The organism is Peribacillus sp. TH16 (genome assembly GCF_016651095.1).
Lineage (GTDB): Bacteria > Bacillota > Bacilli > Bacillales > DSM-1321 > Peribacillus > Peribacillus butanolivorans.
Genome location: NZ_JAEKEM010000009.1, coordinates 1,153,429 through 1,614,801 on the forward strand (window position 1 = coordinate 1,153,429; position 461,373 = coordinate 1,614,801).

Sequence of the window (461,373 nt, forward strand, 5' to 3'; positions counted from 1 at the left end):
GCTTTTATTGTTTTAAAGAGTCATGGTCATCCATTTCTGCCAAGATCTTTTTATATTTATTAGATAATCTGAAAAATAGAATAGACATACCGAGGAACAAAATTGTGGCTCCCATATAGACATTCGTGGAAACCATCGTTTTTTCAACAGAAGGGAGTATGGTTCCTAAATAGAAGAACGATCCCACACATAGCAAGGTAATCGCAAATTGTTTAAAATCCGTCTTTTTTGAGCGTAGGACTGCAGCCGTTTGTTTTTTACGATTTTTCATGCCATTTCCACCTTCTTTCAAGCTAGTAAGTAATCGATATTTAATTCTACCATATTTATTCCAAATGCTACGGTGTAAATAATGGCAGTAAGCCGTGAAGATGATACTGTCCGTTTAATCCCTTAGCGCCTGTTCCAAGTCTTCCACTAGGTCTTCCACATCTTCAAGACCTACGGAAATACGAATTAATCCATCGGTGATTCCAAGTTCAGCACGGCGATCTGCCGGAATAGAGGCATGCGTCATCAAAGCTGGAACCGAGATTAAGCTCTCCACTGCACCAAGGCTTTCAGCAAGGGTAAAGTATTTTACTTTCTCCAGCACACGTTCGGCCTTTTCGGCACTGCCGACATCGAATGAAACCATACCGCCAAAGCCACGTGATTGTTTTTTGGCAATGTCATGGTTTGGATGGTTTTCAAGACCTGGATAATAGATTTTTGAAACTCCTTTATGCTCGGTTAAGAAACGAACGATTTGAGAAGTGTTTTTTTCATGCTCTTCCATCCTGATGCCAAGCGTTTTCATGCCACGCATCAGCAGCCATGAATCTTGAGGCCCTAGCACGCCCCCTGTAGAGTTTTGGATGAAATGAAGGTCATTACCAAGTTTTTCATCATTCACCACGACAAGACCCGCTACAACATCGCTGTGCCCCCCAAGGTACTTCGTCGCGCTATGAAGTACGATATCTGCTCCAAGGTTAAGTGGATTTTGCCAGTATGGCGTACTGAACGTATTATCCACAATAGTAAGCAAGCCGTTTGCATTAGCTATTTTAGATACCGATTCAAGATCAGTAATTTTCAATAATGGATTCGTCGGTGATTCAATGAACAATGCTTTTGTATTAGACTTGATTTCTTTTTCGATAGTGTGAATATCACTCGTATTGACGAAGGTCGCTTCTATGCCGAACCGGTTCAGCACTTTTGTCATGATCCGAAAAGAACCTCCATATACGTCATCGGTCAGCAATACATGATCACCTTGATTGAGCAACATCATCACCGCCGTTATCGCTGCCATTCCTGAACCGAAGGCGAATCCTCTTTTTCCTTCTTCAAGATCCTTGATCAATTCCTCAAGGGCATGGCGGGTTGGGTTGCCTGTACGTGAATATTCATATCCTCGATCTTTACCCAGACCATCCTGTTTATAAGTGCTCACTTGATAAATCGGCACCGACACCGCTCCCGTTTTTTCATCACCAAAAATACCGCCATGGATCATTTGTGTTTTTTTCCTCATTTTCAAAGACCTCCCTGATAAATGTTTTTGCTTAAGTACCGTTCACTGGAATCCGGAAATATCACAACGATATTCGAACCCGGGGTAGCTTTAGCTGCTTCTTTCAATGCCGCTGCAAATGCCGAGCCAGAAGAACTTCCAACAAGAAGTCCCTCTTTAAGCGCCAATTCCTTCACCATTTGGAACGCCTCATCATCGCTTATCGTATGAATCTGATCAAAGTACGTTTCATCCATGTAGCTTGGTAAAAATTCCATCCCGATCCCCTCTGTTTTATGGGGACCAGCTTTGCCTCCGTTTATAATAGATCCTTCCGGTTCGACAATGATCGTTTTGACCGCAGGATTTTTTTCTTTTAAATAACGCGATGTACCCATGAAAGTGCCCCCTGTTCCCGCACCGGCAACAAACACATCCACATTGCCAGCCAGCTGCTCCCAAATTTCAGGTCCCAATGTTTTATAATAGGCATCCGGATTGGATGGGTTGGAAAACTGCTCTGGACAATAGGATCCTGGAATTTCATCCAGCAGCGCCTTCGCTTTGCGGATTGCACCTAGCATTCCTTCCTCTGTCGGGGTCTGGACCACTTTTGCTCCAAGGGCACGCATCAGTTCCTGTTTCTCGGCGCTGAATTTCTCGGGTACACAAAATATTACATCAACACCACTGTTTATCGCAGCAAGGGCCAGGCCAATCCCAGTATTCCCTGCAGTCGGTTCAATGATGGTTCCGCCCTTTTTCACATTCCCTGACTGTAATGCTTGCGCCAAAAGTTCCTGGCCAAGCCGATCTTTCACGCTGCCGCCAGGGTTAAAGTATTCCAGCTTGGCAAAGATCCGGACTTGATCCGGAAGAGGGAAGTGGGTGATTTCCATTATCGGGGTCTCCCCAATCAATTCATGAATATTTTGATAGAACTTCATAATCGGACATCCTTTCATAGTTATCCTACCAATTTAGTGAGTTATATGCAAGAAATAATCAGCGGAAAAGATTCCCGCTGATCACTGGGCATTTATTTCATTTTTTCGACCATTTTCAAAATCAGTGCCGCTGAATGAAGCGCAGCCGTTTCCAGGAATTTATCAAAGGAAATATTGGATTCCTTCCCTGCTATATCAGAAAGGGAACGAATGATGACGAACGGTGTTTTGAATTGAAAGGCTACCTGTGCAATGGCTGCCGCTTCCATTTCCACCGCGTATAAGTCCGTAAACTTCCCTCTGACGAATTCAACTCGAACTGGATCATTCATGAATGAATCCCCCGTCACGATCAACCCTTTCGCCACTTGTATATCTTCGATTTCTTTAGCCGCTTCTTCTGCGATGGCGAAAAGCTTCTCGTCCGGGATAAATGCTGCTGGCAATTGCGGTACTTGACCGTATTCATAGCCAAAGATTGTCACGTCAACATCATGGTGGCGCACTTCTGTTGAAATGACCACATCCCCGACATTAAGCGCTGGATGATACCCTCCTGCAGATCCTGTATTAATGACCGCATCCGGTTTGAATTTTTCTAAAAGAATTGTTGTGGACATCGCAGCATTCACTTTACCAATTCCCGATTTAAGTAAAATGACCTCAATGCCGTTCAGTATCCCTGTGTTGAATTCGGATCCGGCAATCGTAACCTGCTCCAAACCTTCCAATTTATCACGTAAAATCGTAACTTCTTCTTCCATTGCTCCGATTATGGCTACCTTCATTAGTAAAAACCTCTTCCTATAATTTTTCAGCCTCCATAATCCAGACAAATTGATTGCAGCGCTCAAAGTTCACTTTAAATCCATGTGTTTCAAGTGCTTTTTCTAAAAAAGGAATGGTCGTATAATATTCCGTTTGCAAATCGTTTGCCAAATTATGAAAGCCTGCATGCTTTGCATCTTGAATCGCTTGTTCATGCGCGTCTCTCGATTGATACATTGTATCCGCAAACACTATTTTACCACCTGTATTCAGTAACTTTCCATAGTTCGCTATAGCTTTTTCTTTTTCTTCATCGGTTAAATGGTGAAAAGCATACGTACTCACAATCGAATCTACTTGTTTAGGCTCCGGAAAATCCATAAAATCACCATCGATAATTTCTGTTTTTCCCCTTAACTTGCTAACCGCTATTTCCCTCATTGCTGGTGACGGCTCAATTCCAGACACCATAAGACCTTTCTTCACCAGCCTTGCCGTTAAATTCCCGGTCCCTACCCCAAACTCCAGTACATGACCGTGAGCCCGACTCGTGACGCTGTCTAATATGTTGTCATAATGTTTAAAAACCTCTTGATATTCAATATCGTGGCCACCGACGGTATCATCATACGATTTCGACCATTCCTCAAATAACTCTACAAATTCTCTGCCCATTTTAATCACCTTTTTATGATAAGATAATAAAACCTATAAGCATAATATGAAATGAATCTAAGAACAGTTCTTATTTTTTAGGCAAATCTATCATTCAAGTTCAGATTCTATTCATTTGGTGTTAAACTAACACTATTAAAACGTTGGAGGAATACAGAAATGAATTTTCAACTCGACTTAAACTTATTCGAAGATAAAATTGAATTTTTTGAAGCAGAAAGCATCAAGAACCTAGAAGAAAAAATCCAGTCACAAATCGAAATCAATAAAGCGATCATGCTTCAAGTCCACTCCGTATCGCACCAAATGTATGTCAGTGAAGAGGGCAGAAGATTTTACAGTGCAGTCGTTCACTTTAAAGCCAAAAAGTAATCTTTATTATCAATGAAAAACCCCCGAAAAGAGGCATTCTTTTCGGGGGTTTTTCATTTTGAAGATATATTCATATAAACTCTGACTTTTATTTCTTATCGTTCGTCTTCAATTCTTCAACCTTTACGGGCTTCCAACCTGATCCGTCTACCCATTCAATATAAACGCGGAAGGTTTTAGGGTTGTCCCCTTCTGATACGGTACCGATTGCAGTGTTAGGTGATCCGCCGTTTTGAAGCCACCACAGTCTCATGTTACCTTGGTCAATACCTGCTCCATGAGCAATCGCTTTACTCATTTCATTCCAATCAACAGAGTTCTTTTGAAAGCTTGTTGTGTGTTCACCGGATTGCTCTGTACCAACTGGTTTCCAGCTCTCGCTCTTGTATGTTGTCGCGACATTGCCATCTCCGCTTCCTTCCACTTCGACAAGCTTAGCGTCCTCTGCTTTATCTGTGTCTGTATCTGGATTTGTGTCTGTTTCTGTATCTGGATTTGTGTTTGTGTCTGTGTCTGTGTTTGTGTCTTTATTTGCGTCTGTATCTGTGCCATCTTCAGTATTTTCTTCTGTACCTTCTTCAGTTGCTTTGCTATCTTCGTCTTCATCTTCCTTAGTCAAATCAGTATCTTCTTCTTTGCCAGCAGGTTTATCCACTTTCTTTTTCGCATCTTTTTCAACGGTCTGCTTTGGTTCAGTTGTAGCTTTTTCTGTATCAGTGCCATCATCACTTAAGAAAATAGAGACGGCGACAATGACAATAAGAATCGAGACAACGGTGATTGCGATATTATATATTTTATTTACTTTTCTTTTTTGATCTCTCTGATTGTATCTTGAGCCCAAGGTCCATTCCTCCCTTACCATTTCGTCCTGCCTCATTTTAACATGATTTGGCTAGAGATAGAAGGGAAGGCTTTCCTAGACTTTTCGTCAATTCTTGCACTAGTCCTGGTTCTTGGAGTACATAACTTTTACAATATCTGAAAAAAGAGGCGTCATGCTGGCACTATCTTCTTTCGTTTCAAAACTGACTGTAACCAATGAATATTTAGGATTCTTATAAGGGAAATAGCCTGCAAACCATTTATTGAGCTCCCCTTTTTCAGTTTTCGTCTGTGCTGTTCCAGACTTGCCTGCGACCTCTACAGGCAGATCCTTCAAGGAAGCACCAGTCCCTTTCTCTTCGGTTACGACTTTCCGTAAAAGATGCTGCAGCTTCATTGTTGTATAGGGAGAAAGGGAATTTCCATCCATACTTTTATTTGGAAAGCTTACAACGGTCGTACTATTGTTAAATTCAACCTTTGACACGGCTTTAACCTGTTCTTTCTTACCGCCACGGGCAATCGTAGCCATCATGTTGGCTATTGCAAGCGGTGTCGTTTGGACATCCTTCTGACCAATTGCTGTTTGGGCAATCATTTTAGGGTCCTTTTTTAAATCGTCATCATGCCAGACCTTTCCTTGTTGTTCATGATACAGTTGAGTAACTGCTGTATGATACACATCCCCCTGCCATCCTGATTCTCCGATTAAGCCTAACATTTTCGCATATTTATCCAGATAGTCAGGGTCTTTCACAGCGATTTCCTGTGACAACTCAGCAAATGTCCTGTTACAGCTTTGAGCAAAGCTGTTTTCAAAATTAAGCATGCCCAGATCCCTCTGTTTATCTGTTTTTCCGTCAATCGTCAAATTACAATTGAATGTTCTTGTAGGACTAGCTGCTTCATAATCAATTGCAGCTGCAGCTGTGACCGTTTTGAAAACGGAACCTGGCGTTTTTTGAGTTAGCATCATATTGATGGCTCCTTCGCCATTCGGATCCTTTATATCAAGTGCTGGACGTGATACCATGGCTACGATCTCACTTTTTTCTATATCAATCAGTACGAGACCCCCTTTTTTTATTCCGCGTTCGTCAACAAGCTTCTCCGCTTTTTCCTGGATTTCTTTATCAATCGTTGTTACAACCTTCACTGGGTAGAGCGGGTTTGCAGGTTCTACGTATTTTACATCCACACCGAACATTGGACCGCCAGTGGCATCTACATGAAAAACGAGTTTTGATTCTCCTGCTGAAAGCAAGAATTCGTCAAAGGTTCTTTGCAGTCCAGTATTGCCGATCTTCGTTTCGGCAGCTAGTTCCACATCCGGGTAACGCTTTTTCTTTTCGGCATCTGATATATTCGTCGTGCCAATCAATTGCGCTGCCGGAGTTTGATCGTGATATAGCTTTTCTTTCACAGCAAAAACCCCAGGGATCTTCATTTCATTGATAGCCTTCGATTGGCTGGCCGTTAACTCAATCGGTTTATCTCCACCAAAAACAAATGGTTCATCCGATTCCGCAATTGCCCTTTTCAACTCCGATTCCGGTCTGCCGATAATCGAGGCAATTTCTTCTATAGGCCATGTCATTTTGTTCAAAAACGGAAACAGCACAAGGGTTGGAATCTCTTCATGGGCAAGCGGCTCTCCATTTCTGTCATAAAACTTCCCCCGCCCATCATCAATCTTTAAAATCTGCGACCGCTGGTTTACACTTGCTTCTATTAAATTCACATCATGTTTAGAGAAAGATTCTGTCGATACAAGTTGGATGTAGGCAAGCCTGCCTATAAGCATTAGCATCAAAGTAGCCAATACAATAGCCAGCATCCTCATTCGTTTCTTTTTCATAAAAATACACCTCGTAACCATTGTTGACGAGGTGTGAATTTTTAAACAATTATGAACAAATTTAAAGTAGCTTGAATTTCTACTTTCATTCAACTTATAGAGAGACTAACATGAAACCGACAAAAAGAGGATGCCCTAAGGGGCATCCTCTTTAAATGTCATTAGCTAATAGAAACGATTTTGACGCTCATTTCGCCGCCAGGTGTCATAATCGAAACCTTGTCGCCGACTCTTTTTCCAATTAAGCTTTTGGCAATTGGTGAATCATTTGAAATTTTCCCTTCGAATGGGTCCGCTTCAACGCTACCCACGATAGAATAGGTTTCTTCGTCACCGTTTGGAAGTTCTACAAACGTTACAGACTTTCCAAGTGAAACTGTATCTGTATTCGAATCATTGCCTTCAATGATTTTTGCATTACGAATCATGTTTTCGATTGTAGTAATACGCCCTTCAACAAATGCCTGCTCTTCTTTTGCGGAATCGTACTCTGAGTTCTCAGAAAGATCTCCAAAACTGCGGGCGATTTTAATTCTCTCTACAACTTCTTTTCGTTTAACTGTTTTTAATTGTTCCAGTTCCTGTTCAAGCTTTAACTTACCTTCTTTAGTCATTGGATATTCTTTTTCAATTGCCAAAACCCTTCACTCCTTCTAATTCTTTACAGCAAGCATTCGCTGTGACAAGTTTATGTACTATATAGTTCTTAACCCTAAAACTTGAATCAGATTTATAAGTGCACGCCTTTAATAAAGCACACGCTTTGATACTAAGAAACAAACTGTTCCTTAGTATATAAACCGACTGCATTGAGCAGCCGGTTCGTTCTGTATCAAGAATAGAGTATTGCGTTTTCCAACATTTGTCCAGTCTTTCCCAATAAATAAATGGGATTTTTATAAAAAACGAAGGAAAATGGCACCTATCATTATTTATGCTATGTTATTACAAAAAAGACTTTTGTTCAAGGATTGTTTGAATTTTTGTCACCATAAGGTCAATCGCCACATGGTTTTGACCACCTTCAGGAATAATAATGTCCGCGTAACGTTTTGTCGGTTCGATGAACTGATTGTGCATCGGGCGAACGACACTGATGTATTGATCGATGACAGAATCTATGGAACGGCCGCGTTCTTTAATATCTCGCGTCATTCGGCGAAGTATCCGCAAGTCTGCATCAGTATCTACATAGAGCTTCATATCCATCAAATTTCGAAGGCGCTCATCTTCCAGCACCAGAATCCCCTCAAGAATGATAACATCCTGTGGTTCAACGGTGATGACTTCATCTGAACGTGTATGAATCGAATAATCATAAACAGGCTTTTCTATCGTTTCATAGCTTAGCAACGCATTAAGATGCTCGATTAACAAATCATTGTCAAATGCGAGCGGATGATCATAATTTGTTTTCAATCGTTCTTCAAACGGCAGATGGCTCTGATCTTTATAATAATAATCTTGTTCGATCATCAAGATTGAATGCCCTTGAAAGAATTCAAAAATTGAACGGGTAACACTTGTTTTACCTGACCCTGATCCGCCGGTAACTCCGATTACTACTGGTTTTTTCCCTGTCATGTTAATTCTCCTTCCGCATCATATTGTTCACATATACTTGCTTATCTACTTGAATGCGGACAATTTGAAGCGGATGGCGTGCTGCGTCCAACTCATTACCTGACTCATCCCAGATCGTGCCAATTTTTTGAGTGAAGTTTTCGATTTCCGGTCCGAAAAATTCCACTTCATCGCCAGGCTTGAAGAAGTTACGCTGCTGCAGGGTGACGATTTGAGATTCTTCATTGTAATCAAGTACCAGTCCAGCGAAGTCGAAGCGAGTCTTTACGGTATGATTCCCGAACATTTGCTGTTTATACCCAGGAATTTCTCCCTCCATGAACGCTGATGCTGTCTCGCGGTTCGCACATTTGTCCAACTCTTCCAACCATTCTTGCTTAATCTTGAAATTATCCGGATCGGCACAATACGCATCAATCACCTTACGATAGACACTGACTACTGTAGCGATATAATGAATGGACTTCATCCGGCCTTCGACTTTTAAGCTATCAATGCCAATTTCAATCATGCCAGGCAAAGATTCAATCAATTTCAAGTCTTTCGGACTCATTGCGAATGGAGCATCTTCTTTATCAAATAAAGCTTTTTCCCCGTCTTGATTTAATTCATATAAATCATAATCCCAACGGCAAGACTGGCAACAGCCGCCTCGGTTCGAATCACGTGCAGTCATATGGTTTGAAAGGGTACAGCGACCAGAATAGGCAATACACATTGCACCGTGAACGAACGCTTCGATCTCAATATCGACTTTCTCCTTCATTTCACGGATTTCCTCAGCACTTGTCTCACGTGCTAAAACAACACGCTCCAGACCTTCCTCTTTCCAGTACTGAACAGCCTTCCAATTCGACAACGACTGCTGTGTGCTTAAATGGATTTCAACGTTAGGAGCAACCCGCTTACAAGTTTCAATGATTAATGGATCAGCAACGATAATTCCATGAACTCCGGCATCCTGAAGGCCTTCCAGATATTCTTCAAGTCCATCGATATTTTCATTATGAGCGAAGATATTCGTAGTCACATATACTTTAGCACCATATTTTTTAGCGAATTCGACGCCTTCCTTCATTTCCTCAAAAGTGAAGTTACCGGCATTTGAACGAAGTCCGTATTCCTGTCCGCCAATAAACACGGCATCTGCGCCATAATGGACAGCTATTTTTAATTTTTCCAGGTTGCCAGCGGGAGCCAGCAATTCTGGTTTTTTAACAATGACTCTCTTTCCATCAACTATTTTGGAAATTTTATTAGCAATAGCATTCAAGGCTATTCCTCCTCTTTCTCTTACCCTTTTCTTTAATAAACCGATTCTTTAAAGAAGAATCCTGTATCCAACTCACGGTTTTCCGGCTGAATCGCTTTAACCTTTTCATATAGTTCTGTTTTCATATCATCATAACGATCCGTATCTTCTACACATACATCAATCGCTTCACGATATAATTTTGTTATTTCTACGATATACTCAGGCGTTTGTAACACCCCTTCAATTTTCAAAGAATCAATATCCGCTTCAATTAATTCCTGAAGTTCATCAATCATGCACATATCGTTCGGACTCATGATGTGCGTTCCATTTTCGTCTTCATAAATCGGATATTTATTTTCACGTTCCTTGTCATGCAGGAACATACTTTTTTGTTCCTTCCGATTTTCCACTTCTAACGCTTTGCCTTGGTATTCGAAATAGTTACCTAGCAGTGTGCGCTTCGATTGGAACATGCACGTCATGCCATGGACCTGCACTTCAATCTCGACTTCGGCATTTTCCTTCATTTCAACAATTTCGTCCAAACTTATTTCACGAGCAGCCAAGGCACGGACAGCACCGCGTTTCCCCCAATAATTACACGTGTACCAGTTCGTTACCGTCATCTCTGTATTCCAGTGCAACGGCATATCCGGCGCTACAGCTCGAACGGCCATTAGGACAGCAGGATCTCCGAAGATAATCCGGTCGGCCCCTGCTTCCTTAAGGAAAACGACATATTCTTCAAGCTCGTCCACTTTTTCATTATGAAAAATAGCATTCATAGACACGTATACTTTTTTACCTGCTGCATGTGCAAGTTCAATTGCTTTCTTGACGTCCTCACGTTTGAACTCCCCTGCTAGACGAAGCGCATAACGTTGTTCTCCGATAACGAATGCATCAGCACCCGCATCGATAAGCGCTGTAATATGAGTGACACTTGTCGGAGTCACGAGTAATTCAGGCTTTTTCATTTTTGTCACCTCTATGTTTACTTATGGCCACACCATCACCAATCGGTAGAATTACTGTATCGTAGTGTGGATGGTTGTGTAACCAATTGTTAAAGTCTCTAATTTTTTTTATAAGAGCACGTTTTCGTCTCGTCATTTCCATTTCTTCTATGTTTTCAGCAACCAAGCCTTTAAATAATACATTATCAGTAATAATAATGCCAGCATCCTTCAGGAATGGCTCAAACAGCTCAAAAAAGCGCTTGTACTGCCCTTTAGCTGCATCAACAAAGATGATATCAAACGGACCATGTTCTTTTACTAGCGGCCCTGCTTCAAGGGCATCCCCTTCAATAAGGGTAATCCGTTCCAAAAGGTCAGCCTTAGCAAAATTAGCTCTCGCTTGTTGAATTCTAGCTTCATTCCGTTCAAGTGTGACGATACGTGCTTCTGGCAAGGTTTCAGCCATTCTTATAGCCGAATAGCCAATCGCTGAACCAACTTCCAATATCGCCTGCGGTTGATGAAGCCTCAAAATCTGGAGTAGCACCTCTATACCTTCCGGCTCCATGATCGGCACATTATTTTCCAGTGCAAAATCCTCTAACTCCTTAATTAAACCCGTACGTTCCGGGATTAAGGAATGAAGATATTGTTCTATTTTTCCGTTCAAGACATTTCCTCCAATAATAAGAAAAACGAAAGCGCTTTGGTTGGTTCAAGCAGAAGATGGGCTGGACCGAAAGATAATCAGTACCTTTCAAGTGCCATCATCTTTACACAACATGCTGAAACCAGTATGCTTGACAGTCTATATTTCCTTATCTTTCAAAATAAAACCCGGCAATCGCCGAGTTACAGTCATCGATAAAAATCGGATCTGAAATTTCACTTTTACTATTCTATCATAAAAACAAGGGGAAAGTAATATCCCTCCCCCCTAGTCGCTTTAGCTATCAGCTATTATTTATTGGTAATATGTTCTGCCTTTTTATTATTGTGATCTTCCAACGTTTTCGAATAAAGAACTTCTCCTTCAGGTGTTGCCAAGAAGTATAAGAAATCTGTCTTCTCAGGCTTTAACACCGCATCAATCGATGTCGTTCCGGCATTGGCAATCGGACCCGGCGGCAACCCTTTGTTCTTATACGTATTATACGGAGACTTCACCTCAAGGTCTTTGTATAGCACCTTACTTTTATGTGAACCTTTTGCATACAAAACGGTCGGATCCGTTTGTAGCGGCATATCTTTCTTGATACGATTATAGAAGACGGAAGCAATTTTCCCACGGTCTACCTGGGCAGTTGCCTCTTCTTCAACAAGCGAAGCAAATGTCAACATCTGGTGAACAGAATAATCTTTTTTGTTCATCTGAGTTTCATATGCCTGCAAGGTCTCTTCCGTTTTCTTCAGCATCTCAATTACTACTGCTTCTAAAGACGGTTTTTCCTCATAAAAGTCATAGGTCGCTGGGAATAGATACCCTTCAAGCGGATACAAAACATTTTTATTCTCAATCTCCGACGTTAACAGCTCCGGAAATCTCTCTTGCATGGAATTAACGAACTTTTCACTATTCAATTTCTTAAAAATTTCTTTTGGATCTTGATCCGTCTTCACGGCAATGATATCAGCAATCTGAATTAGCTGCTTTCCTTCTGGAATCGTTATTTTCATGGTCGCTTCTTTCATAAGTTTCCCGGTTTTGATGCTAGTCACAATATCTTGTATTGGCATGGATGGTGATAATTTATACTCCCCTGCCTGAAAACCGGATTCATTACGGAATTTAATATAATATTTGAATACACGGGCGTCCTTGATTATCCCCTGCTCTTCAAGCAATGTTGAAATTCCATTCACGGAAGAACCGATTGGAATCTTCACTTTCTTAATCGTGTCATCGTCAGGATCAACTGGCTTCATGGCTGAGTTGATATATAAAAAGCCAACAAGACCAACTATCCCGATTAATAAAATTAGCGAAGCTATCGTAATCATGATAATTTTACGAACAAGCCTTGCTTCTCCTTGCTGTTCTAACAATTTCATTCGAATATGTTCCTTTTTTGATAACTTATGATCTTTTTCATCCATTTTCATTCCCCCTGCAAACTCACACCAACTACATAATAGTTCCTAGAAGATGCTTTCTCTAATTAGACTTTGCTTCGAATATTATACTAAAACCAACAAATAAATACATGTTTTTTGCAAAACTACATTCGTTATTACTCTATTTATGGCAAAATCGCACTAGTTTTGTCAATATACAGGTGTTATTTAATAGGGAATTAGTGATATTTTTTAGAATTAGCTGTAATAGACTTTCATGAGATTTTCTTCGAATACGATTGGTGTTTCAGACATTTGATAAAATAAAAAGAATATTTATGTGGTTATGCTACTATTAATTTTATGATAAAGAAAGGTGTGAAGGAGTTGGATAATTCTTATTTTGTTGGTTGGGGGACACTAGCACTCATTAATGCCGGGCTTGCTCAAGGTAAAAATAGAACAGCTTTGAATTGGTTCATATTATCATTATTTTTAGGTCCGCTCGCCACTTTTATTCTTTTGTTTGTGGAGAAAAGATAAGGATTTTTTGGTACATAATGAAAAAAACTGACCTTGGTTTAAGGTCAGTTTTTATATATATTATTCTTCTTCAGCTTCTTCTTGGTCAAGGAATGTGTTTAACATTTCTTCGACTAGATCCCACTCTTCTTCTGTTTCGATTGGTGCAAGTTCACCATCTTTATTATCTTCGCTTGGTGTGAATGATGAAGCGTGGATTTCAATTTCTTCCTCGTCATCTTCAGCAGACATCGGATAGTAAAGTACATAAGATTTGTTAAATTTATCAGAATCGAATGTGAACAGGATTTCGCAAAGCTGCTCGTTTCCGTTTTCATCTACTACTGTAATGTTGTTTTCGCCGTGTTCCATTTGTATTCACCTCATATTGAATTTGTTTGTCTGTCCAAGAAACCTTGTAGAATCATGACAGCTGCCATTTTATCAATGACTTTCTTACGTTTGCTTCGGCTCACGTCCGCCTCAAGAAGAACACGTTCAGCCGCCATCGTTGTCAACCGTTCATCCCAGAGAAACACCGGCAGCTTGAATTTGTTTTCTAATCGCTTGGCGAAATCTTGGCTGATCTCACCGCGCGGTCCTACGGTTCCGTTCATATTTTTGGGTAAACCGAGGACAATTTTAGAAACTTCATGTTCTTTTATTATTTCATTAAGACGTTTAAAGCCGAAGTCATTTCCAGCTTCGTTAATTTTGATTGTTTCCAATCCTTGTGCAGTCCAACCCATCGCGTCACTCACAGCAACACCGATAGTTTTTGAACCTAAATCAAGTCCCATTGTGCGCATTAGTATTCCTCTCGATGGTTCTTAAGATACGATTTAACCAATTCTTCGATGATCTCATCGCGTTCAAGCTTACGAATAATGTTTCGAGCATCCATATGGCGCGGGATGTAGGCCGGGTCACCAGATAATAAATAACCGACAATCTGGTTAATCGGGTTATAACCTTTTTCCTGAAGTGCAACATAAACTTGAGACAATACTTCCTGTACATCTCTTTCGAATGGTTCTTCGGGAAAATTAAATTTCATCGTTTTATCAAAGGAACTCATTATCATGCACCTCTCCTCAGCGTCCAGAATCCATTATTATCTTCATTGTACAACACTTTTCATTGATTATGAAATCGTTAAGACCCATTCTTCAACAAAATTAAGTGCTGCATCCAATTTTTCTGGGTCTTTTCCACCGGCTTGTGCCATATCTGGTCGGCCGCCGCCGCCTCCACCGCAACGAGATGCGACTTCTTTAATTAATTTACCGGCATGGAAACCGCGTTCGATATAATCCTTCGTAACTCCGGCAATCAAATTGACTTTATCGCCTTGAGCCGATCCTAATACGATAATGACAGAATCAAGCTTTTGTTTCAAATCATCTGCCATAGCACGCAGATTATTCATGTCAGTAGCTTGAACTTTTGCCACTAATACTTGTACACCATTAATTTCTTTTACGTTAGAAACAAGGCTTCCTGCTTCAATATTACTTAATTTTGCAGTCAAGCTTTCATTTTCACGATGAAGATCTTTCACTTCCGCTAAAACTGTTTCAATTCTTGAAGGTACATCTTTCAAGTTTGTTTTCAATTTAGCAGCTGCGTCTTTTAATACACCGATTTGGTCCGTCATCAATTTGTATGCTCCTGCTCCTGTTACTGCTTCGATCCTGCGTGTACCCGCACCGATGCCGCTTTCAGAAACAATTTTGAACAAGCCGATTACCGCTGTATTCGGGACGTGAACACCGCCGCAAAGCTCAAGACTATAATCGCCAATTTGAACGACACGGACTATCTTGCCGTATTTTTCGCCGAACAAGGCCATCGCGCCCATTGCTTTTGCTTCTTCAATGTTTTTATAATCCGTATTCACTTGTAAGCTTTGCCAAATTTTTTCATTTACAATCGTTTCAATCTGTTCAATCTCTTCTGCTGTAATCTGACCGAAGTGAGAGAAGTCAAAACGAAGACGCTCAGCTTGTACCAGTGAACCAGCTTGGTTAACATGTGTTCCTAGTACATCTTTCAAGGCTTGATGTAAAAGATGTGTCGCCGTATGATTTTTCGTAATATGGATGCGGTTTTCTTGATCTACCGCAGCAACAATTTCAGTGTCTGTAGTCAAAGTACCGGCTACAACAGTTACACGGTGCAGGTTTTGGCCATTTGGTGCTTTTTGAACATCATGTACATTCACTTTAACGGATTCACTAGCCATCGTTCCTTTATCAGCTATTTGTCCGCCGCTTTCTGCATAGAAAGGTGTTTGGTTCAGAATCACCTGAACTTCTTCGCCTTCTTGCGCTTCTGTTACAAGCTCGCCATTTTTCACGATTGCCGCAACTTTTGCATCAACTGCCACCTGATCATATCCGACAAATTCACTTCCAACTTTAATGTCGCCTAATACTCCACCTTGAATCTGCATGGAATCCACATCTTGACGAGCAGAGCGAGCACGTTCACGCTGTGCTTCCATTTCTTTTTCGAAGCCAGATTGATCAATCGTCATGCCTTCTTCTTCCGCATATTCTTCCGTTAATTCGATTGGGAAGCCGTATGTGTCATACAAACGGAATGCATCGCTACCTGGAATGACTGTGCCGCCTTTTTCTTTTTCTTTTTTGATGACTTCAGAAAGAATAGCTAGTCCATCATGAAGCGTTTCATGGAACCGTTCTTCTTCATTCTTGATTACTTTCGCAATGAATTCTTTATTAACGAGAACTTCTGGGTAGAAATCTTTCATGATTTCACCAACCACTGTCACAAGCTCGAACATGAATGGACGGTTAATGTTGATTTGCTTCGCATAACGAACCGCTCTACGAAGTAAGCGACGTAGCACATAGCCGCGACCTTCATTGGATGGAAGTGCTCCGTCTCCAACAGCAAATGCTACTGTACGTATATGGTCGGCAATGACTTTAAATGCCACATCTTTTTCTACATCGACACCATATTTCACATCAGAAATTTCTTCAACAGCTCTAATAATTGGGATGAACAGGTCTGTATCATAGTTTGTCGCCACATTTTGCACGACTGAAGCCATACGTTCTAGACCCATGCCTGTATCAATATTTTTCTTCGGAAGCGGTGTATAAGAACCGTCAGGATTATGGTTAAATTGAGAGAACACAAGGTTCCAAACCTCTAAATGCCGTTCATTTTCGCCACCTGGATATAGTTCTGGATCATTCGGGTCATCACCATATTCTGGGCCACGGTCATAGAAAATCTCCGTATTCGGGCCACTTGGACCTTCACCGATGTCCCAGAAATTCTCTTCCAAACGAATGATTCTTTCAGCAGGAACACCGATTTTTTTATTCCAAAGCTCAAATGCTTCGTCATCTTCCGGGTGGATTGTCACCGCTAATTTCTCTTTGTCAAAGCCAATCCATTTTTCGTCGGTCAAAAATTCCCATGCCCATGTGATTGCTTCTTCTTTGAAGTATTCACCAATTGAGAAGTTACCAAGCATTTCGAAAAACGTATGATGACGCGCAGTTTTCCCCACGTTTTCAATATCGTTTGTACGAATTGCTTTTTGTGCATTTGTAATTCTTGGATTTTCAGGGATCACCCGTCCATCAAAATATTTCTTTAACGTTGCTACCCCAGAGTTAATCCATAGCAATGATGGATCTTCATGAGGAACCAATGACGCACTTGGTTCAATGTTATGGCCTTTTTCACTAAAAAAATCTAAATACATTTGGCGGATTTGAGCACCAGTTAAATACTTCATCTATATATCCTCCTTTAAAATTATGTAATTTTGAGCACACAAAAAACTCCCATCCCAAAAACAGGGACGAGAGTTAACTCGCGGTACCACCCTGATTATGGACGTAGAAAAAGCCTTCGTCCATCACCTTCATAAAAGCCTTAACGCGGCATGACGGCAGGTATTAGCTGCTCTCCGGACTAGCTTTCTGCTGCTCTTCACCTTGAAGTCCCTTTCAGCCAGGGGGACCCCTCTCTTTTAGATGGACTTCAGCATACTTCATCCTTCAACGAATTATCTTATGTAATGGATTATATTCACAAGACTTTTATTTGTCAATAAGGGGCGGCCTCTTTCTGAAGTGAACACGGGCATGAAGCACAAAAACTTTCAGTACAGCCAAGATAGGGATTGAAAGTACCATTCCCGTAATCCCGCCTATTTCACCTCCAGCTACCAATGCAAGCATGATGAAAAGTGGGTGCATATGGAGGCTTTTCCCGACAATAAGAGGTGACAGAATATTCCCCTCAAGAAATTGAAGCACAAGCACGATAACTATTATAATCATCACCATTTTCACAGATATTGTGGCGGCAATTATAACCGCAGGAATGGCCCCGATAATCGGTCCAAAATACGGTATGACATTGGTTATTCCGATAATCGCTCCTAACAACAACGGATATTGCATTCCGACTATCCAAAAAAGAATGGATGAGATCACTCCAATTGCAACACAGACGATAATTTGCCCGCGGATATACCCACCTAGGGAAGCGTCAACATCCCGTACGAATGCACGTCCCTGCTTGCGCCATTTTTTCGGGGTCATATACCAGGCCATTTTTTTTAACGCAGCAAAGTCTTTCAGGATATAAAAAGCAATGAATGGAATAAGCGCAATCAGAACAACGAAATCAAACAGCTTCATCGCATACTCCATCGCTTTTTCCGGCATACCTTTCAGCCAGCCTTCGAAAAGAACGACCCCTTCTTCAAACCTTTCATGTATCCCGAACGGCCAGGCCGCCGTTTGATGATTGAGCCTGTCTACCCTGCCTTGATACTGCTCGACCAGCTCAGGAACACTTTCTGACAGCTCACGCACCTGACTAACCATCACCGGAATGCCTTTATAAACCGCAAATCCAATGCCTCCAAAAAACAGCAAGTAAATGATTGTAATCGAAAGCCAGCGATGCATACCTTTCTTATTTAAAAATTCCACAACAGGATGCAATAAATAACTGATGAATGCACCAATGAGAAAAGGCAGCAATACTGTTACACTTATAGTTACAGCCGGTCCCCACATAGGCTTCAGTTTCAAAAAAATATATATAACAAAAAATAAGAGCAATAAAAAACCAAGCCTATAAAACCACTTGAGACGAATACTCACAAAATCTACACCTCCCGCTCGTTTATTCTTCGAAAGGTGAGAGGTTTTCATACATAAAAAAGAGTGCCCTTAGCATCAGGACACCCATTCCCTTTAAAGTAATGATTTTATTCTTTTGCGTATTTTTTTGATATTTCGGTTAATCATTTTTGTGTTCATCATGTTCATAAGACCATTACGTGAACGTCTAGCCATTGCAAGCACCTCTTCCGTTAATTACATGCTGAAGCGGCGGTCATTTTCCTCAAACAAGTCGTCTAATGAGCTTAAACTTCCATCTTCTTCGACCTGGTGCGTATTAATAATTCCCTCAGAAATGGTCATTTCAATAAAACAATTCCAACAATAATATTGATTTACACCAATCTTCCCAACATCTTTACTGCGGCAATTCGGACAATTTATTTCCAAAATGGACACCTCACTGTTCATAAACTGAAACAATGATGGTATCCTTCCCTAATGTAGGCGGCTGTTTAGATTCAATCACTGTCGTCTCCGAGAAAAAACCATCTGTTGTTTCATACGCTATAATCGTGCCCATTTTTTCCCTGAAATATACATCCTGCAGTAAACCGAGCTCCTCTCCCATTTCTGAAAGAAGCATTCGTCCCAATACTTCATCCTTTGTTAGCCAGATGGAATCATCAGGCACCTTCTTTGGGGTTGACTCTTGTTGTATGATGACAATCCCATCCGGACCATATGAAGAAATATCGTCCAGAGTCAAATGAAAAGATCTCTTAAACAATGCTTGTTGATGAATGACCAAACCTGTTACCTGACCCGCTTCAGAAATAGATAAATCATGGACCGTGCCGATTCTTTCTCCTTTGATAGTAAAAACCGGCATTCCTTTCAATACAGAAAACGTCCGCAAGGTCATCCCGCCTTTCCGAACATTTTTATTATTTCTTTCATCTCGTAAATAGATGTGCTGAAAGGTTTTCCATTGTTGAATCATCTTAGAAAACGTAAAGTTTCAGGCATAAAAAAAAGACCGGTTTCCCGGTCAAATCTACCTTACCATCCACGGCTAGAACCTCCGCCACCGGAGCTTCCTCCGCCACCGCCTCGTGAGCCACCGCCACCACTGCCGCCTCCGCGACTAATGAACATCAATAGGATATTGATGATAATTTGAAGGAAAAATCCTTTAAACAATTTGGCATCGAGGATGAACAAAATGATGACCACAACGATGATGAGAAAAATCTGTATACCTGATGGCTTAAAAGTTCCTGTATCTGTCTGAACGGAAAGATCTTGATAAAACTCGTCACCTAAATTATATTCCTCGGTGACCTCGTTATAAACAGCCTTATAGGTTTCAGTCAGAGCAAGATTGTAATTACCTTCTTTCAGCTGAGGGATTGCCACATTGTCCAAAATCTGTCCTGATTTTATATCAGTAATGGCACCTTCTAACCCGTACCCCACTTCAATCCGGATTTTCTGCTCCTCTTCGGCCAGAACAATGAGGACTCCGTTATTTAGCTCTGCATCCCCGAGCTTGAATTTCCTAAATGCTTCGACCGAGTATTCCTCTATTTCAGAGCCTTCCATTGAGTCAACGGTCAAAACAGAGATTTGTGCTTTTGTAGCATCATCTAATCGTTTTCCCAATTCTATAAGCTCTGATTTTTCCTGATCATCGAGGACTCCAGCAAAATCCTGGACATAAATATCTCCAACAGGTTTCGGAATGTTAGGTTCTGCTGCGACTACGTTTGCTAAATTGAAAGTGAAAATAAAAAATAGCGCAAACACAGCGAGTTTTTTCATTATTTATCGCTCCCGAAATCAACTTTCGGCGTTTCTTTTTCTTGATCAGTCACTTCAAAATATGGTTTTACATCGAACCCAAATGCGCTAGCCATCATATTCTTTGGAAAGCGTTTAATGGTCTTGTTATACGTGGTTACTTCGTCATTATAGTCTTTTCTTGCGACGGTCAATCTATTTTCTGTTCCTTCTAAACTATCCATAAGGCCCTTAAAGTTCTCATTGGCTTTCAAATCCGGATAGTTCTCGACGACCACCAAAAGGCGGCTTAACGCCCCACTCAGTTCTTGATCTGCATTAATGGCATCTTCCGTTGAATTAGCACCTGCCAACTTTGAACGTGCATCACTGACCGCTTTAATGGCTTCAGTTTCGTGCGATGCATAACCTTTTACCGTTTCCACAAGATTCGGAATCAAATCTGCTCTTCGTTTTAATTGGTTATCTACCTGTGACCACTTATTGTCGACGTCTTCATTGGCACTTACAAGCCCATTGTAAGAAGAAACCCCATATATGACAATTAAAACGACAACAACTAATCCTATAATCCATCCCTTTTTCATCCAAATCCTCCTTACTCTTTCTGCACATATAAACTATATTTTATATTAGTTCCACTAAAACTATGAATTTTAAACAAAATTTATCCAAACCAGGTAAAGAACCAGACATTAATCTCCACCTACATAAAATCATAAGGTGTGACATTACCCATCCCAATCATCGGATCTTCATGCATCAGTATGTCAAAATAACTTTCCTCTTGCATTGGCAACTCTGCAGATTCAGCTGGCATTTCTTCATCATTCAAAGTTTCACGAAGTTTTTCAAGTAATGTAGTTTTCCGGCGCATTTCATCATTGCGCTCGATACCTAAACGGAAAGCATCTTCTTCACCACAAAGTATCAAGAAATTCTTGCTTCGGGTAATCGCTGTATACAATAGATTACGTCGGAGCATCCGATAATAACTTTTTACAACAGGCAAAATCACAATGGGAAACTCGCTTCCCTGCGATTTATGGATTGAACAGCAATACGCGTGGGTAATCTGGTTCAAATCCTGTTTCGTGTAAGTTACTTCAATGCCTTCAAACGATATAATGATCTTATCGACATGATCAGTATTTTCCTTCGCAAACAAAATTGACACGATTTCACCCATATCACCGTTAAAGACGCCTTCTTCCGGCTGGTTCACCAGTTGAAGCACTTTGTCTCCCGTTCGGTAGATCACGTCTCCAAACTTGATTTCCCGCCGCTTTTCATTCACATTGCTATTAAACACTTCTTGCAGCATTTTATTCAACGCATCAATCCCGGCAGGTCCTCTATACATTGGGGCCAGCACTTGAATATCTTTGGCAGTGAAACCCTTCGTCCTGGCATTCGCAACAACTTTCTCAATAACCTGAGCGATTTGGTCAGTTTTACAGCGAATGAACGATCGATCTTCCTGCTGCTTCGTAACATCATTTGGAAGCCGGCCTTTTTTTATATCATGGGCCAGTTCAATGATTGATGAACCATCCGCTTGACGATAAATATGCTCAAGACTAACAGTCGGCACACAATTCGAAGCAAGCAAATCCTTTAGCACCTGTCCCGGTCCGACTGAAGGCAGCTGATCTTCATCACCAACTAAAATCACTTGGCAATTTTCCGGCAAAGCTTTAAACAATTGATGAGCTAACCACGTATCCACCATAGAAACCTCATCAATAATGACAATGCGGCCTTCTAACTGATTATCTTCATCATGGGAAAAGCCTTCACTTCCGTTCCATCCAAGCAAGCGGTGAATCGTAACAGCAGGAAGACCCGTCGATTCAGCCATGCGTTTCGCTGCACGTCCAGTAGGTGCCGCAAGCACAAATGGGAACGGATCACTGCCCTCTTTTTTATAATCGTTAATGTCCATAGATACACCATGAAGTTCGGCATATAACTCGACAATCCCTTTGATAACCGTTGTCTTCCCCGTACCAGGTCCACCCGTCAGAATCAACATAGGCGACTGCAGGGCTGTTTGTATCGCCTCTTTTTGAGCTGAGGCATAGGAAACATTTAGACGCTCTTCCAGCTTACCAAGTGCCAGTAAAAATTCCGATTCTGGGAACTGGTCTTCATACTCGGTTTGTGCTAGCATCCGCTTGATGTTCATAACAATTCCCTTTTCAGAATAGTAAAGGGATGGCAGGTAAATTCGTTGATCTTCGACAACGATTTTCCCCGCCTCCGTTAATTCGATTATTTCCGAGGAAATGTTTGTGAACTCAATTCGATCGCGCTTATTTTCCTCAAGCAGCCGCTTGACAGCTTCCAACAGCTGCTCAGCTTCTATGTAGATATTTCCATCCTGCAGACATTGTGATTCTAGTGTATATAAGCACGCAGCCTTGATACGATCAGGATGGTTACCGGAAATGCCGAGCTGATGCCCAAGCTCATCCGCTCGCCCAAAACCAATTCCTTCGATATCCTCCACAAGCTTATATGGATTTCCCTGAACCATGGTGATTGTATCATGCTTATACATTTGATAAATCTTCATAGACAGCTGTGGACCAAAGCCATATTGATTAAGAGCAATCATTACCTGTTCCAGACCTTGATGTTCGACTAAAGTATCATAGAGACTCTTCGCCTTTTCCCCGGATAGCTTCGGAATATCATCAAGTATGGAAGGCTGAGCCAGAATTTTAGAAATTGCCTTCTCCCCGAGTGTTTCGACAATGCTTTCGGCTGTTTTTTTCCCAATACCTTTGAACAGTTCACCAGATAAATAACTGACGATTCCTTCCTTGGATTGGGGCAAATCCTTTCGAAAATGCTCAACATGAAATTGAAGACCAAAACGTTGGTGCTCTTTCATTGCTCCATAAAAAATATACGTCTCATCCTCATGCATCCTCGGAAAATAACCCGTGACGACCGCTTCTCTCTCGTCATAGTTCAAATTCGTTTCATTCACACGGATTCTTACAACCGAGTACATATTTTCTTCATTATGAAAGATCGTCACTAAATGACTTCCTTTCATAAACATTTTCTCTTCTGCAAACAAATCCATCGAATCTTGCTGGCTCAACGCTTCTCCCCACCCTTCCATACATATGTCGTCTATTTATTCAGCATTCATTTCTTCCATCAATTTCTTACCGTGTGCCGCCAACATATGGTCTGGCTGTGCTTCCAATGCTTTTTCAAAATATGTTATCGCAGCTTGCGGATCTTCACGGTACCCAGCAAACGCAACCCCTAAATTATAATAAGCATCCGCATGGCCTGGATCCTGTTCAACCACTAAATTCAATTGATTGATCAATTCATCATACAGTTCCGCATTTGCTAGGCAAAGCGCATACTGGAACCTTGCATCCACATCCTCAGGACTCAATTCCACCGTTCTCTGTAAATAAGGCATAGCCAATTTCGGTTGATCTAACGCCATCAACGTCAATCCAAGCATAAAGTAAGCATCGCTGTTCTCAAGACCCAAACGGATTGCTTTTTCAAACATATCTTTCGCTTCGACTAATTTAGAATCTAATTCGTAGTATAAGTTCCCTAGCGAATAATAAGCTGCCGCTGCATTTTCATCAAGCTCAATCGCCTTTTTATAAAACTTGATGGCTTTTTCCGTTTCACCGACAGCTGTAAGTACATTTCCAAAGTTTATGTATGCAACCGGCTCCTTCGGGTTTTCTTCTATAGCCTCATTAAAAACTTTAGCCGCTTCTTCGTATTTTCCTTGTTGCATAAACTCAATACCTTGTTGATTTTTATCCATGATCATTCACGCTCCATTTTTATATTAAAAAGTATAGCATAAGCTAGCAGTGTAATTCAGACGATGCTGTTCACAATCCAAAAGAAGTCCCCAACCGCAAACACAGCTGGGGACATGATTATTTTACCCTACGTAAGTCAGTTTTTCACCTTTTTTAAATACTTCATCAATCGTACCGCCACCTAGGCATACGTCTCCATCATAGAAAACAACTGCTTGTCCAGGTGTAATCGCGCGGATTGGCTCATCAAATATGACTTCGACATCGCCACTTTCCAATACTTTCACCGTAACGCCGCTGTCCTCTTGACGGTACCGGAATTTTGCCGTACACGTAAATTCCGCTGCAGGTTTATGTTCCGCTACCCAACTGACATTCACAGCATTCAGGGAATTGGAATAAAGCACATCGTTATCAAAGCCTTGACACACATATAAAACATTGCGCTTCAAGTCTTTTCCCGCAACGAACCAAGGCTCGCCGCTGCCGCCGATACCAAGACCGTGACGTTGCCCGATTGTGTAATACATCAAACCGTCATGCTTACCCATAACCTTGCCTTCCATCGTAACCATATCACCCGGTTGTGCTGGAAGATAATTGCTTAAAAATTCTTTGAAATTACGTTCCCCGATAAAACAAATACCCGTTGAATCTTTTTTCGTTGCCGTTGCAAGACCCGCTTCTTTCGCAATTTCACGAACTTCCTTCTTATCAATGTGACCAAGTGGGAACATGACTTTTTCCAATTGTTCTTGAGTAAGCTGGTTCAAGAAGTACGTTTGATCTTTATTATTATCGACACCGCGAAGCATTTTATATTCGCCATCTCTGTATTCAACCTGTGCGTAATGACCTGTCGCTACATAGTCAGCACCAAGGCTTACCGCATGCTCAAGGAATGCCTTGAACTTAATTTCCTTGTTACACATTACGTCCGGATTCGGCGTACGGCCTGCTTTGTACTCATCCAAGAAATACGTAAAAACTTTATCCCAATATTGCTTTTCAAAGTTGACTGCATAATAAGGGATACCGATTTGATTACAAACGGCAATCACATCATTGTAATCTTCCGTTGCTGTACAGACTCCGTTTTCATCTGTATCGTCCCAGTTTTTCATGAAAATTCCAACTACGTCGTAGCCTTGATTTTTCAATAGCAGGGCTGATACAGAAGAATCGACGCCTCCTGACATCCCAACGACGACGCGGGTGTCTTGTGGTGCTTTATTCATTCTGTCACCTCATTTATTTAAAGAAAAAATTATTGTTGTACCAATCTTTTAACGATCTTCACGGTTGTTTCAGCAGCCTGCCTAACTTCCTGTTCGGTGTTGTTCAGACCGAAGCTGAAACGAATCGAATTCTTCGTCCGCTCCGAACCTTTTCCAAACATCGCTACGAGCACATGCGACGGTTCAATTGACCCAGCTGTACAAGCAGATCCACTTGATACCGCAACACCGGCCAAGTCCAGATTAACGAGCATCGATTCAACATTCGTACCCGGAAAACTAACATTCAGCACATGTGGCAGCGACTGCTCCATAGATCCGTTAATTTCATATTGTACATCCGCCTCGTCAAAGACGGCAAGCAATACGTCTTTAAATTGCAAGTATTGCTCCGTTTTCTTATCCATCATGCTTTGAGCAATCAAAACCGCTTCGGCAAAACCAGCAATTGCCGGCACACTTTCCGTACCAGCCCGACGTTTACGCTCCTGTTCTCCGCCATATAAATGGGGATTCAGCTTTAACCCTTCTCGCATATATAAAAAGCCGATTCCTTTTGGTCCGTTGATTTTATGCGCTGATACACTCAGCAAATCCACGCCCAACTCGCGGACATCAATATGAATCAGTCCATATGCCTGTACCGCATCAGTATGGAAAAAGGCTTGATGATCCTTAAGCAGTTGTCCGATTTCAGCAATCGGCTGGATAGTCCCAACTTCGTTATTACCAAACATAACCGAAACCAAAATTGTATCTTCCCGCAATGCCGCTTTTAAATCGGCAATCGAAATAAGCCCCGCTTCATTCACAGGTAAATATGTGACCTCAAAGCCAGACTTCTCAAGGAATTGGCATGTATGCAATACTGCATGGTGCTCAATCTCTGTCGTAATGATATGCTTTCCCTTTTCTTTATACGCATTCGCAATCCCAATAATCGCCGTATTATCTGCTTCTGTTCCACCGCTCGTAAAAATGATTTCATTCCGCCCGGCCCCGATACTTGTGGCAATACTTAAACGCGCTTCATCTAAAACATGGCGCGCTTCCCGCCCGAACGCATGAATACTAGACGGATTACCAAAGTCATGGCTCATGACTGTCATCATCTTATCAATCACATTCGGATGCATCGGTGAAGTCGCAGCATGATCTAAATATATTCTGTTCACTTTTTTGTCGCCTCCATTAAAAAACGCAAGCGCCTATATAATAGGCGCGTTGCTAATCACTTAAATATAATACATATAAGAATTGATTTCACCAGTATCCTTGTAGTTCGCCAAATCCATCAACGTAGTATTATCCAATACATCCTTCACAGCATCACGAATCCGAATCCAAAGCTGACGTTTTACCGGCTCTTCATCCTCAATTCCCTCAACCGGAGTAATCGGTCCTTCCAATACGCGAATGACATCACCAGAAGTAATCTCCTGAGGATCTTTTGATAGGACATACCCACCATATGCACCACGAACACTCTTCACCAATCCTGCATTACGAAGTGGCGCAATCAGCTGCTCCAAGTAATGCTCTGACAAACTATGCGTCTGAGCAATCGATTTCAAACTTTTCGGACCTTCTCCATAATGTTTAGCAAGCTCAATCATGATCGTTAAACCATAGCGGCCTTTAGTAGATATCTTCATTAATATACACCTCATATTATTTATCCGTTTATAAATTCTGTTGAAATTATAGCATATTCCCACTAGAAATGCATTCACCCGCCCTTCATTTGTCAAATTATCCTAATTGGAGAGGTAGGAAAAGAGTTAAATATATTGCTCAAGGACGAATTATCTTCTCTCAAGGACGAATTATCTTAGCTCAAGGACGAATTATTCCGCTTGACGGACGAATTATCTTCTCTCAAGGACGAATTATTCCGTTTAACGGACGAATTAACTTCTCTCAAGGACGATTGTTCCGCTGACGGACGAATTTTCTTCTCTCAAGGACGAATTATTCCGCTGACGGACGAATTTTCTTAGCTCAAGGACGAATTATTCCGCTGACGGACGAATTTTCTTAGCTCAAGGACGAATTATTCCGCTTGACGGACGAATTATTCCGCTTGACGGACGAATTTTCTTCTCTCAAGGACGAATTATTCCGCTGACGGACGAATTTTCTTCTCTCAAGGACGATTGTTCCGCTGACGGACGAATTTTCTTCTCTCAAGGACGAATTGTTCCGCTGACGGACGAATTATCTTCTCTCAAGGACGAATTATCTTCTATGTAAAACCAACGTACATTTTTTAAAACGAAAGTTCTGTTCTTTGACACATTTATTTTCACTAAAAATACAGGAAACCTATCATTAATAGAGAATATTTCTATTAAAATATCGATAAGGAGTGGTTAAATGATTATTAAAGAATGCGAGATACCTTTAAAAGTACATATGATAGAAGCTCTAATGAGGCGCTTACCACCTGATCATGCCAGGCAACCGATATTAAACTTAGATATCAAAAAAATCAAAGCTGGATATAGCGGAGAATATAGAGTCTTATCAACTCTAAATGCCCTTCCTGAAAAAGAGTATCTACTCTTTCATGACCTCCGTCTAATCGGATTACCCTTCCCCTTCCAAATGGACATCCTTATTCTAACTTCTTATTTTCTATTAATTATTGAAGTGAAAAACATGGCTGGTGAAATCTATTTCGACAACACATTCAATCAACTTATCCGCACAAATACAGATGGAAAAACGGAAGCTTTTGATGATCCAATTCTGCAAGTGAATCGGCAGCGCCAACAGCTGTTAGAATGGTTGAAATCAAAAAAATCATCAACATTCCAGTAGAAACATTAGTCGTCAGTGCCAATTCGTCAACTATAATACGAGCTGAGAATAGAGATATTAATAGAAAAGTGATACGTAAAGATAGTATTCTTATAAAAATTGGAGAATTCAAAGAAAAATATAAAAAGAAAATCCTTTCAACTAGAGATATGAAGAGAATATCTACTTTATTGCTCGACGAACATACACCTTATATTCCAAAGCTTTTAGAAGGTTATGGAATTCCTATTAACGCCCTTCAAACAGGAGTGTACTGCCATAAATGCTATGCATTTTCTATGGAGAGGCGATTAAGAAAGTGGATTTGCCGCATATGTTTGCATTCTTCCCATGATGCCCACATCTCCGCACTTCAGGATTATGTATGCCTCGTTAAACCTACCATTACCAACAGCGAATTCCGGCAATTCCTCCAACTCAAATCTCCATCCAGCGCAAAAAAATTATTAACTTCATTAAAGTTAAATCATTCTGGCCACACCAAAGGAAGAGTTTACTCTTTACGTTCGATTATTGAGGATAGGACGAAATAATTGGTGTGAAGGACGGATTATTTTCCTGAAGGTCGAAATAACTTCCTGAAGGACGAATTAATTTGAACCACGGACGAATTAACTTCCTGAAGGTCGATTTAGTTTGAACCACGAACGAATTCATTCACTGAAGGTCGAATTAGTTTGACCCACGGACGAATTTTCTCACTGAAGGTCGAATTATTCCAACCCACGGACGAATTAACTTCCTGAAGGTCGAATTAACTTCCTGAAGGTCGAATTAACTTCCTGAAGGTCGAATTAATTTGCTCAACGGACGAATTCATTCACTGAAGGTCGAATTAGTTTGACCCACGGACGAATTTTCTCACTGAAGGTCGAATTATTCCAACCCACGGACGAATTAACTTCCTGAAGGTCGAATTAGTTTGCTCAACGGACGAATTAACTTCCAGAAGGTCGAATTAGTTTGCTCAACGGACGAATTTTCTCACTGAAGGTCGAATTATTCCGACCCACGGACGAATTAACTTCCTGAAGGTCGATTTAAATACTAATTCAACTGGATTCACAGCATAATCAGAGCATTTTACCCTTTATTTGTGATACCTTATATAAAAAGGAGAGGTGCGCAATGAATATTAAACCGCTTGCTTTCCGGATGCGGCCTCGGTCGATTGATGAAATCATTGGACAGGAGCATCTGGTCGGTGAAGGAAAGATTATCGCAAGGATGGTCAAAGCCAAGCAGTTATCTTCAATGATTCTGTATGGTCCGCCTGGAATTGGTAAGACATCGATTGCTAGTGCGATTGCCGGAAGTACGAAGTTTGCGTTCCGGACGCTGAACGCGGTAACCAATAACAAGAAAGATATGGAGATTGTCGCTGCTGAAGCGAAGATGTCTGGTAAAGTGATATTACTGCTTGACGAGGTCCATCGCCTTGATAAAGCGAAACAGGATTTCCTATTGCCTTATCTCGAAAACGGGATGATTACCTTAATTGGCGCGACGACTAGTAATCCTTATCATGCAATCAATCCGGCAATCCGTAGCCGGTGCCAGATTTTCGAGCTCAAATCATTGGAAATCAGCGATATCACAAAAGCCCTGGAACGTGCACTTCATGATGAAGAGCACGGACTTGGTCAATATAAAACAGAGGTCAGCATTGATGCCCTTACGCATTTTGCGACCGCTTCGAACGGAGATGTCCGCAGCGCTCTGAACGCCCTAGAGCTTGCTGTTATTTCCACCGAACCTGACGAGTCTGAAACGATTATTATAGATTTACAAATTGCCGAGGAATGCATGCAGAAAAAAAGCTTTTCACATGACAAGGATGGAGATGCTCACTATGACGTCCTGTCCGCTTTCCAAAAATCAATCCGTGGCAGCGATGTGAATGCTGCCCTTCATTATTTAGGGCGCTTGGTGGAAGCCGGCGACCTTGTCAGCATTGCCCGCCGTTTGGTCGTCATTGCTTACGAGGACATTGGTCTTGCTAATCCGCAGGCTGGCCCGCGAGCCCTCGCTGCAGTTGAAGCCGCTGAACGGCTCGGTTTTCCAGAAGCCCGGATTCCACTGGCCAACTCAGTTGTCGAGCTGTGCTTATCACCGAAATCAAACACAGCCTATATCGCGATTGACGCAGCCTTATCTGATATTCGCAGCGGCCATAGCGGTGACGTTCCTGACCATCTTAAGGATGCCCATTACAAAGGGGCAAAAGATCTCGGCCGAGGCATCGACTATCTATATCCGCATGACTACGAAAACGGCTGGGTGAAGCAGCAATACTTACCTAACAAACTCCGCAACAAAAAATATTATAAACCGAAAAAGAGCGGGAAATTTGAACAAGCCCTTGCCTCGGTCTATGAAAATATTGAGAAAAAGAAATAACTCCGGATCACACCAGACCCGGAGTTTTTTCATTGAGGAAAATGAAAGCTTTTCACATGTCTCATATTGACAAAAACCGTATCACCTTGAGCATTCACCATCTCAATGATGCTGTCTTGCAGATGATTGATTTTCCCAATATCCATCGGATGCCTACCTAAATTGAGCACGACCAGTTTATTAGTTAACTTTTTTAACTGTTCCTCTAATGTCCGTGCCCAGCTTAAAGTAGAGACCTGAAGAAGTTGTTCACTTTTGTTCAAGCCGTACGGCCCTTTTTCTTCATCACAAACTGTAAGCCACTTTAAATGATCCATCGAGATGAACATCGTTTTAAACACAGGTGAATAAAAGACAAAGTAGTTATTCATAATGCCCACGATATAGCCATAGACCGGATTTGTTTTAGCGAGTAAAATTTCAACAAACATGCCCTTCGCGTTCATCAACAATTTGCGGAACGACGTCTCACTGATTTCTGGATCTACCCCCATCTCAATCTCCTCATCCGTTATTGGAAAGGAAAAATTTTTAATGTGCCTTAATGGAATGTAGCGGTACACTTTTCCCGTATACAGGACAATAATGTCCGAACTTGCTTCTATTAAAATCCCAACTACTTGAATATTTCCAGAGAGTTCTAGTTCAATATACTGACCAATATTTTTAGATAACAAGTTGTGACCACCTTTCTATTTTATTGTTTAAAAAACTCAAATCCCACCAATAAGCCATTTTGTCCAAATCATCCACAGGCAGGATGTAAAACTGTCAGTTAAACACTAAGACTAAGCCTTTCTTATTTTGTAACCGGAACACTTAGCTAAATTGCATTTGAATCGCCTTGCTTGGCCAATTTTTTTCGGAAATTAGTCATAACTGTGTTAGGGTTTCATCAGTGAGAAGCAACATTTCAATCTCTCAATTCTATCCCGATGACCTTTACAGCATTAAATTTATACCATTGTGGACTACTATCAACGCGCTTGTAGCCGCAGTAAAATCGCTCCTCGTATCCAGTAAAAGGATTACACTTTTAAGAGTAATAGAATACATTTTCCATTACGAGCACTAGCGGCATGTCCACTTTTCATAAGAAGGCACAACAACTTTGTTAGTTGCTGTACCTGTATGGTCAATCTTCTTCTTTTTTATATTTATAGGTACCATTCGCTGCTTTAATCATATTTTCAAGCCACATTTGCTTAAATATATTTACACGACGAGTACGCCCCTTAGGTCTGACATTCTCTTCACCCTCAAGACCGACATTCTCTTCACCCTCAGGACCGACACTCTCTTCACCCTCAGCTGGACTTTCATTTAAATTATTTTCTTCTGTTGAGAATTCAATTGTACCAAATCCCTCGATAAGGCATTCATTTGAATTGCCTTCTTCTGATGAGCTTTCAGTTGAACTACTTTCATCTGATGAGCTTTCTGTTGGATTGCCTTCTTCCGATGAGCTTTCAATTGAACTACTTTCATCTGATGAGCTTTCTGTTGGATTGCCTTCTTCCGATGAGCTTTCTGTTGAACTACTTTCTTCCGATGAGCTTTCTGTTGGATTGCCTTCTTCCGATGAGCTTTCTGTTGAATTGCTTTCTTCTGATGAACTTTCTGTTGGATTGCCTTCTTCTGATGAGCTTTCTGTTGGATTACCTTCTTCTGATGAGCTTTCTGTTGGATTGCTTTCTTCTGATGAGCTTTCTGTTGGATTGCCTTCTTCTGATGAGCTTTCATTTGAACTACTTTCATCCGATGAACTTTCTGTTGGATTGCCTTCTTCTGATGAGCTTTCTGTTGGATTACCTTCTTCTGATGGGCTTTCTGTTGGATTGCTTTCTTCTGATGGGCTTTCTGTTGGATTGCTTTCTTCTGATGAGCTTTCTGTTGGATTGCCTTCTTCTGATGGGCTTTCTGTTGGATTGCCTTCTTCTGATGAGCTTTCTGTTGTACCTTCTTCTTCTGAGCTTTCAGTTGTTCCACTTTCGTATGGTGAGCTTTCTTCTGTACCACTTTCGTATGATGAACTCTCAGTTGTGTCACTTTCGTATGATGAGCTTTCTGTTGTATCACTTTCGTATGATGAGCTCTCTGTTGTATCACATTCGTATGATGAGCTTTCAGCTGTATCACTTTCGTATGATGAGCTTTCTGTTGTATCACATTCGTATGATGAGCTTTCTGTTGTATCACTTTCATATGATGAGCTTTCTGTTGTATCACTTTCGTATGATGAACTTTCTGTTGTATCACTTTCGTATGATGAGCTCTCTGTTGAATTACCGTTTTCTGATGAGTTCTGATTTGAATTACTGTTTTCTGTTGATCCTTCATTTGAATTACTGTTTTCTGTTGATCCTTCATTTGAATTACCGTTTTCTGATGAGTTCTGATTTGAATTACTGTTTTCTGTTGATCCTTCATTTGAATTACTGTTTTCTGTTGAGTCGTTGTTTGAACTATTTTCATCCTCATCCTTTGCTAAGGACAAAACTTTGATTTGTTCGGTGGTAACATAAAATATTTCTTCATTTTTAACAACAATGACGTGCTCGTCAGCCACTTCAACCAGTACTCCGTCTACCTTTTCAGGTCCGCCGGTATTAATCGAAACCCAGTTGTGGATAAGCAAGGATAGGACGTCATTAAGTGTAATTGCACCAGAAAAGGTAACCTCAGATGAATCATCATTAGATTGGCTTTCCAAGATGGTTACATTTTTAACGTTTGAAAACGGGAATACGACAAGCCCGTCCTTCTCGGTGGATAACACTAAAAACTCCTCTTTTGCATCTAAAACCCGGCCAATCTTTGATTCCGGCCCTCCACCATTCACTTTAATGGAGCTACCAACAAGTGTTTCCAATAATCCCAAATAAGTATTTGGAAAAACACGCGCTTCATCTACCGGTAATACATCAACACCTGATTTTCTCGCTTGCCCGATTACCATTTTCAAATACTGACTGGCATAATAAACTAATTGATTATCTTCTGTTTGAAGAACAATATAATCGTCCTTCACTTCTAATAGCTTGCCTTCTCTAGAATCCGGCCCGCCTTTAAACACCTTCACAAATTTACCTTTCAAAGCGTCAAGGTACGGTAAACTAACATTCTCTGCCATTTTTCCTTTAGCCTCCAATAGTTATTTATACTTTAATGATATCCGTACTGCATATATATGCGCCTCCTTTCTAATACGGACTCTGCTAATCACCCATTTTAAAGAAATCGTCGTTCACCCTAGAAATATTTTGGTGAATCTTTTAGATTCAAATGCTTTCTCCTTGCAAACAAAAAAATAACCTCGGAAACTTTCCCGAAGCTACTTGATTATTTTCCCTTCATACTATGAAATTAGCACACGGGCACTTTCCTTTTGCCCGGATTTTGTAAATGTCACATAGACCTTTCCTGATTTTTTACCGAGTTGCTTAATGGAAGATGTCACTCTTTTCCCCTTTACCGTTAATTTAGCAAACACACCACCTTTTGAGTTGTTCACCTTAACTACTCACTTTCACGGTATCGGTCTTTCCTTTATTATTCGATACATTCTCTTGGTTTTTTTTAGATGCAACCAATACGAAAAAACTCCAAATACTAATTTGGAGTCATACAATTTACCTATGATATCCCTTCAGCCACCCGACCACCGATTTTCCACTACTTTCGCGGAGGTCCTCGACATTTTCCTTGGCGATGATCTGGCCATCCTTAATCAGAATGACTTCATCAAGAATTTTCTCGAGAATCACTCACCTTCATCGGATGAGCTTTCAGCCGAACTACTCTCGTTTGATGAGCTTTCAGTCGAACTACTCTCGTTTGATGAGCTTTCAGTCGAACTACTCTCGTTTAATGTGTTTTCAGTTGAATTACTTTCATTTGAAATTGTCATTTTTCCTTTAGCCTCCAATAGTTATTTATACTTTAATGCTATCCGTACTGCATATATATGCGCCTTCTTTCTAATAGTGACTTTGCTAATCGCCCATTTTAAAGTAATCTATTTTAATTAGATTCAAAGGCCTTCTCTTTTTCAAACAAAAAAACCTCGGAAAACTTTTCCGAAGCTACTTGATTATTTTCCCTTCATAATTACCTATGATGTCCCTTCAACCACCCGACCACCGATTTCCCACTACTTTCGCGAAGGTCCTCGACATTTTCCTTGGCCATGATCTTCCCATCCTTAATCAGAATGACTTCATCTAGAATTTTCTCGATTTCCTCAATTTCATGAGTCGTGATGATGACCGTTTGCTTTTCAAAATCGATATAAGACAGCAAACTACGTACAATCGACTCGCGGACCATAACATCCAACCCTGAAAATGGTTCATCTAATAGCACGACCGGAGCATCCCGTGACAGAGCGAGCACTAATTTAAGCCGACCCCGATTACCTTTCGACAGCGAGCGTACCTTCTTCCGGACATCCAACTTCATGAATGCCAGCATTTCGATTGCCTTATCCCGATTAAAATCAGCAAACTGCGATGCATGAAAATCAATATACTGACCCACCGTAAAATTAGGATAGAAAAAATCAATCTCAGTTAGATAAGAGACTGCCGAGGCAATCCTCCTGCTCACCGCCACTCCTTCGACCGTCACAACACCATGATCCGGTTTCGCCAGACCAGCAATCAGCTTGAGCAAGGTCGACTTACCGCTTCCATTCGCTCCTAACACCCCGTAAATCTTCCCCACTTCAAACGTGAGCGAAACATTATCCAGGGCAACGACGCTTCCATACTTTTTCGTTATTTCACGCAGTTCAATTATCATTCTGCTTCCCCCTGCTTCATCAAAAATTGTTGTACTGCTGCCAACATTTCTGTTCTGGACAAGCCGATTTCTTTCATGTTTTCAACGAACGTTTCAATAACTTCTGTTTGAATCCGGGTACGCAGTGAAGCAATCAACTCCGGATCATTTTTAACGAATGTACCTTGCCCCCTTCTCGTCTCCACAATTCCATCCCTCTCAATCTCGGCGTAAGTACGCTGAATCGTATTCGGATTGACCCCCATCTCAACAGCCATTTCGCGAACAGATGGCAGTTTTTCGCCGCTTTTTATCTCGCCACGCACAATCGAATAACAAATTCGATCGGCTACTTGTAAATAAATTGGTTTTGATGCATGAAAATCCTCTGACATCAATCACACCTCAATCTTTCGGTCTAGCAGCCAACATGCCGCGAGAAACAATAGCACTAATCCAATAACATCCAACCCGCTTGTTAAAAGTGAAATATTCCCCCCGCCTTCTAGATAAAGCTCCAACTTGAATTCAGACATATTCATTGAAGAACCACTCATCGCAGGTATTAACCATATTTCATCTAGCTTCTGATAAAAGGCCGTATTCACAATACTATCCCGAAGCATAATTATCCCTAAACATAGAACAGAAACAAACAGCCAACGAAGATGTTTAATAGAATGAAACCGGGCGAGCGCATGATATACCACCCATAAAAACAGTAAAAACACGGCAATTAAAATACTAACTGTTAACATAAACGCGTCTATCTTAAGTAAGCCCATTATTCCCAACTTATTTTCCACCTGAAAGTCTGCCTGAAAATAACTCACCGGTATCGTCGATGCCACAAAAATAAGACAGGAGGAAAAAATAATCGAAACCATTTGAAACAGAACACTCGTCAATAATTTACTTCCAAGCAAAATTGCCGACGACTGAGGATTGTAAATCCATAACTGTGTCTTCCCGTCAGAATTCAAACATCCAAAAATCAGAGAGACCATAATAAACGGTTGCATAATCATGATCAACCATGTGCACATATAAAAAAGACCTGCAACTTCCCAATACCTGGATGCTAAAAAAGAAATAAACACTAACCCCCCCTGTACAACCAACAGCCAGAGCAGAGCATTTTTCCCAATCAGCCACTCCTTTTTCATTAAACCTTTAAATGAATTCAACTTCTCAACCCCTTCACCACTGTGTTAGTTACATAGTACACAGTAACACCAAAAATTGTCAAAGGTATTATAAAATAACAAAATAAACTATTCTTTTAAACTGAAATTAAATATAATAGACTAAGTGATTACAAAACGAGGAAGGAAGTAAGATATGAGAAACGAAAAAAAGAAGAAAAAGAAACGGACATGGCTGAAAGTAGTCGGAATTGTCGTCCTTCTTATTATATTAGGCGGTGGGGCCTTTGCCTTCTCCGTATGGAATGCCCTAACAAAAACTGTAGAAACGATGCATACGCCCATAGACCGTAACACGGATAAACGAACTAAGGACCTTGCCCTATCAGATCAGGAGCCCTTTTCTATACTCATGCTCGGTGTCGATGAACGAGATGGCGACAGAGGCCGTTCTGATACAATGATCGTCTTAACCGTTAATCCACAAAAGAAATCGGTTAAAATGCTGAGCATCCCGCGTGATACACGCACCGAGATTGTCGGACACGGTACACAGGATAAAATCAACCACGCGTATGCATTTGGCGGCGCGGCAATGTCAATGGATACTGTCGAGAACTTCCTCGATATTCCGATTGACTACTATATGAAGATCAATATGGAAGGCTTTAAGGATATCGTTGACGCTGTCGGCGGTGTGACTGTGCAAAATAATTTGGACTTCAGCTCTGATGGTGTTCATTTCGCAAAAGGTACGCTTACCCTTAATGGGAAAGATGCGCTAAGTTATGCACGAATGAGACATGATGATCCGAATGGTGATTTTGGCCGTCAATCCAGACAACGCTCCATTATCGAGGCTGTTATCAAGGAAGGCGCAAGCATTTCATCCTTGACGAAATACGATGAAGTTTTCGGTGCACTAAGTAAAAATATTCAGACAAATTTGACGTTTGATGACATGATGGACATCCAAAAGAACTACCGGGCCGCAAGCAAAGACATTTCCGAATCATCCATTAATGGCACTGGAACGAAAATCGACGGAATCTACTATTATATTGTGTCGGAAGAAGAACAAGAAAAAGTTCAAACCGAATTAAAAGAACATTTAGCCATAAAATAATAAATAATAAAAAAGCTGTCTGGACCCGCATCCAGACAGCTTTTTCATTTTCTTCGTCCAATATTCTGACAAAAAACGGACATCAATTGTAGAGATTTGTTGGAATCTTTGTTGTTTATTAGGCGCAAAAAGACGGTATAATCTAGTATGAGTTGAATATTCCTTTCTTCTACTTGAACCTTTTTTATCACTAGACACTATTATTCTTTGGACACGAAATTATGTTAAATATCCTTCATATTCTATAACAATCATAAAAGGAGTGAATTGTATGAAAATCAAGGCAGGTAGTTGGACAATGCTAAGCAAACAGGACAAAATGTTTATTCTGAAAGCCATCAGTGATCGCTCTAAAATGAAATATGTTTCATGAGAAGGAAAACTGTTGATTTCCTAGGTATATACCCTCTCCATTTTCAATAATTAAAAGAATCTTAAACCTCGAAAAAGGAGAGGAATCTATTCAAAACGATAATCCCATAACAAACGCCATTCGTCTTTTTCCTTTACCACATAGCAATCCTGTTCTATTGTAAACACGCCAAAGCGAGAATCGAAGACCTGTGTTACAGGAATCATATAGGCAGTTTTATGCACTTTTCCATCCTTAGCCAGGCTCCAGTTCTTCACTTTCTTTGATCGCCCTACATCATACTGAAAGGTTTCCACTTCCATATGCGACATAAAAACATGGGCCCGATTTTGCACATAATCACCTCGATTCGGGAACCGCAGCTTCATTTCAGAACTTAATAAATCCCATGATTTCCCGAACTCCGCCCCACTCTCATACTCATAAAAATCCTCCACCAAGCGTACAGGGCCACTCGGCCAAAGAAAAAAGATACAACCTCCTACAGCTAAAACTAGGAGCATACTTGCCAATATTCCTTTTGGACTCTTATTTTGTCTTTTCATCTTTCATCACCTTCACAAAGGTCATTGCTATAATATATATGGGATAAACGATAAAAAAGAAGCATGTTATTAGACATACTTCTTAAGTATTGTATGGGTACGGTTTCAGGGGAGATTTCTTATTTATAAGGAGTTGAAATATAAAGGGAAATCATTGAATGACGCTTTCGCCGTCGATTTATTATAAGAAAGCATAAAATACCTAGTAATCCACCAAATGTATCAAGCATAACATCCTGCCACAAGGGGGTACGTCCACCTGTGAATTTTTGATGCAGTTCGTCCGCACTAGCATAAAAAAGGACACACAAAAGAGCACCTAAAGACGAAATAACGCCGTTTTTTACAAAAGTGCGCCAAACACTAATCGTCAAAAAACCGAACACAAAAAAGATAATAAGATGGGCACCCTTTCGAATAAAAAACTCCAAAAATCCAGCCACTCCAGCTGTATGAACACTCACCTCAAGCCCACCATACATAAATGAAATACCACCGAGTTTTTCATACAAAAACGGGGTATTTAACTGTCCTAAAAAGGGAGAAATCCTTTGCTCCTCATACGTCTGTGAGGAAAAAAAGAAGATTAACATGGCCCATAAAACGAACAAAGCTGGGATTAACCACTTACGGAACTTACGGATCATATTCTATCATGTTCCTCAATGATACCGCTTAGTTTTTCCTTAAGATCTTCCACAAGATCATTTACTGTAACATCCTGCTGAAACTCGCCTTTTGTATACGTATCTATTAATATATCAATAAAATCCATTAGAATATCCACTCCAATTTGAATAGAGCCACTATGTAAAACAGTTGTACTAAACCTATTTTTCTAAAATAAGGAATATAGCTCTTTTAATTGATAATCACATATAAAAAGTGTATTGGCAAGCGGAAATAAATTCAAAAAGGGTAAAATCAGAATTTTTAAAGAAATATTAATAGAATGATCACAAAAAGTTCATAACTGACGGATTATTAATATCATCAGCTGAAAATATGTAGTTCATTAGGTGTAAAAAACAAAAGAAAAAGAAATCAAAAAGGACTGATCTCTCAGCCCTATTTGATAAACACCCTTATGATCGACCAAGAAAAAAAGTCAATAAAGAAATCAAGATTAAAGTAATAGTAATATAAGACCCAATAAAAATTTTCTTGCTTCTTTCTTTCTTTTCATAAACTTCCTCGAACGTAATATATTTATTTTTTGTCATCAAATTCTCCTTGTATTTTGATGGCAGCTTGACATCGCCTTCGCGAAGCCCTTTTAGCTTTTTCTTTATATTGTAGTATCGTCAAATATACAAAAATATTAACTGTTTTATTCACTGTTTCTTTGTTGGGCATTTATATCTATTCGTCACTTTCTAGTCTACTATAAATCATACAAAATACATTAATTCAAAATATTCCAATATACCAATTACCCTATTATGTATCACAAAAAGAATTATCTTCTCTTTTTATTTAAAATAATACCACTTCTTTGTACTCACTACCTTCTTCATATTAATCCAATAAGAAAACGCTTACAATAGTACTATATACTTATTATCCTAATTTTTCATTAAATATTTTACTACTTGTTGAAAAGTCTTAGAGCCGGAACATTTTAGTCAGGAAAAATATCTAATTATATCCGAATATTCTATAGAAATATTGGTACTTACAATTTCCGAACAATACTATAGGGAACTAACAATATATTGTGCTAATCTATTAGAAACTCTTAGATATCAGCTCGCGCAAAAGACTAATTTTGTTGATAGCAGATCGCTTCATCCGCAAGATTTTAAGTTATAAGAAAGAAAACAGTAGAATCCAGTTCATAAAAAAAAGGCTGAATAACAGCCCTTCATAGTATCTAAATATCTTTTTGTTTTCCTACTTCCAATTCTTATGGGGTTGATTATTCAAGTTCTGTTCATTCTGAATAAACTCTCGCACTTCTTGAATGGAAACCCCTACACTTTTTGCTTCCAAAATTAAATTAATCCATTCTGCATCCATTTTTTTCTGCATATCTTCTTTTTCACCCTATTTGTGGTAACACAGCCGTCTTAGCATAGCCTTAGACCTGTAATTTTGCGTCCCTACTTTTCAATAGGTTTGCCCTTCTCAAGAGTATTGAAAATTTCACATAATCTTCTTACGATGGTGGTTAAAAACCATGATAAAGAAACTTCCATTATCTGAAAGCCTTTAATGGGTGTCCAGATTTCTCTCATTTGAATTAATGTATAAATTCATTTCATCCTTTTTAAGGTAACCCAGCCATCCTAGCAAATACCTTAGACCTGTGGTTTTGCGCCTTTACTTATCAATTTTTAGATTGAGATTAATTATACTTAATAAGTTAACAATTGTTAATAGGTAACTATTAATTACTTTATTACAATTTCCTACAAAATTTCAATTAGTAAGTAATTTAAATGTCTTCTTAAAAATCTTAAGTGCTCACCGACTTTGCATTGCCTTAGACCTGTAATTTTGCGTCCCTACTTTTCAATAGGTTTTGCCCTTCTCAAGAATAAATTAATACTTTGAAGAAGCCATTCCGACTTTTCCTTTTTGTAGACATTAGGCTTGTTGCTTTACCGTTATATAAGTCGATATTCACCTTTAATATTTTTTGAAAACTTCCGCTTTAATACGCTAATAAGGTTAATTATACATAAAAGGTTATCATGTGTTTAATAATATTTATCGTCTTTTCCCTACAATATTTTCCATGTGAATCATTAGTCTTACTCGTATTCAATACCTATCTTTTGCACATTTTTGTTTTAGTCTTCACTAAAAAGAGCAGTCCGCTTAACAGACCATTATAAATGGGCTGACAAGCGGACTGCTCTTAAACTTTAAGGTTACACACTTGATTCTATTTGGATACCTAGTAAATTGCTAAACATTCCTCTTTTTTCACTCGCTAGTTGGTTATATTCACCGACTTGAATGATTTCCCCCTGATCCATTACCAATACTTGATCCGCATTACGAATCGTCGATAACCGATGAGCAATTACAATAATGGTCATGGTTCCTTTTAATCTTTCGATAGCGGCTTGGATCTTCGCTTCATTTTCCGTATCTAATGCACTTGTTGCCTCATCTAAGACAAGGATAGATGGTTTACGTAATATGGCTCGAGCCAGTACAAGTCGCTGTCTTTCTCCTCCTGACAGTCGAACTCCACGGTCACCAATGAGCGTGTCTAGACCTTGTGGAAGCTTACTGACGAAATCATCAGCTGCAGCGAACTCTAAAGACTCCCAAATGGATTCATCGCTTGCATTAGGGTCAATAATCATCAAATTTTCCCGTATAGTTGCATTAAATAGAAACGGATCCTGAGGTATATAACTAATCGATTTCCTTAGTGATAATAAGTGATCACTAGTAAGTGGGATATCATCAATACTGACCTCGCCCCGATCAGGTTGATTTAATCCCATTAAAAGATCAATTAAAGTACTTTTTCCGGCTCCTGATCTGCCTACGATAGCCGTCATACGGTTAGAAGGTATGTGAACATTTATATTTTTAAGTGCATACGTACTTTCATTTTGATTATACCTAAAGTAGACATTACGACAATCTAGCCCATGTTTAATTTCAATAGATTTAATATTTTTATAATCTGAATTATATAACTCTCTTGCTTTCCTACATTCATTTTGTAAATCTAACAATGCCTTAAAAGATGGAAGAGTAGATCCTATTTGCTCTAAATTAGATTGGATACTTGTAAACCTTGGCCATAACCTTGAAAAAATAACCATTATCAGCATTAATTGTGCTGGCTGGGCCATGAACATCTTTATCGAAAAAAAGACAAAAATCGCAATTAAAAATGCAGAAACAACCTTGAAGATCATTTGAGAAGTTGTATTTAATGTAGTTAACTTAATTCTGTTTTTTTCCATTTTTTCAGTTAAGGAAAGAAACCAACTCAAATGAGAATCTTCTAATGAATTACTTTTGATATCCTTCATTCCATTAAGGTGATCCGTAATACCCGCTAAATATGTTTGTGTTAGTTGAAAAGTTTCTTTTCCTAAAGACTGAGACTTTTTGATAAATTTCCTGGAGAAGAAGATTAGGATCAATCCAAAAACGATTATAAAACTAGTCATAGTAACAGATAAATAAAGCGCTATACAGATTTGAATGAAAGTAAAAATAAGAGAAGATAAAAACTGTAAGAATAAATTAATTCCCACACTAACATTGAATGTTTCATTTGTCATGATGTTGATGATATCAGATTTTCTCTTTTTCAGGTAAAATCCCCAATTTACTTGCAACAAGCTTCCATAGGCCTCATCTCTTAAATGTCTAATAAAACCTTGTTGGATTTTCACTCCTAAGATTGTTTGATTCCGCTTAAAAATACTTTGTCCAACCATTAATAACACGTAAACTCCCAGTATCAATATTAGACTAATCGTTTCAGGAATTCCTATGAATAATTCATTAACCCAACTTAAAAAAGGAACTTCCTCTGTACTAATATCTAAAATACCGGTCAATCCAATCAACGGGATTAATAAGAAAATTCCTACACTCTCTAATAAACCTATTAAAATCATACAAATAAGATTGATATATAGAATTTTCCCAGAATAATCATGTATCCGCTTGGTAAAATGCAAGAGATGCTTCAAAATCATATCCTCCTATCACAGAGCTTGTTTCTTTTTTATCCCGAATGTCTACATAGCATTTTGCCATATTGCTGAATTACGACATTTGAAGGAAAGGTATTGGGGCACATTGTAGGTTTATAAACACTTCTACCTAATGGATATAATAGAATAAGAATGGGGTTGGTGATTCGTAGAAATAGAGATTTGTTTCTTTATATACTTTCTATTATTAACAACCGTTTCTGGAGGAAATCTAGTTAAACGTTCCCCTTGTTAACATAGGTATCGAGAACGTTAACTAGATTCTTGTTCTTCCAGCTTTTCAACATTGTTCTCTTTAGCGAACTTAGAAACGACCGTGAACCTATCCATCACTTCAGCACCGGTTATATAAAAAGGACCGCTACGTAGCCAAGCATGTGCAATGAGTTCTCCATTCTCATCTTTAGCTGTCCCTAAATAAAGAGTACAATCAATATTTCTTTTCTCCAGCATTTTCATACCAGCCATTGCCTTTACTAGGCATTGGCTTTCCCAAAAAGTATAGCGGCTCATTATATGAATAGCTCGCGATATACTGGCTAAAACCACTTTATTCGATGAATTGGAGGTATATGATGTCTCTTTCATTTGTTCACCTAGTGAAGGAGCAACTTTTGAAAATGAGATACTCTTAAGAAAACGGGCTCTACCTAAATGTAAAAAGGCCTCAATAAGCAGCAGCTTTGTTTTATAATTCAATCGAAGAAAAATACGAGCTTTCTTTATGATATTCATTGTTTCCTCCTAGAGCTAGAAATTCATGATACTAGGAATTGATTCTATCTTCTATTTTAACTAGGCCGTGCTCTAACAATTGATTTATAAAGTCCGTGACTTGTTCCTCACACTCGGTTTGAGCTACATCATATTGAGACTGTAATGTTGTAACTAACTCATGTATCGTAATGGGCTCCTTCATTAGATCCCATATTTCTCCACCCAATTCACCTAAATTATAATACTTTCCTTTTTGAACACTTAACATCACTTTTTCTCCATCCATGTCACTTGAGATGTTACCCTCTCTTTGTACAATTGCTTTTTCTAACGTAATTTGTTGTGTTTTCAAAATAAAGAATCCTCCTCGTTTATATTTTCTAATATTTGAGATACAAGATGATTTACTGTAAAACCTGTGTTAGGTCGTTGTAATTGATACATTTGAATTTTTTTTACAATATTGACTGATTCAGTAAAATGCCACTCCATCAAGCCTAACCGGGGAACCAGAAAATTTCGATAAGTATGATAATACAAAGTTCGGAATCGTTCTAATTGATTTAGTTTTTGAATGGTAACTTCTCCATGTTCTGTTTTTACTAATTCAAACACACCTACTAGAGGTAAGGGTTCATTTGAAAAGCTAGAGGTAATTGGAATTGCGTATTTTGTTTCCCTTTCAAACAAAGGCTGGTAATCTAGATTATCCATTCCAAATGCATTCAAACTTTCTTGCCAAAGTTTTTGTTGAGGGTATGTGGGTGTTATAAAGGGTATATTTTCTTTTGAAAGAGAAATTGGCAGAATATCATCACTTAAAAGCTGAAATCCTTCTTTTAAAAAAGCGGCAGCAAGTGTTGATTTTCCAGCTCCTGAATCACCAACGAACGCATATGCCTTCCCATTGATATTTACTGCACTTCCATGTAAAGGTATCACTTTTTTCTGAAGTAAGATAATCCCCATACATGTTCCAAGAATATATAGTCGAATTTGATCCTCATCAGAATTTGATATAGGTGAAACGGTAATTTTCTTTCCTTCTTGAATCTTAAATATGGCAATGCCGGGAACTTGAAACATAACCATATGATCCTCAACAACATATTTTTGTTTTGGCAAAAGAACTTGCTTCTCCCAAAGCTCTGATAAATCCCCGTATTCAATTTCCACATCGGTCATGTCCTTGGAAATTCCGAGTCTGGGTACTTCAGGAAGGGGTATTTCACTAAAAAGGTTCAATCCGAAAGCTCTATAACCTAAATTTTGTACAATCTCTACCATCTCTTTCACTCCAAATACTAGAAAAATTAATCAAAGCCCTTATACCTTAAAAACTGTATAAGAGCAATTATTACTAGGGGAAAACAATCAAATCTTTAATTAACTATGGTGAACCATTTCATCTGGATCATTCTGCACACCATCAGGGATGGTTATACCAGGACCTCCCATAGTCATGTTAATGTTAAGTACTTCTAATTTTGGAGTTTGCCATTCTTTTTTCATTTTTGTCACCTCCCTTCAATGAGGTTATTTAATAGGCTCTGTTAAACTATATGGTTGATTCTCTTTTTTCAACCATCATCATAAACTTAGCCTTTTAAGAAAACGATAAACAATTAATCCTCTCATTAAAATTCTAAATTCAGAATCAAAGGCAACATTAGGCTGGGGTTCTGTGCGAAACTTGTTAAGTGCCTTCTTAATTGCTCCCATATTCAAAAAATTAGCTATAAACGGATCCTGACTAAGCTGTTCCACTTCACCAATAAATGCATTCCAGTTTGGGAGCATTCTAGCAATGGTATCTGCACCCTGAACTCCCCGAGTTTTCTGGTTTAATCTAATGTCATCAGGCAAATACCCTTTTGTGGATCGTCTAATGAGTGATCGATCTAAACCATTCTGCACAAATTGTTCCAAAGGAAGGGATAAACAAAATTGAATAACTCGTAAATCATTCGTAGGGTCATGTCCCTGTAATGAATACAGCAAGGATAATTTAGTTCCACTTGTTCCCGTTGTATTCCACATATTCAGATAACCAAAGTGATTTTTCCTAATCTCATTAATATTTGTAGGATTAACGCCCATTATATTGATTCCTTGTTCCTCTAGTTTAGAAAAAACTTTAGTTCTCCGAGCAAAATCATCATTAATTAATAATGGCGAATCATCTTGATTATTTGCTTTGATATTAGGATGAAAAGGATAAGCCTTTTTTCCAATCACTTTCATTACTCTCGATCTTTTTACTCCCATATTTTTGCTATAAGAATTTACTTCATGATAAAGGCGGATCCATCTCATTTTTCTTAATAATAAGGCATAGTAATCAAAAGTCGGTCCCCAAGAAATTGAAAAATTTCCCCTTGCACCGTTTAACAATACTCCTATTCCAAGCTTGTTAGCCTCTTCATATATCCCCTTCACCCAGACAGAATTTTCAAAAAACTTATAGGGCATTTCCATTATTTCTAGCCAATCATCTAGTACTGATAATGAGCTTTGGCCTTCAAACTTTAAATACCTAGCATTGATATTTCCAACATGATTAACTGTAGATTTAATAAGTGGTCTCTCATCTGCTAATCGTTGTTTTGGGGTCCAATCATCAAATTCATCAATAGGGATAGAGCTAAAGGTATATAATTTTTTGTTTTGGTTTCGGAGGGTATTTGCAGCAAAGCTGACAACCGATCCTGAATCCAATCCACCGCTTAAATTGGCTCCCACTTTACGGTGTGTACGTAATCTCGAAGTAACTGCTCTTTGAAAAACATCTCTAAAAGCCTCTTCGTATTCGTTATTTGATTTCAAGTGCAATTTCTCACTATTTACCACGGAACAATATCTCGAAAGCATTACTTTATTTTCTACTATTGATATTGTATGGGAGGGAGGTATTTGATCTATATGTTTATAGACTGTCGAAAAAGCATCTACAGTATCATTCATCCCTGGAATTGCTAAAAACTCCGCTAACCACTGCTCATTCAGTTTTTTTTCGATATATGGTAATTTAAGAAGAGGTTCAATAGTTGTACAAAAAGCAAATTTCTCATGATTTTTGTGATAATAAAGAGTTCTACTCCCTGCGAAATCTCTTGCCCCAAATAACTTTCTTTTTTTCTGATCCCAAATCATAAATGCAAAGTCACCGATTAAATGCTTAGGAGTTTCTTCACCCCATTTTTGATAACTTAATAGAATAAGTTGACTATCAGTTAGAATACTTCTATCTATTTTACTAATATGTAGTTTGTCGAATAATTCTTCACGATTATCAATAATAGCGTCAGCGGTGATTGTACACTGCCTTTCAGGATCGTGGAACGGAAGCTGTTCACCTACAGATTCAGGAGTAATCCATTGAGCGTGGCAACCGAGAAAAACCTTTTCTGAATGCCATATTTGGATAGAATCAGCAGGGTATTTCTGTAAAGCCGTCATTAGATTACGACCATACTGGAGATTTACAGGCTCTTCATTCAAATGATAAATACCGGTTATAGCACTCATGTTTTCCCCCTGCTTACTTTGTTATGTATATAAATTTCATAGAGTACTAATATATTGTTTCGTTCTAGATTTCTATGTAATTTCAGTAGAATACTCATAGGGTGACAATTATTTTCAGTCCATTAAATTCGAAAAAAATGTAAGTTCAAAGTTCATCACCATTCACTATTACTTTATCTTCCTTCGATGTTTGTTAAAAACCTTGATGAAAATACTTCTATCATCTGACCTAAAAAACTTAACCCCAACTAATTTTAGAGGTGTCCATATTTCTTTCATTTGAAATAAAGGCATTAACATTTACCCTTTCTTTATCGACTCAGGCAACCGCCTTTGAGTTATTTGTGTTCAAAATCTTTAGATAAGCGTATCTCCCTCAACGTATGAATAAAGAATATTATCGTACTATTTCGAGAACTATCTGTTCTTTATAACGAATTATATAAGCTAAAATTACCACCTATTTATGCCTATGTCAATAACTTTTAATCTATATATATAAAGCCTATCCTAGTCCTTGTTATCTTCTTTGAATATTAGAATACCTATCATTCATAAATGTTTTTATTCCTTTTCCCTTCATAAAAGTTCAATACTCTTTATTTTGTATAATCCCAATCTTGACATCATCAAATCTTATTAAAAACCATGTCATTGTTTAAAGTATCATCAAAAAAAATAAAGATATTTTCTTATAGTCGTTCATTTATTTTTTCTTTGAACATCTCGATCAGATCTGATAGAACTTGATCAAACCCTTAATGGCAACATGTAAGCTAGTTATGATTCTCAAACTGGGAGATAGGGAATCTTTAAAGGGTAAAGGGATTCTTCGTTTGGAATTGTTTATTGAGTTTACTATATTTCTTAATCTGTATATTAATAGATTCAATTAAATTAGTGGAATAGATGCTTCTCCAAATCGAATTTGGAAACTATAAAATGTAAAGATATAGGGGTCTTACTGTAAAGATTTTATCACTTTTTACATCGTTTTCCAATTTTCCACATAAGTTAGAATTGCTTTTTTTCTCACCGCTATAAACCAATTTGAAGTCTTCACAAATATCTCCACTGTCAGAAACACGGACTTTATATATTATGTGAAATATAGACGAAGTACGATTGATATTTTGCATCTGGATAGATAGAGAAAAGACAATATGTGCAGCCCTTTAAGCCATCCGTAATAAACAAAAGAACTTCCTCAACACCTCGCTCTTGTAGGTCCTGTAGAACTTTCTTCCAAGAATAGTGATTGTTTATTCTACAAACTCGGTATGGAGTGTACTAAGTAACGCACTGTTTCTTGAATTGCCAGAGTTGAATCCAATTCGATCATACTTTTTCAATCTAAAAAGCGGTTAATTCTGTCGCTGATAACGTATTTCTAAATTATGAAATAAAGGATAATGTGTGCTAATCGTAAGTATTACATTCAATATAGGAACACTTTTGTTTAGCTATTCGGTGTGACAAATAAGACCAAAAAGGAAAATTGCTAGTTTGTAAAAGCAGATAAGACTCAGGTAAAACAGATTAGAAACTATAATCAGATGTCAAACATCTACGCTAAGGTTCTTCAGTAATCTAAAACGGACGGCATATATTTTTTTAGAAGAATATTATTGCGGGTTGTATAAAACATAATTACGGAGAAATCATTTTGGCGCCAACGCTGACAACTGTAAAAACCCACATTTAATATGTGGGTGATTCACTCAATAAAAAAAGATTGTATATAAATTTAAAAGTTGGGGAATTAAATGCAAGTCATGCAAAAGTCATCTAGAAATAGTTCAACTAATTTTAATCCATCAAAATTAGTTATGAATAATATCAAAAAAAATAGAGTTAGAACTCAAGCAATATAAAGCTGCAAATACAGAATTATGCAAAGAAAGATTAAGCTCTTACAAGAGAAAAATCCATTAAATAAATTCAATTATTTGTCACCTTTCATTTTTATACACTCTGTCTCCTTGTCTTTCTCCAAGCCCATAAAAAAGGGCGTAACGGAAAGTATAAAAAATAAAGTGGTTTAGGCAACTTTAATATTACTGAATCCTCATGACTTGGATAAAGTAATTGTAAAACGAAAGATATCTTCTGCAGATTCGATTTCATTGAAAACAAATAACGGTTTACTAAGGACTTTTGCAAATTCAATTTCATTAAACCACTACTATTGTTTACTAAATTATCATTATATTGGTTTATTTCTAAATCACCCATTTCCACTATATAAAAAATAGATAATTGAGCTATTTTACTTGTACGTTTTCTTGTACGTTTTCCTGTTGATATTGATTTCATCTCTTCAGGGATTGGGGTATTCAATAACCTATTAGCTAATATAGTTGCTTGTCCTATATTATTGTAATGTAGATATTTTTTTAGAAGTAAATTAATATTTTCTTTATCCTTTCTTTTTCTTATTATTTTATCAATATCAACTAACCACCGAAGCCTGAACCAACCATGCCTTGCGCCATGAGCAACAAGGTAAATAAACAAATCCTCTTCACCAAAAAAATGGACTGGATAGGTAGTTAGTGTACTAACCCTTTTTCGTTCCCACAATTCATCAAAATTTGGTTCTTTCCCAGGTGAAGGGTGAAGTCTCCAATGTATTTCAATCTGAACTTCTTTTTGAGGATGGAAGTATGTAACGTGATGTGTCATCCATCTCCAATTGTCAAATACTGCTGAAGATTCCTCTCTCTCGTAACCATTATACAAAAGAAGCTCTTCTGCCTTACTTATGTCGTTTATTGGTACTAAAATATCTAAATCCTTTGAAGTTCTTAACGATATATCCCCGTAAATATCTTCAGCAATAACTGGTCCCTTTAAGAAAAGAAGACGAATATGATTTTCAGTAAATATTTTACTCACAATTTCCATTTCTGCCGCTAATCGAAGCATACGATATGTGTTTTCTATATATTTTTGGTTCAAAATATTGATAACACGTGATGGTATCAATTTTTCATCGATCTTTTTGATCTTTAAATAAATTATTGGGTAAACACGATGATGTTTTGCTAATTTAAGGAATAACTCCCAATCAATATCTTTTACCAATTCTTCTTTTAGCGTCCAAATACTGTCATCATGTTCCACCTTCAAAATATCAAGTAATAATCTTAACTCCCTTGATATCATAGATAAATTCAAACTGTAATTTATATTCATTATTTCTCCTTCGAATTTTTCATTCTCAAGTACAAAAAATATAATTCACTTGCTGTAATAAAACTAACTCAACCTACCAACCCTCTTACTCTTGGTTCTCTTATATCAATAATCACAACTTAGTTTTAATACCTTCTTTAATACTTTTTTCAATGTAATGTTATACCTAAATCTATATTTTAAATAAAAATCAAAAAATTTATAATATTGATAATTTTAACACAAATTTATTTATTGTCTCAATATATCTTTTCACAAATCCCAAACTGGCCCAAAAATTTCATAATAAATAAGACTATTTTTAATATGTTATAGTCGGCTCTTATACATTTAAAAATAAAAAGAATGTTTCTAGATAAAAAATTACTCATATGGGATACAACGGAGTAATCACCAAGAAAAATGCCTTATTTCTATCTTTGAGCAATATCCAGAAGATGACCAATAAAAGGTAGAAAAAACCATAAGATTATCATATTATTAAAAGATTAATAGGTAGGTATTTTTTTCGAGCAAAGCCTCCAACATTAGTAAAATTATAGCCATACGCAGAAAGTCATTCAAAAAGTCTTTACCCTCTTGATTTCCAACTCAGACACCATTTCCTATTCTACTGAAGTAAGGGCCGATATTATTATAAACAGAGCTGCTAATAAACAATCTATTCAACACGATGCACCGTTATGTGTAGATGTTTTTTTAATAAAGTGGAAAACCCGAACGATTATTGAACTGGTTGTGATCGGAATCGACAACTCTATACTATGAAAAAAAGAAAGTATCGGTATGGGAATATCATTTGCGACCAGAAGAATGAGAGAGCTAACGGTGTTAATTTGTTAATAATAATAATTTGGATACGTATGGAAGTATAAACATTATTTTAATAATAAAAAGGTACTATACCAGATCAAATATTATTTTCCCCAAAAAATATTAGCTTTTTTAGATAACGCGGTATAAGTCATTCAACAAAAATTTTTGGAGAACCAGTTAGCACAATTAAAGACATTACTAATAGTCATGATGTGCCCTTGATAGTAATAAGAGCAAGATAGAGTTCATCCAATACTTTTAGGGGCTTGTTGAATAAAAGAGAATGAAGCTAACAAGAATTCCAGAAAACACAAATAACTTTCTTACCATTATTATATCCACAAACTGAAACTACCTGTTCTCTTACTGAATATAGAGAACAGGTAGTTATTATTTAGTGACTGGAAACTAAATGGTTAATTCATTTTATGTCTAATAGTTTTAAATTGGAGAATATTCAAAACACGAATGGACAAATCACCAGATTGAACTTAACTTCCCGAGAATCTTAAGGGTAACTAATCACTTTCATTCCCATTTGGAAATCAGAATTCAGATGGTTTACTTGAAAAAATTTTATTTCCGAGGTGGAAAATAGCTCCTGAATCATTTTATCCTTCGGTGATAGATAGTAAACAAAAAGAAAAGCAGTCTAAATTTAATTTACTTATACATACAATCTTTGATAATTACCACTTAATTGTTTCATCATCCATAAGACATGGAAAATCAGCTAAAGGGTAGAACGTTAAATTAACTTCTCTAGGTTATTCCTAAGTGAAAAGGAGTACTAAGTTTTTGAACCCAGCTTAATCTTAAATAATAAACCTTTTTGATTTGATCATTTCTTAACTTCTTTATGTTCTCGAAAAACTAGTAAAAATAATAAAATCATATGCATCCCATATAATGTTCTAAGACTTCCAGTAAAAAACAAAAAAGGAATCATAAACAATAATAAAGCTATATTTTTCTTTTTACTTGTCTCAAATCCAGTTAACAAAACTAAGGAATATAGTATAGTTCCAATAGTCCCCAAACTCGCCAACATAGTTGGAATAAACCCATGGACATCTGTTGTTCCTAAACCTACCCCTACAAACGGGGAATTCTTAAACAACTCCAAAGCGTTTGTTATTGACATCATTCTTGAACCCTCTGAACCAAGTCCTCCATTGCTCAACAAAGACATTATACGCTCATTATAATAAGTGAACAACGCAAAGAGTGATGGATTTATTGCAATAAAAATACCTACACCAACAACTATGAACGAAAGAAAATATAATTTAGGCAAAAGTATTTTCTTATTACTAAAGATATAAGCCACTATAAATAAAAGAGAAAGAGAAAATCCACCGAAGGATCCAGAAGAGAAAATAACATACAAGAAGGCAATCAAAGATAAAGAACGTTTTTTTCTGAAAATATCGGGTTAGTTAATAGAACAAGTATAGGGGGAATGAAGGAAAACGCCAAAATACTTGGTTCATAAGTTAATCCCTGTAAGGCCGCAGAGCCACCTCTTTCAAAATTAACCACCACTTGACTCTGGGCAACCCCAAAAATCATTGAAGTAAAGTCAATGAACATTGTAGAACCAAATAATGTTTTTGATATTTGCTCAATAAAACAAACTCCTACAAAAAAAGTCCTGAATTCACTACAAATCGCTTTAGACTATCTAATTTTTCATTATCCTTTAAAAGATATTTGTCAAGTATTAAAAACAATAATAAAAACATCGATATTCGTATAATTCTTAAGATATGAGAAAAAGAAAATGCTGCAGGTGTTAATCTATCAATTCCACGATATATTCTGTCCCAACTATAACCTATGGGCAAAACATTTGGTGGATTAAAAGTAAAAATCAAATGCATATATCCGATAAAAATTGAAAACAATAATGCTCCAGCAAACAGTAATGAACGCTTAGGTATTTTAGTGTTTTTGATAAAAGGCAAGCCTAATAGAATTACCAGAACCATCAACACTTCAGCATATTCAACTTGAAAACCTCCTAAATTTGCGAAGTACCCAATTTGAATATTAACCGAAAAGACAACTAACACTTTAATAAGATACATAAAGTACCCATTATAATTACGATGCCTAAACAATCCTATTAACAACAAAGCAATAAGAAAGGCACTACCAAATGTAAACAATATTTCCCCTCCATCTATTTCTATACATTTACAACAACAAGACAAAATTAACTTTTTCACTTTCATTCATTAACGGTTTCTCTTCTCGTCTCTGGAAAATAATCCATATGTCTAACTCGAAATTAACACTAAAAATCGTGAGGAAAAACATCATCTTTAAAACAAGAGTCGTAAGTACAAATATACTATACTTTATTATACTAGAAGGATTCTTTTAGTTGTTGTTTAATCAATACTCGTGCTATATTTTCTTTTATTAAAATAATGTTATTTGATTGGATGATATTTATCATTTATTTAAACTTCATTTTACCATTAAGTTTACTTGCTCGTTTAATTAGACTATCTTGGAGATAATGTGAAGTAAAACATTATGCGTATTCAAATGTTCACATAGTTACTTATATCGATATATCCGCTATTTTCAAAGTCAAGTTTTTTCCCGATTATTATTTCATTTAATTATAAGAAACACCTGTGTGCTATATGTCGTGTACTCGTTTTAATTCAAAAATACAGTATATATATAATTTGAGGCGTTAAAATGTGAGGGCTACTATTTCGTTTACGAAAAGAATTCTTGTTAAATATAGCTTTAACTTGGCTATGACTTTCCTGTAAATAATAAGTTACTCCAACCTACTAATCTAGCTTATAATTATTGCTATACAGGAATTGATATGGCCTGATAACTTTGTACTCAATTATCTATCGTGAAAATTGTTAGTGTAGACATATCGTCTTATATGGCTCACTTAAGTTAGAGACGAAAATCCTGAATTAAGCGTTGACAACTTAGGCGTAATGTTCTTCTCTTCAAATAAAGTGTTCATTAATACCTTACAGTTACAATCAGCCAATGTTTTTTAGAAATTTCTTCAAAACCTTCGACTTTTCAATGTAAAACTAATACAATAATAATATTAGTTCCAAAAAAATGTCCTGTCGGTTGATTAATTCTCCTCAAACTGTATGCCATCTAGGTATAATAACTTATTGCTAACAGAAGTCATTAACTGAACATTTCCGTTTGAATGTACTTGAAGTGTGACATTAGAATATGATGTACCGTTAAAGTTAGTGACCTGAAATACTTTTTGATTAGCTGGTCTAAATCCAATAGGTAATGTAGTTATTACGGTCCCACGCATGTCTTCACCACTTTTCAAAGCACCACTTACTACAATTAAACCATTTTCAAGTTTTTTAATCGTGACACTTTTACCTTGACTATAGACTATCCAGTTGTTTTGGGGTATTAACGGTACGCTAACACCTTTGTTATTAACACCCTTATTTAATACTTTTAATGGACTATCATAGGTATTGTCATTTTCAATAGTGTTATAAATGGATGAATCACTAAATCCAATATGATATATCTCCCCTTTGGAGATATTATTATCTGTTATAGTGTTATATCTTGATTTTCCATCAAAAAGGATTGAATATGAAGTACCTTTTACTGCTGAAGCAGCTGGTGAGATAGTGTTACCTTTTATTTCTGCAAATGAGACATCTAAAAAATATAATAAGCCAGGATACAGCCCTTTGTAGTCTCCTTTATATGCAGGTTGTTCTATTTGATTGTTATATATCATTGGTTGTTCCGCTCCTATTAAGGCAATAGCCCCTCCCTGCGTAGTAATATTATTTTCTCTAATTACAACTTGTCTAGCTCCACTTAAATGTGACGTTAACACCCCCAACTTTCTTCCTGTTATAGTATTCTCTGATATTGTAATACTATCCCCCAAATTGGAACCATTAATTCCGTTCGTGATCCAACAACGTCGAATAGTAGCTGTAAAAAAACCATTTGTATTTTTTATATCATTATCTAAGCGCAGTCCATAGTTACCAAAGTTACCAATATAAACTCTTTGCATTTCCCAATTTGAAAAATAAGCATTCTCTCTCAATACTATCTCTATTCCATATGTCCCACTCCCCTCTTTTTCTGGCTCAATTCCAAAATCTCTAAAGTCATAAAATGTATTGCTGCTACCATTAGTAGGAGGTTGTATTTTTATAGCCGATGATCGACCTTCATATATGATTTTAGATAGACCCATACCGTCACCATATATTTTTATTCTTTTTGAAATCAAAAGGGTTGTTGATATTTTATAACTCCCACTTGGGATGTACAGTGCAAGATTGTTAGATTCTGCATCATTTATTGCATTTTGAATTGCTTTCGTATCATCTGTAGTAGAATCCCCTATTGCTCCAAATTCTTTAATATTAATAAAGCCAGACATTTCACTCGACAAAATCCCATCTTTAGTATAATTCTCGTTTACTATTTTTAAATCTTCTGAGAGAAACAAGCTTATCTTTATGTTTGAATTGGCTTTAGGGCTAGCAATTGCATAATAATGGCCTTTATCTTCACTAAGTGTTTTTGTATACTTAATACTTTCTATCTTAAATTCTTGGTTGTAGTTTTCTTTAAGATAGCTTAGGGCCTCTTTTTTAACTTTAATTTCCAATGATAGGTTATGCAAATTGCTATAATGAAAAACAGCAGCCAATAATACAATTAATAATAAAATCAAAAATAATGCCTTTTTCACTTTACCCCCTCGATTCTAATCTTCAAATTTCTATAATATTTATCAGCTACAATAATCCAGACAGATCAGTTAGTGTCAGGTAGAGTGCATCTACTAAAACCGAAGAGAATCTACGATGAATAAAAAAAGAGAAAATTTAATAATCTAAGAATTTATATGTATATAATAGGATTTCGTTCTAAAATTAAAATCATTATAGGTAAAAACTTAAAAGTTGGTCGATAGAATAGAAACATTGCTCCAACAAGAACAATTCCATGCCCGTACTTACGATTTAAAAGGGTCGAAAAATTATTATTAAGGTCCAGATAATTTAACTAGGTTCTATCCTAACCTTATAAAGAGCAAAATACCAAAAAGATTATACAGTTAACTCTCATTCAGTTTTTTTCTTAATAAAAGAATCAATTTGATTTGCTACAAATTTAGGTGTTGCATCATAATAAAGTTCCATACATTGCTTAAAAGGAATTCTTTTCCCAGCATTTTCTTTACAAAACATTAATAATCTACTAGAATTCTCATTTATGTTATTTTTATCTTGTTTTATACAAAGTGATAAAGGATACTTTTTTAATGTATCTACCACTATATCCTCATTATGAGAATAAATATGAACTATAGGTTTACCAAAAGATATATATTCAAATATTTTACTAGGAGTTTGGTTCTTAATTGTATTACCTATGCTTATCAAAATATCCGCATTGTTTATTGCTAGTTGTGCATCGGCAAAAGGAACCTTACCATGTAAAACAAGTTTATCGTTAAAGTCTTTTTGATAGCCGTTTAAAATCCCCTCACAGTCTCCGAAAGAATACATATTCATTTGAAAGCCAATTTTACTATTTATTAATTTTAACATTTCCATAAAATATGTTGGTCGTCTAATATTTGAGTAGAGAGCTCCAGTATATGTCAAATTAACTACATTAGATTTTCCATCATTATTGATTGATTGTTTGGGATTCATTAGGACAGGATGTTCAGTTACAACTAATTTATTATTAAAAGTATTATTTTGCATAAATATAGGTGACTTTAGCATATGATTAATGATTATAATTTTATCTGAATATTTATAAATCTCTTTTTCAAGCTTTTCATGTCTCTTGTATCTAAGCTTTTTCAACCAGGAAAATCGATGTAATGTTTCATTATCAGTAAATGGGTCAAATAAATATGGAATCATTGAAATAGTGTTATTATTTTTTTTAAATTGATATGCTGCTATCAAACCCTCAAAAGGGAAACAGATTGGTATTATAACGTCGATCTTTTCTTTAGAATCACATAATTTTATGGCTGAATAATACTTTCTTACCATGCTACTATTTACACTGTTTTTTTTAAAAATAAAACCTAAAAATCCTATTAACCTCAATATAAAATTCACAAAAGTAAGTATTGATTTCCTCCCTCTAGTTTTAGCTCCGTATCTGTGATTAATCCAATTTTTCAACTTCATTAGAGGTGTAGCAATTCCTATGATATTAATGTTATCATGTTCTCGTAAATTAGACAGATCATCATAACAAATTACACTAACTTTGTGCTTATTTTTAATTTCCCTTATAACATTATCAGCACATTTTGAAGTCGCAGAAAAATTCGGGTAATATTCACCCAATAAAAATACAATATTCGCCATAACAATCTCCTTCAGTCTAATAATCGCATCATAATTTGAAACTTTTATTAGAAATTAAAACCTTTAAAACTTTAGAGGAAAACTTTTTAATTAAATTAAAATGAACGGAAAAGTACACCGCTATCGCCATTAAATAACATATTAAGCCCAAAATTGAATTCTCAAATGCCGCAAATATAATAAATAAAAATATCATTGTAAGTTCTTCTAGAATATTAATAAAGCTAGTTATTTTTAGTTTCCCTTTTTTAAATATATTTCTGAAGCATAACATCTCCAAATCATTGTTATCAACGTACATATTGCAATGCAAATTACTGAACGAAAGATATAAAAAGAAGGAACAGTAATTATTAAAAAAATGATAACACTTGATATATTTGCTTTTAACATAGCTTTTTCTTCTCTTAGAATCTTGTAATAGGTATTTATCAACAGTTGTATTTTCCCTTGCACAACAACTATTGGGAATAATAGGTAAAGATAATTGAGTATGGGTGAATATGTTGGCATTATATTTTTGACGATCCAATAAACAGGAAAATAGAGGAGTAACATACAAAATATAATTATGCAGAGCATAATATTAATTTTTCCATAATAATATGGAATTACAACTTCTGGCAATCTTTTTAACATAGGATATAACACTAAACTAACTGAGGAAACAAACAATATTGTTAAATTTGTAGAAGAGATTGCAAAAGCGTAATATCCATATTCTTCTATTTCTAGAAATCGCTCTACCATAAAATTCCCTAATCCTAATACTAACATTCCCATTATATTAGCAATCATTAGACTAATTCCAACATACATGTTTTCCTTCATTTCAATGAATCCTAATAGTGTTGAGTTAGACTTTCCAAATAATAGTTCCTTACAAAAATATATATTAAATAGCAGTACAACTATTTTTATTGTTAAATCTGCTACTACGATTGCTTTGTAATAATGAATATCCATCACAATTAGAGTTAATATTGAAATTAGTAATAGAATTTTATTTAAAACAGTAGAAACACTATATAACTTCATTCTATTAGTAAACAAATAAACCATTGAAAAAGTTCCACTTAAACCTTGAACGAAAATATTAGCTGCGATGATTAAGAAAACAAATGTCTTATCTGATTTACCTCCTATTAATATTAACGTAATCATTAGAAAAGACAAAAAAAGCAACATGATTAAGAATAATTTCATTGAAGACCTTAACAGATAAAATGGTAAATCCTTATAATCATATTTTCCATATCTTAAATATAATCCATCGTTATATCCAATACAAAATACCCCTACAAATGAAGTATATAATAAATAAATCTGCCAATATCCAAACTGAGCAACACCCAAAAAATTAGGTAGTATAAAGGCAGTTAAAAAGCTTAATGCTAAGGATACCACTTGAACTAAGAGTATAGAAACGATATTTTTTATTCCTGAATTGATGATTTTATTTTCCACTACAGCACCTTTTTTTCCTAACTTGAATCAAGTTCATAATCCTATTTTAAATAACTGACGTAGTTCTCAATAAACTTTAACATATTAAAAAATAAAATATTATATACCTTTTTTGAAGTATTTTAGTAAGAAAAACCTTTTCACTTTTCCTAGTACTATCAAACCTCATTTATTTGGAAAAACCCCTTCATTTATGAATTGTTATTTCAACAATACTCTACGTTACTTTCCCTAGTAATTTGAGGTTGTATACCAATTTATAAAGATCCTAAGTGATCAAATAGTGACTAATAATTTTCAGGCAAAAAATACTCTATGCCTTCGATCAAATTCGCAAGTTCCTTAGCATCAAATGGATCAAAGAACCAAGCATTTTCATACCCTTCTAATATTTCCTTTGAAAATGCACAATTTGAGGCTAAAATAACTCCTTTATGCAGTTTTGCCTCTAACATTGGAAGTCCAAAAGTCTCAATATATGAAGGAAATAACAAAACTGATTTCGTGTAGTAATCAAATACTTGCTCTCGAGAAAGACTACCAATAAATTCTATAGGTAGTTTTTCTCTTTTAACTTCACTGTATAATTCGGAAATATGATTATTCTCATCACCTGTTATAGTAAATAAAATCTTATATTTAGTTTTTTCTGATTTTTTTTTAATATTTTACAAGCTTCAACTATTAATTTATGGTTTTTATAATCAAAAGCACTTGCTGGATAAAAAAATGTTGATAAGGTATGTTTATTCGCCTCAAAAAAAGACTTTACATCTAAATTTATTTTTGGAGGAACTACTTCAATATTTTTATTTACAATACCTATCTCTATAATAGCTTTTTTCATCCACTCAGTTTGAACAATTACCTCATCAGCATTTTTAATTGATTTAATAATACTTCGGCCAATAATGTTCTGATACACCCATAAATGTTTATTCTTTTTAAAAGGAAATCTATAGTCAATAAAGGGTAACGAATTATGAACATATAAATCTTGTTTGATTTTAGTATAAGGTATAGTTATATTTTGTAACGAAAGAATCTTATCTGCATCGTATTTTCGAACTAACTTTGCTGCGACAAAATTATCAAAAAATAATCTATGGAACCAGCTTTTCTTTATCCACGGGTATCGTAATACTTTTATATTATCTGTCTCAGCTAGGACGGGTTTACTAACCACAAAAATCCAATGAATACTTTTATCTTTACATAAAATAGCATCATTATGAAATTCATTTAATACTGATAATGCTCCGCCGCTTTCTGCGAGGTACATCGAATACCATAATATTCATCGAATATATTTAGTCCTTTCCCCAGATAACTTTATTCACTATTTTTGTGTAACTTTGAATGATTTTCACCACTTTTACAGATACATTATTATCAACATAATCTGTAACAGGAAGTACTAACTCGTTATTTTCCCACATATGTCTACATAGCTCTACAGACTGCACTATTTCATCTGTTTTGATTCCTCCAAGTATAATAACTCCCTTATCTAATGCTTCTGGTCTTTCTGTGGAGGTTCTGATCGATACAGCTGGGAATCCTAATATAGCAGCCTCTTCAGGAACAGTCCCACTATCAGAAAGCACACAAAATGAATTTAACTGTAGCTTATTATAATCAAAGAAACCAAACGGTTTAAGATTTTTCACTAATGGGTGAAATTTAAAATCTCTTTTTTTAATAATTTTTTCACTTCTTGGGTGAGTGGAATATATTACGGGAATCTGGTAATATTCTGCAATTTCATTAATAGCATTCATTAACGATATAAAGTTTTTCTCATTATCTATATTTTCTTCTCTATGAGCTGAAACTAAAATATATTTTCCTTTTTCTAATCCAAGAGAATGTAGAATTTTACTCTCTTGGATATTATCTTCATGATTTCTTATAACCTCCGTCATCGGTGAACCCGTTACGTAAATATGCTCTTTTCTGTATCCCTCTGAAATTAAATACCTGCGTGCATGCTCTGTATAAGGTAAGTTTACATCTGAAATATGATCAACGATCTTTCTATTTATTTCCTCGGGAAGATTTTGATCAAAACATCTATTACCCGCTTCCATATGAAAAATAGGTATTTTTAATCTTTTAGCCGATATTGCTGATAATGCCGAATTCGTATCACCTAAAATTAGCAATGCATCTGGCTTATTCTTTTCTAATAACTCATAAGATTTCGCTATTATATTACCCATCGTTTCACCTAGATTAGTCCCAACACTATCTAAATAATAATTTGGTTCACGAATTCCTAACTCGTCGAAAAATATCTGGTTTAATGTATAATCCCAATTTTGTCCTGTGTGAACAAGTACATGCTCAAAGTATTTATCCATTTTTTTAATTGTTTCACTTAGCCTAATTATTTCTGGTCTTGTTCCAACTATTGTCATAACCTTAAGTTTATTCATTTTTCTAACTCCTAACCTTTATTTAAAGTAGTGTGGATAAAGTTCTTCGTGATTATAAACCCACTCTTTCATTTCTAAAATCATTTGTTCATAGGAAGGTACTTTAAAATTAAAGTCTCTTCTGTTATTTAATAACGATTTGTTCAACGAGACATTATCACTCTTAATAATTTCTATACTATTATCTTTAAAATATTTATTAAAGTGACATAGCATTTCATATTTATTGATTGAATAGTTATTAACCAAATTGTATAAGCCAACTAGATTTTCTTCTGCTGCTTGTTCCATTGCTTTTGCCAATGTTAGTGTTGTTACTCCTGTCCAGATTGCCTTTGTATATCCTTTTATTTCGCTACTTTGCCTCATAAACCAATTAAATAGGCCTATTCCATTTTTATTTATATCTGGTCCAATAATAGAGTTTCTAAATGTCAGGTCCTTATCATTTTCTAATTCACCTAATGCTTTGGATCTATCATAAAATGTCTCTCCATCTCTAAGCGAACTTTCAGTATAATTCCCTATCTTTCCAGAAAAAACACAATCAGTACTCATATGAATAATTTTAGTGTTTGAAGCTTTAGTTATATTGCTAAGAAAATTTGGTAAATAACTATTTAAAAAAACAGCTTGATGTTTATTTTCCTCAGCATCTTGATTTAATATCCCTATACAGTTTATTACTGCATCATATTCGCCTTTAATAATCGTTTCTTTTAGTAAGGGTAAATCAGTTACATCAGCTATAATATTTTTACAATATAGGAATTTTCTCCTTGTTAAAGCTGTTACCTCATGCCCCTTATCTTTTAAGTATATTGCTATTACATGTCCTGCCATACCAGTAGCGCCTAGTACTAAAAATTTCATACTTGTACCATCCACTTATTTAGTTCTTCCTTAATATAATCAAGTTCTAATAGCTTTTCTTTAATTTGCTCTAAGTTTAGACGTTGCGTATTATGAGAATTATATTCTTGTTCGATAGACAGCTTTTTATTTCCTTCTTCAAAATACTTATCATAGTTTAGATCTCGTTGATCTGCTGGAACTCTAAAAAATCCTCCTAAATCTTCTGCTATTATATACTCTTCTCTCGTAAGAAGTGTTTCATATAACTTTTCTCCATGACGAGTACCAATAACTTTGATCTCGTTATCTGCCTTAAATATTTCCTTTAGCGCCTGAGCCAAATCACCAATTAAACACGCTGGCGCCTTTTGAACCATAATATCCCCAGCCTCAGCATTTTGAAACGCAAACACTACTAGTTCAACTGCCTCTTCAAGACTCATAAGGTATCTAGTCATATTAGGGTCTGTTATGGTTAGAGATTTACCACTTTTTATCTGTTCAATGAATAATGGGATAACTGACCCACGAGAAGCCATTACATTACCATATCTAGTTCCGCATATTAGGGTTTTATCCGGAGAAATTGTTTTAGATTTAGCAACAAATACTTTTTCCATCATTGCTTTAGAAATCCCCATTGCATTAATTGGATAAGCAGCTTTGTCAGTTGAAAGACAAATTACTTTTTTAACTCCGTAGTCAATAGCTGCTGTTAAAACATTATCTGTACCTAAAACATTAGTTTTTACAGCTTCGAGTGGAAAGAACTCACAAGAAGGTACTTGCTTTAGAGCGGCTGCATGAAAAACATAATCCACTTCATGCATAGCGTTTTTCACACTGGCAAGATCTCTAACATCACCAATATAAAACTTAAGCTTGTCATTTTTATATAATTTCCTCATATCATCTTGCTTTTTTTCATCTCGTGAAAAAATACGAATTTCTTTAACGTCACTATCCAAGAACCTTTCCATAACTGCATTCCCAAAAGAGCCAGTGCCCCCAGTAATCAATAATGTTTTATCTTTAAACATTTTTTTCATCTCCATAATAAATAATTTTTTTCAATAATGTATTTAACCTCTCCATATATATAGTTTTAGAGAAGTTTTTATCATAGTATTGCCTCGCATTTTTACCGTAACTAAGATGCATGTCTTTGCTTTCAGCAAATTCACTTATGCTAGCAGCAAGTTTTACATAGTCCTCTGCAGGAGTACAAAACCCACAATTAGCCTCATTTAAAACTAAATTTGTTTCTCCATCTATTGATCCTAAAATTGGTTTTCCTGCTGCCATATACGATTGAACTTTATTTGGTAAGGTATACGATATTGCTTTATTCGCTTTCAAAGTGACTAAAAAGGCATCTGCCATCTCATAAAACTTTGGCATTTCCGTTATAGGATGCTGCCCGTGGAATATTACATTATTAAGTGAGAGACTTTCCACTAATTCTTCACACTTCTTTCGTGAAGATCCGTCTCCAACAATATGAAACCTTATATTCCGCTCTTCTTTAATTTCATTTGCTGCATAGATTATTGTCTCAACACTTTGCATTTCACCTATATTCCCTGCAAACACTAAGTTTGTAGTTTCATCACGGTGCTCAACTTCTTTTATATTTTCAAATAATGCTTCCGCATAGACAGGTAGGTGAATAATTGGGTCATGTATATCTAATGTATTTTTGAAATATTCCTCAAAAAGCTTTGAACTTGTTAATATTTTGTCTGCACTCTTGTAAATCCACTTACTTAATTTTAATAAAACACTATACAGTTTACTATTAGAAGAGATACCTGCAGATGCTATACTTTCAGGCCATAGGTCATGACAATATAATATCAGAGGCTTTTTTGTAATCTTTTTCAATAGGATTCCTGGCAAAGCCATTGTAACAGGTGAAAGCTGATAAACTAAAATGAGATCGAAGTCTTTTTTTAAAAATAAGGCCTTACAGGTAGCAGTTAAAGCAAAACTAGCGTAATTTAATGCAAGTTTTTTCACACCTTTTCCTCTTCCAATTAGAGAGGAACGTATTACGTTAACTCCGTTTATTTGTTCATTTCTATGCTTAAGACCCTTATACTTTTTATCTACTATCCCACTGGGATAATTCGGAAGTCCTGTAAGGACAGTTACCTCGTTTCCTTCTTTAGCTAATTCAAAACATATATCATTTACTCTAAATTGTTCTGGGAAGAAGTATTGACAAATTACAAGTACCTTCATTATTGACTTCCTCTTTGCTTACCTGATATATACTCTTCTATTCCAATTTTAATTCCTTCATCAAAAGGCATTTATATACCTCCAAAGCTTTTATATTGTTATTGAATTTTTGATTGGCTATTCCCCTCTTTTACCCCATCACTTCTAAGTACCGAGAAAACCGTTTTGATAAAAACCTTTACATCAAAAGGAAAACTCATTTTTTCAACATATTCTCCATCAAGCCTGGATTTTACTTCTATCGGAAGCTCATCCCTCCCATTTATCTGAGCCCATCCTGTAAGACCAGGAGAAATATCATTAGCCCTATATTTATCACGCTCTTTCATTAAATCATATTGATTCCAAAGCGCTGGTCGGGGTCCAATTATGCTCATTTCTCCCTTAAGAATGTTAATTATTTGTGGAAGTTCATCTAAACTGGTTTTACGTAAAAACTTTCCAACTCTTGTTATGTAAGATTCTGGGTTTTCTAATAGGTGAGTAGGAGTATCTTTGGGTGTGTCTATTTTCATTGTTCTAAATTTAAGAATATAAAACTCTGTTTTATTTATACCAATACGACGTTGTTTAAAAAGTACAGGTCCTTTAGAATCCAGCTTTATACAAAGTAATAATAATAAAATCATAGGTGATAATATTATCAACCCAAGTAAGGAGAGAACTAAATCAATTATTCTTTTTCCATATTTTTTATAAATCACTTAATCCACCACCTTAATTTCCAAGTGCTTTATTTCATATATGACTTTCGAAAACTTCCTATCATTATAAAAGTAACCAAACCAGCTTCATGGATAATTGCCTTTCTTACTTTCTTTAATTGATATTCCACTTTAACTACTTTGCTACTAAATAAACTTTGTTCTTTCTCCTATTAGCTAAATTTATAACGAATTCTTTAAGTTCTATTGAGGATAATTTATCATGAGATCCTAAAAGATAATGTATTTCCTCTTCCTGTTCCAATACCGCTTTACCAATAAATATCTTTGGAAATACAGCCTCCTTATGAACTTCATTCTCCCCTAATAATTCCTCGTACATCTTTTCTCCAGGTCGAATCCCAGAATATTCAATTCCAATTTCATCAATTGTGTAACCTGATAATTGAATGAGATTAGTAGCTAAATCTACAATTTTTACTGGTTCACCCATATCCAAAACAAAGATTTCTCCTCCTCTTGCAAGAGATCCAGCTTGAATAACTAATCGAGAGGCTTCTGGTATGGTCATAAAATAACGTGTCATATCAGGGTGTGTAACCGTAACAGGTCCTCCTGCCTGAATTTGCTTTTTGAATAAAGGGATTACACTTCCCCTGCTTCCAAGAACATTTCCAAAGCGAACAGCGACGAATTTTGTCGTACTATGTTTATCTAACTGCTGTATGACCATTTCAGCAACGCGCTTAGTTGACCCCATCACATTGGTTGGGTTTACAGCTTTATCAGATGAGATCATAACAAAAGTGCCCACACCATAAGTATCTGCTGCTTCTGCAACGTTTTTAGTGCCCATAACATTATTTTTAACTGCTTCCCGTGGATTGTACTCCATAAGAGGTACATGTTTGTGTGCAGCAGCATGGTAAGCAACATCCGGTCGATGGGTGTCCATCACTTCAAAAATTCTTTCTCGATCCTGAATATCTGCAATAACCGGTACGATTTCTATTTGATCAGAATACAATCTTTTCAATTCCATATCGATGAGATAAATACTATTTTCACCGTGTCCGAGTAAAACAATTTTTTTTGGAGAGAATCTACATATTTGACGGCAAATTTCCGAGCCAATTGAACCGCCTGCACCCGTTACTAGAATGGTCTTACCGGTAACTTTTCCCGAGATACTATTCATATCCAATTCAACAGGTTCTCTTCCTAATAAATCTTCTACTTCCACTTCTTTAAACTGATTAACCGCCACTTTTCCTAACATAATATCTTCAATCATCGGCATGATCTGAGTTTTTGCATTTGTTTTTACACATTCATCAAAGATGACCCTTAATTCTTTTTTACTTAAAGAAGGAATTGCAATGACTATATTATCAATATGATGTTTTTCAACCACTTCAGGAATATGCTTGGAGTTGCCCACAACGGGAATACCCAAGATATCTAATTTATCTTTCTTTGGATCGTCATCAATAAAGGCAATAGGCTTTAGTTGCGTATCATGATTATTAAGAAGTTGACGTACAACCATCGTTCCTGCCGACCCGGCACCAATAACCAATGTATTCTTTACTTCCAATTGATTGTTTATAAAACGGTCACGCAGCATTCTCCAAGAAAACCGGGAACCACCAATAAGAATTACATGCATCATCCACGTTAACGCCATAGCTCTTACATAAACATCTTGAAATATCAAAATTTGAATGATAACTACACTGATGACTGATAAGGTTACGGCTTTTACTATAGATATTAACTCTCCAATACTTGCATACTCCCAGGCCTTTTTATATAGTTTATAAATAGAAGCAAAAATATGATGGCTAATTAATAGAGAGACTGAGCTGACTAAGAGTGCTGTTAGCTTAAATATTTCTAAATATGGATGTAGGACTAAATAACTTACATAAATGGCCGATAATACAATTAAGGAATCTAATAGCGCCAGTAGTGTTAGTCGATTTCGGTAGGCCAACCAAACTTCCCCCTTTAATAATAAATGTATTCAAGATACTCACTTTTTAAATTCTGTAAAAAGCAGTACTCTAATGTTCTAGGCCTTTACTTTTCAGTGAAAACAGGTATAAATTTCATTCCAAATCACAACCTGGTAATTACCATAATATTTTAAGACTCTCATAGTCCCTTTTCCTTCTTTTGTAGAGCTTCTTTTCTTTTCTTAATAGACTTTGTCAGGCTCGTCTCTAATTGGTTTAATAAGACTAAAGTAGCGTCTTGTTGTATGTAACGCAGTGCTTTCTTTATAGATTTCGGATAATCATCAAACCTTTTCAAACGAATCTATCTCCTTATTAATTCCTTTTACACTGAATCCAATATTTCAAATGACCCCCAAAAAACTTTACACATTAACGAATATTATTTATACTAATGAAAGCGTTTCCTGATTAACAATAATTCTAAAAGATTCCTAAGATTTTCTTTTTAAACGGTACTGGTTTTTCAATAGATGGACCTTGCCCCTGAATAAGATGTTCAGCATTTTCCTTGAAATAAAATGTACGCTGGATTCCATATGTTTTTGTGATTGTTTCATAAGCCTCTTGTAAAGTGAATCCCCTAGAGCCTATATTATGGGCATCAGTTGCAATATAATGAGCCAAATTATGTTCAATAATTTTTTTTGAAAATGACTTAATATTTTTACCAAAGAGACCGATAATACTACCAGAGGTAAGTTGAGTTAAGGCACCTTCTTGAACCAATTTAAATAATAGATTATTATTCTCTATCAATTCCTTATTTCTCTCCGGATGTACAATAATGGGTGTTATCCCTTTTAACAACAGCTCATAGATCAGTTCTTTTGTGTATGTAGGCACATGTCCTGACGGGAGTTCTAGCAATAAATACTTGTCGGTATTATCAAGCGTTAGTACTTCTCCCTTTTCAAGTGAAACAAATAATTCTCTATGTATTCTCAATTCTTGTCCAGGATGAACAGAAAGAGGAATATTCTCTTGTTGTAAGCACTCATTTAACTCATATACACGATCAATAATGTTATCCTTCACATTTACATATCTCTCATTTAAGTGATGTGGTGTGGCAAATAAATGGGTTATCCCTGCTTCTACAGCTTTCTTTGCCATGGCCATGCTTTCCTGCATATCCGGTGAACCATCATCAACTCCAGGGATAATGTGGCAATGCAAGTCAATCAAATTTCACACACTCCCTTTATATAAATGGGATAATAGGATTAATCCCTTAGAAATCGGATAGGAATTAATACCCTGTTAATCGTAGCATAAAAAACTGCTATTAAATAGGGTATTAATTTGTATTATTTTGTCGAATTTTATTTAGATTGATAGTAGTAATAATTACTGGTATTTGATTCAATTCCATTCAATACAACTCCAAGTAATGCCGTATTGGTTTTTTCTATAAGCTCTTTTGCTTTTACTGCACTTTGTTTGTTCGTCTTGCCGCTTGCCACTACCATGATCACGCCATCACATTTATTGGCTACTATTTGAGAGTCAGTGACTACAAGAACTGGCGGGGTATCAAAAATGATATAATCATAGATACCTTTTAGTTCATTAATAGCTGTTTCTATTGCTTTGGAATTTAATAACTCTGAAGGATTAGGTGGTATCGGTCCACTTGTTAAAACATCTAGATTTGAAACGTTTGAATTCGAGATAGTTTTTCTTAAGTCTATTTTCTTTGTCAATACGCTAGTAAGTCCATGTATATTACTAAGATTAAAGGCATAATGAATGGATGGTTTCCTTAAGTCCGCATCCACAAGTAATACTTTTTTCTCTTCTTGAGCCAGCACAATCGCTAGGTTGGCAGCTGTAGTCGATTTGCCATCATTAGGCTCCGCGGAAGTAACCACAATGGTTTTGATTTCTTTATCCACAGAAGAGAATTGTATGTTTGTCCTAATTAAACGATATTGTTCAGTAATAGGCGATTTAGGATTAGTCTGCGCAATTAAATTCACTTGTTTTTCATCTTTACCTCTCAAAAATCCCACTTCCTTTCTTAATGTCACCGAATGGTCCTTTATCTATGTTGCGATATTTTTTGGATGGATCCAAGTAATGGCAAGTCTAGGATCGCCTCAATATCCTTCTCGTCTCTGATCGTATTATCCATGTACTCTAGTAGGAATGCCAAGCCTATTCCAGCCATCAGCCCAACTACCATCGCAATAGCGATATTCAATAATGGAGATGGTTTTACAGGAGTAGGATTTTCCTTTACTTCTGCCTTAGCAAGTATGCTAACATTGTCGACATTCATTATATCTTTGATTTCCTTTTGGAATGTTGTAGACACTGCGTTTGCAATTTCGACGGCCTTTAATGGATCACTATCTTGAACCGTTAAAGAGAAGACTTGAGAATTTTCTTGACTGTTTATTATTATTTTTCGACTAAGTTGATCTACGCTTTGTGGAAGTTTAAGATCATCAATGACTTTCTCTAATATTGCAGGACTTTTTATGATCACACTGTATGTATTGATCATGTCAATATTAGATCGTATTTGAATAGAGTCAAGTTGGTTCTCCGATTGTTTCTGATTAACTAGAATCTGTGTGGATGATTGGTAAACAGGTGTTAATAGGAAATAAGATATAGTGCCACTAATCAATGCGGCGATTAATGTCAGTAACGTAATTAACTTCCAACGTTTCTTTAATGTTTGAAAAATATCTTTAATACTAATAGTTTCTTCCATATTACCCTCCCAAAATATTAAAAATGACCTATTGCATTATAGCATAATATTACCTATATTTATGTTTTTTCTAGAAATTTTACATGAAATTTACAATGAATGACTACTTTTTCAATAAAAAATGCTTTCAAAAAATATTTAATAGTTTTCCAAACGAAACAATTACAATTTTTTGTGTCAATTTAGCGATTTCATATAAAACCCCGTCTTAAAACCCATTCAAAGAATGGGTTTTAAGACGGGCATTCAGTAAATATTAGTAAACACTATATCCACCTTGTGAACTAATAATATTAGAAACAATTTTGAAAAACAAGACCTAACTAAATACCTATAGAAACAAGAAAATCTGTTTATACGTATGATCGAGTCAAGTATTTTAGTCCCTATTTATCATTAAAAATGGAGAAAAACTGTGTAAACTTAAAGAGATAGTTTAGCAATACAATTTAGTACCTATTAAATTTTTTTTTGAAAATATTAAATAATTAATAATACATATCAATGGGTAGGTGTGATATACATGATAGGTTACCGTGTTAAAATGCTTAGAGAAGAAAAAAAATGTCAATTAGTGAACTCTCAACAAAATCTGGAGTGGCAAAATCTTATATAAGCTCACTGGAAAGAAACCTTCAAACAAACCCTACTATTTTAGTTTTGGAAAAAATCGCAAGTATCCTTTGTATAACTGTTGATGCCCTACTATATGAACAAGTAGACCACAGCATGGATGATGAGTGGAAGGAAATCATGAAAGATATTATGGGTTCAGGAATATCGAAAGAGGAAATGCGCGAATTTATCGAGGTTAGGAAATGTACTGTTCGTTAAACATGGAGAAATTATGATAAGGTTTCTCTTTTTTGCTCATTAACATCGAAAAGCCCCACTGTATTCATGATTCAAACTATTTCCAGAGAGGGAAAAAGCGGGTTATAACCACTTTTCCCCTTATTATACCCTATTAGACTACTAATGGAAGCATTCAACACAGAAGGAAAAACTCTATAATCTGTATTTCTTATTTATAATTGAGATACAAATATTTGTGACATTACTTCAGCTTAAAATATTCATCCAACACCTCGAACCATATGTTATGCCCTTAATCATTGGGATGGAGATTATCATTTGTTAATATATCAGCCAATCTCATATTCTCTTCTTTAAGTTTTTTTCAATCCCATTCATGCTATTAATATAAGTCCATATATTTTTATTAATAACCCTTTCAGAAGCTTTAATATAATCCAAATAATTTACCTCTAAGCTATTCCCTGTTTTACTATTGGCTACTGGATTCGGTGAAATGATTAGAATCTTTTCATTCGGTAGCTCTTTGTGTAACTTCGACATAATGTTTATTAAATCTTTTTCCGTCTGTTCCAGGGGATTTACAAAAATAACTAGATCTAGCTTATCATGATTGACCGCTTCAATTTTTTTACCTTCTAACAAATCCTTCGGAATACGTCTACCAGATAAAATATCCACCACAGTCCACTCAAAAAATGCCCATTTCTTCAAATCCCATTATGCTTTTTTTACTTTTTTTCCTTTATAAGGGGTATATCCGATATTTAGTTTCTTCCAAACCAATTTATTATGTTCCAGATTATCATATTACAACATTTAAAGCGTTTATGCGGTTTAGAATTGAACAAACTAATGCTTTTTTAGCTTTTATAATGTCATTTAATGTTTCTGATCGAGTAACTACATCAGGTACAAGGAATGTGATCTTCACTGACAAAAAGTAAATCTTTTTCTGGAAGTATGTCAGATGTATTATGGAAAATTTTTACTATTGCATATAATAACATAGATGAGAGGATTCGATACTATACACGGGCTATTTGTTAAAAAAGAAATAGTTAGTACGACTCAAAATAGACAATTGGTGTGCGTGACGCATCGACATAAAACACTTAAAAACGCCTCCAGTAATGATGCTACACATTTTGGACTAGATTGAATGAAGAGAAAATTTTACAGTTGCACGACGTTGTCGTATCACAAACGAGTCTGGACTCTTTTCTTCTATATACAATAGTATCATTTTTCCGAAAAGTAATATTATTAATCTTGCGCCATAACCACAAATCTAAGGCTACCTGACACAGAAGCAGGAGTAACAGCCGTAAAGGAAGTATAAACAATATGACACAAAAAAGAACAGAAGAATTAAACGAAATATCAGATAAGATTCTAAGTCATACAAAGCAATTAGCAAATACTGAGACTGATCTAACTCAACGTGGAGTTAACATTAGACAACCACCCTATAACGCAAAAGGTGATGGTGTTACAGATGACACAATACCAATCCAATCTGCGATAACTTATGCACAAGATAATAGCATGTCTTTATACATTCCATCAGGAACTTATTTGACATCTCAGACTTTGCACATTGGGAAGAGATTGAGATTCTATGGTGACGGAATGCGTACAACCAAAATCAAATACAACGGTGACTCGGCGGCTTTAAAAATAAAACCCTCTTCCTCCCAACATAGTACTTTTTATAACTTACATGATTTTTCGATTGAACCTATAATTGGAGGTAGAGGTACACACGGACTAGAAATTGAACTTATCGCTGGTTCATACTTTTCAAATTGGGAAATACACCGTATTTATATTGGTGATTTTGGAAGTTATGGCATATTTTTAAATAATAATATTAATAATTCTAATGGTTTTTTTACAGGTACGTTGCGGCGTTCGTGGATAACGAACGGAATCAAAGGTACTAAAGTAGGCGATAGTATAATTATTTCAGAGAATACAATAACAGGAAAAAATACAGGAGTTTCTTTTACGCACCAACCGGGCTCAGGACAAGTAGTGATAAGAGAAAATAACATAACTACTACAGGTGGGGCTATTTCTTTAATAGGTGGGGAAAAACCTATTATTGTGAATAATCAAATGGAACATCCACGTTATCTTGGTAATTATACGGGGTCAGTACGAGGATTTATTAATTTAAAGGATACAGTAAGTGCTGAAATAAGAGGGAATACATTATCTACGTCTGCTTCGGCAATTATCGCTGCAGACTTCGCTATTTATTTTGACGGAACATGTGCTTTATGTGTTATTACAAATAATACTTTAGTTAAAGGTAAAGTCGGACATGTTGGATTCGGGGCTACTGCCTACTCAAATATAATAAAAGACGACAATAGTTATGATACATCAAGAGCAAACCGTGTATTCATGAATACTGGTGTTAAAAATAAAGGTATAGATGTGCTAATAAAGCCACAAAGTGGATGGGTTGCTTACGACATTGCTTCCGATGTTTATGTAAAAAAACTTGAAAATGGCTTAATTATATTAAGAGGTGCTATAAAAAACGGCGCTATTACCCAAACTACTACTATTATTACACTACCTGATGGGTTTAGACCAAATCGTGTGAAAAGGTTCCAGGTAACAAACTTTGATGGATTGGAATTTTCTTCAGCAACAATTTTGATTCAGACGAGTGGGGCAATTCAGATTATGGCTGCTAAAGCAAACAACTTGCTTCAACTGGACGGTATTTCATTCACGGAGGATTAACCATTCTGAAAATCAAAAATGATTTCCACCCCAATCACCGACAACTTAAGCCTTACTGGATTTCAGGACAATTATTATATCATTTTGGGAACTTAATTTTATCTTTTATTTTATGAATATATTGTAAATGAAGATCTATTTTGTTATGTTTTAATTATAATAGTAATAAAGTATTTTTTGGAGGATAAAAGATGGATTTTAAATGGTACAAATGGAGGATTATCAACAAGATTCAAATGTCGCCTATATTACCTGCTCGATTTAGAATGAAAATATTAAGAAGTTGTGGAATGAAGTTAGACTCATCTTCTAGCATTGCTGAAAATAACTATATTGGTTCCCAAAAGTTAGTGATGGGAAAGGAAACAACAATAAATGTTGGAGGTTTCCTTGATGGTAATGCTCCTATTATTTTGGAAGACTATGTGAGAATTGGACCATATGTCAAAATTTTAACAGGAACACATAATTATAGATTATCTGTCATTAGGAGAAGAGCGGAAGACGGAACGGTCTCAAAGAGTGTTGTTATTAAAAAAGGTTCTTGGATTGGTATGGGTGCAATGATATTGCCTGGTATCACGATTGGAGAAGGGTGTATTATAGCCGCAGGAGCCGTAGTGACAAAAGACACCGAACCGAATGGTATGTATGGCGGTAATCCAGCTAAACGCATTAAAGATCTATCAATCGAAGATGATTTATTATAAATTCTATAAATACAAAATTAAAGATTAGCGGTTTTGTTATGTATCTAGAAGACCGATACTTCAAGTATGGCTATATTGTCTATAAAGTTGTTCATATTTAGACAACGAGATGCTGTTGTTAGTCGTGAAAGAGGAATTCGAAAGAATTATTTTACCAATATAAAACATATGTTTTGCCAAATACACAGTAAAATTTGCTCCTTTATATTTTTTTAGTTAGAGTAGGAACAAAATATGCGATTACGAAAAACAAAATAATTAACCACGCATTTGGAAATGTCTACGCTTATACCCCTTCCTACTCCTAATACACTAAGCCGTGAATTCAAATCAGGTAAAGTTTTTTTGATTCTATGTAAAGTTTGTAATGAATCTATGTGATCTTGGTAATTTTATTGGAACCCTTGTTAGCTTCGAAACTCTTAGTTATTGATTGAGCAAAAGGGGTTTTTGGAAATACCAGATACTCACATTAAATGCCCTATCTGTGACTTGGTGCTGTTTTGTCTGCGACGGTGACTGTTTTGACCGAGCTCGTATTTCCTGCCTTGTCAGTTGCTGTTACGGATAGAACTTTACCGACCCCTTGTTTTTTCATCATCGTAACAGTTTAATTCCCTGAGCTATTGGACTTTGCTTTTCCAAGAGCAATGCTGCCCATTTTGACATTAACTGTAGAGCTTGCTTCCGCTTTGTCAGTTACTTTTGTTGTATTGTCACCGAATGCATTTACAATCGGTTTCGTAGGAGCTGTTTTATCTTCTACATCACTCGGCTTTGATACGCACTAAATCTCATTAAGATTATTTGCTCCAAAAAACCAGCATTTCTGCTGGTTACTATAAAGTACCAATCACTTAACCAAATTCAATACTTCTAGAACTCTACCATCTGAATTATAGTTAAAAGTAACCGTCTTATCATCATGAATGTGATAGGTTAAACCAAAAAACTCTCCGGAATCTGGAAATCTTTGAATAAAATCGTCAAGTTGTTCAGAATTTAGTTTAACAACCATAGGTTTCTTTCTACTATTAAAAGTATCTTCTTCCTTCTCCATTAATATCTCTGTACCCATAATTAACTCCTTTAATCTCTCTCATTTCCCCATCATAATATACCTTATTAATTGGTAAATAAAAGGTCTTTAATTAAAATTTCACATTAATGATACGAACTCTTAACAACACTACCTAATTTCTTACAAAGTTACCCTACTTTCCAAGGAGAATTATTGGTTTCCATTAGAACTGCACGGTAAAGATAACACTTACAACTACGTTTGTTCCCTTGGTATGCAAAGGAAACTCCACTCTACATAAGGGTTCTGTATAGGCAGGAACATGATCTTATGGCAATCCAATAATAATCCGCTAAAAAACCCCTGTGGATTCCACTTTCAACATTTCATTTCTTATTTTCAAAGAGAAGATTTCTATGAAGAGGCGTGGCAATAATGGTCAAATTCCTTCTGAAACGGCGAGCTTCGCTATGGCTATGCTCTCGATTACGTGCTCTTGCTCCATCATCATCGAAGAAAAAGGTAAAATACGGTAGTGAATATCAATCATCATTTAAACCTCTTCTCCTCTTCGTAAGTCTATTTTCTTATTTATTTACCTAAATATAACACTTTTATTAATTTTTACAAATTTAATTTAGTATTTCCTGAATATAAAGTGACCTCCATCCTAATTTTTTGTTTCTATAATAATTTTATGAACTAATTATTAGTCAATTTTACTTAGATTCATAGTGATCACTTATTTTGTATTTCTAATTTTTATAGATTGTTCTCTACAACTTTAGTAAAATGAGAATGATAATTACTATCAATTAAGGAGAATAACTATTATGGGTGTACCCTTGTTAAAAGAAGAGCTTCCGGTTTCTAATAAAATCTGGACGCGTGATTTTATGATGATTTTCTTAGCTAACTTCTTTGTTTTTTTATCCTTTCAGATGACTTCCCCTACCCTCCCGCTTTTTGTAAAAGAGCTTGGTGGAAATGAACGGTATATTGGGTTGGTTGCTGGGATGTTTCTATTTTCTGCTCTGATTGTCCGCCCCTTTGCTGGTCAGGCCTTGGAAACAAAAGGAAGACGTTTTGTTTTCCTTTTCGGTCTAGCCTTTTTAGCTGTAGCGATTGGCTCGTTTGGATTTATGATGAGTATTTTCCTTTTATGTGCAATGAGAGTTGTTCAAGGGATTGGCTGGGGATATACGACCACCGCTTCAGGTACGATTGCCTCCGATCTTATCCCAGCAAAGCGTCGTGGTGAGGGAATGGGATACTTCACTTTATCGGGAAATTTGGCGATGGCTTTTGGACCTTCATTTGGACTTTTCTTAGCGGATGTGTTAACGTTTCAACAGTTGTTTCTGTTTTGCGGTGCATTAAGTCTAGCCGCTTGGATCATGGCTTCGACTATTTCCTATAAGAAAGTAGAACAACCTTCTGCTCCCACTAAAACTAATAGGTTTGACATTTATGAAAAAAGCGCTGTTGCGCCGTCCGTTCTTGTTTTTTTCATTACGGTATCTTTTGGTGGGATTGCCACCTTCTTACCGCTTTATACGATGGAAAAAGGCCTGACAGGTATTCAAGTTTACTTTTTTCTATACGCATTAGCTCTTATTTTCACACGAATGTTCGCTGGAAAAATCTATGATCAAAGAGGACATCAAGCCGTCTTCATTCCATCTACCCTTTTTATCGTAGCGGCGATGCTACTGCTTGCCTGGATGCCAAGTAACATGATTTTGTATATTGCAGCTATTTTTTACGGCATTGGGTTCGGTGCTGTCCAACCAGCTCTTCAAGCTTGGTCTCTTGAACACGCGGCCCGAAATCGAAAAGGCATGGCCAATGCCACTTTCTATTCCTTCTTTGATCTAGGAATCGGTTTCGGTGCGATTCTTTTCGGACAAATCGGCTATCTGTTTGGGTATAGAAGTATTTACATAATGGCAGCAATCTCAGTTCTGATCTCCATTTTGGCTTACCTATGGATTTTGAAAAAAAATGAAGTAATTCTATGGATCATTTCTAAAATCTAAAAATCTTTCCACATTAACCGATAATATTTGTAGGGAACATTTTTGGGGGAATTCGCATGAAAAAGTTATGGCATAAATTTAATATACGCTATTATGAAATCCTTTTTAAGGATTGTTTAAATGATAAAATGAAATGTGAATTTCAAAGAAAAATATCTTACCATAAACTTAAACTGGGTGAATTAAACTATGCATGCAAACAAACTTCTTGATAGTTTATTAAGGAAGTTTAGGCCGTTCCATTTGGGCGGCTTTTTTCATGCAATGAAGAGATAGTTCCTCTACCCCTACTTACATCTTAATTTAAACTAAGCCATGAATCGTATCAGGTAAAGTTTTTTTTGATTCTATGTAAAGTTTGTAATGAATCTATGTGTATTTCGTAATTTTATTGGAATCCTTGTTTGTCTCCCAACTTTTAGTAGTATGATAGAAAAAAGGGGGTTCTTGGGATGAAATTTTCGAAGTATATTGTCAAATTATTTTCAATCATACAAAAGGAAATACCAGTAACTCATAATAAATGTCACGTCTGTGACGGAACAGGTGCCTATGATATATATACGGATTGTCTTACTTGTAATGGAAAAGGGCTAATAAGTAAAATGGAGTATAATAGGATGATTGAAGAAGGTGAAATTTAATGGTTTCGTATAGGAAGAAACTTCGCGACAACTCTAATTCACCGACAGCTATCAATCTCAGTTATACTAGCGAAATATGTGATATATGGAAGAACAATCCTTATTACTTAATTTATTGTGAAGATCCAATCGGTAATATTATTGAACTTTACAGTCGAAGTACTGAAATGATGTATGAAAATAAAGAGTAATGGTATATAAAAGTATAGGCTTTTTTTAAGCAACCGAATGATTCTCGGAGGCTTTTTATTCATGTTTCGACTTGGCTTAACACCGTCACAATTAATATGGTTGCAAATAATTAAAAAACAACTACATCATCCTTCCTCCCCACTTTCATCCCGCTCCCAAAGTTTACTTCAATAGAACACTCCCAACTACATAAAAAAATCGGAATAGATCTACAAGTTTTTTTCGGCTTTTTGCTTAGAGATTTTGATCGAGAATGTGCCTTTACTCGTTGCTTTGGTAGAGCCAATGACATCAACTATTGGATCAGGGATTTCAAATTCTGCTATGCAGTACAGTCATTATTAACCTTCTTATTGAATGTAGAGATCCCTTCCTTATCATCAACCATAATTATGACAACAAGACTATACATCCTTTTGGTTAGAATTAACTTTTAATAAAGTGTAACTTATTTACAATTAAAATAGAGAATTTATCTTTATTTATTTGACTTTATTCCTGTAGACATATTGAATTTCATTTGTATGTAACAGGGTGAGAAGGATCAATAAATTTTATATTTTTTAAGACGCACATTTACAACCTTGAGTAATATTATGGGCTAATATACTAGGAGTTTTATAGGGGGAATGATGTGAGTGTTAAAAAAAGTTAGCCTATTATTTCTTTTACTCGTACTTGTATGTAGTATTTTGGGTTTTTCTTCTGCATCTGCAGCAGAAGATAAAACAAGTAAGGTTGTCTATTTAACGTTTGACGATGGTCCGAATCAGTACACGCCAATAATTTTAGATATCTTAAAAAAGAAAAAAGCAAAAGCGACCTTTTTTATGATTGAAGGAAATATTAAACGTAATCCAAAAACAGTAAATCGAATGATTAAAGAGGGAAATTATCCTGGGTTACATAGTGTTTCCCATGATGCAAAAAAATTATATAGAGGGAGTTCAAGTAATGTCGCAATCGAAATGGAGAAGACAAGACAAACGTTATTAAAGGTTTCAAAGATTGACAGTAAGCTGACTAGAGTTCCATACGGTAGCAAACCCTATATGACAAAACCGTTTCGAGATACCTTAGCCAAAAAGGGGTTCAAAATGTGGGATTGGAATATTGATACACTAGATTGGAAGTATAATAAAACAAACCCTAGCAAGATAACGTCTAACGTTAAAGCAGGTTTGAAAGGAAAAAAAGGTCCAATCGTCATTCTTTTTCACGATTCAAAAGGAACCGCACAACAGCTTCCGGAGATTATTGACTATCTAAGAGCACAAGGGTATAAGGTAGAGGTTTACAATCCAAAAAACCATATTGTCATGAATTTTTGGGAAGATAAAAGATTCTAGAATACCTAAAGAATGGAACACTAACATACATTAAAGTATGAGGGTGCTAACCACAGGTATCTAGCGACCTAGGATACCAGATTTTTTCAAAGAAAAATAGCTTACCAAAAGTTTAAACTGGTTTATTTAAATAATTCACAAACTTCCTGATAGATTAAGGAAGTTAGGCCGTTCCATTTGGGCGGCTTTTTTCATGTAATGAAGAGATAGTTCCTATACCCCTACTTCCACACCCCTCTCAAAGTATAATTCACTAGAAAAATACCGGCTACATAAAAAAAAGCCTCCGATATTCACTCAGAGGCTTTTCATATTCATGTTCTGATCACTTTTTTACAGTAACTTTCTTTGACGCACTTACATTTTTCGCTTTATCTTTGGCATAGATATAGAGGTTTTTCCCGGCTTTTTGTTTAGGGATTTTGATTGAGTATGTGCCTTTACTCGTTGCTTTGGCAGAGCCGATGACTTTTTTAGATGCTTTTACGTATACAGTGGAGTTGGCTTCTGCTTTACCGGTTACTTTTGTCGTTTTTGTTGTTACTGTATTGACTGAAGGTATACTTGGTGCTGTTTTGTCTGCGACAGTGACTGTTTTGACCGAGCTCGTATTTCCTGCTTTGTCGGTTGCTGTTACGGATAGGACTTTACCGGCCTTTTGTTTTTTTGTCATCGTAACAGTGAAATTCCCTGAGCTATTGGACTTTGCTTTTCCAAGCGCAGTGCTGCCCATTTTGACAGTAACGGTAGAGCCTGCTTCCGCTTTGCCAGTTACTTTTGTCGTATTGTCACCGACACTATTTACAGTCGGTTTCGTAGGTGCTGTTTTATCTTCTACCTTAACTAAAACAGGAACACTTTTATTTCCCGCATTATCGACAACTCTTGTATAGATTAACGTGCCAGCTGTCTGTTTAGCGATAGTCGCTGAAAACGTCTTTTCCCCGTTAATCTTCACTGTAGCGAGTGTTTTTTCATTGGTATAAATGGAAAGGGCGCCTGTTTTGAAATCACTTGGAATTTTCCCTTTGATCAACGTATCCTTATCAGAAATCGCCGTCACAGTTGGCCTAGTCAGCGTCTTCATTTCAAGCGCTTTTTTGGCATTCACCCGGCCATTTCCATAGTATATATCTTTCCCTTTTGTACCTTGGTCAAGAGCTGAGTCATAGAGACGGTATTCCACCTCATATTTAGTGAGTTTTGGCTCATTGGACCAAACCAGTGCTGCTACACCGGCCACCATAGGCGTAGCCATTGATGTTCCACTCATCCAACCATATCTATTACCAGGTAAAGTGGAAAGAATATAGTCGCCAGGGGCGGCAATATCGACTGTTGAATGATAGTTGGAATAACTAGTTCGCTTATCTTTTGAATCTGTAGCGGCCACAGAAATGACATGACTGAATGCAGCTGGATACACGCGCTGTACACTTTTCCCCATATCTCCTTCATTTCCGGCAGCAGCGACAATCAATAAGCCTTTACTATAAGCCTCTTGGACAGCTTTGTTTAACGCTTCCGAATAACTGGTCTCGCCTAGACTCATATTAATAATGTCTGCCCCCTGCTGAACGGCATAATGAATGGCCTCAATGATATCAGCAGTATCGGCATATTTGCCATTAAAAACGTTAATCGGCATAATTTTAATGTTCGGCGCAACACCTGTTCCACCTAAGTCATTGTTGGCAGAACCTGCGATGATTCCTGCAATATGTGTTCCATGTTCCCCTACTGGTACAATATTCTTCCGATTGCGTACCGCATCATAAGGACGGTCGATTTTCCCTTTTAAATCTTCGTGATTACGATCAATTCCATCATCAATGATGGCCACGACCATTTCTTTTGAACCCATGGTTTTTGTCCATGCAGCTTGTGTACCAAGTGTTTTGTGATGCCACTGGTCTATGTAGGCTGGATCGTTCGGGCTTTCCATCTTCTTAAAAAGATAGTTAGGCTCTGCATATTCTACATTCTTCTGATCTTCAAGTTCCTCGATAAGATTGTCGGTTGTTTCCCCTTTAGGAACGTCGACCGTCTCTATTAAATCTCTGATTGGCTCATTGTTCGTCTCTTTATATTTGACAAGTACACCGTCAGTTTGTGGACTCTCAGCAGCTTCTGGCTGATAGCTTGGTAGAATCATAAATATTAATATAACTGAAAGGCTCAACTGAATGAATTTGTGCATAAAATCACTCCAAAAGTATGATTAAGAATAGATATGGATGAGGTTTGATACTTGAACCAACTCTACTATTATTCCTAATTAGATTGTATACCTAGTGATTTAGATTTACTAACCTTTTCATCTAGTTAAAATAGCTCATTTCTGGCAAAACAAAAAACCGCTATATGCGGTTTAATGTCCACCTAAATATGCATTCTTGATTTCTTCGCTTGCGGTTAGTTCCTCGGATTTACCGGAAAGAACGATACGGCCTGTTTCGACGACATAGGCTCTGTCCGCGATGGATAGGGCTAAGTTGGCATTTTGTTCGACAAGCAAGATGGTTGTACCGGTTTTATTGATTTCTTCTATAATATTAAAGATTTGTTTTACTAGTAATGGTGCAAGTCCCATAGATGGCTCGTCCAATAACAGGAGGCGCGGCTTTGCCATAAGGGCTCGGCCCATCGCAAGCATTTGTTGTTCCCCTCCGGAAAGAGTTCCAGATTGCTGCTTCAGTCGTTCAAGCAAACGCGGGAATAATTCATAGACTTTCTCCATATCTTGCTTGATGCCTGCTTTATCTTTTCGTAAATAGGCACCGAGCTGAAGGTTTTCTTCCACCGTCATATTCGCGAAGACGCGGCGTCCTTCTGGAACATGAGAGATTCCCATTTTCACAATAGATTGTGCGGCTTTTCCGCCGATAGATTGCCCTTCGTACATTATTTTTCCTTGTTTCGGTTTTAATAGGCCGGAAATTGTTTTCAGCATCGTACTTTTCCCTGCACCGTTAGCCCCGATTAAGGTTACGATTTCACCTTCGTTAATTGAAAGTGAAATACCTTTCAGCGCTTGAATGTTTCCGTAATATACGTTAATGTCCTCGATTTTTAACATTATGAAACCTCCTCGCCAAGATAGGCCTCGATGACTTTTGGATTGTTACGAATTTCTTCTGGCTTTCCTTGAGCGATTAGCTGTCCGTGATCGAGTACGTATATGCGTTCGCAGACACCCATGACAAGCGGCATATCATGCTCAATCAATAAAACGGTCAGGTCAAATTTTTCACGGATGAGGGCAATCAAGTTCATTAGTTCATGCGTTTCCTGCGGGTTCATCCCGGCTGCCGGTTCATCTAGTAAAAGCAGTTTCGGATTTGCGGCAAGCGCACGGGCTATTTCCAAGCGTCGCTGTTTACCATATGGCAGGTTTTTTGCCTTTTCATCCTTGTATTGATCCAGGTTAAAAATTTTCAAGAACTCAATGGCCTTATCATCCATCTCCTTTTCCCCTTTAAAATGGATAGGCAAACGGAAGATCGAACTCAAAATACTATGTTTCGAAAGAGAGTGATAGGCAACTTTTACATTATCAATCACTGAAAGTTCACTGAACAAGCGAATGTTTTGGAATGTCCGACTGATCCCTTTTTGTGTGATTTTATATGGGGGCAGTTTTCTTAAGTTCTCACCTTCTAAAGAAATCGTGCCCTCTGTAGGGACGTAAACTCCTGTCAGCAAGTTAAAGAAAGTTGTTTTTCCAGCGCCGTTCGGCCCAATCAAGCCAATTAGTTCTCCTGGATATAACTCGACGTTAACATCAGAAACGGCCTTAAGCCCTCCGAACTGGATGCCGACTGAATCGACTTTAAGCAGCGGTGTTTTTATTTTCATGGCTGCTGCCTCCTTTACGTTTGAACATGGATGTTATTTCTTTTGTACCCATTAAACCTTGTGGACGATAGATCATCATCACGATAAGCACAAGGCTGTAGATGATCATTCGTGTTTCCGGGTAATCTTGAAGGAAAGTCGTAACAACCGTTAGTAATATTGCGGCCAATACGGCACCGGAAAGACTTCCAAGACCACCAAGTACTACTAAAATCAAAATATCAAATGATTTCAAGAATCCGAAGTTCGATGGCTGAATAATATAGAAGTTATGCGCGTATAACCCTCCAGCAATCCCTGCAAAAAAAGCACCAATCGCAAACGCGACAACTTTGTAATACGTCGTATTAATTCCCATCGAATCTGCAGCCGTTTCGTCCTCGCGGATCGAAATGCAGGCTCTTCCGTGGGTCGAGCTTGTAAAGTTTCGGATAACGATGATCGTAACGAGAACGGCAACAAACACCCATGGCCAAGTAGTTAAATGGGAAACCTGCATGCCGCTCGCCCCTCCAACATAATCAATATTCAAAAGAATAATCCGGACGATTTCCCCAAAACCGAGGGTCGCAATCGCCAAGTAGTCTCCTTTAAGACGTAAACTTGGGATTCCGATGATCAAACCGGCCAACGCTGCCACCAAACCGCCAACTATCAATGCCACAACAAACGGCATTTCTAACTTCATAGTCATTATTGCTGAAGCATAGGCACCAACTGCCAGGAATCCAGCATGTCCGATGGAAAACTGTCCGGTCACCCCGATGATTAAGTGTAAGCTTGCTGCTAGGATAATATTAATCCCGATGAACATGAGCGTATTTTGATAAAAAGGATTTAGCGATCCGCCGCCGATTAAAACTTGAATCACGGCGAAAAAGATCAGTGATAGCGAAATCGAGAGCCAAAAACCTTTTGCTCGCTTAAATGTAGTCATTGCTTTGTCTCCCCTATACTTTTTCTTTTTTGTTTTTACCGAATAAGCCTTGTGGCATGAAAATCAAGATAAGAATCAGTACGATGAAGGCTACAGCATCACGCCATAATGAGTAACCGGCGGCACTGACCAATGCCTCGATGACACCAAGCAGTAAGCCTCCAACCATCGCGCCCGGTATAATCCCGATTCCTCCAAGTACGGCAGCAACAAATGCCTTCAAACCTGGCAGCACACCCATAAGCGGCTCAATTTTAATATAATAAATACCGAAAATGACACCTGCTGCTCCAGCTAAAGCGGAACCGATTGCAAATGTAGCCGAAATTGTGTTATTAACATTTATCCCCATCAACTTAGCCGCATCCGCGTCAAAAGAAACGGCACGCATGGCTTTTCCTATTTTTGTTTTATGAACGATGATTTGTAAAATGATCATTAAAGCTACAGCTACACCGAAAATCAAGACCGATTGACTGTTGATAGAAACTCCAAAAATATTAAATTTGTCTGTTGGCAATACATCACTTGGATAAGCCTCAGGCTGTGCACCGCGAACGTAGATGAATCCATATTCGATTAAAAGCGAAACCCCTATAGCTGTGATAAGTGCGGCAATACGCGTTGCGTTCCTCAACGGCTTGTACGCAATCCGCTCGATTAATACCCCAAAGATTGCACAGACTGTCATCGAGATTAATAGAGCAGGTACGAATGATAGATCCAGAACCGTTATTGAGTAAAAACCAACGAATGACCCAACCATGAAAACATCACCATGGGCAAAGTTAATTAATTTAACAATCCCGTAAACCATCGTATAACCGAGAGCGATAAGGGCATAAATACTTCCTAGTGAAACCCCGTTAATTAGCTGTTGTATCAATTCCATGTTCGACTCTCCTTGAAAAATCTAATTTTATAATATGGCAAGTTCAGACTCTCGTTTCCACTCAAAATGGAAGTTCCATAAGCCTTTATATACTAGAAAAATGAGAATTCGCCAGCACCTTCTATTGTAAGAAAGGCCGGCGAAAGGATTAAAACTTTTACTCTATCATTAAGGATTGATTTTTGTGTTAAATACTTGTTTCCCATCTTTAAACTCAAGAATGGTAGCAGATTTGATTGGATTGTGTTTTTCATCCAAAGTAAATGTCCCAGTTACAAGTTCAAGGTCTTTTGTTTTCTCAAGGGCATCCTTAATTTTTTCTGAATCTGTCGAGCCTGCCCGTTTAATAGCATCTGCAAGGTAGTATCCTGTGTCATATCCTAAAGCATTAAAAGCATCAGGAGATTTATCTTTGTATTTCGCTTTAAACGCAGACACAAAATTCTGAATTTTCTCATCAGGATCACCTGAAGAATAATGGTTCGTGATGAATGTGTTATTTAGCGCTTTAGCACCGGCAATTTCTACTAGCTTAGGAGAGTCCCAACCGTCGCCGCCCATAAATGGTACGTCAAGTCCTGTTTCACGTGCCTGTTTCACAATTAGACCAGCTTCTTCATAATAACCAGGTAGGAAAATGAAATCCGGTTTTGCTGATTTCAAACGAGTCAATGTAGAACGGAAATCAGTATCCTTCGCAATGTAAGCTTCTTCTCTAACGATTTTCCCGCCATTTGCAATGAATTGTTCTTTAAAGGCTGCCGCTAATCCTTTTGAATAATCACTTGCGCTATCAATATAGATGGCAGCACTTTTTGCTTTGACTTCACTAGTTGCAAAGTTCGCAGCAACTGTACCTTGGAACGGATCGATGAAGCTTGTTCTGAAAATATAATCGTTCAATTTATCATCTTTATATGTGATTTCCGGGCTTGTCCCAGAAGGGCTGATAACTGGAACTTTATTATCTTGTGCAATCTGTACTTGTGCAATCGTGTTCGTACTTGTAGCTGCACCAACAATTGCTGTAACCTTATCTTGTGAAGTCAGCTTGATAGCACCGCTTGTTGCTTCAGACGCTTCAGATTTATTATCAACTTTTATAAGTTTGATTTTTTTACCGTCAATTCCTTCTTTGTTAATCTCTGCAGTCGCAAGCTCTAGACCTTCCGCAATCGATTGACCATATGAGGCTACACCACCTGATAATTCAAGGTTGACCCCGATCTTGATTGTTTCTCCATCCCCACTTGATTTCTCTGATGAACCAGAGCCGCCGGAACAACCTGCTAGAACACCTGCTGCAAGTGTTAGAGAAAGGAATGCACCTGCTAGTTTTTTCTTTTTCATAATTAACCCCTCCATTTTGTAATCATAGCTCTGATGCATGAATATTTATTCAAAACGCCCCAGAAAAAATTGATTAGATTAAATGTTTATAATTAAATAAATATTTCGAAAATTAGTTTACCGCATAAATTTCATTCCGTCTATACAATAATTGAATGAATATTTTGCTAAATGGTATATTTTTCACAGAGGCAACTCACTGTTTCTATTTTTATATATTTTAATTATTGTGAAAATAGCCTGTATTATCAGAATATACAGATTAATTTTATTATATTGATATTATAAAGTTCTAAATTAATACTAAAAAAATTTTATTCCACTTTCCATTATTTTCATCCTATTTAATACATTTTTTCCAAAAAACAAGTAGAACGATAGGGAATTAAACCCATTTTTTTACTATGTTTTAGTCTTTGTTCCTAGTTTATTATTGAACTAGATTCTCTTAAATGTATAAAATGCTGTATATAATTCTATTCTATTTCATATCTAGAATGGTGCTTTCTTGCTAACATTATGATCATAATCAGAAACACTATTCTTTCTCTCCACAACAAAAAACCGCCAAACGGCGGTTTAGTGGCCTCCTAAGTAGGCCATTTTAATTTCTTCACTAGAAGTGAGTTCATCGGCGTTGCCAGAAAGGACAATCCGTCCTGTTTCAACGACGTAGGCCCGATCTGCAATGGATAGAGCAAGGTTGGCGTTTTGCTCAACTAAAAGAATCGTTGTTCCAGCCTCGCTGATCTCTTGGATGATGTTGAAGATTTGTTTCACTAGCAACGGAGCAAGTCCCATGGAAGGTTCATCGAGCAGTAATAAACGTGGTTTCGCCATTAAAGCTCGCCCCATTGCAAGCATCTGCTGTTCACCACCTGATAGGGTGCCAGCCTGTTGTTTGATCCTTTCTAGTAACCTCGGAAATAGTTCATAGACTTTCTCCATATCTTTTTTGATGCCTTCTTTGTCTTTTCGTAAATAGGCTCCAAGCTCCAGGTTTTCAGCAACCGTCATGTTAGCAAAGACACGACGGCCTTCGGGGACATGGGAGATGCCCATTTTCACGATAGATTGGGCTGCTTTTCCTCCAATCGAGCCCTCTTCGAAAAGAACCTTTCCTTGTTTCGGTTTTAACAACCCCGAAATCGTTTTGAGCAATGTGCTTTTCCCGGCTCCATTTGCTCCGATCAAGGTGACGATTTCCCCTTCGTTAATTTCCATCGTAACACCCTTTAACGCTTGGATGTTCCCATAATAGACATTGATGTCCTCGATTTTCAGCATTATGAAACCTCCTCGCCAAGATACGCTTCGATAACCTTTGGATCGTTGCGGATTTCTTCAGGCTTTCCGTGGGCGATAAGCTGACCATGATCGAGTACGTAAATACGTTCGCATACACCCATGACAAGTGACATATCATGTTCGATGAGCAATACCGTAAGATTGAATTCCTTTCGGATAAACGCAATTAGGTTCATCAATTCTTTCGTTTCATGCGGGTTCATCCCAGCCGCTGGTTCGTCAAGTAAAAGAAGTTTCGGATTTGCTGCAAGAGCCCGAGCAATTTCCAGTCGTCTCTGCTGTCCATATGGTAGATTCTTCGCTTTTTCATCCTTATATTGGTCCAGGTTGAAAATCTTCAAGAACTCAATCGCCTTTTCATCCATTTCCTTTTCACCGGAAAAGTGGCCCGGCAATCTGAATACAGAGCTTGCAATCATATGCTTGGCGAGTGAGTGGTAAGCAACCTTGACGTTATCAATCACGGATAACTCACTAAAGAGGCGGATATTTTGAAAGGTCCTGGAAATTCCTTTTCTCGTAATTTTATAAGGCGGTTGTTTTTTTAAATTTTCCCCATTTAAAGCAATCGTTCCTTCTGTAGGAACATACACACCCGTCAACAAATTAAAGAAGGTCGTTTTCCCGGCACCATTCGGACCAATCAGGCCAACAAGTTCCCCCGGAAATAATTCCACGTTAACATCTGAAACAGCTTTCAATCCACCGAAGCGGATTCCCACTGAATCTACTTTAAGCAACGGTATTGTGGCTTCCATCCTTAGGTCCCCCTTTAGTTTTTTTACCAGTGAACAATGTCGTAATTTCTCTTGTCCCCATTAAACCTTGCGGGCGGAATATCATCATCAAAATCAGTACAAGGCTGTAAATAATCATCCTTGTTTCCGGGTAATCCTGAAGGAATGTGGTCACGATTGTTAATAAAATCGCGGCCAAAACTGAACCTGATAGACTTCCAAGACCACCGAGAACCACGAAGATCAGAATATCGAATGATTTTAGGAAACCGAAATTTGACGGCTGGATAATATAGAAGTTATGAGCGTAAAGCGAGCCAGCAACCCCTGCAAAGAAGGCTCCAATGACGAAAGCTGCCACTTTATAATAAGTCGTATTGATTCCCATCGCGTCAGCGGCCGTTTCATCTTCTCTTACGGAAATACATGCACGACCATGGGTTGAATTCGTGAAATTACGAATCACAATAATAGTAATCATTACACAGGCAAATACCCATGGCCACGTTGTCAAATGGGATACCTGCATCCCGCTTGCTCCGCCTACATAATCAATATTCAAGAGGACTATCCGGACAATTTCCCCAAATCCAAGTGTAGCAATCGCCAAGTAATCCCCCTTCAGACGTAAGCTCGGAATTCCAATTACCATACCTGCTACAGCGGCTAAAATCCCCCCTGCCAATAAGGCAATAATGAATGGTAGTTCTAGCTTCATTGTCATCACAGCGGAAGCATAGGCCCCTACTGCTAAAAACCCGGCATGACCAATAGAGAACTGTCCGGTGATTCCGATGATTAAATGAAGACTCGTTGCCAGCATAATATTGATGCCGATAAACATGAGCGTATTGATATAAAATGGATTGAGCATGCCGTTTGAAATGGTAAACTGCATGACCGAGAAAAAAATAAGTGCCAACACAATCGAGAGCCAAAAACCCTTTGAATTCTTTAAAGTAGTCATCGCTATGTCTCCCCTATACTTTTTCTCTTTTATTTTTACCGAATAAGCCCTGTGGCAAGAAGATTAAAATCAAGATGAGTACGATAAATGCCACACCGTCACGCCATAAAGAGTAACCGGCGGCACTGACCAACGCCTCAATAACTCCAAGCAGTAGACCGCCGACCATTGCTCCAGGAATAATGCCAATGCCGCCTAAAACTGCTGCAACAAAGGCTTTAAGGCCGGGAAGGACACCCATTAACGGCTCAATCTTAATATAGTAGATTCCAAAAATAACACCTGCCGCCCCTGCTAGAGCCGAACCTATTGCGAAGGTAGCGGAAATCGTATTATTGACATTGATGCCCATAAGCGTAGCCGCTTCGGAATCAAATGAAACGGCACGCATGGCTTTGCCGATTTTTGTTTTATGTACAACAAATTGTAGGATAATCATTAAAATAATCGATACGGATAAAATTAATATAGATTGGCTGCTGATGGAAACTCCTAATATATCGAGTTTATCCATCGGAAGGACATCGTTTGGATAGGCTTCTGGCTGAGCGCCACGGATGTAGATCAGACCATTTTCTATTAGAAGGGAAACACCGATGGCCGTAATTAAGGCCGCAATCCGTGTTGCATTTCGAAGGGGTTTATAAGCAATACGTTCAATTAAGACACCAAATATGGCGCATACAATCATTGAAATCAATAAAGCAGGGATGAACGATAAGTCCAATACCGTAATTGAGTAAAAACCAACAAATGAACCAACCATAAATACGTCACCATGAGCAAAGTTTATCAGCTTGACGATCCCGTATACCATCGTATAGCCAAGAGCAATCAATGCATAAATGCTGCCGAGTGAAATGCCATTTACCAATTGCTGAATCAGTTCCATATTGCACTCTCCCCGAAAAGGTGTTTTTTTAGTGAAGATAGAATAGGGGGACTTGCCCCCTATCCGCTTAACTATTATGGATTGATTTTTGTTTTAAATGTTTGTTTACCATCTACATATTCTAAAATAGTAGCCGATTTGATTGGATCATGATTTTTATCGAGGTTAAGAGTCCCTGATACTAATTGAAGATCTTTGACATCTTCCAATGCTTGTCTGATTTTTTCGGGAGAAGCATCTCCAGATCTTTTGATAGCGTCAGCCAGGTAGTACCCAGTGTCATAGCCAAGGGCAGCAAAAGCATCTGGTGTTTTATTGTATTTCTTTTTGTAAGCTGCAACGAAATCTTGGATTTTTGCATCTTCATCTTCTGGAGAATAGTGATTAGTGATAAAGGTATTTTTCAATGCCTCTGCCCCAGCAATTTCAACGACTTTCGGAGAATCCCAGCCATCTCCACCCATGAATGGAAGGTCGATGCCGTCTTCACGAGCTTGCTTTAAGATAAGTCCAACTTCTTCATAATAACCAGGAAGGAAAACGAATTCCGGTTTTGCAGATTTGATACGTGTTAATGTTGCGCGGAAATCAGTATCTTTCGTTACATAGGCTTCTTCCGCTACAATTTTACCGCCGTTTGCAGTAAATGCTTCTTTAAATGCAGCGGCTAATCCTTTTGAATAATCACTTGCGCTATCTACATAGATTGCTGCAGTCTTCGCCCCAATATCATCAGATGCGAAATTAGCTGCAACCGTCCCTTGGAAAGGATCGATAAAGCAAGTTCTGAACACATAATCGTTTAATTTTCCAGCTTTATTTGTTATGTCGGGATTTGTTGCAGTTGGTGTGAGAAGAGGAACTTTATTATCTTGTGCGACTTGAACCTGTGCCAAAGTGTTCGTGCTTGTAGCTGATCCAACTACAGCGACAACTTTGTCCTGACTGACTAATTTAATTGAACCGCTTGTAGCTTCTGCTGCATCAGATTTATTATCAACTTTAATGATTTCTAGCTTTTTTCCGTCAATGCCTTCTTTATTAATTTCTTCGATGGCCAGTTTCAAACCATCCGCAGCCGACTGACCGAATGATGCAGTACCACCTGACAATTCAAGGTTGGCACCAATTTTAATGGTGTCACCCGAGGTGGATGAGCCCCCACTTGAACTGCTAGTTTTCGAGTCGCTATTACAACCTGCCAGCGCCCCAGCTACTAGTGAAAGTGATAGAAACACTCCTGCTAGCTTTTTCTTCTTCTTCATTTGAAACCCCCTAATTTAGTATATTATTCTCATTGACAGAATATTTAAATAAAAATAATATTCTGAAAACAGTGTATCTCATTCTATCGACTCCGTCTATATGTCATAGAAAAAAATGTTAATAAAAAATATTTTCGTGATAATATGAACAAAAAAAACTGACTCCGTTTAGAGTCAGTTAAATGTCTATCAGTCATTAACACGGCGAACTTCAATGTCTTTTACAATATCATTGATTACCCAACTGGCCGCAATTAAGCCAGCTACAGATGGTACGAAAGCATTGGAAGATGGCGGCATTTGAGCTTTACGGATTTTTGCATTGTCATTGCCGACTTCTTTTCGAACATCCTCACGAATGACAATCGGGCTTTCATCGGAAAAGACGACAGGAATTCCCTTTGTGATGCCCTCTTTTCGTAATCTTGTACGAATGACCTTGGCAAGCGGATCTGTATGCGTTTTAGAAATATCAGCAATTTGGAAACGGGTTGGGTCCATTTTATTGGCAGCTCCCATGCTTGAAATCACCTTAATATTTCGTTTCAGGCATTCCTTCATCACATGCATCTTATAAATGACCGTATCTGATGCATCAATGACATAGTCAAGATTATAACTGAAGAACTCTTCAAACGTTTCTTCTGTATAGAACATTTTTAGCGCGATTACTTCGCAGTCCGGATTAATATCTTGAATGCGGGTCTTCATCAATTCCGCTTTCGGCTGACCTACAGTTGAGAGAAGAGCATGAATTTGTCTGTTCACATTAGTAATGTCGACATCATCTTTATCCACAAGGATAATTCGACCTACTCCTGTACGTGCCAATGCCTCAGCTGAAAAGGAACCGACGCCACCTACACCTAGAACAGCAACGGTTGTGTTTTTCAGTATATCTATGCCTTCCTTACCAATCGCTAATTCATTTCGAGAAAACTGATGCAGCATATATATTCAACTCCAATAAATTCTGTTCTTATTTAGATTCCCAATTAACAATATATCATAAACATCATTTATGACAAGTGAAATATGAGCAGAGTTATCGGAATTAGTATACTAGTTCATTGTAGACAATTTTTGAAGAACTGTTGCTAGAAGAAGTGTTCGTTCTGTCAGGCTAGGAATTTCTAAATACTCGTCTTCACTATGTGCATTCCCGCCAATTGGACCTAATCCGTCTACGGTTGCAATTCCTAATTCAGATGTAAAAGAAGCATCTGAACCTCCGCCCGTATCCGTATCGGTAATATTGATGCCGATTTCCTGCCCCGCCTGATTGATAGCCTCTAATAGAATGGTCGTTTGTTCGTTCTTTTCCATAGGTGGCCGGTCCATTTTGCCGCTAAGCGTCGTTTTCGTTCCAGCAATATAAGTGTGAGCACAGATTTTTTTCATTTGTTTTAGGATCATAACTTCCTGTTTTTTTTCTGAGATACGCACATCCACAAAGGCAGCGGCGTGGGAGGCAATGGTATTGACAGCTGAACCGCCTTCAATTATCCCGACATTTACACTAATCCCCTGCTTAAGATCATTTAACCTATGCAGTGCGATAATCTTATGAGCCAATTCTTCAATTGCACTTCGTCCTTTTTCCGGTTCAATCCCCGAGTGAGCAGACACTCCTACTATGTCCACTTTAAATTGCCCGCAGCCTCTTCTCGCCGTAACAAGTGAACCATCCGACCTCGCCGGCTCTAGAATTAACGCAAATTTCTTATTTGCCGCATTCTCAGAAATGAGTGAAGCAGAAGAAGGAGACCCTATCTCTTCATCACTATTGAGAATGATTTGAATATGTTTATACCCGGTCTTCCCTGCCTGTTTCATACAAAGAATCGCATAAAAAAGTTCGACTAAGCTTGCCTTCATATCAGCAACACCAGGTCCGTATGCGCGATCTCCTATCACTTTAAAAGGACGTTTTTGTACCGTCCCTTCTGGAAAAACTGTATCCATATGTGCGACAACGAGAATATGTGGTTGAAGCGCATCACGATGCTGAATAACTAGTTGATTGCCATAATTCTTTTGTTCCACAATATTCACAATAAAATCAAGACTCTCAAATTTCGTTTTTAAAATCGTACCAATTTTATCAATTCCCTGTTTTGTATAAGAACCACTATCAATATTCACAAGCTGCTCCACTAATTGAAGCATTTCTCTCCTCTTAGCATCCAATAAGTCTTTCAAAGCCCTCACTACTTTCTTTTTCCTTGCTCTAATTATTTCAACCTTACTACATACTTTACGAATGTATATTGTGGAGTGTTCCTTAAATGGGGGTTTTTGATGTTAACTCGTGAGTTTCAGACGGTTACTCGTGAGTTTCAGCTTTTTACTCGTGAGTTTCAGCTTTTTACTCGTGAGTTTCAGCTTTTACTCGTGAGTTTAAGACGGTTACTCGTGAGTTTCAGCCATTTACTCGTGAGTTTTACCCTTTTACTCGTAAAATAAGCCATCAAGGTTATATTCTCGATTTTTATATTGCCCTGTATAAGGTAATTCCATAGTAGAGAGTATTCTCTGCATGATATCTATTGATTCAATCTGTAAAAATAACCGCGCTTGTTTATTTGTAATCTTGGGCCTTATGAGGAGGGCATAATCACGAAGAGTATGAATGTGGGCATCTTTAGAAGAGTAAGAACAATGCGCGCATGTCCATTTTCCCCAGTGACGTTGCATTTGGAGAATTGAACATTCTGGGCAGTGAACGCTTTTAAGCAGATCCGATTCAGAGATTTGATACCACTTGAGTATATCTGGATTATGTGGAGTATTTTTTTGAAGGAATGTGTTTGATAGTTTATTGCGTTGCCTTTGGGTTAATTGCGCAGATGGATACTTTTTTTCAAGAGTTTGAATTTTTGAGATGAGTGTTTCTTTTCCGGTGATTTGCTTGAAGATGGAGGCATGACCAGGAGTAGTCTTAATGATGGTGTTCGAGTTTGCATTTGCAATGAGCGTTTCAATCGGAAGCAGCGGGAATTTATGAAGGTTAAGCCAATTGATTAAGCGTGATTTTTGCACATCAACCTGGATAATCGGATCAAGATAGGCTTGTTCCTGTCCATCTTTTGTCCGAATCAATTGAGGATAGGTGCGGTCAAAATAGAGCAAACCGGCAAAGTTTTTCACCTCGATGATAATGCAGCAATTTGTAGATACGATAAGAAAGTCCATTTGGAAAAAGCTGCTCTCATCGCGGCTCAGTCTGAGGTCATGAAATACTTGATATTTTTTTGAAAGATCCTTTAACTCTTTTCCAATACTTGATTCTCCATAAAAACCAGTACGGATTTTCCGGTAATCATTCGTTATTTTTTTCTGTTTAGGATGGTTTGGTGAGAGCCTTCTGCTTAATGCCTCCAGTTTAAGCATTTTCATTGGCTTTTCACATGGTTTTTTCATTAATTCATCACTCCTTCTTCTATATTTTCTGTGATCATGCTTTTGATTCCTGCCTGGGTATCTGTAAAAAAGTGGTTACTCGTGAGTTTGGGCATTTTACTCGTGAGTTTCAGCCTTTACTCGTGAGTTTCAGTTTTTTACTTGTGAGTTTGGGCTTTTACTCGTGAGTTTCAGCTTTTCACTCGTGAATTTCAGCTTTTACTCGTGAGTTTGGGCTTTTTACTCGTGAGTTTCACCGCTTTACTCGTGAGTTTCACCCTTTTACTCGTGAGTTTCACCCTTTTACTCGTGAGTTTCAGCTTTTACTCGTGAGTTTCAGCCCTTTAATCGTGACTTTCAGCTTTTACTCGTGAGTTTGCGCATTTTACTCGTGAGTTTCACCCTTTTACTCGTGACTTTCAGCCGGTTACTCGTGAGTTTCACCCTTTTACTCGTGAATTTCAGCTTTTACTCGTGAGTTTCACCCTTTTACTCGTGAATACAGATTTTTCAGCACAAAAAAACCCATGTTTACTCAACATGAGTTGCTTTGTAAGTTATAAGAGTCCCAATTGTGCCGTTTACGCCTTTGTTTTGAACCCGCTCTCCGCAGGTGGGTGCTCGGTTCCTCGCGTTTGTAAGTCCTCTACGAGGGAGGCATGTACGCGGCCAGGAAACTAGTGCTCCCGGTAACTATAAGTGTTCGGTCAAAACTTATAGGTTAAAGAACGAACACATCAGGACTCTTACTTGTTGAAAATATCATATCATATTGCTTTACTCCGTTTCAAGAGAAAGCATCTAGGTAAATTTTCATATTTTTTCCCAATAAAATTATTTCTTTAATGCAGCAAGTCTTAAGCTAAGTTCTGCTAATTGCTTATCACTTACAGTACTTGGAGCGTCAACTAGCAAGTCGCTTGCGCTTGCTGTTTTCGGGAACGCGATGGTGTCGCGAAGGTTTGTACGACCCGCAAGCAACATTACCATACGGTCCAATCCAAGTGCGATTCCGCCGTGTGGAGGTGTTCCATATTCGAAAGCATCCATTAAGAAGCCGAATTGTGCGTTTGCTTCTTCTTCTGTGAATCCAAGCACTTTGAACATTTTTTCTTGAACATCGCGTTCAAAAATACGCAGTGATCCACCGCCAAGTTCGTAGCCGTTCAAGACAAGGTCATACGCTTGTGCACGGACGCTGGCTGGGTCTGATTCCAGTTTTTCCAGGTCTTCACGGAATGGCATTGTGAATGGATGGTGAGCTGCATAATAGCGTCCTTCTTCTTCATCGTATTCAAGTAATGGCCAGTCCGTTACCCATAGGAAGTTGAATTTGCTTTGGTCGATCAAGCCTCTTTCTTTACCTAGCTTAATACGAAGCGCGCCAAGTGCATCCGCAACAATGCTTTTCTTATCTGCAACGAATAAGATCAGGTCGCCTACTTCTGCTTCCAATACTGCAACTAATTGCTGTTGGTCTTCAGCGAAGAATTTTGCAATTGGTCCTTTTACGCCATCTTCTTCTACTTTTAACCAAGCAAGGCCTTTTGCACCGTAAATAGCTGCAAATTCAGCCAATGCATCAATGTCTTTACGGGAATAATCTGCATTTCCGCCTTTAACTACGATCGCTTTAACTTGTCCACCATTTGCAACAGCACCTGTGAACACTTTAAAATCACTGTCTTTCACGATTTCTGAAACATCTTTAAGTTCCATTTCGAAACGTGTATCAGGTTTGTCGGAACCATAACGGCTCATCGCTTCGTTATATGTCATTCTTGGGAATGGCAGTGTTACGTCCAGCCCTTTTACATCTTTCATAACTTTAGCCATCATGTTTTCAGCCGTTTTAATGATATCTTCCTGGCTCATGAAGCTAGTTTCAATATCGATTTGTGTGAATTCAGGCTGTCTGTCAGCACGTAAATCTTCATCACGGAAACAGCGGGCAATTTGATAATAACGTTCGAAACCGGATACCATCAATAGCTGCTTAAAGATTTGCGGTGACTGTGGCAGTGCATAAAACTCACCTTCGTGTACACGGCTAGGCACTAAATAATCACGTGCGCCTTCTGGTGTACTTTTCGTTAAAATAGGTGTTTCGATATCAAGGAAGCCTTCGCCGTCCAAGTAATCACGAATCGCCTTAGTTGTTTGGTTACGCATTTTCAACGTTTCAAACATTGCCGGACGACGCAAGTCCAAATAGCGGTATTTTAAGCGAATATCTTCAGAAACATCTGTTCTCTCATCAATGATGAAAGGAGGTGTTTTTGCTTCATTTAAAATTGTTACGCTTTCTGCTTGAACTTCAATTGTACCTGTTGATACATTCGGGTTGAAGTTGGCTTCATCACGTTTGATGACTGTACCTTGAATATCAAGAACGTATTCATTACGAATTTTTTCAGCTGTCGCCAATGCTTCTGCCGAGATGTCCGGATTGAAAACAACTTGTACAACTCCGCTTCTGTCACGAAGGTCGATAAAGATTACTCCGCCCAAATCACGACGTTTTTGTACCCATCCTTTTAATGTAACTTTTTCACCAATAGCTGCTTCTGTAACTTCTCCATTGAAGTATGTTCTGCCAAACATGGTATTTCCCCCTTAAGCCTGTAGCTTTTTAAATTGTTCAACGAATGTAGCAAGATCCATATGGACTTGTTCACCGGTTGCCATGAACTTTAGATTAATTGTATTATTTTTCAATTCATCATCTCCAAGTGTCGCCACATATCTTGCTTCAAGGCGATCGGCTGATTTAAATTGAGCTTTTACTTTACGGTCTTGGTAGTCTTTTTCGACTGTGAAACCGGCATTACGCAATTGGTAGGCAAGTTTGACATTATAATCCTTAGCGGACTCACCTAGTGAAACAAGGTAGCAGTCAATGCCCTTTTTGATCGGAAGTTCGATGTTTTCTGCTTGAAGTGCTGCAATCAGACGTTCAATGCTCAGAGCAAAGCCAATCCCAGGTGTTTCCGGTCCACCAAGCTCTTCAGCAAGCCCGTTATAACGGCCGCCTCCACAAAGTGTCGTAATCGCACCAAAACCTTCCGCATCACTCATGATTTCAAAGGCCGTATGATTATAGTAATCCAGGCCGCGCACAAGCGTCGGATCTTCAACGAATTCAATTTCCAAATCTGTTAAGTGTTGTTTCACTTTTTCGAAATAGGTACGCGATTCATCATTTAAATATTCAATGATGGAAGGTGCCGTTTTCATCAATTCGTGATCGTGATCTTTTTTACAATCCAGAATACGCAATGGATTTTTTTCAAGACGATTTTGACAATCGCTACAAAACTCGCCGATACGGGGTTCGAAATGCTTGATTAACGCATTGCGATGCGCTGTCCGGCTTTCATTATCACCAAGGCTATTTATTACGAGCTTCAGTTTTGTCAAACCAAGTTCTTTATAAAGATTCATTGCCAGCGATAGAACCTCTGCATCAATTCCTGGATCTTTACTTCCTAATGCCTCGATACCAAATTGAACAAACTGACGGAAGCGACCTGCTTGCGGACGTTCGTAACGGAACATTGGCCCGATATAATAAAGTTTGACCGGTTGATTTGCCCAACCAAACATTTTGTTCTCAATGTATGATCTAACAACAGATGCAGTGCCTTCAGGACGAAGGGTCAAATTCCGTTCACCGCGGTCCTGAAATGAGTACATCTCTTTTTGCACGATATCGGTTGTGTCTCCCACACCACGTAAGAACAGCTCTGTGTGCTCAAAAATCGGTGTACGGATTTCTTTATATTGATAACGGTGACAAATCTCACGCGCTGTCTTTTCGATATACTGCCAAATTTCCGTTTGACCAGGCAATAAATCCTGCGTACCTCTAGGAATCTGAATAGACATATTTGTTTCCTCCTTTAAAGCAATGCGTCATTTCTTATACGACGTTGCACTGAATTTTTTCCAAACAAAAAACTCCCGCCCCTTGTAACATAGTCGTTACAAGGGACGAGAGTTGAATATCCCGTGGTGCCACCCTAGTTGAAGCACAATTAAATAAGTGCCTCCGCTCAAAAACAGTTAACGCCTGCTTTACGTTCATCTCCTACTAAAAAAATTCGTTCAGAGTGAAGCCTACGGAGGGTTCTTTCATTAAGTCATCATGTGGAATGCTTTCAGCCTCGGCATTTCCTCTCTTTTCATGTGTTTCTTAATTACTCTTCTCCATCATTGGTTATTGCAGTAATAGGTCTGATACTTTATAATCATACGGACGTTAACATCAAATGTCAAGATAGGCTAAGAATTTTGTCGTATTTTATTGGTTCAAATGTTTTTTCATATTCTTGATTGTTCGGACATTGACTCCGAATTCGGATGCTAATTCAATTAGATTTGCGCTTTGTTCCTTTTGAATAAAATCGTGAAAATCGACTCCTAGTACTTGATTGCCCCCACTTAAACTCGTTTGGTCTTTTTCGCTGAATTTCATATGGCTTCCCTCCATTAGTTAATAAGACTTATTCTTTCCTAAAAAAAATGTTTTTTGCACAATTAAGGAGGGAAATTTTTTATTGAACGAGAATACATACAAATAGATATAAAAGGGAGAGACAACTTATGAAGAAGAAATCAGGATTATTTGGCCTAATCCTATTGCTGATAATAGCAGCGGTTTTCCCCGTCAATCAAGCATTTGGAGAAAACGAAGGGGAAATTGTCGTGACGACCAAGGTGGTCAATGTCCGAGAAGGCGCAGGCCTCAGTTTTCCTATTGTGAAAAAACTTACAAAAGGGGAAACGTATCCGATTGTGAATGAAGATGGCGATTGGATTGAAATTCGGATTGGCGCCGGTAAAACGGGATGGGTTGCCAATTGGCTTGTGGGAAAAAAATCAGATTCAAATCAGGTTAAGCAGGAATCAGGTCAGGGAATAATTACCGGTAGCTCTGTCCGCGTCCGTACAGGCCCCGGTACTACATTTCAAACAGTTGGTTCGATAACGAAAGGAACGGCTGTTGACATTATTGAAAAAAATGAAAATTGGATTCAAATCAAACATGCAGAAATCGAGGGTTGGGTCTCTTCTGACTATCTCAAGCTCACTAAGGCTTCCGAGAATGCAGTAGAGAGAGAGACGAAGCAGAAGAAAGAAGAATCGGAACAATCCGTGCAAACGGGAGTCACTTTGGTCGACCGTCTCAATGTTCGTTCTGAGCCTTCGAAAAGCAGTACCTCGCTCGGTAAGCTGAATAAAAATACGATGGTTACTGTTTATCGAATTGAAAACGAATGGGTTGAAATTGATTTTCAAGGAAGCCATGGCTGGGTCGCCGAATCTTACATAGAATTGGGCAAGAATAAGAGTGAGACGAAAATCAATAAGGCAGGTGCCACTGCAAGAGTAACCGTTTCTGGTTTAAATGTGCGGAAAAAGGCCTCTCCTAACAGTAAAATCATTGGTTCGGTAAACAAGGATGAAACCTACCAAGTTTTGCAAACAACAGGCCAAATGACACAGCTTCAGCTTTCTGATTCAAAAAAAGGCTGGGTGGTGAGCTGGTATTTAGAAATAGAGAATGCCGAACAAACAACAAAGAAAAAGAAGATTGACGTAAAAGGCAGTAAGATTACCACCATTCATGATGGGACAATCCTTAGAAGTAAGCCAGATGGCAACTCGCAGATTGTAGCGCAGGTGAAAGAAGGAGAAACATTCTCCGTTCTCGGTATGGAGGGCGATTGGTACTCCATTAAACTCAAGAATGGCCAAACCGCTTATGTTGCTGGTTGGATTGTGACGATTGAAGGTAATGCTGAGCAGATCCAGCGTCCAGGCGTTGAAAAATATTTAGCGGATAAAGTCATCGTAATCGATCCCGGCCATGGCGGCAGGGACAGCGGTACAGTTGGAGTCGGTGGTACTCTTGAGAAAAACTTAACAATCCGTACCGCTGAGTTGCTGCGGGACAAGCTTCATGCGGCAGGTGCAAAAGTGATTCTGACAAGAAGCAGTAATACATATGTTCCACTGCCTTCAAGGGTTAGCACTTCACATATCAATAACGCGGATGCATTCATCAGCCTCCATTATGATAGCACCAAAGATCAGATTGCGAGTGGAATAACTACATTCTACTATCATGACTATCAACAGAATTTTGCCTCAACACTTGCCAATTCACTAGGATCCACGATGCAGGTGCCTAACCGAGGTTCCCGATACGGAGATTACCATGTTATCCGTGAAAACAATCGTGTAGCTACACTTATTGAACTAGGCTATTTAAGTAATCCTGTTGAAGAATTGAGGATTACAACGAATGAATATCAAGAAACCATTACAACCGCTATCTATAATGGATTGGCGCGGTATTTCAAATAATGACAAGCCAGCTTCCCATGGAAGCTGGCTTTCAATTTGTTTACAATCACTTTTTCTCAACAAAAAAACCTGCCGCAGCAGGTTACTTTTTACTTTCCATTATTAATGTTACAGGTCCGTCATTAGTAAGCTGAACGTCCATCATTGCGCCAAATTGACCGGTTTCAGTATGGACGCCTTTTTTGCGTAGTTCTTCATTGAATGATTCATAAATTTTGTTCGCCTCTTCAGGACGGGCGGCGTCCATGAAGTTCGGACGACGGCCTTTACGGCAGTCGCCATATAGCGTAAATTGTGAAACTGATAGAATCGAACCACCAACGTCTAGTAGTGAGTGGTTCATCTTTTCATTTTCATCTTCAAAAATTCTAAGATTAACAATCTTATCAGCCAAATAGACGGCGTCATCAATTGTATCGCCATGGGTGACACCAACTAGCAGGACTAGTCCGCTGTCAATTTGCCCGATTGTTTGGCCTGCCACAACAACTTTGGCAGCTTTGGAACGTTGTAAAACAACACGCATAGTAATAAAACTCCTTAGTTCATAATCCTTCTAACGGAATAGACATCTGAAATTTGTTTTATACGGTCGACGACCTTTTGTAGATGTGCAATGTTATGGATATAAATCGACATGTGAATGGTCGCTACTTTATTCCGGTCCGATTTACCTGATACTGCTGAAATATTTGTCTTTGTTTCGTTGACAGCTTGCAACACTTCGTTTAATAAGCCGCGGCGATCATATCCGCTGATCTCAATTTCAACGATATATTCCTTACGTTCGTTAATCTTGCTTTCCCATTCAACAGGCACAAGACGATGATCGGAATCACCGCTTTCTAGGTTCGGACAGTCTTGTCTATGAACAGAGACTCCACGGCCTTTTGTAATATAACCAACGATTTCATCCCCAGGAACCGGATTACAACAGCGTGATAAACGGATAAGGAGGTTCTCAATTCCCGGTACACGTACACCTGAGTCACGTTTTTTGGAGGAATTAGGGAAAGTTTTCAGATCAGCAACAGCTTCCGAAATATCTGCTTCTTGCTCGACCATCTTCTGCTTACGCCATTTTTCAGTAAGGCGGTTCGCTACCTGAAGGGCTGTTATTCCGTTATAACCAACCGCTGCATACATATCTTCTTCATTCAGGAAATTGAATTTATCCGAAACGCGCTTAATGTTCTCAGATGTCAGGATTTCCTTCAGATCAAACTCCATGATCCTGATTTCTTTTTCAACAAGTTCTTTGCCTTTTTCGATATTTTCTTCTCGGCGCTGCTTTTTGAAAAATTGACGGATTTTATTTTTCGCCTGAGATGTTTGCGTGAGTTTAAGCCAATCTTGACTTGGACCATATGAATGCTTGGATGTTAAAATTTCAATAATATCGCCTGTTTTTAGTTTATAATCCAGCGGTACCATTTTCCCGTTCACTTTGGCCCCTATCGTTTTGTTACCGATTTCCGAGTGAATCCGGTAAGCAAAGTCAATCGGATTGGATCCTGACGGAAGTTCAATAACATCGCCTTTTGGCGTAAAAATGAACACCATATCAGAAAAAAGATCGATTTTAAGGGATTCCATGAATTCCTCGGCGTTTGTTGCGTCATCCTGGAATTCAAGAATTTCCCTGAACCAAGTCAATTTTTCCTCTAATGAAGGCTGTTCACCAACATCTTTTCCTTCTTTATAAGCCCAGTGTGCGGCAACCCCGAACTCGGCAATGCGATGCATATCGGAGGTACGGATTTGCACTTCAAGCGGATCGCCTTTTGGCCCGATTACCGTCGTATGTAAGGATTGATACATATTCGGCTTCGGCATCGCGATATAGTCTTTAAATCGGCCAGGCATCGGCTTCCAACATGTATGAATGATCCCTAAAACGGCATAACAGTCTTTTATGCTATTGACGACAATCCGAACCGCAAGCAGGTCATAAATTTCACTGAACTGCTTATTCTGCAACGCCATTTTGCGATAAATACTGTATATATGTTTCGGTCTGCCAGAGAGGTCTGCTTTAATATTGACTTCTTCCACGTTTTTACGCACTTCATCAATGACTTCTTCTAAATACTGTTCACGTTCTGCACGCTTTTTCTTCATAAGGTTGACGATTCGGTAATACTGCTGCGGGTTTAAATACCTTAGTGCCGTATCTTCAAGTTCCCATTTAATCGTACTGATCCCAAGACGATGAGCAAGCGGCGCAAAGATTTCTAATGTTTCGTTCGAAATTCTTCTCTGCTTTTCCTGCGGCAGATGCTTCAATGTCCGCATATTGTGCAGTCTGTCAGCAAGCTTAATCAATATGACCCGGATATCCTGGGCCATCGCAACGAACATTTTCCTATGGTTTTCCGCCTGTTGTTCTTGCTGTGATTTATACTTAATTTTCCCTAATTTGGTCACACCATCAACGAGCATGGCGACTTCAGGACTGAAATTCTCTTCAATATCCTTCAGAGTGACCTCCGTGTCTTCAACAACATCATGTAAAAAGCCTGCCGCAATAGTTGCAGGATCCATTTCAAGATCAGCCAGAATACCCGCCACTTGAATCGGATGAATAATATATGGTTCTCCCGATTTACGAAATTGTTCTCGGTGAGCATACTCTGCATACTTAAACGCTCTATGAATAAATTCAGCTTCTTCCGGCTGAAGATATAAGCTGGCCATTTCTACAACCTGCTCGGCAGTCAATATTTGATCGTTAGCCATTTAATCACCTTAACCCCACTTTAACTGCCACCGGATATTAACCGGATTGAGTATGATTGGTAGCACTTCCCTTTGTTCAGCAAAACGTGACAATTTTTGCGAAAAAAATAAATCCGCCGAAACGGATACAAGTGCAAATAAACTTAATAGCAGAAAAACTCTTTATTATTACTATTATCGAAAAAAATGGCATGGATGTAAAGGGTAAAACATGTATTTTATTAAGAATAGTTCTTTTTTTCACTGGAAATTCGACAAAATCTATGAAAAACGGGTATAACAGAAAGAGCACCCTGATCAGAGTGCTCTTCTTTATTAAAAGTTCATTAGTGTTAAAACATCATAGCCTTCTAATTTATCTTTACCGTCTAGGTCTGTTAATTCAATAAGGAATGCAATCCCGGCTACAATTCCGCCAAGCTCTTCCACTAATTTGATCGTTGCTTCGATTGTACCGCCAGTAGCAAGTAAATCGTCCGTAATCAGGATACGTTGTCCTGGTTTAATGGCATCTTTATGGATAGTCAATACATCCTTACCATATTCTAAGCCATATTCGACTTTTATCGTTTCACGTGGAAGCTTTCCTTCTTTTCTCACTGGCGCAAAGCCCACTTCCAATGAGTATGCGACTGGACATCCGATAATGAATCCGCGTGCTTCCGGTCCGACCACTAAATCGATATTTTTATCGCGAGCGTACTCGACGATTTGGTCTGTTGCGTATTTATAAGCTGCGCCGTTATCCATTAATGTTGTAATATCTTTGAAGACAATACCCGGTTTTGGCCAGTCTTGCACAATTGTTACATATTGCTTTAAATCCATTGCTTTGTTTCCTCCTCAAGGTCTGTTGCCTCATGAACTAAAAAATGATTGAACCAATCGAATAATTGCTGATAGGAAGAATAGACAAGCTCTTGTTCAAGCTCAAATTGCTCTTTCTTTCTTATAAACGATTCAGACTCACTGAGATCGCGTTTTTTCGCATTGGCTGTGAGCATAATTAACCCATTCTCTATTGTAACAAAATCAAGCTCAAAAAACACCTTTGAAATAAAATCCACTGTATCTCTTGACCAGCCTCGGTATTTGGCAAGATCATCACCATACCTTTTCACATCAAGCGGACCCTTTTTAGCAAGAAAGGCATAGAACCATTTAAAGTCGTCCCGTGTTGGCACCGTACTTAAGAAATGATCCTGTTCATGAGAAAAATGTGCGTATATCCGCGACGGCTTCTTATTTTCAATCACCCGTTTTAACAACTCTCTTAACGGGGGCATGTCCATAAGAACCACATGTCCTTGCATGCAGTCGAGCTGATCTGCTTCCTGTTCATTCTTGATTAAAACAAGATCGGGATGGTTTTGTAAAAAAGGATATCTTCTATAAATATCTTCCGAGAAAATAACAATTTTCCGATTATGAACCGGTATCTCAGCTAGCCACTTCTCTGCCTGTCCCTTGCCGCGATAATCGAATAGCTGCCAATGATTGACCGAGACATCCTGAACAAAGATTTGCGGCTTTTTGATATTATTCCACTCATTAATGGAAAGCTCGCCGATCACGGAGACTTCTGCATGCGGAGCTATTTCATCCACATAATGACCTAGACCAAACCCAACGCCGTCGAGTTTATGATTCTCACTATCTTCAAGCTGCACCTTCAAGTGATTCTGATTGGCGCCAATTTTACGGACACTTGAAAGCTGGACGGAATCTATCAAGATTTTCGGCTTTGGATTGGTCACTCCAAATGGCGCTAGCAGGCTCATTTCCTGAATCGTTTGAATGGAAACTTCCGCTAATGTTGTGGCTCCATCCAAGTTGGTAATAGGTGTGAAATCTTCTTCGCTGAGCTGTTCTTTCGCAATCATGTTCATGCGATCTCTAAGCTCCTGTACGTCTTCTATTTTCAAGGTCATTCCCGCAGCCATCGGATGTCCACCAAAATGAGGCAGCAATTCGCGACAAGTAGAGAGACTCTCAAAAAGGTCGAATCCAGCAATACTCCGGGCTGAACCTTTCGCGTGCCCCTTTTCTCGGTCATAGCTCAACACAATGGTCGGACGGTAAAAGCGTTCAACCAGTTTGGAGGCTACAATACCCACTACCCCTGCGTTCCAGCCTTCTCTCCCGATAATAAGCACACCATTTGACTCCGGTGGGAAGTTTTCCTCAACCTCTTGAATCGCTTCTTCCGCCATTGCAGCAACCATCGCCTGACGCTCTTTATTAATATCATCGATTTCATTAGCCAGTTCCGTCGCTTCAGCCAAGTTTTCAGACATCAATAAATCAACAGCCGGGTCAGCATCACCAAGGCGGCCAACTGCATTGATTCGTGGTGCCATTGCAAAGCCGATTGATTCCTCATTCAATGCTTCCTGCTGAATATTCGCCACTTTCATTAGGGCAACAAGCCCCGGACGTCTAGTTAAGCGTAACTGCTCAATCCCTTTCGCTGCAATGAGGCGGTTTTCTCCTTTTAAAGGTACCAAATCCGCAATGGTACCGATTGCCGCAATCTCCAGCAAATCCTCTGGCAGTTCGCCAAGCAAGGCATGTGCCAGTTTAAAAGCAACCCCTACGCCAGCAAGATCTTCAAATGGATAGGAACTGTCCTCAAGTTTTGGATGAATAATCGCTAGTGCTTCGGGAAGTTCCGGCCCCGGTTCATGGTGATCCGTCAAAATATAATCCATGCCAAGCTCGCTAGCAAGTTTCGCTTCATCAACTGCGGAAATTCCCGTGTCCACGGTTATTAATACCTTTACCCCTTGCTCAGCTGCCAAGCGGAATGCCATTGGATTCGGCCCGTAGCCTTCTGTAAATCGATTTGGGATATAAAAATCCACATCGGCTCCTAGTCTAGTTAGCGTCGTCATCATCACCGTAGTCGATGTCACGCCGTCCGCATCATAATCACCAAAAACCCTGATTTTCTCTCCGTTTTGAATGGCTTCTTTTATTCTATATACTGCTTTATCCATATCTTTCAGTAAAAATGGATCATGAAAAGTTTGATTTTTTACAAATAAAAATGATCGGGCACTTTCAATTGTATCCAGGCCACGATTCACAAGTAAGGCCGCAACTAAGGGTGTGATATGAAGCTCTTCCGCTAGTTCAGCAACTTTGTTTTCATCGGCAGTTCGTAAGTTCCACCGTGTTTTTGGCTTTAACATAAATTCACCCCTCAACTTACTTATTATACAAAACGACAATAACGGTTTCAATTTTATTTTAAACTCAAAAATGGCTGTATTTCCCAATTCAAAAAGCTAGTCTCACAAAAAGAAGGCTGGCATCATGCCAGCCCCCCCTCACATATTAAACTTGTCCTTCAAGACTTTGTTTCTTTTCTTTTGCTGTATTCAGTGGTCCTTTTTTCTTCAATTCTTTGATTTTCAAATCAAGCCAGAATTGAGATGCGATTAATAAAGACGAATACACGCCACATATTAAACCGATAAACAGGGCAATTGAGAAGTTTCGGATAGCTTCACTACCGAAGATCGCCAACGCGATAACCGTAATGAGAACGGTTAGTACGGTGTTAATGGATCTCGTCAATGTTTGCCTGATACTGATATTTACAATATTCTCAAGCTCTTCAACGGTTTTGATTTTACGACTGAAGCGTAGGTTTTCACGAATACGGTCAAAGGTTACGATCGTATCATTGATGGAATAACCGACAATCGTCAGAACCGCAGCAATGAAGGTGATATCTACTTCAAGTCGAAGTAGGCTAAATATCGTAATAATAAAGAACGCGTCATGTATAAGCGCTACGACGGCAGGAACAGCCATCCGCCATTCAAATCGTATGGATACATACAAGATAATGCCGAGTGATGCAATCGCTAACGCAAACATAGCATTTTTCGCGAGTTCTTTTCCGACTGTCGGGGATACGGTGCTGACATTCGGTTCTGTTCCATAATCCTTCTTGAAGTAGTCCTTCAATTCAGCGATTTCCTGTTTATTAAGCACACCGACTGTACGAACGACAGCATTTTTATTTTCTTGTCCAGCGAGCCTAACATCCTTGATATCATCCGCAGCAATACCGACCTTTTTCATTTCGGTTTCGACTTGCTGAGTCGTTAAAACATCTTTGGACGCAATCTCAATTCGGGTACCACTAGTAAAATCAATACCAAGATTTAATCTAAAAACGAACAAGAAAATAATCCCGATAATGGTAACACCGATTGAAATACTATAAAAGACTTTCCTATGTTTGACGAAATCGATTTTATCAAAGCGAGTTGGCAATGACATTAAATTAATTTTCTCAGATAAATTGTGAATGTATTTCTTCTTCACGCCAAACCATGTTGTACGTTTGTCCAAGAACCCACTATTCACCCACAGGCTCATGAAAAGACGTGTACCATAGACGGCTGTAATGAAACTCATTAAAATCGAAATGATCAAAGTAGTCGCAAACCCTTTAACTGAGCTTGTTCCATAATAAAACAGAACGGCGGCAGCCAGCAAGGTTGTTAAGTTGGCATCCATGATCGTACTAAGTGAATTTTTCGTACCTTCTTTATAGGCTGCTTTAACAGATCTACCGAGTTTCAATTCATCCCTAATTCTCTCGTAGGTTATGATATTGGCGTCGACAGCCATACCAACTCCGAGTACTAATGCCGCAATACCAGGCAGCGTAAGGACCGCATTCATCCAATCAAACACTAATAGCGTCAAGAAAATGTAGATGCTTAAAGTGACGACTGCAATGAATCCTGGGAAGCGGTAATACACAAGCATAAAGATAAAAACAAGTGCAATTCCGATGATTCCGGCAAAAATAGTATCATTTAGTGCACCTGCACCAAATTGGGCACCTACAGAAGTAGAGTACTTTTCTTTTAAATCTACAGGCAGCGCACCTGCATTCAGAAGGGCTGCAAGCTCTTTCGCTTCTTCCACCGTAAATTGACCGGTAATATACACCTTCTTCGTATTAAAGACTTCACTGACAGCTGGAGCTGAAATCATATTGTCTTGTGAAGCTGTATCTTTAATGGAATCTTTTCCTTCCTCGAAATCCAACCAGATTGCAAGTACATTTGTCGGGCTTTCCATTGAGGAAATTTTTTGAGTGATTTCTTTAAACTTATTCACGTCTTTCAGCGTGACTTCAACAACCGGTTTATTATCTTGGAACGTTTGTTTCGCGCCGCCTTCTTTCAGGTCAGCACCGGTCATCATTTCCTTATCGTTGTAATCACGGAACGATAATTTTGCTTGAGTCGAAAGGATTTCCCGAGCATTGTTTTGGTCTTTAACACCGGCTAATTGAACGCGGATCCGGTCTTTCCCTTCGATTTGAATATTAGGTTCACTTACACCTAATACATTGACACGCCGCTCCAGTGAGCTTACTGTAGCCCTCAAAACATCCGGAGTGATCTTTTCCCCAGATAGCGGTTTTACTTCATATAACACTTCAAAACCGCCTTGAAGATCAAGACCCAGCTTGATATCCTTTAGGATTCCTTTTGAAGTCGTTCCCATCGCTGCGAAAATCAAAAGTACGATTAGAAAAAACGCAACGATCCTGCTTCTTTTTACCATTATGTAGTAGGCCCCTTTCTATAATACGCCTGTTCATGGAGTTTCAAAAACTGTCATTTTTTTTCGTTTTATAAGGTTGCATTCTCTTCAAATCGTTAGAAAAAAGACACCGCTCTCCATACTCTTTTTCCAAAAAAAGCATAACCATATCTATTATGATTCATTTACAAACTGCTGTCAATTTAAGTATTTCGCAGTTTTATTCTTTCAAAAGTTCTTTAAGCTCTTCTTCAGAAAGCGGTTCAAAAAGATTTGGTGATTTATAAGCTTCGACCATTTGAAAGGTCATGAACTGGTTGCTCGAAAATGTCACAATGTCGGCTACGAGTTCGTGAAGGTGAATGTTTTCCTGAGGCCGCTTCCATTTGTTCTTGGTTAAGGTTGCCCATATATCTTCCTCTGTAACAGCATTCAATCCAACCATTTGGAATTCCTCACGTTTGCTCTTCAAGAATGGACGTACCTTTACATAATAACGTTGATATGGGTGATTCTTTTTCGTCATCACTTTGCCTCCAGTAAAAATGATTCTCAATTGAATGCGCATTTTCTAAGAAGGAAATTCGATCATTTGTAAGAACGCAAACACTTTTGTCATGCTTTGTCCAAGTACAAGCATATAGATAATTGTATAGCATAACCGCTTTTTTGAGAAGGCAGGGAGGGAGTTCAATGTCTAAGTTTTTAAAAGGGACGCTGATTTTATTAATCGCAAGCCTGATAACAAGGGTTCTTGGGTTCATTAACCGCATCGTCATCGCCCGTTTTATCGGCGAAGAAGGCGTTGGTTTATATATGATGGCTTTACCGACCCTATTTCTTGTCGTCAACATTACCCAGTTAGGCCTGCCAATCGCCATATCCAAATATGTGGCTGAGGCCAATGCCCGAGGTGATGAAAGGAAAATCAAGAAAATCCTTGTCGTCTCTTTGGCCTGTACATTTACTTTATCAATGATCTTTACTCCTGCGATGCTATTTTTTGCACCGGTTCTATCCGAATATTTATTCACAGATGAAAGAACGGTATGGCCGCTTATGGCGATTGCCCCTATTGTTCCAATTATCGCTATTTCATCTGTCTTGCGCGGTTATTTCCAAGGCAAGCAAAATATGAAGCCCTTCGCTTTCTCGCAAGTTATAGAACAGGTAGCCCGTATCACTTTCATTGCCGTCCTAACCAAGGCCTTTTTGCCATACGGAATCGAATATGCCGCAGCTGGCGCAATGTTTGCTTCGATTATTGGTGAGCTTGTATCACTTGTCTACCTATTGACAAGCTTTAAATTAAAGAAACATTTTAAATTCCGGAAAGGCTTCTTCAAAAATGTCAAATCCGGGAAAGGCACATTTACTGAATTGATGGGGATTGCCCTGCCTTCAACTGGAAGCAGAATGATTGGGTCAATTTCTTGGTTTTTTGAACCAATTGTGGTCGCTCAGAGTTTGGCACTTGCCGGTGTGACCGCGGCCGCAGCTACCAGTCAATACGGAGAGTTAACAGGATACGCACTGCCTTTGCTCATGCTTCCTTCTTTTGTTACGGCTTCATTAGCTACAGCCCTTGTTCCTGCAGTTAGTGAAGCAAGGACAACAGGAAACTTTTCACTCGTTGAACACAGGCTTCAGCAGGCCCTGAAAATCACCTTTATCACAGGTTGTTTAGCTGTCGTCACTCTGTTCATCTTTGCTGAACCGATTTTACAAGTAATGTATGGCTCTTCCCACGCTGCTGTTTTCATTAAATTTCTTTCACCTTTTTTCATACTCTATTATTTTCAATATCCGTTGCAGTCGATGCTTCAGGCACTTGACCTTGCAAAAGCCGCAATGTTTAACAGCCTTGCAGGAAACATTCTTAAAATTGGTGTAATCTGGCTGCTGGCATCCAAGGAAAGTTTCGGTATTATGGGGGCCGCAATCGGAATAGCAGTCGGTTCGATGCTCGTTACCTTTCTGCATTTTTCAACTGTGTTAAAAGTTGTTCCTTTTACACTTCATTTTCGGAGTTATATGTTGGCTTTAGTTATTGCATTAATTTCCGGTTGGGGTGGTTATTATATTTATCAAGATCCACTCTCCTCTCAGCCTCTAGGAACCCGACTGTTGCTTTCCGTTACCGTTGTGTTCCTGCTGTTCACATTTTTCATGCTCTTGACTGGCTTCATAAAAAAAGCAGACTTAATTCGAATCCCTGTAATCGGCGTGTTTTTATCAAGGTTTGCATGGAAATAGAAATAACCGAAGTAACAGCAGCTTCGGTTATTTCTTCGTTTCATTTGTATCAATGTAAAATTGGCCATCTATGTATCCGCAAATCGATATCTCTTTAACCTTTGTATCCCCATGTTCTTTTAACTGATGCAGAAGCCAAAAATGATTTTTTCCAATTTTATTAAGATTTTCTTCCTGTATCACTCCGTCGACTATTAGCGGATAGGGTATTGATTCACTTTCCGACCTTTCTTCTTCGCTATTTTTAATCACCGAGAGCTTTCCTGAAGTTTCAAGGATCGCAAATCGAACTTCGTTTAAATCAATAATTCCTTGTTCACGAAGCTGGGTCAATAAGTCATCAAAATTATATCGTTGTCTGCGCATCGCTTTTTCATCTATTTTCCCCTGATTGATGATGATCTGTGGCTTACCATCCATGAAATAGCGAAACTTGACACTTTTCAATGAGATGAATGCTAATGTAATTTGGAGGGTCGCGAGGACAAACATTGGGATAGTCTGTCGGATAAACGGTTTTTCCAAATCTTCAAAGGATAGCACAGCAATGTCCCCTATCATGATAGATACCACTAAATCAAGAACGCTCAGTTCTCCTACTTCCCGCTTACCCATCAATCGAAAAAGGAACCAGATGACTAAATAGATTACCGTCGTTCGAAAAATAATACCTAGATAGATATCCAATTCAATAACACTTCCTTCATCCATAGGATGGCTTTGAAAATGAAAAATTACTCTATATTCTTTTTCAAATTTCATAGAACTTCTTAAACCAGGTCTAAAGGTTCCAATAGAAGAATATGCTTGTACAAACACATCAACAGGCTAAATGTATCAGCCTTTTAAAAAGGGGGAATAACCATCGAAACTAAAAAAATGAGTGTCGCCGTAATCTATGGCGTCGGCTCCATCTTTGCCATAGCGATGATTGCAAGCTTACTCTTTTCTATCCTTCTTCGTTTTACTTCACTGACGGAATCATCCCTGACCTACGTGATCATGATTGTGTCCTTTTTATCGCTGTTCATTGGTGGATTTATTTCAGGAGGTAAAGGGAAAAAGCAAGGACTTTTCTTAGGTGGAAGTACTGGTTTGCTTTACCTTTTAGTTGTGTTTCTTTTTCAATATTTAGGTAATGATGCACTTTTCACCATCAAACAATGGATTTATTACGGCTGTTTTGTGATCACAGCCATGATGGGTGGCGTGCTTGGAGTAAATATGAGTTCAGAATCGCGAACCAATTAAAAAACCACAGCAAAAAACCGGGCACAATAGGCCCGGTTTTAGTTTGTCTTATACAGTTACTTCTTTATTTGGTGCGCTTTCCGTAATTTCACGGATGGCAGCACGGTCAAATGTAAGCTTTGAACCGTCTGGAGATTTAATGACAATTTGCAATTCATCGATTGCATCGATTGTTCCGTGCATGCCGCCGATAGTTGCAACTTTATCACCTTTTTTCAAACTACTTTGCATGTTTCGCGTAGCCTTCTGACGTTTTTGTTGCGGACGGATTAATAAGAAATAGAACAATACGAACATTAAAATTAACGGAAGTATTTGTGTTAAATTACCCATTTTTCTTCACTCCTTTCATTCTTTAAAATATTTATGGAATTAGAAGTTTTTTGCATTTGGCTTATTGAAACCATATTGTTCAAAAAACTCTTCCCTAAAGTCTCCAAGGCGATCTTCTCGAATAGCTTGTCTGACCTGTTCCATCAAGTTTAACAGAAAATGAAGATTATGATAAGTCGTAAGACGAATACCAAAGGTTTCTTCACATTTAATCAAATGGCGGATATAAGCCCGGCTATAATTTTTACAAACATGACAATCGCAATTTTCATCTATTGGACCAAAATCACGAGCATACTTCGCATTTTTCACAACCAGTCGGCCATTGCTCGTCATCAACGTACCATTACGTGCAATACGTGTAGGGAGTACACAATCAAACATATCGACGCCGCGGAGCGCACCATCAATCAATGAGTCCGGTGAACCGACTCCCATTAGGTAACGCGGTTTGTTAGTTGGCAGTAATGGACTTGTAAATTCAAGGACACGGTTCATGATATCCTTCGGTTCCCCAACAGATAATCCTCCAATAGCATAACCCGGGAAATCAAGGGAGACAAGGTCTTTCGCACTTTGTTTACGAAGATTTTCAAACTCTCCACCCTGAACGATACCGAACAACCCTTGATCTTTTGGACGCTCATGCGCATTCAAGCAGCGTTCTGCCCAGCGTGATGTCCGTTCAACTGATTTCTTCATATACTCTTCGGTTGCCGGGAATGGCGGACATTCATCGAATGCCATCATAATATCAGAGCCAAGTGCATTTTGTATTTCCATCGCTTTTTCCGGAGATAAAAATAATTTATCACCATTGATATGGTTTCTGAAATGTACGCCCTCTTCTTCAATTTTACGGAATTCACTCAAACTGAACACTTGAAAACCGCCAGAGTCGGTTAATATCGCCTTATCCCAGTTCATGAATTTGTGCAATCCGCCAGCTTCCTTGATAATTTCATGTCCTGGACGCAGCCATAAGTGATACGTATTGCTTAGGATGATGCCTGCCCCCATTTGTTTCAAATCTTCTGGTGACATCGTTTTGACAGTAGCCATTGTTCCAACCGGCATAAATGCTGGTGTTTCAAAAGAACCATGCGGCGTATGAACACGACCTAGCCGTGCCCCTGTCTGTTTACATGTTTTGATTAACTCATATCGTATTGCAGTCAACGCAATAACTCCCTTCAAGAGCATCACACTCTTATATTACTTAATTAACATTGCATCTCCAAAACTAAAGAACCTGTATTTTTCTTCCACAGCCGTTTCATAGGCATGAAGAACATGCTCCCTGCCTGCGAGGGCGGAGATAAGCATGATTAAAGTTGATTTTGGTAAATGGAAATTCGTAATCATCGCATTAATCCCTTTGAATTCATAACCAGGATAAATGAAAATGCTCGTCCAGCCACTCTCTTCCTTAAAAACTCCATCATTACGAGACGCAATCGTTTCCAGCGTTCTCGTCGACGTAGTACCGACCGTGATGATTTTCCCACCGTCTTCTTTAACTTTATTCAGTAATCGGGCTGTTCCTTCGGTCATTTGGTAGAACTCAGAATGCATTTCGTGACTATCAATATCGTCCACGCTGACTGGGCGGAACGTACCTAGTCCAACATGAAGCGTGATAAAAGCGATATGAACGCCCATGCCTTTAAGTTTCTCAAGCAAATGCTCCGTAAAGTGCAGCCCTGCCGTTGGGGCTGCAGCCGACCCGCGTTCACGCGCATATACCGTTTGATAACGGTCTTGGTCGTCGAGCTGTTCCTTGATATATGGAGGCAGCGGCATTTCGCCAAGTTCCTCTAATATCTCATAAAAGATACCTTCATATTGAAACTTTAGGATTCGACCGCCATGTTCAAGTACACCTGTGCAGACGGCACTCAGCTTACCATCGCCAAAGATGATTGTCGTGCCTTCTTTAATTCGTTTCGCTGGCTTTACAAGTGTCTCCCATACATCATCATGTTCTTGTTTCAACAGCAAGACTTCTACTTTTCCACCTGTTTCTTCTTTACTGCCGTATAGCCGTGCCGGCAGTACTTTCGTATCGTTTAACACAAGACAGTCACCAGGTTTAATATACTCCGTGATATGACTGAATACATCATGCTTTAGCTCACCAGTTACTTTGTCTAGCACCATCAATCTACTTGCTTCCCTATCTTCCAAAGGAACTTGGGCAATTAGTTCCTCTGGTAAATGAAAATCAAACATATCCAATTTCATCTGTTCCACTTCCTAACCTGTCTATCAAAGCAGTAATTTGTTATTTAAAACGGCTGATTAGATAAAAAATAGCTGACAACACAACACTGACAATGATTGATGTTACGATTGGAAAGTAAAAAGTTGTGTTCCCCTTTTTGAATAAAATATCTCCCGGCAGCCTACCAAGATGTATATATTTCATCGCAAAACCAATCACAAATATAATCACGCCAAGTATCATAACCATTTTTGGTACATTCATCATTCAGGCATCTCCATTTCGAAATGCTCATAAACAAGCGGTGTTGCCATTCGTCCTCTTGGGGTCCGTTGTAGAAAACCGACCTGTAACAGATATGGCTCATACACATCTTCAATCGTATGTGCTTCCTCACCAATTGTTGCTGCAATCGTCTCCAACCCAACGGGACCACCACGAAATTTCTCAATAATCCCTTTAAGTAATTTATGGTCAATATGATCGAGTCCTAAACGGTCGACCTGCATTAATTCAAGTGCATAATCGGCGAGTTCCGCCGTTATCGTCCCATCTCCACGGACCTGGGCGAAATCCCTGACCCGACGCAAAAGACGGTTTGCAATTCTTGGGGTTCCCCTTGATCTTCTAGCAAGCTCGCCTGCGGCCTGATCATCCATTTCCGTGTCCATGATTCTTGCAGTACGGATGATGATATCAGTCAAGTGATTTTCCGTGTAATATTCAAGACGGCTCAAAACGCCAAAACGGTCCCTGAGCGGTGCCGACAGCGAACCTGCCCTTGTCGTGGCCCCAACAAGGGTAAACGGAGGCAGGTCAATCCTGATCGAACGTGCCTCTGGTCCCTTGCCGACTACGATATCAAGACAGAAATCCTCCATAGCGGGATATAGAACTTCTTCGACAACACGAGGCAAACGGTGAATTTCATCAATGAATAACACATCACCGGGTTCGAGCGCACTCAAAATTGCCGCCAGATCTCCCGGCCGCTCAATGGCTGGCCCGGAAGTCGTGCGGATATTGACACCCATTTCGTTGGCGATGATGACAGCTAGTGTCGTCTTCCCAAGTCCTGGGGGTCCATATAAAAGAACATGATCTAGCGTTTCTTCACGCATCCTTGCCGCTTCGATATACACGCTCAAATTCGCCTTCACTTTATCCTGTCCAATATATTGCTTTAAGTTTTGCGGTCGCAGGCTTTGTTCAAAGGATAGTTCGTTCAAATCGGCTTCCTGATTGAATACTCTCTCCTCCATTGCGCCACTCCTTATCTTAACATCATTTGCAATGCTTTCTTAATATATTGCTCGGTCGTCATTTCTTCCGTTTGTAATTTCTTTGCGACCTTTTGAATTTCTTTTTCAGAATAACCAAGAGCCTTTAAGGCGAGAATGGCTTCATCCAGCTCCTCGGTATAACCGTTTTGGCTGATTGCCGCTGTAATACCTTCGTTAAACAAGTTTGGAAACGCATCCGGAATTATGTTCTCTAGTTTTCCTTTTAAATCAAGAATCATTTGGCGTGCCGTCTTCTTTCCGACTCCTGGGAATTTAACAAGAAACGTTTCATCCTCATTTTCAATCGCTTGCACCACTTGATCGACCTGGCCTGACGCTAATATGGCAAGCGCCCCCTTAGGACCAATTCCAGTAACATTCAACAACTTGGTGAACAATGCCTTTTCTTGACGAGTCTGAAATCCGTAAAATGCGGCCATATCCTCTCGCACATAATGATACAGAAAAACTTGAATCTCTTTTTGATATTGAGCGGAAAAAATAAAAGGATTCGGCGTCATCACTTGATATCCGATCCCCCCATTTTCCACAACTATGTATTCAGGTCCGATATAATCGACCTTGCCTTTTATATAATCATACAAATTATTTCTCTCCCTGATTTTGCTGTACCTCTCATTTTATCATAAAAAAGGGTGGAAGTTTATTAAAAGTTATTTAGCAATTGATCAGGGCTATTTCCCTAGATCTTGCTACCTTTTAACACCTTGTTTATTTTATTGGAGTTTTATGCTTCTGCTGAAAAACGGTGATATAATTTTTCCACTTGAATGAAATTCACTTTTTTAAAAAAACCTGTTCCCATACAAAAAGGACGGGTGTTATTCCCATCCTAATTTACCGAATATGGCTCATATTCTTTAATGAGCTGTTTATATTGGTCTTTATTCACGATTGGTATGCCTTTTTGCAATTCTTCTTGCTTGTATACTTCGAGTTTACCAACGTCTATTTGGTAGAAAGTATGAATGATTTTAGCGTGCTCCGGTCGACCAATAAAAATGGATAACGTACCATCTTTTTTCATGCCTAGATATCCATTTGCCTTTAAAAGCGGAGATATATCATTTTCTATTTTCTTAAGTACAATCTGGTCTTCATTCTGATCGACTACTTTCCAGCCTTGATATTTTAACCAAAAGTCTTCCATCGTCCAAATTGTTTCTGTCAATTTTTCCTCACTTAACTCACCATCAAGATACATACGCTGAAGAATTACCTTTCTTTCAATTGGATTATTTTCCTGTTGCACCAACTCTTCTGCAAAAACGGTATAGCAAAATGGCAGTATAAAAAGTGTCAAGAAAAACTGAATTCTAAGTTGATTAGTCAATATTCTCACCTCTTAAGGGAGTTTACTTTTTAAGTAGTTTGACCCGAAATTAGGATTATTAACCAGAAAATATCCGGCCGGGTTGATAAAACAAAAAAAGCTGACTCCAAAAATTAAGTCAGCTTCACATAATCATTGTAAATGATTTTCATGAATGTTTAGGTTATCGAACATGTCATTGGCATCCAGAATGATTGAGTCTCTCGTATCGCCATCACGAAGGTTGTTATCGAGTGTCATTGTCCGGAAATACACGCCTTTATCAGTCGTTACGTTAAGGGTCCGGCCTTCAGTGAGTGGTTCGACTTTTTTCATTACTGATTCTTTAACAGCTTTTGCCTGGTTGTAGTCATCGAGCAACAAGGCTACAAGCATTTCATCTTCCATAATAATGGCCCGGGAGTCAATAACTGAATCCTCTGAATTGGCCACCCTATTAACTTGGTCGGCTAATTCACCTTCATACGCATTATAATATGATGATCGAGCCCGAAGTGGTTTACTTTCATGACCATGGTAATTACGATCCCGCTTACTATACTCATCATCCTTGTTGTAAAGGCCTTGAACCACATTCTGATAATTAATGTTGCGAACTAACGCATCTTTTTCAGTGGAATGATATCCTGTCTCATTCGTAATATTCTCGTTTTCCGCTGCATTATTATTAGCGCACCCAACCAAGCCTGTGGCAGCTAATACCGTGCAAAGCGGTAATACCCATTTTATTTTCCGCACCAACAACCCTCCCCATTACAATAGAGCCTATATTTCGCTCATAATTATCATGGTTGTCTAAAGGGGATTTTACTCTGTTAGTTACGGCCAAAAGCACGTTTTATTTCCTATTTAGGGAGGAAATCTTTTCTTTCAGTTTTTCATTCATCTCCATCCGCTCTGAAAAATCTTCCACCGTCATTTTCCAAACAGAATGAAGCTGAGAAGAACTTTTATTTTGGCGGTTCCATTCACGGAAAATATCCGTTGGATAAGTTAAAGCATATAAAAAGGCTGGGTCTGATTGATATTTTTTCAGTTGAGGTATTTGCCATAACATCGTAGCAGCGTCTTCTAAATGATTGGATATTCGATTTGCATACTGTAAATAATCAATGCACCTTGGAGCGCTGGCCATTAAGTCAAAATCGATTAAGGTTAAGGTGCCATCTGCTTTCCGCAAAAAATTATGATGAGCACAATCACCGTGAATGATTACTTTTTTTTCCTTATTCCACAAAGACTGATTTTTTTCAAAACCATCAAGGGCCCACTCACCCCAGCCAATCCATTCCTTAATAATCTCTTCGGAAACATATTGGCGAATATAAGAAAAGTTCTTTTTGAATAGCGATAACCTTTCTTTCCATTTTTTTAATTGATCAAAAACTGGCGCTTTAATATACAGATGTTCCGAAACATCATGGAAGCTTTCAAGTAACTGAATTCCTTCAAGGCGATCCTTTTGATTGGAATATCGGAATTTTTTCTTACTAGGTGGCAAATAGTCTATACTGCCATACCATTTCCCTTCAAATTGGAAAGGCATTAAATTCTGATGAATATAATACGTTTGAGTGAATCCCTTTTGTTTTAACAAAGAAGTCAATTCTCTTTGTCGATCCCACTTTTCAAAACTGTCAAATCCTTTAAGAATCAGCGGAGGATCCTTTTCAAAGGTAATTAAATAGACACTACTTTGAAGATGGTGGATATTCTTTGGCCTACGATTTAAATAAGAGAGGAGACGAGTGTAAAATACACTGTCTTGCTGATAATTAGTAGTCATCGCTTTCATCTACATAAGTTGGCATTCCAAACGTTTCAGGTGCACGAACGCCCCCGAATTGACCTGGTTGGCCTCCCATTTGTCCAGGTAACATTGCTTCCGGCTGACCACCAAATTGACCTGGCATCATTCCTGGTTGACCTCCAAATTGACCTGGCATCATTCCTGGTTGACCTCTATACTGGCCTCCCATCATCCCCGGCTGTCCCCCTTGCTGGCCTCCCATCATTCCCGGTTGACCTCCTTGTTGGCCTCCCATCATCCATGGTTGACCTCCTTGCTGGCCTCCCATCATTCCCGGTTGACCTCCTTGCTGGCCTCCCATCATTCCCGGTTGACCTCCTTGCTGGCCTCCCATCATTCCCGGTTGACCTCCTTGCTGGCCTCCCATCATTCCCGGTTGACCTCCTTGCTGGCCTCCCATCATTCCCGGTTGACCTCCTTGTTGGCCTCCCATCATCCATGGTTGACCTCCTTGCTGGCCACCCATCATTCCCGGTTGACCTCCTTGCTGGCCTCCCATCATTCCCGGTTGACCCCCTTGCTGGCCTCCCATCATTCCCGGTTGACCTCCTTGCTGGCCTCCCATCATTCCCGGTTGACCCCCTTGCTGGCCTCCCATCATTCCCGGTTGACCCCCTTGCTGGCCTCCCATCATCCATGGTTGACCTCCTTGTTGGCCTCCCATCATCCATGGTTGACCTCCTTGCTGGCCTCCCATCATTCCCGGTTGACCTCCTTGCTGGCCTCCCATCATTCCCGGTTGACCTCCTTGCTGACCACCCATCATCCATGGTTGACCTCCTTGCTGGCCTCCCATCATTCCCGGTTGACCTCCTTGCTGGCCTCCCATCATTCCCGGTTGACCTCCTTGCTGGCCTCCCATCATTCCCGGTTGACCTCCTTGCTGGCCTCCCATTCCCATAGAACCGGATTCTGAAGACTCTTCTTCATATTGATGTTGCATCTGTTGTGGTTGAGCTGCTTGATATTGATGATAATCAGGATGGTGATGTGCATAAGGATTTCCCGCCTGATTGGCATGGTACTGACCCTTCACTTCCGGTCCGTATGATCCAACTAATCCTTTATTACAGCCGCAATCTTCCTCTTTTTTACCCGCATGCTGTGTAAAATGTTGCTGAGGGAAATTTTGATAATCGTGGAAAGATGGCGATTCAGCAGATGACTCATAAGCTTCTTGCATATGAGAACCTGCTACTTGATACTGTTGCGCCATTCCTCCATAAAAATGGTGTGGAACCGGTGCTGATGCTTGATATGGATAATTTTGCTGGGCTCCTTGGACATATCCTTGACCCATTGTATGCATGTCAGGAGATTCTCCCCATACGTCTGAACTTTCTTCCATCATTTGATAGCCTTGCATAGCTGGAGCAGGCTGAAACCCAGGAACACCTTGATAAGGGACTCCTTGCATAGGCATACACGCCCAAGGGGGCGGCTGAATACAAAAACCACTTCCAGGCATGATTGGTGTTACGGGAATGCAATCATCGACAGGCTCACAAATTTCCTGAACAACTGGCTGCTCTTCGTAAACCTCCTGAACTGCTGGCTTTTTCTTTTTTGGTGCCACTGCCTTTTCTTTTTTCTTTGGTAAAGGAGGTGGCGCTGGGGGCTTTTGCACACTCATATTAGTCATATTGACCATATAATAATTATTAATATCGATTTCCGGGACTACCGGAATGGGTACCGGTACTTCTTTCGGAACAACTATTTGTTTTTCTTTAATAATAGGCTTTGGCTGAACAATTTGTTGTTCTTTTTTAGGAATGATCTGCTGTTCTTTCATAGGCGGTTTCGGCATAATTTGCTGTTCTTTCTTATGTGCATGCTGAATTTGAGTTTCTTTCATTCCTGATGGAATGTTTGTGCTGGGAATAATGGTTTCTTTTTTTACAGCTCCAGATGTTCCAGGTATTTTAATTTTCATTCCCGGCATCATCATATCCGGGTTGCTTAATTGCGCGTTTACTTTTTTCAGTTCTTCAAAACTGACGCCGTATTTTTTGGCGAGCTTCCAAAGCGTATCGCCTTTTTGGACTATATGAATTTTCACGCTGTTAACCCCTCCTGTGCATATGTCCATATATACTATGATGTAGTGGGTAAATTGCTATTATTTTTATCATGAAAACTTATGCATGAAAATTGACTTTTATGATTGGATCACTGAATAAGGAACAAGGATGGAACTTTTAAGAGAAGAAAAAGTTACGGTTCACATACTGAAAAAAGAAAAATCATTCACTTTGGAGACATCCTTTTTTCAGGAAACATTATCTTTGATTGATGTAGAAAAAATATAACTAGAAGTGAAACCACTGCATGAATTCCTAGAAAAGGGATCGCAGTGGTTTTTTATCATTGGATCCTTCATGAATTGAAATTCTTCCTGCAAAGGCTTCCCTCTGTCTAAACTGAAGGAAATTCGGGTATAAGAAAGTAAATAACCTAAGGCTGTATTTTAGGTACATAAATTGCATTCTAGGGGGAAAAAAATAATGAAATGGAAGGGAAGGCAGGGTACTCAAACGTTGAGGACAAAAGAGGAATTAGCGGCAAAGGTGTAGCTGGAATTGGAGGCGGAGTTGGATTAGTCTTGAATTACAGGCCGACTATTTGGCCGGAGTTTGGGCCCATCATGTCCTGGGAGAGAATTTACTTGAGGAAGGTGATCTCGAGGAAGCATTGAATGCAGCCAGCGGAGTTGGTGATGACCGTATTCAAAAACAGCACAAGGCTATGTTGTTCCGGATAGCTTCACGCACGGTACCTCCGAACAGAGAAAGCGGTGGTTTTAAATCCGGAAACATGAATGAAGGCGATACCTTTAAAGCAAGTAATCTCTAGGTTCTTTTTAAAGATTCTTATTTTTTCTATTACTGTCGATACTAATAAATAGGGGGTCTTTTATGAACCCCCTATTTATTATTTAACCAAATGGCATAAGATGCTAATCATAATGATCAGTAGATGTTTTTAAGACTCCGAAAAAAACAAATTATCTATTCAAACACGTTCAAGCATTCGGTTCAAAGCTAGAATGGCGTTATCCGCAATCTTCTTTTCTACTTTTATCGGATTAATTACTGTACCTTCCGCAATTGATTCGAGAGCCCAAAGCAGATGCGGCAGATCAATTCGGTTCATCGTGAGACATGGACACATATTCGGGTTCAAAGAGATGATATTTTTGTCAGGATTATTTGCGATAAGCCGCTTGACAAGGTTCATTTCCGTGCCAATTGCCCAGGAACTTCCTGATTTTGCTTTTTCAATCATGTTAATGATATAGGATGTCGAACCATTATAGTCTGATAAGGCGACTACTTCACGGCGGCATTCTGGATGAACAATTATATTCATTTCCGGTTGCTCAGTCCTAAGCGTTTCAATATTCGCTGTTGTAAAGTTTTCATGAACAGAGCAATGCCCTTTCCAAAGAAGCACCTTCAAGTCTTCTAGCTCCCCTTCATAGATTAATTCATCATTATGAGGGTCCCAAACAGCCATCTGCTTCAACGGGATTCCAAGGTCATAGGCTGTATTCCTCCCAAGATGCTGATCCGGAAGGAAGAGAATTCGTTCTTTTTGCGAGAGGGCCCAAGAGACCATTCCCTGTGCATTTGAAGAAGTTACAGTCGCTCCGCCGTTTTTTCCGACAAAAGCCTTGATTGCCGCTGTTGAATTGACATATGTTAGCGGAAGAATCGTATCACCAAACATGGACTGCAGCTTTGTCCAAGCACGTTCTGTTTGGTCAATATCCGCCATATCTGCCATCGAACAGCCTGCACGCATGTCCGGCAGGATAACTGTCTGTCCTTCTGTTGTCAAAATATCGGCTGTTTCAGCCATAAAATGCACGCCACAAAACACGATGTACTCCGCTTCACGATTTTGCGCAGAAAGTTGAGCTAGCTGAAGTGAATCACCAGTTACATCCGAAAATTGAATGACTTCCTCACGTTGATAATGATGACCTGGAATATACAATCGGCTCCCAAGTTGCTGTTTAATCTTACGGACCCGCCTCTCCATTTCCTCCTTTGTCATCGATTTATATGTTTCAGGTAATACATTCCCTGCTGTTTTGGCCATCTCCAGTATGTTCATTTAATTACCCCCTCACGTTCTGCAACCTTTGCACTAATATCAAGTGCCCTAACACTGTGCGTTAAACTGCCCAATGATATATAATCAACCCCTGTTTCCCGATATAAAGCTAAATTAGTCAAGTTAATCCCACCTGAAGCTTCAGTGATAATATGTTCAGGCACCAATTTGAGCAGTTGTTTAATTTCTTCAGGACTCCGGTTATCGAACATGATAATATCGGCACCTGCTTCAACTGCTTCTTGCACTTGATCTGCTGATTCCGTTTCCACTTCGACTTTCGTGGTATGTCCCAGCTTAGCTTTGACTGTTTGTACTGCCTTCGTGATAGAACCGGCAAAAGAAATATGGTTGTCCTTAATCATGACGGCATCATACAATCCATATCGGTGATTGAAAGCCCCACCAGATCGGACCGCATATTTTTCAAGCATTCTTAGACCTGGTGTAGTTTTCCTAGTATCACAAGCCCTTGTTTTTGTACCAGCTAAAATCATGGTTGCTTTATGCGCCTGCGTTGCAATAGCGGACATGCGTTGCACTAAATTCAAAACTACTCTTTCCCCTTTTAGAAGCGACGCCATATTGCCGGTTATTCTTGCAAGCTGTTGGCCTGTTTCAAACACTTCTCCATCTTGGACAAACAGTTCAACCAGTATTTGGTGATCCAGTAGCGCAAATCCCGTGTTGATGACAGCACTCCCACTAAAGACGCCATCTTCTTTTGCAATGAACGTCAAAGTACCCTGTTCATCTTGATTAAAAATCGTATCACTCGTTACATCGCATTCACCTATATCTTCTATCAAAAATTGTTGCAGCATCTGCTTAAGCTTCAATGTGTTCATATAGTCTTCTCCCTTTCACTCGGTTTTTCACATCCGTGCAAGCAAGGATAACAGAGTTTTTCAGCCATAAGGAGTCATCTTCCCTTGGATAGTCACTGCGAAAATGACCGCCCCTGCTTTCCGTTCTAGTCAAAGCGGATTCAGCAATCAGCCACGCTACGAGTATGGCATTGATTTTTGTTATTTCGTTTATTGATAATGCAGTAACTTCCATATGCAGAAATTTTTCTATATCAAAAGATTCAAGATAGTCCTTTAAACGAGTTAAACCCGCTTCATCTCGAACAATTCCTGCTTCGCTCATTAACATTTCCTGCAATGTAGCCAAATCAGGTATTGCGGATAAAAGGGTGTAACATTTGGAATGCTCTTTTTCTAACGGTATGGTTCTAGAGGGCATATGAGCAAGGAAATGACCAAGCGTATTTCCAAAAACAAGCCCTTCTAGAAGTGAATTGCTTGCCAAACGGTTTGCTCCATGAACGCCAGTACAAGCTACTTCACCAACTGCATATAAGGAGGCGACAGAAGTTTGTCCCCATTGATCCACTTCAACTCCACCCATCAAAAAATGGTTTCCAGGTGCAACCGGGATTTTTCCGAATTTAAGGTCGATATCGCTTTTTTCACATAATGAAGTCACAGTTGGAAAACGTTTTTTAAAATCCTTAATCATCGAAATATCCAAAAATACCTTTTCACCGCGCTGCAAATAAGAAAAAATCGTCTGTGCCACAATATGTCTTGGTGCAAGGTCTTTCATTCTGTGGACATCTTCCATGATGGGCTTGCCCATTTCATTCACTAATTGTGCACCATCACCGCGGACCGCCTCTGAAACGAGCCCCTCTGCTTTACCATTAATAAAAAGAAGAGTCGGATGAAACTGGATAAATTCCATATCACGCACTCGTGCCCCAGCTTTGAAAGCAAGTGCGATTCCATCTCCTGAAACAGTCTGTGAATTAGAAGTAATTCTGTATAGAGAACCGCAGCCACCTGTTGCCAATACAGTTTGTTCTGCATAGTAAGATACAAATCCGCCTTCCTTTTGCAGCGTTTTGACCCCAATACAAGAACCATCTTTTCCTATAATCAATTCCACCGCTGCAGTATCCTCGAGCACCTGTATCGTTGATTTTTTCAAGCCATCTATTAGATGCTCCATGATGTACTTACCTGTAGCATCTCCATGACTATGAAGGATTCTTCTTTGGCTGTGCGCACCCTCCATGCCAAGCATAAGTCCGCCATCTTGATCGCGGTCGAATTGCATACCGGATTGGATGAGTTCAGATATCACCAAGGGAGCCTCTTCTACTAATTTTACGACAGCATGTACATCGTTATATTTCTGACCGGCTGCCAACGTATCTTTTTTATGATAAGATACTTCGTCCTGATCAGATATTGCTGCAGCAATTCCGCCTTGCGCTAAATAGGAATTACTGTGACGAATCTTTGATTTTGTGATGAGTATCACATGCTTATGCTGGCTTACTTCTAATGCAGTTTTCAAGGCAGCAATGCCGCTTCCTATCACTACGACTTCCGTTCTTTCCATTATTTCATTCCTCCTGTTTACGACAGGTGTCTTGACAACTATATTTACATATTATTAAACTATTATCAAGAGTTTTTTAAGTTTAGAGGATGGAAGTGATTTCTTGATTTATTTAGATTATGCGGCCTCAACACCGATGGATAATGAAGCACTAGATGTCTTTGTTGAAGCATCTCGGAAGTTTTTTGGCAATGCGAGCAGTTTGCATGATATCGGATCAGATGCAGCACGTTTATTGGATATGTCACGGCAGCAATTAGCGGAAATGCTAGACATAAAAAAGGGGATCATCTTTACGAGCGGCGGTTCAGAAAGCAACATGATCGCAATAGATACATTCATCGCCTCAAAGCCTGCCTGGCAGAATCACTTAATTGTAAGCCAAACTGAACATGCATCCATAGCCAATTATGTCAGCAAACTTGCAAACAACGGCTTCGATGTTACGTATTTACGTCATTTGAAAGACGGACGTGTTGACATCGAACATCTACAAGATTGTATTTCGGGGCGGACTTGCTTAGTCATTGTTCAACATGTAAATTCAGAAATCGGAGTCATTCAACCTATCGAACAATTAAGCAAAATCGTTCGCGACCATGATGCCTTTTTGCATGTAGATTGTGTTCAATCATTTGCTAAATTACCGCTTGATGGGATATCTGCCGTATGTGATAGTCTTGCTATTTCGAGCCATAAAGTATATGGCCCAAAAGGCATTGGGGCCGTCATTTTCCCGGGCATCCATCATCTAAAGTCCTCAATACCCAATATCACTCATGAACATGGTTTTCGTGCAGGGACTGTCAATGTTCCTGGTATAGCTTCCTTCGTTACGGCTGCAAAAAAATTAGCGAAAACCATGGAAGATGAACGAAACCGGATTTTTCAGATTCGGCAGCAATTGATTCGGCTACTCGAGGAAAAAAAGATTGATTTTCAAGTTATCGAAGCGTCAAACCAGCAATTGCCTCACATTCTGGCGTTGACATTTTCCGGATTACAAGGACAATACATCATGCTAGAATTAAATCAGCAGGGCTTTGCGGTATCCACGGGTAGCGCTTGCCAAATCGGCAAACAAAATCCGTCAAAAACAATGATAGCTATTGGAAAAAGCGAAGAAGAAGCCCATCAATTTGTCCGGCTTTCTTTTGGAAAAAACACGACAGTGGACGATATTCGTATCTTAGCAGACTGTCTTGCAGGAATAGCTGTGATTCGATAAGATTCTCTATTCTGTGGTAAACTGTTTGTAAATAACGAGGTGAATTATTATGGAAAAAAAGAAATTACTTGGTGAAGAAAGACGGACGAAACTCTTACATATATTACAAACAAGCGAGCAACCAGTAACCGGTAGCGAGCTTTCACAAATAACGAATGTAAGCCGGCAGGTTATCGTCGGTGACATCACACTCTTGAAAGCACGAAATGAACCTATCATTGCTACTAGCCAAGGCTATATGTATTTACAAACAGGGAACACTCAAAAGCCGGAGCGGACCATTGCCTGCCAGCACGATCCATCTCGTGCCCAAGAAGAGTTATTTTTACTCGTCGATATCGGCATTACGGTGAAAGATGTCAAAATCGAGCACCCCGTTTACGGTGATCTAACTGCTTCCATTATGGTCAGCAATCGTAAAGAAGTTCAGCAATTCCTCACCAAAGTAACTGCAACAAATGCTTCTTTTTTATCAGAACTAACAAGCGGCATTCATCTCCATACACTTAGCGCGTCTTCTGAAGAACTACTTGACGAAGCCGAGAACGCCTTGAAAAATGCCGGCATTTTAGTTGATTGAATAAACGAAAACATCCTCAAAAGTTATACCTTTTGAGGATGTTTTTTTTAGATAAGAAATGGTCTTATTGATATCCACAACGGACTAATTTCCTTCACATATAAATACGTTTTTTCACATGCAAAACACCTCCGATTATTCGTCCGTGACCAGGAATAATTCGACCTTCAGAGAGATTATTCGTCCGTGACCAGGAATAATTCGACCTTCAGAGAGATTATTCGTCCGTGAACAGGAATAATTCGACCTTCAAAGAGATTATTCGTCCGTCGTTACAAATAAATCGACCTTCCATCATTTCACAAATTAGAAAAAACAGTTTGCGTTCCATAACATGAGTTTCTATCGCTTTTCGGAACAGCCATTTGACGATTTACTAAAGAAAAAATAATCCTATTCTATCATCATTGGTTCTGCTTACACTAGAGCTATCTCCATCGCTTATCTTCATTATTATTTCTCAATTGCCCTATCAGACTAATAATAGAACTCACCGCTTGTATCCAGCCTCCCATTACCTGTATTAATTCCCCTTCTGACTGTTCCTCCTCTATATTCCGATATTGATATTTTTGTTTTTCCTGTTCTTTATCTTGATCCTTATCCTTATCTCTTTCCGCTATAAAAATAGCCATTTCAGTTACCTTCAAAATCCTTCAATGGACATTCATTTCTTTTTGCCTATTTTCTTTATATTTTTACAAAATGTAAGGCAATCGTTTTAGGAACTCGTACACGAGAGAAATACAATTTCTATTGAACACTTGCACAAAAAAATGCCCCTGAATAGACTTCTGGGGCACTTTTCTTATTAAGTATTTTCCCTCATCAATGCACTAAGAGGGTTGTACCATTTACCTCTCTGTGAAAACAATTTGCAACCTTGTAAGCTTAAACGGTTTAATTCCGCATCTGGGTCAAACTTTGAGGAAAGGAACCTTTACTCTCAACTTTAAAGAAATCAACTTTGCGGTACACCATTTTGGACTTTAAAGCATGGATAGCTGCCCATGATTGAAACGGTACATCCAAGAGCCTCAAGCTCAGAAATCGCACCTGGGATGAGAACATCGTCAAGAGCCATTCCGACGTCGATAATGAAAAAGTAATTGCCTAATCCTGTTTTCATTGGTCGTGATTCAATCTTAGAAAGGTTAAGTTTCCTCCAAGAGAAAGCGGAAAGGACTTGGTGCAGCTGCCCTGAATGATCGGCAGGAAGCTGAACCATAAGCGTCGTTTTCTTGTCGCCCTCAGTAGTCAAATGCCCTTCAAAATCTACATCGCTATTAGATACGACGATAAATTTTGTATGATTATGTTCATAATCATGAATATTTTGTTTTACAATCGTCAAACCATACTCCGCAGCGGCCATGTCATTTGCAATCGCAGCAATATTGATATCGGAATTCTCCATCACCATTTTCGCAGCTGCCGCAGTGGACGTGACATATTCATAAGGTATGCCCCTTAGTTCTTTATGTAGAAATTTGCGGCATTGTGCGATAGCATGTGAGTGCGAATAAACCATATCCGGTTTAAAACCAGGATATGCATGATCCGGATGCACCATATAATGTTGTTGGATTGGAATCGTTACTTCCCCTTTAATCGGTAATGTCACATCATGGACTAAGTAATCCATTGTAATATTTACCGAACCCTCCAAAGCATTCTCGATTGGGACGAGTGCGTGATTCACTTCCCCGTCACGAACAGCATCAAGGCAGTCTGGAATCGTGTTCATTGGTATTTTTATATCATTAGGAAATAGTCGCGATACAGCTAAATCCGTGAACGTTGCTTTCGGTCCAAGAAATGCTATTTTTGATGTCATATTATAATCCCCTTTTCACGGAAAATCTACTATTTATGTTATGTCATTTTCTGATTTTTTACAATAGTTAATCGATAAATCGTCTCCTGATAAAAAAACAGCCTGTACATGTGAAATGTACAGGCTGTTTTTTATGCGCCGTTCCCAATAATTTCGACTTTTTCGACGAACTCCATTTTACGCAGTTTAGTAAGCAGATCATTAATATCCATCGTCATCCCACCCGTGTTTAGAGATAGGGTAACATTGGCTCGTCCCTGCAAGGGAATCGTTTGGTGAATGGTCATGATGTTGCAACCTGATGAGGCGACGAGCCGTAAGAGCTCCGATAGAGTACCAGAACGATCTTCGAGATAGAAGAACAGGGTAATCAGCTTTTCTTTAACAACTGTATGAAATGGAAAAACCGTGTCACGGTATTTGTAAAAGGCACTTCTACTTAAGTCCACTCGCTGTACTGCTTCCCAAACTGATTCTGCTTTTCCCCGTTCAATCATTTCTTTTGCATCCAGCGTTTTTTTCATCGCTTCGGGAAGGACATCCTCTCGAACGAGGAAAAATTTCTGATCGGCCTTATTCAAACTCAGCACGCCTCCTTTTGCCTGCCATCATGGTATCTAATCAATCAACGAATTCAAATTCATATTCAAGGATACGGACGATATCACCATTTGTCGCACCTTTTTGGCGAAGGCCTTCGTCGACTCCGAATGAACGAAGTTGTCTAGCGAAACGACGGATGGACTCTTCACGAGTGAAGTCAGTCATTTTGAATAGACGCTCGATCTTGAATCCAGAGACGGCAAAACTTCCATCCGATTCGCGTTCAATGTCAAATTCATCTGACTGTGATGTATGTTTATAAAGAACACGGTGGATTCCAGTATTCTCTTCTTCATGATCAAGAGGGAACTCAGGTGTTTCTTCGATTTTATCAGCAATCGCATAAAGTAGCTCTCGGATTCCTACACGTGTTACGGCAGAAATCGGGAAGACCGGGAAGTCTTCTTCAAGTTTTTCTTTGAATGCGGCTAAATTCTCTGCTGAATCCGGCATATCCATTTTACTTGCTACAATGATTTGCGGACGTTCAGTCAAGCGCAGGTTATACTCTTCAAGCTCTTTGTTGATTGTCAGGTAGTCTTCATAAGGATCTCTACCTTCAAGGCCTGACATATCAATTACATGAACAATTACCCTTGTTCTTTCAATATGGCGTAAGAATTGATGTCCAAGACCTACTCCTTCAGAAGCACCTTCAATCAGGCCAGGCAAATCGGCCATTACAAAGCTACGGTGATCTTCCGTTTCTACCATTCCAAGGTTTGGTACAATCGTTGTAAAATGGTATTCGGCAATTTTAGGTCTTGCTGCAGATACGACAGAAAGTAAAGTGGATTTTCCGACACTTGGAAAACCAACCAAACCTACATCAGCCAATAATTTCAATTCCATAATTATATCGCGCTCTTGGCCAGGTTCACCGTTTTCCGCAATTTCTGGAGCAGGATTAGCTGGAGTCGCAAAACGAGAGTTTCCACGACCGCCGCGTCCACCCTTAGCGATAACGGCGCGTTGTCCGTGTTCTACTAAATCAGCAATAACTTCCTTGGTTTTTTCATCAATTACAACTGTACCTGGTGGAACTTTAATAATCATATCTTTAGCAGCAGCACCATGCATGTTTTTGGACATGCCATGTTCTCCGCGCGGTGCCTTAAAGTGGCGCTGATAACGGAAATCCATTAACGTACGCAGGCCTTCTTCTACTTCAAAAACGACGTTCGCTCCATTACCACCGTCTCCGCCGGCAGGTCCGCCTTTTGGTATGAATTTTTCACGACGATAAGCAACTATCCCGTTACCACCGTCTCCGCCTTTTATATAGACTTTCGTTTGATCGACAAACATGCTATCACTTCCTTGTTTTCTGCAAGTCATTTCTTGCTGTATACTTCTCTAAAACTTAATATCCATCTTAAAAAATAATTCATCTTCATTACATTCGAGAATATCAATTGATTGCTCCGCAGTTAACGACTTTTCTAAAAATTCCATCACAGCGGCTTGGTCGATAAATCTGCCTTGCATATGAAATGAACAACGCATATCGCTTATCTCTTTCTTACACATAGAAACAGCTAGAATATTTTCAAAAAATGGGTCTAGATTCTTTTCCAAAACTTTAAAGTAATCATTCGTCCAACGATACATCAGCTCGTCCAGCTCAGTAGAGCCTTCAAAAACATCAATAATTTCATATTCGCAATAAAATGATCCGTTATTCCAATTCGACGTCAACAACATCTCGCTGAACTTTGGCAAATTCAAATTGGTAAGGCGTGCTTCATTCTGGGTTTCAATAATGATTTCATCAATAATGCCTTTGACACGATCAATTTTGTTTAACTCCAGATTCCCTTTTATTATTTGAATTCTATTCAGCCAATCATGCCTGGTTTGACGAAGAGTTTCAATAGTCGTCCAATTTTTATCCATTATTAACACCTTCAATTATGATAAAGAAACTTTTTTCAGCTCTATCATGTTGAATACTTCCATTTGTACAGTATATCAAAAAAACAACAAACAGGAAATGAAGCTCGATTCACATGCCTTCACATGAAAGCCCCCGTCCAAAAAATACAGCCACACACCCTGAGTTCTTTGGACGATGGTAGAGCCATTTGAACTTATAAAGAGAATGGGCCTTATTTATGCACCAATTGGAGATATTATAGTTGAATTGGACTGTCTATTTGGCCTAACCAAATGTGATGGATAAAGTAATCTTAGATTTTCCCCTAAAAGGTAAGAAAGCCCGCCTATTGGCGAGCCTTTTGTAAGTCAGAGGTTGTTTTTATTATACTAATGACTAAAGTCTCCTGCAAAAAGCTGGTTATTTATCGTTCCTATAGTATAAATAAAGGGCCGGACCCCTTCTTCACTATATACCATACCATTATTAAAAATGACGCGATATATAGTGTCTTGTAGAAGGAATCAGACCCTTTTGAGTCAGCCTCTGTTCAAAGATGCCAATTATGCTTCTTGTGCAACTGGATATACGCTTACTTTTTTACGGTCACGTCCGAAACGTTCGAATTTAACAACACCGTCTACTTTAGCGTATAGAGTATCGTCTCCACCACGGCCTACGTTCTCACCTGGATAGATTTTTGTTCCGCGTTGACGGTAAAGGATAGAACCACCAGAAACGAATTGACCATCTGCACGTTTAGCGCCAAGACGCTTAGATTGAGAGTCACGTCCGTTCTTTGTAGAACCTACTCCTTTTTTCGAAGCGAAGAACTGAAGATTTAATCTTAACATTTGTTCCACCTCCTATTGGTTGAGGATAATTTTCATGTATTTACCATAATCACGTTCGATAGTTTGCAGCGATATGAGCATACTGTTCAAGAGCAGCTGCACCTTTTCTTCGGATTCCGGTGAAAGATTCTCCGGAATGACGCAGCGAAGATAGCCGCCCTCTCTCCCTTGCTCAATCTCAGGCTCTACATCCGTTAAGGACATAATCGCATTGACTGACCCGAAGGAAACAGCCGATACACCTGCACAAACGATATCAGAACCTTTTTTAGCAAAATTAGCATGTCCGCTTAAGGTGAACGAAGTAATCCGTTCCTGCGGAGCATCAAAGACAACTTTAATCATCTAGAATCAGCCCTTACGCGTTGATTGCTTCGATAACAACTTTTGTGTATGGTTGACGATGACCTTGTTTTTTACGATTGTTTTTCTTCGCTTTGTATTTGAAAACAGTGATTTTCTTTTGCTTACCTTGTTTCTCGACAGTACCTGTTACAGTAGCGCCTTCCACTAGTGGAGCACCAACTTTCACGTCTTCGCCACCTACGAATAAAACTTTGTCAAATGTAACAGTTTCGCCTGCTTCTGCGTTTAATTTTTCAATGTAAACCGCTTCGCCAGCTGCTACTTTAATTTGTTTACCGCCAGTTTCGATAATTGCGTACATACTTGCACCTCCTTAAATGTCTCAGACTCGCCAATCACAGGCGTCTTGTCAAAAAGACAAAAACTTAAGACCTGTTGTTGAGCGGTTGTAGCACGGGTGCTACAAACATAACATTAAAATCCTATCATGAAACCGGAAGAGCTGTCAATATATTTGTAAGAATTCTCGTCCATCACTTGAAAGCTCGCTCGATTTCCTGAATGCTCCCGAAGCGCTTAATAGAATACGTATTTATAGAACCGGAGACAAATGAAAGAAATAACTTTTTAGAAATCAATTCTTCCAATGTCGGCCTATATGATTCATTTTCACCTAGTAACACGTCTGCCACCGCTTTGTTTACTTCCACCCAGACCGCTTCATCATCCGCTTTGCGATGTTCCAGCAATTCTCGCTCCAACCGGAAGGCCACTGTTTCGGCACTCTCAACTTTCCCGCTTCCGCTGCATACAGGACAGGGTATCGTCAATATTTCGCTAAGTGACGGTGAGGTTCTCTTTCTCGTAACCTGTAAGATGCCTAGTTCTGTAAAGCCAATAACCTGGACGCGCATTTCATCCCTCGCTACTTCCTTTTTGACAATGTCGATAATTTCAAGCTTATGCTGTGACTTCTCCATATTGATGAAATCTATTAGGATAATCCCGCTAATATTTCTCAATCTCAGTTGACGGGCAACTTCTTTCGCTGCCGCCTGATTCACTGCAAACAGCGTTGCTTCCTTTTCCACTTTACCAGTGAACTTACCCGAATTGACGTCGATTACAGTGAACGCTTCCGTTTCTTCAAAAATTAAATAGCCTCCGTTATCGAGCCAGACTATTTTCTTCATCACTTTCTCAACTTGCCCATCCACATTCCGTTCAGAAAAAATGTTTTTTGGACCCGTTTCATAGGATAATATCCATTCCTTACCGTTTTCCTGTATCCATTTTTTCAACTCTTGATATGCCTCGAAATCATCGATAGCAAGTTCCCCTGAACCCGTTCTCGACATTTCAGAGATAATCATCTCTAAGAAATTATCTCTCTCATAGAGGAGAGCTGGAGCCTTTAGAGAGGCTGCTTTCAGTTCAAGATTTTTATAGAGCTGACGCAATGAAGATAATCTGTTCAAAAAAACAGTTTCGCTTTCATTCTCCATCGATGTGCGGACAATCAACCCCTCATTAGGCTGTTTAAACTGTACAGCCGTTTCCCGCCACTGTTTTTGCAAGTGCTCGTTTTTGAATTTCTTAGAAACACCAACATAATCTATTCCATGTATGTAAACGAGGGAATCTGTTGAAAACTCGATCAACCCTGTCAATTTTGCTCCTTTTGTACCGGTTTCATCCCTAGTCACCTGAACTAGCAGCTTTTCTCCTTGGCGGACGTATTGACCAATTGCCGCTTTTCCGTCTCGTTTTGTCAGTTGGAAAGACGGAATTTCGTCACGATGCAAAAAGCCATTCTTGTCTACTCCATAATCAATAAAGACTGCATCCATACCCGGCAATACCTTTGTTACTTTCCCAAGATAAATATTACCGACCGTACTGCATTGGTGAGGCGGCATGATTTCAATTTTACGTAGCACATCATTCTCCAGCACAGCCACTCTTTTTTCGCGCGAAGATAGGTTAGCGATCATCTTTTTCATTAAAAAAAATCCTCTCCTCAATTTGAAGAAAGGATATCATATTTAATAAGAATATAATAGGTCACCTATTTTCCCATTTGTCATTTTCTCTGAAAAATAGGCATGGAGGATTTCCGTTTCATCCAACGAACCACTCTCTTTGCCGTTTTTCATAATGATAACGGGGTGCTTACAGCCGCGTTGAAACATTTCCAGCACCTTATAAATCGGTTCTTGGGAATCCACCATAATCGGCTTTAGTTTCGCCAAATCGTTTGTATGACCATAATGACGCTGTAAAAGAAAGCGGATAAAAGCGTAATACCGCTGCCGCCATTCCATGACAAGTGACAGACTAATAAACAAGATGATCAGCCAGATATTCAAGTTAAGTGGTTCAAGAATGAGCCAAGTTAAAAAAGCCAGGAGTGCGAATGCGGCAGAAAAATAGAGCGTATATTTCTGTGCTTCAAGAAAGGTGCAGTAAAGAGATACACCAATGAATAAAAGCCTCCCTCCGTCCAATGGCCAAATTGGCAGCAAATTAAAAACCAACAACATAAGATTCATATATAAGAAAGGCTGATAAAGCTCATAGGAAATAAAGGAAAGGGAATAGAGCAAAAAAGCCGCTCCGATGAGCCAAACATGTTGAAGCGGACCGGCAAGCACGACGGCCAAATCCTCCTTCAAACTTTTATTTCCATACTCCTCAGTCTCGACCGCCCCTCCAAAAGGAAGCAGATGGATTGACTTAATTCGCCATTTAAAGTGCTGAGCACAGGTTGCATGCCCCATCTCATGAATAAAAACGATGAGTAACAACATCATCACTTCAACGAAATGGGCCGTAAGGATGGCGATTCCAATGACGAACCACAGTGTCGGATGTACTCTGATTTTAAATAGCAATTTTCCATACTCACTCAAAGGTTATCACCTTTTTAGGATCGATGAAGGCGTCATTTTCTTTTATGGCTAAATAAAACCTGCCCTTGGAACCGTCTTCACTTACTGTAACCTGTCCGACTTCGTTCCCTTTATTAACAAACTCATAAAGTTTCACATCAATCTTTTCTAGTTGCCCATACCAGGATTCACTCTTGTTAGCATGCTGAATAACAACCGTCTTTCCAATCCCCTCCTTTTCACCGGCAAAAATGACCACCCCCTCATTGATCGATTCAACCTTAGACCCTTTGCTTGTTTCCAATATGATTCCCTCGCCGTTTGTCTCAAAGGTTTGGGTAATCTTCCCAGAAGCAGGCATCGCATAGCCTTCACCTGAATCGACTGTTTCTTTCCCAGATTTAGTCGGTAAAAAAGCGATAGGCTTACCAAACGCACTTTCATACCAATTGGAAATCGAAGCAAACTGAAATTCCTGCTTCATGTTTTCCGTGACAAAACTCCTTGCAGAATCCAGCCGCGTTGAAGGATGCTTAAACATCACCGCAATAATAAGAAATAGACATACACTGGCCAAGATTTTAAAAAAGAAATATTCTTTCTTAAAGAGCGGATGATCTTTCTCGGAATACCCGTTAAATGAATCAAACCCATACGGTTCCTCATTATTGATCTCCGTCCAACTACCATTTCCTGCTGGTTTATCATTAAACTTCCGTCTCTTGGCAATACGATTGCGGATATCTTTCCTGCGATCATCCATTCCAAATCCACCCCCTGCTCATGTCAAAGCGCTATATTACAACGTATGAGCAACTTGTCCAGACTATGACGGAGAAAAGATTTTCTTTCTAAACACCTCTGAATTTTTCTTTCTAAAAAAATTTTGGAACAACAATTTAATTGAAAACTATGAGTTTTGATGTATTTTATGCATTGATTTAGAAAATGAAATCATGGAGAAAAAAATCCAATTGATATTGTTCTTCTTAATTTGTTATAATGAAGTTGTTTTAACATTATTGAGGGGGAACATTTTTTTATGTCAATCGAAATAGGCAGCAAAGTACAAGGTAAAGTAACAGGTATCACTAATTTTGGAGCATTCGTAGAATTACCAGGAGGCTCAACAGGTCTTGTGCATATCAGTGAGGTAGCGGATAGCTATGTAAAAGACGTTAATGACCATCTTAAAGTAGGCGACCAAATTGAAGTAAAAGTGATTAGTGAGAAAGACGGAAAAACTGCCTTGTCCATCAAAAAGGCTATAGATAAACCCGAAGGGCAAACCTCTTCTTATACCAAACGCCCACCACGCCAAGGGGATAGCCGTTCTAAAGACTTTCGTTCAAAAGGTAATTTCCAACCAAAGGAAAATTTCGAAGATAAAATGGTTCGCTTTTTAAAGACTAGTGAAGAAAATTTATCTACTCTTAAACGTAGCACCGAATCAAAACGTGGCGGTAGAGGCGGAAGACGCGGATAACCTGTCGCATTTATTAATACTTAATCAACACATAAAAAAGGCAAGCCAAGATAGATGGCTTGCCTTTTTTATATAATCTAACTCTCCATCCTTAAGCTTGCGATAGGATAAAAGAAAAAAAGCGAGGGCATTGAATGCACTCACTTCATAATTTTTGATTCAAATTTACCGCACGCTAAAGAATTTTTTCAATTTTGACATAAAACCTTTTGGTTCGACGCCAATCGGAGTCAAGGGCACAGATTCACCAAGAATCCTTCGGGCAATGTTCCTATAGGCAAGCGAGACTCTATTGTCCGGATTATAGGCAATGGGTTCCTTTTTATTAGCTGCTACAATGACCTGATCATCATCAGGAATGACGCCGATCAAATCAATTTTAAGAAAATCGGTTACTCCATCGATATCCATTTCCTCATCTTCATGAAGTAAATGGCCGCGTATCCGGTTGATAATCAATTGAGGCGGTTCAATCTGCTCTTCTTTTTCGAGCAGACCAATAATACGGTCCGCATCCCTGACAGCCGGTCTTTCGGCAGTCGTCACGATAATTGCTTTGTCAGCACCAGCTATGGCATTCCTAAAGCCCTGCTCAATACCTGCCGGACAGTCAATGAGGATATAATCATAGTCCGGTTTCATATCACTAATGAGTTTCCTCATCTGCTCTTCGTTTACCGCTGATTTATCACTATTTTGTGGAGCCGGAAGCAAATAAAGCAGATCCTCGAAATGCTTATCTTTAATAAGCGCTTGATGTATTTTGCAGCGCCCTTCGACCACATCGACCAAATCGTAGATGATTCGATTTTCCAATCCCATAATCACATCTAAGTTCCGAAGACCAATATCCGTATCAATCAAACAAACCTTTTTACCTAGAAGAGCTAACGATGTTCCTAAGTTGGCGGAGGTGGTTGTTTTTCCGACACCACCTTTACCAGATGTAATAACTATTGCCTCTCCCACGATTAGAGACCCCCTTCTAATCTATTTAAATTAGGTCTATATTTCTTTAAAACTTGCAGCTTTTCTATTATTATATTTTCTTCTTCGTCCATGAAGGCACATTCTAAGTCATGCCCCCATTTCGTATATTGGTCAGGAGATAAATTCACTTGTCCAGCAATACGCAACTGAGCGGGTTTCATAACAGAGGCTGCAATAATAGCCTCATTATTCCCCTTATATCCGGCATGCGCTATCCCTTTTAACTGTCCCATAATATATATGTTACCACCCGCACGAACCGTTCCGTCCGGATTAACATCTCCAATTAGCAGTAGATCGCCGGGAACTTCAAACACCTGTCCCGATCTTATCACCTTGGTCACAGTTGTCACTTGGTTTTCATCTTTCCAGCGTTTCGCTTCATCCTTTGTCAGGACATTCGAAAGCATCTCGTCAACGAAAAGTTTCTTCTTTTTATGGATAACCTCTTTAATCTTTTCCACTTGTTCATCATCTAGATAGCGGTTCCCTGTATGTACTTTTACGGAAATAGACGGGTCATTTTCTTGAAACTGATAGTTTGCAGAAAGCTTCGCTTCTAACTCTTTCAATAATTCGGAAAATGAGCAAGAATCATCGAGATGAAGCATAAACCCGTCTTTTGTTCCCTTAATCATAACATTTTGCTGAATTCTTTTATTCATGACGTTTGTTTCACCTCAATGAAATATAATTCGACATAGGAAAACAAATTTCCTTTTTCTACTTACATGGAAAAGTGAAAATACATTTTTAACCTACTATTAGAACACAGAAACGTTATTCTAATTCTCCTTGCAAATCAAGCTTTTCGATAATTCTCTTTAATGGATAGCAACTAATAATAATAAATACGAGGTTCAATAATAATGTCGGGACGAATCTCCGGTCCATATATTCCGCAAATCCCATATCTGCAAAAGATAGGATGATATTCATTTGAAAAATAACGACCTCTAAAACTGCCGTAAACAAGAGAGCTACAAGGCAGGAAATAAGTATATTATTTTGCAAGATTTTCATGCATTTTGAAATCAAATACGCAAGAAAAGGGATAAGGAACATGTAAACCCCTAAAATTTCTGTATATACGGCATCATATGTTAACCCAAGAATTGCTCCATAAAGCATCCCTATTTTTCTAGATCCGAACATAGTCAGGAAAAAAACAAAAATCATAATAAACCGAGGAACTAGGATTTTATCAGCGCCAAATACATCACTTGCAAATAACTGAGCGAAGATGCTTTCAAAAACAAAAAAAAGCAAGGCTATAAAAGAAAGGATGAAATGTTTCACTTAACTTCATCCTCCCCATCCATCTCATCTTCTACGCCGCCAACTTCACGTTTGACGACCATTACATTATTAATATCATAAAAATCCGTCGATGGTTCAATATAAGCGGTTTGGTTCAATCCATATTGATCCACTTTAACATCGACCACTTTTCCGATTGGCAGACCTTTCGGGAAGATCCCTCCATAACCAGAAGTAATGACCAATGAATTTTTCTTGATTTTTTTATCATAAGGAATCCGTTTCATTAATAAAAGATTCTTTTCATCATCGAACCCTTCAATCAAACCAAATGCTTTATCTTTGCCTTGAATGATTGCAGAGACGCGGTTAGCTTTGTCGATTGAGCTTAAAAGTTGAACAGAAGCAGTGAAATCAGTGGCTACTTTTACCTTACCAACTAAACCAGTGGATGTAATGACAGCCATATTTTTTTCTACTCCATTACGCTTTCCTTTATTAATCGTAAGCATTTCATGCCAGCGTTCAGGATTACGCCCTATAACCGTCGCCTGAATTGGCGAATACTTCCGCAGATCGTCTTCCTTACCGAGGTTATCACGAAGTTCTTCATTTTCCTCTTTTAAATCTTGAACCTGGGTTTTCAATAAAACATATTCATCCAAACGGGCTTTCAACTTTTTGTTTTCATCGTATGTATGTTGAAGTTCTTTTAAGTCCCCTACAAACCCCGTTATACCCGATACAGGCTTATTAAACACATTTCCGACCCAGCCTGTTGTATCCTTTAAGAATTTCTCGGGCCAAGTTAACTCTTCTCTCTCTCTTAATGAAAAACCGATCAATGCCACGAGAACGATAATGCTAACGAGCAAGAGAAGGAGTTTTTTATTAAAAAACTGTGGCATGATGATTGCACCTCTATTTTCAATTTACTCAATTGTAATGATTAAACACATTAATAACAGCTAGCCATCAAATGTTTTTAGACGGCTTAAAGAAAAAGCAAAGCCGGCCCAAAATTGCAACCTTTTGTTGAGCCGGCCCTATTTGAGAAGTAATGCTTGTAATGCTTATCTTGAATCTCTTGATTTAGTCTTGAACAAATGAATGTGGTCCAACGCTTTACCAGTTCCGATTGCAACACAATCAAGCGGATTTTCAGCAATGATTACTGGCATTTGCGTTTCTTCACTGATGACTTTATCCAAATTGCGCAGCAAAGCACCTCCGCCTGTTAGTACAATACCTCTGTCCATAATGTCAGCTGCAAGTTCAGGTGGTGTTTTTTCTAAAGTGTTTTTCACTGAATCTACAATCGCAGAAACTGTATCACTTAATGCTTTAGAGATTTCCTCAGCTGTAATTTCGATCGTTTTTGGTAATCCAGTCAAAAGGTCACGGCCGCGAATTTCCATATTTTCAATACCTTCCGTGTCACCTGCAGAACCAATTTCCATCTTAATCGCTTCAGAAGTACGTTCACCGATCATTAGATTGTAGTTCTTACGAATGTAAACGATAATGGCATCATCCATCTCGTCACCAGCAATGCGAATTGATTGGCTTGTTACAATTCCACCAAGGGAAATAATCGCTACTTCCGTTGTTCCCCCGCCAATATCAACGACCATGCTGCCTGTAGGTTCCCAAACAGGAAGATCAGCTCCGATAGCTGCTGCAAACGGTTCTTCAATTGGATAGGCATCACGAGCTCCAGCTTGTCTAGCTGCATCGATAACTGCACGCTGTTCAACTGCTGTAATTCCAGAAGGCACACAAATCATGACATACGGTTTGTTACCGAATACGCCCTTTTTTTGAGCTTCTTTCATATAATACTTCATCATTGTAGCCGTTGTTTCATAATCGGCAATAACTCCGTCCTTCATCGGGCGAAGGGCAACCACGTTTCCAGGTGTACGACCGATCATGTTTTTCGCATCATTTCCGACTGCGACAATCTGTTTTGTATCTGTTTGCACAGCAACAACAGATGGTTCACGTACGGCAATTCCTTTTCCTTTTACATAAACAAGCGTATTAGCTGTTCCTAAATCAATTCCTATATCTCTAGCGCCAATTCCAAACATTATGGTATCTCCCTTTCGTAAACAAAAATGCCTTTTTATAAGTTCAAATAATAATTTGTCGTTTTTTGACAATAAGAGTTTTGAAAAAGTTTCCTCTTTTAAAAATCATAAACAATATTATATCGTATCATCAAAAATTTTGATAGTGTCATAAATAACCTTTTTCCTTCAAACTAACATATTTGTGCTCCCCAATAATGATATGATCCAATACTTCAATCCCAATTATTTTACCACATTCGACTAATCTTTTCGTTACTTCAATATCTTCTCTGCTGGGAGACGGGTCTCCGGAGGGGTGGTTATGAAGACAGATGATAGAGGCAGCAGACCTTCTGAAAGCTTCTTTGAAGACCTCACGCGGATGCACAATCGAAGCATTGAGACTGCCGATGAAGACTGTCGTTTTATGAAGAACTTGATTTTTCGTATTTAAATAGAGACAGACGAAATGTTCTTGTGTCAAAAAACGCATTTCTTCCATGCAATAATTGGCACCATCTTCAGGAGAGCGGATCACATAGCGGTCTGGATCATTTAATTTTTGAATTCTCCTGCCAAGTTCGACCGAGGCTAAAATTTGAATCGCTTTCGCTTCACCAATCCCTTTAATCCCGGTCATTTCTTCGACAGAGGCTTCTTTTAACAGACGCAGACCCTCGAAAGATTTGATGAGACGACTAGAAAGCTGAAGAACAGATTCTTCCTTTGTTCCAGTCCTCAACAGCAGAGCAAGCAATTCTTGATTGGAGAGGCTTTGCGGCCCGTCTTGCAGGAATCTTTCGCGAGGCATCTCTTCTTTCGGGTAACCCCGCATTTGCATTTTTTCACTCAAAGCATCCACCCTTCCTTATAAAAGGGAGAGTGCCAGAGGAGAAATCTATTACGTCATGTCTGATTGCATCACCTTAAGTTCGCGAGCTAGTCTTGAAACCGGAAGTCCGACAACAGTGAAATAGTCCCCATTAATTTGTTTGACAAGAAGTGAACCGTATCCTTGAATACCATAGCCGCCTGCCTTGTCAAAAGGTTCGCCGCTGTCCAGATAACGTTCGATTTCAGCTTCTGACAGCTCCCAAAAAGTCACTTCCGTTTTTTCTGCAAATACTTTGCTGTGCTTACCGAATATAATAGCGACGCCTGTGTACACTTCATGTGTTCTTCCTGATAACATCTCGAGCATTCTTTTTCCATCGGCACGGTTGATTGGCTTGCCCAATATCTCACCATCAAGGACAACAACTGTATCTGAGCCGATTACCCAGCTTTCCTGATGATCAGCCGCAATGGCTGCCGCTTTCCTAGAAGCTAATTCTTGTACCGCCTCTTCCGCACGCATGTTTTCATCAATACTTTCATCGACATTGGAATTCATACTTTCGAAGGGTATTTGAAGGAATTGTAGAAGTTCTTTACGACGCGGTGATGATGAAGCTAAAATCAATGGTTGCATAATAAAAAGTCACCTTTCTTTACATAGGGAGATACATTTCTATCCTATCAAATTATGGTGAAATCCACAATTATTGTTTACTAGGAATCGACAATGGCCGTATCTTATTTCCCGGAAAATAAAAAAAGTTGTCATAAAGGGGAGCTTGTCCTGTTAAATAACTCCCCTAGATCATCAACTCTCACCCTGCTATTTTTTGGTAATTCAATAAAAAGTCAAGTAGACTTCCTTGAGCCTGTAAAAGATATTCTTCCTTTTTTGATGTTTCATATTCGGTTATCAACTTTGCCGCAGCTGATAGATTATTATTCATTTGGGAAAGTTCTGATGATAAGTTCTCCCCCTTTAGCTTTTCCATATTTTTTTTCAGAGTTTCCTCGTTTACTGTTGTTTCCTTACCCCGAAGCTTGGTTGCGGATGTTTCTGCTAATGAAGAATATACAGCCTTCATAGTGTCGAGTGTTTCCTCATCTTTTTGGCTTTTACTCGCCGCTTCAAAATTGATTTCCTTCCAATAAACGTCTACATCATATGACTTTAAAAACAATGCCAGCTCCTTACTTGCAGTTAGGCTCTCCGCTGATCCTAAAAATAAATAATAGCTGTCTTCTAATTTGAAAATTTCAGCAGGAACCTGCTTTTCAATGATTTTTTTTTGAATTTGTTTCGCCGCATCCTCGCTGCTGAATACACCGCCTTGTACAAGGAATGTTTTCAACTGAGCTCCTTGTTCCATAGTTTCTGGTTTTGTATCCTCAGCAGGAGATGCCGTTTTGATAGAGGTCTCAACTGAAGTATCAGCTGCCTTTTCCTTAGTAATGGTTTTAACGGCAATTAAGCCAAGAATCGACCCGAAAAACACCGCGCAAATGACTGCAATCAAGAATGGTTTTATTGGTCTTTTGTCCGGACTATTTAACGTGCCAGTACCAAAACCGATAAGCTTCGGCATTTTCTTCTTTTTCGGGGCAGGGACCAATACAACCTTGTTCTCGATTGAATCATCCGGTAGAATCCATTCAAAACTATCATCAGTTTGTTCCTGCTCCTCACCCGCTGCCTCTTGATCTACATTCTTATTTTTATCGGCAAATACTTTTTCTTCCCCATTTATTTTTATCTTAATACCTTTGCTTTTTTCGGACTTGTCCACTTTTTTTCCTCCTCTCCTGATCATTTTTTCCATCCTATCATAGAGGCAAAAAAAAATAACAAGACTTTTGTCGTCTTGTCATTAATAGGTTTCGTCAAATTTCTCTATTCATATTTCCCTAAACTAAGGACATTCTTCAAAATGTATAGGTTCCGTTATTTCTGATCCTTTGCCGTCGCATAATTTGCATTTCTCACCTTAAATAAATTCCTAGTAAACTATTTCAGTTAAAATAGTAACCATGTCCTTTAAGATCAAAAACGCAAGATGTCCAGAAAGTTTTTGACAAATTTCATCAAAACAAGGATCGTCCCTTTATGAAATAGATTCCCCTAATTATTATCATCTTAAAAAGTGCACATACCACTGTAGAATGGACTCGCCCCAAAAATAAGCAGTCAATGTCCCAAAAACGATATACGGTCCAAAAGGAATCAGTGTTTTCTTTTTAATCACGCCTGTTAGCATACCGATGATGCCAAAAAATGCCCCATAAAAGCTCGCAAACAGAAACGATAACAGCACCAACTTCAATCCGAGTGCAAAGCCAATCACTGCAAACAGCTTGATATCACCGCCACCCATACCGCCCTTGCTCACCACAGCGATTAATAGAAGCAAACTAAAGCCAACTGTGGCCCCTACAATTGAATCCCACCAAGGAGATAGTGGAAAGAGAACGCGTAGAAATAAAAAAATCACTGCAAAGAAAAGTAGTACCTTATCAGGAATGAGCATATAGGCCACGTCAGAAACAAAGATGATCATTAACAAAGAAATCAATGCCCAGGCAATCCAGAGTTCGTCCACCCTACCAAGGAATAAAGGAGCTGAAACAAACAAAACACCTGTTAGCATTTCTACAACCGGATAAAGGGGGGAAATCCTGGCCTCACAGCCACGGCATTTACCGCCTTGCATCACATAAGAAACAACTGGTAGTAACTCGAACGACGTCAAGGTTCGTCCACAAGATTGACAAGCAGAGCGCCGATTGGTAAATGAATTTCCTATAGGAACACTTAAGCCGACAACGTTATAGAATGAGCCTAAAATTAGACCTAGGGCGAAGAGAAAGAGATAGAAAGGCATCATTTATTTTACTTGCACTCGGAATCTATTTACTTCGATTGAATCCTTAGCATCAATTGTAAAAGTGCCTATACCTTTTACAGAACATTCTACTTTGTCATAATCACCAGGGTTCTTCATAATTATTCATTCCTCTCGTTCTTTAATTTGCCATCTCTACTTCTGCCTTCAGTAGATCTCCCTCCTAGTAACTAGTGTATTTCTCTTTAGATTGCCGAACTATTCTTTAGTCCTATAGAATCAATACTTAAACATATTTTAACAAAAATACAGGATAATAGGGAATTAATATATAGGTTTTTATTAAAAGTAGTTTTCTTCTTTTAAGGCTCTGTTAAACGATTATGCTGATAGTTACCAAAAATAAAAAGGACCTTGAACAGGTCCTTTCAGTTTGTAGACAAAAGGGGTTCGGAATGTTTTAATTCCGGACCCCTTTTGAAATTCCCTTTGAATTTTGCTCAAGATTAAGAGATTGGGCCTCTACGAGCCCACTTTATTAAGCCATTCTTGGACCTTGCCATGTCCAATTGGCTATCTTCTATAAATTCATGGCAGCGAAAGTAAGCATCGCCTGCATCGACAATTTTTTAAGTCCCCTTAAAGTAGTCCAACGCATACCATGCTTTTCTTTTGCATCTGCGAATACACGCTCTATTGTTTCTTTACGTTTCGCATATATAGGTTTTACATCCTTGTGATGACGCAGATGATCTGCTTCTTCCATATAATTTTGCCAGATATGGCGTGTCACCACTTTTTGATGGTCTTTGCTTACTGTACACTGTGATAAAAATGAGCATGTCGCACAAGTGTTTGGGTGATTTGTACTCGCGATAGCCCTCTTTATTTGTTGTTGAGTACTTTAAAATCTCGCCCGATGGGCAGAGATAACAATCAAAATGTTCATCGTAAACATAGTCATGCTTGCGAAAGAACCCTTCTTTTGTTCGTGGACGTGTATAGGGTAAAGCTGGTGTGATTTCTTTCCCAAAAAGGTCTTGTAATGGCTGGTGTTTTGTAAGCTGCATCTGCGGCAACAGCTTCAGGTTTTCCAACTTTCTCAATCACTTGTTCAACAAGAGGCTCTAAGATATGACTATCATGCGTATTTCCCGGTGTTACAATCGTCCCCAGCACAAAACCGTTGCGGTCCGCAGCCGCATGAAATGAATAGGCAAACTGTTTTGTTCGTTCATCTTTTACATAGTAGCCACTCTCAGGGTCAGTTGTACTTTCTTTAATTTCTTTGGTTTCTTCTTTATCAAATTTATCCGGTGGAAAAGGCTTCTTTCCATTGTTTTCACGATCTTGATTTATTTCTTCTTGAAGGCGTCCTTGATATGCTCGTGTTTCCTTACGAACGATTTTCTTTTCGAATTTTCGCTTATTCGCACTGGCTTTCACATGTGTTGAATCAACGAATACGTGCTCTGCACTTATTAACTTTCTTTCTGAAGCTGTCATTAAGATACGATAAAAAATCCGTTCAAACAGGTCTGTATCTTTAAAGCGACGCTCATAATTTTTCCCGAACGTTGAGAAGTGAGGTACTTTATCATGGAAACCGTAACCTAAAAACCAACGGTAAGCCATATTCGTTTCAACTTCTTCAATCGTTTTACGCATCGAACGAATACCGAAGATATATTGAATGAATGTCAATTTAACTAAAATAACTGGATCAATACTTGGGCGCCCTATCTCTGAATACATATCTTTCACCAAGTCATAAATGAAAGTGAAGTCAATGGCCCCCTCAATTTTACGAACCAAATGGTTCGCTGGCACCAGTTGATCCAAAGTAATCATTTCAAGTTGATCTCGCTGAATAGAATTATGTTTCGAAAGCATCGTCATCACCTCAAGTTTTAATACTTCTATATTAAAACAAAAAGGACTGTAGGCAAAAGTGGTTATATCTAATTTTTAAAACAAAGTTGATTGGAACGGAAGGTGCGAGACTCCTGCGGGAAATGCGTGTCCAAGGGAGACCCCACAGGCGCAAAGGCGCCGAGGAGGCTCCCTGACCGCCCGCGGAAAGCGAGTAACTGGAGTGGAAATCAACATCGAATTTTTACAACCCCTCAAAAAAACTGTAGACAAACTTGATTTTCATCGAGTTTGTCTACAGTCTGAAAGGACCTTGAACAGGTCCTTTTTGTGAAAATAACTCATTTTGTCATGAAACCTGATATTGATTATAGATCTATCAAAATTCAGATATAAATTCCCTAACAAGTGAAAGGAAATAAAGGGAACCTGTAATGACAAGAATCTCTTTTTCCCCTGCTTTCTGTCTCCCTTTCCTTATCGCCGACTGCCAATCCTTATCTATGCTTTTATTTTCATGACTGCATTGTTTATAAAGTTTTTCCGCATTAGCCGCTCGTTCATGGTTGAATTCGGTAATGATGATTTCAATCGCTTCCTTTTCCAGCATATGCAGCATCTGTGAATAATCTTTATCCCGAAATGAACTGAAGATAAATCGGTAAGTGTACTCTGGATAATGTGTCTTAAGTGTTTCTATCAGTACTTCGATGCCAGCAGGGTTATGCGCCCCATCAATGATTACCAACGGCTCGTCAGATATTTTTTCAAAACGGCCATTCCATTTCGCCTCCCCTATTCCCTTTCGAATGCTTTTTTCATCTATGCCTTCTATAACTAACATGACAGCAGCGACGGCCAGTGCTGCATTATCTATTTGATGACGACCTAACATCTGAAGGTCAATATTCCGGATAGACCTATTATCAAGTGAGATTGAGAAGCTTTGCCCATGTTTACTTTGCTTCACATCATTCACATAAAAGTCCCTTCCTAATTGATAATAGGGTACGTCTGCTGAAGCTGCTTTTTCTTCGATTACTTTTGCTGGCTCCTCGGCCGTGACTCCACTGATAATCGGTGCACCACTTTTAATGATGCCAGCTTTCTCTGATGCAATTTCCGCAAGGGTGTTTCCTAGAATATTCGTATGTTCCAAAGAAATTGAGGTAATGATCGAAAGAAGTGGCTGGATGACATTCGTTGTATCGAGCCTGCCTCCAAGTCCCGTTTCCATTAGAACTAGATCAACTTCTTTTTTGCTAAAATAAGAGAATGCCATCGCTGTTAGGATTTCAAATTGAGTGGGTCCGTTCCCCGCACTATCCATCTCTTGTACAATTGGCCAGAGTTCCTGGAAGGCAGCGACAAAGTCATTGTCACTGATTTCATCTGTATTTATCTTCAGTTGTTCATTCATGCGTATTAAATACGGCGATGTGAAGGAAGCGACCCGAATTCCTTCTGCTAGCAGGATTTCTTTTATATAATGCAAGGTAGATCCTTTCCCGTTTGAACCTGCAATATGAATATACTTTAGACCTTCTTGGGGATTACCTAATTTAGTTAATAATGTTTCCATTCGTGATAGGCCAAAATTCATACCTAATTGAACCTGTCGTTGTTCGAAAAAATGATTGATTTCTTTCATGGTCTTTCCCATTTATCAATAAGCCTCCTCTTTCTTTACACCGCTCTTATGCGTTAAAATTATTTTATCAATATATTAACGATTTACCTAGATGAAAGGTAGTGATTTACCGTGAAACCTTCTGCACTCCACTGTTGGATTGTCGTGAACGGCTATTTACAACATGATAAGTTTTCTAGTTTAGCTTTATTTATTAAAGAAGCAGCTGAAAGAAAAGAGATTTCGGCAACCCTTGTCCGTAATTCCGAACTTATTCCTGTAATTGAAAAAGGATTGCCTATGCTAAAAGGAAATTTTGAAAAGTTGCCTGATTTTGTCCTGTTCATGGATAAAGACATTCATTTGGCTCGCCATTTGGAATTGCTCGACATTCCCGTATATAACAGCAGCACAGCGATTGATATTTGCGATAGCAAAGCAAAAACGCATCAAGCGTTAGCAGGGCATGGCATTCCAATGCCGAAAACCTTATTTCCTCCGTTTACGTATGAAGGAATTGAAAGAATAAATGTGGATGCTTTTAAAGATATCGGCCTTGAACTTGGATACCCGCTTATCGTAAAGGAAGCATACGGCTCATTTGGTGAACAAGTGTATTTAATTCAATCAGAGGCTGAATTTTTGAAGACAGTCCATAAGCTTGGACACAAACCATTTATTATTCAAGAATTCATCGAGCACAGTAAGGGCCGTGATATTCGCGTGAATGTCGTCGGAGATCAAGTCATAGCTGCAATGCACCGCAAATCCGAGCATGACTTCCGAGCTAACATGACAGTTGGAGGCCATGCATTACCATACAGCCCCACCAAGAAAGAAGCGGATCTGGCCATCCGATGTGCTTCGATTCTCGGTGCAGACTTTGCTGGCGTCGATTTATTGTTCGGTGAAGATGGCCCACTTCTATGCGAAGTGAATTCGAACTCGCATTTACTAAATATTTACGACTGTACTGGCATCAACATCGCTGATAGCATGTTTGATTATGTGTTGGACAAATTAGAAAAAGGAAGTATATCAGATGAACAAACAAACAGGTTGGTTGATCTATAACCGTGATGATGCCGAAAAAAACAGAGGATACATAGACTGGATGCTCGACGAAGCTAAAGGGCTAGACCTTGATTTACATTTTCATTTCCGAGAAGACATCAAAATTGGTCATCGTTTCAATGAATTGTTCGTGGAACATAAGCAACATCCTATTGAATTGCCAGACTTTGCGATTGTTCGGACCATCGATCCTTTTCTCACAAAACAGTTGGAGCAAGTGGGTATTGCCTGCTTTAACTCCTCTTTCGTATCCGAAATGGCGAATGACAAAGCAAAAACGCATCAATATTTGACCTCAATTGGAATTCCGATGGCCGATACCGTGTATTGCCAAGGAAAGCCGAGTGCTGATGATATGGACTTCCCGTTCATCGCTAAAGAAGCCCATGGGCGCGGCGGGAAACAAGTATATTTGATTGAACACGCACATGATTTAGCCGAATTGTCGGAAGGAAATTGGATTGTCCAAAAGCCCTGCGTATTCGGCAAGGATATCCGCGTTTTTGTGATTGGTAAAAAAGTGGTGGCCGCTGTACTTCGAGAGTCCTCCTCCAGCTTCAAGGCAAATTATACGTTAGGTGGATCAGCTTCATTATATGAGCTGTCTGTACCTGAAAAAGCGCTTGTTGAAAGAGTAATCGCAGCTTTTGAGTTTGGCATGGTCGGAATCGATTTTATTTTTGCCGAAGATGACAGCCTAATGCTCAATGAAATCGAGGATGTAGTGGGTAGCAGGACACTTAGTGCACTAAGTGACATTAATATTGTAAGAGAGTATCTTATTTTTATTAAAGATAGAATTTCCTCTCAACCGGACATTTAATCACGACTGATTGAAGATTAATATTTATTAAACACAAAAAAGGATGAACCAGCATAATAGGCCGGTTCATCCTTTTGCATTTTACAGCTGTTTCAATTCGTTGATTCTGTGGATCACAGAGTCACGTTTTTCGCTGTAGTCTTTTTCTTTGGCACGTTCTTCATTAATAACGCTTGCTGGCGCCTTTTTAACAAAGCCTTCGTTGCCTAATTTTTTCTGTACGCGTTCGACTTCTTTATTAAGTTTGTCGAGTTCTTTTTCAAGACGTTTCACTTCTTCGTCGATATTGATCAGTCCTGTAAGCGGAAGGATTAGTTCAACACCAGTTACAACTGCCGTCATTGCTTGAGCTGGTTCTTCGACTTCGATGCCGATCGTCAAGTGTTCAGGATTACAGAAACGCTCGATATAGCTGCTGTTTTTCTGTAATGTTGCTAAGATGGACTCGTCTTTCGCTTTTAAAATCAAATTGATTTTTTTGCTTAACGGTGTGTTCACCTCAGCACGAATGTTACGAACGGAGCGGATGATTTCAACAAGCAGCTTCATTTCCTCGGCTGCAGCTGAATCTGTCAATTCTTCGTTCACTTCCGGCCAAGCAGCAACAGTGATCGACTCACCTTCATGAGGAAGGTTTTGCCAGATTTCTTCGGTAATGAATGGCATGAAGGGATGCAACAATCTCATCGTGTTATCTAGCACGTAAGCTAAGATTGAACGAGTCGTTTTCTTCGCTGCTTCGTCTTCGCCATATAACGGAAGTTTCGCCATTTCAATATACCAGTCACAGAAATCATCCCAAATGAAGTTGTAAAGCACACGGCCGACTTCACCGAACTCATAACGGTCAGCGAGTCTTGTTACGTTTGAAATCGTTTCGTTCAAACGCGTTAAAATCCATTTATCGGCTACAGATTTTTCACCGCTTAAATCGATTTCGTCATACGTCATGCCATTCATGTTCATTAAAGCAAAACGGGATGCGTTCCAGATTTTGTTGGAGAAGTTCCAAACCGCTTCCACTTTTTCGGTGCTGTAACGAAGGTCCTGACCTGGTGAGCTGCCCGTTGATAAGAAGTAACGCAGGGAATCAGCACCGTATTGATCGATAACATCCATCGGATCGACTCCATTACCAAGCGATTTGCTCATCTTGCGTCCCTGTTCGTCACGAACAAGACCGTGAATCAGTACATCTTCAAAAGGACGTTCGCCCGTGAACTCAAGTGCTTGGAAAATCATCCGTGAAACCCAGAAGAAAATGATATCATAGCCTGTCACAAGTGCTCCGGTTGGATAGTATCGTTTGAAATCAACGCTATCTTTGTCTGGCCAGCCCATAGTTGAGAACGGCCATAAAGCAGAGCTGAACCACGTGTCCAAAACGTCTGTATCTTGTTCCCAGTTCTCAGCATCCGCAGGCTCTTCATGTCCTACATACACTTCGCCTGTTTCCTTATGATACCAAGCCGGAATGCGGTGGCCCCACCAAAGCTGACGGGAAATACACCAGTCGCGAATATTTTCCATCCAGTGCAGATACGTTTTTTCGAATCGATCTGGAACGAAATGAACTTTTTCATCATCAGACCCTTTTTGAAGCTCAACTGATGTATCCGCAAGAGGTTGCATTTTGACGAACCATTGAGTCGAAAGATATGGTTCAACAACAGCACCGCTTCGCTCTGAGTGACCAACTGAGTGAAGGTGATCTTCTATTTTAAAGAGTACTCCTTCATCCTGAAGGTCTTTGACGATTTGCTTACGGCACTCGAAGCGGTCCATACCTTCGTATTTACCGGCCTTTTCATTCATCGAACCGTCTTCATGCATGACAAGGATGCGCTCCAAATTGTGACGGTTCCCAATTTCAAAGTCATTCGGATCATGGGCAGGTGTAATTTTAACCGCACCAGAACCGAATTCCATATCCACATAATCATCACCGACAATCGGAATTTCTCGACCTGTAATTGGCAAGCGAACCATTTTACCGATTAAATGCTTATAACGGTCATCTTCAGGGTGTACGGCAACAGCAGAATCGCCAAGCATGGTTTCTGGGCGAGTTGTAGCTATTTCAATTTCACCTGATCCGTCAACTAATGGATATTTCATATGGTAAAATGCGCCCTGAACATCTTTGTAAATAACCTCGATATCAGATAACGCTGTTTTCGTTGATGGATCCCAGTTGATAATGTATTCCCCGCGATAAATCAAGCCTTTGTTATAAAGGGACACGAATACTTCACGTACCGCTTTAGAAAGCCCATCATCAAGCGTGAAGCGCTCACGTGTATAATCAAGACCAAGACCAAGCTTTGACCATTGTTCACGGATATGACTCGCATACTCCTCTTTCCATTTCCATGTTTCTTCTACAAACTTCTCACGGCCTAAGTCGTAACGGCTTACGCCTTCTGCACGAAGCTTTTGTTCAACTTTTGCTTGCGTAGCGATACCAGCATGGTCCATACCTGGCAACCATAAAACGTCATAGCCTTGCATCCGTTTCATGCGAGTTAATATATCTTGAAGTGTTGTATCCCAAGCATGGCCTAGGTGCAGCTTACCTGTTACGTTCGGCGGTGGAATGACAATCGTATATGGCTCTTTTTTGTCATCACCTTTTGTTTCAAAAAACTTTCCATCAAGCCACCACTTATAGCGGCCTTTCTCTATCGTCTGCGGATCATATTTAGTCGGCATCGAAATTTGGTTCTCTTCCATAATCATTTCCTCCTTTTAAGGGCATAAAAAAAACTTCCATCATCACAAAAGGACGAAGGAAGTTGTTCGCGGTGCCACCTTTTTTCCGAAAAAGAAAAGAATCTTCTTCGGCTCTCAAATGGGATAACGGCTCTTCACCGGCCATCGCTACTAAATAACTTTCACGAAAACTGCTCGCGGACGACTTCTGATGCTGCCAACTTAGAAACCTCTCACCAACGGTTCCCTCTCTGAAAAGCGCATTTCATCTTACTATTTCCGGTCTTTGCATTCATTTATATTCATATGTAAAATCACTAAACGCATATAGTATATAGTACAAAAAAAATAGGGCTCCAGTCAATCATCTTTCGAATACTTTCTTAAAGTATTCTCACTTTAGGCTATTAAGTCTTGCCATTCAGTCTTTTTCTTTATTCTATCCTCTAAGATAAGTTCCTGTGACGGCTTTCTCACCTTTTCCACCTCATACCCATAGAATATAAGAAGTCCTACAAAGGAAGGTAATAATATGAAACGAAAATATTCCCCTTATACTTTACCGCCTTGGATGAAAAAATTCCGCGGTGTTTGCCAGCAGTTCATTATCCCTTTTATAGTATTCCAAGGGTTGCGGACGCTGATTTTCCCTACTTTCTTCGATATGCTTCTGCTAATCGCATTTATTTTCTTAGCTATGTCTTTATATTTCGAATGGATTTAATTATTCCCCTACAGAAAAAAAATATACATGACTGGAGGTAATCCAATCATGTATATTTAGCTTGGGGGTGATTGCTCTTCTTTAACAGCTTCAGTATCCGCCTTTTTCTTCTGTTCAATATCTTCGATTTTCATCACCATATATTCAATATTCTTCAGGAGCCAAAATTGCCGCTGCAGTTGGGTTACATTATCTAGTTCTGTTCTATGGCCTCTGCCGTCCGAATAATTCTTCACTATATCTAGAGCCGATCCCGGAAAAGCAAGATAGCTTTGCATCAGCAGCAATTCTTCTTCTTTTAACGGGAAATAACGGAGATAGTTATATAGCCAATCGACACAGTCATCACATTGGACAGGATAGGTCCTCGCCGATTTGACTAGGAATGGGAGTAAATCGAAATGAGGCGGTGCCGTATTCGAATTCTCGAAATTAATAAAGTAACCATATCCACGTTCATCATAAACAAAATGCTTTAATGAGACCTTTCCATGCGTGACAACAGTCCGGATTTTTTCACTTTCCTTTGTTTTTTCATACCACGTTTCAAACTTCTTAATCGAGTACCTCAGTGCCTGTGATATATCTGTGAAAAAGGAACAAACCGTCATTTCAAATGGAGACATATACCATTTCTTTTCACAGCTATCAATATACTCATCCATAAAATCCTTCTCGTTATTCCAGGAATCCAATGTTCGCTCATAATGAGATTCTCGTTCCTCAATATCCACTACTATTTCTTTTACAGACAACGTATGCATCCGGGCAAGCTCCCTGAACATTTGCTTATGGCTTTCATCACGCTCTCCGTTTCTCTCGTTATTCAACCAGGGCATCAGGTAATACAAACGACCATTATGAAGAACCGCATAACGTTGATCCATCGTTTGATAAATGGGAACAATTCGGTTATACCCGCGATGATACAGTTTTTGAACATTTTTGATAAAATCAATGCCGTTGTGCGGTAAAATGGACTTCAAGGCAAATGTACCGCGATCACTATAGACTTTTTTCACTCGTCCGAAATCCTCTATATATTGTACATATAGGGCATATTCTTTCAAAACTTCTCCTGTGTCCCTATCCCAATTATTAGTCTGCTGATTCTCGTTTTCCCTCACGAGACTCACTCACTTTCTCTAAAAAAACTCGCCAATTGGATTCCTATAGCCACCAAAGGCGTAGTCACATTCAATCTTACTTTCTTAGATTGTCTTTCGTTTATTAAATTACAACTCAATTACTATAGTAAAAAACAGGAGCAGTGCCATCTGCTCTGCTCTCTGCCGTACTTAATTTTTATAAGCAATCGCCTTCGGTATATAAATGACTTGCCCTTCATGAACGTTCTGATTCGACTCCAATTCATTGCTGAAGAGTATAGATTGAACAGTAACATCATAGCGCTGTGCCAAATCATCCAACGTTTCCCCTTGCTGAACAATGCAAACCTTCATCCTGACCAGTTCTTCCTCTTGTTTTCGTCCGAATAAATCCATAATGGATAAATGCTTATCCGCGTGCTCTGTCGTCTCTTTATCATCACGTTCCGAGGCTTGTTTTCTGCCTTTATAATTTTTAACTTCTTTGGCTGGTGGCTCTGGATTTTCTTTTCTTTTAAACAAATCCCTTATAGATGAATGGTGTTCCTCTTCGTTTGCTACTTTCACATGCTCATTGAGGATAGGGCCTGCTTTATCAACAGCTTTTTCCTGCCGGTCGACTTCCTCGGATCCAAATGGCGATACAGGATTCTTACTAAATGGGACATTTTGTTGATTACTTACATAAACCGATTCTTCTTCTTTCTTAATCTCCGGGTTCTCTACGGCTTTTACCAGTCTGCTAACTTCTGCCTCTAGATTCTCATCTTGAATGGGTGACTCCGGAATCTTATCAATTGGATGACTATGGCGATCAATTAGGTAAATCACTTCTTCTTCCTCTTCGGCTTCTTCCCTGTTTACTTCTTCCCACTGCTCCTCTTCTGGATACGGTGAAACAGGAATTTCAAAAACTGGAGCATTATGCTGTTCACTTAAATAGATAGGCTCCTCATCATCTTCTTCCTCGGTTTCAAACACTCGTTTTGCCTCGGCAGAAAATGGCGTGTATAACTCTTCTTCCTGCTCATCACGAAACACCGGTTGAAAATCTGGGATTGGCGGGACCCCAGCCGCATATGGAATGTATGACTCATTTTCTTCGTCTGTTTCTTCTTGTTCCTCGGTTTCTGTTTCCACGACCTCCAGTTCCGTATCGGTACGTTCTTCCACATATGAATCATTATAAATTCCGGTTATCAACAAATCCGCCTGCAATTTTAAACAGTTATGCTCAGGTAGAGCATAATCAAAACTTTGAATCGAGACATCAATTTCATCTAATGAGGCAATCCGATTATTCGGAATCGTTATATCAACCGGAAAACGGTGTGTGAACTCATTGAGTCCATCGAGATTCCTCTCAACCTTTTGAACGGCTTTTGGCATAAAGGTCTGTGAAAATTCCTCTTGTTCACCATTTTCCGAGTCTTTGTATTCACCGCATAAATCTAACGAGCCTCGTATAAAAACATATTGATCACTTTCTTGAATCGTCACATTTGGATCGAGGGAAATGGAATATAGCTCAGCCACTTCCTGTCCCTTCTGGAACCAAACGGATTCCTCTAAAGAAAATCGTAAATACGATTCATTTTCTTGCGACAAGACAACTCCTCCTTTCAGCTTCAGGAAACGGTACCTATACCAATAACAATCTATGAAGAAAGGCTATTGATTATTCCTTAATTTCATTGGAAACCATCTTGCCCTTAAGCCCTTCATCTACTTTTATTCGGCCTTTCCGCCATTTAATTCGTCCTTCATCCACTTTAATTCGGCCTTCTACCATTTATTTCGGCCTTCAACCATTTATTTCGGCCTTCAACCATTTATTCGGCCTTCAACCATTTATTTCGGCCTTCTACCATTTATTTCGGCCTTCCTCCACTTTAATTCGTCCTTCTACCATTTATTTCGGCCTTCAACCATTTAATTCGACCTTCAACCACTTTAATTCGGCCTTCCTCCACTTTTATTCGGCCTTCAACCATTTATTCGGCCTTCAACCATTTATTTCGGCCTTCAACCACTTTAATTCGGCCTTCATCCACTTTTATTCGGACTTCAACCATTTATTTCGGCCTTCCTCCACTTTTATTCGGCCTTTCCGCCATTTAATTCGTCCTTCCTCCACTTTAATTCGGCCTTCAACCATTTAATTCGGCCTTCAACCATTTATTTCGTCCTTCAACCATTTATTTCGGCCTTCAACCATTTATTTCGGCCTTCAACCATTTATTTCGGCCTTCTACCATTTAATTCGGCCTTCTACCATTTATTTCGGCCTTCATCCACTTTAATTCGGCCTTCATCCACTTTAATTCGGCCTTCTACCATTTATTCGGCCCTAAACCATTTATTTCGGCCTTCTACCATTTAATTCGGCCTTCTACCATTTATTCGGCCTTCAACCATTTATTTCGGCCTTCATCCATATATTTCGTCCTTCAACCACTTATTTCGGCCTTCAACCACTTTAATTCGGCCTTCAACCATTTATTTCGTCCTTCAACCATTTATTCGGCCTTCAACCATTTATTTCGGCCTTCCTCCACTTTCGGCCTACAAACTTTTTTTTGGCCTACTTATTGATTAAAATTCAATAAAAAAACAGGCTACCTTTCTCCAAAAGTTTTTGGATAATGGTAGCCTGTTTTAAGAGTTTTATTAGTGTTTCAATTAGCTTTAGATTATTTTTTTAATTTCGCAAAAGCTTGTTCAGTTGCTGCAATGGTCTTTTCGATATCTTCATCACTATGTGCAGTAGATAGGAATAAACCTTCGAACTGGGACGGCGGCAAGTAGATACCTTGGTTTGCCATTTCCCTATAATAGGAAGCAAAGAACTCTAAATCAGAAGTTTTTGCTGTATCATAATTAACTACATCTTCATTCGTAAAGAAAAGTCCGATCATTGAACCAGCACGGTTAAATGTATGCGGAACACCATATTTTTTAGCAGCTTCTCCAATGCCTTTTTCGAGCATGTCACCTTTACGGGTAAACTCTTCATAAGATTCTGGAGTCAATTGGCTCAGCGTTTCAAGTCCGGCTGTCATGGCAAGCGGGTTTCCAGATAATGTTCCTGCTTGATAGATTGTTCCACTCGGTGCAATTTGTTCCATGATTTTACGTTTACCTCCGAAAGCTCCGACCGGTAAACCTCCGCCAATAACTTTACCAAGACAAGTCAGGTCCGGCTCAATGCCAAAATAGCCTTGTGCACAATTATAACCGACTCGGAAACCTGTCATAACTTCATCAAAAATCAATAGAGCCCCGTATTGGGTCGTCAAGTCGCGCAGGCCTTCCAAGAAACCAGGTTGTGGTGGCACGACACCCATGTTCCCCGCAACAGGCTCCACGATGATACAGGCGATGTCTTCGCCAAATTGCTCAAACGCATATTTTGTTGCTGCAAGATCATTATATGGCACTGTAATTGTATTTTTTGCAATGCCTTCTGGTACACCCGGGCTATCTGGTAGACCTAACGTTGCAACGCCAGATCCGGCCTTAATTAACAAGGAATCACCATGTCCATGATAAGAACCTTCAAACTTCAGGATTTTATCACGGCCAGTATATCCTCGTGCTAATCTTAAAGCACTCATAGTTGCTTCTGTTCCTGAAGAGACCATACGAATCATCTCAATCGAAGGAACCCGTTCAATGACGAGCTTAGCCAATTCATTTTCAACCACGGTAGAGGTTCCGAAGCTTGTACCTGATTCCGCTACCTTTTTCAGTGATTCAACGACACGATCATTCGTGTGACCCAGGATAAGCGGTCCCCAGGAAAGAACGTAGTCTATATATTCATTGCCATCGATATCATACATTTTCGAGCCTTTGCCACGCTCCATGAAAATGGGGTCCATGTCCACAGATTTAAAGGCACGGACCGGGCTGTTCACGCCGCCCGGCATCAAATTTTTTGCTTCAGCAAACGCTTTTTTCGATTTTTCATATGACCGCATGATTCAGTCCCCTTTTCTCTAACAGGTTATATTTTTTTATCTTTTATTATCTTCATCAATCCAGCGTGCTACCTCTTTTGAAAAATACGTAATGATTAGGTCCGATCCTGCACGTTTTAAGCCTGTCAGCATTTCCATTACAATTGCTTTTTCATCAATCCAGCCATTATTGGCCGCAGCTTTTACCATGGAATATTCTCCGCTCACATTGTATGAAACAACAGGAAGATTAAAGTTATTTTTTACATCTCTGATGATGTCCATATAAGAAAGGGCTGGTTTCACGATTAAGAAATCCGCACCTTCAGCAACATCTGATTCCGCTTCACGGAACGCTTCAAGACGATTCGCAGGATCCATTTGGTACGTCTTCCTGTCACCAAATTGTGGCGCGCCATTCGCAGCTTCACGGAATGGGCCGTAAAAGGCTGAAGCATATTTTACAGCATAGGACATGATTGGGATATCTTCATAACCCGCTTCATCCAAACCTGCACGAATGGCCGCAACAAATCCGTCCATCATGTTAGAGGGTGCAATGATATCAGCGCCCGCTTCGGCCTGGCTAATAGCTGTTTTTGCAAGAAGGTTAAGAGAAGCATCGTTTAAAATCTTGTCTCCCTCAACGACTCCACAATGGCCATGGCTTGTATACTCACAAAGACATGTATCAGCAATGACAATGATTTCCGGGTATTGTTTTTTGATAAAACGTGTCGCCTCTTGTACAAGACCGTTATGATGAAAAGCACCTGTGCCATGTTCGTCTTTATCATGATCAAAAGGGACACCAAATAAAATGACTGATTTAATGCCTAGACTCACGACTTCATCCATTTCTGCTCCCAGATTATCCATAGAAAGCTGATAAATACCGGGCATCGAGCTAATTTCATTTTTTACGTTTTCTCCGTCAATGACGAAAATCGGATAGATTAAATCCTCTTTATGCAATTGTGTTTCACGGACTAGAGCTCGCATGCCAGCACTTGCACGCAGGCGACGGTGGCGATTGAATGGAATGTCTTTCATTTTAAAGTTCCTCCCTTATTATTCTTTTTTACAATGAATCGTATTAATTCCTCAACCATTGCTTCTGTCGTATAAACATCTGGACACACATCGACAGTTAAACCATGTTTAGAAGCCGTTTTAGCAGCAATTGGTCCGATGCAAGCAATGATAATGCTTTCTATGTATGTACCCAATTTATTGCGGTCTATAATCTGTAAGAAGTGCTCTACCGTTGAAGAGCTTGTAAAGGTTATTGCATCAATTTTTCGACTCACTATCAGTTGAACAAGTTTTCTTTCACTCTCATCAGGAAGTACGGTATGATAAACAATCACTTCATCACAGGAGGCACCAGTTTTATTAATCTCATCCGCAATGACCGTGCGCGCGAGATTTCCTTTTGCCAGCAAAACGCGGGATCCAGGTTGAAGTAGTGAAATGAACTCCGAAACAAAACCTTCAGCAACAAACTGAGATGGAATAAAATCCGCCACATATCCATGGCGCTTCAGTGCTTCTTCTGTTTTTGAACCGATAACAGCCATTTTTGGAAGCCTAACAGGCTTTTTTCCGAGAAGTGCAAAGAGGAATTCAACCCCATTTTGACTAGTTAAAATAATCCAGTCGTAGCTATCTAATTCTTCTAACCGCAGCTGCACTTCTTCCCGATGATCAGGAAGAGTGAACTCAAGCAAAGGAACGAGAAGCGGAGTTCCACCATTTTTTTCAATCGAAGCTTTTAATCCATCAGCCTGTCTTTTCCCTCTGGTGATTAACACCTGATAATCTTTGAGAGGTTGAAAGGGCTTCATTACTGATCAAGCTCCTCTTTTACACGATCGATTAACTCTTTACCGCCAAATTCACTAATAAGTTTAGCAGCATTATGTCCAACTGCTTCTGGGTCAGACCCTTCAACCATTTCTTTATAAATTAATTTACCATCCGGAGAAGCGACCAATGCAGTTAATGAAATATCTCCATTGTCTTTTGCTACCGCGAAGCCGGCAATCGGCACCTGACAGCCGCCTTCCATTTTATCTAAAAATGCACGTTCTGCTTCAACTGTTCTTTTCGTTTTTTCACAGGTGAATTTCGCAAGCTCAGCCAGTAAATCTTGATCGTCAGCACGGCATTCAATAGAAAGTGCTCCTTGGCCAACTGCTGGTATACAAATATCTTCATCTAAAAATTCTGTTACGACGTCCTGCTTCCATCCCATTCTTGAAAGTCCGGCAGCAGCTAAAATAATAGCATCGTAATCTTCAGTTTTCAGCTTATTCAGGCGGGTATCGATATTACCGCGAATCCACTTAATTTCAAGGTCTGGTCTTCTTGCTAGGATTTGTGCACCACGGCGTAAACTGCTTGTCCCTATGATAGAACCTGGCTTCAGTTCAGATAGAGTTTCATGGTTTTTTGAAATCAAGGCATCTCGGTGGTCTTCTCTCGGTGGAATGCAGCCAATCGTCAAGCCTTCTGGAAGTACCGCCGGCATATCTTTCATACTATGTACAGCCATATCGATTTCTTTATCAAGCATAGCTTGTTCGATTTCTTTTACAAATAAGCCTTTGCCTCCTACTTTAGAAAGCGTTACATCGAGGATTTGATCCCCTTTTGTGACAATTTCCTTCACCTCGAACTCGTATGGAACACCAAGCTCTTTAAGTTGATTAATAACCCAGTTCGTTTGGGTAATCGCTAATTTACTACGTCTAGAACCGACAATAATTTTTCTCATAATTTCCTCCTATGTATTCCAAAAGTGGAATGTTGAAAGGCTTCCAAAAAGGAAAAAGTTAATTAACACAATCATGAAAGATCCAATATTCAGAAAGGCTAGTGTCCTTCCATACATTTGTTTCCGAATTTTCAAGTATAAAAACACGCTGTAACCGATGAGCAAAATAAATGAGCCGATAATTTTCATATCCAGCCAGGATACTCCAGGTACTTTTATATAGGCCCATTGAATTCCTAAGATAAGGGAGACCACTAATAATGGGACTCCGATTACTGCAAGGACATATGACATATGCTCAAGTTTTGTTAAATCTCCGAGACGAAGCAGTCGTTTCCCCCATTTTTTTCGTTTCAATAAATCATATTGAATTAAGTAGAGTAGGGAAAATACGAAAGAAAGTGTAAAAGCCCCATAAGATAGAATGGCAAACGTAATATGTATGAGCAAAAGCTCTGAAACGAGCTGCTGTGCGAGCACTTCTGATTCTATCTGAACTGGTGCAAAGGTATGAATAGCCATAACCATAAAGCCTAATACATTGGTAAAGAAGACCGTAAAATCGACTCTAAGCAATCGATTAATAATTAATGATAACGAAATGAGGACCCATGCATAAAAATATAAGCCTTCAAAAATCGTCAATACCGGAAACCTTCCCGTTTTCATTACATATAGAAACAAAAAAATTGTTTGCAGCACCCAAACAATAGAAAGCAACCAGAAGGCAACTTTATTCGCCTTCTGGTTATTATTAAGGAAGTCAATAAAATATAAAAGCATACTGATGGCATACAACAATACAGTGGCTTCATGTAATCTTGTCATTAGTAATTCCATATCTACCTCATTACTGGACAGGAACTGGATTTAATAGGGATGTCTTGGCGCTGTTCCGTTCATTTTCGTCATCCACTACCAACTGTTCTTCAATCAATTCCTCTAAATGAAAGATCTTCACGAAATTATTTAATTGCTCTTTTGCATTCGGCTCATCTGCAAGTTCTTTGGCATATAAAATCGGATCTTTCAGCATTTGGTTGATAATGCTCTTCGTATGCTTGTTCAGAACTTTTTTGTCGCGTTCGCTTAAGTGTGGAAGTTTTCTCTCAATGCTTTCCATCGTTTCCTTTTGAATCGACAGTGATTTTTCACGTAAAGAGGAAATAACAGGAACTACGCCAAGCAAATTAATCCACTGATTAAAATCAACAATTTCTGATTCAATCATTAATTCGATTTTCTCAGCTGCTTTTTTACGCTCCTCAATATTCGCTTGCACTATTCCCTCAAGATCATCAATGTCATACAAGAAGACATTCTCCAGCTCAGCTAATTTTGGATCAAGGTCACGCGGTACTGCGATGTCGACCATGAAAATAGGACGACCTTTGCGAAGCTTGTTCACGAACGTCATCATTTCTTTTGTTACGAGAAGATTTTTTGAACCAGTGGAAGTAATTAAAATATCCGCTTCCACTAAGGCACATTGCAACTCTTGAAGCTGTTTTGCTTTACCATTAAATCTTTCAGCCAAGTCGACTGCTTTCTGATACGTACGGTTGATAACCGTAATACTATCTGCACCGTTACTGTGCAGATTTTGAATAGCCAGTTCTCCCATTTTTCCTGCACCAAGAATCAAGACATTCTTGCCGTTTAGTCCACCGAAGATTTTTTTTGCAAGCTCGACTGCCGCATAGCTAACAGAAACTGCATTCGTATTAATTTCCGTTTCTGAATGAGCCTTTTTTGCTAATGTAAGGGATTGCTTGAAGAGATGGTTAAAAACCGTACCAAGCGTATCTTCTTTCTGACCTAACATATAGCTTGAGCGAACTTGTCCCAAAATCTGTGTTTCTCCAAGAATCATGGAATTCAAGCCGCAAGTAACTGAAAATAAATGCTCGACTGCTCCATCGCCTTCATAGATAAACAGATATTTAGAGAATTCTTCCTTATCGATGTTAAACCATTCTGAAAGAAATTCCTTGATATAATATCGGGTTGTATGAAGTTGGTCACCGACCGCAAATATTTCCGTTCTATTACATGTTGAAATAATAACATTTTCCAAGATGCTTTTTTTATTTTTAAGAGCTTTCATTGCCTCGGCAAGTTCGGCTTCGTTAAACGACAGTTTTTCCCGAATTTCTACAGGGGCAGTTTTGTAATTAATACCAACCGCTAGAATATGCATCCTTTTTTTTTGCACCCCCAAAATTTTTCATGTAAATTTATTATACCATGTACTAAAATTGATTCACGCAAATAATATGAACAGTTTATGAAAACGTATGCTACCATTAAGACTGCCAAAACACCTGAAAAGCTATAAAAGGTATTAGAGCGGTGATTTGTAATTTATATACATACTTCGACATTGTGTACAAAAGTACCATATCAAAAATGCCCAAAAACTTCAAGTAATCGAATTGGATAGGAGGATAAAATGAAAACGCAACATATTTTCCCTGGAATCGTTTTAATCGGTTTCGGACTCTATTTTTTTCTTGAACATTCACAAATAGAAATCTTTCCAGGCTTTTTTAGCTGGCCCACCTTATTATGTATCGTTGGTATCGCCTTCTTAATACAGGCTTATAGCGGTAATGAATTTGATTCAATCCTTCCCGGCGTCATTTTGCTCGGGTTCGGCGCTCATTTCCATATCGTTGAGAACCTAGATATTTGGCCGGATAATATAGGTATCTTTATTTTAATCATATCTCTAGGATTTATTCTCCGTGCCCGCAAAACAAATTCTGGAATGTTACATGGGATGATATTATTTATCATCTCAATCCTTATTTTATTTTATGATAAAATCTCTACTTCTTTCGGCATCCTCGAAACAAGTACGGCAAATATTGAAAAGTTTTGGCCGTTTGTGTTGATGGGAATTGGGGTTTACATATTAATCCGAAAAAAATAAAGCTTTAAAAAATCAAGGCGAATTTCATGCAGAAAAGGGTATTTCCATATACGGAATACCCTTTTCTTTTTGTTACATATATTTCTTAAGAACGCCCCAGGCCTGTTCTTTTCCTTCGCCTGTTTCTCCTGAGAAAAGAAGCAATTCATCTTCCCTTTCCATATTAAGCGTTTGGCGTGTGACTTTTAAGTGCTTCTGCCATTTGCCTTTTGGAATTTTATCCGCTTTTGTGGCGATAACAATCCGTGGCAGGTCATAATGCTTTAGGAATTCATACATTGCGATATCATCCTTAGTCGGTGGATGACGCAAATCGACGATTAAGAGCGCAGCACGAAGCTGGTCACGGGAGGTGAAATACGTTTCGATCATTCTCCCCCATGCATCACGCTCAGTTTTAGAAACCTTTGCATAGCCATAACCCGGTACATCCACAAAATGAAGTGCTTCATTTATGATGTAAAAATTCAACGTCTGCGTCTTACCTGGTTTAGAGGAAGTACGCGCCAAATTTTTTCGATTAATCATTTTGTTAATAAAACTCGATTTCCCTACATTGGAACGACCCGCTAAGGCAAACTCCGGGATTGGAGTGTTTGGATATTGTTCAGGCTTTACAGCACTTATGACAATATCTGAACTTGTTACTTTCATTCGTTCACACCTACCAATGCATGCTCAAGGACTTCATCAACGTGTGAAACTGGAACAAATGTTAATTCTTTACGGACACTTTCCGGGATATCATCAATATCCTTTTCGTTATTTTGCGGGATGATGATTTTCGTAAGTCCTGCCCGGTGAGCCGCTAAAGATTTTTCTTTAAGGCCGCCGATTGGAAGAACTCGTCCGCGTAATGTAATTTCGCCTGTCATGCCTACCTCTTTTCTGATCGGCCTATTAGTAAGGGCCGATATTAACGCTGTTGCAATCGTGATGCCTGCGGAAGGACCATCCTTAGGGACAGCACCTTCAGGAACATGAATATGAATATCATATTTTTCATGGAAGTTCGTATCAATATGAAGTTTCTCGGTTTTCGAACGGACGTAACTAAAAGCAGCCTGAGCCGATTCTTTCATTACATCGCCAAGTTTTCCTGTCAAAATAAGCTTGCCTTTACCTGGTGATAAAGAAACCTCGATTTGTAGCGTATCGCCACCTACCGACGTGTAAGCTAATCCATTAGCGACACCGACTTGGTTCTCGACTTCCGCTTGTCCATAATGGAACATCGTTTTCCCTAAAAACTCCTCGACATTCTTTTCAGAAATGACAACCCGTTTTTTATCTCCGGATACGATGATTTTCGCAGTCTTTCGACAGATGCTTGCAAGCTGTCGTTCCAGACTCCGGACACCAGCCTCCCGGGTATAATAACGGATGATTTTAGTAAGGGCTTCCTCACGAATTTGCAGTTGGGTCTTCAATAAACCATGGTTTTCTAACTGTCTAGGCAGTAAATGATCCTTGGCAATATGAAGTTTCTCTATTTCAGTATAACCCGCAATCGAAATGATTTCCATACGATCACGAAGCGGCCCCGGAATTGTGCCCAAATTATTCGCAGTTGCAATGAACATAACTTTGGAAAGGTCATAGGTTTCCTCTATATAATGGTCACTGAAATTATGATTTTGCTCCGGATCGAGCACTTCAAGCATCGCTGCAGATGGATCTCCCCTAAAGTCATTTGACATCTTATCCACTTCATCCAGTAAAAAGACAGGATTAATCGTTCCAGCTTTTTTCATACCCTGGATGATCCGGCCTGGCATTGCCCCTACATAGGTACGGCGGTGCCCACGGATTTCTGATTCATCACGCACTCCACCTAAGGAAACCCGAACGAAATTCCGGTTCAGGGATGCAGCGATTGATTTAGCCAAGCTTGTTTTCCCAACCCCAGGAGGGCCCACTAAGCAAAGGATTGGTCCCTTCAATGAATTGGTCAATTGCTGAACAGCTAAATACTCAAGTACCCGCTCTTTTACCTTTTCCAACCCATAATGGTCACGGTTTAGAATTTTTTCAGCTTTATGAATATTCAAGTCGTCTTTCGAAGCTTTAGACCAAGGAAGCGAGATTAACCAATCAATATAGTTGCGGATGACGGAACTTTCAGCTGAGCTTGACGGAACCTTTTCATAACGGTCCAATTCCTTTAATGCTGTTTCTTTAATATGCTCCGGCATATCCGCTTCTTCTATCTTTTCAGTAAGAACGGTAATTTCACCTGTTTTGCCTTCTTTATCTCCCAATTCCTTTTGAATCGCTTTCATCTGTTCACGCAAATAATATTCTTTTTGCGTCCGCTCCATGGAACGTTTAACACGCTGACCGATCTTTTTCTCAAGAAAAAGAACTTCTTTCTCGTTATTAATGATCTCAATAACACGGCTTAAACGTTTTTTCATATCAATAGTCTCAAGTACTTCTTGCTTTTCCTTCAATTTCAAAGGCAAATGCGAAGCAATTATATCAGCTAGTCTTCCCGGCTCTTCAATATCGGAAGTAGCTGAAAAGGTTTCACCGGTTATTTTCTTGGACATCTTTATGTATTGTTCAAAATAATCCAGCAAAGTACGCATTAATGCTTGATGTTCCGCATCTTTTTCATCGCTGTCTTCATATATTTTAATCTTGGCACCATAATGTGTCTCATAATCGTAAAATTCGATGACCTCTGCTCGGTTTAATCCTTCCACCAACACTCGGATTGTACCGTTTGGAAGCTTCAACATCTGTTTTACCTTTGTTAAAGTCCCCATTGTAAATAAATCTTCTTCACCTGGTTCGTCCAACGAAACATCTTGCTGTGTCGTCAAAAATATAAGATGGTCTTCCACCATTGCTTTCTCAAGGGCTTGTACCGATTTATCTCGGCCTACATCTAAATGAAGTACCATCGTTGGATATACAAGCAGTCCTCTAAGCGGCAGGAGGGGGACGATGATTTCTTTATCAGTCATTTCCTGACACCTCCATCTAATTAGTATCGTCGTTGTAAACTATTTACCCATGTTCTCAACCTTTTAACAATTCTATCCTATTTATATAGAAGTGTCTATTTGTTTACCTTAACACGTTTCTACTGCTTTTATTATCTCCAATATTAGATAAAAAAGCACGTATGAATAAGCTATTATTTTTCTGTTAGGTTTATTTCGTGAAATTGTTATGGTCCTTAAAATGCCCCGGTCTGATCAAACCGGGGCATTTCTTTTATACACTTTCTTTTTTCGATAGGTCCAAGGATGTGAGAATTTGTTCCGACATCAACTCTTTTTTCAGTGCCCGGTCAAATACTTCTTTCACATTCGAAACGGGAATGATCTCAATATCCTTGATTTCTTGGAGCAATGGCTGCATGTTTTCTGCTGGAATGATTACTGTCTTTGCTCCAGCCAGTTTTGCAGCCTTGATTTTCGGAATAACTCCGCCAATCGGTTTAACGCCGCCATGAATGCTGATTTCTCCAGTCATCGCTAGTGTGTGATCAACAGGGATTTTATAGATTGCCGAGTATATACCTGTAGCCATTGCAATTCCCGCTGAAGGGCCATCTACAGGACTTCCACCAGGAAAGTTTACATGGATATCAAATTGGTCGGCCGGCACTCCCATCGAACGTAAAACCGTGATTACATTTTCAATTGAACCTTTTGCCATGCTCTTGCGGCGGATTGATTTCCCATTCCCCCCGCCGATGCTTTCTTCTTCAACAATACCGGTTATATTTATCGAACCGCTTTCATTAGAGGCCGCCATAACCGTTACCTCAATTTCTAGCAATGCCCCGCTGTTGGGCCCATAGACGGCAAGACCGTTAACGAGGCCTATTTTTGAATTAGATTCAATTTTTCGATCCATTCGCGGTGTCAGTTGGCTGCTATGAGCCATCCAATCAATATCTTCTTCCCTTATAAATGATCGGTTTTCATTAATCGAAATACCCGCGAGAGTCTGAATCATATTAACAGCTTCTCTACCATTTCGGGCATAATCCGAAATCGATTGTAATCCTTTTTCACTAATCGTGATTCCTACTTTATCGGAGGCATTTTTAGCAACTGTAATGATTTCTTCCCGGTCAAGTTCACGGAAAAACACTTCAATACATCTCGAGCGAATCGCAGGTGCAATTTCATTTGGCGTCCTGGTTGTGGCTCCAATCAAGCGAAAGTCAGCCGGGAGTCCATTTTTAAAAATATCATGAATGTGAGTAGGAATATTTTGATTTTCTTCTTGATAATAGGCACTTTCGAGAAACACCTTACGATCTTCCAACACTTTTAACAGCTTATTCATCTGTATTGGATGAAGCTCTCCTATTTCATCTATAAACAATACGCCTCCATGAGCATTGCTAACAGCACCCTGCTTTGGCTGTGGAATACCAGCCTGGCCCATTGCTCCAGCTCCCTGATAAATTGGATCATGCACAGACCCAATTAATGGGTCGGCAATACCCCGCTCATCGAATCTAGCTGTAGTCGCATCCAATTCAACAAACACAGCCGAATTTTTAAAAGGAGATTTCCCATTTTTTTTCGCCTCTTCTAATACAAGCCTAGCAGCTGCTGTTTTCCCTACTCCTGGGGGACCGTAAATAATCACATGCTGAGGATTCGGCCCACATAAGGCCGCCTTTAAGGATTTAATGCCATCTTCCTGACCGACAATTTCGTTAAACGTACATGGCCTAACCTTTTCGGCCAATGGCTCTGTTAACGAAATCGACCTCATCTTTCGTAATTGATCCATTTCTTTTCGTGAATCACGGTCAATAGAAACTTTTTGCGTCCGCTGACCTTTCAATAAATTCAAAAAATACAATCCAATTACAATCCCAAAAAACAGCTGGATAAACAACGCTATTCCTGTCCAATTCATCGTATTCCCTCCTGCACTCGCCTAGTTTGTCATTTCTGTTAGTATCTCCTAGGGCAGGTCGAAATTATCCAAGAAATTCAGGTTGTAAATTTTGGAGTTTTAATCGTAAACATCAGCAAATTTCCATCATGACATCCTAAAAAGCAAAAAAAAGACTGCCAGCATGAACTGACAGTCTTTACGTTTTTATTAAGTTAAGCAGATGTTTTCTTTTCTTGTCCTTTGATGGTTGTACCGTCTTTAAGGACTAGCTTTGGAGATTCATTTTTCGAAATCGTACTACCTGTGATTACGCATTTTGCAACATCGTCACGGGAAGGAAGATCAAACATCACTTCAAGAATGATGCCTTCAATAATAGAACGCAGACCACGTGCACCTGTTTTACGTTCTATTGCCTTTTTAGCAATTTCACTTAGCGCTTCCGGTTCGAATTCCAATTCAACATCGTCCAGCTCAAGTAATTTTTGGTATTGTTTCACAAGAGCATTTTTCGGTTTTGTCAGGATTTCAATCAATGCAGCTTCGTCTAATTGCTCAAGAGTAGCAATTACTGGAAGACGGCCGATGAATTCCGGAATCAATCCGAAACGAAGTAAGTCTTCAGGAAGAACTTTAGAAAGCAATTCTTTTTCTGCAACATCATCCTTTTTCACATCAGAGCCAAAACCGATAACTTTTTGACCAAGACGGCGTTTGATGATTGGTTCGATGCCATCAAAGGCACCGCCGCAGATGAATAAAATATTGGTAGTGTCGATTTGGATGAACTCTTGATGAGGATGTTTACGTCCCCCTTGTGGCGGTACGCTAGCAACCGTTCCTTCAAGAATTTTTAGCAACGCTTGTTGCACACCTTCACCAGACACATCTCGTGTAATAGAAGGGTTTTCAGATTTACGGGCAACTTTATCAATTTCATCGATATAAATGATGCCTTTTTCCGCTTTTTCCACATCATAATCAGCAGCTTGGATCAATTTAAGAAGGATGTTTTCCACATCTTCCCCTACATATCCAGCTTCCGTTAATGAAGTTGCATCAGCAATAGCAAAAGGAACATTCAGAAGACGTGCTAATGTTTGCGCAAGAAGAGTTTTCCCGCTTCCCGTCGGTCCGATTAAAGCGATGTTACTTTTAGAAAGCTCTACATCGTCGACTTTGCTATTGGAATTGATACGTTTGTAATGATTGTAAACAGCAACAGCTAAAGATTTCTTCGCCTGTTCTTGTCCAATCACATATTCGTCAAGAATTTCACGAATTTCCATTGGCTTAGGTACATCCCTGAATTCAACTTCTTCATCAGTACCCAGCTCTTCTTCAACGATTTCCGTACAAAGCTCGATACACTCGTCACAAATATATACACCTGGACCAGCAACCAGTTTACGGACTTGTTCTTGTGTTTTACCGCAAAAAGAACATTTTAACTGTCCTTTTTCATCATTAAATTTAAACATAAACATTCACCCCTTTAAATACTCTTCCAACTCTATTACAGTAGTGGTATCTAATTCCTAATAAAAAAAGACACACATCTACTAAAGCATTCCAAAACTCCTAGTATGTTTTGCATTTTATCATGTTTCTTGGAAGTTTAGTAACAATAATGCTCACGCTTGCGAGTTGTTCAATAAGTACAATAATCCAATCAATATGTATTTGCCCTTTACCAGTATGCCCAAAACTTTTGATTTTTAAAATAAGGATTTGTTGTATAAATATGTATATGCGGTATTAGAACTAATCTACACTGAAATCCCAAAAAAATCAATCAGGAAATAACTGATAATTTTAAATTTCCACAAATTCTCAATATGTATAAAACAAGGCACGATTACTCGCGCCTTGTTTTTTTGAAGAAAATATTAAAATCTACTTACTTATTAAAATTATTTTGCTTCAACTGTTTTGCTGTTTTCAACCAAGAAGTCAATTGCTTTCTTAATTTTAAGATCGCCTTTAATTCCATCTAAGTTTCCAAGAGCTTGTTTGATTGCTTCTACTTCCATTTTGTACATTTCAGCCATTTGACCAAGTTCAGCTTCTACATCTTCGTCAGTTGCTTCAAGTTTTTCAGCTTCAGCAATTGCTTCAAGAGTTAGGCTTGTACGAACTTGTCCTTCAGCTTCTTCTTTCATTTGTGCTTTTAAAGCTTCTTCGTCTTGACCTGAGAATTGGTAGTAAAGATCCAAGTTTAGTCCTTGTGATTGAATGCGTTGAGAAAACTCATTCATCATGCGGTCTACTTCGTTTGAAATCATTGCTTCAGGAACGTCCATTTCTGCACCTTCAACAGCTTTACCAATTACAGTGTTTTGTACGAAGTTTTCTTCTTCGTGTTTTTTGTCATGCTCTAATTTATGTTTTGTTTTCTCTTTAAGTTCAGCTAATGTTTCAACTTCGTCGTCAACATCTTTCGCGAACTCATCATCCAACTCAGGAAGTTGCTTTGTTTTGATTTCGTGAATTTTCACTTTGAATACAGCTGGTTTACCTGCAAGTTCAGCAGCATGGTATTCTTCTGGGAATGTTACTTCGATATCTTTTTCAGCGCCAGTTTCAAGACCAACTAGTTGTTCTTCAAAACCAGGAATGAAAGAGTTAGAACCGATTTCTAATGAATGGTTTTCAGAAGCTCCACCTTCAAATGCTTCACCATCAACGAATCCTTCGAAGTCAAGAACAACTGTATCGCCTTCAGCAGCTTGTCCTTCTTCTTTAACAACAAGCTCAGCTTGACGCTCTTGCAAAGTTTTTAATTCATTTTCAACATCTTCGTCAGTTACTTCAGTATTGAATTTTTCAACTTCAACACCTTTGTAATCTCCTAATTTAACTTCAGGCTTAACTGTTACAGTTGCAGTGAAAATTAAGTTTTCGCCTTTTTCCATTTTCTCGATGTCGATTTCTGGACGATCTACAGGCTGAATTCCAGCTTCTTCGACAGCATTTGCATAAGCATCTGGAAGAATAATATCAAGAGCATCTTGATAAAGAGATTCTACGCCGAATTTTTTTTCGAACATTTGACGTGGCATTTTACCTTTACGGAAGCCAGGTACGTTTACTTGTTTTACTACTTTTTTGAAAGCTGCGTCTAAACCTTCGTTTACTTTTGCAGCGTCAACTTCAATTGTTAATACGCCTTGATTACCTTCTTGTTTTTCCCATTTTACAGACATGTGTTTCCCTCCAAAAAATCTATATACTTCAATAATAAGCATTGGATGAATATGCTTTGCAAGTGTTAACAAGTCATCCTTCAAAAATACCCAAAAAAATTATTGGGAAATCGTCAAAATTAGACGATTATACATTACAACCACTACATTATACCACAGGATTAATCTGTTACAACAGCTATAGGTTAAATAATGGGATAAGAAATTTCCTCGATTTCTTTAATATAGGATAGAATATCCTCAACTGCTTCCTCATCAGCCAAGTATATGTCCGCTATCTTCCCGCTGATATTTTCTCCTGCCATGTATTCTTCTGCTAATGCATGATAGGCAGCCGCCCATACTGGCAGGCTTTCTGGTTCCGGTTCAAACGGATATAATAGAAAGGAATGCCGCTCGATTAAACTATGCACCATTTCAAATAAGCTTGGGTTTTTCTGACTGATTTCCGCTTCTGTAAGACTGGTAACCTTCTTATAAAATTCCGTCTCCTTCAAGCCTGCTAATTCTTTTGGAATTACGGACTTTGCTTTAGAGAATTTCTTAAGTGTCACTTCTTCGTTATATTCCTGGTCGGTAAGGATGTTAAGGAGCATCGTTTTAAAAAACGGATGGCCTTGTTCTTGTTGTAGAAATTGTTCGATTTGAGGGATAAATGGTCGAATATTTATATTCGTCAGTTTTGAAATAACTAAGAACATTTCATTATCCGTTTTCCCTTCAAACAGCTCATCCTCTTTTAATTCCTCTGCAAGCTGTTGTTTTTGCCTGTCCGCTTCCTCTTTTTTATCTTCAAGAGCCCTTTTACTGAACTGAAGCATCTTTTCAAAATGTTCCTCTTTATCAAATGGTATTTGATTTTCTTCAAATAGCATTTCAATAGTCGTAACCATTTCCTGATGCTCACTTAATTGTAAAAGCACCATTAAATAGATATTGATGAGTTGAAAATAATCACCGATGCCTTTGTTCAACATCTCTTGGCACAACTCTTTTGACTCCTCATAATACTCAAGTTCGACAAGGGAGACCACTAGTCCCATACAGACTTCATCATTTTCGGGCTCAAACTCCCGAGCTTGGCTAAAGAGCAGTGCAGCATCTCTAAAGTTTCTGTTCCCGAGCTCATCTAACCCTTTTACTATCAACCTTTCACCGAGATTTGGAAAGGAGATAATCTTGGTCTCTTCAGCTTTCTTTTGGTTGTTCTTATTATCCATCCTGTTTTCCGCCTCACCGTCGCTTTTTGAAAAACAGTTTAGCATGTAATAGTATGAAATACAAAAATTATAAGGGTGAATGAACACTTTCCACCTTTTTTTCTTCACAAAAAAATCCCGGCCCCTTTCAAATAAGAAAGAAAGAACGGGAGATTTGTTCTTCAATTAAATACTAGAAACAACCTTTTTTTGTTGTTCATAAGCAGAAATCTCTTCATCATATTGAAGTGTAATAGAAATTTCATCCCAGCCTTTGACTAGCATTTCCTTCCAATATGGATGAATCTCAAAGCTTGCTTCAAACCCTTGACCATCTATCAATGTTTGATTAGGCAGATCAATCGTCAACTCATAGTCAGGCGCTGACACTCTCTCCATTAAATACTTAACTTCATCCTGCGTTAAAGCAATAGGAACCATCCCATTTTTCATGCAGTTACTTTTAAAAATATCAGCAAAAGACGGTGCGATGACAATATCAAATCCGTAATCTTTCAACGACCATGGAGCATGCTCACGTGAAGAACCACAACCGAAATTTTCACCTGCAATTAAAATGGACGTGTTTTGATTATGAGGCTGATTTAATTCAAAATCGGGCCGTTCCTTTCCATCCTCATCAAAACGCCAGTTATAGAATAAAAATTCACCAAATCCACTTCGCTCGATTCGTTTTAAAAATTGCTTTGGAATGATTTGATCTGTATCCACATTTTTACGGTCAAGTGCCGCGGCTCTTCCTTTATATATAGTAATGGGTTCCATTCTCTGCACCTCCAGCTAATTCGTATTCTTAATGAACTTGTTCAGCTTTTTTCAAGTTTCTAATATCGACAAATTTCCCATAAATGGCCGCTGCTGCAGCCATTGCCGGGCTAACTAAGTGAGTCCTTGCTCCAGCACCTTGACGTCCTTCAAAGTTCCGATTACTAGTGGATGCACAGTGCTCACCAGATGGAACGGCATCCGGATTCATACTTAAGCACATGCTGCATCCTGATTCACGCCACTCAAAGCCTGCGGATTTGAAAATTTCATCCAAACCTTCATCTTCCGCTTGTCTTTTAACACTTTGTGAACCTGGTACGACCATCGCTCGAACACCTTTTTGAACAGTCTGACCATCTATCATTTCTGCTGCTTGTCGCAAGTCCTCAATGCGGGAATTTGTACAAGATCCAATGAATACATGCTGAACAGGAATATTCGTTATTGGCATACCTTCTTCAAGACCCATATACTCCAGAGCACGATTCAGTTCTTTTGAATCGATGATATCTTCAGCAAAGGTCGGCACATTACCGTCAACTCCACTCGCCATTCCTGGGTTTGTTCCCCAGCTGACCATCGGCGAAATTAGGCTGCCATCAAGAGTTATTTCCTGGTCATAGACCGCATCTTCATCACTGGCAAGCGACTTCCAATCCTGAACATATTGTTCGAATTCCACTCCTTTTGGCACATATTTACGACCTTTTAAATAAGAGAATGTTGTTTCATCAGGAGCCACAAGCCCCGCTCTTGCTCCGCCTTCAATCGACATATTACATACCGTCATTCTTTCTTCCATTGACATATCTCTGAATACTTCGCCACAGTATTCAATGATATGTCCAGTACCAAAATCGACACCGAATTTAGAAATCACATATAAAATGACATCTTTCGCCATCACACCTTGACCAAGCTTTCCATTAACCTCAAGCTTTAATGTTTTTGGTTTTGTTTGCCATAGAGTTTGTGTAGCCAAAACGTGTTCGACCTCACTTGTTCCTATGCCAAACGCAATCGATCCGAATGCGCCATGTGTAGAGGTATGACTGTCACCACAAACAATCGTCATCCCCGGCTGTGTAAGACCTAATTCAGGACCAATAACGTGAACGATTCCTTGTTCCGGACTGTCTAAATCAGCAAGGCGGATGCCAAACTCCTTACAGTTTTGGTCAAGTGCTTCTAACTGTTTTCTTGCAATATCATCCTCGATGAAATAGCGATTAACAGTTGGCACATTATGATCCATTGTCGCGAATGTACGATCCGGTCTTCTAACTTTACGCCCTTTTAATCTCAATCCTTCAAATGCTTGAGGAGAGGTTACTTCATGAATATATTGAAGGTCTATATACAATAAATCCGGTTTATTTTCCTCATCATTTACAATATGCCGATCCCATATTTTTTCTATTATCGACTTGCCCATCTGTATCCACCTCGATTAATTTTATATTTTTTTAAAAAACACGGCCTAATGTTAGGCCGTGAAAGAAGTTTATGCATAAGCTCCCATGATGTTGGAAATAGCTTCCTGGTCTAAAAGATTCGCTTTTATTTCGGCAATCATTTCTGAAGTAGAAGTAATGTTTGATTGCCCATTTGCAATATCACCTGTTCTTAACCCATAATCGAGTACCGTTTCCACAGCTTGCTCAACAGCATTTGCCTCATTTTCCAAGCCAAAGGATAAGCGTAGCATCGATGCCGCCGATAAAATAGTTCCGATAGGATTAGCTAAATTTTTGCCTGCAATATCAGGTGCAGAGCCATGAATTGGTTCATATAAATTCGGCCCTTGAGTAGATATTGAGGCGGAAGGAAGCATTCCAAGCGAACCAGTTAATACAGACGCTTCATCGCTTAGAATATCGCCAAACATATTCTCTGTTACGACAATATCAAATTGTTTTGGATTTTTAATAAGTTGCATGGCTGCATTATCCACAAGCATATGTTCAAGCTCTACATCCGGATAATCCTTTGCAATTTCTTCAGCCGTTTCACGCCACATCCGGCTGGATTCAAGCACATTGGCTTTATCAACAGATGTTACTTTTTTCTTTCGATCAGATGCTAATTTAAACGCAAGTTCAATGATGCGCTGCATTTCGATTTTTTGATAGAAAAGAGTATCGACAACCGCTTCTTTTCCTTCTCTTTCTACCCGTTCACTCGGCTTTCCGAAATAAAGGCCGCCCGTTAGTTCTCGGACAATAACAAAATCTACATCTTCAATGAATTCCTTTTTAAGAGGTGAAGATTCCGATAAGCTGGAATAATAGCTGATTGGTCGAATGTTAGCATAGAGATTCAAATCTTTTCGGATTTTTAATAATCCTCGTTCCGGTCTTAGGTGTGCAGGTTGATTATCCCACTTCGGTCCCCCAACGGCACCTAATAATACCGCATCGCTGTTTTTACAAATCTCTACTGTTTCATCCGGCAGGGGCGATCCTGTGTTATCGATTGCCCCGCCACCAATTTCACCATATTGAAATTCAAAATCGTGACCATATCTTTGGGCAACGGCTTCGAGAATTTCTACAGCGCCTCTTGTTACTTCTTTCCCGATGCCATCTCCTTGAAGCACCGCAATATTCCTTTTCATCGAAATCTCCCCTTTCTATTGTAATACTGCTTTTTCTTCTAATTCCTTCATGATGATCACACGGTTCACCGCGTTCAAATATGCTTTAGCAGATGCTTCCAAAACGTCTTGATCGAGACCGCGTCCGCTCGTTTCCACACCGTTAAAATCGATTTTCACAAAAACCTGTGCAAGGGCATCCATTCCGCCACCTACAGATTGAATCCGATAGTCTTTCAAGTTAATCTCGCTACCCAAACATCTTTCAAGCGTATTATAAAGCGCCTCAACACTTCCTGCACCAGTTGCCGCTTCCTGAATTTCTTCGTTATCGCCTTTTTTCAGCGTAACAGTCGCTGTCGCAACCTGATGTGTACCGTGAGAAATCTGGAAAGAAACCAGGTCGTAAAAACTGATATCTGTCGCTTTTTCTTCAAGCACTAGTGCCACGATATCTTCATCCGTCATTGTCTTTTTGTTATCAGCCAATTCCTTGAACTGAACGAATAAAGAGTTCATTTCTTCATCAGTTACCGAAAAATTCAACTCTTGCAATCTTTCTTTGAAAGCATGTCGTCCGGAATGTTTACCTAAAACGAGTGAATTAGATGCAACGCCGACAAGTTCCGGTGAAATGATTTCATACGTTGTTTTTTCTTTTAACATACCATCTTGGTGAATACCCGATTCATGCGCGTAAGCATTGGCACCAATTATGGCTTTATTAGCTGGAACCTGCATCCCCGTTAGACGGCTGACCAAATCACTGGATCTTTTAATTTCATTTAAAACAAGGCCCGTTTCAGCTTGATAGAAATCTTTACGAATGTAGAGAGCCATTGCTACTTCTTCGAGTGCCACATTACCAGCACGCTCTCCAATGCCGTTGATTGTACCTTCAACTTGTGTTGCTCCGCCTTCGATGGCAGCCAAGGAGTTAGCTGTTGCCATTCCAAGGTCGTCATGGCAGTGTGCAGATAAACTCACCTTATCAATAGAAGGAACGTTTTCACGCAGGTAACGGAAAATGTTGCCGTATTCGATTGGAGCAGCGTAGCCTACTGTATCCGGAATATTAATAACCTTTGCACCCGCTTGAATGACTGCTTCGACGATTTCAGCCAAATATTCAAGTTCTGTACGGCTCGCATCTTCTGCAGACCATTGTACGATAGGAAAACGTTCTGCCCCGTACTTAACCATCGCAATCGATTGTTCAATCACTTGTTCTTTTGACATTTTCAGCTTATATTCACGGTGAATGGGAGAAGTTGCGATGAACGTATGCAATCTTGGTTCTGCCCCGACTCTTAATGATTCCCAAGCTGCATCAATATCTCCTTTTACAGCGCGCGCCAGCCCTGTAACAGAGCTGTTTCTGATTTTGCGCGCGATTTCCTGAACCGAGTTGAAATCTCCTTTGGATGCTGCCGGAAAACCGGCTTCGATAATATCTACACCCAATCTTTCTAACTGATAAGCAATTTCAAGCTTTTCTGTAAAGTTTAAATTTACACCAGCGGATTGCTCCCCATCTCGAAGTGTAGTTTCAAATATATTAATTTTTCGCAACGGCTACCACTTCTTTCTCTTTTTGTTGAGGTTTTACAAATGGCATCATTTTTCTTAACTCACGACCAACTACTTCGATTTGATGTTGGTTTTCACGATTATTGATAGCATTGAAGACTGGACGATTTGCTTGGTTTTCCAAAATCCATCCTTTAGCGAACTCACCGTCTTGGATATCTTTCAAAATAGCTTTCATTGCTTCTTTAGTAGTTTCTGTTACAACGCGTGGTCCAGAAACGAAATCTCCCCATTGTGCTGTATCAGAAATGGAATAGCGCATGTTTTCCATTCCGCCTTCATACATAAGGTCGATGATTAATTTAAGTTCATGTAAACACTCAAAGTATGCAACTTCCGGTTGGTATCCAGCTTCTGTCAAGGTTTCGAAACCGGCTTTTACAAGGGCAGTTAAGCCGCCGCAAAGTACTGCTTGCTCTCCGAATAGATCTGTTTCTGTTTCTTCTTGGAATGTTGTTTCCAAGCCACCAGCTCTTAATGAACCGATTCCTCTAGCGTAAGCAAGTGCTAATTCTCTTGCTTCCCCTGTAACGTCTTGATAGATGGCAAACAATGCTGGTACACCTGCTCCTTGTTCAAATGTGCGGCGAACAAGATGTCCAGGACCTTTTGGAGCTACCAATAACACATCTACGTCTGCTGGCGGAACGATTTGATTGAAATGAACGTTGAATCCGTGTGCGAACATTAACGCTTGGCCTGCACGCAATACTGGTTTAATTTCTTCTTGGTATACTTTTGGTTGAGTTTCATCCGGTAATAGATTCATGATAACATCCGCTTGTTCAGCTGCTTCTTTAACTGTGTATACATTGAATCCGTCTTCTACAGCTTTATCGAAGGATTTACCTTTTCTGATTCCGATGATTACTTCAACGCCGCTGTCACGTAGGTTTTGTGCGTGTGCGTGTCCTTGTGAACCGTATCCGATAACTGCTACCTTTTTATTGTTGAAGAAATTCTCGTTTGCTTCTGCGTTATAATATACTTTTGCCATAATAATTACATCTCCCTTTTCTTATCCATTAGTTTTTTGTTGTTTTTGTTTTTAGTCTTTAAACGATTGTTGCACTTTTTGCATGTGCTAATTGCATTCCACGTGGGAATGCAGCTGTCCCTGTCCTTGCCAATTCCTTGATGCCATAAGGTTTGATTAGTTCAATAAAAGCTTCAATTTTGTCTGACTCCCCAGTGATTTGAACCGTCAGACTATCTTTACTCACATCTATTACAGATGCTCGGAAAGGTTCAATGACTGAATAAATTTCAGCACGGGTCTGGGTACTCACTAATATTTTAATGAGTGCCAGCTCCCTGGCCACAATCGATTGATTCGTAATATCATATACTTTTAAAACATCAATCTGCTTGTTTAATTGCTTTGTGATTTGTTCAATGACGTTTTCGTCATCAACATCGACCACGAAGGTCATCCTTGATATACCTTCCTGTTCGGATGGTCCGACAGTCATGCTTTCAATGTTATAGTTCCTTTTTGTGAACAGGTTCGTAATCCTATTAAGGACGCCTGGCCTGTTGTTCACGGTGAGGCTAAGAATTCCCTTCATTGATTAAACTCCTTCCATTTCATCAAGCCCTTTTCCTTGCGCTACCATCGGAAAGACATTTTCTTTTTGTTTAACACGGAAATCAATTAATACCGGTCCATCAATTGCTAGCGCTTCATCGAGGCAGTTGCTTGCTTCTTCTTCCGTAGTTACTTTGAATCCCGGAATTCCATAAGCATCAGCCAATTTCACGAAATCAGGGTGCGATTGGAAAATGCTGTGTGAAAAACGGTTATCATGAAAGAGTTCCTGCCATTGTCTTACCATTCCAAGTGCTCCATTATTGACGATGATAATTTTGATTGGTAAATTCATTTCAGCAATAACCGAAAGTTCCTGAAGGCACATCTGGAAGCCACCATCTCCGGATATTGAAAGTACTGTCGCTTTCGGATCTGCTAGTTGCGCCCCGAGTGCGGAAGGTAATCCAAAGCCCATCGTGCCAAGTCCACCGGAAGTGACCCAAGAATTTGGTTTGTTAAACGGATAGTATTGCGCTGCCCACATTTGATGCTGTCCAACATCCGTCGTAACAATGGCTTCTCCATTCGTTTTTTCATGAAGCATTTGGATGACTCGCTGAGGTTTCAGCACGCCTTCTTCCTGTGTATAACGCAAGGGGAATTCTTCATTCCATTTAGTCAGCTGTGTGGTCCATTCTTTAATATCCGGCATTTTACCACTTTGCCCAATCAACTCGGTTAGGGCTTCTTTCGCACTGCCGACTACCGGAATCTTTGTTGGTACATTTTTACCGATTTCTGCTGGATCAATATCGATATGGGCAACCGTTGCATGCTGTGCGAATTTTGCTAAATTCCCAGTCAATCGGTCATCGAATCTGGCACCGATATTGATTAATAGATCACATTTTGATAACGCCATATTTGCTGCAAAACAGCCATGCATACCGCCCATTCCGATAAAAAGCGGATGGTCAGCCGGAAAGCCGCCAAGACCAAGTAGAGTGTGAACAACTGGAATCCCTTGCTGCTCGACGTATTCCTTTAATAGATGGGATGCCTTTGCATGCAGGACACCTGCCCCAGCAAGAATGACCGGTCTTTTCGCTCCACTTACCGCTTCAACGAGCTTTCTAATTTGCAAATAATTTGGCTTCGTCGTCGGCTGATAACCAGGGAGATCCATTACAGGCTCATCATCCGTTGATACTCCTTCTAAAATGGCCATATCTTTCGGAATATCGATCAAAACCGGACCCGGTCGGCCGCTTGAAGCGATATAAAAAGCTTCTTTTATAATACGTGGGAGGTCTTCCGGCTTTCTTACTTGATAGTTGTGTTTTGTAATTGGGGTTGTAATCCCTAGTACATCAGCTTCTTGGAAAGCATCTGTACCAATTACACTAGTAGCAACCTGACCTGAAATAACAACAAGTGGTAAAGAGTCAATCATTGCATCCGCTAAACCGGTAACAATGTTTGTTGCTCCTGGACCAGATGTGACTATGACCACCCCCGGCTTGCCGGTAATCCTGGCGTATCCTTCTGCTGCATGGATTGCGCCTTGCTCATGTCTTGTCAAAATATGAAAAAGCTCTGAACTGTATAGCTTGTCATAAATCGGCAATACAGAACCACCCGGATAACCAAAAATGACTTCAACATTTTCCTTTTTCAATGCATCCATCAGGAATTCGGCACCACTATATTGTGTCTTTCCACCTTTCCGATCAGCCACTACTGCTTTTTGTGTCATACGTAAAGACCTCCTCCACTTTCTCACTTGATATTTTTTCTTAAAATTCGGAATTTTCTGCTTTTTTAGCATACAAAAAAGCCTTCCCACCCCAAATGTACTTGCACTCTGCAAGTTAAAGGGGTGAAAAGGCTTGATAAGCCACTCCACGGTACCACCCTTTTTCGCACGAACTTCCATGCGCACTTTGAATAGTCTACACTATTCTCTGTTTTGGTAACGGGTACTGGTACGCACCCGTTCAGCTCTACTAGTCTGACGTTCAAGCCGAAACTCCAAGGTGAGTTCATCTTTCGGGACAATACCGGTTCTCAGCAACCCGGCTCTCTGTGAATGCCTTGTAAAAAGACTACTTATCCTCTTCAATGCTTTTCGCATAATTCATATTTTTAGAAACGCTTATGTTTGATGTCTTGTATTTGTGATTATCTTACTTGTATTTCGGGTACTAGTCAACAGGTTTTTAAAGAATTTTTTGATAATTCTAAATTGCAAGTTTTACTGTATACGCTTACATACCTACTATTATCCCATTCTCTAAATAAATAAATTGTATTTATTTATTTAGAAAAATGTTAAATATTCTATATTTTCAAATTACAAATCAATTTAAAGATTTTTCTCAAGGACCTTCATAAAAGCAAATAACTTATTCCGCGAACTTTACCCAATATCCCTTCTTCCTGTAAATTATGTTTTTTCTGAAAGGCGATTACTGCTTTTTTGTTTTACCCAAAATGACCGAACTAAAAAACCTGATATATAAATACTTACATCTCGTACGCAAGACAGCATAAAATCCAATTTCACATCATAACATCTGTTTTTAGTTTATTAGTATAAATACATAGAAAAAGGCTGAATACATAGGATAATGGATGAATAATCATGTTCATCCTCCTCGTATCAGCCCTTTAATTATTTGGCTAAAACATCCTCGTAATCGGCATTTTTTTCAAATTGTTTTTGAACGAATGTACATACCGGAACGACTTTTAGTTTTTCTTCACGTGCAAACTCAATCACCTTTTCAACAAGAGAATTACCTACCTTCTGCCCGCGAAGCTTGTCAGACACAACAGTATGGTCCACCGTGATTTCATTATCACCTGATTTATAGAACGTAATTTCCGCCAATTTCTCGCCAGATTCCGCGACAAAAAAAGAACCTTCACCTTTTTGGATATCCACCATTTTGATGACCTCCTTTTATATCCCTTTATCATATCTCACAAAATGAAAATTAAACAAATATTTAAAACTAAATTAAGATTGAACCGTCCAAATTACATCTTTTTTTCGATAAACACTTAACACAATGCCAAAATTGAACTACCCACCATTTTCACCCCTCTAAAACCGTTTGTAAGATGTATGAGCCTGCATTTTGTTTAGATTCTGACTTTGCGAGCATTCGGCGCCCTTTATTACTAAGGCGGTATGATTTCTTCTCCGTCTGTTCCCATTTGGCCTCAATGAAACCCCTCCGTTCCAAGTCATGCAGCATCGTATACAAAATTCCCTCCTGCTCGGTGAATTTTTCAATGCCCCGCCTTATTAAGGATGACATAATCTGATAACCGCTTTGTTCCTCCTGAAGAATTCGAAAAATGGCGATCATTACTTCCTCATCACTTTCCTTTGCCTGAACAAGTCGCTGTTTAATAGCCGTCTTTTGTTTGTCAGTAAACTTTACAACAGCAAAAACAGTTCTTTTCATTGCACGGTTGAGCTTATTCAATTTATCTTCCATCGTTATACCCCTCCAGCTTCTCTTTTAGCATCGCTTTCGCCCTCCGCATCCGGGTTTTTATTGTACCTTGGCTGATTCCCGTCATTTCGGAAATTTCTTTTATCGATAACTCTTGAAAATAAAATAAATAAATCACTTCCCTGTATTTTATCGGCAGATTCATCACGGTATGAGAAAGCATTTGATCCTCATCAAGCTTAAGAATAGTTTCTTCCACACTCACCGTTGCCTGTGGCTCCACCCGCTCATCCACGGTATATTCGATGTTCCGATGGTACCAGCTTTTCAAATAATCCTTACAGTGATTTATGGCAATCTTCCATAGCCATGTTCACAACTTTGATTGCTTCTTATATGTAGGCAATGCTTTATAACACTTCACAAAAATCTCCTGCGTTAAGTCTTCGGCAATAGTGAGATTTTTCACATATGAGTACACAAGCTGAAGAATATCCTGACCGTATACAGTCATAATCTCATCCAACCATATATCTTCTTCACCAGCCTCCAGATATTCTGTAAATAACTCCTCCATAACCCTCATCCTTTCTTTCTAATTTATAGACGATTGTCAACAGGTTAAAGTTTTCTTAATTTACCCTTTATAATCAATGGAAGGATTCTTTCCATATACATGTAAGGATATGTATATGATAGGAAGAAACTAAAAAAACTGCCCTATACTGGATAGGACAGAATGTTAAAATTTTATAAAAAGAAAATATAAAATAATCATCAATAACATAATCACCATAAAGACCGCAATGAGAATTACCTGCGCACTAGAGGGCCTGAACGTCTCCTCGTTAATTTGTCGCTTCTTCTGCAAATAACCGAAAGTCGCCAATACAGTAATTACCAAACCCAAAGTACAAGTAAACATCCCCAACACAATACTAATCAAATCAATCCGGTCGTCCCGATACTTGCCGATCGTAAAATGCAAACTCGTGGTTAAAAAACCAACCCCTACAATCGCAATCACCGTTCTGATCCATGCCAAAAAGGTGCGTTCATTGGCCAAATGCTGCTGTGCATACTTTAATTGATTTTTTTCCATATCATCACCTTAGCTTGAATGTTTTATGAATAAATCATATCACAGTGATTGCTTTTTCACATTGACACTGGAGCTAATAAAGAAAATCATATACCCTTTTACTATAAACAGACTGATACACCAGAGACCTCGATTATTCCTAAATCCCCCTTGGTATACCAACCTTTTTATTTATTGTTTTATCTCTTAAGGAGCGAAAAGGCTCTAAACATAGATCCGACAAACATAAGCCCCGCACCACCAAGTAATAAATAAATACATAGTGTTTTATCAATAACATTCAAAGGATAAAGCAAGGCACCCAGTGCGAAAAAAGCCCCTATTCCTGTTATAATCCATCCCAATTTTTTCATGCGCAACTCCTAAAAATTAATTATTTAGTGAAGCTCCTCTAAGGGTCTCACCATCTATTGCAAAAACTACTCTGTCTTATTCCCATAATAATAGCTTAAACCATTTAAAAACTTACAACAAGTACGAGCTTATAATTATCTTTCTAAAGGGTTTATTTAAAATTAACTAGAACTAAGAGTCTCTCTATACTAAAAAAGGAACCATAGCTGGTTCCTTAAATTGAACGTATTCATATTTTGTCAGACATCCTTTTTATCCTTTTCCATGAATTCCTTTATCTTTCTTTCTTCCCATTCTGATCCGAAGTTACCATCTGCAAAAGTTGTTATACCGTGTACCAGAACTCCAATTCCCCATCCTCCAAGTGGATAGAGGAACCACCAATAACTAGTATCCGTTATTAGGTTCATAACAAAAAGCATAGCATTAACCAAGAAATACACCGTTAGATGAATGTAGAATGCCTTAAGGTTTTCCACCCGCTTTTTCGCTCTTAAATATTTATCTTCATTTTCCATTCCCTCGCCCCCTTATCGTAAACACTTAAATATATTATTCTCCACATCGATAATACCTTATTTACCCAATTTTTATTACAAAAAGGAGACGATGTGCATCCTATGATGGAATGCCGGGAATTCGGTTAATAATCGAAGATTGTTTAACTGCTATCTTTGTAAACTTAGATACACTTCTAAAAAGTCAGCTGGATTTTACCCTATTGTATCCTCTTTCTTCATATGGCTGTATTTTTTCCAACCATGCTTCCTCAAGTTTTTTCAGTTCGCGTTTGGCATCAAAATATCCTGTTTCTTTCGGTTTTAGAACCTCTAGCACATCAAAAGAAAAGACTTCTTTCCCATATTGATTCCACTCATCTTGCAGCATTTTATTAGTACTTGTTCCCATTTCCAATTCAAATTGTTTACCCTTTAATGTCTTTAGATTCCTGGTGCTTCCTATAAATACTTTATTATTTATCGTGTTTTTTATTTGGTAAACTCCCGCTTCAACTTTTGTTTCCTTATATAATTGCTTTAATTCTTTTTTTCGATCCATCTTCATTGCCTCCATTCGTCATTTCTTCAGCCAATATTGGCTTCCATCAGGCTTTCTATCCAAGAATCCATATTCTATTAAATACCTTCTCAAAAGAACATAGTCATGATAGGCCGCTTCCAATATTTGATTGATTTCTTTTTCACTATATTTCTGGTCATTTTTAAAACGCTTCGAAATTTCTTGAAGAACAATAAACCTTTGTTTTTCCTTTGGTGGAAAAGTACTCAAAGCAGCCTGACTACCTTGTGAAAAGAATTTTTTCAATATGACCTCTTTTTCATCCTGCGTAACATTATAACGATCATCCACCATCCTTGCTTTTTGATGAAGAGGAACAAAAGCAGGCGCATGTTTATCTTTATCTTTTAAAAGTTCCATCATGGCCAAAAATAACTTAGCTTGACGCTCTTTCTCTTTTAATACAAAGCGATGGTTCCGAATAGTAGAAGAACTTCCAATTCCCATTTCCTCTTGCACCTCAGCATCGTTTTTCCCTTGATAAAAAAGACGAAGAAGGCGATTCTGATGATCTGTGAGACCTGTTAGTTTCTTATCGAGATCAATCAAGTATTCGAACACCGATTGATGTGCATTTTCGATATGAATACGCATATACCTTTCTGCTTCATAAAGAGTCCCATCTATTGGATACACTATCCCTTTTTGAACTGTATTTCCGCACAGCAAACAAATAAACTGATTCTCTTCTTCGATATACCCCTGTTTTAGCTCATCATGCGATGCACTCCAAAACATTTCTGCATCCTGCATAAAACAAACACTTCCTTATAAAGTTTATAATATAATAAACATAATATTAATTTGTTTATATTATGTCAACATTTTTTGTGAATTAGACATTTTTATATCGTATTTATTCATTTTCCACATTAGTTTCGTTGCATTTTCACAAAAGGGGGTAGACTTTGGGAACATATAGTTTTGGGTAAAGAGAGAGCTTTTAAGAAGTTTTTGAGTAGATGGGTTAATGGGAGTTTATTACTGATTGTCTGATTATTTACGGAGTGCATTGGACGCTCTTTGATAAGCGGAGGCCACCAACAGCGGATTTTCTTACAAAAGAATCATCTCTTGTCGACGAATATACGTTGAATGTTGACTTTACGAATGGCGTTGCGACGAAAGACGGTAATTATTAAAAATTGTGAAATTATTAATAAATTATTCCCCTTAAACTATGTACCAAGTCAAAAAGCATCCAACTAGTTGGATGCTTTTTTTCAAATAATAATATGAAATTGGTTGAATTTAGTATAAATCCTTTGATTCGATAAAGAAGAATAAGTATTAGTTAGGCACAAACTTAAGTATTCCTTCCAGATAAACACCTTGTTCTTTTTTCGTGCACGCTCTTAACTTAATTCTTCCCTCCTCTTCTAATTCCTTGGCTAATTGGACTACCTTAGTTCCATCTTCGGCTATCTCTACTGAAAAGAAATTCCCCCGAGTGGAAGTTTGAATGAACTTAAATAATTTATCTTTATTCATCTAAACAACTCCTTATTTATTACAAATTCGACACAAAAGATAATCTACCTGCGATAAATAGAAATAAAAAACTTCCCTTGAAGGAATACGAACATGAATAGTTCTAGAATCACAAATCGATAGACATTCATTCTTGTAATTAGAAACCTAATTATTCTCCCTCTGATTTTTCCCAAGGTAAAAATGGAGTTCATACAATCACTAGATATTAACCCTTGCTCACTTGCCCTAAAACGAAAAAAACCTACGACAATGCAACGGACTATGAACATACATAATAATAATATTAATACCGAAAATAAGGAATCCCCCCAATCAATCATTTTAACTATCCCGATAAAAAAAAAACAGCCAAAACCTTAAAAAGGTTTTGGCTGTTTTTCTTAGTGTCCCAGGAGAGATTCGAACTCCCGACCGACGCCTTAGAAGGGCGTTGCTCTATCCAGCTGAGCTACTGAGACATATCGCTATTTTTCTTCAGTTCAGAATAACGGTCATTTTTCTAACTTAGACCGTAATCGTGATTTTTATTATAACCTAGTATAATACTCATTGCAATACTAGTAATAATAATTTTTGAAGAGTTATAGAATACCCTACATTAATTCAAAATTTATCATGGTATTTGAATGAAGCTTGCAGTAAAAAAATGCAGAATACACTCTATCGAACAATTCGAAGTGATCATAATAATCAACAAAAGGAGAACACTTTGTTATAAGCGTTCTCTTCTTTTATCATATATAACTTATTAATTCATGATGACCAACCAATGTTATAAAAAGCAGCTAGAGAAAGCAATGTCATCCTGTTTATTTTAGTTAGATAAGTTACAAAACTGACGAATGGTTTTCCGGAGTCTTTGGCATAGTAAACTTTTCATTCCTTCATAAAACCAGTAATTTGACGATACAGCTTCTCGGGATGGGTGAAATTGACCATATGGTCAGCACCTGGAATTTCTATGATTCGAGCGTCTGAGTGCTTTCGAAAGTAATTGGCAACACGAAGGTTATCGGGTGAATCCTCCTTACCGATTATCAATAATGTTTGGGCCGTCAATTCTCCTAATCTTTCGATGGCCGGTGGTTGCGGCCAAATCAATTTAACAGCCGGCCATTCAAACATTCGGTTCATATGGTGCCGGAGCATTTGAACCATCAAATTCCGGTGAGGACTCATTGTTACAACACGATAGGATGGATCACTGAGCAAAAGCTCAATCATCTTATCGATATCGGGGGCAGCTTCATGAATCGTCTTCATTCTCTCTTCAAATTCCTTTGAATAGCTAAACCCAGATAATCCAGGCGCAAGCAAAACAAGTTTTGAAACCCTTTCAGGATAATTCAGAGCGAATTCAGTGGCAATTTGGCCACCCATTGAGTGACCGATGAGTGTCGCCTGATTGATTTCTAGATGATTAAGCAGCGACAGCAAATCTTCAACCTGGTTGACATCTTCTAAAGGGGTCGGTGATTTCCCGGTCCCACGTCCGTCAAAAGCAACGACCTTGTAGTGTTTCGCTAAAAGAGATGCGACAAATGTCCAGTTCCGTACATCAGCACCACCAGTGAGGAGAACCACAGGATGACCATTTCCATTAACTTCGTAATACAAATCCATTGAAATCCCTCCACCCATTACGATTTAATAATTAAAAATATGTTATCTTTCTTAATAATCCTGCCTTTTTCTGGCTTAACTTACAATTCAAGAAGCACCTTTTAATTTCCTTCCTTATTCTAGAATATTGCCCGATTGCGGAACAAAAATAAAGAAAATATCTTCATCTGTACTACACGTTACTTCAAAAAAACCAGCCCCATAAACGGGCGTTTATGGGGCTATTAATCCCTTTAATAAAAAAACAACTTATTTATGTCTATTCATAGAATCAAAACTCATTCCCAAAAACAAAGTAACATTTTCGATCATTTACACCTTTTTTGGTGCTAATATATGAAAAAAATATATTGGAACGCCCTTGATTTAGAAGCAATAGAACTAGAAACAGGTATTTCCTCCAATAGTCCCCTTACGTCTACTTCAACATCTAATAATCCTTTTCTTTTGGTCATACGAAAAAAACCTCCTATATCGTTAGTAGGATAAGTCGATATACGGTGTAATTTCTTACATGACCGTTATACTGACCGTTTCACTAAACGATATAGAAGGTTTTCGTATCGGGCTTTAAAGCCACTTTGTTAGTGTCCCAGGAGAGATTCGAACTCCCGACCGACGCCTTAGAAGGGCGTTGCTCTATCCAGCTGAGCTACTGAGACATTTATGATATAAGTTGCGGTAAAACTTATGTATGTATTACCTTAACTGTTCCCTTAGGACACTTCTTATTATAGTAGGATATCAAAAGAAAGTCAACGGTTTTTCATAAAAAAGTTTTTTCTTTTTTATAAGCCAGGAAGCGGGGAAAAACGCTTCCTGATTATTATACATTAAGTTAGTCGATTCGATAAGACCTACTTAGCTCCTCAACGATTTTTCCTTCAAGATCATAATAGATGATTTCAAGTTGGTCACTTCCAATATCCAAAATGGCATATGTTTTCTCTTTTCGTCCGCGTGGCTGGCGTATGCTTCCTGGATTGATGAAGAGCTTGCCGTCAATCAACTCGGAACCAGCGGCGTGGGAGTGACCGAAGCAAATAATATCAGCACCGATTTCTTCACTTTTATAAGACAAATTCATTAAAGTCATCTTAATGTTATACAGATGTCCGTGGGTTAAGAAAAAGCGCTTGCCTCCAATGTCTTCAACAGCGTCATCTGGATATGTGGCATCATAATCACAGTTCCCCCGTACCGCTAAAAAGCCCTTCATGAGAGGGTCTTTGCTTTCTAGCTCTGAATCACCGCAATGAATCATAGTAGCAACTTCTTCTTTATGACGGTCGGTTATCATGCTGATTTCATGAGTTAAGCCATGACTGTCACTCATTATTAGCACTTTCATCGTCACATTCCTTCTTCCCTTTTTAGAAATTGACCCAGTTTTTCATCCAAAGCCTTCAATGCATGAGCACGGTGGCTGATTTGGTTTTTTTCCTCTTTTGTCAGCTCAGCATTTGTTTTCCCCTGCTCTTTAACAAAAAAGACTGGGTCATATCCAAATCCATTCGTTCCTGAAGGCTGTTCGGTAATCAAGCCTTCCATCGTCCCAGAAACGGTGATTGTTTCCTGATTTGGTGACGCTAACGCTAAGGCGCAATAAAATCTTGCTGTTCTTTCCGCTTCTGGTACACCCTCTAGTTCCTGCAGAACTTTTTTCGTGTTCGCTTCATCACTCTTTGACTCGCCAGCATAGCGCGCAGAGTATACACCAGGACGCCCATCTAATGCATCGACAATCAAACCGGAGTCATCAGCTATCACGAAGTGACCTAGTTGATGGGCAATGGCTTCTGCTTTAAGAATTGCATTTTCTTCAAAAGTCGTTCCTGTTTCCTCCACATCCGGTGCGTCCGGTACGTCAAGAAGTGTTTTGACTTCATATCCTTTTGCTGAGAATAGACTTTCGAATTCCTTGGCTTTTCCTTTATTTTTTGTTGCAATAATTACTGTCTTCATACTTTGCCTCACCCTTTTGTATTTTATCGGCAATAACTCCAAGTGCTTCTTTTTGCACCTCGAATAAGGTTTGAAGTCCTTCTTGAGCTATTGAAAGTAATTGCTGTAACTCGTTATATGTAAAAGTTGCCTCTTCCCCTGTGCCCTGCAATTCGACAAATTCACCACTGCCTGTCATGATGATATTCATATCCACAAGGGCTGCTGAATCTTCCTGATAATTCAAGTCTAACACAACTCCTGCTTCTTCAATAATCCCGACACTTGTTGCTGCTAGATAATTTTTCAACGGAAATACCGCCAGTTTCCCCTCTTCATCCAGCCTATTTAAAGCAAGAGCCAACGCGACGAATGCGCCCGTAATTGAAGCTGTCCGAGTGCCGCCATCTGCCTGAATAACATCACAATCAATCCAGATCGTTTTCTCACCTAGCGCCTCTAAATCGACCACTGCCCGCAGTGACCGTCCAATTAGCCTCTGAATTTCCATCGTGCGCCCTGTTATTTTCCCTTTTGCCGATTCCCTGATTGTCCGTTGATTGGTTGCTCGCGGAAGCATCGAATACTCCGCATTTATCCAGCCTTTCTTTTTACCGCGCATGAACGGCGGAACCCGCTCATCAACACTTGCGGTACAGATGACCTTTGTGTCACCGACTGTAATTAATACCGAACCTTCAGGATGCTTCAAATAATCTTTTTGGATCTGTATCGTCCTTAATTCAGTATTCAGCCTGCCGTCAACGCGCATTTTGTATCCCCCTATTTTCAAAAAAAGAATAAGAGGCAGCGAAAGGCTGCCTCATTGTGTTATATCTATAGTATACAAAATCGTTTCTTTAAAAACTACCTGTGTTCACTTTTTCTGGACGGACCACAGGTTCTGATAATTTCTTTCCTTCTTCGTTAAGAATATCTGCACTGCCTTGCACCTGTACTTCAACACTTTCAATTCCCTTTTGCTCCGTCAAAGATAAAACTAATGCATCAAGAACATCTTGAGAAACCTTTTTCTCTTTAAAACTACCAAGAATGTTTTCGTTAAAATTGAGGGTAACCTTTCCTTCTGCCATTTTCGGCTGATCAAGTAAGGCCACATCACTCATGAAGCCCGTTTGCAGGTTTGTTCCAGAAGGACTCTTCGTTAATTCCTCAATAACTGCTGTTACATTATCGGACACCGTCTCGCTAATACGGCGTGTTACCGGTACATAATAGGTGTACTCCTCGTCCCCGCCAATGTAATAGACAGTCAACGCTTTCGTATTCGAAATATCTACCACGTCACTCGTATCAATATTGATTCCGGAAGACCGTGAGATATTTTCATCTATCGGCGTGCCATTGACTGGCATTTCCGTAATATCTTCCCCATTGATCCTCATTTGGATTTTATCAACCGAGTCGAATTGAGTTAGTGTCCATGTAATAGCTTGAAGAATTTTGAGTTCATCTTCTTTTTGATAATTTTTGAACTCCGGTGAAAAGTCAGCCACAGCCACTCCTTCTTTTATGTTTACACTTATTTGAGTATCGGCAGGAATAACCGCTCTAAACCCATTGGGAAGCTTATCTGTAACTGGTCCATTATCCACGAGGTAGTCAAGGGCCTGTTTTGCGACGGCTTCCGATTTCGGAAGTTCCATTGTCTGTGGAACCACATATCCACTTTTATCAATTAAATACAACTCGGTCTTCACTGTTGCTGTTTCACCAGCAGTCTCTTCCCCATCTGTTGCCGGCTTTTGCTCCCCGTTGGACTCTTTTAATGAAGATTCATCCTCGACTAATGAAACATCCTTAGGCGGGTCAATCTCCTTTTTCTCTTCACCCCCAAATAATCCACATCCGGAAAGAAAAAAAGAAGATGCCAGAATGGTCACAGCCATTGTTACTTTTGATTTATTGGACATAAAATCACTCCTAGGACAGTTTGTACTCCTATTTATACGAGCCCTAAGGGAAAATAGACCAATTATTTTTCTCTCTGATCATGCAGCTGAGCAATCTGGCCGTACTGTTGTATGTTAGTCAGCTTTAATTTGACTTCAGGATTTCCTGCTTGAAACAAAGAAATCCCTTTACCTAATACTGTAGGAATAATAGAAAGAATCATTTCATCCACCAGCTGTTTTCTCATGAACTCACTAACTAACTCCGCACCACCGACTAGCCAAATCCTTGAGTCACCCTTTAGATTTCCGATGAAATCTCCCACATCTTCATTTACAAATTCCACATGCTCGTCTTTACCTTTCGCACTTCTAGAAAAGACGTAGCAGGTCTTATCTTGATAAGGAAATTCTTCTGCTAGTGTATGAATCTGTTGATACGTTTTGTTTCCCATGATCACCGTATCAATATTTTTAAAGAAATCGCCGTATCCATTATCCCCTGCACCTTCTGTCTCTTCAAGCCAATCTATGCTTCCATTCTCTCTTGCTATATGTCCATCCATGCTTGTAGCTATATACATAACGATATGCTTTTGTGATACCATTTTTTTTGCTCCTTTCTACAAAAAAAAGACCTCCAAATGGAAGTCTTATAGGTGGTCAATTTTAATTGTTTCTATTGCATTGATATGAATGCCGAGCCAACTCGATGCGATTGACCCAAACATATCTCTTGAACCAGTTGTGTAAAAACGATGAACCGGACGCTGCTTGCTTTTATTGATTAATCGATAGTAATCCAAAATAACGCTTGCCTCACGGGCTGTCTCTTCCCCAGAGGAAATGACTTGTACTTTATCTCCCATATACTCTGAGATTACAGGCCCTAACAGCGGATAATGGGTACAGCCAAGGATTAATGTATCGATTTTCGTTTTCTTTAACGGGTTTAAAGTTTGAGCCACAACCCTATTCACGATTTTCCCTTGAAACTCTCCGCTTTCTACGATGGGGACAAATTTTGGACAAGCTAAACTATCCACTTTCACATCCGAATTGATGGAGGCCAGAGCGTCGTCATAGGCCTTGCTTTTCACTGTACCTTCTGTGCCAATTACTCCAATATGTAGAGAATTAGAAACCTTCAATGCCGCCCTTGCCCCTGGATGAATAACACCCAATACAGGAATCGGAAGTATCGCTCTAATTTCATCGAGCACCGCTGCAGTCGCAGTATTGCAGGCAATGATTAACATTTTAATATCCTTCTTCAATAAGAACCTTGTCATTTGCCAAGTGAAGGTTTGGACATCTTTTTTCGACCTTGGTCCATAAGGGCATCTTGCGGTATCGCCCAAGTAAATTATATTTTCATTTGGTAGCTGGCGCATGACTTCTTTAGCCACTGTCAAACCACCTACCCCCGAATCAATGATTCCTATTGGTTGTTTCAAAAATCTCGCCTCATTTTTCTTTCATTTCTTGATGTAGTTTTGCTAAAGTCCCACTTAGGGAAACGATATCGGATTCGCTGAAATTGACTAAAACGCCACTCAAGTACTGCTGCCGTTTGTTGATCACTTCTTCGATAATCCGTTCGCCTTCTTCAAGAAGGTGAATGCGAACCACACGCCGGTCTTTCTCATCCTTGACGCGCTGAACAAGCTGATGTTTCTCCATGCGGTCAATCAGTTCCGTCGTTGTGCTAAAGGCAAGAAACATCTTCGTTGACAATTCGCCAATCGTCATGTCGCCCCCTTCAAAAAGCCATTGCAAGGCCAGAAACTGAGGAATAGTAATTTTATAATCACTAAGAATTTCCCGTCCCCTTTGCTTAAGCCATGACGAAACATAGCGCAATTCCCTTTCGATCTCGACCACATGTGCAGCCTGATTCTCTTCACCCATACACCCAGCTCCCCACTTCATGAAACTTATCATACTACCATTTTGGGGGAAAGTGAAATAAATTTCAAGATAGATTATCTAAAGGATATAATGAAACCCCCTCCATTAAAATAAGCAGCATCTAAAGAAGTCAACACCATGAGAAATTATCTCAGACTTCCTTATATGCTGCCAATGAATGGGAGAGAAAAAATATATAAGGCTTACGTATTAATGAGTCAACACATTAAAGCTTAAGTTCTCCCATACGAAGGAGTTCTATAACTGCCTGCGAACGTCCTTTGACTCCAAGCTTCTGCATCGCATTTGAAATATGGTTTCGAACTGTTTTTTCGCTAATAAACAATTCACCTGCGATTTCTTTTGTTGTTTTATCTTGTACTAGTAACTCAAATACTTCTTTTTCTCTTTTGGTGAGTAGTGGCTTATGAGTGAATTCGTTCTCCTTCAAGTAATGTTACCCTCCTTGCCTTCACCAGCATAAAACCCGGAGTGGGTGTCTATTTAGTCAAGATATAGTATGTCAGCTGGGGCAAGGGAGTGACTCTTTTACTTGTCTAATTGAAATTTTATTTAAGAATGTTTGACTTTTGTTCGCGCCATACGTTCCTTCATCTCTTCCGGCCAAGGAATCGGATTCCCAGTGGTTTTAGAGACTTGGACAATAGTTCCTCTACCCGTCAAGCAAACCGAACCATCTTGCTTGGTTCCCATGTAATGAATGTCCACAGAAGAATTCCCGACACGGGCCGCTTTTACATAGATCATCAATTGATCGTTAAAAAAAACCTGCTGGATATAATCACACTGTAAATCGGCAACAACCGGTATCTCATTGCTTCCATCCGAAGTCCAATCCTTCATAAAACCCATGCTATTAAAATACTCAATTCGTGCTTCCTCAAAATAGGTAAATGGAACCGTATTATTCAAATGACCGAACATATCCGTTTCCGAAAAACGGACCTTAATTTCATGTTTAAAAGAAAAGTCGCTGCCCCATTCTTCTATATTATCGATATATGATATTCTGTTCAATCTGTGCACCCCCTTATAAAATGAATGACTATTCACTCATTTTATAAGAAAAAATAGATAATGGAAAGGATTTTATATTCTTATCCTGTAAATTTGATGGATTCGACCACTTAATTGTTGAAGCATACATACACCCAAATAATAGCTTTATTGTATTAGATCCCGGATTGACCGATCACGATATCGTAAAAGAATGCACAGCTGATTTTGTTAATAAGACTATCGTTAACATCTATTACAACCACGATGAACATCTATATCAGATAGAACCTAGATCTGCAAATGAGATAGTTTGGTATCACAGTCGTCCAGATGAATCCAATCAATTCAGTGTACTGAGTGAAATTTAGGATATCGATGATATGATTCCATTTACAAAATTTCAATTAGAAAAATAATACGTATCCGGTTCATAGACAACACATTTGTGTCATTTTTATGGGCCGTATATATAATCACCTTACTCTTTCAACAAAATTGATATTATGTTGATAGAGTGGATTTTTAATATTTGTCCCCTACTCTTTCAAAATACGACACAAAAGTGATGTCTTTCCATGTTATGCTTTTAACAAACAAATAAGGAGCTGTAAACATGATTAGAATATTTGTTGTCATTTTACTTGCTAGCTTAATGCTAATTGGTTGTTCTTCTCAATCGAATGTAAAAACTTCGAATGTAAAGGCATCTAAAGAAGGGTCTGAATATAACGATATCGCAGAGGATATTTATCAAACAAACAAAAACGACAATAAACAAACAGTGATACTTGAAATCGATTCGAAATAATATTCGAAAAAAGAGCGACTGCATTCAATTAGCAATCGCTCTTTTATTTATTTTATCTAGTTCTATAGTAGTTTTCAGCTGTGTATATAGGCCAGCTCCAAAACGGTACACCTTGTGAAATAATGTAGCGGTCTAAGAAGATTTCAAAGTTAAGGTTTAGAGTTTTTATATCTGTAAATTCCAAAATGTTAAGGTAATTTGGATCCCCACCCTTTAGTTTTTCTATATCTAATATTAGATAACAGTCTTCCAATAGGTGTGCGATAGGAATCCCATGTTCACTTATATATTCAACTTCTTGAGTTTCTTTTATTTCATCTAAGTTAAAAAAATGAAGACCGCCCCCTATGTTAACACCGTCGTCATTGACTGATTCATATATTCTTGCCCCATTATGGAGTGTCAAGAACGCCTTGTAGTCTTCAGGAAGCTTGATACCTTGTTCACTTTCAAACTTTTCAACTTCAGTTGTCTTTATTGGAGCGTTAAAAGAACACGAAACGCTATAGACTTCCCCTTCCTCTGCTACTGACTTCATTTGGTCTTTGTTATCCAACAATTTCTTTAATCCGGACAATGTACTTTGTACAAAATGACTCACTTCACTAATCCCTCCAATATCAATTAATAGGAAGCCCACCAAGGATTAACTGTTTTTTGATGGAGATCTCTTGGCAACGGAAATAAATTAGACATCGCATTCGTTCCGCCATATTTTAATGGTAATTCATGATGTATATCAGCATTAGGCCATTTTGGTCCCCAATTTGGATCTCCATATGTTTTAATATACCATGGCATGAATTTATCCTTAAGTTTAGTATCTCTCTTAGTTCGTTTTTCTTCTGGTACTACCGCTATATTAGCTTTTGTCGGAGTCCACATAGTCGTTCTATTGTGTGAATTGTATATTTCAGGATAAGTAACTGTCTTTTTATTAACTAATACCTCTTCTGTTGCTCCATCACTAGTTTTTGTGCCACTACCTGTCCATCCCGCCGTAGTTCTTGAATAGGTTTGGTAAAAATGCGTAGTTTTATTATTGTAAGTCTTAGATGTTTTTTTACCAATTTTTATATCTGCACCTTGCCACTTCGTATCATATTTGATTACTTGAGTATATTTACCATATAAGCCTGTACCAGCATAAAGTTTTGAACCTGTCCATACGGTACTTGGTTTTTTCCCGGTCATCTCTACAATTTTAGATGAAATGGTAATAGTTTTTTTGGTAGCGTCAAATACTGTTAAGTGTTCTACCCTCAAGAAATTAACAGGTGCTTTAGCTTTAGCTGTCATTCCTTTACTATTTAAATTAGACTGCCCCTTTTTTGTATATATGGTATTTTTCTTCTGATTTTTAAAATACTCTTTCTCTACTAATTTTTGAAATTCACGAGATTCTTTAGCACTTAAGCTTCTCGTTGCACCTTTCTTATCTACTGCAAGGTCTTCATACTCTTTCTTCGTAACTACTTCTGGGTTGGATACAACAAATCCTTTACTACTGATAGTGGCAGCACTAGCACTATCTCCACCTACAAGTGGAAAGAACGTACTTAAAACAAAAATAAATGCTAACAAAACTCCTGTGAACTTCTTCAACTTAATCATACTCCTTTTTGTAAATATTTTCTAACTTTGTATATATTCTAAAAATGTAACTAATTCCCTTTTATTCCGCTAAAATATACCAAACAAAAAGTGAGTTTTTATGCAGGAATTTGTTTGATTTCGTAGAATGTCTTAGAAAAAATTCGTATAAATAAAAGGTAAAGTATAGAATTGACGTTCTGAAGACTAAAAGATTTTATTAATAAAGTAAGTTACCTCACAAGTTTTACCTTCACACCTCCCGTGAATCCAACTTGATTAAACCTACCTTTACCTTAGTTCGACATTTTATTTTCCTCCCTCACACATCGAAGAAGGCAGCCACCCCCGGCTGTCTTTTTCATTTCTACTAATATATGAAAGCGGGTATCTTATGAGTAAAACAAAAAATAAACGAATTGGTGAAATGACTAATAGTAGAATGACTTGGAGCTTTGATCCCTCCACTCGTGTTATTAAAAACAAAAAAGGTAAAGGTTCTTATAACCGAAAAAAAGAGCAATCCTGTTGAGGATGCTCTTTTTCTTTTCCTATTCGATTATATCTTCATGGCGGTAAGATAATTCAATTTCACGTAGAATGGGTACCTGATCCCCAGCTGTCTTTAATATTGTTTTAACGTAAACAACTTGCAGCGGTTGAAAGATATCAGTTGAGAAATCAAACTTCTCTGTTAGTCCTTCATCAAAGTACAATTCGTGTTTGGCAGTGTAATCGTTAAATGTAGGACAACCAACCGGTGTTGTTATGTTTGGTGAACCTACATTAGTGAAGCGACGATCTGTCCCCTCTAATGATAACTTCGTAACAAACTCTGCTGTATCTTGTGAATACTCTCGGTACTCCACAATAATATCTTGGAATCCATACATAAAAACTCTTTTATTGTCATGACGGAACCAGTAAGGTTGCTTCACTTTAATCTGCAGTTCTGTGATCTCTCTCTTAGGGAAAGGGAATACTAACTTCCCTGCTTCTGTTATCTCCACTGGAACTTCCGCATTATTGACCTGTTTAGTTGGATAAGTTTCAATACGGCGCCATTCTCCGTTTTGGTTCTTGTATTGAATATCTAAAACACTCATAGAATATTCTGGAGATGGATGTAGTAGCAAGGTATTTGTGTAGATGTTATTGGAGATATCCTGAGGGATTGTTACATGAATGATTCCGTATACCTCTGTTTCACATTCGTTCTCGTTCATTTCAGACTGACGAACCTCCAGCATATCGTTAGGCTTGTTTTCTATACTAGAAGTTTGTTTTTCTGTATTTATATAAACGGATAAATAACACAATTAATAAGTCTTTAATAAAGAGAACCCCAGAAAAAACAATATAAAGATAATATCCCCACCATTAAAATCCGTTATTTCTCACCTTTCTTTCCGTAGGCTTTAGATGTGAAGCTGTTCACACTTTTTTAGACAAAAAAAGAACCTATATCCTAAGATACAGGTTCTTTTCTAGTTATTAAACTTCGTCGCTTCCGAAGAAGTTACGGAATTGTTGAATAGTAGTATCACGGTTTAATGCTGCAATCGATGTAGTCAAAGGAATTCCTTTAGGGCAAGACTGCACACAGTTTTGTGAGTTACCGCAGTTTGCAAGGCCCCCATCAGACATAATTGTATTTAAACGTTCAGCTTTGTTCATTGCACCAGTTGGATGTGCATTGAATAAACGAACTTGTGATAATGGTTGTGGTCCCATGAAGTCTGAATTGCTGTTTACGTTCGGACAAGCTTCTAAACATACACCACAAGTCATACATTTAGATAATTCGTAAGCCCATTGACGTTTCTTTTCTGGCATACGTGGTCCTGGTCCAAGATTGTACGTACCATCGATTGGAATCCAAGCTTTTACCTTTTTCAATGAGTCGAACATACGGCTACGGTCGACTTGAAGGTCACGAACAACAGGGAAAGTACGCATTGGAGCAAGACGAACCGGCTGTTCTAATTGGTCAATAAGAGCTGTACAAGATTGTCTAGGTTTACCATTGATAACCATTGAACAAGCACCACATACTTCTTCAAGACAGTTCATGTCCCAAGCGATTGCTGTAGTGTGTTTGCCTTGTACTGTTACTGGATTACGACGAATTTCCATTAGAGCGGAAATTACATTCATATTCGGACGGTACGCTAATTCAAATTCCTCATCATAAGGAGCTGAATCCGGTGTATCTTGACGAGTGATTATAAAACGGACTGTTTTAGTCTCAGATTTAGTTTCAACCATTTTTTTGCTCCCCCTCTTTAATGTTTCGTAGTGTAATCACGTTTACGTGGTGCGATAAGTGATACATCAATATCTTCATAATGGAATTCAGGCGCTTGATCCAAGCCTTTGAATGTCGCCATTGTTGTTTTCATGAATTCCTCATCATTACGTTGTGGGAAATCAGGTTTGTAATGAGCTCCGCGGCTTTCGTCACGGTTTAAAGCACCAATTGTGATTACACGTGCTAATTGCATCATGTTTTGAAGCTGTCTAGTGAAGGCAGCTCCTTGGTTGCTCCATTTAGCAGTGTCATTGATGTTAATTTTCTTGTAACGTTCCATCAACTCAAGAATCTTGTTATCAGTTTCTTTCAACTTGTCATTGTAACGAACTACAGTAACATGCTGTGTCATCCACTCACCAAGTTCTTTGTGTAGAACATACGCGTTTTCATTACCATCAAGAGACATGACATCATTCCATTTTTCTTGTTGTTGTTTTTCGTAACCATCAAACAATGAAGAAGGAATAGACTCTGAAGTTTTATCAAGGCCTTCAATATATTTAACTGCATTCGGTCCAGCAACTGAACCACCATAGATTGCAGAAAGAAGTGAATTCGCACCTAAACGGTTACCGCCATGTTGAGAGTAATCACACTCACCTGCAGCAAATAAACCTTTAATGTTTGTCATTTGGTCATAATCTACCCAAAGTCCGCCCATAGAATAGTGAACTGCAGGGAAGATTTTCATTGGAACTTTACGAGGATCTTCACCCATGAATTTCTCGTAGATTTCAATGATTCCGCCAAGTTTGATATCAAGTTCTTTAGGGTCTTTATGAGAAAGATCCAGGTAAACCATGTTTTCTCCATTAATACCAAGCTTCATGTTCATACATACGTCGAAGATTTCACGAGTCGCGATATCACGAGGTACAAGGTTACCATAAGCAGGGTATTTTTCTTCTAGGAAATACCAAGGTTTTCCGTCTTTATATGTCCAGATACGTCCACCTTCACCACGAGCAGATTCACTCATTAGACGAAGCTTATCATCTCCAGGGATTGCAGTTGGATGAATTTGAATGAATTCACCATTTGCATAATTTACACCTTGTTGATAAACAATGGATGCTGCTGAACCTGTATTAATCATTGAGTTAGTTGATTTACCGAAAATGATTCCAGGACCACCGCTCGCCATGATGACAGCGTCGCCAGGGAATGATTTGATTTCCATTGAAGTCAAGTTCTGTGCTACGATACCGCGTGCTGTTTGGTCGTCATCGATAACAGCTCCAAGGAATTCCCAGCCTTCATATTTCGTTACAAGGCCTTCTACTTCATAGCGACGAACCTGCTCGTCCAATGCGTAAAGTAATTGCTGACCAGTTGTTGCACCAGCAAATGCTGTACGGCTATGTTGAGTTCCACCGAAACGACGGAAATCAAGAAGACCTTCCGGAGTACGGTTAAACATTACGCCCATACGGTCAAACATATGGATAATCGATGGTGCTGCTTCGCACATCGCTTTAACCGGTGGTTGGTTAGCTAAGAAATCTCCGCCATAAACTGTATCATCAAAGTGGATATATGGAGAATCCCCTTCACCTTTTGTATTTACTGCCCCATTGATTCCGCCTTGGGCACAAACTGAGTGAGAGCGTTTAACAGGTACTAAAGAAAATAAATCTACCTGTTGTCCCAGCTCTGCTGCTTTGATCGTAGCCATTAAACCAGCTAGACCTCCACCAACGATAATAATTTTACCTTTACCCAATTCTGTCACTCCCTTATTTCCATTAGCAAAGCTATGTTTTTCCTAATACTTATAAATAAACTCTATCTTCTTATACGAAAGCGAAAATTGCGCTAACCCCTACATAAGAAAGAAGAACGAAAACGATCAAAGTAACGTAAGTCATGATTTTTTGCGATTTAGGTGAAACTGTTAGACCCCAGCTCACTGCAAATGACCATAATCCATTAGAGAAGTGGAAAATTGTCGAAATGACCCCAACTAAATAAAATGCAATCATAAATGGATTAGAGAAAATCTCTGCCATCATGTCAAAGTCAACCTCTGCACCTAATGCTGCTTGAATTCTAGTTGACCAAACATGCCAAACTAGGAAAATCAACGTAATGATTCCGCTTAGACGTTGTAAAAAGAACATCCAATTCCGGAAAAATCCAAATCTACCCAAATTATTTTTAGCAGTAAACGCGATATAAATCCCGTAAACTGCATGATAAATCAAAGGTAAGAAAATGATGAAGATTTCCAAGAAATAACGAAACGGTATGCTTTCTAAGAAATGTGCTGCTGAATTAAATGATTCCGGTCCCTTTGTTGCCATATAGTTGGTAACTAAATGCTCCAACAAAAACAGCCCGATCGGAATAACTCCAAGTAGTGAATGAAGTTTACGATTCCCAAACTCACGATTTTTTGCCACTAAGTGCCCCCCCTTAATTTGTGAAAAATCATGCAAAGATAAACTGGTGGCTACCTTTTATCTCCGCGTGAAAATAAAGTATAGAGTTTGAAACATCCCTATACTTTCTTACAATTATGTGACATGTCCATTTTACTCCTGACTTCTATGTGCGTCAAGAAAACGGATACAAGAATTCTCTTTTTCAGAATAGATTTTATTGGTTAAAATTGTATAATTTTTAATTGTCAAGATTATAACTTGGAGAAATTAGTAATTAATCTATTAATATCCCGGAATAATTTCTCATTTTTTCCCAATTACGATTGAAATAATAAAAAAACAGTATAATTTGCAAAAGAAAAACGTTTATAATAGATTTACAGAAAGAGGCGATAAACTATGAAAAAAAATATTGCTGCAGCGATAGAAGAAGAAGAAATTCAAACAGAAGAATCTCATGTTCCAGCTTTCGGCTACGAATTAATCCGAGAAGTTTTATTGAACGATATTCTCGGAAAAGATTCTAATCAAATTCTCTATTGGGCAGGTAAACAATTAGCGAGAAAATTCCCACTGAATGGCGAACAGGAAGTTGTTGCATTTTTCCAAAATGCAGGCTGGGGCCATCTTGAAATCATAAAGTTTTCGAAAACCGAGATGGAATTATCCTTAACAGGTGAAATAATCAGCCGTCGCTTAGATCTTCATCCTGACTGTCACTTCCAACTTGAAGCCGGTTTCCTTGCCGAGCAGTTTACACTGCAGAAAAAATTCTTAAGTGAATCGACAGAAGAAATCAAACGCCGTGCAAAAAAAGTGACATTTACCATTCAATGGGATCCTAGAGACCCAATCTAATGAGCCTAAAAACAGACTTACCCTTTTTATCGGAAGTCTGTTTTTCATTAGACTCCAAGCAATCAAACAAGCACTTTTGCATGCTGTCCTAATTTAAACGCTTCATGAAGTGCTTCGACTGCCTTCACCATTTCCTTTTCATTGACGACAGTTGAGACTTTAATTTCAGATGTGCTGACCATTTTCACTTGAATACCTGTGTTAGCCATCACTTCAAACATTTCGGCAGCCACTCCCGGATTAGATACCATTCCTGAACCGACGATAGACACTTTGGCCAATCCGCCCTCCGTTTCTATTCTATCGAATGCCAATTGGTCTTTATTTTTTTCTAGCACGTTTAAAACAGCTTCCGTATCTTCACTTTTTATGGAGAAAGAAAGGTTTGTTGTATCCTCTGCTGTCATGCTTTGGATAATAATGTCAACGTTTATTCGGTTTTTTGCAAGTGTCATGAAAATTGTGGATAATGATCCTAGTGATCGGGGCAAACCATTCACTGTGACCCTTGTAATACTGTCTTCAAAAGCAATACCGCGTACAATTAAATTTTCTTCCATAGTTGCTTCCTCCTCAATGGTAGTTCCTGCTTCTTTCTCCATACTCGAACGGACTTCAAGCGGAATCTGGTGGTTTTTCGCATACTCAACAGCTCTTGGATGAAGGACACCCGCCCCTAGATTGGCAAGTTCTAGCATTTCATCGTAAGAAATAGATTGCAGTTTTCGAGCATCTTTTATGTAACGTGGGTCTGTTGTAAATACACCCGTTACATCGGTATAAATATCACATCGGTCCGCATTTAATGCTGCAGCAATAGCCACTGCAGTCGTATCAGACCCGCCCCGCCCTAGTGTCGTGATTTCTCCATTTGCATCATTCCCTTGGAAACCTGCAACGACCACAATTTTCTTTGCCTGAAGCTGAGCTTGAATTCTCGAAGCATCAATGTTTAAAATCCGGGCATTCCCATGAACGGATTCTGTTTGCATGCCAGCCTGCCAGCCGGTGAAAGAAATAGCTTCACGCCCCGCTTCAATTAAAGCCATCGTTAACAGGGAAATCGTGACCTGCTCTCCAGTCGTCAATAACATATCCATTTCCCTCTTGCTTGGATTTTTGGAAATATCTTGAGCCATGTAAACTAATTCATCTGTTGTTTTCCCCATAGCTGAAACAACGACAACTACCTCATTCCCATTCTCTGCTTCCTCGATTACTCGATTGGCAACATTTTTGATTTTCTCGACACTACCGACGGATGTCCCGCCAAATTTTTGAACGATTAATGCCATCCTAATGCACCCTCTTTATCTTTTTTAGGCAATAAAAAAAGCAATGAGAAATATCTCATTGCTGTGATCACGTATTTAATACAGTAAACACAGTGAGATAGCTCTCCAGGGTATACCCCCTGACAATCCGCCATTTATTAAATGTCAGACCAGAAAAACAAGGCATGAGTCTTGTCCTCCTTCGGCGTTATCCCCTTTCAAAACCTTTCATCGAAGCTCATACTTCTCCAGGTTTTTACTCTTGAATTCCGCACCTCTATCAGCACTTTTAAGTTGTCTAGTTGAAAATTCCTTCTTATCATAGCATAGAGAAATGTAGGTAGCAAGATTATTCTTGCAATTTTCTAACGATTCCTTCAGCTACTCCTTTTGGCATGCCTGCCTCTATAATTTGTTCTACCGATGCCTCTTTAATTTTTTTCAATGAACCAAAATGCCTTAACAATTGCTTTCTTCGTTTTTCTCCGACTCCAGGTATATCATCAAGCTGCGAGTGAACCGCATTTTTCCCGCGTAGCTGGCGATGAAACGTAATCGCAAACCGATGCACTTCGTCCTGAATTCTTTGCAACAGATAAAATTCCTGGCTACGCGAATCAAGCGGTACCAGTTCCAGCGGATTGCCAATCATCAATTGCGATGTTCTGTGCTTTTCATCCTTAATGAGACCAGAAAGCGGAATATCAAGACCCAGTTCATTTTCTAAAATATCTCGAACAGCCTCCACATGACCCTTTCCACCATCAATAATGATTAAATCCGGAAGTGGCAGCCCTTCTTTTAAAACTCGTGAATATCTTCTGCGTACAACTTCACGCATCGATTCATAGTCATCGGGTCCCTGGACAGTTTTGATTTTATATTTGCGATACTCTCTTTTTTCCGGCTTACCGTCAATAAACACAACTAAAGCGGAAACCGGATCACTGCCCTGAATGTTCGAGTTATCAAAAGCCTCGATCCGATGCGGGGTATAGATGCCTAATTGCACCCCAAGATTTTCCACCGCATTGATCGTTCTTGCTTCATCCCGTTCAATCAAAGAAAACTTTTCCTGAAGGGCTATGGCAGCATTTTTATTCGCCAATTTAAGCATATCCTTTTTCGATCCCCGTTTTGGATGAATCGTCTTCACGCCAAGCAGCCCTTCAGCCATTTCCGCATCTACTGACTCTGGCAGCAAAATTTCCTTTGGTTTAAAGTGATTGGTAATCTCGTAAAACTGACCTAGGAATGTAAGAAGTTCCTGATCCGGTTCATCATACACTGGAAACAGGGAAACATCCCTTTCTATCAATTTCCCTTGTCGCACAAAAAATACCTGAACACACATCCAGCCTTTATCATAGGCATAGCCAAATACATCACGGTCGATAAAATCAGTCGTCATCATTTTTTGCTTCTCCATCGTGATATCGATGTGGGCAATTTTGTCACGGAACTCCTTTGCCCTTTCGAAATCAAGCTCTTCTGATGCCTCTAACATTTTTTCTGTCAGTTCTTTTTTTATCTCAGTATGGCCGCCGTTTAAAAATCGGTTGATATCATCCACCATTTTTTTATATTCCTGTTCCTCTACATCATACACACATGGAGCCAGGCACTGCCCGAGGTGGTAATAGAGACAAACGCGATCCGGTAGGGTATTGCATTTTCTAAGAGGATAGATGCGGTCGAGTAATTTTTTCGTTTCATTGGCCGCAAAGGCATTCGGATACGGACCGAAATATTTACCTTTATCTTTTTTGACTTTTCTCGTAATGATTAGACGCGGATGCCGTTCAGCAGTCAACTTGATGAATGGATACGTCTTGTCATCCTTCAGCATGATATTATATTTTGGATCATGTTTTTTGATTAAGTTTAACTCTAAAATGAGAGCCTCAATATTTGACGAGGTAACGATGTATTCAAAATCGTCTATCTCATTAACGAGTCGTAACGTTTTCCCATCATGGGAACCGGTGAAATAAGAGCGCACACGGTTTTTTAATACTTTCGCTTTTCCTACATAAATGATCGTTCCCTGACGATCCTTCATTAAATAACAACCTGGTTGATCGGGAAGAAGGGCAAGTTTATTCTTTATTTGTTGGTTCATACATTCAGCCTCCTGTTCTCCCTTTTTACAATTAATTATATATCAAGATAGCGAAAAAAGCTTCAAGTCCGCAGACTTGAAGCTTTTTTTAGCTAACTTAATATTAAGCGTGTTTTGCAATAAGTTCAGCAAGAGCTTCTTTAGGTTGGAAACCAACAACTTTATCTACTACTTCACCGTCTTTTAGGACGATTAATGTCGGAATGCTCATTACGCCGAATTTTCCAGCTGTTTCTTGGTTTTCGTCTACATCCACTTTTACGATTTTAGCTGTGTCGCCAATTTCAGTATCAAGCTCTTGAAGAACAGGAGCAATCATTTTACAAGGTCCACACCATGGAGCCCAGAAGTCTACAAGAACGACACCTTCGCTAGTATCAGTTGTGAAAGTTTGGTCAGTTGCATTTACAATAGCCATATATATATCCTCCTCAAATTTACTCAAATAACTAAAGACAGTATACCATTGTTACTAGAATCGATGCTAATATTTTGCTTCAGTGGTAGGATGTCCAAAAACAGAGTAAATATACAGGTTTCTTACCTCTTCCTGATAGCTTAATTATTAATTAAAAATACAACACACAAAAAAAAAAGGCATTTATCAGTTAACTGTCAAATGCCTTGTTCCTTACCTATATTGTTTATACTTTAAATGCTTTCTATTACGCGTTCACTTTTAACTTTTTGAATTCTTCTGTTAGTAATGGAATGACTTCAAAAAGATCACCGACAATTCCATAATCAGCTACGTTAAAAATGTTAGCTTCTGGATCTTTATTGATGGCAACGATAACTTTAGAGTTGGACATACCAGCTAAATGCTGAATAGCTCCAGAAATTCCGCAGGCAATATATAGGTCTGGAGTAACAACTTTACCCGTTTGGCCGATTTGCAAAGAGTAATCGCAATAGTCTGCATCACATGCACCACGAGAAGCACCGACTGCACCGCCAAGAACTTGAGCAAGTTCCTTTAATGGTTCAAAACCGTCTTCACTTTTTACGCCACGTCCTCCGGCAATGACTACTTTTGCTTCTGAAAGGTCGACCCCTTCACTTGCTTTTCTCACAACATCTTTAATAATCGTACGCAAGTCTTTAATATCTACACTTAATGTAGAAACATCACCAGAACGGGACTCATCTTTCGGCAATGGTTCAATATTGTTTGGACGAACAGTTGCAAACACAATTCCAGCTGTGACAATTTTCTTTTCAAATGCTTTACCAGAATAAATCGGGCGAGTGAAAACGATGTTTCCGCCTTCTTCTTCAATAGAAGTAACATCGGAGATTAAACCCGATTCAAGCTTGCCAGCTAGTTTTGGCGCTAGATCTTTTCCTAGTGCAGTATGACCGAAGAAAATGCCTTCTGGTTTTTCCTGCTCTATGACAGCAAGCAAGCTTTGCGCATAACCATCTGATGTATATTGTTTTAATTGATCATTTTCAACTGCTACAACTCGGTCTGCACCATACTGGATCAATTCATTCCCAAAATTTTGAACACTGTCACCAACTAAAACACCTACGATTTCTCCGCCATCTGCTGCAAGTTTAGCCGCACCGATTGCTTCAAATGATACATTTCTTAGTGAACCGTCGCGAACTTCGCCCAATACAAGAAACTTTCTAGCCATTTATAAAAACCTCCTGTGCTCTATTTTATCTTTTTGTTGTGTGTAGTATATTTTGAAAAGAACCGCTTCTATTAAATTACTTTTGCTTCACTGCGTAATAATTGAACAAGTTCGCTAACTTGATCGCTAATCTCGCCGTTCAGCACTTTTCCAGCCTCTTTTTTAGCAGGAAGGTAGATTTCAATTGTTTTTGTTTTTGCTTCAACATCTTCTTCTTCCAAATCCAAGTCGTCCAATTCTAATTCTTCAAGTGGTTTTTTCTTCGCTTTCATGATTCCTGGCAAAGAAGGATAACGTGGTTCGTTTAATCCTTGTTGAGCTGTTACTAGCAATGGAAGAGAGGCTTCGATTGTTTCAGAATCTCCTTCAACGTCACGGATAACGCTTACATTTCCAGCAGCGATGTCCAATTTAGTGATTGTTGTAATATATGGAATTCCCAAAATCTCAGCAACGCGCGGACCTACTTGGCCGGAGCCTCCGTCGATTGCTACGTTTCCAGCAATGATTAAATCAGCATTTTTACCTTTTAAGTATTCACCAATAATTTTGGCAGTCGTGAATTGATCGCCATTTTCTATGTCGTCTTCAATATTTATTAATACGGCTTTGTCAGCACCCATAGCAAGCGCAGTGCGCAATTGCTTTTCAGCTTCTTCAGTTCCAACGGAAATAACCGTTACTTCTCCACCTTGTGCATCACGAACTTGGATTGCTTCTTCTACAGCATACTCATCGTATGGGTTAATGATGAATTCTGCTCCATCCTCATTAATTTTCCCGTTAGAAAGTGTAATTTTTTCTTCTGTATCAAATGTTCTTTTCAGCAGCACATAAATGTTCACGATAATACCTCCCGAATAATTTGAGTTTTGAAGATTATGAATTTTTTAAACATACTACTTGTATTCTTCAGATTTCATCAAAATCCTGCATAATGTATAAAAATAAGTTATTAATTCACTAGTTTTGACATGAAACACTACTATTTCCCTTTAAATATTGCTTCTCTTTTTTCGATAAAAGCACCAATTCCTTCTTTTGCATCAGCAGTATCGAAGGCTTGGCAGAATAGGACAGCTTCTCTTTCTACACCTTTATAGTAGGAATCATGCTTAGTATAATTTAATAGTTCAATAGTCGACTTTAATGCAAGAGGGCTTTTCTTTGCGATTTTAAAGGCTAATTCCTTCGCCTTCGGAATAAGTTCTTCATCTGTGAAGGCATGATTAGCTAATCCACATTGCACAGCTTTTAATCCTGTAATTGGCTCACTTGTAAATAGCATTTCAGCGGCCATTGCCGTACCGACATAACGAGGTAACCGTTGTGTGCCTGCAAATCCAGGAATTAATCCAAGCTGTAGCTCAGGCAAACCTAGTTTTGCTCTTTCTGTTACTAAACGGATGTGACAGGCCATAGCCAGTTCCAATCCCCCGCCAAGCGCTGCTCCATGAATAGCTGCAATAACCGGTTTTGGAAAAGATTCAATTTTTTCAAATACAGATTGACCATTTTTGGTCAGTTTCTCGAAAGCTTTACCGTTTTCTACCTCTGTAAACTCTTTAATGTCTGCTCCAGCAGAGAAAAACCTACCTTCTCCATGAAGAAGGACAACCCGTACGTTCTCGTTCTCCGCAATTTGATCGAAGGCTTGTGACAGCTCTCTAATGATTATCGAAGACAACGCGTTTGCAGGTGCATGATTAATCGTTATAAAAGCAACATGATTCTCGATTGAAAGCTTAAGGTATTCCATATCTATCCCTCCCGGCATGCTAGTCAAACTTTTTCGAAAATTCAATATGTATCACTTCCCCATAAAACTGGAAAGCTGATTAATCGATTTTTTTGAGGATGACTAAGCCACCCTCTATTAAAATCGTTAACTTTTCAAGCTGCATCCACCCAGTAGAAGGCGGTGAACATCTTTTGCAAGGTCTGAGAGTGAATACTTTTGCTCATTCATCACCCAAGTTGTCACTGTTTCGTCAATCGTTCCAAAAATCATCTGCCTAGCAAGTAAATGATTTAAATCCGGCAGAAATTCGCCGTTCTCTTTTCCGTCTATAATGATCTGATCAATTAAATTTAAATATCCTCTTAACACATCATTAATTCTTAGGCGTAATTCTTTATTCGACTGTCTTAATTCCAACTGAGTGACGATTGCTAAATTCACGTCTTCTGAAAGGATTTGAAAATGTTTTTGAATGAGCACATACAGCTTTTCTGAAGCTGAGCTCTTTCCCTTAAGTTCTTCTTCAATCTGTTCTACAAAATAGCCCATCTTTTCATGAAATAATGATATTAAAATATCTTCTTTATTTTTAAAATAAAGATAAATGGTGCCATCCGCAACGCCTGCTTGCTTGGCGATTTTGGATACTTGTGCTTGATAATAGCCGTTTTGGGCGATGATGATAACGGCTGCATCAATAATTTGATTATACTTCGGTCTGTTGCTTTTCACTGGATGTCCCCTTTCAGAAAATGAATGAATCATCATTCATATTTCTATCATAAAATGGCGACCCTTTACTGTCAAGCAAAAACTTCTTAAGAGTCCTACACATTCCAATATGTTTATTGTACAGCTCAGATCTTTAGGTTGTCCAGTTGTTCTGTAAAAACACGGAGCTAAATGAACAATTGCTCCGTAAGAAGGTTAAGCTTCTTTACGCTTCTTTTCTTTCCTCTGATATTTTTTTCTTTTCTTCATCAATAAGGACTCTGCGTAATATCTTTCCAATCGTCGTTTTAGGAAGTTCCTCTCTAAATTCATAGCTGCGCGGTACTTTATAGGAAGCTAGACTCTTTCTCGCAAACTTATTCAATTCTTCTTCTGTCACACTTGCACCTTTTTTCAGAACGACATAGGCTTTGACCGTCTCACCACGATATGGATCTGGGATTCCTGCCACGACTACCTCCTGAATGGCCTCATGCTCATATAGTACTTCTTCGACCTCACGAGGGTAAATATTGAAGCCGCCTGCAATGATTGTATCTTTTTTCCTTTCGACTACATAAAAGAAACCTTGCTCATCCATGTAACCTAAATCGCCTGTAAGCAGCCAGCCGTTTTTAAATGTGTTTTCCGTTTCTTCCGGACGATTCCAGTATCCCTGCATTACCTGCGGCCCTTTTATTGCAATCTCACCAATTTCATTCGGCGGAAGCTCTTCGCCACTTTCTAGTGACAGAATTACTGAGTCCGTATCCGGCCAAGGCAATCCAATGCTTCCTTTAACCCGAGGCTGATCCCAAATAAAGTTGGCATGGGTAACCGGAGATGTTTCCGTAAGACCAAAGCCTTCAACCAGCTTCCCGCCCGTAATTTTCTCAAACTGCTCTTGAATCTCTAATGGAAGTGGTGCTGAACCGCTTATACAAGCATTGATAGAAGAAAGATCATATTTTGCAAGATCCGGATGGTTCAAGAGACCGATATACATCGTTGGTGCGCCTGGAAACATTGTTGGTTTCTGCTTTTGAATTGTTTTCAGCGTTGCTTTAACATCGAACCTTGGCATAATGATCATCGTGTTCCCTTCCATAACGGAAAGAACCAATACAGTCGTCATACCGTACACATGGAAAAATGGAAGAATCGCTAGAATCCGTTCTTCACCACGTTTATTTTTATAAAGCCAAGCATTACACATTTTCGTATTTGCAAGCAAGTTCTTATGGGTGAGCATAACCCCTTTAGGAAAACCGGTTGTTCCTCCTGTATATTGTAAAAGGGCCAGGTCATTCTGCACATCAATCGGCTCAGCGACTTCTTCTGGTATTTTTCGTTTCATGATTTCAGTAAATAGATGGTGATTACCCGCATGCTCCACATTGATGACAATACCGTATTCCTTTTTTTGAATAAAGGGATAGATAAGATTTTTCGGGAAAGGCAAATATTCTTTGATGGCGGTTATAATGATGTGTTCTATTTCTGTTCTTGGGGCAACCGCAGTGACACGGGGAAATAAAATATCCATCGCTACGATTATTTTCGCTCCGGAGTCTTTCATTTGATACTCGAGTTCGCGTTCCGTATAGGTTGGATTAGTTTGAACTATGACTCCCCCAGCCATTAGTATCCCAAAAAAGCTAATGACACCTTGCGGACAGTTAGGAAGCATGACGGCAACTCGTTCTCCCTTTTGAAGACCGATACCTTTTAAATAGGCTGCGAACTTTAAAGCTGATACGTACACTTCTTTGAAGGTTAATTCCTTTCCCTGGAAATGAATCGACACCTTATCAGGAAATTCATCAGCGGACTCTTTCAAAAATGAATAAAGAGGTTTATCTTCATACGACAAAACAGCTGGTATTTGTTCCGGATAAATAGCTTGCCACGGCTTATTGCTCATTTGCCCCCTCCTTCTGAATATTCTCAATACTCTTTTCCATTATAATACAACCGGGATTTTCTTACAATTGCTGAAATTTAGAAAAAATAAGCATAAAGGCTGATAATCAGTTGTAGAGCAGTGAAACCTCGAATCTTTAAGATTTATAGGTAGGGGTTCTAAAATAGAGTAAAGGGGCAGGTAGATTGATACTTTCCTTACTTCTCGCGTAATTTTTTCTTAATTTGTTCACTTAATTTTCAAGTTCAGTCGTAAAAAGTTAAATGATATGAAATGAGTTTATCGCAATATGCCGGGGTTTATTAAAATATTTAATAAGAGAAGGCTGCTTTTCATAAATAACTTTGTATGGCTCCTAAGAGATTTAATCTAACGGATTAATTCATTCTACATTACAAAATTATTGAATGAGTTGATTCTTTTTTTTCTTCCTATAAGAGATTGCTGCTGATATTGTGTTGGTGTAACACCTTCATGTTTTTTGAACACCCTTGCAAAATAATTTGGATCGGAGAATCCACATTTCTCGCTTACTTCCATTACGTTTTCCCTGCTGTAGGTCAAACATTTTTTCGCTTCTTCAAGTCGACGGACCGTAACATATTGAGTAATCGTATAACCAGTCTCTTGTTTAAAAAGTCTGCTAAGATATTGGCCACTAAGAAAGACCAACCTGGATAAAGTATCTAAATTTATATCTAAGTGATAGTTATTTTCTATGTATTCCATGACTGTTAAAATATCGTCATGTTCACAGGGTGCTTTTAAAGAAGCTGAAACCGAGCGTTTTACTAAAGGTATATATTTGTTTAAGGCTTGCTCGATTTCTTTCGGGTGAGCAGGTTTTAATAAATAGTCACCTGTTCCTGACTTAGACGTTTTAAATGCTATGTAACTTTCATCGTACCCCGTTAGGAAAATAATTTGGCATTCCGGAACATCTCTTTTGATCATTTCCGCTGCCACCAAGCCATCCATGATAGGCATTTTAATATCCATAAGGATAACATCCATTCGATTTTGTTTAGCTATGTTCATGGCCTCCACCCCGTTTGTAGCTTCGAATAATTGGCTTATTCCTAGATTTGCTCTTTTAATTATCATTGTTAGCACTTCTCGTTCTAATGGTTCATCATCCACAATCATTACCTTCAAGACAAAACACCTCCTGGATTAGGGATGACTATCCGTACCTTCGTGCCATTTCCAGGTTGGCTTTCTAACGCTGTAATACCGTACTCTTCCCCAAAATAAAATTGAATTCGCTTATGGACATTATTCATCCCAATTCCTGTAGTATGACTATTTTTTCTCACACTTGGTTGTAAAAAAATAGAGGATAACGTTTCCTTTGTCATCCCCACTCCGGTATCAGAGATTTCTATTACGACATTGTCATTTTTTATAAAAACATGAATTTTTATATCAACTGTACTATTATTTGGTTCAAACCCGTGAATGATAGCGTTTTCAATTATAGGTTGAATAGAAAGAATAGGCATTTTCAATGCTTCGGCATCAACTTCTACTATTTCTTCGTATTGAATTCTGTTACGAAAACGAGACTGTTGAATACTTATGTAATTTTTAACATAATCCAATTCTTCTTTTAACGAAACATGCTGATCTATATTACGCAGACTGTACCTCATGATTTTAGCCAATGAATACGTCACTTTTTGTGTTTGTTCCGCGTTCTCTAAATAAGCTAATCGGGAAATAGTGTTTAATGTGTTAAATAAAAAATGAGGATTAATCTGGGATTGCAATACCTTAAACTGTGCTTCCTCAAGAAATTTCTCCAGTGTGGCACGAACCTCCATCTCCTCCATCAACTTTTGATTCTTCTCATTTAACTCATCCTGCGCAAGATTATTAGCACCAGTTTTGATAATATAATTAGCTACTAGCTGAAGCATTTCTATTACTGCTTCAATTCGCTTGCGACCTGTAAATTCAATCTTCTCTACATAAAGCTGTATGAGCTCTTGATCCATTGGTATATGTTTTATTTTCTCCCTAATCTGGTTCACATGCTTTTCATCACGATTTTCTAACAGCACCTGGCCACATAAAACAGATCCAAGGTACTCCCCATTAAGAATAATAGGAGCAGCTATATCAACTAGACCAGAATGGCAATAATGCAAGATGGGCTTTGCCTGTTTTGCTGCAATGAGCCCCACCTTTTGATCCGACAATACACAGCATTGCAAACCTTCTTGGGAGGAGCGCATATGGTTACAAAAACTTGTGAAATTAGTTGGTATGGTTACAGGTATCCCCTGCTGATCCGCAATTATTACTCCAAAACCGGTAGCATCTGAAAAGCGTTTCTGGATATCCTGAAGAATATCCACATTCACAACATTACGTAATGTCAACATAGTTAACCTATACCTCCACATTAATTATCTTTTTATTTTGAAAATTAAAAATCATATGTCTTTTTACATTATAACTAATTAATTTTCAATAAAAAGTATAAAGTTCCGGAGTCAACCAAATAAATTTTTTTGTGAAATAAAAAGACTTGAAGACATGCTGCGTTAGAACTAAGAAAGCCTTCTTTCTGATGTTAGACTTGGTGCAAATTCGGTTCAATTGTCCCTGTCTGATGATTTACATAACGAGCTAGTACAAATAAGTAGTCAGACAATCGATTTAAATATTTTATTACAATTGGATTTACCGGTTGTTCTTTGTTAATTGCGATTGCATTACGTTCCGCTCTTCGGACAATGGTTCTTGCACTATGAAGTGATGCACCGATTGGACTTCCACCAGGCAAAATAAAATTAGTAAGAGCTTTAAGGTGTTCTTCCATTTTATCTATTTCTTTTTCCAAGAAGTGAACATCTTCTTCTTCTATCGGCCACCCCACTTGTTTCCCTATAGGAGTAGCTAATTCTGCTCCAATGTGAAACAATTTCGTTTGAATAATATGTATTGTTTCCTGTAATGACTTCCATTTCTCTTCGGCAGGAGCAAAAGAAAAAGCTAACCCAATCATGGAATTGGCCTCATCACATGTTCCGTAAGCTTCAACATACACAGATGCCTTTGACACTCTCTTTCCATATACGAGACTTGTTTCACCTTTATCACCAGATTTAGTATAAACCTTCATTACTTACACCCTCTCTATTTTTTTTGATAATTATATACCGCTCTCATCATGAAGCTTTTCATAAAAAATGATAATCGCTAAACCAGAAATCGGTGGAATTCTGATTGTTAAGAGGCTTAAAAAATCTCTGCATTATGGGAAATCACTCTGGTATCAATGCCCTCATTTCAGTTCACGTTATTTAAGGCGAATGTCCATAAAAGCCCAGTTGATTCATGTAACAATCAGTGAAGAAGATAAGGAACCTCCACTGATTGTAATTTTGCTTTATTCATGGAGAATCCCAATTAATTTTTAAATTCATACAGTGCATCAACTGCACTCTGAGCTACGCGTATATCTTCATCAACGGAGCCACCACTTACACCTACTGCTCCGATAATTTGCCCGTTATTATACAATGGAATGCCTCCGCCAAATACAACAACCCGTCCGTTATTTGTAGTATTAATACCATAAAGTTCTTTTCCATTTGCAGCTACTAGAGCCAAATTCTCTGTCGTCATTTTCATGGCTATTGAAGTCCACGCTTTGTTTTGCGCAAGTTCAACGCTTACCAATAAAGCATCATCCATTCGGTGACAGGCGACAAAATTCCCTCCTTCATCCACAATGCTTATAACCATAGGTACTTTAATTTCGTTCGCCTTCTTTTCAGCACTCTCAATCAGATTTTTTGCTAATGTTAAATTGATATGACTCATTTTCCGCCACCCTTTCCTCTTAAAAAGCTAATGGCAATCCTTTAACTAAACGAGCTGCGTTCTTCCCTAATTTGCGACCGTTTTGAATGATGTCTTGTAAATAAGGTTCTTCCTGCTTCAAATTCTCGTGATGTACACATATATTCCCAACGCGATCGATGCCAATCCCCACTTTCAATGGAGACATACATGCTGCTTTACTCCCTAGTTCAATATAGTTGCTCGCTTTATCACATTTTTGTACTAAAAACGAAACCCCTTCTTCTTCTAGTCCTGCACATATTTCTTGAATTTGATTAACATTAAGAGCGCTGTCGTACAAAATTGCAATGTTTACTTCACGTTTATTCATTTAAATACCTCGTGCCTGACAGAGGCTAATATCAATCCAGTAGCCACTGCATTTCTCGGACCTTCTGTGCCGCGTATATTGGCAAAACCTGCTACAATCCCGTACTTACCCAATTCCTCTGTTAACATTTGTGGAATTTCAAAGTCTAGTGCAGATCCCCCCACCATAACGACAAAAGAAAGGTGCTTTAAATTACCTGTGGGGATTACCCGCTTAAGGGCGCGCAGCGCATTCGTCACAAACACCCTCCGTTTTGCACTTCTTCGGGTATCTCTAATTTTCTCCATAGATGCTTTGGTTGCTAAAGGGATAAGATCATCTTCTTCCCGGATTACAACTTTCCCAAATGTATATGGAGGAAAAGGGGTTTCAGAAAATAGCATCGTTCCGTCTTCTAGCTGCATATGGAATAAACTTAATACTTTTCCTAAAGGATGCTTTTTTATTTTTTCAGCGAGTTCCTTGTTGCCTAAAGCGAGTTCAGAATTTATGAGCATCGTGACCATGTCCCCTGCCCCAGCCAAGTGACTCGATTTAATTTTGCCCGATTCATTCATCATTGCAGCATCAGTAGACCCTCCACCCATATCGAGAATTACGATTGGCTTTCTCGTACCAGGGGTCGTTAGGGCTCCTCGAATGGCCATTTCCGCTTCAATACCGCCAATTTCTACGGCGACGCCAATTTCCTTTTCCAATAAAGAAGCCACTCTTTGGACAGGAACTTTGTCTGTTTTAACCATTGAGGCTAAAGCGACTCCGCTTTCCATGGATAGCTCACCCGCCATAGCCCCGTTAATTGAAGTCGGGATTACTGCATCAACGGCGAGAAAGTCAGAGATTGTAATATCATTTGGTAATTGTCCAGTGAGTTGGGCTAAATCATGCCGGAGACCATTAAACATCCCTCCAACATTGGTGCCTGTTTCTCCATAGACGTCTACCAATACTTCTAGCTTTTCATAAGTATTCATTATCGCTGCAGCTCCATCATTAATGGACACTTCTAGCTTTTGGTTATTCGCTCCTTTTAGAAGGACCCTTCCCGCTTCTATTTTTCGTTCGACAACTTCCCCTTTTGGTGTTCGAATTACCACCGCTGATCGATTGCCAACTAATGCTTTGGCAACTAACGCAATTTGTATCGTTTGGTCAGGATCCAATTGAAAAACAGTAGAAAGACCGTATGGATTGCTTAACGTCCGAATCACATGGCCCGGTAAAGCCACTTCTACTGCTGCTAATTTCAACAGAGGAACTTTTTCAATCATAGCTACCTCGTCCACGATGGGAATCTTTTTGTTCAGACGATTGTGTATTAATACTCCATCATCTTTTTGTACAACGGCACCGGTGATAGAAATCCCTTGACTTACTACCCGATTCAATTGGTGAGCAGCCCACTCATAATCAAAGTTTCTAGGGATAACAGCAATATAGTCTTGCCCCTTTTTTTCTACGTCCAATAATTGATCAATCAACACCGTTATTCCCACTCCTAACCCTGCTCCACCCGGAGTATCAGGGTTATGACCTATCATAGAAGATTCCGTGATAATGGTTTCGCTAATGAGATCCATGGCCAAATCACCTATAACCGGCACAGCATCATTCAAGCGAATAAGATCAATGTCTTTTAACTCGATGCCTGCTTTTTTAGCTGCTTCCTGCAAAGCTAGGCGAATGCCTTTCACGTTATCAGTCGTTCCTTTTATACCCGTTGTTTTCACTAAATACTGTGAAAAAAACTCTGTATGGTTTCCTTCCACACTTGCAATCGCCACTTCCGTTGATGAATTTCCGATATCTACACCAGCTAGAATCTTTTTCATCACTCTTTAATCCTCATTCCTCTTTAGCCTTCCTCGTCTTTCATACACATCTGCAGCTTCGCGAATTAATTTTGCATTCTCTAATGCCCCATACTCTTCTTCTAATTCATTAGCTATCGCTAAAAGCTGTTCTTTAGTCGAACGATTAGGGCGCATTGCATTATAAATTTGTAAGATACGGGCATCGGAAATATTAATCATTTCCGATGCTCTACGGAAGTTTTTTGCCAGCTGTGTTCTTCCTAAACTTTCACTAATATCTGCGTGCATTTCAAGCGTTTTTGGACTGATACGCAAGTCTGTTTCAGTTACGTCTCCTTTTAAAGCAGCATCCAATGTTAAATCATTGTAGGGTTTTTCTGTACGTGAAAATAATAAATCAGGCCTTTTTATCCCGAGTGGATAGTCATTTTTTGTTAAATTTACCTTTTTTTTCGTTGTTAGATTTTCCATCTGAATTCCCTCCTAGTCTTTAATTAAAAATTCTACTTTTAATTCAACTGGCTTTTGATCTGGAATAATAGATTGGCACTCTTTTAAATAGAGCAAGGCCGCTGCTGCTTGGTATTTAGGCCGTGTCATTTCGTCATTTAACACCGGTACAGGGCTAGGGCTTTCCCCTAGCGCGTACATGGCCGCGTTTCGTCCAATCGCCCTATACATGTCTAACGTAATTAAAGGTGATTGAGGAAATAATTCAAGATTGGTGAGCGGGTCTAAATCTCGTTGATGGATTACTGCTGTTCCCCTAGATTGCAGGCCTATACTGATTCCTGAACCACTCATTTGGGCTCCTCCATGTGCCATAAAAGCCAAATCAGCAGTGCGCAAGCTGCGAATGACCCGTGGTACGGCACCTTGCTCTTCAATCCCGGAAAGGATTTCACGTAGGACAGAAGCGTGATCGACTTTCACAATTGTTTTATTCATTTCTTTTCCAAAAGCAGGAGCGATCGCTACGATCACTTCTCTCGGATTTGTTCCTTTCGTGGCCGTTCCGATATCTGTTAATTTCATCTCTATTAAAAATGTTGTCGTCATATTCAATTCCCCCTTAATCAAAATCTTGCGGACTAATGGCTTGACGAATGTTTTTAATTTCTTCCCATCTTTCCGGACTGAGTCGATAGCCCGTCCCAGGTCCCTTGTAATCGTTTTCATCATTTACCGCACTTATAACCACATTATCTTTATTAATAATGGCTGATGTATGTAAATAGTCACCAGCTACCCTATGTTTCAACATATTGAAAATTCGTTCTGCAGTTTGTCGATAGCCACGCTTAGCTAAGATAAGAGCTACATCAAAACCTGAAATCCCATCTCGTAGTATTCGCTCTGCTGCCTTTAAATCTTCAACAACATTACGCTGCGGCATATCTACACTGCTGTTAGCATAAGTAGCCGCTTCGATTTCCTCATCTGTAATCACAGGGAATCCTAGCTCTTCGAAAATAACTTGTAAAGCTTTTGCTGCTTGATAACGGGTTTTGATAAGGCTTTCTTCATCCACCGGTTTTAATCCGCCGTCCACCATCATATCTCTTTGAATAATTAAGTAATCGTCCAAATCACTAGAATCCATATTAGAGCCTGCAAACATATCCTCATTGTTTGGTACAGCAGCAAATCCGGCAAAGATAAAATCTGTACCAGGAAGCATTTGACATAGCATTTTAGCGCTGCGTCGGATTTCCGAATGAGAAAAGGTTTGGTCATTTCCCGAAGCTACCTCCATATCAAACAATGTAGTAGCTAGGTTTTCTGCTAAGACAGCGCGGATTCCACTCGGTACCGAGGCTGGTATGCCAATACAACTGATGGAACCGTTTTGCAGCCCTTGAACGCCCGCTCCTTTCGCCATCATGACACAGCGAATCTCTAAATAAAGCATTGATTTTCCTTCTGCTCCGGCCATTTGCACCTCGGAACCAGTACCTGATGTAAAGCGCATTTTAGCACCTCTTGAAGCATAGGCAGAGGCTAAAAATGATTTCGACCAAGGCGTGTCATCCCCATCCATGAAGACTGATTCCGTACCATAGATAGAGACAGTTTCCGCATAAGAAGTCATTCCAAGCATTGCTAAGCGAAGTTCCGTCGCTTCTTCTAAAGAATCTTGAGTCAAGATTCCATTCCTTGCAGTTTGGGAACCTACAAGTAATGCCAATGCGTTAAAGGGGGCATAACGGGCAACTCCGACAGTTGTTTCTTGTTCATCAAATCCATAGAGTCCGGCTTCGGCAGCGTCTGCTGCCATTAATACAGGATTATCTCGTACATTCGTCACATGACATTGGTTAGACGGTGTTTTCCTTGCCCTCATTTTTTGTAAAGCCATCATCATTTCAACAACATTCATATGATTTAGGACTTCTAGAACTTTTGCGGGTGTGAGCCCTTTTGACAATCTAACAATTTCTGAACGAGACACATTAATATCCACGAGTTTCTTAGCAATCTCCAAGCTGTCAAGAGCCATGACTTGTTCGGTTAAGCTTCTATCTATTGTGTAATCTGCAATAAATTGATCTAACATATCAAAGTCTTCTCGTCTTTTCCCATCCAACTCTACTATCTGACCATTTTCTATTGTAATAGAAGGCTTGGGATCATTAGGGCTCGACATAGCAACAAATCCCATTTCAGGCCATTCTTTAACAAATCCATCTTTATTGACCGGTCTTTCTTCTAAGATCTCAAATCGTTTTGAGCGTAGCATAAGCGAATCCCTCTTTCTATGATTAGTTAGTTATTGAATAGCCTACATTAATGAGTTAATAAAAGAAGTAGAGACTTCTTCTTGGGTACAATAGCCACAATCAAAAGGCAATATTAAGGGCTTAATGATAATGATCTCCACCCTTTTTTAGCTTGGATATCATATTCTACTTTGTTAACTGTTTGATGGAGTTTTTATGACAATGTCCCTCCTTAAATTTGTTTCGTTTGTTTTATTATAATTTTCAGAATTATATATGTACCTAGACACAATTTGCATTCACTAGCATTTTTTTTACTTTTTAGCTATTAAATTTATTGATGAGTGACTAAACTCCGATTTTGAATTAGCCTTTGGTGTTTGAACACAGTATCTTAAGAAAACTCCTAACCTTGCAGACCTTAAAAAATGGAACAAAAAAAGGAGTAATCTTTACTCCTTTTTGAACTTTAGTTTTTAATCCTATACCAATATTTATATTTTTCTTCAAACCCTAATTTAGCGTACAGGTTTAATGCAGGGGCATTCGATAATATAACCTGTAGGTAAGCATATTTCGCCCCATTTTCTTTTCCCCAATGCAAGAGATTTTTATTGAGTTTTGCTCCATACCCTTGGTTTCGAAATTTTTCTTGCGTAACAATATTGAACAACCCTAAGTATTCGCCTTCTAAAACACCCAGTCCACACGCTAACACTGTTCCGCTATCATCAGTCAGCAACATAAAGCATCTGTCTGGAATAATATTCTCTAACATTTTTTTAAAAATTGTTTGATCATGATCACTTATATGGTTTAACAGACAGAAATTACGAAACCAGTTTTCATTTAATTGATTATAATTGAACTACCCACCACTTATCGACCTTACGGTCTGATTGAAGTGGGGGATTCCTAAGAACATTAGCCTATCGGCCAATTTTTAATTAGGCTACTCCCGTAATTCCTACGGTTAGAAGCCTTATGGCTTCATTCATTAGATTGAGTCCTGCGTTAATATCTCGATCGTGGTAAGTAGAACAAAAAGGACAATCCCATTCACGAAGATTCAGATGTTTAACGTCTTTATTTTGGTAACCGCAGCTAGAACACAATTGGCTAGAAGCAAACGTTTTAGATACGGTCACGATTTGTTTACCATACCATTTTGCTTTGTATTCCAACATTTTTTTGAATTGGTACCAAGATACTTCACTAATAGCTTTAGCTAGTATGTGATTTTTCATCATATTCGACACTTGCAAGTCTTCCATTCCAATAACATCGTGGTTTTTGATGATTTCGGTAGAAACTTTATGTAAGTAATCCATTCGGGCATTTGACATTTTTTCGTGTAGGATAGCCACTTTTCGTTTTTGTTTTTGATAGTTTTTGGCTTCAGCCAATGGTTTATTTTGATTCAAGGCTATTTCTTGTCGCCTTGAAAGAATCCGTTGTGCTTTGGCCAATTTCTTTTCGACCGTCCGGAAGAATTTTGGATTTTGATAGACCGTACCATCTGAAAGAATAGCAAAGTTCTTCAAACCAACATCTACACCGCACGAACGATTCGTTTTAGGAAGTACTTGTACATTGGTTTCGGCTAAAACGGAAATGAAATATTTACCCGAAGGGTTCCGCCTGATTGTGGCATTGATGATTCGCCCTTCGACTTCGCGGCTTTTAGCAAAACGAACTAGACCGAGTTTTGGCAATTTGATTTTGTTTCCAACAATTCCAATATTCCCATTCGTATGTTTAGTTGTATAGGACTGGATAGGATTCTTTTTCGATTTGAAGCGTGGTGACTTGTTTTGCTTTTTATAATATCGACTATAGGAATCTGCTAAATTTTCCACCGATTTCTGTAAGGCAATACTGTCTACTTCTTTCAGGAAAGAATACTCTTTCTTTAAAGCTGGAAGTTCTTTGATTGTTGCGTATTTATTCAGAAAAGAACCTTTCCATTCATTAGAGGGTAATTGGCCGTTCTGCTTCATTTCTTCACAGATATACCAGTAGGCATCTTTCTCCTTTTGTTTGCCTAAAAAGAAGTTATAGACAAAACGGGAGCAGCCGATCGTTTTATTGATTAGAACTAGTTGTTCTTTAGTTGGATAGATTCGAAATTTATAAGCTTTGTTTACGACCATTGGTTTCACCCCCTTATAGTTATTATTAACCACCGAACGTATGTTTGTCAAAAGATTACTTTGGCTTATGCCAACCGCCATTCATCTCCCCTTACCGTTGGGCTCTCGCCCTTCACACGTTTGAAGAGGGAATATTCTGGCGGGAAATGATAAATTTACGTTTGCAGTGCCGGTAAAGCGTTCATTGATAGTTCTTCAATCTTTTGTATCAGTTTAGACTGATACACTTTTCGTCCTCCTCTTCCAAACTGTCAATATAACCATTTATACACTCAAAACATCATTTTTTAATAGGAGCTCAAATAAAAGAAGCGACACAAAGGCCGCTTCTATCAGGTGAAGAATATCATATAAATGATTCCAAGCAGAAAAAAAATTCCGCAACAAACGATTAGGATTTTTGCAAGTTTCTCCACAGTTTTCTCCCTCTCATGCAGAGCATTAAGAAATTCCAGCGCCGATGACAAAAGATAAAGCGATTGAAATGATCATCGATAGGAATCCAACTGCCCGATTATCTTTTTGTATCTCTTCATCTATTTTAAATCCAGGCGTCATAAATTCAAAAATAAAATAACCGATCAGCAGCAGGACAAATCCGTATACGCCCCAGCCAATCATTGTAATTATCGAGTTCTGAAGGAGAATAGATTGTTGAAATACATAGGCAATCCCAAAAATCTTGCCGCCTGTGGCCATCGCGACAGAAAGATTTCCCTGTTTGATTTCCTCCCAATTTTTGTACTTTGTGACAAGTTCAAAAATGGCTAAAAAAACAATAATGCACAAAATAACAACACTGTAACGAGCAGCTATATATACATATTCATTTTCCCACATGTTCTCCATGGTACAACTCCCGAATGGTAACTGACCATCCGGCTTGGCAGAATAGCCGGAATGACCACTTTCCTTTATTTAAATTCTACCACCGTCACACCTGTTCCACCTTCTGCAGCCTCGCCGAACCGAATTCGTTTGACAGAGCGGTGATGTTTCAAGTATTCCTGAACACCTGACCGGAGAGCTCCCGTTCCTTTACCGTGAATGATAGAGACACTCGAATATCCGGCCAGCAGAGCATCATCAACATATTTCTCCACTCTGGACAGTGCATTTTCGAAACGTTCCCCACGAAGGTCAAGCTCAAGGCTAACGTGATAATCTCTTCCTTTTATCGTGGTAAGAGGTTTCGTTTCTTTTACTTTTGTAGTCTTAATGAATTCTAAGTCAGATTCCTTTACCTTCATTTTCATGATTCCGATTTGAACCTGCCATTCATTACTTGAAGCTTTCTCAATTAGATGACCTTTTTGTCCAAAGCTAACAACCTTAACTTCATCTCCAGGTTTTAAGCTTTTATCCAACGGTTTAGCCACTTTATTTGCTGATTTTTTTATTTTAGGCGCTGCATCTTCAAGTCGCTTTTTCGCGTCGATTAATTCATGCTCTTTGACATCAGCATGCTTTTCAAGACGCAGTTTACGTAAATCAGCAATAATTGCTTCCGCTTCTTTTTTTGCATTTTCCACAATGGCAGCTGCTTCTTTTGCTGCCTTTTCGACCATCGCATCCCGTTCTTCATGGTATTCACCAATTTGCTTTTGAAGGTCTTTATGAAGAATTTCAGCCTGTTTCAGGTGATCTGCGGCTTCTAGTTCCTCTTCTTCGGCCTTCTTACGGATATCTTCAAGGGACGCTATCATATTCTCAACTTTATTCGTATCTTCACCGATATGGCTGCGGGCGTGGCTAATAACGCTCTCTTCCAAGCCAAGACGCTTGGAAATTTCAAACGCATTACTCCGCCCCGGTACACCAATCAACAGTTTATATGTTGGACTCAAGGTTTCTACATTAAATTCAACACTTGCATTTATGACGCCTTCCCTGTCATATCCATACGCTTTCAATTCTGGATAATGGGTCGTTGCAATCACACGTGCACCGCGCTTATAAACTTCATCCAAAATCGAAATGGCTAATGCGGCACCTTCCTGAGGGTCAGTTCCCGCTCCAAGCTCATCGAATAAAACAAGGCTATCATAATCGACATTCTTTAGGATATCGACAATATTGACCATATGGGAAGAGAATGTACTTAAGCTTTGTTCAATCGACTGTTCATCGCCAATATCGGCATAAACAGAGGAAAACACAGCCGTTTCAGACCCATCCAGCGCAGGGATTTGCAGACCGGACTGGGCCATTAACGTACAAAGGCCAATCGTTTTAAGGGTAACGGTTTTACCCCCTGTATTGGGACCAGTGATGACGATTGTCGTAAATTCATCACCTAGGAAAATGTCATTAGCCACGACAACATCACTCGGAATGAGCGGATGCTTCGCTTTGAATAATTTCACGCGTCCTTCATTATTTAGAATCGGTTTAGACCCTTTTATCGCTTTTGCGTACTTTGCCTTGGCGACAAGGAAATCGACTTGTGCGAGCACCTTAACATTGTGAAGCAATTCCGGGGTGAACTCACCGACTTTTTCCGATAACTCGACTAAAATCCGTTCTATTTCCTGTGTTTCCTTCACTCGTGTTTCCTGAAGTACATTATTCAATTGAACGATTGCCTGTGGTTCAATAAACAACGTTTGTCCGGATGAAGATTGATCATGAATGATCCCGCCATACACACTTCGATATTCCTGTTTTACTGGGATAACAAAACGGTCATTGCGGATTGTGATAATGGCGTCTGACAACATTTTCGACGCATTGGAGGAACGAATCATACTTTCGAGTTTTTCCCTGACACGGCTTTCGTTCGTACGAATCTGGTTTCGAAGGGTACGCAACTTATCACTCGCAGAATCCATCACTTCGCCGTGCTCACTAATAGCATAAGTAATTTCCTGCTGCAATTCAATCAACGGATGAAGTGAATCAATATATTCTGCTAAAAGTGGAACTTCGATTTCCTGCTCCGCGATTTCATCAAAGAAACGACTCAGAATTCTGCCGGCACGAAGCGTACTCGCAAGCTCCATCAATTCCATCGGTGAAAGCATACCGCCAATCTGAGCCCGTTTTGCATGTGGACGGATATCAAAAATTCCGCCCAATGGCAAATTTCCTTTTAAACGGACAATTTTGGCTGACTCATCTGTTTCTTCCTGCCACCTCGATACTTCCTCAAAGTCAGTAGAAGGCATCAATTGCTGTGCCTTCTCCTTTCCTATGGAAGAGGATGCATGTGAGACTAATTGTTCTTTAATTTTATGAAATTCCAATGTCTTTAAAGCTTTATTATGCATGGAGTTAAAGCTCCTCCTCTTTTGTGGGCAAATAGTTAGTCATTTCTCTTTAAAAACGTTAATAATCCATCAGTATTCTTAGCATTAAGGACAGTGGATTTTTTAATCCAGCCTTTTTTAGCCGAAGAAACCCCGACCGGCATATGTTCAAGCATGTCAATGCTATGAGCATCGGTATTGATCACAATCGGAACGCCTGCTTCCTGTGCCTTCCGTAAATGAGGCGGAGCCAAATCTAATCGATTCGGGTTAGCATTCAATTCCAGTGCTGTATTCGTTTCGAGCGCTAGTTCAATCAGCATATCAATATCAACATCATAACCAGTTCGTTTGCCGATAATTCTTCCAGTTGGATGGGCGATGATATCAACATGCGGGTTATTTAACGCAGTTTTTAAGCGATCCATAATCGTATCACGAGGCTGGGAAAAACTTGAGTGGATTGAGGCGATAACCAAATCCATCTCTGCCAACAACTCATCGTCATAATCAAGTGTTCCATCAGGAAGTATATCCATTTCAATCCCTGAAAGCACGGTAAAATCATCATATTTTTCATTCAGGTCATGAATGATTTGTTTTTGCTCACGTAAGCGTTCCACGGTCAGACCGTTAGCCACTTTCAAATATTGTGAATGGTCAGTGATGGCCATGTATTTATAACCTTTGGCCCGGCACGCTTCAATCATTTCTTCAATCGAATAAGCCCCATCACTCCACGTGGTATGCATATGCAGATCACCTTGAATATCTTCTACCGAAATAAGTGGTTCATCTGCATCATATTGCTCCACTTCCGTTCCATCTTCACGTAATTCTGGAGGAATAAACGGCAGTCCAAAATGATTATAAAAGAGTTCTTCTGTTTCAAAAGTCAATACTTCACCCGTCTCAGCCACTTCTACTCCATACTCACTGATTTTCTCACCGCGATCTTTAGCCAGTTGGCGCATCCGGACATTGTGATCTTTTGAACCGGTAAAATGATGGAGGGTCGTGATAAATTCCTTATCCTTCACGATTCGGAAATCAACAGATATATCATATTCATAATCAAGTACAACTGACACCTTTGTATCGCCGGCTGCAATCACCTGTTTTATGCCCGATAATGAAAGAAGCTGATCCTTCACCGCTTCGGGATGATCAGTCGAAATAATAAAATCGAGATCTTTAATCGTTTCCCTCATACGACGAATACTGCCGGCTCTTGATGAACGGATGATATATTCCATGTTGGTAATAGCCAATTCAATATCATCCGCAATCGGTCTCATGAAGGCAAGCGGAAGCCGATCAGGCCTTGAACCAGCCTCAGCAATCGCAGACAAAATCTTCTCTTCCGTTTTTTTACCGAAACCGGAAAGTGCCGCGACCTTGCCTTCTTCACAAGCGAGTTTCAGGTCATTCACATCATTGATATGAAGCTCTTTATGCAGCTTGGCAATTTTCTTCCCTCCCAACCCTTGAAGTTGTAAGAGCGGAATCAAACCTTTTGGCACCTGCTCCTGAAGCTCTTCAAGAACAGTCGACTTTCCTTCATTGATATACTCTTCAATGACGGCTGCTGTTCCTTTCCCGATTCCACTTAAAGTGGTAAAATCTTCGATTGCCGTCAAACTCCGATCATCCGTTTCTAAGGCACCTGCCGCCTTGCGGAAAGCTGAAACCTTAAACGGATTCTCTCCTTTTAACTCCATATATATTGCAATTTTTTCTAATAATTTAATGATATCTTTTTTATTTACTGTCATTTTTTTCACCGCCGAAAAAATTAGTAGGGTGTCCCTTATTTTCTTTCTTAAAGATACCTTTCTTGGAGGTAAAGTACAAGCAGTCCGATTCTTACTATACGAATCAACTAGAAAGAAGTTTCATCGTTCTCCATACAAAGGGGCCTCACCCTTTCAAAGTATAGGAATCTAGGACTTTGAGAAAGGTAGATAGGCCCTCGTTTACTGTCATTAAGATTATTTCACAAACCAAAGATCTTTAACTTGTTCGGAAAGGAACGGCGTATGTTTCACTATAGATTCTGCCAGAAAAGAGCCGGTTAATGGTTCCTGAATGGAATCCATTGGCAGCAAGGCAGCTATGTATAATATAATAAACATGATAAGATAGACTTCGACAAATCCTAATATCCCGCCACCCCAGCGATTTAGCTGTTTTAAAATCGGCAGATAGGTAATGAAATTGAGCATCGATCCAAGCATTTGCCAAAGAATTTTGGTAGCGAAGAAAATGATTGCAAAGGCAATAGCGTTGTAATACGCCGTTTCAAGCCCTACTGTCTCGAAAAACATATTAATGGTCGAAGAATCACCTATCGTCGGGAATGGGATCCACAATTTCAAATTGGGAGCAAGATCGCCGTAGAACACATAGGCGACAATGAAAGCTACTATAAATCCAGTCATATGAACAGTTTGTAAAATAAAGCCACGCTTTAAACCGATTAATAAACCGATTAAAAGAATGGCCAAAATTGCTAAATCAAGCATGTACTCAGTCCTTCTCTCTCTTTAATTCCAGTTGAAGCTGGTCTAGTTCATCTTTTAATTTAATATATTCGTGGACGGTATTCACGGCCGTTAATACCGCAAGCTTACTCGTATCCAAATATGGATTTTTCATACTGATTTCTCTCATTTTCTCGTCAACCAGCGAAGCAACCTGGCGCATATGACTCGCGCTTTCTGTACCGACGATTGTATATGGTTGTCCGTATATATCAACTGTTGTTTTATTTCGTTTATCGTCTGACAAAATGATGCCCCCAATCTAAACAATCCTAATTCTATCATATCATGAAGTTTTTCGTCATGAAAGAGAGTACAACGTCATTTCTTGCATAAAATTGCAATAATTTGTCAAACGAAATCGACCTTAGGTTGAGGACTCCCTAAAAAAATAAAATTGAGTTAGGAGTTTACTAATTATGTCTCATGTTGTTTTACTTATCAGTCCTTCACAAATAACGGAAATGAAATCTCATTATTCCTCTTCCTTAGCCGCAAAACTGCCACCAGGAAGTATCTTTTCAGCTAAGCCACCCCTATGTACGGTGACCGCCTATAAATCCGGAAAAGTCCTTTTTCAAGGAAAGAATGCTGAAACAGAAGCGGAAAAGTGGCAGAAAGGTGCCGCTGCTCCAAAGAAAAAAGCAGCCTCTACCGCATCAGTTAATGTCCATCGTTATTCACCGCCTGCCCAGATTGGCACCATGTCTGTTATTGGTTCGGATGAAGTCGGGACAGGAGACTATTTCGGACCCATGACCGTCGTTGCTGTCTATGCAAAAAAAGAGCAGCTGCTTCTATTGAAAGAACTGGGTGTCCAGGATTCTAAAAATCTAAAAGACCCACAGATTATCGAAATTGCCAAACAGATTAAAGATGTAGTGCCATTCAGTCTGCTTACTTGTGATAATCCGAAATATAATACACTTCAGGCAAAGGGGATGTCACAAGGGAAAATGAAGGCCCTCCTTCATAACCAGGCAATAAAGAATCTTATGCAAAAAATCCAGCCAGAACAAGCAGAAGCCGTCCTAATCGACCAATTCGCTCAACCTGATGTATTTTTCAACTACTTGAAAGGCCAAGAACTATTTCAGGCAAACGCCACCTATTTGTGCACCAAAGCGGAAGGTATTCACCTTGGGGTAGCTGCCGCTTCCATCCTGGCACGCTATGCATTCGTAAAACGCTTTGATTTGCTGAGTGAAAAAGCCGGTTTCAAAATCCCTAAAGGTGCCGGCTTTGCTGTCGATGAAGCGGCAGCACGATTGATTCACGAAAAAGGAATCGACTCTTTAAATGAATTTACGAAAACCCACTTTGCCAATACGGAAAAAGCGAAGCGACTATATCAACAGAAATATCATAAATAAGGTAATGGTCTGAGTATTTTTATTTGCTTTACACGTGAATTCGCTCTGTTTACTCGTGAATTCATCCCGTTTACTCGTGAGTTCGCTCTGTTTACTCGTGAATTCATCCCGTTTACTCGTGAGTTCGCTCTGTTTACTCGTGAATTCATCCCGTTTACTCGTGAGTTCGCCCTGTTTACTCGTGAATTCATCCTGTTTACTCGTGAATTCGCTCTGTTTACTCGTGAGTTCGCTCTGTTTACTCGTGAGTTCTGATTATAAAAAGACAGCTTCCCAAAATTCAGGAGGCTGTCTTTTTGAAATTATCCTCGTAGTTCTGCGCCAGCTTTTTCTTTAACAGCCGCAAGTACATTATCATGTGCTTTTGTTATATCCTCGTCCGTTAGTGTGCGTTCCGGATCGAAGTATTTCAGTGAGTAAGCGATGGATTTCTTACCTTGCTCCATTCTTTCACCTTCGTATAAATCGAAGATGCCCACTTCTTTCAGCAGCTTTCCACCGGCTTCTATAATAATGCTTTGAATGTCCCCAGCTTTTGTTGCTTTATCAACAACAAGCGCGATATCGCGTGTGGTCGATGGGTAGCGCGGAATGGTTTCATAGGCAATTGGCGCCACTTCCGCTTCAGCTAATGCTTTTAAGGAAAGTTCAAAAATGTATGTTTCTTTAATATCCAAGTCTTTTTGAACCGTTGGGTGCACCTGTCCGATGAAGCCAATCACTTCACTATTCAACAGTACCTCAGCTGTCCGTCCTGGATGCATATCATTGATTTCCGCTTGGCGATAACTGATTTGATCAGCTAAACCTAGTGTATCGAATAACGCTTCAATCACGCCTTTAGCTACATAGAAATCCACGGGTTTCTTTTCGCCTTGCCATAGGTGGGATTCCCATAGTCCTGTGATAGCCCCAGCAATATGTTCTTTCTCTTCAGGAAGCTCTTGTCCATCCTGCTTAAAGAATACTGAACCGATTTCATATAAGGCAAGTGAATCCAGTTGGCGAGCATTATTGTATTTCACGACTTCTAATAATTGTGGCACGATGCTCAAGCGCAATTGGCTTCGTTCTTCACTCATTGGCATTGCCAAACGAATGGATTCGCGAGTCTCCAATGCGAATTGGGCCGCTTTTTCCTGGCTCGTTAGTGAATAGGTTACTGCTTGGTAAAGGCCTGCTCCTTCAAGGGTACGGCGAGCTTTCCGACGTTTGATTTGATAGTCCGTCAATTGACCTGGAGTTGCTGAACCGATTGGCAACGTTGCGGGAATGTTGTCATACCCATATAAACGTGCCGCTTCTTCAACTAAATCCGCTTCAATCGTAATGTCACCGCGGCGGGTCGGGACTGTGATTGTGAACGTTTCATTGTCAAGCTCTACTCCAAATTGCAGGCGTTTGAAGATCGACTCTACTTCAGATACCGTCATGCCAGTACCAAGAAGTGTGTTGATTTTTTCAAGTGTGATGCTTATTACAGCAGGTTCCATTGTTAATTCGTCAACTTCTGCTGTTCCTTGCAGAATTGTACCGCCTGCATACTGTGCAATTAATTGAGCAGCACGCTCTCCAGCTTCACGTACCCTGGCTGGATCGACTCCTTTTTCAAAACGGGCACTGGCTTCACTGCGTAAACCGTGGTCTTTTGAAGCTTTACGAACAACGGTACCGGCAAAATAAGCACTTTCAATAATTATATTCGTTGTATCATTTTTCACTTCGGAATTAGCTCCGCCCATCACTCCAGCAATTGCAACCGGCTCGTTGCCATTGGTGATTACTAAATGTTCAGGTGTCAAAGTACGTTCCGTTTCATCCAATGTGACCACTTTTTCTGCATCTTTTGCTCTGCGAATGACAATTTCTTTTGAACCAAAACGATCATAATCAAATGCATGTAGCGGTTGACCATATTCAAGCAAAATGTAGTTCGTAATATCGACTACGTTATTATGCGGACGAATACCTGCAGACATAAGGCGAGTCTGCATCCAAAGCGGTGACGGACCGACTTTTACATCTTTGATGATTTTAGCGATGTATAATGGATTATCTGCTTTCGCTTCCACTTTGACACTAATATAATCTGATGCTTTTTCAGATGCTTCTTCATTCTCGATAACCGGCCATTTTACTTCCCGACCAAGAATAGCCCCTACTTCGTAGGCAACACCAAGCATGCTCAAAGCGTCAGAGCGGTTTGGGGTTAAGCCAAGTTCCAGCACTTCATCGCTTAAGCCAAGCTCTTCTAATGCATCTTTACCTACTTCCGCATCATTTGGAAACACGAAGATGCCTGTTGCATAGTCTTTAGACACAAGCTTGGATTCAAAACCCAATTCTTGAAGCGAACAAATCATACCGTGTGATTCTTCTCCGCGAAGTTTTGCTTTCTTAATTTTGAAGTTGCCCGGAAGCACAGCGCCGACAGTAGCCACTGCGACTTTTTGACCTTTATCGACATTCGGTGCACCACAGACGATTTGAACGGGATTTTCTAACCCGATATCGACTAGACATTTATTCAATTTATCGGCATTTGGATGCTGTTCACGTTCAAGTACATGTCCGATGACAACTCCTTTAAGCCCTTCACTTTTCTTTTCTACCCCTTCAACCTCAATACCGCTTTTTGTGATTTTGTCAGCAAGCTCTGTTGCATTGATGCCGGAAAGGTCTACATAATCTTGCAACCATTTATATGATACAAACATGGTAGGTCCTCCTTTTTAAAATAAAATTTATGCTTCGTGATGATGGAATTGTTTTAAGAAACGAACATCATTTGTATAGAAGTGACGGATATCATCCACACCGTATTTCAACATTGCGATTCGTTCCACACCGATTCCAAAAGCGAATCCTGAGTATTTTTTCGAATCGAATCCAGCCATTTCAAGTACGTTCGGGTGAACAATCCCGCCGCCCAGCACTTCAATCCAGCCTGTTTGTTTACAGACGCTGCAGCCTTTTCCACCGCAGATTTTACAAGAAATATCAACTTCAACAGATGGTTCTGTAAATGGGAAGAAACTTGGACGAAGACGGATTTCACGGTCTTGACCAAATACTTTTTTCGCAAACACGTCAAGCGTACCTTTCAGGTCGCTCATGCTGATGTTTTCATCGATGACCAGGCCTTCAATTTGTTGGAATTGATGGGAGTGTGTCGCGTCATCGTTATCACGGCGATATACTTTACCAGGACAAATAATTTTAACAGGGCCTTGGCCTTTATGTTTTTCCATCGTTCTAGCTTGTACCGGTGAAGTGTGTGTACGCATTAGGATTTCTTCTGTGATGTAGAAAGAGTCCTGCATATCACGTGCCGGATGGCTTTTCGGCAGGTTTAATGCCTCAAAATTGTAGTAGTCGCTTTCGACTTCTGGACCTTCTGCAACTGTGTAACCCATACCGATGAATAAATCTTCAATTTCTTCTACAACACGTGTTAATGGGTGAAGATTCCCCTTGTTAACAGGTCGTCCTGGAAGTGTAACATCAATGGTTTCTGTTGCTAGCTTTGCATTGACAGCAGCTGTTTCAAGAGCTTTTTGTTTCTCCTCAATTTTTGAAGCGATTGCTTCACGAACATCATTAGCAAGAGCACCGATTTTCGGCCGTTCCTCCGCTGACAATTTACCCATGCCACGCAATACCTCAGTGATAGGCCCTTTTTTCCCTAAATAAGAAACACGGACTTCATTCAGTTCCTTTAGTTCGGAAGCTGCGGCAACTTTTTGCAACGCTTCTTCCTGCAGTTCTATTAAACGTTCCTGCATCATGTCTTCCTCCTTTATTTTCCTTTTGTAAAAATAAACACAAAAAAACCCCAATCCCAGAAAGGGACGAGGTTTATGTATCGCGGTACCACCCTTATTAGTGCACAAGCAAAAAAACTTCGCACTCACTTCATAAAAATAACGGCTCTTCACCGGAACATTTTTCGGACCCTATGTCTTCCCAATGCCAACTCGAAAGGCGAATTCCCTTAAGCAGCGCCATAAAAATGCTTTCAGTCACGGCATTTTTTCCCTGGTTATGGATATCTTAAGTTACTACTCTTTGTCATCGTTGTTTTCATTATAAAATTCTGTTTTATTATATTATAATTCGTCAGCCGTTTCAAATTGATTTTCGTAAATGGTACATTAAAATCCCAGCCGCAATCCCTACATTAAGAGATTCGCTTTTCCCGTAGATAGGGATATAGAGGTTTTTCGTAGTTTTCTCTAGCAATCCCTTTGCTACTCCCTGTCCTTCATTACCAACAAGCAAAGCAAATCGAGAGGACTTTTCCACTTCTTCAAATGGCGAGGCTCCTTCAAGGGCTGTGCCGTAAACCGGTGTGCCTTTTTGCTTCAATTCATCGATGATTTCAGAAAGGTTTCCTTTGATGACAGGCATATGAAACAGGCTTCCTTGCGTCGAACGGACCACTTTCGGATTATACAGATCTGCACAGCCTTCGCCGAGAATGACAGCATCTATTCCAGCCGCATCTGCCGTCCGAATCATCGTTCCGATATTCCCTGGATCCTGTACCGCATCTATCAACAATAGTTTATCCGGATTAATGGACGCCATACTAATTGATTTCTGCTCACATACAGCTGCAATTCCCTGAGGGGTCTCTGTATCACAAATCGCTTTCATAATATCATTTTTAACATAAATGACTTCTGTGCCTTCTAGTGTAAAATGGGCAGGCATTTCTGTTTCTTCATTAACAATCACTTCAATGACGATTTCTTCTTTTAACGCTTCTTCAACGAGGTGAAAGCCTTCGACTAAATATTTCCCTGTTTTGTCGCGCTCTTTCTTCGTCAATAGCTTTTTCCATTGCTTCACTTGCGGGTTTTTTACGGATTCAATATATTTCAAGGGTAAACGCTCCTTTAACTTTACACTGATTGTCCTATTATAACGCAATTTACATACATATTGCATGCCAGTTTGTGAAATGCTATTAATGTGAGTCATTATGTGTAAGAGGAGGAATAAATGTGAATTTAAACCTAAGGAATGCGATCATTCAAAACGTAACCGGGAATACTCAAGAGCAGCTAGAAGACACGATTGTCGATGCAATTCAGAATGGCGAGGAAAAAATGCTTCCTGGATTGGGCGTATTATTCGAGGTCATTTGGCAAAATTCATCTGAGCAGGAAAAACATGAAATGATTACTGTTCTCGAATCAGGATTAAAAAAATAACAGCCCTCGCAGGCTGTTATTTTTTTGTATTCGCTTACTTCGGCACTACTTTATCAAAGCCTGACTTTAGTTCATCGATAGATACTTCTTCATCGAGCAGCAAGATGAATTTTTTTGCGCTCACTTCTTCAAGCATCGCTTTTGTCTCATCATAAGAGTAGCCGTATTTCGTGAAAAAGCTGCGTAAATCTCCAGATCCTTCATCTGTGAAGTAGTGGAAGATTCTTAAAAAAAGAGTGTCCTCCTTATCCTGATTGGCGATGATCAGGATATCCGTATGTTCATTTCCAAGCTGCACATCATTTTTTATATTAGCTGCTACTGTCATTTGGGGGCCAGTAACGCCTTTAGCTTGTAATTCTTGAATTGCAGCAAGTAGTTCCGGATTAGAGTCAAAAACACCATATACGTTTTTTTCCATGTTTCTCCCCCTCCTTGTTACTCTACTTAGAATAAATTCCTTTGTAATTATACCTTGCGGCTTGATCAATAAACAAGCAAATTGTCTAATGAGAAATCCTAACCAATCATTAAAGGAATCCTTTGCATAAAAGGATTTCCACCCATTCCTTAAAAAAATAACAGCCTTGCGCAGGCTGTTATTTTGCGTCTTATAGATTATCGGTGTTAATTCGATTTTTGATGTATTCATCTTGCATGATATCCTTTTCTTCTTGCTGCACACTTTCAACATTCGGGTTCATAGTCCGATCCAGTGCCCCTTTAGTATCAACAGAAAATGGGTCTACATTGGGGTCGCTCGCTAGTGTTCCATCATAATCCCCAGGCTTTTCCACCTTATATTTTTCGGTGGAGTTCGCCTTTATTTCTCGTTCTTCAGCTCGATTCGTGTTCAGGTATTGATTTTCAAATAAGTTGGCAGAATTCCCATGAAGCTCTTCGCTTTTTCCAGGCTGGGCTTCTACTTCCCTTGTTTGATAAGCATTAGCTGTTGTTTCCGGGAAAAGGTTAGGGTCCGGATTATTCATCATGCCTGTTTTAAGTGGGTTCTCTGCGGTAAGCCTGTCCGCTTTTTGCATGGTGTCGGTAGTTACTACTTCCTCCGGTGATATGGTTTCTGATTCATTCAGGAGAATCAGGAATTTCCCAGCTTGAATTTCGTTTATATAAGCAGTGGCTTCACTATCGGCAAGTCCCATATCTCCTAGCCGGCTCCTCATGTCTCCAGATCCTTCGTTTAAGAAAAAGTGTTTGACCTTTTCAATAAAAGAATCCTTATATGAATTCGTAATGACGTCTACATCCGATTCCTGCTTTTCATTCCCAAAATTCAAATCTTCTTTTTTATCTGCTATTACGGTTATTTCTTCATCACGAACTCCCTTTACTTTGAGAGTTTGTATTTCCTTAATAACTTCCGGATTAGAATCAAAAACACCATATAATGTTATTCCCATGCTTCTTCCTCCTTTGATAATTCCGATTTGAATCTTATGTGTATTTATACCCGGATGGCCCCAAATTAAACAAATGATGACTTACTCCAAAAGCGGTTTTCTAAAATTCCCTCTTGTAAAAAGAATTAGGATAAAAAGAGCCTGCAGTTTAAAAACTGCAGGCTCTTTTTATTACTCTTTTAGAAGCGCTCTTTTCTTCGGTCAGTTGCCTTTTTTTCATGTACGATTGTATCTTCAGTACTATCAAGCTGGATATCTTCTTTTTTGAAGGTATCCTGGACTTGTTCAGTTTCTTGTACAGCATGCTTCTTGATAACAATTTCATCTGTGACAACTGGTATTTTCGATCCTTCCAACTTTTCATCTACAACTGGGATACGCAATGTTTCCCCTTCATTAATACTGCTTGTTTCCAGACTATCTTCACGGCCTCGTCCATTTACTCCATAAACGTCGTCTTTATTTAATGCATCCGTTTTTTCGGTACCGTTATAAAGGGGGTTAGCTGAGTTCGTATCCAGCGTTGTTCCTGACGTTCCAACACCCCTTGCTCCGGTAGTGAATTTGTTTCGTGACGTTCCCAGATGTCCTTCTCCCTCTTCTACAAGAACTAGAACTTTCCCTTGTTCTACATCATAGACATGCTCTGCCGCTTCACTGTTAGAAAGCCCTGCATCTGCTAATCTTGTTGAAAGATCAGCCGTATTATCTGGCATGAAGAAACGTGCTACCTTGTCCATAAAGGATTCGTCGTTTGGAACATTTGTCATCGTATGCACATCAGTTTCTCGTTGATGATTCGTAAAATCTAATGTCTCTTCCTTGTCTGCAACAACCAAAATATCGTCTCCCTCAAAGCCCTTAGCCTTAAGTGCATTAATTGCTTGGATTACTTCTGCATTCGATTCATATACACCATATACTGTTTTATTCATGTTTCATTCCTCCTTAGGTTTTGTTGAGTGGATGTTATATATAAACTCTACCCGCTAGGTCCCTAAGTAAACGAGGATGTAATATTTCATTTTTGATTATATCATTACATTTTTTTCTCAAAACAGAACGGCATTTTACTTGAAACCAAGCCACAACAAAGGCTTACGCATATATTAAAATTTAACGTTTATCCAAATATCACCATCTATAAGCTTTCATTAACTACTTGAAGTCAATCAATATATCCGCTTTCTTCTACTATAAAACAACAGCCTCTAAAAGCAGATCCACAATATGAACCGCTTTCGTACACTCGCTCAAGTTTTCTCTTTCAATTCCCAATTGCATTTGTAGCAAACAACCAGGATTTGCTGTAACAACAATATCTGCCTGTGTCGATTTAGTGTGTTCCATTTTCGAATCGAGAATTTTCATAGACATCTCTGATTCTACAATATTATAAATCCCAGCTGAGCCGCAGCAACGATCGGCATCTTTCATTTCCCTAAAATCAATTCCTTCTATCGATTGAAGGAGAATTCTCGGCGCCTTTGAAGTTTTCATCACATTCCGTAAGTGACAGGAATCTTGATATGTCACTGACTGTGAGGGCAGTTTCAAGCGAACTTTTTCCTGAAAACGTAAATCCACAAGAATTTCGCTGATATCTTTCATTTTGTTTTTAAAAGTAATGGCCCGTTCGTACCACTCCGGCTCATCTTGAAGCAAATGATCATAATCAATAAGGAATGCTCCACAACCGCCGGCATTTGTAATAATATAATCGACTTCGTCCGCTTCAAACGCTTCAATATTACGCTTGGCTAGTTGTTTTGCGCCTTCTTTTTCACCACTATGACCATGCAGGGCTCCGCAACAAGCCTGGGCTTTCGGGATTACGATTTCACATCCAGCCAGCTGCAGAAGTTTTAGTGTAGCCTTGTTTGTATCCAAAAACATTGTATCCATTAAACAGCCGGAAAAGAAGGCTACCTTTTTGACCGGATTTCCTATCGCAGGCAGCTCTGTTGGCCGATTTTTCATTTCGGATTTTTTGGGAACTTTCGGCAGCACTTTTTCCATGTTCGCAAGATTATCCGGAAGGATGCTTAGGACACCAGTTTTACGAGCAATGTACTGAAGACCAGAACGCTGGTAAAAGCCCAGTAAACTTGTCATGTTCTGCATCCGCTCTTGATGAGGAAATAATCCGTTAAAAGCCGCCTTACGCATCGCTTTTACTGGAAGACTGTGTTTTTTATTCTGATGGATGATATCCCTCGCTTCTTCTAGTAGATGTCCATATTTAACACCGGAAGGACAGACTGGCTCACATGCCCTACAGCCGAGGCAAAGGCTTAAAGAACGCTCTACATCTTCATCCGGTTCAATCAAGCCATCCGTCACCGCTTTCATAAGTGCAATACGGCCCCTTGGTGAATGGGATTCCTTTAATCCTGATTCAATATATGTCGGGCAATGGGGTAAGCAAAAGCCGCAACGCATACAATTAAGCAATTCATCCTCATTCATTTTCTCCGCAAATTGGTCGGCAATGATTTCCCTCTCTTGGACTGTCGTCACGATGACACCACCACCCTTTTCCTATTTTCTTTGGCGAATACCTTGCCTGGATTCATGATGTTATTCGGATCGAATGCCTGTTTAATTCCCTTCATCGCGGCAATGCCCTCTTTTTTCAGCTTCCATTCAAGGTAAGGGGCCTTCATGGCTCCAACTCCATGTTCACCGGTAATCGTGCCTCCAAGGTCAATAGCCACAGCAAAAATGTCGGCAAAGGCAAGCTCTACTCTCTCCATTTCGTCATGATCACGGGCATCAGTAATACACGTTGGGTGAAGATTTCCATCCCCAGCATGACCAAATGTACAAATGTTCACATTATGTTTAGTAGCGATTTCATTAATGGCTCTAACCATTTTGGCAATTTCCGAACGTGGTACTGTAGCATCCTCTAAAATTGTCGTAGGTTTCAAACGTGCGAGTGCAGAAAGAGCTGTCCGTCTCGCCGTTTTCAAGGCCACTGCGTCGAGTTCCGTTTCAGCAATTTCAACAGAGACAGCTTTTTCCTCTAGACAGATATCCGCCATTCTTTTCATATCACGTTCTACAACTTCTGGCGGTCCATCCTGTTCGATTAGAAGAACTGCTTCCACATTGGTAGGCAAACCGATTTTCGCGAAATCCTCAACCACTATCAAGGTTGGCCGATCAAGAAATTCAAGGGTGACTGGAATGATTTTATTTGAAATGATTTTAGCCACAGATTGGGCCGCAGCATCCAGGTCTTGATATAAAGCAAGCATGGTCTTTGTCGTTTCCGGAATGGGAATCAGTTTTAAGATCGCTTCCGTTACGATACCAAGTGTGCCTTCTGAGCCAACAAACAGCTTTGTTAAATCATAACCGGCTACATCCTTGGCAAGCTTTCCTCCTGTTCGAATGATGTCCCCATTCGGAAGAACTACTTCAAGCCCGATAACATAATCACGAGTGACCCCGTATTTTAAACCTCGTAATCCACCAGAGTTCTCATTTATATTGCCGCCAATTGTGGAAATCTTCATCGAACTTGGATCGGGCGGATAAAATAAGCCCTTCTTTTCAACCGCAGAAATCAAATCCAATGTGATAAGCCCAGGCTGGACCGTAGCCGTTAAGTTTTCCTTGTCTATTTCAAGCAATGAATTCATCCGATTAAATAAAAGGACAAGGCCCCCTTCAGTCGGGCATGTGCCTCCGCTCAAATTCGTTCCCGAGCCGCGTGGAATGATAGGAACTTTGTGTTCGTTACAAACTTTGACGATTGCGGCCACTTCATTCGTGCACCCTGGTTTAATAACGGCATCCGGCATCGATTGATATCCCGGCGTTGCATCGTATGAATAAACAAGGCATTCCACTTTAGAATCATCGTAATTTTCCGGACCAACAATGCTCAGTAGTTGTTGCTTAACCTGTTTTGCTAACATATACATCCCCCTTATGTAATAAAAATAGTTCACGAATTTTTTATGTAGTTTAAGTATAGAAAAAAGCCAGTCCATCTTCTATGTATGAACATATAGACTTTCTGGCTTTTAATATTATTAATTTGTATGTTTATCTAAAATTTGTACAGCTAGATACATAGTGACTAAATCTGACAGCTTCCTAGGATTTAATTGGGTCAACTCTTCTATACGTTTGAGCCTGTAATGGAGAGTATTAATGTGTATATGCAGGGCTGCAGCGGTTTCTTTCAAAGAAAGATCACAGGAAAAATACATGGACAGCGTTTTAAGTAACTCCTCGTTAAGAAGTAGGTTCTCAATTGTCCGGGTTAAATATTCCTTTCTTGTTTCAGGGGTAACTTCATCGAGCAGGACTTCGAGCTTCAAGTCCTCATCAAATACAATATTCGATGAAGAAAGCGCAATTTTCAAGGACCGTTCTGCTTTAAAAAAGGCTTGTCTAAATGCGGAACCTGGTGAACGTGAACTAACCCCCACGCTCACTTTATATCCGGAACTTTCCTCAAGTTTTTTTTGCAATTGGCTTAATTTCGTTAATTGGTGGGTTTTTGAACCGATAAAATCAGCTAATGAAAGAATGACGAACTGGTTCCTTCCCCAACGAACTACGATGTCCTTTGGGTGCTGCTGCCTTATGTAAATCTGCAGCGTCCTCCACACATGCTGTTCAATGATTTTTTCTGTCTGAAATTCACCAAGAATGATAATTCGGTCAACCATAACATCAATTCCCAGCAGCTTTGCCTTCTGAAGGAAAGACTCATTGAACCTTTGAAGCTGATGCCATTCAAACACAAAGAATTCCATCAGGCGGGACTGCGATTCTTCTTGTTCGATATGGTAGCTTTCCTGAATAAACATCTCCGTCATCTTTTTTAAAAGTTCTGCATATGGAGAAACCTGTTTGGGATCACCGGTAATACCAATTACACAAACGGCTTCCTGATTAAAAAAAATGGGCAGGTTGATTCCCGCCTTTACCCCTTTCCAATGTTGTTCATCTTGTTTATTGATAATCAGTTTCTCACGGTTTTTAAAAGCATGGATGGCTCCTTCATGGTAGGAACCAATACGACTTTTATCCGTGCTGGCGATAATCGTGCCAGCATGATTAATAATGATGATTTCCTCATCAATCAACTTTCGAACCTCATGAACTAATTTTTCTGCCACAGCTGCTAAATGCATAAGTTGCCTCCCTTCGTATAAGATTATAAAAGCATAGAGGACTCTCCCTTTTCAAAAGGGAGAGCCTCATTCAAATTATGGAATCATCCAGGATAGGACGCCATTTTGCAAGAAAGTAATTATACAAACAAGCAGCAATAAGAACAAGCTATGTTTAATCGTGAATCTCAATAATTCTGATTCCCTGCCTGCCAATCCTACAGCAGCACAAGCAATGGCAATCGATTGAGGCGAGATCATTTTACCGGTAACCCCTCCGGATGAGTTCGCCGCAAGTGCCAGAACCGGTTCCATCCCTACCTTAAGTGCTGTAACTTTCTGAAGACTGCCAAATAAGAGATTAGCAGATGTATCGGATCCAGTAATAAACACCCCTAGCCAACCGAGAACCGGTGCAAAGAACGGAAACAAATCCCCTGATTTTGCAAGTGTCATTCCTAATGTTGTCGACATGCCAGAAGCATTCGTTACGTACGCAAAAGCCACAACAGAAGAAATCATCAAGATTGGTTTTGCCAACTCTTTCATTGCTTCGGAAAAAGTGTTAAAGAAAACTTTTGTAGAGATGTGTGCAATAAACTTCGTAACGATTGCAGCCAGTAATATAGCTGTACCCGCTGCCCCGAGCAATTCTATTTTGAAGAAAGCGGCAATCGGTAATCCATTGCTCCCGATAATCTCGTTATGCAGACTTGGTACTTCAATTTGGAAGGTTAATAGTTTTCCAATTTCATTGATGCCGCTCAGTAACATATTGTCACCTTCATAATGCCCAGAGAGCGCAGGTTTTATTGGATTCATCCCCCATATCGTTATGAAAAGCGTTAACAAAAGGAATGGTGACCATGCATGGAATATTTGCCATTTCGTATACCTTTTTTCCACTTCCACTGAATCATCCAACGGTTCAACAGCTGCTGCAGTTTCTTCAGACGCAAACCGGAAGATTGTTTTAGGCTTCCAAAATTTCAGGAAGATTGCTAAAGCAAAAAGTGACACTAGAGCAGAAAGGATATCCGGTAACTCAGGTCCAAGAAAATTCGAGCTAAAGTATTGGGTAATTGCAAAGGATAGACCAGAAACCAAGATAGCTGGCATAACCTCAAGCGATCGTTTCCACCCAGTCATAATCAAAATGAGGTACAGAGGAATTAACGCTGAAAGGAATGGCAGTTGGCGACCGACCATTTTTGAAATCTCCATGGCAGCAATCCCCGTAGGCCCTTCCATAGCAATAATCGGTATTCCAACGGCCCCAAATGCGACCGGAGCTGTGTTGGCAATTAAACAAATGCCAGCTGCATATAGCGGGTTAAACCCAAGACCTACTAAAAGTGCTGCGGAAATCGCAACCGGTGCTCCAAATCCAGCAGCCCCTTCTAAAAAGGCCCCGAAAGAAAACGCAACCAATAAGGCCTGAAGGCGGCGGTCTTCGGTAAGCGAAAGAACCGAAGATCGAATAATATTGAATTGTCCGCTTTTAATTGTCATTTTGTACAAAAATACTGAAGTGATAATAATCCATCCAATTGGCAGTAGCCCGTACACCGCCCCTTGCGAAGCAGACATTACGGCCTTTCCTGCTGGCATTCCATACACAAAAACGGCAACTGCAAGGGCCACTAGCAACGTCGTAAGACCAGCAATATACCCTTTCATTCGCTTGATCGTAAGAGCCCAGAAAAAGTAAATAATTGGGATAAGTGCTGCAATGGAAGATACGACTAAATTATCGATAATCGGCGTAAAGTTTTGTGTCCATGTCATTCATTTCGACTCCTTTTGCTTAATTTTTAAAAATTTCAGAAATTATGCATCATGTGAAAACCCTTACATGTCTAAATATTCAAAGTCATCAGATGACTTGATGAGTATTTATTTAAATTAAATGATAAAAAATATAAAATCAAGATTTTTTTTAGATTTTTAATCTTCGACAAGTGAGAAAGATCGTTTGTGTTATATAATATTAACCAGAGAAACTCATAGAAAATAGAGGTGTTTACTACTTGGTATATAAAAAAATTAAACCGAAAAAAATTTATGAAGAAGTCAGCGAAGAACTTTATGAAATGATTCGGTCAGGCACCCTGAAACCAGGTGAACAATTAGACTCCATTCAACAGCTTGCTGAAAATTTCCAAGTCGGACGACCGGCAATCCGTGAAGCATTAAGTGCATTAAGTTCAATGGGACTCATTGAAATCAAACAAGGAGAAGGAACATTTGTTAAAACATTTGACCCTAGCATCATGAACCTCCCATTAACTGCTGCTCTTTTGATGGATAAGGACAATATCAAGCATTTGCTAGAGGTTCGGAAAATCCTTGAGTCAGGAGCGGCTGAAGTGGCTGCGAAGAAACGAACAAATGAACATCTTGCTGAGCTTGAGTTCAGGCTTTCTGAAATGGAAAAGGTGACTGAAGATGAAGAACTGAGTGATAAAGCTGATATAGCCTTTCATGTCGCAGTCGCAAACGCTTCCCAAAATGAATTGCTCATTACGCTGATGCATCACGTTTCAGAATTAATGACGGAAAAGATGCGTGATATTCGGCGAATTGCTCTATATTCCGAAGAAATGACACTTAAACGACTTTACCAACAGCATGCGAAGATTTATGACGCGATTGTGGCGCAAGACGAAGCAGGAGCCCGCAACGCTATGCTTTTTCACCTTCAAAACGTTGAGGAATCATTAGATAAAGTCATCCTCACTAATCAGCAAACAAATATTTGATTATTCATTAAATTTCAAAAATACTCTATACAACCAAGGAGAAAATTGGTATATTATTTTGAAAACGATTTCTTCATTCATAATCCTGGAAATTGGTATTTTCTCTAAACCATTTCCTTTTTCTATTATCTAGTCATCAGATGACCTGTTAACCTATTTTAAAAAAGGAGGAGACCAAATTGAAAGTAACTCTCTTTGCAACTTGTTTAGTTGATTTGTTTCAATCCAATGTCGGAAAAGCAACAGTAGAACTACTCGAGAGATTAGGCTGTGAGATTGATTTTCCAGAATCGCAGATTTGCTGTGGACAGCCGGCATACAATAGCGGGTATACAAAGGAATCAAAGGAAGCTATGAAAAAGATGATCCAAACGTTCGAGGATGCTGAATATATAGTAACCCCCTCAGGTTCCTGTGCGGCTATGTTCAAAGAATATCCAGTCCTTTTTAAAGGCGATGCTGAATGGGAAACGAAGGCTGCTGCATTGGCGGCAAAAACATATGAATTGACCCAATTCATCGTGAACGTTCTAAAGGTAACTGATGTTGGCGCAACATTTGAAGGAAAAGCGACTTATCATACTTCCTGTCATATGACTCGGCTTCTTAAAGTGAAAGAAGCCCCAGCCATTTTGTTAAGCCATGTTAAAGGACTGGAAATGACACCTCTTCCGGACGCTCAAAATTGCTGCGGATTCGGGGGAACCTTTTCAGTTAAGATGGGGGATATATCCGAACAAATGGTCGAGGAAAAAGTCTGCAATATTGAAGATACCGGAGCCGACTTTTTAATTGGCGGCGATGCAGGATGTTTAATGAATATCGGCGGACGTATCCAACGTAAGGGTCAACCTATTAAAGTTCTACATATTGCCGAAGTATTGAATAGTATTTAAGGAAAGCGAGGAGGGATAAACCATGGCTATGAAAACCAGCTCTGCCAAGTTTAAAGACCGAGTGGATGAAGGAATACATAATGATTTTATGCGACTGGCGGTATCGAGTGCCCAAGAACGATTACACGGACGGCGGCTGACTGCCGTTGATGAGTTGGGAAGCTGGGAGGATTGGCGGTCCCTTGGGGAAGAAATCCGACAGCATGTGCTTAGCAACCTTGATTTCTATTTGCATCAGCTTGCAGAAAATGTTTCGAAACGAGGAGGTCATGTCTTTTTTGCTGAAACAGCTGAAGAAGCAAGCGGATACATTAAGGACGTTATCGTAAAAAAGAAGGCCAAAAAAGTCGTGAAATCCAAATCGATGGTCACGGAAGAAATTAATTTAAATGCCACTCTTGAAGCTGTTGGACTTGATGTCGTTGAAACAGACCTCGGTGAGTACATTTTACAAGTTGATGATCATGATCCGCCTTCCCATATCGTCGCGCCTGCTCTCCATAAAAACAAAGAACAAATAAGGGATGTTTTTAAAGAGAAGCTTGCCTATACGAAAACCGAAAATCCGGAGGAGCTTACCGCTCATGTCCGGGGTATTCTTCGGAAAGATTTCTTAAGTGCGGATGTTGGCATTACCGGCTGTAATTTTGCGATTGCAGAAACTGGCTCGATTGGTTTGGTAACGAATGAGGGAAACGCTGATTTAGTCACGGCCCTGCCAAAAACGCAAATTACCGTGATGGGGATGGAACGGCTTGTACCTACATTCGATGAATTTGAGGTTCTTGTCAGTTTATTGACAAGAAGCGCGGTCGGTCAAAGATTGACCAGCTACATTACCGCACTTACCGGTCCACGTGATGAAGGGGATGTCGACGGACCTGAGGAATTCCACCTTGTCATCGTCGATAATGGCCGCTCTTCCATTTTAGGAACTGAGTTTCAATCTGTTCTCCAATGCATTCGCTGTGCAGCCTGTATCAATGTCTGCCCGGTCTATCGCCAGGTTGGCGGCCATTCCTATGGTTCCATTTATCCGGGTCCAATTGGTGCTGTGCTTTCACCATTACTTGGTGGCTATGATGATTTTAAAGAACTACCTTATGCATCAACTCTTTGTGCAGCTTGTACCGATGCCTGTCCGGTAAAAATCCCTCTGCATGATCTGCTAAGAAAGCATCGTGAAGTCATCGTAGAAAAGGAAAAAATGGCTCCCTTCTCTGAAAAGATGGCAATGAAGGCATTCGGAATCGGCGCCGCTTCTCCAATGCTTTATAAGTTTGGTTCAAAAATGGCCCCTTCAGCTATGTCCCCTTTTAAAACGGGAGATATCATCTCAAAAGGACCCGGACCACTTAAAACTTGGACCGAAAGCCGTGAATTCCCAGCTCCTAGTAAAGAAAGCTTTCGGGACTGGTTTAAAAATCGCGAGACAGGAGGGAAACCATCATGACTGGAACTATCCAAAATGAAGGCACGTTTTTAAATAAAATTGCCAAAAACCTAGGAAGAGCTCCTATAACCGAAGGCATAACCCGTCCTGTTTGGAAGCACGCTCCCCAATTCGAGGTTTTGAAACATGCGACACCAGATGATCTTGTCAACGAATTACAGGAGCAGTGCAAACGGGTCCATACGCAGTTTCACCTTACCGACTCAAAGCAAGTTGCACACCTTTTAAAACAGGTGATTGAGGAACTTGGAAATGGACAATTAATCATTCCAAAAGATAATCGATTCTCTGACTATCAGTTAGTTGATGTGCTGAATGAAAAAGGTGTCCACGTTTGGGACCATCAAGCAGGGAAAAAAAATATCGAACTGGCAGAAGGTGCTAATATCGGAATTACATTCAGTGAAATAACACTTGCGGAATCAGCGACCGTCGTCTTATTTAGCGGTAAGAACCATGGCCGTTCCATCAGCTTCCTGCCCGCTTGTCATGTTTCCATTATCCCAAAGAGCACCATCGTTCCGCGAATGACACAAGCTGCAGCGGCCATTCGTTCTAAAGTTAATCGCGGTGAAGTCGTTCCTTCCTGCATTAATTTCATAACCGGACCGAGCAATTCCGCTGATATCGAAATGGACCTTGTCGTTGGCGTTCATGGTCCAATTAAAGCCGTCTATATAATTGTCGAGGATAAGTAACTATCAATGAAAAAGGAGAGGCCCTTTAAAGGAGCCTCTCCTTTTCTAAATTTCTCTATGTTATTCGTAAATAATACGGTCCACTGCTTCACGGTCGAGGCGTTTGATCACTTCGACAATTAGTTTAACTGCATTTTCATAATCATCACGATGAAGCATTGCCGCATGTGAATGAATGTAGCGTGTTGCAATCGTAATTGCCAGTGCAGGAACTCCATTTGCTGTTAAGTGAATGGAACCTGCATCCGTTCCACCGCCTGGAATCGATTCATATTGATAAGGAATGTTCATTTCGTCAGCCGTGTTGGTAACGAAATCCCGCAGTCCTTTATGAGCTACCATCGATGCATCATATATAACGATTTGCGGACCTTCACCCATTTTACTCATCGCTTCTTTATCGGTTACACCTGGTGTATCACCAGCTATACCGACATCAACGGCAAAACCAATATCCGGCTGAATTTTGAACGTTGACGTTTTAGAGCCACGTAGACCAACCTCTTCTTGTACTGCGCCAATCCCGTATACAACATTCGGATGGTCGCTATCTTTCAACTGTTTAAGGACGTCAATAGCGATTGCACAGCCAATTCGGTTGTCCCAAGCTTTAGCAAGCAACATTTTTTCATTATTCATGACTGTGAATTCAAAATACGGTACAACCATATCGCCCGGCTTAACGCCCCATTCCTTTACTTCTTCCTTGCTAGTTGCACCAATGTCAATAAACATATCTTTAATCTCTACCGGCTTTTTCCTCGCTTCTGCTGACAAAATATGTGGCGGCTTTGAACCGATAACCCCAGTTACATCGCCTTTATTTGTGACGATCGTCACGCGTTGAGCGAGCATCACCTGTGACCACCAGCCTCCTACCGGCTGAAAACGCAAAAATCCTTTATCATCAATTTGAGTTATCATGAAACCAACTTCATCCAAATGTCCAGTAACGACGATTTTCGGACCGTTTTCATCACCTGTTTTCATAGCGATCAAACTTCCCAAACCATCAGTCGATATTTCATCCGCGAAAGGGGTTATGTATTCAGCCATTACTTTTCTTACTTCACTTTCATTTCCAGCAATGCCTTTAGCATCCGTTAAATCTTTCAGCATCCTTAAAGTTTCATCCAATTGAGCCATGCATTTACCTCCCTCTTTTTTACACTACAAGAATAATTATACAAAATATCGGTTGCACAAACAATTAATAGCCTTGTTTTTGTCTTTCGTAATTCACTTCATTTTTGGTGACGTATGCATTTTCCACATCCTCTGCGGAAAATCCTAGCAACTTCCCTAAATGTAGATATTCAGCAAAAACCTTTTGAAACGCGGACTCTGTTAATTGCACACGAAACTCGTTGATGTACCCGTATATCAAAGTGAATTGAGCCGTTAAATCAACATGACCCATTTTGAAAGCCGATGGAACTTTTGGTACAAAACTCTTTTCAATCCCAAGTGACAAAATAAAGTGAATGCCATCCACGTATTCAGCCAAAATCGTTTCTTTATCCGAAGGACCTTTAAGACTCCAGAATTTAAAACATCTCGTTTCGTTAGCCAGCTCCCCAAGCTCCACTAAAAGAGCAAGAGTCTTCCGCTCGACCAAGTTTTCTGCACCCAGATCGTGCTTTGTCTCTATATGCTTATCTAAGGCCGCCTGCATGTCCATCAATTTTGCTATGTTCACTTTTATCACTACTTTCTATCTTAATCCCTTAAATTATAACAAATAAATGAAACTTATTAATAACCCATACGTAAATGAAAGGAATCACTCTGTTTAGGGAGGTAGCTACATGGTGTTAATATTGCGGTTCTTAATTTTGGCTCTCATCATCTTCTTAATATATACGGCTATCAAATACCTATTTAATCCAAAACGAAAATTAGAGCTGGCACATGAACAGAAAAATTTCTTTCTGCTCGATGATACAAAGAATATACACAAGAATTTTTTATTGACGTACAATGGGGTTATGTTTGAAGGGGAAAAGTATTTAGGAACGACGGAACGCTCCTTCGAGGTTATCTCCATCTTCATTTGGCCTAAGAAAATAGCCGATTTGAAAGGTTTGAAGCGCAATGACTTTTTAAAAATCGAAGCATCCATAAAAAAACAATATCCGGATGCCTTGATTGATTGGAAAAGCCCTGTAAAGGAATTTTTGGATAACTAAAACATATCGAGTGGTGTTACAACTGCGTACTTAAGAGCCTTGAGGAAATTACACTCAAGGCCCTTTATTTATCATGTGAGCGGAAAAATTCTTTCCAGGGAACGACCGTCTGCTTTTCTCTTAATAAATAAAGCAATAAGGTTAATGATAATAAAATAATGACGATTAATGTCGGGCTGAAATCTGCAATATAATGGCCAAACACTGTATATACGAAGGCTACAGGGATATTCGTCATGAAGGATAAATAAAAATAGTTTTTCAACCCTTTATTGGATTCCAACAAGCAAAGCGACAATAAATAAAAGTGTATAAACGGAATAAGCCTCAGCACCGCAATTTGTCGGCTGTTAAGCTTTCGGTTTCCAAACAGCTTATTTTTAAGTCGTAGAAGCTTATCCTTCGTTTTCGGAAATTTACCTATTACAAAATAAAAGGCCATACTGGACAACGTCAAACCGATTATGGAATAGATAGTTCCAAATGCTGCACCGAATAAAACACCGCCAGCCATGCAAACCACGATAACAGGAATGAATAAAAATTGCCGTAATAAATGAAAGGTAATAAAGATTAATGGCGCAAACACGCTGCCGGATTGAACGTAGCTCATCACAAGTGTCAGTTTATCATTCATGTTTTCCCCCCAGCTACTCTTTGTTGCTTCTACAAGCATATACACTAAACGAGCTACATATGACTATCGAATTAAGATCTTGATAAGTAACCCTATTTGGATGACCATCAAAACCGGCAGTCCCCACTTAAAGGAGGTATGCTTCGTTTTATGATGGAAATGTTTCATTCCAAGAAAGGTCCCAGTTCCCCCACCTATGACTGCCCAAAACCAGAGTGTCTTTTCGCTGATACGATACTTCCCATTGCGTGCTCTCTTTTTGTCGACTCCCATTATGACAAAGCCTACGATGTTAATGATAAACATAAAGGCAAGTATGATCCAAACTCCTTGCATTCCTCTCTCCCCCTTTAAATATGTAAAAAGCCACCCTCTTGAAAAAGAGAGTGGCTGATATCAGTCAGACTTATTTGTCTAATTGTTGTTTAGCAGCAGTTGCTAATTGAGCAAAAGCTTGTTCGTCAGCAACAGCAAGATCAGCAAGCATTTTGCGGTTTACTTCGATACCAGCAAGCTTTAAGCCATGCATTAAACGGCTATAAGAAAGACCGTTGATGCGAGCTGCAGCGTTGATACGAGTAATCCAAAGTTTGCGGAAATCACGTTTTTTCTGACGACGGTCACGGAAAGCATAGTTTCCTGACTTCATTACTTGTTGGTTAGCTACTTTGAAAAGAATATGTTTCGCGCCATAGTAACCTTTAGCTAATTTTATTACCTTTTTACGACGTTTGCGAGTAACAGTACCGCCTTTTACACGTGGCATGTTATTTCCCTCCTATTTAACTCGATAAATCGAACTTATTTAATATTGTCTAGCATATGACGAATACGTTTGAAGTCACCTTTGCTTACAAGGCTAGCTTTGCGAAGCTTACGCTTTTGCTTAGTAGATTTGTTAGCAAATAAATGGCTTGTGTAAGCGTTAGAACGCTTAAGTTTGCCGGATCCAGTCTTTTTGAAACGTTTAGCAGATCCGCGGTGAGTTTTCATTTTAGGCATAAGGTATTCCTCCTCATTACAAATTACTTTACAATTACTTTTCGGCTTTTGGTGCTAAGATAATGAACATGCTGCGTCCGTCCATTTTTGGATGTTGCTCGATTGTAGCCACTTCTTTACATGCTTCAGAAAAACGAACGAGTACACGTTGACCAATTTCCTTATGTGTAATAGCACGTCCTTTGAAACGGATAGAAGCTTTTACTTTATCGCCTTTTTCAAGGAATTTAATACCGTTGCGAAGCTTAGTATTGAAATCATGTTCTTCAATCGTCGGGCTCAAACGAACCTCTTTAAGACTGATAACTTTTTGATTTTTACGTGCTTCCTTGTCTTTCTTTTGCTGCTCGAAGCGGTGTTTTCCGTAGTCCATAATCCGGGCTACCGGAGGCTTTGCATTTGCAGCAACTAAAACTAGATCAAGATTTACACGAGCGGCAATTTCCAATGCTTCGAGTTTCGTTTTAATTCCAAGTTGTTCTCCGTTTTGGTCAATAAGACGAACTTCACGGGCTCGGATGCCCTCGTTTACCATCGCGTCTTTACTAATAGTTAGCCACCTCCAAAGATATTGGCGAATACGAATATTTGAATCAATTCGGTCACGCTCACAACTCGCTTACAGGATATAATCATAATAAAAAAGTGTGGATGCATGCTGCACCCACACTGATAGACTAATTCAGAAAGATCCAAATAATCAAATCATGACCTGTTAACTGCATCGTTTGCGTCAACCAGGTGAGAAGCGGGTGCTTCTTCTTTTCCTCAAACACGTATTCAATTCACTTTAGAAATATATCATAAACACTGATGACTTGTCAAATGCTAATTTATTCGTTTTTCACAACAGAATTAATCTTATCAGACATTTTGTTATTTGACAATACGTTTTTTTTAAGAAATTTAGACAAATAGTATTCGTCATGATACATTTCATCGAAAAATAATGAGTCCCGCTTCGTTCCTTCTAGTACAAAACCCATCTTTTTATAAAGGGAAAGTGCTGGTTCGTTGTTAGCAATAACGGTCAATTCAAGGCGCCGGATTTCATATGCCAGTGCCTGCTCCTCCATTTTTTGAAACAGCTTCGTTCCGACTCCTTTTCCTCTCTCTTGTTCGGATATGCCGATGACAATTTTGGCAGAATGCTTTGTTCTGCTAAGTTCATTGCCCAATAATATGAGATATCCTATCAAGTCGTGGCCGCTTGCTGCAACGAGGAAAACGGAGCGGGGGTTATTTTCAATTTGCTCGATTTGCCTCTCCAATTTGTTCTCCGTTGCTTTTCTTTCACCCGGATTGTACAACATGAACCCGGAATCTTCAACATGATTGAACAGAGCTGCCAATTTTCCCGCATCTTGCCTTGTAGCCTTCCGTATCTCCATTTCTCCCCACTCCCTCATATAAATATTTTTTTGGGTAATTAGCTGAATTTACATCTTGGATCTATTAACTAGAGTCTTCAAATGTTACGGGTTTTCTTTTGCCTTTTTCTTTTTCTCAATAGCATCCCACGCAAATAGAACTATCCAAAACAGCAGGACCGGGACAATAGCATATTGTCGATAACCATCCAGTAACAATAAGATGATGACGACAAGAAATGTTGGCCCGAATAGATAGGAAAATTTCTTATTCATGCTGACCACTCCTTTTCATTATTGACTATACTTTCACATGCTGTTGTTATTAATCATGCATTATGCAAAAGAGAGACACAACAATATGTGTCTCTCTTTTACTGTTAACGGCTTACTTCTGCTTTAATCGCTGAAACAAAGTCTTCAAACGCGACTGTTTCTGATTTTTGTTCACCGTATTTACGTACGTTTACACTGCCTTCTTTGGCTTCATTGTCACCAACAACCAGCATGTACGGGATTTTCTGCATTTGCGCTTCACGGATTTTATAACCTATTTTCTCGTCACGTGTATCCAAATCAACACGGATGCCTTCTGCTTTAAGTTTTTCTTGCACTTCTTTGGCATAATCCAAATGAACTTCTGGTGAGACCGGAATCACTTGTGCTTGGATAGGTGCCAGCCAAGTTGGGAATGCCCCCTTGTATTCTTCGATTAAGTAAGCAACGAAACGTTCCATTGTGGAAACAACTCCGCGATGGATAACGACCGGACGGTGCTGCTTGCCGTCTTCACCGACATAGTTAAGATCAAAACGTTCAGGAAGCAAGAAATCAAGTTGAACAGTTGAAAGAGTTTCATCTTTTCCTAAAGCTGTACGTACTTGAACGTCAAGCTTCGGACCGTAGAATGCTGCTTCACCTTCTGCTTCAAAATAATCTAGTCCAAGTTCGTCCATCGCGCTTTTCAGCATGCTTTGTGCTTTTTCCCACATGGCGTCATCATCAAAATACTTCTCTTTATCCTGCGGATCACGGTAAGACAGACGGAATGAATAATCCTTAATATCGAAATCTTTATATACTTCCAGAACCAAGTTCACAACACGTTTGAACTCTTCTTTAATTTGATCTGGACGGACGAAAATGTGAGCATCATTCAATGTCATCCCACGTACACGCTGTAGACCAGAAAGAGCGCCTGACATTTCATAGCGGTGCATCAAGCCAAGCTCAGCAATCCGGATTGGTAGCTCGCGATAGCTGTGGATGCCGTTTTTATATACCATCATGTGATGCGGACAGTTCATCGGACGCAGGACCATCTGTTCGTTTTCCATCTCCATGACTGGGAACATATCATCCTGGTAATGATCCCAGTGTCCAGATGTTTTATAAAGGTCAACACTTCCCATTACAGGTGTGTACACGTGGTCGTAACCCAGGCGTTCTTCCTTATCTACAATATATCGCTCAATTGTGCGGCGAATTGTCGCACCCTTTGGTAACCACATTGGCAGACCTTGTCCAACTTTCTGTGAGCTCATGAACAGGTTCAATTCTTTTCCGATTTTACGATGGTCACGTTCTTTAGCTTCTTCTAGGAAACGTAGGTGTTCGGATAGTTCTTCTTTCTTAAAGAAAGCAGTTCCGTATATACGTTGAAGCATTTTGTTTTTGCTATCGCCTCTCCAGTATGCACCGGCGACGCTTAATAGCTTGAATTCTTTAATTTTCCCAGTAGATGGAACGTGGATTCCGCGACAAAGGTCAAAGAATTCACCTTGCTCATAGATCGTTACTTGCTGATCTGCAGGAATAGCATCGATCAATTCCAATTTATACTCGTCACCAATTTCTTTGAAACGAGATATGGCTTCGTCACGACTTACTTCGATGCGAGCAATTTCCAAGTTTTCATTAACGATTTTCTTCATTTCTTTTTCAATCAAAGGAAGATCTTCAGGTGTTAATGATTCCTCTAGATCCATATCGTAGTAAAAACCGCCTTCGATGACAGGGCCGACACCGAATTTAGCATTTTTGTAAAGACGTTTGATCGCTTGTGCCATCAAATGAGCTGTACTGTGGCGAAGCACTTCAAGCGCATCTGCTGCATCTTGTGTGACGATTTCAATTGTACCGTCTTCTTCAATTGGACGTTTCAAATCATATAATTCACCATTGAACTTTCCAGCAATGGATTTTTTTCTTAAACCAGGGCTGATGGATGCAGCAATGTCTTCAGTAGTTGTACCTTTAACAAACTCCTTCACTGCTCCGTCAGGAAATGATATTTTCAGTAATTCAGACATTCAGTTTCACTCCTTCTTATTTTTAGAACAATCTGTTTTCACTTATAGGTATCCGAGCGAGAAATCTAATTACAACACAAAAAGCCCGCCCCTGTATAAAACAGGGACGAGCTTAATAATCATAATCATTAACCCGCGGTTCCACCCTCGTTTCACCTTGCTTTTCACGGCAAAATGACACTTGTAACTTGGTAACGGCAGCTTCCCGTCAACTCATAGTCGCAATCTAATTGCTTTCCGAGCCGAAGTTTAAAGGTGGTAAGTGATCTATGCGAATAGGAAGCTTACAGCCTTTTGGCTCCCCTCTCTGAAAATCGGCGACTAGAATACCCGTGTCCTCATCATAACTTTTGTTTTTAATAGTATGTAGGAAATTATAATTTGTTATACGGTGAAAATCAAGGTTAATTTTCTGTTTTGTTCATTATCCCCAAAAAAGATTATTCAAACGCCTTCGAAAATGCTGAGAGCGGCAGGACAGTCGCCCGCTCCTCGAAAATCCGCGCCATTGTTTGAATTAGGCCTTCTTCCTTGTCATCTGTATAGATGTACAAGTTTTCCGGAGCAATCGATAACAGCGGGGCAAGTATCACCGTATCGAGAAAAAGTGAACTTTTGGCAAGGAGCCGCCTGTCAATCATACTATTGATTTTTGGACGGTCAAGCTTGCTGAATTCCTGATCATAGAATTGAAAACCGTCTCGATTGACAAGATGAAGCTTTGGTAATTTCGACTCCTGCCCATGCAGGCAATCACGGAGCGTAGCAATAAAATTTTGATAGTCCTGTTCCAACTTATATTCATCAATCGCCTTGACCACATACTTTTCCAACGTATGCTGAAATGATTTTAAACGGAAAGTCGTAAAAGAATCGAATGAAAAAGACACCTTCCCCGCCAAAATGCTTTGAAGCCCTTCCTCAATCAATTTTTTTTCCGTACTGAATAACATCCCTTGACACCTAGCTCTTTCTCCTTCAATAATCGATGATGCAATTTCGGTAATCGCTTCAATTTCTTCTCGTTCTCTATAGAAAAATTTACTAATTATGATTTGTTCAATCACAGGAAGCATCTTTTCTTCCAACAAAAAAGAATGAAATACTTCACTGAGCAGGATTAGCCATTTATCACCTACTGACTCTGTCATATCCACATACATACCTTGTTGTGGAAGAAATCGAATGTATGGTTGAAATTCTGCCCCTAACGGATGGACAGAAACTAAATTCAGTAATTTTAATGCCTCTGAATCATTTTGAAACGAAATTTGCACTACGACATCCCCCCTTCCCCCTTGCTTCTTTTTTCATGTATATGGGGATAGGGACTTGTTTAGAAGTAGGATAAGGCTTGTAATAGAAAAAAGTGACCTCTAATAAGAGACCACTTTCCACTATCTTCTCCGGTTTATTCCATCAAGCTTGACCGGTTCTGCTAAATATTGAATTCTTTCCAATACTCTGGCCGCTTTCACTTCTTCCTTCTCACCGCGCTGTGAAAAGGTTAAGTGATTTTCAAGGCCATTCATGTCAAAATTCGAAGTGAAAAACGTAGGCAGGTTTTCCAGCATCCTAAATTGCAAAATTGGCCCAAAGACTTCATCGCGGCCCCAGCTTGTCATAGACTCGGCTCCGATATCATCCAGCATAAGAACAGGTGCCGTTTTGACCATTTCAATTTTCTCATTGACGGTATTATCGCCAATCGAGCCCTTTAGTTCTCTTAAGTAGTCCGGTACATAGACGATTAGTGAGGATATTTGCCTTTCAGCGAGTTCATTGGCAATTGCCCCCAATAAATAAGTCTTGCCAACGCCGAACTTCCCATAAATATATAATCCTTTTTGTCTTTTACCCGGCTCATACTCCATAATGAATGACATCGCTTTACCTAAAACGCCTAAACGTTTGTTTTCATCATCCGTTTGTGAAAAGTCTTCAATGGTAGCCTTTAAAATATCCTTTGGCACATAAAGACTGCGAATCAATTTTTCGCGTTTTCGCTTTTCATCCTCTGCCAATTTCCGCGGACAGATTTCATAATTCAAATTAAGTGCCTTCCCTTGAACAACCAGTTTGGGATAATAGCCATGCATCATATTGATACAGCCATCCAAACTTGGACATTTATCACACTTATTACTTTGCGAAGTAAATTCATAAAGCTTCCCTAAGTTTTTATCAATCATTTCCTTCGTAACAGTCGAACTATTGGCATTCAAAAATAGCCGCACCTGTTCGTCTTCAAAAATTTCCTGTTTTAACTTTTCATAACGCTCCTGAAATTGGTTTGTATTAGCCAATTTATTAAGGGAACTATTAATCTTTTCCATCGTTCATTTCACCTCCAGCTTTCCACTGCTTCCATTTCTCCTGAAGCTCGCGTTTCTGTTCATTCAATTCAGGCTGATCCACTTTCTGCTCCTGCTGTGTTTCTTCTTTTTTCTCAAGCCATTCGGGAACCACTTCTTCCCGAATCGTCTTTTTCCGGCCGCCTTTTGCAACGTTTCTGCTTCCCTGAGCCCAATCCTGATATTTCCGGTGCTCTTTTTTAGCTAGTTCCATCGCTTCGATGACAGTAGACACCTTCAGACGTGCCCAATGGCCCGCCAGTTTTTCCACATAGCCCTTTGTGAATTTCATATCTGTTTTGAGCATAACATATTCAATTAAGACATTGACGACCCCCGGATTTAGCTTTTGGTTGATCATCACACCTTCTACCACTTTCAAATCACCGCTGGATGGCTCTGCACCGCCTGACAACTGCATCAGACGGTCGCGCGGGGAAATCGTCTCCAAATGACGGATTAGCTCTTGTTCCTGCGTTTTCGGTTCTTCTTTTTGTGTTCGTTCACGTATCGGCTGCACGCGATTGACAAGGGAAGGCATATCGGCCTGTCGCTCGATTTGGTACCAGTCCCTTGCCGCCTTTCTTAATATTTCCTCGTCGATCTCATCATCCAATGAAACGGCATCCATAACTAGTTTTTGCATTTCAAGCGGATCAATGCCATATAAAAAGGCAAGTTTGGCAATCGTACTTTTTATTTTCGGAGTAAAGGCCTTTTTCGGCACGATTGATGATTTTATTCCGGCTAACAAAAGGTCAAAATCAAATAAGCCGTCAAATCCCGATGGCTCGACTCCATCCGCTCGATTGATATATTGCTGTTCGGGCAAAGGTTTCCATTCGTTTTTCGCTTCATCTGTTACATATAAGGAGTCCAAATGATCTGATGAAAACACCTCTGCAAAAGATTTTGTCACACTTTCATACTGATCCGTTAAAATGTGATCATCGCAAAAGAATCTCTTTAACCGGTTAAATTGTACTTTGCCAATTTTTTTGTATAAGTATATATTCAGCATACCATCAGTGAAAAACTGTTGAGGTGACAGCGGCGAATTCAATTCGTAAATAAATTCCTTCGTATCTTCTTTCGATTTCTTATACACATTCAGCAGTCCGATTCCCTCAAGCAAAAGGCGTGCTTCGTAAATATCGCCTAATTTAAGGCCAATTGTATTCATTAATTGATAATGTGAGGAAGCTTCCGACCAGAGCCGATTTTCCTCTAACTCACTCCATAACGTCATGTATAGGCTAATACAGATCGGTCCAATAAGAGGTTGATATAGTCGGGTTAGTATTTTCCGATCATAATCATGAAGCAGCCCCGCAGATGAAACCAAGTATGAATCCGCTGGGAGCAATTCTTGCCAATGCATTGACATCTCCATTCAAACCTTTCAAAAGATGTAGTGAAAAAAGAGCCAAAGTAAATCTTCAGCTCTACTTTCTTTCTTTATTTATTAAATCTTTCAATTCATCAATAAAGACATTAATATCTTTAAATTGTCGATATACGGAAGCGAATCTAACATAGGCAACCTCATCGACTTCTGCCAGTTTGTCCATCACCATTTCGCCGACATTGTCACTTTTCACTTCTGCGATGCCCTGGTTGCGCAATTCCTTTTCTACATAACTGGTAATTTGCTCCAATTCCTTTAGTGGAACTGGACGTTTTTCGCAGGCCCTGATTAAGCCACGTAGGATTTTATCACGACTGAACTCTTCCCGTGTCCCGCCTTTTTTCACTACAATCAGCGGCGTTTCCTCTACCTTTTCAAATGTCGTGAATCGAAAACCACATGCCTCACATTCACGGCGTCGTCGAATCGATTTACTTTCATCGACTGGCCTGGAATCGAGCACTCTTGTTCCATTATATTGACATGATGGGCATTTCATCATTATCAGCTCCGTATTTTATGTAGGACTCCCCTATCTAAATGTTCCCCAAGGATTTACTCTTCTATCTCAATCTTATATTAAAAGGAACAACCAGTACAAGTAAAAAGTGTAACTTCCAACAGTAGGCACTTTTTTGAAGGAGCGTTATCAGAGTCTTTATGCTTTTTACTAGTCACAATCTTTACTTTAAAGCGGGCTTGCTAATTTATTGCATTAAAAAAGAGATGCACCCATGGCATCTCTGTGTATACGTTTTTTATAGGGCACTTATATTGGCTTTTTTCATTTGTACCGGACCTAATCCACGTGGAAGTTCAATGTTTTCACGTGTTTGCGCATTCAAAGCTTCAGCAATATAGTTTGCCGCAATATTCGGATCCAAATTACCACATGTATAGACATCAATGCTTGCATAGCCGTGTTCTGGAAAACTGTGAATCGTTAAATGTGATTCAGAAATGATGACAACCCCACTTACTCCTTGTGGAGCAAACTTGTGGAATGCTACTTCGCGAACCTCTGCACCTGACTTCAATGCAGCATCAACAAAAATCTTTTCAATCAAATCAATATTGTTCAGTTTTTCAAAGTCACAACCCCAAAGTTCAGAAATGACATGTCTACCCATTGTTTCCATAGTGTAAGCTGTTTCCATTTTAAGCTTCCCCCTTACCATGATTAAAAATTACATAACTTCTAACAACTACCACGGGGGAAAGTTAGTCCAAAGAGGTCCTAACCCTTTAAGTAGCCATCGTGCAAACTCTCTTTTGAAGAAGTTCACGATTCATAGTATATATTGTTTGAAATTTTTTTGCAACTGCCATTTTGAATTTTCGGCAAGATAATGTTTATACGAAAAAAATGTAAGGGCTTTCTTAATGGAGTCCTTGCCCTTTGAATCATTTCATAGCAGTTTATCACTTCGCAAAAAAAATTTCACATTAAACCGCTAAAAATAGAATTAAAAATTCGCTAAAAATAAACCCGAGCCCGCTAAAAGACTCAGCAGACTCGGGTTTATTCAACTAATTAGCAGATAATTGAACTTCTAAAGTTTTTTTCAACTCGGAAGCTACTAAATTTACAAGATCCACTACACGGTTTGAGTAACCCCACTCGTTATCATACCAAGCAAGGACTTTCACTTTTCTATTCCCAATCATCATCGTTGATAGACCATCGATGATTGCAGAGTGCGGATTAGTTTTGAAGTCACTCGAAACAAGAGGTTCTGTCGTGAATTCCATAATCCCTTTAAGTTCATTTTCTGATGCGTCAATGAATGCTTGGTTCACTTCATCAATCGTTACATCATGATTTAAGTCCACAACAAGATCGACTAAAGAAACGTTAGGTGTTGGTACACGTATCGCCATACCGTGAAGCTTGCCTTTTAATTGAGGCAAAACTAGAGAGATGGCTTTAGCCGCTCCTGTTGTCGTAGGAATGATACTTTCTGCAGCTGCACGAGCACGTCTTAAGTCTTTGTGCGGGTTATCGATATTATTTTGGTCATTTGTATAAGAATGAATCGTTGTCATTAAACCGTTGTCAATGCCGAATTTTTCATCGAGCACTTTCGCAACTGGTCCAAGGCAGTTAGTTGTACAAGATGCATTGGATATAACAAAATGCTTGTCAATTTCTAGCGCTTCCTGATTGACGCCCATTACAATGGTAACGTCTTCATTTTTACCCGGAGCGGATAAAATAACTCTTTTTGCCCCTGCATCTAAATGAAGAGCCGCTTTAGAACGATCATTGAATTTGCCCGTAGCTTCGATTACAATATCTATGTTCATCTCTTTCCAAGGCAATTGCTTTGGATCGCGGTTATTTATTAGTTGTACACGGCGGCCATTCACTACAAGTGAATCATCTTCCGCTACAATTATACCGTCGAATTTACCATGGATCGTATCATATTTTAGTAAGTGGGCTAAAGTTTCAGCAGGATAGCTTGCATTAATGGCAACAATGTCCAAACTCTCATCTAATATGGCCTTTCGGAAAACCATTCTTCCAATTCTCCCAAATCCGTTAATCGCTATTCTTGAATTCATTGTTCGGACCCTCCTGAAAATATTAATGTTATACTTATTACCTCTCATATGTAATTAGTATAACATAATTGAGTGCAATTGTGCTAATAAAAATGCGGATTGTTGTTATTTTTTCAAAATAAAAGGAAGAAACCATAAGGCTTCTCCCTTTTTTCTCATTTATAAGACATTCCAATTGCAAAGTACGGTTTTAACCTGCTTCTTTGTTTCCTCAAGATTCCCATTATTATCAATGACCGCATCCGCTAAAACTTTTTTATCAGCTAACGGCATCTGTGATTGAATTCTTGCAAGTGCATCTGTCTCTGATAATCCATTCCGGTTCATTAAGCGTTCCAATTGAACGCGCTCATCTACATATACCAATAGAGTCTTTTCAACCATGAATGTTAACTTACTTTCGAATAGGAGCGGAATATCCATAAATACCGTTTCTTCTCCTGCAGCGAGTGCCTTTTCCGTTTTTAGACGCATCCAATTCCTAACAGCAGGGTGCACGATACTATTTAAAAGCAATCTCTTTTCTTGATCATGAAATATAATAGACCCTAATTTCACCCGATCAATATTGCCATCCACCAATAAAATATCTTCACCAAAAGCTTTTACTACTTGATGGTAGGCTTCTTCACCTGGCTCTACGACTGCGCGGGAGGCCACATCTGCATCTACAATCGTGAAACCAAGTTCCTGTATATAAAGGCTGACGCTGCTTTTCCCGCTTGCAATCCCCCCGGTGATTCCAATGATTTGTCCCATAAGCTCCCCCTTTTAAATCAATTATTATAACTTGAATACACCAATTAAAATCAATAGCACGCCCGGAAGAAAGGTTAACTGCTGCACAATTTTATTATTTGAAAGCAATTTCCCGCTTTGAAGTCCGCTCCAAATGAAGATTGAACTCATTACAGCGATACATATTGCGAGAATAATCGGTGAAATCCCGATCATAGCTGCTCCAACTCCAGCTCCGAACGCATCAAGCGAAAGTGCAAACCCGAGAACAAGTGCTTCAACACCAGTAATTGTTCCTGATTTGTCAAAATCGGCATTCAATGGTTTTTGTAAAATATTTATGACTACTCCAAGTGATTTAATTTCAAAGTTAAAGATGATTTTTTCATGATATCTTTCGTCGTTCAATTCCTTATCAGGCTTAAAATACTGGTATACCATCCAAGCACCAAGAAAAATGAGAATGATGCCCCCAGTTTTTTCAGCCGCTCCGACAGAAATAAGCTGACTGATGAACTGCCCGATGACCATCGCAATGCCTAAACTCAGTGCCGAACAAAATGAAATGACCGCTATTGACTTTAAGGGGATTTTCATCTTTCGCATACCAAATGTCAAACCTACGCCAAAACCGTCAATACTTACTGCAAAAGCAAGAAAAATAATTTGTAGCCACATCGGAATTATTACTCCTTCCCTTCTCGGTGCTACCCTAGTATATGGAAGGAGCCCATCCGATGTGTTTGAAAAGACATTGACTACTTAAGTCGCTGACACAACGGGCATATATGTGTGCCGCGTCCGGCTACAACTAGCTTTTCAAGTGGTGTACCGCACGTTTTGCAGTTCTCTCCTTTACGTCCGTAAACATTAAGTTCTAACTGAAACATGCCGATTTGCCCTTGAGAGTTAATGTACGAACGAATCGTACTTCCCCCTTTTTCCACCGCTTCACCTAATGTTGCTATGATTTCGGAATGCAGCTTTTTAATTTCCTCTAACGTAAGTGAAGAAGCTATTCTCTCTGGATGAATCCCGGAACGGAATAAAGACTCGTCCACATATATATTTCCAATTCCAACGACAACAGTTTGATCTAGAAGAACTGGCTTAATCTTCCTACTGGTTCTTGCCAGCTTCGCACTAAGCCCCTCGACTGTAAACTCTTCTGATAGCGGTTCAGGACCTAAATGCGATAATGGCAACTGCTCAAGTTCTTCCCCTTTTGTAAATAAATGCATCGTCCCGAACTTCCGGACATCCCGGTACCTAAGTTCACTGTCATCCGTAAAAGTAAAAATAACATGAGTGTGCTTATCATACGGCTCTTCTTTTGGATGCACTCCGTATTTCCCTTCCATCCTTAAATGCGAAACCATTGCATAATCATCCAGTGTGAAAATGAGGAACTTGCCTCGACGGCCTATTCGCTGAATTGTCTGCCCTCTTAAAGCATCCTGAAACTGTTCGACAGGTTCAGGTGCTTTAATAATCTTAGGCCAGAAAACGGACACTTCCTTGATTTCTTTTCCAAGTACGAGCTGCTCTAACGTTCTTCTGACTGTTTCTACTTCAGGAAGTTCTGGCATTACTAATCACCTATCTTTTATTATTTGGCATCAAACCATGTTGGCCCGTAAGCATAATCCACTTTGAGAGGCACATTTAATTCAATAGCATTCTCCATTTCCTCTGGTACGATTTTCTTAAGGATTTCGAGTTCTTCCGGAGGTGTTTCAAAAATTAATTCATCATGCACCTGCAGAAGCATTCTCGTTTTTAGCCCCTCTTTTTTCAGACGCTTATTCATATTAATCATGGCAAGCTTGATGATATCTGCTGCACTGCCTTGAATTGGCGTGTTCATGGCTGTCCGTTCGGCAAAACTTCTAATGTTGAAATTACGGCTTGTAATCTCAGGAATATAACGCCTTCTTTGCAGCAAAGTCGTACTATATCCTTTTTGACGAGCTTCATGTATGCTTTCTTCCATATATTCCTGTACACCAGGAAAGCTTCTTAAATACTTCTCAATGAACTCTCCCGCTTCTTTTCTAGTAATGCCAAGGCTTTGTGAAAGTCCGTAGTCACTTATACCATAGACAATCCCAAAGTTAACCGCTTTTGCTTGGCGTCTCATGTTCGAAGTGACTTCCTCTGCTGATACATGGAAAACATCCATCGCTGTTTTTGTATGGATATCCATCCCTGCCTGAAACGCTTCAACTAGGCCGCTATCATTGGCGATATGTGCAAGCACTCGTAACTCGATCTGAGAATAGTCAGCAGCAAAAACAATCCAATCCTTTTCAGAAGGGATAAACGCCTGCCTGATTTTCCGGCCTTCCTCTAGCCTGATTGGGATGTTTTGAAGGTTAGGGTCTGTCGAGCTTAATCGGCCGGTCTGGGTCAATGCTTGGTTGAAACGAGTGTGTACCTTATCTGTTTTCCGATTGACTACTTTGAGCAAGCCTTCAATATAGGTGGATTGCAACTTACCAAGCTGACGGTAAAGTAAAATTTCTTTCACAATATTATGCTGGCTCTCCAATTTTTCCAGCACATCAGCTGACGTAGAATAGCCTGTTTTAGTTTTCTTCAATACTGGAAGCTCCAACTTTTCAAAAAGAATTACCCCAAGTTGTTTCGGTGAATTGATATTGAAAGCCTCTCCAGCCAGATCAAAAACTCGCCCTTCGATGGTTTTTAATCGAATAGCTAATTCCTGCCCCATGTTTTTCAGTCGTCCAATATCTACCTTAACACCCTGCCACTCCATATTAGCCAAGATAATGGACAAAGGCAGCTCAAGTTCCGTTAACAAATGGTATTGCTCAAACTCCTGCAGCTTTTCAACCATAGGTTCTTTTAAAGAAAAGATAGCCTTCGCTTTTCTGGCGATATGATCTCTCAATTCAGATTCTTCGGGTACCTTGCGTTTTGCACCTTTTCCATAAAAAACATCATCGGTTTCAAGACGTATGGTTCCTTGAGTTTTCGTGATTTCGGCCACTTCATCCACTGACTCTGCAGGATCTAAGATATATGATGCTAGAAACACATCAAAATCAATGCCTTTTATTTCAACTCCTCGATGGCGCAGTGCTACAACCGTGCGCTTTGCGTCAAAAACCGTTTTCTTTTTTGTTTCATCTTCTGCCCAAGATTTAAATATATCTGAAGTCAGTGCCGTCTCACCATGGAAGTAAAAATGGCCATTTTCATTGCTGACGGCTATTCCAAGAATGTCTGCATGATGATAATTATCTTCTAAGATTTCAACATATAAAGCACTTCCATCAGCAAACAACTCTGCAGTCATTTCCGAAGTGTGAACCTCAATTTTTTCTTGTTCAATCGGTACACTTTCTGAAACATCCAATTTATCGAGCAGCGTGGAAAAACCAAGCTCTTTATAAAATGAAATAACCCTTTCCTGGTCCATTCCGTTGTACTCGGTCTCATTGACCATAACTTGAATTGGCGCTTCCCTTGTAATCGTCGCAAGCTCTTTGCTTAACAAAGCAAGGTCTTTATGTTCTTCAATTTTTTCCTTCAATTTTTGACCGCTTACCTCATCAATCGAACTTAGCAGGTTCTCAACCGTTTCAAATTGGTGTAATAATTTAAGTGCCGTTTTTTCACCAACTCCCGGTATGCCAGGAATATTATCGGAAGCATCACCCATCAACCCTTTTAAATCAATGATTTGCAGGGGTGAAAGGCCGTATTTTTCATGTATATGCTTTGGTGTATATTCCTCAATTTCAGTGATTCCCTTTTTCGTGATTGAAACCGTCGTACTCGGGGAAGATAATTGGGTTAAATCTTTATCACCGGAAATGACTTTTACCTCAAAACCATCTCTTTCCGCCTGTAGAGACAGCGTACCGATAATATCATCGGCTTCGTAATTTTCCAATTCATACCTTTTTATTTGGAAACAGTCGAGCAACTCGCGGATAAAGGGGAATTGCTCGGATAATTCAGGCGGCGTTTTCTGGCGTCCACCCTTGTATTCTTTAAATGTCTCATGTCTGAATGTCGTTTTACCGGCATCAAAGGCCACAAGAATATGCGTTGGCTTTTCTTCTTCAAGAATGCGGTTAAGCATCATGGTAAATCCGTACACCGAATTCGTATGTACACCCTTATCATTATTCAAGAGCGGAAGCGCAAAAAATGCGCGGTAAGCAATACTATTTCCATCTATGAGTACTAACTTTTTATCCAAATTCGTCTTCCTCCAGTCACACAGGGTTATGTAGTTCAGCTTCTATTTATAAACGCAAAAAGCCGTGCATTTTCTTTCTCTATTCTACCATGAGTAGAAGTGGAAAGAAAAATGACGGCGACTAGCGACTATGCTATTTTGTATTTCCCATTAACAAGCTAGCGTACGGTGAATCTGATGGCAGAACGATGACCGTTTGATCACCAATCGTTTTTTTATAAGATTCAAGCGTACGGTATAGTTTATAGAAATCAGGATCTTTGGAAAACGACTTATTATAAATTTTCGCTGCTTCCCCTTCTCCCTCAGCCCGAATCACTTCTGCATCTGCCTCTGCAGTCGAAAGCAATTCTTTTACCTTTCGATCAGTATCCGCAATAATTCGGTTTTTCTTCGCATCTCCTTTGGATAGGTACTCTTGCGCTTTCGATTCGCGCTCGGAAATCATCCTTTTAAAGACGGATTCTTCATTTTCCGCAGGCAGATCCGTCCGTTTTATCCGGACATCAGTTAGGCTGATCCCGTAACTGTCTTTTTGTAGCAGTTCGTTAACTTTCTCCGTAATACGGTCGTTCAAGCTTCCCCTCGATGACTTCTCATCATTAATAATTTCATCATAATTCAACTGACCCAACTCTGAACGTACTGCCGAATAGATGAACTCTTCCATTCTCGTTTCCGCATTCTCGAGTGTCCTTGCATTGGTGATCAATTTTTTTGGGTCCTCTATCCTCCAGACCGCATAGTTATCGATGAGCATCCGCTTTTTATCTTTTGTATTGATTTCCGCCTCTGACACATCAGAACTCATTTGATATTTTGGCAGGGTAACCACACTTTGAATGAATGGTACCTTCGCCTTTAATCCTGGGGTTTTATCGATTCTAACCACCTCACCGAATTGGCGGACGACTTTATATTCACCCTCCTTGACGATATACACATTGGTGAAGATAATCAGCAGCAACACGATAAATATAATGAGGAAAATCCCTATTTTAACATAGCCTCCCCAGTGAAAATTACCTTTCCTCATCTCATTAAAATCAATTACTTTTCCGCTCATTGTTTGGTGCCTCCTTCCCCTGTCGCTTTTTCTTCAGGTACAGACTCCTTCTTCGTTTCTTCTTCAGGAATAGGCGTTTTTTTCGTTTCCTCTTTTTCTAGTGAGCGAAGTGGTAAGTACTTCATTGTATTTCCATCATCATTCATGATATAAATCTCTGCATTCGGCAATACTTCTTCAAGCGTTTCAATAATAAGACGGTCTTTTGTTATACCCTTATTGCCTTTATATTCACTATATAATTTTTCAAAGACCGCTACATCCCCACGAGCAGCCTCCGTACGAGCGGCTTTATCACCATTTGCTTGTGAGATAATGGCGTCTTTTTCCCCTTCAGCTTCATTAATACGTTTGTTTTCATATTTATCCGCTTCATTGCTTTTCGTATTCGCCGTTTCTCTAGCATCTGTGACATTCGTAAAGGCTTTCCGCACTTCTTCATTCGGTAACTCCACATCCTGGAGCTTAACCGCAGATATTGATATGCCTACATCATATTTCTCCATTAACTGTGATAGCAGTTCCCGGACATCTGCTTCAATTTGTGCTTTACCAGAAGTAAGTGCATCATCAATTTTCGTGCTTCCGATAATACTTCTTAAAGCAGCGGAAGTCGTGTCATATAAAATTTTCTCTGGATCATCTGCATTGTACAGGTATTTTGGAGGGTCTGTGATTTTCCATTGAACCACTAGGTCAGCAAGAACAATATTTTCATCCCCCGTAATCATCTTGGTCTCCCTCGGATAATCTGTTACCTCTCCATTCTCCTCCTTGTATCCAAATTTAAGACTGAATGTTTCTTTCGATAGTTTTTCAACCGACTGAATCGGCCAAGGCAGCTTAAAGTGAAGGCCTGGTTCTGTAATCGTCTGCTCTACCTTACCAAACGTCATAATGACAGCCTGATCGGATTCATCTACCGTGTACCAGGTCGATATCGCAACAACACCAAAAATTAAAATAAGAAATACTAGTCCTGTGATTGTATATATCCTTTTTAAACTGACGATATGTATCACCCCTTATTTGCCGTTATATCTTATTTACGCAAGGAAGGGTCTAAAGTTTCATAAAAATCAAATATTTTCCTAATGAAAATAGTATAGAAGGTAGGTAAAGAGGAATATAGACAAAAGAAAAGACAGAGACTTAGTGTCTCTGTCTTCGCCTAACTCCTTGGATGAGGGGTTGTACAACCATTTTAACCCTCCATTATGAAGTCAGTTTAAATAAATTGTAAAGGACATGTAAATTCACACAATTCCTACACTTTTCCTTTTAAGCTTTTATTTAACGTTACCGTAAAAGTCGTACCCGATCCCGGCGTACTTTCTACTTTGATTTTACCTTTATGGACTTCTATAATATGCTTGACGATAGCGAGTCCGATGCCTGTTCCTCCTGAATCACGACTCCTTGCCTTATCAATGCGATAAAACCGTTCAAAGATTCTTGGAAGTTCTTTTTCTTCAATACCGATACCGCTATCTTGGACTATAATATCCACCGTTTGTTCATTTTCAGTGACGTTCACGGTGACCCACCCTCCATTTGGTGTATATGTCAACGCGTTAGTAATCAAATTAATGAAAACCTGTTTGATCCTGTCTGATTCCCCTTCAATAAAAACAGGTTCCGAAGAAGCTTTTATCTCAAGAGAAACTTCTTTTTCCTTCAATTTACCAATAAGCATCTCTTGTATATCACCAAGAACATTTGTAATATCCACGACGCCTGTTTTTAAAACAAATTCCTGTTGCTCCATTTTTGATAAATTAAGAAGTTCCTGAATGAGTTCTTGCAGCCGATCACTTTCTTTCAAGATAATGGATAAAAAGTGCTTCAATGTTTTTTCGTCTTTTAAAGCCCCATCGAGCAACGTTTCTGAAAAGCCCTTGATAGAAGTAATCGGTGTTCTCAGTTCATGGGATACATTGGCCACAAAATCCTTCCGCATTTGCTCGAGCCTTTTCAATTCGGTAATATCATGGAAAATGAGGAGAATCCCCTTCCATTCGTCATGAGTACCGATAATCGGAGCCCCGTATATCTCAAAATGCTTACGTTCAATGGCAAGTGGTATTTTCACTTGGCGTTTTATTGTCTTTTCCGTCCGGAAAATTTCTTCTATTATAGAAATGACTTCTTTATCTTTAATGACCGAGTAAAATACTTGAAACAAAAACGTAGCCGAGTTTACACCGAAGCTTTTTTTGAATTCCCGGTTAATTAAGGTCGTATAGCCTTTACTGTCGATTAATAGGACACCACTACCGATATTTTCAACCAGTGTTTCCAAACGATCCTGATTCATTTCCCTCGCCGTTTCTGTTTCCTGTAAATTCCTCGCTAATATGTTTAGCGAAGTCGTGAGCATCCCTGTTTCATCAGAATGCTGCTCGAATGTCCGAGTTCTATAATTCCCCTTTGCCAATTCAATGGCTGCCATCGTTGCTTCCTCAATCGGCCGGGTATAATAAGAAGTGATTTTACTCGCAAGCATGAGGATAATGATCAAGGCTACCCCTAAACAAATGATCAATATTTGCCACATTTGCTTATTAACTTGGTGGATGGCCTCTATTTCGTTGCTATGAACGACAAAGCCTTCAATTTCTCCATCCTTTTCAACCGTTTTCCAATAATAATGGAGATCCGATTCTCCCTCGATAACTTCATATCCTTCTTCTTGCTTAAGACCTTTTTCCAAGATGATCTTTCGAAGGATATTGGCATGGTTTTTATGTAGCTCATTTGACGATGTTGAATCGTATAAAATCTCTCCACTCGCTGAGAGGATGGTTAAGTTGGAATCTAACAGGGGTGTTAATTTTGCCGTTTTCCCTTCTTCCAAAAAGGATGTGATCCCCCCATGCTCCTGAATATATGTAGAAATGAAAAATGTTTCGTTCTGTATACGCTCATTAAATGTTTTAATATAATAGCTTTTGAACAAATGTCCCAATAAAAAGCCCACGGCCATCATGACGACCATCACCAACATGATGAGAGTATAAAGAAGCTTTTTACGATAGGTGGTCATTCTTTTTTGGCTCCTCAAGCTTATAACCCAAGCCCCTGATCGTTTTGATATAAAGAGGTTTTCTTGTATCTTGCTCTATTTTTTCACGAAGGTGGCTAATATGGACATCAACGATTCGCGAATCTCCTGCAAAATCGTAATTCCAAACCGCACTTAAGAGCTGATCTCTCGTTAAAACTCTTCCTTTATTCTTTGCAAGGTATAAAAGTAATTCAAATTCCTTTGGAGTTAATTCTAATTGTTGTTCATCAAAGAATGCTTCGTAACGTTCAGGATAGACTTTCAAGCCGCCTAATTTTAGGAACCCATCTTCCTGATCAAGATTTGTTTCACTACCATTCGATTGAAGCTGGGATCTTCTTAGTATTGCCTTAATTCGGGCAACCACCTCACGTGGACTAAAAGGTTTGGTTAAGTAATCATCCGCCCCTAGTTCAAGACCAAGCACTTTGTCAAATTCATCGTCCTTAGCTGTCAGCATCAAAATTGGTATATTGATTTTTTGCTGACGAAGCTGTTTACACACTTCAAGCCCATCCATTTTAGGCAACATCAGATCCAATACGACTAAATCCGGTCGTATATCCACAGCAGCCTGCAGACCTTCTTCCCCATCTAAAGCTGTAACTACTGAATAGCCTGCCTGTTCTAAATTATACTGAAGTAAGGTAACTATTGATTGTTCATCATCCACTACGAGAATTTTCTTTGACATTAGATCCTCCTGAATTATGTATTACCCCTGAGACTTTTTTCAGTCTACTCATCCAACTCTATTATAAAGAATATTATATGAAATTTACACATAAAAAAAACATCATTGAAAAGTAATCCTACCATTAGCAGGGATCATCGTCTCCTTTATGGTTATTAAACATGGATTAATTAAGTCCCGGTTAAGAAACGGCCAGAAAAAAACTGCCCGGTTGGATGGGAGGATATGGCCTTAGCTTAGCCTTCCCTTTCATTCTTCCGGGCAGTCTTATTAAGATGCTTTCAATGTCTCTTATTGTAAAACTTGCATTACTGCTTTAACTGATTCAACTGATTTAGAAAGTGATGCTTTTTCGTCTTCAGTTAATTCAAGTTCGATAATTTGTTCGATACCATTTGCGCCTAGTACAGTTGGCACGCCAAGGTAGATTCCTTCGAATCCGTATTCGCCTTCAAGGTAAGCGATAGAAGGTAGAACGCGACGTTGGTCTTTAAGGATAGCTTCAGCCATTTCTACTAGAGCTGCAGCCGGTGCATAATATGCACTTCCGTTTCCAAGAAGGTTAACGATTTCTCCGCCACCAGTACGTGTACGAGCAACGATTGCTTCTAAACGATCTTGAGGAATCAATGTTTCCAAAGGAATTCCGCCAGCGTATGAGTAACGTACTAGAGGAACCATATCGTCACCGTGTCCACCAAGAACGAAACCAGTTACATCTTTAACAGATAGGTTTAATTCTTGAGCCACGAAAGTACGGAAACGAGCTGTATCAAGTACACCAGATTGTCCAATTACGCGTTCTTTAGGGAAACCTGATTCTTTATAAACAGTGTATGTCATTGCGTCTACTGGGTTTGTTAAAACGATGATGGTTGTATTTGGAGAATATTTAACCACTTCTTTAGTTACAGATTTCATAACTTTTTGGTTAGTTTGAACTAAGTCGTCACGGCTCATACCAGGTTTACGAGCGATACCAGCAGTGATGATAACTACGTCAGAATCAGCTGTATCTGCATAGTTTGAAGTACCGATGATGTTAGCGTCAAAACCTTGAACTGGAGCTGCTTCCGCCATATCAAGTGCTTTACCTTTTGTTGGGTTTTCTGCTTGTGGAATATCAACTAAAACGATATCACCAAGTTCTTTTTGAGCTGCTAGGAATGCTGCTGTTGCTCCAGTGAAACCAGCACCAACCACTGTAATTTTTTTGCGTTTAGACATGTTATTTCCTCCTTAAAATATGTAAATATTTTTGGAAACTTTTAACGTCTTTATCCACACATATATATAAAGCTCCCTGAAAAAGAAGACCGTATCGGCTCTTTTCCAGAAAGCATCATAAGTAATTATTTAAGGTTTTTGATAAGTTCGTCAGCGAACTCAGAGCATTTAACTTCTGTTGCACCTTCCATTAGGCGGGCAAAGTCATATGTTACAACTTTAGAAGCAATTGTTTGTTCTACTGATTTTGTGATGCTGTCTGCAGCTTCGTTCCAACCAAGGTGTTCAAGTAAAAGAACGCCTGAAAGAAGAACTGAAGATGGGTTAACTTTATCAAGACCAGCGTATTTAGGAGCTGTTCCATGAGTTGCTTCGAAGATAGCATGTCCAGTTTCGTAGTTGATGTTTGCTCCTGGAGCAATACCAATTCCGCCAACTTGTGCAGCAAGTGCATCAGAAATGTAATCTCCGTTTAAGTTCATTGTTGCAACAACATCAAACTCTTTAGGACGAGTTAGGATTTGTTGTAAGAAGATATCAGCAATAGAATCTTTAACGATGATTTTGCCTTCAGCTTCAGCAGCAGATTGTGCTTTGTTAGCAGCTTCAGTGCCTTCAGCTTCTTTAATTTGATCATATTGGTTCCAAGTGAATACTTTCTCAGCGAATTCTTGTTCTGCAACTTCATAACCCCAAGTTTTGAATGCGCCTTCTGTAAATTTCATGATGTTACCTTTATGAACAAGAGTTAATGATTTACGGCCTTCTTTGATCGCATAGTTAAGTGCAGAGCGAACAAGACGTTTTGTTCCTTCTTCAGAAATTGGTTTAATACCAATACCAGAAGTTTCAGGGAAACGAATATTTTTAACACCGAATTCATTTTGTAGGAAATCGATTAATTTTTTCGCTTCGTCAGAACCTTTTGCATATTCGATACCAGCATAGATGTCTTCAGTGTTTTCACGGAAGATAACCATGTCAGTGTCTTCAGGACGTTTAACTGGTGAAGGTACACCATCAAAGTAACGTACTGGACGTAGACATACGAATAAGTCTAATACTTGACGTAATGCAACGTTCAATGAGCGGATTCCGCCACCGATTGGTGTTGTAAGAGGTCCTTTAATAGCGATTAGATATTCATTAATGACATCAAGAGTTTCTTGTGGAAGCCATTCGCCTGTTTGGTCAAATGCTTTTTGTCCAGCTAAAACTTCTTTCCATTCGATTTTCTTTTCGCCATTGTATGCTTTTTCAACAGCTGCGTCTAAAACGCGTGAAGCTGCTGCCCAGATATCAGGACCGATTCCGTCTCCCTCAATATAAGGAACGATTGGGTTGTTTGGTACGTTAAGAGCACCGTTAGTAACTGTGATTTTTTGGCTTTGTGTCATGTCTCTTTACCTCCGATTCAAATTCAAAGGTTAGCTGGCCGCTTAATTTAAGCTGAACCACTAACCTTTTTTACTCACATCTATTAATTTACTACAAAATCGATGAAATAAAAAATAAAATTTCGAAAAAACTTTTAACTATTCAAAAATTATCGGTTTTCAATCGGTACGTATTTTTGCATACCTGGTCCAACATACTCTGCACGTGGACGGATCAGACGGTTGTTTGAATATTGCTCTAGGATATGAGCAATCCAGCCTGAAGCACGGCTTACAGCAAAGATTGGTGTAAATAGGTCATGCTCGATACCTAAACTGTGGTATACAGAAGCAGAGTAGAAATCAACGTTTGGTGGAAGATTTTTTTGACCAGTTACAATTTCATGAATTTTGATAGACATATCGTAGTATTGTGGTTGACCAGTAAGTTCAGTCAATTTTTGAGACATTTCTTTAAGGTGTTTAGCACGTGGATCACCTTTACGGTATACACGGTGGCCAAAGCCCATGATTTTTTCTTTATTAGCTAATTTTTCGTTGATATAAGGCTCAACGTTTTCTACAGAACCAATTTCTGTAAGCATTTTCATAACTTGTTCGTTAGCTCCGCCGTGAAGAGGGCCTTTTAATGCGCCGATAGCAGAAGTCACGCCAGAATAGATATCAGATAATGTAGCCACACAAACACGTGCAGTGAATGTAGAAGCGTTTAATTCATGGTCAGCATGTAGAACTAATGCTTTGTTGAATGCTTCTTCTTCGATTGCTGTTGGTTCATTACCGCTTAACATATATAAGAAGTTAGCAGCAAAGCTTAGATCAGTACGTGGTGCAACCGCTTCTTTTCCTTGACGGATACGAGCGAAAGTTGTTACCAGTGTAGGGATTTTTGCTTGGATGCGGATTGCTTTACGATAGTTAGCGTCTTCACTCATTACATCTGCTTCTTCATCATAAAGACCAAGAAGAGATACTGCTGTACGAAGAGCTCCCATTGGATGTACTTTATCAATTGGGTATGTTTTGAAATGATTAACCACTTCAGCTGGAATTGCAGCATTTTCAGCAAGTAGTTTAGTTAATTCTTCTAATTGGCTTTTGTTTGGAAGAGCTCCATGCCATAAAAGATAGATTACTTCCTCGAATGTTGCGTTTACAGCTAAATCATCGATATCATAACCTACATACGTTAACGTATCATCGATAATAGAGCTTACTGATGAAGTTGTTGCTACCACACCTTCAAGACCTTTTGTTGCTGTCATACTAAATCTCTCCTTTTCCTAAGTATTCCCCTATGCCCTTGCTTATTGCGTATAAATATAGCGCTTCCAAGAAATTAGCTATTGAATACAACCATCTATTTTTTAGCAGAAGACATACATCTTGTATTGGAAGCGTTCACAGAATATGACCCCAACAATAGTAAAATGTACGATAATCCTTTATACGAAATTCTAAAAATAATGCTTGTAGCTATTCCTAGTGAGCGCTTGCTCAATAACTACATCTCTTTTTAAGATTCCTCAAAAATATCAATGATATTCTGAATCCCATTTTTAATAAACCAGAGCAGTTACATGATTATTATAAACAATAAACACTTTTTTGGGAATCAAAAGCACCTAAAATGTGAAAAAATTATTATTTTATTAGAAAAATTAGCTACATATTCTCTTGCTTTTTTTAATGGGATTCAAAACGTTTTTTTGAAAATTTGTTACAAAGCAGAATAATCGAAACATTAAATAGAATTTTTTCATTTCCGCTCTTACAATCCATTCTATCATTTACCATTTTGCTCATTTGAAAAAATCAAAGATTTGCATGCATAGATAAGCAATTCCTGCCCCAATTAACGGTCCAACAGCGACACCTTTGAATAATGCGACCGCAAGAATCGTCCCAAAAACAAGAGCCGTTGTAATATGAGGATCATGTGTAAGGAGGGTAATTCCATTTTTCGCTATAAGTGCAACAGCTATTCCAGATGCGAGCGCAATCCAGGCATAAGGTGACTTTATGGCGTCACCCAGTTCCTTGAAACCAATCGCTCCATTTGCAATGGGGATTAGCACTGAAATCGTAATGATGGTGACGCCTAAGTTGATCCCTTTCGCTTCTAAATATGGAAACACTTTTGTATCAAGGCCGATGAGTTTCATGAGTAAAAGAAAACCCGCAGCCGCAATCAGTGATGTGTTTTTTCCAACCCAACCGATAACTGCAAGTAAAATTAAAAATACGACAGGACCGTTTATCATTCTCCCTTCACCTTCTTTCTTTTTGTTATTTTAACATAACAACCTCCACTCTTTCTCAATAGGAGATTGATTTATAAAACGATACTAAAACGGAAAAAAATTAAGCAGAAAGACGAAAGAATCTTTCCTTTCTTTTCCAACGTCGTTACAATTATAATACAAAGTTTATGTTAGAAGGAGGGGATGTCTTGAATCCTGTTTATATTTATCGTTTCATTCGTTCTTTACTGGTCATCGGAGGCATAATTTTAGGTGGAATTGCCTTGTTCTATTTATCTAAATATACATATCCATTCATTATTGCCATGATTATTGCTTTCTTGATGAACCCTCTGGTTACTTTTTTTGAAAAGAAAGGCCGGTTACCAAGAGGATTGGCTGTGTTCGTTTCCCTTTTACTCATTTTTCTTTTATTTGCAGGACTCATTACCCTGCTGGTTACTGAAATTATTTCAGGTACCAATTACCTTGCTGGTGTCATACCTCAACATATTGAAACTATAGTAGATTATATCGAAACATACATCGCGACCACTATCATCCCTTTATATAATCAAACAACCGCTATGTTCAATAATTTAGATATCGAGCAGCAAGACACCGTCCTCAAGAATATCCAGAATATTGGCGAATCCATCACTACCGGTGTCAGTAGTTTTATTCAAGCGTTCTTAAAAAATATTCCCGCAATCATCGGCTGGTTTCCAACTACAGCAACAGCACTCCTCTTTACCCTACTGGGCACTTTCTTCATTAGTAAAGATTGGGATCACTTCGGCCGCATAACGGGAAAGTTTTTACCTGATAAGATTTTTGCAGGTGCCAAGCGTTTATTCCGGGATTTAAAACGAGCTTTATTCGGGTTTATCCGGGCACAATTCACACTTGTTTCATTGACAACGGTTACGATCTTGATTGGTTTACTCATTTTAGGAGTGAACTATTCAATTACCATTGCATTAATTTGCGGATTGGTTGATATCATTCCCTATTTGGGTACCGGGACCATATTTATTCCATGGATTATTTTTGAATTCATTACAGGGAATACTAGCCTTGCAATTGGTTTGTCTGTGCTTTACATTATCGTAGTTGTCCAGCGTCAATTAATTGAGCCCAAAGTTCTTTCTTCTAGTATCGGATTGGATCCACTTGCTACTCTCGTTGCTTTATTCATCGGTTTCAAATTAATCGGTTTTCTGGGACTGATTGCAGGGCCAGTAGTCCTTGTCATATTTAATACACTTCAGCGCGCCCATGTCTTTAAGGCCATATGGGCATTTATTATCGGAGCGGATACAAATAAGACCACCTAAAGCTTTAGAGTTAACTTTTAATCAGAAATCTCTCGTTCCTATAAAAAGTCCGCCTCGAGTTTGAGGCGGATTTTTTTATAGTCTATCTATTATTTTGAAGTCTCAAATTGTTCTGCTTCAGTAGAGCCAGCAAGTGCTGTTGTAGATGATGTTCCACCAGAAACTACTTGTGCTACTTCATCAAAGTAACCAGTTCCAACTTCACGTTGGTGACGAGTTGCAGTATAGCCGTCAATTTCACTAGCGAATTCTGCTTGTTGAAGTTCTGAGTATGCAGCCATTCCACGGTCTTTATAACCAAGAGCAAGGTTGAACATGCTGTGATTCAATGAGTGGAAACCTGCAAGCGTTACGAACTGGAATTTATAACCCAATTTACCCAATTCAACCTGGTAGCTAGCAATTTCTTCATCACTTAATTTTGCTTTCCAGTTAAATGATGGTGAACAGTTGTAAGCAAGTAGTTTACCAGGGAACTCTGCATGAATCGCTTCAGCAAATCGGCGAGCATCTGCTAGGTTTGGTTCAGAAGTCTCGCACCAGATAAGATCAGCATATGGTGCATATGCTAGACCACGTGCAATCGCTTGGTCAAGACCTGCGTTTGTACGGTAGAATCCTTCTGGAGTCCGTTCACCTGTGATGAAAGGTGCATCAACCGGATCGATATCATCCGTGATCAAGTCTGCAGCATCTGCATCAGTACGAGCAATTAAGATAGTTGGTGTTCCCATTACGTCTGCTGCTAAACGGGCTGATACTAAGTTACGTACTGCCGTTTGCGTTGGAAGAAGAACTTTACCGCCTAAATGACCACATTTTTTCTCGGAAGATAGTTGGTCTTCAAAGTGAACGCCAGCAGCTCCAGCTTCTATCATACCTTTCATTAGTTCGAATACGTTAAGAGCACCCCCGAAGCCTGCTTCAGCATCTGCTACGATTGGAGCAAACCAATCAATATCATCTTTTCCTTCAGCAAAGCTAATTTGGTCAGCACGTTGCAGTGTTTGATTAATGCGTTTAACAACCTGTGGTACAGAGTTAGCTGGGTATAAGCTTTGGTCAGGGTACATTTGTCCAGCGATATTAGCATCAGCAGCTACCTGCCAGCCACTTAAGTAGATTGCTTTTAAACCAGCTTTTACTTGTTGCATTGCTTGGTTACCAGTTAATGCTCCTAGTGCGTTAATGAAATCCTCTGTATTTAAAAGGTTCCATAGTTTTTCAGAACCTCGGTGAGCTAATGTTTGCTCGATATCGATAGAACCTCTTAATTTGATAACTTCTTCAGCAGAATAAGGCCGTTTAATTCCAGTCCAGCGTGCGTCATTTTCCCAGCTTTGTTGTAGTTGTTGCGCTCTTTCATTAGTCATTATAATTTCCTCCTAATTTATATTAAAATATTAATTAACTAAATATTAAGATAATTGTTCATATGCCGGATTTGTTAAGAAATCCGCAAAGTCATCTGCTGCAATCAGTTCTTCAAATAGTTTAGTAGACTCTTCAAATTTCCCTGATTTGAAAGCTTCTTCTCCTACCTCTGATTTAATGACTGCTAATTCTTCTTCTTTAATCTGATGGAATAATTCTTCGGTGATTTTTCTACCATCTTCTAAAATACCTTTTGGATGACGGATCCACTGCCAAACTTGAGCACGTGAGATTTCAGCTGTTGCTGCATCTTCCATTAGGTTATGAATAGGAGCAGCGCCTCTTCCACTTAGCCAAGATGCAATATACTGGATGCCTACGTTAATGTTCGTCCGTAATCCAGCTTCTGTTATCGTTCCTTCTGGTACTTCTAGCAATTCTTCTGCTGATACTTGAACATCTTCACGTTTCCGATAGATTTGATTCGGTTTTGGAACAAGGAGGTCAAACACCTCTTTTGCTGTACTTACCATGCCTGGGTGGGCTACCCATGTCCCATCATGACCGTCTCTCGCTTCGCGCTCTTTATCAGCGCGTACCTTAGCAAACGCCTCGTCATTTTTGACCGGGTCATTTTTGACTGGAATTTGTGCTGCCATCCCGCCTATTGCCGGAGCATTACGAGTGTGGCATGTTTTGATTGCTAATAAGGAATACGCTCTCATGTTCGGGACAGTCATCGTAACCTGTAACCTATCAGGGAAGATAACATCATCCGAGTGACGGAATTTTTTCAGGAAGCTGAAGATATAATCCCAGCGGCCACAGTTCAGGCCTGCGGAATGATCTTTCAACTCGTACAGAATTTCGTCCATTTCGAATGCTGCAAGAATCGTTTCAATCAAGACAGTTGCTTTTATAGTTCCTTGCGGGACTCTTAAATCGTTTTGTGCATAAACAAAGACATCATTCCATAATCTTGCTTCGATATGGCTTTCCATCTTCGGTAAGTAGAAGTATGGACCGCTTTCTTTTTCGATTAATGCTTTTGCGTTGTGATAAAAGTATAGTCCAAAGTCGAAAAAGCTAGCTGATATTGGCTGTCCATTTAAAAGAACATGCTTTTCTTCTAAGTGCCAGCCGCGAGGCCTTACTTTTAAAACAGCTGTTTTTTCATTTAATGCGTATACTTTTCCATTTGGATTTTCAAATGAAATGGTACCGCGAATTGCATCGCGTAGATTCAGTTGACCATCTATACAATTTTCCCAAGTGGGTGAATTGGCATCTTCAAAGTCAGCCATAAAAACATTGGCACCTGAGTTCATAGCATTAATGATCATCTTACGGTCAACCGGTCCAGTGATTTCAACCCTGCGGTCTTGCAAGTCATTCGGGAGGGGCGCAATTGTCCAATCACTTTCACGAATATGCTTCGTTTCTTCAAGAAAATTAGGTAGCTTGCCTTGATTTAGGTCCTCTTGAACGATTTTACGTTGTTCTAAAAGTTCTTTTCTTCTTTCACCGAAATGCCGTTCAATTCTTTCGATAAATTGAAGAGCTTCCGTTGTAAGTATTTGTTCATATCCAGGCTTAATAGTACCTGTAATTTGTAAGCCTTTTGCTTCAGTAATCATGTTGCTTCTCCACATCCTTTCAAGCTCTTTTATGTTATAATACAGTTGTTTCTTTTCTTGATTGTATTATATAACACACTATGTAAATTTGTCACCAGTTTTTTCTAAAAAAATTAAAAAAGAGAATATTTAACTTGGAAAAGCCTGGTATAACAACATTTCTCTTGAAAAATAATTAAAATATTCTGATATTTTATACTAGTTTTACTTCCAAAAATCAATTCTTGATCAGTGAAACAGGCAAAATCTCACCCCAAAAATTTCTCTCATGTTTGGCCTCAATAATTTAAAACTTAAACAATGCAAGAGCCTTTTCAGTAAAAACGCAAAAAAGCATCCTTAGAAATACCGGGGATGCTAATGTTAATTCATTTCTCTAACCAAAAGAGGCTGTCTAAAAAGTTTAGCTTTTAGACAGCCTCTTACTATTTATGGCGAATAATCGTTACTTTTCCTTTATTCATCCTGTTCATAATAAACCGGATAACGATCGGTTTGAGGAGATTCCTGGTTGGCGGAAATACTAGGATTAATCCTATGATATCCGAGATAAGTCCCGGTGACAGCAACAATGCAGCTCCAAGAAAGATACAGATTCCATCAATGATTTCATTTCCTGGCATCATTCCGTATCGAATCTGTTCCTGCGCCTTTTTCCATGTTTCCATTCCTTGCCGCTTGGCCAAATAGGCACCGATTAAACCGGTAGATACAATCAGGAACAGTGTTGGCCAAAAACCAATCACATTGCCTGACAACAATAAGACAATAATCTCAATGACCGGCATCGCAATGATAAACAATAAAAAATATTTCATCTACATTCCTCCTGCACAGCCCACGTATGGTGCGGTACACTCATCTTACCTCATTGGACCGAAATCATCCAAAATTTCGTTCTATAAAACGTTAGCATGTCCATCATAAATGATTCCGCGACTAGCATCGACCGTAATTCTTTGTTTATCCTTAAAGATTTTGGTCGCATCTTCTGCTCCAACGATAACCGGAATGCCCAAAGTGACTCCCACAACAGCTGCGTGGCTTGTCAAACCGCCTTCTTCAGTAATCAATGCAGCACACTTTTGAATTGCCGGCATCATATCCCGATCAGAACCAATTGTAACTAATACAGATCCTTCAGTTACTTTTTCCAAAGCTTCCTTGGAATTCCTAGCTATAACCACTTCACCTTTCGCAGATTTCCTGCCGATTCCTTGAGCCTTCAAAAGAACCTCTCCTAATACATGAATTTTCATCAAGTTAGTCGTTCCTGTTTCACCTACGGGCACACCAGCTGTAATGACAACTAAGTCTCCATGGGATACCAATCCGGAATGCAGGCTTTCATCGATTGCCGTTTGGAGCATTTCATCCGTGGTCGTCGCTTTTGGTCCAATCTGCGGGTAAACTCCCCAGGCCAATGCAAGTCTTCTTGAAACATGATCATTAGATGTAACAGCGATAATCGGTGCCTTAGGACGATATTTAGAAATCATCCGTGCCGTATGACCGCTCTCGGTAGGCGTAATGATTGCGCCGACATTTAGATTAAGCGCCGTATGGGCAACAGACTGGCCAATAGCATCAGTGACATTATGACGATTCACTTTGCTTCTTACTGATAATATTTCCCGATAATCAAGGGCTGTTTCTGCACGAGAAGCAATGTTATGCATCGTTTGAACGGCCTCAACAGGGTACGTCCCAGCTGCTGTTTCACCGGAAAGCATGATGGCATCAGTTCCATCAAAAATGGCATTGGCCACGTCACTTGCTTCTGCACGGGTTGGCCGTGGGTTACGCTGCATCGAATCGAGCATTTGCGTAGCTGTAATAACTGGTTTCCCGGCATTGTTACATTTTTTGATCATTTGTTTTTGGACTAGTGGCACTTCTTCTGCAGGAATTTCCACTCCTAGGTCTCCACGAGCTACCATCAAACCATCTGACACTTCCAGGATTTCATCAAGACGGTCGACGCCTTCTTGATTTTCAATTTTAGGGATGATTTGAATATGTTCCGCTCCATTCTGTTGCAGAAGTTCACGCACTTCTAGGACGTCAGATGCCCTACGAACAAAAGAGGCAGCAACAAAGTCAATTCCCTGTTCAATTCCAAATAGGATGTCCTGTTCGTCTTTTTCCGTGATGCCTGGTAGGTTAACTGAAACACCTGGCACATTTACACCTTTTTTATTTTTAAGTGTTCCACTGTTTAAAATTTTCGTATGGATTTCTTTTTTGACTTCATCCACCTTTAACACTTCAAGACCAATTAAACCATCATCTAACAAAATTCTGGATCCCGGATGGACATCATAGAGAAGTCCCTCATACGTAATAGAAAATTTTTCAGGCGTTCCAAGGACTTCATTCATAGAAATACTGACTTCATCACCAGCAGTCAACTCTATAGCATCGTTCTCCATATTATTCGTCCTTATTTCCGGACCTTTTGTATCTAAAAGGATAGCAACCTGTTTCCCTGCTTTCTCTCCCGCTTCCCTAATATTGCGAATTCTAGCGGCATGCTCCTCATGATTGCCATGAGAAAAATTCAGCCGAGCTACATTCATTCCTGCTTCTATTAATTGAACCAGCTTTTCTATACTTTCACTTGCGGGACCAATTGTACAAACAATCTTGGTTTTTCGCATGGTGTCAACCTCCTCTAAGAAAAACTCGCCGACTGTCCACCTTTTGGCAGACAGGGCGTAGTAGTTATAAGCTTATTTTTTCTAATATTTGAATACTATCTCAGCACTGATTTTTTTCATTAACCAGTACCAATTAAATTGATAACTCTGCGGATAGATCGTACATTTTCTTGTCAATTGTATGCTGTTTCGCAAGTGCTTCGATGATATCATAATCAACTAGTATATTTTGTTCTATCCCGACAGCCTTGCCGCCTTTGCCTTCAAGAAGCAATTCTACAGCACGTGCTCCGAGTCGGCTTGCCAACACTCGATCAATTGCTGAGGGAGATCCGCCGCGCTGAACATGGCCAAGCACTGTAACACGCGTTTCAAAACCTGCTTTTGCTTCAATTTGTCTGGAAATATCAACGGCGCTTCCAACACCTTCAGCGACAATAATGATACTATGCTTTTTCCCCCGGTCATGTCCGCGGTTCAACTTACCAATCAACTCTTCCATATCGTATTTATATTCAGGACATAGAATCGTTTCTGCTCCGCCAGCAAGACCTGCCCAAAGAGCAATATCGCCCGCATTTCTTCCCATTACTTCAACCACATAAGTTCTTTCATGAGAAGTTGCTGTATCCCGAATTTTATCGATAGCATCGATTACCGTGTTTAGAGCCGTATCAAAACCAATTGTAAAATCTGTACCTGGAATATCATTATCAATCGTTCCAGGAACCCCGATACATGGAAAGCCTCTTTCAGTTAATGCCTTAGCTCCCCGGTAGGAACCATCTCCACCTATAATAACAATGCCCTCAATACCAAACTTATTCAATTGTTCAATAGCTTTTAGCTGACCTTCCTCAGTCTTAAATTCCGGACAGCGAGCCGTATGTAGCATTGTACCGCCGCGATGAATGATATCACCGACTGATCCAAGTTCAAGTTGCCTTATATCTCCATTTATCAGACCTTGATAGCCATGATAAATTCCGAAGACCTCCATCTCATGAAAAATCGCTTTCCGGACAACAGCTCGGACTGCCGGGTTCATACCTGGAGAATCTCCTCCACTGGTTAATACACCTATTCTTTTCATTATTGTCACCTCTCTACAGCACTAATCAAAATTAAGCTCACATTAACTTTCGTTATTACATTGTACCCTTTTTCTACCTTCAATAAGCAATCGCTTTTTCACTTTTGCTTACTTGATGTTCTAAGCCTAACCGATTCTCTTCAGAAATTGAAGTAAAATGGCGTAAAAGTTTGGATTCTTCACTCAAACAGATATATATATGTATGTATGCTTCCCTAGTAAGGCTGAAAAAAACGTGTTGCCCTTGGCAGCACGTTTTTTCCAGTTGCTAAATGCTTATGAATGCTGTTCAACTTCCTTAGGTTTCCCCTCTGGTTGTTTTTCAAATTCATATTCACCAATTTTCTTAAATTTCATATAACGTTGATTGATCAGTTCATCGCTATCCAAAGGAAGCAACTCATTAAATGAACGTTTCAGAATATCCTTAATGGCTTCAGCCTGTACATTAGCATCTCGATGGGCGCCGCCTTTCACTTCAGGAATAATCTCATCAATAACCCCTAAGCGATTTAAGTCAGGAGCCGTGATTTGCATTGATTCCGCGGCCCGTTTAGCCTGGGAAGCATCCTTCCAAAGCAAAGCAGCAGCCCCTTCAGGAGAGATTACTGAGTACGTTGAATTCTCTAACATGAAAATTCGATCTCCAACTCCTAGAGCCAAAGCACCACCACTGCCCCCTTCACCGATGACAATACTGATAACTGGCACCTTCAGTCCTGCCATTTCAAAAAGGTTTTTCGCGATGGCTTCACTTTGTCCGCGCTCTTCTGCCGCTTTACCAGGGAAAGCCCCCTTCGTATCTATGAAACAAATAATCGGACGATTAAATTTTTCAGCCTGTTTCATTAGACGCAAAGCTTTTCGATAGCCTTCTGGATGGGGCATACCAAAGTTACGACGGATATTTTCCTTCGTATCCTTCCCACGCTGATGACCGATGACGGTCACAGCTCGTCCTTCAAATTCGGCGATACCAGCTACAATTGCCTCATCATCTCCATAATAACGATCACCATGAAACTCGATGAAGTCATTAAATAAAAGCGGAATGTAATCAAGAGTTGTTGGACGAGCCGGATGTCGAGCAATCTGTACACGATCCCATGGTTTTAAATGATTATAAATATCGACTTCTAACTTCTCGAGACGTTTTTCCAAAGTTTCGATTTCAACCGTCAGGTCTACATCCGCATCCTTCGTTATTTCCTTCAGCTCTTTAATCTTACTTCGAAGCTCTGTAACAGGACGTTCAAATTCTAATTCGTAAATCATAACCATTCACCACCCGGGGCATGGATTTTAAGGATTGTTGTCAAGGTTTCTTTTAATTCCGTACGTTTAACTACCGCATCTAATTGCCCGTGCTTCATCAAAAATTCAGACGTTTGGAAATCTTCTGGAAGATCTTCGTGTATCGTCTGTTCAATGATTCGACGTCCCGCAAAGCCAATTAGGGCTCCAGGTTCAGCAAGGTTAATATCCCCAAGGGACGCAAAACTTGCTGAAACTCCGCCTGTAGTAGGATGTGTCATCATCGAAATAATCAGACCGCCTTCATTACTGAACATCTTTAGAGCAGCACTGGTCTTAGCCATCTGCATCAAGCTAAGAACACCTTCCTGCATCCGCGCGCCGCCTGATGCTGTAAATATGATAAACGGAATCTTCAATTCTCCAGCCCGTTCAATCGCCCGGGTGATTTTTTCCCCAACGACTGAGCCCATGCTTCCCATCCTAAAATTGGAATCCATGATAGCCGTGGAAACTTGGTAGCCATTAATGTTTCCTACCCCTGTGACCACTGCCTCATTAATCTTGGCTTTCTTTTTATCCTTTTCCAGCTTCTCCAGATAATCCGGGAACTGAAGTGGGTTAACTGAAATCATTTCTTTATCAAATTCATTAAAACTACCGGCATCAAATAAATATTCAATCCGCTCATGAGAGGACATTGAATGATGGAATCCGCAATGCAGACAGACTTTCTGGTTTTTCACTAATTCTTTTGTATACATGATTTTTTTACAGCCGGGGCATTTAGTCATAATTCCTTCTGGTACATCTTGTTTCTCACGATCTAAAGGAACCGTTGCATATTTCTTCTTAGACTTCGCAAATAGCTCTTTAAGCAAGCTTAATCCTCCCTTTACCACCAATTATCTATATTATGATACTTGGCCCAAACTATATCAAAAATAAAATTAGTATCGTGTAAAAAGGTGTCACTCGTCCTTCGACATATTTCTAATTCTAATTAGATACGTTTCAATGGCTTTTTCTTCATCTCGTTCGAGCAAATATGTAAGTAATGCAAGATAATCTTCCTTTTTTGTATTACCCAGTACCAACTCTGATGTTCTAGCATAACTGTTGACAATGCGCCAAATTCTTTCAAGCAATCGATTGCGATTTAATATGGCAATCCTTAAGAAGAAATCATCATCAAGAAACTCGTCAGCTTTGACCCAGAGGATTAATTGTTTGATGTCTTCAGCTGTAGCGAAAAAGGCTACAATCCGTAAACAGTCAATTTCAATCAATCTTTTCGTCTCAGCTAAATCTTCTTGTACCTTTTTGTCTTGCAAAAAAAAGGTTCCCAGAAGCTCTACTAACTTATGCTCCTGGAAATCCCTGATAAACGTCCCTTCACCACGTCTTGTTTCTATCAATCCTAATAGCTCTAAGGCACGCAATGCTTCACGGACAGAGGAACGTCCCACATTCAGTCGATCCGATAACTCCCGTTCAGAAGGAATTTTATCTCCTGGTAAAAGGCTGTCCACTTCAATCATGCTACGTAGGCTCTCAACAACATCGAGATAAATTTTGGATGAAGAAGTACGATCCGCCAAAATAATTATTCCTCACTTTTTCCAATGATCGCTAATTTTCTTGTTTTTTCTTTAATTTCTTCTGGATCCACTTTAATTCTCGCCACTCCTGTTTCCATCGCTGCCTTGGCCACAGCCGCCGCAACGGCAGGTGCTACTCTTTCATCAAAAGGAGCAGGAATAACGTAGTCTTCGTGAATCTCATGTTCTTGTATTAAACCGGCAATTGCCTGAACAGCAGCTACCTTCATTTTTTCATTGATATGGGTCGCACGTACATCTAAAGCCCCACGGAAGATTCCAGGGAAGGCAAGAACGTTATTGACCTGGTTTGGAAAATCGGAGCGTCCTGTCCCAACTACCTTCGCACCAGCTGCTTTCGCTTCCTCCGGCATGATTTCCGGATCAGGATTAGCCATAGCGAAAATGATTGCATCCCGGTTCATGGTGGAAACCATTTCTTTAGTTAACGCGCCAGCTGCAGAAACACCGATAAAGACATCCGCATCTTTAATAACTACTTCTAGAGGTCCTTCAACCCTATTTCTATTGGTTACTTTGGCCACTTGTGCTTTTATCTCATTCATGCCTGTCGGACGGCCCTCAAAAATGGCACCTTTCGTGTCACACATAATAATGTCACGTACTCCATAGCTATAAAGCAATTTAATGATTGCAATGCCAGCAGCACCGGCTCCATTTGCTACCACTTTAATTTCTGATATTGATTTATTTACAAGGCGTAAAGCATTTACAAGACCGGCAACAGTTACAATTGCTGTCCCGTGCTGATCATCATGAAAAACAGGGATATTCATTTCTTTCTTAAGCCGTTCTTCAATTTCAAAACAATTCGGTGCAGCAATGTCCTCTAAGTTCACTCCGCCGAATGTAGGCTCAAGTAATTTAACAGTCTCTACAATTTTATCCACTTCTGTCGTTTTTAAACAAATCGGAAAAGCGTCGACTCCTGCAAAACTCTTAAATAAAACGGCTTTACCTTCCATAACTGGCAAAGCAGCTTCTGGTCCAATGTTTCCTAGTCCCAACACAGCCGTTCCATCAGAAATGACAGCCACAGTATTCCCTTTCATCGTATAGTCATAAACAGTCTCAGGCTTCTCGTAAATTTCTTTACACGGTTCCGCGACACCAGGAGAATAAGCCAAGCTTAAATCTTCGGCATTCCTAACAGGTACCTTTGAAACTGTTTCTAACTTTCCTTGATTCAAGCGATGCATATGTAATGCTTCTTCTCTTAACGTCATAATTTCACTCCTTGAACGAATTGGTCAAACCGAAATATATATGCTGAAATCTAGTGGTCAGACCACAGCGGCCTATTTTCAATATAACATAACTATTAAAGTTGTAAAACAGTTATTCTCTCTTAAAGACTACATTCCCTTTTCCGACCATGTCAATTAATGCCTGAATTAGACTGTCTGTAGGATTGACCCAATCCCAATAAGATAGCTGTACATAGCGATTTTCCCGCTGATAAAAAAGCATGACCTTCGTTTCACCACTATGTTGCATTAAAATTTTTTTTATTTTTTGAAGAGTATCCTTTGTTTGCTTTTCAGCTTCAATTTTCAAGAATAGTGTTCCATTTATCCCCTGTTTCATCTTTTTCACTTGTTCAAGCGGGTATACATGCTGGATAATGACCTGGGTTTTCCCATCCCGCTCTTCCAATGTCCCTTTAAGCATAACAAGCTGCCCGTGATTCAAGACCGCAGAATGATTTTTATACACATTTGGGAATACGACTGCTTCAATGTCCCCTTCTTCATCACTAACGGTTAAAAAGGCCATAACATCGCCTTTTTTTGTTCTAATGGTTTTAACCGCCGTTATATATACTCCGAGTAGGACTTTTGACTCTTTTTTATTAATTGCTTCGTCAATGGTTAAGCAACCGAAATACTGAAAAAGATCTCTGTAGCTTGTCACTGGATGATTTGAAAGATAAAGTCCCAGGACACTTTTTTCCAAGGAAAGTTTGTCTTCAACGGGAATAGGATCGACATGGTTATATTTGGGTTTGAGTGAAAACTCCCAATCCGAAAACATATCAAATAAATCATCATCTGGATTAACCAATTCGGTATGGCTGATTGCTACGTCCAAACTCGCTAATAATGTAGCACGGTCTTCACCAAATTCATCAAATGAACCTGAATGGACAAGCGCCTCCAACACTTTTCGATTGACAATTTTCCCGGAAACTCGCAAACAGAAATCGAATAAATCAGCGAATTTCTTTTGGCGCCTGGCCGCAAATATTTCTTTTAAAACTGTACCGCCTATTCCTTTGATGGCCCCAAGGCTAAAACGGATCCCTTCCTTTTCTGGTAAAAACGGGAATCCGCTTTGATTAATAGAAGGAGGCAGAACCTTAATCCCTTTCTTTTTGGCCTCACGTGCATATTGTGAAATCTTTTCATCATTCCCGACGACCGATGTCATAAGGGCTGCCATAAAATATTCTGGATAATAGGTTTTTAAGTAACCTAGTTGATAGGCTATGACACTATAAGCCACTGCATGACTCCGGTTGAATCCATAGTTAGCAAAGCGAACAATTAACGTATAAATTTCTTCAGCCGTTTTCTCAGAATATCCTTGGTTCAAAGCGCCACTTACAAAATGCTGCCGCTCCTGGTCTAGAACTTCCTTCTTCTTCTTCGAGACAGCCCGGCGTAATAGGTCAGCTTCCCCAAGTGAGAATCCGGCAAGGCGAGATGCAATTTGCATAATTTGTTCTTGATAAACGATGACTCCGTATGTAGGTTCAAGGATATCCTGTAAATCTGGGTGCAGGTAGTCAATTGGCGTTAATCCATGTTTCCGCTCGATAAACAGCGGAATGTTTTCCATTGGACCTGGACGGTACAAAGCATTGACCGCGACAATATCCTCAAAACGGTTCGGTTTCAGCTTGATTAAAACCTTCCGGATTCCATCAGATTCAAATTGAAATACACCCGTTGTTTCGCCTCGGCCTAACAGAGATAACGTCTCAGAATCATCCATCGGTATGTTGGCCAAATCCAGCTTTTTCCCAGTTCCTTTTTTGATGTTTTTTAAAATATTATCAATGAGCGTTAAATTGCGAAGTCCTAGAAAATCCATTTTAAGAAGACCTAGTTCCTCGAGGATGTCCATCGGATATTGAGTCAGATGGATGCCCTCATGCCCTCCTTGAATCGGGATATGCTCGGTCAAAGCCTGGTCACTGATGACAACGCCGGCCGCATGGGTCGAAGTATGACGTGGCAGCCCTTCAAGCAGTAATGCTGTTTGAAATAGCTTCTGATTTAGGTCACTTTCATTAACGAATTCCTGAAGACGCTTGGATTCTTTGAAAGCTTCAGGAAGCGTGATGCCAAGCCGACTCGGAATCATTTTCGATACAGCTTCCTGTTCCTTCGGATTCAAGCCGAACACACGTCCAGTGTCACGCAGCGCAGCTTTGGCAGCTAATGTTCCGAATGTAATGATTTGTGCTACATGAAATTCCCCATATTTTTTCGCGACATAGGCAATCACTTCTTCACGGCGGTTATCAGGAAAATCAATATCGATATCCGGCATCGACACTCGCTCCGGATTCAGAAAACGCTCGAACAGCAGGGAATGTTCAATCGGATCGACATCCGTTATTGATAATACGTAAGCAACCATCGAACCTGCGGCAGATCCCCTTCCAGGGCCGGTCAAAATCTGATTGTCCTTGGCGAATTTCATGAAGTCCCATACGATTAAAAAGTAATCGCTGAATTTCATCCTATTAATAATATCCAGTTCATACCGAAGGCGCTCTTCGTAATCGGCGGATGGCTCAGACAGTCTTTTCTTTAATCCTTGGAAACAGACAGCTTCAAGCATTTCTTCAGCCGTAACTCCAGCTTCAGTAGGGTACTTAGGCAGCAGGGAACGATGAAACGGAATATCGAGATTGCATTGCGTGGCAATATGGAGCGTATTTTCGAGTGCATCCGGCCTGTCATGGAATAATTCTGCCATCTCAGCTCGACTTTTTAAATAATACTGATTGGATGCAAGCACCGTCCGTGTCTCATCTGTCAGCTTGTCACCATTTCCGATGGCCAGCAGCACTTCTTGAGCGAGGGCATCACTTTCATTCAAATAATAGACTGGATTCGTCGCTACAATCTTTATCTCTAATTCTTTCGCCAACATACTGATGGCTTCGTTTTGTTTCTCTTCTTCTGCAATTGAAAGTCTTTGAAGGGAAAAATAAAAGTTATCATGTCCAAAAATCTGCAGATATTGTTCAGCTGCCTTTTGAGCCTCTTCCGGCTTTTCTTCCCTCAGAAGCGCTTCTACTTGCCCCTCCGCTCCTGGAGAGATGGCTATCAATCCCCGTGAATAGGCTTTAAGCCAGTTCATTGGAAGTCCTGACGGAGATTTTGTTTTTATGGCACTGCTTATTTTAAGCAGATTTTGATATCCTTGAAGATTTTTTGCTAATAAAAGAAGGCGATGTGCTGCTTCCTGTTCATCAAGAACATCTGCAAGAATACCGATAATCGGCTTTATCCCCTGTCTCTTACATTCTTTATAAAAATAGACTGAACCGTACATAACATTTCGATCGGTTAAAGCAAGACTTGTACAGCCATCCGCTTTCGCTTTGGCCACTAGTTCACTGATTTTCACCGTACTTGTCAGCAGGCTGTATCCGCTCTGAATATGGAGATGAGTATACACGTTTTTTCTCCCACCTTTGTAAGGCATGTTTCTTTTCATTATAGTGTTTATTTCAAAAAAAGAAAATATGTTCTCATTGCCAGTATCTTTTTATCCCATGATTTTGCCCCACTATCATATTACCTCTGTACTTCCCATATAAATAGAGTAGAAGAATATAAAGCCAAAAGGATGATGATACATGAATGAAGCCTTTGTTCCGGCATTTATCAACAGTTTTTTCATATCGCTTGGAGTTTTGCTTGGCGGGTCGATTATCGGAGGGCTAGCTGCTTTTTTCACGGGACAAGCCCCGATGACGACTGTGTTTCGATTATCAGACAGCCTGCGTATTTGGGCGATTGTTGCTGCCATCGGAGGTACTTTTGATATGGTCTATAATTTCGAACGCGGTATTTTCCACGGGGAAACGAAAGATATTGTCAAACAGGTTCTACTAATTATTTCTGCTCTTGGCGGAGCACAGACAGGAGCGCTGATCATCAACTGGTTCACTCAGGAGCATATATCCTCATGAGGATTCCTCCATTTCACCGGTCCCCCACCTGGCAGCGTTTTTTTGCCGGGGCTGCACTTGGCGGATTGATCAGCTGGGTGATTTTCTTTTATATGTATGGGGTCCAGCAAGAAACACAGATTAGAATCATTCACGACCAAAGAGAAGAGATCAAGGATCTGAACGAAGAAATTGCGATTTGGGAGCAGGAATATAAAAAATTAAACCAGCAAAACGAAGAGATTTTAACGATTCAAGAAGTGGAAGTAACGATTACGAATGGAAAATACAGTCTCGATCGGCTGAGTATCGCTGAAGCAGAGGATGTGATAGAGGACGACCTTTCCTCCCTTCTCGCCAAGGATATCGTAAGCGTATATAACGGAAAAATGCTACTAAAAAAATCAATTGAAAATAAAATCGTGGACATAAATAAAAAGCGTTATAAGCTTGAAGTCGTGGAAATCATGTTTTATACGAAAATGAATATTGAAATCAAACTAAAGAGGACTACTTCTTAATAGGAAGACGAAATAATTCTGTACGTCTGTTTGGTAGGTGAATGATGAATCCAATATTAAATATCCACCAAAATAAAAGACCAAATCCATATGTGATTTGGTCTTAAAATATTATTCAATTATTGCTTTGCACTACAAAACTATTTACTGTTTTTTATTCTGCTTTATTCAACTCTTCTAAATCAGCAAGGATATTGTCCACTTCATCCCAAGAATAGATGGAAGCCCCTGCTGCAAGCGGATGGCCTCCGCCGTTATATTTCCGGGCAATCGTATTGATGATTGGCCCTTTAGAGCGGAAACGAACCCGAATTTCATTTTCCTCCTCAATGAAAAAGACCCATGATTTCACGTTTTTAATTGAACCAAGTGAGGAGACAAGCTGAGATGCTTCAGAAGTCGACGCATGAAATTTTTCAAGGATATCTTTCGTGATGATCATTTTCCCTGTGCCATATGGCAGGATTTCGAAATGCTGCAGCACGTAGCCATTTAACCGGACGATACTTTCATTAACGTCATACATCTCCTGATATAACTGCGGACGGGAAAATGAATAGTGAATAAGCTCACTAGCAAAAGCAAATGTTTTTTCAGTCGTGCTTTGGAATAGGAAACGCCCTGTATCGCCAACGATGCCTGCATACAAAAGACGGGCTGCTTCATCACTCATCTTCAAGCCTTGGTCTTTGCCGAACAGATAAAATTCATAAATCATTTCACTCGTAGAACTTGAAGATGTATCGACCCAACGCATATCGCCATATGGATCTTCGTTAGGATGATGATCAATCTTAATTAATTTATCTCCCGTCGTGTAACGTCTATCACAAATCCGGTCTGTATTTGCGGTATCACACACGATGACCAAAGCACCTTGATACGTTTCATCTGAAATCACATCGAGCCTTCTTAAATAATTCAATGATGGTTCTTCTTTCCCAACCGTGAAAATTTGTTTTTCAGGGAAAGATGCTTTCAGAATTTCCGCCAGTCCCCCTTGGGAACCATAAGCATCCGGATCCGGACGGACATGACGATGGATAATAATAGTATCGTAACGCTTAATATCTGCTAAAATCTCAGCTTTCATATAATTCTCCTTCTATATATGTATTATCGTGCTTAATATAAAGATGATATATTTTATTTAATCAAAAAATTGGAGAAATAGGAAGAGTCATCTTGTTTACGGTGGCATTCTTCTAAGTTTCCCGCTACAATAATAAGGTACATATGTTAAATTGGGGGAATTATTAACAATGCCTATTCTTGTCACCTTGATTGTTCTTTCACTAGGAGTCTATTTCTTTTATAAAATTAAATCGGTGCGTACAAAAATGCCGATGGAGAAAAAGTGGATTTCTGGAAAGTCTTCCATTGCCCTCGGTGCTTTTGTCTCTCTATTCGGAGTCAATCAGCTTTTTCTATTCCACACGACAACAACTTATATCATTTCTGCCGTTTTCATCTTCGTTGGAGTATTCAGCATCTGGGGAGGCTATAAAATGTATAAATTTTACCTTCCACATGCGATTGAAGAAGCTGCAAATCAAAAAGGATAATCGAATTCGATTATCCTTTTTGATTTAGTTTTTTACGAACGATCGAGCAATTGGCAAGTAAGCATCGCCTTACCGACAAGTTTGCCTTGGTTAAACACCTCGACATCTACTTTTCCGAATTTACGTCCCACATCAAGCACTCGCGGATGGATTTCAAGCGTACTGTCGATCTGGACTGGCTTGATGAAGTAAATTGTCATATTTTCAACGACTAAGTCACCACGCTTATAGCTTCTAAGTGCCCGGTTTGCTGAATCGGTAACCAAAGTCGTGAAAACCCCGCTTGAAATGGTACCAAGATAATTGGTCATTTGAGGAGTGACGCCATAGTTATACACTTCCTCGCCCTTCCCGCGATTCGAAGTCATAACAAGCTGACTCGTAATTGTATCGTCAATCGTTTCGCCCACCTGCGGCTGCCTTTGACTCATTTGCAGTGCCTTCAGTACATCCTGCCTGCTCACTATTCCCTTTAGAATATGACTGTCGTTTACGACTGGAATCAACTCGATGCCTTCCCACACCATCATATGGGCAGAAGACGCGACACTCATCTTATCGCCTACGGTCATCGGATTTTTCGTCATCACCTTTTCAATGAGCGTTAACTCTTCCTGACCCATAATATCTTTTGATGTGACCATACCTTGAACCTTCATATTCTCATCCACAACAGGGAAACGGCTGTGCCCTGATTCCTGATTAAGTTCATGCCAAGTCTGAACCCGGTCACCTACTGTTAAAAAGGTCGTTTCTTGAACAGGAGTCAAAATATCCTCTACCAACAAAATTTCCTTTTTAATCAATTGGTCATAAATCGCCCTGTTGATCATGGTTGCTACGGTAAATGTATCGTAACTCGTAGAAATGACTGGCATTTCCAATTCATCGGCTAATTTTTTAACAGGATCTTCAGTATCGAAACCACCGGTAATCAGCACCGCGGCACCCGCTTTTAACGCGTGCTCATGGGCCTGGGTACGGTTCCCTACAATCAGTAGATTTCCTGCACCTGTATATCTCATCATGGCATCTAGCTTCATAGCCCCAATAACAAATTTATTTAATGTCTTATGAAGACCCGTTTTCCCACCTAGAACTTGTCCGTCTACAATATTAACTACCTCAGCGAACGTGAGCTTTTCAATATTCTCTTTTTTCTTTTTCTCAATACGAATCGTACCAACCCGCTCAATGGAACTTACATAGCCTTGATTCTCTGCCTCTTTAATTGCTCGATACGCCGTACCTTCACTTACATTCAATGCTTTAGCAATTTGGCGGACGGAAATCTTCTCCCCAACAGGCAGTCCATCGATATGTTTTAATATTTGTTCATGCTTTGTAGCCAAGCGCTTCACCCTTTTCACGGTATTCCTATTCTCCATTATAAGGTCAAAGAGCCTAGTTTATCAAACAACTACTAATATTGACGCAACCTTTTGTATTCCACCTTCCGTTTGACTTTGTGTTTCTTAGGAGAATATAGAATCCCCGTCAAGTTTCCGGCTACCGCCAATAACGCAAACAACAACCAAGATCCAGCAAACAAGCTCTCCAATCCGCCGCTTTCCAGCGACAGACGCGGCACTGCATAATACAGCATCACCCCGCACAAAAGCAAGCACAAAAATAACCTCTGTTTCATCCAATCCCTCCTTTTTTCCATCTATTCATTTTATGCCTACAAAAGAAAAAAAGAATCTTGACTCATATATGAATGAACTAGATTTATTTTCTCCTTATGTTCATGACTTCTGCTCAAAATATAAAATTATTATTATGAAAAAACATCCTGACCACTTCCAGTTAATTTCAGATAATTCTCTCTAGCTCCTTTTTTGTTACCGATATTATCTAAACCTAATTCCTCCACCATCCATTCGGCTAATTTTCACACATATAAAAACGGGAGCCCCTTCGGGCTCCCGTTCCTCTTATAATTCGATTTCATCTCCGACTTTCATGACTAGTCCATTTTCCTCTTCAAGCAAGTCAATGAATTTGTTCGGATCCTGTTTAATGACAGGGAACGTATTGTAATGAATCGGCACTACTTGCTTGGCCTTGAGGAATTCCGCTGCAAGTGCTGCATCCTCCGGTCCCATGGTATAATTGTCGCCGATTGGCAGAAATGCCAAGTCAATTGGATGTCGTTTGCCTATCAGTTTCATGTCAGAATACACTGCTGTATCACCTGCATGATAGATTGTTTTTCCTTCTGCAGTAAGTAACACGCCGGCTGGCATCCCTAAATAGATAATTTGGCCGTCTTCTGTAGTGAAACCTGTTCCATGAAACGCTGGTGTCAGCTTCACTTTTCCAAATTCAAACTCGAATGCACCACCGATGCTCATTCCGTGGGTCCGAACGCCTTGAGCTCCTAAATAGTCGGCAATTTCGGCAATGCCGATGACAAGTGCATCATGCTTCTTCGCCAATTCAACCGTGTCACCAACGTGGTCATTATGACCATGTGTTAAGATAATCACATCCGGTTTCACATCTTCTACCTTCAAATCAGTTAATTCATTTCCTGTAATAAACGGATCAAATAAAATTGTTTTTCCTTTCGTTTCAACTTTTACAATTGCATGTCCATGAAAAGATACTTTCATTTCTGATGCTCCCTTCTGATACCCATTATTTTATTAATCAATAAGTTCTTAAGGCTTTGCCATTTACTATTTTTTCATATATTGCTAAGGTAATTATATCTTATTAATGGAGGTATAGTCATGAATGAACGTTTGAATGAATTACAAAATTGGCTGCAAACCAATGAAATTGAAGCAGCCTTGCTTACATCTCCAGATAGCATCTTCTATTGCAGCGGTTTTTTAAGCGATCCGCATGAAAGACTTCTTGCACTTGCCATTTTTGGCAACGCCGAACCATTCCTGGTCTGTCCGCAAATGGAAGTTCCGGATGCTAAACAAGCTGGATGGAATGGAGACATCATTGGATACACCGATATTGAAAATCCATGGGAAAAAGTTCAGCAAGCAGTTAGCAAACGTGGACTAACCATGAAAAAAATGGCCATTGAAAAAGAACATATGAATGTAGAACGCTATGAAAAAGTTCAGCACTACTTTGCTGCACCAAAACTCGTTTCAGCTGAAGAAAAACTTCAAAGGATGAGGATGATCAAGTCAGAAGGGGAAATGGTCAAAATCCGTGAAGCATGTCGTCTCGCTGACGTTGCAATTGAAGTGGGTGTCAATGAAATCCATGAGGGTAAAACGGAAATGGAGATTCTCGCAGCTATTGAATTCGAAATGAAAAAGGCTGGAGTGAGCCAAATGTCATTCTCTACCATGGTCCTGACAGGTAAAAATGGCGCTTCTCCTCATGGCACACCAGGTATTACGAAAGTTCAGCGTGGCGACCTTGTCCTCTTTGACTTAGGCGTCGTCTTTGAAGGATACTGCTCTGACATCACTAGAACTGTTGCTTACGGTGACATCAATGATAAACAAGCAGATATCTATGAAACGGTAAGAAAAGCTCAAGAGGCTGCGGTTACAGCCAGTAAACCTGGTGTTTCCTGTTCGGAGATTGACTTGACAGCCAGAAATATTATCAGAAATCAAGGATACGGTGAATACTTCCCGCACCGCCTTGGTCACGGACTCGGCATCAGTATCCATGAATACCCGTCCTTAACGGAAACAAATTCACTCGAACTGCAAGCAGGAATGGTTTATACGATTGAACCAGGTATATATGTACCAAATGTTGCAGGGGTCAGGATTGAAGATGATCTGTATATCACCGATACAGGCTGTGAAGTTTTGACGAAATATCCAAAGAGTCTGCAAATCTTAAGATAGTACGATTGAAACATTCGCTAATTTGTTACAATTGAGACAGGATGCACCTGGTAAATCATTATATAATAGGAATGAAATAGAAGGAGGAGATTCACTATGAATAGTATAGATTATAAAAATATTCTAGTAGCAGTGGACGGTTCGGAAGAAGCAGAGTGGGCCTTAAAAAAGGCAATCTATTTAGCAAAACTCAGTGACGCGACCCTTGTGCTTGCACATATCGTGGACACAAGGAATTTCCCTACTATTGAAGCTTATGATATGACTATCCGTGATCACTCTGAAACCTTTGCCAATGAATTATTGGAAAAGTATAAAACGGAAGCCATTGCATCCGGGATTGCCAACGTAAAAACTGAAGTGGCATATGGTTCTCCTAAAGTTCAAATTCCAAGAGATTTAGCGAAAAAACATACAATCGATTTGATTGTATGCGGTGCAACAGGTCTTAATGCTGTCGAACGTTTCTTGATCGGCAGTGTGTCTGAAGGCATCGTTCGCCATTCAAACTGCGATGTAATCGTCGTGCGTACGAATATTGATAAAAAATAATAGTCAAAAAAAGCTCGTTCACCGAAATTGGTGAACGAGCTTTTTTTGATGTTATTTACTAACCAGTTTTTCCGCTTTTTCAATCGCCAGCTGTACTTGCGCAAAGCCTGTACCACCAGCGCTATTACGACGTTTAACTGCTTCGTAAGGATTTAATGCATCGTAAATATCATTTTCAAACAACTCTGAAGCTTCCTTAAATTGTTCTATGCTAAGGTCTACCAAATAGCAGCCATTTTGGACACAGAATAATACAAGTTTGCCGACAACTTCATGCGCTTTACGGAAAGGCATACCCTTTGAAGCAAGGTAATCGGCCAATTCCGTTGCATTAGAGAAGTCATTTTTTGTTGCTTTTTCCATGACATCTGTTTTCACTTTCATTGTCGAAATCATACCTGCAAAAATTTTCAGTGAGCCAACAGTAGTTTTAACCGTATCAAAAACGCCTTCTTTATCTTCTTGCATATCTTTGTTATAAGCAAGCGGCAGTCCTTTTAATACTGTCAATAATCCTGTTAAATTCCCATAAACCCGTCCTGTTTTACCACGAATCAATTCCGCCATATCAGGGTTTTTCTTTTGTGGCATGATACTGCTTCCCGTCGAGAACGCATCGTCTAATTCAACAAATTGGAATTCCTGGCTTGACCAAAGAATGATTTCTTCGCTGAAACGAGATAAATGCATCATCATAGTCGCACTGTTACTCATGAATTCGATGGCAAAGTCACGGTCACTCACAGCATCCAGACTGTTTTCATAGATACCATCAAAGCCCAGTAGCTCGGCACTTAGAGCGCGGTCAATAGGGAAAGTTGTCCCAGCAAGCGCCCCTGCACCTAATGGTGAAATATTTATTCTTTTGTAGCTTTCTGTAAAGCGCTGCTTATCCCGCTCAAGCATCCAAAAATAGGCCATTAAATGATGTGCAAATGAAATCGGCTGTGCCCGTTGTAGATGTGTATAACCTGGAATAAGTGTTTCCACATTTTTCTTAGCTTGTTCCAAAATCGCTTCTTGCAAGTCATTAATGAGTTCCACAATGACTTTCGTTTGGTTACGCATGTATAAATGAAGATCTGTTGCAACTTGGTCATTACGGCTTCTGCCTGTATGCAGCTTTCCGCCAACTGGTCCAATTTCGTTAATAAGCATACTTTCTAGGTTAAGATGGATATCCTCCATCTCAACCTTAAAAGTTAATTCGCCCTTTTCTGCTTTTTCCTGTAAACTTTTCAGACCTGAAATAATCTGATCTGCATCTTCTTCGGGTAAAATGCTGCACTGCTTTAACATGGTTACATGAGCCAGACTGCCTTGAAGATCTTCAAGGACAAGTTCCTGGTCAAAGGAAATAGAAGCTCCAAACTCGTCTACCCATTCTTCTGCAGACTTTGTGAATCTTCCTCCCCAAAGCTTGCTGCTCACACTGTCACCTTCTTGTTATTGACCATGCTGTTCACTTTCGTTGGAAGTCCCCATAATTTAATGAATCCAACTGCTGCATCATGATCGAATTCGTCTGCTTTTGTATAGGTCGCTAATTTTTCGTCATATAGAGAGTACTCAGATTTTCTTCCTTCAACAATCGCATGGCCTTTAAAAAGTTTCACACGAACTGTACCTGTTACATTCACTTGCGTTTCTTTCAAGAATGCAGCCAATGCTTTTTGAAGTGGAGAGAACCAAAGACCTTCATAAATCAATTCAGTCATTTTCTTCTCGATTACTGGTTTGAAGTGAGCCAATTCTTTTACAAGTGTGATATCTTCAAGCTCTTTATGTGCAGCGATTAATGTCATAGCACCTGGAGCTTCGTATACTTCACGAGATTTGATTCCTACTAATCTATTTTCTACGTGATCGATACGTCCGACCCCGTGTTTACCAGCGATTTGATTCAATTCAACAATCAAGTCAGCCAATTTATAATTTTTGTCATTCAATGTAACCGGTACACCTTGCTCAAAACCAATTTCAATGATGTCAGCAGTATCTGGCGTATTTTCAAGGCTAGTTGTCAGATCATAAGCCTCTTCTGGCGGAGCTGCCCATGGGTCTTCTAGGATTCCGCATTCGTTACTTCTTCCCCAAAGGTTTTGGTCAATCGAGAATGGACTTGCTAAGCCGATTGGAACCGGAATGCCATTTTTCGCTGCATATTCAATTTCCTCTTCACGAGACCATTTCCAGTCACGAACAGGTGCAAGAACTTTTAAATTAGGGTTTAAAGCTGAGATGGATACTTCGAAACGCACTTGGTCATTTCCTTTTCCCGTACAACCGTGCGCAACTGCTACCGCATTTTCTGCTTCAGCCACTTCTACTAGTTTCTTAGCGATTAGTGGACGTGATAGAGCTGATACTAATGGATATTTTCCTTCATATAAAGTATGGGCTTGAAGAGCCGTTAATGCGAATTCATCAGCGAATTCATCTTTCGCATCAATCACATATGAACTTACCGCACCAACAGTGATTGCTTTTTCTTTAATGAAATCTAAATCTTTTCCTTCACCGACATCCAAGCAACATGCCACAACTTCGTATCCTTGATCTTGTAACCATTTAATTGCAACGGAAGTATCTAGTCCTCCGGAATATGCTAATACAACTTTTTGATTTCCCATATTTTATCGTCCCTTTCGTATGAATAAAAATTCATTCGTTGTTATTTTTATTCAATCTATGATTAGTACTTTATCATTTTTACAAACGGAATACAAGGGGTATTTTAAAGATTCTGCTAAATAATTTGTTAATATTTTAAGGCCCACACATAATGGATGCATCCGCTAAAATATAGTAAACTAGAAGTATGAAAATCCGAAAAGGGGGGGAAATATGAAAGAGCTATTTACGTATGATGAACGGCTTGGCATCTCCATTCCTGACCTGTCCCGGGAGTGGGATGAATATACGAAAAGCGAGCAACAGCAAATACTCGTGCAATGGGAAAATATCCGGGGCAACATCCCAGATCGCATTAAGGAACTAGAATCCTTCATTAACCGGAAACAGCTACAGCTCTCTGACGAAAGTAATTTCGTATTATCCTGCCAGCTCAATTCTGAAATTGCCGAACTTGCTTCTATCATCAATGACTTATGGCTTTGGTATCGAGCTAATCAAGGCGTAAGTGAAAAGATGCATAATTAAGGCCGATTCCATGCAAAAAGCCACAGCTTTGAGAGCTGAGGCTTTTTTACATTTTTCTTATATATCCTTCCGAAGTTCACCAACGACATGTCCCAATTCCGGTAGAATCAATTTATTCATCGCCAGCCGAACCGCACCCGAAGATCCAGGGGTGGAAAAAACTGCCTTGTTGTTCACTACTCCGGCAATGGCCCTCGATAAAATGGCCGCCGAACCAATGTCCTCTTGATAACTAAGCATCCGGAATAATTCACCAAAACCAGGGATTTCTTTTGTCATCAATTCTTTAACTGCCTCGATTGTTACATCTCTTTTGGCAATGCCAGTGCCTCCATTAGTTAGGATGACATCTACCTGGCTATTTTCACAGCCAGCAGTAACCGCGCCTTGAATCGCTCCACGTTCATCTTTGACAATTTCATATTCCGTCACTTCATGCCCTTTTAATTTCAATAATTCAATCATTAGAGCGCCGCTTTTATCAGTCTCTTTATTACGTGTATCACTAACGGTTATCACCTTACAGCGAATCGCCTCCGTGATGGCTTTTTTGTGTTCCTTGACACTCATTCTTCATCAGCCTTCTTTTTCTGTAAATACCGATACTGATAGAACTTTTGGGCAAATTCACTTACATTGCGGGTCATTTGATAATTGGACCCAGCCCCGATGGCCATACTGATAAATGGGATGCCCCGAACTAGTTTTTTTCGAAAAATAGTAATAGATACGGCCTTCAGCAGCTGCTTAAGTGGCTGTTCCATCCAGGTCGGATTTGTAAGTTCTTCAATTCCCAAATAAAAATAGTCATCTTCTGCAGTCTGAACTTCCCGAATCAATTCTTCCCAAGCTGTTCCTCGAAGCCTCTTCGGCATTGCTCCTGCATTAAATACCTTTAAAGCCAGCATCATTTCAAAGGGCGTATTCACTTCAAAACCATAGGACATCGCAATCAACTGTACGGTCCTGACATTGATGACTGTCATGGCCGGGATATCGCTTCCAAGTAAAAGTAGCCCGCCGGACCCGCTTATTCCGCCTTGTGCAAAAGAATATAAGCGGTGCTTAGCAATATGCTGATTCGCTATGTAATTCAACTGATCGATCGTCAAGAGATTTAGGTCATTAAGTGTCTCGATATCTTCATTAAACATCCGTGCTGATGCTAAAATCTGCTCTCTTGCATCTATTTGAACTTGTGAGCTCTGAACCATGGCATGCAGATGAAAAAGCCAGGTATCAAGCTTTTCAAAAAACTGCTGTTGGACGTTTTCTGGGAGCAGTGAAAAACCCTGCTCTAGCCATTTATCATACAATGCTGCCAGGTCTGTTGGCTCATATTGATAAAGGTTTTCCTGCCATTCACTAATTTCATTCCAAATTGTTATTTCCCGATTCGTGAATTCCATGCATCAAGCCTCCTATGTACAGAATTGGTGGATTCTCCCTTAATTATACCATAGGTAGACTTTTCAAGAACCTTTAGATGATTGGTATGAGGATTCAGTACTCGCGGATATGTTAACTGATAAGATATCAAAAAGTTATTACGAAGGTCCATGTGAGGATTCAAATCTATTGAATCACCTTTTAACAAATAGGTTGATTGCAATCATAGAAAAATCTCCTTACCCGAAAAATTAATAGGTAAGGAGATTTTCTATGATTCAAGGAGTCACGTTTTCAATGCTTTCACTCAAAGCTATTTTTACAGTATCTCTAACAATCATGATTTCTTCATTGGTCGGAATGACCATCACTTTCACCGGGGAATACGGTGCATTAATAAATGCTTCCTCACCCAAGGTACGATTGAGATCCTCATCCCAGTATACGCCCATAAATTCGAGGCCATCCAAGATTCTTCCCCGAATGGTTTGACTGTTTTCACCGATACCCGCTGTAAAAATGATGCCGTCCACACCTCCCATTTTCGCTGTATAGGAACCTATGTACTTGTGGATCCGATCAGCAAACACTTCAAGTGCGAGTTCCGCACGCTCATTGCCTTTATCTGCTTCCACTTGGATGTCGCGCAGATCACTGGAAAAGCCAGAAAGAGCTAGAATGCCGCTTTTCTTATTCAAGACATCCAGCACTTCATCAGCTGTTTTCCCTGTTTTTTCCATGATATAAGGAATCAATGCAGGGTCAATGTTGCCTGAACGCGTGCCCATTGTAACTCCGGCCAATGGAGTAAACCCCATCGATGTATCAATCGACATTCCGCCCTTAATAGCCGTAATGCTTGCACCATTTCCTAAATGGCAGGATATTAAGCGGAGCTGTTCAATCGGCCGACCAATCATTTCTGCGGCACGCTGGGACACATATTTATGTGAAGTACCATGGAACCCATACTTCCTGATTCCATATTTTTCATAATATTCAAATGGTAAGCTATACATATATGAACCTGCTGACATGGTTTGATGAAAAGCAGTGTCGAATACAGCTACTGCTGGAACTTCGCTTAGTATTTGCCGGAATGCCTTAATTCCAGTGCTATTTGCAGGATTATGAAGGGGAGCTAAATCTGAAAGCTTCTCAATCTCCTCTATTACATCCTCTGTAATCAAGACTGAGTCACTAAACACCTCACCACCATGCACAACACGATGCCCTACACCATCTATCTCTTCAAATGAGCCTATGATGCGATGGTGAATCAGTTTTTCTAATAAAAGCCCGACAGCTACTTCATGATTGGGTATGTGCAGCGTTTCAGAAACCTTTTTGCCTTCAACGCTTAAAGTAAACGTGGAATTTTTCAAGCCGATCCTTTCTACAAGACCTTTTGTAATTACTTGTTCACTCGGCATCTCAAAAAGCTGAAACTTCAAAGAAGAGCTGCCTGCATTAATAGCCATAATTTTAGACATCCATCCTGCTCCTTTACTCTAAGCTAGTCTACAATTCCTATGATCATCACTACGAAACGTGCAGTATATTGTATAATCTTATCATGGTAAGCGGATACAACCAATAAAAATTTAAAAATTTAAAATAATCACTTTTCCCTAAAAATAAAAGCCAATGCCTGTGGCACCAGCTTTTATTATCTATTTTTCCTCTTTAAACCAATCATCCATCTGTTGCATAACAGACCTTGTCGCTTCGAAATCCGATAACTTCGGAAGTTGTACGAGAAGGGCCTTCTTCGGTGCTTCAATATCCTCTTTTTTCTTTTGAAGAATAAGAATGCTTTTCGCAGCCTCTTCATTTTTAAACATGGAAAGCGGTAGCTGAACCATCCCTTGGATATGTGTATGTTTTTTCAAGAAATCATTGAGCTTAGGGGCTTCTTCCGAGACAAATAAGTTATTCGGAACAATGAAGAATAAATATCCGCCATCCTTCACATGCTTAACACTTTGCTCGATAAATAAATGATGCGCATAAGAATGTCCGTTTTCAGCCTTCAACTCATATTCAGTTGCACGAACATCATTCGGATAATAACCAATCGGCAAGTCACTGACCACAACATCTGAAGGATCAATGAAGAGCGGCTCTAAGCTGTCCTGATTGAAAAATTGCAGCGGGTGTTCTTGTAGATTGGCACCTGCATAAGCAAGCCTAATCAAGGTTTCATCAATCTCAACACCATATGACGCGATGGCTTTGTCCGTTAGTTGGTTCAAAATCGCAAATAGTAAGTTACCCGTTCCGACGGCAGGATCAAGCATGACTAACTCTTTTTGATTCTTCGTAAATTTACCAACTAAATAGCTGACAAACATACCTACTGCATCCGGTGTCATATGGTGATTCGGCTGTACGCTCTGCTGCATACCTTTTAATATTGCTAGCTGGTACGCTTTACGAATGGCTTCCTTTTCATATTTCTCCGGTGAAAAATCCGCATATTGCTTTGCTAACCTTTTCTTCGATACTTCACTAATTTCCTCTTGTAGTACTTTCCCTTGGAAGAAATTCTCTCCGGTTTCTCCTAAGGCATCCAGATATGTACATGATAGTTCACTTTGCAATATTTGGGCTGTTTCATCAAATTCATAAAATAATTGTTCAACTGGGGTAGACTTCACTTATTTATTCCTCCTGTTTGCTTCTGTCCCTATTTTATAGGTAAGAAGAAAGAGATACAAGTCGTACGTCCTGCTTATCATTCTTCGCTTGTTTAACGTACTGTTTTCCTATTTGAAAGTCCGCATATAAGGAATCTCGCGCGAGCCATCCTTTTTTTCACCCTTAGTAAATATAAGGTAAATATGTTAATTTAATAGTGTTGATGACTGGAGGGGTTGTATTTTTTGATGATTCTAAAGAAGATTCTAAAGTGGGGATTTTATGTTTTTATTTGTCTATACGGAATACTTACTGTTCTATGGATTATCTTTGTGATTTCACTTGGATGGTTAGAATTTAAAAACCTATGAACAATTTCCTCCTTTTAAACTTTAAAACAAAAAACCGGGCACAATGAGCCCGGTTTCTATGAATTCGTATCTTATTTTGCTGCTTTAGCTGCTTCGATTGCACCTTCGTAATTTGGATGAGTTGTACCCTCACTAACATATTCAACGAATGTGATTTCATCGTTGCTGTTCACAACGAATACAGAGCGCGCCAATAGACGAAGTTCTTGCATAACGACACCGTAAGCTTCACCGAATGAAAGGTCGCGGTGATCGGAAAGTACTTGAACATTGTCCAATCCACTTGCAGCACACCAGCGCTTTTGTGCGAAAGGAAGATCATTACTGATCGTCAGTACTTTCACATTATCCAATTTTGCAGCTTCTTCATTGAATTTACGTGTTTGTGCATCACATACACCTGTATCGACAGATGGAACTACACTGATAATGCGGACAGACCCTTTAGAGTCGCTTAATGTAACGGGTGATAAATCATTAGCCAATACGGTAAAATCAGGAGCTTTGTCCCCCACTTTTAGTTCTGGTCCTACTAAAGTGACCGGGTTGTTTTTAAATGTAACTGAAGCCATTAAAAATTCCTCCTTTTTCTGCTTTATGTACAAGCCTAATAATATTTGTTTTACCGGAATTTTGCAATTAATTGAATTGAGAAAAGTGAAAATCCCTATGCGTTAAACTTAAACGTTCCAAGCCTTTCAATAATTTTGTAAAATATACGCAAAAAGAAAACTCGGCGGATGCCGAGTCGCAGTTAGAAATCTAAATTCTGTTTAGGCTCTTGATATTTCGTTGTAGATTGTTGACTGCTGCCTTGCTTTTGATTACTGTCTTTTTTAGAAAGCATGGACTGAATCTTATCGACTACCTGTGGCGCTAAATCCATCATTTTTTCAAGAAGATGCGTCCCTTCATCTAGATGAATCATTTTCACGCCATGTGAACCGACAATCAGAAAGGCAATTGGTGTAATGGATACTCCACCACCGCTACCTCCCCCAAAAGGCTGCTTGGAAGCGCCCTGCTGGCCTTGATGGTTTTCGTCAATCACAAATTCGCTGCCACCAGCTGCAAACCCAAAACCAACTTTGGATACGGTTAATATGACACTACCATCTGGAGTTTCCACCGGATCTCCGATAATCGTATTCACATCAACCATTTCTTTCAGATTTTCCATTGCCTCTTTCATCAACCCTTGGATCGGATGATCTGACATCTAAATTCCTCCACTCTAAAACGATTGTTTGTTGGAATCACCTGACAGCTTCGCTAATTTCTTAGACTTAAACTTCACTCTTCCGCCTTTCCAGTATCGAAGCAGTTTTATTCCAGTCACCATAGCTTGCCCGATTCTAAATTGTAATATGCAGGAAATCGACGTATTAGCCTGCTTCCTCTGAAAGTCAGGTGTAATTGAATAAGAGGGCATGATTTTAAAATTTAAATAGGTTGTTAATATGCCAATGATGGAACCTTTAAGCGCCCAGCAGCCACCTGTTAAGACCCCGGTGTGTGCGGCATTTTTAGTACCGACCATACTATGCCAGGCAAATTCTATAACTTGAACTTTGCCTAAGAAATGACGAATGACCCGATGAAAATTGACTATATGTTGAAGCAGTGTCTTCATGTCAGCCATTCCATCCCGTAAATCTTCCGGTGTAATTTTATCTAATCCTTCTTTTTTAGTTTCTTCCTTCATTCCTTTTTCTTTCTTTACTACTATCGATGCCGAGTCATCGTCCTTCTTGATGACAGGTACCTTGAAGGTATAATGAAAAAGTCCATACCATGCTGATGCTTTTATATGAATTATGTCATTTTTATGAACACGTTTGTAGTCAAAGTGCACTCTTATTTTCGTAAAAACAAGAAGAAGCAGCACCACAATGAGAATAGTCAAAATTAGCAAAAGCCACTTCATACATCCACGCCCTTTCAGCCTATCATTATCGGCTTGGGCAAAAAAAAATAAACCTGCAAAAGCGAAAATTACGCTCTTACAGGTTCATAATTAAAACAAATTATCTTCTAACTAAAACAACACTTGTGTCTGCAAAGACATCATGCAAAGCCTGTTTCTTTGGTAAAAGGCCCGCCAACACATAGCCAACCCACGTGACTTTTGAAATATAGCGGCCAATCAGCTCCCTGAACAATACTGTACCCCAAGAAATAGCCTCTGCCTCTTCTTTCAATGCCACAACTTTCAGTCCAAAAATCATCTTACCCAACGTCTGGTTTAAGTATTTGGTCATCAATACGAAGTAAATAAAGAATACAAGTCCCGTTAAGAAAGCCTCTGCCGAAAACCAAAGATCGTCTGTACCATTATAAAACTTAAAAATGGGATGAATCAAAATCCGGTTTAAGCTCCCGATAATCAACAAATCCGCTAAATATGCCCAGAATCTCAACCAAAAACCAGCGAAGTAAATTACCTTCACTTCGCCATCATCCACGATTGCCTGTGCCGGTAAAAGCTCTTGCTGAACGATTTCTTCTTCTTGCTTTGTATTTAGATTGGATGAATCGATTTGTTCATTGTTTTCATTTCGTTCCGTCATCCTTCAGCCCCCCTATTCCGCATACAAATACATTAAGCGTGGAGAATTTGAAGAGGAAAGGATTTTTGTCAAAACAGCCGTTTCCACATCATTGCCCAACATTTTTTGCGCTCCCATACTGAATAATGAACCGAAACCTGCCTCATCTGTATAACGGATTACTTGCGCGTCTTTTTTACCGATATCCGTTTTCATCGCGGCAATTACATCATCCAAATGGCCGAAATCATCAATTAAATGGTTTTCTTTCGCCTGACGTCCATCATAAATCCGGCCATCAGCTATTTTACGTACTTCCTTCTCTGTCATACCGCGCCCGTCGGCAATGATTTTAACAAATTGATCATAAGAATTATCAATCATATTTTGGAGGATTTCGCGTTCTTCATCAGTCATTTCCCGAGACGGACTCATAATATCTTTGTGTGGACCGCTTTTGATTGTTTCAAACTCAACTCCATACTTTTTAGCTAGTTTCTCGTAATTATACCCATGCATAATGACCCCAAGTGAACCCGTCATTGTTTCTGGGCTAGCATAAATCTTATCAGCTGGAGCAGAAATATAATATCCGCCAGAAGCTGCCATTGAACCCATAGAAACATAAACTGGTTTTTTCACCTTTTTAATATCAAGGATCTTATCATAAATCTCAGCACTTTCCACAACACCGCCGCCAGGAGAATTTACACGCAAGATAATTCCTTTAATATCGTCATTTTCTTCAGCCATTTTCAACTTATCCATGAAGGCTCTGTGATTATATGTTGCTGAACTAAGTAATGAAGCTTCTCCAGTATCTTGGATTGTACCTTCTACATCAAATACCGCAATAACATTTGAGAAATCTTCGCCTTCTATAACTTCTTCGTAAAACTCGCTGTCGGAAGCAAATAATTCATCAATAATATTTTCCGTATCAGCTGTAAATACAGTCGTAGCCGTCCCTACAATAATAGAGACAAAAAATAAAACGGCTGCGATTCCAAGTGCTGCCCAACGCTTTCCATTCATCTGTGTTCCCCCTTAAATATATATATCCTTCTTACCATACGAACTGCATACAAAAATGTTTCAATCCATGATAAACTAAGACATATAAAATTGTAGCAAATAATCCTCTAATTGGAAATGAGAAGGTACACTTTGTAATATCGGCTTTCCCTTATACAGAAAAAAGAAAGCCCTTTCATCACTATACATACTAGGGGGATCATGATGAACACTCGAAAGAATATTTATTTTTTCCATGCTTCAAATGCAGAGATGCTGAACAAGGTCGAACGTCTAGCCGAGTTAGCAAAGCAATATTCGTATGAAATCATCCAAGACTTCACAAAAGCCAACATTATCGTAAGTATTGGTGATGACGGCACCTTTTTGCAGGCAGTCCGTAAAACCGGATTCAGAGAAGATTGTTTATATGCTGGCGTTTCCACCACAGGAAATTTGAATATGTATTGTGATTTCCACCTAGAAGATACAAACAAAATGATTGATGCCATGACTAGAGAGCAAATCGAGGTGCGCAAATACCCAACTATTGATATTCAACTAGATGACCAACCTTCCTTTTATGCCCTCAACGAACTCAGTATCCGCACTTCTATCATCAAAACGTTCATCATGGATATTTTCATTGATCAAATCCATTTTGAAACCTTCCGTGGGGACGGAATCATTATAGCGACACCGACCGGAAGCACAGCCTATAATAAATCGGTCAATGGGGCCGTTGTGGACCCGCTTCTCCCATGCTTTCAGGTAAGCGAGCTCGCTTCAATCAATAACAATACCTATCGGACCTTGGGTTCTTCATTCATCCTAAGCGGCGATAAAACATTGACTGTTCACCTTGAACAAAACGGGCCAAGCTATCCAATCATTGGCTTGGACAATGAGGCCTTGAGCATTAGTTATGTCGAAAAGGTCAAGATCCGATTAAGCGGTAAAGTCATCAAAACCGTTAAGCTGAAAGACAACTCCTTTTGGGAAAAAGTAAAACGGACCTTTTTATAAAACTTCTAAAAAGGGACCAGATATAATATCTGGTCCCTTTTTATATATGATAAAAATCTTTGGTATTTTGATAAAGGGTTTCATATACAATCTCAATTGGTAAGTTTTTAATTGAAGCAATTTGACGTGCACTGTCATGCATCATGCCCGGATGGGTCCATTCCCTTTTGAAAACCCCTTCAAACGGCCATGGGCCATCCGTTTCAAGCATCATCAGCTTAAGCGGATAAACCGAAACTAACTCCTGTATTTCTTCTTCGTAACAAACATCAGGTGTGATGGAAATGTGGTACCCGTTTTTGACCATTCTTTCTACTGTTTGGATATCCCCTTTAAACCAATGAAAATGGGCCTTTGTAATTTGATTTTTCTCTAATAGGTCGCAAACAACAGGCGCATCATCATAGACCGCATGAAGAATAACTGGTTTTTCAAACTCTTTCGCAAAAGCAAGGAACCTATCAAGTATCTCTATGTACTCTGATGTATCTATACTGGGATTTTCTTGCCTTAAGTAATATGGCAGCCCTACCTCACCTACAGCAAACATATTGTGCCTATGTCCCCGCATCCAACTCAATAAATCATTCACTTCTTCTTCACTTGGGAGGGACTGCTCAGGATGAAAACCAAAGGCAGGCTTAATACGTGAATCTTTGATGGAAAGCTGATAATTTTTTATGGACGAGGTCAAATTCATGGAAACAGTTAGCAAGGATTCCACTTGTGCCTTTTCCATATCAGTGAGAATCTGCTTCTGCTTACTTTCATCATACCTATCCAAATGGATATGGCTGTCGATGATTTTCATTTTATATTCCCTCCTAACTTAAGTAGTAAAAGTTGGCTTTAGTGCGGCATATAATTCTCTCTTCAAATTGAAAAATTCATCACTAAGAAGCTGTTCCTCACTTCTTGGCCTTGGAAATGGAACTACAACTTCTTTGATGACAGTTGCTGGTTTTGCTGATAACACGTATATTCTATCGGAAAGGAAAACCGCTTCATCAATGCTATGCGTAACAAAAAGCACCGACCTCCGATTTTCTTCCCAAACAGACATCAGCCATTTTTGCATTTGCAATCTTGTCAGTTCATCCAAGGCAGAAAAGGGTTCGTCCAGGCACATCAATTCCTGTGGACTTAAAATACTTCGAATAAACGCAGCTCTTTGCTTCATGCCGCCAGATAATTCGTGCGGATATGCTTTCTCGTACTCTTCTAATCCGGCTTTCATCAATAGAGCTTTTGCCATTTCTTTATCTTTAACCCCCGAAAGCTCGCTTCCTAGCAAAACATTTTCTAATACCGTTCTCCAAGGTAAAAGGGATGGCTGCTGAGGCATATAGCTTATATGACCCTTTAAGCCATTTATTTTTTTACTGTCCAGTGAAATGATGCCATGATGCGGCTTCAAAATGCCCCCGATTAGGTGAAACAATGTACTTTTCCCACTGCCAGATGGCCCAAGGATGGTTACAAACTCTCCATCATCCACATAGAAATTTATATTCTCTAAAATATTCTGTTTACCATCGAAAGAATAGGAGACATCTTTAATTTGCAGCTTCATCCTTTTCACCCTCCTTTCTCTTCCATGAAACAAAGTATCTTTCAAGTATGGTAATGATTCCAAAAAAGAGAAGACTCAGTCCCATAATGATAAAAATGGAAACAAACACCCGATCTGTCCTAAATGAAGAGGATGCGAGCGTCATATAAACACCTATCCCCGATTTAGCCCCAAGCCACTCCGAAATAACCGCCCCCATTACACTGTAAGTGGCCGAAATTTTCAGTCCGGAGAAAATGAACGGAATCGAGTGAGGAAGTTCTAGCTTCCAAAATAGTTGCATTTTCCCTGCTCCCATCATCTTGAAATAATGCTTAAGTTCATAAGGAGTCTGGCGAAAACCGTCCAATGAAGCAACAGCGAGAGGGAAAAAACATACGAGAGAAATCACAATCAGCTTCGGCAGCATACCAAAGCCAAACCAGATGACTAGAAGCGGCGCCAAAACGATGATAGGAATATTTTGTGATAGAATGAGAAGCGGATAAACCGCATCTTTTACACCAGGAAAAAGGTGTAAGAGAGCAGCAATTACTAAGCCAATACAGCTTCCAATAAAAAAACCAGATAATGCAAGGTTAGTAGTTGATATAAGGTGTCCAAAAAGGCTATGAAACGACTCTATTCCCTCGATAAAAATGGCTGATGGAGCAGGAAGTAGCCATTTTTCAACCTTTAATAAGCCTGTTGCTAACTCCCACACTATTAGCAACAATAATAAAAGAAAGAAGGGAGCCCCCTTCTTCCAAATCTTTCTTCCGCTCATGGCCGATATTTCTCCGTTAACGTATCCATCGTGATTCCGCTAGGCTGGTACAATATTTTCACTTGGGAAATGACATTCGGCGAACCTATTTCAATCATTCTCACATTCATTTTTTCTATAACGGCCAGAAGCTCAGAAAGCTCACCTTCCATTGTTGTTTCAAGCGGGTGCACCTCGTACTTGACACCTGATTCATCGATGATTTTGATCGCTTCATCGACTAAGGGGATGACATTTTCCCCTTTAGGAATAATTTGTATACTAATTAATGAGTTTGCCATTGTAGTTCCTCCTATTGTGGTAAAAATTCATTGGTAAATGCTTTCTCAGGATCGAAATCACCTTCAAGAAGATTATTTTCAGTCATCCACTCACTATAATTCTTCCAAATTTCAAGCTTTTGTTCACCCCATCTAGGAGCATCATCCTGATACTTAGATGCAAGCCACTTCTGGCTTTTCTTCACTAGCTTTTTATCTAGATCTGGTGCAGCCTTGATTAAAATGTCTGCCGCATCATCAGGATTCTTAATCGCAAACTGGTACCCTTTCGAAGTTGCCTCTACGAACGCTTTAACAGTATCTGGATCCTCTTTAATCATCTTTTCATTTGTGGTCAAAACAGGCGTATAGTAATCGAGCTTATCTGAGTAATCAGTTAAGTAAACCATATTCAGCTTTTCATTTCGCAATTCAGCCTCAATACCTGTCCATCCATAATAAATCCAAGCGAAATCAATATCTCTTTTCACTGAAGTGAAAAAATCCGAGTCGCCTGTATTTACTATTTCCACTTTATTTACATCCGCATTATCTTTTGTCATGAGAGATTCGATGATAGCCTTTTCAACTGGAGACCCCCAGCCACCATACGTTTTCCCTTCAAAATCCTTAGGTGTTTTAATATTTTTAGCCACAGGAGAAGCGAATCCTGAGGTATTATGCTGGATGACAGCCGCTAACGAAACAATCGGCACGCCTTGCACGCGAGCCTGTGTAATGCCCTCCTGGTAGCTCACGCCAAATTCTGATTTCCCTGAAGCCACAAGCTTATCAGCTCCTGCCTCACCTGGCATGATAATTTCTACATCCAGGCCTTGTTCTTTAAAATACCCTTTTTCCTTCGCTACATACAATCCTGTATGGTTTGTATTCGGTGTCCAATCGAGAACAACCGAAACCTTTTTTAATTCTTTATTGTCTTCATTTTTACCTGCTTCTTCCTTTTCAGTAGTGCCGCCAGCACCACATCCAGCTAAAAGGAATAACAAAGTTATCAGTGGCAATAATTTATTCACTATTTTTCCTCCTACACATTATATAAGGTCCATATGCCGAAACTTTATTGGGTGCCAGTCCCCATCCAAATAATAGATTAAAAAACAAAAACGCCCGAGGATGAATTCGGACGTTAACATACAAAACAGAAAGTCAGTCATGATATGTTCCCTCCGCTGGCATCATCCAGATCAGGTTCAAAGAGTCAGCATCTTAAGGACGCAATCTCAGCCAGCAATACCGGCTCCCCTACATTTCTTGCACATATGAACTTTTCTCTCTCATTATATCAATTCATACAGAAAAGGGAATACTAATTTGCTTCTTCTAACGATGGGCCATTCTGATCATCCTCAGTAATAGGAATAAAATTTGATCAGTATTGTTCAGCAACTCATATAATAATTATTATTACACTGTAGATAGTTCTTGAACTACTTGAATTAATCATTTAATTTTGTGACCAAGAGGTGGATATGATTATGATAAAAATTAATCAAAAATGGTTAGATGTCAGTCAAATCCAACCAGGTATAATATCTGAAAAAGCATTAGAAATTCTCCAATTAATGTGGAAATATCCGAATATTTTTGTATATAAGACAATGGAAGATCTTAAATTCGATATAGAGATGAGGCTGCAAGTCAATAAAGCTGCTGTTTCGTTAGATAAGAGTAATCCTGAATTTACAATACTCGAGGATTCTGTATGCAATGAACAATATTGGCGACTTACAAAAGATGGAGCATTTGAGCTTAAACCAAGCGTACCCCCTCATCTGGCACTTGAGGATATTTTCATAAACGGAAGTCTTTACGCTTTCGAATGCGGGACAGCGATTGTCATTGTTTTTTTAAAAGCTGTTTTAGATACGGTTGGTCCTAAGAATTTTGACCGTCTTTTTTCAGGCCTTACTCTTTATGACTGGCACTATCCGCAGAATTTGATTCTTCGAGTTCATGAAGGGACGGATTATGTACCAGGCGACTGTGTTTACTTCAAAAACCCAGATTACGACCCGAGCACTCCAGAATGGCAAGGGGAAAATGCGATATTCCTTGGAGAAAACCTCTTTTATGGCCATGGGATTGGGATTACCAATCAACAAGGAATCATCGATGAATTAAATAGCAATAGAAAGTGGAATGCCATCATATCAGCGTTCCTAACAAAGCATATTGTAAGCATAAATAGTTCCCACTATAGTCAATTCAAGCCAAATATCCCCCGTAATAACTCCGTGTCGCTTCATGACTGCCTATCCAATATAATTGTTTCTGAAATAGGCTCGAGAACTTTTCTAGCGTAGGATTAACCGTTTCTCTTATTAAAGATATAGATTTTGAATCACTTTTCGTTTATTTTAATAGCTTGTGAAACTCGACACTGACTAACAATTTTTTTCAGAGTGACGTGTATCACTATAAAAAAAACGCTTGGGAAATGGATTTCCTCAAGCGTTTTTTTCTTTTTATGCACCAAAGTTTCTTTTTTCTTTAAACCTACGTGTCCCTGCCTTCCCCCATTTTGTAATGGAAAGCGTATAAACCACCAAGGCAGACCAAATGAATAAAAAGGCTAAAAGATGTGCTTTTGTAAAACTTTCATGATAGACAAATACCCCGATTAACAAGGTTAAGGTTGGAGCAATATACTGAAAAATGCCAAGCATCGATAACGGTATCTTTTCTGCCCCTTTTGCAAAATATAATAGCGGTAGAGCCGTGGCAATCCCACCGCCAACTAACAGCAAGCTTGTGCTCCCTGAGGTTAAAAATTGTGATTCGGATTGGAACATCAAATATATCAAGTAACCTAGAGCAAGAGGGGTTACCATCATCGTTTCGAGTGTCAGTCCGATTGCTGATTCTGCCTTTATCATTTTTTTTGCCAGACCGTATAACCCAAATGTCATGGCTAAGACTAGAGAGACCCAGGGGATCGTACCGAAATGAATACCAAGTATCAATACACCGATTCCTGCGAGCAGGAACGACACAATCTGTACCCCGCTCAATTTTTCCTTTAAGACTATTACTCCCAACAAAACACTGACTAGCGGATTGATATAATAGCCGAGGCTCGTGTCGAGAATCCGGCCCGAATTAACAGCCCATATGAACACTCCCCAATTAGCTGTAACAAGCAGTGATGCCGTAAGCAATGCCGCGAATAATTTGGGATTTCCCATTATGTTTTTGACATAATCAAGAAATGCTCCCCATTTTTTCATAAACATCAATAAAACAAGCATGAAGACGAAAGACCATAACACCCGCTGAGCTAAAATCTCTATTGCACCGACTCCCTGAAGGAACTTCCAGTAAATTGGTACGACTCCCCACATTAAATAAGAAAGGGCGGCATATATCGCCCCTTCTTTTTGTTCATTTATTTTCATAACCTGCCTTCTTTCTAATTACATTCCTTTATCGAAATCCTATTAATATTTTGCTTACCTATTTCATGTTTTGCAACTGTTATTTTTTATCATACATTATTCGGTCATCAATGACCGTCATGACCGCTTCAACTTTCAGAAGATCATCTGGCTCTATAGCTAAGACATCCCGGTTAAATACGGTAAAATCGGCGTCGTATCCCTTTATGATCTGACCACGCCGGTTTTCAAGACCAATCGCAGCCGCACTGCCTTTTGTATAAAGCGCGAAAGCGTCATAAACAGACAGCCTTTCATCCATGCCGTACACTGTTTCATCATCACTGTTAATCTTTTTCCTTGTAACAGCTGCATGAATCCCCAAAATTGGATTTAATGGTTCAATCGGTGCATCTGACCCTCCCGCACAAATGATCCCCAGCTTCAAATACGTTTTCCAGGCATAAGAGGATTCCAATAATTTTGCTGAAACCTTTTCTTCGACCCATGGAAAATCGGACGGTACGAAACCTGGTTGAATATCAAAGATGACCGGTAGTTTTGCCGCACGCTCCAAGAGTTCTGGGCGAACAATCTGTGCATGTATAAGCCGGTCCCGAAGACCCTTTTTAGGTGGAAAAGCTTCAATCACATTCAGGACATAATCAAATGCGAGATCACCAATGGCATGAACAGCAATCGGCATATCAGCCTGCCTTGCTTTTTGCACCAATTCCTGCAGTTCCTTTTCAGTGAAAATAGCCACACCATTCGTATCCTGTTGATCTTCATAAGGCTCACTCAACAGGGCCGTATGTCCTCCTAATGAGCCATCGGTAAATATCTTCATACTATCGAATTTAATATATCGGGTGCCTTCTTGATACCGCCCACCGGATGCCAGCATCTCTTCAAATGCTTGGTGATGAACGAGCAAATTGGCACGAAAGGTCATGTTTCGGCCCTCAATGACCGATTTAAACGCCTGATAAGTCGGCATGAAGCCATTGTAGTAAAAAAGATCCTCTGTATGCCCACCAGTCAAACCAAGCTTATATGCGTCTTGTATGGCCTCTGTAAGCGCGTTTTCGATATAGCTCTGGTCAATGCCGGGAAGACGGTCTAACACAAGGTTCTGGGCCTGATTTTCTTTAAACAAACCATTTAGACGCCCATCGGGATAACGGCAGATTACTCCGCCTGACGGTTCTTCTATTTCTTCTGTAATCCCTGCTTCTAAAAGGGCACGAGAATTAACGACCAGGGCATGACGACATACTCGTTTTAATACGATTGGATGCTCTGTAGATATGGCATCTAGTTCATCTCGTAGAATCAATTCAGAACTAGGCCATTCATTTTCATTCCAGCCCTCAGCAACAATCCACTTTCCAGACGGTGTTATTTCGCACTTTTTCTTTACGGAACTCATGATGGACTCCCGGCTATTCATCAAAGAAAGGTCTAAACGGAGCAGTCGTTCACCATGCCCGACCAAATGAAGATGACTATCCACTAATCCCGGCAGCATAGTTTGTCCTTTTAAGTCGATTTCCCTGGAAATATTGTCAGCATATTTTTCTTTTATATAGGCAAGCCTGCCGGTATCAACGATCACACCATTGTCAGTGAAGACTGCCTCCACTTGATCTTCTTCTTTTATCATCGTATAAATCGACCCATTGAACCATAACGTTCCCATCCCCGTTTTACACTCCTTATTAAATGTTTCGTAATATGCAGTAAGTGTAACATCTCATTTCATGAATTCCCATATTTTTGATTTTGAAAAATCCTCTGTTATTAAAAAAAACGCCAGCCGGAGGGCTGACGGTAATGATTTTGATTTATTTATTAAGAAGTGTCTCTTCTCTTTTCCTTAAATCTACTCGTTTGATTTTGCCGGAGGTCGTTTTAGGAAGTTCTTCTAAAAATTCAATCTTCCTTGGGTATTTATACGGCGCTGTCAATTCTTTTACATGCTTTTGCAGTGTCTTAATTAAGTCTGGGCTGTTCGGATCTATTTCGTCTATTAACACGATGTACGCTTTAACCACATTTCCGCGTATTTCATCAGGACTGGCTATAACAGCACATTCTTTCACATATGGATGTTTAACGAGTGCATCTTCTACTTCAAATGGTCCAATCGTATATCCAGAGCTGATGATGATATCGTCAGAACGACCTTCAAACCAGAAATAGCCTTCTTCATCCATTTTCGCTTGATCGCCAGTTATATAGTAGTCACCACGGAATTGCTTTGCTGTTCGCTCTGGATCTTTAAAATATTCTTTAAAGAGAGCCGGTGTATTTACATGCACAGCAATATCCCCTACCACACCAGGAGGACAAGGCTTACCGGTATCATCAATGATTTCTACATGATTGCCCGGAGTTGGTTTGCCCATTGAGCCCAGTTTAATTTCCATGCCTTTTGTTACACCTACCAACAGTGTGTTTTCAGTTTGTCCATATCCATCGCGGACTTCGATATGAAAATGGTTTTTAAAAACCTCAAACACTTTTTGGTTTAAAGGTTCCCCCGCTGATACAGCACTATGAAGATCGGATAGATTATAGTCGTCAAGGTTATCCACCTTGGCCATCAGACGGTATTCTGTTGGTGTACAGCATAGCGCATTCACTTTGTAGTCCTGCAGCAACTGTAGATATTTTTTCGCTTCAAACTTTCCGTGATAAGCAAGGCCAGTTGCTCCTGTGCCAAGAACCGCCAAAAACGGACTCCAAATCCATTTTTGCCACCCAGGTCCAGCCGTTGCCCAAACCACATCTCCTTCACTAATGCCCAGCCAGTTTGCTGCAGACGTTTTCAGATGGGCATACGCCCATCCATGTGTGTGGACGACTCCTTTGGGATTTCCTGTTGTTCCGGAAGTATACGATAAGAAGGCCATATCCTCACTCTTTGTAGCTGCCATAGGCAGCTGATCAGATTCCGCGTCAGCAAGCTCATTCAAATCAAGCCAATTCTCCATTTGTTTTCCGATTGAGAATTTAAGAAGGTTTTCCGCTCCCTTTACTTCATCAAATTCATGAGTGTATTCATGATAACTAACAATTCCTTTTACATCACCGTGATTGATTCGAAACTCCAAATCCTTCGCGCGGAGCATTTCAGAACACGGAATAACAATCATGCCGATTTTCAAAGCGGCTAAATACACTTGATAAGCTTCTACTAAACGTGGGATGATGATAAGGACCGTATCACCTTTCCCAAGCCCCTTTTTCTGGAAGGCATTCCCGATTTTATTTGCACTTTTTATTAAGTTCTCATATGTAAGTTGTTTTTTGTCTCCGGATTCGTTTTCCCAAAGTACAGCAACTTTTTCTGGATTTTTTGCAAAATGTTCCATTTCACTCACTAAGTTGTAATGTTCCGGAGCTAATAAATCTTCACGTTTCATTTGCTTCCCCTCCAATAATGAACTCTTAGTACCTACTCATTATACAAGATACTTCTCTAATATATCTATGTATTTTTACAAATAAATAAAGAGAGCGGGTTAAGAACCCGCTCTCTGTAGCCATATTTATTAAATTATCGTTTGTATCCTCCGCCTAATTGTTGTTCAGCCATTTGAACAAGGCGTTTTGTGATTTCTCCACCAACTGAACCGTTAGCGCGAGATGTTGTATCGGCACCAAGTTGTACGCCGAATTCTGAAGCGATTTCGTATTTCATTTGTTCTAGAGCTTGTTCTACTCCAGGTACCAATAATTCGTTTGAGCTGTTGTTGTTTGCCATGTGTTTTTCACCTCCTTGTGATTATAGAGTGTGTTAAAACACATGGCTTCATTCGTACTTATTTATTGGTAATTCTAGGATATTAAAATAAATCTTCCATTGCTTCTTCTTTATCGAATGTCTGCCCTGGTGTAACCGTCAATACTTCTGTGTCCGACACCGCTTTTGCTATTAACGATTCGAAGTCAACGAAGCTTTCATAGTAATTGACTTTTTCACGTTTCGGTTTTGTTTTAGGACTTGCTGGCGTAAAGACCGTGCAACAATCTTCGTATGGAAGATTGGAAATTTCAAAGGTATCGAGCTCTCTGGCAATTTTGATGATTTCCGTTTTATCCATTGTAATCAACGGACGTAGAATTGGTGTATTCGTCACCTCATTGATGGCATACATGCTGCTCATCGTCTGACTCGCTACCTGTCCAAGGCTTTCACCTGTGATCAGTGCCATTGCTTCTTCTTTTTCACGGATTTGATCGGCTACTCGCATCATTAAACGACGAGTTGTCGTCATAGAATAGTTCTCTGGAATCTGTTTTTGAATTAACAGCTGAATTTCCGTAAACGGAACGATATGCACTTTCATGCTGCCATTTATCTCAGCAAGCTTGCCGGCCAAGTCAATTACCTTTTGACGTGAACGCTCGCTTGTGAAAGGAGGGCTGTAAAAATGGATGGCTTCTACATCCAATCCACGTTTCATGGATAGGAATCCGGCAACAGGGCTATCAATCCCTCCTGAAAGCATCAGCATTGCCTTTCCGCTTGAACCAAATGGAAGACCACCAGCTCCCTGAATGATCTCACCCGTTAAATACACTGCTTCACGTCTTACTTCAACAAGCAGATTCAAATCCGGATTTTTTACATCCACCTTTAAATCTTCTGTGTTGCGCAGCAAATGGCCGCCAAGTGCCCGGTTAATTTCATCGGTATTGTATGGAAAGTCTTTATCTGCTCGTTTTGTCGTGATTTTAAACGTGCCCACTTCTTCAAGAGTATGATTAAGATAATATAACGCAGCCGTTTTCATCACTTCTAAATCACGTTCAATTTTAATCGCAGGACTTAAAGACTGGATGCCAAAAATTCCTTTTAATCGTTCAATAACGGGCTTATGGTCGACCCCGTTTAAGAGAACATACATCCGTTCCCGATTGGCTGTAAGCACAACGCCCTCGATATCCTTTAAACTCCAGCGGATATGCGCCTTCATCTTGTCCACAAAGCCTTTACGGTTTCTTTTTTTCGTAGAGATTTCGCCATAGCGAATAATTATATGATCAAATTTCATTTTGCAACCCTCATTATTTTTTCTAAATTAACGACTATTTTCTGTATCGCCGCCAGAACTTTTTCTGCTTCTTCCATTTCATTGCTATAGGTAGTACTGATTCGGATAACACTTTCGGAACGAGCTTGATTATGAAACATTGCATCTACCGTTTTGCTTACCGTTCTCTTTTTCGAAGAGCAGGCACTAGTTGTCGAAACATATATCCCATCCGCTTCAAGAGCATGAAGCAATACTTCTGATTTGAGTCCCGGAACGGAAAAATTCAAAATATGAGGTGCTCCCTCTTCAGGACTGTTAACTAGTACTCCATCCATCTCTTGCAAACCTTTATATAAATATTTATTGATTTGCTGTAGCTTATCATGATACAGCAACTGGTTGTTCATACTAATACGGAAGGCTTTTGAAAGAGCGACGATTCCCGCCACATTTTCGGTACCGCTCCTGATTTTCGTCTCTTGATTGCCACCGTGAAAAAGCGGATCGATCCGGACGCCATCACGTATATAAAGGATGCCTGTTCCCTTTAGACCGTGAACTTTGTGACCTGAAATGGTACATAAATCCACATTAGCATCACGCAGTGAAAGAGAAATCTTTCCAGCCCCCTGAACGTTATCAACATGGAAGAGTACCTGTGGGTATTCCCTCAACAATTTTCCAATTTCAACAATTGGTTGTATCGAGCCCACTTCATTATTAACATGCATAACGGATACCAAAATGGTATCTTCTCTTAAAGCATGTTTGAGATCTGCTAATGCTATCTGACCATATTCATTTACAGGAAGATAAGTAATTTCATATCCCTGTTTCGTTAATGAATGGCATGCATCTTCTACAGAAGGATGTTCAATTGCTGTCGTGATAATATGTTTCCCTCGGTTAGCACGTGAAAAAGCGGCTCCTTTAATCGCCAGGTTGTTTCCTTCTGTACCCCCGGAAGTAAAATAAATTTCCGAGCTTTTCACGTTTAATAATTCAGCAATCTGTTTTCTTGCAGCAGAAAGCAATTTTTCTGACTGAACCCCAAGCCCGTGAAGCGAAGAGGGGTTGCCAAAATAGTCAGTTGAAACCTTTATGAAAGATTCAATCACTTCTGAATATGGTTTTGTTGTTGCACTATTATCAAAATAAATCATGGGTTCACCTTCCATGTTTTTGTATCTATGATGGTCACACTTCTATATGTCGTTTCAAATGTTGTTGTTGCGACTTCTAATATTACCATAATTGAAATTGAAAGAGAATGTAAAACGCTGGTCAAACACCTGTGAAAACACGAAAGGAGAGTTGTATGGATATTGTTTTAATAGACATTAATTATATTTTCTTCTCAAAACTCGTTCTGCAAGAAATCTATCACGTTTCATACTTTTTTTAGTCAATATTTTGAATAACGAATATGAAGTTATCTTAACTTTATGTTGTTCTACCATTAATAAAACACACGAAAAAACCCGCCATAGCGGGTTTTTAGGAAAGAACTTCTTCTATATTCTCTCCAATTTTTCGTAAGCTGCCTGGATCGACCTTTTCAATAGCCGCGGCCGCTGTTTCCAATGCAGCTTGATATTCATAGCTTCGGAATTTCGCTTCTGCTTCTCTTAAGCTATCAGCAACGGTATCGTGGCTGCTGCGGTAGCGATTTCCGAATTGAATCACTTTTTCCGCTAAATACATATGCTCAATCAGCTCTTGCGCCTTTTCGTAGACCTTATTGACCTGTTCGACTGCTTTTTCTAAAAAGATATAAACAGCTGCCATGTCAAGCGGCTTTTCTTCAAGTTTGTTTTGAACGTCATCTATGCTTTCTTTTGCATCATGAAGCACCACTTTATACTCTTCAGGCAGACCAGGGATATTGCTTTTTGCAATTAAACGGCTTGTATCAAGCATTTTCCGTTTCAACTCCGCCAGTGATTCACGTGCATCCATTTCATCTTTTCTTAAAGCTTGTAATTTAACAGTAAATTCTTTCTGGTATTCCTGCAATTCGTTCAACTGTGCAGCAAGCCCTCGCATCTCTTCGCTGATAAGTGAGCTTGCCATCACATTATCCTCCATTTTCAAGACAAGCAATTGATGGCGTTTCGAAATCTGCACTATTTGCTTTTCCATTTTCCGTTGTGCATCCAACTCATTTTCAGTTAGATGATAGGTGTGTTGAACATGTATAGTCTCAACTTTGAGTTTATCGTTTTCATATTCAAGGTCACTTATCGTTTTCCTGAGGACTTCATCATTTTTCAAGACATACTGTTTGGAAAGCACTTCTTTCTCCAGAAGGTCATAAAGCACCTCAATGCTTTCGCGCATCTCTTTAATCCCTTTATCAACAGCTTCAGTTTCGGCATTTTCCAATTGTGTTTTATATAGATCCAGTTCTTCCTCAAGCCGTGAAATCTCCTGCTCGAATTGGATATGACTTAACTGATACCCCTGTCCGGACATTTCCTCATATCCATCCTTTAATTCATGAAGTTGTGAGTGCAGTTCGGATTGACTATCAACCAATAATTTTGGAAGCATCTCCATTTTAGCAGATAAGACTGCAAGCTTTTCCTTTATGGAAAGTACAAGCTCCCTTGCATTCAAATAATTCCCATTTTCAGTTTCTTCTTCATACTTTTGAAGGATCTGCAATACTTCATCCAAAGAGGCCTCTAGCTTTTCAGCAGCTTTCCCATAATTATGGCGGTGTGCAAGCAATGATTTCTTCAATTGACGGTAAGTTTCCTTAATATCCTCAATTTCTAATCTATTCTTTTCCTCACTTCCTACAAGTTCATTTAATTCGTACAGAATCTTTTTAATCATTTCTTCAATTTCATTCAGCTTGACTGTAATTTGCCGCTGTACCTCTTTTGAACGGCTGAAACGGTATTTATCGACAAACTCCTCGGCATCGAATAAAAGCTCCTCGACTTCCGGCATATGATCCGTGATGATAGCGTCCCATTCAATACGCCAGTTTTCAAACATTTCCTCTGTTTCACCAGTCATGTTCAATTGTTTGACTTTAGAAAGCTCTTCTAGCACGGGGCGGTGCATGATGCTTATTTTCCAGGATTCCAGACGATCAATCTCTTTAAAAAACCTCTTTTTGAAAAAATAACCCCAAATAATAAAAATTAAAATTAATACAATTATCCCAAGTATGTAATCCATGGTAAGCCCCCTGTTCTAGTCCTTACAGCCTCGCTCTTTTATATATCAATTTTAAAAATGTTAAATTTAATGCTTTTATGATACCATGTTAGCAATAATTTTTGATGAGAAAAAGATTTTTTTGTGGAAAATTGCTACAAAATACCGGGTTTTTGGGAGGGAATGGCCATGAAAGCTGACAGACATGTACATACTCCGTTTTGCCCACACGGCTCTACGGACAAATTCGATGAATATATTACGCGGGGAATTGAGCTAGGATTAAAGGAAATCACATTTACAGAACATGCTCCTTTGCCACGAAATTTTCAAGATCCAACACCTGAAAAAGACAGCGGTATGGAAGCTTCCATGCTCCTAGATTACTTTCAAGAGCTCCGCGTCCTGAAAGAACACTATAAAGACAAAATCCTGATCAAAAGTGGTCTAGAGGTTGACTTTATAGAAGGTTATGAAACTGAAACAAAAGATTTTCTCAATGAATTCGGCGAATTCATTGATGACAGCATTCTTTCCGTCCATTTCATAAAGCAGGAAAGCAACTGGCATTGCATCGATTTCAGTGATGATGCGTTTGGTGAGATTGCCAATAAACTAGGTTCCATCGAAGCGGTTTATGCCAAATATTACGATACCTTAGAGAAATCAATCACAGCTGACCTAGGCATCTATAAGCCAAAAAGGATAGGACATATTACACTTGTTCATAAATTCCAGCACCGATACCCACCTGCAAAAAGCTTTGACGACCGTGTTTACAGGGTATTGGATATGATCAATGAACAACAATATGCACTTGATTATAATGGAGCAGGGTTCGTAAAGCCGCTATGCCGTGAGCCCTATCCTCCTGAACGGTTTGCAAAGCGTGCCATAGACCTTGGCATCCCGCTTATTTATGGTTCCGATGCACACCAGGCTAAAGATTTAGGCCAGGGATTTGAATCGTTGATTCCAGAATTCAACGGGTAAATCACGTAAACACTTCAGGCCCGTCCCGCAAGCAGGGGCTGGAGGTCTTCGGCAATAAATAATGTATCTTGCAGAAAACGAGCGACTTCCTCAGCATATAAATTTGTGTAATAGGCTTCCTGTGGGAACACATGAAGGACCTCCATCGCATAATGGGTATGCAGGACCGGAGCCGAGAGCAGGCCCTTTAGTTGCAGCATATACAAGGGGATAGAGACCGACTGAAAACTTCTGCTTTTAATGCCTTGTTCCAAAACATATTGAAAATAAGACTTTTCCTTTGTAAAATAAGTCGAATGAATTTCCCGGTTTAAATTTGAATCGAGTGAAGATTCTCCATATATAAATCGAGCTGCCAGGAAGTTTTCTCTTTGGAATGTAAGAATATCCTTTACCAAATTCATCAAGCATTGCTTTGGACCTTTATGATCCAGCAGCGTCATGTTCGTCTCAAGGACGAGAATATACTCTTCTAAATAGGAAGTGAAGCAGAATTCTAGCAACCCCTGCTTATTTTTAAAATAGTAAGCAATATTAGCAGCATTCACTTTCGCTTTATTCGCAATATCCCGTATGGATGTCGCATGATAGCCTTTTAAATGAAATAAATGTAAAGCAGCTTCCACAATAGCTTGTTTCGTTGGCGTCTGGCGATTCATTAGGCAATCCCTCGCTTTCTTTGAGACAAGTCTTGTGGACTATTTCTGCATTGAAGAGCTTGAATCCTTTAGTAAGTTCTCGACAATTTCTCTCCAATCAATAGGCTTGACTAGAAAGTACTGTAAAAATATGAGGAAGACAGGTGAACCCTTTTGTTTAATGTCGAAATGTATCAAGGAAAAAAAGAAAAAAACTATGAACTTGTCCAAAAACAGCTCTTTGCCTTAATAGAAGATGAACCAAATCAGATAGCCAATTTCAGTAATGCCGCTGCTTTACTGAATCAATTTCTCGTTGAGATTAACTGGGTCGGCTTCTATTTACTTGAAGAAGACCAATTGGTGCTAGGACCTTTCCAAGGCCTTCCAGCCTGTGTCCGCATTCCAATGGGCAAAGGCGTATGCGGGACCTCAGCGGCCACAAAAAAAACCTTGCGCGTCGATGATGTCCATCAGTTCCCAGGACATATTGCCTGCGATGCTGCATCACGTTCTGAAATTGTCATACCCCTTATGAAGGAGGGCAAACTAATTGCCGTTCTTGATATCGACAGCCCAATTACGAACCGATTTGACGAAGTGGATCAGCAAGGACTCGAGAAATTCGCGGACATCCTAACCAAGCGTTTATAGAGTAAAAAGGGAGCGGCAATCCATGCCGCTCCCTTTTATTGTTACAGAAATCCATGTACATGAACTTTGTTTTTCCCTGAATTCTTCGCAATATATAACGCCTCATCTGCCCTTTTAACTACCTCTTTCATGTTATCTAAATGTTCTTTTGACCAACAGGACACGCCGCAGGAAATCGTCACTCTAGGATTGGATTTCTCCCAGACCTTATCCTTTACTCGTTCGGCAATGCGAACACCTGACTCTAAAGGAACACGTGGAAGGTAAATAGCTAGCTCTTCTCCGCCCCACCTGGCCCCGATATCCGTATCACGAATATTATGTTGAATGAGATCAGCGACCTGGATCAGAATATCATCTCCAACCTGATGACCATATGTATCATTAACCCTCTTGAAGTTGTCAAGATCAATCATAATGAAAGTGCCCTCTTCATCCTCTTCCATGGATTCGGACATTTTATCATCGAGATAACTCCTTGAATACAGTCGGGTTAAATGATCGGTAATGACCAGTTTTTCAAGTTCTTCACGAAGCATGGAATTGGCCATCGCCAAACTTGAGTGGTGGATAAGTGACTGTAACAACTTAAACATTTCAAATGAGAAGAAATAGGCTTCCTTATGCAAAATAACAGCGAATCCCTTAACATCATTACTTTCCATCATTGGAACTGCCATTAGGGAATGATATTTCACATTTTCATTGGGACAATGAATACTTAAATCCCCGATAAACAGTGATTCCTTATCAACATCAATCTTACCTTTCAGGAAAGATATATACATACTCGCCTCCTCTGAATCAAAAAACTCAGAGCTTCCTGTCAATAAACTCACTTTGTCACCAGGATGGAGCAGAATAAATCCTGTCTGATCAGCATGAAAGGACTTAATAAATTGCTGCTTCATATATTCCATGGTTTCACTCAAGCGCAGATTGGAATTTAAATGCTGTGATGTCTCATTTATAAGCTGTAAATCTGAAACAAGTCGTTTTGATTGTTGATACAGTTGAGCATTCTCCAAGGCACTTCCAGCAGTATTAGCCAACAATGAAATAAACTCAATTTCATTTTCAGGGAACACGAGTGTATTAGGCGCAATAACCTGAAGAACGCCATAGACCCCTTGTTTACCTTTTAAAGGAGCATATAAAATAGAGTGATTTTCAGATGAGTGATCCTCAAATTGTATGCTACCGTTTACATAAGCCTTTAGTGCAGCCACATTCTCACTATCATATTCGAGGTCCTTGATTGGCAGGTTTTCATGGCTGTCATTATCATGGGAGAGCAGCAGGTAATAATCAAAGGTTGGGTAAACAGTGTGCAACGTCGAGATAATTTCCCCTAAGACCGCGTCCATGTTCATTGAAGAATGAAATTTTTCTGTGACCTTGAAGAGTTGTTTATATCGTCTTTCCTCATCTGATATCTTAGAAATTGATAACGCAGCTTTCAAGATTGTGGTGAATTCTTTAGAAAAAGCAGCCCCTTCTTCCGGAGTAAGGCTTGTAAGAGAGCCATTTTTCCGTTCTTTGAAGGCCGTTAATCCAATGATCTTACCATTATCCCAAAGTGGTATAACAGTCTGGAAATCCTTTACTTCCTGCTGCATACTTACTGTTACATCTCTATCATCTTTCTGTTCTTTCAAGATCATTTCTATATACTCTTGTACAGGAACCTGCATGTTATAATCGTGAAAACATCCGGTAGAGGTTTCTTTATAAAATTGCTGTTTCCACTCATCAAATTTAAAGAACATTACCTCTTCCATACCTAGCAGGTCTTTCGTCTCAAATAAAAAAGTCTCCAAGAATGTTTCGTAATGGAGTTCACCTTGCATATTCTGTATGTGTTTAAAGAAAAGTACTCTTAATTCATTAATCAACCGAGCTGTTTTAATCTTCATCTCTATCATCCCTATATTACAGCCTATTTTTTAAAGAACCTTTTAAGGTTTCATAATACTTCCACTTTAAAACGAAGCAAAAAACTAGATTTATCGAAACTTATAGTAATAGTTCCCAGGAAACTATTTATTGAAATTCATACTTTTTACTTATTATAACGCTTTCATCGGAAAAACTCTCCCAAAAATAGTACTTTTTTATGTAATTGTAATTTTATCCCTTGAATTATCTTTAAACTCCCTTTTAATGAAAAGCTAACTGTCCTTGACTCATTGAGCAGAATATTATACAATACTCCTTGTGTAAAATATTGCAGCCTATGTGACAGCTTTTATGTTCTCATTTTGTTCCTCCATACAGAGGTGTATCTCGTAACTCTCTGCTGCTAGGGCGAAGGTACATGAAAACAAAATGGTCATAACCGTTTATTCACACGGTTTTTATTTTACCAAAATAAAAACATTTAAAGGAGGAGTCATCCTATGGCTCGTTATACTGGCCCAAGCTGGAAACTATCCCGTCGTTTAGGAATTTCCCTAACAGGTACTGGTAAAGAATTAGAAAAACGCCCTTATGCTCCAGGACAACATGGTCCTAACCAACGTAGAAAAATTTCTGAATATGGAATTCAACTACAAGAGAAACAAAAACTTCGTCACATGTACGGAATCACTGAACGTCAATTCCGCACAATGTTCGACCGCGCTGGCAAACTTAAAGGTGTTCATGGTGAAAACTTCATGGTTCTTCTTGAATCACGTCTTGACAACCTAGTTTACCGTCTTGGTTTAGCTCGTACACGTCGTCAAGCACGTCAACTTGTTAACCACGGTCACATCACTGTAGACGGAAGTCGCGTAGACATCCCTTCTTACAAAGTGTCTCTTGGACAAACAATCTCAGTTCGTGAAAAATCACGTAACTTCTCAATCATTAAAGAATCAGTTGAAGCAACTAACTTCGTACCTGACTTCCTTACTTTTGATGCTGAGAAATTAGAAGGTACTTTCACTCGTTTACCAGAACGTTCTGAATTGCCTGCTGAAATTAACGAAGCTCTTATCGTTGAGTTCTACTCTCGTTAATAACTTCAAAAAAAACCTCATCCTTGGATGGGGTTTTTTTTTGTGCACAGAACTCAACTTCCAGACAAAACAAGGCCCGGCTGAGATTCAGCCGGGCCTTGTTTTCTCATTTCACTAATGTATATTTCTTCTTACCGCGACGAACAAGGATGAACTCTCCTTCAATCTTAACCTCTTCAGCCACGACATATTGCAGATCAGTCACTTTCTCGCCATTGATGGAGATTGCACCATTCTGAATATCTTCACGAGCTTGTCGCTTCGATGGAGAAATCTTCGCTTCAACAATTAAATCAACTAAGCTGATATCTTCCTTACTTTCACGTTCAAAGGTCGGAACATCTTTAAAGCCCAATTTAATTTCGGCCGCACTTAAATTTTTCACCTCACCGCTGAATAGAGCTGCAGAGATTTTGATTGCTTGGTCAAGAGCTTCCTGCCCGTGAATCAAACGTGTCATTTCTTCCCCTAAAGCTTTTTGCGCTTTACGTAAATGCGGTTCAGTCTGCACGGATTGCTCTAACTCTTCAATTACTTCACGTGATAGGAATGTGAAGAATTTCAAGTATTTCACGACATCAGCATCCGCTGTATTAATCCAGAATTGGTAAAATTCATAAGGAGTCGTTTTTTCCGGATCAAGCCAGATTGCTCCGCCTTCCGTTTTACCGAATTTCGTTCCGTCCGCTTTCGTCACGAGCGGAATCGTCATGCCGAACGCTTTTGCTTCCTCGTCATGCGATTTACGAATCATTTCAAGACCAGTCGTAATATTGCCCCACTGATCACTTCCGCCAATTTGCAACTTACAGTCATGATTATCGTATAAATGACCAAAGTCGATCCCTTGTAAAATTGTATACGCGAATTCCGTAAAAGAAATCCCTGTTTCCAAACGGGAAGCAACCGTGTCTTTTGCCAACATGTAGTTAATGCCGATGTATTTCCCGTAATCACGCAAAAACGTAACCATGTCGATTTTACCTATCCAGTCATAGTTATTGACCATAACTGCGCCATTTTCACCTTCGAAGTCAAAGATATGGGATAGCTGCCCTTTAATACAGTCGGCATTATAAAGCACTTTTTCCAACGTTTGCAGCTGGCGTTCTTCTTTTTTACCGCTTGGATCACCGATAAGTCCAGTAGCCCCTCCTACAAGTACAAGGGGACGATGACCGTGCTGTTGGAAACGGCGCATTGTTAAGAATGGCAGTAAATGTCCGATGTGCATACTATCCGCGGTTGGATCTACCCCACAGTATAAAGAAATTTTTTCTTTTTCTAAAAGGTCCTTAAAGCCCTCTTCATCCGTTTGTTGATAAATAATCCCTCTCCACTCGAGTTCCTTTAGCAATTCCATTTTATAATTCCTCCTTCAAATCCGAAAATATCCCGCAAAAAGCATACAAAAACGCCCCTTCATATAAATATGAAGGGACGAATAAATTCGCGGTACCACCCAACTTGAGGACATAAAGCGTCCTCCGCTCGAGACGAATAACGGTCGTCAACCGTTTCCTGCTACTAATCATTTCACAGCAAATGCTCAAGGAAGTAATTCATCTCACTATATGTACCGATTTCCACTGACCACCGGCTCTCTAAAACAGGGATAGTTTGACTACTGGGTCCTATCATCGCGCTTTTTTAATAAATTTTATTGTTAATAAGTTTTTATCATACATAACATTCATTGTCAACATCACCCTTACAGATTCTAGAAAAATATGAAAGTTCGCCTTTCCCTTCCGTGTTATATGCTATAATATATGTGATTTCAGGGGGTATGATACATGAATAATAATCAAAAAGATAGATTTCAAACAGCATGGAAACAGCTAACCCGTTTTTTTCAAAATGAAAAAACACAAAAAAATGCAAGGGTTACATACCAAGTCATTTGGAACCTAACGTTGATCCTCATTATTGTTGGGGTTCTAGGATTCTCATTCGCCGGCGGCGTTGGAGCCGGCTATTTCGCTGCCCTCGTCAATAATGAGCCGGTACGCTCAAAGGATGATTTAAAAAAGGACATTTACAATTATGAAGAGACCTCTGAGGTATACTTTGCGGATAAAGTATACTTGGGCAAGCTCAAGAGTGACCTTGATCGTGAAGAAGTGTCCATCGATAAAGTTTCCGACCATCTTAAAAATGCAGTCATCGCTACAGAAGATGAGTATTTTTATGAACATAACGGAGTTGTTCCGAAGGCTATCCTGCGTGCAGTTTATCAGGAATTTACGAATGCATCCGTTCAATCAGGTGGAAGTACTTTAACACAACAGCTCATAAAAAACCAAGTCTTAACGAACGAAGTATCATTTGAACGGAAAGCAAAAGAAATTTTACTTGCGCTCCGGGTCGAGAAGTTCTTTGAAAAAGAAGAGATTTTAGAAACCTACCTAAACGTCTCCACTTTGGGACGAAACTCTTCCGGACAGAATATTGCTGGTGTCCAGTCGGCTGCCGAAGGCATTTTCGGAGTGGAAGCTAAAGATCTATCTTTACCCCAATCTGCCTTTATTGCAGGATTACCGCAAAGTCCTTTTGGGTATACTCCATATACCCAGCAAGGGAAACTTAAAGATAATCTAGAGCCCGGAATTAACCGGATGAAAACCGTATTAAAACGAATGTATAGCAATGAATACATAACAAAAGAACAATATGATAAAGCAATCGCATACGACATAACAAAAGACTTTATCGGTAAAAAGGCGTTGCCCTCTGAGAAATATCCATGGCTCACCTATGAAATAGAAAAACGTTCCATTGAAATTTTGTCACTTAGCTTAGCAAAAGAAGATGGATATGAAGAAAAAGATTTAGAGAACGATGATTTAAAAAAGCAATATTTAGCACTAGCTGATCGTAAACTGCGTCAAAACGGCTATAAAATTTATACGACAATCAATAAAAAGATCTATGACCAAATGCAAGAAGTAACTAAAAACTATCCAAATTTCGGATATGATAAAACCGAACAGGTCATCGATCCGGATACGAAAGAAATGAAAACTGTAAAAGAGCCCGTTGAGGCGGGAGCTATCCTTATTGAAAATAAAACAGGGAAAATCATCAGTTTTGTCGGTGGACGTGACTTTAAACGGGAACAAACAAACCATGCAACATCATCACTACGGTCAAATGGTTCAACGATGAAACCGCTATTGGTATACGGTCCAGGCATTGAGCTAGGAAAGATTTCACCTGGGAGTGTAACAGCCAACGTACCAATTACCATTCCAGGCAATACGCCGTGGCGGCCGGGAAACTATGGCGGCGGAAGCCTCACCGGCTTAACGACAGCTCGGGAAGCGTTAAAGAATTCGTATAATATTCCAGCTGCCCTATTTTACATGAAAATCATCAACCAAAATCCGGTTTCCTATTTGGAAAAAATGGGCTTTACATCTTTAACAAAAGGAGATTACTCAAATCGTGCCATGTCATTAGGTGCCTTGGACAAAGGTGTAACCGTTGAAGAAAATGTCAATGCGTTTGGCACATTTGCCAATTCAGGGGAATTCGTTGATGCTTATATGATTGACAAAATCGTATCAAAAGATGATGAGGTCATCTATGAACACAAAGGAAAACCAGTAAAAGTATTTTCACCGCAAACTGCTTATTTAACGCTTGATATGATGCGGGATGTCGTAAACAGCGGTACGGCGGCTTCGGTCAGGAACCGACTTGCTTTCTCCAGTGACTGGGCAGGTAAAACCGGGACTGGACAAAACTATTGGGATGCTTGGTTTGTCGCCACTAATCCAAATGTAACATTCGGTACATGGATGGGTTATGACACACCGAAGTCTTTAAAAGGGACCTATAATGGTCTTGAATATAATAAACGTAATATCTATTATTGGGCAGATTTGATAAATGCCGCATACAAAGTCGATTCAAAACTCGTCGACCCTGATAAGCGGTTTGAGATGCCCGGCGGAATTGTCAGTCGTTCCTTCTGTGGCGTTTCAGGCCTTCTGCCTTCAAGTTCATGTCAAAAGGCTGGACTTGTCAAGTCTGATTTATTCATCGCCAAATATGCCCCATCTAGAGCAGATAATAGTTTCATAGATGGACAATATGTATCAGTCGGCAGCAAACGATACGCGGCTCTTCCACAAACACCGAGCGAATTCACAAGCGGTGGGTTCATGCTGAATCCTGCGTCCTTTGAAGATATCGGATTGAAATATGTGGATGATCCCGGATCCTTAATTCCCGGAGGAGAAAAATGGGGCAATGTCGTCGGGACGAAAGCGACACTTAATGATAATGGAAAAGCGCCTAATGCCCTTTCTATCACTGTAAGTAACAATAAGATTTCATGGGGGCTTCACCCTGAAGGAGATGTCGTCGGCTATCGTGTCTACAAAAATGGTAGAAAAGTGGCGAGCATTAATTCTGGGGGTAATCTTGTTTACACTGCCGGATCAGGTGGATCTTATTACGTAACAGCTGTAGACATAGTCGGCAAAGAATCAGCACCTTCGCAACACGTTGAAATTGGCGCTAAAAAGACAAGTGCAAAAGCGGAAGCTAAAGATAAAGATAAAGACAACAAATCAAAAGATTCCACTAAGAATAAAGATAATATCGCAAATGAAAAAACAGATACCGAAGAGAAAAAACCAGACTCAAAAGAAGAGAACGTTACTGCAGAAAAAGACAAAGATACAAACAACACAGATAAAGAAGATACAGGAAAAGATACAAATATAGACAAAGAAACAGACCAAAATAAAGACCAAAATACAGACCAAAACAAAGACACAGATAAAGCTGAAGAAGAGGAAGAAGAATAACACGCTTCTTGAAGTAACTTAGCAGGCTGCGGGGAAACGACCCGACAGCCTGTTTTTTTATAGATTTATTATTTCCTATGCTATTTAACTTGATTAGCATAGGACCCTTAAACTTTAAACACATGAAAAAGGCATCCATGCCAATGAACATGGATGCCTTTTTTCTACTATTCTTGATTCCAGATAACTCGGCTTTTTAATCTTCCATTGATGATAAATCACCAGTTGGAAGATCAAGTTCCCAAGCTTTCAAGACCCGGCGCATGATTTTACCGCTTCGTGTTTTCGGAAGTTTATCTCGGAATTCAATTTCACGTGGTGCGGCATGTGCTGCGAGACCTAGCTTAACAAATTGACGAATTTCTTCAATTAATTCATCGTTGGCTTCGTATCCGTCACGAAGGGCAATAAACGCTTTAATAATTTCGCCCCGGACTGGATCTGGCTTCCCGATAACCCCTGCTTCAGCAACGGCTGGATGCTCAACCAACTTGCTTTCCACTTCGAAAGGACCTACTCTTTCCCCGGCTGTCATGATGACATCATCTACGCGGCCTTGGAACCAGAAATATCCTTCTTCATCCATATAAGCGGAATCCCCAGAAACATACCAATCGCCTGGCATAAAGTAAGATTCATATTTTGACTCATTATTCCAGACAGTCTTCATCATTGAAGGCCAGCCTTTTTTAATAGCAAGGTTCCCCATTCTGTGCGGAGGAAGCTCTTTACCTTGATTATCCACTATTGCCGCTTCCACACCTGGGATCGGTTTCCCCATCGAACCCGGTTTGATTTCCAGGCAAGGATAATTACAGATGAGTTGAGCACCTGTTTCCGTCATCCACCATGTGTCATGGATGCGGTGATTGAATACTTTCATCCCCCAGCGGACCACTTCCGGATTCAACGGTTCACCGACACTTAAGACATGGCGGAGAGAACTTAAATCGAATTGTTTAACGATTTCGTCTCCTGCACCCATCAGCATCCTGAACGCAGTCGGCGCACTATACCAGACCGTAACACCAAAGTCTTGCAGAGTTTTGTACCAAGATTCAGGCTTAAATCGACCACCTACGATGACATTCGATGTACCTGTCAGCCATGGACCAAAGATACCGTAAGACGTCCCTGTCACCCATCCAGGATCCGCTGTGCACCAATACACATCTTCTTCCTGTAAATCAAGGACCCATTTTGCCGTTTGATAATGCTGAACCATCGCATTATGTACGTGGAGCACACCTTTTGGCTTCCCTGTCGAACCAGATGTATAGTGAAGAATCAGTCCATCAGCGCGGTCCACCCATTCAATCTCAAATTTTTTGTCCGCTTCTTTTAGTTTTTTATTAAAGTGATAATATTTTCCTTCTTCTTTGATATTTTCCCCCACTAAAAAAATATGTTTCAAATGGGGCAATTCATCCACCGGGACACGAGGCAAAAGCTCAGGAGTCGTTACTATCACACTTGCCTCGCTATCTTCCAGACGATCTCTTACGGCGCCCTCCATGAAAGCTTCGAACAACGGACCGACTACTGCTCCAGTTTTAATGGCACCTAGTAATGCAAAATAAAGTTCCGGGGAGCGAGGCATGAAAATGAAAACACGATCACCCTTTTCCACCTTGGCAATGTTCTTGAACACATTGGCCGCTTGGTTTGAATAATCTTTCATTTCCTTAAATGTGTACTTTTCATTTCTTTTTTCATCTTTGTAATAAAGGGCGACCTTGTTTTTTCTGTATGTTTCAACATGGCGGTCAATGGCTTCATATGCGAGATTCACTTTACCTGTTTCAGACCAGGAGAATTCCTTTTCCGCTTCAGACCAGTCAAACGTCTTGTATTTTTCATCGTAATTCTTTAAATTAAAATTACCCTCAACTACTGGCAGCGCTTTCACATTCATACGACATACTCCCCCTTTTTTCAGCTTTATATTTTGTATTATAGTATAAAATTCTAATTTTCTCAATTTTTAAAATACTTATTTTTTCCATATTAGGGTAAATTAATTCGCTATAAATTTTGAAAACTTAAGGCGAATATTGCTAAAGGGTGATTACGAATTGATATCCGGAACATAAAGCCATGTTGTAACAAAAGATTCAAATATGTCTCGAACTTTCAGAATTATCTCACTTGTTTTTTATGTATAATTTATGTAAACTTTCCATTTGGTTAGTTTTCAAGCATAATGAATCTTATACTTTGGGATATAAGTATAAAAGATAACTATTTTACAAGGTTGGTGAAAGAATGGAATATAGTAAGACCTATTACGCTAAGGAATTGCAGACATTAAGCGGCACACTTATCATTGAAGGCCCGCTTAATGGACAAAAAATGGCATCCTATGAGTTTCACGAAGACTTAGTCGCCTTTCGCCCACCTGCTCTGCAGCATAAAGCGTTAATCGAGATCGCAGACTTGCCTGAGGGCAGAATCTTTATAGCGCGTGAAAATCAGACCATCGTTGGTTATGTAACTTATTTATATCCCGACCCCTTGGAACGCTGGTCAGAAATCAAGATGGATGACCTGATTGAGCTTGGTGCAATCGAGGTCATCCCTAAATATCGGGGTGCCTCCGTCGGGAAGAACTTAATCCGTCTCTCCATGGAAGACGATTCGGTAGAAGACTTTATCATCATCACAACTGAATACTATTGGCATTGGGATTTGAAAGGGACAGGATTGAATATTTGGGACTATCGCAAAATCATGGAAAAAATGATGAGTGCCGGCGACTTGGTCTACTTTGCAACAGATGACCCGGAAATCAGTTCCCATCCAGCCAACTGCCTGATGGCGCGTATTGGAAAAAGAGTGCCGCCTGAATCTATCCAGAAGTTTGACCAACTACGTTTTATGAATCGATTTATGTATTAAAAAGGTGAGTAAAGAGGAGGAACAAATATGATTGTTGAAAAAATAATGAATGAAGATATTATTTCTCTCACTCCAACAGATACAATCCATAACGCTGTCTTAATCATTAAGGAGAAACGAATTCGCCATATTCCCATTGTCGATGACAACTTTCAACTTGTGGGATTAGTCAGTGACCGTGATATACGGGATGCTGCTCCTTCGATTTTCCGCACCTCAGAATACAAAAATGATTTACAAAAACCACTAGCCAGCATCATGAAAACAGATATAATCACAGGGCATCCGCTAGATTTTGTTGAAGAAATCGGGGCTGTATTTTGTGAAAACAATATCAGCTGCTTGCCAATCGTGAAAGAAAAAAAGTTAGTAGGCATTATAACCGGTTCTGATTTGCTTCATTCTTACGTTGAATTAACAGGGGTTAATCAGCCCGGTTCCCAAATTGAAATTAAAATTCCGAATAAAGCAGGGGCGCTTTACGATATTGCCCTCATTTTCAAAAAGCGCAATTTGAATATCCTGAGTACTCTTGTTTATCCGGAAAAAACTGAAATTGATTATAAGATTCTTGTAATCCGTGTGCAGACAATGAATCCATTTATGGTGGTGGAGGATTTAAAGAAAGAAGGCTATACCGTTTTATGGCCTAGTCTACCGGGGATTTCTCATGACTGATAAATCACTGTTTGTCTATTCCGATGAACTCCTTACCTATAAATTCAGCGACGAGCATCCTTTTAATCAAAAGCGGCTTAAGCTCACGCTAGATTTGTTAAAAAAACACCATGCAATTAGTGATGATCAAATTATAAAACCTAGAATCGCTACCGATGAAGAATTAGAACTGATTCACGACCACCATTATGTAAACGCTGTCAGATTGGCGGGCGAGGGAAAACTTCCTCTTGAAAAAGCCGTAAATTATGGATTAGGAACAGAAGATACTCCAATTTTCCCTAATATGCATGAAGCAAGTGCCTTACTAGTAGGTGGAACCTTAACGGCCGTGGATGCCGTTATGACCGGTCAGTCTCTGCATGCCCTGAATCTTGGTGGGGGCCTGCATCATGGTTTTCGCGGCAAAGCTTCGGGCTTTTGTATTTATAATGATAGTTCGGTCGCGATTAAATACTTACAAAAAAAATATGGCGCACGTGTCTTATATGTCGATACGGATGCCCATCATGGTGACGGCGTACAATGGTCGTTTTATGATGACCCAGAAGTCTGCACTCTATCCATTCATGAAACAGGACGTTATTTGTTTCCCGGCACTGGCAATATTAACGAACGAGGGCAAGGAAAGGGCTACGGCTATTCATTCAATATTCCCGTCGATGCGTTCACGGAAGATGACTCCTGGCTCGAATGCTACACAACTTCCTTTAAAGAAGTGGTTGAATTCTTCAAACCGGATGTCATCTTAACACAAAATGGTGCCGATTCTCATTATTATGATCCACTCACCCACCTATCTGCCACAATGAAGATTTACAGGGAAATACCAAAATTGGCTCACGAATTGGCCCATCAGTATTGTGAAGGCCGCTGGATTGCAGTTGGCGGCGGAGGGTATGATATCTGGCGTGTCGTTCCGCGTGCCTGGTCGAGGGTCTGGCTTGAGATGACGAATAATGATATATCTGGCCCCCTATCGAAAGAATGGCTTAATACATGGCAGCCTGAGTCCCCTGTGACGCTCCCAAATGAGTGGGATGATATGGAGGACATATACGAACCGATTCCAAGGAAACCAGAAATTACCGAGAAGAATGCCCAAACGCTCGAAAAGGCTCTTTATCCCATCCGAACTTCCAAACAAACATCAACAAGTAATGATAAAAGCTGACTAAAAAGGTCGTTGAAAAACGATCTTTTTTCGTCAAGACCCTTCATATAGTTTTCAAAACTAAAAGAGAGTGCCCTAAGGACACTCTCTAACCAGCTTATTTCGTTGATTGCCGCTCTTCAATTCGATGTGGTAAGATCACTTTTTCATGACCCTCCTCCACTTGTTCTTTATTCATCAATTTTGTCAGAAGCCTCATTGCAACCGCTCCAATATCGTATAAAGGTTGAACGATCGTCGTAATTTGCGGGCGAACCATTAAGGTCAATCGGGTGTTATCAAAACTGATCACTTCAAAGTCTTCCGGTACATTATAGCCTTTGTCCTGAGCAGCATGGACAATTCCTAGAGCCATTTCATCAGCGCCGACAATGAACGCTGTCGGTTTCTTTTCAGCTTCCAGAAACTTATCAAAAGACTCAATCCCTGAATCATATGTATAATCGCCATCAACAATATAACTCTCATCGAATGAAAGCCCCGCTTCTTTCAACCCTCGTTTATAACCAGCTAATTTCTTTTCATTAATTAGCGCGGACAAGTTTCCAGTTACAAAAGCAATATGCTCGTGACCCTTTTGGGCGAAGAAGGTAACTGCGTCAAATGCAGCTGCTTCATAGTCAATATTAACGGATGGGACTTGTCCGCTTTCTTCTACCGAACCAGCCAATACGATTGGAACAGGTGAATTTTTAAACTCTCTCACATGTTCATCCGAAATATTGCCACCCATGAATACGATACCATCTACTTGTTTTCCAAGCATCGTATTCAACAAATGAAATTCCTTATCTATATTCTCATCAGAACTGCTTAGAATGATATTGTATTTATACATAGTCGCAATATCTTCTATGCCTCGTGCTAACTCGGCAAAAAAGATACTAGAGATATCTGGGATAATAACCCCTACTGTTGTTGTTTTCTTGCTGGCAAGACCCCTCGCCACTGCATTAGGACGGTATCCTAACCTATCAATCACGTCTGAAACTTTCTTTCTTGTTGCAGGCTTTACATTTGGATTCCCGTTTACTACGCGGGACACAGTGGCCATAGAAACATTCGCTTCGCGTGCCACATCATAAATGGTTATATTATTCATTCATCCATTCCTCCATTTCTTTCATTTTTCCCATAAAAGACTCGAAATATTTGAGAAAAATTCTTTTATACGTTTTTCTTCTATAAGGAAGATTATTTTAGGAACAATCTGACTAACAAAAATGCAGTCCTACTCTTTCTTCTCAGCCATGATTCATAATCTCTACAAGTATAAAATTCACATAGATATCACTTTATGTATGACTCAACCTTCCGAACAGTTCTCATTCTTGTTATTTATCATACGATAGTAGAATCTTTCCTGCAATCCAATAGTGCCTTTTTATAGACTTTTTCTGCAAAAACAAGTATCTTACCATTAAAAATAGCCCTTGCCAAGATGGTAAGGGCCGTAAGTGCATATTTTAAAAACCTTCTAGCTTATACTGTTACCCAGTTCAAACGTTTAATTTCTTCGTAGAATTCATCAAATTGTTTGAAGTCCATTTGCTGTGCAGAGTCTGATAAAGCAACAGACGGATCAGGATGAACTTCTGCCATGACACCATCCGCACCGATAGCAAGAGCTGCTTTAGCTGTTGGAAGCAATAGGTCGCGTCGTCCAGTAGAATGCGTTACGTCAACCATAACCGGTAAGTGAGTTTCTTGTTTTAAAATCGGAACAGCAGAGATATCAAGTGTATTTCTTGTTGCTTTTTCGTAAGTACGGATACCGCGCTCACAAAGGATGATGTTACCATTACCTTGTGACATGATGTATTCCGCTGCATGAATGAACTCCTCGATTGTTGCAGCAAGTCCACGTTTCAAGAGAACAGGTTTATTTACGGCACCTGCAGCTTTTAACAAGTCAAAGTTTTGCATGTTACGTGCTCCGATTTGGATGACATCAATATGTTCAACCGCAGCTTCGATGTCGTTTGCACTCACGATTTCACTGATTACAGCTAAGCCGTATTCATCAGCTACACGCTTAAGAATTTGTAAGCCTTCCAAACCAAGTCCTTGGAAATCGTATGGAGAGGTACGTGGTTTATATGCACCACCGCGCATTAATTTCAAGCCTTTTGCTTTGATGACTTCAGCTACTGCAGCTGTTTGTTCATAAGATTCAACGGCACATGGTCCGAAAACAAAGCTTGGAATTCCGTTCCCAATCAATTCGCCTTTAATGTCGATGATTGTATCTTCCGATTTTTGTTTTCTAGAAACAAGAAGCGTTTTCTTCTGGTCATCTTTTTGAAGTTCCAAGCCTAATTTGAAGATTTCTTTGAAAATATGTTTAATCGAACCAAGGTCAAGAGGTCCTTGATGATTAGCTTCGATAAGGTCCAACATTGTTCTTTCACGGACCGGATCGTAACGGTTTACACCTTGTTTTTCTTTTACGCGGCCAATTTCCTGTACAAGTTCAGCACGTTGATTAATAAGATGTAATAACTGAAGGTTCACATCATCCAGTTGATTACGAAGTCCATCAAGCTCTTTGTTGCTCATTACAAATCCATCCCTTCGTTTTTTAAAATTAAAACCGGTTCAGCGATTAAAAGCCCAAATTATCTATTTGAATTTTCACTCATTTGCCCCGATTATTTTATCCAATGAAAAATTTTATAATATTTCATGTATAATTAAATCAATTATAAATGAAGTATCTTTAAATGTCACTACATTTTTCTTTAATAATTAAACGCTTTTAAGCATTAAAGTCATAATTACATAAAAGTAGGTGTTTACCATGTACGAAAAACTGTTTGCTTTAGATATTGGAACACGATCCGTTGTAGGAATTATATTGGAAAAAAAGCAGGAAAGCTATAATATAATAGATATTTTATCTGAAGAGCATTCTGAGAGAGCCATGCTCGATGGACAAATTCATGATGTCCTTGCCGTATCCAAAGTCATTACTCATATCAAAAGTCAACTTGAAGAAAAACACGGTTCCTTAAAGAAGGTTTCCGTGGCTGCTGCCGGAAGGGCCTTAAAAACGGAACGGGCGGAAATGGCGATCAATATTGGAGGCAAGCCGATGCTGACACGTGAAGATATCCTTCACCTTGAATTCAGTGCCGTCCAGGAAGCACAGGCCGTTGTTGCCAAACAAACCACTTCCCATTCCATGTATTATTGCGTTGGTTATTCTGTTTTATACTACCGGCTTGATGGACAGGAAATAGGTAGTCTAATTGACCAGAGCGGTGATGAAGCATCTGTTGAGATCATTGCTACCTTTCTTCCGAAGGTTGTCGTAGAATCACTGCTGTCAGCCTTAAAGAGAGCGGATTTGGAAATGCAGGCTCTCACCCTTGAGCCTATAGCAGCTATCAATGTACTCATTCCGTCATCCATGCGGCGCTTAAACGTCGCTTTAGTAGATATTGGAGCCGGGACATCAGATATTGCCCTGACAGATTCAGGGACAGTCATTGCCTATGGGATGGTGCCAATTGCCGGTGATGAAATAACCGAGGCAATCAGTGACTACCTGCTTCTTGATTTCCCATTAGCCGAAAATGCAAAAAGAGAGTTAATCGATCATGATCATATAACAGTTACAGATATCCTCGGTTTTGCCAACGATGTTTCCAGGGAAGATATCATCCATAATATTCATCCCTCACTCGATCGTTTGGCCGAGTCAATCAGTACGGAAATTCTATCTCTGAATAACGCAAAACCGCCAAAAGCAGTGATGCTTGTTGGTGGCGGAAGTCAGACACCAGAGCTTCCCCGACTTTTGGCTGAAAAATTAAATTTGCCTGAGAACCGAGTTGCTATTCGTGGTATAGAAGCCATCCAAAACCTCGGGATTTCAGATACGATTCAAAAAGGTCCCGAATTGGTTACCCCAATTGGCATAGCCATTGCAGCCGATAAAAACCCGATACAGTATATGAGCGTAACCGTTGACGACCGTCCCATCCGTCTATTCGATATGAAACGGACAAGCCTGGGGGATTGCCTGCTCACGGCCGGTATCCGGATGAGTAAACTGTACGGAAAGCCTGGGATTGCTAAAATTGTACATATCAATGGGCAGCAGATTACGCTTCCAGGAGGACACGGGAAGAAATCTCTTATTACTTTAAATGGGAAAGAAGCCTCCTTAGATGATGAAGTTAGAAATGAGGATGTCATTATAACCAAAAAAGGTGAAGACGGTGAGCCCGCTATTTTACGGATAAGCGATGTGCTTGATGACCACTCCAGTAAAAAAGTTACCCTTAATGGAACAGAACATAGGATTTGGGCCTCTATCACCAGAAATGGAAAAGCGGCGTCTGGCAATGAACTTGTTGAGGACCATGATCAAATAACCTGCGAAATGCCTGGAACAATCCAGGAATTAATTAAGGCGGTTCAACAGCCTGAGCTCCTTACTCGTCTTGAACCTTTTTCCTTTCAGTTAAATGGTAGAGCCATTCGGCTCCCGGCCTTAACAGGAAGAATCACTAAAAATGGTTTAGAATCGAAACTTGCCTACTCTTTTGATGATGGAGATGAAATAGAAATCACAAGACGGACCCAGCCAACATTACTGGATGTTGCTGACGCCCTTAATATTCAGCACACCTTCTCCATCCCTGTTTTTTATGAGGGTAATCAAGTTATCCTCTCTAAGAAACTAGCTGAGTTTCGGCGGAACAACGAACTTCTTGAAGAGAATGATTTCATTCATACAGGAGATTCAATCAGCTTAGTCCGACAAAAACTAGAACCATTTATTTTTCAGGATGTATTCCGCCATGTCGAAATTGACTTGCCCGCTCAAGGAGATAAACGCTTTACCCTTATCAAAAACGATCAAGAAACGACCTTTCATGAAGTAATTTCTCCCGGGGATCATTTAAAAATCCTTTGGCCAACTACTGTATGAATGAAGGCGGAATAAAAAAGCCGGATCCCTCAAGCAAAGGGATCCGGCTTTTCAACTTATTCAGAGATAGCTTTAGTTAGTGAATCGTATGTAATTCTCCAATGAGATTCATTCCAGGCTGGTTTTCCATTTTTAAAAAGAATAACCTGTGGCGATTGATGTTTAATATCAAATGTTTCTGCCACATAATTGGATAGAGGACGCGCTTCTTGAACGGCTAAATAGGCCGTTTTTAGTTCCTCGTTCGCTGCCATATACTTTTCATATTGTTCATATGCTTCAGCGCTGACTGGACATGTTAAACTATGCTTGAAAAGAAGGAACGTCTCCTTATTTAAAAGCTCATTGAATTGTTCTTCTGAATCAATTTTATTTATTGTCATTTTTTGAAGTCTCCTTTCATTATTAGCATAGTTTATCATCAAAAAGACGATGAAGCTATCGTACCGCTTCATCGCTTGATTCTTGACAAACTTCTATGCGCCTTCACCAGTAATATATGAATGAAGATTTGAGTTTAATTTTTTAATTTATTTTCTGTTTCATCAAATGCTTTTTTCGCTTCATCAAGCTTTAATTTTGCCGTATTCTTGTTTCCGCTTGTAGGATCGGCTGGAGCATTTTCTGAATCCGTGTTGTTATCGTTCGTATAATTGGTTTCGACCGATACGATTGGAGCATCTGAAGTTCCAGTTACATCAATATCCTTATTACTCGAATTTGTAGTATCATCGGCAGCATCACCGTTTTCTTCTTTACCCACTTTTAAACTTTTCACTTTATTAACAATACCAGATGATTTATTAGAAACAATTTCAGTGACAGAGCTTGTTTTTTCTTTGGCAGTATCGGCCAGAGCTGTACCTTTTTCCATTGCCGTTTGTCTTAGTTTTTCTGTTTTCTCTGAAAGATTTCTAGCTTGTTCATTTAAATCACTTCTTAATTCCTTACCTGTTTTCGGAGCCATAAACAGCGCTGTTGCTGCTCCAATCATGCCACCGATTAAGGCGCCAATCATAAAGTCCTTTGAATTGATAGAGTCGCATTCGTCCTCATATGATTTCTGGTAGTCCTTTGTCGGAAATTCTTTTTGAGTCATAGTACATTCCCCTCTCAATTTTCAGTTTATTTTTATTTAACTAGATTTTAAGATCTAGAGCGTAAAAACCTTTTTTTAGGTAAGTTATCTGTTTCTAGTGCTTCCCGTTCTAACTCCGCTCTTTCATTTGGAGTCGGGGCAGCCTGCTTATTTCTGGATTTCCATTTGTCCCGAATTTCCAAGGCTACATTACTCCATTGTACAATTTGGGAAATTCGCTCTTGATTATTATCAATCTCCGTCTGCACCTTATGGGAAACCTTTTGGACGGAAGTGTTAAAGCTTGAGATGGATGTGCCGACATCCTTCACAGCATCTACTACTGTGTTCAGATTTTCTGATTTTTGTTGCAAGTCTTCAGCCAACGTATTTGTTTTATGTAATAGCTGGGTAGTTTCGAGCGTTATGCCCTGCATTTGGCTTTCAAGTCCTGTCAGCGTCCGGGCCACGCTGTCCAAGGTAGCTTGAAGTGATGTGAGTACCTTGGTTAAAAAAATAACAAGGACTAAGAAAGCAATCGCTGCAATTGCAGCACTTACGTATAAAATAATCTCCATTGGAACACCTCCGAAAAAAATCGACTATTAAGTAACTGTTAGTTATTAGTTACCCCTTCCCTGTTATTATAAACGTTTTTATTTTTTCAATATACCCTACCAAACCCTAATCTGGAAATATTATTGTCTAAAACCATTTCCTCCATAGGAGTCTATAGATGAACTTATGGCAATAAATCGGTTATGATAGAAAGATAAGTCGAATTTAAACATTGGAGGTATTTTTATGAAAGATCCTAGAATTGAAACATTAGCAAATAACTTAATCAATTATTCCGTGAAGCTTCAAAAAGGTGAAAAAGTCTTAATAGAAAACTTTGGATTGCAGCGTGAACTTGTTAACGCCCTTGTGAATGAAGCCTATGCAGCAGGTGGTTACCCGTTCGTCCTTTTAAAAGACCACCAGGTGGATCGTGCCTTGTTAATGGGTGCTCAAGAAGAACAATACAAGATGATGGGTGAGTTTGAAGCAAACGTAATGAGCCAGATGGATGCTTATATCGGGCTTCGTGCCGGGGATAATATCAATGAGCAGTCCGATGTCCCTGCAGAGAAAATGGCAATTCAGGGACAAACAGTCGGGAAAGTACATAGAAATATCCGCGTACCAAAAACAAAATGGGTCGTACTTCGCTACCCGACAAATTCCATGGCTCAATTAGCCAAAATGAGTACAGAAGCATTCGAAGATTTCTATTTCGAAGTCTGCAACCTCGACTACGGCAAAATGAGCGAAGCAATGGAAAACCTTGTTGAATTGATGGATAAAACAGATAAAGTCCGCTTAACAGGTCCCGGAACGGACTTATCCTTCTCCATCAAAGACATTAAAGCCATCAAATGTGCAGGTGAGCTAAACATTCCTGACGGTGAAGTATATACGGCTCCTGTGAAGGATTCAATCAATGGTGTGATTTCATATAATACTCCGTCCCCTTATCAGGGTTTTACTTTTGAAAACGTGAAGTTAACATTCAAGGATGGGAAAATTGTTGAAGCAATTGCGAATGATACTGAACGCATCAACAAAATTTTTGATACGGATGAAGGCGCACGATATGTCGGTGAATTTGCGATTGGTGTAAATCCTTATATTCTACACCCGATGCAAGATATCCTCTTTGATGAAAAAATTGATGGAAGTTTTCATTTTACCCCTGGACAATGCTATGATGATGCCTTTAACGGAAACCATTCAAACATTCACTGGGACCTAGTCAATATCCAGCGCCCTGAGTATGGCGGAGGAGAAATTTATTTTGATGATGTCTTGATTCGTAAGGACGGACGCTTTGTCTTACCTGAACTGGAAAAATTAAATCCAGAAAATTTAAAATAACATTTATAAGTTGTACCGGATTTTAAAAAACCAGCCTCAGTCTATTTTGCGGCTGGTTTTTTTCTATGGATCTAAACTAAAAAAAATGGCCGACCCGCTAACGGATTGGCCATTTTTTTTATTTAACCTGTAGTAACTGCTCATAGGCCGCCTGGAACTTTTGAATGTCCCCTGCACCCATAAATAGTACGACACTGTTTTCATGATTTTGCAATATAGATGTTGTGTTCTCCGTTATCAGCTCGGCACCCGGTATTTTCTCTTGAAGATCTTCAATCGACAACTTTCCTTGGTGTTCACGAGCAGATCCAAAAATTTCGCATAAGTATACTTTGTCGGCTAAATTCAAGCTGTCGGCAAACTCATCCAGGAATGCTTGCGTTCTTGAGAAAGTATGTGGCTGGAATACCGCAACAACTTCACGCTCTGGATATTTTTGACGCGCTGAGTCAACAGTTGCTGAGATTTCAGTCGGATGATGCGCATAATCATCAATGATGATCTGACTTCCGATTTCCTTCTCAGAGAACCGGCGTTTGACTCCGCCAAAAGTCCGCAATTGGGCTTTCACAGCTTCCGTATCCAAGTTTTCATATTTACAAAGAGCAATGACACCTAGTGCATTCAACACATTATGCTTTCCGTAAGTCGGAATAGTAAAAGTATCATAATAATTGTTTCTTACATGCACATCGAATGTAGTGCCTTCTGAAGTGACGAAAACATTTTTCGCTTGAAAATCATTTCCTTCCGCGAATCCGTAAAAAATAACTGGTACTTTCGCCTGAATATGTGGTAAATGCTCATCATCTCCGCACGCAATAATGCCTTTGTTGACTTGAAGAGCCATCGTTTGGAATGCCTCAAACACGTCTTCAACATTGGCATAATAATCAGGATGATCGAAATCAATATTTGTCATGATTGCATAATCCGGATAATAAGAAAGGAAATGTCGGCGATATTCACATGCTTCAAATACGAAGTAATTAGAATCCACAATCCCTTTACCCGTTCCATCCCCAATCAAAAAGGATGTTGGTTTTACGCCACCCATAACATGGGCCAGTAAGCCGGTTGTCGATGTTTTACCATGCGCTCCCGTAACTGCCACACTAATATAGTTTTTCATGAAATCACCAAGGAAACGGTGATAACGGATGATTGGCAAACCCAGTTCCATTGCCTTTACGATTTCCGGATGGGTGTCCGGGAACGCATTCCCTGCAATAATGGTCATTCCTGGTTGTATATTTTCCTCATTGAAAGGAAGGATTTTTATCCCGGCTTTTTCTAACGCTAATTGTGTAAAAAATTCTTTTTCATAGTCGGAACCCTGCACTTCAATATTCATATCATGCAGTATTTGAGCAAGAGCGCTCATACCCGATCCTTTAATTCCCACAAAATGGTAAGCAGTCATAAAGCGAACCTCCACCAATCGTCTACCTGTATGACAGTATATGACGTCATCTTTTATTTGTTTTTTCATTACGAGACTTGAAGAAATGCAATTTCTTCATAGGTTTTTTATACTTATATTTTCAATCACTCATCAACAAAAAACTATTATATCACTTTTTTATTCATTCATCCATGTCAAGCAGATACCAAATTATCAAATCATTGGCTATTCCGTCATGAAAGGTGATAACACCGCGTTTTCACCTTTAACATTATATACAATTTCCTTTTAATAGGTTCTCTTAATTCACATGCAAAAATTCAAGTTCTTCCTCTGTGATTAAAACATCACGGGGTCTGCTGCCTCTTGATTCCGAAACAACCCCCTGCTGCTCCATCATTTCTATTAGACGCGCTGCCCGGTTGTAACCGACACGGAAGCGTCTTTGGACACTTGATGCTGATGCAGCCTGCTGACTCACAACAAATTCACATGCCTCAAAGAAAAGCTCATCTGCATCTTCAGTAACCTGTGCCCGATTTAACAAATCTTCTTGCTCAAATAAATACTTCGGCTGCTGCTCTAGTTTCACGTGGTTGACGACTTGATCAATTTCTTCGTCACTTACAAAAGTTCCTTGCAAACGCACCGTTTTTGATGAGCCGTTTTCAGCAAATAACATATCCCCTTTTCCTAACAGCTTTTCTGCCCCTCCGCTATCGATAATCGTGCGTGAGTCGACTTGGGAAGAAACAGAGAACGCGATTCTTGTCGGAATATTTGCCTTGATTAATCCTGTTATGACATCGACTGATGGTCGCTGTGTGGCCACAATTAAATGAATACCACAGGCACGGGCCTTTTGAGCAATGCGACAGATCGCTTCCTCGACATCAGCTGGGGACATCATCATTAAATCCGCCAGCTCATCAATAATCACCAAAATATAAGGAAGCTTGCTTGAATATTGTCCGGATTTTTCTGCTTGGTCATTAAAGCGGCTAATATCACGGACGCCGGCATGAACAAACAATTCATAACGCCGTTCCATTTCCTCTACCGCCCATTTCAGGGCAGCTGTAGCGGCCTTCACATCAGTAATGACTGGACTGACCAAATGCGGAATCCGGTTATATGGAGCAAGCTCGACCATTTTCGGATCGATTAATAGTAATTTCAACTCCTGAGGCGTCGCTTTATACAGCAAGCTAACCAGCATCGTGTTGATACAGACACTTTTCCCTGATCCGGTTTGTCCGGCAATCAGGCCATGTGGCATTTTTCTTAAATCAGTGATAATCGGCTGACCTGATATATCGAGTCCAAGTGCCACAGCAAGCGGTGATTCATGCTCTTGAAATTCAGTACTTTCCAAAACCTCTCGCAAAAATACCGGCTTACTTTTCCTGTTTGGAATCTCGATACCAATTGTATGCTTACCCGGAATCGGCGCTTCCATCCGCATATCCTGAGCAGCTAGACTTAATTTGATATCATCCATCAGGTTTGTTACTTTATTCACCTTCACACCCGGTTCCGGATGCACCTCGAAACGAGTCACTGCTGGCCCTTGAGTGACATTGACAACTTTTGCCCGGACATTAAAGTTCTTCAGTGTCTCATCTAGTAATAATGTCTGCTCCTCAAGCCACTCATCATCATGCTCTGCGTAAGTAGGAGGTGTCAGCAAATCAATCTTCGGAAACACATAATAAGGGTTGTCGTCCACTTCTATAGACACCAGAGCTTCTGAGATATCCTTCATGCTTCTTCTTTCTACTTCTGTTGCAGCCTCTGTATTCGGTTCTTTTTGCTCAACATTTTCAGTGGTTTTCACTTCCGGCATGAAAGGCGATTCATAGACCCCACTTGATTCCATATTGGATTCACCGGCATTCTCAGGTTCGGCTACCGCTACGGATTCATACTGCGTTTCCCGGAAGCTTATAGGTTCTGGCATAACCGGCTTCTCTTCCAACACGACTCGGTCTGCCTCTGTTTTCAATTCATGAATGGATCCGGATTGTACTGCTTGTCCAGACCCTGCTTCATCAGGATTTATTGTAGGTTTCTTTTCAAAAGAAACTACTCCCCTCTCTGAATCAGGGCTTTTTTTTTCCGCTATAATCTTATTTAGGTATTGAGTTTTTTCCCGATCCTGCTTAAGCATCATCACATTAAAAGGAATATGTTTTTTGGGGCGTTTAGGCTGTTCTTCCGTAATAGTCGCCGCTGGTTCGCTTTCTAAATCAATCACTTGACTTTCGACAGGTTTCTCGACATATTCCGGTGTTGGTTGTATAACTTCTTCCTTTGGAGCTACATAAGCTTTGGTCGGTGTCGCTTCCACCTGTTCCATAATCGAAACAGCCACTTCCCGCCCAAAATCACCCTGATCCTGCTCTAAGGCTTTTATTTCTTCCACCTGTTCAGAAATAGGTTCAGAAGGCTCGTTTGCTACTTCCTCAAGGGGTGTTGCAGGTGCGTTTTTACGGAAATAAGCGGGAATCTCCATCTCTTCTTCCCTTTTTTCTTCCACTTGTTCTGGTACAAGAACAGAAGGTTCAATTGTTAATTCCTCATAGGCCACTTCTTTTGTGGTGTTAGAGCTATACGCTGGAACTTCTGGCTCTTCTTTTTTGAGAACAGGTAGCTTGCTTTCTAATTCATACTCGACAATTCGCTCATTAGTGACCATCTTTTTTTCTGGACGACGAAACCCATATATAGGTGAGGGGATTTCCGTCGGACGGAATGGAGTTTTCGATGGAACTATTTTGTTTGTTGATTCACGATCGACGTTTCTATGCTTTGGTTCAGGTCCCCTCACAGGACTTCTAGTTTTGGTCACTTTTTCCTGCTTAGACTTAGGCTCACGTTCACGCTTAGGCTCACGTTCACGCTCACGCTCTTCCCTCTTTCTTTCCCTAGGCTTTCTTCTATGCTGCTCTTGGTCAGGAATGAGAGGAAACTTAAATTGCCCTTTCGGATATTGAAACAGGATTTTTGTATCCGGATCATTCACCTGGGACATCTTCTCCACTGTTTGATTGTATTCTTTTATATCTTCTTTCCTTGTGTTTGTATGCTTGGAAAAATCCATATTTTTTAATGTTTCTTCATCTAGCGGTTCATCTATAATAATTTCTTCAATCTCAATAATTTCCTCTGCTTGGAACCATTTCTTCATCTTATTTAGCCATTTCAAACCTATCACTCTTTCTACTATCTGTAGTTATGTAACTTATTCTACCAGTTATTTATAAAATATCGAGAGAATTTAAGCTGAATAGGAATTTGTATGTGCTTTTTTTATTTATTTGTACTTACCCTTCGATTTTCGCATAACTCTTATCCTATTAAACCCCTTCTGAAAAGAGTATAAACCTATTCTATATAAAAAAATAACGTTAGCCCTTAGTCTACTATTTAAATAAAACACCGCTGTTAAATGATGTTTACAAAGAGATTAAGTTTTAATACAAACCATATCATTCTTGGTGAATTCTTCTAGTTTTATTAATGTAGCGGCAAGATTCTACAAAACACCGTTCGATTAAACCGAACGGTGTTTTGGGGGTTATATAACTATTTTAGAAAAGTAGGGCTACAGTTGACTAATCTAATTCATAAAAACTACATACAACTTGCGCCACTGATTTGGCCGCAATCAGAAGCGCATCTTCATCGATATCGAATTTAGGATGGTGATTGAAATACACCTTCTCTACCCCTTTTGGTTTACAGCCTATGTAAAAGAAACAACCAGGCGTTTTTTCCGCATAATATGAAAAATCTTCTGATCCTGAGAACATTGGGAATTCTAAGACGTGCTTAATATCTGGGTCATTCATGTTTTGAAGGCTATTTTTCACAAATTCAGTCATTTTAGGATCATTATATAAAGGTGGATAATCCGGCATATATAAAAGCTCACACTGAACATCAAATTCTGTTTCTATCCCTTTAACAATTCGGTGTATTTCATTGTTTATCAGCTGTTCGGTCTCCTCTGTCATATAGCGTACATCCCCTTCAATCTCTATCCGATCTTTTATGACATTAAAGCTTCCTTTTCCATCGAAAGAACCGATAGTGACAACGCCCATATCAAAGGGGTTCAAGCGCCGGCTGATTACGGTTTGAACAGCTGTTACAAAATGGGAACCTGCAACAATAGCATCATTAGCCAAATGTGGGGAAGAACCATGGCCGCCTACACCTTTTATCCCTAACTTGAAATATGTCCTGCCAGCCATCGAATAGCCGCTGCGATACCCCACCTCTCCAGCTGGATGTGATGGGAACAAATGCGTTCCAAAAACAGCGTCTAGATCATCTAGCACCCCTGATTCCACGATGCTTTTCGCACCTCCTGGCGGTACTTCTTCAGCATGTTGATGGATGATTTTAATGGTACCAGAAAGGGAAGACTTAAGCTGAATGAGGCAATCTGCCAAGACTAATAGATAAGCTGTATGTCCATCATGTCCACAAGCATGCATCACACCTTCATTTTTAGACCTAAATGGAACCTCGGTTTCTTCTAAAATAGGCAGCGCATCAAAGTCTGCACGAAGACCTATCGTTTTTCCTGGTTTCCCACCTTCGATTGTTACGATGATTCCTAATCCATTTCCAACATTCGTTTGAATGTCCACATCTTTTCCCTTATAAAAATCAATGATATATTGTGCTGTTTTTTCTTCCTTAAAGGAAAGCTCCGGGTTTTCGTGTAAATAACGACGAATTTGAATCATTTCATTTTTACGCATTTCTAACATGTTCATTAATTGATTTTTCATAGTTATTGTCCCCCTTTAAATATCGGCTTGATAATTATGTGAAAAGAATATTAATTAAGGAATGTTCCTTTCGTTCAAACATCGGAATGTTAACGAATTTTCTTAAAGAAGACTTATAATAGTTTAAGAACTCTGTGTATAAAACCATAAGAGCAATGATTTTTAATTTTTGGGTTAAACAATTTGTTTTATTCGGTTCATCTTAAATCCGAATAAGTACATCCTGACAGCATAAAAACAAACTACCTTACAGTTTCGCTTTAACTGTTCACACTTCCTTCTTTTGTAATAGAATGATTAAAGTCACTTTTTATCTTTTATCTATAATTACTATTACTCTAAACTGATGCTTCTTCCGTTCCTAGCTTGCTTGAAGATTGTCTGGGAAATAATACTGCGAATCTCTGATATGTTGATAGACAGATATACCAAGTAAAGATAAAAAAGAAAGAAAATTTTCGATATGATATAGTCCCTTATAATGATTGGTCGCTATAGTTCAAGAAGAATCAAATAACTTTATTTGCTTTGGGAATTGAGCGGGATTATGTATATAGGTAGAAGACAAGCAAGAACCTGTTTTATAAAACTAACGCAGCAACATTCCTGTAATGAACGAGTATGAGATTACTCTAGTGAGGTGTACAATGAAAAGTTCAACAATTAGAAAAGAACACTCTGAAAATATACTAAGAACATTAAATGTACCCATTAATGTGCATTTACCCTTAGCAGAAAATGAAGATGAGGTTTCTCTTAGAACAAAAGAAGAAATTATAAACAGAATAATACCATTATCTATTGTTTCAGCGAAAGCACTGAAGGCTCCAAAGGCAGAAATCAAAAAATTCATCAATAAATATAACGCTAATGAATTATTTACAGAAGAAGAACAAAAATTTATCTCAACATGGCAACCTAAACAGAATGATTTAATCGCTTATTCCTGGAAATTAGAATGTATATGGGTTTTACTTTGGTCTGTAAATTTAATATCTGAGATAGATACTCCTGCTGATATGTGTGATGTAGATTTGGTGTTTGAAACGGTTTTAAATCATTCGAGACAAGAATTGCTAAATATGGCCACTTTAAAACCCATTAACGTTGTCTTGGATAATCTAGATTTTATTTATCGCGCACATTGGGCTGTAAGAGAAGCCCAACTAAATCATTTGGAAATTCCCCCTGCTCTAAACGAAGGTGTAGTTTACGAAAGACATTATGCTCTTAATTGGTTGGTTAATTACATGAATCAAGAATGGGAAGAGATTAGTACAGATACATAAGACTAATTTTTATTCCACCCATCAAAAGAATCTTGGGAAACAGTTGCTGTTTATGTAACTCATGCATCTCTTTCTTTGATGTTTGGGCTGGAAAATTTGGAGAAAATGAAATAGCTGAAATAAAAAGACGTTGTTTAATGACCTTTGAAGACTATGATTACTTTCAAATCATGATACCTAAAGACAATTTTATGAAATATAAAAATGAACCAATTTATTTCATCTGGTATAGCGGTAAAAAAATAGCCATAAAACATTATTTCATAAAGCACATAAAAAAATAGGACCCCTGACGAGCTGGAATTTTTCCAAACTTGCAAGGGTCCTTGTATTTTGTGCATTCTGCTTTACTTATTGTTCACGTTTTTTGTTTTTACCCAAAATAAAGATAGGCTCCAGCTCGTCTTCTTCGTACAGGAAGGATAAAGCAGTAATCGGTACGTGGCCACTGGCAAAAAAGCTCATCGCCATTTGTGCGAGCACATCATACCCAGTATTATTCTTCACATCTGCAATGATAATGACATCCTGATGAGGAATCGCCACTGCCATTGTTCCCTGAATTTTGTCCTTCATTTCTCGAAGCCATGATTCATTAAGGATTCTGCTTGCGTCGTAGCCATCATTTGTGTTCAAAAAGTAAAATGTATTATCCGCGACGATATCCGACTTCATTTCTGTTGAGAGGGAACGGACATTGAAACGGGCAATCTCCCGGATTCGGTCCCCCTGCCAATTTTCCCGCTGAATCATTTTTTCATCAATCAAACGGTAGGTTTTGCCTAAGTCCAGTGCATAAAAGACACGTGTTTCGGCCGTATGCTCATCGAATAAAAAAGGGTTTCCTTCTTCCGATTCCATTGGAAAGGACGTCGAACGAATGACTGGGAAAATGAATTTCTCCTTGCCTTCCATGCTGTGTTCTTCCCCCATTACATTCAGACCCTCTTCCACATAATAGGCAACTTCATCGATGGCTTTTTCCTGAACGTTTTCATAATTAGCTAGCACCGGCGGCAATTCGACGGTGATACCTTTACCCGTTTTCACATTCTCCACCCGTAACGTATCTTTCTTGCTATCGAATTTAAACGTGCGATTATCGTCTTTTAAACGTTCTTTTAAGATGTTTTTCAGCTTCGTGCTATCCATTTTCAAGGTTGACCCTCCTCTTCATTGAAAAATCCCCAGCGAGAAGGGGATTTTGATTATAATGCTTGAATGAATTCTTCAATTTGTTCTTGTGTTTTACGATCTTTACTCACGAATCGGCCAAGCTCTTTGCCATTATCATAAGCGATAAAACTTGGTATTCCGAATACATCATTGGCTACACAAACATCGATGTATTTATCACGATCTACATAAATGAACGTAAATTCAGGAAATTCCGCTTCAATCTCCGGCATTATTGGTTCAATCACACGGCAATCTCCACACCATGTCGCTGAAAAAAGAAAAATATGTTTGCCTTCATTTTTTAATACATCATATTGTTCTAAAGTCTGTAAATTTTCCATTTTTATATTCCTCCAGCTCTAAATTATTATCTTAATTTTTTATATTTCCATCATACCAGACTCTGCATAAATCAACCATTAATACGGATTAGGGTTGAATTACTTATTAAAAATATTACTAACTCTTAATAATTCTCCAGCAAATAAAAAAACTGATTGCTGAATCACAGAAATTCGAAGAATGTAAATCGATACAAAACCAATCTATCTCCTTTACTAAAACAGCCTCTTAAGACCTTGTCGTATTACCGCAAACATCTCAAAGGTTAAGAAGCTGCGAAACGCATCTAATATCTGAACAATCATCAGAAGCTTCCGAAGAGGTTAGTTCTTCGAGCAAAAATCATATACTAGCCATTACCTAAGTCAACGAAGCTCCTTCCGAACTATGTTTCTTTGCCAATGTTATACAATCGGTCACTAGCCAGTTTCATCTTTATTATAACGAAGCCTAATAAGGGAAAGCCCGGAATGATACTTCCGAGCTGTTCCTTATTTCTGAGGCACTGATGAAACGATTTCCATCATTTGTTTTGCATCGTGTTTTATTTGATCTTTATCGGTTTCAGTTGTCAGCTTGACTCCACCAATCCCTAGCGCAAGCTCATACTTATCTTCCGCTAACTCTTTTATTGTGATAAACCCAAATTTATCATCATTTTGAAAGGAATGCAGCACCAAATATTTATCCCCCTGTTCTTTAATCGCCAGAAATAATACGGAGCTGTCTTCATTTTCATTTGGATTCACAAATAATATATAAGCCTGATTATCACTTTTTAAGATCAAATTATTATCATGTTCTTCTTCTACCTTAAAATCCCCTGGCAGATACACCTGAATGAGACCCGCCTCTATATTTGGCTGTTTCTTATCGTCACGAAATGCCAATTCTGCGACCTTAACTGCTTTATCAGTTTTCCTTTCAATGCCCGAGCAACCAACAACAATTAGACTGCTCAGTAACAGGAAAATAAGAATTTTATTAATCGATAGAGCCATCGTCATTCCTCCAGCCTTCTCTTTTCCTAAAGATTGATTACAGAATACACTCTTATGCATACTATTATCCTTATTTATGAAATTCATCCATTTTCTCAAAACATGATACAATGAAAGCAATTTATATACCAAGGGGGAACAATTATGAAATTAACTGTTTATCTTGCTGGGGAAATCCATTCAAATTGGAGAAGTGAATTAAGAGATAAGGCAATCGCCTTGAAACTTCCGTTAGAATTTGTCGGACCAATGGAAAACCATGAACGTTCCGACAATATTGGAGAAGAAATTTTAGGAGTACAGCCCACCCCGATTTTGAAGGATGCGGCCGCTTCCCAAATTAACAATTTACGGACAGGTCTCTTGATGAAACAAGCCGACCTTGTCGTCGCACTTTTTGGTGAAAAATATAAACAATGGAATACTGCCATGGATGCCAGCACTGCCATCTCTCTAGGCAAACCGCTTATTTTGATTCGTTCGGAATCCCATCACCATGCTTTAAAAGAAATATCGGAAAAGGCGAGTGTCACAGTCGAAACCGTGAACCAAGCTCTGAAGGTGCTTTCATATATATTTGAAGATGGATTGTGAAATCTTCCATTTGCCTGAGACTATAGTTTTCCGACAATATACACCAAATTATGTAATAGGTACATTAATGAATTTTAAAGTATTAATAAGACGTGGATAATCTAGCCCCAAAGTTCCTTCAAAATAAAAAGCTTGTAGGGAAATTAAATAAACTTTCTCTACAAGCGAAAACAAATATATTAGACCTTACTCTTCTATCTATTTAACAGGAATCCAAATCTCGGAGTAGAAATCAGGGTTTGAAGCATCATCGTCTGTGTATACTTCCATTTCAAAAGTTCCAGCATGTTCATAACCGCTTGTAGGAAACCATTCCGAAAAAATTCGTTTCCAAACTTCTTGAATAGCATCTGGCATTGGTCCGTGAACTTCAAATATAACCCATTTGGAGGCCGGAATTGTTAGGCTTGAATACCCTTCTGGCACTTGACCGTCATACTCTGTCGCTATCCAATAATCCATAGTCTCATTTTGTTCCAATATTCGTTTGTCAACACATACTCCCAGTAGCCCTTTTATTTGGCCATTGTTCAACTTTCCTAACTGATCGTCGGTTCCATCCGAATTCACTTTGTCCCAAAGCTTTGGAATTCCAATTAAATTTTCTCCATTAACTAATGAAAACTCTCGCTTGATTCCAATTACTTGAAAGGAATCTCTTTCAATAATATTGTATTTCATCGGTATTTCCCCTTTCAGAATTACCTGTATTACCAGGCGTTCATAGAATGTCAGCTTCCCAATATACTTTCGTGCTTCACTTGGAGATACTCCATGCTGCCTTCGAAAAGCCTTTGAAAAAGCCTCGGGAGTGTCATAGCCATACTTGTATGCTAAATCAATGATCTTGCAATTTGTGCGTGATATCTCCTGAGCAGCTAAAGTCAGCCTTCGACGCCGGACATATTCACCAACGGATATGTCCGTTAATATGGTGAACGTCCGTTGAAAATGAAAGGCTGAGGCATTCGCTTGTCTGGAAATACTTTCAATGGTTAGGTCATCTAGTAAATGCTCCTCCATATAGTTGATTGCCTTTTGGATTGATTCAACCCATCCCACACCACTCACTCCTTGTAATCTATTCTAGCAACCCTGTTAACTTAAATCCTGTCAATTTCTGCTTTGTTGTGACTGTCTTCTTTCTTCACCTATCTTTTCAGTCAATCCCTTCAAAGCAATCCTTTGCATTTGGCACATCGATGGTAGTATGGTTAAACCCTATAAAACCAGTGTCTCACTAACTTTTAGATGGCTTTCAAAAGGTCAAAATAGTTAAATCAAAAGCCATTGGACAAAATCTCACTTTTGCATTTTTTTCTTATACTCGTGCTGACCTGCTAGCATTCTCATAATATGAAGGAACATTTCAGCTCGGGTGATTTGCTCATTTGTAAACACTCCGATTGCTCCTTCTTTTTTGCTAATATTCGCTTTCTTAGTGAAGTCGTCCATGACCGGACCCAACTCTTCACCATTTAGTAACCGTTCAGCGACAATTTCCGGGAGTGGAATTCTAGCTCCACCGGCGATGTAGATCTCTCCATCCTTCGTAGCCATCGCCCCCCAGTTGCATACGAATAGGCCGTGATTCATCTTTACGACACCGCCTTCAAGACCGATTCCGATTTCGGCATCGCTTTGGCTCAAGCAATTTTGGGCGCGCGTTATCGCTCCATTCATTGTTTCCTCATCAGAAAATGGCTGTTCCGAGACCCCGCTTTCTACTTGAAGTGAAATGATTTCAGCTTCTTCGTAAACGTCGAACACTGCCTTTACTTTCGCCGGATTTTTACTGCCTACTGCTATTTTCAAAATAGTTACCTTCCTTCTATGTAAAAAAAAGCTGCTGGAAAAGGATACATGACTGCACCCCTTTCCATTTCAGCTTCCTCTATTAGCCGTTATTTTTTAATGTCTCAAATGTAGTTTTATCACATGCACGAACTAATTTCCCAATCAGTTCACGAGCTGCCGCATAATCATCAATATGAATCATGGACGCATGTGTATGAATATAGCGCGAACAAATGCCAATCACGCCACTTGGAATACCTTCATTTGCAATATGGACTTGTCCGGCATCCGTGCCGCCTTGGGAAACAAAATATTGATATGGGATATCATTAGATTCAGCAGTATCAAGGATAAATTCCCTCATGCCGCGATGTGTGACCATCGACCGGTCAAAAATACGGAGTAAGGCTCCTTTTCCAAGCTGGCCGAATTCACTTTTACTGCCTGACATATCGTTTGCTGGACTTGCATCTAGGGCGAAGAAAAGATCTGGTTTGATCATATACGCTGCTGTTTTTGCACCACGCAATCCTACCTCCTCCTGTACCGTTGCTCCGGAGTATAAGATATTTGGTAAAGTTTCATCTTTTAAATCTTTTAACAACTCAATCGCCAGTCCACATCCATAACGATTATCCCATGCTTTTGCAAGAATTTTTTTCTCGTTAGCCATCGGTGTGAAAGGACATATCGGTACAATCTGCTGACCTGGTTTGACACCAATTCTCTTCACATCTTCCTTATCATCTGCTCCGATATCAATCAGCATATTTTTAATGTCCATTGGTTTTGAGCGTTGCGATTCATCTAACAAATGAGGCGGGATCGAACCAATGACGCCAATAACCGGTCCGTTATCAGTGATGATTTCAACCCTTTGCGCCAAAAGTACCTGACTCCACCAGCCACCTAGAGTCTGAAAGCGGAGCATTCCGTTTTCTGTTACCGAAGTGACCATAAAGCCCACTTCATCCATATGTCCAGCAACAAGTACAGTTGGTCCTTCTTCATTCCCTCTTTTTACACCAAAGATTCCACCAAGGCGGTCTTGAATTATTTCATCTGAATATTTTTCAAGCTCACTCTTCATGAAACTCCGAACAGCATGTTCATTTCCTGAGGCACCTGGTAATTCTGTCAATGTTTTAAAAAGCGCTAAAGTCTCATGATTCATCTTTCTACTCCTTAACTATGTGTTATTTATTACTATTTTACATAACTTAGAATAATGTTACACTTGAAAGTTCTAATTTATCAGTTAATGGTTAAAATTTCAAATTATTAGTCAAATAAAGAGTTCTTCTGTATACTAGAAAGCGTGATGGAAAAAAGCAATGGAGGAGAAATTCATGAATTGGAAAACGTTTTTACTAGGCACTGTAGCTGGGTTCGCTGCCGGCTATGCGACAAAACAAATTTTGGATCAATCAAGTAATCCTTCTCCGGATAAAGTGTTAGCCCAAGTGAAGGAAACAGTCAAAAAGGACGGAAACATATATGGCTCATGGATTTTGATGAAGCCGGAAAACTACAAAAAAAATAATTTAGACTATGAAGTGTATAAAGGCGGCATTACTAGAAACACAGAGGGAAAACGCGAGCAATTCGAATTTGTAGCGGATGCCTCTACAGGAACAATTTTGGAGCTTAATACGCAAAACGATTGAAACAAAAAGGAGGTCGTCAAAATGACGTCCTCCTTTTTTGTTATCCTTATCGCTTTCGTTTCAGTTCAGCCGTTATTTCTTTACCCGTTTCATTCCATTTTATGGCACAATAGTGAGCATCATGGTAAAAGCTGTACCACGACCCGTTTTCCAGTCCGGATTTCATCCACTTTTCCTTCGCCTGGATGGAAGTCATTGGGTAATCATCGTAAGCGAGTACCCAAAGTACATTCGCATGGGCATGTGTCGGCATAATATCAGCCATATGAATCAGCCTGTCCAAACCATCTTCAATGATGATAACCGCATGTCCATCACTATGTCCGCCGGTATGAATCATTTTAATGCCTTCAGTGATTTCTTTCTCTCCGTTAAACGGGCGAACAAGTGAAGCAACAGCTTCCCAGTTTTCTGACCAATATGTACTTTTTGAACGAATATTCGGGTTTTGCATTTCATTCCATTCAATTTGAGTCGTAATAATTTCTGCCCGTTCGAAAACAGGAACCCAAGCTTCACCTTCACGTTTCGTCAATCCGCAGGCATGGTCGAAATGCAGATGAGTCATTAAAATGTAATCGATATCATTTGGTTGAATCCCAAGCTTGCCTAAATCCTCAATGAGTTGGGATTCTTCCGTTACCCCAAAATTTCGTTTTTGCTTGTCATTCATCTTCCCGTTACCAATTCCGGAATCTATAAGCATATTTAATCCATTTGCCTGAACTAAAATCGGATCCGTCCGCAACTCAATCTGGTTATTTTCGTTAACCGGATACTTCTTAGACCAAAGCGGTTTCGGTACAACACCAAACATCGCACCGCCATCCAAGTGGGTTACACCACCATTCAGCCATGTTAATTTAATTTCCCCTATTTGCAAAGTTTCCATTTTTACCCCTCCTCTCTCTTTAGTTTAACATCCGCTTCCATTTATTGAAATTGATAACATCCAGCTCTTTGTTTCCCATGAAAGGCATTGAAAGAGATTGCGAAAATATGGCCTAACCTTATTCAAAATGGAAGCGTCATAATCACTGACATCACTAATTTATCTAAATCTGCCCAAAAACAAAAAACCAGATGCTGTGCACCTGGTTTTTCATCAATTATTATTGAAACTTTGCTTCCAACCGGTAAATCCGATTGCCTTTACTCGAGAACTTCTCTTCATATTCAGTCATGATATTTCCTTCAAAGTTGCTATTATGCAAATCAAGACTTACATATTTTAAAAGCATGCCGTACTCGGAAATACTCATCAAGGAAGACTCAAATAGTCCTTGGTTATCCGTTTTAAAGTGGATTTCCCCTTGATCTGGAAGAATGCCTTCATAGACCTCAAGGAAAGTTTTATACGTTAACCGGCGTTTGGCATGACGTGATTTCGGCCATGGATCAGAGAAATTCAAGTAGACGCGATCTACGTCACCTTTAGCAAAATATTCTCCTAAGTTCGCTGCATCAACATTTAACAACTTTAAATTTGGCACTTCTGCTTCAATTAACAAGTCGAGTGCCGCTACAATGACGCTTCTATATACTTCAATTCCAATGAAATTCACATCAGGATGGGCTTTCGCCATTTCTGTTATAAATCGGCCTTTTCCCGTACCCACTTCAATATATAACGGATTATCGTTACCGAATACTTCATGCCATTTACCTTTATGGCTCACTGGCTGCTGAATCACATATTGCGGAAAATCATTCAAACGGTCTTCAGCCCAAGGTTTATTTCTTAAACGCATGATGACACCCCTATTTATAATATAATCGTTCAAACCATAACACGAGTAGATGGATTCCTGCAAGCTGATTTTTTCAGGAACCGGTGGCGCGGGCCCATTCATTAAATAAAAAAACTGCCGGCCATCATGGCGACAGTCTCTGTAGTTTTCATGTATAAAACTTTCCGCAACACACACCATAAATAAGTGAAGGGCAGGGAAAATCACCTGAGAATCCCTTTTATCCAGGCTCACTTTTACAATTAAAGAAAGGAGTGGAATTATATGCCGCTATCCCACGAACATCAAATGGCACTATTAAAAGATATATTAACCAACCATCAAACAGACTGCTGCGGTTCCGTTTCTGAATGCGAACAGGTTGAGAGGCTCGTCAAATCCTTGATGATCAATATGGATATTGATAGTAACGTGAAAACAGTACTGACGGAGATTTACGAATACAGTCAGACAGGAATCGGTGCCGCCGATTTAGAAGCACATATAACAACCCACCAGAACGACTTGTCCCAATGGGTGGATGACATTGATCAATACTAATCAGCCAGCCATTAATAGCGTTTCAAGTTTATGAAGTAAATCGTTTCTTTCCTCGTACCGTTTTCTACGATGATGCCATTGGATGGAAAGCACAAGTTGTGAAACCGTGTGCCATTTCATCCTCATCTCCAGGCCTGCGTCAAGCTTCTTGCCATAACGGGCAAGCCATTGATTCCATTCTTCCCTTGGGACGTAGGAATACAATAGTATGCCCAGGTCAATGGCTGGATCGCCAATGACTGCTCCGTCCCAATCAATTAGAAACAATCCGTCAGTTTCGGTCATGAGCCAATTATTGTGGTTCACATCACAATGACAGACGACTTTTTCGTCGCATTCAATCAACAGAAGATTGTTCTGTAAAAAATGAATGGCTTGCTTGATAATCGGAATATCCGTAACATCCGAAGATAACCCGGTTTCTATTTCTGTAAGTATACTTTCAGGTCGTAAAGGGGATTTCCCAAGCCTTTTGAGCATGCTTAACAAAGGATCGGATTGATGAATTTTTTGAAGCAGCTTTGCGACTCTTATATTGTTCATTTCCTGCTGAGATAGCTCCCTGCCTTCCATCCAATGCTGGGCCGTAATTACATCCCCATTTTCCAGGCGTTTTGTCCACATTAACTTTGGAACAATGCCCTCAGCTGAAAGAACAGCTAAAAATGGCGATGAATTTCGTTTTAGGAAGAGCTTCTGTCCATCTTTCTCGGCAATAAAGGCTTCTCCTGTAGCTCCTCCAGCAGGGGATATATCCCACTCCTGACCTAATAAATGTTCCAACTGGTTCACCTTCGATTTCCTCGCTTAATTATACAAATGTGGGTACGTTTCACCTAGTGTATGTATTACCACTACTTTGAGTCCATGTTTAATAAAAAACCCGCCTGTTGGCGAAGCTGCGTGTATACGTGCATCGGGATGATACCCCGCAATTAAAAACATCCTCATATTAGAGAAATAAAAAAATAGCTATTGAGCAATTAAACAATAGCCATAAATTAAATTTTAGTTGAAATACCGTTTCTTCGTCAAGTACTATAAAACGATTATACGCATAAAACAACAACAAATAAATCATTTCAAAACTTATAATGAAATACGGCCCTTAAACATGACACAGATTTTCTCTTTCAGAACCTCTACTGCTACTTCATCCATCCCAACAATTTCTCCATCTGACTGAATTTTCACTGACCCAAAATTCTTAATTTGAATCATTTTACCCGAAAAGAAATCAACGTTATTAATGTTTAGATGACCGCCCCATAAAACGGTGATGAATACGGTCAATAATTTCATAATCGAAATGTCATGGACTGCAATCACATCCAACATGCCATCGTCTGGCTTTGACTTCGGTGAAATTTTCATCCCGCCACCAAAGTAGGGCTGGTTTGCGATAACAATGAACCATACCTTATTTAACTGATGTATGTTGCCATCAACAGTCAAATTCATATAACTAGGCTGATAAGTGAATAGCTTTTTTATAAAAATAAACAGATAAATTAATTTACCCGCTTTCACAAGATTAAACCATTTTTTTAGAGGAGAACGGTCCGCTTCATAAGATATTTCAGCATCAATACCCATTCCAAGGCTGTTCATAAAATAACCGGTCTGACCATTCGTCTCAAACTGCCCGATGTCAATAACTCTGACGACATTATCCTGAAATAAAGAAAGGGCTTCCTCTGCACTCTTGGTTTTCTGAACTCCCCTTACATAATCATTGCCAGACCCAGCTGCAAGGGAGCCAATGATTGCATGAGGAAACTCAGCAGCACCATTTACCAATTCATGTAAGGTACCATCTCCCCCAACTGCAATCATTCGGGTTATCTGATTAGTCTGGGAAAGAATTTCCTTCGTCAACCTTAACGCATGCCCTTTTTCTTTCGTAAAAAAGACCTCATAGGGAACTTCTTCTGATTTCAGTATTTCCTCGACCTTTTTCCAGGTTTTAATACTTCCTTTATTTCCGGCCATTGGATTGACAATGAAATACATCGTTTCATTAAGGCGCTGCATGCCCTTTTCCCTCTGCTTGATTATTATCGGTATCCCATTCTGGTCGTATGCTTGAAGTAGTTTGGCAATATTCCAGCAAAGCCTGCGCACCTTTTAACTGCTGAGCCTTAAGGGGAGAAGAAATTGTCCGCATCCTTTCAAACCATTCCGGGAATGTCCGTTTATCCAATATATCGATATCATACGGCGTTTCCGGGTAATCCACATATCCATTTCGGGAGAGAACCACTTTTTTTATCGGCAAGTTCACTTCATATAGTTCAAATAACTGGGAGACGATGTTTCCCATCCGATTGACAGCCAATAATGGATTGAGCACTTTTTTGTCAGGATACTTATGATGCCGGCGGACCCAGAATCGATCGCTCGATCCAATAAAAGCCGAATCTTCCTCCGCTTCCAAAAATGTGATGCACCAGGCATCCACAGGCGTTAATAAAATGACATCGACTTCGACAGGCGCATTTTTCAATAGAAAGATAGGTTTGTATAAAACGAGAAACGTATCCGGAAACCGCTGCAGAAAAAAGCGGAGCCTTTCATCCAAAAAGAATGATTGGTCCACAAATGACTTTTCACGAAGCGTCGAGCTGCCCCATTTCATTTGAAATCGGAGCAGCTGATTTAAAAAATTCTGTTTTAATTCATCCAGATTAGCTGGATTAGAGGGAAATCTTAATGAAAAGACATTTTCATTTCTAGCCAGGTTCGGTATTTGTTGCTCCTCGACCTCTAGCGCTTGTTTATCTGAACGGTGGAATAGGCCTTTCACCTTGTTGAACAGGCCCCGTGGCTCCTCATGAGGTGTATCGTCCTGTACAAGGGTTTCCATTACATCAGGTTGGCTATACAGCTGATTTAGCTCGCCCGCGTGATATGCATCCTTCAATTTATCCCATTGCTGTTTTTTTAATTTTGCAAATTGTGTTGGATATCGATAAATATCCTGCTCATACCGAGAAATATAATCCTGCATTTTTATGAGCTGTGCCATTCGAACACCACCCATCTTCCTCTATTATTGAAGGTTTATTGTAAAAATCTGTTCGTATGAAGGGGAAGCTCCAAGATGTGTTTGATAAAGCGCAATCTGAGCTGCTTCAAAATGCTTAGTCTCCAAATTTGCTATCTGCCGGACCCTTTCTATCGAAAAGAGACTCTCACCCTCGAATTTTCTTGCCAGCGTTATATGCGGCTTAAACTGTTTTTTATCCAGTTCAAAGCCGGCCTGCACACACGATTCATAGATTTTTCTTTGAATGGTAAAAAGTCTGTCTTGCTGTTTGACACCTGCCCAAAGAATTCTTGGGCTCTCATTTTTTCCAAAAACCCCAATATCCCCGAGTTCAAGGTCAAACATGGTCTCATTGGCAAGCTCACTTTCCACTCGCCCTAGGGCATCCTTTTTCATAGAATCAGGAGCATTCCCTAAAAACGCCATCGTAATATGATAATCGGCTTGATGCAGCCATTTCTTAAATGGAAACTCCGATTTAATTTGTTCTGTTGCATCATTTAAATAAGTCTTTATATCATCAGGTAATACCAAAGCAAAGAAAAAATGAGTATTCATTCGTCACTATCATTCCTTCCTATTCTCCATATAATTTTACCATAATCCCAATTGGGAATACCTGCCTTTAACTTGCATTCAGGGAATTCCTTTAAGCAAAAAAAAGACTGAAAGTTCTCAGTTTTTCCTTTACAGCAATTCTTTATGCCATCTCGTTATCGCAGGTTCAGTGTCTCAACCAACTTGCCTTTTTTACATACATACCTGCAGTCTGGTTGCCGTCTAAAGCAGTGACAGTATTCTTCACCTGGCAGAATTATAAAATTCGCTGACTTGCCGATATCCACCCAATAATCATGGGTAATCCCAAATGCCATTAACATAATAGGTAAATTTACGAAGGAATTTTGTAAACCTTAACTAAAATTCCTGACTATCACCGAATTTTACGTAAAGTTTAATCACATAACGTTCGAATAACCACATGTATTTTATTATGAATGGTTATTCATTTATTGTTTAAACGTGTTATATTTTATATGTTAGACATTGGAAATCTAGATATTTTAGGGAGGAAGAAACATTATGCTGAAACCTGGGGATGTATATACGTGGGAACGGACCTTTACTGAAGAAGAAACGTTACAATTCGCTGAACTTTCAGGAGACCAAGGCAGACATCATATGGAACGCGATGAAAAAGGGCGATTAATGGTACATGGATTATTAACAGCAAGTATAGGGACTAAAATCGGAGGCGATTTGAATTACATCGCCCGTGAAATGGTCAATGAATTCATTCGTCCTGTATTTACAGGCGACACCATTACATGTGAGTTAATTTTGACAGAAGTAGAACAGATGGAAGGTTTCAAAAAAATTGCCCTTAAATTCGTTTACCGCAATCAAAAGGAAAAGGAAGTTTTGATTGGGACAAGTCACGGTATTATCAGGGATTAATCGGAGCCAAGGACGGATTATCCTATGTGAAGGTCGAATTAATCTGGTGAAGGTCGAATTAATTAATCGCACGGTCGAATTAATCTAGTGAAGGTCGAATTAATCAATCGCACGGTCGAATTAATCTATGTGAAGGCCGAATTAATTAATCGCACGGTCGAATTAATCTAGTGAAGGTCGAATTAATCAATCGCACGGCCGAATTAATCTGGTGAAGGCCGAATTAATTAATCGCACGGTCGAATTAATCTGGTGAAGGTCGAATTAATCAATTAAAGGTTCACATTCAGCCATGTCAGCCTCCATCTGACTGTTATAAGCAACGGAAAAAGGACCAGTACCTGGTCCTTCAACTTTTCTTTCATTCTAATTAATGCTATGGGAATAAGACTGTACCGAATCATGCTGCTCCATAAAATCCACGTTCCATTCTCCAGACATAATCTTTCCTTCTCTTTAGCTGAAAATTGTTTCATAAAGCAGGAACAAATTCAGCCCGATAATAAGTACAGCGATAAGCCCGGCTATGCTGGAGGTGACTTTATGATTGACTAGATTGCCCATAACCTTTTTATTGCTCGTAAACATGATTAACGGAATTAGAGCAAACGCAATTCCAAACGAGAGAACCACTTGACTCATCACAAGTGCTTTAGATGGGTTTACTCCCCACAATATAATGGCTAAAGGAGGAACTGTCGTAATGACTCTTCTCAAATAAATCGGTATATGCCTTTTAATAAAACCCTGCATGACTACATCACCTGTCATCACACCAACGGAAGAGCTTGATAATCCTGCAAACAATAGTCCTATCCCAAAAAACATCGCCACAGAAGGTCCAAGCAGGGCACCAAATTGTTGATACGCAACATCTAAATCCTCAACAAGTATTCCACTTTTATGAAACAAAGCTGCTGAAACAATTACCATGGCGGCATTGATTGCACCTGCAATAAGCATAGCTATAATAATATCGATTAGCTCAAAACGAAAAATCTTTTTTCGTTCTAAATCGTTTTTACCGACAATTCTTTTCTGCGTTAAAGAAGAATGAAGGTAAATCGCATGTGGCATGACGGTCGCTCCAAGCATGCCCGCAGATAGTAAAATACTATCTACCCCCTCGAATTTTGGAGTGAAGAGTCCCAGAACAACTGCAGAAGTATCAGGTTTTGCATAAAAAACTTGAGCCCCAAATGCAATAACTACTACAAAAATCATGACCGTGATCAAGGCTTCGAATGTCCGATATCCTCTACGCTGGATTTCCAATATGGCAAAAGAGCCTATCGCCGCAATAATGGCAGATGTGATAAGCGGCAGATCAAAAAGCAAATAGATTCCGAGTGCCGCACCTATAAATTCAGCCAAATCGGTTGCCATGATAACCGCTTCAGCCTGCAGCCATAATAAGAAAGATGTCTTTTTTGAAAATCTCTCCCTGCATAGCTCAGGAAGATTTTTCCCTGTGGCAATTCCTAATTTAGCAGACAATGATTGGATTAGAACAGCCATTAAATTAGAGGCAAAGATAACCCATAATAATGTATAACCATATTTAGAACCTGCTGTAATATTTGTAGCATAATTCCCTGGATCAATATAGGCTACAGCGGCTATAAATGCTGGACCTAGATAAGGAAGCAGTTTTTTAATTCCCCTAGAAGAGGATTGATGTAATTCACCATAATCAGACATAACTATTTCAACTCCTTTTTACACGCAACTCAAAATGTTGCGATAGGTAAACTTTTTAAGTTATAAGCAAGTATATTCCTGAATCTTGAAAATGTCAAAAGGAACAAACTGATAATATTGGAAGCAGTTTTGCGGTAAAAGTTGAAGAACAAGCCTGATCGAGGGCGAATAATAAAATTAAAACCGGCTTAGTGAACATTGTCATTTCTCGATAGCATGTAATCTTTTTTTGGTAGCTAAAACAAAAAAACTGAAAACCTATTGGTGTTTCCAGTCGCAAAGGGGGATAGTTTAGACTCAGTTCCTCAAGCCCAAATAAAAATGTCTTTCAAGAGCTAAGCAAGTGTCTTAAGCAATGTAAAAACGGGGAAATCGTCGGAGAGCCAAGCCTTTTGTTATAAAGCTGCATTTTAATTACATTTAATTCGACCTTATTGAATACGACGCTGAGTAAAGGCTAAGGAAGTCAATAATGAATTAACTCTAATAGCACAAGGTTTTATAACACTTCTCCTCCAACCTTCAGAAATAAAAGGCCCAATAAAACTAGCAATAAAATACTTAGTGTCCAATAATCTAAACTCTTAAATTTTAATAGTTTAAAACGAGTTCTATTACGTCCATCACGATAGGCACGAGCATCAATCGCAAGCGATAAGTTTTCGGCCCTTTGAATGGAAGTTAATAACAATGGAATAATGACCGGAATATAATTCGTAATTCTTTTAACTTTGCTTTGATGATCAAACTGCACACCTCTTGAGCGCTGTGCATCAATGATGCGGTCTAGCTCCTGAATAATAGTTGGGATAAATCGTAATGCAATCGACAGCATTAAGGCAAATTGTTCTACTGGTACATGCAGTTTTTTTAGAGGTCTCATGATTGTTTCTAGACCGTACGCTATATCTAATGGCTTTGTCGTTAAAGTTAATAATGAAGTCATCAAAACAAGGAGGACAATTTTCAATAGGACGCGGCAACCTTCGACAATTCCTTCCATATAAATATGCAAGTAGCCAAATTGAAATATTAGATTCTCCCCTTTTGTTAAAAATAAATGATACACAAAAGTGAAGCTCAAAATAAATAGAATTGGCAATAATCCTTTTATAAAAAAGGATGGTGGAATTTTTGAACATGCTAGACAACCTAAAACAAGACAAGTTACTAGCACATAACTTATATAACTATGTAAGAAAAAAACCAATAACATAAAAATAGCTATGGCCATTAGTTTTGTTCGCGGGTCTAAACGATGTAAGATGGAATCTCTAGCGACATACTGACCAATAATGACATTTTCAATCATATTGGTATCTCCTTCCCTTTAGAAGTGTAAGCACTTGAGGCATCACATCTAATTCTTTCAAAGATGCTACCTGGATCCTTTGCCCTGTCACCTTCTCTATTGCTAGTAACAATTTCGCTGTATCGGGTATATCTAATCCCATGGATTGTAGTTCTTCCCTTTTTTTCAAAAACAATGACATAGGGTTCATTTGATATTGCAGCTTCCCTTTGTGTAACACAATGACTTCATCAGCATATTCCACTACGTCATTCATTTGATGTGTAATCAATATAACCGTATGATTGCCTTGTCGTCGCCACTCCTCTATGTTTTGTAAGATGCTCTGCCTACCGAGTGGATCTAATCCGGCAGTGGGTTCATCTAAAATAAGAATCTTGGGCTCTAACATAAGGACAGACGCAATCGCAACACGTCTTTTTTCTCCACCACTTAAATGAAGCGGAGATTTTTCTAGGTAACTTGCATCCAAGCCTACTAAATCAATTACTTGCTGTGCCTTATTTACGATAGCGTCTTTATGCAATCCTCTATTTCTAGGGCCAAAAGCTAGTTCTTTTAAAACAGTCGTTTCAAATAATTGGTGTTCAGGATATTGAAAAACAAGACCCACATCTGGAGAAATTGTCGGTTTTCCTTTTTTATTAGGTCTTATTAGCTTCCCATCCATCGTATTCTGGCCTACTGTCGGCCATAATAATCCTTGCATCACTTTGGCTAAAGTGGACTTTCCTGATCCCGTTTGCCCGATGATAGATACCCATGATCCAGATGGAATGGTACACGAGATATCTGTTAATACTTGTTTTACTTCGCGAGTTGCAGGGCTGTAATAATCATATTGAATATGCTCTAGCGCGAGTTCCATAAGTATTCTACCATCCCTTCTATATCCGTTATATGCATTGGCACTTCTACTTCCTCCTGCTGCATCTGCATTTTCAATTTTAATGCAAAGGGTAATTCCAAACGACAGTCTATTAGCATCTGTGGCTTATGGAAGATTTCAAGCGGGGTTCCGGTAGACACAATCTGTCCTTGATTAATTACTATCACTTTTGTTGCTGATAACACTTCGTCCATATGGTGCGTAATATGCAAAATGGTAATACCTTCATTATGCAATTGACGCATTATGGATATAATTTGATGTCTCCCATCAGGGTCAAGCATGGACGTAGATTCATCAAAAATAATGAGTTTTGGTTCCATTGCTAATATCGCAGCAATGGCCACACGCTGCTTTTGACCACCAGAGAGTTTATGTGGCTCAGTCTCTCGAAAAGGAAGCATCCCTACTTTTTCAAGTGCAGCCTCTGCTCTTTCTACCATCTCACTGGGAGGACAGGCGATATTTTCAAGACCGAAGATTACTTCATCGAATACATTGGTCGTAATGAGCTGTTCTTCTGGGTTTTGAAAAATAATGCCTATTGATTTGCGAATTATTGCTAGATTTTCCTTTTGTTTTGTATCTAGGCCTTGAAACAAAACTCTGCCTTTTTTCGGTAATATCAGTCCATCTGCCAATTTGGAGATGGTCGATTTACCAGAACCGTTTGGGCCGACAATTGCCACAAACTCTCCCTTTTCTATTTGAAAAGAAAGTTTTTGAATAACATGCTTCTTATTAGGATAAGAAAATGATACATCTTCAAAACATAGCATAATGGAAACCTTCTTTAATCAGTAGTTGTGTCACGATGTGCATGCCATTTTGCTAGGAGCATATCTGCAGTTAGCCCCTGATCATTTGAGAGCATTCTTTGTTTAGGCTTCTCCCAAACACTGATTTTCGAGCCGTTCACACCAAATACTTCACCTGTTAATTCCGAATCGTCGATAGTCGTTAATAAATATATAAGATGTGCCACTTCATCTGCTGTGCCTACTTGCCAAAAGGGTGGAAACACTTCGTCATTCGCAGTACATTTAGCTTGAATATACTCAATAACAGACTTTGTCATATCAGTGAGCGCTGCAGGAGAAATCGCATTGACCCGAATATGGTCTTTTTTCAGCTCTTCTGCCAAAGTCCACGTCATACCGAGGATTCCCGCTTTTGCTGCACTATAATTCACTTGACCAACTGAGCCTAATAAACCAGCAGTTGACGTCATATTGATGATACATCCGCCTTGACCGCGTTCCTTCATAACATTTATCGCTGCCTTTGTACAAGCGAAAGTACCCGTTAAATGAACGTCTATCACATCCTGCCATTGAGCTGCCGACATATTGATGCATTTTTTATCGCGCACGATGCCAGCATTGTTCACCAATATATCCAACTGACCAAATGCGTCCATTAGCTGAGGGACGATTATTTCACCGCTAGACACCGTTGCTATAGACTCACAGATCCCAATAGCCTGCCCACCCAATGTATGAATTTCTGATACGACTTGTGCTACTTTTTCAGGATTTGTTCCATTGACACCTACAGCTGCTCCTTCTCTTGCTAAACGTAATGCAACGCTTCGTCCAATTCCCCGGCTAGCTCCTGTCACTAATGCCACTTTCCCTGTTAACATCCTGGATCCTCCTCTAAAAACCATCAGTATCCCATTTACTAGCGTTGAGCTCTTGGCACACAAATCACAGTGAATAGCTTATTCACTATATACGAAACTGTTAATGAAAATGGAAGGCTTCACTCCTTCGAAAATCGTTCAACTAATGTGGCTAGCCCAAGTCCGCCACCAATGCCAAGGGTTGCAAGTCCTCTCATAAATGGCTGCCGTTTCATCTCTGCGCAGAGTCTGGTCATTAAAATAGCTCCTGATGCTCCATATGGATGGCCAATGGCAATGGCACCACCACCACGATTGACCTTTAATTGCGGAATGCCTAGACTTTGAATGGATGCTAATACTTGAGAGGCGAATGCTTCATTAAACTCAACTATATCGATATCATCGGCTGTTAGGTCATTCCTAGCAAGGAGTTGATTGACGGCAGATACTGGACCTATGCCCAAATAATTTGGGTCTACACCAACTGCTTGCGCATCAATAAATTTCATTAGTGGCTGCAGTCCTAGTTCCTCGCATTTTTCTAAAGACATTATTAAAACAAGCGCTGCACCATCGTTGATAGGACATGCATTTCCTGCTGTTACAACACCATCATTTTTAAATACAGGCAATAACTGCTGTAACTTTTCAAAGCTCGTATTGGCTCGTGGACATTCATCTTCACTAATAATGATTGAATCTTTACCATATTGAACCGTGATCGGTACTATTTCATCGGTGAATCGTCCTTCACGTTGAGATTTTACAGCCTTTTCATGGCTGCCTAGCGCAAATAAATCTTGTGCTTTGCGGGAAATCCCATATTTCTCTGCAACATTTTCAGCCGCAATACCCATATCTGGATCGCCTATACTGTCTGGTGAAAAACGAGCACGCATATAAATTTCCGGCGGTTGATAGGTATAAAGCGAGGTTGGCTTTTTCATTCGCCAAGGTGCTCGACTAGTGCTTTCAACTCCACCTGCTAAATAAATATGACCTGCTCCGCTTTGAATCATACGGGCAGCCTGGTTCACTGCTTCTAACCCAGATCCACATTGACGGTCGACAGTCACACCAGGTACCGTGTAGGGTAAACCTGCTGTTAATAAAGCATTACGAGCAATATTTCCACCAGGTCCCACTGTATTACCAATGATCACATCATCAATCTCTGAAGCCGGAATATTATTTTCATGGATAAGGTGTTTTATGAGTGGTGCTAGTAAATCCTCTGGTTCTAGATTTTTGAATACACCACCTAATTTTCCTATAGGTGTCCTTTTCGCTTCTACAATAACAACTTCTCTCATCGGCACACCTCTATCATTTGTTGTTTTACAAGGTTACGCGCAATTTTCCCGCTACTAGTATAAGGAAATGCTGTGACTTCGATTAGTTCTTGCGGGGTTTTGTAGGATGCCAGATACTTCCGGCAATGGCTTTTTACTTCTTGTAAGTTGAGTGTGTATCCCTGTTTCCACTGTACAAGTACGATGACCTTTTCACCCCAGTAAGCATCAGGAGAACTTGTCACCATTACTGCTTCAATTTCCGGTAATTGCATCAATACCCGTTCAATTTCTTCCGGAAATATGTTCAGACCCCCACTTACAATCATGTTTTTTGCCCGACCTTCTATGTAAAGATAACCCTCTTCATCCCGCCTTGCGTAATCACCTAACTTTAACCAATTGTCTTTCAAAACATTATTTGTTTCATCCTCTTGCTGAAAATAACCCGAAAATATCATCTCACTTGAAACAAATAACTGACCCACTTCCCCTGTCTTCACTTCCGTGCCATCCATATCTCTAATTGAAATTTTCACTTGCGGAAATGGCTTACCGACTGTATCTGGCTTTAATCTATTATTTTGAGGCGTTAAATAGGAAATATAACTGGCCTCTGAAGAACCATAAAATTCATAAATATCCAGATTCGGAAATACTTCCATTACCCCTTCTTTAGAGGCTGCTGACCATTTTGCTCCTGAAGAAATAACCGCTTTTGGCACATAATAAGGATGCGGAGCCCTCACTGCGTAATCCATTATTGCTGAAATCATAGTCGGGACAAGGAAAATAGTTGTCTCTTCTACGTGCTGACAAACTTTCAGTACATCAGCTGGTGTAAATTTACGTATAATATGAAAAGTCGCACCTATAAACAATGTTTGGATTGCTGCAAATAATGACAATGAATGGACAAGAGGTCCCGGCGCTAATATATGGTCACAGAACTTGAGATTAAATACCTTATTCGTTGAATAAAAGCTTTCTAGCCAAGATAAATGTGTACGAATATACCCTTTTGGTGTACCTGTTGTTCCTGATGTAAAACCTAAAAATAAAACTTCATTTATCAATGGGGTTATAGGTTCTTCCGCTGCATTAGAAGCAAGCCAGTTTGAAAAATCGTCCTCCGTGCCATCTGGCTCAACTATTATAGTTGGAATACCTTCCTCTTCCACTTTATCCGCTAAACTTCCTTCGACAAACAACAAAGCAGGCTCACATTTTGTCAATACGTATCGAATTTCAGATGCACTCCATTTCGGATCAAGTGGCACAGGTATCAAACCAGCTTTGACTACTCCAACGAAGATTTGAATGAATTCAACACAATTAGACATTAATATGGCTATATTCGATTTTGATGAATGTTCCACATTCGACAAGCCATTTGCAATTTGATTCATCGAGTCAACTAAAGCACTGTATGTTAGTTGTCGAGTTCCAAGCTGCACTGCCACTTTTTCAGGACAGATGTCTTTGTACATCGTTATTTGGTCAGTTATATTCATGTTATTATTACCTTTCATTCACTTTATGCAATCCAAATAAAGAAGAAAACCGTCCCACCATTTGTAGTCATTATTCCTCTTCTGCTGCTGCCAGTCGTTCTTGAATTGGACTCACTGATTTTAATTGCACAGCAATTATCGCTGCAATGAATGCTTTAATTAAATCCCCTGGTAAAAACGCAATACTCGCCATTAAACCTGCCCATACCGATGTATTTGTAATAAGAGCCATAATAGGTGCACCAATTAAGTTAATCAAAAGCACCCCGCCAAATATGTTAACGATAACGACTTTCCATGTTTTGACGTTGGACCAGACTTTTTCAGTGAAGTAACCGATGATAAAAGCAGCTAGCGGCCAACTCCAAATATACCCTGCTGAAGGCCCCACCAATACAGCAAGTCCACCACGGCCACCTGTTAATAACGGCGCACCAATTGCAACCAATACTATAAAAACTATTAAACTCAATCCGCCCATTTTTCTACCTAAAAAGCATCCCGCAAGCATAACGCCTAATGTTTGTGCAGTAATTGGTACCGGTATGAATCCTAAAGGAATTGGAGGGATTAACCCTAAAACTCCGATTAATGCTGCAAACAATGCTGAATAAACCATTTCTTTGGTTGTCATATAATTTCCCTCTCCATTTGCACTATACAAATTAATCAATTTTGCATAGTAACCATTTTAAAAATATTAAATCCCTAAACATTCGAAATAGATTGAATTCTTTTATACATACATTTGATTAAGGTTTAGACCGGTCGACCTCCATGCCTTGTTTAAATAATAATAGTAGAAAAGATTTTTGTAAACCACATTTTTTTTAGTTAACACATATTATATATATCAGCTTTTTAACTATTAGATTGGAATACAAAAAAATCACAAAAGGTTTTAATTGTTAAAATGCTTGAATTCCGATAACGAATAAGAGGAAAACGAATGGGGATATAAAAACGTGAAATGTAAAACCCCCTTGCCGCGTGGCAGGGGGGCACTTATTAATTCTCTTTAAACGGCACCGCATTGTCTCTCAATTTCTTCAGAAAACAGTTTTTGCAGACTTTTGGTAATCGGTCCTGGTTCTCCATTAGCAATCGATTGTCCATCGATGTTAATAATCGGTGTCACTTCTACACTTGTACTCGTGTAGAGGACCTCATCAGCTGCCATCATTTCCTCGACTGTGAAGGCTTCTTCGACATAGGGAATATCATTATCGGCGCATAGTTTTAGCATCACCTGACGAGTAATCCCATTCAGAATCAAGTTGGTGGCCGGATGCGTTTTCAATGTCCCATTCACCATGATAGCGACGTTAGATGAACTTCCTTCCGTTACCGTCCCATCACGATGCTGAATTGCTTCGTCACAGCTAGCTTCCACTGCTTGTTGCTTAGCCAATATGTTACCTAGTAGATTCAAGCTTTTAATATTACAGCGCAACCAGCGGATGTCGTCGGTCGTCACGGCCTTGACCCCAGGCTTCACTTTTCCTGTATAGGGCATTTCTTTCGTATAGGCGACAAAGACCGGCTCCACCTCATTAATTGGAAAAGCGTGAGTGCGCGAGCACACTCCCCTCGTCAATTGCATGTAGACAATCCCGTTCCGTAGTTTATCTTCAGCGATTAGTTCTTTAACTCGAGCTTCGATTTCCGCTACAGTAAAAGGGACCTTCAGCTGAATCATTTTTGCACTGTCCATTAGACGGTTTACATGCATATTACTCGCAAATACTTCGCCGTTATAAACTCGAATGACTTCATATATCCCGTCACCAAATTGATAACCTCGGTCCTCAATATCAACCTTTACGTCCGACCTTGTTTTAAGTTCGCCGTTATAAATGATTTTTCCCATGTCTTTCTTTCTCCCTCTCAGCCTCTTATTTAGCTAATTCATGAATGGCACGTGCATAAATCGCTGTTGCCTTAAGCATATCTTCAATAACAATATATTCATCCTTTTGATGCGCAATATCTTCACTGCCTGGGAATAGAGGCCCGAATGCGACGCCTTCCTTCAATGAACGGGCATAAGTGCCACCGCCAATTGAAAGGAGTTCTGCTTTATCACCGGTCTCTGCTTCATACACTTGCTGCAGCGTCTTAATCAGGAAACTTTCGCTGTTCACATAGTGAGGCGTTGAATGCGAATTAGACTCCACACGCAAATTATATGCTGCAAGTCTTTCTTCTAATGCCGCTTTTTGCTGTTCCCATTCAAATGTTACCGGGTAGCGCATACTGAAGCCAATGGAACTGTCACCCTGTTTGGAATAGTTGAATACTCCGGCATTAACCGTCAATTCACCTGTTTGCTCATCTGTGTAAGCCACACCTAAATTATTTCCACGGGAATCTTCAAACAAATAATTCTTAATGAAAGTAAAGTAGGATTTCGCATGCGGATCAAGTGTTAGGTCTGCTAAAAATACAGCTAGATACATACCTGCATTGACTCCATTTTTCGGCTCCATTGCATGAGCTGAAACGCCGTTCAGTTCTAGAAGCACTTGATTTTTTTGTGGTACGGCTTGCCCCTTCAACGAATATTTTTGAAGATAATTTTGATAGTTTGTCACAACTTCAGCGGGATTTACAGCTTCCACTGTAGCCGTTGCGAAATCTGGTACCATATTCGTTCTTCGGCCTGATGAAAATTCAATAACATTCACTTCTGAGTTCGTTCCATTGCCTGCATCGGCTGGATGTATAACTGAGAAATCCCAGATTCCCTTTTCCGCACTGATGATTGGGAAGTCAGCATCTGGCGCAAAGCCCATCGAAGGCATTTCTTCCACTTCAAAATAACGGCCAACACAGCGCCAGTTTGATTCCTCATCCGTTCCGATAATCATCCGCACACGTTTGTTCAAAGGCTTACCAATCTCCCTGACAAGCTTCATTGCATGATAGGCAGCCATCGTCGGCCCTTTATCATCGATTGCCCCACGAGCATAAATACGACCATTACGGATCTCAGCGCCAAACGGATCCGAACTCCAGCCATCTCCTTCAGGAACAACATCGACATGACATAAAATACCGATCAACTCCTCGCCTTCACCCATTTCAATATGACCGGCGACATTATCGACATTCTTCACAGTAAAACCGTCTTTTTCGGCTAACTGAAGCATGTAATCAAGCGCTTCCTTTACCCCTTTACCAAATGGAGCCTCTTCTGTCGGATGTTCTTCATCCAGTACGCTTTTTATTTTTAATAAATTTTGCGTATCCAGTAGTATGTCCATTTTCCGTTTCTCAACTTCTTCACGCCAATTCATTTCACTCAAAATACGACAACTCCTCTTTTATATATATTTTTTTATTTTATCACTTTTATTATCTGATTCGCCAAGCGTTGATACCTTTTTTAAGTATTCCCGTTTTATCACCAACGTCAAACTACTGTCAAAATGACCGTTGCAACTAAAAAACACCCTCTCTCAATTATAAGAGGGTGTCTTCACTAAACTCTCTTCGTCCATTAGAATCATTATTTTTCTGTTTAACCTCGGGATGTATAACGCTAAAAATAAGGAACGACCTAAACTGAATATAAGAAAGGCAAGCCATAATCCATGATTGCCATGTTGAGGGACGGCCAAAAACTGGACAAACAGAAAGGCCAGCAGCGCAAGAAGCATGGAGTTCCGTACAGGAACAGCTTCAGTAGCACCCGTAAACACTCCATAGAAAATGAGTCCGATAAAGGCTGTGAATGGGAATATGACTATCCAAAGTCCGTATACATGGGTCAGTTCAATGACTCCTGGGATATTCGTGAAGAGCAGAATAATTTTATCGCTAAATAACCAGTATAAAACAGCAAGTATGAGAGAGGAATACAGGCCCCATTGCGCTGAAAGAGCTAGCGTTTTTTTATAAAGGTGTACATCTCTCGAACCAATGGCTTTCCCAATCAGAAGACTCGATGCATTTGCAAAACCATCAAAGCAATATGCCATCAGATAGTGAATTTGAATGAGTACAGCATTGGCTGCCAAAGTCTCTGTCCCAAAAGTGGCTCCTTTGGCCGTGAAAAGATTAAAAACCGTAATCAAACAAATTGTCCTGATAAATAAATCCCTGTTCACCACCATCATTTTTTTCAAGGAAGTATAATCGAATCCCGCTCGTAAAGAAAAGGTTTCAGGTATGGAAACTACCTTCCTAATCACCAACAAACCAACGAAGAAAGCTGCAATCTCTGAAATCAATGAAGCCGTAGCGACTCCTGATACAGACCAGGAAAACCTATTTACAAAAAGCAAGCACAGGACAATATTGATCAGGTTCATGAAAACTTGAATGAACAGAGATGTTTTTATGCGGGATTTTCCAATTAACCAGCCTAGAATGACATAGTTCATTAACGCAAAAGGCGCACCCCAGATCCGAATACTGAAATAGTCAGATGCAAAGGCGGCAACATCCGATTCCGGCGTGATTGCAGCTAAGGAAACATTTAAAATGGGCTTCTGAATTACGATAAAAAGAAGACCGATAATTGCCGCTATCATAAAAGGACGAATCAAGGCCATCAAGCTTTGTGTCTCATCCCTAGCCCCCTCTGCTTGTGCAGCGAAGGCAGATGTACTAACTCGCAGAAAACCAAAAAGCCAATACATCGTATTAAAAATAATGGTTCCAACAGCTACACCGCCGATATAAGCAGGATCACTCAACTTTCCAACCACAGCCGTATCAACCGCCCCAAGCAAAGGCGTGCTCATTGTCGAAATCGTAAGAGGAATGGCCAAGGATAGATACATTCTGTGATTCATCAATAAATTACCTCCTTTTTACATAAAAGACTTCTCAAACGCCTGAAAGACAAGAAATGGAATGAGGTTATAAAATTTTGTATTGAAAGTACAAAAAGTTTGCAGTATTCGATTTTAATCACTAGAATTGAACATATGGTACTCATCAACAAAAGTTGCTAGGAAATATATATTGCTTTTCTCAAAGGAGGTCCATGATATCGTGCGAAAGGATCTACAAGGTTGCTGGTGAGTATTATCAAATAGAACGGTTAAGCTATTTTTGTATATTGACAATTTACGGAATCAAAATTTGAATATTAAAAGATTGACAACGCTTTCAACTATACCTGTATGTTTTGTTTTTGAACCAGGGAGTGGGAAGTCTATTTAAATATATCAACTTTCCCAGATTTACAACATCTTTTTTCCCAGCAAGAAAAAGGCAATGTGTAAACGGAAAAATAAAATGCTTGACGGATTCATAAAGGAGTTATAGTATTGCTCGTTGATCATACAACTTTTGCACTATGCGTGGTCATATTGTCCAGCTTTTAAAAATCTATTAGGAGTGATTATGATGGGAAGATTAACTAATAAAGTGGCACTTATTACTGGAGGAGCATCCGGTATGGGTAGAGAAATGGTAGACCTATTCACAAAAGAAGGAGCTCAAGTTATTGCTGCTGACATCAATGAAAAAGCTGTTGCAAAAGTGAACGAGCTAGATAATGTCTATGGTACACTTCTTGATGTATCTTCTGACGAAAGCTGGAAAAAAATGATGGATACTGTTATTGAGAAATTTGGTAGAGTTGACATCCTAGTCAACAATGCTGGAATCTCAACAGAAAAACAAATTAATGATACAACATTGGCTGATTGGCAACTAATGTTAAGTGTTAACGGATTTGGACCTTTCCTTGGTATGAAACATGTTGTTCCTTACATGGTTGAAGAAGGAAAAGGCGCTGTTGTAAATATTTCTTCCTTTACAGCTCAAATCGGTATGGGTTTAAACGCTTATTCAGCATCTAAAGGTGCTGTTCGTGCTATTTCTAAGGCTGCTGCAACACAATATGGCCGCATGGGCGTCCGTGTTAATGCCATATTCCCTGGTATTATCGAAACACCAATGACACAAAAATTAGAAGAGTCAAAAGAACTTGTAAACCAAATGGTTAAAGCGACTCCATTACAACGTTTAGGTCAACCAGCTGATATTGCAAATGCAGTGCTTTACCTAGCATCTGATGAAGCTTCATACGTTACTGGTGCTGAGCTAGTTATCGACGGTGGATATTCTGCTCAATAATAAAAGTTAACAATAAACAACCCCGTTTCTGAAATTCAAAAACGGGGTTGTTTTGTTTCATTATTTTAAAACTCGGGCCCACTTAAGGAAGTCAGTTCTCCCCCAAATAATTTAAGTTAAGACACCAATAAAATAGCCAAAAGCTGTAAATACAAAACACCAGCTGAAAGCTCCTGCACCTGCGAAAATAATATATTTTCGTTTCCCCATCCCGTTCATCCCAGAAAAATAACTGGCGAAGTGGCGAACACCTGGGATGAAATATGCAATAATAATGGTCCACGGACCGTATTTATTGAACCATTTCTCCAGCCTTTCCAGCCTTGCCGGAGTCATCTTAATCCACTTGCCGTGCTTTCTCAAAAAAGGCTTGCCTACCTTTTTACCAATAAAGTAACTGACCAGCATTCCAGAAATCGACCCAAGAAAACTGACGAGGAATGCCCCTTGGACATTTAAAACAGCAATGGACGACAAATAGCCGACAAAAGTCATCATAAACTCATCAGGTACCGGCAAACCAATAATTCCGAGGGCCAGCAGTCCATATATCGCAAAATAACCATAGTTTGATATTAAATCTTTTACCATGTCCATCTCTAGTACTCCATCTCAGACACCCTTTTAATAAAGTAATCCAATTTCTGATACGGGCCTGGTTAACGTGATTACTTCTTTATAATAGGATAACCTAATTTAACCCATATAAGTTGGTTTTAATGAAAAAAGAAAAAAAAGAGAATACACAAACTCCAAATTGGTTTATTAAGGAAGATTTAAATTACAATGATAGAAACTGAATGAAGAAAGGTGATAAATATGCTGATTAAAAAAGTGAGTCTTATTGCGAGTGACATTGCTGAAATGAAGAAATTTTATGTCGAATTGCTAAATGCCAAATTGCTAGACGAGAGTCATCATGGCTTTACTATAAAAGCAGGGGCAAGCGAATTGGCTTTTACAGAAACAAAAAACGGAAGTAAACCCTTTTATCATTTTGCCTTCAATATCCCGTCCAATCAATTTCAAGAAGCGAAGCAATGGATCAAAGCACGGACTTCTTTAAATACGGAAGATGGCGATGATGAAGTTTACTTCAGCCACCTCAATGCACACTCGCTATATTTCACCGATCCGACCGGCAATATTGTAGAGTTTATTGCCAGGCATTCAATTGCACCAGAAAGTGAAGTGCCTTTCTCAATGGATTCTTTATTAAGCATTGGTGAGATTAATTTAACAACTGCCAAAATCGATGCGATCGGCCAGCAACTAATCGACTTTGGTATTTCCCCCCGGGATAACGGCACTTTGAATCCTAATGGCATTTCTTTCATGGGCAGCAATGGTGTGTTCATTTTATTAAGCAAACCGGGACGGCGCTGGTTCTTTTCAGACCGGGCTGCAGAGATTCACCCATTAACAATCGAAGTAGATCCTGGGAAAACGATTCATCAAGATGAAAATGGGAACATTCGGTTCATCTCTTCACCGATATAAGTTTTTCCAACAATAAAGCGGACTCGACAATCGAGTCCGCTTCCTTTTATTTTACAATTTTTATTTCCTTGATCGGCCAATACACTAGATTCGCTTTGCCGACAATTTCGTCGACGGAAATCGTGCCGATTTCACGGCTATCCAAACTATTTTGGCGATTGTCCCCCATAAGGAACAGCTGATCATCTGGCACTGTCATGCTGCCGGTTATATCCTCGAGCTTGAAAGAATCGGTCAGCGGCACGCCTGCCATCTGATTCTTATATTTGTCTAGGTAGGGTTCTTCATATGCTTTTCCATTAATATAAAGCGTATCATCTTTATATTCTATATGGTCACCTGGCAGACCGATGACCCGTTTTATATAATCTTTATCTACCGTTGCATGAAAAACAACAATATCAAACCTGTCAATACTATCGATGTTTGTTCCAAACTTATTAAGTACAATTCGTTCGTGGTCTTGTAGTGTTGGCATCATTGACTCACCATCTACGACAATAGGTGCAAAAATATATGTTCGAATTAGAAAGGCCAGAATGACTGCAATCCCGATCGCTTTTATCCATGAAAAAACTTCTTTTCTTTTTTCCAAACGAAGTCCCTCTCTCTGTTTTTTATTCATGTCATTATATCATAATCCATTCATAATCACGTCATACAAATACCCACATTTTGCACTTTATCTATCACTTCCATTTTTCATACTGAACTTCGATGCTTCCCCACTCGATTTCCCGACGTTGCATTTGTGTCGGACAAATACCATTATATGTACGTACTTTCTCATTAATTTCTTCAATTCGTTTGGTTAATTCTGATTCAGATGAATTCATTTTTTTTAATCGAACCACGTCAGATAGCTCTCCCCGGATTTCTTTTTGCCATTTAATCCAAAGCGGAAGGAAACCGGCGTCTTTGGCCTTCGTTAAGAAATTATCATACATATTTCCCGATAATGCCGACTTCGGAAGCGGTTTTCCAAAGCCAGGATTATTCTTCAGACCGCCGTCCTTTTCATAGTCCCGAAATATCTGATCCATCCAATTTACATGACCCTCTTCTTTGCCCATTACACTATCTCCCCCCAGACAACTTCGATATTACATCTATTTACAATTATAACATTTAAATCAATATTTGCTCATATACACCAACCAAGAACTTCATTTATTAAGCTCTTTCTACTATTATAATTACATTGTTCTGCCGAAAACATTCCAGCATGCATCCGCATTCAAGCAAAAAGGGATTCCAATATTCCGGAATCCCTTGTTTTCTATCTATTTAACTGTGATTTTCCTTTTTACTAATGCCTTGTTTTTGGACTTATCCGTAACCGTATAAGTCAATGTATAGGTACCCTTTTTCTTGGTATTTACGGTCCCTGTGATTTTGATCTTACTTGTTAAACTGCCATCCAAATTATCTTTCGCCGTTACCCCTGATTTAGGGTTAAATTCCGAGTTATAGCTAATGGTTTTATCTTTGGCTCCGGAAATGACTGGCTTGGTGCTATCTATGGTGATCTTTCTCGTAACAGTTGTAACATTCTTCGATTGATCAGTGACTGTATACTTTAATGTATACGTTCCTTTTTTCTTTGTATTTACCGTACCCGTTACCTTGATTTTACTAGTCAAACTGCCGTCTGCATTATCATTAGCACTCACGTTTGTTTTTGGATTAAATGAAGAATTAAGTCTGATTGTTTTATTTGCGGCACCTGAAATCACTGGCTTAACATGATCATATACTGTTATTTCCCTAGTAACTTTTGCGACATTTCCCGCTTTGTCAGCTACAGTATATGTTAAATTGTAAGTTCCAATTTTCTTAGTATTTACAGTACCTTCAACACTTATGGCGCTTGTTAAATCACCATCAGATTCATCCTTAGCTTTTACGCTCGATTTAGCGTTAAAAGTTGAGTTGAACGGAATGGATTTACTGGCTGCACCTGAAATGACAGGTTTAACCGTATCCTTAATTGGCACACCAGGACTTGATTGTTTCTTCGCAATGTAAGCTGATGAAACATAGCCCTTCACCTTTTGATCTTCAGTTTGTACGGGGTACCAGACAAATTTATTAATCTTAGAACTGTCATAGACAAAATCCCCGCTGATGACCAAGTTTGTACCGTTTGGCACGGTATTGGAACCTGACGAAGTATTTGCTTCTTTCCGTATTCTCACATCTAGTGTCGTCACCACTTTGTCTCCTGCCTTGAACCAATAAGCAGAGTCATGCGTTTGATCGGCCAGTGTGTATTCCAGCATTTTAAAGGTGATATTTTCAGTGCTTTCACGATCATATTGAAAGTCGGATGTTCTGAATGGATATTTTGCTAGTTTTGTATCATTCAAATAACTTTGTTTTTCTATCTCAGCAAAAACCTCTTCTTGATATGCATTCGTATTTATTTTCCCAGTTTCCTGGTAAAGAGGACTGTTCACAGGTTTTGTCCCATTGTATGCCATGACAGGGAAATACCAATTTTCAATAACTTTACGCCCTGCACCTTTGATTTTCGGCAAATCTTTTCTTGAATACATACTGCTCAGGACCTCGACGCCAGCTTCAATATTATAAACTATATCATTTTCCAACTTTTTCTGGTCATACCCACGTTTATCGGTAAGCTGCATAAGACCGATACCGCCATCGTCGGATTTAATAGGTTTGCCAGCATCATTAAATTGCCTCCATTCCCCGTTTTCCTGCGTAGCCACGGCTTTTACCACTTCAGGGGGGATTTCAGCTTTTAATGCTGAGTTAGTGAGTAAGCAGTTAATCTGTGGATAGGAAGGATTTACGTTCGGTTGAATCTCACCAAATGATGAGCATACATTGGTTAATTCAGACGCTGCAAAAGCCTGTCCATTGAACAAACTGAATGTTAAACAGGTTACTATTCCAGCCTTTACTAAAGGTAACTTCATGAATCAAACTCCAGTCTATTTATATTTAAATTTATAATAATTCTAACATGATAATCTAGTAATTGTAACGATTACTGGAATAAAATTGGTTTTTTGAAATCAAATTCCTAAAAAGGATAAACAATTTGTTTATTACCTAGAACAAAAGAAGCTGACTCACATTATCGAGTCAGCTTCTTTCTTTTTCAATCACAAGAATATGTATTTATTATGGTTAAAATTTTTCCTATCTTATGGTTAGATTTTTCGGCGCTATGTGGCTATTCTATTATACAATCACATCTACCGGTTCACTCGGTTTCCGCACCAGACACATGATACCCGGCACGATGAAGAAGATAAGGGGCCATACATGAAAGATGGTCAGAATGCCTGTAATGATGAATAAGATTCCGGCTGCCTTCACTTTGCCGCTTTTTACTAGAAAGATAGCAATCAGGCCGCCAGCCAATGCAATAAACAAGGATATAATCCCAGCCCATAATAAGCCAATAAAAAACTTGATTGACATATCCATATCAGACGTTGAAAACTCTGACTCTGTCATTAATGAGTAGTCTACTATTTCTGTTACATCGATACTGTTGATATAAACCGCTGCTATAATCGTCACGATTAATGAAATCGCAGCGATACTCACGCCAATAATACTTAATACAAATTCCCATGTCCGTTTCAATTCATTCGCCTCCCTAGAAAAGTTACTTATATATAATACCCAATCTGGGAAGGAATAAAAGACTTTTCTTAAACATCCTCAGGCTTTTTTTGAGAGCATAAACACGGCTCTGCTATTCTATTATTATTTTTTCTTCACTTCATCAATAAGGCTAATAAGACAAATGCATAATAAAATTAATCCGATAAACGTACCATTGGAACTTGGTTCTTCACCAAAAAATACAGGTGATATGAAAAAATTTAATATAAATATGATTATTGCGAGACTAACTAATACTCTATTAATGAAAAACACCCACCCTTCCATAAGACTAGTTCCGAAGCTACAGGATTGAATTGAAGAAGACTCATAAAGGCATATAAAAAAACGACTCAGATATAGAGCCGTTAATCATCCTTCTTTTTTAACTGTTCGTTTAATTTATCTACTTTATTTTCTAAATGATGCATTTTTGTCATGTGTTTTATAAAGAAACGGAAAACCTTCACAACCATTACGACTAAAAGTACAAGAAGAGCGAGGTAAAATAATTGCCATAATATATCACCAATATAATTCATAATATCACCACCTGAAATTAAATGATTAACCATCGCTTAGTTACTAAAACCTTGTAAAGAAACTAAAAGGACAAATAAAGCTACTAAGATACAAACATACCCTCGAACTTTTCGGTCATTCCGAAGTTTTTCTATTCCCACAAACAACACAAAAGCTCCTAATAAAAATAAGGTGTATGAAGAGTAGTCTACATTCCTAGGATCAAACTATAAGATGATAGGGCTATTATACTAAACACCAACGAAATTTGAATCTTTATCAGCAACAAATCCCCTCCAAAGAAAAAGCATACCATTTATCACCATTATTTTGGCTGGAAAATGGAAAAAAGGCTCTGTATCAGAGCCTAAAAACATTCCTATTCACAATCAAAGCCACCAATTGCTCGACAGACGGTTCATGCGGCATTATATCCGGCGTAAACCCAAAGTCTTTAAGTTTCCTGCAGGTACTTTTCCCGATTACCCCGATGGTAGCTTGAGTTAACATCCCGCTAACATCAACGCCTGCCTTGTCCCCATAATCCATCAGCATATCCACTGAATGCTGATTAGAAAAAAGAACCGTATCAACAGCATTTTCTTCTAGCATTCTCGGAAGAATTTCAAGAAATCTTTCATCCACATATTTTTCGATAGATTGAAAATAGTCCTCGTCCCCATAATTTGGATCCAAGTGTTCCTTTTTCCGATCTCCTATAATCAGCAGAGTTCCGTCTTCCGTCATCTCTGATTTGAGAGCTGCAATTAACCCGCGTTGCTGTAAGACTTTCTTCGATTTCCTCGATACCACATAAAGCTTGGCCGAAATTTGGCGGAAGTCTATAGCATACTCTGTGAGTAAATCTAAAAACCCATGAACACTCTCTGGTGAGGTAAAGAGCATCCGATCATACAAAAGGAAAGATAGCAGCTGACTTTTTTTAGCTTTTACTTTTGTCGTAATCCATTTAGGAAACTCGATGACATCGCCCCCAAGTTCATAAAGGTTCTCCGCCAAGGAACTTTTTGTCGTTCCCGTTCTAGCTACTAAAAACTGCTGCCCATATAGTGGTTTCTTTTCAAACCATTGCAGCCTTTTTCTTAGTAAAATGATATCCCCGACCAAGGTGATAGCCGGGTTCTGAAGCGACTTTTCACTTACCATTTCCACTATATTGGCCAGGGTCCCCTCCACCGTTTCTTGTCTTCCATAGGTGCCCCATTGAATGACGAGTACCGGCGTGTTCTTTGATTTTCCATGACTGATCAAGTTTTCACAGATATTCGGAAGATTGGCTACTCCCATATAAAATGCAACGGTATCTACACTATGTACAAGCCCAGTCCAATCTATTTCCTGTTTGGTACGTTCATGGCCTGTCACCATCGCAAAGGAACGTCCATAATCCCGATGGGTCACGGGGACTCCTGCATACATGGAAGCGGCAATGCTCGACGTAACTCCTGGAATGATTTCAAATGGAATGTCTTTTTCTTTCAACGATTCCGCTTCCTCCCCAACTCTTCCAAAAACGGCAGGATCGCCGCCTTTCAAACGGACGACATTGTGTCCTGCCAGCGCTTTGGAAACGAGCAGCTCATTGATTATCTCTTGCCTAATGCCCTTTGTATAAGGCGTCTTTCCACAATACATCAATTCACAATGAGGAGGAGCAGCTTCCAAAAGCTTCGGATTGAGCAACCGGTCATATAAAATCACATCCGCTTTTTCAATCGCTCTTTGCCCTTTGACGGTAATCAGACCTTCATCGCCTGGACCTGCCCCCACAAAATAGACTTTCCCCTTGGCCTTGGTCATCACTTCACCTCTATCTTCTTACTTACTTGAAATGGCATGATAATATTTCACCAGTTCGATTAATGCACTACCCATTCTTTGATCTTCTGGATAAATGACCCGCTTGATGCCTTCATCGATTACGACCTGCGCCGTTACTTTTCCAACTGCAAGAGCAATCACATCGGATTTAAACCAGTCGATTATTTTATCTTCCACACCTTGTTCACGGGCAAATTTCATCAAATTACGAGGCTGCGGTGCGCTCGTGAACACGACAGAATCTATTTTCCCTCCAAGAATTTCTTCGATCAGCTGCTGCATCGTTTCTGTTTCCGGCGGAATATGTTCGTATGGAAGAATTTCTTTATGCTCTACCTTTTGTTCATCCAACCAATTCATTAAAAGAGGTGCCGGGTCCCCGTGCAGTTGCAATGCGACCTTTACATCTCCAAACAAATGGCCCTCTAGATTGCGAACGAGCCCTGCCGTACTGCCATCATCGTCACGGATTAATGGCTGCAGGCCTAGTTTTTTCAGCATATTCGCCGTTTTATAACCACGAGCTGCAATTTTCATAGACTGCAAAGCTTCTATAAAACGAGCCTCTGCTTCCATCTTCACAGCGGTTTTATATAGAAGTTCCGTTCCCACTCCAGTCGTGAGAATGATCCAATCATACTCTCCTGCAATTAAACGGGTGACATCCTCCTCTAGATGAGAATCATCAAGGAAGACCGTCCCCTGTGCTGGACGAACTAGCGGTACGCCCCCAAGATTATGAACAATTTTACTTATTTCTTCTGTTTTCCTCGCTCCCAATAGAGCAATGGTTCTGCCGTTAAGCTTACTCATTCATAACCCTCCATATGTATATTCAATTTTGAAACCTCTTAGCTATCTCACCTATTATACAAATTTTCAGTCTATGAAACTATAGAAAACAAAAGACTCTTCATTATCTTTCCATAATTAGATACACAATCCTATCAGTCCAAGGTCTTAACATTCATTTTGAAAGAAGTAAAAAAGAGACCCTGATTTCGGGTCTCCGTTTTCATATCTGCTTTATTTTTCCGGTACGTTACAAGAACCGTCCGTACAAGCTTCACCTGTTGCTGGATCATTCACCATTTGAAGCGGATTTTCCTCAGCCCATACCTTTTTCAGCGTATCCAGGAACGCCTCTGTTGGCTGAGCTCCTGAGATGCCATACTTGCGATTAATGACGAAGAATGGGACACCTGTAATTCCAAGCAGGCTTCCTTCTTGCTCGTTCCCTCTAACCTCCGCCGTGAATGCAGTGCCTGCTAGCATGGTTTCTGCCTCAGACTTTTCAAGGCCGGCCTCTTCAGCCAAACTAGCCAATGTAGCATGATCACCAATATGTTTGCCTTCCGTAAAGTATGCTTTAAAAAGGCGTTCATTCATTTCATTATCTTTACCTTTTGATTCAGCAAAATGCATCAAGCGGTGAGCATCAAACGAATTCGTTAAGACCACTTTGTCAAAATGATAATCGAGTCCCAATTCTTTAGCCTGTTGGGTCAGATTTTGGCTGCTCGCTTCTACTTCCGCTTGCGACATGCCATATTTCTTCGAAAGCATTTCATTCGAGGTCATCTTAATATCACGTTCAGCCTCCGGGTTCAACTCAAAACTGCGGAACGAAACCTCTACCTGATCTTTATTTTCAAATTGGCTCAAGGCCTCCTCGAACCGACGCTTTCCTATATAACAAAACGGACATTGATAATCCGACCAAATTTCTACCTTCATGTAAAAACCCCCTTCATTTAATGCAATCACATTAAGCACATTATATAATCTTGGGTATCCTCTTGCAAGGATATTACCCTAGACACTCTTTTTCAAAATTGGCAAAGTCGACTTTTTTCATAAACTCTTCTAACGTATACCCCTTTAATAGGCGCAATGTTTCCTGTTCTGCTTCATTCATGATTTCTTCCAAAGCCGTATCCAACTGCTTCCCAACTTCCCCACATTCACTCGTTTCCATACAAACAAGACATTCTGGGCGTACGGCTTGATACACATCCGCTAAAGTCAGCTGAGAGGCAGGCACTTTCAAACTATATCCACCATCGCGCCCTTCCTTTGTTTCGACAATCCCTGCAACAGCAAGCTGAGCCATCACTCGGCGTAAAAACGTCGCATGTGAATTCACCTTTGAAGCTATCGCTGAACTCGTCAAAAGCTTCCCGCTTTGAGCAAGCCAAACCAGTGAGTGAATGGCAATAGCAAATCGCGGCGGCCCAATTTGATTATTTCGATTACCTGAAGACATGCTTATCCCCCCTTACAAATCCTATCTCCACTTTTTACATGATATATGTAAGGCCATTATACTATGTTCCGTTCTTCCGAACAAATGACCCCAGCCTATTTGATAAAGGGAGCATTATTGATATACTTTTATAGTCTGAATTTTAAATCTTTAATGACAGGAGAACGTTCATGAATGGTAAATACCCATATTTACTCGTCATACTTGGCGCTATGCTTTGGGGAACAACCGGAACAGCTCAATCTTTCGCCCCTGATGGCGCCCACCCAATTGCGATTGGTTCCGTCCGCCTGGCTGTTGGTGGTACTGCCTTATTGCTCATTGCAATTTGGCAAAAAAAAATAACGCTACACAATTGGCCAATTAAAGAAACCATTTTGGCGACGCTAGGTATGGCATGTTATCAACCGCTATTTTTCACAGCTGTCAGCATGACCGGAATCGCCATCGGAACCATTATTACACTTAGCAGCGCCCCTATTATCGCCGGCTTCCTTGAATGGATATTTGGTAAAAAACGTCCATCACCGAGATGGTGGATGGCAACAGGTTTATCAATTGCCGGATGTTTGCTTCTTTTTTCCAATCAAGGTTCTGTTACCATTGATCCTGTAGGTGCCTTGCTTGCGCTTGGTGCTGGGGCTTCCTTTACAGTATACACACTGGTAAGTAAAAAGATTTTGGATAAACAGCCTCCAGAAGCAACCGCTGCGGTCATCTTTTGTTTCAGCGCCCTGCTTTTAGCACCTATGTTATTTATATTTGATATCAGCTGGATAGGAACCACAAACGGGTTGGCCGTCAGCCTCCATCTTGGTCTTCTCGCTACCGCAGTTGCCTACTTACTTTTTAATAAAGGGCTTTTATCTGTTCCATCATCAACAGCCGTTTCCCTGTCACTCGCTGAGCCTCTGACAGCCGCGCTTCTAGGCGTATTCCTCATCGGAGAGAGCTTGACTCTAATGTCTTGGTTTGGTGTTGGACTACTCTTATGCGGGATAATTTCACTGACGATTTCGCCAAAAGCGTCAAAGAGTCCTGCTATTATGAACCAGAAGTTGTCTGCGAAAAAGTGACGCTTTTACAGAGTTGGATTTTGCAGCATAATTAATAAATAAGCTAGGATTTTTCCTAGCTTATTTTTTTGTATGATTGCAGCATAAGCTGTAAATGGATTAATTCGACCGTTGGGAAGGATAATTCGTCCTTCACGCAAATAATTCGACCTTCAAAAGGATAATTCGTCCGTTGGGAAGGATAATTCGTCCTTCACGCAATTAATTCGACCTTCAAAAGGATAATTCGTCCTTTGGGCGGGATAATTCGTCCTTCACGCAAATAATTCGTCCTTCACGCAATTAATTCAACCCTCATAAGAATTAATCATCCTTTTAAGCCGACTAAGTAATATAAAAACCACACGGCATGATTTTGCTCATCGGCGGCAGCACGATTGAATGCCTTGATTACGGATCGATCAGTCGCACCATCTGCCACTTCTCTATAAAAATCTACGGTTTCCTGCTCATCCTGGAACGCAAATTCCACCCCGTCTCTATAGGACTCAGGGCACGATTCCGTCACTTTAGGCTGTGGCTGCACCCCCGTCAAGCTGGTATAAATCTGAGCAAATCTCTGAAAATGCTTGACCTCATCGTCCCTAATTTCCATAATCCGCTTCCGCTGCTTCTCATCCGGTGCTAATTCAGCTAATTTCTCGTAACACTGGATGGCGCTGTACTCGCCATTTATCGCCTTTTCAAGCTGACGGACTAATTTATTCTGCTGTCTACTCCAATCATCTTCATACGTTTCGTACTCATACATGTATAAAAACCTCCCTGTTCCTTTTCCCATTATGCTATGAAAAAACTGAGAAACATGTCATTGTAAGTTGTCAAAACATAAACGGAAGTGATGCCTCTTCCCCGGTTTTCAAATCCTTTAATTTAATGATATTCTCGTTCACCTCATTTTCCCCAATTATCATGACAGCCTGAATCCCTTCTTTGTTCGCCCTATCCAATGCCTTACTTATCTTTTTGCCAGTTAATTCGACTTCCACTTTGTATCCCTTTTGGCGGTATTCTTTGGCCACACCTAATGCTTCTTTCTCCATACCAATTGGAATAATATAGTAGTCAAGATTAGAAACATTTTTTGTTTGATTTGTACTTTTCAAAGCAGTTAAAATCACATCCAGACCAAAAGAAATACCTACAGTTGAGACTTTATCATTTGTACCTGCAAGCCCGCCGATTGCATTGTCATATCTTCCTCCACTTCCAATACTCGACTTTAATTCGCCGTCAGCAAGAAAAATTTCATATACCGTTCCAGTGTATATCTCAAGTCCTCTAGCTAAAAATGGATTAAAGATGCAGATATCCTCAAGTTGTAAGTATTTCAATAATCCTTTTAACTCCGATAATGCCTTTACTCCTTCTTGGAGTAGAATATTATCTGTCGCCAAGCCTTTGAAGAAATTCAAATCGATTATTTTCCCTATTTTTAGCCAACTTCTAATTGCATTGATCGTTTCAACTGCCACTTGTTTTCTCTCTAACTCTTGTGAAACACCCTCTATCGATATTTTTTCAAGTTTATCCAAAGTTAGTGTCACATCAGCTATTTCAGACTTAGGGACACCCAGCACTTCAAGCATGCCCGCTAATAGCTTCCGGTTGTTATATTGAATACGCACATCTAAACCCAACTTCTGAAAGGCCTCAATCGCCATCATCATTAGCTCTGCCTCCGCCGCCTGTGATTCCACGCCAACTATATCAACATCGCATTGGGTGAACTCACGAAACCTCCCTGCCTTAATTGGTCCATCACGAAACACTTTTCCGATTTCATACCGCTTAAACGGCTTCCTTATTCCTGGGTTCATTGCGACGACCTTTGCAAAAGGAATGGTTAAGTCATAACGAAGGGCTAATTCCCGTTTGCCCTGATCAGTCAGTGTGTACATTTCTTTTAATATTTCCGCTCCTCCTCCATATTTCGAAGCAAGTAATTCTGTATAATTCAAAATTGGTGTTTCAATTGACTGACAGCCATAAAGAAGGAAAACATCCTCTAAAGTCCTTTTAACCTGATTACGAATTGCTTCATCTTGTGGTAAATAATCCTGTGTACCTTTTACATTTTGATAAGCCATCTTCTTCATTAAAACTCCTCCTTTTGTTAGAAAAAATAAAAAAACCGCATCTGATTAACTTACTAATCAAATACGGTTCATGATAAATAGCTTTCCTATTCACGATTTTTCAGCAATCGGATAGCAAAGCTACTGTGTATGATGATGAAGTTGTGAATTCATAAAGGTTTTTCCTTCTTCCATTTTCATCCACCCCTAATTACAAAGTATTTTAACACACTCCATAAAAAGGAACAATACCCCAAGTCTGCCCACTTGGTTAAAAGTTGAGTCCCATGTAAACCCAGTTGAATAAATAGTTTGTACCCATAAAATCACTAGGCTTTGCCTAGTACCACAACTATGTTGGGTCATTTTTTCTTACTACAGCTCTTAGTTTTCGTTGATTCAGCTGATGACGAAAAGTGTAAATTACCGAGGGATTGGTCCGTTTTATTCCAACTTTGCTTTAGCAATCAACCAACTTTATTTGGTTCAAAAAACATAGATTTTAATCTATGTATAATTGCACCCTGTTTATTATCAGGGATGAGCTGTCGCTGTAAAAAAATTTATTGAATTGTGTTTTTCTTTAATTCAAATTCAGCGAAGATATACCGAAAGAAAAAATTGATTTTCTTGAAGTTAATAAACTATTAAATCGTGTTGAAAAACAGCATGAAGAGCTTCGTAAAGGAAGAAGGAGAATCTTATAAACACTTAGCAATACTAAAACATGTGACCATCTATACCTCTAATAAAAAAGCGATGAAGTTCTGGAAAGAATGAAAAAATAATGAAAAGAGCATTAGGGAAAACTGATATTACCTTTGATAATATACTAGGCAAACACTAGCATATTCACGATATCTTAAATTCTTAACAGATGGGCTGACAGGGGTCTTAATTTTGGAATATTATTGATCGGAATTTAATTCTAATACGCTGATAAATAAACAAAAAGAATGCTTTAGTAAAAAAGATTGATCATTTTGTAATGGGAACACCAAGATTTTTGATATCAAACTTACTTATTTTATCCTTTCAGTGATTTTTATTGTGAGTGCGTAATTAGTGTTTTTTGGACTGTTGATTTTCAACAGTCCAAAAATTGAGGATCCTATCTATGATCTTTTCAAGGGAATTTCACAAGGATGAATTGTGTTATCCTTCAATAGTCGGAATGGAGGATGTAGATCTGGGGTAAGTGAATGATCCAGATATTGTGTATCTAGGAAGATAACAACTTGAGATTGCATGTTCAATGCCGATAAAGAGGTTTATGTAAACAATAATGCTAGTTTCTACTAAGGTAAACAGCTTGATAATAGAAATTAAAAACACTGCCAACACTTCAATTTGAGTGTTGGCAGTGTTACGTTTAGTCTTCCTGATTCGGCCAAATTTGATATGAATCAGATTTATCTTGACCTTGTAAATAAACTTTCTCTACATTTTGTAAATTCTCATCTCTAATTTTGATTAAAAAATCACCGGATTCACCAATCAATAGACGGTTATTTATATATAAATACATGTTTTCACCATCTATTTTATACTTATAGCCACTATATTTCATGGCTCCTCCAGTGAAATTTCCATTAGTAGTGAAAGTGTTACCCTCTAATTTTGCAATGTCTAGATAGATCGCATCTGTTTCAGTAGTATTTTTTCTAAACAAGCTCCATGCTCCTATACAAATAATTATTAATACTATTATTCCTATAATAAGTGAATTTCGTTTCAATATTGTACCTTCTTTCAATCATTTTCATCACTAATTAATAACTACTTCTAGAACCTTTTAAAGAAGTAGAGTTAGGTTCAACAAACTGAATGTCAGCCGGTTTATTCTAATCAAATACGATTCATGATAAATAGCTTTCCTAATCACGATTTTTCAGCAATCGGATAGCAAAGCTACTATGTATGATGATGAAGTTGTGAATTCATAAAGGGTTTTCCTTTTTCTATTTTTATCCACCCCTAATTACAAAGCATTTTAACACACTCCATAAAAAGGAACAATATCCCATAGCAATCTATTGAATAATCTCCACATTTTCATACAAATAAGCTTCTTCCGGTGCCTTTATTTTCTTCGACTCTTTTAAATCAATAACCGGTACCGCTTCACCTTTATAACTCCCTTTTTTTAATGTACCTGTAATGGTGTACCAATCATTCGTCTTCATATTTTTCACATTTCCATTGACCATATAGCCGTATAACGTCGCGTCGACCACACAGCAGGACATGGAGAGACGGGCGATTGCCATTTGTTTTTCTTTAAATGAATCTTCACGATAAATAAACCCGGAAAGCTCTATTTCCTTCCCCTCGATTGTATCGAGGTTGTTCAGCAAATCATCCAAAACTTCAAAGTAATTGTCATCTGTGACAGAAATCTTTTCACTGTTCACGTGTTTCCCTGCATCGTATGAACTTACTAAGGGAGTCTGTTGCTGAACCATCCCTCTTTTTGCCAGCACTTCTCCGCTCAATGTAAAGTCCGTCAAAATGAAGCCAAGTATAATCGGAATGAAGAACAAACTATATTTCAGGACTTTCATGGCCGGTGAAGACTCGCTATGGGATTCACACTCACAATTATGCAGGCTCTGTTTTTGTTTTTTCATACGCAGAAGACTGATTCCTAAAAAAGCAAAAAGCGCAGCCAACGCATATGGAACCATTTTGGGTGCAATTAATTTCGTTAAATGACCAGAAACGTACAATTTAAAAATCATAAGACCCAATCCAAGTAGCAGCAGTCCCTCAAGTCTTTGGATAAAAAAACTTTTCATTAGAAGCCCCCCTTACTTATCATTACACCTGCGAGCAGACACAGACTGAAGACGACTGCGAAAACAAGCAGTACATATGTGACGACAAAGCTCCGTTTAAAACAGGACAGCATAATCAGAACATTTTTCAAATCCAGCATTGGACCAAATACAAGGAAACCAAGGATAGATCCCGGTAGAAAACTATGAGAAAAGGAAGCGGCAACGAATGCATCTGCTGATGAACAGAGCGAAAGTACAAACGCTATTCCCATCATCAGTGCTGTTCCTTGAATCGGTGTCTGACCGATATCGGCCAGAATAGTCCGATCCATTAAAACTTGAAATACACTGGCAAACAAGGCGCCTATGATAAAGTATCTGCCGACCATAAAAAATTCCTGTGAAGTGTGATCGATGAAGCTTGTCCATTTACTAGGCCCAGGAGTAACGTGATCATGCTTATGAACAAGTTCTATCTTATCTTCTTTTACCACGTCTTTACTGCAGAAGATATAAATAAATAAACCTACAATAACGGCCGTAATAACACAGAGAATGATTCTTCCGTATAGAATGGACGGGTTATTCTGAAAGGCATAATAAGTTGAGCCGAACACGATGACATTTAAGATTGGGGCGGTAACGAGTAAAACAACACCTGCATGAACCGGGACACCCTTCACAATTAACCTTCGCACGACCGGTATGATTGCACACTCGCAAACCGGGATAATCAGTGCCGCCGCAATCGCAGCAAAAATAGCCGTAAGAGGTCTTTTTGGAATCATCCGCTGAATGATATCTTCACTAACAAACAACTGGATAAACGAAGATGCAATTGCACCCAAGAACAGAAAAGGAATCGATTCTAAAAACAACCCCAAAAAGATAACCAACACCGAATGAAGCATCGGGTAGGCTGAGAAATCAAGTGCTTTTGGAATAAACACATCGCCTAGAAAAAAGAATGCAAGTAGCAAAAACAGCAGAATCAATAACAGCAGATTGCCTATGTATCGTTTCAAAAGCATTTTTCAACCACCTTTACAAATCATAATTATTACGATTTGAAATTTTAATTTGGTCTAGTATATGCCTTTGATAGAGTGAACATGACAAAAAACAGAGAGTGAACTAGTCTCTCTGTTTCAGGTTGGAGCTTTCTTTATTTATGGTAAGGTTTACAGATTCTAGCTAAGTTCATGCATGATGAACTACAGAAGAAGAAAAGTAGAAGGCATCGTAATACACTTATTTATCTCTTCTATATAAATCCCGACTCTTATAACCCTCTCCAAGAATCATTTTCATTTCTTCACGTCGTTTTACTTTTGTCGCCTCTTGTTTAGCACTATACACATAACGTGCACAATCTTTACGGTACCCTGGAGTGAGTGATTGATAGAACGCAAGTAAATCCGGAGAATCCTGCAAATCTTTCTCTATATCCTGAATCATCGCGATATAATCATCTACACATTGACTTGCTTTGGAAGATGGTTGATTCTTGTTTCGGGAATCTTCTTTTAGACCGACAACCGTAAAGACATCATCTAATCCAACCATACGTGCAAACTTAATGTTACTCGAACCAATATAACCATTACCATCTGCACCTAGCCCAGCTAATAAATCATCACGATGAATAAACGTTGGATACACTTTATTCCCCTTCTTGGGATAAGCCAAAAAGATATAGCCGCTTTTATTCAGATAATTTTTTTCAATTACCTTGTTTACGATTCCTTTTAAAGACTCCATATCTAATACAAACGCAAATATAAGATCATACGTACTTTTAGAAAGCTCTGTATCATATTCCGCTAACTCCGCTAAATAATCTGAACCATCTGGTAAATGCAAGACTGCCACCTTTTTATATTTTTGTAAATTCAATTTTTCAACTATTGTTTTAGCCATCAAGATCCACCCGTCAAATTTAATATTGTATATCTTTAGTGTAAAAGTTCCCCATTTCATTCGCAACTTTTCCTGTTCAAATTATGAAAGTATACTTTTATTTTCAAATCTATCTAGTGAAAATATTTATTTAAGAGTCAAAAAAAGACGAGAGAATTAATCTCCCGCCTTTTCTATTATCATTGCTTTAAGGAATATTAACGGTGTTATAGTTTAGAGGTAATTAGTTCCAAAGCCCAGCTTCTTCGAGTTTCTTTTTACCTTTGAATGCTAGGATAATCAATACTAAATTGATAGTCAACATAAAAGCAATTGCAACCAGTACTGATGTATAGCTACCTGTAAATTCAAAGATATATCCGTATCCTGGTAAAGCGACAATCCCCGCTACTGCTAATCCAATCACAGCAGAAGCATAGATTTCACTGTATTCTTTATTACCAAACAAAGCTGTTGTTAGTAGCGGTCCTAATGTACCGATAGATGCAACTACAAACCCATAGATAGCAATTGCCAACGTAAACATCGCAGAGTTTTCTGGAATTGCTAAAAGTATTCCAATTGGAACTAAACCTAAAATCATCGCAAAGAGTGCTGTATTTTTCGCACCAATTTTATCAGATAATATTCCGAAGGATAAAGCTCCTAATAACACACCAATCGACCAGCCCCCCATTGCATTACCTGCGAATGTAACATCATAGCCCAATCCCATTGCGAATGGTGCAACATGTTGACCAAAGCTTCCTATAGCCGTGATAAAGAAGAAAAATAGAAGTAATGCATAAAATGCAGAGGATTTTCTTGCTACAACTGCAGTAACTCCTTTACTTGTTACTGCTTTAGGAATTGTTTTTTCATCACTTTTTACTTCGTCCACTCCAAGTGGTTGTAAGCCTTTTTGTTGTGGGGCCATTCTGATCGTTAAGAGTACGATTGGTATAACGATCGCCATTACTAATACTCCTAAAATAATATAAGTATTTCTCCAGCCTTGGCTATCAATTAAGTTACCCGCCATAGGTTGAAGAATTGCTCCGAATAGGCCACCTGAGGCTACCATAATTCCCATTGCCAAGCCATTATGCTTTTTAAACCAGTTATTAATTAATACTGGACCAGCCATTTGGCAAACAAAAATGGAACCAATTGACATAGGGATACAGAACAAGTACCAACCCCACACAGAATTCATTAATCCAAACATCGCAAATGATCCTGCTTGTAAAATAACTCCTATTACTAATATCATTCTAATATCATATTTCGCCATCATTTTACCTGCAATTGGAAGGAAAATCATGGTGACAATTGATGAAATACTAAAGTACAAGGATAAGCTTCCCATTCCAATGCTTAAATCCTCTGTAACAGGTGTTAAAAACAATCCACCTGCAGTCATAATACCGCCTTTTGCAATACCGACCATAATAGCTAAGCCTGCTAAAATCCACCAAGCATAGTGAATTTTTTTCTTCTGACTCATTGATGTGTGTCCCCCTACTTCTCGTTTTATGCCAAAATTTCCGCAATAAAAGCCAGTAGCGTTATCGATTATAAATAACACTACTGGTTATTAACTAGTCATTATCTTTATTGTGTAATATATTCACTTACCAAATCAACAATCCATTAACGTAATTTGATAGATCCACCATCAACCATGATTGTTTGACCAGTAATATAATCAGAATCATCGCTTGCTAAGAAAACAGCTGTACGTCCGATATCACTTTCAAGTTCGCCAAGTCTTCTTAAAGGAATTTTAGCAAGCATGTTTTGATAATATTCAGGTTGGTCTTCTGCCCATTGAAGCATTCCAGGTGATTTAGCAATTGGAGCAATGATGTTTACATTGATGCCAAATGGACCAAATTCATTAGCCGCTACACGGGTAATTCCACGAATTGCTTCTTTTGCAGCCGCATATGAACCTTGATTAGCATCTCCATTAATCCCAGCTCCAGATGCAAAGTTAATGATTTTCCCTTGTGTTTCTTTTAAGTAAGGCAATGCTGCTTGCATGAAGTAGAATGTTGGATAGAATCCTGTATTAAAAGATAAATCCAATTCTTTTTGTGTTGTATCAGCAATAGAAGCCATTCTTGATGCATGTGCATTATTCACCAAGATATCTATTTTCCCGAATTTATCAGCCACTTCTTTTACGATAGCACCCAATTTGTCATGCTCTGCAAGATTAGCTTGAATGAAAATGGATTCTGGTTGATATTCTTGTAATTCTTTTATAGTTTGGTTACCAAGCTCTTCGTTTAAATCAATGATTGCAACTTTTGCTCCTTCTTTAACAAAAGCCATCGCCATACCTTTACCAATGCCGCCAGCTGCCCCTGTAATGATAGCGGTTTTCCCTTGTAGTCTACCCATTTTTCTATCCCCTTTTTTTACATGTATTTTCTAACGAACTGATCTGCTTCTTTATGCATATATCTTTTATTCATACTTTTTTCATACGAATCGTGAATACGCACATTAGCATGAACCAATAATATATAACGTTGACTAACAAGTCAATCAAAAAGTTGACTTGATAGTCAACCAAAAAAATGCAATCATGAGAATGCATGAATGACTATTCTTTTACTAGGGATGAAAGAATGAGAATAAAAAAAAGACTCCTAATTAATTCTTCCAATTATGCCTAAATAACAAATGATAAGGCTTTCGAAAATACTATAAATAAGTAAAAAAAATATATATTCACTGAACTTATTACAATTTTCTACACCAATCATCATCATTGCATTTGCGAATGAATTGACAGCAAAAAAAACTTCGATTTTTTTTGTTATAAAAGCTAAACTTATATGATACGGTATTCATTAAGAAAAGAAAGTGAATCACGAGAAGTTATATTCATTTACCAATCTGCAGATTTTTCTTATAAACACATCTAAATATGCAACATTAATGAAATAATATACAGCAAGCGAGGAATGAAATGATGGCACCTAAGAGTGATGAACAATTTAAAATAATACGGGATCAACGCTATGAAGAAATCAGTAAAGCTGCCTTGAAGGTTTTCGCACGCAAGGGTTTTGCAGCAACTAAAATTAGTGATATTACTTCATCAGTAAAATTAAGTCATGGACTTTTCTACCATTACTTCCAGTCAAAAGAAAATATTTATTTGTCTCTTATTATGAACATACTAGATCAGTTTATTGAAACAGTGAAGGAAGCCGAAAATAGAAAGGGCACACCCTGGGATCAACTTGCATGGTTCACTGAGCTTACATTTTCCGGATCACCAGAACAAGCACAAGATCGTCGTATTCTTGTTATTGAGGCCCAACAATCTGATTCGCTCTCTGATGAAGTTAAACAAGAATTAAACCAAAAATATACCATAGCTATGAATGGGATAGCCCGTATTATCAGTAACGGGCAGCGTGATGGAATCTTTATAGATGGTGACCCGATGGAACTGGCCATTTACTATATATCCCTCAACCAAGGTCTATTATTATGGAATGCCAAAGGTTTCAATCCAGTTAAGATTTCAGTTGAAAAAGTAATGCGCCATTTGCAGGTATAACCCTAGCTTCCCCTTGTTATAAACTTATGGATAGTATATTTAAAGTAAAGTAAAAAGTCTGGAGGAACAGATCTAATACAGTTCTGATTTCCTCCCTCAAACCATAATTATAGAGACGATGCGCCACAAAAACATGGCCTATTCTAAAATCGCCCCCTTTCTTCGTCTCACCTCTAGAATCTTTCACACGCTCTTTCTCAGATCATCCTATCAAAACAATCGTTTTATGAATTTTTATACACCCATTATACATTAGATGTCCGTTTTCTCTATGTTCATTTTACGTTGGTTTATGTTTAATCACTCTTCTGTCCATCTATCCATTTTTTCTAAAAATGCTTCAAATCTGTTAAGATTATTAATAGATAAAAAACACTTTTTTGAAATTTTGACTCCCTTAGAATAAATCAGGGAAACCACCTAATAGACGAACGATTTTTAATATAAAATGAGTATACCTTTCGGATTCAGTCGTACGTATCATGAAAAACGTGTTCGAGTGATACATTCAAAAACGGGGTGTCATATAAGGGGGAGGTTCGTATGAATTTTATAGAGTATGATTTATTATTCGAATCGAGAAACCAGCTAATAGAGGAAATTACAGAATTGGAGGACAAGACACTAAATCACAAACCTGTTCCTGATATATGGAGCATCGCCCAAATTTGCCATCACTTATATCTTTCTGAACAGGCAATTACTGAAGCTATAGCCAGAGGTATTCGGGATAAGGATTACAAAAATATCATTCAAAAAAATATTTACTTAATTTCTGATATGAAAAAAAAATTCAAATCTCCTGACATCGTTTTACCATCACAAAAACCTTTTCAATTATCAAAAATTATAGATTTACTGGCTGAATCAAGGGATCAACTATTGCAGGTTCTTTATGAAATGGATAAAGATATTGTTTTAACTAAAAAGAAAGCCAAACATCCCATGTTCGGGGACCTATCATTGGATCAATGGATTGAATTATTATCCTTACATGAGCAAAGGCATACCAAACAGATACAAGATTTTAAATTCAATATTATGTAATCCCTTCAATCGCAATATCACCTTAGACTCTTCATCAGCTGTATTAACATTCTAATTTTTTTTGGATTCTTTGTCTATTCAATATACGACCAAATACCAGTTTCCTCTATGTTAATAATACGATGATATACGTTTAAGTTACCCCTCTGTCTATCAATTTGTCATAACTTTTTTGAAGTGACACACAATATAACTATTAAAAATTTTGACTTACTGAGAAAAATGATGTACATTACCTAGTGGGCGAACAATTTTAATATAAAAATATAAAAACATTCGTATATAGAGGTGCATATCATGGAAAACGTGTTTGATTATGAAGATATTCAATTAATTCCTGCAAAATGTATAGTAAATAGCCGTTCTGAGTGTGATACAACTGTAACCTTAGGTAGACATACATTTAGGTTACCTGTGGTCCCTGCAAATATGCAAACAATTATAGACGAAAAGGTTGCCATTTACTTAGCGGAGAATGGTTACTTCTATGTGATGCATCGTTTCGAACCAGAAAAGAGACACTCATTTATTAAAGATATGCACTCACGTGAATTAATCGCATCTATTAGTGTGGGCGTCAAAGAAGAAGAGTATGGTTTCATACAACAATTATCAAATGAACATGTTATACCAGAATTCATTACGATAGATATCGCACATGGTCATTCCACTGCTGTTATAAATATGATTCAGCATATTAAAAAACACTTACCTGATACTTTTGTTATTGCAGGAAATGTGGGAACTCCAGAAGCAGTAAGAGAATTAGAGCATGCTGGTGCTGATGCTACAAAAGTAGGCATTGGACCAGGGAAAGTATGTATCACTAAAATTAAAACTGGATTTGGAACTGGTGGCTGGCAATTAGCTGCACTTCGTTGGTGTGCAAAAGCAGCAAGTAAACCTATTATTGCTGACGGAGGCATTCGCACACATGGTGATATAGCTAAATCAATTAGATTCGGTGCCTCTATGGTTATGATTGGTTCATTATTTGCTGGACATGAAGAATCTCCAGGAGAAACAATTGAGAAAGATGGAAAGGCCTTTAAAGAATACTTTGGTTCAGCTTCGGAATTCCAAAAAGGTGAAAAGAAGAATGTTGAAGGCAAAAAAATGTTTGTCGAGCACAAAGGATCTTTAGAAGATACATTGAAAGAAATGGAGCAAGATCTTCAGTCCTCTATTTCTTATGCTGGAGGAAACAAGTTAGAAGCAATCCGTAATGTAGATTATGTTGTAGTTAAAAATTCAATCTTTAACGGTGACAAAGTATATTAAGATTATTTTCACAACCTGGTGAGCAAGATACTTTATTAAGTACTTGCTCATCTTTATATTGTTAATTAATTCCTTTTTTAAATTAGTACCCTCTTTAATCCTATTGTATATCTCAAACGTGATTTATGAATGATTTATCAGACAAACAGGGTTAAGCCATTTCCATATGCTAAAGGTCCCAACCTTTAGCATATGGAAATGGCTTTTTATTTTTATCCGTATCATTTTTTTAAACTTGCGAGACTAGTAAAATCCAGATAATTAAGCTAAAAGAGCAATTTTTAATAAACATCATCTGATAACTAATCATATTAGTTATCTCAGTTTATATACATTATTAGTCTCATAACCAGTGTTTTGGATACTGTCTTGCTTGAAATAAGTTATTATAGATCATTGATATAAAAACTAATAATATAGTTCCTATTGCAATCGAAATAAGGAATCCCCATCCAGCTTGAGAATTAACAGCAACAAGGGCACTTGCTGCTGCGGGAGGATGAACAGTTTTTGTAAGAGTCATTATTAATAATACAATAGCTAATACTAGACCAATAATGAATAGACTCTTACCAAATATGCTCCAAATAATAAGTGCTGAAGTGGTAGAAATTAAATGTCCTCCAATAACGTTACGAGGTTGAGACAAGATACCTTTATGGGCACCAAATACAATTACACAGCTTGCACCTAGAGGAGCTAATGCCATAGGATATCCTAAATAAACAGCTACAAAACTAATGATAATAATAGCAATGAGTCCACCTATAGCTGAAACAAAGGAATCAATATAATCAATTCTGTCTTTATCTCTAGTTTCGCCCTTCATTTTCTTTAAATAAGCTTTTAATCCTATGTTTGGTTGATTATTCCAACTTTTCTCAAGATTTTTTTCAAAATCCATAATTTACGTTTCCCTCAAGCTTCCTAAATAATTTGACAAGAAATTTGACAGAGTTTCTGCCATATAAAATTATTTTACAGGAAAACAATGAATGTTTAAATATATATCTGGATTTTGTTTATTTTGGAAATTACGAACTTTTCGACCCTCTTTTCATCCTGCATTTTCAATACAAAAAGTTAAGATAAAGCCCCTGTAAAATGCCGAGTACAAGATTGCCCGCTAGACCTTATAACTGAGAAGAATGATAGAATCTTCCGTAAATAATCACGCCTCGTTTGCCGTATAGACTGCCATGAAAACTCTCCATCTATTTTTTTACAACTATTCCTCCAATAGTGAAACTTTTCAGAAACTAAAAAAATCCTGGTAGAATTTGAATATCTACCAGAATTGATAATAGAATACATTTTCGGTTCAGTTGCATAAAAAAAACTGCTTTTATACCTTTTTAACAAATTCAGATTTTAATTTCATAGCTCCAAATCCGTCAATTTTGCAATCTATATCATGATCTCCATCAACCAAACGTATACTTTTTACTTTTGTACCTATTTTCAGGACTGATGAACTCCCTTTTACTTTAAGGTCTTTAATTACTGTTACAGAATCACCATCGTTTAAGACATTTCCATTTGCATCTTTGATAATTTTTTTATCACTATTTTCAGTTTCTAATTCTAAAGTCCACTCATGAGCACATTCTGGACAAACAAAAAGACTTCCATCTTCGTACGTGTATTCTGAATTACATTTTGGGCAATTTGGAAAATCAGACATAATTTCATTTCCTCCATTCGTTATGGTCCATTCTAATATACTAGTGTTATCCATACAACCGTTAATAGTCGCCCATGTCACGGTATTTCTCAATCCGTTTGATTCGTTCCACAGACCCTTATCGGCAATACATTCATTGTTTTTTCCCAAGTGCTGGTACTAAAATGCTCCCACTCTATAGAACCCATATAGGTTTTACTATATAATTTTATGAAAAAGCTGAAAAAGTGTGGTGAATCATTTGTTTAAACTCTTATTAATAGAAGATGATACGACGTTATTCAACGAGATTAAAGATAGATTAGCGCAATGGTCTTATGATATTTATGGGATTAGTGATTTTAGTAAAGTGATTCAGGAATTCACAGACATAAAACCTGATTTAGTCATTATTGATATACAATTGCCAAAGTTTGATGGGTTTCATTGGTGCAGAATGATCCGGACCCATTCCAATGTTCCCATCATCTTTTTATCTTCACGTGATCATCCTACCGACATGGTGATGTCCATGCAGCTTGGAGCTGATGACTTTATTCAAAAGCCCTTTCATTTCGATGTACTCATCGCAAAGATACAGGCCACCCTTCGCCGTGTCTATAATTACAATACCGAAAAGATCGAATTGAAAACCTGGTGCGGCGCAACTGTGGATTACGAGAAGAACACGGTATCGGCCGAGACTGGCACAATCGAATTGACGAAAAATGAAATTTTCATCTTGAAAAAGCTCATTGAGCAGAAAAATAAGATCGTAAGCCGGGAAGAATTAATCAACAGCTTATGGGATGACAAACGTTTCATAAGCGATAACACCCTTACAGTCAATGTGAACCGTTTACGGAAAAGACTTGATGAACTTGGCTTAGGGCGCTTTATCGAAACGAAGGTTGGACAGGGCTACATCGCTGTTGAAGAGGCAATTATATGATTAAAAAATATATAGTGGAAAGATTCAGTTGGATTATTTTCTATATACTCCTTCATCTTTTTATCATCTTTGTCGCTTTTATTGATACGGCAATTCCACTAAAGCCCATCCTCTATATTGTCTTTTTATCGATGATTATGTTCAGTATCTTTTTAATTGTCCGTTACAAAATAGAAACGAAATTCTATAAAAGTTTAGAAGACCGGGAAGACAATCTTGATTTAACAAATATAGCCGATCCAGACAGCCCTTTTGAAAGAATCATTGAAAACAGCATCATGAATCAAACCGAATTTTTGAAACAGTCTGCTTCACAAGGTCAAATGACTTTAGAACAGGAGAAGGATGAATTATTATCTTGGATTCATGAAGTGAAAACACCCTTGACGGCCATGCACTTAATGATTGACCGCTTGGATGATGAAATGCTGAAATCCCATTTGACTTATGAGTGGCTGCGCATTCACCTTCTTCTTGACCAGCAGCTCCATCAAAGGCGCATTCCTTTCATCGAAAATGATTTGTATATTGAGAATACCGATTTGGAAACAATAATCTTTGATGAGATTAAAACGCTGCAATCATGGTGCATTCAAAAAGGGATTGGCTTTGACATTCATTTAGAAGTAACCGAAGTGCTTAGTGATGCCAAATGGCTGGCCTTCATCATGAGGCAGCTCTTGACCAACTCCATCAAATACAGTGAAAACTCAGATATCACGATATATAGCCATGAACAAGCTGAACAAACGATTCTTGAAGTGAAGGATTCTGGACGGGGCATCGACCCAAAGGATTTATCCCGCATATTTGATAAAGGATTTACATCCACGACAAATCACCGTGACAATGCGGCAACAGGCATGGGGTTATATTTAACCAAGAATGCTGCTGAGTCCCTATTCATCTCCATTGATGTAAAATCAGAGCTTGGGACCGGAACGACCGTTACCTTGAGCTTCCCAAAAAGAAATGATTTCGTGAATATCACAAGCATGTGACAAAAGTGTCACATGCTTTTATTCTTTGTTCGTCCAAACGAAGGAAAAGAAATACATTGCCTTTTATAATGAGGATATAGAAAAAAAGGAGTGTATCCAAATGAATATATTAGAAGCAAAAAAAATCCATAAAAGCTATGGTAATAAATTTAATAAACAAGAAGTATTAAAAGGACTGGATATTAACATCCAAGAAGGCGAATTCGTGAGTATCATGGGAGCATCAGGTTCAGGGAAAACGACATTGCTCAATGTTCTCTCCTCGATTGATAAGATTAGCAACGGGAGCATTATAATCGATGGAAAAGAAATTTCCGGTATGAAAGAAAAGAAACTGGCCGAATTTCGAAAGAACCATTTAGGCTTCATCTTCCAGGAATATAACTTATTGGACACACTGACTGTCAAAGAAAATATCCTTTTGCCCTTATCCATTACAAAAACACCCAATAATGAAGCCGCACAAAAGTTTGATACCGTGGCGAAGGAACTGGGCATATATGAAGTGAAGGATAAATACCCAAATGAAATTTCCGGTGGTCAAAAACAGCGTACGTCTGCAGCACGGGCTTTCATCCATGATCCAAGCATCATTTTTGCGGATGAACCGACTGGGGCGCTAGACTCCAAATCAGCTTCCGATTTACTGAACAAACTGAGCGAAATGAATAAAAAGCGCAAAGCGACGATCATCATGGTAACCCATGATCCAGTGGCGGCCAGTTATTGCAGCCGAGTCATTTTCATTAAAGATGGACAAATCTATACGCAATTGAATAAAGGTGAAGAATCCAGACAAACCTTCTTCAAGGACATCATGAAAACACAAGGTGTTTTGGGAGGGGTTCAAAATGAGCATTAATCAACTCATCTTTCGAAATCTGAAAAAGAATCTGAAGAACTATTACCTGTATGTGTTTGCCCTAGTCTTCAGCGCTTCCCTTTATTTTGCCTTTGTCACCTTGCAATATGACCCATCGATGGATAAAACGGAGGGTACAGTGAAAGGGGCCGCCTCCATCAAGGCTGCATCGATCCTGCTTGTTGCGATTGTTTCCATATTCCTTTTATATGCCAATAGCATTTTCATAAAAAGACGCAGTAAAGAAATTGGCTTATTCCAATTGATAGGCATGACCAAGAACAGGATATTCCGTATCCTGAGTGTGGAAAACCTGATCTTGTATTTCTGTTCCGTATTCCTGGGAATCTTTGTAGGGTTTGCGGCTTCAAAATTAATCATCATGATTTTATTTAAAATTACCGGTGTCCAGGCGATCGCGACCCTTCAATTTTCTTTTCAGCCGCTTGTTCAAACCGTGCTCGTTTTTAGCGCCATCTATCTTTTCATCATGTTAATGAATTATGTCTTCATTAAAAGGCAGACCATTTTATCATTATTTAGAGTGACTTCAATGACGGAAGGAAAAGTGAAAAAGGTTTCGATTTTCGAAATGATCATCGGGATATTCGGGATCATCCTGATCATTGCTGGCTATGTCGTTTCATCCAAATTATTCGATGGAGCTTTTTCAGAGATGACCGAGCTTTTTATGGCCATGGTCTTCATTCTGGCATCCGTCATCATCGGGACCTACCTATTTTATAAAGGTTCCGTAAGCTTTATTTTTAATATCGTCCGTAAAAAGAAAAATGGGTATTTGAACATCAATGAAGTATTGTCCCTTTCATCCATCATGTTCCGGATGAAATCGAATGCGGTATTATTGACGATCATCACGACCGTTTCCGCTTTGGCGATTGGATTATTATCATTAAGCTATATCTCCTACTACTCAGCAGAGAAGAGTGCACAAAGCAGTATCCCTACCGATTTTTCCATGACGGATATGAAAGATGCGGATGCATTCAAAGAAGCTTTATCAGACAGTAAAATCGATTATAACGAAAAGGTGATTGATGTCATTCAAGTGGATGTCAATGTAAAGGAAATAATGGAGACCAGCCTGGAAGCTGTGAACTTTGATCCAGACATCATGACTGTCCCCGTCATCAGTGATGAATCCGTTAAAGGAATCAACCTTGCTGAAGATGAGACCCTTTTCAGCGGATACAGTAATATGATGGAGAAGGTCATGTCCTTGAAGGATTCCGGAAAGATTGAACTGAAAGGCAAACACGAAGTCATTCCGCAAACATATATGGGATTGAATGATGATACCTTCTTGTCCTACTATTTTACGAGTGGCGGTTTGCCCGTTGCCATTGTAGACCAAACGATATTCGACCGTTTGAAAAAGGATATCGACCCGAAAATCCAAAAAGTATCATCGGTGAATATCGGGATTGATGTGAAGGATGAAGCTGAACTTGAAAAGGCGAATGATATTTTCAATAAAATGAGTTTCAGAGAAGAATATGGAAATGGTTCCCAATTAGAAATGTTCAACACCCAGAAGAAGAATATGGGCCTTATCATGTTCATAGTCGGCTTCTTGGGATTAACCTTCCTCGTCACATCCGGTTGTATCCTATATTTCAAACAAATGGATGAAAGTGAAGGCGAAAAATCCAATTATACAATCTTAAGAAAACTGGGATTCACTCGAGGTGACTTACTAAGAGGAATCCAAGCAAAACAAGTTTTCAATTTCGGTATTCCTTTAGTCGTCGGGTTGCTTCACAGTTATTTCGCAGTCCAATCAGGATGGTTCTTATTCGGGACCGAAGTTTGGACACCGATGATCATCGTCATGGCATTATACACGGCATTGTATTCGATTTTCGGAATCCTATCCGTTTTTCATTACAAAAAGGTTATTAAAGAATCACTATAAAAAGAAGTTAATAAAGCTCCATGCCAAAAAGGGCACTGGAGCTTTTATTAACAGTTAAAGAATTTTAGATGGTTTCATCATTTGTTTAACTAATTCTCTATTGCGCTTTTTAAAGATTTCATTATGTGACGAGACCATTCCAATTTCATTAGCGTCAGGCTGGATAAATTGTTTTGCCTTGTTTACAGCATTTGCTGCATCTTGGAAGGTACCTGCTATTAAATTTAACTTCCCATCGTGCTTTAGAATATCCCCAGCGGCGTAAATTCCATCTATCGAAGATTCACTAGTAGCATTACCTGCAATAAAGTAATTATCTGCTTTAGCAATACTCACTTTACTATTTTCAAGTAGAGAAGTATCACGCTCATATCCATGATTTATAATCACTTCATCAATGGGCAAGTACGAAACCTCTCCAGTTTCATGATTTGTCAATTCAACATGTTCAATTAATTCATGATTAGCACAGGCTACTAGTTTTGTAATCGAAGTATTTAAAATACAAACTGCGGAACTGTTCATTAATTGTGTTGCTTGTGATTCATGACCTGCTAAACTATCTTTTCTGTATGTTAAATAAACTTTTTTGGCGATAGGCTCTAATTCATTTGCCCAATCTATTGCAGAATTTCCACCACCGGAAATGATCACTGTTTTATCTTTAAATCGTTTAAATGACTTCACTGTGTAGTTCAAATTAGAGACTTCAAACCTTTCGGCCCCATCTATCTCTAGCTTTTGAGGATTCAATATTCCACCGCCTACAGCCACAATTATTGTTTTTGAAAAGTGCTTTTGGCCTGAAGCAGTAAGTAATACAAAAATACCTTCTTCATTACGCGTGATTGACTCCACTTTTTCATTCAACACTACTTCTGGGTTAAATGTTAAGCCTTGCTCTACTAGCTGTTCAATTAATTTTGCTCCCGTAATTGGTGTCAGCCCTCCCACGTCCCAAATCATTTTCTCTGGATATACATGAATTTTCCCGCCTAATTGTGGTTGATATTCAATAAGCTTTGTCTTCATTTCTCTTAATCCACTATAGAAAGTGGAGTAAAGGCCTGCTGGCCCTCCTCCAATAACAGTTACATCGAATAAATCTTGCTGTTCCATTTACACTCACTCCTCGGTAACCAATTGTAATTGATTATCATTCTCATTTAATGGTACACTCTTTTCTTACTTTTTACAATAAGGCTTTGTTAAATAACTCTGTTCATTTTAAAAATCAACAGAGTTGTTTATTTCCAATTACTGAAACTTATCATTCATTAAGAGTGTATGAATGATAAATGGCGTATTACCATTAGAATGAAAAATTAGGTTAAATGGAGTAGGTGGTATGGGACGTCAATGAATATTATTGCTAAATTGTTTTTAATCCTCGGAGTCTTAATATTATTATAGAAAGTATTCCCAATAGGTTCGAAATCTTATTTTTTATAATATGGAAATAAAACTTGAAAATGATGGGTGCTACGACATACTCCTACATGTAAATATCATTATGCTTTTATCTCAAAATAACGTATTAGATTTACTTCTGTAGGTGTAATGTTAAAGTTAACCTGCCATATTCATAGATACAGCAGTTTAACAGGATAGCTCTCTCTATTCGTATCATTACTCTTAGAAAGTAGATAAGAGATATTGCGGAACACAATGTTGCCTATGCGCCCTTTGGTTGGACAATGACAATCATATACTCCCCCCCTCAACTTCTACTTCCATAATAAATCGTTTTAGAATTCCCCCTCTATGAGACATAAAAATCATATTATTAGCTTGGTGAATATGCAGCGTTACCTCTTTAATATTTTTCCTGTAACAGTAAGTTGATGTCAAGCCATTTCAAGATGGTCACTTTGTTAGCATTCTTAGAGCCATCTTTACATTTAATAACATTTACTTTGAGGTTGATAACTACTTCGTAGGTACTCCCCCTTGTTGTATAAGTTGATATGCTTTCAAAGCCATTTCAACGTTTAATCTGTTCTCCGGCATATCAAAATCAAAATCAAGAATCTTTTTTATTTTTTCCATCCGATGATAGAGTGTTTGTCTTACAATATGCAATTTTTGAGCCGTAAGCTTCTTTGAGCGATCAAACTCAAAGTATTTCGTTAAAGTCAGAAGCAATTCCGTTCCATATTCCTTATCATAGTTTATTAAAGGAGAGAGATAGTCCTCAATAAAATGTGCTGTATCTTGATCATGCTGAATTAATTGAATTAGCCGAAATATGCCAAGGTCTTCGTAAAAGGCACTTGTTGAAAATGAACGATAATTTAAAGCTAACTGCGCTTCTCGATAACCAGTATGAGCATCCAAAAGTAACTGGTATTGTCGCCCAACGCCTATACGGATTTGGCTAGATTCACCTTCTCTAACATATAGCAAGGTATCGATCACTTTCAAGAAGCGTTCCTTAGAGGAAGCGGCAGTTCCCAGATCAATAGCTAATACAATAATTTGATTTCTTATTGAAGTGATATAGGGTGTAAAAGAATATTTTCCGAACCCAGATCGAATTTTTAAAGAATAATGATAAATAGCAGATTCATTTTCTTCATCCGATAAACTTAATGAAGACGGATGAAAAACATCTTCGATATCAATGATTGCAATTCGATAACGTATACAAGAGTGTTTAGATTTTAACGAAATAAATCCCCTTGCTTGTTCCTCATTATTGATGCGTCTATAAAGTAAATCATTTAACCATGTGGATTCTAGACGCAATCGTTTTTCATCCAAATAATGTTTGCGCAATAAGTCTTGTGAGATTGCAAGGGAAGCGCGATCAAGGATTAGGAAATCAAATTCATCCGATTCACGATCTAAAGCCATAACAAGGTACGCCCAGATTTGATCCATTGCCCCGATCGGTTGGAGAAGAATAGTATGGTTTAATGCCTTCCATTCAACGGGCGAATCATTTGTAATTCGGTCGTGCCAGTGTTCTTTATCTTCGTAAATGGTTTGGAGTAGCTGTTCCATAAAGTCATTTTTCAATCCTGGAATCGAAAAAGGTGTTCCATCTATAGGAAGATAGATAATTGGTGCTTCTGTCTTCTGTTGCAACAACTTTAGAATATTTGATAACCCATGAGTAGTGAGTGACAATGAATGGAACTCTCTTGAAATCGAATCTAATGTAACCAACTTCTCATGATGAGCATTAATGAAAAACGAATGTAGGTCCTGTGCTATTTCGACGAAGTTTATGAATTCTTTGAAAATAATAATCGGAAAGTCATACTCATTTGCCATTTCGATCATTTCTTTAGGAATATTTTCGAAGTAATGTCCAAGTTCTATACATAAACATGAGGCGTTGCGTTCGATAAGATTTAACAAAAATGAAGTATTAGAGGAGTCTTTCCATTCAAACCCAAACCCGGTAGAGAGTATCAGTTCCCCTCCCTGAAAGATGGTATCATCAAAAAACGGAATTTCAAGGACATGTGTCCATTTGACTTGACGGTGCAACCCGTTTTCCCCTGCAACTACCTCCGTCTTTGAAAAGAGTGAGCGCTTAAGAACATCTTGTACTGTAAGCATATGTACCTCCTCATTTTATAATTGTTAGCTGTATCATATTATAACTATACTAGAAAGTCTAAGCCCATAAAATATGGATCCCTTTCTCTGTTTACCCCCAAGTAATACGATCAGTGTCTATAAGTACGTTCTTTTACGTGCTTTGATGAAATAACTTAATCAACCTGAGAATCTTTCATAATAGTATCCATTTATACCTTTTTTCATCTATTATAGGTGCGCATGAATCTATTCTATAGAATAACAGTGGAGTACTGAAACTGAAAACAACCAAAACACTAGATGAAAAACGTAAAAATTATCACCTTTTACCAATTTTGCATTCTTGAAAGTCCAGATGATCTGTCCTAAGGGATATAAATAAACGTGCTTGGTTAAAAAAAACTAATATAAATTTAACCTCGTGTCTAATGTAAGGGTTATCATTTTCCTGTAAGATTTTAGAATGTTCAATTAATTAAATGCAAATAAAAAGGAGAATGAACAATGATAGTAGGAGTTCCTAAAGAATTAAAAACTGCAGAGACTAGAGTGGGATTAAATCCAACATGGGTAAAAAAATTAACAGCTTCCGGTCATGAAGTACTAATTCAAAGCATGGCAGGGGAAGCTAGTGGTTTTTGTGACGAGGAATATGTTTTGGCTGGAGCAAAAATAGTAAACACGATTGACGACATTTATGAGAAGGCAGAATTTGTTGTTAAAGTGAAAGAACTTCAACCCTATGAATACGGTCTTCTTAGAGAAAATCAAATGATAATGGCATGGTTTCATTTGGCGGAAGATGTTAATCATGAAATGACACAGGCATTACTAGATACAAAAGCAATTTCATTATCAATGGAATTAATCGTTTTACCTGATGGGACAAGACCTACTATTAAACCAATGAGTGAAATTGCAGGAACATTAGCAATGCTTGAAGCAGTCAAATATGCACAATATGGTTATGGTGGAAAGGGAATACTTCTCCGGAAACTGGCCGGTTTGCCGTCGAGCAAAGTATTCATACTTGGTGGTGGCAATGCTGGACTCAATACTGCGCAAGTTGCTGTGGGTCTCGGATTGAATGTAACAATCATGGAAGCATCAATGAAACGCATTGATTATTTGAACAATCAGTTGCCACAGGTGGACATTTTGTGTTGGGATAAAGATACGATGTTCGAAGAACTTATTCAAAGTGATGTTTTAATTAATACAATTTATCCGATGCCAGGGGTAACCGAACCTCTCATAACACGAGAGATGGTCAGTAAGATGAAACCTAATTCTATTATTATTGATATTGCAGGAACGGGTATAATTGAAACCTCACGTTATACGACTTTAGAGGAACCAGTATATTATGAACAAGAAGTCCTACATTACTGTGTCCCGAATATGCCGGCTCTATGTCCACAAACCTCGACAAACATGATGTTGATGACAACCGGCCCATATATTATGGACATTGCAAATAATGGATTGAAGGACGTTATAGTAAATGATGTAATCGTAAGAAATTGTATCAGCACTTTGAACGGTGAAATTGTTCATCACGAAGTTGGGATCAATCATAACATGCCTTATACAGATATAAATACAGAGTTACTATTGTCCAAATAATAAAACGTCCTTAGAGTCATCTCATATTTCTACGTTTCATTTCTATGAATAGAAATCAGTATACAAGTTATTGAACGAGTCGCTACTAAAGAAATTCCAGGAGTCAGTAAAGATGCCAGCGAGAAGATTTTTCCAGGAATTATATAAGATATAATATACATTCCAATGAATTATCCATTCTGCAGCCGGAATTCTTTACGAGGAATGGGGAGATAAGTTCTACACAACAAATTCATGGATAATTCAAATTAGGCTCCCTAGCATCTTACTGACTTTTATGATTTCTAGAAAACCACGTATTAAAAAAGCTACGGAAGTAACAATATAGATCCCATTTCTTGTAAAAGGTTAAATCAGGTAAAGGAGGAGAGTATTTTACATGTCAAATTTAAGGAAAACAGATAGAACACTTACACTCATTCCAGTTGTGTTGTTTGGTTTTTCATTTATGGGGTTAACCACAGCTTTTACTACGTATGGTATTGCGGCTAATATTTCCCACGGTATGGTTCCGGGGGCAATGATAGTTGCTCTAGTGGTAATGATGTTTACTGCTTACAGTTATGGGAAAATGGCAATTGCGTTTCCATCTTCCGGTTCTGCTTATGTTTATACGCAAAAATCGATCAATCCCTCTGTTGGATTTCTTGTCGGATGGGTGATCTTAATGGATTATTTATTTATGCCAATGGTAAATTATTTAGTATTTGGTATTTTTTTCTCAGCAGCCTTTCCTACAATTCCAAGTTACATCTGGATTGCAGGTATGTTGATGCTCGTCACTTATATTAATATTAAAGGATTGAAGTTTGCTACAAATGTAAACGCATTCATAACGATTTTTGCTTTTCTTTTTATCCTTATCTTTATAGGTTTTTCTATTAAGGAAATTTTTATGGGAGAAAGCACGGCCACTCTTTTATCTCTTGAGCCATTCTATAATTCGAAAGAACCCTTTTCTTATACAATAGCTGGAGCAGCATTATTATGCTTTTGTTTCCTTGGGTTTGAATCAGTTACAGCGTTTGCGGAAGAGACAGTGAACCCTAAGAAAACAATTCCCCGAGCTGTTATTTTAATTACTCTTGGTGGTGGTTTAATCTTTACAAGTGTTTCATATTTCTCGTTTCTTGTATGGCCAGAGTATAACGCATTTAATAATCCTGATTCGGCTGCCTACGAAATTATTAAACTTGTTGGTGGAAAGGCGATGTACTCAGTATATCTTGCGCTTTACGCATTAGCTGTATTAGGTAGTGCCATGTCGTCCCAGGCAAGTGCATCACGAGTCCTCTATACGATGGGGCGAGATGGACAGTTCCCTGAAAGGTTCTTTGGCACCCTGCATCCGAGATATAGAACACCCGTAAATAATATACTGATCATTAGTTCTGTCTCTTTGCTTGCTTTATTTTTAAGTTTAGATCTTGTAGCATCATTTATTAATTTCGGGGCGTTTCTTGCGTATACTTGTGTTAATATTGCCGTAATTGCTCATTATTATATTAGAAATAGAGAACGTTCGGTGAAAGGAACTTTCTTATATTTAATTATTCCTATTATTGGAGCTGCTCTTGATATTTTACTACTTGTGAATCTTGATGTGCACTCAAAAGTTCTTGGAGTAAGTTGGTTAATAATAGGCTTCATTTATTTACTTGTATTGACAAAAGGACTTAAAAAACAGCCACCAGTATTGAAAATTGAAGAAAATATAGTGTAGATTTAAAATAAAGTCACGATGTTTATAAGAAAGATGAAAAACGGCTTAGACACAACTATTGTCGGTATGAGACCTACAGGTCGTTATAGATTAATCTAACGAAAAGATTGATGTCGTAGGTCAATCCTCACCTTGTAAAAAGAAATAAAGAGAATCGAGATAACACTCAGTCCAAAAGTGATAAAAAAGACGCTCTCGTGATTGCGGATATGAAACAATCAATGGGATTGTTGTTACACTCTCGATTCTTCCCAATCAATCCGTTTTTGACGTTGGTGAGCACTACGGTTCTCTACAACTTCTCTGGAGGAAATCCAGTGGTAGAAAAGGATTTCTTGGCGCTTAATTACTCTTTCTCTTATTATGATAAAATTAAGAGAATGGAACCTTTTGTTGTCACCAGAGGAAGAGAAATCAAAAAAAGTGCAGTCATATCTCATTTCCATCAAGAATAGAGTATATGCTACACTTTTTTTACTGTCATTAATGTTTAATTTGTACGAGGTCTCTTACCATCTGAAATAAGACTATTAATTCTTTCGATAATATCGGGAAGTTCACTCATCGTTTTAATCGTAAAATCAGCCCCATTTTGCATAAAGGAGTTTGCAGTTTTAGAGATTACATTTTCTTTATCAAATTCTGATAGATTAGTAAACTCATCTAAACTTAATCCCATCTCAGAGCTTCCAATAATGACTCCAACTGACCAAACTCCTGCATTTACTCCCTCTTTAATATCTGAAATGGTATCGCCTACTTTTACTACTTTCCATGATGCCGATAGCTTTAATTCTTCCATATTTCGATAGATCATATAAGGATATGGTCTTCCAATAGAATTTGTTTCATCAGGGGTAATATAAAAATCAGGCTTATACCCTTTTTTCAAAGCATTAGGTACGACGACGTCCATCATCATATTTGTATAACCTGTTGTCGACCCAATCCTCAACCCTTGATTTCTTAATACTTCCAGTGTTTCGATAACTCCTGGAATTGGATCTGTATAATCCGACAATGATGCCATAAGTGCTGGCTCGAATTCAGCATACAAATTTCCAACATCTTGTTCATTAAATATTCTTCCGTATTTTTCTTCCCATAAGGCAGATACTCTAGGCATGGTCAGCATAGCACGTATATGGTCAATTTTCAGCATCCCCATTGGAGCTCTTGCTTCTTCCATCGTAACTTCAATACCAGCATTTTTAAATATATCAACAAATACATTTACTGGCGCAAAACATCCAAAATCCACTGCTGTCCCAGCCCAATCCAAAATTACTCCTTCTACTTTGTTCATACTGTCACCACTTTCATATATTTTTCTACAATATTACATAATTTTTGGATATCTTCTTCATAGATTTCACCTATGTTGCCGATCCGGAATGTATCTATGTCAGTCAGCTTTCCCGGATAGATTACATAGCCTTCCTCTTTAATAAATGAATAGAAATCTTCAAAGTTAAACTGTTCATCTGGAAAAAGGAATGTTGTAATAATAGGCGATTGTTTTTCAGGTGTGATATATGGATGAATGCCCAATTTACCCATCAACTCTCTTAACCTATCATTATTATTTTTATATCGTGCAAATCTAGCTGAAATGCCGCCTTCTTCATTTAGCTCCTCTAACGCTTTAGCAAATGCAGCCACTACATGTGTTGGAGATGTGAATCGCCATTTCCCATCCTTATCCATCTCTTTCCACTGATCATATAGGTCCAGTGACAAACTGCGTGCATTTCCTTCACACTCTAAAAGTTTATCAAGCTTCGCAATGACAAATCCAAATCCCGGGATTCCTTGAATACATTTATTTGCACTACTAATTAAATAGTCAATTCCTAGTTCAGGTACATTGATGTCTATTCCGCCAAAGCTACTCATGGCATCTATAATTAATGTTTTTCCTTGTTCTTTCGATAGATTTGAAACCATTTCAATCGGATTTAAAATGCCTGTTGTTGTTTCACAATGAACCATGGCAATGTGTGTAATTTCCTGATCTTCTTCTAAAATACTCCTGATTTCAGCTTCCTTTGGATATTCATTGTATTCCACGCTATATTCCGTATAATTCAGTCCAATACACTGTGCCATATTCACAATACGTTTACCATACGCTCCATTCGTTACAATCAGCACTTTATCGCTTTTTGATATAGCAGTCGTCAACACCGATTCAACAACAAACGAACCACTTCCTTGCATAAGTACAACGGTATACTCCTCTTTTACAGCACATGCTAATTCGAGTAGCTGGGATCTGATTTTTTGTGTAATTTCTTTATAATTCTTCTCCCAAGTGCAACGGTCAACAAGCATTTCTTGTTTCACCGTACTTGTAGTAGTCAATGGACCAGGTGTTAAAAGTTTATAGTTATTCATATTCCTTCACTCCTTACATAATTATTTAGCTGATTTAAAGAAATCTTGATGCTGTTGTAATAGTTCAACTGTTAATGGTTGTTTATATTTCATTGGGTGGGCAGGTTTGTTCATATCTTTCACCGTTTCACCTTCATAAAGAGCGACCGGATAATGTGTCAATAAATCTTGACGTGCATCTTTAGTGATTGTTTCTGCCATTTTCATTGCTAATCTCGACGTTGCATTGTCTTTATTCACGACAGCCACTGATTCTGTATAGGAAAAGTTCCCCTCAACCGGATCGACATACTTTATCGGTAAGCCTGACTCTTTAGCCATCACAGCTTGGTAGCGCAAACCAAAACCAGCAGCCACTTCCCCAGATTGCACTTTATTAATTGGACCCGAGCCTGAGCTTTCAAGATGCGGACCGCAATTTGCAATTAAATCATGGAGAACCTTTTTCCCCTCTTCCTCCCCGTATTGGCTAATAATTGCTTGAACTAACAGCCACCCTGTCGAAGAGTCCAATATGTTTGGAATCGAGACGGACCCTTTAAACTCTGGTTTTGTTAAATCTTTCACTGTGGCTGGCATAGGTAATCCCTTTTGTTTGAGTACTTCGGTATTTACGAAAATTGAACCTGTATTGGCTAAAATTGGCGTATAATAGGCTGGATTTTGCTCCAATGGTTTTGTACTAAACGTTAGGTCTTCAAACATGGAGTATTGCTGCTGAGCACTTTCGATGAAATAAGAGCTCATCGTCACTATATCAGCCTCAATTTTATCTCCCTCTGCCAACAGTTTCCCACCTAATTCAGACGTACCAAACGATTGAAGAACATATTTCCCCTTGTATCCAGCTTCTTTTAATGATGTTTCTATAGCTTCAGTAGCTTCTTCATCACCATTTGTGTAGATGACCACTTTTCCTTCATCTGCTTTGCTACTGGTACGACCTACCAGTAAAAAAATTAATCCTATAGCAACTAGAGATAATAATGCTACTTTCATCGTTTTAAACATAATATCCTCCTCATTAATGTTTGAATTGTCTTTTTTGATAATGATCACAAAGCAACTTTACGATTAAATTTGTAAAAAAGATGAGTAAAGATAAAATGAATATTTCATTGAATTTGGCGAAATGCTGCAGCTCTTTAATCTTGCTCGCTACTAATGAGGTTTGAGCTGTGACTAAAAAGATAATCCCGCTAATGGTGACCATGCTATTGATAAAATAGTAGCTAAACATCTCAATCACCGTCGATGCTGAGTTTGGAAAAATGACCCGATAGACTGTCTTAATCCAGCTATCTCCTAACAACTCTCCAGTTGTTTCCCAACCAGGATTCATTTTAGATAAAGAGTTTTTCGCCATTAAATAGGGTGTCGTAAAGAAGTGGACAATGTTACAAAGAACAATAATTGTAAAAGTTCCCTTCCAACTGCTTCCGTTAAAAAGCAGTAAATACGATAAACCTAAGACCATGCCTGGAACCGTATTCGTCAACATTGAAATAACATCAATAGACGATTTCCACTTTAGAGGTGTACGGACATTTAATACGGCTGAGCAAAATGCGATTAACGTGCCAAATACTGCCGTCAAAATGGCAACAAATAAGGAGTTTTTGTAAACCGCTGTTAAATCGCTCGATTGGAATGTGTCAATAAAGTGCTTAAGTGTGAACGAAAGATCGTATGGAAAACTTTTTAAAAATGGTGCAATGAACATGACAGCAAAAACGGAAAGCATCCCTATTAAAACCAGTAATGAAACCATCCCAAAACATAAATCTCTACCTTTATGTTGAGACAATTCTATATCGCTAAACTTGTCATAATGAAAATTAAATTTTTCAAGATAGTTTAATAGTAAAACGCCAAATACTACTGGAATTAGCATCAGAACGGCAATGGCCGCACCATTATTAAAATCTGGGATGGAACCAAGCATCACTTGATACAGTTGAGTCGCAACTACGGTATACGTCCCGCCGACTGAAGCCGGTATTCCAAAATCCGTAAAGCTCAAAATAAAGGAAAGTACAAATGCTCCACCCAAGGTTCCCAATAACGGACGAACGATGGTATTCATGAAACTTCTTATTGTTCCGTCACCCATTAGCTTTGAAACGACCATAAACTTTTTATCAATATACTTGAAAGAATTATTAATAAGCAGAAAGGCTGATGGTAATGTATAAATCACATAGCCAATCAATAATCCGTTAAACCCATATATATCAAAGAGATTTCTACCGAAAATCTTTGTTATGATTCCTTGATTACCAAAGGAATAGATAATCGCAAACCCAAATGTGATTGTTGGAAGTAGCATTGGAACAAGGATCCCCGTTTTAATCGCACTTTTTATTGGCCTATATATTCTTGTACAATGGATGGAATAGGCAAGAGAAAATGCTAAAACAGTCGTAATAACAGCAGTAAGACTGGATATTTTAATGCTGTTCCCAATTGACTCCAACAGTTCTTTATTTGAAAGAATTGAAAGATAATTTGATAGATTGAATCCTTCGCTAGTTTCAAATGAACGAACAAACAAAATGCCAAGCGGAAGTAATAGAAAGGCGGTAAATAACAATAAGATAGGTATATAAATTACTCGCATTTCCGGTTTTACATCAGGCATACTTTTCACCAAATAAGTTAAGTATATTTTCTCTCTTGATCTGTAATTGCTTGAGTATAAATTCCTTTACAAAATCATTGGTGGGCTGATTTATAATTTCTTGAGGTGTTCCAAATTGAGAAATATTTCCCTTATTTATAATTAAAATTTTATCGGACATCGTTAAGGCCTCTTCTGGGTCATGTGTCACAATAATCGTCGTTAACTTAAATTCTCTTGCAATAGATTTAATACGTTGCTTTATGGATTCCTTAATAACACCGTCCAATGCACTCAATGGTTCATCTAGTAATAAAACTTTCGGTTTCATTACGAGTGTTCTTGCAAGCGCTACCCGCTGTTTTTGACCACCCGATAATTCACCCATTTTCTTTGTTAAATGAGGTTTTAGCTCTAAGAAATCAATATATTCCTGCAATTCTTTCTCAGACACTAACCCCTTCTTATTTCTTAAACCATATACAATATTTTCGTATGCATTTAAATGAGGGAAAAGTGCATAATCTTGGAAGACTATATTAAATCCCCGATCCTTCATCGGCACGTTACTCAAATCGGTATCATTAAAAATGATTTTTCCATGATTCATACTCGTTAATCCTAAGATAATATTCAATAAAGTAGTTTTACCGCTCCCACTTGGCCCTAGCAGTGAAACGATCTCTCCTGTTTTAATTTCAAGATTTATATTATCTAAAACTAATTTATCATCGAATTGCTTGCTAATATTTTGTAATTTTAGCAAACTGTTCACCTCCTTTAATACACCCTCAGTATAAAATCTATATGTAAATCGAATTTGAGATTCATGTAAATGCTTTGTAAATATTGAACACTTTATTACCAATTCGGTACTATATTCTGACCAACTAGTGATATAGTTATCATTAAGTCCCCTAGCGCATGTTGAATATGTTATGGACAAACAGTAAACTAAAATCAATAGAGGGAAAAAGATTACGTTGAATAGGCGGGTGAATCCATGCTTCCACTTGAAAGGCAAAAGAAAATCATTGAATTATTAACGATAAAAAAAGTTATGAAGATAGCTGAGCTTACAGAAGAACTAAAAGTTTCTATTGAAACCCTTAGAAGAGATTTAAACTTTCTTACAAAACAAGGAAAAATCGAAAAAATTTATGGTGGAGTTAAGCTAGTTAAATCACAGTTTGGTGAATCGACAATAGATGAACGTATGTTTAGTCAATTAAAAGAAAAAGAAATGATCGCACAAAAATGCAGTGAGTATATCAACGATGGTGATTGTATTTATATCGATAGCGGTTCGACAACCTATCAAATAGCTAATTATATAAAACAGAAAAAGAAACTAACCGTGATAACCAGTTCGATCCCTGTTGTAAATGAGCTAATCAATAGTGATATCGAGTTATTGATTATCGGGGGAAAGGTAAGGCAGAATGAACAGTCTATTGTAGCTTTTGATTACTTATTTAATTTTAGCGAATTGAATATATCGAAAGCCTTTATATGTGCAAGTGGTATTACAATTGAAAAAGGTATTTCCGACTATAATTTAGATGAAGCAAACACTCGGAAAAAAATCATTGAATTATCTAAAGAAGTCTATGTTGCCGCTGACAGCACTAAATTTGGGAAAGACGTAACCATTGGGATTGCATCGCTGGATAAAATCGATTACATTATTACAGACCATCATTTACACAAAGATTTCATCAATACGTATAAAGAAACGAACACAAATTTAATTATTTCTTAAATGCATAAAAAAAACGGAAATTATACTTTGTTGTATAATTTCCGTTTTTTATTTCCTTGTTTATTCCCCCTCATAGAAGCTGCAGCTTTCGGTGTGTATAAGGGAGATGTGGTGAAGTACTTATATCAGAATTTTCTGTTTTATTAACATCTGTTTGTTCTGATATTGCTTTTTCTTGATCCGCATTGGACTTATCATCTGTGTTTGCACATCCACTAAAGAATTCGGCTAAGGGGATCCCTAAATCGGTGTGCTAGCCTTCGGTAAGAGCTAAGTAATACTTTACTTTCCCGTTATATTCAACGATTAGCACGTCATCACGCTCTTTTGTTGAGTATATTTTTGCTCCTATGGGTAATTGATTGGCCATACCATCTTTTAACGATTTACTGAAACCATTTGAGAATACCTCTGTAATTTCTCCAACAGATTCGTTCTTAGTCAGTTTAAGCTCATTCACCCATTCAATATCCGTTTTATAAATTATTTTTTCCCATTGGAGAATGTCTGCATTTTTATCGAGTTTTAAAACTTCTTCTGCATCTGGATTTTTAGATGTCACGGTTTTGATTTCTGTATTAAAACAACCAGACAAATAAAAAATGCATACCATAAACATGAAAACCACTATGTTTTTCTTCATCAAACACCTCCATTCAATTAGACGTATGGATTTAACTTTCGTTACTGAATATATAGCAATATATTGCGTTTGAAAGTTCCGGCTTATGGCAGCCATCTATTTTTTAGGTTATTCATTCATTTTTATCCAAAAAATGCGAATGCCCTTGTTACCAAGGGCATTCGCTCAATCAGATTTAATTAACAAATAGAAATAACTTCCTATGATATTCCTCAAACGTTTGTTGACTCTTCTCCGTATAGTCCATCCACTTCACCTTTTTACATCTTTCCTCTAATCTTTCATTCAGTTCTTCTTCAATTTCATGCATGAAACGAATGATTTCACCATACGGCATATTAAAATGACGAGCAGCGAGCCGGGGTGGGGAATGCTTTACCAGTAATCTCATAAAGTGATCGACCGTGTCCGCTTTTGAAGCGAGATAATCTTCTTCATTCACGATGAATTCATACACTTGTTTTTTCACGCCAGAAAGTTTGGTCACCTCGTCACGCAATAAAAACTCCATTAATCTTTCGTTCATATGACTCTACCTCGAATTTGATTATATTTAAACTCCTTGAGATTATGTATGAAAAAGCTATACTGCTCAACACCTCATTATGACATCGTAAACGTTACCCATCAAGCAAATCCTATCCTTAAACACAAAGCGTAATAATTACGATTTAAATTCTATATGTAAAGTAACATTTATACTCCCCTTAGTCAAGGTTACTCAATGGTTTAAGCTGAACAAGGTTCTAAGATTGATTAAATGATTGGCTTTTTCATGTAAAAAATAGCCCATACCATGTTTTATGTTCATTTAATTATGTAAAAATCTACTGAATGCATATTTTGCATTGTTTAATGTCAAAATATGAGTATGCAAAAGGTGATATGAAATAAAAAATTACCTCTATTATCATTTACTGTAATATTTTTGTTAAAATTTGATATAATAAATGTAATATTTAGTCAATTGTCATTTTTTTATAGAATTTAGTTTTGTAAAGGGGTAAAATATAGCTAATGACATCTTGTTTTTTCTAAATGTTTCCGAGGAGTTATAGGGTGGGTATAGCAAGTACATAGTGACAGCTGAAATGCTGTCCGACATATCGGTTGTTTTCATTTGTTCAGAATAACAATGAAAAGAATAAGGAGTGATTTTTTGAAACCTTCAACAAATCGCATGTTAACCCGTATTAAATCCGTTTATATGTTCATTAGTAATAACGGTACGGTTTCTACTCAAGAGCTTGTAGAAGAATTTGGCATCACTCCTCGAACTGTGCAGCGCGATTTAAATGTCTTAGCTTACAATGACCTTGTTCAAAGCCCAAGCCGCGGCCTTTGGACGACAACAAGTAAAAAGGTAAAGATGTCATCTTAAAAAGAACGACCACCCGAACGAAAATCGATATGTAAAATAAGTTTGAGGCGGACATAATTGTTCGCCTCATTTTTTCTTGCTTATTTATTATTCAGTCGGCTGGCCAGCTTTCAGTTGTTCGAGCTCTTCTGCTGTTAACTCCCTGTATTCGCCAAGTTCAAGTTCTTCATCAAGCTGCAGGCTTCCCATCGAGAGACGCTTTAGATACACGACCCGTTTCCCTACGGACTCAAACATCCGTTTCACTTGATGAAACTTCCCTTCCATAATCGTTAGCTCAATATCCGATGTAAGCCCTGATTTTAAAATATTTAATTCACCTGGTTTTGTTTCGTACCCATCATCTAGGGTAACGCCGTTGCGGAATGCAGCAATGTCTCGCTCCGTTACTTCGCCGTCAATGACCGCAAAATACGTTTTAGGGACGTGTTTTTTCGGGGAAAGTAGTTGGTGGGCAAGCTTTCCGTCATTCGTGATCAGCAATAGGCCTTCTGTGTCTTTATCCAAACGCCCGACTGGGAATGGTTCGAAAACCGAATCCTCTGGCTCTAAGATGTCAATGACCGTCTCCTGGTGTTTATCTTCAGTAGCCGACAACACACCTGGCGGCTTATTCATCATTAAATATATAAATTCTCTATATTCAACCCGTTCACCATGAACCGTTACGATTTCTGTATCAGGATCCACTTGTTCCTTCGGGTCCTTCAGTAGCCGTTCATTGACCTTCACGGCTCCAGATTTCAAGAGTTTTTTTACTTCTTTTCTGCTTCCGTAACCAATATTGGATAATATCTTATCAATTCTCATTATTTCCTCCTAAAGCCTATTCAGTAAAAAGCCTTGCCCACTTTTATGACAGGCAAGGCCAGTATATTTTAATCAGGGGATTACTCCATTCATAATACCCTTTTTTTTACATCGTAAACTTCTATCTTATAATCCCAATTTCTGCTTTAACCTGTCGATCCGGCTACCGAATAAACGATGTGCAAGCTTGCTTTTCAAGGAAAGCGCCGCATAAATGAGGGCTCCAAAAATCGCACTAACCGCACAAATCAAAATCGCCTGGAATCGCCCTTCCGTTGTAAGCCACAGTGATAATAAACTGAACATGCCCCATGCAGCCAGTCCCATTATAATTGAAAAAACAGTTATCAAAACAGATCTTCTGATGGTAAGGCTGTAACGATATCCAGTAAAGTAGGTAATAACATACAAATTCAGCAGCACAGCAGCCAAGTAGCCGAATGCAGTGGCATAAACGGATCCTTCCGTTTCAAACAACTTGATCATCGGGATATTCAAGCTCAATTTGATTAAAAAGCCAACAAGCAGGCTGAGCACCGTATATTTTTGCTGATTGATGCCTTGTAAAATGGCCGCCGAAACGGAAAAAAGCGCAAATAAGATGGAAACGGGCGCATATGCCTTCAGGACACTGATTCCAAGTGGATCATGGCTGTAAAAGGCGCTATAGATTGGATCCGCTAGCACCGACATACCAACAACCGCTGGAATCGTAATGAACAACAAAATTTGGAAGGCTTGGTTCAGCTGGCGGTTTAACTCTTCCGAATCCTCGCTTACATATGCCTTCGTCACCGAGGGAAGAAGCGCCATTGAAAACCCGGTTGCAAGCGTCATCGGAATCAAGACAAGCTTTTGGGCATATACATTCAAAACTCCAAGAGCATCTTCTGCGACATGCTGTAATCCAATGGATGCCATCGCTTTATTAAAAGACAACAAGTCTGCAAACTGAAACAATGGCATCGCGATTCCGACAAATATGAAAGGAATCGACGAAAGAAATATTTCTTTATAGATCTCCTTCAGGGAAATTTCCATCGTCCCCCGGTCTTTCTTCATCAAGCTGTCCAAATGGGGTTTTTGTTTTTTCCAATACCAAAATAACACCACTAAACCGCCGACAGCCCCTACCGTCGCCGCGAACGTAGCTACTTGGATGGCTCTCACTAACTCTCCATCTAGGACATTCAAAACAACATACACACCAGCCAAAAGGAACACGATGCGGACAATTTGTTCGATAACCTGAGATATGGCCGTTGGTTCCATCGCTTCATGACCTTGAAAAAAGCCGCGGATGATGCTCATGAACGGTACAAAAATCAAGGCGAAGCTGACTGCCCGTATGATCTCCGTGACATCCCTGACATCTTCCTGCCTGACCCCAAAGACTCCAGTAAACAGCGGGGCCATCGTATAGAGAATCAAAAAAGCGAGAAAACCGGTGACAACCATTAATTTCAGGCTCGATTTAAATAACTTCTCACCGACGGCGTACTCCTCGAGCGCATTATACTTCGAAATGAATTTAGAAACAGCAAGCGGCATACCTGCCGTTGCAAAGCTAATGAAAATGGTATATGGAACGTACCCATATTGATAGAGGGTAGCCCCTTTATTCCCAACCATATGTTCAAATGGGATGACGTAAAATAAACCAAGTATCTTGGAAATGATCGCTCCCAGCGTTAATATAAAAGCCCCTTTTAAAAACTTAGATGACATCTAATCCCTTCCTGCCTCTGTCAGTTACGTTTCACACGCTCTTTATCTTATCATATTAAAGTATTTTTTCTATAGAAAACTACACTCAAGTTTATCGTTTTCGAAGATAATACACAAACAAATAATTCCTTTTTTTCTACATTCGCAATCTGACGGGCTCTTGCTATATAATGAAGGGACTGAAAATGATAAAGTGGTGATCAATTTGAAATATGATGTAGTGGTAATTGGCGGCGGTCCTTCCGGATTGATGGCAGCAATTGCAGCCGGAGAAAAAGGGTCACATGTATTGTTAGTGGATAAAGGCGAGAAGCTTGGAAGGAAACTTGCGATCTCTGGCGGCGGACGCTGCAACGTGACGAACAGGCTCTCGATCGATGAAATCATTCAGCATATCCCTGGAAACGGGCGATTTTTATACAGTGCTTTCTCAGAATTTAATAACGAAGACATTATTCAGTTCTTTGAAAAATTAGGTGTGGCTCTAAAAGAAGAGGATCATGGCCGGATGTTCCCGGTCAACGATAAGGCGCAAAGTGTCGTAGATGCACTTTTGACACGCCTTTCGAATTTGAAGGTGACCATTTACAAGAACTCTCCAGTTGCTGAGGTTCTCTATGAAAATGGAAAAACAAGCGGAGTTCGGTTAAAAGATGGACAGACATTTAACACAAATGCGGTCGTGATTGCAGTCGGTGGAAAATCAGTCCCTCACACCGGCTCAACTGGCGACGGCTACGCTTGGGCAAAAAAGGCGGGCCATACGATAACCGACCTCTTCCCGACTGAGGTACCTGTACTTAGCCATGAAACATTCATAAAAGATCGAACGCTTCAAGGGCTCGCACTTCGGGATGTTTCATTGAGTGTGCTGAACCCAAAAGGCAAGGCTCTGATTACACACAAGATGGATATGCTATTCACCCATTTTGGTGTCTCTGGTCCAGCGGTTCTAAGGTGCAGTCAATTTGTCGTGAAAGCGATGAAAAAATGGAACCTATCCGAAGTTACAATGAAACTCGATGCCCTTCCGGATCGAAACAAGGAAGAAGTCTTCCAGGACATCATGAAAGAAATCAAAGCTGAGCCGAAAAAAGCCATAAAGAATACATTAAAAGGCCTGGTTCCGGAACGCTATCTACACTTCTTACTTGAGCGGAGCGGCATCGACCTTCAGGAACAGGGAGCGACGATATCCAATGAAAAAATTCGCCGCTTTGCCGAACTATGTAAGGACTTCCAATTTGGAGTACATGGCACCCAGCCGCTTGAAAAAGCCTTCGTCACAGGCGGCGGCGTATCCGTGAAAGAAATCCATCCAAAGGAAATGGCCTCCAAACTAATGGACGGACTATATTTCTGCGGTGAAATTTTGGATATACACGGATACACAGGCGGCTATAACATCACATCAGCATTAGTAACCGGAAGACTAGCCGGCATGAATGCTGCCGTATATGCTCGTTCATAATTTAAGAAGAGGCCGATCCGTTGGGATCAGCCTCTTCTTTTTTGAGGAAATTCGTCCTTCATGTCGAGTAATTCGACCTTCGCGGATTTATTTCGTCCTTCACTTCGAGTAATTCGACCTTCGCGGAATTTTTCCGACCTTCACGTCGAATAATTCGACCTTCGCGGATTTATTTCGTCCTTCACTTCGAGTAATTCGACCTTCGCGGATTTATTCCGGCCTTCACGTCGAGTAATTCGACCTTCGCGGATTTATTTCGTCCTTCACTTCGAGTAATTCGACCTTCGCGGATAATTCGTCCTTCACGTCGAATAATTCGACCTTCGCGGATTTAATTCGTCCTTCACGTCGAATAATTCGACCTTCGCGGATTTATTTCGGCCTTCACTTCGAGTATTTCGACCTTCGCGGATTTATTCCGGCCTTCACTTCGAGTAATTCGACCTTCGCGGATTTATTTCGTCCTTCACTTCGAGTAATTCGACCTTCGCGGATTTATTCCGACCTTCACGTCGAGTAATTCGACCTTCGCGGAATTTTTCCGACCTTCACGTCGAATAATTCGACCTTCGCGGAATTTTTCCGACCACAAACCCGATTATTCAATCCACCATTAAAAACTCTCAGGATGATAGCGATATACTTCTAAATCAATTGTGTCCCGCTCTGTGAATGTGACTCCTTCACTTTCTAGCATCCATTTCTGGTGGGACGCGGCGCCTTCTGCTTTTATACCAATCTCACCTTTGGCATTAATCACCCTATGCCAAGGAAGGTTATATTTTTCGCTGCTAGAATGAAGAATTCTAACAACCTGTCTTGCACCGCGCGGACTTCCAGCCAGCTGTCCAATCTGCCCATATGTCATCACTTTTCCGGCGGGAATATGTTGAATAATCGTAATCACTCGTTCAGTAAAACTCTCCAAATCCCTCTCTCCTTATTAGTAATTTCAGTTAGCCAAAATCGTAATTTTTTCATCGGTTATGAGAACTCTATGATATTTAATCAAGTTTGATTTAAACGTGGCAGGTACTCTGTAATCATCATAAGCACATACAGAAATCAAACCTCGTTCAGTAATCAATTTATCAATACCTTTTTCATATTCACCTATTGCATCCATAACTTGGTCGTCATTTCCCCATTCAACATGGCCCCAGGTTCTGACGAACATATTCCTTTCAGAATATGTATCGATATTTTCCAAGAAATAATTAACCATCGTTGAAGGATGGAAATCGCCATGAAAACAGTAAAAATCAAAATTATTAATATGATGCACTTTCGCCAATTGCTCCTCATTTAAATGAAGTTGCAATTTCTTATATACGAAAGGAAAGATTCGATCATTTTCGACGACCAAGATATGATCCCCCTGCTCAACACCGGAAATAATGAACATTGCCTCATTCTCCATGTAGGTTTCCAGTTCATTAAAACAGTATAATATATGGGCCCCGTTCGATTGCTGTATATCTTTAATCAGTTGTTTCATATTGTTATCCAAAATGGATCTCCCCTTTTAATACATCAGTCACCACAGTGTATTATGTCTAACTTTACCTATTATTCGCGTGTTTGTAAAATTCATTGAATACTATAATCTGTTTTCACTAAATAATATACAAAATTTATGTAGGAACTAGTGTGAATATTCGCAATATAATATTATAGCGAACTACCTCTGTCCGCTTGTTACGAAGCAAAGGTAGCCTAATCAGTATGATATATTGCTTAATGTACAAATTCCGATGTTAAGCGTCTCTCTTTAAACTACTAATTTATTTAGGCTGTGCTGCACTATAATCACAATTTAAATCACAGGATAATAGGGTACATAACGTGGATTACAATAATAAGGCGGTCTAGGTCCTATGAGGGGCATTTCAAAAGTGTTGGAATTAGAATCGTATAACAACTCTACTTTTTCATCCGACTGTCCGACCAAGAGCAACTTCACTTCTTCGCTAAAATAATATTGCATAATGAGGCCTCCAAAGTCTTTTTTTCTACCCTTCAGCATATTCAAATTGCACAGCAATGAGCCCGTACTCAAGCTGATTTATTCGATTTTATCATGCACGGCAATAGCCTATTTAACATAAGGTAAACCGACTATATTCTTTTTTAGGAGGATTCCTCATGTCACAAGACAATCAAAAGAAGTCATCCGATAAAGACTATCCCATGTATCCCAACTATGGAAAGATAATACGTTACCAAGACGTTCCTATCACGGTTCCAGAACAGCGCCAATATCGCCAACCCGGTGTAGAAAAACTAATGGTGCCCCAACCAATCATTGAAAACCCTAATTACTGCGGCAGCGGGAAATTAATAGGAAAGGTCGCACTTATAACAGGAGGTGACAGCGGAATTGGTGCAGCAGTAGCGATTGCTTTTGCAAAAGAAGGTGCAGATGTTTCTATAGCTTATTTGGATGAACATGAGGATGCCAATCGAACAAAATCGAGAATTGAAGAGCTTGGACAACATTGCTTATTATTGCCTGGTGACTTAAGAGAAAAACAGCAATGTATCAATATCGTGGAAGAAACCATCGAAACATTTGGAAAGCTAGATATTCTTTGTAACCACATCGGTGTTCAATTTCAGCAATTAAGCTTGCTAGATATCACGGATGAGCAGTTCGATAATACCTTTAAAGTAAACATCTATTAAAACTTTTACACAACTCGAGCAGCCCTTCCATACTTAAAAGCAGGAAGTTCCATCATTAATACATCTTCCGTTGTGACCTTTAAAGGGCATAAACAATTGATTGATTACACAGCAACTAAAGGGGCTAACATTGGTTTTACTCGTGCACTGGCAAACAGTCTAGTAGATAAAGGCATCCGGGTAAACGCTGTTGCTCCTGGACGGGTATGGACGCCCCTCATCCCCTCTAGTTTCTCCGCAGACGAAGTTACCCAAGTTGACAATCCAATGGAACGCCAAGGCCAGCCCTTTGAACTAGCCCCTACCTTTGTCTATCTCGCTTCCGATGATTCACGTTTTGTTACCGGACAAACACTTCATGTCAATGGCGGGGAAGTGACATCATCCTAACGGCTCTCTATAAATCTAGGATTTACCCTTAGCTTAGACGACATGTCCATTTTTCATTTATTAAGACTGTGACATCTTCAAAAATTATTTTAGGACCTTAGGAGTATATCTTTTGCGAATCCTTACAAGATCGCTTTCGGTTTTGAAGGTTGTAGAGCTACAAAATTAGACTACCTCAGTCCGCTCAGTTAAGAAGCAAAGGGTAGTCTAATAATGGTTTTATATATATGACTTAAAATGATAGGGCAGTTCAGCCTTTATCTTTTCTTATAAATAATCATCGCGCTAAAGCAGTAAATCTGTTTCTCTTCCTCTTCACCTGTAGTGGCGACATTGTATTTGATATCGACAATTTGATTATCACGGATGTCTTCAAGGAAGACATTCATTTCATCTTCTAAGTCCTGTTCATGCTCATAATCAAATAATTTCACTTGAATCATCGGCTCTCCCCTGCCCTTTTTACTATAATGATAGTTATTGAGCAGGATTCCCATTTTCCCTTAAATTTATACCTGACTGGTTTTCAAAGCGGATAATAAAGCCACTACTTCATTGCCGACTTCTTCTGTAGAAGATACCCCGCCCATATCAGGAGTCAGGGTCTTTTTATCAACCATTACCTGTTCGATCACATCTAATACTTTTGCGCCCCAATTTTCATGCCCAAAGAAATCAAGAATCTGACTCGCTGACCAAAGAGCAGCAAGTGGATTGGCAATGCCTTGATGAGCAATATCCGGCGCTGAACCATGAATCGGCTCAAACATCGAAGGATAGACTCGTTCCGGATTTAAATTGGCACCGGCCGCCAGACCCATCCCACCTGCAATGGCTGCACCTAAATCGGTGATGATATCACCAAACAAATTGGATGTGACAACGATTTGAAACCGTTCCGGCTGTTTGACAAAAAACATGCTTGCCGCATCGACCAAATAGGAGTGTGTTTCTACATCAGGATATTCCTGTCCGACTTCTTCAAAAACCTGATCCCAAAAAACCATCGAATAATTCAATGCGTTCGCCTTACTTATACTAGTTAGTGTTCTTCCTGTTTTGCGTGCCAGTTCATACGCATAGCGGATGATCCTCTCCGTTCCTTTTCGCGAAAAAACCCCCGTCTGCAGCACGACTTCTTCTGGCTTCCCTTTGAATAACCAATCACCAGCACCTGCATATTCGCCTTCGCTGTTCTCACGGATGACTACCATATCGATTTGATCACGCGTCACGTCTTTTAACGGACAAGGTGCTCCCTGAAGCAATTTAACAGGACGAACATTCACATATTGATCGAATTGCTTTCTGATTTTCAGCAGAAGTTCCCTTAGTGAGATATGGTCCGGAACGCCAGGATAACCGACAGCCCCAAGATACACGGCTTCAAACTTCTTCAACTGCTCCATACCATCGTCTGGCAGCATCTTCCCATGCTCGAGATAATATTCGCAGCCCCAAGGAAAATATGTAAACTCGAACGAAAAATCCCCAGCTAATTCAGCCACTTTGTTTAGTACTTTCACGCCTTCATTGATCACTTCGGGACCAATTCCATCTCCCGCAATGACCGCTATTTTATAAACATTCATTCAGCGGACGCTCCTTTATCTATATTTTCAGATTTCAGCACCCTAATTTTAACATATATCACCATTTCCCTCTTTCAAACTCAGCCAAATATCCGTTTTCCGCTGCTTTACCTATAAAGCCGCAAATCTTCTATTTGAAACAGCCATGAGTTGGGTGAGAGAAAAAAATCTATCTCGGAACCACTACGCTATTTTTATGAAAAAGCATGGGTTTAAGAGTATCTGCGTTAAGGATTTTCCGGAGAATTCCCTAGTTATAACCTTGATAAAAGGTTATATAGATATAGGATTGACTAAAGACAAAAGAGCCCTTTCATGGTGAAAGGGCTCCTGCGTCATGCTTTTAAATATGCACGTCTTTCCGCATATTCCCGGCATTGTGAACAAACAGTAATCTTTTTTCTTTCTTTATCGTAATAAAACGTTACGTTCTTAGATTTCCGCTTACAAAAGTAACAAGTTTTTTTGAAAAAACCCATTACTTAACGATAACTTCGCCGTCCCATTCAAGCATTCCGCCAACCATGTTTGCCACTTTATAGCCTTGTTCCTGAAGATAATGGCACACATTTTCACTGCGGCGTCCTGAACGGCAGATAAAAATATATTCTTTTTCTTTATCAAAATAGTCAAGGTTGGCTGGGATATCATTCATACGAATATGTTTAGCGCCCTCAATCATGCCTTCTTGCACTTCTTCGTCTTCACGTACATCAACAAGCTCCATAGCTTCGCCTGCCTCAAGCTTAGCTTCCACTTCTTCTGTTGTAACGATTTTGATTTCTTCCATACTTAGCACCTCAAATTATTGTTTAATTTTTCTTATTTATTATAACAAATATTCCAGCCAAACATTACTTTATGGATTATGGATATTTAAGGTTCACATACAACCGACCAGCTAATTGAAAATGCATTTTCACTTTTTTCTACCATAGGCATTCCATTATGATCAAAACATTTATTACTGGCATCCATTATACCCCGATGACTATAATAAGAATTAATAAAAAGCATGCACATTATCATTAGAAATGTTAAAAAACATGCTAATCCTAGAAATTGTTTTTTATTTTCCCCCACGTTACTCCTCCTTCCATTAACTAAAGTTCTTTCACGAAGTACATGTGTAATAGTATGGTATATACCCTCGGAAGTTCAGCCTTACTTGTAATATGTTTCCATATTTATACTACATGAAAAAAGTCCAGTCCTCCATCCATTTAGATGGTGAGGAACTGAACCCCTATTTTTAAAAACACTCATCTTTTTATTATGTCTATAACCATTCTGATAAAAGCGCACCTAACAAGGCAGCTAATTAAAAAAATAAAACGCCAGCGAATATCATTTTCGCTAGCGTTTTATTTTGAACTAATAAATCATTCTTAATGTCTGAAACCTCGCTCATATTGTTTAGGAATCTCAACTTGTTTATTCAAAGTTTTAGATGCTTCTAGAGACCAGTAAGGGTTGCGCAACATCCCTCTTCCTACGGCCACCAAATCTGCTTCTTCATTTCCAATGATTGAGTTTGCAAGAATTGGATCATCTAATCTACCTACAGCAATCACTGGAATATCCAAAGCTTTTTTAATTTCCCTAGCCAATGGCGTTTGATAGCTAGCATGCGTGCCCGGTCTTCCGTCTGCTCCAATCGGGCCTTCTCCGCCAGAGCTGACATGGAACATATCCACACCGGCTTCTTTAAAGACTTTGGAAAACTCAATACTTTCTTCCAGACCGTATCCGCCTTCCACGTATTCTTTTGCAGAAATACGCATAATTAAAGGCATATCAGCTGGCATTTCGCTTTTCACTGCTTTAATTACTTCTACTCCAAATTTAGTTAAGTCTTTTCCGTATTCATCTTCACGTTTATTCGTAAGTGGCGAGGTGAATTGGTGAATTAAATATCCGTGTGCCCCATGCAATTCAATAACGTCAAAGCCTGCTTGAACGGCTCTTCTAACTGAGTTACGGAATTTATCGACCATTTCCCTAACTTCTTCTGTCTCCAAAGCTCTTGGTGTCTTAAACGTTTCGTCAAACGCGATGGCTGATGGCGCTACCGGCGTTTCTGCATCCTGCGCTTTACGCCCTGCATGAGCAATTTGGATACCGATTTTTGCACCGTATTGATGAACTTCTTTAACAATTTTGGCGAAAGCTTCAACTTGATCGTCAGACCACAATCCAAGATCACCATTCGAAATACGTCCGTCTGGCTCTACATCGGTCATTTCCACTATAATTAATCCAGCTCCGCCAACTGCTCTGCTTACATAATGATGAAGATGCCAATTTGTAGGGATACCATCCTCAGCTTCGACAGAGTATTGGCACATTGGTGGCATAACAACCCTATTTTTAAGTTCAAGCTCTTTTATACGATAAGGTGAAAATAAATGAGTCATATTTTTTATATCTCCCTTACAGATTATTTTTTAATGCATGCACATGCATTTATATCATCTTGATAACTTTGTGTCAATTAATCAGATTCTCTTGAACACCTAATTCTGATGTTGTAAACGTTATCCTCTGTTGGTACATTTATTTTTATTTATGTTATATTTAAAATAAGTAAGCAGAGGTAGGCGAAAATAATTGTCCAGTGAACAAAACCTTATAAATACATGGCTATCCTTTACACGTATTCATGCCGAGCTCTCAAATGAGCTAGATCGAATATTGCAAGCAAGACACCAAACGACTTTAAATGAGTTTTATGTTCTATTATTTTTATCGAAAACTCCGGAAAAAAAACTGAGGCTATTAGAATTGCAGCAGTTAGTAGGCTTAAGCCAAAGTGCGATGTCCAGACTTTCTGTAAGAATGGAAAATAAAAGTTGTGGTGTCATTCAAAGGCTTGGATATGAAGATGATCGCCGTGGTGTATGTGCAACCATAACAGACCGGGGAGAGCTACGACTTCAAGAAATACTAACAACGGTTAATGAAACACTTGAAAAATCATTAAAGACCAGTGATATCGACACTGCACTGAAATTCTTTATTAATGTAAAGAGCAGTCTTCAGGAGAATGAATGACTCATCTGGATAACGCTGTATAGGTTACATTAAATTTTGCGCCCCATTCATCAGAATGCGGGCTTATTTCCTATGTCCGACTTCCTAAATAAGGTTATGGGAAGAAGTAATAACAGATATTGAAAAGGAGATAGACGCACACTCTCGTCTATCTCCCTACATTAATTAAAAGTCGAAATTGTCAGGATCTGGACCAACCCGATGATTCTGATTCAAGTCGCTGATTCGGTTCATATCTTCTTCAGTCAATTCGAAATCAAATACTGATGAGTTTTCTACTATACGGTGTTCTTTTGTTGATTTTGGAATCGTTACAATCCCATTTTGTAAATCCCAACGTAAAATGACTTGTGCAACAGATTTGCCATACTTAGTCGCAATTTCTTGTAATACCTCATTATCCAGTAATTCACCTTGCATTAATGGAGACCAAGCTTCTAGTTGAATGCCTTGTTCCTTACAAAATGCTTGTACTTCTTTTTGAGTCAAGCGTGGATGACATTCGACTTGATTGACCATAGGCTTCACTTCTGCGTCCTTTATTACGTCTTTAAGATGATGAATCTGGAAATTACTTACTCCGATTGCTTTAACTTTTCCTTCTTTATAAAGAGTCTCTAATGCTTTCCAAGCTTCTTTATATTTTCCTTCGACAGGCCAATGTATAAGATATAAATCTAAATACTCTAAGCCAAGTTTCTTTAAGCTTGTTTCGTATGCTGCGATTGTGGATTCGTATCCTAAATCAGCATTCCAAACTTTTGAAGTTACAAATAAATCCTCTCTTGAGATTCCAGCTTCTTTTAGCCCCTCACGGATTCCTTGCCCAACTCCTTCTTCATTTTCGTAAATTGCTGCCGTATCAATGCTGCGATAGCCATGTTTAATCGCCACTTTGACCGCATTTACTAATTCAGGACCTTCTTCTACCTTAAATACGCCCAAGCCGAACCAAGGCATTTTAACACCGTTGTGCAACGTTGTTGTATCTTGTAAATTTTTCACCATAATCAATCTTCCTCCAAAATTTCTATTAATTGAAATCATATAATGCCCTAAAGGATCATTACATCCCTTCAAGGAATCTTCCGCATTCACTGAAGGGATGCAATGATCCCTTGACATATTATTTGACCGTGGAAATTATTAATAAGTTTCTTACCCTAACACGCTTCACCTTTCTTACTATTCCCTTCTTTCATTCCTTCCCGCTTTCTATCTTTACTTTCGAGAGCTCGACTCCAACCTGTTAATATTACGGCTACAAACACCATCACTCCACCTATCCAAGCTGTATGGATGAGCCCGATAGAATCCGTAATGATTCCACCTAAGTAGGCACCAATAGCAATTCCTGCATTAAATGCAGCAATATTGATAGCAGACGCCACGTCAACTGCACTCGGGACAAAACGCTCAGCTAACGTCACAACATAGACTTGAAGTCCTGGCACATTCATGAAGGCAAATAACCCCATTAAAATAATAGTAATTAATCCAGCTACCTTAAACGGAGCCGTGAAAGATAAAATCACAAGTACAATAGCCTGTATAAGAAACATATAGAATAGGGCATTAATAGGATTGCGATTAGCTAGCTTTCCGCCAATTGTGTTCCCTATAGCAATGGCCACTCCATATACTAGCAAAATTACGGCAACTGTTCCTTCTTTAAATCCTGTCACCTGCTGTAGCAAGGGAGATAAATAAGTAAAGACAACGAATGTACCTCCATATCCTAATGCTGTAATAATGAATACAAGCAATAAGCGGCCATTTGTTACTAATTTGATTTGATCACGGAACGTGGTGCGAGTAGCTTTTTGTAAATCAGACGGAACAAGGATGCTGTTCCCAAGGAAAGCAATTATGCCGATTGCCACAATAATAATAAAAGCAAATCTCCAACCAAAATGTTGCCCTATAAAAGTTCCAAAAGGAACACCTGTCACAGTCGCTACCGTTAGCCCTGTAAACATAATGGCAATCGCACTCGCTCTGCGATTTTCAGGTACTAAATCTGCTGCAATCGTAGCACCTATTGACATGAAAACACCATGAGCTAAGGCAGAGATGACACGGGCTGTCAGTAATACCCCGATGCCAGTAGCACTAGCCGCAAGTGTATTTCCAGCAATAAACACTATCATAATCCAGAGTAATAAAGATTTGCGAGACATATTAGATGTTAGAGATGTCAGAATAGGTGCTCCGAACATTACACCTAAAGCATATAAGGAAACTGTTAATCCGGCAGTTGTCACTGTAATGTGTAGATCTTTTGAAATTAGTGGTAACAGTCCCACACTAATAAACTCTGTTGTTCCAATTGCAAAGGCACTGATTGCTAAAGCCAGTAATGCCAACGTACTTCTTTTTTTATCTATAATCATATTATCTTCTCCTTCTAATTGATTTGTTCTATCATGAAATTGCTTATAGCAATAAAATGTACAGTGATAATCTGTCGACAAATGTTATTATGATTTATAATAGAAATAAAAAACAGTACGTACTTTAAAGTGTTATAGGCACCTTTAAGTGCCTATAAAGTAAGGAGAGTTAAAAAATTATGCAGAAAAAGAAGTACAATATTTCAGTCGAAGCTACACTGGAGGTACTAGGTGGAAAATGGAAATGTGTGATTCTTTGCCATCTAACACATGGTAAAAAACGTACAAGCGAATTAAAACGTCTCATGCCAAACATTACGCAAAAAATGTTGACCCAACAATTACGTGAGTTAGAAAAAGACGGAGTGATCAATCGGATCGTTTACAACCAAGTTCCGCCCAAAGTTGAATATGAACTTAGTGAATATGGACAGAGTTTAGAAAGTATTTTAACCGCGCTATGTACGTGGGGAGAAAATCATATAACCAAAGTATATGGGGATAAGTTTGCCGTTCTTGAGGAAAGTATATTAAATGATTAAAGTAATTCACTTAAATTAAAATTAAGAATCTAAAAACACCAAAAACGAAATCCACTATAGAGGGATTTCGTTTTTGGTTAGGGAAAAATGAGTGCCAAGTAAATGAGTTACCTCTTGATCAAATAAATAAAGCCACTCTAGATTGAATCAGCATATTCCATATTCCCATATCGAATCAATCAAACTTTGCAACACACTGGATTGCCATTTTTCCATGGTCATGAGATTGCATAACATGCTTTTATTAGTTCTTTTTCTTTTGGTATAATAGCATGATCGTATAAAAACCAAATCAATTAAAAGTCTTAAATAAACTTATGGAGGAAATATGAGGGTCATTTTAGAGTTGATACGTATTTTATTAATATTAGGATTAGGCGGAGCGATTATTTCCACCGTACTAATCGCCATATATACAAGCATAGGCGTTAACATGGATCAGTATGGCTGGCTAGGTTCTATTGCGATACTTATTTTATTATTTGTTTGGTATAGAAACAAGTTGCAGTTCAGTGGATGGTACACTGGAAATGGGAGAGAAAAGCTGCCCAAAAAGGTCTCACTGTCACTGATCCTGTGTTCACTCTTATTGTTAGTTTCACCACCCCTTTTAAGCTTATCTATTTAACCAACAATAAACAGGAGAATAGTTCCTGAATTTCAAATAGAGCAGGAGTGAACGATTTGCGGAAACTGTTTAATATTGTTGTTCTCTTACTCCTACTCGGTGGATTTTGGTACGGTTATGGTAATGACATTCAGGAGTCTGGGTTTAAGGCCGGGGTTAGATCCTTTGCATCCGATGTTCGCTCCCTTATAAACGGACCAGAGGTTTCGACTGCCCTGGACAAGCTGAATACCGGAGTCAACTACCTGATAGGCGAGCTAACAGAAACGTTGGATAACGCTTCTAAAGAAGAACAACCTGAAACGGAACAAGTGAAAAAACCAACATTGGAAGCTCCCGCTGAGGCCTCCTTTTCAGTCCGTAATATCGAAATTGGCGACACTAAGGCTGCTGTTGAAAAACTGGCTGGTGTAGCAAAGCGGCAAACCCGGAATGAATATGGCGTAGACTGGTTCGCTTATCACGAAAATTATCAAAATTTCTTCATGGTTGCCTACGATACTGACGATAAAGTTGTTGGATTATATACGAACCAAGATTTAATCTCCTCAAAACAAGGAATTAAACGCGGCACGCCTAAAGAAGCAGTGACTGAAAAATTAGGAGATCCTGTAACAAAACTCCTTAAAGGAAACGTCTATTACCAGATTCGAAGCGATGGCGAATACGATATGTTTGAAATGGATAAGAGCTATGTGACTATCTTCTATGACAAACATGAGAAAAATACAGTTACATCAATCCAAATTATCGACGCAAAATTGGAAAAACAAAAGAGTGCCTATTTTGCAGAAGCCAGTCCGGAGTTAAAGAACGGCTTTGAATATCAACTATTTGACCTGACTAATGCATCAAGGGTTAACCATGATCTCTCGGTCCTTTCTTGGGATAATCAAGTGAAAGTGACCGCTCAGGATCACAGTGCCGATATGGCAGTGAATCATTACTTCAACCATAATAACCTTGAAGGAGAATCCCCCTTTGACCGAATGGAAGATGACAAAATCACTTTTCGAATGGCTGGGGAAAACCTCGCAGCCGGTCAGAACAGCAGTATCTTTGCTCATGAAGGGTTAATGAACTCCATCGGACACAGGGAAAATAAATTACAAAAAGATTTTGAATCTCTCGGAGTCGGCGTCGCCTTTGAAGATAATGCAAAACCGTATTATACAGAAAATTATTTAACGAAGTAATATCAAAAAGCCGTTTCTGGAGAAATCCCGCACGGCTTTTTTTGATTCTATCCTCCTGATTTTAAAAGAATCTCAACACCGTCCTAGAGTTATCTTCTTTACTTTATAGTTGTTTTTTTATTTTTATAATATTCAGTTTATTTTTCTTGACTGGAACTTTAACACTATAAGATAATACTTAAGAGTAATATAATGACAAATTAAACTTTGGGGTAACGGATTTATGATTAAAAGAGGTAGAAAAAAGGGTGCCAACGGTGAACAGAGTCGAGCTTTACTACTCTTCATCGCGGCAGATGAGTTTGCTCGGAAGGGTTATTTTGAAACAAAAGTTAGTACAATCGTTCATAGAGCAAATTTAAGTCAGCCTACTTTTTATCTGTATTTTGAAAGTAAAGAGGCCATTTTTAAGGAGTTAGTTAAGAAATTCCGATATGAATTATTTAATCTTACTATACAGAGCCGGCTTGAAACTGGGCTTGATTTAAACGCTATTCCCCTCAAAATCACCCAAGGATTAGCCGCGATATTTCGTTTCTTTGCTGAAAATCAAAGTTTAACTCGAATTGGTTTTTTTCTCTCTCAAGAGGCTGAAGAAATAAAGAAGCAGTTAGCTGCACAAATAAAAGAAAACCTGATTTATGAACAACAAAATGGCTATTTCCATCCAGATGCTAACATGTTGATTATAGCTGAAAGCTTGGTCGGAATTATTGAACGTTTAACCATAACTCAAATTTTTGAAGAAAACATTCAGCCTGAAATATTAGCGAATGAAATTGTACACCTTTTGTTGGACAGATTGTTAGTTAAGACCTAATAATTCATTTTACTTTTCTAACTATTATTTAAAATATAGTTGATAGGGAGTATTATTATGAATTCTATAAAGCAATCGCAGCAGGAACCGCTCGAAAGAATGTGGATTGCACTTATCATTGAAGCGAAACAAAGCGGAATAACAAAAGAACAGGTCAGAAAATTTATTAGACAGCATCAAATGAATAATGCTTTCGAAACAGATTTACAGCCGCAAATGGAAGATTAGTTTGTAGGAATAATAATTTCAAAGCGAATAAAAGATGGACTCCATATGGAAGTCCTTCTTTTATCTGAAAATCTAATTAATTTGTACTTCATCTATATTATTTTCTTGTGATAATCATTGGTCAAAAGCTCCATACTAAACCTTAAACCCCATTAAAAAAAGGATGTGAGTTTAGATGGACTTTTTTCACGGCCAAGAAGCACTTACTATAATTCAGTGGATCTTAAGGGCCATTGTGTCTTACTTCTTTTTACTATTTGCAGCTAAAATAATGGGGCAACGAGCTATTTCTCAGTTAAGATTACTTGATTTTTTAATAGCATTAATTATTGGAAACATCCTTGCCCATCCTTTATCTGATGAACAGTTAGGTTTAAAGGGACCATTGATAACGACAGCCGTATTAGTACTTTTATATATTTTTTGCGTTTTTTTGAGCCTAAAGTGGGGAAAACTTCGAAGTTTTTTTGAAAACTCTCCTTTTCCCCTTATAGAAAATGGGCAAATTGTTTATAAAAGCTTAGCCAAAGCAAGAATCTCTATCGATTTTTTATTATCTGAATTAAGAAAAGAAAAAATTGAAGATATTCAAAAAGTTGCGCTTGCATTATGGGAACCAGATGGTACAATTTCATTTTTTTTAAACCCTCAATATGAAGCCGTAACCCCTGCCGATTTAGAACTAGTAACAAAAACCTTTTCTTTTCCTAGAACGATTATTAAAGAGGGAAAAATTGATTTTAGTGAATTAACCCGCATTGGTAAAGACGAAGAATGGCTTAAAAACCGAATAAAAACTGCATACAGTGAGGACGTATATGATATTTTATTAGCAACCATTGATAATAACGATACAGTGAAAATCTTTTTATACAAATAGATTTTGAAGCTAAACCATATAAAGTAAGTCCTCTTAGCTATGCCTCTATTTAATACGATTTACTTTTACTTAAGGAAGAGAGTAGTTTTATACCCTGAATGTTAAAGGCCATCAAATTGGTGGCCTTCTTAGGACAAGATTACCCCTGTTTATACATAGAGAAAACTTCCCTCTGCTTCTACCAAAGTAGTGTATTTAAGAACTTATACACATCCTCATAAACCTGCTCACGTTCTTTGCCTAATGTGATTATATGGCCAGAGTTTTCGTACCATATCAAGTGTTTATGCTGCGTATCGACTTCACTGAAAATCGCTGTAGCACTGTTCGTATAGTCGGGATCATCCAAGCGCCCTTGTAGAACAAGAGTTGGTGATGTGATTAAATCTAAATTTTCACCAGTTTCATTTATTATATTCACCACATCTTTCAGTTGAGTCATAGGCTCTTCTTCCAACAGCTTCACTTCGGCAGCAATTTGGTCTGCATCTTTGCCTTCAAACTTCTTATAAGCCTGTGCATAATTGAGCAAGCGGTTTTTTTGTCGATCGATACTTTTTCCTTGCGTCGGAGCACACATTGAAACCACCCCTATCACAGGAAGTTCAATTCCTACTTTTAATGAGAACACTCCTCCTAAAGAAATTCCTACAACAGCAATTTCCTCGTAGCCTTCATCTTTAAGGAATTGATAACCATCCACTACGTCTTTCCACCATTCCTTTGGACCTGTTTTAGCAAGTTCCTCGGCTGATACTCCGTGCCCTCTATAAAGAGGCCCGTGACAGGTATAGTCGCGATCATTCAGGTATTTCCCTAATTTTTTCATATCTCCTGTACTTCCGGTAAACCCGTGAAGTAAAAGAACAGCTCTATTTCCACCTCTGTATGTGAATGACTCAGGTGCTTTCACTTTCATCTATCTAGGACCTTCTTTCTGCTCTTGTTGATAAATAGAATCTAAATGATTTTTAAAAAAAAATCAATTAATACCCCTTGAGTGGGATTTCTTCTATCCTATTCCGTATTTTCATTAAAACAGTTAAATCAAGTATATAGTATCCTTACCACACTCTTTACAACTCATCCGTTCAGAAGCACATTTTACTATGATTGATTTTATTTAGCAATCGTCATTTAACCATTTTTTTTAAAAAAGTAAAATATACCTTGTAATACGATGTACATCGTATTACACTAAAGCAAATGAAAAAAGAAGGTGATTTTTTGGATAAAGAATTGATGAAGGGAAGTATTGACCTCCTCCTGCTTTCACTTCTTTCACAAAAAGAGCTGTATGGCTATGAAATGACGAAGATTCTAAGGCAAATGAGCGAGGGGCAATACGAAATCAGTGAAGGCACCCTATATCCGGCTCTTAAGCGTTTAGAAAGAAAGGAATTTATAGAAGGGTATTGGAAAGAGTCCGAGTCCGGACGCAGGAAATATTATCGTATCACAGACAGCGGCCAAACCGAGCTTGAACGTAAACGCAGCAGCTTTACCTTCCTTGAAAATTTAGTTCGGAAAAGCGCAGAGGATTTCTGATGAAAACAACATTTGAAAGGTATGTAAAAAAAATAGTCAACCAAACCGATTGTACCAAGGAAGAAAAAGAAGATATGTTTGAAGAACTGCTTCTCCATCTGGAGTTGAGCCGGGATGATTTAATAAAGCAGGGGAAGACCCCAAAAGAAGCCGAGAAAATGGCATTAATCCTTTTTGGCGACGAATGGGAAATCGGCAGTCAAATTCAGCAGGCCATTTTTCCATACCGAAAAGAGCTTATGCTGACTTTATCCATCGTTTCAATTCTTTTTACGTTTTCGGTGTATGCGCTGCAACTATTCCAAGAAGGAGATGCTTACATGGGTTGGCTTCTTTTTTCGATACTGACTAGTGCAACTTTACTCTCACTTACACTTAACCTCCTAGTCTCTATCAACCGGAAAATCATGGTCAACACCGTGTTAGTGACCCATGCCCTTGTCTATATATATGGATGGGGAATTGCGTCCGCCCTTGACTTTACATTATTTCCTTTATTCAGCCTGATTATGGCAGCGATTCTCCTACTATCCCTCTACCTCATTTACAAAACAGCCTTGGTTCTTCCAGGATATAGTGGAAAGAATTTAAAAAAAGTAAAACTTTTGCACATTTCCAATATTACACTCGGCATCTTGATTTTGTCAGTTACCTTATTTTTCTTATATGCTTTTTTAATCTTCTCAAGTGAAGTCCAGCCGTTTATGCTATTATTTTTCATCCCGACTGTCTTATGGATTTCGTTATATATCCTACAGATTAAACTGTTAAAAAAGCATCCTACGGCATCAAATATATGTGCTGTTCTACAGGTATTACTTGTTCTAGCAATTATTTTTACGATGATGATACTCTACCGTTAAGGAGTCCTTCAAATGAAAAAGAAGCACATCTATCTCATTCTGATCACGCTTGCGATTGTGACTGTCTTGTTTGTCATCGCCGGCTTGATCTTTAAAAAAGAAGAAAATGAAAAGCAGCAGGGCTTAACCAATCAATACGACGTATCCACTCAGGGTACAATTGCATACGTCACACACTTTAAGGGAAAACCACAATTAAAACTCTATAATCCAACATTATCCGTTGAAGAAAAAGTCCTTGAATTGAGCAACGATGAACAAATCCTCGACCCGACTTATTCCTACGATGGAAATATGCTTGCCTTTATTGTAGCTAAAAAAAACCAAGAAGAAGATTCAACTAGTTCCATTCAGCTTCTTGATATGAAATCACAGAAAATCAGTGAATTATTCAAAGCAGACTTCCTGATCACAGAACTCGATTTCACAAAAAGCGGCCGCTCTCTCTTTTATATTGGAGCCGGTTCGTTTAAAAACTATTCGCCGATCACGGGTCCCCGCCCTCACGATCTCGATATTTATGAATTTGATATAGAAAAAAAGGAGTCCACCCAGCTGACCTCTTTTAAGAAATATGGTCTTAGTTCCCTAAATGTCACCACAGATGGAAAAGCCGCTTATTATCAAACCGATGATGATGCGGATGCTAAAACGGCTGATGAGATTTTCGAAACGCATCAACGGATTTTCAAAGTGAAATTTGACCAAACAGGTATCGAAACCGTCACAGACTCTAAACGTGATGTCGATATTTTTGATTTCACAATTACCCCGGATGAAAAAACGATGATTTTCCAGTCCATCTCCAACGAGCAATCAGGTAGTACCTATATTTATGAGCTTTATAGCTATGACCTCAAAACCAAGACCGAAAAGCAGCTGACCCATCTTCAAGAATACACAGATCGCCCAGTCATCAGCAGCGATTCAAAAACGGTCTATTTTATGGTAGATAAGAAATTCGGCAAAAGCGATCCACAGTATCACCTATATAAAGTGGGGATTGATGGAGACAACCCGGAAGAAATTTTGTTACCTAATTAATAAAAAGGCTTCCGACACCAATTATTGACGGTGCCAGAAGCTTTTTTTATGGGGTTACTCGTGAATTTGGCTAATTTACTCGTGAGTTTTCACGATTTACTCGTGAATTTCTGATTTACTCGTGAATTTTCACGATTTACTCGTGAGTTTGGCTGATTTACTCGTAAGTTTTCACGATTTACTTGTAAGTTTCTGGTTTACTCGTGAATTATCACGATTTACTCGTAAGTTTGGCTGATTTACTCGTGAATTATCACGATTTACTCGTGAGTTTTCACGATTTACTCGTGAATTTTCACGATTTACTCGCGAACCTATAATTCACACAAAAAAAAAGAACCAAATTTGGTCCTTCCTTCTCTACTTATACAGATCGTTTCCTATTTATATTAATGTTTACGTTTATCTTGATTGTCTATTCCCTTATGCTTCCGATAATTGGCGCAGGATAGCTTCATACAGTCTCCTTGGACATCCGGACCATATTTTTCACGAAAAGCTTCCAGGCAATAGCATCTATCTTCTTCCTTTTTGGGTCCATCCATTGAGTGCTTCCCTCCTACTATTTTAACCGGAGATAACGCGCTTCTCCAGTCTTACATTGATTCGGCCCAACAGCGCGGCACCGATTGACTGAATGACTGTTTTAACAATGATTTGGCCAAAAATCGCAGCGGGTACGGCTTCCCATGGCAGAACGTTGGCACCAAGTGGGCTAAGTCCAATCACAACAAATATCACCGAATCGAAAAATCCTCCGACAATCCCGCTGTAAAATACTCTCCAACTCATCGGAAGTTTTAACCGGGTATAAATTTCAGTATCAGCTGTTTCTGCCACCACGAACGATAGTGCGGAAGCAAACACAATTAAAAGGGTATCTCCTAATAAAAATGATACGCACGCTGATAATATTAGTGCCGTGACAATGCACACATACGTCTTCACTCTGCCAAATTTATTCTGAACTAGATCCCGAAAGATGAAGGTTCCCCCGATTAGTAATGTCCCCATCGGAATAATAAACACACCAAGCTGTAATGGTGCAAAAGCTGCTGTAACCACATTCGCGGTGACAATGGACACTAAATACAATATAATTCTTAACATTTCTTACATTCTCCTTATACAAAAAAAACAGCACCCTAAGAAAGAGTACTGTTCTTCTTAGTTTTTTTGAGAGGGTAGCTAGAACCTCTTCCGCATGAGCGGATTATCTTTTTCCTAATTTATCGTAGCTTGAAAACGAATGGAAATCAAGAAGTTTCCACATTACCTATTTCTAAAACGAATTCAGTAAATACTTTATTAATAATTAGACTTATGGCTGATGTTTCGAATTTTGTTACTACATATGTGGATTGGAGCAGCTCCTGTCAAATCATTTTATTCTAATATTTGACAATTGAAAAACAATGCTATATGATGTTATTAACCACTGGTCAATAAATATGGAGGTGATACTATGTCGCCAAGGAAATCAGAAGGAATAGAATTATCTAAGGAAATGGTATTGAATGAAGCCCGGAAACTTTTTGCATCCGTTGGGTATTCAAAAGTTTCAATGCGGCAATTAGCTAAAACATTAGATTGTAGTCATGGCGCCATTTATTATCATTTTAAAAATAAGGCCGAAATATTTTATAGTTTGGTAAAAACGGATTTTTCTCTATTGAATAATAAAATAGATGATATCATCCTAACTGAAAATAATGCTTCTCAAAAAATAGAGAAGATATTACTATGCTTTATAGAGTTTGGGTTAACCCAGCAAAATCATTATGCAATCATGTTTTTATCTAAAGAAAAAGAAATTCAACATTTACTTCAACTTGATTCTAATAAAACATATGAAAAACTAATCAGTTCTCTGACTGACCTTACAGAAAATAAACTAAACCCTGCATCAATATGGTCTATTTTCCTTTCGCTCCACGGCTTTATAACATTTTATATTAATACACAACTTTCATATCAAGATGTAAAAAGCTTAGCTAATTTTCACGTTAAAAATATTATGAAGAGTATTGTATAATTTTTTGCACATACATTGACCAATGGTTAATAAAGATTAGGAGGCTTAAATATGGTGAAAAAATTAATACATTCTGAAGGGCTTATAGTTCTTATAGCGATAATTTATATCTATTCAATAAATGAATTTAGCTGGTTGATTTTCCTTTTATTACTATTAACACCTGACATTTCTATGTTAGCCTATCTAATCAATAATCAAATTGGTGCCAAGGTTTATAACTTGTTTCATACTTATACAATATCAATACTCATCATTTTACTAGCTGTTTCTCTAAACCAGGATACAATTTTAATGGTAGGTTTAATTTGGACGGCTCATATTGGAATGGATCGTTTTTTAGGATATGGCCTTAAATACACAACGGCTTTCAAGGCTACACACATTCAGGAGGTATAATAGTGGTATTTAGTTTATTGTCCGCATAAAAAAGCAGTGTGATTGATCTTGCGCATCACACTGCTTCTTACTCTCTTCCTTTACACTCCCCGCTTATTTCCCCATATATACGTATGCAGCTGCGGCAGCACTTTCACATTTCTAAGTTCATCATCAGCTATTACTTTATCAATTAGCTCTTCATATTTTTTCAAAAGTCCGCTAATCAGCTGCTGATCATTAGCCGTCCTGCTGTCATCATTGCCAACCTGCAAATAAAAAGGAATATCCGGGTACCGGAAATGTACGTTTTTCGCATACTGATAATCTTCATCATCAAAGATTACAACCTTCAACGAGACATGATTATCGGGATGTCGATTGGCAAGATTAGATATTATTCGATCAAGCACCTCAAAGTCCGTGTTCATCCTAGAACTCGGTGGCTTAGGTGAAATAGTCAGTTCATCAATATCGAGAAACCAATCCTGCCAACGGCTTCCCTGTGTTTCCACGCCGGTTTTCATTCCATTATCTTTTAAAATTGCTATCAAGCCATCTAGATTTTTCAGCAGTGCTGGATTTCCACCTGATATTGTAACGAAGGAAAAGCCCTCACCGCCAATTCGCTTCAGCTCATCCCATATATCTTCGGCAGTCATTTGAACTGTATCTTCCTTACCAGTCCCGTCCCAAGTAAACGCGGAATCACACCAGGCACAAGAATAATCGCATCCTGCCGTCCGAACAAACATGGTCTTTTGTCCGATGACCATGCCCTCCCCTTGTATTGTCGGGCCGAAGATTTCCATAACAGGCAGCTTACTCACTTTCCATCCACTCCCGTCTAGCTTCAGCATAACTCGTCGGAGTTTCATATAGACGAACAAATTCGACTCTAGCACCCTCATAATTCTTGGTTAAAAGGGCTTCGGCCATTTTTTCATAAATCCAGACAACCATATTTTCAGCTGTTGTATTCATGAGCGGCAATGTTTCATTCAAATAACGATGATCAAGGTGTATTTCAATCTCATTTTTCCAAATTTCTTTGATGTCACCAAAATCTATCATCAAACCGCGTGAATCCGTATATCCGCTCAATCCGAAAATGACCCTATACGTGTGGCCATGCAAGTTCTTGCATTTGCCTTCATAGTCATGAAGATGGTGCGCGGCATCAAAGGTGAATTCCTTGCTGACCATGACCCGCTTACTTGAGTAGTTTAATTGATTCCGCTGAATATCTTTATCTATTTTTTGAAGCTTATCCACGATAGTAAAACCGTACATTATTTAAGCACCTGCCGTCTGCTTACATAGTCATCCAACCCTTTTTTCCGAAGCTTACATGCCGGACACTCACCACAGCCGTCGGATATAATCCCGTTATAACAAGTCAGAGTCTTCTCACGGACGAAATCAAATGCGCCAAGCTGATCCGCAAGCTCCCATGTTTCCTCTTTATTCAGCCACATAAGCGGCGTATCAATCACAAATGACTGGTCCATCGACAAATTCAAGGTCACGTTCAACGATTTAATGAATACATCGCGACAGTCTGGATATCCGCTGAAATCCGTCTCGCAGACACCAGTGACAATATGCTTAGCCCCAATTTGGCTTGCCAATACACCGGCAAACGAAAGGAACAGCAAATTCCGCCCTGGTACAAACGTTGACGGCAGTTCCCCGTCTTCTCCGTCCTCTACTGCGATATCACTTCGCGTTAACGCATTCGGCGCTAGTTGGTTCAACAGCGACATATCCAGAATATGATGGGTAATGCCCAGTTCCTTAGCAATCTTTTGCGCGCATTCGATTTCCAAGCTGTGCCGCTGATTATAATCAAACGTAACCGCTTCTACTTTCTCAAATCGCTCCATTGCCCAGAACAAACACGTCGTACTATCCTGTCCCCCGCTAAACACAACCACTGCCTTTTCCTTCTTCATCATTTCTATAAAACTCCTTTTTACGGAAAAAAACAGCACCCTAAGAATAGAGTACTGTTTCTCCTTAGTTTTTTTGAGAGGGTAGCTAGAACCTCTTCCGCCTAGCGGAATATTATAATTTTCCAAATTAATAGTAACTTGAATATGAAAAGAAATCAAGAAGTTTATATCAAACTGATTATAAGACCGAATGATAAAGTTTGTTATACAACATATCTTCCCTTACCTCCTTAAATATCCTATTATTTTTCCGATAAAAAAGGGTAAACAAAAAATATAGCAAAAGGGGTCCATTAACGTGAGAAGTATTAAAGGAAAGATATTGGTGGCATTTTCACTCATTATATCTTTGTGTATCATCTTAGGAGCATTTAATATCTATAGTAGCAATAAGTCACTTGTGCATTCCAAAGATATTATTAAACATGAATTACCGGTTCTTATTGATGAAGAACAACTACTCAATAATCTTGCACAAAGAAGCGCACTCGCGAGAGGCTATATTCTATTTGGCGACGAAAGTAATAAAGAGAGGTTCTTAAAATATACCGAAGAAAGCAAAGTCATTCAGGAGGATCTTTTATCCCTAAGTGATTCTGACAAAATGAAGGAATTGATTCAGAAAAGCGTGGATTGGAGAACGATTATTATTGACCGCGTATTTACACAATATGATCAAGGAAATGAAGAACGCGCTAAAGAAATACTAAAGGATGAAGTTGCACCAATAAGCAATGAATTGATGGATGGGTTTAGGGAGCTAGCTTCCGAACGCGAGAAATCAATTGTCGCTTCCGGAGAAATCGTCATCGCAAGTGGAGAATCAGTTAAAACGACTAGTATCATTATATCCATTGCCGCTGTCATCATAGGCCTTCTGCTTGCGCTTGTAACAGCCAATATTATTACAAAACCTCTCCTTAAAATTAGGGACAGAATGAAAGTAGTGGCGAAAGGTGAGCTGAACCATGAACCTTTAGAGCAAAAATCAAATGATGAAATTGGAGAATTAACTCTGTCCTCCAACCAGATGCAGAAAAACCTTAGTGATACTATCGAAAAAATGCTAGTTGTATCTGAATCCGTTTCGAACCAAAGCGAAGACTTAACTCAATCAGCAAATGAGGTCCAACAAGGCAGCAGACAGATTGCGACTACCATGTTCGAGCTATCGGAAGGTTCAGAGTCTCAAGCCCACCGAGCAGCTGATATGGTCCATATGATGGAAGAGTTCACCAGAAAGATCCAGCAGGCCTATTCTTGCGGGGAAGAAGTTTCCCAAAGCTCCACCGAGATTCTATCCTTGACCAAGGAAGGAATCATATTAATGCGTAACTCGGTCCAACAAATGAAAATGATTGATGAGATTGTCAAAAATGCTGTCGAACAAGTGAAAGGACTTGACTCACAATCAAAGGAAATCTCACAGCTTGTACAGGTCATCAAGGATATTTCCAATCAAACCAATTTATTGGCCTTAAATGCGGCTATAGAAGCTGCACGAGCCGGCGAACATGGAAAGGGCTTCGCCGTCGTTGCAGAAGAAGTACGAAAACTCGCAGAAGAGGTCACACATTCAGTTGGGGATATCACAAATATTGTCACAGCTATCCAAACTGGTTCAAAAACCGTCGTCCACTCTTTAGAAGATGGATACACACAGGTAGATGCAGGTACGAGACAGATTACCCTCACCGGCCAAACATTTGAAACAATTAATAATTCAGTCGGGAACATGGGTACAAAAGTACAGCATATTACAAATGACTTAAACTATATCACTACCAATAGTATAAAAATCAATCAAGCTATCGAAGACATCGCAGCCGTGTCTGAAGAGTCTGCGGCAGGTATTGAACAAGTCTCCGCCTCCGCCCAGCAATCCAGCTCTTCGATGGATGAAATCACTAATCATGCCCGTGAGCTCGCCTCTGCTGCTGAGCAGCTAACTGACCAGGTTAAAAAGTTCCAATTATGATACTAGCAATTTCCTGCGTGTTGCACGCGGGAAATTGCTTTTTTTCTTTTCTTTTCCCACCTTCTATTTCCCTAATGTCTCTTTTATAGAATGTGTTTCGTTTTCGTTAATTTGGGGAATATATTACTAGACACATTAATAAAAAACAAATGGATTCAGGCACGTATCAAAAAACATTTTGATTTATTTTCAGAATATTTAGTGTATAATATATATAACTACAGGAATATTTTTTTACCACTAAAATTAATAGTATCATCTACTTCCACTTCACCTACTTACTGGCAAGTTCCAGTATCAAACGCTCATGATCCAAGCATCCATTTCAACCAATTGCATAGGAACTTCTTCTCAAGAAGGTTCTTTAGTATTATTCTTTCAAGAGTGAATAAAACACAACCAAATAACTAATAAAACGTACTTTTCTCTCCATTATTGTAAAAAAGGGCTAAGTTTCACCAAACCTATGTTACTATTAAACTAAGACTTTTTTAACCCCAAAAGGAGGAATTCATATGAAACGTTTTTTCAAATTCATAGCAGAGTTTAACGAACGGAAAGCCCTAGAACGAGAAACGGACGAGTTCTTTCGCAAAGAATACGAAAATTATATGAAGATGAATTCTGAAAAACAAGGAAAAAAAGCGAGATTAGCTCCTAAGCTTTATGTTATTGATGGTGGTAAAAAGGACTCCAATCCTGAGATTTCTGACAGAAAGAAATCCAGTTAACCTTAATTAATCCAGAATCAGCTACTTTCGTCGTGGCTCCTTTC

440 protein-coding genes, 2 tRNA genes, 1 other RNA gene, 8 pseudogenes, 7 riboswitches and 8 other annotated features are annotated in these 461,373 nt (G+C 39.1%); of the genes and pseudogenes, 92 read left to right on the forward strand and 359 right to left on the reverse strand.

Annotated elements, in window-relative coordinates; translation table 11 throughout:
* Nucleotides 1-4: 4 nt before the first annotated feature.
* From JFV29_RS19605 to JFV29_RS19625, 5 genes are all read right to left on the reverse strand, one after another.
* Nucleotides 5-271: a YrhC family protein gene (locus JFV29_RS19605; protein WP_053347037.1), complete on the reverse strand. Its 267-nt coding sequence runs from the start codon at nucleotides 269-271 to the stop codon at nucleotides 5-7.
* A 114-nt stretch (nucleotides 272-385) separates the two neighbouring features.
* Nucleotides 386-1,522, reverse strand: a complete 1,137-nt coding sequence (locus JFV29_RS19610; protein ID WP_201185882.1) for a bifunctional cystathionine gamma-lyase/homocysteine desulfhydrase — start codon at nucleotides 1,520-1,522, stop codon at nucleotides 386-388.
* A gap of 2 nt (nucleotides 1,523-1,524) precedes the next feature.
* The gene (locus tag JFV29_RS19615) at nucleotides 1,525-2,448 is read right to left on the reverse strand and encodes a PLP-dependent cysteine synthase family protein (protein WP_201185883.1); all 924 of its coding nucleotides are present in this window, start codon (nucleotides 2,446-2,448) and stop codon (nucleotides 1,525-1,527) included.
* Between the two features lie 92 nt (nucleotides 2,449-2,540).
* On the reverse strand, nucleotides 2,541-3,236 hold the full coding sequence (mtnN, locus tag JFV29_RS19620) for a 5'-methylthioadenosine/S-adenosylhomocysteine nucleosidase (protein WP_201185884.1): 696 nt from the start codon (nucleotides 3,234-3,236) through the stop codon (nucleotides 2,541-2,543).
* 16 nt (nucleotides 3,237-3,252) lie between these two features.
* The gene (locus tag JFV29_RS19625; protein WP_201185885.1) at nucleotides 3,253-3,891 is read right to left on the reverse strand and encodes a class I SAM-dependent methyltransferase; all 639 of its coding nucleotides are present in this window, start codon (nucleotides 3,889-3,891) and stop codon (nucleotides 3,253-3,255) included.
* Nucleotides 3,892-4,050: 159 nt separating this feature from the next.
* Between JFV29_RS19625 and JFV29_RS19630 the strand changes: the two genes are divergently transcribed.
* Complete coding sequence (locus JFV29_RS19630) at nucleotides 4,051-4,263, forward strand: DUF2536 family protein (RefSeq protein ID WP_053347042.1); 213 nt, start codon at nucleotides 4,051-4,053, stop codon at nucleotides 4,261-4,263.
* Between the two features lie 88 nt (nucleotides 4,264-4,351).
* Here the strand turns inward: JFV29_RS19630 and JFV29_RS19635 are convergent, their stop codons facing one another.
* The 8 genes from JFV29_RS19635 to mltG all read right to left on the reverse strand — a co-directional run bounded on the left by JFV29_RS19635 (nucleotide 4,352) and on the right by mltG (nucleotide 12,850).
* Entirely contained in the window at nucleotides 4,352-5,107 is a 756-nt protein-coding gene (locus JFV29_RS19635) for a YrrS family protein (RefSeq protein ID WP_201185886.1), read from the reverse strand.
* 99 nt (nucleotides 5,108-5,206) lie between these two features.
* On the reverse strand, nucleotides 5,207-6,946 hold the full coding sequence (locus JFV29_RS19640; protein ID WP_201185887.1) for a peptidoglycan D,D-transpeptidase FtsI family protein: 1,740 nt from the start codon (nucleotides 6,944-6,946) through the stop codon (nucleotides 5,207-5,209).
* 161 nt (nucleotides 6,947-7,107) lie between these two features.
* Nucleotides 7,108-7,584, reverse strand: a complete 477-nt coding sequence (gene greA / locus JFV29_RS19645; protein WP_056528546.1) for a transcription elongation factor GreA — start codon at nucleotides 7,582-7,584, stop codon at nucleotides 7,108-7,110.
* Between the two features lie 307 nt (nucleotides 7,585-7,891).
* Nucleotides 7,892-8,530, reverse strand: a complete 639-nt coding sequence (udk, locus tag JFV29_RS19650; RefSeq protein ID WP_201185905.1) for a uridine kinase — start codon at nucleotides 8,528-8,530, stop codon at nucleotides 7,892-7,894.
* Between the two features lies 1 nt (nucleotide 8,531).
* Nucleotides 8,532-9,803, reverse strand: coding sequence for a peptidase U32 family protein (locus JFV29_RS19655; protein ID WP_201185906.1), 1,272 nt, complete (start codon nucleotides 9,801-9,803; stop codon nucleotides 8,532-8,534).
* Nucleotides 9,804-9,835: 32 nt separating this feature from the next.
* Entirely contained in the window at nucleotides 9,836-10,765 is a 930-nt protein-coding gene (locus JFV29_RS19660; RefSeq protein ID WP_201187959.1) for a peptidase U32 family protein, read from the reverse strand.
* A complete protein-coding gene (locus tag JFV29_RS19665) occupies nucleotides 10,752-11,417 on the reverse strand; it encodes an O-methyltransferase (RefSeq protein ID WP_201185907.1) in 666 nt (221 codons plus the stop codon). The genes JFV29_RS19660 and JFV29_RS19665 overlap by 14 nt, the downstream gene beginning before the upstream one ends.
* A 290-nt stretch (nucleotides 11,418-11,707) precedes the next feature.
* Nucleotides 11,708-12,850 carry an endolytic transglycosylase MltG gene (gene mltG, locus JFV29_RS19670; protein ID WP_201185908.1) on the reverse strand — a complete coding sequence of 381 codons (1,143 nt, stop codon included), beginning with the start codon at nucleotides 12,848-12,850 and terminating at the stop codon, nucleotides 11,708-11,710.
* 315 nt (nucleotides 12,851-13,165) lie between these two features.
* Here mltG and JFV29_RS19675 point away from each other — a divergent pair, with 315 nt between their 5' ends.
* Nucleotides 13,166-13,345, forward strand: coding sequence for a hypothetical protein (locus JFV29_RS19675; RefSeq protein ID WP_201188180.1), 180 nt, complete (start codon nucleotides 13,166-13,168; stop codon nucleotides 13,343-13,345).
* 60 nt (nucleotides 13,346-13,405) lie between these two features.
* Here JFV29_RS19675 and JFV29_RS19680 read toward each other — a convergent pair whose 3' ends face one another.
* The 14 genes from JFV29_RS19680 to cymR all read right to left on the reverse strand — a co-directional run bounded on the left by JFV29_RS19680 (nucleotide 13,406) and on the right by cymR (nucleotide 26,964).
* Complete coding sequence (locus JFV29_RS19680) at nucleotides 13,406-13,696, reverse strand: DUF1292 domain-containing protein (protein ID WP_053347051.1); 291 nt, start codon at nucleotides 13,694-13,696, stop codon at nucleotides 13,406-13,408.
* A gap of 11 nt (nucleotides 13,697-13,707) precedes the next feature.
* Nucleotides 13,708-14,133, reverse strand: coding sequence for a Holliday junction resolvase RuvX (ruvX, locus tag JFV29_RS19685; protein WP_053347052.1), 426 nt, complete (start codon nucleotides 14,131-14,133; stop codon nucleotides 13,708-13,710).
* Nucleotides 14,133-14,402 (reverse strand): IreB family regulatory phosphoprotein, encoded by a 270-nt coding sequence (locus JFV29_RS19690; protein WP_034311358.1) that lies wholly within the window; start codon nucleotides 14,400-14,402, stop codon nucleotides 14,133-14,135. Before JFV29_RS19690 ends, ruvX begins: the two co-directional genes overlap by 1 nt.
* 66 nt (nucleotides 14,403-14,468) lie before the next feature.
* Nucleotides 14,469-17,105, reverse strand: a complete 2,637-nt coding sequence (gene alaS / locus JFV29_RS19695; RefSeq protein ID WP_201185909.1) for an alanine--tRNA ligase — start codon at nucleotides 17,103-17,105, stop codon at nucleotides 14,469-14,471.
* A gap of 59 nt (nucleotides 17,106-17,164) precedes the next feature.
* Nucleotides 17,165-17,383 (reverse strand) — a binding site (T-box leader).
* A gap of 29 nt (nucleotides 17,384-17,412) precedes the next feature.
* Nucleotides 17,413-18,489: an AI-2E family transporter gene (locus JFV29_RS19700; RefSeq protein WP_201185911.1), complete on the reverse strand. Its 1,077-nt coding sequence runs from the start codon at nucleotides 18,487-18,489 to the stop codon at nucleotides 17,413-17,415.
* 216 nt (nucleotides 18,490-18,705) lie between these two features.
* The gene (locus JFV29_RS19705) at nucleotides 18,706-18,921 is read right to left on the reverse strand and encodes a hypothetical protein (protein WP_053348138.1); all 216 of its coding nucleotides are present in this window, start codon (nucleotides 18,919-18,921) and stop codon (nucleotides 18,706-18,708) included.
* Nucleotides 18,911-19,453, reverse strand: a complete 543-nt coding sequence (locus JFV29_RS19710; RefSeq protein ID WP_082527677.1) for a PRC-barrel domain-containing protein — start codon at nucleotides 19,451-19,453, stop codon at nucleotides 18,911-18,913. Before JFV29_RS19710 ends, JFV29_RS19705 begins: the two co-directional genes overlap by 11 nt.
* 59 nt (nucleotides 19,454-19,512) lie before the next feature.
* A complete protein-coding gene (locus tag JFV29_RS19715; protein ID WP_201185913.1) occupies nucleotides 19,513-20,274 on the reverse strand; it encodes a TPM domain-containing protein in 762 nt (253 codons plus the stop codon).
* A complete protein-coding gene (locus JFV29_RS19720; protein ID WP_201185915.1) occupies nucleotides 20,274-20,840 on the reverse strand; it encodes a LemA family protein in 567 nt (188 codons plus the stop codon). Before JFV29_RS19720 ends, JFV29_RS19715 begins: the two co-directional genes overlap by 1 nt.
* A 119-nt stretch (nucleotides 20,841-20,959) precedes the next feature.
* On the reverse strand, nucleotides 20,960-23,368 hold the full coding sequence (recD2, locus tag JFV29_RS19725; RefSeq protein WP_201185918.1) for an SF1B family DNA helicase RecD2: 2,409 nt from the start codon (nucleotides 23,366-23,368) through the stop codon (nucleotides 20,960-20,962).
* A 36-nt stretch (nucleotides 23,369-23,404) separates the two neighbouring features.
* The gene (locus tag JFV29_RS19730; protein WP_201185920.1) at nucleotides 23,405-24,070 is read right to left on the reverse strand and encodes a tetratricopeptide repeat protein; all 666 of its coding nucleotides are present in this window, start codon (nucleotides 24,068-24,070) and stop codon (nucleotides 23,405-23,407) included.
* Nucleotides 24,071-24,193: 123 nt separating this feature from the next.
* Complete coding sequence (gene mnmA, locus JFV29_RS19735) at nucleotides 24,194-25,309, reverse strand: tRNA 2-thiouridine(34) synthase MnmA (protein WP_053347059.1); 1,116 nt, start codon at nucleotides 25,307-25,309, stop codon at nucleotides 24,194-24,196.
* 29 nt (nucleotides 25,310-25,338) lie between these two features.
* Nucleotides 25,339-26,484 (reverse strand): IscS subfamily cysteine desulfurase, encoded by a 1,146-nt coding sequence (locus tag JFV29_RS19740; protein WP_201185922.1) that lies wholly within the window; start codon nucleotides 26,482-26,484, stop codon nucleotides 25,339-25,341.
* 60 nt (nucleotides 26,485-26,544) lie between these two features.
* Nucleotides 26,545-26,964 (reverse strand): cysteine metabolism transcriptional regulator CymR, encoded by a 420-nt coding sequence (gene cymR / locus JFV29_RS19745; RefSeq protein WP_053347061.1) that lies wholly within the window; start codon nucleotides 26,962-26,964, stop codon nucleotides 26,545-26,547.
* Between the two features lie 721 nt (nucleotides 26,965-27,685).
* Between cymR and JFV29_RS19750 the strand changes: the two genes are divergently transcribed.
* The 3 genes from JFV29_RS19750 to JFV29_RS19760 all read left to right on the forward strand — a co-directional run bounded on the left by JFV29_RS19750 (nucleotide 27,686) and on the right by JFV29_RS19760 (nucleotide 30,532).
* Complete coding sequence (locus JFV29_RS19750) at nucleotides 27,686-28,132, forward strand: nuclease-related domain-containing protein (protein ID WP_201185924.1); 447 nt, start codon at nucleotides 27,686-27,688, stop codon at nucleotides 28,130-28,132.
* The gene (locus JFV29_RS19755; RefSeq protein ID WP_201185926.1) at nucleotides 28,096-28,665 is read left to right on the forward strand and encodes a hypothetical protein; all 570 of its coding nucleotides are present in this window, start codon (nucleotides 28,096-28,098) and stop codon (nucleotides 28,663-28,665) included. The genes JFV29_RS19750 and JFV29_RS19755 overlap by 37 nt, the downstream gene beginning before the upstream one ends.
* 595 nt (nucleotides 28,666-29,260) lie before the next feature.
* Nucleotides 29,261-30,532 carry a replication-associated recombination protein A gene (locus tag JFV29_RS19760; RefSeq protein WP_201185928.1) on the forward strand — a complete coding sequence of 424 codons (1,272 nt, stop codon included), beginning with the start codon at nucleotides 29,261-29,263 and terminating at the stop codon, nucleotides 30,530-30,532.
* 29 nt (nucleotides 30,533-30,561) lie between these two features.
* Here JFV29_RS19760 and JFV29_RS19765 read toward each other — a convergent pair whose 3' ends face one another.
* The 3 genes from JFV29_RS19765 to JFV29_RS19775 form a co-directional block, all read right to left on the reverse strand.
* Nucleotides 30,562-31,209: a hypothetical protein gene (locus JFV29_RS19765; RefSeq protein WP_056528496.1), complete on the reverse strand. Its 648-nt coding sequence runs from the start codon at nucleotides 31,207-31,209 to the stop codon at nucleotides 30,562-30,564.
* Nucleotides 31,210-31,667: 458 nt separating this feature from the next.
* Entirely contained in the window at nucleotides 31,668-33,665 is a 1,998-nt protein-coding gene (locus JFV29_RS19770) for a hypothetical protein (RefSeq protein ID WP_201185929.1), read from the reverse strand.
* Nucleotides 33,666-33,890: 225 nt separating this feature from the next.
* Nucleotides 33,891-34,046, reverse strand: a complete 156-nt coding sequence (locus tag JFV29_RS19775; protein WP_201185930.1) for a hypothetical protein — start codon at nucleotides 34,044-34,046, stop codon at nucleotides 33,891-33,893.
* Nucleotides 34,047-34,149: 103 nt separating this feature from the next.
* Between JFV29_RS19775 and JFV29_RS19780 the strand changes: the two genes are divergently transcribed.
* A complete protein-coding gene (locus JFV29_RS19780) occupies nucleotides 34,150-34,563 on the forward strand; it encodes a hypothetical protein (protein WP_201185931.1) in 414 nt (137 codons plus the stop codon).
* A 79-nt stretch (nucleotides 34,564-34,642) separates the two neighbouring features.
* Here JFV29_RS19780 and JFV29_RS19785 read toward each other — a convergent pair whose 3' ends face one another.
* Genes JFV29_RS19785 through JFV29_RS19795 form a run of 3 tightly spaced genes read right to left on the reverse strand, consistent with a single transcriptional unit; the run spans nucleotide 34,643 to nucleotide 36,501 of the window.
* The gene (locus tag JFV29_RS19785) at nucleotides 34,643-35,332 is read right to left on the reverse strand and encodes an ATP-binding cassette domain-containing protein (protein WP_201187962.1); all 690 of its coding nucleotides are present in this window, start codon (nucleotides 35,330-35,332) and stop codon (nucleotides 34,643-34,645) included.
* Nucleotides 35,332-35,709 (reverse strand): GntR family transcriptional regulator, encoded by a 378-nt coding sequence (locus JFV29_RS19790; RefSeq protein ID WP_201185932.1) that lies wholly within the window; start codon nucleotides 35,707-35,709, stop codon nucleotides 35,332-35,334. The genes JFV29_RS19785 and JFV29_RS19790 overlap by 1 nt, the downstream gene beginning before the upstream one ends.
* A 3-nt stretch (nucleotides 35,710-35,712) precedes the next feature.
* Nucleotides 35,713-36,501 (reverse strand): hypothetical protein, encoded by a 789-nt coding sequence (locus JFV29_RS19795; protein ID WP_201185935.1) that lies wholly within the window; start codon nucleotides 36,499-36,501, stop codon nucleotides 35,713-35,715.
* A 154-nt stretch (nucleotides 36,502-36,655) separates the two neighbouring features.
* On the opposite strand from JFV29_RS19795, the gene tagU reads away from it, so the two are divergent.
* The gene (gene tagU, locus JFV29_RS19800) at nucleotides 36,656-37,585 is read left to right on the forward strand and encodes a polyisoprenyl-teichoic acid--peptidoglycan teichoic acid transferase TagU (protein ID WP_201185937.1); all 930 of its coding nucleotides are present in this window, start codon (nucleotides 36,656-36,658) and stop codon (nucleotides 37,583-37,585) included.
* A gap of 459 nt (nucleotides 37,586-38,044) precedes the next feature.
* On the opposite strand, the gene JFV29_RS19805 is transcribed toward tagU, so the two are convergent.
* The 31 genes and pseudogenes from JFV29_RS19805 to JFV29_RS19955 all read right to left on the reverse strand — a co-directional run bounded on the left by JFV29_RS19805 (nucleotide 38,045) and on the right by JFV29_RS19955 (nucleotide 70,275).
* Nucleotides 38,045-38,503 (reverse strand): hypothetical protein, encoded by a 459-nt coding sequence (locus JFV29_RS19805; RefSeq protein WP_201185938.1) that lies wholly within the window; start codon nucleotides 38,501-38,503, stop codon nucleotides 38,045-38,047.
* 119 nt (nucleotides 38,504-38,622) lie between these two features.
* On the reverse strand, nucleotides 38,623-39,150 hold the full coding sequence (locus JFV29_RS19810; protein ID WP_201185940.1) for a VanZ family protein: 528 nt from the start codon (nucleotides 39,148-39,150) through the stop codon (nucleotides 38,623-38,625).
* Nucleotides 39,147-39,290 carry a hypothetical protein gene (locus JFV29_RS19815; RefSeq protein WP_201185943.1) on the reverse strand — a complete coding sequence of 48 codons (144 nt, stop codon included), beginning with the start codon at nucleotides 39,288-39,290 and terminating at the stop codon, nucleotides 39,147-39,149. The genes JFV29_RS19810 and JFV29_RS19815 overlap by 4 nt, the downstream gene beginning before the upstream one ends.
* Nucleotides 39,291-39,588: 298 nt before the next feature.
* Nucleotides 39,589-39,726 carry a hypothetical protein gene (locus JFV29_RS19820; protein ID WP_157444003.1) on the reverse strand — a complete coding sequence of 46 codons (138 nt, stop codon included), beginning with the start codon at nucleotides 39,724-39,726 and terminating at the stop codon, nucleotides 39,589-39,591.
* A 670-nt stretch (nucleotides 39,727-40,396) separates the two neighbouring features.
* Nucleotides 40,397-40,534, reverse strand: coding sequence for an anti-repressor SinI family protein (locus JFV29_RS19825; RefSeq protein ID WP_201185946.1), 138 nt, complete (start codon nucleotides 40,532-40,534; stop codon nucleotides 40,397-40,399).
* Between the two features lie 20 nt (nucleotides 40,535-40,554).
* Nucleotides 40,555-40,636, reverse strand: a riboswitch (cyclic di-GMP riboswitch).
* Nucleotides 40,637-40,773: 137 nt separating this feature from the next.
* A riboswitch (cyclic di-GMP riboswitch) is annotated at nucleotides 40,774-40,840 on the reverse strand.
* A 121-nt stretch (nucleotides 40,841-40,961) separates the two neighbouring features.
* A riboswitch (cyclic di-GMP riboswitch) is annotated at nucleotides 40,962-41,042 on the reverse strand.
* Nucleotides 41,043-41,379: 337 nt separating this feature from the next.
* Nucleotides 41,380-43,179 (reverse strand): ABC transporter ATP-binding protein, encoded by a 1,800-nt coding sequence (locus tag JFV29_RS19830; protein WP_201185947.1) that lies wholly within the window; start codon nucleotides 43,177-43,179, stop codon nucleotides 41,380-41,382.
* Between the two features lie 276 nt (nucleotides 43,180-43,455).
* Nucleotides 43,456-43,938, reverse strand: a complete 483-nt coding sequence (locus JFV29_RS19835) for a lasso peptide biosynthesis B2 protein (RefSeq protein WP_201185948.1) — start codon at nucleotides 43,936-43,938, stop codon at nucleotides 43,456-43,458.
* Nucleotides 43,939-43,969: 31 nt separating this feature from the next.
* Nucleotides 43,970-44,275 (reverse strand): lasso peptide biosynthesis PqqD family chaperone, encoded by a 306-nt coding sequence (locus tag JFV29_RS19840; RefSeq protein WP_201187964.1) that lies wholly within the window; start codon nucleotides 44,273-44,275, stop codon nucleotides 43,970-43,972.
* Nucleotides 44,269-45,207, reverse strand: coding sequence for an aldolase (locus JFV29_RS19845; protein WP_201185949.1), 939 nt, complete (start codon nucleotides 45,205-45,207; stop codon nucleotides 44,269-44,271). The genes JFV29_RS19840 and JFV29_RS19845 overlap by 7 nt, the downstream gene beginning before the upstream one ends.
* 99 nt (nucleotides 45,208-45,306) lie before the next feature.
* On the reverse strand, nucleotides 45,307-45,432 hold the full coding sequence (locus tag JFV29_RS19850) for a paeninodin family lasso peptide (protein WP_141521422.1): 126 nt from the start codon (nucleotides 45,430-45,432) through the stop codon (nucleotides 45,307-45,309).
* Between the two features lie 78 nt (nucleotides 45,433-45,510).
* The gene (locus JFV29_RS19855) at nucleotides 45,511-47,448 is read right to left on the reverse strand and encodes a lasso peptide isopeptide bond-forming cyclase (RefSeq protein WP_201185950.1); all 1,938 of its coding nucleotides are present in this window, start codon (nucleotides 47,446-47,448) and stop codon (nucleotides 45,511-45,513) included.
* Between the two features lie 830 nt (nucleotides 47,449-48,278).
* Nucleotides 48,279-48,383 (reverse strand): annotated as a pseudogene (locus JFV29_RS31765) (transposase); the annotation flags it as partial.
* Nucleotides 48,384-48,540: 157 nt separating this feature from the next.
* Nucleotides 48,541-48,714 carry a transposase gene (locus JFV29_RS31770; protein ID WP_201187968.1) on the reverse strand — a complete coding sequence of 58 codons (174 nt, stop codon included), beginning with the start codon at nucleotides 48,712-48,714 and terminating at the stop codon, nucleotides 48,541-48,543.
* 699 nt (nucleotides 48,715-49,413) lie between these two features.
* Nucleotides 49,414-50,646 (reverse strand): nucleotidyltransferase domain-containing protein, encoded by a 1,233-nt coding sequence (locus JFV29_RS19870; protein ID WP_201185951.1) that lies wholly within the window; start codon nucleotides 50,644-50,646, stop codon nucleotides 49,414-49,416.
* Nucleotides 50,647-52,303: 1,657 nt separating this feature from the next.
* The gene (locus JFV29_RS19875) at nucleotides 52,304-52,792 is read right to left on the reverse strand and encodes a hypothetical protein (RefSeq protein ID WP_201185953.1); all 489 of its coding nucleotides are present in this window, start codon (nucleotides 52,790-52,792) and stop codon (nucleotides 52,304-52,306) included.
* A 310-nt stretch (nucleotides 52,793-53,102) separates the two neighbouring features.
* Entirely contained in the window at nucleotides 53,103-53,633 is a 531-nt protein-coding gene (locus JFV29_RS19880) for a hypothetical protein (RefSeq protein WP_201185955.1), read from the reverse strand.
* 953 nt (nucleotides 53,634-54,586) lie between these two features.
* Nucleotides 54,587-56,212, reverse strand: a complete 1,626-nt coding sequence (locus JFV29_RS19885; protein ID WP_201185957.1) for a glycosyl hydrolase family 28-related protein — start codon at nucleotides 56,210-56,212, stop codon at nucleotides 54,587-54,589.
* A 376-nt stretch (nucleotides 56,213-56,588) separates the two neighbouring features.
* Nucleotides 56,589-57,863, reverse strand: a complete 1,275-nt coding sequence (locus JFV29_RS19890) for a hypothetical protein (protein ID WP_201185959.1) — start codon at nucleotides 57,861-57,863, stop codon at nucleotides 56,589-56,591.
* A gap of 234 nt (nucleotides 57,864-58,097) precedes the next feature.
* Entirely contained in the window at nucleotides 58,098-59,330 is a 1,233-nt protein-coding gene (locus JFV29_RS19895) for an oligosaccharide flippase family protein (RefSeq protein ID WP_201185961.1), read from the reverse strand.
* A gap of 287 nt (nucleotides 59,331-59,617) precedes the next feature.
* Nucleotides 59,618-59,995: a glycosyltransferase gene (locus JFV29_RS19900; protein ID WP_201187970.1), complete on the reverse strand. Its 378-nt coding sequence runs from the start codon at nucleotides 59,993-59,995 to the stop codon at nucleotides 59,618-59,620.
* Nucleotides 59,947-60,612: a glycosyltransferase gene (locus tag JFV29_RS19905; protein ID WP_201185963.1), complete on the reverse strand. Its 666-nt coding sequence runs from the start codon at nucleotides 60,610-60,612 to the stop codon at nucleotides 59,947-59,949. Before JFV29_RS19905 ends, JFV29_RS19900 begins: the two co-directional genes overlap by 49 nt.
* 28 nt (nucleotides 60,613-60,640) lie before the next feature.
* Nucleotides 60,641-61,768: a non-hydrolyzing UDP-N-acetylglucosamine 2-epimerase gene (gene wecB / locus JFV29_RS19910; RefSeq protein ID WP_201185965.1), complete on the reverse strand. Its 1,128-nt coding sequence runs from the start codon at nucleotides 61,766-61,768 to the stop codon at nucleotides 60,641-60,643.
* An 18-nt stretch (nucleotides 61,769-61,786) separates the two neighbouring features.
* Nucleotides 61,787-62,641 carry an SDR family oxidoreductase gene (locus JFV29_RS19915; protein WP_201185967.1) on the reverse strand — a complete coding sequence of 285 codons (855 nt, stop codon included), beginning with the start codon at nucleotides 62,639-62,641 and terminating at the stop codon, nucleotides 61,787-61,789.
* Nucleotides 62,638-63,663, reverse strand: a complete 1,026-nt coding sequence (locus JFV29_RS19920) for a nucleoside-diphosphate sugar epimerase/dehydratase (RefSeq protein WP_201185969.1) — start codon at nucleotides 63,661-63,663, stop codon at nucleotides 62,638-62,640. Before JFV29_RS19920 ends, JFV29_RS19915 begins: the two co-directional genes overlap by 4 nt.
* The gene (locus JFV29_RS19925; RefSeq protein WP_201185970.1) at nucleotides 63,656-64,867 is read right to left on the reverse strand and encodes a glycosyltransferase family 4 protein; all 1,212 of its coding nucleotides are present in this window, start codon (nucleotides 64,865-64,867) and stop codon (nucleotides 63,656-63,658) included. Before JFV29_RS19925 ends, JFV29_RS19920 begins: the two co-directional genes overlap by 8 nt.
* A gap of 98 nt (nucleotides 64,868-64,965) precedes the next feature.
* Entirely contained in the window at nucleotides 64,966-65,571 is a 606-nt protein-coding gene (locus JFV29_RS19930; protein WP_201185971.1) for a sugar transferase, read from the reverse strand.
* A gap of 136 nt (nucleotides 65,572-65,707) precedes the next feature.
* Nucleotides 65,708-67,528: a polysaccharide biosynthesis protein gene (locus JFV29_RS19935; RefSeq protein WP_201185972.1), complete on the reverse strand. Its 1,821-nt coding sequence runs from the start codon at nucleotides 67,526-67,528 to the stop codon at nucleotides 65,708-65,710.
* Between the two features lie 161 nt (nucleotides 67,529-67,689).
* Nucleotides 67,690-67,848 carry a hypothetical protein gene (locus JFV29_RS19940; RefSeq protein WP_201185973.1) on the reverse strand — a complete coding sequence of 53 codons (159 nt, stop codon included), beginning with the start codon at nucleotides 67,846-67,848 and terminating at the stop codon, nucleotides 67,690-67,692.
* 125 nt (nucleotides 67,849-67,973) lie between these two features.
* Complete coding sequence (locus JFV29_RS19945) at nucleotides 67,974-68,738, reverse strand: tyrosine-protein phosphatase (RefSeq protein WP_201185974.1); 765 nt, start codon at nucleotides 68,736-68,738, stop codon at nucleotides 67,974-67,976.
* 137 nt (nucleotides 68,739-68,875) lie between these two features.
* Nucleotides 68,876-69,565 carry a polysaccharide biosynthesis tyrosine autokinase gene (locus JFV29_RS19950; RefSeq protein WP_201185975.1) on the reverse strand — a complete coding sequence of 230 codons (690 nt, stop codon included), beginning with the start codon at nucleotides 69,563-69,565 and terminating at the stop codon, nucleotides 68,876-68,878.
* Nucleotides 69,566-69,594: 29 nt separating this feature from the next.
* Nucleotides 69,595-70,275: a YveK family protein gene (locus JFV29_RS19955; RefSeq protein WP_201185977.1), complete on the reverse strand. Its 681-nt coding sequence runs from the start codon at nucleotides 70,273-70,275 to the stop codon at nucleotides 69,595-69,597.
* Between the two features lie 523 nt (nucleotides 70,276-70,798).
* Between JFV29_RS19955 and JFV29_RS19960 the strand changes: the two are divergent.
* Nucleotides 70,799-71,109 (forward strand): annotated as a pseudogene (locus JFV29_RS19960) (helix-turn-helix domain-containing protein).
* 321 nt (nucleotides 71,110-71,430) lie between these two features.
* Here JFV29_RS19960 and JFV29_RS19965 read toward each other — a convergent pair.
* Nucleotides 71,431-71,805, reverse strand: coding sequence for a hypothetical protein (locus JFV29_RS19965; protein ID WP_207205157.1), 375 nt, complete (start codon nucleotides 71,803-71,805; stop codon nucleotides 71,431-71,433).
* A gap of 633 nt (nucleotides 71,806-72,438) precedes the next feature.
* Here JFV29_RS19965 and JFV29_RS19970 point away from each other — a divergent pair.
* Complete coding sequence (locus JFV29_RS19970; RefSeq protein ID WP_201185980.1) at nucleotides 72,439-73,851, forward strand: glycosyl hydrolase family 28-related protein; 1,413 nt, start codon at nucleotides 72,439-72,441, stop codon at nucleotides 73,849-73,851.
* A 191-nt stretch (nucleotides 73,852-74,042) separates the two neighbouring features.
* Entirely contained in the window at nucleotides 74,043-74,561 is a 519-nt protein-coding gene (locus tag JFV29_RS31210; protein WP_201185981.1) for an acyltransferase, read from the forward strand.
* A gap of 481 nt (nucleotides 74,562-75,042) precedes the next feature.
* Here the strand turns inward: JFV29_RS31210 and JFV29_RS31775 are convergent, their stop codons facing one another.
* Entirely contained in the window at nucleotides 75,043-75,162 is a 120-nt protein-coding gene (locus JFV29_RS31775; protein WP_201185982.1) for a hypothetical protein, read from the reverse strand.
* A 49-nt stretch (nucleotides 75,163-75,211) separates the two neighbouring features.
* Here JFV29_RS31775 and JFV29_RS19985 point away from each other — a divergent pair, with 49 nt between their 5' ends.
* Entirely contained in the window at nucleotides 75,212-75,352 is a 141-nt protein-coding gene (locus JFV29_RS19985) for a hypothetical protein (protein WP_201185983.1), read from the forward strand.
* Nucleotides 75,353-75,414: 62 nt separating this feature from the next.
* Here the strand turns inward: JFV29_RS19985 and JFV29_RS19990 are convergent, their stop codons facing one another.
* Complete coding sequence (locus JFV29_RS19990; RefSeq protein WP_201185984.1) at nucleotides 75,415-75,639, reverse strand: hypothetical protein; 225 nt, start codon at nucleotides 75,637-75,639, stop codon at nucleotides 75,415-75,417.
* 776 nt (nucleotides 75,640-76,415) lie between these two features.
* Here JFV29_RS19990 and JFV29_RS19995 point away from each other — a divergent pair.
* The 4 genes from JFV29_RS19995 to JFV29_RS20010 all read left to right on the forward strand — a co-directional run bounded on the left by JFV29_RS19995 (nucleotide 76,416) and on the right by JFV29_RS20010 (nucleotide 79,806).
* Nucleotides 76,416-77,621, forward strand: coding sequence for an MFS transporter (locus JFV29_RS19995; protein WP_201185985.1), 1,206 nt, complete (start codon nucleotides 76,416-76,418; stop codon nucleotides 77,619-77,621).
* Nucleotides 77,622-78,073: 452 nt separating this feature from the next.
* Complete coding sequence (locus JFV29_RS20000; RefSeq protein WP_201185987.1) at nucleotides 78,074-78,265, forward strand: hypothetical protein; 192 nt, start codon at nucleotides 78,074-78,076, stop codon at nucleotides 78,263-78,265.
* The gene (locus tag JFV29_RS30710) at nucleotides 78,265-78,456 is read left to right on the forward strand and encodes a hypothetical protein (RefSeq protein ID WP_242486925.1); all 192 of its coding nucleotides are present in this window, start codon (nucleotides 78,265-78,267) and stop codon (nucleotides 78,454-78,456) included. Before JFV29_RS20000 ends, JFV29_RS30710 begins: the two co-directional genes overlap by 1 nt.
* A 639-nt stretch (nucleotides 78,457-79,095) precedes the next feature.
* Complete coding sequence (locus tag JFV29_RS20010; protein ID WP_201185989.1) at nucleotides 79,096-79,806, forward strand: polysaccharide deacetylase family protein; 711 nt, start codon at nucleotides 79,096-79,098, stop codon at nucleotides 79,804-79,806.
* A 325-nt stretch (nucleotides 79,807-80,131) separates the two neighbouring features.
* Here the strand turns inward: JFV29_RS20010 and JFV29_RS20015 are convergent, their stop codons facing one another.
* The 18 genes from JFV29_RS20015 to JFV29_RS20100 form a co-directional block, all read right to left on the reverse strand.
* Nucleotides 80,132-82,006: a S8 family serine peptidase gene (locus JFV29_RS20015; RefSeq protein WP_201185991.1), complete on the reverse strand. Its 1,875-nt coding sequence runs from the start codon at nucleotides 82,004-82,006 to the stop codon at nucleotides 80,132-80,134.
* A 171-nt stretch (nucleotides 82,007-82,177) separates the two neighbouring features.
* Nucleotides 82,178-82,885 carry an ABC transporter ATP-binding protein gene (locus tag JFV29_RS20020; RefSeq protein WP_053347107.1) on the reverse strand — a complete coding sequence of 236 codons (708 nt, stop codon included), beginning with the start codon at nucleotides 82,883-82,885 and terminating at the stop codon, nucleotides 82,178-82,180.
* Nucleotides 82,885-83,664: an ABC transporter ATP-binding protein gene (locus tag JFV29_RS20025; RefSeq protein WP_201185993.1), complete on the reverse strand. Its 780-nt coding sequence runs from the start codon at nucleotides 83,662-83,664 to the stop codon at nucleotides 82,885-82,887. Before JFV29_RS20025 ends, JFV29_RS20020 begins: the two co-directional genes overlap by 1 nt.
* Entirely contained in the window at nucleotides 83,639-84,601 is a 963-nt protein-coding gene (locus JFV29_RS20030) for a branched-chain amino acid ABC transporter permease (protein WP_201185994.1), read from the reverse strand. Before JFV29_RS20030 ends, JFV29_RS20025 begins: the two co-directional genes overlap by 26 nt.
* A gap of 13 nt (nucleotides 84,602-84,614) precedes the next feature.
* Nucleotides 84,615-85,493: a branched-chain amino acid ABC transporter permease gene (locus JFV29_RS20035; RefSeq protein ID WP_201185995.1), complete on the reverse strand. Its 879-nt coding sequence runs from the start codon at nucleotides 85,491-85,493 to the stop codon at nucleotides 84,615-84,617.
* A 168-nt stretch (nucleotides 85,494-85,661) separates the two neighbouring features.
* Nucleotides 85,662-86,843, reverse strand: coding sequence for an ABC transporter substrate-binding protein (locus JFV29_RS20040; RefSeq protein ID WP_201185996.1), 1,182 nt, complete (start codon nucleotides 86,841-86,843; stop codon nucleotides 85,662-85,664).
* A 579-nt stretch (nucleotides 86,844-87,422) separates the two neighbouring features.
* Complete coding sequence (locus JFV29_RS20045) at nucleotides 87,423-88,130, reverse strand: ABC transporter ATP-binding protein (RefSeq protein ID WP_053347112.1); 708 nt, start codon at nucleotides 88,128-88,130, stop codon at nucleotides 87,423-87,425.
* Nucleotides 88,130-88,909, reverse strand: coding sequence for an ABC transporter ATP-binding protein (locus JFV29_RS20050; protein ID WP_056528369.1), 780 nt, complete (start codon nucleotides 88,907-88,909; stop codon nucleotides 88,130-88,132). Before JFV29_RS20050 ends, JFV29_RS20045 begins: the two co-directional genes overlap by 1 nt.
* On the reverse strand, nucleotides 88,884-89,855 hold the full coding sequence (locus tag JFV29_RS20055; protein ID WP_053347114.1) for a branched-chain amino acid ABC transporter permease: 972 nt from the start codon (nucleotides 89,853-89,855) through the stop codon (nucleotides 88,884-88,886). Before JFV29_RS20055 ends, JFV29_RS20050 begins: the two co-directional genes overlap by 26 nt.
* 13 nt (nucleotides 89,856-89,868) lie before the next feature.
* The gene (locus JFV29_RS20060; protein WP_053347115.1) at nucleotides 89,869-90,747 is read right to left on the reverse strand and encodes a branched-chain amino acid ABC transporter permease; all 879 of its coding nucleotides are present in this window, start codon (nucleotides 90,745-90,747) and stop codon (nucleotides 89,869-89,871) included.
* Nucleotides 90,748-90,821: 74 nt separating this feature from the next.
* On the reverse strand, nucleotides 90,822-92,012 hold the full coding sequence (locus tag JFV29_RS20065) for an ABC transporter substrate-binding protein (RefSeq protein ID WP_201185997.1): 1,191 nt from the start codon (nucleotides 92,010-92,012) through the stop codon (nucleotides 90,822-90,824).
* 189 nt (nucleotides 92,013-92,201) lie between these two features.
* A complete protein-coding gene (locus JFV29_RS20070) occupies nucleotides 92,202-92,963 on the reverse strand; it encodes a tRNA threonylcarbamoyladenosine dehydratase (RefSeq protein ID WP_053347117.1) in 762 nt (253 codons plus the stop codon).
* A 111-nt stretch (nucleotides 92,964-93,074) separates the two neighbouring features.
* Nucleotides 93,075-94,181: a M20 family metallopeptidase gene (locus JFV29_RS20075; protein ID WP_201185998.1), complete on the reverse strand. Its 1,107-nt coding sequence runs from the start codon at nucleotides 94,179-94,181 to the stop codon at nucleotides 93,075-93,077.
* Between the two features lie 282 nt (nucleotides 94,182-94,463).
* Nucleotides 94,464-95,435 (reverse strand): nuclease-related domain-containing protein, encoded by a 972-nt coding sequence (locus tag JFV29_RS20080; protein WP_201185999.1) that lies wholly within the window; start codon nucleotides 95,433-95,435, stop codon nucleotides 94,464-94,466.
* A gap of 540 nt (nucleotides 95,436-95,975) precedes the next feature.
* Nucleotides 95,976-96,161: non-coding RNA, 6S RNA (gene ssrS, locus JFV29_RS20085), on the reverse strand.
* 87 nt (nucleotides 96,162-96,248) lie between these two features.
* Nucleotides 96,249-98,018 (reverse strand): aspartate--tRNA ligase, encoded by a 1,770-nt coding sequence (gene aspS, locus JFV29_RS20090; RefSeq protein ID WP_056528354.1) that lies wholly within the window; start codon nucleotides 98,016-98,018, stop codon nucleotides 96,249-96,251.
* Nucleotides 98,019-98,030: 12 nt separating this feature from the next.
* Nucleotides 98,031-99,302: a histidine--tRNA ligase gene (gene hisS / locus JFV29_RS20095; RefSeq protein ID WP_053347120.1), complete on the reverse strand. Its 1,272-nt coding sequence runs from the start codon at nucleotides 99,300-99,302 to the stop codon at nucleotides 98,031-98,033.
* Nucleotides 99,303-99,400: 98 nt separating this feature from the next.
* Nucleotides 99,401-99,639 (reverse strand) — a binding site (T-box leader).
* Between the two features lie 78 nt (nucleotides 99,640-99,717).
* Nucleotides 99,718-99,891, reverse strand: coding sequence for a hypothetical protein (locus JFV29_RS20100; RefSeq protein WP_053347121.1), 174 nt, complete (start codon nucleotides 99,889-99,891; stop codon nucleotides 99,718-99,720).
* Nucleotides 99,892-100,019: 128 nt separating this feature from the next.
* Here JFV29_RS20100 and JFV29_RS20105 point away from each other — a divergent pair, with 128 nt between their 5' ends.
* On the forward strand, nucleotides 100,020-101,786 hold the full coding sequence (locus JFV29_RS20105; RefSeq protein WP_201186000.1) for an SH3 domain-containing protein: 1,767 nt from the start codon (nucleotides 100,020-100,022) through the stop codon (nucleotides 101,784-101,786).
* A gap of 82 nt (nucleotides 101,787-101,868) precedes the next feature.
* Here JFV29_RS20105 and dtd read toward each other — a convergent pair whose 3' ends face one another.
* The 6 genes from dtd to JFV29_RS20135 form a co-directional block, all read right to left on the reverse strand.
* Complete coding sequence (gene dtd, locus JFV29_RS20110) at nucleotides 101,869-102,312, reverse strand: D-aminoacyl-tRNA deacylase (protein WP_056528345.1); 444 nt, start codon at nucleotides 102,310-102,312, stop codon at nucleotides 101,869-101,871.
* A gap of 14 nt (nucleotides 102,313-102,326) precedes the next feature.
* Complete coding sequence (locus JFV29_RS20115; RefSeq protein ID WP_201186002.1) at nucleotides 102,327-104,525, reverse strand: RelA/SpoT family protein; 2,199 nt, start codon at nucleotides 104,523-104,525, stop codon at nucleotides 102,327-102,329.
* A 315-nt stretch (nucleotides 104,526-104,840) separates the two neighbouring features.
* Nucleotides 104,841-105,353 carry an adenine phosphoribosyltransferase gene (locus tag JFV29_RS20120; RefSeq protein WP_053347125.1) on the reverse strand — a complete coding sequence of 171 codons (513 nt, stop codon included), beginning with the start codon at nucleotides 105,351-105,353 and terminating at the stop codon, nucleotides 104,841-104,843.
* The gene (gene recJ / locus JFV29_RS20125) at nucleotides 105,344-107,719 is read right to left on the reverse strand and encodes a single-stranded-DNA-specific exonuclease RecJ (RefSeq protein ID WP_201186004.1); all 2,376 of its coding nucleotides are present in this window, start codon (nucleotides 107,717-107,719) and stop codon (nucleotides 105,344-105,346) included. The genes JFV29_RS20120 and recJ overlap by 10 nt, the downstream gene beginning before the upstream one ends.
* Before the next feature lie 145 nt (nucleotides 107,720-107,864).
* Nucleotides 107,865-110,126, reverse strand: coding sequence for a protein translocase subunit SecDF (gene secDF, locus JFV29_RS20130; protein ID WP_201186006.1), 2,262 nt, complete (start codon nucleotides 110,124-110,126; stop codon nucleotides 107,865-107,867).
* A gap of 199 nt (nucleotides 110,127-110,325) precedes the next feature.
* A complete protein-coding gene (locus JFV29_RS20135; protein ID WP_053347128.1) occupies nucleotides 110,326-110,631 on the reverse strand; it encodes a post-transcriptional regulator in 306 nt (101 codons plus the stop codon).
* Between the two features lie 167 nt (nucleotides 110,632-110,798).
* Here JFV29_RS20135 and spoVB point away from each other — a divergent pair, with 167 nt between their 5' ends.
* Nucleotides 110,799-112,361, forward strand: a complete 1,563-nt coding sequence (spoVB, locus tag JFV29_RS20140) for a stage V sporulation protein B (protein ID WP_201186008.1) — start codon at nucleotides 110,799-110,801, stop codon at nucleotides 112,359-112,361.
* 27 nt (nucleotides 112,362-112,388) lie between these two features.
* Here the strand turns inward: spoVB and JFV29_RS20145 are convergent, their stop codons facing one another.
* Complete coding sequence (locus JFV29_RS20145) at nucleotides 112,389-113,072, reverse strand: DUF421 domain-containing protein (protein WP_201186010.1); 684 nt, start codon at nucleotides 113,070-113,072, stop codon at nucleotides 112,389-112,391.
* Nucleotides 113,073-113,240: 168 nt separating this feature from the next.
* Here JFV29_RS20145 and JFV29_RS20150 point away from each other — a divergent pair, with 168 nt between their 5' ends.
* A complete protein-coding gene (locus JFV29_RS20150) occupies nucleotides 113,241-113,612 on the forward strand; it encodes a TIGR04086 family membrane protein (protein ID WP_056528324.1) in 372 nt (123 codons plus the stop codon).
* A 48-nt stretch (nucleotides 113,613-113,660) separates the two neighbouring features.
* Here the strand turns inward: JFV29_RS20150 and yajC are convergent, their stop codons facing one another.
* From yajC to safA, 10 genes and pseudogenes are all read right to left on the reverse strand, one after another.
* Nucleotides 113,661-113,945, reverse strand: a complete 285-nt coding sequence (yajC, locus tag JFV29_RS20155; protein WP_098177930.1) for a preprotein translocase subunit YajC — start codon at nucleotides 113,943-113,945, stop codon at nucleotides 113,661-113,663.
* Nucleotides 113,946-113,984: 39 nt separating this feature from the next.
* Nucleotides 113,985-115,124, reverse strand: a complete 1,140-nt coding sequence (tgt, locus tag JFV29_RS20160) for a tRNA guanosine(34) transglycosylase Tgt (RefSeq protein WP_201187973.1) — start codon at nucleotides 115,122-115,124, stop codon at nucleotides 113,985-113,987.
* Nucleotides 115,125-115,160: 36 nt separating this feature from the next.
* Entirely contained in the window at nucleotides 115,161-116,189 is a 1,029-nt protein-coding gene (gene queA, locus JFV29_RS20165) for a tRNA preQ1(34) S-adenosylmethionine ribosyltransferase-isomerase QueA (RefSeq protein ID WP_053347134.1), read from the reverse strand.
* Between the two features lie 40 nt (nucleotides 116,190-116,229).
* Nucleotides 116,230-116,436 (reverse strand): DUF2905 domain-containing protein, encoded by a 207-nt coding sequence (locus JFV29_RS20170; RefSeq protein WP_053347135.1) that lies wholly within the window; start codon nucleotides 116,434-116,436, stop codon nucleotides 116,230-116,232.
* Complete coding sequence (gene ruvB, locus JFV29_RS20175) at nucleotides 116,433-117,431, reverse strand: Holliday junction branch migration DNA helicase RuvB (RefSeq protein WP_056528318.1); 999 nt, start codon at nucleotides 117,429-117,431, stop codon at nucleotides 116,433-116,435. Before ruvB ends, JFV29_RS20170 begins: the two co-directional genes overlap by 4 nt.
* Nucleotides 117,432-117,442: 11 nt before the next feature.
* Nucleotides 117,443-118,057: a Holliday junction branch migration protein RuvA gene (gene ruvA, locus JFV29_RS20180; protein WP_056528317.1), complete on the reverse strand. Its 615-nt coding sequence runs from the start codon at nucleotides 118,055-118,057 to the stop codon at nucleotides 117,443-117,445.
* 248 nt (nucleotides 118,058-118,305) lie between these two features.
* Entirely contained in the window at nucleotides 118,306-118,806 is a 501-nt protein-coding gene (locus JFV29_RS20185) for an intercompartmental signaling factor BofC (protein ID WP_053347138.1), read from the reverse strand.
* 132 nt (nucleotides 118,807-118,938) lie between these two features.
* Nucleotides 118,939-119,544, reverse strand: coding sequence for a YhcN/YlaJ family sporulation lipoprotein (locus tag JFV29_RS20190; protein WP_201186012.1), 606 nt, complete (start codon nucleotides 119,542-119,544; stop codon nucleotides 118,939-118,941).
* A 100-nt stretch (nucleotides 119,545-119,644) separates the two neighbouring features.
* Nucleotides 119,645-120,601, reverse strand: coding sequence for a phosphotransferase (locus JFV29_RS20195; protein ID WP_201186014.1), 957 nt, complete (start codon nucleotides 120,599-120,601; stop codon nucleotides 119,645-119,647).
* A gap of 1,932 nt (nucleotides 120,602-122,533) precedes the next feature.
* Nucleotides 122,534-122,678, reverse strand: a pseudogene (safA, locus tag JFV29_RS31780) (SafA/ExsA family spore coat assembly protein); the annotation flags it as partial.
* 536 nt (nucleotides 122,679-123,214) lie between these two features.
* On the opposite strand from safA, the gene JFV29_RS31215 reads away from it, so the two are divergent.
* Nucleotides 123,215-123,472: a neutral zinc metallopeptidase gene (locus tag JFV29_RS31215; protein ID WP_446728270.1), complete on the forward strand. Its 258-nt coding sequence runs from the start codon at nucleotides 123,215-123,217 to the stop codon at nucleotides 123,470-123,472.
* Between the two features lie 159 nt (nucleotides 123,473-123,631).
* On the opposite strand, the gene nadA is transcribed toward JFV29_RS31215, so the two are convergent.
* The 3 genes from nadA to nadB are packed head-to-tail and all read right to left on the reverse strand — an operon-like array spanning nucleotide 123,632 to nucleotide 127,150.
* A complete protein-coding gene (nadA, locus tag JFV29_RS20210; RefSeq protein ID WP_201186018.1) occupies nucleotides 123,632-124,738 on the reverse strand; it encodes a quinolinate synthase NadA in 1,107 nt (368 codons plus the stop codon).
* Nucleotides 124,735-125,586, reverse strand: coding sequence for a carboxylating nicotinate-nucleotide diphosphorylase (nadC, locus tag JFV29_RS20215; RefSeq protein WP_201186020.1), 852 nt, complete (start codon nucleotides 125,584-125,586; stop codon nucleotides 124,735-124,737). Before nadC ends, nadA begins: the two co-directional genes overlap by 4 nt.
* Nucleotides 125,567-127,150, reverse strand: coding sequence for an L-aspartate oxidase (nadB, locus tag JFV29_RS20220; protein ID WP_201186022.1), 1,584 nt, complete (start codon nucleotides 127,148-127,150; stop codon nucleotides 125,567-125,569). The genes nadC and nadB overlap by 20 nt, the downstream gene beginning before the upstream one ends.
* Before the next feature lie 103 nt (nucleotides 127,151-127,253).
* Between nadB and JFV29_RS20225 the strand changes: the two genes are divergently transcribed.
* On the forward strand, nucleotides 127,254-128,378 hold the full coding sequence (locus JFV29_RS20225; protein ID WP_201186024.1) for an IscS subfamily cysteine desulfurase: 1,125 nt from the start codon (nucleotides 127,254-127,256) through the stop codon (nucleotides 128,376-128,378).
* A gap of 46 nt (nucleotides 128,379-128,424) precedes the next feature.
* Nucleotides 128,425-128,958 carry a transcription repressor NadR gene (locus JFV29_RS20230; protein WP_201187975.1) on the forward strand — a complete coding sequence of 178 codons (534 nt, stop codon included), beginning with the start codon at nucleotides 128,425-128,427 and terminating at the stop codon, nucleotides 128,956-128,958.
* Nucleotides 128,959-129,386: 428 nt separating this feature from the next.
* Here JFV29_RS20230 and JFV29_RS20235 read toward each other — a convergent pair whose 3' ends face one another.
* From JFV29_RS20235 to JFV29_RS20285, 11 genes are all read right to left on the reverse strand, one after another.
* A complete protein-coding gene (locus tag JFV29_RS20235) occupies nucleotides 129,387-129,608 on the reverse strand; it encodes a hypothetical protein (protein ID WP_207205158.1) in 222 nt (73 codons plus the stop codon).
* A 311-nt stretch (nucleotides 129,609-129,919) separates the two neighbouring features.
* A complete protein-coding gene (gene pheA, locus JFV29_RS20240; RefSeq protein WP_201186028.1) occupies nucleotides 129,920-130,795 on the reverse strand; it encodes a prephenate dehydratase in 876 nt (291 codons plus the stop codon).
* 131 nt (nucleotides 130,796-130,926) lie between these two features.
* Nucleotides 130,927-131,376: an ACT domain-containing protein gene (locus JFV29_RS20245; RefSeq protein WP_053347150.1), complete on the reverse strand. Its 450-nt coding sequence runs from the start codon at nucleotides 131,374-131,376 to the stop codon at nucleotides 130,927-130,929.
* Nucleotides 131,377-131,416: 40 nt separating this feature from the next.
* The gene (obgE, locus tag JFV29_RS20250; protein WP_056525531.1) at nucleotides 131,417-132,706 is read right to left on the reverse strand and encodes a GTPase ObgE; all 1,290 of its coding nucleotides are present in this window, start codon (nucleotides 132,704-132,706) and stop codon (nucleotides 131,417-131,419) included.
* Nucleotides 132,707-132,754: 48 nt separating this feature from the next.
* Nucleotides 132,755-133,294, reverse strand: coding sequence for a Spo0B domain-containing protein (locus JFV29_RS20255; RefSeq protein WP_201186030.1), 540 nt, complete (start codon nucleotides 133,292-133,294; stop codon nucleotides 132,755-132,757).
* 543 nt (nucleotides 133,295-133,837) lie between these two features.
* Nucleotides 133,838-134,128 (reverse strand): 50S ribosomal protein L27, encoded by a 291-nt coding sequence (gene rpmA / locus JFV29_RS20260; RefSeq protein WP_034308845.1) that lies wholly within the window; start codon nucleotides 134,126-134,128, stop codon nucleotides 133,838-133,840.
* A 12-nt stretch (nucleotides 134,129-134,140) separates the two neighbouring features.
* Entirely contained in the window at nucleotides 134,141-134,473 is a 333-nt protein-coding gene (locus JFV29_RS20265) for a ribosomal-processing cysteine protease Prp (protein ID WP_201186032.1), read from the reverse strand.
* A gap of 13 nt (nucleotides 134,474-134,486) precedes the next feature.
* Nucleotides 134,487-134,795 (reverse strand): 50S ribosomal protein L21, encoded by a 309-nt coding sequence (rplU, locus tag JFV29_RS20270; RefSeq protein ID WP_034308849.1) that lies wholly within the window; start codon nucleotides 134,793-134,795, stop codon nucleotides 134,487-134,489.
* Between the two features lie 13 nt (nucleotides 134,796-134,808).
* Nucleotides 134,809-134,892 (reverse strand) — a sequence feature (ribosomal protein L21 leader region).
* A 75-nt stretch (nucleotides 134,893-134,967) separates the two neighbouring features.
* Nucleotides 134,968-136,437 (reverse strand): Rne/Rng family ribonuclease, encoded by a 1,470-nt coding sequence (locus tag JFV29_RS20275; RefSeq protein ID WP_201186034.1) that lies wholly within the window; start codon nucleotides 136,435-136,437, stop codon nucleotides 134,968-134,970.
* A 42-nt stretch (nucleotides 136,438-136,479) separates the two neighbouring features.
* Entirely contained in the window at nucleotides 136,480-137,346 is an 867-nt protein-coding gene (locus JFV29_RS20280; RefSeq protein ID WP_201186036.1) for a M50 family metallopeptidase, read from the reverse strand.
* On the reverse strand, nucleotides 137,339-138,088 hold the full coding sequence (locus tag JFV29_RS20285; RefSeq protein ID WP_201186038.1) for a M23 family metallopeptidase: 750 nt from the start codon (nucleotides 138,086-138,088) through the stop codon (nucleotides 137,339-137,341). The genes JFV29_RS20280 and JFV29_RS20285 overlap by 8 nt, the downstream gene beginning before the upstream one ends.
* A gap of 279 nt (nucleotides 138,089-138,367) precedes the next feature.
* Between JFV29_RS20285 and JFV29_RS20290 the strand changes: the two genes are divergently transcribed.
* Nucleotides 138,368-138,811 (forward strand): S1 domain-containing RNA-binding protein, encoded by a 444-nt coding sequence (locus tag JFV29_RS20290; protein ID WP_053347157.1) that lies wholly within the window; start codon nucleotides 138,368-138,370, stop codon nucleotides 138,809-138,811.
* A 165-nt stretch (nucleotides 138,812-138,976) separates the two neighbouring features.
* On the opposite strand, the gene minD is transcribed toward JFV29_RS20290, so the two are convergent.
* The 11 genes and pseudogenes from minD to JFV29_RS20345 all read right to left on the reverse strand — a co-directional run bounded on the left by minD (nucleotide 138,977) and on the right by JFV29_RS20345 (nucleotide 150,348).
* On the reverse strand, nucleotides 138,977-139,780 hold the full coding sequence (gene minD, locus JFV29_RS20295; protein WP_053347158.1) for a septum site-determining protein MinD: 804 nt from the start codon (nucleotides 139,778-139,780) through the stop codon (nucleotides 138,977-138,979).
* A gap of 2 nt (nucleotides 139,781-139,782) precedes the next feature.
* Nucleotides 139,783-140,466 (reverse strand): septum site-determining protein MinC, encoded by a 684-nt coding sequence (minC, locus tag JFV29_RS20300; RefSeq protein WP_053347159.1) that lies wholly within the window; start codon nucleotides 140,464-140,466, stop codon nucleotides 139,783-139,785.
* 115 nt (nucleotides 140,467-140,581) lie between these two features.
* On the reverse strand, nucleotides 140,582-141,100 hold the full coding sequence (gene mreD, locus JFV29_RS20305; RefSeq protein WP_057218889.1) for a rod shape-determining protein MreD: 519 nt from the start codon (nucleotides 141,098-141,100) through the stop codon (nucleotides 140,582-140,584).
* Nucleotides 141,097-141,969: a rod shape-determining protein MreC gene (gene mreC, locus JFV29_RS20310; protein WP_053347161.1), complete on the reverse strand. Its 873-nt coding sequence runs from the start codon at nucleotides 141,967-141,969 to the stop codon at nucleotides 141,097-141,099. Before mreC ends, mreD begins: the two co-directional genes overlap by 4 nt.
* A 165-nt stretch (nucleotides 141,970-142,134) precedes the next feature.
* Nucleotides 142,135-143,154, reverse strand: a complete 1,020-nt coding sequence (locus tag JFV29_RS20315) for a rod shape-determining protein (protein ID WP_053347162.1) — start codon at nucleotides 143,152-143,154, stop codon at nucleotides 142,135-142,137.
* Between the two features lie 148 nt (nucleotides 143,155-143,302).
* Nucleotides 143,303-143,977: a RadC family protein gene (gene radC / locus JFV29_RS20320; RefSeq protein ID WP_201187977.1), complete on the reverse strand. Its 675-nt coding sequence runs from the start codon at nucleotides 143,975-143,977 to the stop codon at nucleotides 143,303-143,305.
* A 60-nt stretch (nucleotides 143,978-144,037) separates the two neighbouring features.
* Entirely contained in the window at nucleotides 144,038-144,607 is a 570-nt protein-coding gene (locus JFV29_RS20325; protein ID WP_201186040.1) for a Maf family protein, read from the reverse strand.
* Between the two features lie 181 nt (nucleotides 144,608-144,788).
* Nucleotides 144,789-145,760, reverse strand: coding sequence for a hypothetical protein (locus JFV29_RS20330; protein WP_201186042.1), 972 nt, complete (start codon nucleotides 145,758-145,760; stop codon nucleotides 144,789-144,791).
* A gap of 342 nt (nucleotides 145,761-146,102) precedes the next feature.
* Complete coding sequence (locus JFV29_RS20335) at nucleotides 146,103-146,855, reverse strand: prepilin peptidase (protein ID WP_446728259.1); 753 nt, start codon at nucleotides 146,853-146,855, stop codon at nucleotides 146,103-146,105.
* Between the two features lie 538 nt (nucleotides 146,856-147,393).
* Nucleotides 147,394-148,706 (reverse strand): annotated as a pseudogene (locus JFV29_RS20340) (IS1182 family transposase).
* Between the two features lie 358 nt (nucleotides 148,707-149,064).
* Nucleotides 149,065-150,348: a bifunctional folylpolyglutamate synthase/dihydrofolate synthase gene (locus tag JFV29_RS20345; protein WP_201186046.1), complete on the reverse strand. Its 1,284-nt coding sequence runs from the start codon at nucleotides 150,346-150,348 to the stop codon at nucleotides 149,065-149,067.
* Between the two features lie 99 nt (nucleotides 150,349-150,447).
* On the opposite strand from JFV29_RS20345, the gene JFV29_RS20350 reads away from it, so the two are divergent.
* Together JFV29_RS20350 and JFV29_RS20355 are read left to right on the forward strand one after the other, a co-directional pair.
* A complete protein-coding gene (locus JFV29_RS20350) occupies nucleotides 150,448-151,389 on the forward strand; it encodes an ATP-grasp domain-containing protein (protein WP_201186048.1) in 942 nt (313 codons plus the stop codon).
* Nucleotides 151,358-152,212 carry an ATP-grasp domain-containing protein gene (locus tag JFV29_RS20355; RefSeq protein ID WP_201186050.1) on the forward strand — a complete coding sequence of 285 codons (855 nt, stop codon included), beginning with the start codon at nucleotides 151,358-151,360 and terminating at the stop codon, nucleotides 152,210-152,212. The genes JFV29_RS20350 and JFV29_RS20355 overlap by 32 nt, the downstream gene beginning before the upstream one ends.
* An 81-nt stretch (nucleotides 152,213-152,293) precedes the next feature.
* On the opposite strand, the gene JFV29_RS20360 is transcribed toward JFV29_RS20355, so the two are convergent.
* Nucleotides 152,294-154,945 carry a valine--tRNA ligase gene (locus tag JFV29_RS20360; RefSeq protein WP_201186051.1) on the reverse strand — a complete coding sequence of 884 codons (2,652 nt, stop codon included), beginning with the start codon at nucleotides 154,943-154,945 and terminating at the stop codon, nucleotides 152,294-152,296.
* A gap of 45 nt (nucleotides 154,946-154,990) precedes the next feature.
* Nucleotides 154,991-155,220, reverse strand: a binding site (T-box leader).
* 236 nt (nucleotides 155,221-155,456) lie between these two features.
* Between JFV29_RS20360 and JFV29_RS20365 the strand changes: the two genes are divergently transcribed.
* The gene (locus tag JFV29_RS20365; RefSeq protein WP_056525571.1) at nucleotides 155,457-155,648 is read left to right on the forward strand and encodes a hypothetical protein; all 192 of its coding nucleotides are present in this window, start codon (nucleotides 155,457-155,459) and stop codon (nucleotides 155,646-155,648) included.
* Between the two features lie 56 nt (nucleotides 155,649-155,704).
* Here the strand turns inward: JFV29_RS20365 and ysxE are convergent, their stop codons facing one another.
* The 8 genes from ysxE to hemA all read right to left on the reverse strand — a co-directional run bounded on the left by ysxE (nucleotide 155,705) and on the right by hemA (nucleotide 165,698).
* Nucleotides 155,705-156,784: a spore coat protein YsxE gene (gene ysxE / locus JFV29_RS20370; RefSeq protein WP_342366578.1), complete on the reverse strand. Its 1,080-nt coding sequence runs from the start codon at nucleotides 156,782-156,784 to the stop codon at nucleotides 155,705-155,707.
* Between the two features lie 162 nt (nucleotides 156,785-156,946).
* Nucleotides 156,947-158,365: a stage VI sporulation protein D gene (gene spoVID / locus JFV29_RS20375; RefSeq protein ID WP_201186053.1), complete on the reverse strand. Its 1,419-nt coding sequence runs from the start codon at nucleotides 158,363-158,365 to the stop codon at nucleotides 156,947-156,949.
* A gap of 1,085 nt (nucleotides 158,366-159,450) precedes the next feature.
* Nucleotides 159,451-160,740, reverse strand: coding sequence for a glutamate-1-semialdehyde 2,1-aminomutase (gene hemL, locus JFV29_RS20380; RefSeq protein WP_056525582.1), 1,290 nt, complete (start codon nucleotides 160,738-160,740; stop codon nucleotides 159,451-159,453).
* Nucleotides 160,741-160,776: 36 nt separating this feature from the next.
* The gene (hemB, locus tag JFV29_RS20385) at nucleotides 160,777-161,772 is read right to left on the reverse strand and encodes a porphobilinogen synthase (RefSeq protein WP_201186054.1); all 996 of its coding nucleotides are present in this window, start codon (nucleotides 161,770-161,772) and stop codon (nucleotides 160,777-160,779) included.
* A complete protein-coding gene (locus tag JFV29_RS20390; RefSeq protein ID WP_201186055.1) occupies nucleotides 161,769-162,566 on the reverse strand; it encodes a uroporphyrinogen-III synthase in 798 nt (265 codons plus the stop codon). The genes hemB and JFV29_RS20390 overlap by 4 nt, the downstream gene beginning before the upstream one ends.
* Complete coding sequence (gene hemC / locus JFV29_RS20395) at nucleotides 162,566-163,498, reverse strand: hydroxymethylbilane synthase (RefSeq protein ID WP_053347175.1); 933 nt, start codon at nucleotides 163,496-163,498, stop codon at nucleotides 162,566-162,568. The genes JFV29_RS20390 and hemC overlap by 1 nt, the downstream gene beginning before the upstream one ends.
* 9 nt (nucleotides 163,499-163,507) lie before the next feature.
* Nucleotides 163,508-164,326, reverse strand: a complete 819-nt coding sequence (locus JFV29_RS20400) for a cytochrome C assembly family protein (RefSeq protein WP_223305461.1) — start codon at nucleotides 164,324-164,326, stop codon at nucleotides 163,508-163,510.
* A 22-nt stretch (nucleotides 164,327-164,348) separates the two neighbouring features.
* Complete coding sequence (gene hemA / locus JFV29_RS20405; RefSeq protein WP_201186056.1) at nucleotides 164,349-165,698, reverse strand: glutamyl-tRNA reductase; 1,350 nt, start codon at nucleotides 165,696-165,698, stop codon at nucleotides 164,349-164,351.
* 252 nt (nucleotides 165,699-165,950) lie between these two features.
* On the opposite strand from hemA, the gene JFV29_RS20410 reads away from it, so the two are divergent.
* On the forward strand, nucleotides 165,951-166,433 hold the full coding sequence (locus JFV29_RS20410; protein ID WP_201186058.1) for a LiaF transmembrane domain-containing protein: 483 nt from the start codon (nucleotides 165,951-165,953) through the stop codon (nucleotides 166,431-166,433).
* 72 nt (nucleotides 166,434-166,505) lie between these two features.
* Here JFV29_RS20410 and yihA read toward each other — a convergent pair whose 3' ends face one another.
* The 21 genes and pseudogenes from yihA to JFV29_RS20515 all read right to left on the reverse strand — a co-directional run bounded on the left by yihA (nucleotide 166,506) and on the right by JFV29_RS20515 (nucleotide 188,978).
* Nucleotides 166,506-167,087, reverse strand: a complete 582-nt coding sequence (yihA, locus tag JFV29_RS20415; RefSeq protein ID WP_053347179.1) for a ribosome biogenesis GTP-binding protein YihA/YsxC — start codon at nucleotides 167,085-167,087, stop codon at nucleotides 166,506-166,508.
* A complete protein-coding gene (lon, locus tag JFV29_RS20420; protein ID WP_053347180.1) occupies nucleotides 167,084-169,405 on the reverse strand; it encodes an endopeptidase La in 2,322 nt (773 codons plus the stop codon). Before lon ends, yihA begins: the two co-directional genes overlap by 4 nt.
* 253 nt (nucleotides 169,406-169,658) lie before the next feature.
* The gene (gene lonB, locus JFV29_RS20425) at nucleotides 169,659-171,329 is read right to left on the reverse strand and encodes an ATP-dependent protease LonB (protein ID WP_201186060.1); all 1,671 of its coding nucleotides are present in this window, start codon (nucleotides 171,327-171,329) and stop codon (nucleotides 169,659-169,661) included.
* Nucleotides 171,330-171,523: 194 nt separating this feature from the next.
* Nucleotides 171,524-172,792 (reverse strand): ATP-dependent protease ATP-binding subunit ClpX, encoded by a 1,269-nt coding sequence (clpX, locus tag JFV29_RS20430; RefSeq protein ID WP_053347182.1) that lies wholly within the window; start codon nucleotides 172,790-172,792, stop codon nucleotides 171,524-171,526.
* Nucleotides 172,793-173,224: 432 nt separating this feature from the next.
* Nucleotides 173,225-174,517, reverse strand: coding sequence for a trigger factor (gene tig, locus JFV29_RS20435; protein WP_201186062.1), 1,293 nt, complete (start codon nucleotides 174,515-174,517; stop codon nucleotides 173,225-173,227).
* A 185-nt stretch (nucleotides 174,518-174,702) separates the two neighbouring features.
* Nucleotides 174,703-175,737: a tetratricopeptide repeat protein gene (locus JFV29_RS20440; protein WP_056525606.1), complete on the reverse strand. Its 1,035-nt coding sequence runs from the start codon at nucleotides 175,735-175,737 to the stop codon at nucleotides 174,703-174,705.
* Between the two features lie 165 nt (nucleotides 175,738-175,902).
* Complete coding sequence (gene leuD, locus JFV29_RS20445) at nucleotides 175,903-176,502, reverse strand: 3-isopropylmalate dehydratase small subunit (RefSeq protein ID WP_201186063.1); 600 nt, start codon at nucleotides 176,500-176,502, stop codon at nucleotides 175,903-175,905.
* A gap of 28 nt (nucleotides 176,503-176,530) precedes the next feature.
* On the reverse strand, nucleotides 176,531-177,940 hold the full coding sequence (gene leuC / locus JFV29_RS20450) for a 3-isopropylmalate dehydratase large subunit (RefSeq protein WP_201186064.1): 1,410 nt from the start codon (nucleotides 177,938-177,940) through the stop codon (nucleotides 176,531-176,533).
* A 69-nt stretch (nucleotides 177,941-178,009) separates the two neighbouring features.
* The gene (leuB, locus tag JFV29_RS20455; RefSeq protein ID WP_053347187.1) at nucleotides 178,010-179,122 is read right to left on the reverse strand and encodes a 3-isopropylmalate dehydrogenase; all 1,113 of its coding nucleotides are present in this window, start codon (nucleotides 179,120-179,122) and stop codon (nucleotides 178,010-178,012) included.
* Between the two features lie 15 nt (nucleotides 179,123-179,137).
* Nucleotides 179,138-180,673 carry a 2-isopropylmalate synthase gene (locus tag JFV29_RS20460; protein ID WP_201186065.1) on the reverse strand — a complete coding sequence of 512 codons (1,536 nt, stop codon included), beginning with the start codon at nucleotides 180,671-180,673 and terminating at the stop codon, nucleotides 179,138-179,140.
* On the reverse strand, nucleotides 180,660-181,688 hold the full coding sequence (gene ilvC, locus JFV29_RS20465; protein WP_201186066.1) for a ketol-acid reductoisomerase: 1,029 nt from the start codon (nucleotides 181,686-181,688) through the stop codon (nucleotides 180,660-180,662). The genes JFV29_RS20460 and ilvC overlap by 14 nt, the downstream gene beginning before the upstream one ends.
* A gap of 58 nt (nucleotides 181,689-181,746) precedes the next feature.
* On the reverse strand, nucleotides 181,747-182,259 hold the full coding sequence (gene ilvN / locus JFV29_RS20470; protein WP_053347190.1) for an acetolactate synthase small subunit: 513 nt from the start codon (nucleotides 182,257-182,259) through the stop codon (nucleotides 181,747-181,749).
* 3 nt (nucleotides 182,260-182,262) lie between these two features.
* Nucleotides 182,263-183,978: an acetolactate synthase large subunit gene (gene ilvB / locus JFV29_RS20475; RefSeq protein ID WP_053347191.1), complete on the reverse strand. Its 1,716-nt coding sequence runs from the start codon at nucleotides 183,976-183,978 to the stop codon at nucleotides 182,263-182,265.
* Between the two features lie 116 nt (nucleotides 183,979-184,094).
* Nucleotides 184,095-184,353 (reverse strand) — a binding site (T-box leader).
* A gap of 543 nt (nucleotides 184,354-184,896) precedes the next feature.
* Nucleotides 184,897-185,172 (reverse strand): GNAT family N-acetyltransferase, encoded by a 276-nt coding sequence (locus tag JFV29_RS20480; RefSeq protein WP_053347192.1) that lies wholly within the window; start codon nucleotides 185,170-185,172, stop codon nucleotides 184,897-184,899.
* A 151-nt stretch (nucleotides 185,173-185,323) separates the two neighbouring features.
* Entirely contained in the window at nucleotides 185,324-185,731 is a 408-nt protein-coding gene (locus JFV29_RS20485; protein WP_201186067.1) for a PadR family transcriptional regulator, read from the reverse strand.
* Nucleotides 185,721-186,266: pseudogene (locus JFV29_RS20490) on the reverse strand (sigma-70 family RNA polymerase sigma factor). The gene JFV29_RS20485 and the pseudogene JFV29_RS20490 overlap by 11 nt, the downstream one beginning before the upstream one ends.
* Nucleotides 186,267-186,431: 165 nt before the next feature.
* Nucleotides 186,432-186,791 (reverse strand): YidH family protein, encoded by a 360-nt coding sequence (locus tag JFV29_RS20495; protein WP_056529146.1) that lies wholly within the window; start codon nucleotides 186,789-186,791, stop codon nucleotides 186,432-186,434.
* A 179-nt stretch (nucleotides 186,792-186,970) separates the two neighbouring features.
* Nucleotides 186,971-187,144, reverse strand: a complete 174-nt coding sequence (locus tag JFV29_RS20500; RefSeq protein ID WP_162878664.1) for a hypothetical protein — start codon at nucleotides 187,142-187,144, stop codon at nucleotides 186,971-186,973.
* 240 nt (nucleotides 187,145-187,384) lie between these two features.
* Nucleotides 187,385-187,663, reverse strand: coding sequence for a 2TM domain-containing protein (locus JFV29_RS20505; protein ID WP_056529148.1), 279 nt, complete (start codon nucleotides 187,661-187,663; stop codon nucleotides 187,385-187,387).
* A 184-nt stretch (nucleotides 187,664-187,847) separates the two neighbouring features.
* Nucleotides 187,848-188,204 (reverse strand): GIY-YIG nuclease family protein, encoded by a 357-nt coding sequence (locus JFV29_RS20510; protein ID WP_201186068.1) that lies wholly within the window; start codon nucleotides 188,202-188,204, stop codon nucleotides 187,848-187,850.
* 18 nt (nucleotides 188,205-188,222) lie between these two features.
* The gene (locus JFV29_RS20515) at nucleotides 188,223-188,978 is read right to left on the reverse strand and encodes a DUF2087 domain-containing protein (RefSeq protein WP_201186070.1); all 756 of its coding nucleotides are present in this window, start codon (nucleotides 188,976-188,978) and stop codon (nucleotides 188,223-188,225) included.
* A gap of 242 nt (nucleotides 188,979-189,220) precedes the next feature.
* Here JFV29_RS20515 and JFV29_RS30720 point away from each other — a divergent pair, with 242 nt between their 5' ends.
* A complete protein-coding gene (locus JFV29_RS30720; protein ID WP_446728271.1) occupies nucleotides 189,221-189,367 on the forward strand; it encodes a hypothetical protein in 147 nt (48 codons plus the stop codon).
* Nucleotides 189,368-189,515: 148 nt separating this feature from the next.
* Here JFV29_RS30720 and JFV29_RS20520 read toward each other — a convergent pair whose 3' ends face one another.
* From JFV29_RS20520 to JFV29_RS20580, 14 genes are all read right to left on the reverse strand, one after another.
* Nucleotides 189,516-189,716 carry a hypothetical protein gene (locus JFV29_RS20520; protein WP_201186072.1) on the reverse strand — a complete coding sequence of 67 codons (201 nt, stop codon included), beginning with the start codon at nucleotides 189,714-189,716 and terminating at the stop codon, nucleotides 189,516-189,518.
* A gap of 387 nt (nucleotides 189,717-190,103) precedes the next feature.
* Nucleotides 190,104-190,177, reverse strand: a tRNA-Arg gene (locus JFV29_RS20525).
* 418 nt (nucleotides 190,178-190,595) lie between these two features.
* Entirely contained in the window at nucleotides 190,596-191,342 is a 747-nt protein-coding gene (locus tag JFV29_RS20530) for an alpha/beta fold hydrolase (protein ID WP_201186074.1), read from the reverse strand.
* A gap of 329 nt (nucleotides 191,343-191,671) precedes the next feature.
* Nucleotides 191,672-191,797: a hypothetical protein gene (locus tag JFV29_RS31220; RefSeq protein WP_274607070.1), complete on the reverse strand. Its 126-nt coding sequence runs from the start codon at nucleotides 191,795-191,797 to the stop codon at nucleotides 191,672-191,674.
* A gap of 133 nt (nucleotides 191,798-191,930) precedes the next feature.
* A tRNA-Arg gene (locus tag JFV29_RS20535) sits at nucleotides 191,931-192,004 on the reverse strand.
* A gap of 176 nt (nucleotides 192,005-192,180) precedes the next feature.
* Nucleotides 192,181-192,693 (reverse strand): metallophosphoesterase family protein, encoded by a 513-nt coding sequence (locus tag JFV29_RS20540; protein WP_201186076.1) that lies wholly within the window; start codon nucleotides 192,691-192,693, stop codon nucleotides 192,181-192,183.
* A gap of 2 nt (nucleotides 192,694-192,695) precedes the next feature.
* Complete coding sequence (locus JFV29_RS20545) at nucleotides 192,696-193,307, reverse strand: XTP/dITP diphosphatase (protein WP_053347203.1); 612 nt, start codon at nucleotides 193,305-193,307, stop codon at nucleotides 192,696-192,698.
* The gene (rph, locus tag JFV29_RS20550) at nucleotides 193,276-194,058 is read right to left on the reverse strand and encodes a ribonuclease PH (RefSeq protein ID WP_201186078.1); all 783 of its coding nucleotides are present in this window, start codon (nucleotides 194,056-194,058) and stop codon (nucleotides 193,276-193,278) included. Before rph ends, JFV29_RS20545 begins: the two co-directional genes overlap by 32 nt.
* 88 nt (nucleotides 194,059-194,146) lie before the next feature.
* The gene (locus tag JFV29_RS20555; RefSeq protein WP_201186080.1) at nucleotides 194,147-195,220 is read right to left on the reverse strand and encodes a GerMN domain-containing protein; all 1,074 of its coding nucleotides are present in this window, start codon (nucleotides 195,218-195,220) and stop codon (nucleotides 194,147-194,149) included.
* Between the two features lie 62 nt (nucleotides 195,221-195,282).
* Entirely contained in the window at nucleotides 195,283-195,807 is a 525-nt protein-coding gene (locus JFV29_RS20560; RefSeq protein ID WP_201186083.1) for a dihydrofolate reductase family protein, read from the reverse strand.
* 45 nt (nucleotides 195,808-195,852) lie between these two features.
* Complete coding sequence (gene racE / locus JFV29_RS20565) at nucleotides 195,853-196,656, reverse strand: glutamate racemase (protein WP_201186085.1); 804 nt, start codon at nucleotides 196,654-196,656, stop codon at nucleotides 195,853-195,855.
* 10 nt (nucleotides 196,657-196,666) lie between these two features.
* Complete coding sequence (locus JFV29_RS20570; protein WP_201186087.1) at nucleotides 196,667-197,110, reverse strand: MarR family winged helix-turn-helix transcriptional regulator; 444 nt, start codon at nucleotides 197,108-197,110, stop codon at nucleotides 196,667-196,669.
* Nucleotides 197,111-197,336: 226 nt separating this feature from the next.
* Nucleotides 197,337-197,561 carry a helix-turn-helix domain-containing protein gene (locus tag JFV29_RS20575; RefSeq protein WP_028392149.1) on the reverse strand — a complete coding sequence of 75 codons (225 nt, stop codon included), beginning with the start codon at nucleotides 197,559-197,561 and terminating at the stop codon, nucleotides 197,337-197,339.
* 122 nt (nucleotides 197,562-197,683) lie between these two features.
* Entirely contained in the window at nucleotides 197,684-198,148 is a 465-nt protein-coding gene (locus JFV29_RS20580; RefSeq protein ID WP_201186088.1) for an acyl-CoA thioesterase, read from the reverse strand.
* 595 nt (nucleotides 198,149-198,743) lie between these two features.
* Between JFV29_RS20580 and JFV29_RS20585 the strand changes: the two genes are divergently transcribed.
* Nucleotides 198,744-198,938, forward strand: a complete 195-nt coding sequence (locus JFV29_RS20585; protein WP_201186089.1) for a hypothetical protein — start codon at nucleotides 198,744-198,746, stop codon at nucleotides 198,936-198,938.
* A 52-nt stretch (nucleotides 198,939-198,990) separates the two neighbouring features.
* On the opposite strand, the gene JFV29_RS20590 is transcribed toward JFV29_RS20585, so the two are convergent.
* Both JFV29_RS20590 and JFV29_RS20595 read right to left on the reverse strand, forming a co-directional pair.
* Nucleotides 198,991-199,539, reverse strand: coding sequence for an SMI1/KNR4 family protein (locus JFV29_RS20590; RefSeq protein ID WP_201186090.1), 549 nt, complete (start codon nucleotides 199,537-199,539; stop codon nucleotides 198,991-198,993).
* Between the two features lie 23 nt (nucleotides 199,540-199,562).
* Nucleotides 199,563-200,543, reverse strand: coding sequence for an HNH endonuclease signature motif containing protein (locus JFV29_RS20595; protein ID WP_201186091.1), 981 nt, complete (start codon nucleotides 200,541-200,543; stop codon nucleotides 199,563-199,565).
* Nucleotides 200,544-200,925: 382 nt separating this feature from the next.
* Between JFV29_RS20595 and arfA the strand changes: the two genes are divergently transcribed.
* Nucleotides 200,926-201,063, forward strand: a complete 138-nt coding sequence (gene arfA / locus JFV29_RS20600) for an alternative ribosome rescue factor ArfA (RefSeq protein WP_201186092.1) — start codon at nucleotides 200,926-200,928, stop codon at nucleotides 201,061-201,063.
* Between the two features lie 19 nt (nucleotides 201,064-201,082).
* Here the strand turns inward: arfA and JFV29_RS20605 are convergent, their stop codons facing one another.
* From JFV29_RS20605 to JFV29_RS20620, 4 genes are all read right to left on the reverse strand, one after another.
* Nucleotides 201,083-201,757 carry a hypothetical protein gene (locus JFV29_RS20605; RefSeq protein WP_242486926.1) on the reverse strand — a complete coding sequence of 225 codons (675 nt, stop codon included), beginning with the start codon at nucleotides 201,755-201,757 and terminating at the stop codon, nucleotides 201,083-201,085.
* 268 nt (nucleotides 201,758-202,025) lie between these two features.
* Complete coding sequence (gene sdhB, locus JFV29_RS20610) at nucleotides 202,026-202,799, reverse strand: succinate dehydrogenase iron-sulfur subunit (RefSeq protein ID WP_053347215.1); 774 nt, start codon at nucleotides 202,797-202,799, stop codon at nucleotides 202,026-202,028.
* Nucleotides 202,800-202,816: 17 nt separating this feature from the next.
* On the reverse strand, nucleotides 202,817-204,568 hold the full coding sequence (sdhA, locus tag JFV29_RS20615) for a succinate dehydrogenase flavoprotein subunit (protein WP_201186093.1): 1,752 nt from the start codon (nucleotides 204,566-204,568) through the stop codon (nucleotides 202,817-202,819).
* Between the two features lie 70 nt (nucleotides 204,569-204,638).
* Nucleotides 204,639-205,247, reverse strand: coding sequence for a succinate dehydrogenase cytochrome b558 subunit (locus JFV29_RS20620; protein WP_201186095.1), 609 nt, complete (start codon nucleotides 205,245-205,247; stop codon nucleotides 204,639-204,641).
* 381 nt (nucleotides 205,248-205,628) lie between these two features.
* Between JFV29_RS20620 and JFV29_RS20625 the strand changes: the two genes are divergently transcribed.
* Nucleotides 205,629-206,087, forward strand: a complete 459-nt coding sequence (locus tag JFV29_RS20625) for a YslB family protein (protein ID WP_201186096.1) — start codon at nucleotides 205,629-205,631, stop codon at nucleotides 206,085-206,087.
* A 62-nt stretch (nucleotides 206,088-206,149) separates the two neighbouring features.
* On the opposite strand, the gene JFV29_RS20630 is transcribed toward JFV29_RS20625, so the two are convergent.
* The 24 genes from JFV29_RS20630 to zapA all read right to left on the reverse strand — a co-directional run bounded on the left by JFV29_RS20630 (nucleotide 206,150) and on the right by zapA (nucleotide 232,413).
* Nucleotides 206,150-207,382 (reverse strand): aspartate kinase, encoded by a 1,233-nt coding sequence (locus JFV29_RS20630; protein ID WP_201186098.1) that lies wholly within the window; start codon nucleotides 207,380-207,382, stop codon nucleotides 206,150-206,152.
* Between the two features lie 90 nt (nucleotides 207,383-207,472).
* Nucleotides 207,473-207,649, reverse strand: a riboswitch (Lysine riboswitch).
* Between the two features lie 61 nt (nucleotides 207,650-207,710).
* Entirely contained in the window at nucleotides 207,711-209,483 is a 1,773-nt protein-coding gene (gene uvrC / locus JFV29_RS20635) for an excinuclease ABC subunit UvrC (RefSeq protein WP_201186100.1), read from the reverse strand.
* Between the two features lie 103 nt (nucleotides 209,484-209,586).
* Nucleotides 209,587-209,907, reverse strand: a complete 321-nt coding sequence (gene trxA, locus JFV29_RS20640) for a thioredoxin (protein WP_328113193.1) — start codon at nucleotides 209,905-209,907, stop codon at nucleotides 209,587-209,589.
* 241 nt (nucleotides 209,908-210,148) lie between these two features.
* A complete protein-coding gene (locus JFV29_RS20645) occupies nucleotides 210,149-211,126 on the reverse strand; it encodes an electron transfer flavoprotein subunit alpha/FixB family protein (protein WP_201186102.1) in 978 nt (325 codons plus the stop codon).
* Nucleotides 211,127-211,197: 71 nt separating this feature from the next.
* Entirely contained in the window at nucleotides 211,198-211,971 is a 774-nt protein-coding gene (locus tag JFV29_RS20650; protein ID WP_201186103.1) for an electron transfer flavoprotein subunit beta/FixA family protein, read from the reverse strand.
* Nucleotides 211,972-212,111: 140 nt separating this feature from the next.
* Complete coding sequence (locus JFV29_RS20655; protein ID WP_201186105.1) at nucleotides 212,112-212,885, reverse strand: enoyl-CoA hydratase; 774 nt, start codon at nucleotides 212,883-212,885, stop codon at nucleotides 212,112-212,114.
* A 126-nt stretch (nucleotides 212,886-213,011) separates the two neighbouring features.
* Complete coding sequence (locus JFV29_RS20660) at nucleotides 213,012-213,599, reverse strand: TetR/AcrR family transcriptional regulator C-terminal domain-containing protein (protein WP_201186107.1); 588 nt, start codon at nucleotides 213,597-213,599, stop codon at nucleotides 213,012-213,014.
* A gap of 205 nt (nucleotides 213,600-213,804) precedes the next feature.
* The gene (locus JFV29_RS20665; RefSeq protein ID WP_201186109.1) at nucleotides 213,805-215,502 is read right to left on the reverse strand and encodes an AMP-binding protein; all 1,698 of its coding nucleotides are present in this window, start codon (nucleotides 215,500-215,502) and stop codon (nucleotides 213,805-213,807) included.
* A gap of 387 nt (nucleotides 215,503-215,889) precedes the next feature.
* On the reverse strand, nucleotides 215,890-216,648 hold the full coding sequence (locus JFV29_RS20670) for a response regulator transcription factor (protein ID WP_242486980.1): 759 nt from the start codon (nucleotides 216,646-216,648) through the stop codon (nucleotides 215,890-215,892).
* 5 nt (nucleotides 216,649-216,653) lie between these two features.
* Complete coding sequence (locus tag JFV29_RS20675) at nucleotides 216,654-217,889, reverse strand: sensor histidine kinase (RefSeq protein WP_201186112.1); 1,236 nt, start codon at nucleotides 217,887-217,889, stop codon at nucleotides 216,654-216,656.
* A 191-nt stretch (nucleotides 217,890-218,080) separates the two neighbouring features.
* Nucleotides 218,081-218,632, reverse strand: coding sequence for a cob(I)yrinic acid a,c-diamide adenosyltransferase (locus JFV29_RS20680; protein WP_201186113.1), 552 nt, complete (start codon nucleotides 218,630-218,632; stop codon nucleotides 218,081-218,083).
* Nucleotides 218,633-218,919: 287 nt separating this feature from the next.
* Nucleotides 218,920-219,336 (reverse strand): GlcG/HbpS family heme-binding protein, encoded by a 417-nt coding sequence (locus JFV29_RS20685; RefSeq protein WP_190271080.1) that lies wholly within the window; start codon nucleotides 219,334-219,336, stop codon nucleotides 218,920-218,922.
* A gap of 19 nt (nucleotides 219,337-219,355) precedes the next feature.
* Entirely contained in the window at nucleotides 219,356-219,688 is a 333-nt protein-coding gene (locus tag JFV29_RS20690) for a glycerol dehydratase reactivase beta/small subunit family protein (protein WP_201186114.1), read from the reverse strand.
* Entirely contained in the window at nucleotides 219,685-221,520 is a 1,836-nt protein-coding gene (locus tag JFV29_RS20695) for a diol dehydratase reactivase subunit alpha (RefSeq protein ID WP_201187979.1), read from the reverse strand. Before JFV29_RS20695 ends, JFV29_RS20690 begins: the two co-directional genes overlap by 4 nt.
* Nucleotides 221,521-221,526: 6 nt before the next feature.
* The gene (locus JFV29_RS20700; RefSeq protein ID WP_201186115.1) at nucleotides 221,527-221,973 is read right to left on the reverse strand and encodes a diol dehydratase small subunit; all 447 of its coding nucleotides are present in this window, start codon (nucleotides 221,971-221,973) and stop codon (nucleotides 221,527-221,529) included.
* Between the two features lie 12 nt (nucleotides 221,974-221,985).
* Nucleotides 221,986-222,561: a propanediol/glycerol family dehydratase medium subunit gene (locus tag JFV29_RS20705; RefSeq protein WP_190271077.1), complete on the reverse strand. Its 576-nt coding sequence runs from the start codon at nucleotides 222,559-222,561 to the stop codon at nucleotides 221,986-221,988.
* 13 nt (nucleotides 222,562-222,574) lie between these two features.
* Nucleotides 222,575-224,242, reverse strand: a complete 1,668-nt coding sequence (locus JFV29_RS20710) for a propanediol/glycerol family dehydratase large subunit (RefSeq protein WP_190271076.1) — start codon at nucleotides 224,240-224,242, stop codon at nucleotides 222,575-222,577.
* A gap of 449 nt (nucleotides 224,243-224,691) precedes the next feature.
* Nucleotides 224,692-225,000 (reverse strand): GNAT family N-acetyltransferase, encoded by a 309-nt coding sequence (locus JFV29_RS20715; RefSeq protein WP_201186116.1) that lies wholly within the window; start codon nucleotides 224,998-225,000, stop codon nucleotides 224,692-224,694.
* A gap of 169 nt (nucleotides 225,001-225,169) precedes the next feature.
* Nucleotides 225,170-226,375 (reverse strand): IS200/IS605 family element RNA-guided endonuclease TnpB, encoded by a 1,206-nt coding sequence (gene tnpB / locus JFV29_RS20720; protein ID WP_201186117.1) that lies wholly within the window; start codon nucleotides 226,373-226,375, stop codon nucleotides 225,170-225,172.
* A gap of 441 nt (nucleotides 226,376-226,816) precedes the next feature.
* Entirely contained in the window at nucleotides 226,817-227,224 is a 408-nt protein-coding gene (locus JFV29_RS20725) for a DUF350 domain-containing protein (RefSeq protein ID WP_053347227.1), read from the reverse strand.
* A 65-nt stretch (nucleotides 227,225-227,289) separates the two neighbouring features.
* Nucleotides 227,290-229,644 (reverse strand): endonuclease MutS2, encoded by a 2,355-nt coding sequence (locus JFV29_RS20730; protein WP_201186119.1) that lies wholly within the window; start codon nucleotides 229,642-229,644, stop codon nucleotides 227,290-227,292.
* A gap of 35 nt (nucleotides 229,645-229,679) precedes the next feature.
* Entirely contained in the window at nucleotides 229,680-231,398 is a 1,719-nt protein-coding gene (gene polX / locus JFV29_RS20735; protein ID WP_201186121.1) for a DNA polymerase/3'-5' exonuclease PolX, read from the reverse strand.
* A gap of 216 nt (nucleotides 231,399-231,614) precedes the next feature.
* Nucleotides 231,615-232,148 (reverse strand): CvpA family protein, encoded by a 534-nt coding sequence (locus tag JFV29_RS20740; protein ID WP_098175815.1) that lies wholly within the window; start codon nucleotides 232,146-232,148, stop codon nucleotides 231,615-231,617.
* 4 nt (nucleotides 232,149-232,152) lie between these two features.
* Nucleotides 232,153-232,413 (reverse strand): cell division protein ZapA, encoded by a 261-nt coding sequence (gene zapA / locus JFV29_RS20745; RefSeq protein ID WP_053347231.1) that lies wholly within the window; start codon nucleotides 232,411-232,413, stop codon nucleotides 232,153-232,155.
* A gap of 172 nt (nucleotides 232,414-232,585) precedes the next feature.
* Between zapA and rnhC the strand changes: the two genes are divergently transcribed.
* Nucleotides 232,586-233,539 (forward strand): ribonuclease HIII, encoded by a 954-nt coding sequence (gene rnhC / locus JFV29_RS20750; RefSeq protein ID WP_207205160.1) that lies wholly within the window; start codon nucleotides 232,586-232,588, stop codon nucleotides 233,537-233,539.
* A gap of 302 nt (nucleotides 233,540-233,841) precedes the next feature.
* Here the strand turns inward: rnhC and pheT are convergent, their stop codons facing one another.
* The 3 genes from pheT to JFV29_RS20765 form a co-directional block, all read right to left on the reverse strand.
* The gene (gene pheT, locus JFV29_RS20755; RefSeq protein ID WP_201186123.1) at nucleotides 233,842-236,256 is read right to left on the reverse strand and encodes a phenylalanine--tRNA ligase subunit beta; all 2,415 of its coding nucleotides are present in this window, start codon (nucleotides 236,254-236,256) and stop codon (nucleotides 233,842-233,844) included.
* Between the two features lie 27 nt (nucleotides 236,257-236,283).
* Nucleotides 236,284-237,324: a phenylalanine--tRNA ligase subunit alpha gene (gene pheS, locus JFV29_RS20760; protein WP_201186125.1), complete on the reverse strand. Its 1,041-nt coding sequence runs from the start codon at nucleotides 237,322-237,324 to the stop codon at nucleotides 236,284-236,286.
* 59 nt (nucleotides 237,325-237,383) lie between these two features.
* Nucleotides 237,384-237,623: a binding site (T-box leader), on the reverse strand.
* A 44-nt stretch (nucleotides 237,624-237,667) separates the two neighbouring features.
* Entirely contained in the window at nucleotides 237,668-238,426 is a 759-nt protein-coding gene (locus tag JFV29_RS20765) for a TrmH family RNA methyltransferase (RefSeq protein WP_056529226.1), read from the reverse strand.
* A gap of 122 nt (nucleotides 238,427-238,548) precedes the next feature.
* Between JFV29_RS20765 and sspI the strand changes: the two genes are divergently transcribed.
* Complete coding sequence (gene sspI / locus JFV29_RS20770) at nucleotides 238,549-238,758, forward strand: small acid-soluble spore protein SspI (protein WP_053347237.1); 210 nt, start codon at nucleotides 238,549-238,551, stop codon at nucleotides 238,756-238,758.
* Nucleotides 238,759-238,792: 34 nt separating this feature from the next.
* Here sspI and JFV29_RS20775 read toward each other — a convergent pair whose 3' ends face one another.
* The 7 genes from JFV29_RS20775 to JFV29_RS20805 form a co-directional block, all read right to left on the reverse strand.
* Nucleotides 238,793-239,179 carry a general stress protein gene (locus JFV29_RS20775; RefSeq protein ID WP_053347238.1) on the reverse strand — a complete coding sequence of 129 codons (387 nt, stop codon included), beginning with the start codon at nucleotides 239,177-239,179 and terminating at the stop codon, nucleotides 238,793-238,795.
* A gap of 190 nt (nucleotides 239,180-239,369) precedes the next feature.
* Nucleotides 239,370-240,176: a general stress protein gene (locus JFV29_RS20780; RefSeq protein ID WP_201186127.1), complete on the reverse strand. Its 807-nt coding sequence runs from the start codon at nucleotides 240,174-240,176 to the stop codon at nucleotides 239,370-239,372.
* A 179-nt stretch (nucleotides 240,177-240,355) separates the two neighbouring features.
* Nucleotides 240,356-241,111 carry a YsnF/AvaK domain-containing protein gene (locus tag JFV29_RS20785; protein ID WP_201186129.1) on the reverse strand — a complete coding sequence of 252 codons (756 nt, stop codon included), beginning with the start codon at nucleotides 241,109-241,111 and terminating at the stop codon, nucleotides 240,356-240,358.
* Between the two features lie 259 nt (nucleotides 241,112-241,370).
* Nucleotides 241,371-242,696: a (Fe-S)-binding protein gene (locus JFV29_RS20790; protein WP_201186130.1), complete on the reverse strand. Its 1,326-nt coding sequence runs from the start codon at nucleotides 242,694-242,696 to the stop codon at nucleotides 241,371-241,373.
* Complete coding sequence (gene glcD / locus JFV29_RS20795; protein ID WP_201186131.1) at nucleotides 242,693-244,105, reverse strand: glycolate oxidase subunit GlcD; 1,413 nt, start codon at nucleotides 244,103-244,105, stop codon at nucleotides 242,693-242,695. The genes JFV29_RS20790 and glcD overlap by 4 nt, the downstream gene beginning before the upstream one ends.
* 117 nt (nucleotides 244,106-244,222) lie before the next feature.
* Complete coding sequence (locus tag JFV29_RS20800) at nucleotides 244,223-245,335, reverse strand: CdaR family transcriptional regulator (protein WP_201186132.1); 1,113 nt, start codon at nucleotides 245,333-245,335, stop codon at nucleotides 244,223-244,225.
* Nucleotides 245,336-245,410: 75 nt separating this feature from the next.
* On the reverse strand, nucleotides 245,411-247,102 hold the full coding sequence (locus tag JFV29_RS20805; RefSeq protein ID WP_201186133.1) for an L-lactate permease: 1,692 nt from the start codon (nucleotides 247,100-247,102) through the stop codon (nucleotides 245,411-245,413).
* Nucleotides 247,103-247,344: 242 nt separating this feature from the next.
* On the opposite strand from JFV29_RS20805, the gene JFV29_RS20810 reads away from it, so the two are divergent.
* From JFV29_RS20810 to JFV29_RS20825, 4 genes are all read left to right on the forward strand, one after another.
* Entirely contained in the window at nucleotides 247,345-248,076 is a 732-nt protein-coding gene (locus JFV29_RS20810) for a FadR/GntR family transcriptional regulator (protein ID WP_201186134.1), read from the forward strand.
* A gap of 179 nt (nucleotides 248,077-248,255) precedes the next feature.
* Nucleotides 248,256-248,972, forward strand: coding sequence for a (Fe-S)-binding protein (locus tag JFV29_RS20815; protein ID WP_201186136.1), 717 nt, complete (start codon nucleotides 248,256-248,258; stop codon nucleotides 248,970-248,972).
* A gap of 22 nt (nucleotides 248,973-248,994) precedes the next feature.
* Nucleotides 248,995-250,425, forward strand: a complete 1,431-nt coding sequence (locus JFV29_RS20820; RefSeq protein WP_056529253.1) for a LutB/LldF family L-lactate oxidation iron-sulfur protein — start codon at nucleotides 248,995-248,997, stop codon at nucleotides 250,423-250,425.
* Nucleotides 250,422-251,123 (forward strand): LutC/YkgG family protein, encoded by a 702-nt coding sequence (locus tag JFV29_RS20825; protein ID WP_201186138.1) that lies wholly within the window; start codon nucleotides 250,422-250,424, stop codon nucleotides 251,121-251,123. Before JFV29_RS20820 ends, JFV29_RS20825 begins: the two co-directional genes overlap by 4 nt.
* A gap of 60 nt (nucleotides 251,124-251,183) precedes the next feature.
* On the opposite strand, the gene JFV29_RS20830 is transcribed toward JFV29_RS20825, so the two are convergent.
* Both JFV29_RS20830 and JFV29_RS20835 read right to left on the reverse strand, forming a co-directional pair.
* Nucleotides 251,184-252,269, reverse strand: a complete 1,086-nt coding sequence (locus JFV29_RS20830; RefSeq protein ID WP_056529259.1) for a M42 family metallopeptidase — start codon at nucleotides 252,267-252,269, stop codon at nucleotides 251,184-251,186.
* Between the two features lie 64 nt (nucleotides 252,270-252,333).
* Complete coding sequence (locus tag JFV29_RS20835; protein ID WP_201186140.1) at nucleotides 252,334-252,822, reverse strand: dUTP diphosphatase; 489 nt, start codon at nucleotides 252,820-252,822, stop codon at nucleotides 252,334-252,336.
* A 109-nt stretch (nucleotides 252,823-252,931) separates the two neighbouring features.
* Here JFV29_RS20835 and JFV29_RS20840 point away from each other — a divergent pair, with 109 nt between their 5' ends.
* A complete protein-coding gene (locus JFV29_RS20840; protein WP_201186142.1) occupies nucleotides 252,932-253,312 on the forward strand; it encodes a sigma-w pathway protein ysdB in 381 nt (126 codons plus the stop codon).
* Between the two features lie 64 nt (nucleotides 253,313-253,376).
* On the opposite strand, the gene JFV29_RS20845 is transcribed toward JFV29_RS20840, so the two are convergent.
* The 26 genes from JFV29_RS20845 to JFV29_RS20970 form a co-directional block, all read right to left on the reverse strand.
* Nucleotides 253,377-253,949: a TVP38/TMEM64 family protein gene (locus JFV29_RS20845; protein ID WP_053347250.1), complete on the reverse strand. Its 573-nt coding sequence runs from the start codon at nucleotides 253,947-253,949 to the stop codon at nucleotides 253,377-253,379.
* A 63-nt stretch (nucleotides 253,950-254,012) separates the two neighbouring features.
* Nucleotides 254,013-254,285, reverse strand: a complete 273-nt coding sequence (locus JFV29_RS20850) for a DUF1294 domain-containing protein (RefSeq protein ID WP_053347251.1) — start codon at nucleotides 254,283-254,285, stop codon at nucleotides 254,013-254,015.
* A gap of 70 nt (nucleotides 254,286-254,355) precedes the next feature.
* The gene (rplT, locus tag JFV29_RS20855) at nucleotides 254,356-254,715 is read right to left on the reverse strand and encodes a 50S ribosomal protein L20 (protein WP_034309067.1); all 360 of its coding nucleotides are present in this window, start codon (nucleotides 254,713-254,715) and stop codon (nucleotides 254,356-254,358) included.
* 35 nt (nucleotides 254,716-254,750) lie between these two features.
* Complete coding sequence (rpmI, locus tag JFV29_RS20860) at nucleotides 254,751-254,951, reverse strand: 50S ribosomal protein L35 (protein WP_034309070.1); 201 nt, start codon at nucleotides 254,949-254,951, stop codon at nucleotides 254,751-254,753.
* Between the two features lie 34 nt (nucleotides 254,952-254,985).
* Nucleotides 254,986-255,486, reverse strand: coding sequence for a translation initiation factor IF-3 (gene infC / locus JFV29_RS20865; protein WP_053347252.1), 501 nt, complete (start codon nucleotides 255,484-255,486; stop codon nucleotides 254,986-254,988).
* 98 nt (nucleotides 255,487-255,584) lie between these two features.
* Nucleotides 255,585-255,721: a sequence feature (ribosomal protein L20 leader region), on the reverse strand.
* 63 nt (nucleotides 255,722-255,784) lie between these two features.
* Nucleotides 255,785-256,342 (reverse strand): GNAT family N-acetyltransferase, encoded by a 558-nt coding sequence (locus JFV29_RS20870; protein WP_201186144.1) that lies wholly within the window; start codon nucleotides 256,340-256,342, stop codon nucleotides 255,785-255,787.
* 84 nt (nucleotides 256,343-256,426) lie between these two features.
* The gene (locus JFV29_RS20875; RefSeq protein WP_157444028.1) at nucleotides 256,427-256,597 is read right to left on the reverse strand and encodes a hypothetical protein; all 171 of its coding nucleotides are present in this window, start codon (nucleotides 256,595-256,597) and stop codon (nucleotides 256,427-256,429) included.
* 104 nt (nucleotides 256,598-256,701) lie between these two features.
* Nucleotides 256,702-258,633, reverse strand: coding sequence for a threonine--tRNA ligase (thrS, locus tag JFV29_RS20880; RefSeq protein WP_201186146.1), 1,932 nt, complete (start codon nucleotides 258,631-258,633; stop codon nucleotides 256,702-256,704).
* A 440-nt stretch (nucleotides 258,634-259,073) separates the two neighbouring features.
* Nucleotides 259,074-259,910 (reverse strand): sporulation protein YtxC, encoded by an 837-nt coding sequence (ytxC, locus tag JFV29_RS20885; protein ID WP_053347255.1) that lies wholly within the window; start codon nucleotides 259,908-259,910, stop codon nucleotides 259,074-259,076.
* Nucleotides 259,911-260,030: 120 nt separating this feature from the next.
* Entirely contained in the window at nucleotides 260,031-260,969 is a 939-nt protein-coding gene (dnaI, locus tag JFV29_RS20890; RefSeq protein WP_053347256.1) for a primosomal protein DnaI, read from the reverse strand.
* Nucleotides 260,956-262,374 (reverse strand): replication initiation and membrane attachment family protein, encoded by a 1,419-nt coding sequence (locus tag JFV29_RS20895; protein ID WP_190271063.1) that lies wholly within the window; start codon nucleotides 262,372-262,374, stop codon nucleotides 260,956-260,958. The genes dnaI and JFV29_RS20895 overlap by 14 nt, the downstream gene beginning before the upstream one ends.
* A gap of 58 nt (nucleotides 262,375-262,432) precedes the next feature.
* Nucleotides 262,433-262,894 carry a transcriptional regulator NrdR gene (gene nrdR, locus JFV29_RS20900; protein WP_053347258.1) on the reverse strand — a complete coding sequence of 154 codons (462 nt, stop codon included), beginning with the start codon at nucleotides 262,892-262,894 and terminating at the stop codon, nucleotides 262,433-262,435.
* 259 nt (nucleotides 262,895-263,153) lie between these two features.
* Nucleotides 263,154-263,534: an adenosylmethionine decarboxylase gene (gene speD / locus JFV29_RS20905; RefSeq protein WP_053348147.1), complete on the reverse strand. Its 381-nt coding sequence runs from the start codon at nucleotides 263,532-263,534 to the stop codon at nucleotides 263,154-263,156.
* Nucleotides 263,535-263,925: 391 nt separating this feature from the next.
* Complete coding sequence (locus tag JFV29_RS20910) at nucleotides 263,926-264,963, reverse strand: glyceraldehyde-3-phosphate dehydrogenase (RefSeq protein WP_201186147.1); 1,038 nt, start codon at nucleotides 264,961-264,963, stop codon at nucleotides 263,926-263,928.
* Between the two features lie 159 nt (nucleotides 264,964-265,122).
* Complete coding sequence (gene coaE / locus JFV29_RS20915) at nucleotides 265,123-265,722, reverse strand: dephospho-CoA kinase (protein WP_201186148.1); 600 nt, start codon at nucleotides 265,720-265,722, stop codon at nucleotides 265,123-265,125.
* Between the two features lie 24 nt (nucleotides 265,723-265,746).
* Nucleotides 265,747-266,379: a sporulation membrane protein YtaF gene (gene ytaF, locus JFV29_RS20920; RefSeq protein WP_201186149.1), complete on the reverse strand. Its 633-nt coding sequence runs from the start codon at nucleotides 266,377-266,379 to the stop codon at nucleotides 265,747-265,749.
* Between the two features lie 80 nt (nucleotides 266,380-266,459).
* Nucleotides 266,460-267,290, reverse strand: coding sequence for a DNA-formamidopyrimidine glycosylase (gene mutM, locus JFV29_RS20925; protein ID WP_201186150.1), 831 nt, complete (start codon nucleotides 267,288-267,290; stop codon nucleotides 266,460-266,462).
* A gap of 20 nt (nucleotides 267,291-267,310) precedes the next feature.
* Nucleotides 267,311-269,935 (reverse strand): DNA polymerase I, encoded by a 2,625-nt coding sequence (gene polA / locus JFV29_RS20930; RefSeq protein WP_201186151.1) that lies wholly within the window; start codon nucleotides 269,933-269,935, stop codon nucleotides 267,311-267,313.
* 133 nt (nucleotides 269,936-270,068) lie between these two features.
* Nucleotides 270,069-271,001 (reverse strand): protease modulator HflC, encoded by a 933-nt coding sequence (gene hflC / locus JFV29_RS20935; protein WP_201186152.1) that lies wholly within the window; start codon nucleotides 270,999-271,001, stop codon nucleotides 270,069-270,071.
* Nucleotides 270,998-272,014: an FtsH protease activity modulator HflK gene (gene hflK, locus JFV29_RS20940; RefSeq protein ID WP_201187983.1), complete on the reverse strand. Its 1,017-nt coding sequence runs from the start codon at nucleotides 272,012-272,014 to the stop codon at nucleotides 270,998-271,000. Before hflK ends, hflC begins: the two co-directional genes overlap by 4 nt.
* Nucleotides 272,015-272,268: 254 nt before the next feature.
* The gene (gene pnpS, locus JFV29_RS20945; RefSeq protein ID WP_201186154.1) at nucleotides 272,269-274,047 is read right to left on the reverse strand and encodes a two-component system histidine kinase PnpS; all 1,779 of its coding nucleotides are present in this window, start codon (nucleotides 274,045-274,047) and stop codon (nucleotides 272,269-272,271) included.
* Nucleotides 274,031-274,762: a response regulator transcription factor gene (locus JFV29_RS20950; RefSeq protein WP_201186155.1), complete on the reverse strand. Its 732-nt coding sequence runs from the start codon at nucleotides 274,760-274,762 to the stop codon at nucleotides 274,031-274,033. Before JFV29_RS20950 ends, pnpS begins: the two co-directional genes overlap by 17 nt.
* A 291-nt stretch (nucleotides 274,763-275,053) precedes the next feature.
* Entirely contained in the window at nucleotides 275,054-275,989 is a 936-nt protein-coding gene (gene mdh, locus JFV29_RS20955; protein ID WP_201186156.1) for a malate dehydrogenase, read from the reverse strand.
* Nucleotides 275,990-276,114: 125 nt separating this feature from the next.
* The gene (gene icd / locus JFV29_RS20960; protein ID WP_053347268.1) at nucleotides 276,115-277,386 is read right to left on the reverse strand and encodes an NADP-dependent isocitrate dehydrogenase; all 1,272 of its coding nucleotides are present in this window, start codon (nucleotides 277,384-277,386) and stop codon (nucleotides 276,115-276,117) included.
* 149 nt (nucleotides 277,387-277,535) lie between these two features.
* Entirely contained in the window at nucleotides 277,536-278,651 is a 1,116-nt protein-coding gene (gene citZ / locus JFV29_RS20965; protein WP_201186157.1) for a citrate synthase, read from the reverse strand.
* Between the two features lie 537 nt (nucleotides 278,652-279,188).
* Nucleotides 279,189-279,650, reverse strand: a complete 462-nt coding sequence (locus tag JFV29_RS20970) for a DUF441 domain-containing protein (protein ID WP_201186158.1) — start codon at nucleotides 279,648-279,650, stop codon at nucleotides 279,189-279,191.
* A gap of 188 nt (nucleotides 279,651-279,838) precedes the next feature.
* Here JFV29_RS20970 and ytvI point away from each other — a divergent pair, with 188 nt between their 5' ends.
* Nucleotides 279,839-280,966: a sporulation integral membrane protein YtvI gene (ytvI, locus tag JFV29_RS20975; RefSeq protein WP_201186159.1), complete on the forward strand. Its 1,128-nt coding sequence runs from the start codon at nucleotides 279,839-279,841 to the stop codon at nucleotides 280,964-280,966.
* 89 nt (nucleotides 280,967-281,055) lie between these two features.
* Here the strand turns inward: ytvI and aceA are convergent, their stop codons facing one another.
* The 10 genes from aceA to dnaE form a co-directional block, all read right to left on the reverse strand.
* Nucleotides 281,056-282,339 (reverse strand): isocitrate lyase, encoded by a 1,284-nt coding sequence (gene aceA, locus JFV29_RS20980; protein WP_201186160.1) that lies wholly within the window; start codon nucleotides 282,337-282,339, stop codon nucleotides 281,056-281,058.
* A 45-nt stretch (nucleotides 282,340-282,384) separates the two neighbouring features.
* Nucleotides 282,385-283,977 (reverse strand): malate synthase A, encoded by a 1,593-nt coding sequence (gene aceB, locus JFV29_RS20985; protein ID WP_201186161.1) that lies wholly within the window; start codon nucleotides 283,975-283,977, stop codon nucleotides 282,385-282,387.
* A gap of 425 nt (nucleotides 283,978-284,402) precedes the next feature.
* Entirely contained in the window at nucleotides 284,403-284,795 is a 393-nt protein-coding gene (locus tag JFV29_RS20990; protein WP_201186163.1) for an FxsA family protein, read from the reverse strand.
* Between the two features lie 81 nt (nucleotides 284,796-284,876).
* Nucleotides 284,877-286,637, reverse strand: a complete 1,761-nt coding sequence (gene pyk / locus JFV29_RS20995; RefSeq protein ID WP_056529314.1) for a pyruvate kinase — start codon at nucleotides 286,635-286,637, stop codon at nucleotides 284,877-284,879.
* A gap of 133 nt (nucleotides 286,638-286,770) precedes the next feature.
* A complete protein-coding gene (gene pfkA, locus JFV29_RS21000; protein ID WP_057219326.1) occupies nucleotides 286,771-287,730 on the reverse strand; it encodes a 6-phosphofructokinase in 960 nt (319 codons plus the stop codon).
* Nucleotides 287,731-288,006: 276 nt separating this feature from the next.
* On the reverse strand, nucleotides 288,007-289,005 hold the full coding sequence (gene accA / locus JFV29_RS21005) for an acetyl-CoA carboxylase carboxyl transferase subunit alpha (protein ID WP_201186164.1): 999 nt from the start codon (nucleotides 289,003-289,005) through the stop codon (nucleotides 288,007-288,009).
* On the reverse strand, nucleotides 289,002-289,865 hold the full coding sequence (gene accD / locus JFV29_RS21010; protein WP_201186165.1) for an acetyl-CoA carboxylase, carboxyltransferase subunit beta: 864 nt from the start codon (nucleotides 289,863-289,865) through the stop codon (nucleotides 289,002-289,004). Before accD ends, accA begins: the two co-directional genes overlap by 4 nt.
* Nucleotides 289,866-289,955: 90 nt before the next feature.
* Nucleotides 289,956-290,585 carry a FadR/GntR family transcriptional regulator gene (locus tag JFV29_RS21015; protein WP_201186166.1) on the reverse strand — a complete coding sequence of 210 codons (630 nt, stop codon included), beginning with the start codon at nucleotides 290,583-290,585 and terminating at the stop codon, nucleotides 289,956-289,958.
* Between the two features lie 5 nt (nucleotides 290,586-290,590).
* Complete coding sequence (locus JFV29_RS21020) at nucleotides 290,591-291,832, reverse strand: NAD(P)-dependent malic enzyme (protein WP_201186167.1); 1,242 nt, start codon at nucleotides 291,830-291,832, stop codon at nucleotides 290,591-290,593.
* A 112-nt stretch (nucleotides 291,833-291,944) separates the two neighbouring features.
* The gene (gene dnaE / locus JFV29_RS21025; RefSeq protein WP_446728260.1) at nucleotides 291,945-295,304 is read right to left on the reverse strand and encodes a DNA polymerase III subunit alpha; all 3,360 of its coding nucleotides are present in this window, start codon (nucleotides 295,302-295,304) and stop codon (nucleotides 291,945-291,947) included.
* Nucleotides 295,305-295,485: 181 nt separating this feature from the next.
* On the opposite strand from dnaE, the gene JFV29_RS21030 reads away from it, so the two are divergent.
* Both JFV29_RS21030 and ytrI read left to right on the forward strand, forming a co-directional pair.
* Nucleotides 295,486-295,821 (forward strand): YtrH family sporulation protein, encoded by a 336-nt coding sequence (locus JFV29_RS21030; RefSeq protein WP_053347281.1) that lies wholly within the window; start codon nucleotides 295,486-295,488, stop codon nucleotides 295,819-295,821.
* Entirely contained in the window at nucleotides 295,818-296,321 is a 504-nt protein-coding gene (gene ytrI / locus JFV29_RS21035) for a sporulation membrane protein YtrI (RefSeq protein WP_201186169.1), read from the forward strand. Before JFV29_RS21030 ends, ytrI begins: the two co-directional genes overlap by 4 nt.
* A 154-nt stretch (nucleotides 296,322-296,475) precedes the next feature.
* Here the strand turns inward: ytrI and JFV29_RS21040 are convergent, their stop codons facing one another.
* Nucleotides 296,476-297,414, reverse strand: a complete 939-nt coding sequence (locus JFV29_RS21040; protein ID WP_201186170.1) for a DHH family phosphoesterase — start codon at nucleotides 297,412-297,414, stop codon at nucleotides 296,476-296,478.
* A gap of 169 nt (nucleotides 297,415-297,583) precedes the next feature.
* On the opposite strand from JFV29_RS21040, the gene JFV29_RS21045 reads away from it, so the two are divergent.
* Nucleotides 297,584-297,886 carry a YtpI family protein gene (locus JFV29_RS21045; RefSeq protein ID WP_201186172.1) on the forward strand — a complete coding sequence of 101 codons (303 nt, stop codon included), beginning with the start codon at nucleotides 297,584-297,586 and terminating at the stop codon, nucleotides 297,884-297,886.
* 32 nt (nucleotides 297,887-297,918) lie between these two features.
* Here JFV29_RS21045 and JFV29_RS21050 read toward each other — a convergent pair whose 3' ends face one another.
* The 3 genes from JFV29_RS21050 to JFV29_RS21060 all read right to left on the reverse strand — a co-directional run bounded on the left by JFV29_RS21050 (nucleotide 297,919) and on the right by JFV29_RS21060 (nucleotide 300,504).
* Nucleotides 297,919-299,238: a DRTGG domain-containing protein gene (locus JFV29_RS21050; RefSeq protein ID WP_201186175.1), complete on the reverse strand. Its 1,320-nt coding sequence runs from the start codon at nucleotides 299,236-299,238 to the stop codon at nucleotides 297,919-297,921.
* Between the two features lie 71 nt (nucleotides 299,239-299,309).
* Complete coding sequence (locus JFV29_RS21055; protein ID WP_201223405.1) at nucleotides 299,310-299,534, reverse strand: hypothetical protein; 225 nt, start codon at nucleotides 299,532-299,534, stop codon at nucleotides 299,310-299,312.
* A 289-nt stretch (nucleotides 299,535-299,823) separates the two neighbouring features.
* The gene (locus tag JFV29_RS21060; RefSeq protein ID WP_057219329.1) at nucleotides 299,824-300,504 is read right to left on the reverse strand and encodes a metal-dependent hydrolase; all 681 of its coding nucleotides are present in this window, start codon (nucleotides 300,502-300,504) and stop codon (nucleotides 299,824-299,826) included.
* A gap of 120 nt (nucleotides 300,505-300,624) precedes the next feature.
* On the opposite strand from JFV29_RS21060, the gene JFV29_RS21065 reads away from it, so the two are divergent.
* Nucleotides 300,625-301,722 carry a M24 family metallopeptidase gene (locus JFV29_RS21065; RefSeq protein WP_201186179.1) on the forward strand — a complete coding sequence of 366 codons (1,098 nt, stop codon included), beginning with the start codon at nucleotides 300,625-300,627 and terminating at the stop codon, nucleotides 301,720-301,722.
* A gap of 96 nt (nucleotides 301,723-301,818) precedes the next feature.
* Nucleotides 301,819-302,274 carry a universal stress protein gene (locus JFV29_RS21070; RefSeq protein ID WP_056529338.1) on the forward strand — a complete coding sequence of 152 codons (456 nt, stop codon included), beginning with the start codon at nucleotides 301,819-301,821 and terminating at the stop codon, nucleotides 302,272-302,274.
* A 51-nt stretch (nucleotides 302,275-302,325) separates the two neighbouring features.
* On the opposite strand, the gene argH is transcribed toward JFV29_RS21070, so the two are convergent.
* Nucleotides 302,326-303,705: an argininosuccinate lyase gene (gene argH, locus JFV29_RS21075; protein ID WP_056529342.1), complete on the reverse strand. Its 1,380-nt coding sequence runs from the start codon at nucleotides 303,703-303,705 to the stop codon at nucleotides 302,326-302,328.
* Nucleotides 303,702-304,907, reverse strand: coding sequence for an argininosuccinate synthase (locus JFV29_RS21080; RefSeq protein WP_201186181.1), 1,206 nt, complete (start codon nucleotides 304,905-304,907; stop codon nucleotides 303,702-303,704). Before JFV29_RS21080 ends, argH begins: the two co-directional genes overlap by 4 nt.
* Before the next feature lie 214 nt (nucleotides 304,908-305,121).
* Here JFV29_RS21080 and JFV29_RS21085 point away from each other — a divergent pair, with 214 nt between their 5' ends.
* Nucleotides 305,122-305,436 (forward strand): hypothetical protein, encoded by a 315-nt coding sequence (locus JFV29_RS21085; RefSeq protein ID WP_201186183.1) that lies wholly within the window; start codon nucleotides 305,122-305,124, stop codon nucleotides 305,434-305,436.
* A gap of 57 nt (nucleotides 305,437-305,493) precedes the next feature.
* Here JFV29_RS21085 and JFV29_RS21090 read toward each other — a convergent pair whose 3' ends face one another.
* The 9 genes from JFV29_RS21090 to sppA form a co-directional block, all read right to left on the reverse strand.
* The gene (locus JFV29_RS21090; protein ID WP_057219331.1) at nucleotides 305,494-306,006 is read right to left on the reverse strand and encodes a MogA/MoaB family molybdenum cofactor biosynthesis protein; all 513 of its coding nucleotides are present in this window, start codon (nucleotides 306,004-306,006) and stop codon (nucleotides 305,494-305,496) included.
* A complete protein-coding gene (locus tag JFV29_RS21095; RefSeq protein ID WP_201186184.1) occupies nucleotides 306,003-306,845 on the reverse strand; it encodes an EcsC family protein in 843 nt (280 codons plus the stop codon). The genes JFV29_RS21090 and JFV29_RS21095 overlap by 4 nt, the downstream gene beginning before the upstream one ends.
* Before the next feature lie 258 nt (nucleotides 306,846-307,103).
* Complete coding sequence (locus tag JFV29_RS21100; RefSeq protein WP_201186186.1) at nucleotides 307,104-308,318, reverse strand: acetate kinase; 1,215 nt, start codon at nucleotides 308,316-308,318, stop codon at nucleotides 307,104-307,106.
* Nucleotides 308,319-308,498: 180 nt separating this feature from the next.
* Complete coding sequence (locus JFV29_RS21105) at nucleotides 308,499-309,485, reverse strand: class I SAM-dependent methyltransferase (protein ID WP_053347294.1); 987 nt, start codon at nucleotides 309,483-309,485, stop codon at nucleotides 308,499-308,501.
* 422 nt (nucleotides 309,486-309,907) lie between these two features.
* Nucleotides 309,908-310,408, reverse strand: a complete 501-nt coding sequence (gene tpx / locus JFV29_RS21110) for a thiol peroxidase (RefSeq protein WP_053347295.1) — start codon at nucleotides 310,406-310,408, stop codon at nucleotides 309,908-309,910.
* A gap of 182 nt (nucleotides 310,409-310,590) precedes the next feature.
* On the reverse strand, nucleotides 310,591-311,055 hold the full coding sequence (ytfJ, locus tag JFV29_RS21115) for a GerW family sporulation protein (RefSeq protein WP_201186188.1): 465 nt from the start codon (nucleotides 311,053-311,055) through the stop codon (nucleotides 310,591-310,593).
* Between the two features lie 15 nt (nucleotides 311,056-311,070).
* A complete protein-coding gene (locus JFV29_RS21120) occupies nucleotides 311,071-311,742 on the reverse strand; it encodes a DUF2953 domain-containing protein (protein ID WP_201186189.1) in 672 nt (223 codons plus the stop codon).
* Between the two features lie 121 nt (nucleotides 311,743-311,863).
* Nucleotides 311,864-312,406 carry an RDD family protein gene (locus JFV29_RS21125; protein ID WP_201186190.1) on the reverse strand — a complete coding sequence of 181 codons (543 nt, stop codon included), beginning with the start codon at nucleotides 312,404-312,406 and terminating at the stop codon, nucleotides 311,864-311,866.
* Between the two features lie 12 nt (nucleotides 312,407-312,418).
* Nucleotides 312,419-313,420 carry a signal peptide peptidase SppA gene (gene sppA / locus JFV29_RS21130; RefSeq protein ID WP_201186191.1) on the reverse strand — a complete coding sequence of 334 codons (1,002 nt, stop codon included), beginning with the start codon at nucleotides 313,418-313,420 and terminating at the stop codon, nucleotides 312,419-312,421.
* 204 nt (nucleotides 313,421-313,624) lie between these two features.
* Here sppA and JFV29_RS21135 point away from each other — a divergent pair, with 204 nt between their 5' ends.
* Nucleotides 313,625-314,425: an NAD kinase gene (locus JFV29_RS21135; protein ID WP_201186192.1), complete on the forward strand. Its 801-nt coding sequence runs from the start codon at nucleotides 313,625-313,627 to the stop codon at nucleotides 314,423-314,425.
* A 40-nt stretch (nucleotides 314,426-314,465) separates the two neighbouring features.
* On the opposite strand, the gene JFV29_RS21140 is transcribed toward JFV29_RS21135, so the two are convergent.
* From JFV29_RS21140 to JFV29_RS21160, 5 genes are read right to left on the reverse strand one after another with little or no spacing between them, the layout of a single operon-like run.
* Nucleotides 314,466-315,236 (reverse strand): TatD family hydrolase, encoded by a 771-nt coding sequence (locus tag JFV29_RS21140; RefSeq protein WP_201186193.1) that lies wholly within the window; start codon nucleotides 315,234-315,236, stop codon nucleotides 314,466-314,468.
* An 18-nt stretch (nucleotides 315,237-315,254) separates the two neighbouring features.
* Nucleotides 315,255-315,998, reverse strand: coding sequence for an ABC transporter ATP-binding protein (locus JFV29_RS21145; protein ID WP_057219336.1), 744 nt, complete (start codon nucleotides 315,996-315,998; stop codon nucleotides 315,255-315,257).
* Nucleotides 315,982-316,764, reverse strand: a complete 783-nt coding sequence (locus tag JFV29_RS21150) for an ABC transporter permease (RefSeq protein ID WP_201186194.1) — start codon at nucleotides 316,762-316,764, stop codon at nucleotides 315,982-315,984. The genes JFV29_RS21145 and JFV29_RS21150 overlap by 17 nt, the downstream gene beginning before the upstream one ends.
* A complete protein-coding gene (locus JFV29_RS21155) occupies nucleotides 316,761-317,045 on the reverse strand; it encodes a thiamine-binding protein (protein ID WP_053347303.1) in 285 nt (94 codons plus the stop codon). The genes JFV29_RS21150 and JFV29_RS21155 overlap by 4 nt, the downstream gene beginning before the upstream one ends.
* Nucleotides 317,046-317,056: 11 nt before the next feature.
* On the reverse strand, nucleotides 317,057-318,061 hold the full coding sequence (locus JFV29_RS21160; protein ID WP_309558004.1) for an ABC transporter substrate-binding protein: 1,005 nt from the start codon (nucleotides 318,059-318,061) through the stop codon (nucleotides 317,057-317,059).
* 131 nt (nucleotides 318,062-318,192) lie between these two features.
* A riboswitch (TPP riboswitch) is annotated at nucleotides 318,193-318,302 on the reverse strand.
* A gap of 221 nt (nucleotides 318,303-318,523) precedes the next feature.
* Here JFV29_RS21160 and JFV29_RS21165 point away from each other — a divergent pair.
* Nucleotides 318,524-319,351: a protein-glutamine gamma-glutamyltransferase gene (locus JFV29_RS21165; RefSeq protein WP_201186196.1), complete on the forward strand. Its 828-nt coding sequence runs from the start codon at nucleotides 318,524-318,526 to the stop codon at nucleotides 319,349-319,351.
* A 162-nt stretch (nucleotides 319,352-319,513) separates the two neighbouring features.
* Here the strand turns inward: JFV29_RS21165 and rarD are convergent, their stop codons facing one another.
* The 7 genes from rarD to ezrA form a co-directional block, all read right to left on the reverse strand.
* Nucleotides 319,514-320,443: an EamA family transporter RarD gene (gene rarD, locus JFV29_RS21170; RefSeq protein WP_201186197.1), complete on the reverse strand. Its 930-nt coding sequence runs from the start codon at nucleotides 320,441-320,443 to the stop codon at nucleotides 319,514-319,516.
* Between the two features lie 79 nt (nucleotides 320,444-320,522).
* On the reverse strand, nucleotides 320,523-322,124 hold the full coding sequence (locus JFV29_RS21175) for an amidohydrolase (protein ID WP_201186198.1): 1,602 nt from the start codon (nucleotides 322,122-322,124) through the stop codon (nucleotides 320,523-320,525).
* Between the two features lie 145 nt (nucleotides 322,125-322,269).
* Nucleotides 322,270-323,853 carry an acyl-CoA synthetase MbcS gene (gene mbcS / locus JFV29_RS21180; protein ID WP_201186199.1) on the reverse strand — a complete coding sequence of 528 codons (1,584 nt, stop codon included), beginning with the start codon at nucleotides 323,851-323,853 and terminating at the stop codon, nucleotides 322,270-322,272.
* 134 nt (nucleotides 323,854-323,987) lie between these two features.
* On the reverse strand, nucleotides 323,988-324,194 hold the full coding sequence (locus tag JFV29_RS21185) for an alpha/beta-type small acid-soluble spore protein (RefSeq protein WP_056529390.1): 207 nt from the start codon (nucleotides 324,192-324,194) through the stop codon (nucleotides 323,988-323,990).
* Nucleotides 324,195-324,276: 82 nt separating this feature from the next.
* A complete protein-coding gene (gene thiI, locus JFV29_RS21190; protein ID WP_056529393.1) occupies nucleotides 324,277-325,488 on the reverse strand; it encodes a tRNA uracil 4-sulfurtransferase ThiI in 1,212 nt (403 codons plus the stop codon).
* On the reverse strand, nucleotides 325,485-326,633 hold the full coding sequence (locus JFV29_RS21195) for a cysteine desulfurase family protein (protein ID WP_201186200.1): 1,149 nt from the start codon (nucleotides 326,631-326,633) through the stop codon (nucleotides 325,485-325,487). Before JFV29_RS21195 ends, thiI begins: the two co-directional genes overlap by 4 nt.
* 334 nt (nucleotides 326,634-326,967) lie before the next feature.
* Nucleotides 326,968-328,662 (reverse strand): septation ring formation regulator EzrA, encoded by a 1,695-nt coding sequence (ezrA, locus tag JFV29_RS21200; protein WP_201186201.1) that lies wholly within the window; start codon nucleotides 328,660-328,662, stop codon nucleotides 326,968-326,970.
* 168 nt (nucleotides 328,663-328,830) lie between these two features.
* Between ezrA and hisJ the strand changes: the two genes are divergently transcribed.
* Nucleotides 328,831-329,634 (forward strand): histidinol-phosphatase HisJ, encoded by an 804-nt coding sequence (gene hisJ, locus JFV29_RS21205; RefSeq protein ID WP_201186202.1) that lies wholly within the window; start codon nucleotides 328,831-328,833, stop codon nucleotides 329,632-329,634.
* Nucleotides 329,635-329,648: 14 nt separating this feature from the next.
* On the opposite strand, the gene refZ is transcribed toward hisJ, so the two are convergent.
* A complete protein-coding gene (gene refZ, locus JFV29_RS21210; RefSeq protein WP_056529403.1) occupies nucleotides 329,649-330,293 on the reverse strand; it encodes a forespore capture DNA-binding protein RefZ in 645 nt (214 codons plus the stop codon).
* A 153-nt stretch (nucleotides 330,294-330,446) separates the two neighbouring features.
* On the opposite strand from refZ, the gene JFV29_RS21215 reads away from it, so the two are divergent.
* The gene (locus tag JFV29_RS21215) at nucleotides 330,447-330,926 is read left to right on the forward strand and encodes a GAF domain-containing protein (protein ID WP_201186205.1); all 480 of its coding nucleotides are present in this window, start codon (nucleotides 330,447-330,449) and stop codon (nucleotides 330,924-330,926) included.
* Nucleotides 330,927-330,967: 41 nt separating this feature from the next.
* Here JFV29_RS21215 and JFV29_RS21220 read toward each other — a convergent pair whose 3' ends face one another.
* Nucleotides 330,968-332,842, reverse strand: a complete 1,875-nt coding sequence (locus JFV29_RS21220; RefSeq protein WP_201186207.1) for a sensor domain-containing diguanylate cyclase — start codon at nucleotides 332,840-332,842, stop codon at nucleotides 330,968-330,970.
* A 483-nt stretch (nucleotides 332,843-333,325) separates the two neighbouring features.
* Between JFV29_RS21220 and rpsD the strand changes: the two genes are divergently transcribed.
* Nucleotides 333,326-333,928 (forward strand): 30S ribosomal protein S4, encoded by a 603-nt coding sequence (gene rpsD / locus JFV29_RS21225; RefSeq protein ID WP_053347316.1) that lies wholly within the window; start codon nucleotides 333,326-333,328, stop codon nucleotides 333,926-333,928.
* A 106-nt stretch (nucleotides 333,929-334,034) separates the two neighbouring features.
* On the opposite strand, the gene tyrS is transcribed toward rpsD, so the two are convergent.
* Nucleotides 334,035-335,291 carry a tyrosine--tRNA ligase gene (tyrS, locus tag JFV29_RS21230; RefSeq protein WP_201186208.1) on the reverse strand — a complete coding sequence of 419 codons (1,257 nt, stop codon included), beginning with the start codon at nucleotides 335,289-335,291 and terminating at the stop codon, nucleotides 334,035-334,037.
* A 70-nt stretch (nucleotides 335,292-335,361) separates the two neighbouring features.
* Nucleotides 335,362-335,578 (reverse strand) — a binding site (T-box leader).
* A 146-nt stretch (nucleotides 335,579-335,724) separates the two neighbouring features.
* Here tyrS and JFV29_RS21235 point away from each other — a divergent pair.
* The gene (locus JFV29_RS21235; protein WP_201186209.1) at nucleotides 335,725-338,748 is read left to right on the forward strand and encodes a transglycosylase domain-containing protein; all 3,024 of its coding nucleotides are present in this window, start codon (nucleotides 335,725-335,727) and stop codon (nucleotides 338,746-338,748) included.
* Between the two features lie 196 nt (nucleotides 338,749-338,944).
* On the opposite strand, the gene acsA is transcribed toward JFV29_RS21235, so the two are convergent.
* Nucleotides 338,945-340,663, reverse strand: a complete 1,719-nt coding sequence (acsA, locus tag JFV29_RS21240) for an acetate--CoA ligase (RefSeq protein WP_098175764.1) — start codon at nucleotides 340,661-340,663, stop codon at nucleotides 338,945-338,947.
* A gap of 350 nt (nucleotides 340,664-341,013) precedes the next feature.
* On the opposite strand from acsA, the gene JFV29_RS21245 reads away from it, so the two are divergent.
* From JFV29_RS21245 to JFV29_RS21255, 3 genes are read left to right on the forward strand one after another with little or no spacing between them, the layout of a single operon-like run.
* Entirely contained in the window at nucleotides 341,014-341,646 is a 633-nt protein-coding gene (locus JFV29_RS21245) for a GNAT family N-acetyltransferase (RefSeq protein WP_201186210.1), read from the forward strand.
* Nucleotides 341,647-341,673: 27 nt separating this feature from the next.
* Nucleotides 341,674-342,324, forward strand: coding sequence for an acetoin utilization AcuB family protein (locus tag JFV29_RS21250; RefSeq protein WP_201186211.1), 651 nt, complete (start codon nucleotides 341,674-341,676; stop codon nucleotides 342,322-342,324).
* A complete protein-coding gene (locus tag JFV29_RS21255; RefSeq protein ID WP_201186212.1) occupies nucleotides 342,317-343,498 on the forward strand; it encodes an acetoin utilization protein AcuC in 1,182 nt (393 codons plus the stop codon). The genes JFV29_RS21250 and JFV29_RS21255 overlap by 8 nt, the downstream gene beginning before the upstream one ends.
* 97 nt (nucleotides 343,499-343,595) lie before the next feature.
* Here JFV29_RS21255 and ccpA read toward each other — a convergent pair whose 3' ends face one another.
* Both ccpA and JFV29_RS21265 read right to left on the reverse strand, forming a co-directional pair.
* Complete coding sequence (gene ccpA / locus JFV29_RS21260) at nucleotides 343,596-344,600, reverse strand: catabolite control protein A (protein ID WP_056529426.1); 1,005 nt, start codon at nucleotides 344,598-344,600, stop codon at nucleotides 343,596-343,598.
* Nucleotides 344,601-344,980: 380 nt separating this feature from the next.
* Nucleotides 344,981-346,057, reverse strand: a complete 1,077-nt coding sequence (locus JFV29_RS21265) for a bifunctional 3-deoxy-7-phosphoheptulonate synthase/chorismate mutase (RefSeq protein WP_053347323.1) — start codon at nucleotides 346,055-346,057, stop codon at nucleotides 344,981-344,983.
* Nucleotides 346,058-346,298: 241 nt separating this feature from the next.
* Here JFV29_RS21265 and JFV29_RS21270 point away from each other — a divergent pair, with 241 nt between their 5' ends.
* Entirely contained in the window at nucleotides 346,299-348,440 is a 2,142-nt protein-coding gene (locus JFV29_RS21270; RefSeq protein WP_201186213.1) for a cell division protein FtsA, read from the forward strand.
* 56 nt (nucleotides 348,441-348,496) lie between these two features.
* On the opposite strand, the gene ytxJ is transcribed toward JFV29_RS21270, so the two are convergent.
* The 3 genes from ytxJ to JFV29_RS21285 all read right to left on the reverse strand — a co-directional run bounded on the left by ytxJ (nucleotide 348,497) and on the right by JFV29_RS21285 (nucleotide 350,096).
* Entirely contained in the window at nucleotides 348,497-348,823 is a 327-nt protein-coding gene (gene ytxJ / locus JFV29_RS21275; RefSeq protein WP_201186214.1) for a bacillithiol system redox-active protein YtxJ, read from the reverse strand.
* A gap of 134 nt (nucleotides 348,824-348,957) precedes the next feature.
* Complete coding sequence (locus JFV29_RS21280) at nucleotides 348,958-349,539, reverse strand: YtxH domain-containing protein (protein WP_201186215.1); 582 nt, start codon at nucleotides 349,537-349,539, stop codon at nucleotides 348,958-348,960.
* Nucleotides 349,540-349,586: 47 nt separating this feature from the next.
* On the reverse strand, nucleotides 349,587-350,096 hold the full coding sequence (locus JFV29_RS21285) for a DUF948 domain-containing protein (protein WP_053347327.1): 510 nt from the start codon (nucleotides 350,094-350,096) through the stop codon (nucleotides 349,587-349,589).
* Between the two features lie 226 nt (nucleotides 350,097-350,322).
* On the opposite strand from JFV29_RS21285, the gene JFV29_RS21290 reads away from it, so the two are divergent.
* Complete coding sequence (locus tag JFV29_RS21290; protein ID WP_201186216.1) at nucleotides 350,323-351,435, forward strand: aminopeptidase; 1,113 nt, start codon at nucleotides 350,323-350,325, stop codon at nucleotides 351,433-351,435.
* 118 nt (nucleotides 351,436-351,553) lie between these two features.
* Here JFV29_RS21290 and murC read toward each other — a convergent pair whose 3' ends face one another.
* From murC to JFV29_RS21305, 3 genes are all read right to left on the reverse strand, one after another.
* Nucleotides 351,554-352,858, reverse strand: a complete 1,305-nt coding sequence (murC, locus tag JFV29_RS21295; protein ID WP_201187987.1) for a UDP-N-acetylmuramate--L-alanine ligase — start codon at nucleotides 352,856-352,858, stop codon at nucleotides 351,554-351,556.
* A gap of 283 nt (nucleotides 352,859-353,141) precedes the next feature.
* On the reverse strand, nucleotides 353,142-356,048 hold the full coding sequence (locus JFV29_RS21300; RefSeq protein WP_242486927.1) for a DNA translocase FtsK: 2,907 nt from the start codon (nucleotides 356,046-356,048) through the stop codon (nucleotides 353,142-353,144).
* A 409-nt stretch (nucleotides 356,049-356,457) separates the two neighbouring features.
* A complete protein-coding gene (locus JFV29_RS21305; RefSeq protein ID WP_201186217.1) occupies nucleotides 356,458-357,645 on the reverse strand; it encodes an amidohydrolase in 1,188 nt (395 codons plus the stop codon).
* Nucleotides 357,646-358,292: 647 nt separating this feature from the next.
* On the opposite strand from JFV29_RS21305, the gene JFV29_RS21310 reads away from it, so the two are divergent.
* A complete protein-coding gene (locus JFV29_RS21310) occupies nucleotides 358,293-358,934 on the forward strand; it encodes a DUF4272 domain-containing protein (protein ID WP_201186218.1) in 642 nt (213 codons plus the stop codon).
* Nucleotides 358,935-359,285: 351 nt separating this feature from the next.
* On the opposite strand, the gene JFV29_RS21315 is transcribed toward JFV29_RS21310, so the two are convergent.
* The 3 genes from JFV29_RS21315 to JFV29_RS21325 all read right to left on the reverse strand — a co-directional run bounded on the left by JFV29_RS21315 (nucleotide 359,286) and on the right by JFV29_RS21325 (nucleotide 361,516).
* Nucleotides 359,286-360,092: a DUF1444 domain-containing protein gene (locus tag JFV29_RS21315; protein WP_082527712.1), complete on the reverse strand. Its 807-nt coding sequence runs from the start codon at nucleotides 360,090-360,092 to the stop codon at nucleotides 359,286-359,288.
* Nucleotides 360,093-360,142: 50 nt separating this feature from the next.
* The gene (locus tag JFV29_RS21320; protein WP_201186219.1) at nucleotides 360,143-360,454 is read right to left on the reverse strand and encodes a thioredoxin family protein; all 312 of its coding nucleotides are present in this window, start codon (nucleotides 360,452-360,454) and stop codon (nucleotides 360,143-360,145) included.
* Nucleotides 360,455-360,946: 492 nt separating this feature from the next.
* On the reverse strand, nucleotides 360,947-361,516 hold the full coding sequence (locus JFV29_RS21325) for a hypothetical protein (protein WP_201186221.1): 570 nt from the start codon (nucleotides 361,514-361,516) through the stop codon (nucleotides 360,947-360,949).
* A gap of 84 nt (nucleotides 361,517-361,600) precedes the next feature.
* On the opposite strand from JFV29_RS21325, the gene JFV29_RS21330 reads away from it, so the two are divergent.
* Nucleotides 361,601-362,050 (forward strand): YtoQ family protein, encoded by a 450-nt coding sequence (locus JFV29_RS21330; protein WP_056529456.1) that lies wholly within the window; start codon nucleotides 361,601-361,603, stop codon nucleotides 362,048-362,050.
* A gap of 198 nt (nucleotides 362,051-362,248) precedes the next feature.
* On the opposite strand, the gene JFV29_RS21335 is transcribed toward JFV29_RS21330, so the two are convergent.
* The 3 genes from JFV29_RS21335 to JFV29_RS21345 form a co-directional block, all read right to left on the reverse strand.
* Nucleotides 362,249-363,112, reverse strand: a complete 864-nt coding sequence (locus JFV29_RS21335; RefSeq protein ID WP_201186222.1) for an effector binding domain-containing protein — start codon at nucleotides 363,110-363,112, stop codon at nucleotides 362,249-362,251.
* A 240-nt stretch (nucleotides 363,113-363,352) separates the two neighbouring features.
* Entirely contained in the window at nucleotides 363,353-363,865 is a 513-nt protein-coding gene (locus JFV29_RS21340) for a DUF84 family protein (protein ID WP_053347335.1), read from the reverse strand.
* An 82-nt stretch (nucleotides 363,866-363,947) separates the two neighbouring features.
* Nucleotides 363,948-365,021, reverse strand: coding sequence for a M42 family metallopeptidase (locus JFV29_RS21345; RefSeq protein WP_053347336.1), 1,074 nt, complete (start codon nucleotides 365,019-365,021; stop codon nucleotides 363,948-363,950).
* Between the two features lie 175 nt (nucleotides 365,022-365,196).
* Between JFV29_RS21345 and JFV29_RS21350 the strand changes: the two genes are divergently transcribed.
* Nucleotides 365,197-365,514, forward strand: coding sequence for a PepSY domain-containing protein (locus tag JFV29_RS21350; protein WP_201186223.1), 318 nt, complete (start codon nucleotides 365,197-365,199; stop codon nucleotides 365,512-365,514).
* Between the two features lie 46 nt (nucleotides 365,515-365,560).
* Here the strand turns inward: JFV29_RS21350 and JFV29_RS21355 are convergent, their stop codons facing one another.
* Nucleotides 365,561-366,406, reverse strand: a complete 846-nt coding sequence (locus JFV29_RS21355) for a YtnP family quorum-quenching lactonase (RefSeq protein WP_201186224.1) — start codon at nucleotides 366,404-366,406, stop codon at nucleotides 365,561-365,563.
* Between the two features lie 220 nt (nucleotides 366,407-366,626).
* Complete coding sequence (gene trmB / locus JFV29_RS21360) at nucleotides 366,627-367,265, reverse strand: tRNA (guanosine(46)-N7)-methyltransferase TrmB (RefSeq protein WP_201186225.1); 639 nt, start codon at nucleotides 367,263-367,265, stop codon at nucleotides 366,627-366,629.
* Nucleotides 367,266-367,529: 264 nt separating this feature from the next.
* On the opposite strand from trmB, the gene JFV29_RS21365 reads away from it, so the two are divergent.
* On the forward strand, nucleotides 367,530-367,805 hold the full coding sequence (locus tag JFV29_RS21365) for a YtzH-like family protein (protein ID WP_201186226.1): 276 nt from the start codon (nucleotides 367,530-367,532) through the stop codon (nucleotides 367,803-367,805).
* On the opposite strand, the gene JFV29_RS21370 is transcribed toward JFV29_RS21365, so the two are convergent.
* The 4 genes from JFV29_RS21370 to thpR form a co-directional block, all read right to left on the reverse strand.
* The gene (locus tag JFV29_RS21370) at nucleotides 367,806-368,588 is read right to left on the reverse strand and encodes a phosphotransferase family protein (RefSeq protein ID WP_201187993.1); all 783 of its coding nucleotides are present in this window, start codon (nucleotides 368,586-368,588) and stop codon (nucleotides 367,806-367,808) included.
* Nucleotides 368,589-368,894: 306 nt separating this feature from the next.
* On the reverse strand, nucleotides 368,895-369,839 hold the full coding sequence (locus JFV29_RS21375; RefSeq protein WP_201186227.1) for a diacylglycerol/lipid kinase family protein: 945 nt from the start codon (nucleotides 369,837-369,839) through the stop codon (nucleotides 368,895-368,897).
* A complete protein-coding gene (locus tag JFV29_RS21380) occupies nucleotides 369,826-370,833 on the reverse strand; it encodes an NERD domain-containing protein (RefSeq protein WP_201186228.1) in 1,008 nt (335 codons plus the stop codon). Before JFV29_RS21380 ends, JFV29_RS21375 begins: the two co-directional genes overlap by 14 nt.
* A gap of 24 nt (nucleotides 370,834-370,857) precedes the next feature.
* Nucleotides 370,858-371,412: an RNA 2',3'-cyclic phosphodiesterase gene (thpR, locus tag JFV29_RS21385; RefSeq protein ID WP_201186230.1), complete on the reverse strand. Its 555-nt coding sequence runs from the start codon at nucleotides 371,410-371,412 to the stop codon at nucleotides 370,858-370,860.
* Between the two features lie 522 nt (nucleotides 371,413-371,934).
* Here thpR and JFV29_RS21390 point away from each other — a divergent pair.
* On the forward strand, nucleotides 371,935-372,312 hold the full coding sequence (locus JFV29_RS21390) for a MaoC/PaaZ C-terminal domain-containing protein (protein WP_152952308.1): 378 nt from the start codon (nucleotides 371,935-371,937) through the stop codon (nucleotides 372,310-372,312).
* A gap of 272 nt (nucleotides 372,313-372,584) precedes the next feature.
* Here JFV29_RS21390 and JFV29_RS21395 read toward each other — a convergent pair whose 3' ends face one another.
* From JFV29_RS21395 to JFV29_RS21450, 12 genes are all read right to left on the reverse strand, one after another.
* Nucleotides 372,585-372,788 (reverse strand): hypothetical protein, encoded by a 204-nt coding sequence (locus JFV29_RS21395; protein ID WP_201186231.1) that lies wholly within the window; start codon nucleotides 372,786-372,788, stop codon nucleotides 372,585-372,587.
* Complete coding sequence (locus JFV29_RS21400; RefSeq protein ID WP_201186232.1) at nucleotides 372,769-374,013, reverse strand: Nramp family divalent metal transporter; 1,245 nt, start codon at nucleotides 374,011-374,013, stop codon at nucleotides 372,769-372,771. The genes JFV29_RS21395 and JFV29_RS21400 overlap by 20 nt, the downstream gene beginning before the upstream one ends.
* Before the next feature lie 499 nt (nucleotides 374,014-374,512).
* The gene (locus JFV29_RS21405) at nucleotides 374,513-375,325 is read right to left on the reverse strand and encodes an energy-coupling factor transporter transmembrane component T family protein (RefSeq protein ID WP_201186233.1); all 813 of its coding nucleotides are present in this window, start codon (nucleotides 375,323-375,325) and stop codon (nucleotides 374,513-374,515) included.
* The gene (locus JFV29_RS21410) at nucleotides 375,318-376,193 is read right to left on the reverse strand and encodes an ATP-binding cassette domain-containing protein (protein ID WP_201186235.1); all 876 of its coding nucleotides are present in this window, start codon (nucleotides 376,191-376,193) and stop codon (nucleotides 375,318-375,320) included. The genes JFV29_RS21405 and JFV29_RS21410 overlap by 8 nt, the downstream gene beginning before the upstream one ends.
* Nucleotides 376,178-376,993 (reverse strand): energy-coupling factor transporter ATPase, encoded by an 816-nt coding sequence (locus JFV29_RS21415; protein WP_098175744.1) that lies wholly within the window; start codon nucleotides 376,991-376,993, stop codon nucleotides 376,178-376,180. The genes JFV29_RS21410 and JFV29_RS21415 overlap by 16 nt, the downstream gene beginning before the upstream one ends.
* 14 nt (nucleotides 376,994-377,007) lie before the next feature.
* Nucleotides 377,008-377,859, reverse strand: a complete 852-nt coding sequence (locus tag JFV29_RS21420; RefSeq protein ID WP_201186238.1) for an SDR family NAD(P)-dependent oxidoreductase — start codon at nucleotides 377,857-377,859, stop codon at nucleotides 377,008-377,010.
* Between the two features lie 119 nt (nucleotides 377,860-377,978).
* Nucleotides 377,979-379,154 carry a thiolase family protein gene (locus JFV29_RS21425; RefSeq protein WP_201186239.1) on the reverse strand — a complete coding sequence of 392 codons (1,176 nt, stop codon included), beginning with the start codon at nucleotides 379,152-379,154 and terminating at the stop codon, nucleotides 377,979-377,981.
* Nucleotides 379,151-380,623: an AMP-binding protein gene (locus tag JFV29_RS21430; protein WP_207205161.1), complete on the reverse strand. Its 1,473-nt coding sequence runs from the start codon at nucleotides 380,621-380,623 to the stop codon at nucleotides 379,151-379,153. Before JFV29_RS21430 ends, JFV29_RS21425 begins: the two co-directional genes overlap by 4 nt.
* Nucleotides 380,624-380,717: 94 nt before the next feature.
* The gene (locus JFV29_RS21435; protein WP_056529505.1) at nucleotides 380,718-381,281 is read right to left on the reverse strand and encodes a biotin transporter BioY; all 564 of its coding nucleotides are present in this window, start codon (nucleotides 381,279-381,281) and stop codon (nucleotides 380,718-380,720) included.
* Between the two features lie 384 nt (nucleotides 381,282-381,665).
* Nucleotides 381,666-382,517 (reverse strand): D-amino-acid transaminase, encoded by an 852-nt coding sequence (gene dat / locus JFV29_RS21440; RefSeq protein ID WP_201186241.1) that lies wholly within the window; start codon nucleotides 382,515-382,517, stop codon nucleotides 381,666-381,668.
* A 25-nt stretch (nucleotides 382,518-382,542) separates the two neighbouring features.
* Nucleotides 382,543-383,955: a dipeptidase PepV gene (gene pepV / locus JFV29_RS21445; RefSeq protein WP_201186244.1), complete on the reverse strand. Its 1,413-nt coding sequence runs from the start codon at nucleotides 383,953-383,955 to the stop codon at nucleotides 382,543-382,545.
* A gap of 153 nt (nucleotides 383,956-384,108) precedes the next feature.
* A complete protein-coding gene (locus tag JFV29_RS21450; protein WP_201186247.1) occupies nucleotides 384,109-385,449 on the reverse strand; it encodes an MATE family efflux transporter in 1,341 nt (446 codons plus the stop codon).
* 559 nt (nucleotides 385,450-386,008) lie between these two features.
* On the opposite strand from JFV29_RS21450, the gene JFV29_RS21455 reads away from it, so the two are divergent.
* On the forward strand, nucleotides 386,009-386,743 hold the full coding sequence (locus tag JFV29_RS21455) for an SDR family NAD(P)-dependent oxidoreductase (protein WP_053347355.1): 735 nt from the start codon (nucleotides 386,009-386,011) through the stop codon (nucleotides 386,741-386,743).
* A gap of 111 nt (nucleotides 386,744-386,854) precedes the next feature.
* Here the strand turns inward: JFV29_RS21455 and JFV29_RS21460 are convergent, their stop codons facing one another.
* Nucleotides 386,855-387,340, reverse strand: coding sequence for a DedA family protein (locus JFV29_RS21460; RefSeq protein WP_201186249.1), 486 nt, complete (start codon nucleotides 387,338-387,340; stop codon nucleotides 386,855-386,857).
* Nucleotides 387,341-387,562: 222 nt separating this feature from the next.
* Here JFV29_RS21460 and JFV29_RS21465 point away from each other — a divergent pair, with 222 nt between their 5' ends.
* On the forward strand, nucleotides 387,563-388,243 hold the full coding sequence (locus tag JFV29_RS21465) for a VOC family protein (protein ID WP_201186251.1): 681 nt from the start codon (nucleotides 387,563-387,565) through the stop codon (nucleotides 388,241-388,243).
* A 46-nt stretch (nucleotides 388,244-388,289) separates the two neighbouring features.
* Here JFV29_RS21465 and lepB read toward each other — a convergent pair whose 3' ends face one another.
* The 10 genes and pseudogenes from lepB to JFV29_RS21515 all read right to left on the reverse strand — a co-directional run bounded on the left by lepB (nucleotide 388,290) and on the right by JFV29_RS21515 (nucleotide 396,518).
* A complete protein-coding gene (lepB, locus tag JFV29_RS21470) occupies nucleotides 388,290-388,868 on the reverse strand; it encodes a signal peptidase I (RefSeq protein ID WP_098175739.1) in 579 nt (192 codons plus the stop codon).
* A 64-nt stretch (nucleotides 388,869-388,932) separates the two neighbouring features.
* The gene (locus JFV29_RS21475) at nucleotides 388,933-389,316 is read right to left on the reverse strand and encodes a DnaJ family domain-containing protein (protein ID WP_053347359.1); all 384 of its coding nucleotides are present in this window, start codon (nucleotides 389,314-389,316) and stop codon (nucleotides 388,933-388,935) included.
* A 210-nt stretch (nucleotides 389,317-389,526) separates the two neighbouring features.
* Nucleotides 389,527-391,188: an immunoglobulin-like domain-containing protein gene (locus tag JFV29_RS21480; protein ID WP_201186253.1), complete on the reverse strand. Its 1,662-nt coding sequence runs from the start codon at nucleotides 391,186-391,188 to the stop codon at nucleotides 389,527-389,529.
* 268 nt (nucleotides 391,189-391,456) lie between these two features.
* The gene (locus tag JFV29_RS21485) at nucleotides 391,457-391,867 is read right to left on the reverse strand and encodes a DUF4064 domain-containing protein (protein ID WP_201186254.1); all 411 of its coding nucleotides are present in this window, start codon (nucleotides 391,865-391,867) and stop codon (nucleotides 391,457-391,459) included.
* Between the two features lie 389 nt (nucleotides 391,868-392,256).
* Nucleotides 392,257-392,430: a hypothetical protein gene (locus JFV29_RS21490; RefSeq protein WP_201186257.1), complete on the reverse strand. Its 174-nt coding sequence runs from the start codon at nucleotides 392,428-392,430 to the stop codon at nucleotides 392,257-392,259.
* A 36-nt stretch (nucleotides 392,431-392,466) separates the two neighbouring features.
* A pseudogene (locus tag JFV29_RS31785) lies at nucleotides 392,467-392,589 on the reverse strand (DUF3953 domain-containing protein); the annotation flags it as partial.
* Nucleotides 392,590-392,770: 181 nt separating this feature from the next.
* Nucleotides 392,771-394,231 (reverse strand): uroporphyrinogen-III C-methyltransferase, encoded by a 1,461-nt coding sequence (gene cobA / locus JFV29_RS21500; protein ID WP_201186261.1) that lies wholly within the window; start codon nucleotides 394,229-394,231, stop codon nucleotides 392,771-392,773.
* A gap of 18 nt (nucleotides 394,232-394,249) precedes the next feature.
* The gene (locus tag JFV29_RS21505; RefSeq protein ID WP_201186262.1) at nucleotides 394,250-395,065 is read right to left on the reverse strand and encodes a uroporphyrinogen-III synthase; all 816 of its coding nucleotides are present in this window, start codon (nucleotides 395,063-395,065) and stop codon (nucleotides 394,250-394,252) included.
* Nucleotides 395,066-395,278: 213 nt separating this feature from the next.
* A complete protein-coding gene (locus JFV29_RS21510) occupies nucleotides 395,279-395,989 on the reverse strand; it encodes a DsbA family oxidoreductase (protein ID WP_201186264.1) in 711 nt (236 codons plus the stop codon).
* Between the two features lie 73 nt (nucleotides 395,990-396,062).
* Nucleotides 396,063-396,518 (reverse strand): RrF2 family transcriptional regulator, encoded by a 456-nt coding sequence (locus tag JFV29_RS21515; protein ID WP_201186266.1) that lies wholly within the window; start codon nucleotides 396,516-396,518, stop codon nucleotides 396,063-396,065.
* A gap of 170 nt (nucleotides 396,519-396,688) precedes the next feature.
* Here JFV29_RS21515 and JFV29_RS21520 point away from each other — a divergent pair, with 170 nt between their 5' ends.
* Complete coding sequence (locus JFV29_RS21520) at nucleotides 396,689-397,594, forward strand: EamA family transporter (protein ID WP_201186268.1); 906 nt, start codon at nucleotides 396,689-396,691, stop codon at nucleotides 397,592-397,594.
* A 307-nt stretch (nucleotides 397,595-397,901) separates the two neighbouring features.
* On the opposite strand, the gene JFV29_RS21525 is transcribed toward JFV29_RS21520, so the two are convergent.
* The 8 genes from JFV29_RS21525 to JFV29_RS21560 form a co-directional block, all read right to left on the reverse strand.
* Nucleotides 397,902-398,345 (reverse strand): ferritin family protein, encoded by a 444-nt coding sequence (locus tag JFV29_RS21525; protein WP_201186270.1) that lies wholly within the window; start codon nucleotides 398,343-398,345, stop codon nucleotides 397,902-397,904.
* A gap of 70 nt (nucleotides 398,346-398,415) precedes the next feature.
* Nucleotides 398,416-399,693, reverse strand: a complete 1,278-nt coding sequence (locus JFV29_RS21530) for a histidine--tRNA ligase (RefSeq protein WP_274607073.1) — start codon at nucleotides 399,691-399,693, stop codon at nucleotides 398,416-398,418.
* Between the two features lie 1,351 nt (nucleotides 399,694-401,044).
* Nucleotides 401,045-401,428 carry a hypothetical protein gene (locus JFV29_RS21535; RefSeq protein WP_201186272.1) on the reverse strand — a complete coding sequence of 128 codons (384 nt, stop codon included), beginning with the start codon at nucleotides 401,426-401,428 and terminating at the stop codon, nucleotides 401,045-401,047.
* A 277-nt stretch (nucleotides 401,429-401,705) separates the two neighbouring features.
* Nucleotides 401,706-402,470: a TIGR03943 family putative permease subunit gene (locus JFV29_RS21540; RefSeq protein WP_201186273.1), complete on the reverse strand. Its 765-nt coding sequence runs from the start codon at nucleotides 402,468-402,470 to the stop codon at nucleotides 401,706-401,708.
* Nucleotides 402,470-403,483, reverse strand: coding sequence for a permease (locus JFV29_RS21545; RefSeq protein ID WP_242486928.1), 1,014 nt, complete (start codon nucleotides 403,481-403,483; stop codon nucleotides 402,470-402,472). The genes JFV29_RS21540 and JFV29_RS21545 overlap by 1 nt, the downstream gene beginning before the upstream one ends.
* A 220-nt stretch (nucleotides 403,484-403,703) precedes the next feature.
* Nucleotides 403,704-404,372: a YdeI/OmpD-associated family protein gene (locus tag JFV29_RS21550; RefSeq protein WP_201186274.1), complete on the reverse strand. Its 669-nt coding sequence runs from the start codon at nucleotides 404,370-404,372 to the stop codon at nucleotides 403,704-403,706.
* Between the two features lie 223 nt (nucleotides 404,373-404,595).
* Nucleotides 404,596-405,858: an MFS transporter gene (locus JFV29_RS21555; protein WP_201186275.1), complete on the reverse strand. Its 1,263-nt coding sequence runs from the start codon at nucleotides 405,856-405,858 to the stop codon at nucleotides 404,596-404,598.
* Between the two features lie 146 nt (nucleotides 405,859-406,004).
* The gene (locus tag JFV29_RS21560; RefSeq protein WP_053347372.1) at nucleotides 406,005-406,760 is read right to left on the reverse strand and encodes an SDR family NAD(P)-dependent oxidoreductase; all 756 of its coding nucleotides are present in this window, start codon (nucleotides 406,758-406,760) and stop codon (nucleotides 406,005-406,007) included.
* A gap of 577 nt (nucleotides 406,761-407,337) precedes the next feature.
* Between JFV29_RS21560 and JFV29_RS21565 the strand changes: the two genes are divergently transcribed.
* The 3 genes from JFV29_RS21565 (at nucleotide 407,338) to guaC (ending at nucleotide 410,262) form a co-directional block, all read left to right on the forward strand.
* Nucleotides 407,338-407,934: a TetR/AcrR family transcriptional regulator gene (locus tag JFV29_RS21565; protein WP_056529566.1), complete on the forward strand. Its 597-nt coding sequence runs from the start codon at nucleotides 407,338-407,340 to the stop codon at nucleotides 407,932-407,934.
* A gap of 543 nt (nucleotides 407,935-408,477) precedes the next feature.
* Nucleotides 408,478-408,981, forward strand: coding sequence for a DinB family protein (locus JFV29_RS21570; protein ID WP_201186276.1), 504 nt, complete (start codon nucleotides 408,478-408,480; stop codon nucleotides 408,979-408,981).
* Nucleotides 408,982-409,278: 297 nt separating this feature from the next.
* Nucleotides 409,279-410,262 (forward strand): GMP reductase, encoded by a 984-nt coding sequence (guaC, locus tag JFV29_RS21575; protein ID WP_053347375.1) that lies wholly within the window; start codon nucleotides 409,279-409,281, stop codon nucleotides 410,260-410,262.
* A gap of 343 nt (nucleotides 410,263-410,605) precedes the next feature.
* On the opposite strand, the gene JFV29_RS21580 is transcribed toward guaC, so the two are convergent.
* Together JFV29_RS21580 and JFV29_RS21585 are read right to left on the reverse strand one after the other, a co-directional pair.
* Nucleotides 410,606-411,166 (reverse strand): HPP family protein, encoded by a 561-nt coding sequence (locus JFV29_RS21580; protein ID WP_201186277.1) that lies wholly within the window; start codon nucleotides 411,164-411,166, stop codon nucleotides 410,606-410,608.
* Nucleotides 411,167-411,607: 441 nt separating this feature from the next.
* A complete protein-coding gene (locus tag JFV29_RS21585) occupies nucleotides 411,608-411,946 on the reverse strand; it encodes a zinc ribbon domain-containing protein YjdM (RefSeq protein ID WP_053347377.1) in 339 nt (112 codons plus the stop codon).
* A gap of 241 nt (nucleotides 411,947-412,187) precedes the next feature.
* On the opposite strand from JFV29_RS21585, the gene JFV29_RS21590 reads away from it, so the two are divergent.
* The 4 genes from JFV29_RS21590 (at nucleotide 412,188) to JFV29_RS21605 (ending at nucleotide 416,676) form a co-directional block, all read left to right on the forward strand.
* Nucleotides 412,188-412,877, forward strand: a complete 690-nt coding sequence (locus tag JFV29_RS21590; RefSeq protein ID WP_201186278.1) for a response regulator transcription factor — start codon at nucleotides 412,188-412,190, stop codon at nucleotides 412,875-412,877.
* Entirely contained in the window at nucleotides 412,874-413,878 is a 1,005-nt protein-coding gene (locus JFV29_RS21595; protein WP_201186280.1) for a sensor histidine kinase, read from the forward strand. Before JFV29_RS21590 ends, JFV29_RS21595 begins: the two co-directional genes overlap by 4 nt.
* A gap of 100 nt (nucleotides 413,879-413,978) precedes the next feature.
* On the forward strand, nucleotides 413,979-414,740 hold the full coding sequence (locus JFV29_RS21600) for an ABC transporter ATP-binding protein (protein WP_201186282.1): 762 nt from the start codon (nucleotides 413,979-413,981) through the stop codon (nucleotides 414,738-414,740).
* Nucleotides 414,730-416,676, forward strand: a complete 1,947-nt coding sequence (locus JFV29_RS21605) for an FtsX-like permease family protein (RefSeq protein WP_201186284.1) — start codon at nucleotides 414,730-414,732, stop codon at nucleotides 416,674-416,676. Before JFV29_RS21600 ends, JFV29_RS21605 begins: the two co-directional genes overlap by 11 nt.
* A 54-nt stretch (nucleotides 416,677-416,730) precedes the next feature.
* Here the strand turns inward: JFV29_RS21605 and JFV29_RS21610 are convergent, their stop codons facing one another.
* Entirely contained in the window at nucleotides 416,731-417,795 is a 1,065-nt protein-coding gene (locus JFV29_RS21610) for an NAD(P)/FAD-dependent oxidoreductase (protein ID WP_201186285.1), read from the reverse strand.
* 810 nt (nucleotides 417,796-418,605) lie between these two features.
* Nucleotides 418,606-420,246: a PucR family transcriptional regulator gene (locus tag JFV29_RS21615; RefSeq protein ID WP_201186286.1), complete on the reverse strand. Its 1,641-nt coding sequence runs from the start codon at nucleotides 420,244-420,246 to the stop codon at nucleotides 418,606-418,608.
* 486 nt (nucleotides 420,247-420,732) lie between these two features.
* On the opposite strand from JFV29_RS21615, the gene JFV29_RS21620 reads away from it, so the two are divergent.
* The 4 genes and pseudogenes from JFV29_RS21620 to JFV29_RS30030 all read left to right on the forward strand — a co-directional run bounded on the left by JFV29_RS21620 (nucleotide 420,733) and on the right by JFV29_RS30030 (nucleotide 424,032).
* Nucleotides 420,733-421,854: an alanine dehydrogenase gene (locus JFV29_RS21620; RefSeq protein ID WP_201186287.1), complete on the forward strand. Its 1,122-nt coding sequence runs from the start codon at nucleotides 420,733-420,735 to the stop codon at nucleotides 421,852-421,854.
* A 379-nt stretch (nucleotides 421,855-422,233) separates the two neighbouring features.
* A complete protein-coding gene (locus tag JFV29_RS21625; protein WP_201186288.1) occupies nucleotides 422,234-423,577 on the forward strand; it encodes an APC family permease in 1,344 nt (447 codons plus the stop codon).
* Between the two features lie 30 nt (nucleotides 423,578-423,607).
* Nucleotides 423,608-423,789: pseudogene (locus JFV29_RS30725) on the forward strand (IS110 family transposase); the annotation flags it as partial.
* Between the two features lie 105 nt (nucleotides 423,790-423,894).
* Entirely contained in the window at nucleotides 423,895-424,032 is a 138-nt protein-coding gene (locus JFV29_RS30030) for a hypothetical protein (RefSeq protein WP_207205162.1), read from the forward strand.
* Between the two features lie 35 nt (nucleotides 424,033-424,067).
* Here JFV29_RS30030 and phnX read toward each other — a convergent pair whose 3' ends face one another.
* The 5 genes from phnX to JFV29_RS21660 are packed head-to-tail and all read right to left on the reverse strand — an operon-like array spanning nucleotide 424,068 to nucleotide 429,360.
* Nucleotides 424,068-424,883 carry a phosphonoacetaldehyde hydrolase gene (gene phnX, locus JFV29_RS21640; RefSeq protein ID WP_201186289.1) on the reverse strand — a complete coding sequence of 272 codons (816 nt, stop codon included), beginning with the start codon at nucleotides 424,881-424,883 and terminating at the stop codon, nucleotides 424,068-424,070.
* Nucleotides 424,880-425,974, reverse strand: a complete 1,095-nt coding sequence (phnW, locus tag JFV29_RS21645) for a 2-aminoethylphosphonate--pyruvate transaminase (protein WP_201186290.1) — start codon at nucleotides 425,972-425,974, stop codon at nucleotides 424,880-424,882. The genes phnX and phnW overlap by 4 nt, the downstream gene beginning before the upstream one ends.
* Before the next feature lie 21 nt (nucleotides 425,975-425,995).
* Nucleotides 425,996-426,985: an extracellular solute-binding protein gene (locus tag JFV29_RS21650; protein WP_201186292.1), complete on the reverse strand. Its 990-nt coding sequence runs from the start codon at nucleotides 426,983-426,985 to the stop codon at nucleotides 425,996-425,998.
* 13 nt (nucleotides 426,986-426,998) lie between these two features.
* Nucleotides 426,999-428,615, reverse strand: coding sequence for an ABC transporter permease subunit (locus JFV29_RS21655; protein ID WP_201186294.1), 1,617 nt, complete (start codon nucleotides 428,613-428,615; stop codon nucleotides 426,999-427,001).
* Nucleotides 428,608-429,360, reverse strand: coding sequence for an ABC transporter ATP-binding protein (locus JFV29_RS21660; protein WP_201186296.1), 753 nt, complete (start codon nucleotides 429,358-429,360; stop codon nucleotides 428,608-428,610). Before JFV29_RS21660 ends, JFV29_RS21655 begins: the two co-directional genes overlap by 8 nt.
* Before the next feature lie 237 nt (nucleotides 429,361-429,597).
* On the opposite strand from JFV29_RS21660, the gene JFV29_RS21665 reads away from it, so the two are divergent.
* Complete coding sequence (locus JFV29_RS21665; RefSeq protein WP_201186298.1) at nucleotides 429,598-430,356, forward strand: DeoR/GlpR family DNA-binding transcription regulator; 759 nt, start codon at nucleotides 429,598-429,600, stop codon at nucleotides 430,354-430,356.
* Nucleotides 430,357-430,609: 253 nt separating this feature from the next.
* Here the strand turns inward: JFV29_RS21665 and JFV29_RS21670 are convergent, their stop codons facing one another.
* Nucleotides 430,610-430,999 carry a hypothetical protein gene (locus tag JFV29_RS21670; protein WP_201186300.1) on the reverse strand — a complete coding sequence of 130 codons (390 nt, stop codon included), beginning with the start codon at nucleotides 430,997-430,999 and terminating at the stop codon, nucleotides 430,610-430,612.
* Nucleotides 431,000-431,174: 175 nt separating this feature from the next.
* Nucleotides 431,175-431,525: a hypothetical protein gene (locus JFV29_RS21675; RefSeq protein WP_053347388.1), complete on the reverse strand. Its 351-nt coding sequence runs from the start codon at nucleotides 431,523-431,525 to the stop codon at nucleotides 431,175-431,177.
* A gap of 633 nt (nucleotides 431,526-432,158) precedes the next feature.
* Between JFV29_RS21675 and JFV29_RS21680 the strand changes: the two genes are divergently transcribed.
* Complete coding sequence (locus JFV29_RS21680; RefSeq protein WP_034309346.1) at nucleotides 432,159-432,380, forward strand: DeoR family transcriptional regulator; 222 nt, start codon at nucleotides 432,159-432,161, stop codon at nucleotides 432,378-432,380.
* An 87-nt stretch (nucleotides 432,381-432,467) separates the two neighbouring features.
* On the opposite strand, the gene JFV29_RS21685 is transcribed toward JFV29_RS21680, so the two are convergent.
* Together JFV29_RS21685 and JFV29_RS21690 are read right to left on the reverse strand one after the other, a co-directional pair.
* Nucleotides 432,468-433,190: a pseudouridine synthase gene (locus tag JFV29_RS21685; RefSeq protein ID WP_057214741.1), complete on the reverse strand. Its 723-nt coding sequence runs from the start codon at nucleotides 433,188-433,190 to the stop codon at nucleotides 432,468-432,470.
* Between the two features lie 126 nt (nucleotides 433,191-433,316).
* Complete coding sequence (locus tag JFV29_RS21690; protein ID WP_201186302.1) at nucleotides 433,317-434,918, reverse strand: putative polysaccharide biosynthesis protein; 1,602 nt, start codon at nucleotides 434,916-434,918, stop codon at nucleotides 433,317-433,319.
* A 205-nt stretch (nucleotides 434,919-435,123) separates the two neighbouring features.
* Here JFV29_RS21690 and JFV29_RS21695 point away from each other — a divergent pair, with 205 nt between their 5' ends.
* Nucleotides 435,124-436,389, forward strand: a complete 1,266-nt coding sequence (locus JFV29_RS21695; protein WP_201187998.1) for an NAD(P)/FAD-dependent oxidoreductase — start codon at nucleotides 435,124-435,126, stop codon at nucleotides 436,387-436,389.
* Between the two features lie 613 nt (nucleotides 436,390-437,002).
* Here the strand turns inward: JFV29_RS21695 and JFV29_RS21700 are convergent.
* Nucleotides 437,003-437,317 (reverse strand): MGMT family protein, encoded by a 315-nt coding sequence (locus JFV29_RS21700; protein ID WP_201186304.1) that lies wholly within the window; start codon nucleotides 437,315-437,317, stop codon nucleotides 437,003-437,005.
* A gap of 24 nt (nucleotides 437,318-437,341) precedes the next feature.
* On the reverse strand, nucleotides 437,342-437,899 hold the full coding sequence (locus JFV29_RS21705; protein WP_201186306.1) for an MEDS domain-containing protein: 558 nt from the start codon (nucleotides 437,897-437,899) through the stop codon (nucleotides 437,342-437,344).
* 635 nt (nucleotides 437,900-438,534) lie between these two features.
* Here JFV29_RS21705 and JFV29_RS21715 point away from each other — a divergent pair.
* A pseudogene (locus JFV29_RS21715) lies at nucleotides 438,535-439,464 on the forward strand (SDR family oxidoreductase).
* A gap of 257 nt (nucleotides 439,465-439,721) precedes the next feature.
* Here JFV29_RS21715 and JFV29_RS21720 read toward each other — a convergent pair.
* The 5 genes from JFV29_RS21720 to JFV29_RS21740 all read right to left on the reverse strand — a co-directional run bounded on the left by JFV29_RS21720 (nucleotide 439,722) and on the right by JFV29_RS21740 (nucleotide 443,473).
* Nucleotides 439,722-439,907: a sporulation protein Cse60 gene (locus JFV29_RS21720; RefSeq protein ID WP_053347393.1), complete on the reverse strand. Its 186-nt coding sequence runs from the start codon at nucleotides 439,905-439,907 to the stop codon at nucleotides 439,722-439,724.
* Between the two features lie 66 nt (nucleotides 439,908-439,973).
* Nucleotides 439,974-441,056 (reverse strand): tartrate dehydrogenase, encoded by a 1,083-nt coding sequence (locus JFV29_RS21725; protein ID WP_057214730.1) that lies wholly within the window; start codon nucleotides 441,054-441,056, stop codon nucleotides 439,974-439,976.
* 478 nt (nucleotides 441,057-441,534) lie between these two features.
* Nucleotides 441,535-441,846: a rhodanese-like domain-containing protein gene (locus JFV29_RS21730; protein ID WP_056521725.1), complete on the reverse strand. Its 312-nt coding sequence runs from the start codon at nucleotides 441,844-441,846 to the stop codon at nucleotides 441,535-441,537.
* 86 nt (nucleotides 441,847-441,932) lie between these two features.
* Complete coding sequence (locus JFV29_RS21735; protein WP_056521723.1) at nucleotides 441,933-442,139, reverse strand: hypothetical protein; 207 nt, start codon at nucleotides 442,137-442,139, stop codon at nucleotides 441,933-441,935.
* A gap of 305 nt (nucleotides 442,140-442,444) precedes the next feature.
* Complete coding sequence (locus JFV29_RS21740) at nucleotides 442,445-443,473, reverse strand: NADH:flavin oxidoreductase/NADH oxidase (protein WP_201186308.1); 1,029 nt, start codon at nucleotides 443,471-443,473, stop codon at nucleotides 442,445-442,447.
* A 193-nt stretch (nucleotides 443,474-443,666) separates the two neighbouring features.
* Between JFV29_RS21740 and JFV29_RS21745 the strand changes: the two genes are divergently transcribed.
* Entirely contained in the window at nucleotides 443,667-444,110 is a 444-nt protein-coding gene (locus tag JFV29_RS21745) for a MarR family winged helix-turn-helix transcriptional regulator (protein WP_201186310.1), read from the forward strand.
* A gap of 165 nt (nucleotides 444,111-444,275) precedes the next feature.
* Here the strand turns inward: JFV29_RS21745 and JFV29_RS21750 are convergent, their stop codons facing one another.
* Both JFV29_RS21750 and JFV29_RS21755 read right to left on the reverse strand, forming a co-directional pair.
* Nucleotides 444,276-445,118 carry an aldo/keto reductase gene (locus JFV29_RS21750; protein WP_201186312.1) on the reverse strand — a complete coding sequence of 281 codons (843 nt, stop codon included), beginning with the start codon at nucleotides 445,116-445,118 and terminating at the stop codon, nucleotides 444,276-444,278.
* A gap of 155 nt (nucleotides 445,119-445,273) precedes the next feature.
* Nucleotides 445,274-446,503 carry an MFS transporter gene (locus JFV29_RS21755; RefSeq protein ID WP_201186313.1) on the reverse strand — a complete coding sequence of 410 codons (1,230 nt, stop codon included), beginning with the start codon at nucleotides 446,501-446,503 and terminating at the stop codon, nucleotides 445,274-445,276.
* Between the two features lie 179 nt (nucleotides 446,504-446,682).
* On the opposite strand from JFV29_RS21755, the gene JFV29_RS21760 reads away from it, so the two are divergent.
* The 6 genes from JFV29_RS21760 (at nucleotide 446,683) to JFV29_RS21785 (ending at nucleotide 450,797) form a co-directional block, all read left to right on the forward strand.
* A complete protein-coding gene (locus JFV29_RS21760) occupies nucleotides 446,683-447,045 on the forward strand; it encodes a winged helix-turn-helix transcriptional regulator (RefSeq protein WP_053347398.1) in 363 nt (120 codons plus the stop codon).
* 328 nt (nucleotides 447,046-447,373) lie between these two features.
* Entirely contained in the window at nucleotides 447,374-447,673 is a 300-nt protein-coding gene (locus JFV29_RS21765) for a hypothetical protein (RefSeq protein ID WP_201186314.1), read from the forward strand.
* A gap of 47 nt (nucleotides 447,674-447,720) precedes the next feature.
* Nucleotides 447,721-448,869 carry a CAP domain-containing protein gene (locus tag JFV29_RS21770; RefSeq protein ID WP_342366579.1) on the forward strand — a complete coding sequence of 383 codons (1,149 nt, stop codon included), beginning with the start codon at nucleotides 447,721-447,723 and terminating at the stop codon, nucleotides 448,867-448,869.
* Nucleotides 448,870-449,092: 223 nt separating this feature from the next.
* Nucleotides 449,093-449,689, forward strand: a complete 597-nt coding sequence (locus JFV29_RS21775) for a TetR/AcrR family transcriptional regulator (RefSeq protein WP_201186316.1) — start codon at nucleotides 449,093-449,095, stop codon at nucleotides 449,687-449,689.
* A 57-nt stretch (nucleotides 449,690-449,746) separates the two neighbouring features.
* A complete protein-coding gene (locus JFV29_RS21780) occupies nucleotides 449,747-449,917 on the forward strand; it encodes an anti-repressor SinI family protein (protein WP_201186317.1) in 171 nt (56 codons plus the stop codon).
* A 175-nt stretch (nucleotides 449,918-450,092) separates the two neighbouring features.
* A complete protein-coding gene (locus JFV29_RS21785; protein ID WP_053347402.1) occupies nucleotides 450,093-450,797 on the forward strand; it encodes a DUF421 domain-containing protein in 705 nt (234 codons plus the stop codon).
* Between the two features lie 178 nt (nucleotides 450,798-450,975).
* On the opposite strand, the gene JFV29_RS21790 is transcribed toward JFV29_RS21785, so the two are convergent.
* Nucleotides 450,976-451,716, reverse strand: coding sequence for an alpha/beta hydrolase (locus tag JFV29_RS21790; protein ID WP_053347403.1), 741 nt, complete (start codon nucleotides 451,714-451,716; stop codon nucleotides 450,976-450,978).
* A gap of 287 nt (nucleotides 451,717-452,003) precedes the next feature.
* On the opposite strand from JFV29_RS21790, the gene JFV29_RS21795 reads away from it, so the two are divergent.
* From JFV29_RS21795 to JFV29_RS21805, 3 genes are read left to right on the forward strand one after another with little or no spacing between them, the layout of a single operon-like run.
* Nucleotides 452,004-452,345, forward strand: coding sequence for a PadR family transcriptional regulator (locus JFV29_RS21795; RefSeq protein ID WP_242486929.1), 342 nt, complete (start codon nucleotides 452,004-452,006; stop codon nucleotides 452,343-452,345).
* Nucleotides 452,345-453,208, forward strand: coding sequence for a permease prefix domain 1-containing protein (locus JFV29_RS21800; RefSeq protein ID WP_201186318.1), 864 nt, complete (start codon nucleotides 452,345-452,347; stop codon nucleotides 453,206-453,208). The genes JFV29_RS21795 and JFV29_RS21800 overlap by 1 nt, the downstream gene beginning before the upstream one ends.
* Before the next feature lie 12 nt (nucleotides 453,209-453,220).
* Nucleotides 453,221-454,252: a hypothetical protein gene (locus tag JFV29_RS21805; RefSeq protein ID WP_201186320.1), complete on the forward strand. Its 1,032-nt coding sequence runs from the start codon at nucleotides 453,221-453,223 to the stop codon at nucleotides 454,250-454,252.
* A gap of 389 nt (nucleotides 454,253-454,641) precedes the next feature.
* Here JFV29_RS21805 and JFV29_RS21810 read toward each other — a convergent pair whose 3' ends face one another.
* Nucleotides 454,642-454,797, reverse strand: coding sequence for a hypothetical protein (locus JFV29_RS21810; RefSeq protein ID WP_201186322.1), 156 nt, complete (start codon nucleotides 454,795-454,797; stop codon nucleotides 454,642-454,644).
* Between the two features lie 22 nt (nucleotides 454,798-454,819).
* The gene (locus JFV29_RS21815; RefSeq protein ID WP_053347407.1) at nucleotides 454,820-455,362 is read right to left on the reverse strand and encodes a VUT family protein; all 543 of its coding nucleotides are present in this window, start codon (nucleotides 455,360-455,362) and stop codon (nucleotides 454,820-454,822) included.
* 51 nt (nucleotides 455,363-455,413) lie between these two features.
* Nucleotides 455,414-455,456, reverse strand: a riboswitch (PreQ1 riboswitch).
* Nucleotides 455,457-455,717: 261 nt separating this feature from the next.
* On the opposite strand from JFV29_RS21815, the gene JFV29_RS21820 reads away from it, so the two are divergent.
* Nucleotides 455,718-456,287 carry a TetR/AcrR family transcriptional regulator gene (locus JFV29_RS21820; RefSeq protein WP_201186324.1) on the forward strand — a complete coding sequence of 190 codons (570 nt, stop codon included), beginning with the start codon at nucleotides 455,718-455,720 and terminating at the stop codon, nucleotides 456,285-456,287.
* A gap of 51 nt (nucleotides 456,288-456,338) precedes the next feature.
* The gene (locus JFV29_RS21825; RefSeq protein ID WP_201186326.1) at nucleotides 456,339-456,686 is read left to right on the forward strand and encodes a DUF4260 domain-containing protein; all 348 of its coding nucleotides are present in this window, start codon (nucleotides 456,339-456,341) and stop codon (nucleotides 456,684-456,686) included.
* 80 nt (nucleotides 456,687-456,766) lie between these two features.
* Here the strand turns inward: JFV29_RS21825 and queE are convergent, their stop codons facing one another.
* The 3 genes from queE to queC are packed head-to-tail and all read right to left on the reverse strand — an operon-like array spanning nucleotide 456,767 to nucleotide 458,620.
* The gene (queE, locus tag JFV29_RS21830; protein WP_201188000.1) at nucleotides 456,767-457,495 is read right to left on the reverse strand and encodes a 7-carboxy-7-deazaguanine synthase QueE; all 729 of its coding nucleotides are present in this window, start codon (nucleotides 457,493-457,495) and stop codon (nucleotides 456,767-456,769) included.
* Nucleotides 457,488-457,958, reverse strand: a complete 471-nt coding sequence (queD, locus tag JFV29_RS21835) for a 6-carboxytetrahydropterin synthase QueD (RefSeq protein ID WP_053347411.1) — start codon at nucleotides 457,956-457,958, stop codon at nucleotides 457,488-457,490. The genes queE and queD overlap by 8 nt, the downstream gene beginning before the upstream one ends.
* Nucleotides 457,958-458,620 carry a 7-cyano-7-deazaguanine synthase QueC gene (gene queC / locus JFV29_RS21840; protein ID WP_056521783.1) on the reverse strand — a complete coding sequence of 221 codons (663 nt, stop codon included), beginning with the start codon at nucleotides 458,618-458,620 and terminating at the stop codon, nucleotides 457,958-457,960. The genes queD and queC overlap by 1 nt, the downstream gene beginning before the upstream one ends.
* 58 nt (nucleotides 458,621-458,678) lie before the next feature.
* Nucleotides 458,679-458,721, reverse strand: a riboswitch (PreQ1 riboswitch).
* A 197-nt stretch (nucleotides 458,722-458,918) separates the two neighbouring features.
* On the opposite strand from queC, the gene JFV29_RS31485 reads away from it, so the two are divergent.
* Entirely contained in the window at nucleotides 458,919-460,598 is a 1,680-nt protein-coding gene (locus tag JFV29_RS31485) for a methyl-accepting chemotaxis protein (protein WP_201186328.1), read from the forward strand.
* A 515-nt stretch (nucleotides 460,599-461,113) separates the two neighbouring features.
* A complete protein-coding gene (locus JFV29_RS21850) occupies nucleotides 461,114-461,329 on the forward strand; it encodes a hypothetical protein (RefSeq protein WP_201186330.1) in 216 nt (71 codons plus the stop codon).
* Nucleotides 461,330-461,373: the final 44 nt, after the last annotated feature.

What these genes read in the sequence shown, in the direction of transcription:
- JFV29_RS20895 (WP_190271063.1), bottom strand. Translation starts at nt 262,374, where the DNA reads ATGTCAATGCATTGGCAAGAATTGCTCCCAGCGGATTCATACTTGGTT.
- JFV29_RS21375 (WP_201186227.1), bottom strand. Translation starts at nt 369,839, where the DNA reads ATGCAGCGCCTTAATGAAACGATGTATTTCATTGTCAATCCAATGGCC.
- JFV29_RS21620 (WP_201186287.1), top strand. Translation starts at nt 420,733, where the DNA reads ATGATAGTAGGAGTTCCTAAAGAATTAAAAACTGCAGAGACTAGAGTG.
- rpmI (WP_034309070.1), bottom strand. Translation starts at nt 254,951, where the DNA reads ATGCCTAAAATGAAAACTCACCGCGGATCTGCTAAACGTTTCAAAAAG.
- JFV29_RS21560 (WP_053347372.1), bottom strand. Translation starts at nt 406,760, where the DNA reads ATGGGTAGACTACAAGGGAAAACCGCTATCATTACAGGGGCAGCTGGC.
- mtnN (WP_201185884.1), bottom strand. Translation starts at nt 3,236, where the DNA reads ATGAAGGTAGCCATAATCGGAGCAATGGAAGAAGAAGTTACGATTTTA.
- rplT (WP_034309067.1), bottom strand. Translation starts at nt 254,715, where the DNA reads ATGCCACGTGTAAAAGGCGGTACTGTTACTCGCAAACGTCGTAAAAAG.
- pheA (WP_201186028.1), bottom strand. Translation starts at nt 130,795, where the DNA reads ATGACATCAAAAATAGCATTTCTTGGACCGAAAGCAACGTTCACGGAT.
- JFV29_RS21685 (WP_057214741.1), bottom strand. Translation starts at nt 433,190, where the DNA reads ATGAGAATTGATAAGATATTATCCAATATTGGTTACGGAAGCAGAAAA.
- JFV29_RS20170 (WP_053347135.1), bottom strand. Translation starts at nt 116,436, where the DNA reads ATGATGAATGTACCAAAAATGGTTATGATACTTGGCGTGATTATATTT.
- udk (WP_201185905.1), bottom strand. Translation starts at nt 8,530, where the DNA reads ATGACAGGGAAAAAACCAGTAGTAATCGGAGTTACCGGCGGATCAGGG.
- clpX (WP_053347182.1), bottom strand. Translation starts at nt 172,792, where the DNA reads ATGTTTAAATTTAATGATGAAAAAGGACAGTTAAAATGTTCTTTTTGC.
- JFV29_RS21350 (WP_201186223.1), top strand. Translation starts at nt 365,197, where the DNA reads ATGAATTGGAAAACGTTTTTACTAGGCACTGTAGCTGGGTTCGCTGCC.
- JFV29_RS20530 (WP_201186074.1), bottom strand. Translation starts at nt 191,342, where the DNA reads ATGGATTTGTATTACGAAGTTAATGGAAATGGTCATCCTGTGGTTCTC.
- JFV29_RS21430 (WP_207205161.1), bottom strand. Translation starts at nt 380,623, where the DNA reads ATGTACAAAGACATCTGTCCTGAAAAAGTGGCAGTGCAGCTTGGAACT.
- JFV29_RS21405 (WP_201186233.1), bottom strand. Translation starts at nt 375,325, where the DNA reads ATGATTGAAAATGTCATTATTGGTCAGTATGTCGCTAGAGATTCCATC.
- mreC (WP_053347161.1), bottom strand. Translation starts at nt 141,969, where the DNA reads ATGCCACAGTTTTTTAATAAAAAACTCCTTCTCTTGCTCGTTAGCATT.
- JFV29_RS20970 (WP_201186158.1), bottom strand. Translation starts at nt 279,650, where the DNA reads ATGATAAACGGTCCTGTCGTATTTTTAATTTTACTTGCAGTTATCGGT.
- JFV29_RS19915 (WP_201185967.1), bottom strand. Translation starts at nt 62,641, where the DNA reads ATGAAATTTTTAGTACTAGGCGCTACTGGTATGGCAGGACATGTAATA.
- rnhC (WP_207205160.1), top strand. Translation starts at nt 232,586, where the DNA reads ATGTCTCATGTTGTTTTACTTATCAGTCCTTCACAAATAACGGAAATG.
- JFV29_RS19995 (WP_201185985.1), top strand. Translation starts at nt 76,416, where the DNA reads ATGGGTGTACCCTTGTTAAAAGAAGAGCTTCCGGTTTCTAATAAAATC.
- JFV29_RS20990 (WP_201186163.1), bottom strand. Translation starts at nt 284,795, where the DNA reads ATGAAATATTTTTTATTGTTTATCATTGCGATGCCGGTCATTGAGATT.
- JFV29_RS20265 (WP_201186032.1), bottom strand. Translation starts at nt 134,473, where the DNA reads ATGATTAAAGTTGTCTTTGATGCTCCGCAGGAACGGATTACTTCGTTC.
- JFV29_RS20680 (WP_201186113.1), bottom strand. Translation starts at nt 218,632, where the DNA reads ATGAAGGTTTATACTAAATCTGGTGATAAAGGTGAAACAAGTCTCGTA.
- infC (WP_053347252.1), bottom strand. Translation starts at nt 255,486, where the DNA reads ATGGTAAACGAGGGCATCCGAGCCCGTGAAGTTCGTCTTATTGACCAA.
- mutM (WP_201186150.1), bottom strand. Translation starts at nt 267,290, where the DNA reads ATGCCAGAACTTCCTGAAGTAGAAACAGTCAGAAGAACGTTAGAGCAG.
- JFV29_RS21750 (WP_201186312.1), bottom strand. Translation starts at nt 445,118, where the DNA reads ATGGTGAAAAATTTACAAGATACAACAACGTTGCACAACGGTGTTAAA.
- secDF (WP_201186006.1), bottom strand. Translation starts at nt 110,126, where the DNA reads ATGGTAAAAAGAAGCAGGATCGTTGCGTTTTTTCTAATCGTACTTTTG.
- leuD (WP_201186063.1), bottom strand. Translation starts at nt 176,502, where the DNA reads ATGGAACCCATTACTATATATAAAGGAAGAGCCGCGGCACTTGACCGT.
- JFV29_RS21195 (WP_201186200.1), bottom strand. Translation starts at nt 326,633, where the DNA reads ATGATTTATTTTGATAATAGTGCAACAACAAAACCATATTCAGAAGTG.
- JFV29_RS21610 (WP_201186285.1), bottom strand. Translation starts at nt 417,795, where the DNA reads ATGGAACAGCAAGATTTATTCGATGTAACTGTTATTGGAGGAGGGCCA.
- JFV29_RS21690 (WP_201186302.1), bottom strand. Translation starts at nt 434,918, where the DNA reads ATGTCATCTAAGTTTTTAAAAGGGGCTTTTATATTAACGCTGGGAGCG.
- JFV29_RS21095 (WP_201186184.1), bottom strand. Translation starts at nt 306,845, where the DNA reads ATGGAATTCACGAATCGGGAAATAACAATTTGGAATGAAATTAGTGAA.
- JFV29_RS19790 (WP_201185932.1), bottom strand. Translation starts at nt 35,709, where the DNA reads ATGTCAGAGGATTTTCATGCATCAAAACCAATTTATTTACAAGTAGCC.
- JFV29_RS20875 (WP_157444028.1), bottom strand. Translation starts at nt 256,597, where the DNA reads ATGAATAAGAAATTTTCCTATCTATTCGGGCCAACATTTCTTGTCGTC.
- JFV29_RS20715 (WP_201186116.1), bottom strand. Translation starts at nt 225,000, where the DNA reads ATGTTAGAGAATATTATTCCAGACAGATGCTTTATGTTGCTGACTGAT.
- JFV29_RS20045 (WP_053347112.1), bottom strand. Translation starts at nt 88,130, where the DNA reads ATGCTGAAAATCGAGGACATCAATGTCTATTATGGGAACATCCAAGCG.
- JFV29_RS21280 (WP_201186215.1), bottom strand. Translation starts at nt 349,539, where the DNA reads ATGACTCAAAAAGAATTTCCGACAAAGGACTACCAGAAATCATATGAG.
- JFV29_RS19640 (WP_201185887.1), bottom strand. Translation starts at nt 6,946, where the DNA reads ATGAAAAAGAAACGAATGAGGATGCTGGCTATTGTATTGGCTACTTTG.
- lepB (WP_098175739.1), bottom strand. Translation starts at nt 388,868, where the DNA reads ATGAATAAAAAACAGAGAGAGGGACTTCGTTTGGAAAAAAGAAAAGAA.
- JFV29_RS21270 (WP_201186213.1), top strand. Translation starts at nt 346,299, where the DNA reads ATGTACGAAAAACTGTTTGCTTTAGATATTGGAACACGATCCGTTGTA.
- JFV29_RS21410 (WP_201186235.1), bottom strand. Translation starts at nt 376,193, where the DNA reads ATGGAACTCGCGCTAGAGCATATTCAATATGATTATTACAGCCCTGCA.
- yajC (WP_098177930.1), bottom strand. Translation starts at nt 113,945, where the DNA reads ATGGGTAATTTAACACAAATACTTCCGTTAATTTTAATGTTCGTATTG.
- JFV29_RS21320 (WP_201186219.1), bottom strand. Translation starts at nt 360,454, where the DNA reads ATGGAAAATTTACAGACTTTAGAACAATATGATGTATTAAAAAATGAA.
- polX (WP_201186121.1), bottom strand. Translation starts at nt 231,398, where the DNA reads ATGACAGTAAATAAAAAAGATATCATTAAATTATTAGAAAAAATTGCA.
- JFV29_RS20120 (WP_053347125.1), bottom strand. Translation starts at nt 105,353, where the DNA reads ATGGATTTAAAGCAATATGTAACAATTGTGCAAGACTGGCCAAAACCG.
- nrdR (WP_053347258.1), bottom strand. Translation starts at nt 262,894, where the DNA reads ATGAAATGCCCATCATGTCAATATAATGGAACAAGAGTGCTCGATTCC.
- JFV29_RS21455 (WP_053347355.1), top strand. Translation starts at nt 386,009, where the DNA reads ATGGGAAGATTAACTAATAAAGTGGCACTTATTACTGGAGGAGCATCC.
- ruvB (WP_056528318.1), bottom strand. Translation starts at nt 117,431, where the DNA reads ATGGAGGAGAGAGTATTCAATCAGGAAGCCGATTTGAACGAACTATCC.
- JFV29_RS21665 (WP_201186298.1), top strand. Translation starts at nt 429,598, where the DNA reads ATGCTTCCACTTGAAAGGCAAAAGAAAATCATTGAATTATTAACGATA.
- JFV29_RS21515 (WP_201186266.1), bottom strand. Translation starts at nt 396,518, where the DNA reads ATGTCTTCAGGTAATCGAAATAATCAAATTGGGCCGCCGCGATTTGCT.
- JFV29_RS21155 (WP_053347303.1), bottom strand. Translation starts at nt 317,045, where the DNA reads ATGGCAAACTCATTAATTAGTATACAAATTATTCCTAAAGGGGAAAAT.
- JFV29_RS19770 (WP_201185929.1), bottom strand. Translation starts at nt 33,665, where the DNA reads ATGGCAGAGAATGTTAGTTTACCGTACCTTGACGCTTTGAAAGGTAAA.
- JFV29_RS20675 (WP_201186112.1), bottom strand. Translation starts at nt 217,889, where the DNA reads ATGTTGACATTACGTAATGTTGTGAATGTGGATATTCTTCAGGATATC.
- JFV29_RS21305 (WP_201186217.1), bottom strand. Translation starts at nt 357,645, where the DNA reads ATGAAAAATCAATTAATGAACATGTTAGAAATGCGTAAAAATGAAATG.
- JFV29_RS31775 (WP_201185982.1), bottom strand. Translation starts at nt 75,162, where the DNA reads ATGATGAAAAAACAAGGGGTCGGTAAAGTTCTATCCGTAACAGCAACT.
- JFV29_RS19750 (WP_201185924.1), top strand. Translation starts at nt 27,686, where the DNA reads ATGATTATTAAAGAATGCGAGATACCTTTAAAAGTACATATGATAGAA.
- JFV29_RS20025 (WP_201185993.1), bottom strand. Translation starts at nt 83,664, where the DNA reads ATGAAAATAAAAACACCGCTGCTTAAAGTCGATTCAGTCGGCATCCAG.
- tnpB (WP_201186117.1), bottom strand. Translation starts at nt 226,375, where the DNA reads ATGGTCGTAAACAAAGCTTATAAATTTCGAATCTATCCAACTAAAGAA.
- JFV29_RS21330 (WP_056529456.1), top strand. Translation starts at nt 361,601, where the DNA reads ATGAAATTAACTGTTTATCTTGCTGGGGAAATCCATTCAAATTGGAGA.
- JFV29_RS20570 (WP_201186087.1), bottom strand. Translation starts at nt 197,110, where the DNA reads ATGGGTGAAGAGAATCAGGCTGCACATGTGGTCGAGATCGAAAGGGAA.
- JFV29_RS21740 (WP_201186308.1), bottom strand. Translation starts at nt 443,473, where the DNA reads ATGACTCATTTATTTTCACCTTATCGTATAAAAGAGCTTGAACTTAAA.
- JFV29_RS21580 (WP_201186277.1), bottom strand. Translation starts at nt 411,166, where the DNA reads ATGGATTTTGAAAAAAATCTTGAGAAAAGTTGGAATAATCAACCAAAC.
- JFV29_RS20685 (WP_190271080.1), bottom strand. Translation starts at nt 219,336, where the DNA reads ATGAGTCATATCAATTTAACATTAGCAAAAAATCTGATTGAGAGTGCT.
- JFV29_RS20360 (WP_201186051.1), bottom strand. Translation starts at nt 154,945, where the DNA reads ATGGAAGAGAACCAAATTTCGATGCCGACTAAATATGATCCGCAGACG.
- nadA (WP_201186018.1), bottom strand. Translation starts at nt 124,738, where the DNA reads ATGAACATACTGGAGATGGCCAAAACAGCAGGGAATGTATTACCTGAA.
- JFV29_RS19990 (WP_201185984.1), bottom strand. Translation starts at nt 75,639, where the DNA reads ATGGGTACAGAGATATTAATGGAGAAGGAAGAAGATACTTTTAATAGT.
- ccpA (WP_056529426.1), bottom strand. Translation starts at nt 344,600, where the DNA reads ATGAATAATATAACCATTTATGATGTGGCACGCGAAGCGAATGTTTCT.
- JFV29_RS20870 (WP_201186144.1), bottom strand. Translation starts at nt 256,342, where the DNA reads ATGGAGATACGGAAGGCTACAAGGCAAGATGCGGGAAAATTGGCAGCT.
- pfkA (WP_057219326.1), bottom strand. Translation starts at nt 287,730, where the DNA reads ATGAAAAGAATAGGTGTATTAACCAGTGGAGGAGATTCTCCAGGTATG.
- JFV29_RS20335 (WP_446728259.1), bottom strand. Translation starts at nt 146,855, where the DNA reads ATGATGCCTTTCTATCTCTTTCTCTTCGCCCTAGGTCTAATTTTAGGC.
- JFV29_RS21220 (WP_201186207.1), bottom strand. Translation starts at nt 332,842, where the DNA reads ATGAAGATTAAAACAGCTCGGTTGATTAATGAATTAAGAGTACTTTTC.
- speD (WP_053348147.1), bottom strand. Translation starts at nt 263,534, where the DNA reads ATGGAAACAATGGGTAGACATGTCATTTCTGAACTTTGGGGTTGTGAC.
- JFV29_RS20035 (WP_201185995.1), bottom strand. Translation starts at nt 85,493, where the DNA reads ATGGAATTGATACAACAGCTAATTAACGGGGTTTCACTAGGAAGTATT.
- murC (WP_201187987.1), bottom strand. Translation starts at nt 352,858, where the DNA reads ATGACTGCTTACCATTTTGTGGGAATTAAAGGATCGGGTATGAGCGCT.
- JFV29_RS21615 (WP_201186286.1), bottom strand. Translation starts at nt 420,246, where the DNA reads ATGCTTACAGTACAAGATGTTCTTAAGCGCTCACTCTTTTCAAAGACG.
- JFV29_RS19690 (WP_034311358.1), bottom strand. Translation starts at nt 14,402, where the DNA reads ATGAGTTCCTTTGATAAAACGATGAAATTTAATTTTCCCGAAGAACCA.
- leuC (WP_201186064.1), bottom strand. Translation starts at nt 177,940, where the DNA reads ATGGGCAAGTCGATAATAGAAAAAATATGGGATCGGCATATTGTAAAT.
- lonB (WP_201186060.1), bottom strand. Translation starts at nt 171,329, where the DNA reads ATGAATTGGACAGGAATAGCGTTGTTTATCCAGCTGTTTTTTGGGATT.
- JFV29_RS19890 (WP_201185959.1), bottom strand. Translation starts at nt 57,863, where the DNA reads ATGGCGAATATTGTATTTTTATTGGGTGAATATTACCCGAATTTTTCT.
- JFV29_RS21450 (WP_201186247.1), bottom strand. Translation starts at nt 385,449, where the DNA reads ATGAATCACAGAATGTATCTATCCTTGGCCATTCCTCTTACGATTTCG.
- JFV29_RS19835 (WP_201185948.1), bottom strand. Translation starts at nt 43,938, where the DNA reads ATGAATATCATAAAGAAAGCTCGTATTTTTCTTCGATTGAATTATAAA.
- JFV29_RS21730 (WP_056521725.1), bottom strand. Translation starts at nt 441,846, where the DNA reads ATGGAAGAAATCAAAATCGTTACAACAGAAGAAGTGGAAGCTAAGCTT.
- JFV29_RS20070 (WP_053347117.1), bottom strand. Translation starts at nt 92,963, where the DNA reads ATGCTGCATCAGTTTTCTCGAAATGAATTAGCGATTGGTAAGGAAGGC.
- mdh (WP_201186156.1), bottom strand. Translation starts at nt 275,989, where the DNA reads ATGTCTAAACGCAAAAAAATTACAGTGGTTGGTGCTGGTTTCACTGGA.
- JFV29_RS21020 (WP_201186167.1), bottom strand. Translation starts at nt 291,832, where the DNA reads ATGACGTTAAGAGAAGAAGCATTACATATGCATCGCTTGAATCAAGGA.
- JFV29_RS21605 (WP_201186284.1), top strand. Translation starts at nt 414,730, where the DNA reads ATGAGCATTAATCAACTCATCTTTCGAAATCTGAAAAAGAATCTGAAG.
- JFV29_RS20625 (WP_201186096.1), top strand. Translation starts at nt 205,629, where the DNA reads ATGAAAAAAAATATTGCTGCAGCGATAGAAGAAGAAGAAATTCAAACA.
- tagU (WP_201185937.1), top strand. Translation starts at nt 36,656, where the DNA reads ATGAGAAACGAAAAAAAGAAGAAAAAGAAACGGACATGGCTGAAAGTA.
- JFV29_RS19810 (WP_201185940.1), bottom strand. Translation starts at nt 39,150, where the DNA reads ATGATCCGTAAGTTCCGTAAGTGGTTAATCCCAGCTTTGTTCGTTTTA.
- JFV29_RS21125 (WP_201186190.1), bottom strand. Translation starts at nt 312,406, where the DNA reads ATGACGGAACGAAATGAAAACAATGAACAAATCGATTCATCCAATCTA.
- icd (WP_053347268.1), bottom strand. Translation starts at nt 277,386, where the DNA reads ATGACACAAAGCCAAAAAATCACAGTTACTAACGGTGCTCTTAACGTA.
- ytaF (WP_201186149.1), bottom strand. Translation starts at nt 266,379, where the DNA reads ATGTGGCTACAAATTATTTTTCTTGCTTTTGCAGTAAGTATTGACGGT.
- nadB (WP_201186022.1), bottom strand. Translation starts at nt 127,150, where the DNA reads ATGGAAAGAACGGAAGTCGTAGTGATAGGAAGCGGCATTGCTGCCTTG.
- JFV29_RS20315 (WP_053347162.1), bottom strand. Translation starts at nt 143,154, where the DNA reads ATGTTTGGAATTGGCGCTAGAGATATAGGAATTGATTTAGGAACAGCT.
- JFV29_RS21465 (WP_201186251.1), top strand. Translation starts at nt 387,563, where the DNA reads ATGCTGATTAAAAAAGTGAGTCTTATTGCGAGTGACATTGCTGAAATG.
- JFV29_RS20075 (WP_201185998.1), bottom strand. Translation starts at nt 94,181, where the DNA reads ATGCTTCAATTAGTGGAGCAGCTTGTGAATATTGATAGTGGTTCTTAT.
- JFV29_RS20950 (WP_201186155.1), bottom strand. Translation starts at nt 274,762, where the DNA reads ATGTCAAAGAAAATTCTCGTAGTGGATGATGAACAATCAATAGTTACC.
- JFV29_RS21045 (WP_201186172.1), top strand. Translation starts at nt 297,584, where the DNA reads ATGCCTATTCTTGTCACCTTGATTGTTCTTTCACTAGGAGTCTATTTC.
- JFV29_RS21795 (WP_242486929.1), top strand. Translation starts at nt 452,004, where the DNA reads ATGAAAAAAGAAGGTGATTTTTTGGATAAAGAATTGATGAAGGGAAGT.
- JFV29_RS20850 (WP_053347251.1), bottom strand. Translation starts at nt 254,285, where the DNA reads ATGCAAGGAGTTTGGATCATACTTGCCTTTATGTTTATCATTAACATC.
- JFV29_RS21420 (WP_201186238.1), bottom strand. Translation starts at nt 377,859, where the DNA reads ATGTTAACAGGGAAAGTGGCATTAGTGACAGGAGCTAGCCGGGGAATT.
- JFV29_RS20825 (WP_201186138.1), top strand. Translation starts at nt 250,422, where the DNA reads ATGACTGGAACTATCCAAAATGAAGGCACGTTTTTAAATAAAATTGCC.
- JFV29_RS20515 (WP_201186070.1), bottom strand. Translation starts at nt 188,978, where the DNA reads ATGCAGGATGCAGAAATGTTTTGGAGTGCATCGCATGATGAGCTAAAA.
- JFV29_RS21780 (WP_201186317.1), top strand. Translation starts at nt 449,747, where the DNA reads ATGAATTCTATAAAGCAATCGCAGCAGGAACCGCTCGAAAGAATGTGG.
- rpmA (WP_034308845.1), bottom strand. Translation starts at nt 134,128, where the DNA reads ATGTTAAGATTAAATCTTCAGTTCTTCGCTTCGAAAAAAGGAGTAGGT.
- hflC (WP_201186152.1), bottom strand. Translation starts at nt 271,001, where the DNA reads ATGAGCGGAAAAGTAATTGATTTTAATGAGATGAGGAAAGGTAATTTT.
- JFV29_RS21040 (WP_201186170.1), bottom strand. Translation starts at nt 297,414, where the DNA reads ATGAAAGCTGAGATTTTAGCAGATATTAAGCGTTACGATACTATTATT.
- JFV29_RS20410 (WP_201186058.1), top strand. Translation starts at nt 165,951, where the DNA reads ATGAAAACGCAACATATTTTCCCTGGAATCGTTTTAATCGGTTTCGGA.
- JFV29_RS20845 (WP_053347250.1), bottom strand. Translation starts at nt 253,949, where the DNA reads ATGAATGATAAACTGACACTTGTGATGAGCTACGTTCAATCCGGCAGC.
- uvrC (WP_201186100.1), bottom strand. Translation starts at nt 209,483, where the DNA reads ATGAACCAACAAATAAAGAATAAACTTGCCCTTCTTCCCGATCAACCA.
- JFV29_RS21250 (WP_201186211.1), top strand. Translation starts at nt 341,674, where the DNA reads ATGATTGTTGAAAAAATAATGAATGAAGATATTATTTCTCTCACTCCA.
- JFV29_RS20020 (WP_053347107.1), bottom strand. Translation starts at nt 82,885, where the DNA reads ATGTTAAAAATCGAGGACATTAACGTATATTACGGAAACATTCAAGCG.
- JFV29_RS20015 (WP_201185991.1), bottom strand. Translation starts at nt 82,006, where the DNA reads ATGCACAAATTCATTCAGTTGAGCCTTTCAGTTATATTAATATTTATG.
- JFV29_RS31220 (WP_274607070.1), bottom strand. Translation starts at nt 191,797, where the DNA reads ATGACCAAAAGAAAAGGATTATTAGATGTTGAAGTAGACGTAAGGGGA.
- JFV29_RS20800 (WP_201186132.1), bottom strand. Translation starts at nt 245,335, where the DNA reads ATGCATTTAGCAGCTGTGGCAGAAAAATTAGTTCATGAGGTTCGAAAG.
- JFV29_RS21545 (WP_242486928.1), bottom strand. Translation starts at nt 403,483, where the DNA reads ATGCTTTTGAAACGATACATAGGCAATCTGCTGTTATTGATTCTGCTG.
- JFV29_RS20700 (WP_201186115.1), bottom strand. Translation starts at nt 221,973, where the DNA reads ATGGAAAATCTAACAACGAAAAAAAAGGTAAATTTAACAAAAAATGAC.
- guaC (WP_053347375.1), top strand. Translation starts at nt 409,279, where the DNA reads ATGGAAAACGTGTTTGATTATGAAGATATTCAATTAATTCCTGCAAAA.
- JFV29_RS21505 (WP_201186262.1), bottom strand. Translation starts at nt 395,065, where the DNA reads ATGAGTAAGCTTAACGGCAGAACCATTGCTCTATTGGGAGCGAGGAAA.
- leuB (WP_053347187.1), bottom strand. Translation starts at nt 179,122, where the DNA reads ATGAAAAGGAATATTGCGGTGCTTCAAGGAGATGGCATCGGGAAAGAA.
- JFV29_RS21150 (WP_201186194.1), bottom strand. Translation starts at nt 316,764, where the DNA reads ATGAGCGGAAGAAAGATTTGGAAGAAGGGGGCTCCCTTCTTTCTTTTA.
- JFV29_RS21540 (WP_201186273.1), bottom strand. Translation starts at nt 402,470, where the DNA reads ATGAAAAGTTTTTTTATCCAAAGACTTGAGGGACTGCTGCTACTTGGA.
- radC (WP_201187977.1), bottom strand. Translation starts at nt 143,977, where the DNA reads ATGCAAATGCGGGGTTACCCGAAAGAAGAGATGCCTCGCGAAAGATTC.
- ezrA (WP_201186201.1), bottom strand. Translation starts at nt 328,662, where the DNA reads ATGGATTACATACTTGGGATAATTGTATTAATTTTAATTTTTATTATT.
- JFV29_RS21460 (WP_201186249.1), bottom strand. Translation starts at nt 387,340, where the DNA reads ATGGACATGGTAAAAGATTTAATATCAAACTATGGTTATTTTGCGATA.
- ilvC (WP_201186066.1), bottom strand. Translation starts at nt 181,688, where the DNA reads ATGGCAAAAGTATATTATAACGCAGAAGCAAACGAGAATTTCTTCAAC.
- JFV29_RS21530 (WP_274607073.1), bottom strand. Translation starts at nt 399,693, where the DNA reads ATGAAGAAGATGGCTTATCAAAATGTAAAAGGTACACAGGATTATTTA.
- JFV29_RS20345 (WP_201186046.1), bottom strand. Translation starts at nt 150,348, where the DNA reads ATGGGAAAGACCATGAAAGAAATCAATCATTTTTTCGAACAACGACAG.
- JFV29_RS19755 (WP_201185926.1), top strand. Translation starts at nt 28,096, where the DNA reads ATGGTTGAAATCAAAAAAATCATCAACATTCCAGTAGAAACATTAGTC.
- JFV29_RS19845 (WP_201185949.1), bottom strand. Translation starts at nt 45,207, where the DNA reads ATGGTAGAGATTGTACAAAATTTAGGTTATAGAGCTTTCGGATTGAAC.
- JFV29_RS20145 (WP_201186010.1), bottom strand. Translation starts at nt 113,072, where the DNA reads ATGGATGAAGGAAGTGTTATTGAATTGGATATCTATCTAGGTATTATT.
- JFV29_RS21255 (WP_201186212.1), top strand. Translation starts at nt 342,317, where the DNA reads ATGACTGATAAATCACTGTTTGTCTATTCCGATGAACTCCTTACCTAT.
- rplU (WP_034308849.1), bottom strand. Translation starts at nt 134,795, where the DNA reads ATGTACGCAATTATCGAAACTGGCGGTAAACAAATTAAAGTAGCAGCT.
- JFV29_RS21790 (WP_053347403.1), bottom strand. Translation starts at nt 451,716, where the DNA reads ATGAAAGTGAAAGCACCTGAGTCATTCACATACAGAGGTGGAAATAGA.
- JFV29_RS19660 (WP_201187959.1), bottom strand. Translation starts at nt 10,765, where the DNA reads ATGAAAAAGCCTGAATTACTCGTGACTCCGACAAGTGTCACTCATATT.
- JFV29_RS21245 (WP_201186210.1), top strand. Translation starts at nt 341,014, where the DNA reads ATGGAATATAGTAAGACCTATTACGCTAAGGAATTGCAGACATTAAGC.
- JFV29_RS20645 (WP_201186102.1), bottom strand. Translation starts at nt 211,126, where the DNA reads ATGGCTAGAAAGTTTCTTGTATTGGGCGAAGTTCGCGACGGTTCACTA.
- pheT (WP_201186123.1), bottom strand. Translation starts at nt 236,256, where the DNA reads ATGTTTGTATCATATAAATGGTTGCAAGATTATGTAGACCTTTCCGGC.
- rph (WP_201186078.1), bottom strand. Translation starts at nt 194,058, where the DNA reads ATGCGCGTTGACGGCAGGCTGAATACTGAATTAAGGACGATACAGATC.
- refZ (WP_056529403.1), bottom strand. Translation starts at nt 330,293, where the DNA reads ATGAATCGCCAGACGCCAACGAAACAAGCTATTGTGGAAGCTGCTTTA.
- coaE (WP_201186148.1), bottom strand. Translation starts at nt 265,722, where the DNA reads ATGGGACAAATCATTGGAATCACCGGGGGGATTGCAAGCGGGAAAAGC.
- pyk (WP_056529314.1), bottom strand. Translation starts at nt 286,637, where the DNA reads ATGCGAAAAACCAAGATTGTTTGTACAATTGGTCCCGCAAGTGAAAGT.
- JFV29_RS20255 (WP_201186030.1), bottom strand. Translation starts at nt 133,294, where the DNA reads ATGGATAAAAATTGGACGACTATTGAAACTCTTCGTCAAACCAGGCAT.
- hemC (WP_053347175.1), bottom strand. Translation starts at nt 163,498, where the DNA reads ATGAGAAAAATTATTGTCGGTTCTAGACGTAGTAAATTAGCGATTACC.
- JFV29_RS20730 (WP_201186119.1), bottom strand. Translation starts at nt 229,644, where the DNA reads ATGCATAATAAAGCTTTAAAGACATTGGAATTTCATAAAATTAAAGAA.
- JFV29_RS20540 (WP_201186076.1), bottom strand. Translation starts at nt 192,693, where the DNA reads ATGAAAGTGCTAATAATGAGTGACAGTCATGGCTTAACTCATGAAATC.
- hemA (WP_201186056.1), bottom strand. Translation starts at nt 165,698, where the DNA reads ATGCATATTCTAGCGGTTGGTATTAATTACAAAACTGCCCCTGTAGAA.
- JFV29_RS21055 (WP_201223405.1), bottom strand. Translation starts at nt 299,534, where the DNA reads ATGAAACAGAGGTTATTTTTGTGCTTGCTTTTGTGCGGGGTGATGCTG.
- JFV29_RS20365 (WP_056525571.1), top strand. Translation starts at nt 155,457, where the DNA reads ATGAAACGAAAATATTCCCCTTATACTTTACCGCCTTGGATGAAAAAA.
- JFV29_RS20840 (WP_201186142.1), top strand. Translation starts at nt 252,932, where the DNA reads ATGGTGTTAATATTGCGGTTCTTAATTTTGGCTCTCATCATCTTCTTA.
- JFV29_RS21380 (WP_201186228.1), bottom strand. Translation starts at nt 370,833, where the DNA reads ATGGCACAGCTCATAAAAATGCAGGATTATATTTCTCGGTATGAGCAG.
- pnpS (WP_201186154.1), bottom strand. Translation starts at nt 274,047, where the DNA reads ATGACCACCTATCGTAAAAAGCTTCTTTATACTCTCATCATGTTGGTG.
- JFV29_RS20440 (WP_056525606.1), bottom strand. Translation starts at nt 175,737, where the DNA reads ATGGATAATAAGAACAACCAAAAGAAAGCTGAAGAGACCAAGATTATC.
- JFV29_RS31210 (WP_201185981.1), top strand. Translation starts at nt 74,043, where the DNA reads ATGGATTTTAAATGGTACAAATGGAGGATTATCAACAAGATTCAAATG.
- JFV29_RS21825 (WP_201186326.1), top strand. Translation starts at nt 456,339, where the DNA reads ATGGTGAAAAAATTAATACATTCTGAAGGGCTTATAGTTCTTATAGCG.
- alaS (WP_201185909.1), bottom strand. Translation starts at nt 17,105, where the DNA reads ATGAAGTATTTAACTGGTGCTCAAATCCGCCAAATGTATTTAGATTTT.
- JFV29_RS21725 (WP_057214730.1), bottom strand. Translation starts at nt 441,056, where the DNA reads ATGAATGTTTATAAAATAGCGGTCATTGCGGGAGATGGAATTGGTCCC.
- queC (WP_056521783.1), bottom strand. Translation starts at nt 458,620, where the DNA reads ATGAAGAAGGAAAAGGCAGTGGTTGTGTTTAGCGGGGGACAGGATAGT.
- JFV29_RS21065 (WP_201186179.1), top strand. Translation starts at nt 300,625, where the DNA reads ATGAATGAACGTTTGAATGAATTACAAAATTGGCTGCAAACCAATGAA.
- pheS (WP_201186125.1), bottom strand. Translation starts at nt 237,324, where the DNA reads ATGCAGGAACGTTTAATAGAACTGCAGGAAGAAGCGTTGCAAAAAGTT.
- JFV29_RS21775 (WP_201186316.1), top strand. Translation starts at nt 449,093, where the DNA reads ATGATTAAAAGAGGTAGAAAAAAGGGTGCCAACGGTGAACAGAGTCGA.
- hemL (WP_056525582.1), bottom strand. Translation starts at nt 160,740, where the DNA reads ATGCGGTCATATGAAAAATCGAAAAAAGCGTTTGCTGAAGCAAAAAAT.
- JFV29_RS20115 (WP_201186002.1), bottom strand. Translation starts at nt 104,525, where the DNA reads ATGGCTAACGATCAAATATTGACTGCCGAGCAGGTTGTAGAAATGGCC.
- JFV29_RS21820 (WP_201186324.1), top strand. Translation starts at nt 455,718, where the DNA reads ATGTCGCCAAGGAAATCAGAAGGAATAGAATTATCTAAGGAAATGGTA.
- phnW (WP_201186290.1), bottom strand. Translation starts at nt 425,974, where the DNA reads ATGAATAACTATAAACTTTTAACACCTGGTCCATTGACTACTACAAGT.
- JFV29_RS20100 (WP_053347121.1), bottom strand. Translation starts at nt 99,891, where the DNA reads ATGAAATTCAGCGAAAAAGACCAAACGAGTTTAAGTGGGGGCAATCAA.
- JFV29_RS21070 (WP_056529338.1), top strand. Translation starts at nt 301,819, where the DNA reads ATGAATAGTATAGATTATAAAAATATTCTAGTAGCAGTGGACGGTTCG.
- aspS (WP_056528354.1), bottom strand. Translation starts at nt 98,018, where the DNA reads ATGTTTGGCAGAACATACTTCAATGGAGAAGTTACAGAAGCAGCTATT.
- tpx (WP_053347295.1), bottom strand. Translation starts at nt 310,408, where the DNA reads ATGGCTTCAGTTACATTTAAAAACAACCCGGTCACTTTAGTAGGACCA.
- JFV29_RS21800 (WP_201186318.1), top strand. Translation starts at nt 452,345, where the DNA reads ATGAAAACAACATTTGAAAGGTATGTAAAAAAAATAGTCAACCAAACC.
- JFV29_RS21785 (WP_053347402.1), top strand. Translation starts at nt 450,093, where the DNA reads ATGGACTTTTTTCACGGCCAAGAAGCACTTACTATAATTCAGTGGATC.
- thrS (WP_201186146.1), bottom strand. Translation starts at nt 258,633, where the DNA reads ATGTCTGAATTACTGAAAATATCATTTCCTGACGGAGCAGTGAAGGAG.
- JFV29_RS20065 (WP_201185997.1), bottom strand. Translation starts at nt 92,012, where the DNA reads ATGAAGAAGAAGAAAAAGCTAGCAGGAGTGTTTCTATCACTTTCACTA.
- JFV29_RS19870 (WP_201185951.1), bottom strand. Translation starts at nt 50,646, where the DNA reads ATGAATATAAATTACAGTTTGAATTTATCTATGATATCAAGGGAGTTA.
- JFV29_RS21435 (WP_056529505.1), bottom strand. Translation starts at nt 381,281, where the DNA reads ATGACAACCAAAGAAATGGTTTATTCAGCATTGTTTGCAGCATTAATC.
- JFV29_RS20030 (WP_201185994.1), bottom strand. Translation starts at nt 84,601, where the DNA reads ATGACTACATTTAAGCGAGCAAAAGGTTTTTGGCTCTCGATTTCGCTA.
- minC (WP_053347159.1), bottom strand. Translation starts at nt 140,466, where the DNA reads ATGAATAAAAGAATTCAGCAAAATGTTATGATTAAGGGAACAAAAGAC.
- JFV29_RS19825 (WP_201185946.1), bottom strand. Translation starts at nt 40,534, where the DNA reads ATGCAGAAAAAAATGGATGCAGAATGGATTAATTTAATTTTGGAAGCA.
- JFV29_RS19720 (WP_201185915.1), bottom strand. Translation starts at nt 20,840, where the DNA reads ATGAAAAAGGGATGGATTATAGGATTAGTTGTTGTCGTTTTAATTGTC.
- thiI (WP_056529393.1), bottom strand. Translation starts at nt 325,488, where the DNA reads ATGAAATTTGATCATATAATTATTCGCTATGGCGAAATCTCTACGAAA.
- JFV29_RS19805 (WP_201185938.1), bottom strand. Translation starts at nt 38,503, where the DNA reads ATGAAAAGACAAAATAAGAGTCCAAAAGGAATATTGGCAAGTATGCTC.
- JFV29_RS20000 (WP_201185987.1), top strand. Translation starts at nt 78,074, where the DNA reads ATGAAATTTTCGAAGTATATTGTCAAATTATTTTCAATCATACAAAAG.
- JFV29_RS20355 (WP_201186050.1), top strand. Translation starts at nt 151,358, where the DNA reads ATGAACAAACAAACAGGTTGGTTGATCTATAACCGTGATGATGCCGAA.
- JFV29_RS20710 (WP_190271076.1), bottom strand. Translation starts at nt 224,242, where the DNA reads ATGCTACGCTCAAAACGATTTGAGATCTTAGAAGAAAGACCGGTCAAT.
- JFV29_RS21585 (WP_053347377.1), bottom strand. Translation starts at nt 411,946, where the DNA reads ATGTCTGATTTTCCAAATTGCCCAAAATGTAATTCAGAATACACGTAC.
- JFV29_RS21525 (WP_201186270.1), bottom strand. Translation starts at nt 398,345, where the DNA reads ATGTATGAGTACGAAACGTATGAAGATGATTGGAGTAGACAGCAGAAT.
- JFV29_RS20655 (WP_201186105.1), bottom strand. Translation starts at nt 212,885, where the DNA reads ATGGAATACCTTAAGCTTTCAATCGAGAATCATGTTGCTTTTATAACG.
- hisS (WP_053347120.1), bottom strand. Translation starts at nt 99,302, where the DNA reads ATGTCTATTCAGATTCCTAGAGGTACGCAGGATTTATTGCCTGGTCAA.
- JFV29_RS21850 (WP_201186330.1), top strand. Translation starts at nt 461,114, where the DNA reads ATGAAACGTTTTTTCAAATTCATAGCAGAGTTTAACGAACGGAAAGCC.
- mnmA (WP_053347059.1), bottom strand. Translation starts at nt 25,309, where the DNA reads ATGAATAAAGCACCACAAGACACCCGCGTCGTCGTTGGGATGTCAGGA.
- JFV29_RS20695 (WP_201187979.1), bottom strand. Translation starts at nt 221,520, where the DNA reads ATGAAAAAGATTCTAGCTGGTGTAGATATCGGAAATTCATCAACGGAA.
- JFV29_RS20665 (WP_201186109.1), bottom strand. Translation starts at nt 215,502, where the DNA reads ATGAGCAATAAGCCGTGGCAAGCTATTTATCCGGAACAAATACCAGCT.
- JFV29_RS19820 (WP_157444003.1), bottom strand. Translation starts at nt 39,726, where the DNA reads ATGACAAAAAATAAATATATTACGTTCGAGGAAGTTTATGAAAAGAAA.
- JFV29_RS21415 (WP_098175744.1), bottom strand. Translation starts at nt 376,993, where the DNA reads ATGCTATGTTTTGAAGATGTATCATTTTCTTATCCTAATAAGAAGCAT.
- JFV29_RS21815 (WP_053347407.1), bottom strand. Translation starts at nt 455,362, where the DNA reads ATGTTAAGAATTATATTGTATTTAGTGTCCATTGTCACCGCGAATGTG.
- hemB (WP_201186054.1), bottom strand. Translation starts at nt 161,772, where the DNA reads ATGAAAGACATTCCATTCAATCGCCACCGTCGCCTGCGTGCAAGTGCT.
- JFV29_RS20830 (WP_056529259.1), bottom strand. Translation starts at nt 252,269, where the DNA reads ATGGCTCAATTGGATGAAACTTTAAGGATGCTGAAAGATTTAACGGAT.
- JFV29_RS20705 (WP_190271077.1), bottom strand. Translation starts at nt 222,561, where the DNA reads ATGACGACAACATTTTTAATAGAGATGAAATTAACAGATATCGGAACG.
- JFV29_RS21520 (WP_201186268.1), top strand. Translation starts at nt 396,689, where the DNA reads ATGAATGGTAAATACCCATATTTACTCGTCATACTTGGCGCTATGCTT.
- JFV29_RS20290 (WP_053347157.1), top strand. Translation starts at nt 138,368, where the DNA reads ATGTCAATCGAAATAGGCAGCAAAGTACAAGGTAAAGTAACAGGTATC.
- trmB (WP_201186225.1), bottom strand. Translation starts at nt 367,265, where the DNA reads ATGCGTTTAAGAAATAAACCTTGGGCTGAAGACCGTTTGAATGATTTT.
- JFV29_RS20150 (WP_056528324.1), top strand. Translation starts at nt 113,241, where the DNA reads ATGAGTGTCGCCGTAATCTATGGCGTCGGCTCCATCTTTGCCATAGCG.
- JFV29_RS19730 (WP_201185920.1), bottom strand. Translation starts at nt 24,070, where the DNA reads ATGGATAAAAATCAACAAGGTATTGAGTTTATGCAACAAGGAAAATAC.
- JFV29_RS21135 (WP_201186192.1), top strand. Translation starts at nt 313,625, where the DNA reads ATGAACACTCGAAAGAATATTTATTTTTTCCATGCTTCAAATGCAGAG.
- JFV29_RS20040 (WP_201185996.1), bottom strand. Translation starts at nt 86,843, where the DNA reads ATGAAAAAGAAAAAACTAGCAGGTGCATTCCTTTCTCTAACACTTGCA.
- JFV29_RS21425 (WP_201186239.1), bottom strand. Translation starts at nt 379,154, where the DNA reads ATGAGAGAAGTTGTTATTGTAGAAGCGAAAAGGACACCTATAGGAAAA.
- ytrI (WP_201186169.1), top strand. Translation starts at nt 295,818, where the DNA reads ATGAGGATTCCTCCATTTCACCGGTCCCCCACCTGGCAGCGTTTTTTT.
- glcD (WP_201186131.1), bottom strand. Translation starts at nt 244,105, where the DNA reads ATGTTAGCAAAACAGGTTAAGCAACAACTACTGAGCATTGTTGGTCCG.
- JFV29_RS20805 (WP_201186133.1), bottom strand. Translation starts at nt 247,102, where the DNA reads ATGACATGGACACAAAACTTTACGCCGATTATCGATAATTTAGTCGTA.
- JFV29_RS30710 (WP_242486925.1), top strand. Translation starts at nt 78,265, where the DNA reads ATGGTTTCGTATAGGAAGAAACTTCGCGACAACTCTAATTCACCGACA.
- JFV29_RS20480 (WP_053347192.1), bottom strand. Translation starts at nt 185,172, where the DNA reads ATGGTGGATATCCAAAAAGGTGAAGGTTCTTTTTTTGTCGCGGAATCT.
- dat (WP_201186241.1), bottom strand. Translation starts at nt 382,517, where the DNA reads ATGGGAAAAATCATTTATAACGGCGAACTTAAAACAAGGTCGGACGTA.
- ilvB (WP_053347191.1), bottom strand. Translation starts at nt 183,978, where the DNA reads ATGACACAAAAAGCAGTAGTGGCTGATCGGAAAGGTGGAAAGACACAA.
- JFV29_RS20725 (WP_053347227.1), bottom strand. Translation starts at nt 227,224, where the DNA reads ATGGAGAACATGTGGGAAAATGAATATGTATATATAGCTGCTCGTTAC.
- JFV29_RS20505 (WP_056529148.1), bottom strand. Translation starts at nt 187,663, where the DNA reads ATGGAAAATGAAGATAAATATTTAAGAGCGAAAAAGCGGGTGGAAAAC.
- JFV29_RS19610 (WP_201185882.1), bottom strand. Translation starts at nt 1,522, where the DNA reads ATGAGGAAAAAAACACAAATGATCCATGGCGGTATTTTTGGTGATGAA.
- JFV29_RS20050 (WP_056528369.1), bottom strand. Translation starts at nt 88,909, where the DNA reads ATGGAAGCCACAATACCGTTGCTTAAAGTAGATTCAGTGGGAATCCGC.
- thpR (WP_201186230.1), bottom strand. Translation starts at nt 371,412, where the DNA reads ATGAATACTCATTTTTTCTTTGCTTTGGTATTACCTGATGATATAAAG.
- JFV29_RS21140 (WP_201186193.1), bottom strand. Translation starts at nt 315,236, where the DNA reads ATGAAAATCATCGACAGCCATATCCATTTGGATAGGTATGATGAAAGT.
- sppA (WP_201186191.1), bottom strand. Translation starts at nt 313,420, where the DNA reads ATGAATGGAAAGCGTTGGGCAGCACTTGGAATCGCAGCCGTTTTATTT.
- queD (WP_053347411.1), bottom strand. Translation starts at nt 457,958, where the DNA reads ATGTACGGTTTTACTATCGTGGATAAGCTTCAAAAAATAGATAAAGAT.
- yihA (WP_053347179.1), bottom strand. Translation starts at nt 167,087, where the DNA reads ATGAAAGTAACAAGTTCAGATATTGTCATAAGTGCTGTAAAGCCTGAA.
- JFV29_RS21145 (WP_057219336.1), bottom strand. Translation starts at nt 315,998, where the DNA reads ATGAAGCTGCAAATTAAAGATGTCTCCTATTCTTTCGATGGTAAACAG.
- recJ (WP_201186004.1), bottom strand. Translation starts at nt 107,719, where the DNA reads ATGTTAAAGCCAAAAACACGGTGGAACTTACGAACTGCCGATGAAAAC.
- JFV29_RS21655 (WP_201186294.1), bottom strand. Translation starts at nt 428,615, where the DNA reads ATGCCTGATGTAAAACCGGAAATGCGAGTAATTTATATACCTATCTTA.
- JFV29_RS19680 (WP_053347051.1), bottom strand. Translation starts at nt 13,696, where the DNA reads ATGGAACACGGCGAAAACAACATTACAGTAGTAGATGAAAACGGAAAC.
- JFV29_RS19615 (WP_201185883.1), bottom strand. Translation starts at nt 2,448, where the DNA reads ATGAAGTTCTATCAAAATATTCATGAATTGATTGGGGAGACCCCGATA.
- arfA (WP_201186092.1), top strand. Translation starts at nt 200,926, where the DNA reads ATGAGTAAAACAAAAAATAAACGAATTGGTGAAATGACTAATAGTAGA.
- JFV29_RS21165 (WP_201186196.1), top strand. Translation starts at nt 318,524, where the DNA reads ATGATAAAAATTAATCAAAAATGGTTAGATGTCAGTCAAATCCAACCA.
- JFV29_RS20135 (WP_053347128.1), bottom strand. Translation starts at nt 110,631, where the DNA reads ATGACGAAAAAGAATCACCCATATCAACGTTATTATGTAAAGGTACGT.
- JFV29_RS19970 (WP_201185980.1), top strand. Translation starts at nt 72,439, where the DNA reads ATGACACAAAAAAGAACAGAAGAATTAAACGAAATATCAGATAAGATT.
- JFV29_RS20775 (WP_053347238.1), bottom strand. Translation starts at nt 239,179, where the DNA reads ATGGAAAAAAACGTATATGGTGTTTTTGACTCTAATCCGGAACTACTT.
- JFV29_RS21480 (WP_201186253.1), bottom strand. Translation starts at nt 391,188, where the DNA reads ATGAAGTTACCTTTAGTAAAGGCTGGAATAGTAACCTGTTTAACATTC.
- nadC (WP_201186020.1), bottom strand. Translation starts at nt 125,586, where the DNA reads ATGAACACATTGAAGCTTAAGCAGATGCTGCAACAATTTTTGATAGAA.
- dnaI (WP_053347256.1), bottom strand. Translation starts at nt 260,969, where the DNA reads ATGGAAAAGATTAATAGTTCCCTTAATAAATTGGCTAATACAAACCAA.
- JFV29_RS20510 (WP_201186068.1), bottom strand. Translation starts at nt 188,204, where the DNA reads ATGGATCGAAAAAAAGAATTAAAGCAATTATATAAGGAAACAAAAGTT.
- JFV29_RS21720 (WP_053347393.1), bottom strand. Translation starts at nt 439,907, where the DNA reads ATGATTCAAGTGAAATTATTTGATTATGAGCATGAACAGGACTTAGAA.
- lon (WP_053347180.1), bottom strand. Translation starts at nt 169,405, where the DNA reads ATGACTGATAAAGAAATCATCGTCCCCCTCCTGCCGCTTAGAGGACTG.
- JFV29_RS21805 (WP_201186320.1), top strand. Translation starts at nt 453,221, where the DNA reads ATGAAAAAGAAGCACATCTATCTCATTCTGATCACGCTTGCGATTGTG.
- JFV29_RS20485 (WP_201186067.1), bottom strand. Translation starts at nt 185,731, where the DNA reads ATGGAAGATAAATTGAATAAGCTCAACCGTGCAATGAAAAGAACTGTT.
- JFV29_RS21185 (WP_056529390.1), bottom strand. Translation starts at nt 324,194, where the DNA reads ATGGCAAACAACAACAGCTCAAACGAATTATTGGTACCTGGAGTAGAA.
- JFV29_RS19920 (WP_201185969.1), bottom strand. Translation starts at nt 63,663, where the DNA reads ATGTTTAAAGATAAAACATTATTGATTACTGGGGGCACTGGCTCTTTT.
- JFV29_RS20740 (WP_098175815.1), bottom strand. Translation starts at nt 232,148, where the DNA reads ATGCTTGATTTAGCAATTTTGGCCATTCTTTTAATCGGTTTATTAATC.
- JFV29_RS19955 (WP_201185977.1), bottom strand. Translation starts at nt 70,275, where the DNA reads ATGGAAGAAACTATTAGTATTAAAGATATTTTTCAAACATTAAAGAAA.
- JFV29_RS20585 (WP_201186089.1), top strand. Translation starts at nt 198,744, where the DNA reads ATGATTAGAATATTTGTTGTCATTTTACTTGCTAGCTTAATGCTAATT.
- ruvX (WP_053347052.1), bottom strand. Translation starts at nt 14,133, where the DNA reads ATGCGCACAATGGGACTTGATTTAGGTTCAAAAACTATCGGTGTTGCT.
- JFV29_RS21490 (WP_201186257.1), bottom strand. Translation starts at nt 392,430, where the DNA reads ATGAATTATATTGGTGATATATTATGGCAATTATTTTACCTCGCTCTT.
- JFV29_RS20400 (WP_223305461.1), bottom strand. Translation starts at nt 164,326, where the DNA reads ATGACAAGATTACATGAAGCCACTGTATTGTTGTATGCCATCAGTATG.
- aceA (WP_201186160.1), bottom strand. Translation starts at nt 282,339, where the DNA reads ATGACTAATGAAAGAGCGCAACAACTACAACAAAGCTGGGAAAATGAC.
- JFV29_RS21090 (WP_057219331.1), bottom strand. Translation starts at nt 306,006, where the DNA reads ATGAGTGTCAAGGAACACAAAAAAGCCATCACGGAGGCGATTCGCTGT.
- JFV29_RS20285 (WP_201186038.1), bottom strand. Translation starts at nt 138,088, where the DNA reads ATGGATGATCGCAGGAAAGATATCCGCAATCGTATTGCCAAGAGACGG.
- JFV29_RS19605 (WP_053347037.1), bottom strand. Translation starts at nt 271, where the DNA reads ATGAAAAATCGTAAAAAACAAACGGCTGCAGTCCTACGCTCAAAAAAG.
- JFV29_RS21670 (WP_201186300.1), bottom strand. Translation starts at nt 430,999, where the DNA reads ATGAAGAAAAACATAGTGGTTTTCATGTTTATGGTATGCATTTTTTAT.
- JFV29_RS21345 (WP_053347336.1), bottom strand. Translation starts at nt 365,021, where the DNA reads ATGAATCATGAGACTTTAGCGCTTTTTAAAACATTGACAGAATTACCA.
- acsA (WP_098175764.1), bottom strand. Translation starts at nt 340,663, where the DNA reads ATGAATGTGAAAGCGCTGCCAGTAGTTGAGGGTAATTTTAATTTAAAG.
- JFV29_RS20390 (WP_201186055.1), bottom strand. Translation starts at nt 162,566, where the DNA reads ATGAAGCCCTTTCAACCTCTCAAAGATTATCAGGTGTTAATCACCAGA.
- spoVB (WP_201186008.1), top strand. Translation starts at nt 110,799, where the DNA reads ATGTCTAAGTTTTTAAAAGGGACGCTGATTTTATTAATCGCAAGCCTG.
- JFV29_RS21265 (WP_053347323.1), bottom strand. Translation starts at nt 346,057, where the DNA reads ATGAGCAACAAAGAGCTTGATGGACTTCGTAATCAACTGGATGATGTG.
- JFV29_RS20060 (WP_053347115.1), bottom strand. Translation starts at nt 90,747, where the DNA reads ATGGAACTGATTCAGCAATTGGTAAATGGCATTTCACTCGGCAGCATT.
- JFV29_RS20055 (WP_053347114.1), bottom strand. Translation starts at nt 89,855, where the DNA reads ATGACTACTTTAAAGAATTCAAAGGGTTTTTGGCTCTCGATTGTGTTG.
- JFV29_RS21810 (WP_201186322.1), bottom strand. Translation starts at nt 454,797, where the DNA reads ATGGATGGACCCAAAAAGGAAGAAGATAGATGCTATTGCCTGGAAGCT.
- JFV29_RS21080 (WP_201186181.1), bottom strand. Translation starts at nt 304,907, where the DNA reads ATGGGAAATCAAAAAGTTGTATTAGCATATTCCGGAGGACTAGATACT.
- JFV29_RS20630 (WP_201186098.1), bottom strand. Translation starts at nt 207,382, where the DNA reads ATGGCATTAATCGTTCAAAAATTTGGCGGGACATCCGTCGGTAGTGTC.
- JFV29_RS20080 (WP_201185999.1), bottom strand. Translation starts at nt 95,435, where the DNA reads ATGAAAAAACCATGTGAAAAGCCAATGAAAATGCTTAAACTGGAGGCA.
- JFV29_RS21765 (WP_201186314.1), top strand. Translation starts at nt 447,374, where the DNA reads ATGAGGGTCATTTTAGAGTTGATACGTATTTTATTAATATTAGGATTA.
- JFV29_RS21675 (WP_053347388.1), bottom strand. Translation starts at nt 431,525, where the DNA reads ATGAACGAAAGATTAATGGAGTTTTTATTGCGTGACGAGGTGACCAAA.
- rarD (WP_201186197.1), bottom strand. Translation starts at nt 320,443, where the DNA reads ATGAAAATAAATGAACAAAAAGAAGGGGCGATATATGCCGCCCTTTCT.
- JFV29_RS19760 (WP_201185928.1), top strand. Translation starts at nt 29,261, where the DNA reads ATGAATATTAAACCGCTTGCTTTCCGGATGCGGCCTCGGTCGATTGAT.
- wecB (WP_201185965.1), bottom strand. Translation starts at nt 61,768, where the DNA reads ATGAATAAACTTAAGGTTATGACAATAGTTGGAACAAGACCAGAAATA.
- JFV29_RS21395 (WP_201186231.1), bottom strand. Translation starts at nt 372,788, where the DNA reads ATGAAACAATTTTCAGCTAAAGAGAAGGAAAGATTATGTCTGGAGAAT.
- citZ (WP_201186157.1), bottom strand. Translation starts at nt 278,651, where the DNA reads ATGACAGCAACAAAAGGTCTTGAAGGTGTGGTAGCAACAACTTCATCA.
- JFV29_RS20500 (WP_162878664.1), bottom strand. Translation starts at nt 187,144, where the DNA reads ATGAAAAAATTGGGATGGATTATAACAGGAATAGGGGCTTTTTTCGCA.
- JFV29_RS20560 (WP_201186083.1), bottom strand. Translation starts at nt 195,807, where the DNA reads ATGGTATCACAAAAGCATATCGTTATGTATATAGCTACAAGCATGGAT.
- JFV29_RS20275 (WP_201186034.1), bottom strand. Translation starts at nt 136,437, where the DNA reads ATGAAAAAGATGATCGCTAACCTATCTTCGCGCGAAAAAAGAGTGGCT.
- mbcS (WP_201186199.1), bottom strand. Translation starts at nt 323,853, where the DNA reads ATGAAACGTGAAGATTTATTAGCTCCGGAACATTACAACTTAGTGAGT.
- JFV29_RS21550 (WP_201186274.1), bottom strand. Translation starts at nt 404,372, where the DNA reads ATGGCTAAAACAATAGTTGAAAAATTGAATTTACAAAAATATAAAAAG.
- ytfJ (WP_201186188.1), bottom strand. Translation starts at nt 311,055, where the DNA reads ATGTCAGATCATCCGATCCAAGGGTTGATGAAAGAGGCAATGGAAAAT.
- JFV29_RS21235 (WP_201186209.1), top strand. Translation starts at nt 335,725, where the DNA reads ATGAATAATAATCAAAAAGATAGATTTCAAACAGCATGGAAACAGCTA.
- hisJ (WP_201186202.1), top strand. Translation starts at nt 328,831, where the DNA reads ATGAAAGCTGACAGACATGTACATACTCCGTTTTGCCCACACGGCTCT.
- JFV29_RS21100 (WP_201186186.1), bottom strand. Translation starts at nt 308,318, where the DNA reads ATGTCTAAAATTATGGCTATTAATGCAGGCAGCTCTTCTTTGAAGTTT.
- JFV29_RS21355 (WP_201186224.1), bottom strand. Translation starts at nt 366,406, where the DNA reads ATGGAAACTTTGCAAATAGGGGAAATTAAATTAACATGGCTGAATGGT.
- JFV29_RS20195 (WP_201186014.1), bottom strand. Translation starts at nt 120,601, where the DNA reads ATGAAAGCGATGACTACTAATTATCAGCAAGACAGTGTATTTTACACT.
- JFV29_RS21760 (WP_053347398.1), top strand. Translation starts at nt 446,683, where the DNA reads ATGCAGAAAAAGAAGTACAATATTTCAGTCGAAGCTACACTGGAGGTA.
- aceB (WP_201186161.1), bottom strand. Translation starts at nt 283,977, where the DNA reads ATGATTACTGAAGCAAAAGGCTTACAAATTACAGGTACTATTAAGCCT.
- JFV29_RS19925 (WP_201185970.1), bottom strand. Translation starts at nt 64,867, where the DNA reads ATGAAGGTACTTGTAATTTGTCAATACTTCTTCCCAGAACAATTTAGA.
- JFV29_RS19855 (WP_201185950.1), bottom strand. Translation starts at nt 47,448, where the DNA reads ATGAGTGCTATAACCGGTATTTATCATTTGAATGAAGAGCCTGTAAAT.
- JFV29_RS21595 (WP_201186280.1), top strand. Translation starts at nt 412,874, where the DNA reads ATGATTAAAAAATATATAGTGGAAAGATTCAGTTGGATTATTTTCTAT.
- tig (WP_201186062.1), bottom strand. Translation starts at nt 174,517, where the DNA reads ATGTCTGTAAAATGGGAAAAACAAGAAGGTAATCAAGGCGTATTAACA.
- JFV29_RS20690 (WP_201186114.1), bottom strand. Translation starts at nt 219,688, where the DNA reads ATGAATAAACGTGAAGTAAACATTGCAATTTTGTACGACAGCGCTCTT.
- JFV29_RS21555 (WP_201186275.1), bottom strand. Translation starts at nt 405,858, where the DNA reads ATGAGTCAGAAGAAAAAAATTCACTATGCTTGGTGGATTTTAGCAGGC.
- JFV29_RS21030 (WP_053347281.1), top strand. Translation starts at nt 295,486, where the DNA reads ATGAATGAAGCCTTTGTTCCGGCATTTATCAACAGTTTTTTCATATCG.
- JFV29_RS21365 (WP_201186226.1), top strand. Translation starts at nt 367,530, where the DNA reads ATGCCGCTATCCCACGAACATCAAATGGCACTATTAAAAGATATATTA.
- JFV29_RS21400 (WP_201186232.1), bottom strand. Translation starts at nt 374,013, where the DNA reads ATGTCTGATTATGGTGAATTACATCAATCCTCTTCTAGGGGAATTAAA.
- JFV29_RS19850 (WP_141521422.1), bottom strand. Translation starts at nt 45,432, where the DNA reads ATGAAAAAAGAATGGCAAACTCCAAAATTAGAAGTACTTAACATTAAC.
- obgE (WP_056525531.1), bottom strand. Translation starts at nt 132,706, where the DNA reads ATGTTTGTCGATCAAACGAAAGTCTATATAAAAGGCGGAGACGGTGGT.
- JFV29_RS19630 (WP_053347042.1), top strand. Translation starts at nt 4,051, where the DNA reads ATGAATTTTCAACTCGACTTAAACTTATTCGAAGATAAAATTGAATTT.
- JFV29_RS21310 (WP_201186218.1), top strand. Translation starts at nt 358,293, where the DNA reads ATGAAAAGTTCAACAATTAGAAAAGAACACTCTGAAAATATACTAAGA.
- JFV29_RS19705 (WP_053348138.1), bottom strand. Translation starts at nt 18,921, where the DNA reads ATGAACAGTGAGGTGTCCATTTTGGAAATAAATTGTCCGAATTGCCGC.
- JFV29_RS19905 (WP_201185963.1), bottom strand. Translation starts at nt 60,612, where the DNA reads ATGTACCTCGCAGAAAGCGGCGGAGCATTATCAGTATTAAATGAATTT.
- JFV29_RS20555 (WP_201186080.1), bottom strand. Translation starts at nt 195,220, where the DNA reads ATGTCCAATAAATCAAAAGTAACAATGGCTGTGACCATTCTGGCATCT.
- JFV29_RS19985 (WP_201185983.1), top strand. Translation starts at nt 75,212, where the DNA reads ATGCTGCCCATTTTGACATTAACTGTAGAGCTTGCTTCCGCTTTGTCA.
- JFV29_RS21285 (WP_053347327.1), bottom strand. Translation starts at nt 350,096, where the DNA reads ATGGAGATTATTTTATACGTAAGTGCTGCAATTGCAGCGATTGCTTTC.
- queA (WP_053347134.1), bottom strand. Translation starts at nt 116,189, where the DNA reads ATGAAATTGGATATGTTTGATTTTCATTTACCAGAGGAACTAATTGCC.
- JFV29_RS19625 (WP_201185885.1), bottom strand. Translation starts at nt 3,891, where the DNA reads ATGGGCAGAGAATTTGTAGAGTTATTTGAGGAATGGTCGAAATCGTAT.
- cobA (WP_201186261.1), bottom strand. Translation starts at nt 394,231, where the DNA reads ATGACCAAGGCCAAGGGGAAAGTCTATTTTGTGGGGGCAGGTCCAGGC.
- JFV29_RS20910 (WP_201186147.1), bottom strand. Translation starts at nt 264,963, where the DNA reads ATGAATTCAAGAATAGCGATTAACGGATTTGGGAGAATTGGAAGAATG.
- rpsD (WP_053347316.1), top strand. Translation starts at nt 333,326, where the DNA reads ATGGCTCGTTATACTGGCCCAAGCTGGAAACTATCCCGTCGTTTAGGA.
- JFV29_RS19710 (WP_082527677.1), bottom strand. Translation starts at nt 19,453, where the DNA reads ATGATTCAACAATGGAAAACCTTTCAGCACATCTATTTACGAGATGAA.
- JFV29_RS20520 (WP_201186072.1), bottom strand. Translation starts at nt 189,716, where the DNA reads ATGAATAAAGATAAATTATTTAAGTTCATTCAAACTTCCACTCGGGGG.
- JFV29_RS21755 (WP_201186313.1), bottom strand. Translation starts at nt 446,503, where the DNA reads ATGATTATAGATAAAAAAAGAAGTACGTTGGCATTACTGGCTTTAGCA.
- ilvN (WP_053347190.1), bottom strand. Translation starts at nt 182,259, where the DNA reads ATGAAGGGAATTCTTAGCCTCACCGTGAACAACAGGCCAGGCGTCCTT.
- JFV29_RS20545 (WP_053347203.1), bottom strand. Translation starts at nt 193,307, where the DNA reads ATGAAGACAGTAATTATTGCAACAAAAAATAAAGGAAAAGCCAAGGAA.
- JFV29_RS20495 (WP_056529146.1), bottom strand. Translation starts at nt 186,791, where the DNA reads ATGGAAAAAAATCAATTAAAGTATGCACAGCAGCATTTGGCCAATGAA.
- JFV29_RS21175 (WP_201186198.1), bottom strand. Translation starts at nt 322,124, where the DNA reads ATGGGAACGTTATGGTTCAATGGGTCGATTTATACGATGATAAAAGAA.
- JFV29_RS19715 (WP_201185913.1), bottom strand. Translation starts at nt 20,274, where the DNA reads ATGAAAAAACTCGCTGTGTTTGCGCTATTTTTTATTTTCACTTTCAAT.
- JFV29_RS21325 (WP_201186221.1), bottom strand. Translation starts at nt 361,516, where the DNA reads ATGCATAAGAGTGTATTCTGTAATCAATCTTTAGGAAAAGAGAAGGCT.
- JFV29_RS20780 (WP_201186127.1), bottom strand. Translation starts at nt 240,176, where the DNA reads ATGGGAATAACATTATATGGTGTTTTTGATTCTAATCCGGAAGTTATT.
- tyrS (WP_201186208.1), bottom strand. Translation starts at nt 335,291, where the DNA reads ATGGAATTGCTAAAGGAACTCGAGTGGAGAGGGATTATTTATCAACAA.
- accA (WP_201186164.1), bottom strand. Translation starts at nt 289,005, where the DNA reads ATGATTTACGAATTAGAATTTGAACGTCCTGTTACAGAGCTTCGAAGT.
- sdhB (WP_053347215.1), bottom strand. Translation starts at nt 202,799, where the DNA reads ATGGTTGAAACTAAATCTGAGACTAAAACAGTCCGTTTTATAATCACT.
- JFV29_RS20105 (WP_201186000.1), top strand. Translation starts at nt 100,020, where the DNA reads ATGAAGAAGAAATCAGGATTATTTGGCCTAATCCTATTGCTGATAATA.
- JFV29_RS20820 (WP_056529253.1), top strand. Translation starts at nt 248,995, where the DNA reads ATGGCTATGAAAACCAGCTCTGCCAAGTTTAAAGACCGAGTGGATGAA.
- JFV29_RS21510 (WP_201186264.1), bottom strand. Translation starts at nt 395,989, where the DNA reads ATGAAGGTAGAAATTTGGTCGGATTATCAATGTCCGTTTTGTTATATA.
- JFV29_RS20670 (WP_242486980.1), bottom strand. Translation starts at nt 216,648, where the DNA reads ATGATTGTGGATGATGAACCATTAGAACGAGAAGTGCTAACAATGATA.
- JFV29_RS19675 (WP_201188180.1), top strand. Translation starts at nt 13,166, where the DNA reads ATGATAAAGAAAGGTGTGAAGGAGTTGGATAATTCTTATTTTGTTGGT.
- JFV29_RS21565 (WP_056529566.1), top strand. Translation starts at nt 407,338, where the DNA reads ATGGCACCTAAGAGTGATGAACAATTTAAAATAATACGGGATCAACGC.
- JFV29_RS21475 (WP_053347359.1), bottom strand. Translation starts at nt 389,316, where the DNA reads ATGGGCAAAGAAGAGGGTCATGTAAATTGGATGGATCAGATATTTCGG.
- ytxJ (WP_201186214.1), bottom strand. Translation starts at nt 348,823, where the DNA reads ATGACAATAAATAAAATTGATTCAGAAGAACAATTCAATGAGCTTTTA.
- JFV29_RS21060 (WP_057219329.1), bottom strand. Translation starts at nt 300,504, where the DNA reads ATGAAAGTATCTTTTCATGGACATGCAATTGTAAAAGTTGAAACGAAA.
- JFV29_RS21650 (WP_201186292.1), bottom strand. Translation starts at nt 426,985, where the DNA reads ATGTTTAAAACGATGAAAGTAGCATTATTATCTCTAGTTGCTATAGGA.
- JFV29_RS21085 (WP_201186183.1), top strand. Translation starts at nt 305,122, where the DNA reads ATGAAAGAGCTATTTACGTATGATGAACGGCTTGGCATCTCCATTCCT.
- mltG (WP_201185908.1), bottom strand. Translation starts at nt 12,850, where the DNA reads ATGAAAATGGATGAAAAAGATCATAAGTTATCAAAAAAGGAACATATT.
- JFV29_RS20605 (WP_242486926.1), bottom strand. Translation starts at nt 201,757, where the DNA reads ATGAACGAGAACGAATGTGAAACAGAGGTATACGGAATCATTCATGTA.
- JFV29_RS21600 (WP_201186282.1), top strand. Translation starts at nt 413,979, where the DNA reads ATGAATATATTAGAAGCAAAAAAAATCCATAAAAGCTATGGTAATAAA.
- JFV29_RS20785 (WP_201186129.1), bottom strand. Translation starts at nt 241,111, where the DNA reads ATGAATAAAACAGTATATGGTGTATATGAATCGAATGCAGAAGTAATC.
- JFV29_RS20325 (WP_201186040.1), bottom strand. Translation starts at nt 144,607, where the DNA reads ATGCAACCATTGATTTTAGCTTCATCATCACCGCGTCGTAAAGAACTT.
- JFV29_RS21625 (WP_201186288.1), top strand. Translation starts at nt 422,234, where the DNA reads ATGTCAAATTTAAGGAAAACAGATAGAACACTTACACTCATTCCAGTT.
- JFV29_RS21570 (WP_201186276.1), top strand. Translation starts at nt 408,478, where the DNA reads ATGAATTTTATAGAGTATGATTTATTATTCGAATCGAGAAACCAGCTA.
- dtd (WP_056528345.1), bottom strand. Translation starts at nt 102,312, where the DNA reads ATGCGTGTTGTTTTACAACGTTCCAAAGCTGCCAAAGTTGTTGTGGCA.
- phnX (WP_201186289.1), bottom strand. Translation starts at nt 424,883, where the DNA reads ATGAACAAAGTAGAAGGAGTAATTTTGGATTGGGCTGGGACAGCAGTG.
- cymR (WP_053347061.1), bottom strand. Translation starts at nt 26,964, where the DNA reads ATGAAGATATCTACTAAAGGCCGCTATGGTTTAACGATCATGATTGAG.
- JFV29_RS21290 (WP_201186216.1), top strand. Translation starts at nt 350,323, where the DNA reads ATGAAAGATCCTAGAATTGAAACATTAGCAAATAACTTAATCAATTAT.